343 protein-coding genes, 18 tRNA genes, 1 other RNA gene, 6 pseudogenes and 1 riboswitch are annotated in these 387,405 nt (G+C 72.2%); of the genes and pseudogenes, 186 read left to right on the forward strand and 182 right to left on the reverse strand.

Translation table 11 applies throughout. The annotated features are described in order from the left end of the window. Positions 1-67: 67 nt before the first annotated feature. From ACLJTM_RS11905 to ACLJTM_RS11915, 3 genes are all read right to left on the reverse strand, one after another. Entirely contained in the window at positions 68-718 is a 651-nt protein-coding gene (locus tag ACLJTM_RS11905; RefSeq protein ID WP_411103475.1) for a hypothetical protein, read from the reverse strand. Between the two features lie 199 nt (positions 719-917). Continuing rightward, on the reverse strand, positions 918-1,589 hold the full coding sequence (locus ACLJTM_RS11910; protein WP_411103476.1) for a GntR family transcriptional regulator: 672 nt from the start codon (positions 1,587-1,589) through the stop codon (positions 918-920). Positions 1,590-1,686: 97 nt separating this feature from the next. Next, the gene (locus tag ACLJTM_RS11915; protein ID WP_411103477.1) at positions 1,687-3,102 is read right to left on the reverse strand and encodes an aspartate aminotransferase family protein; all 1,416 of its coding nucleotides are present in this window, start codon (positions 3,100-3,102) and stop codon (positions 1,687-1,689) included. A 229-nt stretch (positions 3,103-3,331) separates the two neighbouring features. Between ACLJTM_RS11915 and ACLJTM_RS11920 the strand changes: the two genes are divergently transcribed. The 5 genes from ACLJTM_RS11920 to ACLJTM_RS11940 all read left to right on the forward strand — a co-directional run bounded on the left by ACLJTM_RS11920 (position 3,332) and on the right by ACLJTM_RS11940 (position 8,976). Next, on the forward strand, positions 3,332-3,979 hold the full coding sequence (locus ACLJTM_RS11920) for a DJ-1/PfpI family protein (RefSeq protein ID WP_411103478.1): 648 nt from the start codon (positions 3,332-3,334) through the stop codon (positions 3,977-3,979). Positions 3,980-4,061: 82 nt separating this feature from the next. Next, positions 4,062-4,517, forward strand: coding sequence for a MarR family winged helix-turn-helix transcriptional regulator (locus ACLJTM_RS11925; protein ID WP_411103788.1), 456 nt, complete (start codon positions 4,062-4,064; stop codon positions 4,515-4,517). Positions 4,518-5,723: 1,206 nt separating this feature from the next. Further along, the gene (locus ACLJTM_RS11930; protein WP_411103479.1) at positions 5,724-7,052 is read left to right on the forward strand and encodes a sensor histidine kinase; all 1,329 of its coding nucleotides are present in this window, start codon (positions 5,724-5,726) and stop codon (positions 7,050-7,052) included. Beyond that, the gene (locus ACLJTM_RS11935) at positions 7,049-7,708 is read left to right on the forward strand and encodes a response regulator (protein WP_411103480.1); all 660 of its coding nucleotides are present in this window, start codon (positions 7,049-7,051) and stop codon (positions 7,706-7,708) included. The genes ACLJTM_RS11930 and ACLJTM_RS11935 overlap by 4 nt, the downstream gene beginning before the upstream one ends. A gap of 50 nt (positions 7,709-7,758) precedes the next feature. Beyond that, positions 7,759-8,976 carry a cytochrome P450 gene (locus tag ACLJTM_RS11940; RefSeq protein ID WP_411103481.1) on the forward strand — a complete coding sequence of 406 codons (1,218 nt, stop codon included), beginning with the start codon at positions 7,759-7,761 and terminating at the stop codon, positions 8,974-8,976. Between the two features lie 67 nt (positions 8,977-9,043). On the opposite strand, the gene ACLJTM_RS11945 is transcribed toward ACLJTM_RS11940, so the two are convergent. Continuing rightward, the gene (locus ACLJTM_RS11945; RefSeq protein ID WP_411103789.1) at positions 9,044-9,880 is read right to left on the reverse strand and encodes a diacylglycerol kinase; all 837 of its coding nucleotides are present in this window, start codon (positions 9,878-9,880) and stop codon (positions 9,044-9,046) included. Positions 9,881-10,064: 184 nt separating this feature from the next. On the opposite strand from ACLJTM_RS11945, the gene ACLJTM_RS11950 reads away from it, so the two are divergent. Further along, entirely contained in the window at positions 10,065-11,348 is a 1,284-nt protein-coding gene (locus ACLJTM_RS11950; RefSeq protein WP_411103482.1) for an adenylosuccinate synthase, read from the forward strand. A gap of 74 nt (positions 11,349-11,422) precedes the next feature. Here ACLJTM_RS11950 and ACLJTM_RS11955 read toward each other — a convergent pair whose 3' ends face one another. The 11 genes from ACLJTM_RS11955 to ACLJTM_RS12005 all read right to left on the reverse strand — a co-directional run bounded on the left by ACLJTM_RS11955 (position 11,423) and on the right by ACLJTM_RS12005 (position 23,339). After that, positions 11,423-13,333: a protein kinase domain-containing protein gene (locus ACLJTM_RS11955; RefSeq protein WP_411103483.1), complete on the reverse strand. Its 1,911-nt coding sequence runs from the start codon at positions 13,331-13,333 to the stop codon at positions 11,423-11,425. A 130-nt stretch (positions 13,334-13,463) separates the two neighbouring features. Next, positions 13,464-14,342: an alpha/beta hydrolase family protein gene (locus ACLJTM_RS11960; protein ID WP_411103484.1), complete on the reverse strand. Its 879-nt coding sequence runs from the start codon at positions 14,340-14,342 to the stop codon at positions 13,464-13,466. A 171-nt stretch (positions 14,343-14,513) separates the two neighbouring features. Further along, positions 14,514-15,719 carry a kynureninase gene (gene kynU, locus ACLJTM_RS11965; protein ID WP_411103485.1) on the reverse strand — a complete coding sequence of 402 codons (1,206 nt, stop codon included), beginning with the start codon at positions 15,717-15,719 and terminating at the stop codon, positions 14,514-14,516. Further along, the gene (locus ACLJTM_RS11970) at positions 15,712-16,557 is read right to left on the reverse strand and encodes a tryptophan 2,3-dioxygenase family protein (protein ID WP_411103486.1); all 846 of its coding nucleotides are present in this window, start codon (positions 16,555-16,557) and stop codon (positions 15,712-15,714) included. Before ACLJTM_RS11970 ends, kynU begins: the two co-directional genes overlap by 8 nt. Before the next feature lie 160 nt (positions 16,558-16,717). Further along, the gene (locus ACLJTM_RS11975; protein WP_411103487.1) at positions 16,718-17,131 is read right to left on the reverse strand and encodes a DUF3151 domain-containing protein; all 414 of its coding nucleotides are present in this window, start codon (positions 17,129-17,131) and stop codon (positions 16,718-16,720) included. A 219-nt stretch (positions 17,132-17,350) separates the two neighbouring features. Continuing rightward, positions 17,351-18,373 carry a class II fructose-bisphosphate aldolase gene (gene fbaA, locus ACLJTM_RS11980; RefSeq protein ID WP_411103488.1) on the reverse strand — a complete coding sequence of 341 codons (1,023 nt, stop codon included), beginning with the start codon at positions 18,371-18,373 and terminating at the stop codon, positions 17,351-17,353. Positions 18,374-18,651: 278 nt separating this feature from the next. Next, on the reverse strand, positions 18,652-19,194 hold the full coding sequence (gene pyrE, locus ACLJTM_RS11985; protein ID WP_411103489.1) for an orotate phosphoribosyltransferase: 543 nt from the start codon (positions 19,192-19,194) through the stop codon (positions 18,652-18,654). 42 nt (positions 19,195-19,236) lie between these two features. Next, positions 19,237-20,025 (reverse strand): aldose 1-epimerase, encoded by a 789-nt coding sequence (locus tag ACLJTM_RS11990; protein ID WP_411103490.1) that lies wholly within the window; start codon positions 20,023-20,025, stop codon positions 19,237-19,239. Between the two features lie 52 nt (positions 20,026-20,077). Continuing rightward, the gene (locus tag ACLJTM_RS11995; protein ID WP_411103491.1) at positions 20,078-20,929 is read right to left on the reverse strand and encodes an SRPBCC domain-containing protein; all 852 of its coding nucleotides are present in this window, start codon (positions 20,927-20,929) and stop codon (positions 20,078-20,080) included. Positions 20,930-20,986: 57 nt separating this feature from the next. Further along, the gene (locus ACLJTM_RS12000; protein ID WP_411103492.1) at positions 20,987-22,630 is read right to left on the reverse strand and encodes a polyamine aminopropyltransferase; all 1,644 of its coding nucleotides are present in this window, start codon (positions 22,628-22,630) and stop codon (positions 20,987-20,989) included. A gap of 136 nt (positions 22,631-22,766) precedes the next feature. After that, positions 22,767-23,339 (reverse strand): DUF2617 family protein, encoded by a 573-nt coding sequence (locus tag ACLJTM_RS12005; protein ID WP_411103493.1) that lies wholly within the window; start codon positions 23,337-23,339, stop codon positions 22,767-22,769. 721 nt (positions 23,340-24,060) lie between these two features. Between ACLJTM_RS12005 and ACLJTM_RS12010 the strand changes: the two genes are divergently transcribed. Next, positions 24,061-25,257 (forward strand): pyridoxal phosphate-dependent aminotransferase, encoded by a 1,197-nt coding sequence (locus ACLJTM_RS12010; protein ID WP_411103494.1) that lies wholly within the window; start codon positions 24,061-24,063, stop codon positions 25,255-25,257. A 74-nt stretch (positions 25,258-25,331) separates the two neighbouring features. Here the strand turns inward: ACLJTM_RS12010 and ACLJTM_RS12015 are convergent, their stop codons facing one another. Both ACLJTM_RS12015 and ACLJTM_RS12020 read right to left on the reverse strand, forming a co-directional pair. Next, complete coding sequence (locus ACLJTM_RS12015; protein ID WP_411103495.1) at positions 25,332-25,682, reverse strand: hypothetical protein; 351 nt, start codon at positions 25,680-25,682, stop codon at positions 25,332-25,334. Continuing rightward, positions 25,679-26,164, reverse strand: a complete 486-nt coding sequence (locus tag ACLJTM_RS12020) for a prevent-host-death family protein (RefSeq protein ID WP_411103496.1) — start codon at positions 26,162-26,164, stop codon at positions 25,679-25,681. Before ACLJTM_RS12020 ends, ACLJTM_RS12015 begins: the two co-directional genes overlap by 4 nt. 421 nt (positions 26,165-26,585) lie before the next feature. Between ACLJTM_RS12020 and ACLJTM_RS12025 the strand changes: the two genes are divergently transcribed. Then, entirely contained in the window at positions 26,586-27,770 is a 1,185-nt protein-coding gene (locus ACLJTM_RS12025) for a hypothetical protein (RefSeq protein WP_411103497.1), read from the forward strand. Positions 27,771-27,780: 10 nt separating this feature from the next. Here the strand turns inward: ACLJTM_RS12025 and ACLJTM_RS12030 are convergent, their stop codons facing one another. Continuing rightward, entirely contained in the window at positions 27,781-28,323 is a 543-nt protein-coding gene (locus ACLJTM_RS12030) for a YbjN domain-containing protein (RefSeq protein WP_411103498.1), read from the reverse strand. Between the two features lie 167 nt (positions 28,324-28,490). After that, positions 28,491-31,076 carry an ATP-dependent chaperone ClpB gene (gene clpB, locus ACLJTM_RS12035; RefSeq protein WP_411103499.1) on the reverse strand — a complete coding sequence of 862 codons (2,586 nt, stop codon included), beginning with the start codon at positions 31,074-31,076 and terminating at the stop codon, positions 28,491-28,493. A gap of 184 nt (positions 31,077-31,260) precedes the next feature. Here clpB and ACLJTM_RS12040 point away from each other — a divergent pair, with 184 nt between their 5' ends. Further along, positions 31,261-31,674, forward strand: coding sequence for a pyridoxamine 5'-phosphate oxidase family protein (locus tag ACLJTM_RS12040; protein ID WP_411103500.1), 414 nt, complete (start codon positions 31,261-31,263; stop codon positions 31,672-31,674). 160 nt (positions 31,675-31,834) lie between these two features. Here the strand turns inward: ACLJTM_RS12040 and ACLJTM_RS12045 are convergent, their stop codons facing one another. Continuing rightward, positions 31,835-32,116, reverse strand: coding sequence for a (2Fe-2S)-binding protein (locus ACLJTM_RS12045; RefSeq protein WP_266938802.1), 282 nt, complete (start codon positions 32,114-32,116; stop codon positions 31,835-31,837). A gap of 29 nt (positions 32,117-32,145) precedes the next feature. Beyond that, on the reverse strand, positions 32,146-32,454 hold the full coding sequence (locus tag ACLJTM_RS12050; RefSeq protein ID WP_411103501.1) for a hypothetical protein: 309 nt from the start codon (positions 32,452-32,454) through the stop codon (positions 32,146-32,148). A 222-nt stretch (positions 32,455-32,676) separates the two neighbouring features. Between ACLJTM_RS12050 and ACLJTM_RS12055 the strand changes: the two genes are divergently transcribed. Next, positions 32,677-33,711, forward strand: a complete 1,035-nt coding sequence (locus ACLJTM_RS12055; protein ID WP_411103502.1) for a helix-turn-helix transcriptional regulator — start codon at positions 32,677-32,679, stop codon at positions 33,709-33,711. 162 nt (positions 33,712-33,873) lie between these two features. On the opposite strand, the gene ACLJTM_RS12060 is transcribed toward ACLJTM_RS12055, so the two are convergent. From ACLJTM_RS12060 to dnaK, 4 genes are read right to left on the reverse strand one after another with little or no spacing between them, the layout of a single operon-like run. After that, on the reverse strand, positions 33,874-34,338 hold the full coding sequence (locus ACLJTM_RS12060; protein WP_411103503.1) for a heat shock protein transcriptional repressor HspR: 465 nt from the start codon (positions 34,336-34,338) through the stop codon (positions 33,874-33,876). 1 nt (position 34,339) lies between these two features. Then, the gene (gene dnaJ / locus ACLJTM_RS12065) at positions 34,340-35,530 is read right to left on the reverse strand and encodes a molecular chaperone DnaJ (protein WP_411103504.1); all 1,191 of its coding nucleotides are present in this window, start codon (positions 35,528-35,530) and stop codon (positions 34,340-34,342) included. Positions 35,531-35,572: 42 nt separating this feature from the next. Beyond that, positions 35,573-36,256: a nucleotide exchange factor GrpE gene (gene grpE, locus ACLJTM_RS12070; RefSeq protein WP_411103505.1), complete on the reverse strand. Its 684-nt coding sequence runs from the start codon at positions 36,254-36,256 to the stop codon at positions 35,573-35,575. Continuing rightward, entirely contained in the window at positions 36,256-38,103 is a 1,848-nt protein-coding gene (gene dnaK / locus ACLJTM_RS12075; RefSeq protein ID WP_411103506.1) for a molecular chaperone DnaK, read from the reverse strand. Before dnaK ends, grpE begins: the two co-directional genes overlap by 1 nt. A 218-nt stretch (positions 38,104-38,321) precedes the next feature. On the opposite strand from dnaK, the gene ACLJTM_RS12080 reads away from it, so the two are divergent. The 3 genes from ACLJTM_RS12080 to ACLJTM_RS12090 all read left to right on the forward strand — a co-directional run bounded on the left by ACLJTM_RS12080 (position 38,322) and on the right by ACLJTM_RS12090 (position 42,469). After that, on the forward strand, positions 38,322-38,855 hold the full coding sequence (locus tag ACLJTM_RS12080; protein WP_411103507.1) for a sugar transferase: 534 nt from the start codon (positions 38,322-38,324) through the stop codon (positions 38,853-38,855). 110 nt (positions 38,856-38,965) lie between these two features. Further along, positions 38,966-41,407 carry a (Fe-S)-binding protein gene (locus ACLJTM_RS12085; protein WP_411103508.1) on the forward strand — a complete coding sequence of 814 codons (2,442 nt, stop codon included), beginning with the start codon at positions 38,966-38,968 and terminating at the stop codon, positions 41,405-41,407. A 171-nt stretch (positions 41,408-41,578) separates the two neighbouring features. After that, on the forward strand, positions 41,579-42,469 hold the full coding sequence (locus tag ACLJTM_RS12090; RefSeq protein WP_411103509.1) for a Yip1 family protein: 891 nt from the start codon (positions 41,579-41,581) through the stop codon (positions 42,467-42,469). A 103-nt stretch (positions 42,470-42,572) separates the two neighbouring features. Here the strand turns inward: ACLJTM_RS12090 and ACLJTM_RS12095 are convergent, their stop codons facing one another. Together ACLJTM_RS12095 and dcd are read right to left on the reverse strand one after the other, a co-directional pair. After that, on the reverse strand, positions 42,573-43,070 hold the full coding sequence (locus ACLJTM_RS12095) for a phosphoribosyltransferase (protein ID WP_411103510.1): 498 nt from the start codon (positions 43,068-43,070) through the stop codon (positions 42,573-42,575). Beyond that, positions 43,067-43,654, reverse strand: a complete 588-nt coding sequence (gene dcd / locus ACLJTM_RS12100) for a dCTP deaminase (protein WP_411103511.1) — start codon at positions 43,652-43,654, stop codon at positions 43,067-43,069. The genes ACLJTM_RS12095 and dcd overlap by 4 nt, the downstream gene beginning before the upstream one ends. A gap of 475 nt (positions 43,655-44,129) precedes the next feature. Here dcd and ACLJTM_RS12105 point away from each other — a divergent pair. After that, positions 44,130-44,203 (forward strand) — tRNA-Gly (locus ACLJTM_RS12105). A gap of 91 nt (positions 44,204-44,294) precedes the next feature. Here the strand turns inward: ACLJTM_RS12105 and ACLJTM_RS12110 are convergent. Next, positions 44,295-44,870 carry a PIN domain-containing protein gene (locus ACLJTM_RS12110; protein WP_411103512.1) on the reverse strand — a complete coding sequence of 192 codons (576 nt, stop codon included), beginning with the start codon at positions 44,868-44,870 and terminating at the stop codon, positions 44,295-44,297. Between the two features lie 41 nt (positions 44,871-44,911). Beyond that, positions 44,912-45,361, reverse strand: a complete 450-nt coding sequence (locus ACLJTM_RS12115; protein ID WP_411103513.1) for a helix-turn-helix domain-containing protein — start codon at positions 45,359-45,361, stop codon at positions 44,912-44,914. 685 nt (positions 45,362-46,046) lie between these two features. Here ACLJTM_RS12115 and ACLJTM_RS12120 point away from each other — a divergent pair. The 7 genes from ACLJTM_RS12120 (at position 46,047) to ACLJTM_RS12150 (ending at position 52,298) form a co-directional block, all read left to right on the forward strand. Further along, the gene (locus ACLJTM_RS12120; RefSeq protein WP_411103514.1) at positions 46,047-46,247 is read left to right on the forward strand and encodes a hypothetical protein; all 201 of its coding nucleotides are present in this window, start codon (positions 46,047-46,049) and stop codon (positions 46,245-46,247) included. Positions 46,248-46,436: 189 nt separating this feature from the next. Further along, on the forward strand, positions 46,437-47,381 hold the full coding sequence (gene sigJ / locus ACLJTM_RS12125; RefSeq protein WP_411103515.1) for an RNA polymerase sigma factor SigJ: 945 nt from the start codon (positions 46,437-46,439) through the stop codon (positions 47,379-47,381). Between the two features lie 114 nt (positions 47,382-47,495). Continuing rightward, entirely contained in the window at positions 47,496-48,710 is a 1,215-nt protein-coding gene (locus ACLJTM_RS12130) for an NAD(P)/FAD-dependent oxidoreductase (protein ID WP_411103516.1), read from the forward strand. 394 nt (positions 48,711-49,104) lie between these two features. Next, on the forward strand, positions 49,105-49,308 hold the full coding sequence (locus ACLJTM_RS12135; protein ID WP_004986771.1) for a cold-shock protein: 204 nt from the start codon (positions 49,105-49,107) through the stop codon (positions 49,306-49,308). Positions 49,309-49,630: 322 nt separating this feature from the next. Then, positions 49,631-51,136 (forward strand): DEAD/DEAH box helicase, encoded by a 1,506-nt coding sequence (locus tag ACLJTM_RS12140; RefSeq protein WP_411103517.1) that lies wholly within the window; start codon positions 49,631-49,633, stop codon positions 51,134-51,136. Positions 51,137-51,167: 31 nt separating this feature from the next. Further along, complete coding sequence (locus ACLJTM_RS12145) at positions 51,168-51,494, forward strand: SCO5918 family protein (protein WP_411103518.1); 327 nt, start codon at positions 51,168-51,170, stop codon at positions 51,492-51,494. 465 nt (positions 51,495-51,959) lie between these two features. Continuing rightward, complete coding sequence (locus ACLJTM_RS12150) at positions 51,960-52,298, forward strand: MerR family transcriptional regulator (protein WP_411103519.1); 339 nt, start codon at positions 51,960-51,962, stop codon at positions 52,296-52,298. A gap of 273 nt (positions 52,299-52,571) precedes the next feature. On the opposite strand, the gene ACLJTM_RS12155 is transcribed toward ACLJTM_RS12150, so the two are convergent. Further along, a complete protein-coding gene (locus ACLJTM_RS12155; RefSeq protein ID WP_411103520.1) occupies positions 52,572-52,964 on the reverse strand; it encodes an SHOCT domain-containing protein in 393 nt (130 codons plus the stop codon). Positions 52,965-53,197: 233 nt separating this feature from the next. Here ACLJTM_RS12155 and ACLJTM_RS12160 point away from each other — a divergent pair, with 233 nt between their 5' ends. Both ACLJTM_RS12160 and ACLJTM_RS12165 read left to right on the forward strand, forming a co-directional pair. Beyond that, positions 53,198-53,833 (forward strand): potassium channel family protein, encoded by a 636-nt coding sequence (locus ACLJTM_RS12160; RefSeq protein WP_411103521.1) that lies wholly within the window; start codon positions 53,198-53,200, stop codon positions 53,831-53,833. Beyond that, entirely contained in the window at positions 53,830-55,236 is a 1,407-nt protein-coding gene (locus tag ACLJTM_RS12165; RefSeq protein WP_411103522.1) for a chloride channel protein, read from the forward strand. The genes ACLJTM_RS12160 and ACLJTM_RS12165 overlap by 4 nt, the downstream gene beginning before the upstream one ends. 109 nt (positions 55,237-55,345) lie before the next feature. Here ACLJTM_RS12165 and ACLJTM_RS12170 read toward each other — a convergent pair whose 3' ends face one another. Beyond that, entirely contained in the window at positions 55,346-55,774 is a 429-nt protein-coding gene (locus ACLJTM_RS12170; RefSeq protein WP_411103523.1) for a hypothetical protein, read from the reverse strand. A gap of 499 nt (positions 55,775-56,273) precedes the next feature. Here ACLJTM_RS12170 and ACLJTM_RS12175 point away from each other — a divergent pair, with 499 nt between their 5' ends. The 5 genes and pseudogenes from ACLJTM_RS12175 to ACLJTM_RS12195 form a co-directional block, all read left to right on the forward strand. Then, the gene (locus tag ACLJTM_RS12175; RefSeq protein WP_030011983.1) at positions 56,274-56,477 is read left to right on the forward strand and encodes a cold-shock protein; all 204 of its coding nucleotides are present in this window, start codon (positions 56,274-56,276) and stop codon (positions 56,475-56,477) included. A 98-nt stretch (positions 56,478-56,575) separates the two neighbouring features. Next, the gene (locus ACLJTM_RS12180) at positions 56,576-56,965 is read left to right on the forward strand and encodes a hypothetical protein (RefSeq protein ID WP_411103524.1); all 390 of its coding nucleotides are present in this window, start codon (positions 56,576-56,578) and stop codon (positions 56,963-56,965) included. Positions 56,966-57,525: 560 nt separating this feature from the next. Continuing rightward, on the forward strand, positions 57,526-58,152 hold the full coding sequence (locus ACLJTM_RS12185; protein WP_411103525.1) for an NADPH-dependent FMN reductase: 627 nt from the start codon (positions 57,526-57,528) through the stop codon (positions 58,150-58,152). Positions 58,153-58,174: 22 nt separating this feature from the next. Then, a complete protein-coding gene (locus ACLJTM_RS12190) occupies positions 58,175-59,638 on the forward strand; it encodes a DHA2 family efflux MFS transporter permease subunit (RefSeq protein ID WP_411103526.1) in 1,464 nt (487 codons plus the stop codon). Positions 59,639-61,169: 1,531 nt separating this feature from the next. After that, positions 61,170-62,036 (forward strand): annotated as a pseudogene (locus tag ACLJTM_RS12195) (RNA polymerase sigma factor SigF); the annotation flags it as partial. Between the two features lie 112 nt (positions 62,037-62,148). Here the strand turns inward: ACLJTM_RS12195 and ACLJTM_RS12200 are convergent. Next, on the reverse strand, positions 62,149-62,658 hold the full coding sequence (locus tag ACLJTM_RS12200; RefSeq protein WP_411103527.1) for an ATP-binding protein: 510 nt from the start codon (positions 62,656-62,658) through the stop codon (positions 62,149-62,151). A gap of 240 nt (positions 62,659-62,898) precedes the next feature. On the opposite strand from ACLJTM_RS12200, the gene ACLJTM_RS12205 reads away from it, so the two are divergent. Together ACLJTM_RS12205 and pucL are read left to right on the forward strand one after the other, a co-directional pair. Next, entirely contained in the window at positions 62,899-64,248 is a 1,350-nt protein-coding gene (locus ACLJTM_RS12205) for an aspartate aminotransferase family protein (protein ID WP_411103528.1), read from the forward strand. 269 nt (positions 64,249-64,517) lie between these two features. Next, entirely contained in the window at positions 64,518-65,435 is a 918-nt protein-coding gene (pucL, locus tag ACLJTM_RS12210; protein WP_411103529.1) for a factor-independent urate hydroxylase, read from the forward strand. Here the strand turns inward: pucL and ACLJTM_RS12215 are convergent. Further along, entirely contained in the window at positions 65,432-65,884 is a 453-nt protein-coding gene (locus tag ACLJTM_RS12215) for a histidine phosphatase family protein (protein WP_411103530.1), read from the reverse strand. The two genes, pucL and ACLJTM_RS12215, sit on opposite strands and share 4 nt — an antisense overlap. A 187-nt stretch (positions 65,885-66,071) precedes the next feature. Between ACLJTM_RS12215 and ACLJTM_RS12220 the strand changes: the two genes are divergently transcribed. From ACLJTM_RS12220 to ACLJTM_RS12245, 6 genes are all read left to right on the forward strand, one after another. Further along, positions 66,072-66,287 (forward strand): CbtB domain-containing protein, encoded by a 216-nt coding sequence (locus ACLJTM_RS12220; RefSeq protein WP_411103531.1) that lies wholly within the window; start codon positions 66,072-66,074, stop codon positions 66,285-66,287. Between the two features lie 68 nt (positions 66,288-66,355). Next, positions 66,356-67,153, forward strand: coding sequence for a CbtA family protein (locus ACLJTM_RS12225; RefSeq protein ID WP_411103532.1), 798 nt, complete (start codon positions 66,356-66,358; stop codon positions 67,151-67,153). 21 nt (positions 67,154-67,174) lie between these two features. Continuing rightward, positions 67,175-67,420: a hypothetical protein gene (locus ACLJTM_RS12230; protein WP_411103533.1), complete on the forward strand. Its 246-nt coding sequence runs from the start codon at positions 67,175-67,177 to the stop codon at positions 67,418-67,420. Between the two features lie 162 nt (positions 67,421-67,582). Continuing rightward, positions 67,583-68,200, forward strand: a complete 618-nt coding sequence (locus ACLJTM_RS12235) for a hypothetical protein (protein WP_411103534.1) — start codon at positions 67,583-67,585, stop codon at positions 68,198-68,200. Positions 68,201-68,287: 87 nt separating this feature from the next. Then, on the forward strand, positions 68,288-68,668 hold the full coding sequence (locus ACLJTM_RS12240; RefSeq protein ID WP_411103535.1) for a hypothetical protein: 381 nt from the start codon (positions 68,288-68,290) through the stop codon (positions 68,666-68,668). 74 nt (positions 68,669-68,742) lie between these two features. Beyond that, complete coding sequence (locus ACLJTM_RS12245; RefSeq protein WP_411103536.1) at positions 68,743-68,901, forward strand: hypothetical protein; 159 nt, start codon at positions 68,743-68,745, stop codon at positions 68,899-68,901. A gap of 271 nt (positions 68,902-69,172) precedes the next feature. Here ACLJTM_RS12245 and ACLJTM_RS12250 read toward each other — a convergent pair whose 3' ends face one another. After that, positions 69,173-69,583, reverse strand: coding sequence for a hypothetical protein (locus ACLJTM_RS12250; RefSeq protein ID WP_411103537.1), 411 nt, complete (start codon positions 69,581-69,583; stop codon positions 69,173-69,175). A gap of 299 nt (positions 69,584-69,882) precedes the next feature. Between ACLJTM_RS12250 and ACLJTM_RS12255 the strand changes: the two genes are divergently transcribed. The 4 genes from ACLJTM_RS12255 (at position 69,883) to ACLJTM_RS12270 (ending at position 74,941) form a co-directional block, all read left to right on the forward strand. Beyond that, on the forward strand, positions 69,883-70,710 hold the full coding sequence (locus ACLJTM_RS12255; RefSeq protein ID WP_411103538.1) for a hypothetical protein: 828 nt from the start codon (positions 69,883-69,885) through the stop codon (positions 70,708-70,710). 83 nt (positions 70,711-70,793) lie between these two features. Beyond that, a complete protein-coding gene (locus ACLJTM_RS12260) occupies positions 70,794-72,788 on the forward strand; it encodes an FUSC family protein (protein WP_411103539.1) in 1,995 nt (664 codons plus the stop codon). Between the two features lie 72 nt (positions 72,789-72,860). After that, the gene (locus tag ACLJTM_RS12265; protein WP_411103540.1) at positions 72,861-73,616 is read left to right on the forward strand and encodes a hypothetical protein; all 756 of its coding nucleotides are present in this window, start codon (positions 72,861-72,863) and stop codon (positions 73,614-73,616) included. Beyond that, positions 73,604-74,941: a sensor histidine kinase gene (locus ACLJTM_RS12270; protein ID WP_411103541.1), complete on the forward strand. Its 1,338-nt coding sequence runs from the start codon at positions 73,604-73,606 to the stop codon at positions 74,939-74,941. Before ACLJTM_RS12265 ends, ACLJTM_RS12270 begins: the two co-directional genes overlap by 13 nt. Positions 74,942-75,034: 93 nt before the next feature. On the opposite strand, the gene ACLJTM_RS12275 is transcribed toward ACLJTM_RS12270, so the two are convergent. Then, positions 75,035-77,116 (reverse strand): PhoX family protein, encoded by a 2,082-nt coding sequence (locus ACLJTM_RS12275; RefSeq protein ID WP_411103542.1) that lies wholly within the window; start codon positions 77,114-77,116, stop codon positions 75,035-75,037. Positions 77,117-77,422: 306 nt separating this feature from the next. Between ACLJTM_RS12275 and ACLJTM_RS12280 the strand changes: the two genes are divergently transcribed. Next, entirely contained in the window at positions 77,423-78,946 is a 1,524-nt protein-coding gene (locus ACLJTM_RS12280) for a VWA domain-containing protein (RefSeq protein ID WP_411103543.1), read from the forward strand. 67 nt (positions 78,947-79,013) lie between these two features. Here ACLJTM_RS12280 and aspS read toward each other — a convergent pair whose 3' ends face one another. Then, complete coding sequence (aspS, locus tag ACLJTM_RS12285) at positions 79,014-80,831, reverse strand: aspartate--tRNA ligase (RefSeq protein ID WP_411103544.1); 1,818 nt, start codon at positions 80,829-80,831, stop codon at positions 79,014-79,016. 159 nt (positions 80,832-80,990) lie between these two features. Between aspS and ACLJTM_RS12290 the strand changes: the two genes are divergently transcribed. Continuing rightward, positions 80,991-83,228: a SpoIIE family protein phosphatase gene (locus ACLJTM_RS12290; RefSeq protein WP_411103545.1), complete on the forward strand. Its 2,238-nt coding sequence runs from the start codon at positions 80,991-80,993 to the stop codon at positions 83,226-83,228. A gap of 221 nt (positions 83,229-83,449) precedes the next feature. Here ACLJTM_RS12290 and ACLJTM_RS12295 read toward each other — a convergent pair whose 3' ends face one another. Further along, a complete protein-coding gene (locus ACLJTM_RS12295; protein WP_411103546.1) occupies positions 83,450-84,409 on the reverse strand; it encodes a pirin family protein in 960 nt (319 codons plus the stop codon). A 161-nt stretch (positions 84,410-84,570) separates the two neighbouring features. On the opposite strand from ACLJTM_RS12295, the gene ACLJTM_RS12300 reads away from it, so the two are divergent. After that, positions 84,571-85,029 carry a hypothetical protein gene (locus ACLJTM_RS12300; protein ID WP_411103790.1) on the forward strand — a complete coding sequence of 153 codons (459 nt, stop codon included), beginning with the start codon at positions 84,571-84,573 and terminating at the stop codon, positions 85,027-85,029. A gap of 128 nt (positions 85,030-85,157) precedes the next feature. Here the strand turns inward: ACLJTM_RS12300 and ACLJTM_RS12305 are convergent, their stop codons facing one another. From ACLJTM_RS12305 to ACLJTM_RS12320, 4 genes are all read right to left on the reverse strand, one after another. Then, positions 85,158-86,144, reverse strand: a complete 987-nt coding sequence (locus tag ACLJTM_RS12305; RefSeq protein ID WP_411103547.1) for an ArsR/SmtB family transcription factor — start codon at positions 86,142-86,144, stop codon at positions 85,158-85,160. Positions 86,145-86,208: 64 nt separating this feature from the next. Beyond that, positions 86,209-86,667: an SseB family protein gene (locus ACLJTM_RS12310; protein ID WP_411103548.1), complete on the reverse strand. Its 459-nt coding sequence runs from the start codon at positions 86,665-86,667 to the stop codon at positions 86,209-86,211. Positions 86,668-86,722: 55 nt separating this feature from the next. After that, positions 86,723-86,938, reverse strand: coding sequence for a DUF397 domain-containing protein (locus tag ACLJTM_RS12315; RefSeq protein ID WP_411103549.1), 216 nt, complete (start codon positions 86,936-86,938; stop codon positions 86,723-86,725). Then, a complete protein-coding gene (locus tag ACLJTM_RS12320; protein WP_411103550.1) occupies positions 86,919-87,776 on the reverse strand; it encodes a helix-turn-helix domain-containing protein in 858 nt (285 codons plus the stop codon). Before ACLJTM_RS12320 ends, ACLJTM_RS12315 begins: the two co-directional genes overlap by 20 nt. Before the next feature lie 116 nt (positions 87,777-87,892). On the opposite strand from ACLJTM_RS12320, the gene ACLJTM_RS12325 reads away from it, so the two are divergent. From ACLJTM_RS12325 to ACLJTM_RS12345, 5 genes are all read left to right on the forward strand, one after another. Next, a complete protein-coding gene (locus tag ACLJTM_RS12325; RefSeq protein WP_411103551.1) occupies positions 87,893-88,108 on the forward strand; it encodes a hypothetical protein in 216 nt (71 codons plus the stop codon). Beyond that, complete coding sequence (locus ACLJTM_RS12330; RefSeq protein ID WP_411103552.1) at positions 88,105-88,476, forward strand: ATP-binding protein; 372 nt, start codon at positions 88,105-88,107, stop codon at positions 88,474-88,476. The genes ACLJTM_RS12325 and ACLJTM_RS12330 overlap by 4 nt, the downstream gene beginning before the upstream one ends. A 175-nt stretch (positions 88,477-88,651) precedes the next feature. Further along, a complete protein-coding gene (locus ACLJTM_RS12335; RefSeq protein WP_411103553.1) occupies positions 88,652-90,481 on the forward strand; it encodes an acyl-CoA dehydrogenase in 1,830 nt (609 codons plus the stop codon). Between the two features lie 139 nt (positions 90,482-90,620). Next, on the forward strand, positions 90,621-91,355 hold the full coding sequence (locus tag ACLJTM_RS12340) for a hypothetical protein (RefSeq protein ID WP_411103554.1): 735 nt from the start codon (positions 90,621-90,623) through the stop codon (positions 91,353-91,355). 99 nt (positions 91,356-91,454) lie between these two features. After that, positions 91,455-92,756, forward strand: coding sequence for a M18 family aminopeptidase (locus tag ACLJTM_RS12345; RefSeq protein ID WP_411103555.1), 1,302 nt, complete (start codon positions 91,455-91,457; stop codon positions 92,754-92,756). Positions 92,757-92,807: 51 nt separating this feature from the next. On the opposite strand, the gene ACLJTM_RS12350 is transcribed toward ACLJTM_RS12345, so the two are convergent. After that, positions 92,808-94,652: an NHL domain-containing thioredoxin family protein gene (locus ACLJTM_RS12350; RefSeq protein ID WP_411103556.1), complete on the reverse strand. Its 1,845-nt coding sequence runs from the start codon at positions 94,650-94,652 to the stop codon at positions 92,808-92,810. Between the two features lie 74 nt (positions 94,653-94,726). On the opposite strand from ACLJTM_RS12350, the gene ACLJTM_RS12355 reads away from it, so the two are divergent. Beyond that, positions 94,727-95,428, forward strand: a complete 702-nt coding sequence (locus ACLJTM_RS12355) for a hypothetical protein (RefSeq protein WP_411103557.1) — start codon at positions 94,727-94,729, stop codon at positions 95,426-95,428. 5 nt (positions 95,429-95,433) lie between these two features. Here the strand turns inward: ACLJTM_RS12355 and ACLJTM_RS12360 are convergent, their stop codons facing one another. From ACLJTM_RS12360 to ACLJTM_RS12385, 6 genes are all read right to left on the reverse strand, one after another. Further along, the gene (locus ACLJTM_RS12360) at positions 95,434-95,652 is read right to left on the reverse strand and encodes a hypothetical protein (protein WP_411103558.1); all 219 of its coding nucleotides are present in this window, start codon (positions 95,650-95,652) and stop codon (positions 95,434-95,436) included. A 286-nt stretch (positions 95,653-95,938) separates the two neighbouring features. After that, positions 95,939-96,787 carry a helix-turn-helix domain-containing protein gene (locus tag ACLJTM_RS12365; protein ID WP_411103559.1) on the reverse strand — a complete coding sequence of 283 codons (849 nt, stop codon included), beginning with the start codon at positions 96,785-96,787 and terminating at the stop codon, positions 95,939-95,941. 12 nt (positions 96,788-96,799) lie between these two features. Next, positions 96,800-97,318 carry a DUF6879 family protein gene (locus tag ACLJTM_RS12370; RefSeq protein ID WP_411103560.1) on the reverse strand — a complete coding sequence of 173 codons (519 nt, stop codon included), beginning with the start codon at positions 97,316-97,318 and terminating at the stop codon, positions 96,800-96,802. Next, positions 97,299-97,571, reverse strand: a complete 273-nt coding sequence (locus tag ACLJTM_RS12375) for a hypothetical protein (protein WP_411103561.1) — start codon at positions 97,569-97,571, stop codon at positions 97,299-97,301. The genes ACLJTM_RS12370 and ACLJTM_RS12375 overlap by 20 nt, the downstream gene beginning before the upstream one ends. Before the next feature lie 480 nt (positions 97,572-98,051). After that, entirely contained in the window at positions 98,052-98,936 is an 885-nt protein-coding gene (locus ACLJTM_RS12380; RefSeq protein WP_411103562.1) for a zinc ribbon domain-containing protein, read from the reverse strand. A gap of 518 nt (positions 98,937-99,454) precedes the next feature. Then, entirely contained in the window at positions 99,455-100,060 is a 606-nt protein-coding gene (locus tag ACLJTM_RS12385) for a hypothetical protein (RefSeq protein ID WP_411103563.1), read from the reverse strand. 166 nt (positions 100,061-100,226) lie between these two features. Between ACLJTM_RS12385 and ACLJTM_RS12390 the strand changes: the two genes are divergently transcribed. Continuing rightward, the gene (locus tag ACLJTM_RS12390; RefSeq protein WP_411103564.1) at positions 100,227-101,789 is read left to right on the forward strand and encodes a helix-turn-helix domain-containing protein; all 1,563 of its coding nucleotides are present in this window, start codon (positions 100,227-100,229) and stop codon (positions 101,787-101,789) included. Positions 101,790-101,914: 125 nt separating this feature from the next. Here the strand turns inward: ACLJTM_RS12390 and ACLJTM_RS12395 are convergent, their stop codons facing one another. Then, on the reverse strand, positions 101,915-102,718 hold the full coding sequence (locus ACLJTM_RS12395) for a hypothetical protein (RefSeq protein WP_411103565.1): 804 nt from the start codon (positions 102,716-102,718) through the stop codon (positions 101,915-101,917). Positions 102,719-102,750: 32 nt separating this feature from the next. On the opposite strand from ACLJTM_RS12395, the gene ACLJTM_RS12400 reads away from it, so the two are divergent. Next, positions 102,751-103,254 (forward strand): LURP-one-related/scramblase family protein, encoded by a 504-nt coding sequence (locus ACLJTM_RS12400; protein ID WP_411103566.1) that lies wholly within the window; start codon positions 102,751-102,753, stop codon positions 103,252-103,254. Positions 103,255-103,399: 145 nt separating this feature from the next. Here the strand turns inward: ACLJTM_RS12400 and ACLJTM_RS12405 are convergent, their stop codons facing one another. Further along, the gene (locus ACLJTM_RS12405; RefSeq protein WP_411103567.1) at positions 103,400-104,182 is read right to left on the reverse strand and encodes a carbon-nitrogen family hydrolase; all 783 of its coding nucleotides are present in this window, start codon (positions 104,180-104,182) and stop codon (positions 103,400-103,402) included. 145 nt (positions 104,183-104,327) lie between these two features. On the opposite strand from ACLJTM_RS12405, the gene ACLJTM_RS12410 reads away from it, so the two are divergent. Beyond that, complete coding sequence (locus ACLJTM_RS12410; RefSeq protein ID WP_411103568.1) at positions 104,328-105,152, forward strand: maleylpyruvate isomerase family mycothiol-dependent enzyme; 825 nt, start codon at positions 104,328-104,330, stop codon at positions 105,150-105,152. Here ACLJTM_RS12410 and ACLJTM_RS12415 read toward each other — a convergent pair. The 3 genes from ACLJTM_RS12415 to ACLJTM_RS12425 all read right to left on the reverse strand — a co-directional run bounded on the left by ACLJTM_RS12415 (position 105,142) and on the right by ACLJTM_RS12425 (position 109,211). Next, on the reverse strand, positions 105,142-106,506 hold the full coding sequence (locus tag ACLJTM_RS12415) for an MFS transporter (RefSeq protein WP_411103569.1): 1,365 nt from the start codon (positions 106,504-106,506) through the stop codon (positions 105,142-105,144). The genes ACLJTM_RS12410 and ACLJTM_RS12415 overlap by 11 nt on opposite strands. Further along, positions 106,503-107,153 (reverse strand): GntR family transcriptional regulator, encoded by a 651-nt coding sequence (locus ACLJTM_RS12420; RefSeq protein WP_411103570.1) that lies wholly within the window; start codon positions 107,151-107,153, stop codon positions 106,503-106,505. Before ACLJTM_RS12420 ends, ACLJTM_RS12415 begins: the two co-directional genes overlap by 4 nt. Positions 107,154-107,303: 150 nt before the next feature. Next, positions 107,304-109,211 carry a C1 family peptidase gene (locus ACLJTM_RS12425; protein ID WP_411103571.1) on the reverse strand — a complete coding sequence of 636 codons (1,908 nt, stop codon included), beginning with the start codon at positions 109,209-109,211 and terminating at the stop codon, positions 107,304-107,306. Between the two features lie 194 nt (positions 109,212-109,405). On the opposite strand from ACLJTM_RS12425, the gene ACLJTM_RS12430 reads away from it, so the two are divergent. Next, entirely contained in the window at positions 109,406-110,611 is a 1,206-nt protein-coding gene (locus ACLJTM_RS12430) for a DUF1266 domain-containing protein (RefSeq protein ID WP_411103572.1), read from the forward strand. A gap of 74 nt (positions 110,612-110,685) precedes the next feature. After that, positions 110,686-111,096, forward strand: a complete 411-nt coding sequence (locus ACLJTM_RS12435; RefSeq protein WP_411103573.1) for a PPOX class F420-dependent oxidoreductase — start codon at positions 110,686-110,688, stop codon at positions 111,094-111,096. A gap of 61 nt (positions 111,097-111,157) precedes the next feature. Here ACLJTM_RS12435 and ACLJTM_RS12440 read toward each other — a convergent pair whose 3' ends face one another. The 4 genes from ACLJTM_RS12440 to pdhA (ACLJTM_RS12455) all read right to left on the reverse strand — a co-directional run bounded on the left by ACLJTM_RS12440 (position 111,158) and on the right by pdhA (ACLJTM_RS12455) (position 115,737). Continuing rightward, a complete protein-coding gene (locus ACLJTM_RS12440; protein WP_411103574.1) occupies positions 111,158-111,922 on the reverse strand; it encodes a hypothetical protein in 765 nt (254 codons plus the stop codon). Positions 111,923-112,109: 187 nt separating this feature from the next. Beyond that, positions 112,110-113,540, reverse strand: a complete 1,431-nt coding sequence (locus ACLJTM_RS12445) for a dihydrolipoamide acetyltransferase family protein (RefSeq protein WP_411103575.1) — start codon at positions 113,538-113,540, stop codon at positions 112,110-112,112. 11 nt (positions 113,541-113,551) lie between these two features. Then, positions 113,552-114,532, reverse strand: a complete 981-nt coding sequence (locus ACLJTM_RS12450) for an alpha-ketoacid dehydrogenase subunit beta (RefSeq protein WP_411103576.1) — start codon at positions 114,530-114,532, stop codon at positions 113,552-113,554. Between the two features lie 5 nt (positions 114,533-114,537). Continuing rightward, the gene (gene pdhA, locus ACLJTM_RS12455; protein ID WP_411103577.1) at positions 114,538-115,737 is read right to left on the reverse strand and encodes a pyruvate dehydrogenase (acetyl-transferring) E1 component subunit alpha; all 1,200 of its coding nucleotides are present in this window, start codon (positions 115,735-115,737) and stop codon (positions 114,538-114,540) included. 325 nt (positions 115,738-116,062) lie between these two features. Here pdhA (ACLJTM_RS12455) and ACLJTM_RS12460 point away from each other — a divergent pair, with 325 nt between their 5' ends. Both ACLJTM_RS12460 and ACLJTM_RS12465 read left to right on the forward strand, forming a co-directional pair. Next, on the forward strand, positions 116,063-116,722 hold the full coding sequence (locus ACLJTM_RS12460; RefSeq protein WP_411103578.1) for a response regulator: 660 nt from the start codon (positions 116,063-116,065) through the stop codon (positions 116,720-116,722). 133 nt (positions 116,723-116,855) lie between these two features. Then, positions 116,856-117,272 (forward strand): pyridoxamine 5'-phosphate oxidase family protein, encoded by a 417-nt coding sequence (locus ACLJTM_RS12465; protein WP_411103579.1) that lies wholly within the window; start codon positions 116,856-116,858, stop codon positions 117,270-117,272. A gap of 97 nt (positions 117,273-117,369) precedes the next feature. Here the strand turns inward: ACLJTM_RS12465 and ACLJTM_RS12470 are convergent, their stop codons facing one another. Further along, positions 117,370-118,980 carry a protein kinase domain-containing protein gene (locus ACLJTM_RS12470; protein ID WP_411103580.1) on the reverse strand — a complete coding sequence of 537 codons (1,611 nt, stop codon included), beginning with the start codon at positions 118,978-118,980 and terminating at the stop codon, positions 117,370-117,372. Between the two features lie 206 nt (positions 118,981-119,186). Here ACLJTM_RS12470 and ACLJTM_RS12475 point away from each other — a divergent pair, with 206 nt between their 5' ends. The 10 genes from ACLJTM_RS12475 to ACLJTM_RS12520 all read left to right on the forward strand — a co-directional run bounded on the left by ACLJTM_RS12475 (position 119,187) and on the right by ACLJTM_RS12520 (position 131,336). Further along, on the forward strand, positions 119,187-120,842 hold the full coding sequence (locus ACLJTM_RS12475) for a protein kinase domain-containing protein (protein ID WP_411103581.1): 1,656 nt from the start codon (positions 119,187-119,189) through the stop codon (positions 120,840-120,842). Positions 120,843-121,122: 280 nt separating this feature from the next. After that, entirely contained in the window at positions 121,123-121,710 is a 588-nt protein-coding gene (locus tag ACLJTM_RS12480) for a hypothetical protein (protein ID WP_411103582.1), read from the forward strand. Positions 121,711-121,818: 108 nt separating this feature from the next. Then, positions 121,819-122,502, forward strand: a complete 684-nt coding sequence (locus ACLJTM_RS12485) for a PadR family transcriptional regulator (RefSeq protein WP_411103583.1) — start codon at positions 121,819-121,821, stop codon at positions 122,500-122,502. 26 nt (positions 122,503-122,528) lie between these two features. After that, complete coding sequence (locus ACLJTM_RS12490) at positions 122,529-123,278, forward strand: ABC transporter ATP-binding protein (RefSeq protein ID WP_411103584.1); 750 nt, start codon at positions 122,529-122,531, stop codon at positions 123,276-123,278. Continuing rightward, entirely contained in the window at positions 123,275-126,115 is a 2,841-nt protein-coding gene (locus tag ACLJTM_RS12495) for an FtsX-like permease family protein (RefSeq protein WP_411103585.1), read from the forward strand. The genes ACLJTM_RS12490 and ACLJTM_RS12495 overlap by 4 nt, the downstream gene beginning before the upstream one ends. Before the next feature lie 117 nt (positions 126,116-126,232). Beyond that, positions 126,233-126,769 (forward strand): bacterial proteasome activator family protein, encoded by a 537-nt coding sequence (locus ACLJTM_RS12500; protein WP_411103586.1) that lies wholly within the window; start codon positions 126,233-126,235, stop codon positions 126,767-126,769. A gap of 278 nt (positions 126,770-127,047) precedes the next feature. Continuing rightward, the gene (locus ACLJTM_RS12505; protein ID WP_411103587.1) at positions 127,048-127,914 is read left to right on the forward strand and encodes an NTP transferase domain-containing protein; all 867 of its coding nucleotides are present in this window, start codon (positions 127,048-127,050) and stop codon (positions 127,912-127,914) included. Further along, the gene (locus ACLJTM_RS12510; protein ID WP_411103791.1) at positions 127,866-129,203 is read left to right on the forward strand and encodes a molybdopterin molybdotransferase MoeA; all 1,338 of its coding nucleotides are present in this window, start codon (positions 127,866-127,868) and stop codon (positions 129,201-129,203) included. Before ACLJTM_RS12505 ends, ACLJTM_RS12510 begins: the two co-directional genes overlap by 49 nt. Further along, complete coding sequence (locus ACLJTM_RS12515) at positions 129,191-130,291, forward strand: potassium channel family protein (protein WP_411103588.1); 1,101 nt, start codon at positions 129,191-129,193, stop codon at positions 130,289-130,291. Before ACLJTM_RS12510 ends, ACLJTM_RS12515 begins: the two co-directional genes overlap by 13 nt. A 67-nt stretch (positions 130,292-130,358) precedes the next feature. Then, complete coding sequence (locus ACLJTM_RS12520; RefSeq protein ID WP_411103589.1) at positions 130,359-131,336, forward strand: NAD(P)H-quinone oxidoreductase; 978 nt, start codon at positions 130,359-130,361, stop codon at positions 131,334-131,336. Positions 131,337-131,462: 126 nt separating this feature from the next. Here ACLJTM_RS12520 and ACLJTM_RS12525 read toward each other — a convergent pair whose 3' ends face one another. From ACLJTM_RS12525 to pdhA (ACLJTM_RS12535), 3 genes are read right to left on the reverse strand one after another with little or no spacing between them, the layout of a single operon-like run. Next, entirely contained in the window at positions 131,463-132,812 is a 1,350-nt protein-coding gene (locus ACLJTM_RS12525) for a dihydrolipoamide acetyltransferase family protein (RefSeq protein WP_411103590.1), read from the reverse strand. Then, positions 132,812-133,819, reverse strand: coding sequence for an alpha-ketoacid dehydrogenase subunit beta (locus ACLJTM_RS12530; RefSeq protein ID WP_411103591.1), 1,008 nt, complete (start codon positions 133,817-133,819; stop codon positions 132,812-132,814). Before ACLJTM_RS12530 ends, ACLJTM_RS12525 begins: the two co-directional genes overlap by 1 nt. Further along, the gene (pdhA, locus tag ACLJTM_RS12535; protein WP_411103792.1) at positions 133,816-134,952 is read right to left on the reverse strand and encodes a pyruvate dehydrogenase (acetyl-transferring) E1 component subunit alpha; all 1,137 of its coding nucleotides are present in this window, start codon (positions 134,950-134,952) and stop codon (positions 133,816-133,818) included. Before pdhA (ACLJTM_RS12535) ends, ACLJTM_RS12530 begins: the two co-directional genes overlap by 4 nt. Positions 134,953-135,129: 177 nt before the next feature. Here pdhA (ACLJTM_RS12535) and ACLJTM_RS12540 point away from each other — a divergent pair, with 177 nt between their 5' ends. Further along, positions 135,130-135,693 carry an Lrp/AsnC family transcriptional regulator gene (locus ACLJTM_RS12540; protein WP_411103592.1) on the forward strand — a complete coding sequence of 188 codons (564 nt, stop codon included), beginning with the start codon at positions 135,130-135,132 and terminating at the stop codon, positions 135,691-135,693. Positions 135,694-135,698: 5 nt separating this feature from the next. On the opposite strand, the gene ACLJTM_RS12545 is transcribed toward ACLJTM_RS12540, so the two are convergent. Together ACLJTM_RS12545 and ACLJTM_RS12550 are read right to left on the reverse strand one after the other, a co-directional pair. After that, the gene (locus tag ACLJTM_RS12545; RefSeq protein WP_411103593.1) at positions 135,699-136,304 is read right to left on the reverse strand and encodes a TetR/AcrR family transcriptional regulator; all 606 of its coding nucleotides are present in this window, start codon (positions 136,302-136,304) and stop codon (positions 135,699-135,701) included. Next, positions 136,301-137,839, reverse strand: a complete 1,539-nt coding sequence (locus ACLJTM_RS12550; protein ID WP_411103594.1) for a 3-hydroxyacyl-CoA dehydrogenase — start codon at positions 137,837-137,839, stop codon at positions 136,301-136,303. Before ACLJTM_RS12550 ends, ACLJTM_RS12545 begins: the two co-directional genes overlap by 4 nt. Positions 137,840-138,004: 165 nt before the next feature. On the opposite strand from ACLJTM_RS12550, the gene paaN reads away from it, so the two are divergent. After that, complete coding sequence (paaN, locus tag ACLJTM_RS12555) at positions 138,005-139,687, forward strand: phenylacetic acid degradation protein PaaN (protein ID WP_411103595.1); 1,683 nt, start codon at positions 138,005-138,007, stop codon at positions 139,685-139,687. A 13-nt stretch (positions 139,688-139,700) separates the two neighbouring features. Here the strand turns inward: paaN and ACLJTM_RS12560 are convergent, their stop codons facing one another. The 3 genes from ACLJTM_RS12560 to ACLJTM_RS12570 all read right to left on the reverse strand — a co-directional run bounded on the left by ACLJTM_RS12560 (position 139,701) and on the right by ACLJTM_RS12570 (position 142,435). Next, complete coding sequence (locus ACLJTM_RS12560; RefSeq protein WP_411103596.1) at positions 139,701-140,456, reverse strand: TrmH family RNA methyltransferase; 756 nt, start codon at positions 140,454-140,456, stop codon at positions 139,701-139,703. Positions 140,457-140,558: 102 nt separating this feature from the next. After that, entirely contained in the window at positions 140,559-141,752 is a 1,194-nt protein-coding gene (locus ACLJTM_RS12565; RefSeq protein WP_411103793.1) for an HTTM domain-containing protein, read from the reverse strand. Beyond that, a complete protein-coding gene (locus ACLJTM_RS12570) occupies positions 141,749-142,435 on the reverse strand; it encodes a DUF5819 family protein (RefSeq protein WP_411103597.1) in 687 nt (228 codons plus the stop codon). The genes ACLJTM_RS12565 and ACLJTM_RS12570 overlap by 4 nt, the downstream gene beginning before the upstream one ends. A gap of 147 nt (positions 142,436-142,582) precedes the next feature. Between ACLJTM_RS12570 and paaA the strand changes: the two genes are divergently transcribed. The 6 genes from paaA to ACLJTM_RS12600 all read left to right on the forward strand — a co-directional run bounded on the left by paaA (position 142,583) and on the right by ACLJTM_RS12600 (position 147,577). Beyond that, complete coding sequence (gene paaA, locus ACLJTM_RS12575; RefSeq protein WP_411103598.1) at positions 142,583-143,620, forward strand: 1,2-phenylacetyl-CoA epoxidase subunit PaaA; 1,038 nt, start codon at positions 142,583-142,585, stop codon at positions 143,618-143,620. Further along, entirely contained in the window at positions 143,617-143,901 is a 285-nt protein-coding gene (gene paaB, locus ACLJTM_RS12580; RefSeq protein WP_411103599.1) for a 1,2-phenylacetyl-CoA epoxidase subunit PaaB, read from the forward strand. The genes paaA and paaB overlap by 4 nt, the downstream gene beginning before the upstream one ends. After that, the gene (gene paaC / locus ACLJTM_RS12585; RefSeq protein ID WP_411103600.1) at positions 143,898-144,677 is read left to right on the forward strand and encodes a 1,2-phenylacetyl-CoA epoxidase subunit PaaC; all 780 of its coding nucleotides are present in this window, start codon (positions 143,898-143,900) and stop codon (positions 144,675-144,677) included. The genes paaB and paaC overlap by 4 nt, the downstream gene beginning before the upstream one ends. Continuing rightward, on the forward strand, positions 144,671-145,168 hold the full coding sequence (gene paaD, locus ACLJTM_RS12590; protein ID WP_411103601.1) for a 1,2-phenylacetyl-CoA epoxidase subunit PaaD: 498 nt from the start codon (positions 144,671-144,673) through the stop codon (positions 145,166-145,168). Before paaC ends, paaD begins: the two co-directional genes overlap by 7 nt. 27 nt (positions 145,169-145,195) lie before the next feature. Then, complete coding sequence (gene paaE / locus ACLJTM_RS12595) at positions 145,196-146,329, forward strand: 1,2-phenylacetyl-CoA epoxidase subunit PaaE (RefSeq protein ID WP_411103794.1); 1,134 nt, start codon at positions 145,196-145,198, stop codon at positions 146,327-146,329. Positions 146,330-146,428: 99 nt separating this feature from the next. Further along, positions 146,429-147,577, forward strand: a complete 1,149-nt coding sequence (locus ACLJTM_RS12600) for an acyl-CoA dehydrogenase family protein (protein ID WP_411103602.1) — start codon at positions 146,429-146,431, stop codon at positions 147,575-147,577. A 137-nt stretch (positions 147,578-147,714) separates the two neighbouring features. On the opposite strand, the gene ACLJTM_RS12605 is transcribed toward ACLJTM_RS12600, so the two are convergent. The 6 genes from ACLJTM_RS12605 to ACLJTM_RS12630 form a co-directional block, all read right to left on the reverse strand. Next, entirely contained in the window at positions 147,715-148,059 is a 345-nt protein-coding gene (locus ACLJTM_RS12605; RefSeq protein WP_384370796.1) for a rhodanese-like domain-containing protein, read from the reverse strand. A gap of 58 nt (positions 148,060-148,117) precedes the next feature. After that, positions 148,118-148,876, reverse strand: a complete 759-nt coding sequence (locus ACLJTM_RS12610; RefSeq protein ID WP_411103795.1) for a hypothetical protein — start codon at positions 148,874-148,876, stop codon at positions 148,118-148,120. 179 nt (positions 148,877-149,055) lie between these two features. Continuing rightward, on the reverse strand, positions 149,056-150,456 hold the full coding sequence (locus ACLJTM_RS12615; protein WP_411103603.1) for a DUF2252 domain-containing protein: 1,401 nt from the start codon (positions 150,454-150,456) through the stop codon (positions 149,056-149,058). 52 nt (positions 150,457-150,508) lie between these two features. After that, positions 150,509-151,156 carry a response regulator gene (locus ACLJTM_RS12620; protein WP_411103796.1) on the reverse strand — a complete coding sequence of 216 codons (648 nt, stop codon included), beginning with the start codon at positions 151,154-151,156 and terminating at the stop codon, positions 150,509-150,511. 20 nt (positions 151,157-151,176) lie between these two features. Further along, positions 151,177-152,868: a sensor histidine kinase gene (locus ACLJTM_RS12625; RefSeq protein ID WP_411103604.1), complete on the reverse strand. Its 1,692-nt coding sequence runs from the start codon at positions 152,866-152,868 to the stop codon at positions 151,177-151,179. Positions 152,869-153,196: 328 nt separating this feature from the next. Further along, positions 153,197-153,279, reverse strand: a tRNA-Leu gene (locus ACLJTM_RS12630). 291 nt (positions 153,280-153,570) lie between these two features. On the opposite strand from ACLJTM_RS12630, the gene ACLJTM_RS12635 reads away from it, so the two are divergent. The 6 genes from ACLJTM_RS12635 (at position 153,571) to pknB (ending at position 161,674) form a co-directional block, all read left to right on the forward strand. Then, positions 153,571-154,404 (forward strand): FhaA domain-containing protein, encoded by an 834-nt coding sequence (locus ACLJTM_RS12635; RefSeq protein ID WP_411103605.1) that lies wholly within the window; start codon positions 153,571-153,573, stop codon positions 154,402-154,404. Between the two features lie 10 nt (positions 154,405-154,414). Beyond that, positions 154,415-154,924 (forward strand): FHA domain-containing protein, encoded by a 510-nt coding sequence (locus tag ACLJTM_RS12640; protein ID WP_411103606.1) that lies wholly within the window; start codon positions 154,415-154,417, stop codon positions 154,922-154,924. Between the two features lie 144 nt (positions 154,925-155,068). Next, complete coding sequence (locus ACLJTM_RS12645) at positions 155,069-156,532, forward strand: PP2C family protein-serine/threonine phosphatase (RefSeq protein WP_411103607.1); 1,464 nt, start codon at positions 155,069-155,071, stop codon at positions 156,530-156,532. 31 nt (positions 156,533-156,563) lie between these two features. Beyond that, positions 156,564-157,988: an FtsW/RodA/SpoVE family cell cycle protein gene (locus ACLJTM_RS12650; protein ID WP_411103608.1), complete on the forward strand. Its 1,425-nt coding sequence runs from the start codon at positions 156,564-156,566 to the stop codon at positions 157,986-157,988. Beyond that, positions 157,985-159,448 (forward strand): peptidoglycan D,D-transpeptidase FtsI family protein, encoded by a 1,464-nt coding sequence (locus tag ACLJTM_RS12655; RefSeq protein ID WP_411103609.1) that lies wholly within the window; start codon positions 157,985-157,987, stop codon positions 159,446-159,448. Before ACLJTM_RS12650 ends, ACLJTM_RS12655 begins: the two co-directional genes overlap by 4 nt. 165 nt (positions 159,449-159,613) lie before the next feature. Continuing rightward, positions 159,614-161,674, forward strand: coding sequence for a Stk1 family PASTA domain-containing Ser/Thr kinase (gene pknB, locus ACLJTM_RS12660; protein ID WP_411103610.1), 2,061 nt, complete (start codon positions 159,614-159,616; stop codon positions 161,672-161,674). A 157-nt stretch (positions 161,675-161,831) separates the two neighbouring features. On the opposite strand, the gene ACLJTM_RS12665 is transcribed toward pknB, so the two are convergent. The 6 genes and pseudogenes from ACLJTM_RS12665 to ACLJTM_RS12690 form a co-directional block, all read right to left on the reverse strand. After that, positions 161,832-162,566, reverse strand: coding sequence for a class E sortase (locus ACLJTM_RS12665; protein ID WP_411103611.1), 735 nt, complete (start codon positions 162,564-162,566; stop codon positions 161,832-161,834). A 22-nt stretch (positions 162,567-162,588) separates the two neighbouring features. Continuing rightward, positions 162,589-163,443: pseudogene (locus ACLJTM_RS12670) on the reverse strand (class E sortase); the annotation flags it as partial. Next, on the reverse strand, positions 163,410-164,048 hold the full coding sequence (locus ACLJTM_RS12675) for an aminodeoxychorismate/anthranilate synthase component II (RefSeq protein ID WP_411103612.1): 639 nt from the start codon (positions 164,046-164,048) through the stop codon (positions 163,410-163,412). The pseudogene ACLJTM_RS12670 and the gene ACLJTM_RS12675, both read right to left, overlap by 34 nt. After that, positions 164,045-164,221 carry a hypothetical protein gene (locus ACLJTM_RS12680; protein ID WP_266935629.1) on the reverse strand — a complete coding sequence of 59 codons (177 nt, stop codon included), beginning with the start codon at positions 164,219-164,221 and terminating at the stop codon, positions 164,045-164,047. Before ACLJTM_RS12680 ends, ACLJTM_RS12675 begins: the two co-directional genes overlap by 4 nt. A gap of 91 nt (positions 164,222-164,312) precedes the next feature. Then, positions 164,313-165,083 carry a class E sortase gene (locus ACLJTM_RS12685; protein WP_411103613.1) on the reverse strand — a complete coding sequence of 257 codons (771 nt, stop codon included), beginning with the start codon at positions 165,081-165,083 and terminating at the stop codon, positions 164,313-164,315. Continuing rightward, the gene (locus ACLJTM_RS12690) at positions 165,055-165,828 is read right to left on the reverse strand and encodes a DUF881 domain-containing protein (protein ID WP_411103614.1); all 774 of its coding nucleotides are present in this window, start codon (positions 165,826-165,828) and stop codon (positions 165,055-165,057) included. The genes ACLJTM_RS12685 and ACLJTM_RS12690 overlap by 29 nt, the downstream gene beginning before the upstream one ends. Positions 165,829-165,919: 91 nt before the next feature. On the opposite strand from ACLJTM_RS12690, the gene crgA reads away from it, so the two are divergent. Beyond that, complete coding sequence (gene crgA / locus ACLJTM_RS12695) at positions 165,920-166,174, forward strand: cell division protein CrgA (RefSeq protein ID WP_411103615.1); 255 nt, start codon at positions 165,920-165,922, stop codon at positions 166,172-166,174. Positions 166,175-166,289: 115 nt separating this feature from the next. Here crgA and ACLJTM_RS12700 read toward each other — a convergent pair whose 3' ends face one another. Beyond that, complete coding sequence (locus tag ACLJTM_RS12700; RefSeq protein WP_411103616.1) at positions 166,290-167,171, reverse strand: rhomboid family intramembrane serine protease; 882 nt, start codon at positions 167,169-167,171, stop codon at positions 166,290-166,292. A gap of 122 nt (positions 167,172-167,293) precedes the next feature. Then, complete coding sequence (locus tag ACLJTM_RS12705) at positions 167,294-167,821, reverse strand: peptidylprolyl isomerase (RefSeq protein ID WP_411103617.1); 528 nt, start codon at positions 167,819-167,821, stop codon at positions 167,294-167,296. 180 nt (positions 167,822-168,001) lie between these two features. Between ACLJTM_RS12705 and ACLJTM_RS12710 the strand changes: the two genes are divergently transcribed. After that, on the forward strand, positions 168,002-168,712 hold the full coding sequence (locus ACLJTM_RS12710) for a DUF5324 family protein (RefSeq protein WP_411103618.1): 711 nt from the start codon (positions 168,002-168,004) through the stop codon (positions 168,710-168,712). A gap of 112 nt (positions 168,713-168,824) precedes the next feature. Here ACLJTM_RS12710 and ACLJTM_RS12715 read toward each other — a convergent pair whose 3' ends face one another. Further along, complete coding sequence (locus ACLJTM_RS12715) at positions 168,825-169,415, reverse strand: LysM peptidoglycan-binding domain-containing protein (RefSeq protein WP_411103619.1); 591 nt, start codon at positions 169,413-169,415, stop codon at positions 168,825-168,827. Between the two features lie 272 nt (positions 169,416-169,687). Beyond that, positions 169,688-169,760, reverse strand: a tRNA-Ala gene (locus tag ACLJTM_RS12720). A 160-nt stretch (positions 169,761-169,920) separates the two neighbouring features. Between ACLJTM_RS12720 and ACLJTM_RS12725 the strand changes: the two genes are divergently transcribed. Both ACLJTM_RS12725 and ACLJTM_RS12730 read left to right on the forward strand, forming a co-directional pair. Then, positions 169,921-170,469, forward strand: coding sequence for a helix-turn-helix domain-containing protein (locus ACLJTM_RS12725; RefSeq protein ID WP_411103620.1), 549 nt, complete (start codon positions 169,921-169,923; stop codon positions 170,467-170,469). Positions 170,470-170,569: 100 nt separating this feature from the next. Further along, positions 170,570-171,838 (forward strand): serine/threonine-protein kinase, encoded by a 1,269-nt coding sequence (locus tag ACLJTM_RS12730; RefSeq protein ID WP_411103621.1) that lies wholly within the window; start codon positions 170,570-170,572, stop codon positions 171,836-171,838. Here the strand turns inward: ACLJTM_RS12730 and ACLJTM_RS12735 are convergent. From ACLJTM_RS12735 to dnaA, 11 genes are all read right to left on the reverse strand, one after another. Beyond that, the gene (locus ACLJTM_RS12735) at positions 171,825-173,150 is read right to left on the reverse strand and encodes a hypothetical protein (RefSeq protein ID WP_411103622.1); all 1,326 of its coding nucleotides are present in this window, start codon (positions 173,148-173,150) and stop codon (positions 171,825-171,827) included. The genes ACLJTM_RS12730 and ACLJTM_RS12735 overlap by 14 nt on opposite strands. Before the next feature lie 122 nt (positions 173,151-173,272). Beyond that, complete coding sequence (locus ACLJTM_RS12740) at positions 173,273-173,407, reverse strand: DLW-39 family protein (protein WP_208809277.1); 135 nt, start codon at positions 173,405-173,407, stop codon at positions 173,273-173,275. A gap of 144 nt (positions 173,408-173,551) precedes the next feature. Continuing rightward, positions 173,552-173,625: transfer RNA gene (locus ACLJTM_RS12745), tRNA-Ile, on the reverse strand. A 95-nt stretch (positions 173,626-173,720) separates the two neighbouring features. Further along, complete coding sequence (locus ACLJTM_RS12750; protein ID WP_411103623.1) at positions 173,721-174,347, reverse strand: DUF3566 domain-containing protein; 627 nt, start codon at positions 174,345-174,347, stop codon at positions 173,721-173,723. Positions 174,348-174,350: 3 nt separating this feature from the next. Then, the gene (gyrA, locus tag ACLJTM_RS12755; RefSeq protein WP_411103624.1) at positions 174,351-176,972 is read right to left on the reverse strand and encodes a DNA gyrase subunit A; all 2,622 of its coding nucleotides are present in this window, start codon (positions 176,970-176,972) and stop codon (positions 174,351-174,353) included. 40 nt (positions 176,973-177,012) lie between these two features. After that, positions 177,013-179,031: a DNA topoisomerase (ATP-hydrolyzing) subunit B gene (gene gyrB, locus ACLJTM_RS12760; protein WP_411103797.1), complete on the reverse strand. Its 2,019-nt coding sequence runs from the start codon at positions 179,029-179,031 to the stop codon at positions 177,013-177,015. Between the two features lie 284 nt (positions 179,032-179,315). Next, a complete protein-coding gene (locus tag ACLJTM_RS12765; RefSeq protein ID WP_411103625.1) occupies positions 179,316-179,840 on the reverse strand; it encodes a DUF721 domain-containing protein in 525 nt (174 codons plus the stop codon). Continuing rightward, positions 179,837-180,973, reverse strand: a complete 1,137-nt coding sequence (gene recF, locus ACLJTM_RS12770; protein WP_411103626.1) for a DNA replication/repair protein RecF — start codon at positions 180,971-180,973, stop codon at positions 179,837-179,839. Before recF ends, ACLJTM_RS12765 begins: the two co-directional genes overlap by 4 nt. A 73-nt stretch (positions 180,974-181,046) precedes the next feature. Next, entirely contained in the window at positions 181,047-181,922 is an 876-nt protein-coding gene (gnd, locus tag ACLJTM_RS12775; RefSeq protein WP_411103627.1) for a phosphogluconate dehydrogenase (NAD(+)-dependent, decarboxylating), read from the reverse strand. Between the two features lie 190 nt (positions 181,923-182,112). Then, the gene (dnaN, locus tag ACLJTM_RS12780; protein ID WP_411103628.1) at positions 182,113-183,243 is read right to left on the reverse strand and encodes a DNA polymerase III subunit beta; all 1,131 of its coding nucleotides are present in this window, start codon (positions 183,241-183,243) and stop codon (positions 182,113-182,115) included. Positions 183,244-184,331: 1,088 nt separating this feature from the next. Continuing rightward, positions 184,332-186,122 (reverse strand): chromosomal replication initiator protein DnaA, encoded by a 1,791-nt coding sequence (gene dnaA / locus ACLJTM_RS12785; RefSeq protein WP_411103629.1) that lies wholly within the window; start codon positions 186,120-186,122, stop codon positions 184,332-184,334. A gap of 357 nt (positions 186,123-186,479) precedes the next feature. Between dnaA and rpmH the strand changes: the two genes are divergently transcribed. The 9 genes from rpmH to ACLJTM_RS12830 all read left to right on the forward strand — a co-directional run bounded on the left by rpmH (position 186,480) and on the right by ACLJTM_RS12830 (position 192,980). Then, positions 186,480-186,617 (forward strand): 50S ribosomal protein L34, encoded by a 138-nt coding sequence (gene rpmH / locus ACLJTM_RS12790; protein ID WP_008741645.1) that lies wholly within the window; start codon positions 186,480-186,482, stop codon positions 186,615-186,617. Positions 186,618-186,638: 21 nt separating this feature from the next. Beyond that, the gene (gene rnpA / locus ACLJTM_RS12795) at positions 186,639-187,013 is read left to right on the forward strand and encodes a ribonuclease P protein component (protein ID WP_411103630.1); all 375 of its coding nucleotides are present in this window, start codon (positions 186,639-186,641) and stop codon (positions 187,011-187,013) included. Further along, positions 187,010-187,291, forward strand: a complete 282-nt coding sequence (yidD, locus tag ACLJTM_RS12800) for a membrane protein insertion efficiency factor YidD (protein WP_383987261.1) — start codon at positions 187,010-187,012, stop codon at positions 187,289-187,291. Before rnpA ends, yidD begins: the two co-directional genes overlap by 4 nt. 3 nt (positions 187,292-187,294) lie before the next feature. Further along, a complete protein-coding gene (yidC, locus tag ACLJTM_RS12805) occupies positions 187,295-188,401 on the forward strand; it encodes a membrane protein insertase YidC (RefSeq protein WP_411103632.1) in 1,107 nt (368 codons plus the stop codon). 15 nt (positions 188,402-188,416) lie between these two features. After that, the gene (locus ACLJTM_RS12810) at positions 188,417-188,926 is read left to right on the forward strand and encodes a protein jag (protein WP_411103633.1); all 510 of its coding nucleotides are present in this window, start codon (positions 188,417-188,419) and stop codon (positions 188,924-188,926) included. 130 nt (positions 188,927-189,056) lie between these two features. Continuing rightward, positions 189,057-189,773: a 16S rRNA (guanine(527)-N(7))-methyltransferase RsmG gene (rsmG, locus tag ACLJTM_RS12815; protein ID WP_411103634.1), complete on the forward strand. Its 717-nt coding sequence runs from the start codon at positions 189,057-189,059 to the stop codon at positions 189,771-189,773. A gap of 263 nt (positions 189,774-190,036) precedes the next feature. After that, on the forward strand, positions 190,037-191,125 hold the full coding sequence (locus ACLJTM_RS12820; protein WP_411103635.1) for a ParA family protein: 1,089 nt from the start codon (positions 190,037-190,039) through the stop codon (positions 191,123-191,125). Next, a complete protein-coding gene (locus tag ACLJTM_RS12825) occupies positions 191,122-192,219 on the forward strand; it encodes a ParB/RepB/Spo0J family partition protein (RefSeq protein ID WP_411103636.1) in 1,098 nt (365 codons plus the stop codon). Before ACLJTM_RS12820 ends, ACLJTM_RS12825 begins: the two co-directional genes overlap by 4 nt. Positions 192,220-192,362: 143 nt before the next feature. Next, positions 192,363-192,980: a GNAT family N-acetyltransferase gene (locus ACLJTM_RS12830; protein ID WP_411103637.1), complete on the forward strand. Its 618-nt coding sequence runs from the start codon at positions 192,363-192,365 to the stop codon at positions 192,978-192,980. 82 nt (positions 192,981-193,062) lie between these two features. Here ACLJTM_RS12830 and trxA read toward each other — a convergent pair whose 3' ends face one another. The 7 genes from trxA to ACLJTM_RS12865 form a co-directional block, all read right to left on the reverse strand. Continuing rightward, positions 193,063-193,404 carry a thioredoxin gene (trxA, locus tag ACLJTM_RS12835; RefSeq protein WP_411103638.1) on the reverse strand — a complete coding sequence of 114 codons (342 nt, stop codon included), beginning with the start codon at positions 193,402-193,404 and terminating at the stop codon, positions 193,063-193,065. 49 nt (positions 193,405-193,453) lie between these two features. Continuing rightward, positions 193,454-194,413 (reverse strand): thioredoxin-disulfide reductase, encoded by a 960-nt coding sequence (trxB, locus tag ACLJTM_RS12840; protein ID WP_411103639.1) that lies wholly within the window; start codon positions 194,411-194,413, stop codon positions 193,454-193,456. Between the two features lie 135 nt (positions 194,414-194,548). Next, positions 194,549-195,511 carry a hypothetical protein gene (locus ACLJTM_RS12845; protein WP_411103640.1) on the reverse strand — a complete coding sequence of 321 codons (963 nt, stop codon included), beginning with the start codon at positions 195,509-195,511 and terminating at the stop codon, positions 194,549-194,551. Next, a complete protein-coding gene (sigM, locus tag ACLJTM_RS12850) occupies positions 195,508-196,203 on the reverse strand; it encodes an RNA polymerase sigma factor SigM (RefSeq protein ID WP_411103641.1) in 696 nt (231 codons plus the stop codon). Before sigM ends, ACLJTM_RS12845 begins: the two co-directional genes overlap by 4 nt. Positions 196,204-196,300: 97 nt before the next feature. Then, positions 196,301-198,028, reverse strand: a complete 1,728-nt coding sequence (locus ACLJTM_RS12855; protein ID WP_411103642.1) for a protein kinase family protein — start codon at positions 198,026-198,028, stop codon at positions 196,301-196,303. 126 nt (positions 198,029-198,154) lie between these two features. Beyond that, positions 198,155-200,329 (reverse strand): murein biosynthesis integral membrane protein MurJ, encoded by a 2,175-nt coding sequence (murJ, locus tag ACLJTM_RS12860; RefSeq protein ID WP_411103643.1) that lies wholly within the window; start codon positions 200,327-200,329, stop codon positions 198,155-198,157. 46 nt (positions 200,330-200,375) lie between these two features. After that, positions 200,376-202,652, reverse strand: a complete 2,277-nt coding sequence (locus ACLJTM_RS12865; protein ID WP_411103644.1) for a DUF6049 family protein — start codon at positions 202,650-202,652, stop codon at positions 200,376-200,378. A gap of 185 nt (positions 202,653-202,837) precedes the next feature. Between ACLJTM_RS12865 and ACLJTM_RS12870 the strand changes: the two genes are divergently transcribed. Continuing rightward, positions 202,838-204,304, forward strand: a complete 1,467-nt coding sequence (locus tag ACLJTM_RS12870; RefSeq protein ID WP_411103645.1) for a CCA tRNA nucleotidyltransferase — start codon at positions 202,838-202,840, stop codon at positions 204,302-204,304. Positions 204,305-204,371: 67 nt separating this feature from the next. Here the strand turns inward: ACLJTM_RS12870 and ACLJTM_RS12875 are convergent, their stop codons facing one another. The 3 genes and pseudogenes from ACLJTM_RS12875 to ACLJTM_RS12885 form a co-directional block, all read right to left on the reverse strand. Continuing rightward, complete coding sequence (locus tag ACLJTM_RS12875) at positions 204,372-205,640, reverse strand: MFS transporter (RefSeq protein WP_411103646.1); 1,269 nt, start codon at positions 205,638-205,640, stop codon at positions 204,372-204,374. A 105-nt stretch (positions 205,641-205,745) separates the two neighbouring features. Continuing rightward, a complete protein-coding gene (locus ACLJTM_RS12880) occupies positions 205,746-206,828 on the reverse strand; it encodes an inositol-3-phosphate synthase (protein WP_411103647.1) in 1,083 nt (360 codons plus the stop codon). A 52-nt stretch (positions 206,829-206,880) separates the two neighbouring features. Beyond that, positions 206,881-207,480, reverse strand: a pseudogene (locus ACLJTM_RS12885) (helix-turn-helix transcriptional regulator); the annotation flags it as partial. Positions 207,481-207,755: 275 nt separating this feature from the next. On the opposite strand from ACLJTM_RS12885, the gene ACLJTM_RS12890 reads away from it, so the two are divergent. Both ACLJTM_RS12890 and ACLJTM_RS12895 read left to right on the forward strand, forming a co-directional pair. Then, positions 207,756-210,413 carry a transglycosylase domain-containing protein gene (locus ACLJTM_RS12890; protein ID WP_411103648.1) on the forward strand — a complete coding sequence of 886 codons (2,658 nt, stop codon included), beginning with the start codon at positions 207,756-207,758 and terminating at the stop codon, positions 210,411-210,413. A gap of 88 nt (positions 210,414-210,501) precedes the next feature. Further along, positions 210,502-211,962, forward strand: coding sequence for a glycosyltransferase family 87 protein (locus tag ACLJTM_RS12895; protein WP_411103649.1), 1,461 nt, complete (start codon positions 210,502-210,504; stop codon positions 211,960-211,962). A gap of 14 nt (positions 211,963-211,976) precedes the next feature. On the opposite strand, the gene ACLJTM_RS12900 is transcribed toward ACLJTM_RS12895, so the two are convergent. The 3 genes from ACLJTM_RS12900 to ACLJTM_RS12910 all read right to left on the reverse strand — a co-directional run bounded on the left by ACLJTM_RS12900 (position 211,977) and on the right by ACLJTM_RS12910 (position 214,638). Beyond that, complete coding sequence (locus tag ACLJTM_RS12900; protein ID WP_411103650.1) at positions 211,977-213,008, reverse strand: alanine racemase; 1,032 nt, start codon at positions 213,006-213,008, stop codon at positions 211,977-211,979. A 65-nt stretch (positions 213,009-213,073) separates the two neighbouring features. After that, positions 213,074-214,192, reverse strand: a complete 1,119-nt coding sequence (locus ACLJTM_RS12905) for a lipid II:glycine glycyltransferase FemX (RefSeq protein WP_411103651.1) — start codon at positions 214,190-214,192, stop codon at positions 213,074-213,076. Between the two features lie 131 nt (positions 214,193-214,323). After that, positions 214,324-214,638 carry a hypothetical protein gene (locus ACLJTM_RS12910; protein ID WP_411103652.1) on the reverse strand — a complete coding sequence of 105 codons (315 nt, stop codon included), beginning with the start codon at positions 214,636-214,638 and terminating at the stop codon, positions 214,324-214,326. Between the two features lie 249 nt (positions 214,639-214,887). On the opposite strand from ACLJTM_RS12910, the gene rpsF reads away from it, so the two are divergent. The 4 genes from rpsF to rplI all read left to right on the forward strand — a co-directional run bounded on the left by rpsF (position 214,888) and on the right by rplI (position 216,595). Continuing rightward, positions 214,888-215,178, forward strand: a complete 291-nt coding sequence (gene rpsF / locus ACLJTM_RS12915) for a 30S ribosomal protein S6 (protein WP_004950685.1) — start codon at positions 214,888-214,890, stop codon at positions 215,176-215,178. 72 nt (positions 215,179-215,250) lie between these two features. Next, positions 215,251-215,850: a single-stranded DNA-binding protein gene (locus ACLJTM_RS12920; RefSeq protein WP_411103653.1), complete on the forward strand. Its 600-nt coding sequence runs from the start codon at positions 215,251-215,253 to the stop codon at positions 215,848-215,850. Between the two features lie 43 nt (positions 215,851-215,893). Beyond that, positions 215,894-216,130 (forward strand): 30S ribosomal protein S18, encoded by a 237-nt coding sequence (gene rpsR, locus ACLJTM_RS12925; protein WP_005315025.1) that lies wholly within the window; start codon positions 215,894-215,896, stop codon positions 216,128-216,130. A gap of 18 nt (positions 216,131-216,148) precedes the next feature. Next, positions 216,149-216,595, forward strand: coding sequence for a 50S ribosomal protein L9 (gene rplI / locus ACLJTM_RS12930; protein ID WP_411103654.1), 447 nt, complete (start codon positions 216,149-216,151; stop codon positions 216,593-216,595). A gap of 163 nt (positions 216,596-216,758) precedes the next feature. On the opposite strand, the gene ACLJTM_RS12935 is transcribed toward rplI, so the two are convergent. Beyond that, positions 216,759-218,096, reverse strand: coding sequence for an MATE family efflux transporter (locus tag ACLJTM_RS12935; RefSeq protein WP_411103655.1), 1,338 nt, complete (start codon positions 218,094-218,096; stop codon positions 216,759-216,761). Positions 218,097-218,547: 451 nt separating this feature from the next. On the opposite strand from ACLJTM_RS12935, the gene dnaB reads away from it, so the two are divergent. The 3 genes from dnaB to ACLJTM_RS12950 all read left to right on the forward strand — a co-directional run bounded on the left by dnaB (position 218,548) and on the right by ACLJTM_RS12950 (position 222,371). After that, positions 218,548-220,011 (forward strand): replicative DNA helicase, encoded by a 1,464-nt coding sequence (gene dnaB / locus ACLJTM_RS12940; RefSeq protein ID WP_411103798.1) that lies wholly within the window; start codon positions 218,548-218,550, stop codon positions 220,009-220,011. A 423-nt stretch (positions 220,012-220,434) separates the two neighbouring features. Further along, positions 220,435-220,731, forward strand: a complete 297-nt coding sequence (locus ACLJTM_RS12945; RefSeq protein WP_411103799.1) for a hypothetical protein — start codon at positions 220,435-220,437, stop codon at positions 220,729-220,731. 254 nt (positions 220,732-220,985) lie between these two features. Then, entirely contained in the window at positions 220,986-222,371 is a 1,386-nt protein-coding gene (locus tag ACLJTM_RS12950; protein WP_411103656.1) for a serine hydrolase domain-containing protein, read from the forward strand. 18 nt (positions 222,372-222,389) lie between these two features. Here the strand turns inward: ACLJTM_RS12950 and ACLJTM_RS12955 are convergent, their stop codons facing one another. Genes ACLJTM_RS12955 through ACLJTM_RS12965 form a run of 3 tightly spaced genes read right to left on the reverse strand, consistent with a single transcriptional unit; the run spans position 222,390 to position 225,015 of the window. Next, positions 222,390-223,565, reverse strand: coding sequence for a winged helix DNA-binding domain-containing protein (locus tag ACLJTM_RS12955; RefSeq protein ID WP_411103657.1), 1,176 nt, complete (start codon positions 223,563-223,565; stop codon positions 222,390-222,392). A 55-nt stretch (positions 223,566-223,620) separates the two neighbouring features. Then, entirely contained in the window at positions 223,621-224,085 is a 465-nt protein-coding gene (locus tag ACLJTM_RS12960) for a GNAT family N-acetyltransferase (protein WP_411103658.1), read from the reverse strand. 15 nt (positions 224,086-224,100) lie between these two features. Next, positions 224,101-225,015, reverse strand: coding sequence for a GNAT family N-acetyltransferase (locus ACLJTM_RS12965; RefSeq protein ID WP_411103659.1), 915 nt, complete (start codon positions 225,013-225,015; stop codon positions 224,101-224,103). Positions 225,016-225,170: 155 nt separating this feature from the next. Between ACLJTM_RS12965 and ACLJTM_RS12970 the strand changes: the two genes are divergently transcribed. After that, positions 225,171-225,821 (forward strand): HAD family hydrolase, encoded by a 651-nt coding sequence (locus ACLJTM_RS12970; RefSeq protein ID WP_411103660.1) that lies wholly within the window; start codon positions 225,171-225,173, stop codon positions 225,819-225,821. Further along, on the forward strand, positions 225,745-227,151 hold the full coding sequence (locus ACLJTM_RS12975; RefSeq protein WP_411103661.1) for a globin domain-containing protein: 1,407 nt from the start codon (positions 225,745-225,747) through the stop codon (positions 227,149-227,151). Before ACLJTM_RS12970 ends, ACLJTM_RS12975 begins: the two co-directional genes overlap by 77 nt. Before the next feature lie 89 nt (positions 227,152-227,240). Here ACLJTM_RS12975 and ACLJTM_RS12980 read toward each other — a convergent pair whose 3' ends face one another. The 4 genes and pseudogenes from ACLJTM_RS12980 to ACLJTM_RS12995 all read right to left on the reverse strand — a co-directional run bounded on the left by ACLJTM_RS12980 (position 227,241) and on the right by ACLJTM_RS12995 (position 230,245). Beyond that, on the reverse strand, positions 227,241-227,720 hold the full coding sequence (locus ACLJTM_RS12980; RefSeq protein ID WP_411103662.1) for an NUDIX domain-containing protein: 480 nt from the start codon (positions 227,718-227,720) through the stop codon (positions 227,241-227,243). A 63-nt stretch (positions 227,721-227,783) separates the two neighbouring features. Further along, a pseudogene (locus ACLJTM_RS12985) lies at positions 227,784-228,453 on the reverse strand (LysR family transcriptional regulator). Between the two features lie 176 nt (positions 228,454-228,629). Further along, the gene (locus tag ACLJTM_RS12990) at positions 228,630-229,805 is read right to left on the reverse strand and encodes a cystathionine gamma-lyase (protein WP_411103663.1); all 1,176 of its coding nucleotides are present in this window, start codon (positions 229,803-229,805) and stop codon (positions 228,630-228,632) included. A 59-nt stretch (positions 229,806-229,864) separates the two neighbouring features. Beyond that, complete coding sequence (locus tag ACLJTM_RS12995) at positions 229,865-230,245, reverse strand: phage holin family protein (protein ID WP_411103664.1); 381 nt, start codon at positions 230,243-230,245, stop codon at positions 229,865-229,867. A gap of 99 nt (positions 230,246-230,344) precedes the next feature. On the opposite strand from ACLJTM_RS12995, the gene ACLJTM_RS13000 reads away from it, so the two are divergent. The 4 genes from ACLJTM_RS13000 to ACLJTM_RS13015 all read left to right on the forward strand — a co-directional run bounded on the left by ACLJTM_RS13000 (position 230,345) and on the right by ACLJTM_RS13015 (position 232,650). Next, complete coding sequence (locus ACLJTM_RS13000) at positions 230,345-230,662, forward strand: cupin domain-containing protein (protein ID WP_411103665.1); 318 nt, start codon at positions 230,345-230,347, stop codon at positions 230,660-230,662. A 142-nt stretch (positions 230,663-230,804) separates the two neighbouring features. Next, a complete protein-coding gene (locus ACLJTM_RS13005) occupies positions 230,805-231,032 on the forward strand; it encodes a DUF5326 family protein (RefSeq protein WP_411103666.1) in 228 nt (75 codons plus the stop codon). A gap of 325 nt (positions 231,033-231,357) precedes the next feature. Further along, a complete protein-coding gene (locus ACLJTM_RS13010; RefSeq protein WP_411103667.1) occupies positions 231,358-232,104 on the forward strand; it encodes an IclR family transcriptional regulator in 747 nt (248 codons plus the stop codon). Between the two features lie 96 nt (positions 232,105-232,200). Next, complete coding sequence (locus ACLJTM_RS13015) at positions 232,201-232,650, forward strand: SsgA family sporulation/cell division regulator (RefSeq protein ID WP_411103668.1); 450 nt, start codon at positions 232,201-232,203, stop codon at positions 232,648-232,650. An 8-nt stretch (positions 232,651-232,658) separates the two neighbouring features. Here ACLJTM_RS13015 and ACLJTM_RS13020 read toward each other — a convergent pair whose 3' ends face one another. After that, complete coding sequence (locus ACLJTM_RS13020; RefSeq protein ID WP_411103669.1) at positions 232,659-234,056, reverse strand: YibE/F family protein; 1,398 nt, start codon at positions 234,054-234,056, stop codon at positions 232,659-232,661. A gap of 72 nt (positions 234,057-234,128) precedes the next feature. Then, a riboswitch (TPP riboswitch) is annotated at positions 234,129-234,273 on the forward strand. On the opposite strand from ACLJTM_RS13020, the gene thiC reads away from it, so the two are divergent. Together thiC and ACLJTM_RS13030 are read left to right on the forward strand one after the other, a co-directional pair. Next, a complete protein-coding gene (gene thiC / locus ACLJTM_RS13025; RefSeq protein ID WP_411103670.1) occupies positions 234,268-236,055 on the forward strand; it encodes a phosphomethylpyrimidine synthase ThiC in 1,788 nt (595 codons plus the stop codon). Its footprint overlaps the riboswitch before it by 6 nt. Before the next feature lie 172 nt (positions 236,056-236,227). Further along, positions 236,228-237,292, forward strand: coding sequence for an aldo/keto reductase (locus ACLJTM_RS13030; protein ID WP_411103800.1), 1,065 nt, complete (start codon positions 236,228-236,230; stop codon positions 237,290-237,292). An 83-nt stretch (positions 237,293-237,375) separates the two neighbouring features. Here ACLJTM_RS13030 and ACLJTM_RS13035 read toward each other — a convergent pair whose 3' ends face one another. The 3 genes from ACLJTM_RS13035 to ACLJTM_RS13045 all read right to left on the reverse strand — a co-directional run bounded on the left by ACLJTM_RS13035 (position 237,376) and on the right by ACLJTM_RS13045 (position 240,913). Then, positions 237,376-238,194: a hypothetical protein gene (locus ACLJTM_RS13035; protein WP_411103671.1), complete on the reverse strand. Its 819-nt coding sequence runs from the start codon at positions 238,192-238,194 to the stop codon at positions 237,376-237,378. A gap of 158 nt (positions 238,195-238,352) precedes the next feature. Then, on the reverse strand, positions 238,353-239,582 hold the full coding sequence (locus ACLJTM_RS13040) for a metallophosphoesterase (protein ID WP_411103801.1): 1,230 nt from the start codon (positions 239,580-239,582) through the stop codon (positions 238,353-238,355). Between the two features lie 215 nt (positions 239,583-239,797). Further along, a complete protein-coding gene (locus tag ACLJTM_RS13045; RefSeq protein WP_411103672.1) occupies positions 239,798-240,913 on the reverse strand; it encodes a LacI family DNA-binding transcriptional regulator in 1,116 nt (371 codons plus the stop codon). A 361-nt stretch (positions 240,914-241,274) separates the two neighbouring features. Here ACLJTM_RS13045 and hisC point away from each other — a divergent pair, with 361 nt between their 5' ends. Further along, on the forward strand, positions 241,275-242,354 hold the full coding sequence (hisC, locus tag ACLJTM_RS13050; protein ID WP_411103673.1) for a histidinol-phosphate transaminase: 1,080 nt from the start codon (positions 241,275-241,277) through the stop codon (positions 242,352-242,354). Positions 242,355-242,482: 128 nt separating this feature from the next. On the opposite strand, the gene ACLJTM_RS13055 is transcribed toward hisC, so the two are convergent. Next, on the reverse strand, positions 242,483-242,851 hold the full coding sequence (locus ACLJTM_RS13055) for a cyclophilin-like fold protein (RefSeq protein WP_411103674.1): 369 nt from the start codon (positions 242,849-242,851) through the stop codon (positions 242,483-242,485). Positions 242,852-243,040: 189 nt separating this feature from the next. Between ACLJTM_RS13055 and ACLJTM_RS13060 the strand changes: the two genes are divergently transcribed. Genes ACLJTM_RS13060 through ACLJTM_RS13075 form a run of 4 tightly spaced genes read left to right on the forward strand, consistent with a single transcriptional unit; the run spans position 243,041 to position 251,027 of the window. Continuing rightward, positions 243,041-244,546 carry a cytochrome ubiquinol oxidase subunit I gene (locus ACLJTM_RS13060; protein ID WP_411103675.1) on the forward strand — a complete coding sequence of 502 codons (1,506 nt, stop codon included), beginning with the start codon at positions 243,041-243,043 and terminating at the stop codon, positions 244,544-244,546. Positions 244,547-244,564: 18 nt separating this feature from the next. Continuing rightward, positions 244,565-245,566 carry a cytochrome d ubiquinol oxidase subunit II gene (gene cydB, locus ACLJTM_RS13065; protein ID WP_411103676.1) on the forward strand — a complete coding sequence of 334 codons (1,002 nt, stop codon included), beginning with the start codon at positions 244,565-244,567 and terminating at the stop codon, positions 245,564-245,566. A gap of 48 nt (positions 245,567-245,614) precedes the next feature. Next, positions 245,615-249,280 carry a thiol reductant ABC exporter subunit CydD gene (cydD, locus tag ACLJTM_RS13070; RefSeq protein WP_411103677.1) on the forward strand — a complete coding sequence of 1,222 codons (3,666 nt, stop codon included), beginning with the start codon at positions 245,615-245,617 and terminating at the stop codon, positions 249,278-249,280. A gap of 10 nt (positions 249,281-249,290) precedes the next feature. Beyond that, positions 249,291-251,027 (forward strand): GAF domain-containing sensor histidine kinase, encoded by a 1,737-nt coding sequence (locus ACLJTM_RS13075; protein ID WP_411103678.1) that lies wholly within the window; start codon positions 249,291-249,293, stop codon positions 251,025-251,027. A gap of 17 nt (positions 251,028-251,044) precedes the next feature. On the opposite strand, the gene ACLJTM_RS13080 is transcribed toward ACLJTM_RS13075, so the two are convergent. Next, positions 251,045-251,923, reverse strand: coding sequence for a Cof-type HAD-IIB family hydrolase (locus ACLJTM_RS13080; RefSeq protein ID WP_411103679.1), 879 nt, complete (start codon positions 251,921-251,923; stop codon positions 251,045-251,047). 209 nt (positions 251,924-252,132) lie between these two features. Between ACLJTM_RS13080 and ACLJTM_RS13085 the strand changes: the two genes are divergently transcribed. Continuing rightward, entirely contained in the window at positions 252,133-253,035 is a 903-nt protein-coding gene (locus ACLJTM_RS13085) for an LLM class flavin-dependent oxidoreductase (RefSeq protein ID WP_411103680.1), read from the forward strand. A gap of 58 nt (positions 253,036-253,093) precedes the next feature. On the opposite strand, the gene ACLJTM_RS13090 is transcribed toward ACLJTM_RS13085, so the two are convergent. Then, positions 253,094-253,660 carry an RNA 2'-phosphotransferase gene (locus tag ACLJTM_RS13090; RefSeq protein ID WP_411103681.1) on the reverse strand — a complete coding sequence of 189 codons (567 nt, stop codon included), beginning with the start codon at positions 253,658-253,660 and terminating at the stop codon, positions 253,094-253,096. Between the two features lie 133 nt (positions 253,661-253,793). Between ACLJTM_RS13090 and ACLJTM_RS13095 the strand changes: the two genes are divergently transcribed. Continuing rightward, a complete protein-coding gene (locus ACLJTM_RS13095; RefSeq protein WP_411103682.1) occupies positions 253,794-254,735 on the forward strand; it encodes an aquaporin in 942 nt (313 codons plus the stop codon). 132 nt (positions 254,736-254,867) lie between these two features. On the opposite strand, the gene ACLJTM_RS13100 is transcribed toward ACLJTM_RS13095, so the two are convergent. From ACLJTM_RS13100 to ACLJTM_RS13115, 4 genes and pseudogenes are all read right to left on the reverse strand, one after another. Next, positions 254,868-255,782, reverse strand: a complete 915-nt coding sequence (locus ACLJTM_RS13100) for a MerR family transcriptional regulator (RefSeq protein ID WP_411103683.1) — start codon at positions 255,780-255,782, stop codon at positions 254,868-254,870. Positions 255,783-255,792: 10 nt separating this feature from the next. Next, a pseudogene (locus ACLJTM_RS13105) lies at positions 255,793-256,005 on the reverse strand (metal-dependent hydrolase); the annotation flags it as partial. Between the two features lie 170 nt (positions 256,006-256,175). Beyond that, entirely contained in the window at positions 256,176-257,993 is a 1,818-nt protein-coding gene (locus tag ACLJTM_RS13110) for an SDR family oxidoreductase (protein WP_411103684.1), read from the reverse strand. 5 nt (positions 257,994-257,998) lie between these two features. Continuing rightward, positions 257,999-258,856: a M24 family metallopeptidase gene (locus tag ACLJTM_RS13115; RefSeq protein WP_411103685.1), complete on the reverse strand. Its 858-nt coding sequence runs from the start codon at positions 258,854-258,856 to the stop codon at positions 257,999-258,001. Positions 258,857-259,070: 214 nt separating this feature from the next. On the opposite strand from ACLJTM_RS13115, the gene ACLJTM_RS13120 reads away from it, so the two are divergent. The 5 genes from ACLJTM_RS13120 (at position 259,071) to ACLJTM_RS13140 (ending at position 263,318) form a co-directional block, all read left to right on the forward strand. After that, the gene (locus tag ACLJTM_RS13120) at positions 259,071-260,051 is read left to right on the forward strand and encodes an ABC transporter ATP-binding protein (protein WP_411103686.1); all 981 of its coding nucleotides are present in this window, start codon (positions 259,071-259,073) and stop codon (positions 260,049-260,051) included. Next, positions 260,041-260,928 (forward strand): ABC transporter permease, encoded by an 888-nt coding sequence (locus ACLJTM_RS13125; protein ID WP_411103687.1) that lies wholly within the window; start codon positions 260,041-260,043, stop codon positions 260,926-260,928. Before ACLJTM_RS13120 ends, ACLJTM_RS13125 begins: the two co-directional genes overlap by 11 nt. Then, positions 260,925-261,836, forward strand: a complete 912-nt coding sequence (locus tag ACLJTM_RS13130; RefSeq protein ID WP_411103688.1) for an ABC transporter ATP-binding protein — start codon at positions 260,925-260,927, stop codon at positions 261,834-261,836. Before ACLJTM_RS13125 ends, ACLJTM_RS13130 begins: the two co-directional genes overlap by 4 nt. Positions 261,837-261,852: 16 nt before the next feature. Further along, complete coding sequence (locus ACLJTM_RS13135) at positions 261,853-262,572, forward strand: ABC transporter permease (RefSeq protein ID WP_411103689.1); 720 nt, start codon at positions 261,853-261,855, stop codon at positions 262,570-262,572. Between the two features lie 95 nt (positions 262,573-262,667). Continuing rightward, on the forward strand, positions 262,668-263,318 hold the full coding sequence (locus ACLJTM_RS13140) for a rhomboid-like protein (protein ID WP_411103690.1): 651 nt from the start codon (positions 262,668-262,670) through the stop codon (positions 263,316-263,318). Positions 263,319-263,487: 169 nt separating this feature from the next. Here ACLJTM_RS13140 and ACLJTM_RS13145 read toward each other — a convergent pair whose 3' ends face one another. The 9 genes from ACLJTM_RS13145 to ACLJTM_RS13185 form a co-directional block, all read right to left on the reverse strand. After that, positions 263,488-264,300: an HAD family hydrolase gene (locus tag ACLJTM_RS13145; RefSeq protein WP_411103691.1), complete on the reverse strand. Its 813-nt coding sequence runs from the start codon at positions 264,298-264,300 to the stop codon at positions 263,488-263,490. Next, positions 264,297-265,574: a serine--tRNA ligase gene (gene serS / locus ACLJTM_RS13150; RefSeq protein ID WP_411103692.1), complete on the reverse strand. Its 1,278-nt coding sequence runs from the start codon at positions 265,572-265,574 to the stop codon at positions 264,297-264,299. Before serS ends, ACLJTM_RS13145 begins: the two co-directional genes overlap by 4 nt. 525 nt (positions 265,575-266,099) lie before the next feature. After that, positions 266,100-267,035 (reverse strand): prephenate dehydratase, encoded by a 936-nt coding sequence (pheA, locus tag ACLJTM_RS13155; protein ID WP_411103693.1) that lies wholly within the window; start codon positions 267,033-267,035, stop codon positions 266,100-266,102. A gap of 42 nt (positions 267,036-267,077) precedes the next feature. Then, complete coding sequence (gene efeB / locus ACLJTM_RS13160) at positions 267,078-268,355, reverse strand: iron uptake transporter deferrochelatase/peroxidase subunit (RefSeq protein WP_411103694.1); 1,278 nt, start codon at positions 268,353-268,355, stop codon at positions 267,078-267,080. A 5-nt stretch (positions 268,356-268,360) separates the two neighbouring features. Continuing rightward, positions 268,361-270,343: a copper resistance CopC/CopD family protein gene (locus ACLJTM_RS13165; protein ID WP_411103695.1), complete on the reverse strand. Its 1,983-nt coding sequence runs from the start codon at positions 270,341-270,343 to the stop codon at positions 268,361-268,363. A gap of 22 nt (positions 270,344-270,365) precedes the next feature. Continuing rightward, a complete protein-coding gene (locus ACLJTM_RS13170) occupies positions 270,366-270,884 on the reverse strand; it encodes a copper chaperone PCu(A)C (RefSeq protein WP_411103696.1) in 519 nt (172 codons plus the stop codon). Then, complete coding sequence (locus tag ACLJTM_RS13175; RefSeq protein WP_411103697.1) at positions 270,881-271,534, reverse strand: SCO family protein; 654 nt, start codon at positions 271,532-271,534, stop codon at positions 270,881-270,883. Before ACLJTM_RS13175 ends, ACLJTM_RS13170 begins: the two co-directional genes overlap by 4 nt. A 66-nt stretch (positions 271,535-271,600) precedes the next feature. Beyond that, complete coding sequence (locus ACLJTM_RS13180; protein ID WP_411103698.1) at positions 271,601-272,341, reverse strand: YcnI family protein; 741 nt, start codon at positions 272,339-272,341, stop codon at positions 271,601-271,603. A 105-nt stretch (positions 272,342-272,446) separates the two neighbouring features. Continuing rightward, entirely contained in the window at positions 272,447-273,262 is an 816-nt protein-coding gene (locus tag ACLJTM_RS13185) for a hypothetical protein (protein WP_411103699.1), read from the reverse strand. A gap of 190 nt (positions 273,263-273,452) precedes the next feature. Here ACLJTM_RS13185 and ACLJTM_RS13190 point away from each other — a divergent pair, with 190 nt between their 5' ends. Continuing rightward, positions 273,453-273,899 carry an ATP-binding protein gene (locus tag ACLJTM_RS13190; RefSeq protein ID WP_411103700.1) on the forward strand — a complete coding sequence of 149 codons (447 nt, stop codon included), beginning with the start codon at positions 273,453-273,455 and terminating at the stop codon, positions 273,897-273,899. A gap of 57 nt (positions 273,900-273,956) precedes the next feature. Here ACLJTM_RS13190 and ACLJTM_RS13195 read toward each other — a convergent pair whose 3' ends face one another. Both ACLJTM_RS13195 and ACLJTM_RS13200 read right to left on the reverse strand, forming a co-directional pair. Then, positions 273,957-275,423, reverse strand: a complete 1,467-nt coding sequence (locus ACLJTM_RS13195) for an aminopeptidase P family protein (RefSeq protein WP_411103701.1) — start codon at positions 275,421-275,423, stop codon at positions 273,957-273,959. 121 nt (positions 275,424-275,544) lie between these two features. Next, entirely contained in the window at positions 275,545-277,074 is a 1,530-nt protein-coding gene (locus tag ACLJTM_RS13200; RefSeq protein WP_411103702.1) for a PP2C family protein-serine/threonine phosphatase, read from the reverse strand. Positions 277,075-277,482: 408 nt separating this feature from the next. Between ACLJTM_RS13200 and ACLJTM_RS13205 the strand changes: the two genes are divergently transcribed. Beyond that, complete coding sequence (locus ACLJTM_RS13205; RefSeq protein WP_411103703.1) at positions 277,483-278,238, forward strand: bifunctional DNA primase/polymerase; 756 nt, start codon at positions 277,483-277,485, stop codon at positions 278,236-278,238. Positions 278,239-278,384: 146 nt separating this feature from the next. Further along, entirely contained in the window at positions 278,385-278,957 is a 573-nt protein-coding gene (locus ACLJTM_RS13210) for a hypothetical protein (protein ID WP_411103704.1), read from the forward strand. Between the two features lie 179 nt (positions 278,958-279,136). On the opposite strand, the gene ACLJTM_RS13215 is transcribed toward ACLJTM_RS13210, so the two are convergent. From ACLJTM_RS13215 to ACLJTM_RS13225, 3 genes and pseudogenes are all read right to left on the reverse strand, one after another. Next, positions 279,137-280,111 (reverse strand): DUF5926 family protein, encoded by a 975-nt coding sequence (locus tag ACLJTM_RS13215; protein WP_411103705.1) that lies wholly within the window; start codon positions 280,109-280,111, stop codon positions 279,137-279,139. 219 nt (positions 280,112-280,330) lie between these two features. After that, positions 280,331-280,929 (reverse strand): annotated as a pseudogene (locus tag ACLJTM_RS13220) (ATP-binding protein). An 85-nt stretch (positions 280,930-281,014) separates the two neighbouring features. Then, positions 281,015-281,815, reverse strand: coding sequence for a glycerophosphodiester phosphodiesterase (locus tag ACLJTM_RS13225; RefSeq protein WP_411103706.1), 801 nt, complete (start codon positions 281,813-281,815; stop codon positions 281,015-281,017). A gap of 225 nt (positions 281,816-282,040) precedes the next feature. Here ACLJTM_RS13225 and ACLJTM_RS13230 point away from each other — a divergent pair, with 225 nt between their 5' ends. The 6 genes from ACLJTM_RS13230 (at position 282,041) to ACLJTM_RS13255 (ending at position 287,671) form a co-directional block, all read left to right on the forward strand. Further along, entirely contained in the window at positions 282,041-283,672 is a 1,632-nt protein-coding gene (locus ACLJTM_RS13230; RefSeq protein WP_411103707.1) for a S1C family serine protease, read from the forward strand. 92 nt (positions 283,673-283,764) lie between these two features. Next, positions 283,765-284,670: a LysR substrate-binding domain-containing protein gene (locus tag ACLJTM_RS13235; RefSeq protein WP_411103708.1), complete on the forward strand. Its 906-nt coding sequence runs from the start codon at positions 283,765-283,767 to the stop codon at positions 284,668-284,670. Between the two features lie 90 nt (positions 284,671-284,760). After that, a complete protein-coding gene (locus ACLJTM_RS13240; protein ID WP_411103709.1) occupies positions 284,761-285,315 on the forward strand; it encodes a cysteine dioxygenase in 555 nt (184 codons plus the stop codon). After that, positions 285,315-286,373: a YeiH family protein gene (locus ACLJTM_RS13245; protein ID WP_411103710.1), complete on the forward strand. Its 1,059-nt coding sequence runs from the start codon at positions 285,315-285,317 to the stop codon at positions 286,371-286,373. Before ACLJTM_RS13240 ends, ACLJTM_RS13245 begins: the two co-directional genes overlap by 1 nt. Positions 286,374-286,586: 213 nt before the next feature. Beyond that, positions 286,587-287,534, forward strand: a complete 948-nt coding sequence (locus ACLJTM_RS13250) for a trypsin-like serine peptidase (RefSeq protein WP_411103711.1) — start codon at positions 286,587-286,589, stop codon at positions 287,532-287,534. 49 nt (positions 287,535-287,583) lie between these two features. Then, a tRNA-Ser gene (locus tag ACLJTM_RS13255) sits at positions 287,584-287,671 on the forward strand. Positions 287,672-287,810: 139 nt separating this feature from the next. On the opposite strand, the gene ACLJTM_RS13260 is transcribed toward ACLJTM_RS13255, so the two are convergent. Next, on the reverse strand, positions 287,811-288,269 hold the full coding sequence (locus tag ACLJTM_RS13260; protein ID WP_411103712.1) for an SCO4225 family membrane protein: 459 nt from the start codon (positions 288,267-288,269) through the stop codon (positions 287,811-287,813). A gap of 583 nt (positions 288,270-288,852) precedes the next feature. Between ACLJTM_RS13260 and ACLJTM_RS13265 the strand changes: the two genes are divergently transcribed. The 9 genes from ACLJTM_RS13265 (at position 288,853) to ACLJTM_RS13305 (ending at position 298,003) form a co-directional block, all read left to right on the forward strand. Further along, positions 288,853-289,257 carry a DUF6344 domain-containing protein gene (locus ACLJTM_RS13265; RefSeq protein ID WP_411103713.1) on the forward strand — a complete coding sequence of 135 codons (405 nt, stop codon included), beginning with the start codon at positions 288,853-288,855 and terminating at the stop codon, positions 289,255-289,257. A gap of 833 nt (positions 289,258-290,090) precedes the next feature. Then, positions 290,091-290,402, forward strand: a complete 312-nt coding sequence (locus ACLJTM_RS13270) for a hypothetical protein (RefSeq protein WP_411103714.1) — start codon at positions 290,091-290,093, stop codon at positions 290,400-290,402. A gap of 170 nt (positions 290,403-290,572) precedes the next feature. Beyond that, on the forward strand, positions 290,573-291,730 hold the full coding sequence (locus tag ACLJTM_RS13275; RefSeq protein WP_411103802.1) for an acyl-CoA dehydrogenase family protein: 1,158 nt from the start codon (positions 290,573-290,575) through the stop codon (positions 291,728-291,730). A gap of 182 nt (positions 291,731-291,912) precedes the next feature. Continuing rightward, positions 291,913-292,860: a bifunctional MaoC family dehydratase N-terminal/OB-fold nucleic acid binding domain-containing protein gene (locus ACLJTM_RS13280; RefSeq protein ID WP_411103715.1), complete on the forward strand. Its 948-nt coding sequence runs from the start codon at positions 291,913-291,915 to the stop codon at positions 292,858-292,860. Further along, entirely contained in the window at positions 292,860-293,903 is a 1,044-nt protein-coding gene (locus ACLJTM_RS13285; RefSeq protein ID WP_411103716.1) for an acyl-CoA dehydrogenase family protein, read from the forward strand. Before ACLJTM_RS13280 ends, ACLJTM_RS13285 begins: the two co-directional genes overlap by 1 nt. Positions 293,904-293,906: 3 nt before the next feature. Then, the gene (locus tag ACLJTM_RS13290; protein WP_411103717.1) at positions 293,907-294,302 is read left to right on the forward strand and encodes a MaoC family dehydratase; all 396 of its coding nucleotides are present in this window, start codon (positions 293,907-293,909) and stop codon (positions 294,300-294,302) included. Continuing rightward, positions 294,299-295,465, forward strand: coding sequence for a lipid-transfer protein (locus ACLJTM_RS13295; RefSeq protein ID WP_411103718.1), 1,167 nt, complete (start codon positions 294,299-294,301; stop codon positions 295,463-295,465). The genes ACLJTM_RS13290 and ACLJTM_RS13295 overlap by 4 nt, the downstream gene beginning before the upstream one ends. A 146-nt stretch (positions 295,466-295,611) precedes the next feature. Beyond that, a complete protein-coding gene (locus tag ACLJTM_RS13300; protein WP_411103719.1) occupies positions 295,612-296,145 on the forward strand; it encodes a SigE family RNA polymerase sigma factor in 534 nt (177 codons plus the stop codon). Positions 296,146-296,353: 208 nt separating this feature from the next. Beyond that, positions 296,354-298,003 (forward strand): long-chain fatty acid--CoA ligase, encoded by a 1,650-nt coding sequence (locus tag ACLJTM_RS13305; protein WP_411103720.1) that lies wholly within the window; start codon positions 296,354-296,356, stop codon positions 298,001-298,003. A gap of 6 nt (positions 298,004-298,009) precedes the next feature. Here the strand turns inward: ACLJTM_RS13305 and ACLJTM_RS13310 are convergent, their stop codons facing one another. From ACLJTM_RS13310 to ACLJTM_RS13320, 3 genes are all read right to left on the reverse strand, one after another. Then, positions 298,010-298,585, reverse strand: a complete 576-nt coding sequence (locus ACLJTM_RS13310) for an antibiotic biosynthesis monooxygenase (protein WP_411103721.1) — start codon at positions 298,583-298,585, stop codon at positions 298,010-298,012. A 13-nt stretch (positions 298,586-298,598) separates the two neighbouring features. After that, a complete protein-coding gene (locus tag ACLJTM_RS13315) occupies positions 298,599-302,030 on the reverse strand; it encodes a PAS domain-containing protein (protein ID WP_411103722.1) in 3,432 nt (1,143 codons plus the stop codon). A 119-nt stretch (positions 302,031-302,149) separates the two neighbouring features. Further along, on the reverse strand, positions 302,150-302,578 hold the full coding sequence (locus ACLJTM_RS13320; protein WP_411103723.1) for an SSI family serine proteinase inhibitor: 429 nt from the start codon (positions 302,576-302,578) through the stop codon (positions 302,150-302,152). A 189-nt stretch (positions 302,579-302,767) separates the two neighbouring features. Between ACLJTM_RS13320 and ACLJTM_RS13325 the strand changes: the two genes are divergently transcribed. From ACLJTM_RS13325 to ACLJTM_RS13380, 12 genes are all read left to right on the forward strand, one after another. After that, positions 302,768-302,858 (forward strand) — tRNA-Ser (locus ACLJTM_RS13325). A gap of 284 nt (positions 302,859-303,142) precedes the next feature. Beyond that, positions 303,143-303,215, forward strand: a tRNA-Arg gene (locus tag ACLJTM_RS13330). 239 nt (positions 303,216-303,454) lie between these two features. After that, entirely contained in the window at positions 303,455-303,820 is a 366-nt protein-coding gene (locus tag ACLJTM_RS13335; RefSeq protein WP_411103724.1) for a PH domain-containing protein, read from the forward strand. A 202-nt stretch (positions 303,821-304,022) separates the two neighbouring features. Further along, positions 304,023-304,457, forward strand: a complete 435-nt coding sequence (locus ACLJTM_RS13340; protein WP_411103725.1) for an Lrp/AsnC family transcriptional regulator — start codon at positions 304,023-304,025, stop codon at positions 304,455-304,457. Then, on the forward strand, positions 304,454-305,335 hold the full coding sequence (locus ACLJTM_RS13345; RefSeq protein ID WP_411103726.1) for a DUF2797 domain-containing protein: 882 nt from the start codon (positions 304,454-304,456) through the stop codon (positions 305,333-305,335). The genes ACLJTM_RS13340 and ACLJTM_RS13345 overlap by 4 nt, the downstream gene beginning before the upstream one ends. 100 nt (positions 305,336-305,435) lie before the next feature. After that, a complete protein-coding gene (locus tag ACLJTM_RS13350; RefSeq protein WP_411103727.1) occupies positions 305,436-305,774 on the forward strand; it encodes an antibiotic biosynthesis monooxygenase family protein in 339 nt (112 codons plus the stop codon). Then, the gene (locus ACLJTM_RS13355; RefSeq protein ID WP_411103728.1) at positions 305,758-306,639 is read left to right on the forward strand and encodes an amidohydrolase family protein; all 882 of its coding nucleotides are present in this window, start codon (positions 305,758-305,760) and stop codon (positions 306,637-306,639) included. The genes ACLJTM_RS13350 and ACLJTM_RS13355 overlap by 17 nt, the downstream gene beginning before the upstream one ends. A 143-nt stretch (positions 306,640-306,782) precedes the next feature. Next, positions 306,783-307,550 (forward strand): response regulator transcription factor, encoded by a 768-nt coding sequence (locus ACLJTM_RS13360; protein ID WP_411103729.1) that lies wholly within the window; start codon positions 306,783-306,785, stop codon positions 307,548-307,550. A gap of 245 nt (positions 307,551-307,795) precedes the next feature. After that, positions 307,796-309,313 carry a sensor histidine kinase gene (locus ACLJTM_RS13365; protein WP_411103803.1) on the forward strand — a complete coding sequence of 506 codons (1,518 nt, stop codon included), beginning with the start codon at positions 307,796-307,798 and terminating at the stop codon, positions 309,311-309,313. 25 nt (positions 309,314-309,338) lie between these two features. Next, positions 309,339-310,619 carry a glycosyltransferase gene (locus tag ACLJTM_RS13370; RefSeq protein WP_411103730.1) on the forward strand — a complete coding sequence of 427 codons (1,281 nt, stop codon included), beginning with the start codon at positions 309,339-309,341 and terminating at the stop codon, positions 310,617-310,619. Beyond that, entirely contained in the window at positions 310,616-312,868 is a 2,253-nt protein-coding gene (locus ACLJTM_RS13375; RefSeq protein WP_411103731.1) for an ArnT family glycosyltransferase, read from the forward strand. Before ACLJTM_RS13370 ends, ACLJTM_RS13375 begins: the two co-directional genes overlap by 4 nt. 145 nt (positions 312,869-313,013) lie before the next feature. Next, the gene (locus ACLJTM_RS13380) at positions 313,014-313,646 is read left to right on the forward strand and encodes a TetR/AcrR family transcriptional regulator (protein ID WP_411103732.1); all 633 of its coding nucleotides are present in this window, start codon (positions 313,014-313,016) and stop codon (positions 313,644-313,646) included. Between the two features lie 73 nt (positions 313,647-313,719). On the opposite strand, the gene ACLJTM_RS13385 is transcribed toward ACLJTM_RS13380, so the two are convergent. Both ACLJTM_RS13385 and ACLJTM_RS13390 read right to left on the reverse strand, forming a co-directional pair. Continuing rightward, positions 313,720-315,372: an MDR family MFS transporter gene (locus ACLJTM_RS13385; RefSeq protein ID WP_411103733.1), complete on the reverse strand. Its 1,653-nt coding sequence runs from the start codon at positions 315,370-315,372 to the stop codon at positions 313,720-313,722. A gap of 16 nt (positions 315,373-315,388) precedes the next feature. After that, positions 315,389-315,781, reverse strand: a complete 393-nt coding sequence (locus tag ACLJTM_RS13390; protein WP_411103804.1) for a MarR family winged helix-turn-helix transcriptional regulator — start codon at positions 315,779-315,781, stop codon at positions 315,389-315,391. A gap of 348 nt (positions 315,782-316,129) precedes the next feature. On the opposite strand from ACLJTM_RS13390, the gene ACLJTM_RS13395 reads away from it, so the two are divergent. Next, positions 316,130-316,363 carry a hypothetical protein gene (locus tag ACLJTM_RS13395; protein WP_411103734.1) on the forward strand — a complete coding sequence of 78 codons (234 nt, stop codon included), beginning with the start codon at positions 316,130-316,132 and terminating at the stop codon, positions 316,361-316,363. Positions 316,364-316,417: 54 nt separating this feature from the next. Here the strand turns inward: ACLJTM_RS13395 and ACLJTM_RS13400 are convergent, their stop codons facing one another. From ACLJTM_RS13400 to ACLJTM_RS13445, 10 genes are all read right to left on the reverse strand, one after another. Further along, complete coding sequence (locus ACLJTM_RS13400; protein ID WP_411103735.1) at positions 316,418-317,338, reverse strand: hypothetical protein; 921 nt, start codon at positions 317,336-317,338, stop codon at positions 316,418-316,420. Positions 317,339-317,397: 59 nt separating this feature from the next. Next, the gene (locus tag ACLJTM_RS13405) at positions 317,398-318,252 is read right to left on the reverse strand and encodes an RNA polymerase sigma factor SigF (protein WP_411103736.1); all 855 of its coding nucleotides are present in this window, start codon (positions 318,250-318,252) and stop codon (positions 317,398-317,400) included. Positions 318,253-318,482: 230 nt separating this feature from the next. Next, positions 318,483-319,418: an RNA polymerase sigma factor SigF gene (locus ACLJTM_RS13410; RefSeq protein ID WP_411103737.1), complete on the reverse strand. Its 936-nt coding sequence runs from the start codon at positions 319,416-319,418 to the stop codon at positions 318,483-318,485. 201 nt (positions 319,419-319,619) lie between these two features. Next, positions 319,620-319,781 carry a hypothetical protein gene (locus tag ACLJTM_RS13415; RefSeq protein WP_383799040.1) on the reverse strand — a complete coding sequence of 54 codons (162 nt, stop codon included), beginning with the start codon at positions 319,779-319,781 and terminating at the stop codon, positions 319,620-319,622. A 361-nt stretch (positions 319,782-320,142) separates the two neighbouring features. Continuing rightward, complete coding sequence (locus ACLJTM_RS13420) at positions 320,143-320,433, reverse strand: hypothetical protein (RefSeq protein WP_411103738.1); 291 nt, start codon at positions 320,431-320,433, stop codon at positions 320,143-320,145. A gap of 104 nt (positions 320,434-320,537) precedes the next feature. Next, positions 320,538-320,622 (reverse strand) — tRNA-Ser (locus ACLJTM_RS13425). A gap of 89 nt (positions 320,623-320,711) precedes the next feature. Next, positions 320,712-321,140 carry a tRNA adenosine(34) deaminase TadA gene (gene tadA / locus ACLJTM_RS13430; RefSeq protein ID WP_411103805.1) on the reverse strand — a complete coding sequence of 143 codons (429 nt, stop codon included), beginning with the start codon at positions 321,138-321,140 and terminating at the stop codon, positions 320,712-320,714. 74 nt (positions 321,141-321,214) lie between these two features. Then, positions 321,215-321,763, reverse strand: coding sequence for a hypothetical protein (locus ACLJTM_RS13435; protein ID WP_411103739.1), 549 nt, complete (start codon positions 321,761-321,763; stop codon positions 321,215-321,217). Between the two features lie 383 nt (positions 321,764-322,146). Then, positions 322,147-322,341: a hypothetical protein gene (locus ACLJTM_RS13440; RefSeq protein WP_411103740.1), complete on the reverse strand. Its 195-nt coding sequence runs from the start codon at positions 322,339-322,341 to the stop codon at positions 322,147-322,149. Between the two features lie 165 nt (positions 322,342-322,506). Next, positions 322,507-323,454 carry a universal stress protein gene (locus tag ACLJTM_RS13445; protein ID WP_411103741.1) on the reverse strand — a complete coding sequence of 316 codons (948 nt, stop codon included), beginning with the start codon at positions 323,452-323,454 and terminating at the stop codon, positions 322,507-322,509. A 210-nt stretch (positions 323,455-323,664) separates the two neighbouring features. Here ACLJTM_RS13445 and upp point away from each other — a divergent pair, with 210 nt between their 5' ends. Further along, positions 323,665-324,300: a uracil phosphoribosyltransferase gene (gene upp, locus ACLJTM_RS13450; RefSeq protein WP_031141526.1), complete on the forward strand. Its 636-nt coding sequence runs from the start codon at positions 323,665-323,667 to the stop codon at positions 324,298-324,300. 81 nt (positions 324,301-324,381) lie between these two features. Here upp and ACLJTM_RS13455 read toward each other — a convergent pair whose 3' ends face one another. Both ACLJTM_RS13455 and ACLJTM_RS13460 read right to left on the reverse strand, forming a co-directional pair. Next, positions 324,382-325,014, reverse strand: a complete 633-nt coding sequence (locus ACLJTM_RS13455; RefSeq protein ID WP_411103806.1) for a LytR C-terminal domain-containing protein — start codon at positions 325,012-325,014, stop codon at positions 324,382-324,384. A 189-nt stretch (positions 325,015-325,203) separates the two neighbouring features. Further along, positions 325,204-325,500 carry a type II toxin-antitoxin system VapB family antitoxin gene (locus ACLJTM_RS13460; protein WP_017240525.1) on the reverse strand — a complete coding sequence of 99 codons (297 nt, stop codon included), beginning with the start codon at positions 325,498-325,500 and terminating at the stop codon, positions 325,204-325,206. 88 nt (positions 325,501-325,588) lie between these two features. Between ACLJTM_RS13460 and ACLJTM_RS13465 the strand changes: the two genes are divergently transcribed. Beyond that, positions 325,589-327,187 carry a helicase HerA-like domain-containing protein gene (locus ACLJTM_RS13465; protein WP_411103742.1) on the forward strand — a complete coding sequence of 533 codons (1,599 nt, stop codon included), beginning with the start codon at positions 325,589-325,591 and terminating at the stop codon, positions 327,185-327,187. A gap of 88 nt (positions 327,188-327,275) precedes the next feature. After that, on the forward strand, positions 327,276-328,208 hold the full coding sequence (gene opcA, locus ACLJTM_RS13470) for a glucose-6-phosphate dehydrogenase assembly protein OpcA (protein ID WP_411103743.1): 933 nt from the start codon (positions 327,276-327,278) through the stop codon (positions 328,206-328,208). 227 nt (positions 328,209-328,435) lie between these two features. Here opcA and ACLJTM_RS13475 read toward each other — a convergent pair whose 3' ends face one another. Next, complete coding sequence (locus ACLJTM_RS13475) at positions 328,436-329,035, reverse strand: HhH-GPD-type base excision DNA repair protein (protein ID WP_411103744.1); 600 nt, start codon at positions 329,033-329,035, stop codon at positions 328,436-328,438. 121 nt (positions 329,036-329,156) lie between these two features. Here ACLJTM_RS13475 and ACLJTM_RS13480 point away from each other — a divergent pair, with 121 nt between their 5' ends. Beyond that, positions 329,157-329,975, forward strand: a complete 819-nt coding sequence (locus tag ACLJTM_RS13480) for a VOC family protein (RefSeq protein WP_411103745.1) — start codon at positions 329,157-329,159, stop codon at positions 329,973-329,975. Between the two features lie 121 nt (positions 329,976-330,096). On the opposite strand, the gene ACLJTM_RS13485 is transcribed toward ACLJTM_RS13480, so the two are convergent. After that, a tRNA-Ser gene (locus ACLJTM_RS13485) sits at positions 330,097-330,184 on the reverse strand. Between the two features lie 108 nt (positions 330,185-330,292). On the opposite strand from ACLJTM_RS13485, the gene ffs reads away from it, so the two are divergent. The 6 genes from ffs (at position 330,293) to ACLJTM_RS13515 (ending at position 338,910) form a co-directional block, all read left to right on the forward strand. Then, an RNA gene (ffs, locus tag ACLJTM_RS13490) (signal recognition particle sRNA small type) lies at positions 330,293-330,391 on the forward strand. Positions 330,392-330,616: 225 nt separating this feature from the next. Continuing rightward, positions 330,617-332,866, forward strand: a complete 2,250-nt coding sequence (locus ACLJTM_RS13495; protein WP_411103746.1) for a DNA polymerase III subunit gamma and tau — start codon at positions 330,617-330,619, stop codon at positions 332,864-332,866. A gap of 61 nt (positions 332,867-332,927) precedes the next feature. Then, positions 332,928-334,181 carry a phosphoribosylamine--glycine ligase gene (gene purD / locus ACLJTM_RS13500; protein ID WP_411103747.1) on the forward strand — a complete coding sequence of 418 codons (1,254 nt, stop codon included), beginning with the start codon at positions 332,928-332,930 and terminating at the stop codon, positions 334,179-334,181. Positions 334,182-334,480: 299 nt separating this feature from the next. Continuing rightward, entirely contained in the window at positions 334,481-336,118 is a 1,638-nt protein-coding gene (locus ACLJTM_RS13505) for a hypothetical protein (RefSeq protein ID WP_411103748.1), read from the forward strand. Positions 336,119-336,376: 258 nt separating this feature from the next. Beyond that, on the forward strand, positions 336,377-337,864 hold the full coding sequence (locus ACLJTM_RS13510; RefSeq protein ID WP_411103749.1) for a N,N-dimethylformamidase beta subunit family domain-containing protein: 1,488 nt from the start codon (positions 336,377-336,379) through the stop codon (positions 337,862-337,864). Between the two features lie 119 nt (positions 337,865-337,983). Next, entirely contained in the window at positions 337,984-338,910 is a 927-nt protein-coding gene (locus tag ACLJTM_RS13515; RefSeq protein WP_411103750.1) for a phosphoribosylaminoimidazolesuccinocarboxamide synthase, read from the forward strand. 47 nt (positions 338,911-338,957) lie between these two features. Here ACLJTM_RS13515 and ACLJTM_RS13520 read toward each other — a convergent pair. The 6 genes from ACLJTM_RS13520 to ACLJTM_RS13545 all read right to left on the reverse strand — a co-directional run bounded on the left by ACLJTM_RS13520 (position 338,958) and on the right by ACLJTM_RS13545 (position 341,749). Then, positions 338,958-339,030: transfer RNA gene (locus tag ACLJTM_RS13520), tRNA-Gly, on the reverse strand. Positions 339,031-339,052: 22 nt separating this feature from the next. Beyond that, the gene (locus tag ACLJTM_RS13525; RefSeq protein ID WP_411103751.1) at positions 339,053-339,664 is read right to left on the reverse strand and encodes a response regulator; all 612 of its coding nucleotides are present in this window, start codon (positions 339,662-339,664) and stop codon (positions 339,053-339,055) included. Further along, positions 339,661-340,899, reverse strand: coding sequence for a sensor histidine kinase (locus ACLJTM_RS13530; protein ID WP_411103752.1), 1,239 nt, complete (start codon positions 340,897-340,899; stop codon positions 339,661-339,663). The genes ACLJTM_RS13525 and ACLJTM_RS13530 overlap by 4 nt, the downstream gene beginning before the upstream one ends. Positions 340,900-341,131: 232 nt before the next feature. Further along, positions 341,132-341,204 (reverse strand) — tRNA-Gly (locus ACLJTM_RS13535). A gap of 69 nt (positions 341,205-341,273) precedes the next feature. After that, positions 341,274-341,345, reverse strand: a tRNA-Gly gene (locus ACLJTM_RS13540). Positions 341,346-341,431: 86 nt separating this feature from the next. Beyond that, the gene (locus ACLJTM_RS13545) at positions 341,432-341,749 is read right to left on the reverse strand and encodes a histone-like nucleoid-structuring protein Lsr2 (protein WP_411103753.1); all 318 of its coding nucleotides are present in this window, start codon (positions 341,747-341,749) and stop codon (positions 341,432-341,434) included. 343 nt (positions 341,750-342,092) lie between these two features. Here ACLJTM_RS13545 and purS point away from each other — a divergent pair, with 343 nt between their 5' ends. The 6 genes from purS (at position 342,093) to ACLJTM_RS13575 (ending at position 348,342) form a co-directional block, all read left to right on the forward strand. After that, positions 342,093-342,344: a phosphoribosylformylglycinamidine synthase subunit PurS gene (purS, locus tag ACLJTM_RS13550; protein ID WP_008740952.1), complete on the forward strand. Its 252-nt coding sequence runs from the start codon at positions 342,093-342,095 to the stop codon at positions 342,342-342,344. A 2-nt stretch (positions 342,345-342,346) separates the two neighbouring features. Then, on the forward strand, positions 342,347-343,027 hold the full coding sequence (gene purQ, locus ACLJTM_RS13555; protein ID WP_411103754.1) for a phosphoribosylformylglycinamidine synthase subunit PurQ: 681 nt from the start codon (positions 342,347-342,349) through the stop codon (positions 343,025-343,027). Beyond that, on the forward strand, positions 343,024-345,273 hold the full coding sequence (gene purL / locus ACLJTM_RS13560; RefSeq protein ID WP_411103755.1) for a phosphoribosylformylglycinamidine synthase subunit PurL: 2,250 nt from the start codon (positions 343,024-343,026) through the stop codon (positions 345,271-345,273). Before purQ ends, purL begins: the two co-directional genes overlap by 4 nt. A gap of 113 nt (positions 345,274-345,386) precedes the next feature. Continuing rightward, positions 345,387-346,667, forward strand: a complete 1,281-nt coding sequence (locus ACLJTM_RS13565; protein WP_411103756.1) for a hypothetical protein — start codon at positions 345,387-345,389, stop codon at positions 346,665-346,667. Positions 346,668-346,684: 17 nt separating this feature from the next. After that, complete coding sequence (locus ACLJTM_RS13570; RefSeq protein ID WP_411103757.1) at positions 346,685-347,464, forward strand: sterol carrier family protein; 780 nt, start codon at positions 346,685-346,687, stop codon at positions 347,462-347,464. 41 nt (positions 347,465-347,505) lie between these two features. After that, entirely contained in the window at positions 347,506-348,342 is an 837-nt protein-coding gene (locus ACLJTM_RS13575) for an META domain-containing protein (protein WP_411103758.1), read from the forward strand. Positions 348,343-348,444: 102 nt separating this feature from the next. On the opposite strand, the gene ACLJTM_RS13580 is transcribed toward ACLJTM_RS13575, so the two are convergent. Then, on the reverse strand, positions 348,445-349,878 hold the full coding sequence (locus tag ACLJTM_RS13580; RefSeq protein WP_411103759.1) for a sulfatase: 1,434 nt from the start codon (positions 349,876-349,878) through the stop codon (positions 348,445-348,447). A gap of 116 nt (positions 349,879-349,994) precedes the next feature. Continuing rightward, positions 349,995-350,090, reverse strand: a complete 96-nt coding sequence (locus ACLJTM_RS13585; protein ID WP_361590194.1) for a putative leader peptide — start codon at positions 350,088-350,090, stop codon at positions 349,995-349,997. A 148-nt stretch (positions 350,091-350,238) separates the two neighbouring features. Here ACLJTM_RS13585 and purF point away from each other — a divergent pair, with 148 nt between their 5' ends. After that, positions 350,239-351,756: an amidophosphoribosyltransferase gene (gene purF / locus ACLJTM_RS13590; RefSeq protein WP_411103760.1), complete on the forward strand. Its 1,518-nt coding sequence runs from the start codon at positions 350,239-350,241 to the stop codon at positions 351,754-351,756. Between the two features lie 100 nt (positions 351,757-351,856). Next, positions 351,857-352,927: a phosphoribosylformylglycinamidine cyclo-ligase gene (gene purM, locus ACLJTM_RS13595; protein WP_411103761.1), complete on the forward strand. Its 1,071-nt coding sequence runs from the start codon at positions 351,857-351,859 to the stop codon at positions 352,925-352,927. A gap of 78 nt (positions 352,928-353,005) precedes the next feature. Here the strand turns inward: purM and ACLJTM_RS13600 are convergent, their stop codons facing one another. Beyond that, positions 353,006-353,269 carry a DUF3073 domain-containing protein gene (locus tag ACLJTM_RS13600; RefSeq protein ID WP_411103762.1) on the reverse strand — a complete coding sequence of 88 codons (264 nt, stop codon included), beginning with the start codon at positions 353,267-353,269 and terminating at the stop codon, positions 353,006-353,008. Between the two features lie 299 nt (positions 353,270-353,568). After that, a complete protein-coding gene (locus ACLJTM_RS13605) occupies positions 353,569-354,678 on the reverse strand; it encodes a Leu/Phe/Val dehydrogenase (protein ID WP_411103763.1) in 1,110 nt (369 codons plus the stop codon). Between the two features lie 191 nt (positions 354,679-354,869). Between ACLJTM_RS13605 and ACLJTM_RS13610 the strand changes: the two genes are divergently transcribed. Together ACLJTM_RS13610 and bldC are read left to right on the forward strand one after the other, a co-directional pair. Next, a complete protein-coding gene (locus tag ACLJTM_RS13610; protein ID WP_411103764.1) occupies positions 354,870-355,724 on the forward strand; it encodes a hypothetical protein in 855 nt (284 codons plus the stop codon). A gap of 566 nt (positions 355,725-356,290) precedes the next feature. Beyond that, complete coding sequence (bldC, locus tag ACLJTM_RS13615; protein ID WP_003949541.1) at positions 356,291-356,497, forward strand: developmental transcriptional regulator BldC; 207 nt, start codon at positions 356,291-356,293, stop codon at positions 356,495-356,497. A 657-nt stretch (positions 356,498-357,154) separates the two neighbouring features. Here bldC and ACLJTM_RS13620 read toward each other — a convergent pair. The 5 genes from ACLJTM_RS13620 to ACLJTM_RS13640 all read right to left on the reverse strand — a co-directional run bounded on the left by ACLJTM_RS13620 (position 357,155) and on the right by ACLJTM_RS13640 (position 361,756). Next, a tRNA-Asp gene (locus ACLJTM_RS13620) sits at positions 357,155-357,228 on the reverse strand. A gap of 70 nt (positions 357,229-357,298) precedes the next feature. Further along, on the reverse strand, positions 357,299-361,222 hold the full coding sequence (hrpA, locus tag ACLJTM_RS13625; RefSeq protein WP_411103765.1) for an ATP-dependent RNA helicase HrpA: 3,924 nt from the start codon (positions 361,220-361,222) through the stop codon (positions 357,299-357,301). A gap of 252 nt (positions 361,223-361,474) precedes the next feature. Further along, positions 361,475-361,548: transfer RNA gene (locus ACLJTM_RS13630), tRNA-Phe, on the reverse strand. A gap of 22 nt (positions 361,549-361,570) precedes the next feature. Beyond that, positions 361,571-361,644: transfer RNA gene (locus ACLJTM_RS13635), tRNA-Asp, on the reverse strand. 39 nt (positions 361,645-361,683) lie between these two features. After that, positions 361,684-361,756, reverse strand: a tRNA-Glu gene (locus ACLJTM_RS13640). Between the two features lie 103 nt (positions 361,757-361,859). Between ACLJTM_RS13640 and ACLJTM_RS13645 the strand changes: the two genes are divergently transcribed. From ACLJTM_RS13645 to ACLJTM_RS13680, 8 genes are all read left to right on the forward strand, one after another. After that, positions 361,860-362,210 (forward strand): metallopeptidase family protein, encoded by a 351-nt coding sequence (locus tag ACLJTM_RS13645; RefSeq protein WP_030012899.1) that lies wholly within the window; start codon positions 361,860-361,862, stop codon positions 362,208-362,210. Next, positions 362,207-362,710, forward strand: a complete 504-nt coding sequence (locus tag ACLJTM_RS13650) for a FluC/FEX family fluoride channel (RefSeq protein ID WP_411103766.1) — start codon at positions 362,207-362,209, stop codon at positions 362,708-362,710. Before ACLJTM_RS13645 ends, ACLJTM_RS13650 begins: the two co-directional genes overlap by 4 nt. A 158-nt stretch (positions 362,711-362,868) precedes the next feature. Continuing rightward, positions 362,869-363,435, forward strand: a complete 567-nt coding sequence (locus ACLJTM_RS13655) for a hypothetical protein (RefSeq protein ID WP_411103767.1) — start codon at positions 362,869-362,871, stop codon at positions 363,433-363,435. 308 nt (positions 363,436-363,743) lie between these two features. Beyond that, the gene (locus tag ACLJTM_RS13660) at positions 363,744-366,014 is read left to right on the forward strand and encodes a DEAD/DEAH box helicase (RefSeq protein WP_411103768.1); all 2,271 of its coding nucleotides are present in this window, start codon (positions 363,744-363,746) and stop codon (positions 366,012-366,014) included. Positions 366,015-366,167: 153 nt separating this feature from the next. Then, positions 366,168-366,240, forward strand: a tRNA-Lys gene (locus ACLJTM_RS13665). Between the two features lie 232 nt (positions 366,241-366,472). Continuing rightward, a tRNA-Met gene (locus tag ACLJTM_RS13670) sits at positions 366,473-366,549 on the forward strand. Positions 366,550-366,763: 214 nt separating this feature from the next. Further along, positions 366,764-367,891 (forward strand): PP2C family protein-serine/threonine phosphatase, encoded by a 1,128-nt coding sequence (locus tag ACLJTM_RS13675; RefSeq protein ID WP_411103769.1) that lies wholly within the window; start codon positions 366,764-366,766, stop codon positions 367,889-367,891. 282 nt (positions 367,892-368,173) lie between these two features. Beyond that, the gene (locus ACLJTM_RS13680; protein ID WP_411103770.1) at positions 368,174-369,211 is read left to right on the forward strand and encodes a M23 family metallopeptidase; all 1,038 of its coding nucleotides are present in this window, start codon (positions 368,174-368,176) and stop codon (positions 369,209-369,211) included. Here ACLJTM_RS13680 and ACLJTM_RS13685 read toward each other — a convergent pair. From ACLJTM_RS13685 to ACLJTM_RS13700, 4 genes are all read right to left on the reverse strand, one after another. After that, positions 369,201-370,457, reverse strand: coding sequence for a PrsW family intramembrane metalloprotease (locus tag ACLJTM_RS13685; RefSeq protein ID WP_411103807.1), 1,257 nt, complete (start codon positions 370,455-370,457; stop codon positions 369,201-369,203). The genes ACLJTM_RS13680 and ACLJTM_RS13685 overlap by 11 nt on opposite strands. A gap of 99 nt (positions 370,458-370,556) precedes the next feature. Then, the gene (trmB, locus tag ACLJTM_RS13690) at positions 370,557-371,369 is read right to left on the reverse strand and encodes a tRNA (guanosine(46)-N7)-methyltransferase TrmB (protein ID WP_411103771.1); all 813 of its coding nucleotides are present in this window, start codon (positions 371,367-371,369) and stop codon (positions 370,557-370,559) included. A gap of 104 nt (positions 371,370-371,473) precedes the next feature. After that, positions 371,474-372,664 carry an L-2-hydroxyglutarate oxidase gene (gene lhgO, locus ACLJTM_RS13695; RefSeq protein ID WP_411103808.1) on the reverse strand — a complete coding sequence of 397 codons (1,191 nt, stop codon included), beginning with the start codon at positions 372,662-372,664 and terminating at the stop codon, positions 371,474-371,476. A gap of 232 nt (positions 372,665-372,896) precedes the next feature. After that, positions 372,897-374,627, reverse strand: coding sequence for a sporulation protein (locus tag ACLJTM_RS13700; protein ID WP_411103772.1), 1,731 nt, complete (start codon positions 374,625-374,627; stop codon positions 372,897-372,899). Between the two features lie 630 nt (positions 374,628-375,257). Between ACLJTM_RS13700 and ACLJTM_RS13705 the strand changes: the two genes are divergently transcribed. Then, a complete protein-coding gene (locus ACLJTM_RS13705) occupies positions 375,258-377,447 on the forward strand; it encodes an asparagine synthase-related protein (RefSeq protein WP_411103773.1) in 2,190 nt (729 codons plus the stop codon). A 12-nt stretch (positions 377,448-377,459) separates the two neighbouring features. On the opposite strand, the gene ACLJTM_RS13710 is transcribed toward ACLJTM_RS13705, so the two are convergent. Further along, a complete protein-coding gene (locus tag ACLJTM_RS13710) occupies positions 377,460-379,478 on the reverse strand; it encodes a sigma-70 family RNA polymerase sigma factor (protein ID WP_411103774.1) in 2,019 nt (672 codons plus the stop codon). A gap of 843 nt (positions 379,479-380,321) precedes the next feature. Then, entirely contained in the window at positions 380,322-381,095 is a 774-nt protein-coding gene (locus tag ACLJTM_RS13715; RefSeq protein WP_411103775.1) for a TetR/AcrR family transcriptional regulator, read from the reverse strand. 340 nt (positions 381,096-381,435) lie between these two features. Here ACLJTM_RS13715 and ACLJTM_RS13720 point away from each other — a divergent pair, with 340 nt between their 5' ends. After that, positions 381,436-382,866, forward strand: a complete 1,431-nt coding sequence (locus ACLJTM_RS13720) for an NAD(P)/FAD-dependent oxidoreductase (protein WP_411103776.1) — start codon at positions 381,436-381,438, stop codon at positions 382,864-382,866. A 131-nt stretch (positions 382,867-382,997) separates the two neighbouring features. Further along, a complete protein-coding gene (locus ACLJTM_RS13725; RefSeq protein ID WP_411103809.1) occupies positions 382,998-384,950 on the forward strand; it encodes a SpoIIE family protein phosphatase in 1,953 nt (650 codons plus the stop codon). 81 nt (positions 384,951-385,031) lie between these two features. Here ACLJTM_RS13725 and ACLJTM_RS13730 read toward each other — a convergent pair whose 3' ends face one another. Beyond that, entirely contained in the window at positions 385,032-386,318 is a 1,287-nt protein-coding gene (locus ACLJTM_RS13730; protein ID WP_411103810.1) for an MFS transporter, read from the reverse strand. A 126-nt stretch (positions 386,319-386,444) separates the two neighbouring features. On the opposite strand from ACLJTM_RS13730, the gene ACLJTM_RS13735 reads away from it, so the two are divergent. Then, positions 386,445-386,981, forward strand: a complete 537-nt coding sequence (locus tag ACLJTM_RS13735; protein ID WP_411103777.1) for a MarR family winged helix-turn-helix transcriptional regulator — start codon at positions 386,445-386,447, stop codon at positions 386,979-386,981. Positions 386,982-387,179: 198 nt separating this feature from the next. On the opposite strand, the gene ACLJTM_RS13740 is transcribed toward ACLJTM_RS13735, so the two are convergent. Further along, the coding region (locus tag ACLJTM_RS13740) for a hypothetical protein (RefSeq protein WP_411103778.1) at positions 387,180-387,405 on the reverse strand (226 nt) is incomplete at its 5' end.

A 387,405-nucleotide genomic window follows, 5' to 3' on the forward strand; every position in this document is an offset into this window, starting at 1 on the left:
CGCGGGGAGCGCCCGTGCGCGGGCCGGCCGGCGTCCTGGCGGCCGGCCCGCGCACCGGCCGGGCCGCTCAGCTGAAGATGATCATCGAGCCCTGGCCGAGGCTCCGCGTCGCCGCCGCGTGCAGCCCCAGCCAGACGTGCCGCTCCCGGGCGAAGGGGCTGTCGTCGTACGGGATCGGCCCGGCGGGTTCCTCCAGCGAGGTCGGACGGCCGGGCGGCGCCGGGGCGGCGGGCGGGTTCCCCGGGTCCATCCCGATCGCCGGGGCCACGAACACCAGCTCCCGCAGCAACCCCTGCGCGGAGCCCAGCGGCCCGCCCCCGGCCAGCAGCTCCTCGTTCGCCAGCGGCGCCGTGAAGTCCACCGGGACATAGGCCCCGGCGTGGTCGTAGTGCCACACCAGGTGGGACTGCTGGGCCGTGGGCTCGAACATCTCCAGCAGCTGCTCGTAGTCCCCGCCCAGCTCGTCCACCGGGGTCACCGGCAGACCGCAGATCTGGAGCAGGTAGGCCCGCCTCAGGAAGTGCAGGGCGTCGTAGTCGAAGCCGGCGACGGGGGCGACGTCCCCGCTCAGGCCCGGCATGTAGGAGAACACAGGCACGGAGGGCAGCCCCGCCTCGCCCAGGGCCTTGTCGTACGAGGCGATCTCTTCTGCGAAGGGGTTGTCGGGGCTGTGGCACAGCACATCGACAAGGGGGACCAGCCACAGGTCACAGGCCACGCGGCCTCCGATCAGTCGTTGCCGCCGATCGGGCCAGCGTAGTGCGCCGGACACGCTCCGCGAAGAGGTGCGCAGAAGCCGGCGCCGGCAGGGGCGGCGCGGAGGCCCGGGACGGCGGGGAAGCGGGGAGCCCGGGTCAGCGGTCAGCAGTCCGCTGCCCGCCGTCGGCGGTGAGCAGTCGGCGGTGAGGAGTCAGCGGTCAGCGGTTGAGTTCCGCGGCCCAGTCCAGCCCGTGCTGGTTGTAGTCCTGCACGAGGCGCCGCACCTCGTCGGCGTCCGTCCGCGTCACGGCGTCCACCAGCTCGCCGTGCCGGTCCCACAGGGCCGCCCGCAGCTGCGGCTCGCGCTGGAGGTGCGGGACCGCGAAGACCCAGCACTGCACCCTGATCCGGTGCAGGAACTCGGAGATGTAGGTGTTGCCGACCAGCCCGCTCAGCTCCCGCCAGAAGCGCAGGTCGTAGCCGATCAGCACCTCCAGCGAACCGCTGTGCGCGGCCCGCCGCGCCTCCTCGGCCCGGCGGCGCACCGACACCAGCATCTCGCCCGCCCCCGGCGCGGCCCCGCGCTCGGCGAGCCGGCGGAAGATGCCGTCCACCACCAGCGAGCGGGCCTCGACCATCCCGCGGAAGTCGTCCACGGAGTAGACGCGCACCCGGAAGCCCCGGTGCTGGACCAGTTCGAGGAGCCCCTGCGCGGAGAGGTCCACGAGCGCCTCGCGCACGGGGGTCGCGGAGACCTCGTACTGCTCGGCGATCTGCTTGACCGTGAACTCGGTACCGGGCGGCAGGCGGCCCGCGAGCACCTCGTCACGCAGCGCGTCCGCGATCTGCTGGCGGAGTGTGTTGCGGGTGACAGCGCCGCTGCCTGGCATAGGGGTCCGTCTCCTGTCGTAGGACTCCGGACACCTTAGGCCAGGCAGCGCGGCCGAAACCGAACGGCTGACGGCCGTTATGCGGATATAGCGCCCGTTATGCGGACGCCTTCGCCCGTCGGCCGTCACCGTTCGCGGCGGTCTTGCCGGCCTGGCCGGCGGTGGTGTGACGGTCGGCGACCGTCAGCGCCTCGTCCAGCAGCGCCAGCCCCTCCTTCGCCTCGGCCTCCGTGATGGTGCACGGGGGGACAACGTGGGTGCGGTTCATGTTGACGAAGGGCCACAGGCCGGACGCCTTGCAGGCCGCCGCGAATTCGGCCATCGGCGCGTTGGCGGACCCGGAGGCGTTGTACGGGACGAGCGGCTCCCGGGTCTCCTTGTCCCGCACCAGTTCCAGGGCCCAGAAGGCGCCCAGGCCGCGGACCTCCCCGACGCTGGGGTGCCGTTCGGCGATCTCGGCGAGCCCCGGGCCGAGGACGTGCTCGCCCAGGTGGGCGGCGTGCTCGACGACGCCCTCCTCCTCCATGGCCGTGATCGTGGCCACGGCCGCGGCGCAGGCCAGCGGGTGCCCGGAGTACGTCAGCCCGCCGGGGTAGGGGCGCGTCGCGAAGGTCTCGGCGACGGCGGCGGACAGGGCGACGCCCCCGAGCGGGACGTATCCGCTGTTGACGCCCTTGGCGAAGGTGATGAGGTCGGGGACGACCCCCCAGTGGTCGGCGGCGAACCAGGCACCGGTGCGGCCGAAGCCCGCCATGACCTCGTCCAGGACGAGGAGGATGCCGTGGCGGTCGCACAGCTCGCGCACGCCCGCCAGGTAGCCGGGCGGCGGGGTCATGATCCCGGCGGTGCCGGGGACGCTCTCCAGGACGACCGCCGCGATGGTCTGCGGGCCCTCGAAGGTGAGGGTGTCGGCGAGGTGGGTGAGGGCGCGCTCGCACTCCTCGGCCTCGGTGGCGGCGTGGAAGGCGGACCGGTAGAGGTAGGGGCCCCAGAAGTGGACGACGCCGGCGGCGGCCGTGTCGGAGGGCCAGCGGCGCGGGTCGCCGGTCAGGTTGATGGCCGCCGCGGTGGCCCCGTGGTAGGAGCGGTAGGTCGAGAGCACCTTCTGGCGGCCGGTGTGCAGCCGGGCCATGCGGACGGCGTTCTCCACGGCCTCGGCGCCGCCGTTGGTGAAGAAGATCTTGTCCAGGTCGCCCGGGGTCCGCTCGGCGATGAGGCGTGCGGCCTCGGAGCGGACGTCCACGGCGAAGCCGGGTGCGAGGGTGCAGAGCCGGGCGGCCTGCTCCTGGATCGCGGCGACGACCTTGGGGTGCTGGTGGCCGATGTTGGTGTTCACCAGCTGGGAGGAGAAGTCGAGGAAGCGGTTGCCTTCGTAGTCCCAGAAGTACGACCCCTCGGCCCCGGCGACGGCGAGGGGGTCGATGAGGGCCTGGGCGGACCACGAGTGGAAGACGTGCTTGCGGTCGGCGTCCTTCACCGCGGCAAGGGTGTGCGGGGTGACATGAGGGGTCATGGCGTCACGCTAGAAGTGCGCAGGTGGAGAGGGATATCGGCGGACTGTCTGCGGCTGGGGGGCCGGTCTCGGCAGTCTGTCTCTCCCGTGGGAGGCGGGATGCGGGACGGGAAGGGACACCGGTGGGCCATTGACAGCATACTGTCGAGATGACAGCCTCTTGTCATGGAGCGCAGCCGCCGGACCCGGTCCCCGGTCCGGCCGCCCCACGACACCGGAGGCGAGCACCATGACCGAGACGCAGCGACCCGCGGAGAACGCCGCCCTGCCCGTCCACCTCGCGGTCTACGACACGTACGCGGACTGGGAGAGCGGCCACACCACCGCGCACCTCGCCCAGCGCGGCCACCGCATCCGCACGGTCGGGCCGGCGGCGGGCCGCCCCGTCACCACGATGGGCGGCGTACGCATCCAGCCCGACCTGGCCCTGGCCGACCTGCGGCCCGAGGACTCCTCCCTGCTGATCCTCACCGGCGCCTCGCTGTGGGACACCGGGGACGACCTCGCACCCTTCGCGGCGAAGGCCCGGGAGTTCCTGGCCGCCGGGGTACCGGTCGCGGCGATCTGCGGAGCCACCGCCGGACTCGCCCGGGCGGGCCTGCTGGACGACCGCGCGCACACCAGCGGCGCCTCCTTCTACCTCGCGGAGCAGCCCGGCTACGCGGGCGCCGAGCACTACGTCGAGGCCGACGCGGTGACGGACGGCGACCTGGTCACCGCCGGACCGACGGAACCGGTCGCCTTCGCCCGCGAGGTCTTCGCCCGGCTCGGCGTGTACCCGCCCAAGGTGCTGGACGCCTGGTACCGGCTGTTCCACGACTCGGACGAGAGCGCCTACCCGGTCCTCATGGCGGCCTCGGCAGCCGGCGATGCCTGAGCCGCTGCCCCAGGACCCGCCGGAAGCGCGGGAGACTGGGGCGCAGGAGACGGGGGCGGCGTCGCAGGCCGGGCCGGACGGGCTGTCCGCCCGTGCCCGGCAGGACCTGCTGAGCCGGACCGCGCTCGGCGTGTTCCGGCTGAACGGCCAGTTCCTCTCCGTCTCCGAGGAACTGGCCCGGCCGGCCGGGCTGACGGCCGCCTCCTGGCAGGTCCTCGGCGCGGTGCTGCGCGAGCCCCTGCCGGTGGCGGGCATCGCCCGGACCATGGGCATCACCCGGCAGAGCGTCCAGCGCGTCGCCGACCTGCTGGCCGCGAAGGGGCTGGCGGAGTACGTCCCGAACCCGGCGCACCGCCGCGCGAAACTGCTGCGCCCGACGGAGGCGGGCCGCGCCGCGGTCGCCCGCATCGACCCCGGCCACGCCTCCCTGGCCGGCCGCCTGGCCGCGGCCCTGGGCGACGAGGGCCTCGCCGACACGGTCCGGGCCCTGGAGCGGCTGGCCCGCGCCCTGGACACGCTGCCCCCGCCTGCGCCCTGACCCCGGCGGACGTGCCGGGGCCGACGGCGGCGAGCGCACCGGAGGCCCGAGCCCGGGCCCGGTCGCGGTCGCGGTCTCCGTTGCGCTCGCCGTCGCGGTCACGGTCGCCGTCCCGGTCGCGGGCCCGGTCGCGGGCCCGGTCGCGGGCCCGGTCGCCGTCGCGGTCCCGGTCGCGGGCCCGGTCGCCGTCGCGGTCGCGGTCGCGGTCGCCGTTGCGCTCGCCGTCGCGGTCCCGGTCGCCGTCGCGGTCACGGTCCCGGTCGCGGTCGCGGTCCCGGTCGCGGTCGCCGTCCCGGTCGCGGTCCCGGTCGCGGTCGCGGTCGCCGTCCCGGTCGCGGGCCCGGTCGCCGTCGCGGTCGCCGTCGCGGTCCCGGTCGCCGTCGCGGTCCCGGTCTCTGTCGCCGTCGCGGTCGCGGGCCGGTTGCGGTCGCGGTCGCGGTCGCCGTCGCGGTCGCGGTCGCCGTCGCGGTCGCGGTCGCCGTCGCGGTCGCGGTCGCCGTCGCGGTCGCGGTCGCCGTCGCGGTCGCGGTCGCCGTCGCGGTCGCGGTCGCGGGCAACCGTGCAGCGGGCTTCGCCGTCTTTCCCCGCGGGGGCTGCCGGCCCCGCAGGGAGGTCCGCCCGGCATGGAAGAACTGCGTCCACGGGATCCGCGCCGCGTACCGGCCGTCCCGCCCTCGTCCTCGGCGCCGCCTTTACCACCGGCTCCGCCCCCGCCCGCGGCGCTGACCTTCTCCGCGCTGCCCCTGCCCGGGGCGCCGCCGGGCGCGCGGGCGGCCGGGGCGGAGCGCACGGACCGCTCCCGCAGCGCCTGCACCGTCTTCCTCCTCAGCGTGGCCGCGGTCGTCGCCGTCGCGGCGGGTACCACGGTGAACGACGTGATGAACGGCGCGGCCGACCCGCCGGCGGCCCGCCCCGGCAGCACCCCCGGCGCGCCGCGGACGGCCGCCCCGCCCGGACCCGCGACCCCCCGACCCGCGGCCTCCGCCCCGCCGGGCTCTCCGGGGCCGGCCTCGGCACCCGGCAGGCCCCCCTCCCGGTGAAGCCGTGACTGCGGGACCGTACGCAGGCCGCGGTGTCCGCGTACGACACCGCGCCGGTCCGTCCGACGGGGTACCGGCCTCACCCGGGTAGTCCTTCAGGAGGACCCCGGAACATCCCCATCGGCGGCGACGCGGACCGGGGCGGCAGCGGCCTACGGTGCTGGGTATGACCGAGAACACCACCGGGGGGACAGCCCGGGCACCCGAACTCCGCATCGCCTCGGGCCTGCTCCAGGGCTTCCGCGAAGACCTGGTCACCGATGCCTTCGCCTACCGGCCGCTGCCGCCGATCCGCCCCGAGGGGCGGTGGGTGCGGTGGCTCCCCCGGGGGCTGCGGCCCCGCGCCGGGTACCTCCCGCACGTCCTGGTGGGGTTCCTGGCCCTGCTGGCCCTGCTCGTCTCCCTGAGCCCCGTCAGCCGCGGGGTACCCGCCGGGCTGGACCTGGTGGTGGGGCTGATGGCCGCCACACCGGTCCTGATGACCCTGGTGCGGCCGGTGGGGGCGTTCTGGGCGGTGGTGGGCGTCACGATGCCGCTGTCCCTGGCGCACGACGCGGGCCTGAACTGGCCGTGGATGCCGGGGACGTTCGTGGCGCACCTGGCGGTCGTGACCGTCGTCGCGATACGCAGCCGGCCCCGGGTCGCCGGGTGGATGTGGCTGATCACCGTACTGGTCGGGTCGGTACTGCCGGTGCTGGTCGGCCGCGCCCCCGAGTTCGGGCCGATGGCCTTCCTGACGGCCCTGTCGCTGCTGGCGGTGACGGTCCGCACCACGCGCCGCCAGGCCCGCGAGGAGGTCACCGCCCAACGGGAGGTCACGGCTGTCGAACGGGACCGGCGCACGCTGCTGGAGGAGCGGACCACCATCGCCCGGGAGCTGCACGACGTGGTGGCGCACCACATGTCGGTGGTGGCGATCCAGGCGGAGGCGGCGCCGTACCGGGTGAAGAACCCGCCGGCGGAGCTGGAGGCCGCGTTCGTCACCATCCGGGAGAACGCGGTGGCGGCCCTGACGGAGCTGCGCCGGGTGCTGGGGGTGGTGCGCTCGGCGGACGATGCGGCGCCCGACGCCCCGCAGCCGACGCTCGCCTCGCTGGACGGGCTGCTGGCCAATGTCCGGGAGGCCGGGCTGCAGGTGGACAAGACGGTGACCGGGGCGGTGCGGGAACTGCCGCAGGGCGTGGAGCTGTCGGCGTACCGGATCGTCCAGGAGGCCCTGAGCAACACGCTGCGGCACGCGCCGGGGGCCGCGGCCGGGGTGGAGCTGTCGTACGTACTCGGCGGGCTGGGGGTCCGTGTCGTGAACGGCCCGGCCACCGGGGAGGTCCCGCCCTCGCCGGGCGCCGGGCACGGGATCACCGGGATGCGGGAGCGGGTCGCGATGCTGGAGGGGGAGATGACGGCCGGGAGCACCGCCTCGGGAGGGTACGAGGTGGCCGTGTTCCTGCCGGTGCCCAGCCGTCCGGAGCGGCCGGCGGAAGGGGAGCCGGCATGACGATCAGGGTGCTGATCGTCGACGACCAGATGATGGTCCGGGAGGGGTTCTCGGTCCTGTTGAACGCCATGGACGGCATCGAGGTGGTGGGGGAGGCCGTCGACGGCCTCTCCGCGATCACGCAGGTGGCGGCGCTGCACCCGGACGTGGTCCTGATGGACATCCGGATGCCGGTGATGAACGGGCTGGAGGCGACGCGCGAGATCGTGGCAGCCGGGACCGGCGCGAAGGTCCTGGTCCTGACCACCTTCGACCTCGACGAGTACGTGTACCAGGCGCTGCGGGCCGGGGCCTCCGGGTTCCTCCTGAAGGACGCGTCGGCCCGTCAGCTGGCGGACGGGGTCCGGGTGGTGGCGGCCGGGGAGGCGCTGCTGGCCCCGTCGGTGACCAAGCGGCTGATCGCGGAGTTCGCCAAGCTCGCCGAGGCGCCGAGGCCCGCCGACCCCTCGGTGGTCGGGGAGTTGACGGAGCGGGAGACGGAGGTGCTGGTCCTGATCGCCCAGGGCCTGTCCAATGCGGAGATGGCCGGCCGGCTGATCGTGGCCGAGTCCACCATCAAGACGCATGTGAGCCGGATCCTCGTGAAGCTGGGCCTGCGCGACCGCACCCAGGCCGCGGTGTTCGCCTACGAGACCCGGCTGGTGACACCCTCCTGATCCGGCCCGATCAGCGGGAGCCCTCCCGGGGGACGTCCTAGAGTGCCGGGATGGGCTTTGATCCGTGGGATGCCGCGTTCGTCGCCGATCCGTACCCGGCGTACCGGGAGTTGCGGGAGCAGGGGCGGGCGCTGTGGTGGGAGGCAACCGGGCAGTGGCTCGTGCCGCACCACGGCGATGTGAGCGGGCTGCTGCGGGACCGGCGGCTGGGGCGGACCTACCTGCACCGGTTCACCCACGAGGAGTTCGGGCGGGCGGCGCCGCCGGCCGAGCACGAGCCCTTCCACCTGCTCAACGGCAACGGCCTGCTGGACCTGGAGGATCCCGCGCACGCGCGGGTGCGGCGGCTGGTGGCGAAGGCGTTCACGCCGCGGACCGTGGAACGGCTCGGGCCCGCCGTGGACCGGATGGCCGGGGAGCTCGCCGGGCGCCTCCTCGCGGACGGCGGCGGGGACCTGCTGACCGTGGTCGCCGAACCGCTGCCGGTCGCGGTCATCGGGGAACTGCTGGGGGTTCCGGAGCCGGACCGGGCACTGCTCAGGCCGTGGTCGGCCGACATCTGCGGGATGTTCGAGCTCCGTCCGGACGAGGAGACGGCGCGCCGCGCGGTGCGGGCGAGCGTCGAGTTCAGCGCCTACCTGCGCGCCCTGATCACCGAGCGGCGCACGCGCCCCGGCGAGGACCTGGTCTCCGCGCTGATCGCCGCCCACGACGAGGAGGGCCGGCTCAGCGAACAGGAGATGATCTCCACCTGCGTCCTGCTGCTGAACGCCGGCCACGAGGCCACCGTCAACACCACGGTCAACGGCTGGTGGGCCCTGTTCCGCCATCCGGAGCAGCTCGCGGCCCTGCGCGCGCAGCCCGGCGGGCCGGATCCCGAAAAGTTGTCCACAGCTGTGGATGAACTCATGCGGTACGACACCCCGCTGCAGATGTTCGAACGCTGGGTACTCGAAGACGTCCGGATCGGTGACACCCTCGTCCCGCGCGGAGCGGAGGTCGCCCTGCTGTTCGGCTCCGCGAACCGGGACCCCGCCCGCTTTGCGGACCCCGACGTCCTGGACCTGACGCGGACCGACAATCCGCACCTGAGCTTCGGGGCGGGCATCCACTACTGCCTGGGCGCGCCGCTGGCCCGCCGGGAGCTGACCGCCTCCTTCGGGGCGCTGCTGGCGGACGGCGTCCCGCCCCTACGGCTCGTCAAGGAGCCCTGCTGGAACGACGGTTACGTCATCCGCGGACTGAAGGAGCTGCTGGTGGAGTGCTAGCCCGCGGCTTCCCGGCTCCCGGGGGCGAGGCCGGCGCGCCGGCACCCGGCGCCCCCGCCCGGCCGGCTCAGCGCGGCAGCGTGAGGGTCCACGCTCCCGGGCGCAGGGTCCACGTACGCCGCCGGACCGGACCGGTGACCACCGCGTCGGCCCGGTAGCGGAAGTCCGCGCCCGACACCGTCACCGTCTGCGCCCCGGCCCGTACGGCCGCACCCGGTCCGGCGCCCGCCGGGCGCACCACGACCTCGGCCAGGCCGCCGCCGTCGCGCGTGCTCACCGAGACGTCCTGGACGGGCTGGTCCACGTCCGCGAGCAGCACCCCGTCCGCCTCCACCCGCAGCCGGTGGCCCGCACCGCCGCCCGGGCCGGCCGGGCCGGCCAGCGTGCGCACCAGGGAGCGGTACGCGCTCCACACCGAGGGACCCGGCCGGCCCGGCCGCCCGGACGGCCCCGCCGCCCCCGCCGGGGGGATGCGCAGTGCCCCCAGCACCACCCCGTCGCTGTCGTCGACCAGCAGGTCGCACCTGCGCACCGCTCCGTCGAGCACCGCCCGCGCCGCCGCGACCGCCGACAGCGGCACGCCCAGGGACCGCGCCAGCCCGAGTGAGCCCACCGGCCCGACCGGGACCAGCGACAGTGCCCCCTCACCGAGCCCCCGCTCCCGGTGCAGCAGCCCCACGGCGCGCACCAGGGCCCGGTCGTCCCCCACGACCACCGGCCGCCGATGACCCCGGCGGGCGAGCGCCCGGGCAAATTCCTCCTGCGAATCCGGGAGGCAGATTTTCGCCGTCGCTCCCGCTGACAACACATCCTTCGCGATCCGCACGGACTCGCCGTCAAGACGGCGGGCGACCGGGTCGACGAGCACGAGAAGGCCGCCTACCGGCGCGCCCGCATGGCTCATGGTGGGCTCTGGAGCCGACACCTCGGTCCTTCCTCGGGTAGCATCTTTGTGCAAGAGGCCCTTGCGCTATTGCGCCAGGGCCTTCGTCTATTCCGGGGTACCGGTCCGACGGCTCAGCCTGCGGTGTACATCGTCGTACGCCCCCTGACCTTGGACATGCCCCATCCGGAAGAGGTGTACGCCTGTGCCCGCTCTTGTGCTGCTCGGAGCTCAGTGGGGTGACGAGGGCAAGGGAAAGGCCACCGACCTGCTCGGTGGATCCGTTGACTATGTGGTGCGCTACCAGGGCGGCAACAACGCCGGCCACACGGTCGTCGTAGGCGACCAGAAGTACGCGCTGCACCTTCTCCCCTCCGGCATCCTCTCCCCCGGATGCACCCCGGTCATCGGTAACGGTGTCGTCGTCGACCCGGCCGTCCTGCTCTCCGAGCTGCGCGGTCTGAACGAGCGCGGCATCGACACCTCCAAGCTGCTCATCAGCGGCAACGCGCACCTGATCACGCCGTACAACGTGACCCTCGACAAGGTGGGCGAGCGCTTCCTCGGCAAGCGCAAGATCGGCACCACCGGCCGCGGCATCGGTCCGACGTACGCCGACAAGATCAACCGCATCGGCATCCGCGTCCAGGACCTCTACGACGAGTCGATCCTCACCCAGAAGGTCGAAGCGGCGCTGGAGGGCAAGAACCAGCTCCTCGCGAAGCTGTACAACCGCCGGGCGATCGAGGCGGGCGCGATCGTGGAGGAGATGCTCCAGTACGCGGACCAGATCAAGGGCTACGTCGCCGACACCACCCTGATCCTCAACAACGCGCTGGACGAGGACAAGGTCGTGCTCTTCGAGGGCGGCCAGGGCACCCTGCTCGACGTCGACCACGGCACGTACCCCTTCGTCACCTCCTCGAACCCGACCGCGGGCGGCGCCTGCACCGGTACCGGGGTCGGCCCGACGAAGATCAGCCGTGTCATCGGCATCCTGAAGGCCTACACGACCCGCGTCGGGGCCGGTCCGTTCCCCACCGAGCTGTTCGACCAGGACGGCGAGGACCTGCGCCGCATCGGCGGCGAGCGCGGTGTGACCACCGGCCGCGACCGCCGCTGCGGCTGGTTCGACGCGCCGATCGCCCGCTACGCGACCCGGGTGAACGGCCTCACGGACTTCTTCCTCACCAAGCTGGACGTGCTGACCGGCTGGGAGCAGATCCCGGTGTGCGTCGCGTACGAGATCGACGGCAAGCGCGTCGAGGAGCTGCCCTACTCGCAGACCGACTTCCACCACGCGAAGCCGATCTACGAGAACTTCCCCGGCTGGTCCGAGGACATCACCAAGGCCCAGACCTTCGCGGACCTCCCGAAGAACGCCCAGGCGTACGTCAAGGCCCTGGAGGAGATGTCGGGCGCCCCGATCTCCGCGATCGGCGTCGGCCCCGGCCGCACCGAGACGATCGAGATCAACTCGTTCCTCTAGGCGCTCCCCGAGCCGGTGGCCCACCCCGGAGGGGGCGGCGGTCCGACCGCCGCCCCCTCCGTGCGCCGCGGGCGCTACGCCTGCCGGGTCCAGCGCTGCGAGGCCTTCCCCGCGCAGGTCAGCGTGTGCAGCCCGGTGCCCATGTACGGGTCCAGGCAGCCGCCTCCGTAGTCGCTGCGCAGGCTGCCGTCCGCGCCCGTCCGCCACACCCGTCCGATGTCCTGGGCGCAGTCGCCGACGAATACGGCCTGGCCCAGGCCGTTGGAGTACAGGCACCGGCCGGACTGCTGGTTGACCAGCTTGAAGCTGCCGTCGGACCGGCCCTGGACGGTCCACCGGGTGCTCGCGTCCCCGCAGGCCCCGTAGCTCGCCGAACCGTAGACCTGGCTGATGCACTGGCCGTTGTCACCGTTGCGGTAGCGGTACGTGCCCGAGGCGGGCGGCGGGCTGGCCGGGGGCTTGCCCGGGGCCGTGGTGGCAGGGCGGCCGGGCGCGCTGGAGGTCCCGGTCCCCGGGCCCGCCGAGCCGCCGCCCCCTGCGCCTGCGCCCGTACCCGGTCCCGTGCCCGGCTGCGTACCGGTGCCGGGCCCGGTGCCCGCCCCGCCGGCGCCTGCGGCGCCTGCCGCCGCGGCCGCTCCAGCCGCTCCGGCCGCCACCGCGCCGGACCCTTCCGGTACGCCGTTCCCGGCGGTCGCGCCGCCCTGCCCGGGCGACTCCCCGGCGGCCGGCGGCGAGGAGGCCGCCGACGCCGCGGGGCCGGAGGGGGCCCCGCCCGCCGCCGGGGACGCCTGGCCGCCCGGCGCCGCGGCCGGGGCGGACGGGTCGGCCCGCCCCTCGGTGCGGGTCTCCTGCACGAACGGCAGGTGCTGCAGGGCAAGGGTCGTCCCGCCGCCGACCACGACGACGGGGACCACCGCGAGCAGGATCCGGGTACGGCGGCGGCGCTCCGGCCGCCGCGCATCCGCCGGGCGGGCCGCGACCACCGCATCCGCCCCCGGCACCGGGTCCGGCACGCTCGCCGCTGCCGGGGCCGCCCCGGCGAGCGGCAGGGTCGGTACGTCGACCTGCTGCACCTCGGCGGCGAAGGCGGCCCGCTCCGCGAGCCGGGCGGCGACGGCCGCGGGCCACAGGGGCGCCGGGAACGGGCCCTCGGCCGTGGCCCGGGCCAGGAGCTCGGCGGCGGTGGGGCGGCCCTCCGGGTCCTTGTCGAGGCAGGTCTCCACCAGCGCGGCGAGCGCGGGGTCCAGCTCCCGCAGGGGCCCGAGATCGGGCTCCTCGTGGACGATGCGGTACAGCACGCCGTGCCCCGACTCGTCGCCGAAGGGGGGCCGCCCGCAGGCGGCGTAGGCGAGGACGGAGCCCAGGGCGAACACATCGGTGGCGCCGCTCAGCCGGCGCGTGCCCGAAGCCTGTTCCGGTGCCATGTAGGCGGGGGTGCCGACCACCATGCCGGTCCGGGTCAGCCGGCTCTGCTCCGCGGCGCGGGCGACGCCGAAGTCGATGAGGGTCAGGCCGTCGGAGGTCAGCATGGCGTTCGACGGCTTGAGGTCCCGGTGCACCATGCCCAGCGCGTGCACCGCGGCCAGCCCGGCCGAGGCCTCCCGCAGCAGCAGCCACAGCGCGGCCCGGGGCAGCGGGCCCCCGTGCAGGTCGACGGCCTCCTTCAGGGTGATGCCGGGGACGTACGCGGTCGCGAACCACGGGGGCCGCGCGGTGCGGTCGCTGTCCAGCAGCGGTGCGGTGGCGCCCTCGGGCAGCCGGGCGAGGTTGTCGAGCTCGTGCCCGAAGCGGCGCAGGAAGTCCTGGTCCTCGCCGACGACCGAGGCCAGCAGCTGTTTGACGGCGACGTAGCGGCCGTCCCGCACCCCGAGGTACACCCGGCCCATGCCGCCGGCGCCGAGCCGTCCGGCCAGCGGTATCGGTCCGATCTGCCGCGGATCGTCCGCTTCCAGCGGCTCCGCCCCGCTCCCCCGCAGCTCTAACACGTCAGCCCCGTCAGCGTCGGAATCGTTTCCGGGAAATCTACCCGATGGCCCGCCGTCCCAACGCGGGCCGTCCGCTCCCCAGTTGGCCTCGCGGTGCGGCCTCGCGGGCGTGGGGCGGGCGACGGCGGGGCTACCAGGCCAGCTGGGCGATCTCCTCCGCGACCACCGCGCAGGCGTCCGCCGCCGGGTCGATCAGCGGGAAGTGGCCGACTCCGTCCAGCAGGGTGAGTCCCACCGTCTCGCCCGCCTTCGCGGCGGCGGCCACGTACGACTCCGCCACCCGCGCCGGGACGACGATGTCCTCGCGTCCGTGCACCACCGCCGTGGCGATGCCGGTCGGCAGCAGCGCCGCCGGGTCGGCGTGCGGGAGCCGGTCCGCCCAGTGCTCCGGTCCGCCCAGCAGCTGCGCACTCGCGCCTCCGCAGACGCCCAGTTCCTCGGCGGCCGTGAAGTCCGCGATGGGGGCCAGGGCCACCACCCCGCGCAGCGGCGGCGGGCCCGCCAGCCGCCACGGGGAGCCCTCGGGAAGGACGTGCCGGGCGGCCGCCCAGAGGGCGAGGTGGCCGCCGGCCGAATGCCCGGTGACCACGACGCGGCGCACGTCTGCTGCGGGCAGTGCGGCGGCGGCCAGCGCGGGCAGCGCGTCGAGGGCGGCGGCCACGTCGTCGAAGGTCTCCGGCCAGCGGCCGGCGACGGGTCCCGCGGCGTCCTGGTGTGGCAGGGAACTGCCGCGCCGGTACTCGACGTTGGCGACGGCGAAGCCCTGTCGGGCCAGGAAGGCGGCCAGCGGGGTGACGTGCCGCCGGTCGTAGGGGGCCCGCCAGGCGCCGCCGTGCAGCAGCACCACCAGCGGGGCGGGGCCGGCGGGCCGGCGGTGCGGGGCGTAGAAGTCGACGAGCTGGTCGGGGTGTTCCCCGTACGCGGCGGTGGCGTCCGGGGCAACGGCCGGATGGGAGAAGGCCGATGCCGCCTCGGCGGCGTCCCGTTCCACGGCGGCGGGGTCCGTCATCGGCTCAACCTCTCGGTAACGCGTGGGACAGCGGGGACAGATGTTCCGGTGCTCCGGCAGAGCGGGACCGTATCAGTCTGGAACGCGCCGTTCCGTGCGGGGCCCGGAATATGCCGGGGCGGGCGGGGCCACAGCCCGGCCCGCCCCGTGGTGTGACGTTTCGTCACACTGTCACCCGAAAATGCGACCCAGCGTGCGCGCGGCCCGCTCCGCATCGGCGAATCCGACGTACAGCGGGGTGAACCCGAAGCGCAGGACGTCCGGAGCCCGGAAGTCCCCGACGACTCCCCGCGCGATGAGCTCGCGCATGACCTCGCGGGCGTTCTCCGTGCGCAGCGAGACCTGGGAGCCCCGGTGGGCGTGCTCGGCCGGGGTGACCGCCTCGACCCGGCCCGGCGGGACGTACGCCGCCACGCACTCCAGGAAGAAGTCGGTCAGCGCGAGCGACTTGGCACGCACGGCCTCCACCGGCACCCCGTCCCAGGCGTCCAGCGCCGCCTCCAGCGCCAGCATCGACAGGATGTCCGGCGTGCCGACCCGGCCCCGCGCCACGCCTTCGGCCGGAAGGTAGGCCGGCGTCATGGCGAAGGGGTCGGTGTGGCCGTTCCAGCCGGGCAGGGGGGAGTCGAAGGCGGCCTGGTGGCGCTGCGCGATGTACAGGTACGCCGGCGAACCGGGGCCGCCGTTCAGGTACTTGTAGGTGCAGCCGACCGCGAGGTCCACGGCGTGGGCGTCGAGGCCCACGGGCAGGGCGCCCGCCGAGTGGCACAGGTCCCAGACGGCCACGGCCCCCGCGGCACGGACCGCGGCGGTCAGGCCGGGCAGGTCGTGGAGGCGGCCCGTGCGGTAGTCGACGTGGTTCAGCAGCACCACGGCGGTGTCCGCGCCGAGGGCGCCGGGCACGTCCGCCGGGTCGGTGGGGACCACCGTCAGGCCGGTCATGCGCGCGGCCGACTGCGCGATGTAGCCGTCGGTCGGGAAGGTGGCCGCGTCGACCAGCATCCGGGTCCGGCCGGGCCCCGCCAGCCGGGCGGCGCCCACCAGCGCCTTGAACAGGTTGACGCTGGTGGAGTCGCCGACGACCACCTGGCCCGGGGCCGCGCCCACGAGCGGGGCGATCTTGTCGCCGATCCGCTCCGGGGCGCTCCACCAGTCGCTCTCGTCCCAGGAGCGGATCAGCAGCTCGCCCCACTGGCGCGTGACCACGTCGGAGGCGGCCGCCGCCACGCCGGCGGGCAGGGCGCCGAGGGAGTTGCCGTCCAGGTAGACGACGCCCTCGGGCAGCACGAACCGCTCGCGGAGGTGGCCGAGGGCGTCTGCCCCGTCCAGCGCGGCGGCGCGGGCCGCCGGATCGGTCGTCGCGGTCGGCTCAGACATGGCTGCGTGCCGTCCACAGCTCCGGGAAGACGTTCTTCGTGGCCCGCTTCTCCAGCCAGGCCACGCCGGCCGAGCCGCCCGTGCCCGTCTTGGAGCCCATCGCGCGGCGGGTGGCCACCAGGTGGTCGTTGCGCCAGCGCCAGACGAGTTCGGCCACGTCGGTGAGGACCTCGCCGAGGCGGTGCAGGTCCGCCTCGCCCTCCGGGTCGGCGTACAGGGCCGTCCAGACGGCCTCGACCTCGGCGGAGGGCTCGTAGCGCTGCGCGAGGTCGCGGTCCAGGACGGCGGCGGGCACGGCGAGACCGCGGCGCGCGAGCAGGCGCAGGACCTCGTCGTAGAGGCTGGGCTCGTGCAGGGCCTTCTCCAGCTCCGCGTGGACGCGCGGGGCGCCGCGGTGCGGGACCAGCATGGAGGCCGACTTGTCGCCGAGCAGGAACTCCATCCGGCGGTACATCGCGGACTGGAAACCGGAGCCCTCGCCGAGCGCGGAGCGGTAGGAGTTGAACTGCCCCGGGGTGAGCTGTGCGAGCGGGCGCCAGGAGGCGTTGAGGGCCTCCAGCTCGCGGAGGGATCGTTTCAGCGCATCCATCGCCACGGGGATCCGGTCCTCGCGCAGGGCGCGGGCGGCGGTCTCCCACTCGTGGACGATCACGGTGAACCACAGCTCCATGACCTGGGTCGTCACCAGGAAGACCATCTCGCCCGGATCGTCCGAGCGGAGCTGCTGGAGGTGGGTCAGGACGTCCGCCTGGACGTAGTCCTCGTACGGGGTGGTGCCGGCGAAGTCGAGGTTCGGGGTGGCCGAACCGTCTCCGGAGGCATCAAGGGTGTGCGACATCGCTGTCTCCTCGACACGTGCTTCCGGGTAGCGGTCCGCTCCTTCCGGTGAGGTGAGTGGAGCCCCGGTCCCCTGTCCGCATCATAGGACGCCGCAACGCCGGGGCTCCAGCGGGGAGTGGGGCAGGTCACACGGACTGCCGCGCTCCCCGCCGGGGGGCTCAGGCGTTCAGGGCGTCCGCGGCGGTGGCGGAGGAGTCCCTCAGGAAGGTCGAGCAGCGGGCGAACTCCTCCTTCTCGCCGATCGCCTCGGCGGCCCGGGCCAGGGCGTGCAGGGCGCGCAGGAAACCGCGGTTGGGCTCGTGCTCCCACGGCACCGGGCCGTGTCCCTTCCACCCGGCTCGGCGCAGCGCGTCCAGGCCGCGGTGGTAGCCGGTGCGGGCATAGGCGTACGACTCGACGGTCCGGCCGGCCGCGAAGGCCTCGTCGGCGAGCGTCGCCCAGGCGAGGGAGGAGGTGGGGTGTGCCGCGGCCACCTCGACGGCGGGGGTCCCCGCGGCGAGGGCCTCGCGGCCCGGCTCGTCGGGCAGGTGGGTGGGGGCGGGGCCCCCGAGCAGGTTCTGGTGAATGGACATGCACCCAGTCTGGGGTATCCCGGGGCGCTCCGGAGGGCGCCCGCCGGGCGGCCGCGGCAGGCACCGCGGCAACTGCGCAGACGGCGAAGGCCGCGAGGCCCGGCCCGCGCGCAAGCCGCGAAGGCCGCAGGGCCCGGCCCGGGCGCAGACGGAAGGCCTCAGGGCCCGGCCCGCCGTCGTGGGACGGGGACCGGGCCCTGCGGGAAGCCCTGCGCGCGGCTACTTCAGCCGGGTACCGGTGGAGCGCAGGTTCGCGCACGCCTCGGTGACACGCGCGGCCATGCCGGCCTCGGCCGCCTTGCCCCAGGTGCGGGGGTCGTACTTCGACTTCGTGCCGACCTCGCCGTCGACCTTCAGCACCGCGTCGTAGTTGCGGAACATGTGGTCCACGACCGGACGGGTGAAGGCGTACTGGGTGTCGGTGTCGAGGTTCATCTTCACGACGCCGTTCTCCAGCGCGGTGGCGATCTCCTCGGCGGTGGAGCCCGAGCCGCCGTGGAAGACGAAGTCGAACGGCGAGGACGTGCCGTACTTCTCGCCGACGCCGGCCTGGAGGTCCTTCAGGAGCTCGGGACGCAGCACGACGTTGCCCGGCTTGTAGACGCCGTGCACGTTGCCGAAGGAGGCGGCCAGGAGGTAGCGGCCCTTCTCGCCCAGGCCCAGGGCCTCGGCGGTGCGGATCGCATCGTCGACGGTGGTGTACAGCTCGTCGTTGATCTCGTGGCTGACGCCGTCCTCCTCGCCACCGGTCGGGGTGATCTCGACCTCAAGGATGATCTTGGCGGCGGCGGCCTTGGCCAGCAGTTCCTGGCCGATGGCCAGGTTGTCGGCCAGGGTCTCGGCGGAGCCGTCCCACATGTGCGACTGGAAGAGCGGGTTCAGACCGCGGGCCACGCGCTCGGCGGAGACCTCCAGGAGCGGGCGGACGTAGCCGTCCAGCTTGTCCTTGGGGCAGTGGTCCGTGTGCAGCGCGACCGTGATGTCGTACTTGGCGGCGACGACGTGCGCGAACTCGGCCAGGGCGACCGCGCCGGTGACCATGTCCTTGTTGTGCTGGCCACCCAGGAACTCCGCACCACCGGTGGAGATCTGGATGATGCCGTCGCTCTCGGCCTCCGCGAAGCCGCGCAGGGCGGCGTGCAGGGTCTGGGAGGAGGTCACATTGATGGCCGGGTAGGCGAACTTGCCTGCCTTCGCCCGGTCGAGCATCTCGTTGTAGACCTCGGGGGTTGCGATGGGCATCTGTCCGCTCCTTGGATATGCGGGGAGTGTGCTATTGCGGGCCCTGACCTGGGGGCGACGTCATCGTCGCGCCTATCTTTCCAGACTCCGTGCAACACTCCACCCCGCCGGTCACCCCTTGGCGCGGAACACGCCGGGATGTTTCACGTGAAACATCCCGGCGCTCCACAAACCGGCAGGTCAGAACTGGATGGCTGCGTTCCGAGGACTTGGGTCACCACTTCGCCGGGCCGTCGGGACGGCCGGACACGGCCCCGGAACAGCCCCCGGTCACAGCACTAGGACAGGCCGAGGTCGTCGAGGCGGTAGCCCGTGAGGTAGGTCAGGCCCGCCGCGGCGATGGCGTCGGCGGCGCCGCGGTCCACGATCGTGGCCACGGCGACGACCTCGCCGCCCGCCTCGCGGACCGCCTCGACGGCGGTCAGCGGGGAGCCGCCGGTGGTCGAGGTGTCCTCCACGACCAGGCAGCGCTTGCCCTGCACGTCGGTGCCCTCGATGCGGCGCTGCATGCCGTGGGCCTTCTGCGCCTTGCGGACGACGAAGGCGTCGAGGCGCTCACCCCGGGCGGCGGAGGCGTGCAGCATCGAGGTCGCCACCGGGTCGGCGCCCAGGGTCAGGCCGCCGACGCAGTCGAAGTCGAGGTCGGCCGTCAGGTCGAGCATGACCTGGCCGACCAGCGGGGCGGCCTCGCCGTCCAGGGTGATCCGGCGGAGGTCGATGTAGTAGTCGGCCTCCCGGCCGGAGGAGAGGGTCACCTTGCCGTGCACGACGGCCTTGTCCTTGATCTGCTGCAGAAGCGCATCGCGTGTACCAGACGGCATTACTTCGTTGACGTCACTCATGCCCCCGAGCTTAAAGGGGGGTCACCGCAGGCGCCGCCAGGTCCAGGTGCTGGAGACCTCCAGCGGGTCGACCGGCGTGACCAGGCGGGGCAGGGAGTTCAGCCCGTTCGGCGGACCCGACTGCGGCTCGACGCAGACGGCTTCGGGCTCCTCGTCGTAGACGACGACCCACTCGGTGCGGCTGGTGACGCGCAGCTCCAGGGAGCCGGGCCAGGTCAGGGTGACGTCCACCCCGTCGGGCATGCCGAAGCAGTCGTCCCAGGGGCCCGGCAGGGGCTCGATGCGCCGGCCGGTGGGGATGTGGTCGGCGCCCCGCTCCTCCTGCCAGGCGGCGTCGAAGGCGAGCTTGACGTCCTCCCCGCCGGGCTCCAGGCTCCGGCGGAACCAGGGGTGCCAGCCCGCCTGGGCCGGGAAGGAGTCCTCGTACGTCTCGATGCCCATGGTCAGGGTGAGGGCGTTCGCACCGAGCTCGAAGATCTGGGTGACCCGGCCGGGGTAAGGCCAGGGCGCGACGAGGTCGTAGGTGAAGACCGCCTCGGTGGCGGTGGTGCGGGCCGGGGTCCAGGCCGCTTCGCGGCCGAAGCCGTGCAGGGCGTGGGGCGGGTGGTTGAGCGGCATCTGGTGGACCGTCGCACCGTCGTGGAAGCGCCCCTCGGCCGTCCGGCCGCACCACGGGACCATCGGGAAGGCCCCGTACTTCGGGCCCTGGCGCAGCAGCTCCGTACCGTCGATGCGCAGGCTGCTGATCCGGCAGCCGTTGTCCTGGTCGACGGTCACCTCGGCGCCCCCGGCGCTCAGTTGCGTACTCATACGGGCGAGCCTAGGGGGTGACGCACCGATCGGCCCGGACCGGGCCGGGGTGTCAGCGGCGGCGGCGCAGGGCCCGGCCGAGCACGACCGCGGAGGCGAGGGCGAGGGCGGCGGCCGGGGCGATCCAGCGCAGGCTCTCCCCGGCCGCGGTGGCGGCGGGTGCGGGCACCGGGGCGTAGCGGCCCCGCGGAGGCGCGTGGTCCACCTCCTCGGCGCTGCGGCCGATCATGGTCCGGCGGGCGTGGGCGGCCTCGGCGGGGGGCCGTACCGCCCCGAGCCCGTCCAGGTCGGTCAGTTCGGACTCCAGAAAGGGGTCCAGGGACGGCGGGGGGACATCGCTGTCGAACACGGACGCGGTGACCTCGGTGACCTCCTCCCCGGCGCCGTCCCGATCGTCGTCCCCGCCCTCGCCGGCCTCCTCGGCCTCGGCGACGGGGTCGCTCACCTCGGGCCCGGCGGCCGTGTCCGCTCCGGCCGCCGCCACCGCGGCCAGCTGCTCGGCGGCCCGGTCCAGCAGCCGCGCCGCCGCCGTGGCGGTGGCCTGCGGGGTGAAGGCCGCGGCGCGTCCGTCGGCGGAGCCGCCGGCGCTGAAGTCCAGCCGGGTGCCGCCGTCCACGGGCGTCAGCCGCAGCACGAGCGTGAGCTTCACGGTCCCGTTGCCCCGCACCTCCGTGCCCTCGCCCGCCACGTCGAAGCGGTCGGGGTCCCGCTCGGTCAGCGACAGGGAGCCACGGTAGGTGACGGTGTGCCCGCCGACCCTGACCTTCAGCCGGCCCGCGAGCGGCCCTGATCCGGCGTCGGCGTCCTGCTGGAGACCCGGCACGCACCGCGCCGCCCGGGCGGGATCGCGCAACACGGTGCGCAGGTCGCTGACCGGTACCGGAACGAACACCTGATGCTCCATGCGGCCGAGCCTACCGAGGAGACCCGCCCGCGTCCCGGGTGCGGCGCCGACTCCCGGTCATGAATACCTCGGGTGCGGCAGGGTGGACGGCGGGAGGCCGGGCATCCGGGTCCGTTCGGTGTCCCGGGCGGCGTCCGCCAGGGAGCGGGTCGACAGCGAGGTCGGCCCGGGCGTGTCCAGGTCCACGCGCAGTTGGGGCACCTGGTCGCGGGCGGCCAGCACCAGGCCCCAGTCCTGGGGCGGTGCGGCGCCCGCGCCGAGCGGGGTGCGCTCCGGTCCGGCGGCGAAGCCGGCGAGGCGGCCCCCGGCGCTGTAGGGGGCGGTCAGCAGGCCGGCGGCGCGCAGGGTGGACTCCACCGTCCAGTACGTCCGCAGCTGCGTGGCCAGCGGCCCGGCGTGCACCGCCATCCGCCCGCCGGGGCGCAGGGCCCGGGCGGCGAGCGCGTAGAACTCCTGGGAGTACAGCTTGGTGCTCGGGGTGATGCCCGGGTCGGGCAGATCGGAGACGATCACGTCGAAGCCGTCCCGGGCGGCCGGACCCCGCAGCCAGCGGAAGGCATCCTGGGTGACGACCGCGAGGCGCGGGTCCTCGTACGCCCGGGCGTTGAGCGCGGAGAGCATCGGGTCGGTGCGCGCGAGCCGGACCACGCCGGGGTCGAGTTCGACGACGGTGACGGAGGCGACGTCCCGGTAGCGCAGCACCTCGCGGGCGGCGAGCCCGTCACCGCCGCCGAGTACCAGGACCCGGCGGTGCGGGCCGGTCATCGCGGGCTGCACGAGGGCCTCGTGGTAGCGGTACTCGTCGTACCCGCTGACCCGCAGCCGCCCGTCGAGGTACAGGTCGAGGGAGCGCGGGGAGCCCGTACGGGGCCCGGTGAGCACCAGCTCCTGCACCCCGGTCCGGACGGCGACCCGCACCTCGCCCCCGTACACGGCGCGCCGGGCCATCCGCTCGAAGTCGTCGGCGAGCAGGGTCGCGGAGGCCAGTACGGCGAGCACGGTCACATTGGCGGCGATCAGCGTCCAGCGGCAGCGGGGACTGAGGTCGCGCCGGAACAGCCAGAGCACCAGTCCGCCGCCGACGGCCGCGTTGACGGTGCCGGTGAACATGGCCCCGGTGAGCTGCCCGAACAGCGGGAGCAGCAGGAACGGGAAGGCGAGGCCGCCGACCAGGGCGCCCACGTAGTCGGCGGCGAACAGGTCGGCGACGGCCCCGCCCGCGTCCTGTCTGCGGATCCGCTGGATGAGGACCATCAGCAGCGGGATCTCCGCACCGATGAGCACCCCGATGGCGAAGGAGAAGGCGACGAGGGCGGGCTGGGAGTCGCCCAGCCAGGCGAAGCACGCGTAGAGCGCCGTGGCGGAGAGCCCTCCGAGCAGGGCGAGTCCGGCCTCGATCAGCCCGAAGCCGAAGGCGGGCCGTCTGCGCAGGCGTTTGGCCAGCAGGGAGCCGACCCCCATGGCGAAGACCATGACGGACAGCACCACCGACGCCTGGGTGACGGAATCGCCGATGAGGTAGGAGCCCAGGGCGAGCAGCTCCAGTTCGTACACGAGCCCGCAGGCGGCGCAGACGAACACGGTGGCCAGGACGAGGAGTCGGCCGGTCCGGGGCCGTACGGGGAGGGCGGCCGGGACGGTCGCCGCGCCCCGCGGCTCCGGAGCCGGAAGCACCTGGCGCGGGACGGAACGGTCGATCATGAAGCGAACCGTACGTCACCACCCACCTGCACCCGGTCACCCACATGGGTGCAAGTGGCGCACTGTTCCCGCCAGTTGGCGTAACCGGGGCATCCGGCTCCGCGCCCCCGGCCGCCCCGGCGCCCGGCCGGCGGGTTCACAGCAGGACGGGGGCCTCCGCGGCGGCGGTGGCGGGGGCGGGAGCGGGGGCGGGAGCGGGGGCGCCCATCCGCACCCCGACCCGCGTCCTGGTGGCCACGAGCTGGCCCTCCTGCGGGTACGCGTGCCAGGTCCGCCAGCGCACCTGGCCCTCGTGGCGCTGCGCCAGCATGGCGGTGAAGGCGTGCGGGCTGCCCGGGAAGGTGCCCGCCAGGCCGTTCGGGTGGTCCGCGACCAGGGCGAGCAGTTCCTGCGCCCGGCCGGCGAAGGACCCCCGGGAGAGGGTCTCGACCCGTGCGGCGAATTCGTACTCCCAGTCGCCCACGCGTTCGGCCACGCCGAGCGGCAGCGGGGTACTGCTGCCGGGCATGCAGGCGACCGTCTCCGAGCAGCGCACCTCACCCTCCTCCAGGAACACCTGGTGGGAGGCCCCGAGCAGGCGCAATTCGACCTTCGCGCCGGACAGTTCGAGGTGCAGTACGGCCAGGGCGGGCAGTCGGTCCCGCCCCAGAGCCCAGGCGAGGTCGGCGGCCCGCGTGTCGGTGTAGGTGGTCTGGAGGGTCGTGAGCATGAGTCGGCTCCGCAAACGCGCGAGGGAGAGGGGCCGGGGCCCGCCAGCGGTGGTCAACGGGTGGGGGGTCACCGGCACGGGTCCACAGGAAGTCCCGGGAGGTCCGGGGACTGGTCTACTCAACCGAGGGAATCATGAAAGGCACGGCACTCACAGCGCTTTTACCCAACTTGAAGGGGTTTACATCCCCCCGGGGGCTACCCAGTTCACGTGTTCAACGCCGTGCGTCCCGCGCGTCGCGGTGCAGGGGCGGCCGAAGGCGCCCGGCGCCATCCGCCCCGCCGGGCGCCCCGGTCCGTACGGTCCCCCGCTGCCCCGTGTCAGCTGGAACCGCACCCCCCTCCGCCGCAGGACGAGGACGACCCGCAGGAGGACGAGGAGCTGCAGGAGGACGAAGAGCCACACGAGGACGATCCGCCCGAACAGGAGCTCGACGAGCCCGAGGATCCGTTGCCCGCCCACCAGCTGGACGAACTGCCGGACCCGTGGGACCCGGAGGCGGCCGTGCTGCCGGCCGCCCGGACCGCCAGGATCGTGAGGGTCACGACGAAGGCGATGACGAAGAGCCCGATCACCATGAAGACGAACGTCATGTCCGCCCCCTCTCTCACACCCCGGTCTTCCCGGGGGAGCGGGATCCCCGCGTCCCGCGTGCCAGGGGGATGCCCGCGGGCCACGCGGACCAAAGCACACTTGAGCAAGTCCAGAGGTTGACCGCAGGATGGCGCTCATGACCGCACCCGTGAGCAGCAACCGCCCCCTCCTGAACCGCCGGCTGGCGGGCTTCGGCACCACGATCTTCGCGGAGATGTCCGCGCTGGCCGCCCGCACCGGGGCGATCAACCTCGGCCAGGGCTTCCCCGACACGGACGGTCCGGCGGAGATCGCCGAAGCGGCCTCCCGGGCCGTCCTCACGGGCCTCGGCAACCAGTACCCGCCCGGCCCCGGCGTCCCCGAGCTGCGCACCGCCGTCTGCGCGCACCAGCAGCGCTTCTACGGCCTGGCCTACGACCCCGACACGGAGGTCCTGGTCACGGCGGGCGCCACCGAAGGCATCGCCGCCGCCCTGCTGGCCCTGCTGGAACCGGGGGACGAGGTCATCGCCCTCGAACCCTTCTACGACTCGTACGCGGCCTGCATCGCCATGGCCGGCGCCGTCCGGGTCCCCGTGACCCTGCGCCCGCACGCCGGGGCGTTCACCCTCGACCTGGACGAGCTGCGCGCCGCGGTCACCCCGCGCACCCGGCTGCTGCTGCTGAACACCCCGCACAATCCGACCGGCACCGTCCTCACCCCGGCCGAACTGGCGGCGGTCGCCGAACTGGCGGTCGAGCGGGACCTCCTGGTCGTCACGGACGAGGTGTACGAGCACCTGGTTTTCGAGGGCGCGCACACCCCGCTCGCGGGCTTCCCGGGCATGCGCGAGCGCACGCTCTCCATCTCCTCGGCGGGCAAGACGTTCTCCTTCACCGGCTGGAAGGTCGGCTGGGTGACCGGCACCCGGGAACTCGTGACCGCCGTCCGGACGGCCAAGCAGTACCTGACCTACGTGAGCGCGGGCCCGTTCCAGTACGCGATGGCCGAGGCCCTGCGCCTGCCGGACTCGTACTTCGACGGCTTCCGCGCCGACCTGCGGCGCAAGCGCGACCTCCTCGGCGACGGCCTGCGGGCCGCCGGATTCGAGGTCTTCCAGCCGCGGGGCACGTACTTCATCACCACCGACATCACCCCCTTCGGCGAGAAGGACGGCCAGGCCTTCTGCCGCGCCCTCCCCGAACGCTGCGGCGTCGCCGCCATCCCCAACTCCGTCTTCTACGACGACCCCGCCACCGGCCGCAGCCAGGTCCGCTTCACCTTCTGCAAGGGGACGGGTGTGTTGGAAGAGGCGGTCGAGCGCCTCGGCCGGCTGGCTCGCTGAGCGCGGGCCGGATGAACGTGCAGGCACAGGGCCAGGCCCTTCGGCCGGAGCCCGTGCTGTACGGGAACCACGAGCTACTCCGTGTCCTTGGGGTGCCGCGTGGATGCATGGACCAGGATGACGGTCAACGTCTCGGGGCTGACCAGGTAGCGCACGCGGCCGCCACTCGTCACCTCGAACTCCCATTGCTCCAGCGCCGAGCCCTTCCACTCCTTGGTGGCGAGCCTCCCGCGCAGCTGGTGCTGACGGTTCCAGTTGTCACGCGACAGCGGGTCGGCGCGCAACGCCTCCAGGCATCGGTGGGCGCTGGGCAGTGCAGCGCGGCACAGCTCCTCCCACCCCGTCACCGCCTCCGTGGTCCCGAAGACCACGTTCCAGCCGCTCAGGGGCGGGACACTGACACGATCGCCCTTCTTCGGGCTCACCCGCCCACCTCGACCGGCCCCAGGTCATCCCCGTCGAGCGGACGCAGAGCTTCCTTGCGCTGCTCCGGATCAGCATGGATACGAGCCGTCGCCCTCCAGGACACCAGCGCACGGTGCACGGCCTCCCGAGCACCCAGCTCCGCCGCGTCGGACAGAGCTTCCAGGAGCTCCACGGTGAAGGCGCGCATCTCTTCGTCGTCCAGGTGCCGCACCCATGGGAAGACTTCGGGCAGAGCCAGCAGAAGCGACCGGGCCCCGTCATCGTGCTTCATGAGCGCGAGGAAGAGTCGGGACGCCGTCGTGAGGTTCTCCTCGGTGCGCTCCGCGTGCACGGCCGTCGTCAGCACCATGTCGGGTGCGTCCCGATGCGTGACGCGCAGAGCTCCGAGGGCGGCGGCCCGGGCGGCTACGGCCTTCGGGTTTCTCGACAGATCTGTGAACGAAACCGACTCGGGCTCGGCTCCCAGGTAAGCAAGGCTCATACTCAGACTGTACTCAGATTGTGTTCTGAGTGCCACTGCGCCTGGGCACTTCGCGCTCATGCCTTGCCCTTCTGCAAGCGGGACGACGTCCTCGCCGAGGCCGTCAGCCGCCTTGGACGCCTCGCCTCCTGAACCGTCCGACGCGCCCTCGCGCTGCCCGGTGCCCGCTGCGCGCCGACCCGGCCGCCGGCTGCGGCGGCTGCGGCGCGGGGCGGTCCGCCGCCACCCGCCGTGCCCGAAAGGCCCCCTTGCGCCCCCTGTGACCGCGCCGGGGCGCCCGCGCGCGGCCCGATTGGCGCACAGGATGCCGAGGAGTGCTTGCGGGGCGTGTGGAGGCGGTGTGAAGCTGGCGGCCTCGAACGGGCCCCAAGCCCCCGCCACCGGCGGGTGTGCGACTGCTGAGCGGGAAGAGTCGGTCTCCATGGCAACGGGCAGCAGGACCCCCGCCACCGCTCTGCCCCCGCCCCTGCGGGCGGTCCGTGCGGCCGCCCCGGCGGCGGTCGTCGCCCTCGGGGTGTTCGCCGCGGTGCGCGGGGCCGGGGTGCTCGTGCTCGCCTGCGGGTCCTGGTGGGCCGGCCGGGACCCGCTGCGGGTGCTCGGGCACTCCTGGGACTCCGACTGGTACCTGGGGATCGCCGCCCGCGGGTACGGGCGCACCGTGATGACGCCCGAGGCGCTCACCGGCACCGGGCCCGTGCAGAGCGACTCCGCGTTCTTCCCGCTGTACCCCCTGCTGATGCGGGTCGTCTCCGCGGTCCTGCCCGGCGGCCCGGCGCCCGCCGGCGTGCTCATCGCCTGGGTCTCGGCGGGGGTGGCCGCCGTCGGCGTCTACCGGGTCGGGGAGCGGGTGCTCGGCCCGCGCGCGGGGCTGCTGCTGGTCGGGCTGTGGGCGGCCCTCCCGCACGCCGTGGTGCTGACCCTCGCCTACACCGAGGCGCTGCTGGCCGCCCTGGCCGCCTGGGCGCTGTACGCCCTGCTGCGGGGCCGCCTGCTGTGGGCCGCAGGCCTCGCGGTCCTCGCCGGGCTGACCCGGCCGACCGGGATCGCCGTCGCGGCGGCCGTCTGCGCCGTGGCCGTGCACGCGCTGGTCGCCCGCGGGGCCCGGGCGCCCGGGGTGTGGGCGGCCGCCCTGCTCGCCCCGGCGGGCTGGACGGCGTACGTCCTCGCCGTGGGGATACGGGCCCGGGACCCGCTGGGCGGCTACTTCGCCGTACAGGAGCGCTGGGGCTCGCGCTTCGACTTCGGCGTCGGCGCGCTGCGCACCGCGGAGGGGGTCCTGACCGGGGGCCACGTACCGCTCGCCACCACCGTGACGGTCGTCCTGCTGGCCGCGGCGGGGCTGCTGGCGGCCCTGCTGGCGCTGGACCGCACGCCCCTGCCGCTGCTGGCGTACACCGGGATACTGCTGCTGATGACCTTCGGCGGGGCCGGGTTCTTCGAGTCGAAGCCGCGGTTCCTGCTGCCGGCCTTCCCGCTGCTGCTGCCGCTGGCCGCCGTCATGGCGAGAGCCCGGCCGCGGACCGCGGTCGTGGTGACCGCGGCCCTGGCCGGGCTCTCCTACGGCTACGGGCTGTACCTGCTGCTCGTGGCACGCGTACCGCTGTGAGCGGCGCCGCTCAGTTGGCGTCGCCGTCGGTGTCCTCGCCGCCCTCGGTGGAGTCGATGTCCTTCTCCAGGCCGAGCTGCTCGACGAGCCACTTGTCGAACTCGATGGAGGCGCGGACCCAGCTCACCGTGGAGGACACGAAGTGCTCCAGGCTGACGCCGGTGCCGATCAGCATCTGCGCCTCGCCGATCAGGCGGACCGAGCCGTCGTCGTGGGTGTGGCTGTAGACCTTCGGCCACAGGGTGCGGCGGTTCCAGTCGTCGATCGACTCAAGGAGCTGGGGCTTCTCTTCGATCTTGTGCGGACGGTCGTAGAAGGTCCGCACCGAGAAGACCTGCTGCTCGTCCTCGCCGCGGAACATGAAGTACGTGCGGAACTCCTCCCACGGCGCCGCGAGGTCTCCCTCGTCGTCGACGACGTACTTGAGCTCCATCTGCTCCAGCAGCTGCTTGACCAGGTCCTGGTCGGGGACGACGGGGCCCGCCGGTCCAGTGGCCTGCGGATCGGGCTGCTGCCCTCCGAAGTTCGGAATCGAGGCCGGGTCGATGCTCACCGTGTACTTCCCTTCGTGCGGATACCTGCATCCTCCCCCATCGCGCCCACCCCGTGTCCACCCCCCGAGGCCCGATCCGCTCCGGGCGGACACGTCGGGCGCCCGGGGGTGTCCGGGGCGGGCGCCGGCGGGGCCCTATACGGGCCCCGCGGCGGCGGGGGCGGACCTCAGAGTGCCTTGCCGACCAGCAGGTCCTCGCCCGCCACGTCGACCCGTACGGTGTCGCCGTCCCTGACCTCGCCGGAGAGGATCTCCTTGGCCAGGCGGTCGCCGATCGCCGTCTGGATCAGGCGGCGCAGCGGCCGGGCCCCGTACGCCGGGTCGTTGCCCTGGTCCGCCAGCCAGGCCAGGGCCTGCGGGGTGACGTCCAGGGCCAGGCGGCGGTCGGCGAGGCGCTTGGCCAGCCGGCCGATCTGGAGCTCCGCGATGCGGGCCAGCTCGTCGCGGTTCAGCGCGGAGAAGACCACCAGGTCGTCCAGGCGGTTGAGGAACTCGGGTTTGAAGGAGGCGCGGACCACCTCCAGGACGCGGGCTTTCTTGTCCTCGTCCGAGGCGGCCGGGTCCGTCAGGAACTGACTGCCCAGGTTCGAGGTCAGCACCAGGATGGTGTTGCGGAAGTCCACGGTACGCCCCTGGCCGTCCGTGAGGCGGCCGTCGTCCAGCACCTGGAGCAGCACGTCGAAGACCTCGGGGTGGGCCTTCTCCACCTCGTCGAGCAGCACCACGCTGTACGGGCGCCGGCGCACGGCCTCGGTGAGCTGGCCGCCTTCCTCGTAGCCCACGTAGCCGGGCGGGGCTCCGACCAGCCGGGCCACGCTGTGCTTCTCGCCGTACTCCGACATGTCGATGCGGACCATGGCCCGCTCGTCGTCGAAGAGGAAGTCCGCGAGGGCCTTGGCCAGCTCCGTCTTGCCCACGCCCGTCGGGCCGAGGAAGAGGAACGAGCCGGTCGGGCGGTCGGGGTCGGCGATCCCGGCCCGGGTGCGCCGCACCGCGTCGGAGACGGCCTGGACGGCCTCGCCCTGGCCGATCAGGCGGCGGCCCAGCTCCTCCTCCATGCGCAGCAGCTTGCGGGTCTCGCCCTCCAGCAGCCGGCCGGCCGGGATGCCCGTCCAGGCGCCGACCACGTCCGCGATGTCGTCCGGGCCGACCTCGTCCTTGACCATGGTGTCCCCGGCCGCGACCTGCTCGGCCTCGGTGGCCTCCGCGAGTTCGCGCTCCAGCGTCGGGATCTCCCCGTAGAGCAGTTTGGAGGCCGAGTCGAAATCGCCGTCGCGCTGGGCGCGCTCGGCCTGCCCGCGCAGGTCGTCCAGGCGCTCCTTGAGCTCGCCGACCCGGTTGAGGGACTGCTTCTCCTTCTCCCAGCGGGCGGTGAGGCCCCGCAGGTCCTCCTCCTTGTCGGCGAGGTCCTTGCGGATCTTCTCCAGGCGCTCCAGCGAGGCCGGGTCGGACTCGTTCTTCAGCGCCAGCTCCTCCATCCGCAGCCGGTCCACGGACCGCTGGAGCTCGTCGATCTCCAGCGGGGAGGAGTCGATCTCCATGCGCAGCCGCGAGGCGGCCTCGTCGACCAGGTCGATGGCCTTGTCCGGCAGGAAGCGGGAGGTGATGTAGCGGTCGGAGAGGGTGGCCGCGGCCACCAGCGCGCTGTCGTTGATGACGACCTTGTGGTGGGCCTCGTAGCGGCCCTTGAGGCCGCGCAGGATCGCGATGGTGTCCTCGACGGAGGGCTCGGCGACCAGCACCTGCTGGAAGCGCCGCTCCAGTGCCGGGTCCTTCTCGATCCGCTCGCGGTACTCGTCGAGGGTGGTCGCCCCGACCATGCGCAGTTCGCCGCGGGCCAGCATGGGCTTGAGCATGTTGCCCGCGTCCATGGCCGAGTCCCCGCCGGCCCCCGCGCCGACGACCGTGTGCAGCTCGTCGATGAAGGTGATGATCTGGCCGTCGCTCGACTTGATCTCGGCGAGGACGGTCTTGAGCCGCTCCTCGAACTCGCCGCGGTACTTCGCGCCGGCGACCATGGCGCCGAGGTCCAGGGAGACGAGCCGCTTGTTCTTCAGCGACTCGGGGACGTCGCCCTTGACGATGCGCTGGGCCAGGCCTTCGACGACGGCCGTCTTGCCGACGCCGGGCTCGCCGATGAGCACCGGGTTGTTCTTCGTCCGGCGCGAGAGCACCTGGACGACCCGGCGGATCTCCTGGTCCCGGCCGATGACCGGGTCGAGCTTGCCCTCGCGGGCGGCCGCCGTGAAATCGGTGCCGAACTTCTCCAGGGCCTTGTACTGGCCCTCCGGGTCGGGGGTGGTCACCCGCCGTCCTCCTCGTGCGTTCTCGAAGGCCTCCAGCAGCTTGCCCGCCGTCGCGCCCTGTGCGGAAAGGAGCTCGCCGGCCGCGCCGCCCTTGGCGGCGAGGGCGATGAGCAGGTGTTCGGTGGAGAGGTACTCGTCGCCGAGCTTCCCGGCCTCGGCGTCCGCCTCGGCGAGGACGGCGAACAGGTCCCGGGTGGGCTGCGGGGGCGCCACGGTGGAGCCGGTGACGCTGGGCAGGGCGGCGAGCAGCCGCTCCGCTCCGGCGCGGACGGCCGCCTGGTCGGCGCCGGTGGCCGCGAGCAGGTCGATGACGTTCTCGTTCTCCTGGCCGGCGAGCAGGGCCATCAGCAGGTGCGCGGGGGTCAGGTCCGCATGGCCGTCCTTGACGGCCCGGCTGGTGGCCGCGTTCAGCGCGTCCCGGCTCTTGTTGGTCAGCTCGGCATCCACGGGTGACTTCTCCTCTCCGGAGGGGCGACAACACTCTGACAGGGTCAGCGTACGTAAAGTTGAGTCTATTCCACTCAAGGCGGGATGCGGGCCGCTGGGACGCACCCTGGTGGGGCCGGCCTTCCGAGGGCGGGCGGCCGAGGCGGGCGGGCGCGGCGGCCGGTCCGGGCCGTACCCTCGGCGCATGCCCCCCGACGTACTCAACCCGACGCCCGAATATCTCGCCTTCTGGCGGGAGCGGCACGTGTGCACGCTGACCACCCCCCGCCCGGACGGCACCCCCCACGTGGTGCCGGTCGGCGTGACGTACGACCCGGAGGCCGGACTGGCCCGGGTGATCAGCAACAAGCACAGCAAGAAGGTCCGCAACGTCCTGGCGGCGCAGGCCGCGCAGCCCGAGGGGGCCCGGGTGGCGGTCTGCCAGATGCAGGGCCGCCGCTGGGCCACGCTGGAGGGGCGCGCGGTGGTCCGTACGGACGAGGCCTCGGTCGCCGACGCGGTGGCGCGCTACGCGGAGCGGTACGGGCGCACGCCCTCGCCCAACCCGGACCGGGTGGTCCTGGAGATCACCCTGGACCGGGCGATGGGCCGCGCCTGAAGGCCGCCGCCGTCACCCCGGGCCGAAAAGTTCAGCATTCATCTTGTCCGGTTCGACTACTGGACGCGGACATCACAACGGCGCCATCGTGGTCAGGTCCACGATGGCGCCGTTGTGTGGGGGAAGTACCTGAGCGATCTGCAACGACGGGGGAATCGCTTCAGGCACTGCGGGGGGTGGCGGTGGTGATATCGGGTTCGAAGAGCTGGTGGTCGCGCTGATCCAGATTGACGAAGACCATTCCGTAGCGCACCTCGCAGCGGACGGGCTGCGGCGCGCCCCGCGGGCGGCGCAGGCACCGGTAGGCACGGACGTCTTCGTCCTCCTCGCGCACGACGACGATCGGCTGGCCGAACAGGGTGACCATGAGCGAGTCGCCCGAGTGGGGGATGGCCGTGGCGAGATCGATGAACTGCCAACCGGAGCGGTAGGCGGAGGCCATTTCGCGGCGGAAGCCGCGGTCGTCGGGGGTCACGCGGACACCGTCGCGGGCGCCTCGGTCCAGCCGGTGTCGTCGGAATCGGCGCCGAGTGGGGCGCTGGTCCAGCCCGTGTCGTCGGACAGGCCGCCCAGGGGCGCGCTGGTCCAACCGGTGTCTGAGGAATCGGTGCCGAGTGGGGCGCTGGTCCAACCGGTGTCTGAGGAATCGGCGCCGAGTGGGGCGCTGGTCCAGCCCGTGTCGTCGGACAGGCCGCCCAGGGGCGCGCTGGTCCAACCGGTGTCTGCGTACTTGGTGGGTCCGATGGTCCAGCCGGTGTCGTCGGCGGCACTTCCCGTCACTCCGGTGCCCTGATCGCCCCTAGCGCTCCCCGCGTCACTTTCGACGGCGCTGACTGCCCAAAAAACCGCAACGGCGGAGAAAACTATGGCAAGCACCGAGCGAAGCATTCTCTTGTACATGGTCGGCTTCGTCCTCACTTGATGGAATCCTCTCCCCCGCGTGTCAGACGATGGCTCATTCAGGCACGTCAATGCCACAGGGACGATGCATCATGTTCTTGCATGTTCAGGACCCTGGGGGGTGGAGATTTGACGCGAAACGACACAAAACCGACACATCCCCACCCCGTCACGTCCATGTGCGACGAGGGAACGCGGCTGTACGCGGCAGCGCTGAGCACCGGCCGGATCGCCCGGGGCGAGATCCAGAACGCCCCCTGCCTGCTTGAATTCGCCCTTCTACAGCCCGACCCGGATGACGCGAACCAACTGCGCCCGGTTCCCCCATCCGTCGCATTGGCCCAACGGCTCCATCCGATTGAACGCGAGATCCAGGACCGCAGACGCAGCGCTGTAGATCTCACCGATACTTTCGAGCCGTTCCTGGCCATCAGTGCGCAGAACCCGGCCAACACCCACGCCATCACCGTGCTCGAAGGCTTCGAGCGGATCAACGCCGCCCTCAACCTCGCCACGGCCGAATGCCACACCGAAGTCCTCACCGTCCAGCCCGGCGGCGCCCGGCCCTCGGTCGCCCTCACCCAGGCCCTGGAGCGGGACGAGCCGTTGATCGACCGCGGGGTCAGCATACGGACCCTCTACCAGCACACCGCCCGGCACAGCCAGGGCACGCTCGCCTACGTGGACCGGATCTCCACGGGCAAGGTGGAGATCCGCACCCTTGAGGAACTGATCGAACGCCTCATCATCTTCGACCGCACCGTGGCCTTCATCCCGGCCAGCGACGACCGCCGGGTGGCCCTGGAGCTGCGCCACCCCGGGCTCGTCGACTACCTGATCAAAGTATTCGAGCAGCTGTGGCACCGCGCCGTCCCCCTCCAGGAGGAGGTGACGTACCGCAGCACCCCCGGCGGGATCTCCGGCGTACAGCGGAGCATCGCGCAGCTGCTGATCGAGGGGCACGTGGACGAGGCCATCGCCCGCCGCCTCGGCATGAACGTACGCACCTGCCGGGCCCACATCGCCAAGCTCGCCACCACCCTCGGCAGCGGGAGCCGCGCCCAGCTCGGCTACCTCATCGCCCAGTCCGGCATCCTCGGCCGGCCCGCGGACCCCGCCCCGGAACGCCACCTCTGAGCGCCCCGCGCCCTGCCCCCGCTCCGGGAGCCCGCCCCGCCCCGCCCCGGCGCCCGGCGGGCCGCCCGGACACCGCGAAGGCCCCGCCCGTGCCGGGCGGGGCCTTCGCGGGACACGCGGAGCGCGGGCGGACGCCCGCAGAGGTCGGCCGGGCCGTCCCGGTCAGTCCAGCGGCCGCTTGGGACGCCACACGACCAGGGCACTTCCCGACTGCGGCGCCTGGTACGGGACCAGGTCCCGCCGGTACGAGGCGTGCACCTGGGCCTCGCGGGCCCGGAGCGTGGCCGCCGCACCGTCCACCGCCGCCGAGAGCTCGGCCACGCGCTGCTGGAGCGCGGCGACCTGGTTCTCCAGTTCGATGATCCGCTTGATTCCCGCCAGGTTGATGCCCTCGTCCTGGGACAGCGCCTGCACCGTGCGGAGCAGCTCGATGTCCCGGGCCGAGTAGCGCCGGCCGCGGCCGGCCGTGCGGTCCGGGGAGACCAGGCCGAGGCGGTCGTACTGGCGGAGGGTCTGCGGATGCAGGCCCGAGAGCTGGGCGGCCACCGAGATCACGTAGACCGGGGTCTCGTCGGTGAGCTGGTAGGCCCCGTTGCCGAAACGGGGCTGGTTGCGGCGGCCGTCCATCTCATGCTCCCTTCGCGGACTCGAACAGCGCGGAGCGTGGGTCGTGGGACTCCGTCGCCTCGCGGTACATCTCCAGTGCCTCACGGGCCTTGTCCGACAGCTCCGCGGGGACGGCCACCTCCACCGTCACCAGCAGGTCGCCGCGGGTTCCGTCCTTGCGGACCGCGCCCTTGCCCCGGGCCCGCATCGTCCGCCCGCCGGGCGTGCCCGGGGGCAGCTTCAGCGTGACCGACGGCCCGTTGAGGGTGGGCACCTTGATCTCGGCGCCGAGCGCCGCCTCGGTGAAGGTCACCGGGACGGTCACCGTGAGGTTGTCGTCCTTGCGGCCGAACACGGGGTGCGGGTCCACGTGCACGACCACGTAGAGGTCGCCGGCCGGGCCGCCGCGCTCGCCCGGAGCGCCCTTGCCGCGCAGCCGGATCCGCTGGCCGTTGGAGACGCCCGCCGGGATCCGGACCTGCATCGTGCGCGAACTGCGCGCCCGGCCACTGCCCTTGCAGACCTCGCAGGGGGTCTCGGCGATCAGGCCGCGGCCCTTGCAGTCGGCGCAGGGGTCGGTCAGCGAGAAGCCGCCGCCGCTGCCCCGCGAGACCTGGCCGGTGCCGACGCAGGTCGGGCACACCCGGGGGGTGCCGTTCTTGTCGCCGGTGCCCGAGCAGGCCTTGCAGGGGGCCTGCGAGGACATCCGCAGCGGGACCGTGGCCCCGTCCACCGCCTCCGTGAAGGAGAGGGTGACCTCCGACTCGATGTCCTGGCCGCGGCGCGGCTGGGTCCGGGTGCCCGGACCGGCGCCGGCGCCGCCGCGGTTGAACAGGCCGCCGAACACGTCGCCCAGGCCGCCGCCGAAGCCGCCGGCCGCACCGCCGGCGCCCGGCTGGGTGCCGCCGAACAGGTCGCCGAGGTCGAAGTTGAAGGACCCGCCGCCCCCGCCCGGACCGGGGCGGAAACCCCCGTTGCCGAACAGGGCGCGGGCCTCGTCGTACTCCTTGCGCCGCTTCGGGTCGCCGACGACGTCGTTCGCCTCGGAGATCTCCTTGAAGCGCTCCTCGGCGGAGGCGTCGCCCTTGTTGGCGTCCGGGTGGAACTCGCGGGCGAGTTTGCGGTACGCCTTCTTGATCTCGGCCTCGGTGGCGTCCTTCGGGACACCGAGGACCTTGTAGTAGTCCTTCTCGACGAAGTCCTTCGTGCTCATCCCCGGTGTCCCTCCTCCCGTGCCGCTGCTACATGTGGTGCGTCAGCCCTCGTCGGGGGCATCCGCGTCCTTGTCCGACGGCGCATCGCCTTCCGCGACCGCTGAGTCGGAGGACTTGGGGGCCGCGCCCGGCTGGGGCTCGGCCACCGCGACCCGCGCGGGGCGGATCGTACGCTCGCCGATCCGGTACCCCGGCTGCAGGATCGCCACGCAGGTCGTCTCGGTGACGTCCGGCGCGTACGAGTGCATCAGGGCCTCGTGGATCGTCGGGTCGAAGGGCTCGCCCTCCTTGCCGAACTGCTGCAGGCCCATCTTGGCGGCGACCGTCTCCAGGGATTCGGCCACCGACTTGAATCCGCCCACCAGCTCGCCATGCTCCCGCGCCCGGCCGATGTCGTCCAGGGTCGGCAGCAGTTCGCTCAGCAGGGACGCGACGGCGATCTCCTTGACGGTGACCCGGTCGCGCTCCACCCGGCGGCGGTAGTTCTGGTACTCCGCCTGCAGCCGCTGGAGGTCCGCAGTGCGCTCGTTAAGCGCGGTGCGCACCTGGTCCAGCTGCGCCAGCAGCACGGTCTCGCGGCCGGCGGTCCGGCCTTCCTCGGAGTCCCCGGCCGGGGCCGCCTCCCCCTCCTCGGAGGGTTCGGCGGCCTTCGGCTCGGCGTCGTCAGGCGTGGCGCCGGTGGGGACTTCAGGCTTCTCGTCGAAACCCGGGGTCTCCTCCGACATCAGGCAGCGCCACCCTTCGGCTTCTCGTCGTCGACGATCTCGGCGTCGACCACGTCGTCCGCGGCGTCGGCCGCGCCGGCCTGGCCCGCGTCACCGGCACCGGCCTGGGCGGCCTGCGCGTCGGCGTAGATCGCCTGGCCCAGCTTCTGGCTGACCGCGGCGAGCTTCTCGGTCGCGGTGCGGATCTCGGCGGTGTCCTCGCCCTTGAGCTTCTCCTGAAGCTCGGCGATGGCCGCCTCGACCTCGGTGCGGACCTCGGCCGGGACCTTGTCCTCGTTGTCCTTGACGAACTTCTCCGTCTGGTAGACGAGCTGCTCGCCCTGGTTGCGGGACTCGGCGGCCTCGCGGCGGCGGTGGTCCTCGTCCGCGTACTGCTCCGCCTCCTGGCGCATGCGGTCGACCTCGTCCTTGCCGAGCGAAGAGCCGCCGGTGACGGTCATCTTCTGCTCCTTGCCCGTGCCGAGGTCCTTCGCGGTCACGTGCATGATGCCGTTGGCGTCGATGTCGAAGGAGACCTCGATCTGCGGGACGCCGCGCGGGGCCGGGGGCAGGCCGGTCAGCTCGAACATCCCGAGCTTCTTGTTGTACGCCGCGATCTCGCGCTCGCCCTGGTAGACCTGGATCTGCACGGACGGCTGATTGTCCTCGGCCGTCGTGAAGATCTCCGACCGCTTGGTCGGGATGGTCGTGTTGCGCTCGATGAGCTTGGTCATGATGCCGCCCTTGGTCTCGATGCCGAGGGACAGCGGGGTCACGTCGAGGAGCAGGACGTCCTTGACCTCGCCCTTGAGGACGCCGGCCTGGAGGGTCGCGCCGATGGCGACGACCTCGTCCGGGTTGACGCCCTTGTTGGCGTCCTGGCCGCCGGTCAGCTCCTTGACGAGCTCGGCGACGGCGGGCATGCGGGTCGAGCCGCCGACCAGGACCACGTGGTCGATCTCGGACAGCTGGATGCGCGCGTCCTTGATGACGTTGTGGAACGGGGCCTTGCAGCGCTCCAGCAGGTCCGCGGTCAGCTGCTGGAACTGGGCGCGGGTGAGCTTCTCGTCCAGGTGCAGCGGGCCCTCGGCGGAAGCCGTGATGTAGGGCAGGTTGATCGTGGTCTCCGTGGAGGAGGACAGCTCGATCTTCGCCTTCTCGGCGGCCTCGCGCAGACGCTGGAGCGCCATCTTGTCCTTGGACAGGTCGACGCCGTGGCCGTTCTGGAACTGCTTCACCAGGTAGTCGACGACGCGCTGGTCCCAGTCGTCGCCGCCGAGGTGGTTGTCACCGTTGGTGGCCTTGACCTCGACGACGCCCTCGCCGATCTCCAGCAGCGACACGTCGAAGGTGCCGCCGCCGAGGTCGAAGACGAGAATGGTCTGGTCGTCCTTGTCGAGACCGTAGGCCAGGGCGGCGGCCGTCGGCTCGTTCACGATGCGCAGGACGTTGAGGCCCGCGATCTCGCCGGCCTCCTTCGTCGCCTGGCGCTCGGAGTCGTTGAAGTAGGCCGGGACGGTGATGACCGCGTCCGTGACCTTCTCACCCAGGTAGGCCTCGGCGTCACGCTTCAGCTTCTGCAGGATGAAGGCGCTCATCTGCTGCGGGTTGAAGTCCTTGCCGTCCAGGTTGATCTTCCAGTCGGTGCCCATGTGGCGCTTCACCGAGCGGATGGTCCGGTCCACGTTCGTGACCGCCTGGCGCTTGGCCACCTCGCCGACGAGGACCTCGCCGTTCTTGGCGAAGGCGACGACGGACGGCGTGGTCCTGGCGCCTTCGGCGTTGGTGATGACGGTGGGCTCTCCGCCTTCCAGAACGCTGACGACGGAGTTCGTGGTGCCCAGGTCGATGCCGACCGCACGTGCCATTTCGATTCCTCCAGCTGACTTGAGTGGAACAGACTCAAGGATGCAACACCTCTGCCCGGACGTCAACAGAGGTGAGCCGAGGGGACTCAACCTTTAGGCGGCCCTTACGCGCAACCCGGCGCGCCGACCAGGCGCGCGCCGCACCCGAACGGGTGCGTGCCGCCCCCCTCGGCGCGCGCCACCCCGGGGCCGCCCGGCTCATGCGGCACCGTGCGGGGATGCCCCTGCTCCCCACCCTGCCGCTGCCCGCCCGGTGGCCGGCCCCACCCCCGGCCAAGCGGGTGGTCGACCTCGCCGCCGGCCTCGTCCTGCTGGCGGCCTGCGCGGCTCCGCTGCTGCTCGCCGCCGGCCTGCTGTACGCCGCCGGGGGCGGCCGGGCCCTGGTCCGGACACCCGTCGCGGGGCTGGGCGGGCGCCCGTTCCGGACCTGGCGGCTGCGCACGGACGGGGCGGGGTCCGTCGGCGCGGCCGTGGAGCGCTGCGCGCTGGACGCCCTGCCCCAGCTGCTCAACGTGGTGCGGGGGGAGATGTCGCTGGTGGGGCCCAGCCCGAGCCCCCGGACGGACCGGCCCGACCGGCTCCTCGTACGCCCCGGGATGACCGGGCTCTGGCAGGTGAGCGCGCGCTCGGACCTGCCCTGGGAGGAAATGGCCCTGCTGGACCGGCATTATGTGGAGAACCACTGGCTCGGGATGGACCTCGCGATCCTGGCGCGGACTCCTCGGGCGGCCTGTCGGCAAAGGCATGCCTGAGCGACACAGATCACCGCAGGCTCAGCTACATTGCGGCGTCGGGAATGGGTAACCTCAAGCCTTGACTTCATAAGTTACCGCTTAGTAAGTGCCGCCCGAGGAGCCCGCCCATGCAACTCGCCGCGATCATCGTGTCGCTGGTCATCACGGTGGTGGCCGTCGCGCTGTTCTGCCGTGCCACCGTGCAGATCTACCGCTTCGTGCGACTCGGCCAGCCAGTGCCCGCGGGCACGCGCACCGGCGACCCCACGCAGCGCACTGTCACCCTGGTCAAGGAGTTCCTCGGCCACACCCGCATGAACCGCTGGGGCGTCATCGGTCTCGCGCACTGGTTCGTGGCAGTGGGCTTCTACTCGCTGCTGCTGACGATCGTCAACGCCTTCGGCCAGCTCTTCCAGGCCGACTGGCTGATCCCGATCATCGGCGACTGGCTGCCGTACGAGATCTTCACCGAGTTCCTCGGACTGATGACCGTCCTCGGCATCCTGACCCTGATCGTGATCCGGCAGCTCAGCCGGCCGAGCGGGGCGGGCCGCAAGTCCCGCTTCACGGGCTCCAAGACGGGCCAGGCGTACTTCGTCGAGGGCGTCATCCTGATCGTCGGCGTCTGCATCATGACGCTGCGCGCGCTCGAGGGCGCCCAGCACGGCGTCGACGGCTGGGAGCCGGGCTTCTTCGCTTCGTACCCGCTGATCGCGGCCTTCGACGGGCTGAGCCTGAGCACGCTCCAGTCCCTCACCTACTTCTTCGCGGCGCTCAAGATCGTCACGTCCTTCACCTGGATGATCACGGTCTCGCTCAACACCAACATGGGTGTCGCCTGGCACCGCTTCCTCGGCTTCCCGAACATCTGGTTCAAGCGGAACGCGGACGGCGCCTCCGCCCTCGGCGCGCTCCAGCCGATGACCAGCGGCGGCAAGGAGATCGACTTCGAGGAGCCCGGGGAGGACGACGTCTTCGGCGTCTCCCAGGTCGAGCAGTTCTCCTGGAAGGGCATCCTCGACTTCTCCACGTGCACCGAGTGCGGCCGCTGCCAGTCGCAGTGCCCCGCCTGGAACACCGGCAAGCCGCTGTCCCCGAAGCTCCTGATCATGTCCCTGCGCGACCACGCGCACGCCAAGGCCCCGTACCTGCTGGCCGGCGGCGGCAAGGACATGGAGGGCAACGAGAAGGCCACGGCGGAGCAGCTGAAGGACGTCCCCGCCGCCGCCATCGCCGAGGCCGAGCGCCCGCTGATCGGCACGGCCGAGGAGAACGGCGTCATCGACCCGGACGTGCTGTGGTCCTGCACGACCTGCGGTGCGTGCGTGGAGCAGTGCCCGGTGGACATCGAGCACATCGACCACATCGTCGACATGCGCCGCTACCAGGTGATGATCGAGAGCGCCTTCCCCTCCGAGGCGGGCACGATGCTCAAGAACCTGGAGAAGAAGGGCAACCCCTGGGGCCTGGCCAAGAAGCAGCGCGTCGAGTGGACCAAGGAGGTCGACTTCGAGGTCCCGATCATCGGGAAGGACGCGGAGGACCTCTCGGAGTTCGACTACCTGTACTGGGTCGGCTGCGCGGGCGCCCTGGAGGACCGGGCCAAGAAGACCACGAAGGCCTTCGCGGAGCTGCTGAACATCGCGGGCGTCAAGTTCGCGATCATGGGCGGCGACGAGAAGTGCACCGGTGACTCCCCGCGCCGCCTGGGCAACGAGCCGCTCTTCCAGCAGCTCGGCCAGGAGAACGTGGCCATGCTGAACATGGCCTTCGGCGAAGACGACGAGGACCCGTCGACGAAGAAGCCGAAGTCGGCCAAGCGGATCGTCTCGACCTGCCCGCACTGCTTCAACACCATCGCGAACGAGTACCCGCAGCTGGGCGGCGAGTACGAGGTCATCCACCACACCCAGCTGCTCCAGCACCTGATCGACGAGGGCCGGCTGACGCCGGTGACCCCGGTCGACGGCCTGATCACCTACCACGACCCCTGCTACCTGGGCCGGCACAACAAGATCTACACGCCGCCGCGCGAGATCATGTCCGCCGTGCCGGGGCTGCGCCAGCAGGAGATGCACCGCCACAAGGAGCGCGGCTTCTGCTGCGGCGCCGGCGGCGCGCGGATGTGGATGGAGGAGCGGATCGGCAAGCGCATCAACAACGAGCGCGTCGACGAGGCCCTGTCCCTGAACCCGGACATCGTCTCGACGGCCTGCCCGTTCTGCCTCGTGATGCTGACCGACTCGGTGAACGGCAAGAAGAACGACGGCCAGGCGAAGGAGTCCGTCCAGGTCGTGGACGTGGCCCAGCTGCTGCTGGACTCGGTGAAGGTCCCGGGCCCCTCGCAGGAGGAGCTCGCGGCCCTCGCCGTGGCGGAGGCGGAGGCTGCGGCTGCGGCTGCGGCTGCCGCCAAGGCTGAGGCGGAGGCTGCTGCCAAGGCTGAGGCGGCGGAGACCGAGCCGGAGCCGGTGGAGGCCGAGGTGAAGCCGGCGCCTGAGCCGAAGCCCGAGCCCGAGCCGAAGCCCGAGCCGGAAGCGGAGCCCGAGCCGAAGCCGGAAGAGGCCAAGTAGGCTGCTCGCTCAGGCCTGTGAGTACCGCGGCGGCCGGTCCCCCTGGGGGCCGGCCGCCGCGGCGCGTCGGGGCTCGGGGTACCCCTAGGGGATGTCACAGGTCAGCCGCAAAGGCCCCCGGTTCCGGCCGCCCGGCCACCCCGGCCCGCCGGACCAGGTACTTTCGATCACGTGGCTGGATTCAGGATCGGACGCGGCCGGGACAACAACCGCTCTCCGCAACAACCCCCGCGGCAGCAGCCGTACGGTCAGCAGCAACCGCCGCCGTACGGCTCGCAGCCCTACCCACCCGCCGGCCCGCCCCAGCAGCAGTGGCCTCAGCAGCCCGCTGCCGGAGGCCACGGCGAGCCCGAGTACTTCGACCCGTACGGACAGCAGCCCCAGGCGCAGCCCCCGTACGGTCAGGGGCCGGGCTACACGAACGACAACCCGGGGCACACCCAGGTCTTCGCGTTCGGGGAGGACCCGTACAGCCAGGGCGCGACGTACCAGGCCGGGGCCGCCGCGGCCGCTCCGGCCGGGCCGCGGCTGCCGTGGAAGGAGCTCCTGCGCGGCATCGTGCTCCGCCCGGGGCAGACCTTCCACCAGATGCGCGACTACGCCGTCTGGGGCCCCGCGCTGATCGTGACCTTCCTGTACGGGCTGCTCGCGGTCTTCGGCCTCGACGACGCCCGCGAGGACGCGATCAACGCGACGCTGTCGAAGGCCGTCCCGATCGTCCTGTCGGCGGGCGTGGCCTTCGTCATCTGCGGCCTGCTCCTGGGCGCCGTCACGCACACCCTCGCCCGCCAGATGGGCGGCGACGGCGCCTGGCAGCCGACGGTGGGGCTGTCGATGCTGGTGATGTCCATCACGGACGCCCCGCGTCTGCTCTTCGCCGTGTTCCTCGGCGGCGACAACATGGTCGTGCAGGTCCTGGGCTGGGTCACCTGGCTGGCCGCCGGCGCCCTGTTCACCTCGCTCATCAGCAGGTCGCACGACCTGCCGTGGCCCAAGGCCCTGGGCGCGTCCGCGATCCAGCTGATCGCCCTGCTGTCGATCATCAAGCTCGGCACGCTGTAACCCGGGACGCCGCAGCCCCGTACGCTGCGCCCCCGTACGCGGGAGGGCCCGCCGCGCAGTCACTGCGCGGCGGGCCCTCTGCCATACGGGGGGGGGGGGAGGATCAGGCGTCGAGGACCTGACCCTCGCGCCGCACGACGGGCGGCTCGACCGACCAGGGGAAGTTGATCCACTCGTCGGTCTTCTTCCACACGTACTCGCACTTCACGAGCGAGTGCGACTTCTCGTAGATGACCGCGGACCGCACCTCGGCGACGTGGCCCAGGCAGAAGTCGTGCACCAGCTTCAGCGTCTTGCCCGTGTCGGCGACGTCGTCGGCGATCAGCACCTTCTTGTCGGTGAAATCGATCGCCTCGGGCACCGGCGCCAGCATGACGGGCATCTCCAGCGTGGTGCCGACCCCGGTGTAGAACTCCACGTTCACCAGGTGGATGTTCTTGCAGTCGAGCGCGTAGGCCAGGCCGCCGGCGACGAAGACGCCGCCCCGGGCGATGCTCAGGATGATGTCGGGCTCGTAGCCGTCGTCGGCGATGGTCTGCGCCAGCTCCCGCACGGCGCGCCCGAAACCCTCGTAGTTCAGGTTCTCGCGTACTTCGCTCATGCCTCGTGCCTCACCTGGGTGCGGTGGAAGTTCTGGAAGGAGCGCGAGGCGGTCGGCCCGCGCTGGCCCTGGTACCGGGATCCGTAGCGCTCGCTGCCGTACGGGAACTCCGCCGGCGAGCTGAGCCGGAACATGCACAGCTGCCCGATCTTCATGCCCGGCCAGAGCTTGATCGGCAGCGTGGCGAGGTTCGACAGCTCCAGCGTGACGTGGCCCGAGAAACCGGGGTCGATGAAACCGGCGGTCGAATGCGTGACCAGTCCCAGGCGGCCCAGGCTGGACTTCCCCTCCAGCCGGGAGGCGATGTCGTCGGGCAGCGAGACGACCTCGTAGGTCGAGGCGAGGACGAACTCCCCCGGGTGCAGGATGAAGGCCTCGTCCCCCTCCGGCTCGACCAGCCGCGTCAGGTCGGACTGCTCGACCGCGGGATCGATGTGCGCGTAGCGGTGGTTCTCGAAGACCCGGAAGAACCGGTCGAGCCGCACGTCGATGCTGGAGGGCTGCACCATCGACTCGTCGAACGGGTCGATGCGAACCCGTCCGCTGTCGATCTCGGCCCGGAGGTCTTTGTCAGAGAGAAGCACCTCCCGAGGATACGCAGAGCGCGCGGGCCACCCCCAATCGAGAGCGACTGCCCGCGCGCCCCGCCCAGCCTGCCGCTGCCCGGTGCTAGCGCTTCGCTCCGCCCACGGGCACGGCGTGCCTCAGCCGCGCGCACCGCGGACACCGCAGCAGCCGCCCGGGCCCGATCCGGCCGGCACCGAGGTGCTGCAGCGGGAAGGAGGCGGTACTGAACACGTGCCCTTCGGCACAACGGACGACGGTGTGCTCCATCGAGTCCCTTTCCCCAACAAGCCGTACTGCGACGAATCGCCACATTAGGGGATGTTCCCGGCTCCACTCCAGCCGCCGCTCCGCCACCCCAACGGTACGCCCCAACTCCCCCTCGAACACGCCCCAATGACCCCCGGACACGACGGCGACCCCGCGGAATTCACCACGGGGTCGATCATGGGGTAGAGTGAGGCACGATACGGCTCCAGGCAACTGGCCCGCTGTGCGGATGTAGTTTAATGGTAGAACATGAGCTTCCCAAGCTTATAGCGCGGGTTCGATTCCCGTCATCCGCTCCATGACAAAGCCCCAGGTCATCGACCTGGGGCTTTTGTGTTGTCCAGACCCTTCTCGGCGTCGCGCACCACATGAGCACCATCTGCGCCCACATCACCTCGTGAAATGTCCGAGGTGATGTGTCAGGAGGTCCGCGAAGCGCGGCAGGCCTGCTTTCGCGAGTCGGGCGACGGCATCAGCGATCGTGACGGGCGGGTTGCGCTTCTCTCCAGCGAGCCGGACCACCGTCTCCGCCACCTCGTGCGGCAACTCGCCGTACAGCCCACACAGATACGAATCCGGGTCGATCACCCGCACTCCGCGCTCAGCCAAGTCACCGGCAGGGAAGTCGGCGAGGTTCCACGTGATCAGCGCGTCCGCCCGTGCGGCCACGGCTGCCGCCGCATGGTGCCGATCGTCGGGGTCATCGCCCGGCATTTCATCCACAAGGTGCTCATAGGCCGCCGCCGGGATCTCACAGTCGGCGAAGAAGCGTCGAACCGCTTGGGTAACTGCGGCAGCCGACTCCGCCGAACGCCTTCCCTCCCGGCCGATGACCCGCTCCCACTCCGCGAGCAGTCGTTCGGACCACACGATTTCGTGGACGGAGTCCTCCGTGAGAGCCAGCATCACGTCCATCACCGAGAACGGAAACAAGACGTTGGTGTCCACAAAGACCCGCGCTGCCACGCTCCCCCTCTTCTCATTCACGGCTGCCGGTAACACCCACATCAATAGGGCAGGTCGGAGCCCTCCAAGGCGTCGGCGATCTGACGCCGCCCCTCCCTGCGGCGCTCACGCCGATGCTGGAACGCCAGCACGTCCGCAAGGCGGACCACCCGGTGGCTGCTGTCGGGAAGGTTCGTCGAGGGGATGTCGCCGGCGTCAAGCAAGCGGGCGACGAACGGACGGGACAGACCCAGAAGTTCAGCGGTCTCAGCAGGCGACAACTGCACCTCGGACGCAAGGACCGTCACCGCATGCCCGCGGGCCAGCTCACCGGCCGAGGCCAGAAGAACGCGGACCAGTTCCCTCGGCAGTGCCATTTCGCCGCCGTCGGGGGTGCGCACCAAGACCTCGACAGAGTCCGGCGCCATCCGAGCAGTAGCGGCGAGCGCCCCCTGGTGTGAGGGGTTCGGTTCGACCTTCTCAGCACGGGCAAGAACGCTGGAACGAGCCATGGCCGCCTCCAATCACTGACCCCGGCGAGAATGCATCTGAAATAACTGTAACCGGGTGCTCCGACAGGGGCAAGCGTTGGGAAGACGCGCCGTCGCCATGCCCGCATAGGAGGATCTGCCCCGCCTCCCGGCCTTGCGACCGCTGGTCCGGCGAGGCCTCGGAACGGGTGCGCAAACGGCGCCGCGCCAAGCCGGCACCGCCCGACCGGGCATCCTCCACACCGGCATCGCCCCTGACCCCACACGAGAGCCCGTGCCACAACGTGCCAGTAGAGGCGGTAAACAGCGGTCAGCAAGAGGGTCGACGAACCAATCACGATGAGGCCGTCAGCGCACGTTCTTGCAGCTCAGGCGCCATGCATGGGCCAAAGCGCCGGGTGATTCCCAAGCTTATAGCGCGGGTTCGATTCCCGTCATCCGCTCCATTGCAAAGCCCCAGGTCATCGACCTGGGGCTTTTGTGTTTCCCCGACCTGTCCCGCGACAACTGCCCCGGCCGGACGGGGAAAAGGGGCGGACCGGCAAAAGAACGCCGCCGTATTTCTGCGGGCGGAATTGCCTGGGGCCGCGGCCGGGCGCCGTGATCGACTGGGTCTGCCGCAGGGGCGCTGCCCCCGCGTCGGCGGGGAGGCCTGCCGCCGCCGCACCGCGGGACATGTCGAGCAGAACGAAGGGCGAGAGCCAGCATGAAGCAGAGGATCATTGTGCTTGCCGGTGCCGTGGCGGTGGCCGGGGGGCTCGTCATCGCGGCCGCGGCCACCGGCCAGGCGGCCGAGGCGGACCTCGGGCGGCCCGTTTCCACGCCCGCCCCGCAGGCCACCGTGGCCTCCGACCAGGTTGCGCCGCTCGGCGAGTGGGGCGTGGGCCGGCGGACGCCGCGCGCCTGACACCGGCCGCGTCGACGGCATCCCGCGGGCCGGCGTCCGCCACGCGTGGGGCGCGGCCGCCACCCGTACGGCTGCCTTCGGAGGTGGCCGCACCGGCTCCCCCGGGGTGCCGTCGGGGCCAACTCGCGCGCCGCCGAAGGACGGTGGCGGGGGGCGTCCCCGCGGGACGCGGCGCCTAGGATCGGTGGCATGGGTCTGATCGCGAGTGACGTGGACCGGTTCGAGAGTGCCCGGCCGCGGCTGGAGGCCATCGCCTACCGGCTGCTCGGCTCTGCGGCCGAGGCCGAGGACGCCGTGCAGGAGACGTACCTGCGGTGGCAGGCGGCCGACGTCGGGCAGATCCGGGTGCCCGAGGCCTGGCTGACCAAGGTCCTCACCAACTGGTGCCTCAACCTGCTCACTTCGGCCCGCGCCCGGCGAGAGACGTACGTGGGGCGCTGGCTGCCCGAGCCGTTGCTCTCCGGCGACCCGATGCTGGGGCCGGCCGACACCGCCGAGCAGCGCGAGTCGGTCTCGTACGCCGTCCTCGTCCTGCTGGAGCGCTTGTCGCCCAACGAGCGGGCGGTGTACGTGCTGCGCGAGGCCTTCGACTACCCGCACCGGGAGATCGCCCGGATCCTGGACATCACCGAGGCCGCCAGCCAGCAGATCCACCACCGGGCCAGGAAGCACGTCGCGGCCGGCACGGCCCGCACCGAGATCGACGAGGCGGCGGCCCGCAGGATCGTCGAGGAGTTCCTGGCCGCGGCGACCAGCGGCCGTACCGAACCCCTCGTACAGCTGCTCACCCAGGACGCCGTCTCCGTCGCCGACGGCGGCGGGAAGGTCGTGGCGCGGGCCAAGGCGTTCGAGGGCGCGGTCGCGGTCGCCACGTTCCTGCGCGGCCTGTTCAAGCCCGGCGCGGCCAAGCGGGCCCAGGTCGGGGGCGTGCCCGAGATCTACGCCACGACCGCGAACGGCGGGCCCGCCGTCCTGGCGGTCGTCGACGGCCGGGTCGTCGGGATCATCTGCCTGGAGGTCACCGCGGAGGGCATCGTCGCGGTCCGCAACCAGGTCAACCCCGACAAGCTCGTCCGCGCGACCCGGCAGTGGGCCGCCGGGCACCGCGGTGAGGCCCCCCTCCACAGCCTCTGAAAGACGGTGTGGCGCAGGTCACAACGGGTTCCTGTCAGGGATTGCCGGGCTGTCCGGTTCAAGGGGCGCAAGCACGCCGGACCACGGCGGCCCCGCCCAGACAGGAGCACGGACATGGAGCACCGCATCGTCGTCCTCGGAGCCGGCTACACCGGAGCCGTCACCGCCGGCCGCCTCGCCAAGCGGCTGCACCGCGAGGACGTCGCCCTCACCCTCGTCAACCCCGAGCCCGACTTCGTCGAGCGCGTCCGGCTGCACCAGCTCGCGGCCGGTCAGGACCTCACGCCGCGGCCGTACGCCGAGATGTTCGCGGGGACGGGCGTGCAGCTGAAGCTCGCGAAGGTCACCGCCGTGGACGTGGACCGCAAGACGGTGACGGTGACGTCGGCCGCCGCGGAGGACGGCGCCCCCGGGCAGGAGGAGCTCGCCTACGACACCCTGGTCTACGCCCTCGGCAGTGGCTGGGACGACGGGGGCGTCCCGGGCGCCGCCGAGCACGCCCACGAGGTGTCGGGGCGCGCCGGCGCCCTGCGGCTGCGCGACCGGCTGACCGCCCTGGGCGCCGGCCGGCCCGTGGTCGTGGTCGGCGGCGGCCTGACCGGCCTGGAGACCGCGACCGAGATCGCCGAGGCCCGCCCGGACCTCGACGTGGCCCTGGTCGCCCACGGGGCGCTCGGCGACTGGCTCTCGCCGAAGGGCCGCGCCCACCTGCGGAAGGTGGTGGACGGGCTCGGCATCACCGTCCACGAGCGCACCACCGTCCAGGCCGTGCGGGCGGACGCCGTGACCACCGCCGACGGGCGGACCCTCGCCTCCGACGCCACCGTCTGGACCGCCGGCTTCGCCGTCCACGACCTGGCCCGCGCCACCGCCCTGGAGGTCACCGACCGCGGCCGGATCGTGGTCGACCCCACGATGCGCTCGGTCTCCCACCCGGACGTGTACGCGGTCGGCGACGCGGCGTCGGCGGCCGGCCCGGGCGGCCGGCCGCTGCGCATGTCGTGCGCCTCGGGCATCCCCACCGCCTGGCAGGCCGCCGACGCCCTCGCCGCCCGGCTCACCGGCGCCGAGGTCCCCCGGATCGACATCCACTACTCCAGGCAGTGCATCTCCCTCGGGCGCCGGGAAGGGCTGATCCAGTCCGTCACCGCGGACGACCGGGCCGTCGACAAGGCCCTTACGGGCCGCGCCGCCGCCCTCGTCAAGGAGCTGATCTGCAAGGGCGCGGCCTGGAGCGTCGCGCACCCGACGGTGGGCATGCCGTCCCGGCGCCGGCGTGTCGTACGACACGAGACCGCGGCCGGCGCCCGGGCGCGGACGGCGGCCTGAACCCCTCCGCCGCCGGACGCGCAGGGCGCCGTCGTGGTGCGGACCCCGGGCAGCCGGGGTCCGCACGGCGCGCCCGATCCGAGGGGGAGAAACTGTCGCACCGGGCCCACCCTGCATATCTGTGTCCGCCCGATGAGAATTAGGCGGGCCGTCCGGTGAGGGTTTTTCCCGCACCGGGTGACGTGAAATGCGGCACCACGCAAAGGGCATCGAGGCGTGCTACTGTCGATCTCAGTTGCAGTTGTGGTTCCCAAAACTTCAAGTGCCCCCGGCAGGCGTCTGCGCCCCGGGAGCGCTTTTACTTTTCCGGTCATTTCCGGACGGGGTAATCATCGCGGCGACACGGAATCCACACAGTGTGGATACCGTTGTACTGCCCCAAAGGAGATATGACATGGCTACTGGAACCGTGAAGTGGTTCAACGCGGAAAAGGGCTTCGGCTTCATCGAGCAGGACGGTGGCGGCGCTGACGTGTTCGCCCACTACTCGAACATCGCCGCCCAGGGCTTCCGCGAGCTGCTTGAGGGCCAGAAGGTCAGCTTCGACATCGCGCAGGGCCAGAAGGGCCCGACGGCCGAGAACATCGTTCCCGCCTGACGCTGACGCGCACGACGTAGCTGGGGCCCGCATCCTTCGGGGTGCGGGCCTCAGCTGCACGCTTTTCCCGCCACCCCGCCGCGTACGCTCCGCGGGGGCGGCGCCGAGGAATCCGCAGTCCCACGGACGCGGATGCTCCCCCGGTCGACACACCGGATAGCACGCCCATCCGGCGTCACTTCTTTTCAGCACCTGCGCCCGCACGGTCCACTGGCCAGCCAGGTTCGCTATCGCATTTCCATTCGGCCCGTTCTTGCAATTCTCCGCGCAGTTCACCGCGGCGGGAATTCCTTGATATGCGCCGTATCGAGGAAGGTTCCGCATGAACCGCACACGTACGAACGAACGATTCTCCCGCACCCGCAGCGGCGGCAGCAGCACCGGATCCGGCAAGAGCGGCGGCACCCGCTACGGCGGTTCCGCCCCCAGCCGCTCCGGTGGCCCGAGCCGCTCGGGCGGGTACGGCCGCCGGCCCGCCGCCATCCAGGGCGAGTTCGCCCTGCCCAAGACGATCACCCCCGCGCTGCCCGCGGTCGAGGCCTTCGCCGACCTCGACATGCCGGGGGAGCTGCTCGCCGCGCTCACCGCGCAGGGTGTGTCCGTGCCGTTCCCGATCCAGGGCGCGACCCTGCCGAACTCGCTGGCCGGCCGTGACGTGCTCGGCCGCGGGCGGACCGGCTCCGGCAAGACCCTGGCCTTCGGACTGGCCCTGCTGGCCCGTACGGCCGGACAGCGCGCCGAGCCCCGCCAGCCGCTGGCCCTGGTCCTCGTACCGACCCGCGAACTGGCCCAGCAGGTCACCGACGCCCTCACCCCCTACGCCCGCTCGGTGAAGCTGCGGCTGGCCACGGTCGTCGGCGGCATGCCCATCGGCCGCCAGGCCGGTGCGCTGCGCGGCGGCGCCGAGGTCGTCGTCGCCACGCCCGGCCGGCTGAAGGACCTCATCGACCGCGGGGACTGCCGGCTGAACCAGGTCGCGATCACCGTCCTGGACGAGGCCGACCAGATGGCCGACATGGGCTTCATGCCGCAGGTCACCGCCCTCCTCGACCAGGTGCGCCCCGAGGGCCAGCGGATGCTGTTCTCCGCCACCCTCGACCGCAACGTCGACCTGCTGGTGCGCCGCTACCTGACCGACCCGGTCGTCCACTCCGTGGACCCGTCCGCCGGCGCGGTGACGACGATGGAGCACCACGTGCTCCACGTGCACGGCGGCGACAAGCACGCGGCCACCACGGAGATCGCCGCGCGCGACGGCCGCGTCATCATGTTCCTGGACACCAAGCACGCCGTGGACCAGCTCACCACCCACCTGCTGAACAGCGGGGTGCGGGCCGCCGCCCTGCACGGCGGCAAGTCCCAGCCGCAGCGCACGCGCACCCTGGCCCAGTTCAAGACCGGGCACGTCAGCGTGCTCGTCGCCACGAACGTCGCCGCCCGCGGCATCCACGTCGACAACCTGGACCTGGTCGTCAACGTGGACCCGCCGACCGACCACAAGGACTACCTGCACCGCGGCGGCCGTACCGCCCGCGCGGGCGAGTCCGGCAGCGTCGTGACCCTCGTCACCCCGAACCAGCGCCGCGACATGGTGCGGCTGATGGCCGCGGCCGGGATCACCCCGCAGACCACCCAGGTCCGCTCGGGTGAAGAGGCGCTGAGCCGGATCACCGGCGCCCAGGCGCCCTCGGGCATCCCGGTCGTCATCACCGCCCCGGTCACCGAGCGACGCGAACGCGGCGGCGCCCCCTCGCGAGGCCGCCGCCGTCCCGCCGGGGCCGCCCGGCGCAGGCCCGTACGGCAGTCCTCCACCGACGCCGCGGCGTGAACACCCTTCCTCTTCCCCCTTGTGAGGCATCATGCGCTGCGTCATCGCCCGCTTCCCGTTCGATCTGACCAAGCAGGGCGTCCTGGAGTCGATGAAGGGCATCAAGCCCGAGCCCGTCGACGGTGAGTCCGTGATCATCGGGCGCCGGACCTACCCGGTCAAGCAGGTCGGCCAGGTCGTCACCCGCCAGGACCGGCGTGACTTCAGCGCCGCCGAGGTCGTACGGGCCATGACCATGCTCGGTTTCACCTGTCGGGGCCTGCCGCAGGCTCCGGCGGCGCCCGCGCCCGCGCTCACCCCGCTCCAGCGGGCTTCCGCGATGCTCGGCGCGCCCGAGGCCGTGACGGTCTCCGCCTGACCCGATCCACCGCATCGCCCCGAGAGGGCCCCACCGGCACACGCCGGTGGGGCCCTCTCTGCCGTGCCGGCCCGGCTTGGACGGCGCGCCGTGCCCGCCCGGCATGTTCGGAAGGGGCCGCCGCCCGTCGAACACCAGAAAACCTCACCCCGTCACGGTAGACATCCGCCATTGTCGTGCCTATGGTTTCTGGCACAGCCACGATCGGAGGAAGGGAGGAAGCAGACGCCATCAGGATCGCCCGGGCAGGCAGCACACGGCCCGGGTACCGCACGGCCCCCGAACGGATGGTGGTCCCCGGTCAAGCATTCGCGATCCCCGCTCTCCCGTCCCTGCCGGGGCGCAACGGCGGAAACAGAAGGTCGGCGCAGCACTGAGGCCGACAGATGGTGTTGAATTTCCTTCGGGGCCTTGGTGCCGTACGGCGCCAGGGCCCCTTGACGCGTTCCCCAGGAAGAGGTGCAGATGACAGCGGATGACTCGCTCGGCGGGCGACTGGACGACGACGACTACCCCGCCTACACGATGGGCCGGGCCGCCGAACTCCTGGGTACGACCCCCGGTTTCCTGCGTGCCATCGGCGAGGCCCGCTTGATCACCCCGCTGCGCTCCGCGGGCGGGCACCGCCGCTATTCCCGCTATCAGCTGCGCATCGCCGCCCGCGCCCGCGAGCTCGTCGACCAGGGCACCCCGGTCGAGGCCGCCTGCCGCATCGTCATCCTCGAGGACCAGCTCGAAGAGGCCCAGCGCATCAACGCCGAGTTCCGCCGCACCCACGCCGCTCCCCCGGACGTCTCCCGCTGAAGCGGCTCCCGGCGGCGGCCTCCGTCGCCGGAGGCCGCCGCCGGGAGCCCTCGTTCCACGGCCGTGGTCAGGGGCCGTGGTCAGGGGGCGGGGTCAGCGGGCCGTGGTCAGGGGGCGTGGTCAGCGGGCCGTGGTCAGGGGGCGTGGCCGGTGAGGAGCCAGGGCCGGATGTCCGCAGGAGCGCCGGACCGGGTGGTCTCCCGGCCGCTGCGCCCGCCGGCCCGGAATCCCCGGCCCGGAATCCCCGGCCCGGAATCCCCACGGCCGGGGAGGTCAGGCCAGGAGTTTCGTCTTGGCCCGGTCGAATTCCTCCTGGGTGATATCACCCTTGTCCTTGAGCGTGGAGAGTTTGTGCAGCTCGTCCACGGAACTTCCGCCGCTCGTCCCGGCCGCCTTCTGCACGTAGGCCTTGAAGGCCTCTTCGTGCTCCCTCGCCGATTTCGCCTCGCGCTGGCCCATGCTCCGGCCGCGCACGATGAGGTAGATCAGGACGCCGATGTACGGCAGCAGCAGGACCAGGACGAGCCAGCCCGCCTTCGCCCAGCCGCTGAGGCCGTGGTCGCGGAAGATGTCGGTCACCACCTTGAAGAGGAGGAAGAACCACATCACCCACAGGAAGAGCCACAACATCGTCCAGAAGAGGTTGAGAAGCGGATACTCGTCCATGCTCGGCTCCGATCATGCCGTCGGTACTCCATTGATACAGCCGGTGCACGGGGTGCGCATGCCGAGCCGATCCGCCCTCGGCGGCCCGCCGCCGGAGCGCCGGGGCGGCGGCTCCGGTCGCGGGATGCACCGCGCCGCCGTCTCCTGAACCCATGGACCGCACCGCATCCGGACGGGGTGGCCGGCCGCGCCCCGCGGCCCGGCGTCGGCTCCCTCCGCTCCTCGGGTGCCTGTTGCGCTCGACCGCCTCGGTCGTCCTGCTGACCGCGCTCTTCTACCTGGCCCCGCTGGACGGGGGGCTTGAGGCCGTCACCCTGCTCATGCTGCTGCTCGGCCTCGTGGTCTTCGGCGGGGTGGTCGTCCTCCAGGTCTCGGCCATCACCCGGGCGGAGTACCCGAGGCTGCGCGCCGTGGAGGCACTGGCCACCGCGGTGCCGCTGTTCCTGGTGCTGTTCTCCGCGACGTACTTCGTCCTCGCCGAACAGGTCCCGCACACGTTCACGGAGCCCCTGACCCGCACCGACGCGCTCTACTTCACGGTCACGGTGTTCGCCACGGTCGGCTTCGGCGACATCGCCCCGATCAACGGGACGGGCCGCGCGCTGGTCACGGTGCAGATGGTGGCCGACCTCATCCTCGTCGGGCTCATCTTCAAGGCCCTCTTCGGCGCGGTCCGGATCGGGATGCGCCGTCAGAAGGCCCCGTACCTGCCGCTGTACGAGGACGGTGAGGGCGAGGAGGACGAGGCAGACGGGGGCGGGGACGGGGACGGGCCTGCGGAGGTGACGGGCCGCCGCCGGCCGCCGGGCCCCGGCGGCGGAGGCCGCCGTCCGGGTGGACCATCGAGAGGAAAGGGAGGTGCCCCATGACGGAGCCTCGCCCTCCGGCCGACCCCCCGCCACCGCGCCCGTCCCCGCTGGGACCCGGGTCCCAGGAGGAGACGGCCGTCCTGCGGAAGCTGCTGCGCAGCCCGGGCTACCTCAAGACCCTGGGCTTCAGCGCGCTCATCGGCATCCCGGTGTCCCTGGCCGCCTTCTGGTTCCTCGTGCTGCTGCACGAGCTGGAGGACGCCCTGTGGGCCGGGCTGCCCGAGTCGCTCGGCTGGAGCGAACCGCCCTGGTGGTGGCCGCTGCCCCTGCTGCTGATCGGCGGCGTCCTCGTCGGCCTGATCGTGACCCACCTGCCCGGCGCCGGCGGCCACATCCCCGCCGGCGGGCTGCACGCGGCGGGCGGAGTGCAGCCCGTGACCCTGCCCGGGGTGATCCTGGCCGCGCTGGCCAGCCTGCCCTTCGGCGCCGTACTGGGCCCCGAGGCCCCGCTGATCGCGCTGGGCGGCGGCCTCGCCCTGCTCTTGCGCAACCTCGCGCAGACACCGGCCACCCCGCAGAGCAATGCGCTGCTGGGCGCGGCCGGTTCGGCCGCGGCGATCGCCGCCATCTTCGGGAATCCGCTGATCGCCGCGGTACTGCTGATCGAGGTGGCCGGGGTCGGCGGCCCCCAGCTGTTCGCGGTCATGCTGCCGGCCCTGCTGTCGAGCGGCATCGGGGCCATCGTCTTCACCGGCCTCGGCCGCTGGACCGGGCTGCAGACCGGGGACCTGTCCCTGCACTCGGACCTGCCCGTGCCGCACCTGGACGTCGGTGACGTGCTGTGGACGCTGGTCGTCGCCGCGGCCATCGCCGCCGCCCTGCACCCCGTCCTGACCGGGGCACGGGCGGTCGCCTCGTGGGTGGCCGGGCGGACGTTCGTACGGACCGTCCTGTGCGCCCTCGGCGCCGGGGTGTGCGCCGCGGCCTACGCACTGGCCACCGGCCGCTCCCCCGCCGAGGTGGCCTCCTCCGGCCAGGCCGCCGTCGGATCGCTGGCCGCCGATCCGCACGCCTGGGGCATCACAGCGCTGATCGCCGTCCTGGTCTTCAAGGGCGTGGCCTACGCGCTCTGCCTCGGCAGTCTGCGCGGCGGCCCGATCTTCCCCGCGCTGTTCCTGGGGGCGGCGGCGGGCGTGCTGGCCGCGCCCCTGCCGGGTCTGGGCCTGGTCCCGGGGTTCGCGGCCGGCATGGCCGCGGCGGTCGCCGCCATGATGCGCCTGCCGGTGAGCAGCGTGGTGCTGGTGACGCTGATCCTCGGGAGCTCCGCGATGATGCCGGTCGTGATCCTGGCAGCCGTGGTGTCCTTCGTGGTGACCGAGGTGCTGCCGCCTCCGGGGCACAAGGCGAAGGCGGCGGACGGGGCCGCGGCCGCCGGTTCCGGGACCGCGGCCGGGGCTCCTTAGCCCCGGCCGAGCGCACCGTGGCCGCGGCCGGGGGCATCACCCTGGCCCCGGCCGGGGGCGTCTTGGCCCCGGCCAGGGGCGTCTTGGCCCCGGCCGGGCGGAGGGGGTGTCAGCACTTGAGTCCGGTGGAGGCGGCGGCGGTGGCCTGGTCCAACTGCTGGATCTGCGGCTGGAGCTGGGTGAGGGCGTCCTTGCCGGTCGTGTCGCCGGGCAGGCCCTCGTACCCCTTCTTGAGGTTCTCGGCGGCCGCCTTGACCGCGTCCTGCTCCGCCTGCTTCAGCTTGGACAGGTTCTCCTTGACCCCGTCCCAGTCGTTCTGGACGGCGTTGTAGGCGTCCTTGACCTGGTCCTTGGTGGCCACGGCGGGGTCCAGGGCCTTCAACTTGGCGTTGTCGGCCTTGAGCGCGTTGAGGTCGGTGCACGCGTTGGCCGATGCCTTCGTGGCTTCCTCGGCGGGGGAGGAGCTGTCGTCGGAGCAGGCCGAGAGACCGAACACCGCGCTGACGCAGAGCACACCGATCACCGGGAATCGCTTCATGGGAGGCCTTCCTCAACGGGAACTGACGAGCTGGATGTTTCGGGCTTACACCACAAAATATGCATAAGCGATCACATCCCGCGCGCGCTTCGGGGCGTCACCCGTCCGCCGACCGGAGCAGTCCCTCACCCGTACGGCCGACGGAACGGGTCGCCGCTGCCGTCGGCGCCCCGCGGAAAAACGGCCCCGCGGGGCGCGTTCATATGAGCTGAGAAAAGCACTGTCTGCCGCCTCACCTGCACAAAAACGGACCGCGGCGCGTCAAGGATTGCGCGACGCGCCGAGGTGAAGGAGGCGAGGATTTCCGCGCCGTCCGGCACCCCCCGTGCTACTGTGATCTCAGTTGCAGTTGTGGTTCCCAAAAACTTACAAGTGCTCTCACCGGATTTTCGGTGGGCGCACTTTTTATTTGCCGGTGCATTTCCGGCCGGGGCGACCAGCACGGCGACTCCGGAGTCGCACGGTGCGATTCCGGGCATTGCCCCAAAGGAGAATTCACATGGCATCTGGCACCGTGAAGTGGTTCAACGCGGAAAAGGGCTTCGGCTTCATCGAGCAGGAGGGTGGCGGCGCTGACGTGTTCGCCCACTACTCGAACATCGCCTCTTCCGGCTTCCGTGAGCTCCAGGAAGGCCAGAAGGTCACCTTCGACGTCACGCAGGGCCAGAAGGGCCCGCAGGCCGAGAACATCGTTCCCGCCTGACGTTCCGCGCACCCGGCCGGGGCCCGCACCATGAGGTGCGGGCCCCGGCTTGCTGCTGTGTGGGCCGGGTCCGACGGCGCTTGCTACAGTCACTGCCCATGTCGATCCCTGACGACCTGCTCGTCGATGTTGCCGCCATGGTGGAGTCCGAGCAGACCAATCAGATGTCCCTGACCGTCGTGGTGCACGGCGCCGTCGTCACCGGCCGCCTCGCACCCGAGAGCGTGTGGCGCCAACGCGTGGCCGAGGTCCTCCAGGACTCCGACCAGCTCGGCCCGTTCGCCAACATCTTCAACGCCTCCGCACCGGGCGCCCCGGCCGCAGGCCGCTCCCGGAACAGCGCCGAGCCACCCTCCCACCTGCACTTCCACGTGGCCCGGATCCTCCAGGGCACCCTGGGCATCCCGGAGACCGGCGGGATGTACCGGATCGCCCTCAAGGACGTCAGCGCCTGGACAGTGGGCGACTTCAGCTACTCCGACAAGTAACCCGAACCGCACCGCAGCCGGCGCGGCGCCGCGCCCTGCCGCCCGGCACCGACGCCGGCGTGCCGCCCGCGCCCGGGACCCCTGTGGGGCCTCGGGCGCTGCGGCACGTGGCCGGAGGAACCGCCCTGCCCGGTTCCGGCCCGCCGGCGACCGCTGCTGCGCGGACGGCGCCCCGCGGGGCCCCCGAGGCCGCCGGGGCACGGAGGGCGCCGGGGCACGGAGGGTGCCGCGGCACAGAGGGCGTCGGGGCACAGAGGGCGTCGGGGCACAGAGGGCGTCGGGGCACGGAATCGAGAACGGGTCGTGTCCCGGTCGTGTCCCGGTCGACGGACGGTCGCACTCCACCAGGGGCCCGGCACACGGGCCGCCGGGCGCGGCCGGGGCCTGCAAGCGCCCGTCGGACGGCTTCCCACCCGATGTTTCACGTGAAACACCCGGTCGGGGGCGGCGGTTGCCCCCTCGGCTAAAGTCCCCGCCGTCAACCGGAAGGCCCTGACGGGCGGTTCAACCTGGTCGATCACCCGGGGACGGGGTGCCCGGTTGCTCCTACTGTCGTGGCCATGGACAACAACACCGTGCCCACCGCCGAGAACCCCACCGGCACCGCCGCCCCGCAGAAGCTGCGGCTCGCCGTCGTCGTCGCCTCCACCCGCGAGGGCCGCTTCGGACCCACCGTCGGGGACTGGTTCGTCCCGTACGCCCGGCAGCACGGCGACTTCGAGGTGGATGTCATCGACATCGCCGGGCTGGACCTGCCCGCCGTCCAGCCGGGCTGGAGCACCGCGCCGACCCCCGCGCTGACCGAGCTCGCCGGGCGGCTGAACGCCGCCGACGGCTTCGTCGTCATCACCCCCGAGTACAACCACAGCTTCCCCGGCCACCTGAAGCTCTTCATCGACCTGCACCGCAGCGAATGGAAGGCCAAGGCCGTCGGTTTCGTGTCCTACGGCGGCGTCAGCGGCGGCCTGCGGTCCGTGGAGCACCTGCGCCAGGTCTTCGGCGAGCTGCACTGTGTGGCCATCCGGGACGGCGTCAGCTTCCACGGCGCCTGGGACCACTTCGGTGAGAACGGCCGGGCGCACGAAGCCGCGGGCGCGGCCGGCGCCGCGAAGACCATGCTCGACCAGCTCGCCTGGTGGTCCCAGACCCTGCGCGAGGGCCGTACCGCCCGTCCGTACAGCGCCTAGTGCTGCGACCGGAAAGGTTCACATGACCACGACGCAGGACCCCGCCCCGCCCCAGGCTCCGGAGCGGCCCGGTGCCTCGGCCGTCGCGATCACCATGGTGGTGATCGTGGGCTCGTTCATGACCATCCTCGACACCACGATCCTCGGTGTCGCACTGGACGGCCTCTCCCGTCACTTCCACGCTCCGCTGGCCACCATCCAGTGGACGGCCACGGGCTACATGCTGGCCCTGGCCGCCGTCATCCCGCTGACCGCATGGGCGGCGGGCAGGTTCGGCAGCAAGCAGCTCTACATCGTCTCCGTCGCCCTGTTCACGGCCGGTTCGGCCCTGGCAGGCTGTGCCTGGAGCACCGAGACCCTGATCCTCTTCCGGGTGCTGCAGGGACTCGGCGGGGGCATGGTCGTCCCGCTCGGGATGGCCATCGTGATCAATGCCGCCGCTCCGGAGCACAAGGGCCGGATGATGGGGCTGCTGGGCATCCCCGTCCTGGTGGGACCGCTCGTCGGCCCGGTGCTCGGCGGCTGGCTCGTCGACGCGGCGTCCTGGCGTTGGATCTTCCTGATCAACGTGCCGATCGGCGTGCTGACCGTGGTGCTGGCCCTGGTGGTCTTCCCCCGGGACACCGTCCGGGCCGCCCGTCCGCTCGACGTGGTCGGCCTGCTGACGCTCTCACCGGGCCTGGCCGCCCTGATCTACGGCCTTGCCACGGGCGGCGAGAGCGGCGAATTCGGCTCGGCCGAGGTGCTGGTGCCCACGCTCGCGGGCGCGGCGCTGGTGGTGGCCTTCGTCGTACGGGCCCTCACCGCCCCGGCGCCGCTGCTCGACCTGCGGTTGCTGCGGGTACGGGCCTTCGCGGCGGGCATCGGCACCATGGCGCTGTTCGCCGGGGCCTACTTCGGGGCCCTGATGCTGGTGCCGATGTACTACCAGCTCGTACGCGGTGAGAGCGCGACCATGTCCGGCCTGCTCGGGGTGCCCCAGGTGATCGCGACCGGGACCACCCTGCAGATCGCGAGCCGGCTGACCGACCGGATTCCGGCCGGGCGGATCGTGCCGGTGGGCGTGACCCTGGCGGTGCTCGGCTACGGCACGTTCACCGCCCAGCTCGGGCCGGACACCCCGTACTGGCGACTGATCGTCTCGCTGACCGTGGCCGGGGCGGGGGTCGGGATGACGATGATGCCGACCGTCACCGGCGCGACCCGCGGTTTCGCACCCCCGCAGGTACCGGCCGCCAGCACTCTGATCAACATCAACTCCCAGGTTGCGGGCTCCGTCGGGACGGCGCTGCTGTCGGTGCTCCTGACCACGGCGGCCGCCGCACACGGCGGGCTCGCCGCGGCGCAGGGGCTGAGCGACGCCGCCCGGGCCGAGCTGGCCCCGTCGCTGGCCGACGCCTTCCAGCACACCTACGTGTGGGTGGTGGCCCTGATGGCGGCCTCCATGATCCCGGCCCTCTGCCAGCCCCGGAAGAAGTACGCGTAACCGCGCACCCCCTCGGCCCGCCTGCCGTGCCGGCTGGCCGGGCCCGGCCCCGGTCCGGGCGGACCGGACGGCGGACGGCGGTACGAGGTCGCGAGCCCGCACGGCACGACGGGGCGGCGCCCACGCGGACGGCGGGTCCGACCATAGCCCGCCAGGGCGGGGACCCGCCGCGGGCGGGCACGCCGGAGCCTGGGCCGGCCCGCCAGGCCCTGGGGCCGCCTGGGCGGGCGTGCCGGGGCCGGGGCAAGGCTCGGCCAGCCTGGGCCGCCAGGCGGGCCCGCCGGGGCCGGGGTCCGGCTCGGTCGTCGGGCTTGCTGGGGCCTGGGCGGGGCCCGTCGAGGCCTGGGCCAGAGGTGGGCTTGCCATGGCCGCGGCCACCACCGGCGGGCTCGCCGCGTCGGGTTCGCCGACCCGGTGCCTGGCACGCCGGGGCCTGGGCCAAGGGCGGGCTCGCCGCGGCCGGGGCCGCTGGGTCGGCACACCGGAGCCTGGGCCGCCCGGGCCGGGCCCACCGGGGCCTCGGCCAGGCCCGCCGAGGCCTGGGCCAGAGGCGGGCTTGCCGGGACGGGGCCGTGCTCGCCGCGGCCGAGGCCGAACCCCCCGGGACCTGGGCCAAGGGCGGGCTCGCCGGGGCTTGGGGCCAGCTCGCCGCACGACTCGCCGCGGGATGGGCCGCTCGGGCGGGCGCCCAGGCCAAGCCCGCCCAGACCTGCCCCACCCGGGCCGGGCCCTTCGGGCCTCGGCCGCTCGCCGAGGCCAGGGCCTGGTCCGCTGGGCCCAGGCCCTCCTGAGCCGGGGTCCGCCGCTGCCGGGCTCGCCGGGGCCCGGGCCGCCAGGTCGGGTCCGCCCCTGCCGGGCGCGCCGCGGGGATCTGGGCCGGGTCCGCCGAGGCCTGGCCAGGGGCGGACTCGCCGCGCCCGGGGCCCGGCTCGGCGGGCCGCTGGGGTCGGCTCACCGGAGCTTAGGCCGCCCAGGCGGGCGTCCCGGTCTAGCCCGCCCAGACCTTGCCTGCCCGGCCACCGGGGCCTCGGCCATGCTCGCCGAGGCCGGCGCCTGGGCCGCTGGGCCCGAGCTTCCCCGGGTCGGGCCCCGCTGCCGCCGGGCTCGGCGGGCGCGCCGGAGCCCGGGCCGGGCCCGCCAGGACCTGGGGCCGCCTGGGCGGGCGCGCCGGGGCTGGGCCTGGCGCGCCGGGGCCTGGGCCGCCTGGGCCGGGCCCGCGGGGGCCTGGGCCCGGCTCGGCGGGCGCGCCGGAGCCCGGGCCTGGCCCGCGGGGACCTGGGCGCCAGGGCGGGCTCGTCGTGGCCGGGGCCTGCTCGGCGGCGCCGAGGCCGCTGGGGTCGGCTCACCGGAGCTTGACCGGGCCCCCGGGCCCCCGGGCCGCCGTCGCGCTGGGCAGCCGGGGAAGAGGCCCCAGGGGCCGCCGTCGAGGCCTTTGCGCACGTCGCCCCGGCCCTGCCGGAACCGGCTCGAATCGCGCGGAGCGCTGTGGACCTGCACATTTGTAGGGGTACCGGGTGGTTCACCCGGGTATATCCCCTGCGACAGCGCGACGACGCACCCCTCGGGGCCACCCGGGACCCGCCGTCGGAGGAGCGCAACCATGCACCGTACAGAGCTCACAGACGTCGCCACCCACGAGGCCAAGACCCTGTCGGTGTCCCTGTTCCGCAGGCTGGCCGACTTGGACGAGGGCGGCACGGAGTACTCGTACGTCCGCAACACCCTCGTCGAGCTGAACCTGAGCCTCGTGAAGTACGCCGCGCGCCGGTTCCGGGGCCGCAGCGAGCCGATGGAGGACATCATCCAGGTCGGCACGATCGGCCTGATCAAAGCGATCAACCGGTTCGACCCGGATCGCGGGGTGGAGTTCACCTCCTTCGCCATGCCGACGATCAGCGGCGAGATCAAGCGCTTCTTCCGGGACACCAGCTGGGCGGTGAAGGTCCCGCGGCGGCTCCAGGAGCTGCGGATCGACACGGCCAAGGCCCACGACGCGCTGGAACAGGACCTCGGACGCGAGCCCACCGACGCCGAGCTGGCGGACCACCTCCAGGTGTCCCCCGCCGAGCTGGCGGAGGGCCGCAAGGCCGCGCATGCGTACTCCGCGTGCTCCCTGGACGCGCCGGTGCAGGATGACGGCGGCGACCGGGACGTCCCCGCCGGGCGGCCCTCGCTCGGGGAGGAGGAGGCGGCCTACGACCGGATCGAGTGCCTGGAGTCGCTGAAGCCGATCCTGGCCGGGCTCCCCGAGCGCGAGCGCACCCTGCTCGCCCTGCGCTTCGGGCAGGAACTCACCCAATCGGAGATCGGCGACCGGCTGGGCCTGTCCCAGATGCACGTGTCCCGGCTGCTGGCCCGGACCCTGACGCGCCTGCGTACCGGTCTACTGACCGAGGAAGAGGACCCGGCCGAGGGGGCACCGACGGCGCAGGGATCGACTGAGACGCCCGGCGCGGCCGAGCTGCCCGGGACGCCGACGGCGTCCGCGCCGGGAGAGCCGCCCGCGCCGGCTACGGCAGCGGGCCGTCCGTCATCCGGTCGCGCGCCGCAATCTCCAGCCAGACCGTCTTGCCGGGCCGCCCGTCCCCAGAAGGCACCGAGCCCCAGTCCTTTGCGAGCCGTTCCAGCACGATCAGCCCGTGCCCTCCCGGCAGCGCCCGGTTGCCGGGCGGCCGACGCTGGGGATGCTCGGAACTGTCGTCACTGACCTCCACGCGCAGCTGCCCCGGGCTGTGCCGAAGCACCAGCTCACGCGGGCCGCCCGCGTGCAGGCATGCGTTCGTCACCACTTCCGACACGAGGAGGAGTACGTCCTCCACCGCCTCGGGCTGTCCTTGCCACTGCCAGTCGTCCAAGGCCAGCCGGGTGAAATCCCGGCAGCGGCTCACGACCCCGGCGGTCGCCCCGCCCAGTACCAGCCTCCGCGTCTGCTCGGTCACAGGGCCTCCTGTCTCCGCGCCGCGCCTACCCCCGTCAAAGGATGCCAATCCTAGGGGGTGCTGCACCCATCTGACCTCCACTCATGCCGACGATCTTTCGCAGGAAGTCCACATGGTGGAAATTTGATTCCGACACGCGGAAATGTAGGGTCGGATTCGTCCGGCGGGGCCGAAAACCGCCACTGACCGGCCCCCGCGTCGTGGTCGACCCGGTCGGAACGAGGCCGCCGGGAAGGCGCCGGGAAGGCGCCGGCAGCAGAGCTCCCCGGCGCCGTCCGCCGCTGGCCCGGCGTCCACATCCTGGACAACTACGCTCGTTTCATGAACGCAGAAGCCGACGCCCTCGCCGCCGTGAAAGACGCCGACCGGAAGCACGTCTTCCACTCCTGGTCGGCGCAGGAGCTGATCGACCCGCTCGCCGTCGCCGGGGCCGAGGGTTCGTACTTCTGGGACTACCAGGGCCACCGCTACCTCGACTTCTCCAGCGCCCTCGTCTACACGAACATCGGCTACCAGCACCCGAAGGTCACCGCGGCCATCCAGGAGCAGGCGGCCCGGCTGTGCACCGTGGCGCCCGGATTCGCCGTGGACGTGCGCTCCGAGGCGGCCCGGCTGATCGCCGAGCGCACCCCGGGCGACCTCGACAAGATCTTCTTCACCAACGCCGGGGCCGAGGCCGTCGAGAACGCCGTGCGGATGGCCCGCCTGCACACCGGCCGGCCCAAGGTGCTGTCCGCGTACCGCTCCTACCACGGCGCCACCTCCACCGCGATCAACCTGACCGGCGACGCCCGCCGCTTCGGCAACGATTCCGCGACCGCCGGCGTCGTGCACTTCTGGGGCCCCTTCGCCTACCGTTCGCCGTTCTACGCGGCCGACCCGGCCGAGGAGTGCGAGCGGGCCCTGCGCCACCTTGAGGACACCATCGTCTTCGAGGGCCCGCAGTCCATCGCCGCGATCATCCTGGAGACCGTCGGCGGCGCCCCCGGCGTCCTCGTGCACCCCGACGGGTACCTGGCCGGCGTGCGCGCCCTCTGCGACCGCCACGGCATCGTGTTCGTCCTCGACGAGATCATGGTCGGCTTCGGCCGCACCGGCCGGTGGTTCGCCTCCGAGCACTGGGACGTCGTCCCCGACCTGATCTGCTTCGCCAAGGGCGTGACCAGCGGCTACGTACCGCTGGGCGGGGTGGCCATCTCGCCGGCGATCGCGCAGACCTTCGCCCGCACGCCCTACCCGGGCGGGCTGACGTACTCCGGGCACGTGCTGGCCTGTGCGGCGGCCGTGGCCACCATCAACGTCATGGAGGAGGAGGGCGTCGTCGAGCAGTCCGCCCGCACCGGCGCCGAACTGCTCGGACCGGGCCTGCGCGCGCTCGCCGAGCGGCACCCCTCGATCGGGGAGGTGCGGGGCCTGGGCACCTTCTGGGCGCTGGAGCTCGTACGGGACCGGGCGACGCGCGAGCCGCTCGTCCCGTACAACGCCTCCGGGGCGGACAACGGGCCGATGGCGGAATTCGGGGCCGCCTGCAAGAAGGGCGGACTGTGGCCGCTCACCGCCGGGAACCGCCTCCATGTCGCGCCGCCCTGCAACATCTCGCCCGAGGACGTCGCCAAGGGGCTGGAGATCCTGGACGCGGCCCTCTCGGTCGCCGATGCGCACACCCTGTGACCTGCTGATCTGTGGGGAAGCCCAAGCCGTGGGTGCAGGTGTTCGGATGATCCGTGGCGTGGTCAACACCCCGCGCACGTGCTGCAATCCGTTCAGGCCCGGATGCACAGGACGGGCCGCGCACCAAGCACCTACGGACCGGGATGCACGTCAGTCCCGGGGCGGTCCTGCGGGGCCGAACGGCGGGGAGCGGTCTGACCGCTGGACGCCGGGCGTACGGGATCCAGACCACCGGACTCCGTGTTCCCGAGTACCCGAAGGAAGACAGCATGAGCAAGCACGTCCTGGCGCAGAACCAGTACGGCAAGGCCGAGAACCGCATCGTGAAGGTCACCCGCAAGGGCAACGACGGCTCCTGGCACGAGATCCGCGACCTCAACGTCTCGGTCGCGCTCCGCGGTGAGTTCCGCGACGTCCACCTGACCGGTGACAACGCCAACTGCCTGCCGACCGACACCACGAAGAACACGGTGTACGCCTTCGCCAAGGAACACGGCATCGCCTCCCCCGAGGCCTTCGGCATCCTCCTCGCCAAGCACTTCGTCTCCTCGCAGCGGCCGATCCGTGAGGCGCAGATCCGCATCGAGGAGTTCGTCTGGGAGCGGATCCCGGTCCCGACGCGCAAGGAGCAGCACTCCTTCGTCCTCAAGGGCCAGGAAGTGCGCACCGCGCAGGTCACCTACAGCGAGACCACCGGTCTGCAGGTCATCTCGGGTCTGAAGGACCTGACGGTGATGAACTCGACCAACTCCGAGTTCCACGGCTACATCAAGGACAAGTACACGACGCTCCAGGAGGCGTACGACCGCATCCTGGCGACCAAGGTCACCTCGCGGTGGGCGCATTCGGCGCTGGCCGGCGACGACCCGGAGTACGACTGGGACCAGTCGTACAAGAAGGTCCGCAAGCACCTGCTGGAAGCCTTCGCGGAGACCTACTCCTACTCGCTGCAGCAGACCCTGAACCAGATGGCCGAGCGGGTGCTCGACAACTGCCCCAAGGTCAACGAGGTCCGCCTGAACCTCCCCAACAAGCACCACTTCCTCGTCGACCTGGAGCCCTTCGGCCTCAAGAACGACAACGAGGTCTACTTCGCCGCGGACCGGATGTACGGCCTGATCGAGGGCACCATCCACCGCGACGGCGTGCAGCCGGTGATCGCCACCTCCGACTGGATCACCGCCTAAGCCGTCTCTTGCCGTGACCCGTCGGGGACCCCGGTCCCCAGACGCAGGTTCCACCGCCCCGCGCGCCCGCTGAGTTCCGTGAGCGTGCGGGGTCGTGCGTCCAGCCGCCAGAACGCCTGCGGCGGCAGGTCCAGGGCGTGCACCACGGCCGCCCGGACGAAGGCCTGCTCGGCGGTGACCCGGTGGGTACCGGGCTCCAGGGCGTCCAGCCAGCGCCCGGCGCGGGCGACGAGGTCCAGGACGGACTCGCCGCCGGGCGGGGCGTACCCGGGATCGCTCAGCCAGCGGCGCACCGCGGCCGGGTCCTCGGCGGCGACCTCCTCCAGGGTCCGCCCGGCCCACTGCCCGCTGTCCGCCCCGTACGGCCCGCCCCTCCCGAACCGGTGCCCCTGCCCCGGGGGGCCGAGGCCGGGGGTGACGAGGCGGACTCGTACCGACGAGGGGGTCATCAAGGCAGCCTAAGCGCGGTACGGTCGCGGACGACACAACTGAATGACGACGGTACGGCGGAAGAACCGGTGAGAGTCCGGCACGGTCGCGCCACTGTGAACCCTCCGCAAGGGGGCAAGTCAGACCCGCCACCGTCGTCGCGAGCACCACTGACCGGGACGCGTGTTCCCTCTGGAGGTTTCTGCCATGGCCCACTCCGCCGTGCCCACGACGACGGCCCCTGCCGTCGCTCCGATCTCTCTCTCCGCGCTCGCCCCCTGGGCGGTCTTCGTCGCCGTCCTCACCCTTGTCCTGCTCTACTTCGTCGGCATCGAGCAGGGCGCCACCGCGGTCTTCGAGGGCGAGACCGTCCACGAGTGGCTGCACGACGGCCGCCACCTGCTCGGCTTCCCCTGCCACTGACCACCTGCCACCGGTCATCCGCCGCTGGTCACCTGCCGTTGGTCGACGCCTCGCAAGGGAACCGAACCATGACGTCCTCCGCCCCACCCGCCGTACCCCTGCCCGCCGCACCCCCGCCCGCCCCCTCCCCCCGGACACTGCTCGTCCGGGGCATGCTGGCCGGCCTGCTGGCCGGACTGGTCGCCTTCCTCGTCGCCTACCTCCTCGGTGAGTCCACCGTGGACGCGGCCATCGCCATCGAGGAGGCCGCCGCGCACGGCCACGACCACGGCGAGGAGGCCCCGGTCAGCCGGGCCCTCCAAGCCACCGCCGGCCTCGGCACCGGCGTCCTGCTGTACGGGGTCGCACTCGGCGGGATCGCCGCGCTCGTCCACTGCTACGCGCTGGGCCGGCTCGGCCGCTTCGGCCCTCGGGCCACGGCCGCGCTGGTCACCGCGGGCCTGTTCGCCACCGTGACCCTGGTGCCGTTCCTCAAGTACCCGGCCAACCCCCCTGCCGTCGGCGATCCCGACACGGCCGGCCGCCGGACCGCCCTGTACCTCCTGATGATCGCCCTGAGCGCGTTGCTGGCCTCGGGCGCGCTGATCCTGGGCCGGCGCCTCGCGCCGTCCCTCGGCAACTGGAACGCGAGCACCGTGGCCGGGGTCGCGCTGGTGGCCGCGATCGGGACCGCGTACGCCCTGCTCCCCGCGGTCGACGAAGTGCCGGCGGATTTCCCGGCGGCACTGATCTGGCAGTTCCGCCTGGCGTCCCTGGCCATCCAGACTGCGCTGTGGGCGACTTTCGGCCTCGTCTTCGGTTATCTAGCCGAACGGGCCCTTGTATCGGGCCCCTTGCCCAAGGAGGCTGTGCAGCCCACGAGTTGACGATGAAGGGGCCGGTAGCACATGCCGACGGCAATCTGGCGGTGGCGAGGCTGGACGGGTGCGGCGCCGTTCTGGCTGAACTCCCTCCTCCTGCTCCTGGCCCCTTTCACCGCCGTCACCCTCTTCGCACAGATGGGGGTCATCGCCGGGCTGGCCGCCCTCGGCGGCCTGGCCCGGCACCTGTGGTTCGGTGACTACGGCCATCCCGCCATCCACCTCGCCGCCGCACTGATGGGCGGGGCGGCGGCGACCCTCGTCGTGGTCTGACCGCCCGGTCGCCGCCCGGCTCCGGCCGCGGCACGACGACGGCCTCCCTTCATCCGTTCGGGCGGGCTTCCCGCCGTCCCGCGTTCCACGCGGCCCGGACGGGCAGAGCAGAGTGCACTGCTCACAGGACCCGGCCGCCCGAGCCGGACAGGAGGGATGGCCATGGCCCGCGCCCAGACGGTCGTCGGTGTGCTGACGGCGGCACTGCTCTGCACCGGCCTCGGGGTGCTGCGGGTCTCGGAGGGCGCCGCGCCCGCGACCCGGGTCACCGACGACGCCCTGCCCTCGCAGGCCCTGGGGCTGTCCGGCCACCGCCGTCTCGTCCGGCAACTGGAGCAGTCGGACCCCGGCGCCCCCGGGATGCCCGGGCCCCCGCCGGCCTCCGGTCCGGTGCGCTCCGTCGCGGAGCCGCTGGGGGCCGCCCGGCCGCTGCGCCTGCGCATCCCGGCCCTGGCCATCGACGTCCCCCTTTCCGACGGCCGCCGCGGCACGTCCCGGCACACCGGCCGGAGCGCCCGCTGGGACGCCGCCGGCCCCGCCCCCGGAGCGGCCGGTACCGCGGTGGTCACCGGGTCCCGGCTGCGCCTGTCGGCGCTGCGGCGCGGGTTCACGATCGAGGTCCCCCGCGCGGACCACCGCACGGCCGTGTTCACCGTCGTACGGGTCTCCCCGGGCCGTTCCGGCGGCCGCGGCGAGCGGCTTGGGCGGGCGCAACTGCGGCTGGTCGGCGGCGAAACGGCCGTGCTGGCCCGGCTGACCGGAGAGCGCGGCCTGCACTGATCCGTGCGGGGGTGTCCGCATCCCCCGGTCGGAGGGTTCTGCGGGCGCACCGGGGACCGTCCCGGCGTGTCGGGGCACACCCCCCGCATGAGCGGGACGCGAGGCGGGCGCCGGACCCGGGCGCCGTGGGCAGTGCTGACCCAGGCCCTGACGGTGGCCTGCGTCGTCCTGCTGTGCGTGTTCGGCGCGGGCCCGGCGGGCGCGGCTGCCGCCGAGTCCCGTCCGGGTGCCTCGGCCCCCGTGGAACCCACCGAGGGCCCGTCCGATCCGGCCGGGGACCCCGAGGCGCGGGCTGCCGTGCGGCCCCTCGCGCGGGCGGTTCCCGTCGTCCGCCGGCTCCCGCTGCCGGTGTTTCACGTGAAACAGCCGTCGGCCGGAGCGCCGTGCGGCGCAGCGGGTCCGTCGGCGGGGACGGCCGAACCGGCGCTGTCGGTGCGGGCGGTGCGCAGCGTGGTCCTGCGCTGCTGAGGGGTCGGTCCGGCCGCTGCGGCCGGCTCGCGCAGTGTCTGCCCCCACCCCCTCGAACACCGTGAGGTTCCGCCATGCCCATCGACCCGTACGCAGCCCTGAACGCCATGCTCCGCGCCGAGGCCGCCCGCTTCACTCCGCCGGCCCGCAAGGCCGAGTCCGCCGCGCCCCGGAGTGCAGCCACCGCATCCGACAGCGAGGCGCAGCAGCCCGCTCCGGAACCTGCCGCCTAGCCGCCCCGGGACCAGGAGCGGGACCGGCAGCGGGACCAGGACCAGCACCGGGACCGGAGCCGCCTCCGCGCGGCACCGCCCGTACGCACGGAACCGGCCCGGCCGTACTTTCGGCCGGGCCGGTTCCGTACCTCTGCCCGAGGCGTCCGGGCAGGGGCACGGCGGAGACTGGGCGGAGCGCCGGTTCCCGTGCCCGGTGGTCGAACCTCACGCGACCACGATGTCTGTTGCCGACGGGCCCGGGGACCGGTCGCTTCGGGCGCGGCCGCGCTCAGTCCTCACGGGTGTAGTACCGGTAGAAGGCTCCGATGCCGATGCCGATGCCCACGAACAGGCCGACGGTGGTGGCCCGCAGGACGGACTCGTTGGTGAGGCTGTGCAGGTAGCCCGCGGCCACGCCGGCGAAGACTCCGTAGGCGGCGGCGTGCACCTCGCGCTGCAGCCGCGGTCCGACACGGCCGAGGGTGAAGAGGATCGCGGCGAAGAGCGCGCCGCACAGGATGCCGTAGAAGACGTTGCCCGCGTCGACCGGGCCCGTCTGGCGCTTGATGAAGGCGGCCCAGACTCCGTAGACGAGTCCGGCGAGCAGGGCGCGGACGAGGGCGTCCCTGGCGGTGCGGCCGGTGGCCGACCGGGGGCGGTAGGGGTGCCGCCGCGAGGCGGTGGGTGCCGCATGTGCCATGACGGGCTCCTCTCTCCCAGATCCAGGGCACACCCGCCGCCCCCGCGCGGCAAGTGGATCACCCGTTCGGCGGGTCGGGCCCCGGCGGGCGAGCGCGGCCGCGGGGACCGGGGGCTGCGCGGGCGGTTCGGTGTCCAGGGTGCGCGCCGTGCCCCGGGGAGGACCGCGGACCGTTGTCGGCCGTGGCCGGCCACGTGCGTGCCGATGCGGGTCGTCGTGGGGAGCCGGCAAGGGAGGTTCGCCACCCGCCCGCAGCAACACCGCTCGCGAGCCGCCCCGCGCCCGCATTCCCTGGTGACGTGCGCACCATCATCTCGGCGGTACTCATCGTGCTCGTGGCCCTCCTGGTGCCCGCGAGCGCCGTCGCGTACTGGGCCGACCGCGAACTGGGCGACGCGGACCGCTACACCGCCGCCATGTCCCCGCTCGCCGGGGACCCGGCCGTCCAGGGCGTGGTGGCTTCCCAGGTCACCCGGGCGCTGGCGGGGCAGATCGACGCGGGCCCGTTCCAGGGCGGAGTGGAGTCCCTCCTCGGCGAGGCCATCCGCTCCTTCACCGGCACCCCCGCCTACCGCACCGCCTGGGACGCGGCCAACCGCGCCGCCCACGCCGCCTTCCTCGAAGCGCTCGCCACCGGTCACGGCGACGCCGTCACCATCGACCTCGCGCCCGTCGTCGCCCAGGTCAAGGGCGACCTCGTCGCCGACGGCGTACCGCTGGCCGACCGCATCCCGGAGACCCGCCTGTCCGTGGAGGTCATGGAGTACGACGGTCTCGGCGCCCTCCGGAAGGGATTTCGCATGCTCCAGGTCGCCGGCGTCTGGCTGCCCCTGCTGACCCTCGTCCTGGCCGCCGCGGCCATCGCCGTCGCCGTGCGCCGCCGACGGGCCGTGGCGGCCACCGGACTGGGACTGGCCGTCGGCGCCGTCCTGCTGTGGATCGCGGTGGCCGTGTGCCGGCGCCTCACCCTGGACGACCTGCCGGCCGACATCGACCGCGCGGCCGCAGGGGCGGTGTACGACGCCCTGACCGCCTTCCTGCGCACCACCGCCTGGCTGGTGCTGGCGGTCGGCCTCGCCGCGGCCCTGGCCGCCTGGCTGACCGGGCGGCTCCGCCGTACCCCATAAGCTCAGAAGGGACCCACACGCAGGCAGAACCACGCAGAATGGGCCAGAAGAACCGAATCGCGAACGGCGGCACGGAAGCGGGAATGAGCACCGAACGCACCGAACAGATAGCCGGCGGGCGCACCCGGCCGCATCCCCTGACCCCGCCCCCCTGGCTGCGCGCGGGGCTCCGGCCCGCCTCCGCCCCCATCCCCTGGGCGGCCGCCCTGCGCGCCGCCGTCGCCCTGGCCGTGCCCCTCGCCGTCGGACTCGCCCTGGACGAGCCCGAGTACGGTGCCCTCGTCTCCATGGGCGCCCTTTCCGGAGTCATCGGCGACACCGCCGACGCCTACCGGATGCGGATCCTGAACATTGCCGTCCCGCAGTTCTTCGGCGCCGTGGGGGTGGCCCTGGGCACCCTGGTCTTCGGCCACGGCTGGCTGGCCGTCGGCGCCCTCACCCTGATCGCCCTGGTCTCCGGGATGATCTCCTCCATCGGCACGGTCGCCTCCGTCTCGGGACTGCTGCTCCTGCTCAACGCGGTGATCGGCGCCGGACTGCCGCTGCCGCAGCCCTGGTGGACGGCCCCCCTGCTGATGAGCGCCGGCGGGCTGTTCGTCCTCGCGCTGACCCTGCTGGGCTGGCCGCTGCGCGGCCGCCTGCCCGAGCGCACCGCCGTCGCCGCCACCTACCTGGCCGTGGCCGACGCCCTGGAGGCCGCGGGCGGCCCCGGCGCCGCCTACGTGGAACGCCGACAGCAGGTCACCCAGGCCCTGAACCAGGCCTATGACCTGGTGCTGGGCCGGCGGGCCCGGGTGCACGGCCGCAGCCCCTCGCTGGTGCGGATGCTGGCCCAGCTCAACGTGGTGATCCCGCTCGTGGAGGCCGCCCCGGCCGCGCACCTGCGGGGACGCCCGCTGCCGCCCGCGATCCCGGCGGCCGTCCGGGACCTCGCCGCGGCCGTCGAGGAGGGCCGCACCGGGACCCCCGCCCTCGACCTGCCCGCGCCGCACACCCCCGCCGAACGGGCCATCGACTCGGCCCTGCGCCATGCGGCGACCGTCGTCCACCTCGCCGAACCGGACGTGAACAACGTCGACGACCGGCTGGGCAGGCCGGCCGCCCTGCGGGTCCGGGCCCGCCGCGCGGTGCGCGACATGATGCTCTCCAAAGCCTCCTGGCGGTACGGGCTGCGGCTCGCCCTGTGCATCGGGCTGGCACAGTGCCTGGTCTCCCTGATCGAGGTCGAACGCTCCTACTGGGTCGCCCTGACCGTCACCTTCGTCCTCAAGCCCGACTTCGGCTCGGTGTTCTCCCGGGCGGTCCTGCGCGCCCTGGGCACCGCGGCCGGGCTGGTCCTCGCCGCGGCCGTGCTCGCCGAGGTACCGCGCGGCTGGTGGGACGTACCCGTGCTGGCGGTCCTCGGCGCGCTGATCCCCGCCTTCTCCGCCAAGGGGTACGCCTTCCAGACCGCGGCGATCACCCCGGTGATCCTCATGCTCTCGGACCAGCTCAACCACCAGGGCTTCGACCTGATCCGGCCCCGGCTGCTGGACAGCCTGATCGGCTGCGCCATCACCCTGGTCGCCGGCTACCTGCTGTGGCCCGAGAGCTGGCGCACCCGGGTCGGGGACCGGCTCGCCGAGACCGTGGACGACGCCGCCCGCTACCTGGAACGCGCCTTCGCCCCGGTGGCCGACGACGCCGCCCTCGCCGCTGCCCGCACCGCCCGCCTCCAGGCCAGGCGGCGGATCTACCGGGAGCTGTCGGGTGTACGCAGCGAGTTCCAGCGGGCCCTGACGGAGCCGCCGCCGACCGGGGCGCGGGCCGCCGCGTGGTGGCCGCTGGTGGTCGCCGTCGAGCGGATCGTGGACGCGACCACCGCGGCCCGGGTCCGCGTCGACCACGGGGCGGCGCCGCCCGCCACGGAGGAGGTCGCCGTGATCGCGCGGCAGCTGCACTCCCTGGCTGACGGGGTGCGCGGCCAGGGCCTCGTGGCCCCGGTGGCTGAGCGGCCCTGCGAGGACGAGACCGGCGTGCTGGCCCCGGTCCGCCAGGAGGTCGCGGCGGCCCGGGCCATCGCCCGGCCCGGGGACTGACCGCACCGGCCCGGGTCCCCCGGACGGTCCCGTGCCCGGGCCGCGGGGCGCCCGCCGGGGCAGCATGGACGCGTGAGCCGAGAGGGCGCAACGCACGAGGGGGCCGGACCGGTCCGGGGCCGCCGCCTGCCCGCCCGCCTCCTGGTGCCGGCCCTGGCCGGCGTACTGGCGGCCGGCTGCGCCGACGTCGAAGGGCTCGGCAACGGCGGCGACCAGGGCACCGTGCGCGCCCCGCAGACCCTGTGGAAGGACATCCGCCCCGCCCCGCCCGAACCGGGCCAGCTGCCCGGCACCGCCGCCGTGGTGCCCGGGGTCACCTCTCCGGACGGCACGCTGCGGGGCGTGGACCCGCTGGACGTCGTACGCGCCGACATCACCGCGGCCGGCGCCCAGGACGGCGGGACGGGCCAACTCGTCGACCCCCGGGCGAAGGAGCGGATCGCCCGGTGCACCCAGGCCGTGGACGGCGGCCCCGACTGCCCGGTGCGCCCCCGCGTGCTGCACGATCTGACGGGCGACGGCAAGGAGGAGCTGATCACCGCCCTGGACCTCGACGGCCGGCTCAGCGAACTGCGCGTCTACACCGCCCGCGACGACGGCAGCATCGTCCGGGTGCTGTCCCGCCGCGCCGTACTGGAAGGCGTGGAGGTCGCCGCCGAGCACCTGGCGGTCCGCGAACCCTCCTCCAACCCCGAGTACGTGGCCGTCGCCGACTACGTGTGGAATCCGGACACCGGGACCATGAACCTCGAACAGCTGACCCTCGACGACTGCCGGTCCCTGCCCGGCGCCCCCCTCACCGCGGACCGGCAGCAGTGCGCGCACTGAGCAGCCTCCGCTGGAAGATCGCGCTGACCACCACCCTGGTCTGCTGCGCGGTCGCCGCCGTGCTGGGGATCCTCGTGCACAACGTGGTCGCCCGGCAGGTCGTCGGCGAGGTCCGCAAGGACGCCGACGCGGACCTGGACCACGCGCTGGCCCACTACGAGTACGGCACCGCGCACGGCGACGTGAACGTCGCCCTGGACCCGCCCGACCTGCCGGGGCAGTTGCGTGCGCTGGTCGGTCGCGGGCTGACCGGCAGCATGGTCGGCGAGCACGCCGGCAAGCCCGTCATGTGGGCGGCCGGGCCCGCGGACGACAAGGCCCTCGCGGTCTGGATCCCGTACGAGGGCACCCGCGAGCGGCTGCGGGACATCGACACCGCGATCCTCGCCTCTGCCGCCCTCGCCGCGGGACTGGTGGCCCTCGCCGGGCTCTTCCTCGCCAACCGGATCAGCCGCCGCCTGACCGCCACCGCCGCGGTGGCCCGCCGGATCAGCGCCGGGGACCTGGACGCGCGGGCCGGTTTCCCGGCCGACGCGGACGGTCCGGACGGGGGCTCGCCGTCCCGCGACGAGGTACGGGACGTGGCGCGGGCCCTCGACACGATGGCGGGCTCGCTCCAAGGCCGCCTGGAGGCGGAGAAGCGCTTCACCGCGGACGTCGCGCACGAGCTGCGCACCCCGCTCACCGGTTCCCTGGCCGCGGCGGCCCTGCTGCCGGAGGGCCGCCCCAAGGAGATGATCAACGACCGGCTCAAGGCCCTGCGCCGGCTCACGGAGGACCTGCTGGAGATCTCCCGGCTGGACTCGGGCGTGGAGCGGGCCGACCTGGCCCGGGTCGAACTGGGCCGGGCGGTGCAGCGGGCCGTCGCGGGCACCCGGGTGGCCGCGACCGTACGCGTGGTGCGCGATGCGGTGGTCCTCACCGACCGGCGTCGCCTGGACCGGATCATGGCCAACCTGCTGGTCAACGCCGACAAGCACGGCGGTCCCCCGGTCGAGGTGACGGTCGAGGGGCCCGTGGTCAAGGTCCGCGACCACGGGCCGGGCTACCCGCCCGAGCTGATCGAGCAGGGGCCGCAGCGATTCCGCACCGGCGATCCCGGACGGGGGCGGGGCCACGGGCTGGGCCTGACGATCGTGGCCGGACAGGCCGCGGTGCTGGAGATCGTCCTGGGCTTCGCCAACGCGCCCGCCGGGGGCGCGGTCACCACGCTGCGGCTGCCCGTCGGCCGCCTGCTGCCGCAGACCCCGCCGGCCGCCGCAGCACCCGACCGGGGCGGGGACGGCGGGGACGGCGGGGACGGCGGCGGGCCGCCCTCCGCATGACACGGGGTGCACACGGAACGCGGCCCGCCCCCTGCGAAGGCCGGGCCTCAAGGGGCCGGGCCTCGCAGGGGGGCGGGCCTCGCAGGGGCCGGGTCAGACACCGATGTTGCGGCCGTCCTTGCGCCAGACGGACACCACGGCCGGGCGGACGAGCTTGCCGGGGCCGTCGGGCCACACGGACTGCGGCTTCTCCACGGACGCCCCGTCGATCTCGCCCGGGTGCTGCACCGACACCAGGACGCGCTTGTCCTGGATGAGCGGGCCGCAGGTCTCCGCGCCGCGCGGGACGGTCAGGAACTGCTTCAGCTCGCCGCGGCGCTCACCGGCGGTCGCGACGCCGAACAGGCCGTCGTGGGAGCCCAGCTGGTTGCCGTCGGTGGAGATCCACAGGTTGCCGTGCGGGTCGAAGGCCACGTTGTCCGGGCAGGATATCGGGCTGACCTTGTCCTTCGGGAAGCCCGCGAAGTAGGTCGCCGGGTCGTTGGGGTCGCCGGCGACCAGGAACAGCCGCCAGGCGAACCCGTCGCCGGCCGGGTCGTCGAAGTTCTCGGCGAACTCCAGGATCTGGCCGTGCTTGTTCAGGTTGCGCGGGTTGGCCTCGGTGGCGCCTTCCTTGCCGGCCTTGCCGCGGTCGGTGTTGTTGGTCAGCGCGACGTAGACGCGGCCGGTGCGCGGGGAGGGCTCGACGTCCTCGGGGCGGTCCATCTTCGTGGCGCCCACCTTGTCGGCGGCCAGCCGCGTGAAGACGTAGACCTCCTCGGCGGTCATGCCCTCGACGTGCGAGACGTTGCCGGTGGCCAGCTTGATCCACACGCCGCTGCCGTCGAACTCCCCGTCGTCGGGGAGCTTCCCGCTGCCGTCGAGGCCGGCGGCCGGGGAGTCGCCGGTCAGCTTGGCGACGTACAGCGTGCCCTCGTCGAGGAGCGTGAGGTTGTGCTCCTTCGCCGCGCGCGAGGTGCCCTTCTTCATCTGCTTCGACGAGACGAACTTGTAGAAGTAGTCGAAGCGCTCGTCGTCGCCCATGTAGACGACCGGACGGCCGTCCTCGGTCAGGCGCGGCTGCGCGGCCTCGTGCTTGAAGCGGCCGAGCGCGGTGCGCTTGCGCGGCACGGAGTGCGGGTCGTACGGGTCCAGCTCGACGACCCAGCCGAAGCGGTGCGACTCGTTGGGCTCCTGCGCCGTGTCGAAGCGCTTGTCGAACCGCTCCCACTTGCGCTCGGTGGCGCCGGTGGTCATGCCGTAGCGCTTCAGGCGCGCGGCCGCGGTCGGGTCGGTGACCTGGCCGGCGTTGGCGAAGTACTGGTTGAAGTTCTCCTCGCCGTGGAGGGTGGTGCCCCACGGGGTGGTGCCGCCGGCGCAGTTGTTGAGGGTGCCGAGCACCTTGGTACCGGTGGGGTCCGCGGAGGTCTTCAGGAGGGGGCTGCCCGCGGCCGGGCCGGTCAGGCGGAATTCACTGCCGGTGTGCAGGCGCCGGTTGAGCTGGTGGCGGGTGACCGCGGTCAGTTTGCCGCTGCGGTGGTCCTCCTGGACGACGACCACGGACAGGCCGTGCGCGGCCCAGGCGATCTCGACCTGTTCGCGGGTCGGGTTCGCCGGGTCGTACCCCTTGAACATGAGGTTCTCGTCCGTGTACTCGTGGTTGGCCACGAGCAGCTGCCGGCGCTCGTAGTCGCCGCCGAGCGGGAGCAGGCTCAGGAAGTCGTTGTTGTAGCCGAACTGGCCGGCCTGGGCGGCTGCCGTCTGCCGGTCGGGGTTGAAGCCCGGGGCGCCCTTGACGATGGGCTCTCCCCACCGGATGACGACGTTCTGCTCGTGGCCCTCGGGCACGGTGACCTTGTCGTCGGTGTTCGGCGCGACCGGCGTGAAGCGCAGACCGCGGGCCGCCTGGCCGGCGTCCTTGGCGCCCGAGGCGGTCTCGGCGGCTTCGGCGCTCCCGCCGCCGGAGCCCGCACCGAGGGTGACGGCGGTGCCCGCGGCGGTGGCGACCGTGACGACGGCCGCCGAGCGCAGCATCGAACGGCGGGAGTAGGCGCGGGCGATGACGTCACCCGCGTACTCGTTGTCACTCGTGTTGGGCACCTCGTGGAAGCAGGCGTCGCCGCAACGGTAGCGACAGGTGAGAGCGGAACGGCCGCTCCCATGCGGGTTGCCGATGAGCGGCAGGAGCTTGCGCACGAGTGTCCTCCGGGTAGCTGCGTGGGCGCCGACAACCTGTCGGAACGATCCAGCCGTGACGGTAGGCGCGGGTTGCGCCGAAGCGGCGGCGCGGGGATGAACGGTCGGTGAACCCGGCACGTCGGTGGGACAGTTCGGGCCGGCGTGTGGCGTTGGTACGGGGGCGGAAGGGAGCCGGACGCCACGAAAGGTGCCCCTGCCGAAGATCCAGCCAGGCGGCCGATAACCTTACGTGTCCACTCTGGGCAGGGATCATCCGCGCAGCACGGACAAATGACGCACGCACTCATGCGAAAGGCCTGGCCCATGGGTATTCGGAGCTTGTTGCGCAAGGTGTTCGGACGGTCTGCGGAAGCCGTTCCGGAGACTTCGGACGCCCCTACCGCGGGCCTGCCGAGCCAGGCGGACCGCACCCCGCTGGACGCGGCGGCCGAGTTGGTGGCGGCGTCCTTCGACAACCCGACGGTTCCACCGCAGTCCGCCCCGCGCGACCGGGAGCCCGGTACGGTCCTCACGGCTCCGGCTCCGGCCGCCGCCCAGGACCCGACGGTCCCCGAGGCCCGCCGGGCGACGTCGCCCGGGGGCAAGCCCGGCGCCCCCGTCCCCGCCCCGGAGCCGGTACCCGTGCCGGCGGCCGCCGAGGCGGCCGGGGAGGCCGCGGCAAAGCCCGCACCGGCCGAAGCCGAGCCGGTCGCCGTCGTGGCCGAGCCCGAGCAGGTGACCGAAGCCGAGCCCGTCGTGGCCGAGCCCGAGCCCGTCGCCGTCGTGGCCGAGTCCGAGCCGGTGACCGAAGCCCAGCCCGAGCCCGTCGCCGAAGCCGAGGTCGAGCCCGTCGCCGTCGTGGCCGAGCCCGAGCCCGTCGCCGTCGTGGCCGAGCCCGAGCCCGTCGCTGCCGAAGCCGAGGCCGAGCCCGTCGCCGTCGTGGCCGAGCCCGAGCCCGTCGCCGAGCCCGAGCCCGTCGCCGTCGTCGCCGAGCCCGAGCCGGTCGCCGTCGTGGCCGAGCCCGAGCCCGTCGCCGAGCCCGAGCCCGTCGCCGTCGTCGCCGAGCCCGAGCCCGAGCCCGTCGTGGCCGAGGCCGAGCCCGTCGTCGCCGAGGCCGGGCCGGTGACCGCCGCCGTGGCCGAGCCCGTCGCCGTCGTCGCCGCTCCCGAGGCCGGGGCCCTGGTCGTCGGGCCCGCTGTGGGGGCGGCTGCCGTACGGCGGGCCGCGCCCGCGCTGGCCGGGGCGTACAAGGCCGCCGGGCAGGTGCTGCGCGGCAAGGGCAGGGCCGGGGTGCGGGCCAAGGTGTACCTGGTCCTGGACCGTTCGGGTTCGATGCGCGGGTTCTACAAGGACGGCAGCGCCCAGCACCTCGCCGACCACGCCCTCGCACTGGCCGCGCACCTCGACGAGGAGGCCACCGTCCACACGGTGTTCTTCTCCACGGAGCTGGACGGCGCCGCCGACCTGACCCTCGACGCCCACGACGGCGCCTGGGTGGAGGCCCGCCACGCCGAGCTCGGCCGCATGGGCCGCACCAGCTACCACGTGGCCGTGCAGGCCGTCCTGGAGCGCTACCGGAAGGACGGCGGTGAGGGCCCGGCCCTGGTCGTCTTCCAGATCGACGGCGCCCCCGACAACCGCCAGCCCGCCAAGGCCGCCCTGGCCGAAGCGGTGGCCACCGCCCCCGATCTGCACTGGCAGTTCATCGGCTTCGGCGAGGGCGACTCGAAGGCCTTCGACTTCGTGCGCAAGCTGGACTCGTCGAACACCGGCTTCTTCGCCGCGGGCCCCGCACCCGCCGAACTGACCTCCACCGCCCTGCTCAAGGGGATTCTGGAGCGGTTCTAGCCGGAAGCGGCACCCTGCACGAACGGCCCGGGATCCAGTGGATCCCGGGCCGTTCGTCACGCACGGGTCAGCGCGCGGCGTCCGGGTGGACGGCCTCGGCGACCGGCTTGGCCTCCGCGGCCTTCGTCTCCACCGGCTTGCGCAGCGCGATGTTCAGCTCGCGCAGACGGGACTCCTCCAGCACCGTCGGCGCGCCCATCATCAGGTCCTGCGCGTTGCCGTTGAGCGGGAAGGCGATCGTCTCGCGGATGTTCGGCTCGTCGGCCAGGAGCATCACGATGCGGTCGACGCCGGGGGCGATGCCGCCGTGCGGCGGGGCGCCCAGGCGGAACGCCCGGAGCATGCCCGCGAACTCGCGCTCGACGGTCTCGGCCTCGTAGCCCGCGATCTCGAAGGCCTTGAGCATGACCTCGGGCTCGTGGTTGCGGATGGCGCCGGAGGACAGCTCGATGCCGTTGCAGACGATGTCGTACTGCCACGCCAGGATGTCGAGCGGGTCCTTCTCCTCCAGGTCCTTCATGCCGCCCTGCGGCATGGAGAACGGGTTGTGGGAGAAGTCGATCCTGCCGGTCTCCTCGTCCTTCTCGTACATCGGGAAGTCGACGATCCAGCAGAAGCGGAAGACGTTCTCCTCGAACTGGCCGGCGCGCTTGGCGGCCTCGACGCGGACGCCGGACATGATCTTGGAGACCTCGTCGAACTCGCCCGCGCCGAAGAACACTGCGTGGCCGGGGACCAGGCCGAGACGCTCGGTGAGGACCTTGACGTTCTCCTCGGTGAGGAACTTGGCGATCGGGCCGGTCAGCGCGCCGTCCTCGCCGACGCGGACCCAGGCCAGGCCCTTGGCGCCCAGCGAGATCGCGTACTCGCCGAGGCCGTCGAAGAACTTGCGCGGCTGCGCGGCGGTGTCCGGGACGGCCAGCGCGCGCACGTGCTTGCCGGCGAACGCCTTGAACTCCGAGCCCTCGAACACGTCGGTGATGTCGACGAGTTCCAGCTTGGCCCGCAGGTCGGGCTTGTCGTTGCCGTACTTGAGCATCGACTCGCGGAACGGGATCCGCGGGAAGGGCGAGGTGACCTCGCGGCCGTTGCCGAACTCCGTGAAGATCTCGGTCATCAGGCGCTCGATCGGCTGGAAGACGTCCTCCTGCTCGACGAAGGACATCTCCACGTCGAGCTGGTAGAACTCGCCCGGCGAGCGGTCGGCGCGGGCGTCCTCGTCGCGGAAGCACGGCGCGATCTGGAAGTAGCGGTCGAAGCCGGAGATCATCAGCAGCTGCTTGAACTGCTGGGGCGCCTGCGGCAGCGCATAGAACTTGCCCGGGTTCAGGCGGGAGGGGACGACGAAGTCACGGGCGCCCTCGGGGGAGGTCGCGGTGAGGATCGGGGTCGCCATCTCGTTGAAGCCGAGGGCCACCATCTTGGAGCGGATGGAGGCGATGACGGCGGACCGCAGCATGATGTTGCGGTGCATGCGCTCGCGGCGCAGGTCGAGGAAGCGGTACTCCAGGCGCCGCTCCTCGTTCACCCCGTCGTCGGTGTTGATGGTGAAGGGGAGCGGGGCGGCCGCGCCGAGCACCTCGACCGAGGAGACCTCGACCTCGACCTCACCGGTGGGCAGCTCGGGGTTGACGTTGTCCGCGCCGCGCGAGACGACCTTGCCGTCGATGCGGACGACGGTCTCCTTGGTGACGCTGCTCAGCGCCTCGTTCGCGGCGGTGCCGGGGCGGGCCACGAGCTGCGTGATGCCGTAGTGGTCACGCAGATCGATGAAGAGGATGCCGCCCAGGTCTCGACGGTTGTGCAGCCAGCCGCTCAGCCGGACGTCGGAGGCGACGTCGGAGGCACGGAGCTCGCCGCACGTGTGGGACCTGTACCGATGCATCAGTCATCCAGTTCTACGGGATACCAGGGTGGATTCAACCGTCCCAAGGTTACCGTCCGGGCGGCGGACCGGTCGGGCACCTCCGGACCGCCCGGGGGGAAGGGGCCCTGCGCGGCCTCGGACAGGCACACCGGGGGCATCACCTGTAAAGATGACCAGGTGCGCACCGAGGACGTCCTGGCCGCCATCGCCACCGGTCTGTGGCGGTGGGACAACGCCTCCGGGACGGTCACCCTCGACGGCGAGGCCGCCCGGCTGCTCGGGCTGCCCGCGCAGCCGGTGGTGCTGCCGGAGGTCGCCGTGCGCTCCCGCTTCCACCCGGTGGACTGGAACGAGATCAACGGCATCGTCAACCTCGCCGTGGCCGAGGACACCCTCGCCGAGGCCCGGCTGCGGATCATGGACGAGGACGGGCGGGTGCTGCGGACCGTGCGCAGCCGCTCCAAGCCGGTGGAGAACCGGTCCCCCGACGGCCGCGTCGACTACGAGCTGATCGGCACCATCCAGGAGATCGCCGAGCCCCAGCCGGGGACCACGGCCGTGCACACCCCGATCACCGGCGACTGGCGCCGCTCCCGCGAGGCGTTCCTGCTGGACGCGGGACGGGCCCTGGCGGAGGCCCGCTCCACGGCCGAGGTGCTGCGGGTCGCGGCCTCGCTGTCGATGCCCGGCTTCAACCCCGACGGGCTGGCCGTCTTCGGCGTGGACGGCGAGCGGCTGTCGGTGATCGGGCACCACGGGCACGGCCCGGGCGACGAGGGCCCCTTCGCGGAGATGCGCACGGACACGGACTACCCGGCCGCGGAGGTCGTCCGGACTGGCCGGGCGATCTACCTGCCGTCCCCCGAGGACTACAAGCGGCGCTTCCCGGCGACCTGGCCGCTCGCCCAGCGCTTCGGCCGGGTGTCCTGGGCCTTCCTGCCGCTGATCGTGGCCGGGCGGACCATGGGCGCCTGGATGGCCGCCTTCAAGCACCCGGTGTCCTTCTCGCCCGATGAGCGGTCCGTCCTGACGACGGTGGCCCGGATGCTGGCGCAGGCGCTGCAGCGGGCCGGGGTGGCCGAGTCGGAGCGGGAGCTCACCACCGGCCTGCAGCGCTCGATGATGCCGCAGCTCGGCCCGGAGATCCCGGGCATGGTCCTCGCGGCCCGGTACGTCCCGACCGGCGGCGGCCTCCAGGTCGGCGGCGACTGGTACGACGTGATCCCGTTGCCCTCCGGCCGCTTCGCCCTGGTCATCGGGGACGTGCAGGGGCACGACGTACGGGCGGCCGGACTGATGGGGCAGCTGCGGATCGCGGTGCGCGCCTACGCCTCGGAGGGCCACCGGCCCGATGCGGTGCTCTCCCGCGCCTCCCGGTTCCTCGTCGGGCTGTGCTCCTCCCAGGAGGGCGACGCGCCCGGCGGGGCGGGGGCGGGCGCCGGCGCGGACGCGGACTTCCACAGCCCGCGCTTCGCCACCTGCCTGTACGTGGAGTGCGACCCGCAGACCGGGGTCCTGGAGCTGGCCCGCGCCGGCCACCCCGACCCCGCCGTCCGGATGGCCGACGGCACGGTCCTGATGCGGCCCACCTCGGGCGGCCTACCGCTGGGCATCGTCCCGGACACCGACTACCCCACGACCCGGTTCACCCTGGAGCCCGGCGAGACGATGATGCTGTGCACCGACGGGCTCATCGAGACCGGCGGCCACGACCTCGACACGGGCTGGGCCCGGCTGCGCGCCATCCTGGAGGCGCAGACGCCCGGCTCCGGGGCGGCGGACCCCGCGCACGGCCTGCCGGGGCACGCGGAGGCCGCGCGCCCGGCGGCCGGACACCTGGAGCAGCTGGCCGACCTGCTGGTCCAGGCGGTGCACGGGCCGTCCTCGCACCACACCACGGGGCCGCTCGCCGACCGGCGCGAGGACGACATAGCCGTGGTCCTGCTGTGGCGGGAGAGCGAGGACTGCGGCTGCGGCACGGCCCGGCCGGACGCGCGTCCCGCGCGCCGCACGATGCTGACCGTGGCGCAGGCGGAGCCGGAGCGGATCGCGGGCGCCCGCCGGCAGATCCGCGAGCTGCTGCACGACTGGGCGGACGCCGAACAGGTGGACTCGGCGGTGCTCATGGTGTCCGAGATGGTCACGAACGTGCTGATGCACACGGACGGCGACGCGCTGCTGGTGGCGGAGGCCGTGGGCGAGCTGGGCGAGCGGCGGCTGCGCGTCGAGGTCGCCGACGGGAGCGACGAGCTGCCGCACAAGCGCCGGCCCGGGGAGATGGCCTCCAGCGGCCGCGGGGTCCTGCTGATGGAGATGCTGGCCGACACCTGGGGCGTGGACCCGCGCGGCGAGGGAAAGTCCATCTGGTTCGAGCTGGAGGAGCAGTCCAAACCGGATCCCGACCCGCTGGGCTGAGGTCCCGGGCACGGGGCGGCCGCCCGCACCACAGCGGCGGGCGCACCACGGCCGCGGGCCCGGTACAGCCGCGGGCGCACCACGGCCGCGGGCCCGGTACGGCCGCGGGCGCATCACAGCCGCGGGCGCACCACAGCCGCGGGCGCACCACGGCCGCGGGCCCGGTACGCCAGTGCGGCGACCGGGCCCTTCGGCCGGCGTGGGCCGGCGGCGTCTGCGTGCTAGCGCGTGCGCTCGGTGGTGGGGATGGTGCCCAGCCGGCCCGCCTGGAAGTCGTCGAAGGCCTGCTGGAGCTCGTGCTTGCTGTTCATCACGAACGGCCCGTAGTGCGCCATCGGTTCGCGGATCGGGCGCCCCCCGAGGAGGACGACCTCCAGGTCCGGGGTGTGCGCGTCCTGTGCGGCGTCCGCCCGCACGGTGAGCGAGCCGCCCTCGCCGAAGACGACGGTCTGCCCGGTGTGGACGGGCCTGCGCTCCTCGCCGACCGTCCCGCGCCCGGCCATCACGTAGAGCAGGGCGTTGAAGTCCTGCCGCCACGGCAGGGTGATCTGCGCCCCCGGCGTGACGGTCGCGTGGACCATGGTGATCGGGGTGTGGGTGATGCCGGGGCCCTCGTGGCCGTCCAGCTCGCCGGCGATCACGCGGAGCAGGCCGCCGCCGTCCGGAGTGGACAGGAGCTGGACCTGGCCGCCGCCGATGTCCTGGTAGCGCGGGGGCATCATCTTGTCGGAGGCCGGGAGGTTCACCCACAGCTGGAGTCCGTGGAAGAGGCCGCCGGAGAGGACGAGGGACTCCGGCGGGGCCTCGATGTGCAGCAGGCCCGCGCCGGCGGTCATCCACTGGGTGTCGCCGCCGTTGATGACCCCGCCGCCGCCGTTGCTGTCCTGGTGGACGAAGGTTCCGTCGATCAGGTAGGTGACGGTCTCGAAGCCGCGGTGCGGGTGCCAGGGGGTGCCCTTGGGCTCGCCCGGCGCGTACTCCACCTCGCCCATCTGGTCCATCATGATGAACGGGTCGAGGTACTGGTAGTTGATCCCCGCGAACGCGCGGCGCACCGGGAATCCCTCGCCCTCGAACCCACCGGGCGCGGTGGTGACGGCCAGCACCTTGCGCGGGACGGCCGACTGCGGCTCGGCCACGCGGGGGAGCGTCAACGGGTTCTCAACAGTCACTGCGGGCATGGTCAGGACCTCCTTCTGGCATCGACTTTAGTTGAAAGTCGAACTTTCTGCCACACCTGCGCTCAACCGGCCGATCCCCGCGGACATTCCCGAGGACATTCCCGCGGACATTCCCGCGGCGGACCAACCCCCGGGCCCCGCCCCGCGTCCTCCCCTGCGTGATGGATCTCTTCGGCTTCGACGACCCCGGTGGGCACGAGGAAACCCGCAGGCCGGGCCCCCTGTGGAAGCACGCGCTCCGGGTGGTGGCCGTCACCGCCTGCGGGCTCGGACTCGGCTGGGCCGCCGCGGCCTTCCGCCTGGGACCGCCCGAGTACGGCATCCCCCGCGCCGCCCCCGGCTCCCCCTGGGCCCTGCTGGGCGTCTGCGGCGGGGCGGGACTGGCCGCCGCGGCCCTGCTGCGCGGCGCCGCGGCGCGGATCCCGGTCTACGCCCCCGGCCGGGTCGGCTTCGTCCTCGTGTTCCTGGCGACCAGGCTCGCCCTCGGCTTCCGGCCCGGCCCGGCCGCACTGGCCGCGGGCGCGGCCGGCGTCCTGCTGGCCGCCCTCGGCTGGTGCGCCTTCGCCGCGACGACCCGCCGCCCCGCCGACCGGACCCCGGCGGGCCGCGACCCCGCCTGACCGCCGGGACCCCCGTACCCGGCGTGGGCGGGGCCGCCCCCGTCCCCTCGATGCTCCGCCGCGCACCGCAGGCGCCGCCATCCTTTCGGCCCTGCCCGAAGGGAGCCGCCGTGCGGGCGCCGGCGGGATCAGCCGCCGCTGCGCAGCAGGTCCACGCCCAGACCGGTCGCCGCGTGCAGCACCGCCTTGCCGTCCCGTTCGGTGGTGATCAGGCCCGCCGCCCTCAGGGTGCGGGTGTGCTCGGATACCGAGGGCAGCGAGATGCCCAGGTCACGGGCGAGTTCACTGGTGGTGCGCCGGTCCGTCAGCCGGTGCAGCACGGCCGCCCGGGTCCGGCCCAGCAGGGCGTCCAGCGAACCCTCCGCCCCGTCCGGGGCGACCAGCGGCAGCGGGGTCAGCGCCGGGTACAGCAGCACGTGCGAACCGCCCGGCAGGCCGGCCAGCAGCGGGCGCCCGGTCCAGAACGCCGAGGGCATCAGCACCAGCCCACGGCCGCCCAGCCCGCGCCCGTCCGGGCCCCCGGCCTCGAAGTGCGGGGGGCCGGGCACCTCGAAGGCCGTACCGCGCCAGCGGGCGCGCGGATGGGTGCTGGCCAGCGCCGCCTTGATGCCGTGCCCGGCCAGCAGCCGGGCCCGCCAGGCCACGTCCGCCCGGAAGGAGCGGCGTATCCCGCCCCAGCGCGGGGCGATCACCGTCTCGTGCGCCGCCCGCAGCGCCCCGTCCAGCAGGGCCCAGGCCTCCCGCTCCTGCCCCCACAGGGCACGCAGCCAGCCGCCGGGGTCGCCGCCGCCGCGGCTGCGGGACACCGCCCGCGCCAGCTCCTCGTCCGCCAGGCCCCGCCCGGCCTCCCGTACGGCGTCCAGCGCGGCCTCGAAGTCCGGCACCAGCGGCTCCAGGAACCCCGGATTGTCCCCGTCGGGGCGCAGCAGCTCCAGCAGGGGCCGGGCCGGCGCCGGGAACTCACGGGCGAGCCGGTAACGCCAGCGGCCGAAGACGGCGGGCTCGTCGGTCCGCTGCCCGGCCACCAGGGCGAGGCACAGCTCCACCAGCGGCAGCGGCTCGGCGGCGAAGGTCACGTCGAGCAGGTCCTCCGCACTGAAGTGCACCCTGAGCACGACCCGCCCCCTCCGTCCGCCGCGTCCCCCGCCGCACGCCCGGCCGCCCGCGCGGCACCGGCGTCTAGCCGTACATGCGGCGCATGGCGTAGTCGACCATCTGCTCGACCGCCTTCGCGTCGAAGACCATGCGGTGGTCGCCCTCCATGTCGAGGACGAAGCCGTAACCGGTGGGCAGCAGGTCGATCACCTCGGCGCCGGTGATCACGAAATACTTGGACTCCTTGCCGGCGTACCGGCGCAGCTCCTTGAGCGTGGTGAACATCGGGATGACCGGCTGCTGCGTGTTGTGCAGGGCCAGGAACCCGGGGGTGTCACCGCGCGGGCAGTAGACCTTCGAGGTGGCGAAGATCTGCTGGAAGTCCTCGGCGGACAGCGAACCGGTGGTGAAGGCCCGCACGGCGTCGGCGAGCGACGGCGGCGAGGGCTCGGGGTACAGCGGCGGCTGCTGCGCGTAGCCCTGCTGGGGCGGGGGCTGCGCGTAGCCCTGCTGGGCGCCCGGGTTCTGGTCGTAGCCGTACATGCGGCCCACCCTACCGAGCCCCCGCCGCCGTACCGGCCGGTACCGGCCAGCCGTCTCAGCCGCCGAGCGCCCCGGCCTTCAGCGCCTGCACGAAGGGGGCCCACGCGCCGGCCGCCACGATCACGGCGGGCCGTCCGCGGTCCTTGGTGTCCCGGACGGGGACGACTCCGGGGACTCCGTCGGCGACCTCGACGCACACGCCGCCGTCGGTGTTGCTGTAACTACTCTTGCGCCAGCACGCAGCGCTCAAATCAATGTGCCTGCTTGCCATTTCGGTAGTCCTCCGCAGCCGTCTCGATCAGGGCGAGGGACGCCTCGGGCGGTAACGCGGCAGCCCTGAGCAGATCGTACGACCTTCGGTAGCGCTTCACGATGGCCGGATCATCGACTGTGACGCCGCTGTGCAAGGACTCCGTATAGACGAGCGGTGGCGCGTCAGCGAAGGTCAGGATCAGGAGGGTTCCGGCGGCCGTGAAAGGGTGCGCTCCGGCGTTCCACGGGAGGATTTGTGGAACGATCCTCCGGCGCCTGCCCAAGGCGGCGACACGGTCCAGCTGTAGCGCCATCCCCGCAGGCGGGAGGACCGGCAGCCGAAGCATCGATTCGTGCAGGATGACCCAGTATTCCGTCGCCCTCTGCTCATCCTCGAAGAGACGGGCTCGCGCGAGGCGGGCGTTGACCTTCACATCGGTCTCCGCCTGAGGTTCCAGGGGGCGTTCCGCTCGGAAGAGGGCCCGCGTGTACAGCTCGGTTTGCAGCACGCCCGGGAAGACGGTCGGACACCACTCGTCGATGGTCTCCGCGAACTTCTCGGCCTCCAGAACCCTCTCGGCGTACTTGGCCTGGCCGATGGTCCGCGCCTTGCGCACTTCTTCGCACCGCCGTCCGAAGAAGCCGTCGGTACCCAGCACCCGGTCGACGTGCCGCGCCAGCTCCTCCGGCATGCGCCGCTGCCCGCGCTCGATCTCGCTCAGGTAGCTGGCGCCGTAGAAGCTGCCTTCCACCACCTGCTGAAGCGTGAGGCCCGCCGCCTCCCGGCGCCACCGCAACTCCTTGCCGTAGAAGGCCGGAACGCTCTCCGAACCGTCAATGTCCTTGCGTGCGGCCATCGCCAGGGCCTGCCTTCCACACTTCGCGCCGTGGAACCGGAAACCCTTCCCACCGTACGGGCCGCACCCCCAGCCTGTGAGGTGTTCGTCACACTCCGCACACGAAGGGTCCGTCCATGACCGCCCCCACCCCCGACGCCGTCTCCCGGACGGCTTTGCTCGCGCTCCGCGAGGCGCTCGCCGCGCACGGGATCACGCTGCCCTCCCTCGGGCTGCACCTCATGTCGTACGCCGGGAGCTACGCGACCCCGCCCCTGATCGCCCTCGGCAACTGCAACCCCGGCACGGCCCGCGCCCTCGCCGACGCCCTGAACCGGGCCCCCGGCCGGTGAGGCCGTTCCGCGCCGGGGTGCTCGCCCTGCCGCAGGAGCTGGCGGCGCTGCGGCGGGTCGTACGGGCCCACGTGGGCGGGCCCTGCGACGACCTCCAGCTGTGCGTGAGCGAGCTGGTCGGCAATGTGATCCTGCACCTCGGCGAGGGCACTCCCGTGACCCTCGCCATCAGCCGTACGACCGAGGGCCGCACCCGCGTGGAGCTCGCCGACCCCGACCACCGGGTGTGGCCCGTGCTGCGCCGGGCGGCGGACGGGGACGAGGGCGGCCGGGGCCTGGTCCTGCTCGATGCCGTCGCCGCCCGCTGGGGCGTGCACCCCGGGCCGGGCGGCGGCAAGACGGTCTGGGCCGAGCTGGCCCACCCCTAGTGCTGTGACCGGTACGGCCCGGTCCGGGCCCCGGGCCGGGCGCAGCTCACGGCTTGACTCCCGTCACAGTCGTGCGCCAGGGGTTGCGGCTTATTACCCGCGGGTAGCATCATGTCGTTACCGATTGGTATGTAACGAGGAATCTGTCTCCCCGAGCCTTAACGGAGCCGTCGCCATGGGGCACTACAAGTCGAATCTCCGCGACATCGAGTTCAACCTCTTCGAGGTGCTCGGCCGCGACAAGCTGTACGGCACCGGTCCCTTCGAGGAGATGGACACCGAGACCGCCAAGAGCGTCCTGTCCGAGCTCGCCCGCCTCGCCGAGAACGAGCTGGCCGCCTCCTTCGAGGACGCCGACCGCAACCCGCCGGTCTTCGACCCGGCCACCAACACCGCGCCGGTGCCGGCCGCCTTCAAGAAGAGCTACGAAGCCTTCATGGACTCGGAGTACTGGCGGCTGGGCCTGCCCGAGGAGATCGGCGGCACCACCTCGCCCCGCTCCCTCATCTGGGGCTACGCGGAGCTGCTGCTCGGCTCGAACCCGGCCATCTGGATGTACTCCTCCGGCCCGGCGTTCGCCGGCATCCTCTTCGAAGAGGGCAACGAGGCGCAGAAGAAGGTCGCGCAGATAGCCGTCGACAAGCGCTGGGGCTCCACCATGGTGCTCACCGAGCCGGACGCCGGCTCGGACGTCGGCGCCGGCCGCACCAAGGCCGTCCAGCAGGCCGACGGCTCCTGGCACATCGAGGGCGTCAAGCGCTTCATCACCTCCGGTGAGCACGACATGGAGGAGAACATCCTCCACTACGTCCTCGCCCGCCCCGAGGGCCACGGCCCCGGCACCAAGGGCCTGTCCCTCTTCCTGGTCCCGAAGTTCCACTTCGACTGGGAGACCGGCGAGCTGGGCGAGCGCAACGGCGTCTACGCCACCAACGTCGAGCACAAGATGGGCCTCAAGGCCTCCAACACCTGCGAGATGACCTTCGGCGACCAGCACCCCGCCAAGGGCTGGCTGATCGGCGACAAGCACGACGGCATCCGCCAGATGTTCATGATCATCGAGTTCGCCCGGATGATGGTCGGCACGAAGGCCATCGCCACCCTCTCCACCGGCTACCTCAACGCGCTGGAGTACGCCAAGGAGCGCGTGCAGGGCCCGGACCTGGCGAACTTCATGGACAAGACCGCGCCCAAGGTCACCATCACGCACCACCCCGACGTGCGCCGCTCCCTCATGACGCAGAAGGCGTACGCCGAGGGCATGCGCGCCCTCGTCCTGTACACCGCCTCCGTCCAGGACGAGATCCAGGTCAAGCAGGCCGCGGGCGAGGACGCCTCCTCCCTCGTCGGCCTCAACGACCTGCTCCTGCCGATCGTCAAGGGCTACGGCTCGGAGAAGTCCTACGAGCAGCTCGCCCAGTCGCTGCAGACCTTCGGTGGCTCCGGGTACCTCCAGGAGTACCCGATCGAGCAGTACATCCGCGACGCCAAGATCGACACCCTCTACGAGGGCACCACCGCCATCCAGGGCCAGGACTTCTTCTTCCGGAAGATCGTCCGCGACCAGGGCGCCTCCCTGAACGTCCTCTCCGAGACGATCAAGAAGTTCCTGGCCGAGTCGGCCGGCGACGACGAGCTCGCCCCGGCGCGCGACGCCCTCGCCAAGGCCGCCGTCGACCTGGAGGCCATCGTCGGCCAGATGATCGTCGACCTCACCGCCACCGGCGAGGACGTCAAGAACATCTACAAGGTCGGCCAGAACACCACCCGCCTGCTGATGGCCTCCGGTGACGTGGTCGTCGGATACCTGCTGCTCAAGGGCGCCGCCGTGGCCGCCGAGAAGCTCGCCGCCGGCGCCTCCGCCAAGGACGTGCCCTTCTACACCGGCAAGATCGCCGCCGCGAAGTTCTTCGCAGCCCAGGTCCTGCCGGGCGTCTCGGTCCAGCGCCAGCTCGCCGAGACCGTCGACAACTCCCTCATGGAGCTCGACGAAGCCGCCTTCTAGGCTGCGCCGTCGCGCCGACGCACCTGGATGCGGCGCACCACAGCGGCCGGGCCTCCCACGGAGGCCCGGCCGCTGCCGTTACACCGCCCCTGTCCTGCGCCTTTCCTCGATGTCAGCCGTTCATGGGACGCTCGTACGCATGAGTCCACAGGATCAGCACGGCAGCAGGGGGTACTCCGTCCCGACCGGACGGCCGTACGCCCTCAAAGAGCTGCAGGCGAGCCTGGGCAGCCTCGGCGACCACCTCCGGGAGCTCTACGACGGCGCCCACCCCGCCGAGTACGACGGCATCGCCGACGCCCTCTACGTGGCCTTCCAGACCGCCGCCGGCCTCGCCCCCGCCAGGAGCTACACCGGCTGCCCCCAGCACCCCAACGGCGCCCTCGACCCCGAGGCCCCCGACGGCTGGGGCCGCTGCCTCCTGTGCAACGACCGCCGCCGCCTCGGACTGCGCGGCCCCGGCGCCCGCCCGGGCGCCGCACCCCCCGCCGGGGAGCAGCGGCGGCTGGGCTACCCCGTCCCGGAGCCCCCGTACTCCCTCGACGTCCTGCGGACCTGGCTGCGCACCGTCGAAGACCAGCGCTTCCACCTGGGACTCTCCTCCGCGGCCGAGGACTTCGTGCGCATCGCCGACGACCTGCACTGCGCCTTCATCGTCGCCCGCGAACTGTCCCGGCCGCGCAACGCCTCCGGATGCTCCGAGCACCCCGGCGCGCCCATCGACCCGGACGCGCCCCCCGGCGAGGCCTGTATCTTCTGCGCCGGACGCAAGAGGCGCGCGCAGCGCTCCGCGCAGACCCCCGAGATGCTCCCGCGCATCCGCCGGGGCGAGCGCAGGCAACTGCAGCGAAGATTCGAGCGTCCGCCGGGCTGAGAGCCGACGGGACCGCAGATCACCACCCCCGCGGTCCCGGCTCCTGCCATCCGCCGCAGTCCGGCCATGACGAACACGACCGTCGTTAAGGTGAACCACATGAGCTCTCCCGCCCGCTTCGACCGCGGCCACACCGACGATCTGATGACCTTTTTGACGGCCAGTCCGTCGCCGTACCACGCCGTGGCCAACGCCGCCGAGCGGCTGGAGAAGGCAGGCTTCAGGCAGTTGTCGGAAACGGACGCCTGGGACGCGGGCACCGGGGGCAGGTTCGTGCTCCGCGGCGGCGCGCTCATCGCCTGGTACGTCCCGGAGGGCGCGGCCGCCCACACCCCCTTCCGGATCATCGGCGCGCACACCGACTCCCCCAACCTGCGCGTCAAGCCCCTCCCGGACACAGGCTCGCAGGGCTGGCGGCAGATCGCCGTCGAAATCTACGGCGGCACCCTGCTGAACACCTGGCTCGACCGGGACCTGGGCCTCGCAGGCCGGCTCACCCTGCGCGACGGCACCGAACACCTGGTCAACGTGGACCGCGCCCTGCTGCGCGTCCCCCAGCTCGCCGTCCACCTGGACCGGTCGGTGAACACCGAGGGCCTCAAGCTCGACAAGCAGCGCCACATGCAGCCCATCTGGGGCCTCGGCGAAGTCCAGGAAGGCGACCTCATCGCCTTCCTTGAAGAGGAAGAGGGCCTGCCCCAGGGCTCCGTGGCCGGCTGGGACCTGATGGTGCACTCCATCGAGCCGCCGTCCTACCTGGGCCGCGACCGCGAACTCCTCGCCGGCCCCCGCATGGACAACCTGCTGTCGGTGCACGCCGGGATCGCGGCCCTGGCCGCCACCGCCTCCGGACCCGGCGCCGGCCGACTCGACCACATCCCGGTGCTCGCCGCCTTCGACCACGAGGAGAACGGCTCGCAGTCCGACACCGGCGCGGACGGCCCCCTGCTGGGCAACGTGCTGGAACGTTCGGTCTTCTCCCGCGGCGGCTCCTACGAGGACCGCGCCCGGGCCTTCGCCGGCACCGTCTGCCTCTCCTCCGACACCGGCCACGCCGTACACCCCAACTACGCCGAACGGCACGACCCTTCGCACCACCCCCGCGCCAACGGCGGCCCGATCCTGAAGGTCAACGTCAACCAGCGCTACGCCACCGACGGCAGCGGCCGGGCCGTCTTCGCCGACGCCTGCGAGCGGGCCGGAGTGCCGTGGCAGACCTTCGTCTCCAACAACGCGATGCCCTGCGGCACGACGATCGGACCCATCACCGCGGCCCGCCACGGCATCCAGACCGTGGACATCGGCGTGGCCATCCTCTCCATGCACAGTGCACGCGAACTGTGCGGAGCCGACGACCCGTTCCTCCTGGCCAACGCCCTGACGGCGTTCCTCGAAGGCTGACGCACACGGGCCCGCCCCGGACGGCGTCCGGGGCGGGCTCCCGCACACCGCTCAGGCCCCGTCGTCCATACCGGCGAGGACCAGCGGCAGGCGGGCGGCGCCGCCCGCCGCCACCGTCACCGGAACCCCCCAGTCCTGCTGGTGCACATGGCACGCCGGGTACTCGTTCGCCGGATCGTCGTCGCAGGACGCCGCCATCGCCGACACGTGCAGCACACCCTCCGAAACCTCCGGGTTGAGCTCCAGCTCCCGGAACAGGTCCGTCCCGGCGCCCTCCCCGGCCACCAGCAGCTCCGGCGGGGTCGAGGACACCAGCAGCCGCGTCGACGGCCCGTACCGGGTGTCGAGCTTCTGCCCGGCCGGCGCCTGGAACACCACGTCCAGCCGCAGCGCACCGGGCGCCACCTCCGTCGCGGCCCGCTGCGTACGGTGCGCCACGGAGTCCACGCGGACCGCCTCCTCCGGCAGCCGCAGCCGGGTCAGCCGGTGCCGGGCGGACTCCACCACCACGATGTCCCCGCCGTCCAGCACGGCGTCGCTGGGCTCGCGCAGATCGGTCGCCAGGGTGGAGACCTCGCCGGTGGCGGGGTCGTAGCGGCGCAGCGCGTGGTTGTACGTGTCGCACACCGCGACCGAGCCGTCGGGCAGGGCGGTCACCCCGAGCGGGTGCTGGAGCAGGGCCTGGCCCGCCTGACCGTCGCGGTGGCCGAAGTCGAACAGCCCGGTGCCGACGGCGGAGGTGACGGCGTAGCCCGAGTCGACGGCGTGGACGTAGCGCAGGGCGCTGGTCTCGGAGTCCGCGACCCACAGCCGGTCCCCGGCCGCGGCGAGCCCCGAGGGCTGGGCGAACCAGGCCTCGGCGGCCGGCCCGTCGAGCAGGCCCTCGTTGGTGGTGCCGGCCGCGACCTCGACCGTCCCGCCCTCCGGGTCCCAGGTCCACAGCTGGTGGACGCCGGCCATGGCGATCCACACCCGGCCCTGCCACCAGGCGACGTCCCACGGCGAGGACAGGTCCACCTCCCGCGCCGGGCCGGAGGTCGGCGAGCCCTGCCACCACTGGCGCCCCGTCCCGGCGACGGTCTCGACGGACCCGGTCGCGGGGTCGAAGCGGCGCAGCGCGTGGTTGACGGTGTCGGCGACGACGACGCTGCCGTCGGGCAGCAGCGCCAGCCCCTGCGGCTCGCTGAAGCTGTCGGCGGTGAACCCGCGCTTGCCGCTGCCGATGCGCCGTACGACGCTCTCCCCGTCGGCGGCCAGCTCCACCAGCTGGTGCCGCGTCGAATCCGACACCAGGAAGGTCCCGCCGGGCAGCGCGAGCGCCTTCCCGGGGAACCGCAGGTCGGTGGCGACCGGCTCGGGCGCCACGTACGGCCCGTCCCCGCGCCGCAGGGTGCCCTTGGCCTCGTGCTCCGCCTCCAGCTCCGCCACGAGCCGCTCGATGGCGTGCGCATGCCCCTCGCCGGCGTGCTGGGCGACGATGTACCCCTCGGGGTCGATCACGACGAGCGTGGGCCAGGCCCGCACGGCGTACTGCTTCCAGGTGGCGAGCTCGGGGTCGTCGAGCACCGGGTGGTGCACCTCGTACCGCTCGACGGCGTCCACGACGGCAGCGTGCTCGGCCTCGTGCACGAACTTCGGCGAGTGCACCCCGATGATCACGACGGTGTCCCGGTGCTTCTCCTCAAGCTCCCGGAGCTCGTCGAGGACGTGCAGGCAGTTGATGCAGCAGAAGGTCCAAAAATCCACAACAACGCACTTACCTCGCAGGTCAGCGAGGGTGAGATCTTTCCCGCCGGTGTTCAGCCAGCCACCCTTGCCGATCAGCTCGGGGGCACGGACACGGGCACGCTTGCGGGGTGCGGGCGCGGGGGTGGGCGCCGGGGCAGCATCGTTCATCCTTCAAGCTTGCCATCCTGGTATGAACGTCGGATCACACGCGTACGGCAGGGCCTACGACAGGGGAGCGAAGGTTGGCTACGGACGAGGGCGAGACGGCGCGGACGGTGCAGGGGTTCATGGCGCTGCCGGGGCCGGTGGAGGGCCGTAGGGAGGTGTTCGCCGGATGCGTGGCGGAGGTCGTCCGGGTCCTCGGGCTCGATGTCGTTCACAAGCCGCAGCCCGGCAATCCACGAACTTGGGTGAACCAAGCTCGGACGGCGCTGTACAAGGCCTGCCGCCGGGACCTGATCCTTTCCGAGGAGTCCTTCGAGACGCTGATCAAGGCAGCCGTCTACGACCCCGACCCGAGCTTCAACCGCCATTTCCTCGAACCGGCGCTGAACGCGTTCGGGCGCGGGCGGGTCCAAGCCTCGTTGCTCGGATACCTGCGGGCGGGCACGGACGTCGAGCGGGCGGGCGCGGCGAATGCCTGGTACTGGTCGGCTCTACCCCTGCGTATGCCCACCGTACGGGCGGAGCACCCCGCAGGCACCGGTCCGGCGGAGCCCGACGACGCCCCGACCGTGGTGGCCGAGTGGTACGAAACCGCGCTACGCGAGTTCGTGATCAACGAGCACCTGGACGTCCGGCGCTGCATCCTGCCGGGCCTGCCGCTCCGGAGGTCGGCCTATCCGCCGGAGCTGCACGACCTGGTGGACGCGGCAGTGGCGATAGCCCGGTCGCATCCGGACGAGTACATCCGCCACCGCGTGGAACACCAGGTCGGTGACTGACCCCCTCACTGGGCACGCTCGACCACGGCGACTTCCGAGAACTCGCGCAGGAAGGTCATGTGCCCGGTCCGGCCCGTGTGCCCGATGCACATGTCCGCGTCCCCGGTCGGTGCGGCAGTCCACTGGCAGTCCGGGTTCAGGCACCGCGCCGTGGCCGTCGTCTCCGCCGAGGGGTGGCGGTGCATGACGTAGCTGACGTACCGGAGTACGGCCCTCACGGTCATGCCGATTCCCCAGAGTGCGGGTGGTTCCGAAGCTCCACGTTGCAATCGCTGACCGTGGAGTGGTCGCCCCGGTGACGGGCTTCCCGACGCTGGACGGCCAGAGCGGTGCAGACTCCGCAGCCGGCCGCCGGTGCAGGGTCTGGCTCTGTGCGCAACGGCAGCTCTACCGGGGGTTGCTCATACGCGATCGTCTTCACGGCCCCGCTCCTCGTGTCGTCCGTGTAGCGACCACGCTAGGAACGGTGGAGCTGCAACTCCCAGGAGATTGCATGAGGTTGCACGGTCATCACCCGAGGGTCTGAATGGCGCTGGTGATGAGTGCGCGGGCCTTCGCCCCATGGACGGCCATCTCGGCCAGTTCCGTGAATGTGTCCGCGTACGCGGCAACCTCGCTCGGCTGGGTCAGCGTGAGGTAGCCGGAGACCAGCTCGACGTTGACCTGTGCCGTGTCGAAGATCCAGAAGCCTTCCACCGGCATCCGGGACCGATCGGTCCGCGTGGGCACCACGCCCAGGCTGACGCTGGGCAGGGAGCCGACCGTAAGCAGGTGGCTGAGCTGTTCCTCCTGCACGTCCGGCCCGCCGAGACCGTTACGCAAGACCGACTCCTCAACCAGGAACGCGAACCTGCGGTCACCCTCGTAGAGGACGCGCTGACGCTCCATGCGCACGGCGACGGCATCGGCCACGTCATCGACCTCGGCCCGTCTCCGCTGCACGGCACGCAAGACGGCTTCCGTGTAGCCGTAGGTCTGGATCAGGCCCGGAACGAACCACGAGGAGTAGGAGCGGAACCTGCGGGTTCGCTCGAAGAGCGGCAGCCGGGCTTCCTGTGCTTGCCTGAGCCCGGCGCGCTCCATGCGTCGCCAGCCGATCCACATGTCTTCGACGGTCCGCAGCGAGGCGATCAGATCGTCCGTCTGCCCTTCGGCCCCGCACGCACGGCACCAAGCCCGGATGTCGTCGGCGGAAGGAGGCGTACGGGCGTTCATGATCCGGGATGACTTGGACGGGTGCCATCCGCAGAGCCGGGCGAGATCGCGCCCGTTCAGGCCGGAGTCCCGGCATAGCTCAGCGAGTCGGTTCGCCAGCGCCTGCCGGGCCTGCTGGGCATTCGAGGAGGGAGAGACAGCCATGGTGGTGACCGGTCAGCGCGGCTTGTACTCCTCGTGCGGGATGGCGCGTTGCCAGACGGCCTCGAACGCCGTGGTGCACAGTTGGACCCGCGCAGGATCGTCGGTGTACTCCCGCCCGTCTTCGTCCAACTGGCCCTCTCCGGTGAAGTGGTGGAAGAGGGCTTGGCTGCCGTCGAAGACCCAGAAGTCCGTACCTGGCAACGCCAAGTCCGTCGTCTGCCGGCGGGGCAGCCACCGGACCATCTCACCCGCAGCGAGATTGGTGAAGGTGCAGTCGTATTCATAGCGCACGTAGTCACTGATCGGCTCGGACACGATGCGGACCCGGCGGACCACCACTCCGCGCGCCGTGGCAGCACTCACCGCGTCGTGCCAGCCGCCCCACCACGACGACCGATCAGCCGGGTCCAGCCGTTCTCCCTGCTGCCAGGCAAGGAACTCCGGGTCATCGAGCATGTAGCTGTCACGCAACTCAAGATGCCCGGCCGACTGCTGCGCGCGGGCCAGTGCGTTACGCGCGGGTGGCTGCACTTCCGGCTTCTCCGTTCTCGTCCGGGCGCGGGATGTACTTCAGCATCACCGCAGGGAGCCTGATGATCGTCTCGTGGTCCGGCACGTCCGTGGAGTGCCCGGGGATCGAGCCGATCTCCTGGCAGGCCTTCACCTCTTTCGACGTCGCTTTGTACGACTGGATCAGCAGGTCACCGGTCTCCTCATCAAGCCAGATGGTCGGGGACTCGTCGGTCGGCGTGTTCGGGATGATGCCGAGGAACCTTAGGTTCACGATCACTCCAGGTGTCGAGTCGGTTGCACGAACGTGCACGAGCCTCACTCCTGTGGCTGACCGGCGCAAGAGGGCGTCAGGACAAGCTTGTTGGTTCACGGCGCGGGTACGACGAAGCCCCCGGCAGCCACCCGGCACGGGCAGCCACCGGAGGCTCCAGCAACCCTTCGCACAACCTATGACCCCTTAACGGGGGCGTTCCCAGGGTCTCAAAGAGGCCCTTTCCCAGTGGCCGCAAGCGTCGGCAGTCCAAAAACGGAGCCGCACCCAGGGCGCGTTTTCCGAGCTGGGGCCGGGGGCGCAGTGAGGGCTGCGCCTGAACTTTGGACATCCCGGGTGACGAAGTGACGGAATGACGATTAGTTCTGATCCACTCATAGAAACAACAACACTTCTATAAGAGGTAACGGAGGGAGAGCGTCACTTCGTCACGTCGTCACGCGTGTCCGCTGCCGACAGCTGGAGGGTTTACGCCGGTGCTCAGGTGACGCTGTCGGTACCCAGCTTCGCCCAATGGATCTGGATGCGTTGCTCAGGGATGATCCGCTGTCCGCGCACTCCCTTGGTCACTTCAACCCGGTCTATCGCGAGTGACAACCGGCCGCGCCGGTCTTCGTTCGTGGCCTCAGCCCACGCCTCACGCAGGATGAGGCCGTCAAGCATCGGCGACACGTCCACGGACGGCATGGGGAGCTTGCGAAGATCGGTGCCAAGCCCTTCGATGCGCCCCCTCAGGCGCTCTGCAAGCCGGTTGTAGCGCTCCACGGCTGCGGGGCCACTGAACTCACCGCGCACGTATCGCGCGTCCTCCAGATCGGCGAGGCGGGCTTCCTCATTCTGGATCTCAGCAGTAAGCGCATCACGTTTCGCGAAGGTCTCCGGGTCCACGCGGTGGACCCAGCGGTCTGCGATCGCGACAAGCAACGGGTCGTCCGGTTCGAGCGCTGGGAGCTTCGTGAGGAACTGTTCCGTCACGTACTGGTCAACCGCTTCAGCCAGCGCTGACGCTCCGATGCACTGGTTGCCCGCGCGGCGAGCCATGCACTGGTAGCTGCCTCCCACGCCGTGCATTCGGCGACCGCAGCCGGGTACCGCGCAGTAGACGAGGCCCGTGAGCAGCGCCGTCCCCTCGGGCTTCGGCCGCCGCTTTCCTGCGTGTACGAACGTCCTGGATTCCAGGGTGCGGATGATCCGTTCACGCTCTCCGACCGTGATGATCCCCTCGCCGATCTCGACGGTGTCCAGAGTCTCGGGATCGCGGTACGGGAAGACCCTGCCCGTGTACTTCCGCTCGCCGTCGTCCGTCTCGACGGTCTCGGTCTCCGGCATCAGGCCGGCGAACGCTGGCGAGCGCAGGAGCTGCATGATGCTCGCCGCGTTCCACTGCCCGCCTCTGGGCGAAAGAAAGCTCGTACTCGTTGAGAAGTCGGGGGGACGGGAACGGGACGACGCCGACGGGGCGGCGGGGGTGGCAGCGGGATACATGACGTCGCCGGGACGTACGGAGCAGCGGCGGGAGGCGTTCGCTGAGTGCTTGGCGGACGCCGTGCGCGTGCTCTCACCCGACCTTGCTCCCGAGTCGGAGTCCGACGATCGGGGGGCCTGGGTGTCACGGGTCCGTACGGCAGTGCGCAGGGCCTGCCGGCAGGGCCTGACGGTTTCCGGGGAGTCGTTCGACGCGTTGGTCAGGGCGGCCGTCCACGATCCCGACCCGAGCTTCAATCGACGAGCGCGGGGCTCAGGGACGGTGAAGTGCCCGCCGGGCTGGTGCAGGTCAGGACGTGGTCGCCGCCGGCGGAGCAGGTGGGCACACGACAGCGGCGCGTCCGGGTTCCGGCCGCGCCGCTGTCGGGCTGTGGTCAGCCCTCGGGGGAGCCCCCGGGTCAGTGGAGCTTGTTGACGGCGGTCTTCGTCGTCGTGCGGAAGGCGGTCAGCGGGGCGTCCTTGAGGTCGCCCATCTGGCCCCAGCGGACGAGGGTGACGGTGCGGCCGTCGCGGCCGACGGAGAACAGGTGGATGTCGGAGATGCCGATCTGCGGGTCGGCGGTGTCCAGGCTGTAGACCCAGGCGCCCTCCTCGACGGCGAGCTTGCCGTGGGAGGCGCTGACGGCCTGCAGGCCCGGGTTCTGCTGCTCCAGCAGGGGGCCGCAGCCGGCGAGGGCCCCGCGGAGGGTGTCGACCAGCTTCACGGCGTCGGCCTCGGTACGGGCGACGGTGGTGACCTGGACGCCGTTGGTGTCGAGCTCGGTGCTGAACTCGCGGTAGCGGGTGTTCTGCGCCGGGATCTTGTACGGGGCGCAGAGGACGCCGCCGTTCTCCGGGACACCGGTGAAGACCTGGGTGGCGGTCCACGGCGTCGACGACGGCGGCATCTGGGAGGCGGCGAGGAAGGCGGGCTGGGCAGCGGCCTGCGCCGGGGCTGTGGCGAGGGCCGCGAGGCCCAGTGCGGCAGCGGCTGCGGTGGCAAATGCGGTGCGGAGCTTGTGCATGGAGATGGTCCCCCGTCGGGTCGTTCGTTCGGTCAGTGCTCAACCAGCGTGGGGCCGGCGCCCGCCGACTGCAACGATCACACGCCCACCGGCCGTCCCGGAACCATTCCACCCCCGCTGACGTGCAAGGACGTGAAGGATGGGACGCAGGGTCGAGGGGGATGGAATGCCGAAGGACGCCGCCGTCGAGGAGTTCGCGGGGCTCGCGCGCGCGCTGAAGGCGCGGGACGGGAGGAGTTACGAGGCGCTGGGCCGGCGGCTGAGCGTCAGCGCGTCCACCCTCCACCGCTACTGCTCGGGCGCGACCGTCCCGGAGGAGTTCGCCGTGGTCGACCGCCTCGCCCTGCTGTGCGGGGCGGAAGAGGAGGAACGGCGGGCCCTGGAGGCGGCCTGGACGGAGGCGGACCGCGCCCGCCGCCAAGCGGCCTCGCCCGCGCCCACGCCCGTGCCGCCCGCGCCCACGCCCGTGCCGGCCGTGTCGGCCGCGCCGGCCGTGTCGGCCGCGCCGGCCGTGTCGGCCGCGCCGGCCGTGTCGGCCGCGCCGGCCGTGTCGGCCGCGCCGGCCGTGTCGGCCGCGCCGGCCGTGTCGGCCGCGCCGGAATCGAACCCGGAACCGTCCGCACCGGAACCGGGCCCCGGCCCAGAACCGGGCCCGACCGCCGCGGACCCGACCGCGCCCGACCCGACCACCGCGGACCCGACCGCCCCCGACCCGACCGCGCCCGACCCGGCCGCCGCGGACCCGACCGCGCCCGACCCGTCTGCCCCGGACCCGACCGCCCCGGACCCGACCGCCCCGGACCCGACCGCCCCCGACCCGACCGCCGCGGACCCGACCGCGCCCGACCCGACCGCCCCCGACCCGACCGCGCCCGACCCGGCCGCCGCGGACCCGTCCGCACCGGAGGCGCCCCGTGCCCGCGCCCGTCGTGGCGCCCCCGCTCCCCTTCTCGTTGCCGCCGCCGTCACCCTCGTCGTGGTCGCCCTCGCCGCCGCCGCCCTGCTCGGCCGCCCCACCCGTACGGCTTCCGCCCCCGCCCCCGCTCCCGCTTCCACCGCTCCGGAGCGGACCGCGGCCCCCCTCCCCCTCACCTGGAGCACCGGTTCCCAGCTCTGGGAGGGCGGCTGCGGCCACACCTACCTCGTGGACCGGGCCCCCCGCGCGGTCGCCCCGCCGCCGGTCGCGGCCGACTCCGGGGCGTGGGCCGGGACGCACGGTGCCGTGCACGGCGGGGAGGCGATGGTGCGGATCACGGTCCAGGGCCGGTCGCCGTCCGACGCCGTCGTCCTCCATGCCCTGCACGTGCGCGTGGTCGACCGCGCCGCGCCCCTGCCGTGGAACGCGTACCGGATGGACGACGGCTGTGGCGGCGCCATCACCCCGCGCCACTTCGCCGTGGACCTCGACCAGCCGCGCCCGCTCGCGAGGCCCGTCGACGGCCTTGACGCCTCCGGCGACGAGGTCCGGAAGATCCCGGCCGTCTCCTTCCCGTACAAGGTCACCTCCTCCGATCCCGAGGAGCTGCTGGTCTCCGCGCGGACGGCGGGCTGCGACTGCCGCTGGTACCTGGAGCTGGAGTGGAGCGCCGGGGGCCGTACGGGGACGGTGCGGATCACGGACGGCGAGAAGCCGTTCCGCACGAGCGGGGCCAGCGGGAGGCCGGCGTACGTGCACGACTCCGCCGAAGGGCGCTGGATCACGGACTCGGACTCCGAACAGACCGGGTGACCGATGAGCAACGTCGACTTCGACCCTTCGGGACGCCCGTGCGCCCTCCGGAGCCCTTCGGCATCGAACTCGACACCGGCGGCCTCTGAGCCCTCAAGCGGCTGGCCGCCCAGGCGGGTCCGACATCAGGTGAGGAAGGAGTGCAGGGATCCCGTGAGGGCGGTGACGAAGGCGTCCTGGACCGCGGCCGGCAGGACGTCCAGCGACAGGTACGGGTTCAGGTCCTCCAGCTCCACCAGCAGCAGCTCGCCGGACGGCGCCCGGCAGGCGTCCACCCGCTGGATGCCGTGGCCCAGGGTGTTCCAGTCGATGAAGGTGCGGGCGAAGGCCAGGTCCGCGGCGGTCGCCTCGTACGGCCGCAGGTCCCAGCGGCGGGCCGGGTCGGGGGCGTGGAGGGCGTACTGGAAGGAGTCGTCGACGAAGTAGAAGGAGACCTCGTACGCGAAGTCGATGCGCGGCTGGATGAGGACCTCGCCGGCCGGGACGGCGGACGGGTCCGCGGTGAAGACGAGGCCGATGGAGTCGGCGCCCTGCTTGGGCTTGACCGCGTACTGGGGCACCTGCGGCAGCAGGGACAGCCGGGCCGGGTCGTCGATCGTGGGGATGACCGGGTAGCCGGCGGCGGTGAGGTCGAGGAGGTACTGCTTGCCCGCCATGTCGCCGCGGCCGGTGAGCGGGTTGTAGACGCGGGTCCCGGTGGCGAGCGCCGCCTCCCGGAAGGCCTCGTAGGACTCCTGGTAGTGCAGGACCGGTCCGCTGTTGCGGACGACCACGGCGTCGAAGCCGGGCATCAGCGCCCGGGCGTCGCCGGGGTGGCACAGGGCCAGCTCGAAGTGGGCGCGCAGCCGCGAGGTGAGGAAGATGTCCTCGTCGCAGTAGCGGCGGCCGCGGGCCGGGTACGCCAGGTCGGTCACGTAGAGCAGGGGCATGACGGCAACCTATCGCGGGCAACGATCAGCGCATGAAATACCTCGTTCGGGACAAAGTGCTGGCCATCGGGGACGACTACTGGATCGAGGACGAGGCGGGCCGCCACGCCTTCCTCGTCGACGGGAAGGCGCTGCGGCTGCGGGACAGGCTGGAGCTGAAGGATCCGCAGGGCCGGGTCCTGATCACGCTGCGGGAGAAGGCGTTCAGCTTCCGCGACGCGATGACCCTGGAGCGGGAGCGGGACGGGCAGCAGCTCGCGGTGATCCGCAGGAAGCGGTTCTCGCTGCTGCGCAACCACTACCGCGTGACCCTGGTGGAGGGCACCGAACTGGACGTCAGCGGGCGGATCCTGGACCGGGAGTTCCGGGTGGACTACGAGGGGGAGCTGCTCGCGCTGGTGTCACGGCAGTGGTACCGCATCCGGGAGACGTACGCGGTGGACGTGGTCCGCGAGGACGCGGACGCGGCGCTGCTGATCGCGGTGGCGGTGTGCGTGATCCGGATGGCGGAGAAGGAGCGGGAGGACGACCTGTGAGGACGACTTGTGAGGACGACTTGTGAGGGGCTCCGCGGGGCCGCGGCTGCGGCGGTGACCGGAACAGCCGCGGCCGGGGCCGGTCCGGCGGGCGGCCGGGCGGGCCACCGGGCAGCCGTCCGCCGGGCGGGCCGTCCCGCGGGTGTCACGGGCGGCCGAGGCGGCGGTCCTTGAGGGCCGGGAACGCGGCGCGGGTGTCGGCCACCTTCGCGGGGTCCAGGTCCACGGTCAGCACGTCCTCGCCGGGGCCCGCCTCCGCCAGGACCTCGCCCCAGGGGTCCACCACCAGGCTGTGCCCGGCCTGTTCCACGCCGGCGTGGGTGCCGGCCAGGCCGCAGGCGAGGACGTAGGACTGGTCCTCGACCGCGCGCGCCCGGTTCAGGAGGGTCCAGTGCGAGCGGCGGCGGGCGGGCCAGCCGGCCGCGACCACCAGGGTGGTGGCCCCGGCGTCGACCAGGCCGCGGAACAGTTCGGGGAAGCGCAGGTCGTAGCAGGTGGCGAGGCCGAGGGTCTGCTCGGGCAGGTCCACCGTGGTCAGGGAGTCGCCCGCCGACATGAGCACGGCCTCGCCCTGGTCGAAGCCGAAGCGGTGGATCTTGCGGTAGGTGGCGGCCAGGCCGCCGTCCGGGGAGAGAACGAGGGCCGTGTTGTAGAGCGCGCCGTCGCCGGCGCGCTCGACGACGGACCCGGCGTGCAGCCACACCCCGGCGTCGCGGGCGGCCCGGGACAGGGCTGCGAAGGTGGGACCGTCGAGGGGTTCGGCCTCGGTCTCGAACTGCTCGTAGGCGAAGGCGCCGACGGTCCACAGTTCGGGGAGGACCACGAGGTCGGAGCCGGCCTGCTCCCGTACGAGAGCGGCCACGCGGGCCCGCCGGGAAACCACCGACTCGGCCTCATTCACAGCGATTTGGATCAGCGAGGCGCGCACAGTACCACCGTCCTGGCATTCAAGCCGTCGACTCGGGCCTACGATCGTCACACGAAAGCACTGCCGGGGTGCTCACCGGCAGCGTAGTTTTGGAAGAGCCACTGCTTCCGGAACGCGCCACTGAACAGCACCGCGAGGGGTCCCGTTGACCGTCCATCCCAGCCTTCAGCCCTATGCCGACGCGTGGACGCACTCCATCGAGGCGATATCCGAGCTGGTCCTCCCGCTGACCGAGGGCGAGTGGAACCGGGCGACGCCGTGCCCCGGATGGTCCGTCCGTGACGTCGTGTCACACGTCATCGGCATCGAATGCGAGCAGCTCGGCGACCCGCGGCCGATCCACACCGTGGCCCGGGACCTGCGGCACGTGGTGGACGAGTTCAGCCGTTACATGGAGGTCCAGGTCGACGTACGGCGCCACCACACGGCGCCCGAGATGACCTCGGAGCTGGAGTACACCGTCATCCGCCGCGCGCGGCAGCTGCGCAACGAGAAGCGGGATCCGGCCACCCTGGTGCGGGGGCCGCTGGGCGACCAGGTGACCCTGGAGCAGGCGTTGCGGCTGCGGGCGTTCGACGTCTGGATGCACGAGCAGGACCTGCGCGCCGCACTGGGCGCGCCGGGGAACTGGGACGCGCCGGGGGCGTACGTGGCGCGGGACGTGCTGCTGGCGGGGCTGCCGAAGGCGGTGGCGAAGGGCGCGGGCGCCCCCGCGAACTCGGCGGTGGTCGTGGACGTGCACGGGCCGCTGGAGTTCATGCGGACGGTACGGGTGGACGCGGCCGGCCGGGGGACCCTGGACAAGGCCCCGTCGCTGGGCCCGGCGGTGACGCTGACGCTGGACTGGGAGACGTACGTCCGCCTCGCGGGAGGCCGGGTCCGCCCGCACGCGGTGGCGGACCGGGTGAAGGCCGAGGGCGACCCGGAGCTGGCGGACGCCATCCTCGCGAACTTCGCGGTCACCCCGTAGCGACGCGGGCGGCCGCGGCCGCCGCGGCGGGCGGGCGTTCCGCCGCCCGGTCGCGTTCCCGGGCCAGGGCGCGGGCCCGCAGCCGCAGGATCTGACGTGTCCCGAGGGCCTCCAGGACGAACACCGTGGAGAAGGCGATCCGGTAGTTGTCGCCGGTGGCGTCGAGGAGGACGCCCACGGCCAGCAGGGTGGTCATGGAGGCGAGGAAGCCGCCCATGTTGGTGATCCCGGAGGCGGTGCCCTGGCGTTCGGCCGGGTTCGCGGGGCGGGCGAAGTCGAAGCCGATCATCGACGCCGGACCGCACGACCCGAGGACCAGGCAGAGGGCGACCAGCAGCCACATCGGGGCCCGGTCGCCCGGGTACACGAGGACGGCGGCCCACAGCGAGGCGGTCAGGGCCACCGTGCCCAGCGCGAGCGGGATCCGGGCGGACTGGCGGCGGCCGACGAGCTGGCCGTAGACCAGGCCCAGGGCCATGTTCGAGGCGACGACGAGGGTCAGCAGCCCGCCGGCGGTGGCCCGCGACAGGCCCTGCGCCTCGACCAGGAAGGGCATCCCCCACAGCAGCAGGAACACCATCGCGGGGAACTGCGTGGTGAAGTGCACCCACAGCCCGAGGCGCGTGCCGGGCTCCCGCCAGGACTCGGCGATCTGCCGGCGGACGAAGCCCCCGCCGGAGCCGCCCGCACCCCGCGGCGCGCGGGCCGGGGCGTGGCCCTGCGGGTGGTCGCGCAGGAAGAGCACCAGCGGGACGAGGACGACAAGTCCGGCGGCGGCGCTGCCCGCGAAGGCAGCCGTCCAGCCGGCCCCGTGCAGGACCGGTGCCAGGACCAGGGTGGAGACCAGGTTCCCGGCCATCCCGACGAGTCCCGCGAGCTGAGCCATCAGCGGGGCGCGCCGGGCGGGGAACCAGCGGGTGCCCAGGCGCAGTACGGAGATGAAGGTCATCGCGTCGCCGCAGCCGAGCAGGGCGCGGGCGGCCAGCGCCATCCCGTACGTGGGGGAGAGCGCGAAGCCGAGCTGGCCCGCGGTGAACAGGACCGCTCCCAGGGTCAGCACCTTCTTGGTGCCGAGGCGGTCCACCATCAGCCCGACGGGTATCTGCATGCCGGCGTAGACCAGCAGCTGGAGCAGCGAGAAGGCGGCCAGCGCCGAGGCGTTGACGTGGAAGCGGTCGGCGGCGTCGAGCCCGGCCACGCCCAGGCTGGTCCGGAAGATCACGGCGACGAAGTAGACGGCGACGCCGATCGACCAGACGGCCACGGCCGTGCGCCCGCCGAGCGGTTCGGCCGCCGGGGCCGGCGGCGGCTGCGGCGGGGCGGTGGTCCGCGCTGCGGGCTCGGGCGCGCTCATCGGTCCTGCCCCCGCACCAGTGCCTCGACCCGTCCGATGTGGCCGCGTACCGCGGCGGCCGCCGCCGCCTCGTCCCCGGCGCGCAGTGCGTCCAGGATCCCGGCGTGCTCGGCCAGGGTCCGCTCCACCCGGTCGGGACGGCTGTGCAGCAGGGCGACGCCCATCCTCAGCTGCCGGTCGCGGAGCTGGTCGTACAGGCGGCACAGGATCTGGTTGCCGGCGCTGCGCACGATCTCGGCGTGGAAGGCGCGGTCGGCGGTCATCATCGCGGCGAGGTCGCCGGCCGCGGCGTGCCGGCGCTGCTCCGCAAGGAGGGCGGCGAGCCGGTCCAGCAGGCCGGGGGGCGCGGGCACGGCCCGGCGCACGGTGAACTCCTCGACCAGCAGCCGGGTCTCGATCACGTCGGCGACCTCCTGGACGGAGACCGGCTGCACCAGTGCGCCCTTCTTCGGGTACAGCTTCAGCAGCCCTTCGGTCTCCAGCCGCAGCAGGGCCTCGCGGACCGGGGTGCGGGAGACGCCCACGGCGTCGGCCAGCTCCCCTTCGGTGAGGAGGGTGCCGCCTTCGTAGCGACGGTCGAGCACACCCTGTTTGACGTGCTGGTAGACCCGGTCGGCGGCGGTCCCGGTACGCGTGGCGGCTGGCATGGGCACAGCATAGATACAACAGGGGTGCACGAGCGGCCCTGTCCGGGATGCGGACCCGTGCCCCTCCCGGGCGGGCGGCCGCGGCGGGGCAGGGCGCGGGCAGGCGGCCGCGGCGGGCCGCCGGCCCCGGACGGGGGCGGGCGCCCGCGCTCAGACCGGGCCGATGACCGCCCCCTCGTGCCAGCCCGCGGCGTCGCGCCAGTAGTGCTGGAGCCGGCGGTCGGCGCGCAGGACGACGACCTCCAGGTTGAACCCGAAACTGCCCTGGAGCATCCCCGTGACCGCGCGCACGCCGTGCCCGAAGACGGTGCTGCGCCTCCAGCCGGACCCGGCCGCATTCCCCCGCCACCAGTGCTCCACCCGCCCGCCGGCGACCGCCACGCACAGTTCGTAGTTCCCGGCGGTGTCCTCGTCGGCGGCACCGTGCTGGGCCTCGATCAGGCAGGGGGCGGAGGTGGCGGGCGCCGGGCCGCCGAAGACCTCGCCGGGCCGCCAGGGGGAGCCGTGTCCGTCCTCGCGCGCCCACAGCTGCATACGGCCGTCCGCGCGGGCGGCGACGAGGTCGAGGCGGCGGCTGCGGGTCTGGACGAGGGCCGGCCCGTAGTGGGCGATGCCCGAGGCGAAGCGGCCGCCGTCGTTCCAGGTCCAGGGGGCGCCGTTGAGCCGCCACCAGTGGTTCAGGCGGCCGTCGGCGGTCCGGACGACCGCCTCGAAGTTCCCGGGCTTGCCGTGGTCGCTCTGGATGAAGGCGGGGGTCGAGCCGACGGCCGCGTCCCCGGGGCCGAAGGCGCCGCCGTCGCGCCAGGCGCCGCCGGACTGCTCGTAGTACCAGTGGCGCAGCCGGCCCCCGGTGGTGACGTGCAGGGACTCCATGTTCCGGTTGTAGGTGGTGCCGGTGAAGGCGGGCTGGCCGGAGGCGTCGCCCGCGAAGGCCTCCGTACGGGCCCGGGACCACGGGAAGGGGGCGTCGCCGTCGCGCCACCAGTGCCGGAGGCGGCCGCCGCCGGAGGTGGCGAGGAGCTCGAAGTTGCGGTGGGCGCGGCCGTTGCCGCTCTCGTAGACGTTGCCGGCGTGCAGGCGGCGCTTGCTCCACGGGTCGATGTTGGTGCCGTGCAGTCCGCACTTGGCCCAGTAGTCGATGTTGACCTCGCCGTAGCCGATCCGCCCGTAGCCGCCCACGTGGTGGCCCGTGCCCCAGGAGTTCTTGAACAGCCAGCAGCCCGCGGCGTCGTCGTACCCCACGACCAGCACGCACTGGCCGCCCTCCAGCCGGCCGCCGGTGCGGTGGTAGACCCCGGAGCCGAGGCCGTAGAAGTCCTCGTAGACGTCGAAGCAGGCGGTGAGCGGGCCGACCGCGTCCAGCCAGACCTTCTGCTGTTCCACGTCGCCGAGCCGCACCGGGCCGGGGATCCGCACCGTCCGGCCGGACCGGTCCCAGCTGGGCGTGTACTCGCAGCGCCAGGCGTCGCGGCGGACGGCCGGCAGCCCGGCGGGCGGGGTGCCGTACGGCCAGCAGTCCGGGTCGGCGAGCCCGCCGTTCGTGCTGATCCAGTCCAGGGCGGTCTCCGGGTCGCCGCCCTGTCCGCAGCAGGCCTTGAGCCCGTCGCGCACGTCGCCCTCGGACCGTACGGCCCAGACCCCGTGCTCGATGCGGGCCATCGACTCCACCAGCGCGGCGGCGCCGAACGCCCAGCAGGACCGGCCCGGGTTCTGGTCCTTGACCCGGGTGATCCAGGGCCGGCCCCACCGCACCCGCCAGTCCACCGCCGCGGGCCGCGCCCCGGCGGAGCCGGCCCGGTGGGCGGTGCCCGGCAGCAGGCCGTGCGCGGCCCGGCGCCGGGTGAGGTCCGGGTTGCCGCTCGGGTGCCCCAGGAGCGCCCGCAGGTCGACCCGGCCGGCCGCCGCGGCGGGCGTCAGCGCGGACCCCGGCTCCAGGCCGAGCGAGGGGCGCGGCAGCGGATCCCCGTCGGCCAGGTGCTCCAGGACCGACCACCGCGCGCCGAGCGCCGCGAGCCGCGCCCGCAGCTCCCCCGCGGTCAGGACAGACTCCTCCGGCATCGCGGCCCCCCAGCTGCAACCGTTGGTTCCGTGCCCGGGGAGCGTCTCCCCGCGCTCGGGGCACGTCAAGGGCGTCCGGGAGGTCGCGCGGTGGCACGGGGGCGTACGGCTCCCGCCGGGGGCCGCCCGGAGGCCGCCCGACGGATCCCGCGGTCGGCGGACGGCCCGCCGCACTGCCCGTATAGGGTCCCCACATGGGGACCTGGATCGCACCGAGCGCCATCGAGAGAGAGCTGTCCGGGGCCAGGCTCGCCGGCGACTGGTCCGCGTACCTCGCCGTCCTCGCCCGGGCCCAGCTCTTCCTCGCGCAGCCCCGCGTCCAGGCCGACGCGGACCCCGACACGGTCCGCTTCCACCCCGCCCCGGGCAACGCGCTGGTCGTCCACACCGCCGGCATGCTGCCCGCCCCCGTACCGGAGACGGTCTTCGAGTCCCAGGGCCTCGGCTGGTTCGCGACGGTGTGGACCGCCGCCGACCCGGCGTTCCTCGCCGTGAACCCGGGCACCCCCGCCGAGGCCTACCTCACCACCGCACCCGCCGACCTGGCACGCTGGCGGACCCTGAGCGAGGCGGCCGGCTCCCCCGGTCTGCCCGAGGGCAGGGTGCACGCCCTGTTCACCGGCGGCCCGCTGCACGGGCCGATCGCCCACGGCCTCGCCATAGGCGCCCATCTCGCGGTGACGAACGGGGAGTTCTGGAACTCCCTGGCCTACCACGGCTCCGGCTACCACCACGAGCGCCGCCGCCTCGACAAGGGCTGGGGCATCACCGACCGGCCCGGCTGGCTCGCCGTGCTGGAGCAGCTGCTGGACGCCCGCATGGTCAGCCCGGTCTGGGAGTTCGCCCTGCGCGTCCGGCGCGTCCTCGCCTCCGACTTCGCGGGCCCCGTGGACATCGAGCACTGGCGGCACGCCGCCGAGGCCAGCCTGCGCCGCAGCGCCGAACGCTCCGCCGAGCCCCAGCTCACCCCCGACGGGGTCACCCTCGCCCAGCCGCGCCCCACCGCCGAGGTCGAGGGCGAGATCACCGGGGTCAAGCGGCTCATCGGCCGCATCACCCGCTACGAGCAGCGCTTCCGGGCCGACGGACTCCTCCCCGAGGACGGCTGGGTCCGCTCGGTGGAGGCATGGGACCACGGCCGGGCCTCGCAGATGGCCCGCTGGGGCCTCGGAACCCGCTTCGGCACCCTCCACGAGGCGGAGCGGGCCGTGCTGCGCGCGGGGGAGTCCGCCCGCCGGACGTACCGGTCCTGGGCCGAGTTCTCCGCCGGATACGTCCTCGGCCGGTGTCTGCACTTCGACGAGGAGGAGTTCGGCGAATGGTACGCGGGCGCCCTCGCCGCCCACCTGACGCTGACCACCGACCCTGCCAGCCCGTGGCTCAACATCGCTTGGAAGTGACGGACTTCGGTTAGTCACCGGCTCGTCCGCAAACCCCGGGACGGCCCGCGGGCGCCCCGACTAGCGTCGCCGCCATGACTGTTGAGTTGAACGAGACCGTACGCGCCCTGCTCGACGCCCCGCATCCGGCGGTCCTTGCGACCCTCAACCCCGACGGCAGCCCCCAGAGTTCGGTGGTCTGGGTCAGCCGCGACGGGGACGAGGTGCTGATCTCCACGGAGCGGGGCCGGCGCAAGGAACGCAACATCAGCCGGGACGGGCGGGTCGGCCTGACCGTCTTCGACCTCGCCGATCCCTTCCTCTACGTGGAGATCCGCGGCACGGCCACGGTCACCGAGGACACCGGCCGCGCGGTCGCCGTCCGCATCGCCGAGGAGTACGCGGGGCCCGGCGCGGGCAAGGAGTACGCCGACGCCCCGCCCCAGGACGTCCGCGTCGTCGTCCGCATCACCCCGGCCAAGGTCCTGGGCAACGCCGCGCGCTAGCCCCTGGGGGCGGGCCCCACCCCGGCCCGGCCCGGTCCCGGCCCCCGGCCCCGGCTCCGCCTCAGGGCAGCCGGGGTCCGACCGCCGCCCAGGCGTCGACCGCCTCCGCCAGGGGGTCGGCGTCCGGGAGGTGGGGGCGGGCCACGGCCGTCCAGGGGAGCAGGCCCTTGATGCGGCGCAGGTGCAGGATGCGCGCGGGCGGGAGCCCGCGCCAGTGGGCCGCCTCCTGTGCGGCCTGCCCCGGCGTCAGGTCGATCAGCCCCAGCAGGTCCCGGCACAGGGCCGCCGGATCGCCGCCGGCCCCCGGCCCGAAGGTGCCCAGCAGGTAGCCGCGTACGGAGCCCAGTTCGGCCCCGCGGACCAGGCCGGGCAAGTCCTCGGCCCGGGCGCAGCGCTCGGTCGCGGCCAGCGCCACCCGGCCCCAGCGCAGCCGGATCCCGTCGGGCAGCGCCTCGTCCTGCATGCGTGAGACGGCCAGGACGCGCAGGGTGCGCGGCCGCGGCTCGTCCGACAGCGGAGGCCCGGCGGCCAGCCAGGCCTCCAGGTCGTCCAGGGTGTGCCCGGTGGGCGGCACGGCCGTCAGCACCTGGCCCCGCGTGAGCAGCGCGACCATCGGCCCGGTGAGGTGGACGCGGGCCGCGTGGGGCGGGTCCACGGACTCCGCGGTGTGCCCCCGGGCCTCTATCCGGGTCAGACCGAGCCGCATGCCGCCGGCGGCGTACACCTGTCCGGCGCGGGCGGTCCCGCCGATGACGCGGACCACGCACACCCCGCCCGTGACGTCGGCCTCCTCGACGGAGCACACCTGCAACTCGGCGATGGGCACCCGGCCTCCCCTCTCTCCGGGCAGGAGGCTACCGCGCGGCCCCCGCGCCGGACCCGGCCGCGGCGCCGCCGCGCGAAACCCCCGGCGGCCCGGCGGGCGGAAGCCCCGGCGGCCCGGCGGGCGGCGCCACGGCCGACGGCCGGCCCCGTGGTGCGGGACCGGCCGTCGGAGGGTGCGGGATGCGCCGTCAGGCCCAGCTGACGAGGCGGCGCGGGTGTTCCAGGACCGCGGCGATGTCCGCCAGGAACCGGGAACCGAGCTCGCCGTCGATGAGGCGGTGGTCGAACGACAGCGCCAGGGTGGTGACCTGGCGGGCCTTCACCTTGCCCTTGTGGACCCACGGCTGGAGCTTGATCGCGCCGATCGCGAGGATCGCGGACTCGCCGGGGTTCAGGATGGGCGTACCGGTGTCGACGCCGAAGACGCCGACATTGGTGAGGGTGAGGGTGCCGTTCTGCATGTCGGCCGGGGAGGTCTTGCCCTCGCGGGCCGTCGCCACCAGCGAGGACAGCGCCTCGGACAGCTCGGGCAGCGTCTTGGCGTGCGCGTCCTTGATGTTCGGGACGATCAGCCCCCGGGGGGTGGCCGCGGCGATCCCCAGGTTGACGTAGTGCTTGAGCACGATCTCCTGGGCCGCCTCGTCCCAGGACGCGTTGACGTCCGGGTTGCGGCGGATCGCCACGAGGACGGCCTTGGCGATCAGGAGCAGCGGGTTGATCCGCAGCCCCGCCAGGTCCGGGTCGGCCTTGAGCTCCTGCACCAGCTTCATCGTGCGCGTGATGTCGAAGGTGATGAACTCGGTGACGTGCGGGGCGGTGAAGGCGGAGCCGACCATGGCCTGGGCGGTCACCTTGCGGACGCCCTTGACCGGGATGCGGGTCTCGCGCGCCGCCGCGTCGGCCGCCGCCGGGACCTGCCCGGCCGGGGCCGCCGGGGCCTGCACCGCTGCCGGGGCCGGGGCCGCGACGGGTGCGGGGGCCGCGGCCTGCGGGGCGAGCGCCGCGGTGGCCGCCGCGTGCACGTCCTCCCGGGTCACGATCCCGCCCTGGCCGGTGGCGACGACCGCGGCCAGGTCGATGCCGAGGTCCTTGGCGAGCTTGCGCACCGGCGGCTTCGCCAGCGGGCGCTCCCCGCCGGCGGGCGCGGTGCCGTTCGGCTGGGCCGGGACGGCCGGGGCCGGGGTCGCCGCGGGCGCGGCCGCCGGGGCGGCCGTGCCGTTCTGCGCGGCCGTGCCCGCCGCGGCCTTGCGCGGGCGGCGCTTCGTGGAGGCCGTGGAGACCCCGTACCCGACCAGCACGGGCTGGCGGGCGGCGGGCTGCTCCTCGGCGGCGGCCGGGACCGCTTCCTGCACCGGCGCTGCCTCGGCGGGGGCGTCCGCCCCGGTCTGCACCGAGATGATGACCTGGCCGACGTCGACCGTGGTGCCCTCCTCGAAGAGGAGGGCGTGCACGACCCCGTCGAAGGGGATCGGGAGTTCCACCGCGGCCTTGGCCGTCTCGACCTCGCAGACGACCTGGCCGTCGGTGACGGTGTCACCCGGCTGGACGTACCACTTGAGGATCTCGGCCTCGGTGAGGCCCTCGCCCACATCGGGCATCTTGAATTCGCGGATCGTCATGAACGTGCTCCTCAGTACGCCAGCGAGCGGTCGACGGCGTCGAGCACCCTGTCCAGGCCGGGCAGGTACTCGTCCTCCAGGCGGGCCGGCGGGTACGGGGCGTGGAACCCGCCCACGCGCAGCACCGGCGCCTCCAGGTGGTAGAAGCACCGCTCCGTGATCCGGGCGGCGATCTCCGCGCCCGTGCCGAGGAAGACCGGCGCCTCGTGGACGACCACGAGCCGGCGGGTCCGCTCCACGGAGGCCTGCAGCCCGTCGAAGTCGATCGGGGACATCGAGCGCAGGTCGACGACCTCCACCGACTTGCCTTCCTCGGCCGCGGCGGCGGCGGCCTCCAGGCAGACCTTCACCATCGGGCCGTAGGCGGCCAGGGTGACGTCGGAGCCCTCCCGGGCCACACGGGAGGCGTGCAGGCCGTCGGGGATGGACTCGACGTCGACCTCGCCCTTGTCCCAGTAGCGCCGCTTCGGCTCGAAGAAGATCACCGGGTCGTCGCTGAGGATCGCCTGCTGGAGCATCCAGTAGGCGTCGGCGGCGTTCGAGGGGGAGACCACCTTCAGGCCCGGGACGTGCGCGAACAGCGTCTCGGGGGACTCGCTGTGGTGCTCGACGGCGCCGATGCCGCCCGCGTACGGGATGCGGATGACGACGGGCAGCTTGATCGTGCCGAGGGAGCGCGCGTGCATCTTCGCGAGCTGCGTGACGATCTGGTCGTAGGCGGGGAAGACGAACCCGTCGAACTGGATCTCCACGACCGGCCGGTACCCGCGCAGGGCCAGGCCGATGGCGGTGCCGACGATGCCCGACTCCGCGAGCGGGGTGTCGATGACCCGCTCCTCGCCGAAGTCCTTCTGCAGCCCGTCGGTGATGCGGAAGACGCCGCCGAGCTTGCCGACGTCCTCACCCATGATCAGGACCTTGGGGTCCGTCTCCAGGGCCTTGCGCAGCGAATCGTTGAGCGCCTTCGCGATGGTCAGCTTCTGTACGGCCATGACGGTCACTCCCCGCCTTCGAAGGACGCGAGGTAGGCGGCGAACTGGGCGCGCTCCTCGTCGACGAGCGCGTGCCCGTCCGCGTAGACGTTCTCGAAGATCGCCATCGTGTCGGGGTCGGGCATGGCGCGCACGACCTCGCGCACCCGCTTGCCCAGGGCCTCGCTCTCCGCCTCCAGCTCCGCGAAGAACGCCTCGTCGGCGCCCCCGGTGGCCAGCAGGTGGGTCTTCAGGCGCAGGATCGGGTCCTTCGCCTCCCAGGCCGCCGTCTCCTCGTCCCGCCGGTACTTCGTCGGGTCGTCGGAGGTGGTGTGCGCGCCCATGCGGTACGTGAACGCCTCGACCAGGGTCGGGCCCTCGCCGCGGCGCGCCCGGTCCAGGGCCCAGCGGGTCACGGCCAGGCAGGCCAGCACGTCGTTGCCGTCGACGCGGACGCCGGGGAAGCCGAAGCCCTGGGCACGCTGGTAGAGCGGTACGCGCATCTGGCGCTCGGTGGGCTCGGAGATCGCCCACTGGTTGTTCTGGCAGAAGAACACCACGGGGGAGTTGTAGACCGCCGAGAAGGTGAACGCCTCGGCGACGTCTCCCTGGCTGGACGCGCCGTCACCGAAGTAGGCGATGACCGCGCTGTCGGCGCCGTCCTTCGCCACTCCCATGGCGTAACCGGTCGCGTGCAGCGTCTGCGAGCCGATGACGATCGTGTACAGGTGGAAGTTGTTGGTGTTGGGGTCCCAGCCGCCGTGGTTCACGCCGCGGAACATGCCGAGCAGGTTGGTCGGGTCGACTCCGCGGCACCAGGCCACACCGTGTTCACGGTAGGTCGGGAAGACGTAGTCGTCGTCGTTGAGGGCGCGGCCGGAGCCGATCTGGGCGGCTTCCTGGCCGAGCAGCGAGGCCCACAGGCCCAGCTCTCCCTGGCGCTGCAGGGCGGTCGCCTCACCGTCGAAACGGCGGGTCAGGACCATGTCGCGGTACAGACCGCGCAGGTCGTCGGTGGTGATGTCGGCGACGAAGGGGGCGAATTCCGCGTTCTCCGCGCTCTCGACCCGGTCCCCCTCGGGCGTCAGCAGCTGTACGAGCTGAGGTTCGGCGGCATCCTTCTGCGCGGTGGCGGCGGCGGTCGTGCGGGCGCTCGCGGCGCCTGCCGCCCGCTTGGTGCCGCTGCTGCGTCGCGGCTTGCGCGCGGCAGTGCTCTCCACGGTCACGTGTGCTCCTCCGTCGGTCCGGCACCCGGGTTCTCCGGGGTCCAGTGCGGCTCACCCGGATCCGTACCCGCGCACGGGGTGGGTGCGCGTCGCGTACGGGATCCAGGCGTGACAGGTGCCCCGGCGAGTGCCCTGCGCAATGCACGTTACCCAGTGCGTCGCATAACTGCGAAACCCCAGTTGACCTGCGCGTTTGCTTGGATTTCCAAGTAAATTCGAGCAGGCGGGAACAACCACTGGTCACAGCCTTGCAGGGGGCCGGAACAACGGCACGTTATCCCGGTCAACTGCGGCAGGGAAGGGGTGAGTGTGTGAAACTGAATCCGTGCGCGAAGACGGAAAAATCAAGGTATTCCTCCTGGACGACCACGAAGTGGTACGTCGGGGCGTCCACGAGCTTTTGTCGGTCGAAGAGGACATCGAGATCGTCGGCGAGGCCGGTACCGCCGCGGACGCCCTGGTCCGCATCCCGGCCACCCGCCCCGACGTGGCCGTGCTCGACGTCCGCCTCCCGGACGGCAGCGGCGTGGAGGTGTGCCGCGAGGTGCGCTCCCGGAACGAGGACGTCAAATGCCTGATGCTGACCTCGTTCGCCGACGACGAGGCGCTGTTCGACGCGATCATGGCGGGGGCGTCCGGCTACGTCCTCAAGGCGATCCGCGGGAACGAGCTGCTCAGCGCCGTCCGTGACGTCGCGGCCGGCAAGTCCCTGCTCGACCCGGTGGCCACCGCCCGGGTGCTGGAGCGGCTGCGGGACGGCAAGAACGGCAAGGGCGACGACCGCCTGTCGAACCTCACCGAACAGGAGCGCAAGATCCTCGACCTGATCGGCGAGGGCCTGACGAACCGCGTCATCGGCGAGCGGCTGCACCTGGCGGAGAAGACGATCAAGAACTACGTCTCCAGCCTGCTGTCCAAGCTGGGCATGGAGCGCCGCTCCCAGGCGGCGGCGTACGTGGCCCGCCTCCAGGCGGAGAAGCGCTAGCGGGGACACCACGGCGCCCCGGGGGCCCCGCGGGCCGTCGCCCGCCCCCTCGGCTCCCTTCGGGACCAACGTCCCCGATCGTCGGGGCGGGCTCCTCTTCCCGGCACGCTGTCGGTACCGGACAGTGGAGGGCATGTCCCCAGAGGAACTCCACGCCGTCGAACTGCTGCGCCGGGTGCCGTACGGCCGGGTGGCCACGAGCATGCGCGCGCTGCCCTTCCTCGCCCTCGCCCGCCACATCGTGGTGGACGGCAGGGTCGTGCTGAGAATGCACGCGGGATTCGGCTACCACCAGGCGTGCAACGGCAGTGTGGTCGCCTACGGAGCCGACAATTTCCATTCCGGTGAGGCCCGCATGTGGTCGGTGCAGTTCACCGGAACGGCGCAGACCGTCGAGCCGACCACGGCCGAACTGGAACTCTTCGGGCCGGGTCCGCACTACGTGGACGGCGCGCTCTTCGACCCGGTCTACATGCGCATCGAACCCCAGTTCGTCACGGTGCACTCCCTCGCCGGGCAGGCGGAGCGGCAGTTCCAGCACGCCCTCTGAACGGCACGTCCGGGAAAAGACCGGCCGAACGCAAAAGGCCCGGCGGAATCCACATTCCGCCGGGCCCGTACTCGCACTCGCTGCCGTCACTTGCCGTCTAGGACTCGTCCGAGAGCGCGCCGGGGACCTCGGGGCTCTTGGTCACCGGCGGTGGCGGGGACTTCGTCGGCGGCGGCGAGGGCGTCGGGGACTTCGTCGGCGGCGTCGTGGACGCCGACGGCGACGCGGAGGCGGACGGCGAGGCCGACGGGCTCGTCGACGGGGTGTAGCTCGGCGTCCTGGTGCGCGGGCCCTGCGTGTTGGGGGTGTCCTCGGTCGCCGGCGTGTTGTTGTCCTGGGTCCGCGGCGGCGTCGACTCCTGCGGGCTCTCCGGTGCGCTCGGAGCCCCGCTGGAGGCGCTCTGGCTGGCCGTGGGCGTATCGGCGGGCCCCTTGTCCTTGCTGCTGCCCACGCTGCTGATGGCATAGGCCGCACCACCCGCGACCGCGATCACCGCGAGGACCGCGAACAGCCACATCTTCCAGCGGCTGCTCCCGCCGCGGTCGTCGTGGCCGTCGTAGCCGCCGCCGTGGCCGCCGCGCTGGGCGCCGTTGCCGCCGCCGGGGAAGGCCGAGCCGTCGTCGGGGTTCAGCGGGGGCACCATCGGCTGCTGGAACTGCGAGGTCGTCGTGTGCGAGGGGTACTGCTGCTGTCCGCCGGAGCCGCCGCCGGGCATGGCGGTGGTCGCGGCGCCGCCGCGGCCGTGCGGCAGGGCCATGGTGACCGGGCCGGTGTTCCAGGTGCCCGTGTTCGGACCCTGGTCGTGCAGCATCTGGAGCGCGTACTGGACCAGGCCGCGCATCTCCTCGGCGCTCTGGAACCGGTCGTCCGGGTCCTTGGCGAGGGAGCGCATGACCATGCCGTCGAGTTCCTGCGGGATGTGCGCGCCCTCGGGCAGCTGCGAGGGCGGCACCGGCGCGTCCTGGACGTGCTGGTAGACCACGGACAGCGGGGTCTCACCGGTGAACGGGGGCCGCAGCGCGAGGAGTTCGTACAGGAGGCAGCCGGTCGCGTACAGGTCGGAGCGGTGGTCCACGGCCTTGCCGAGGGCCTGTTCGGGCGACAGGTACTGGGGGGTGCCCATGACCATGCCGGTCTGCGTCATCGTCGACTGCACGCCGTGCAGGGCGCGGGCGATGCCGAAGTCCATCACCTTGACGGCGCCGGTGTCGGTGATGATGACGTTCGCCGGCTTGATGTCGCGGTGCACGATGCCGTGCTGGTGCGAGTACGCGAGGGCCTCCAGCACACCGGACACGATGATCAGCGCCTGCTCGGGACCCGGGGCCTCGGCGCTGATCAGCAGTTCGCGGATGGTGCGGCCCTCGACCAGCTCCATCACGATGTACGGAACGGTGTTGGGGCCGACCCGGTCCTCGCCCGAGTCGTACACGGCGACCACCGCGTGGTGGTTCAGCCCGGCGACGGACTGTGCCTCACGGGTGAAACGCGCCTTGGACACCGGGTCCTCGGCGAGGTCGGCGCGCAGCAGCTTCACGGCGACGGTGCGGCCCAGCCGCACGTCCTCGGCGGCGAACACCTCGGCCATGCCGCCTCGGCCCAGCCGGTGGGTGAGCCGGTAACGGCCGTCTCCCACCAGGCCGCCCGCGCCCCAGTGCGAAGGGTCCTCGGCCATCCCGGCGCCGCCTGCCTCGGGTTCGGGTGCCATCAGTCCTCGCCGTCGTCTCTCTCGGCCGCCGCTCAGCGGTAGTCCTCTTGGTGGTGCTCCGACGAACGCTACAGCCTCGGAACCGGTCGCCGTTCGGAGCTGACACCTGGTGGACGCCCGGTCACGGAACGGGCACCCGGCTTGACGTCTGCTTGCCCTCCGGCAGACTGGCCCCGACACAAGCGTGGCGAGGGGAAGCAACAGTCATGAGCCAGGACGGCACTCAGGGCCGGTACGCAGGCGGTTCCCTGGCCCGCGGCCGTTACCAGCTAAGGGATTTGCTCGGCGAGGGCGGCATGGCCGCCGTGTACCTCGCCCACGACACGGCGCTGGACCGCCCGGTGGCGATCAAAACCCTGCACACCGAGCTGGGCCGCGAACAGTCGTTCCGCGAGCGGTTCCGGCGGGAGGCCCAGGCTGTAGCCAAACTGTCGCACACCAATATCGTCTCGGTCTTCGACACCGGCGAGGACGAGTTCGACGGCGCGGTCATGCCGTACATCGTGATGGAGTTCGTGGAGGGGGAGCCGCTCGGCTCCGTGCTCCAGGCGGACATCGCCCGGTACGGCGCCATGCCCGCGGAGAAGGCGCTGAAGGTGACGGCCGACGTGCTGGCCGCCCTGGACACCAGCCACGAGATGGGCCTGGTCCACCGCGACATCAAGCCGGGCAACGTCATGATGACCAAGCGCGGCGTGGTCAAGGTGATGGACTTCGGCATCGCCCGCGCCATGCAGTCCGGGGTCACCTCGATGACCCAGACCGGGATGGTCGTCGGCACCCCCCAGTACCTGTCGCCCGAGCAGGCCCTGGGGCGCGGCGTCGACGCCCGCTCCGACCTCTACTCCGTCGGCATCATGCTCTTCCAGCTGCTGACCGGCCGGATCCCGTTCGACGCCGACTCCCCGCTGGCCATCGCCTACGCGCACGTGCAGGAGGAGCCGGTCGCGCCGTCCTCCATCAACCGGTCGGTGACCCCGGCGATGGACGCGCTGGTGGCGCGGGCCCTGCGGAAGAACCCGAACGAGCGCTTCCCCACCGCCGCGGCCATGCGCGACGAGGTCGCGCGGGTGATGTCGGCCGGGCAGACCGGGGCCCCGGCCATCGTCCCGGGCACCGGACCGGTGAGCAGCGGGGCGGGCGTGGGCTCGGCGGTGTTCCCGCCGGTGGACTCGGGCTTCCAGGCGCCGCCGCCGCACGCGCTGCACCAGCCGTACCAGGCGCCGCACACCCCGGCGCCGTCGCCGTACGCGCCCGCACCGACGCCCGCGCCGCAGCAGGGCCACGTACAGGGCGGCTACGCCTACCCGCAGCAGCAGTACGCGCCGCAGACCCCGGCGCCGTACACGATGTCCCCGGCGGCGCACGGCCCGTCGGGCGGCCCGGGGTCACCGGGCGGGGGCGGTAAGCGGAACACGCCGGTGGTCGTGGGCGCGATCGTGGTGGCCCTGCTGGCCATCGGCGGGCTGGTCGCCGCGATCTCGCTGAACGGCGACGACAAGGACAAGGGCAAGGACGACACCGCGAGCTCGGCCGGCCCCGGGGGCTCGGCCTCCGCCTCGGCCCCGGCGGGCCACAAGGGTCCGGACACCTCGCGGACCATCGACCCCGCCAAGTGCAAGGAGCCCAGCAAGCACTACAGCGAAGCGGGCAAGTACACGGCGCCGGACCTGCGGTACAAGAACGTGCTGTCCGTGAAGGCCTGCATCCAGGCCTCCGGCGGCAAGTACAAGATCGTCGACAAGGACGAGGCCATCTACGGGCAGGACACCGTCCTGGAGCAGCAGCCGGCTCCCGGGGACAAGATCGAGAAGGAGGGCACGGAGTACACGCTGACCGTGTCCACCGGCAACCCCGGCTAGGTCGCCCCTTTCGGATCCCGTCGGCTCTATGGGGCCGTCCGCTTCGGCCCGGGCACCGTCCCCGCGGGTCGGCCCCGGGCCCCCACGGGTCGGCTCCAGGTTCTCGCGGGTCCGCCCCGGGGCCTCCACGGGTCCGCCCCGGGCCTCCACTGGTCCACTCCGGCATCCCGGGCACTCCGATGGAGTGCCCGGGATGCCGCTTTTGAGCCCTTATGTAAATCTGAGCACGTACCGCTGCCCCCGGCGGGTACCCGGCCGCTCGGAACGGGAAGGGCTCCCCGTGGTCCAAGGCTTCCGCCCGACGCACTGGCTGGCCTGCGCCGTCCTGGCCGCCGCCGCACTCACCCCCGCCGCCTCCGCCGTGGCCGCCGCGGCCTGCCCGTACGTCGCCCAGGTCCGCGAGCCCGGAGAGGACGACGGACACCCGGACCTGGCCGGGAGCCCGGCCGGAGTCGGCCGGGAGCGGCCCGGCCGGCCGGCGGCCGCGCCCGCGAACCCCGAGGCGGTCGCGGCCGGCCGGCCGCTGCACCCGCGCCCCCGCACCGAGCCGGCCGCGCCCCCGCGCGCCCCCCGACCCGCCGACCCGGGTACCGGTACCCGCACGGACACCGGTACGGGTACGGAGCGGGGCGCCGGCACCGACCGGGGGACGGGTACGCACCGCGAGCAGGGCACGGACCGGGGGACCGGCACCGGCACGGAGCGCGGCACCGACCCCGGGACGCGCCGCCCGGCGCACGCGATCGGGACCGGACCGAACGAGCGGGCCGCCGACCTGGCCGCCCACATGCTCCCCCTCGGCACCGGCCTCGCCATGATGGGCGTGGGGCTCGGCTACCTCGGCATGCGGCTGCGCAAGGGCCTCTGAACCCCCGCCTCTCCCCGCCTCCAGACGGACCCCGGACCGCTCCTCCCCCACGGGATGTACGCCCCGGGACGGTTGCCCCCGAGGGCATACTCGGTATACATACTGAGTATGTCCATTCGCCACGGCCTTCTCGCCCTGCTGGAACGGGGCCCTCGGTACGGCTCCCAGCTGCGCACCGAGTTCGAATCCCGCACCGGCTCCACCTGGCCGCTCAACGTCGGGCAGGTGTACACCACCCTCGCCCGCCTGGAGCGCGACGGCCTCGTCGCACCCGGCGGCGAGGACCCGGCCGGCCACACCCTGTACGCCATCACCGAGCAGGGACGCAGCGAACTGCGCCAGTGGTACGAGCGCCCCGTGGACCGGACCAACCCGCCCCGTGACGAGCTGTCCATCAAGCTCGCCATGGCCGTGGGCGCCCCCGGCGTGGACATCCGCGCCGTCATCCAGTCCCAGCGGCACGCCACGATCAAGGCGATGCAGGACTACACCCGGCTCAAGGCCCAGGCCCTCACGGCGATCGAGAGCGGGCAGACCCGCGAACGCGACGACGTGGCCTGGCTCCTGGTCCTGGAACAGTTGATCTTCCAGACCGAGGCCGAGGCCCGCTGGCTCGACCACTGCGAGACCAGGCTGGTCCGGCTCTCCCTGACGGCCGACCGGAGAGCCGACCGGCCCGCAGCGCCCCAGGCCGCCGACCCCGGTGCCCGCGGCGAGGACGAGACCCCCGTCCCGGCCGCGGCTCCCACCACCACCGACCGGCCCCGTACCGCCCGCACGCGGCGGGGCTGAACCACCGTCCCCAGGGGGAACCCTTCATGCCCGACCACCAGCACCCGTCCCAGCGGCCGGTACTCCAGCTCGACCGGCTGGTCCGCACGCACGGCAGCGGTGCCACCGAAGTGCACGCCCTGCGCGGCATCAACCTCTCCGTCTTCCCCGGCGAACTCGTCGCCGTCATGGGCCCCTCCGGCTCCGGCAAGTCCACGCTGCTCACCCTGGCCGGCGGGCTCGACACCCCGACCGGCGGCCGGGTGATCGTCGAGGGCACCGACATCACCACGGCGAACCGCAAGCAGCTCGCCGCGCTGCGCCGCCGCAGCATCGGGTACGTCTTCCAGGACTACAACCTGATCCCCGCCCTCACGGCCGCCGAGAACGTGGCCCTCCCCCGCGAACTCGACGGCATGTCCGCCCGCAAGGCACGGGCCTCCGCCCTGGCCGCACTGGAGGAGATGGGCCTGGCCTCCCTCGCCGACCGCTTCCCGGACGAGATGTCCGGCGGCCAGCAGCAGCGGGTGGCCATCGCCCGCGCCCTGGTCGGCGACCGCCGCCTGGTCCTCGCCGACGAGCCCACCGGCGCCCTGGACTCCGAGACGGGCGAGTCCGTCCTCGGGCTGCTGCGCTCCCGCTGTGACGCGGGCGCTGCCGGCGTCCTGGTGACGCACGAACCGCGGTTCGCCGCCTGGGCCGACCGCGTGGTCTTCCTGCGCGACGGCAGCGTGGTCGACGAGACCCTGCGCAGCCACGCCGACTCCCTGCTCTCGGGGCAGGCGGCCGGACAGTGATCTCCTGGTACCACTCCTGGATAGCGGCCATCCGGATCGCCCGCCGCGACGCCTGGCGCGCGAAGGGCCGCAGCATCCTGGTCCTCGCCATGATCGCCCTGCCGATCGTCGGGGTCAGCGCCGCCGACCTCACCATGCGCAGCGCGGAACTCTCCACCGCGCAGCACCTCGAACGCCGCCTCGGCGCCGCCGACGCGGAGATCAGCACCCCCTCGCTGGACGGGCCGATCCTCCAGAACCCCGCAGGCGACCGCTACGCCCCCGTCGGCGGCTACGACACGTACGTCCCCGGCGCGAAGGGGAGCCGGGTCGACCCGGCCGGCGCCCTCCCGCCCGGCGCCCGGGCGGTCAAGGACACCACCGGCAGCGCCAAGATCCGCACCACCCACGGGCTCCTCGACACCAGGCTGCGGGAGATCGACACGCAGAGCCCGCTGGTGAAGGGCCGGTTCACCCTCGACCGGGGCCGGCTGCCCCGGGAGGCCGGGGAGATCATCGCCACCAACGGCTTCCTGGAGGAGTCCGGCTTCTTCGTCGGCTCGCAGATCACCCCGCGCGGCACGGACCTCTCGTACCGGATCGTGGGCGCGTACGAGCTGCCGAACTCGCTGGGCGCGGCCGAGGTCATCGCCCCGCCCGGCACCCTGCTCACGCCCGTCGACAAGGCCCTGCAGGCCGCCGACGTGCCCGGGGTGCGGGCCGAAAGCGCCTACCTCGTCGAGGTCGGCGGCGATGGTTTCACGTGGAACATGGTCAAGGAGGCCAACGCCAAGGGCCTGCTCGTCATCTCCCGGGCCGTCAGCCTGCACCCGCCCGCCGACTCCGAGGTCCTGCTGTACACGCAGGAGCCCAAGGACCAGAGCGGCACGGGCGGCAGCCGCACCGCCGAGATGGCCGTCCTGGCCACGGTCGTCGGCCTCGCCATGCTGGAGATCTGCCTGCTCGCCGGCCCCGCCTTCGCGGTGGGCGCCCGGCGCTCGCGCCGCCAGCTGGGGCTGGTCGGCGCCAACGGCGGCGACCGCCGGCACATCCGGGCCATCGTGCTCTCCGGCGGCCTGGTCATCGGCGCCGCGGCCGCCGTCGTCGGCACCGTCATCGGCACCGCCCTCACCCTCGGCCTGCGGCCCGTCCTGGAGAGGCACCTGGGCCTGCGCTGGGGCGGGTTCGACGTCCGGCCTCTGGAACTGGCGGCCATCGCCCTGCTCGCGGTGGTGACCGGCCTGCTGGCCGCCATCGCTCCGGCGGTCACGGCCTCCCGGCAGACCGTGCTGGCCTCGCTCACCGGCCGTCGCGGCGTGCGCCGGGCCAACCGGGTGCTGCCCGTCATCGGGCTGGTCGCCGTCCTGGCCGGCGCCGCCATCGCCCTGTACGGCGCCGTGTCCGACATGGGCAGCCTGGTCGTCGCGGGCGGCAGCGCCCTCGCCGAGCTCGGTGTCGTCGCCCTCACGCCCGTCCTGGTGGGGCTCTTCGGGCGGATCGGCCGCTGGCTGCCGCTGTCGCCGCGGCTCGCCCTGCGCGACGCCGTGCGCAACCGGGGGCGTACCGCGCCCGCCGTCGCCGCCGTCCTGGCCGCGGTGGCCGGCACGGTCGCGGTGGCCACGTACCAGAACAGCCGTGACATCCAGGCGCGACACGAGTACGTCGCCTCCCTGCCCAGCCACCACGGGCTGCTCGCCGTCTCCGACAACAGCGCCCACAAGGAAGTGGCCTCGGTCCGCGAGGCCCTCTCCAAGGAGTTCGCCCTGTCCGTACGGGCCGACGTCGAGCGGGTGGTGGTCGGCCGGGCGGGCTGCGACACGTACTCCACCGAGGCCGGCTGCGGGCGCGCCGAGATCGTCACGCCCAAGGAGCAGCGCTGCCCGCTCTTCGAGTCCCCGAACGGGCCGAGCGACTTCTCCCCCGAAAAGGCCAGGGAGCTCCGCAAGGACTGGCGCTGCACGTACAAGGAGCACTACGCGGAGAACTCCGTGGTGGTCGCCGACGAGAAGCTGCTGGCCGCGCTGGCCGTCACCGACCCCGGCAGCGTCGCCGCCCTGAAGTCGGGCACGGCCGTCTCCTTCTCGAAGGCGAACGTGAAGGACGGCAAGGTCACCCTGCGGCTCGTCACCGACCACGACGCGGCCGCAGCCGCCCGCGACAAGAACCAGGAGGAGCCCGGCGAGGACAAGGTGCTGGCGGTCCACCAGGTGCCCGAGGGGGTCGAGGGCTGGGGCGTCGAACTGCTGCTGCCGCCGTCCGCGGCCCGGTCCGCCGGACTGACGACCGCTCCGTTCGGCTCGTACTTCGTCCTGGACGGCCTGCCCGGCAGTACGGAGCGCCAGGCGCTGGACGGCGCCTTCGACCGGATGGGCGTGGACGCCTCGGTCAGCATCGAGCAGGGCTACCGGGGCGACGACTCCCTCGCGATGCTCACGCTGACCCTCTTCGCGGGCCTGGTCACCATCGGCGCGGCCGGAATCGCCACCGGACTGGCCCAGGCGGACGCCGAAGCCGACCTGAAGACCCTGGCCGCGGTCGGCGCCGCCCCCCGCGTGCGGCGCACGCTGAGCGGCTTCCAGTGCGGTGTGGTCGCCCTGATGGGGGTGGTGCTGGGGTCGGCGGCGGGCATCCTGCCCGCGGTCGGGCTCCGGTTCACCGAGGCCCACGAGCGGCGGAAGATGATCGCGGAAGCCCTGTCGATGGGCCACGGCTCCGCGGACGCCTCGGTGTACGTGCCGATCGCCGTGCCCTGGGCGACCCTCGGCCTGCTGCTGGTCGCGGTGCCACTGGGTGCCGCCCTGCTGGCGGCGCTGGTCACCCGCTCCGGCGGGGCGCTGGCGCGGCGCGCCGCACAGTAGCCGCCGTCCGGCCCCACAGGGGCCGCACGGGGCCGTCCTCGTGCCCCCGTACAGGGTGGATCACGCCCGTACGGGGGCAGACCGAGTGAGTACGAAGGTGTGCGAGACAATGGCGGCATGGAGATGCCGAGGAGTGAACGGTCGCAGGACACCCCCCCGAACGTCCTGATCGTGGGGCAGGACGGGATGGCGGTCGGCGGCGCCGATGACGAGTCGCGCGAGGTCCCGGTGACGGAGATGGTCGAACAGCCTGCCAAGGTCATGCGGATCGGCAGCATGATCAAGCAACTCCTGGAAGAAGTGCGCGCCGCGCCTCTCGACGAGGCGAGCCGGGTCCGGCTCAAGGACATCCACGCCGCCTCCGTGAAGGAGCTGGAGGACGGCCTGGCGCCCGAGCTGGTCGAGGAACTGGAGCGGCTCTCCCTGCCGTTCACCGAGGAAGCCATCCCCTCCGAGGCGGAGCTGCGCATCGCGCAGGCCCAGCTGGTCGGTTGGCTCGAAGGACTCTTCCACGGCATCCAGACGGCCCTGTTCGCGCAGCAGATGGCGGCGCGGGCCCAACTGGAGCAGATGCGCCGCGCCCTGCCGCCCGGCGCCTCCCACGAGGACGAGGAAGGCGGCCACGGAGCAATCCGCTCCGGTCCGTACCTCTAGCACCCAGCCGTCTCCGGCCGTGCCCCGCGGCCGTGCCGCGGCGACGACTCCGGGCCCGCAGCGCACCCCCGTGCGCTGCGGGCCCGCGGCCGTTCCGGGGGCGGGTGCCGTGCCCGGGGGCGGGTGCCGTGCCCGGGGGCGGGTGCCGTGCCCGGGGGCGGGCGGCGGCGGGCGGTCCTTTCGCGGGCGGGCGGCCCTTCCGGGGCGGGCGGCCCTTCCGGGGTGCAGGCCGGGGGCGCTCCGCCGGCCGTGCCGGGGCGCGCCGCATACTCGGGGGCATGAGCTACGACGCGATCGTGCTGGCGGGCGGCGCCGGACGCCGCCTCGGCGGCGTGGACAAGCCCGCCCTGCAGGTGGGCGGCCGGGCCCTGCTGGACCGGGTCCTCGACGCCTGTGCGGACGCCCGCTCGACCGTCGTGGTCGGCGGCCGGCGGGCCACGGCGCGCCGCGTGGAGTGGGCCCGGGAGGATCCGCCCGGCGGCGGACCCCTCGCCGCGCTGGACGCGGGGCTGCGCCGGTCCACCGCCCCGCTGGTCCTCGTCCTCTCCGCGGACCTGCCCTTCCTGGACCGGGGAACCGTGGGGACCCTGCTGGAGGCGGCCGGCCACGGCGACGGCGCACTGCTGCGGGACGCCGACGGACGGGACCAGCCGCTGGTCGCCGCCTACCGGACCGAGCCGCTGCGCCGGGAGATCGCCCTGCTCGCCACCGAGCACGGCAGCCTCGGCGGGCTGTCCCTGCGCGCCCTGACCGGCGAACTCGACCTGGCCAGGGTGGCGGCCACTGCGCCACTCGCCTCGTTCGACTGCGACACCTGGGACGACCTTGCCGCCGCCCGCGCCCGGATCAGGGAGCATGGAACCGTGCTGGACCAATGGATCACCGCCGTCAAGGCCGAGCTCGGCATCGACCTCCCCGTCGACACCAAGACCCTCCTCGACCTCGCCCGAGACGCCGCCCACGGCGTCGCCCGGCCTGCCGCCCCGCTGACCACCTTCCTGGTCGGCTACGCGGCCGCCCACGCCGAAGCCACCGGCGCCGACCCCGCCCAGGCCGTCGCCGAGGCCTCCCGCAAGGCCGCCGACCTGGCGCTGCGCTGGGCTGCCGAGGCGGAGGCCGACGCCGAACAGAACGGCTCCGGATGACCCCCACCGACGCCGAACACGCCCTCGACCAGGCCCTGGCCCTGGTCAGCCGCGCCCCCGCAGGAGAGGACGCGGACAGCCACCGCGCCGCCCCCTGGCCCCGGGCCCGGGAGACCGCCGCCCACGCCGGAGCCGCGGTGCGGGCCCGGAGCCACCGGGTGCCCCTCGCCGACGCCCTGGGGGAGGTCCTGGACCTGCCGTTGGAGGCCCTCACCGATCTGCCGTCCTTCGACACCTCCGCCATGGACGGCTGGGCCGTCGCCGGCCCCGGGCCCTGGAACGTCCGCGCCGGCGAGAAGGTCCTGGCCGGCGCCGACCGGCCGGAGCCCCTCGCGGACGGCGAGGCCGTACCGATCGCCACCGGCGCCCGGATCCCCTCCGACACCACCGCGGTCATCCGCAGCGAGCACTGCCGCGAGGCCGGGCACCAGCTCTTCGCCGACCGGCCCGTCCTCACCGGCCAGGACATCCGCCCGCGCGGCCAGGAGTGCCGCTCCGGCGATCTGCTGCTGCCCGAGGGCTCCCTGGTCACCCCGGCCGTACTCGGCCTCGCCGCGGCCGCCGGGTACGACGAGCTGACCACCCGCCCCCGGCCCCGCGTGGAGATCGTGGTGCTCGGCGACGAGCTGCTCACCGAGGGCCGCCCGCACGACGGGCTGATCCGCGACGCCCTCAGCCCCATGCTCGGCCCCTGGCTCGGCCGTCTCGGCGCCGAGGTCGTCGGCACCCGCCGGCTCGGCGACGACCCGGCCGGGGCGCAGGCACTGCTGGAACTCGTCACCACCTCCGCCGCGGACCTCGTCATCACCACCGGCGGCACCGCCTCCGGCCCCGTGGACCACGTCCACCCCGTACTGGCGCGGGCGGGCGCCCGGCTGCTGGTCGACGGAGTGGCGGTGCGGCCCGGCCACCCCATGCTGCTGGCCCGCATCGGCGACCGCGCGGACGGCCGGTACGTGGTGGGCCTGCCCGGGAACCCCCTCGCGGCCGTCTCCGGTCTGCTGACCCTCGCCGAGCCGCTGCTGCGCTCCCTCGCCGGGCGCCGGCCCCGCCCCCGGTACACCGCGCCGGTCCAGGGCGACGTACCGGGCCACCCGCACGACACCCGCCTGGTCCCGGTCCTGCTGACCGACGAGCATGCGGTGCCGCTGCGCTACCACGGCCCCGCTATGCTGCGCGGCGTCGCGGCCGCCGACGCACTCGCGGTCGTACCGCCGCGCGGAGCACGGTCCGGCCAGGAACTGGAGATCCTCGATCTCCCGTGGGCTTCGGGGGGATGTTTCACGTGAAACTTCACGGCCAGGACGTCATGGCCCGCGCCGCCGACGAGAAACTCGTCTCGCGGCGCATCAAACTGCCCACACGCATCGTCGAACGACCCCTGCGGCAGGTCAGCAAACGCCTGCTGATGGCCCTGTTCGTGCTGTGGCTCACGGTGATGATCGTGTGGCTGGACCGTGGCGGCTACCACGACAACGCCAACGACCAGGTCGATTTCCTCGACTGCGTCTACTACGCCACCGTGACGCTCTCGACGACGGGCTACGGCGACATCGTCCCGTACAGCGACAGCGCCCGGCTGGTCAACGTCCTGCTGATCACCCCGCTGCGCGTGCTGTTCCTGATCATCCTGGTCGGTACCACCCTGGAAGTCCTGACGGAACGGACGAGGGAAGAATGGCGGCTGAACCGCTGGAGGAAGAACTTGCGTGAGCACACGGTCGTGGTCGGTTTCGGCACCAAGGGCCGCTCCGCCCTGCAGACGCTGCTGGCCACCGGTCTCTCCAGGGACCAGGTCGTCATCGTCGACCCCAGCTCCAAGGTGATCGACATCGTCAACTCGGAAGGGTTCACGGGGGTGGTCGGCGACGCCACCCGCTCGGACGTCCTGCTCCGCGCCGAGGTCCAGAAGGCCCGTCAGATCGTCATCGCCACCCAGCGGGACGACACGGCGGTCCTGGTCACCCTGACCGCCCGCCAGCTCAACCGCGGGGCCAAGATCGTCGCTGCGGTCCGTGAGGAGGAGAACGCCCCGCTGCTGCGCCAGTCGGGCGCGGACGCGGTCATCACGAGCGCGAGCGCCGCCGGACGGCTGCTGGGCCTGTCGGTCCTCAGCCCCAGTGCTGGCACCGTCATGGAGGACCTGATCCAGCAGGGCAGCGGTCTCGACCTGATCGAACGGCCCGTCAAGAAGGCCGAGGCGGGCAAGTCGGTACGCGAGACCGAGGACCTCGTGGTGAGCGTGCTGCGCGGCCACCGGCTGCTGCCGTACGACGACCCGCACGCGAGCCCGCTGCAGCTGACCGACCGTCTCATCACCATCGTGCGGGCCGTTGCGCCGGTCTCGCCGCCGGTGACACTGGGTCAGGCCGAATAGCAGGGGCGCCGCCGCGGCCGGGCCGGTGGCCGTGATCCGCGCAGCGGCTTCGCGTAGCCTCCGGGCCATGCATGCGATCACGATCGAACAGCCCGGCGGCCCCGAAGCCCTCGTCTGGTCCGACGTACCCGATCCGGTGGCCGGCGAGGGCGAGGTCCTCGTCGAGGTCGCGGCGGGCGCCGTGAACCGCGCCGACGTACTCCAGCGGCAGGGGTTCTACGACCCGCCGCCCGGCGCCTCCCGCCACCCCGGCCTGGAGTGCTCCGGTCGGATCGCCGCGATCGGCCCCGGTGTGGCCGGCTGGTCGGTGGGGGACGAGGTCTGCGCCCTGCTGGCGGGAGGCGGCTACGCCGAGCGGGTGGCCGTGCCCTCCGGCCAGCTGCTGCCCGTCCCGGCCGGGCTGGACCTGGTGGCGGCCGCCGCCCTGCCCGAGGTCGTCGCGACGGTGTGGTCCAACGTGTTCATGGTGGCCGGACTGCGCCCCGCCGAGACCCTGCTGGTGCACGGGGGTTCCAGCGGCATCGGGACGATGGCGATCCAGCTGGCCAAGGCGGTGGGTGCACGGGTCGCGGTGACGGCGGGCGGCCCTGAGAAGCTGGCCCGGTGCAGGGAGCTGGGCGCCGACATCCTGATCGACTACCGCGAGCAGGATTTCGTGACGGAGCTGCGCAACGCGACGGGCGGCGCCGGGGCGGACGTGATCCTGGACATCATGGGCGCGAAGTACCTGGCCCGGAACGTGGACGCCCTGGCCGTGAACGGCCGTCTCGCGGTGATCGGGCTGCAGGGCGGGGTGAAGGCCGAACTGAACCTCGGCGCACTGCTCGCCAAGCGGGCGGCGATCACCGCGACCTCGCTGCGGAGCCGGCCGCTGGAGGAGAAGGCGGCCATCGTCGCGGCGGTCCGCGAACACGTGTGGCCGCTGGTGGAGACGGGGCTGGTGCGCCCGGTGGTGCATGCCACCTTCCCGATGCGGGACGCCGCCGAGGCCCACCGGGTCATGGAGTCCAGCAGCCACGTCGGCAAGCTGCTCCTGACGGTCTGAGGAGCCGTGCGGGGGCCGGCCCGGACGGTACCGAGCGCCCCCCTCCGGCGCTCGGACCCGGGTCTCGGGCCGGCCCCGCCCCCCCGCCCCCGGTTCCGACGGGGCCCGGGGGGCGGGGAAGCCCGGCTACAGGCTGCGGAGCAGCACCGCGGGGGACTCGACGCAGTCCGCGACGTACCGCAGGAAGCCGCCCGCCGTGCCCCCGTCGCACACCCGGTGGTCGAAGGTCAGCGACAACTGGACCACCTGGCGGACCGCCAGCTCCCCGCCGTGCACCCACGGCTTGGGAACGATGCGCCCCACCCCGAGCATGGCCGCCTCCGGATGGTTGATGATCGGGGTGGAGCCGTCGACCCCGAACACCCCGTAGTTGTTCAGCGTGAAGGTGCCGCCCGTCAGGTCGGCCGGCGTCAGCTTCCCCGCCCGCGCCAGCTCGGTGAGCCGGGCGAACTCCGCCGACAGCGACTCGGGGCTGCGGCCCTGCGCGTCCCGGACGACCGGGACCATGAGGCCCCGCTCGGTCTGGGCGGCGAAGCCGAGGTGCACCGCCGGGAGCCGGACGATCTCGCCCGCAGCCAGGTCCACGGTGGAGTTGAGCTCCGGGAAGCGGGCGAGCGCCGCGGTGCAGATCCGGGCCAGCAGGGCCAGTACGGAGATCTTGGGCCCGCCCACGGCGTTCATGGCGGCGCGGGCGGCCATCAGCTCCGTGGCGTCCGCGTCCACCCAGCAGGTGGCGTCCGGGATCTCCCGGCGGCTGCGCGACAGCTTCTCCGCGACCAGTCCGCGCACCCCCTTGAGCGGGATCCGCTCGCCGGCGGCCGCCACCGGGGACGCGGCCACCGGGGCCGTCGCCGGGGCCGCAGCCGCCGGCTGCGGCGCGCGCAGGGCCGACTCCACGTCCGCACGCAGGATCAGGCCCTCGGGGCCCGACCCGCGCAGCGCACGCAGGTCGACCCCGTTGTCCCGCGCCAGCTTGCGCACCAGCGGCGAGATCACCGGCACCGGACCCGTGCCGGCGGCGGCCGGGACGGGCGCGGCGGGCGCGGCGGCGGGCGGCGCGGCGGCCTGGACCGCGGGCACGGCAGCGGCCGAGACCTCGGCGGTGACGGGTCGCACCCGTCGCCGACGGGCCTGGCGCGAATGGTCCGTGCCGTATCCCACCAGGACGTTTCCGGAACCTCCGGACTCCTCCTGCGCCGGCTGCGCCGGCTGCGCCGCAGGCGCGCCGCCCGCCCCCACGGCCACGGTGATCAGCGGGGCACCGACCGGGAGTTCCTGCCCCTCCTCACCGAACCGTGCGGTGACCACGCCCCCGTAGGGGCAGGGCACCTCCACCATCGCCTTGGCCGTCTCGACCTCGACGACCGGCTGGTCGATGGCGACGACGTCGCCGACGGCCACCAGCCAGCGCACGATCTCGGCCTCCGTCAGGCCCTCGCCGAGATCCGGCAGCTTGAACTCCATGACCTGCGGCATCAGTTCTCCCACTGCAGGCGCGCGACGGTGTCCAGGATGCGGTCCACACCCGGCAGGTGGTGCTTCTCCAGCATCGGCGGCGGGTACGGGATGTCGAAGCCCGTCACCCGCAGCACCGGCGCCTCCAGGTGGTGGAAGCAGCGCTCCGTGACCCGGGCGGCGATCTCCGCGCCCGGCCCGCCGAAGCCTCCGGCCTCGTGCACGACCACGGCGCGCCCGGTCCGGCGCACGGACTCCACGACCGTGTCCTCGTCGAAGGGGACGAGCGAACGCAGGTCCACGACCTCCAGGTCCCAGCCCTCCTCGCGCGCCGCCTCGGCGGCCTCCAGGCACACCGGCAGCGAGGGCCCGTAGGTGATCAGCGTCGCGCTCGTGCCGGCCCGCCGGACCAGGGCCCGCCCGATGCCCGGCACCGCGGCCGGGGCCTGCGCGGACCAGTCGGCCTTGGACCAGTAGAGGCGCTTCGGCTCCAGGAAGACCACCGGGTCGTCGCTGGCGATCGAGGCGCGCAGCAGACCGTACGCGTCCTCGACCGTCGCCGGGGTGACGACCGTCAGCCCCGGCGTGGCCACGTAGTACGCCTCGGAGGAGTCGCAGTGGTGCTCGACGCCGCCGATGCCGCCGCCGTACGGCACGCGGATGGTGATCGGCAGCGGCATGGCGCCCCGCGTGCGGTTGCGCATCTTGGCGACATGCGAGATCAGCTGCTCGAAGGCGGGGTAGGCGAACGCGTCGAACTGCATCTCCACCACCGGCCGCAGCCCGTACATGGCCATGCCGACGGCCGTGCCGAGTATCCCTGCCTCCGCGAGCGGGGTGTCCGTCACCCGGTCCTCGCCGAACTCCTTCGCGAGGCCGTCGGTGATCCGGAAGACCCCGCCCAGGGCGCCGACGTCCTCGCCCATCACGTGGACCGTCGGGTCCTCGGCCATCGCGTCGCGCATGGCGCGGGTGAGTGCCTGCGCCATCGTCGCGGGCTTCACCGCCCCCCGTACCGCAGTGGTCATGCGTCGTCCTCCGCTTCCAGCTCGGCCCGCAGCATCTGCGCCTGCTCGCGCAGCCGGCCGGTCTGCTCCGCGTAGACGTGCGAGAAGAGGTCCATCGGGTCGAGCACCGGCTCGGCGTTCATCGCCTCGCGCAGGTTCGCCGCCATCAGCTCGGCCGCGTCCTTGGCCTCCTGGATGCCGGCCGCGTCGAGGATGCCCCGGGCGGTCAGCTCGCGCTCCAGCAGCTCCACCGGGTCGTGGGCCTTCCAGGCCTCCACCTCGGCGTCGGAGCGGTAGCGGGTGGCGTCGTCCGCGTTCGTGTGGGCCTCCATCCGGTAGGTGACGGCCTCGATCAGCGTCGGGCCGCCGCCGGCCCGGGCGCGCCGCACGGCCTCGGTGAGGACCTCGTGCATCGCGGCGACGTCGTTGCCGTCGACCAGCCGGCCGGGCATTCCGTAGCCCACGGCCTTGTGGGCCAGCGTGGGGGCCGCGGTCTGCTTGGCCAGCGGGACGGAGATCGCGAAGCCGTTGTTCTGGACCAGGAAGACCACCGGGGCCTGCCAGACGGCCGCGAAGTTCAGTGCCTCGTGGAAGTCGCCCTCGCTGGTGCCGCCGTCGCCGACCATGGCGAGGGCCACGACCTCGTCGCCGCGCAGCCGGGCCGCGTGGGCCAGGCCCACCGCGTGCGGCAGCTGGGTGGCGAGCGGGGTGCACAGCGGGGCGATCCGGTGCTCGCGCGGGTCGTAGCCGGTGTGCCAGTCGCCGCGCAGCAGGGTCAGGGCCTGGACGGGGTCCAGGCCGCGTGCCACGGCCGCCAGGGTGTCGCGGTAGCTGGGGAAGAGCCAGTCCTGGTCCTCCAGGACCATGGCGGCCGCGATCTCGCAGGCCTCCTGGCCCACGGTGGACGGGTAGACGGCGAGCCGCCCCTGCCGGGTCAGCGCGGTGGCCTGCGCGTTGTAGCGGCGGCCGCGGACCAGCTCCGCGTAGCAGCGGCGCATCAGCGCGGGGTCGAGACGGTCGGCCGCCTCCGCGCCCAGGACCCGGTAGGGCTCGGGGTCCGGGAGCAGCGGGGCGGCGTCCGTGCGGGGCCTCCAGGCGGGCGGCGGGGTCGGACGGTGGGACGCACCGGCACCGGGCAGCTCTTGGACCGTCATGGCGGCGTACACCTCCTCGTGGGAAGCGGGCAGGGGCGACCCGGATGTGAGGCGCCTCACCAACCGATTGTTCGGTTGTCTGCGCAATTTGGCTACAGGCGGCTCCAGGCTGTGGACAAACGGGCGCCGGGGCCCTGGGATGGATGCAGGACGTCCAGGAGAGGGAGGCATCGGGCCATGCCGGATGAACAAATGGCCGCGGCGGGTTCGGCCCCCGCGGCGCCGGGGTGCCCGCCCGCGGCCCCGCCGACCGCGCCGGTCCCGCCCCGCGCCCTGGACCCGATCGACCGCTCGATCGTGCGGCTGCTGCAAGCGGACGGCCGTGCGTCCATACGCTCGGTGGCGGAGCAGGTGCACGTGTCGCGGGCGAACGCCTACGCCCGCATCAACCGGCTGATCGACGACGGGGTGATCCGCGGGTTCACCGCCCGCGTCGACCACGAGCGGGCGGGCCAGGGGGCTTCCGCCTACATCACGCTGAAAATTGTCCAGAACTCCTGGCGGACGGTGCGCGAGCAGCTTCGCGAGCTGCCGGGGGCGGCGCACATCGCGCTGGTCAGCGGGGACTTCGACGTCCTCCTGCTGGTGCACACCCCGGACAACCGGACGCTGCGCGAGCTGGTCCTGACCCGCCTGCAGTCGATCCCGGAGGTCCTCTCCACCCGCACCCTGCTGGTGTTCGAGGAGACGGACCTCCTGGACCCGGGACCGGCCGGCGGACCGGCGCTGCGGGAGGAGTAGCGGCGCTACGGGGTGCCGGGGGCCGTCCGGGTGGTGCGCAGGCCGTCGAGGGCCATGCTGACCACCGCGTCCGCCAGCTGGTCGGGGGTGGTCCCCGGGTGCGGGCGGTACCACTCGACCAGCGAGTTCACCATGCCGAACAGCAGGCGGGTGGCCAGCCGGATGTCCACGTCGGCCCGGAGGTCCCCGTCGGCCGCCGCGGCCTTCAGCAGGTCGGCGACCTGGTGGTCGAACTCCCGGCGGCGCTCCAGGGCCCAGCGCTCGGTGCGGGTGTTGCCCCGCACCCGCAGCAGCAGGGTCACGTACGGCAGCTCGCCGACCAGGACCTCCACCGTGCGCCGGGTGACGTACTCCACGCGCTCGACGGCCCGGCCGCGGACCGCTCCGGGTTCCTCCAGCACCGCGAAGAGGCCGTCGAGGGCGCGGCTGACGGCGCGGCGCAGCAGCTCCTCCTTGCCCGTGACGTGGTGGTAGATCGAGGACTTGGAGATGCCGGCCGCCTTGGACAGGTGCTCCATGGAGGTGCCGTCGTAGCCGCGCTCGTTGAAGACCTGGACCGCGACGGACAGCAGCGTCTCGGGGGTGTAGGTGTCGCGCCTGACCGTGGTCATCCCGTCTCCTCCGCCCCGTCCCCGCCGTCCGCCCCGTCCTCGCCGTCGGCCGCGTAGCCGAGCCGGAACAGCGCCAGCGAGGGCGCGTACCGGCCGCCGGGACAGCGCTCGTCGAGGTGGTGCAGCAGGTCGTAGGCCCAGTCCCGGCCGAGCCGCGCGTGCCACTCCCACGGGCCGAGGGGGTAGTTGACGCCCAGCCGCATCGCCGTGTCGATGTCCTCGGGGCGGGCCGCGCCGCGGGCGACGGCGTCGGCGGTGAGGTCGATCAGCATCGCCACGGTCCGCGCCACGATCATGCCGGGGACGTCGCCGATGACGGAGACCTTCTTGCCGAGCTTCTGGAACAGCCCGACGGCCTCCGCGAGGGTGCGCTCGCTGGTGTCCTCGCTGGCGGAGAGCGCGATCCGGGTGGCGCCGCGGTAGTCGAGCGCGAGGTCGAAGTAGACGACGTCGGAGAATTCGACGGAGGTCTTGCCGTCCGCGAGGACCAGCTGGCCCTCCCCGGGCAGCTGGATGTACGGGCCCCCGTGACCGGTGGTCGTGACGGCGATCCCGGCCTCCTCCAGCATCGGGGCCAGGTCGGCGGCGGGGCCCAGGTCGCCCACGACGGTGACCTTGGACGGCGCTTCCTGCGGGGCCGCGGTGTGCGGCTCGGGCAGGACGGCGTCCGGGCCGTACGGGAACCAGCCGTGCCCGGACTTGCGGCCCAGCCGGCCGGACTGCACGAGCCGGCGCTGCGCGAGGGAGGGCGTGAACTTGGGGCTCCGGTGGAAGGACTCCCACACGGAGCGGGTCACCGCCTCGTTGACGTCCTGGCCGATCAGGTCGGTGAGGGAGAAGGGGCCCATCTTGAAGCCGCCGCACTCGCGGAGCACGGCGTCGATGGTGGCCGGGTCGGCGCCCTGCTCCTCGTAGACCGCGAAGGCCTCGGCGTAGAAGGGGCGGGCGATCCGGTTGACGATGAAGCCCGGGGTGTCGGCGCAGCGGACCGGCGTCTTCCCCCAGCCGAGGACGGTGCGGTACGCGCGCTCGGCGGCGGCCGGGTCGGTGGCGAAACCGCTGACCACCTCGACGAGCGGGAGCAGCGGCGCCGGGTTGAAGAAGTGCAGGCCGAGGAAGCGGCCGGGGTGGGCGAGGCCCGCGGCGAGCTCGGTGACGGAGAGGGAGGAGGTGTTGGTGGCCAGCAGCGCGTCCGGCGAGACCACCTCTTCGAGGGCGCCGAAGAGGGCCTGCTTGACGGTGGCGTTCTCGACGACCGCCTCGATGACCAGGGAGGCCTCCGCGAGGTCCGCCAGGGTGCCCGCGGCCGCGATCCGGCCGAGCGCCTCCTCGGCCTCGGCCCGGTCCAGGCGGCCCCTGGCGGCCATCCGGTCGAGGCGGTCCTGGACGAACGCCACGCCGTCGGCGGCGAGGGAGGCGTCGATGTCGTAGACCAGCACCCGGTGGCCTGCGAGGAGGGCGACCTGGGCGATGCCCTGTCCCATGGTGCCCGCGCCGATGACCGCCACAGTGCGGGACCGCTCGATTGCTGTCATGCCCAGATCCTCCCGCACCCGCTTGTCCACAGGTCCGCCGGGCCCTCTTGTCCCGACCGATCGTTCGGTTACTCTAACTCCAGTCTGCTCTTTCGCGCCCTGCCTGGCCCGAACCGCCTGCCGGCCCGCGCGATCCCGCCCGGCTCAACGAGGAGTTGGTCCCTGATGCCCGCCGAGCTCACCGTCACCCAGCTGTCCGCCCAGCACCGGCCCACCCTGGACCAGGCCCTGTCGGCGATCCGCAGCCGCGCCTACTGGTCCCCGCACCCCGAGCACCCCAAGGCCTACGGCGAGAACGCCCCGGCGGAGGGGCTCGCGGCCTTCGAGGCGGTCCGCGGGACCCGGCTGGACCTCGGGCAGCCCGGCACGGACGGCTGGACCGGCGGCGAGGTGTCCCCGTACGGACCGGAGCTCGGCGTCGAGTACCCGCACGCCGACCCGGACGTGCTGCTGCCCGCCATGAAGGCCGGCCTCGCCGCCTGGCGCGACGCGGGACCCGAGACGCGGGCCCTGGTGTCGATCGAGATCCTCTCCCGGATCTCCGCCCGGACCCACGAGTTCGCGCACGCCGTCATGCACACCAGCGGCCAGGCCTTCATGATGGCGTTCCAGGCCGGCGGCCCGCACGCACAGGACCGCGGCCTGGAGGCGGTGGCCTACGCCTACGAGGAGCAGACCCGCGTCCCGGGCCGGGCCGACTGGTCCAAGCCGCAGGGCAAGAAGGACCCGCTGGCGCTCGGCAAGACCTTCACGGCGGTCCCCCGCGGCATCGCGCTGGTCATCGGCTGCAACACCTTCCCCACCTGGAACGGCTACCCGGGGCTCTTCGCCTCCCTCGCCACGGGCAACGCGGTGCTGGTCAAGCCGCACCCGCGGGCGGTGCTGCCGCTCGCGCTGACCGTGCAGGTCGCGCGCGAGGTCCTGGCGGAGGCCGGCTTCGACCCGAACCTGGTGGCGCTCGCGGTGGAGCGTCCGGGCGAGGGCATCGCCAAGTCCCTCGCCGTCCGCCCCGAGATCAAGCTGATCGACTACACCGGGTCCACGGAGTTCGGCGACTGGCTGGAGGCCAACGCCCGCCAGGCGCAGGTCTACACGGAGAAGGCCGGCGTCAACACCGTCGTCCTGGACTCCACCGACGACTACAAGGGCATGCTGTCCAACCTGGCGTTCTCGCTGTCCCTGTACAGCGGCCAGATGTGCACCACCCCGCAGAACCTGCTGATCCCGCGCGACGGCATCGCCACCGACGCGGGCCACAAGGGCTACGACGAGGTCGTCGCCGACCTCGCCGCCTCAGTGGGCGGCCTGCTGGGCGACGACGCCCGGGCCAACGCGCTGCTCGGCGCGCTGGTCAACCCGGACGTCAAGACCCGGCTGGAGGCCGCGGCCGGCCTCGGCGAGGTCGCGCTGGCCTCCCGCGAGGTGGCCAACCCGGAGTTCCCGGACGCGGTGGTCCGCACCCCGGTCATGGTGAAGCTGGACGCCGCCAAGTCCGACCCGGACGCCGCCTACCTCTCGGAGTGCTTCGGGCCGGTCTCCTTCGCGGTGGCCGTGGACTCCACGGCCGACGCACTGGAGCTGCTGCGGCGCACGGTGCGGGAGAAGGGCGCGATGACGGTGGGCGCCTACACGACCTCCGCCGACACCGAGCGGGCCATCGAGGAAGTCTGCCTGGAGGAGTCCGCGCAGCTCTCCCTGAACCTGACGGGCGGGGTCTTCGTCAACCAGACCGCCGCGTTCTCCGACTTCCACGGCTCGGGCGGCAACCCGGCGGCGAACGCCGCGCTGTGCGACGGCGCGTTCGTCGCGAACCGCTTCCGCGTGGTGGAGGTCCGCCGCCAGGCCTAGTGCGGTGACCGGATCAGCCCCGGGGTCCGCCCCAGTGGAAGAGGGCCATGGCCACGCTGGTGGCCAGGTTGTAGCTGGACACCTGCGGCCGCATCGGCAGGGACACCAGGTGGTCGGCCCGGGCACGCAGCTCGGGTGAGATGCCGTGGCGTTCGGAGCCGAAGGCCAGCAGGGCGTCGTCCGGGAGGGCGAGGGCGCGGATGTCCTCGCCCTCCGGGTCCAGCGCGTACAGCGGGCCGGGCGGCAGCTCGTCCAGCTCCAGCCGCTCGACGGCGGTGGCGAAGTGCAGCCCCGCCCCGGCCCGGACCACGTTCGGGTGCCAGGGGTCGAGGTCGCCTCGGGTCACCACGCCGGTCGCGCCGAAGCCCGCCGCAAGCCGGACCACGGCGCCGACGTTGCCGAGGTTGCGGGGGTTGTCGAGCACCACGACGGGTGCCGACCGCGGCTGCCGGGCCAGGCTCGCCCGGCGGCTCTCCGCTCCGGGCCGCACGGCCAGGGCCGCCACCCCGGTGGGGTGCACGCGGGGCAGCAGGGCGGCCAGCGGGGCCGCCTGCACCAGCCGGGCGACCTCGGCCCCGACGTCCGGGGCCAGCTCGGCCGCGAGGGCCCGTACCGCCGCCGGGTCCTCGGCGACGGCGAGCCGTACGTCCGCGCCGAAGCGCAGGGCGTGCTTCAGCGCATGGAACCCGTCCAGCAGCACCAGGTCCGGCCGCCCCGCGGCCTCCCGCCACCGCTGAACCGCCTGATCCGCACTTTCCCGCTCACTCATGTCCCGACCCTAATGCCGTGCCGAAGAGGACCACGCCGGCGCCGGGCGGCCGAGACCCGGGGGCCCGGGGGCGCCTCCCGGCAACGGCGCCGCAGGTGGGCGTCAGCGTGCGGCCGGGCTCGGCTCCGCGGGCCGGTGCTCGGCATCCGCAGGCGCCGACGGGGGCCCGGCCCCGGTGGTCCCGGCCGCCACCCGCCCGGGCCGGAGCCCGGCGACCCGCCCGCCCAGCCACACCAGGAACACCGTCGGCAGGAACACCGCGTCGGCGGCGATCATCGCCAGCGAGAAGAACGGCAGGCCCAGCACGACCGCGATCCCGGCGTGCTCCAGCATCATCACGGCCAGCAGCACGTTCTTGATCCGCCGGTTGAACAGCGTGAACGGGAACGCCACCTGCACTGCGACCGTCCCGTACGACAGCAGCATCACCAGGGTCCCGCTGCCCGCCAGCAGCGCCGACAGCCCCGGCCAGGGCGTGAAGTAGTCCAGCCCGAGCGGGTAGTAGAGGGCCGTGCCGTCCTGCCACCGCGAGCCCTGGATCTTGTACCAGCCCGCCGTGGCGTAGATCAGGCAGACCTCCGCCATGATCACCAGCATCCCCGCGTTGTGCAGCAGGTTCGCCAGGACGTCCAGCGCCGCCCGCCCCTCGCCCTCGGGCTCGTACCGGTCGGCCGTCCACCACAGCCCGGCGAACACCCACAGCGCGGTGAAGGCTCCCAGCCACAGCAGCCCGAACCGCCCGGTCGCCGCGCCGTAGGCGAAGACCGCGCCGAGCACCGCCCACAGCACCGGCCCGGCGGGCCCGGCCGTGGCCGAACCCCGGGTGCGGGCCCGGCGGGCGTCCAGCGACCACACCTGCGCGCACCGGGTCAGCACCAGGTAGATCGCCATCAGGTGGATGACGTTGTCCCCGCCGTCGCCCATGAACACGCTGCGGTTCTGCAGCGACAGCACCCCGGCCATGAACACGACGGACAGCGCCCGGGTGCGCCAGCCCAGCAGCAGCCCGATGCCCGACAGCACCGACAGCGCGTAGACGATCTCGAACCAGGGCGTCGCGTCGGACCACATCAGCACGGTGAAGGCGCCGTTCGAGGCGATCAGCCGCTCTGCCAGCTCCCAGCTCCACGGGCCGTCGGGCCCGTACAGCTCGCGCCGGTGCGGGAACTCCCGCAGCAGGAAGAACACCCAGGTCCCGGCGAAACCGATGCGGATCACGGCGCTCTGGTACGGGCCCAGTGCCCGCCCGGTGACCTGCGCGAGCGCCCGCGCGGCAGCCCCGCGCGCGCGGGTCAGACCGTCCACCACGGCAGCTCCCGGTAGGAGGTCCGGGTATCGGTGGACTCGTTGCTCCAGGAGGGCGCGGCCACCGCGGTCGTCGCCGAGCGCAGCTGGACGCGCAGCAGGCGGGCGCCGGGGTGGTGGGGGGCGAGCCGGGCCACTGCGATCCGCTGCAGGTACGCCTCGGACAGGGCGCCGCGCTCGCCGTTCGGCTTGTCGTCCTCGTCGTGGGAGCCGGTGAAGAAGTCCCAGGCGCGGCGCAGCTCGTTCTGCTCCGTGTGGCTGGGCAGCAGGCTGTGCCGGATGGCGGCGCCGTCCTCGGCCGACAGGTCGCGCCAGCCGCTGGTGGCCAGCTCGCCGTCGGCGGTGCGCAGCTGTGCCCGCGCCTCCACGGCGATGTTCTGCTGGAGCGGGTTGGGGGCGAAGAGCTTCCAGTTCTGTTCGAATTCGGGGTAGATCCAGCGGTCCACGGTCCGTGCGTGCTGCCTGCTGAGGGTGTTGGACGGGGCCACGTGCAGGAAGACCAGCGCCAGGTGCCCGAGGGCGGCCCCGGCCACGGCGGCGAGGGCCAGCCCGGCCAGGACCCGGTACGGCGCGGAGAGACCGGCTATGCCGGGCGCCCGCGGCGGGGGTGGAACGGCCCGTTCCGCGGCTTTCTCCGCGCCCCCTTCCACCGGCTCGTGCTCGTTCGAATCCATCCCGCCCCGATCATCCGGCGTCCACAGGGTTGACCACAGAGGTTGACACCCTACGGGCCGCCGTCTCACCATTGAAGAGAACGAACCGAACGATCGGTCGGTCGGGCGCCCGGAAGGCCGGCCGAGACACTCTGACAGGGGACCGCGATGGTGGCAGTGACACCGGAGACGGGGCCGCAGACGGCCCCGGCGACGGGCGGGACGGCCGGCGCCGGCACGGCGGCCGACCTCGGCGCGCAGCTCGCGGCGGCCTTCGACGCCGCGGTGGCGGCCGAGGAGCGGGTGGAACCGCGCGACTGGATGCCCGACGAGTACCGCGCCTCGCTGGTCCGCCAGATGGCCCAGCACGCCCACTCCGAGATCATCGGCATGCAGCCCGAGGCCAACTGGATCACCCGCGCCCCCTCGCTGCGCCGCAAGGCGATCCTGATGGCCAAGGTCCAGGACGAGGCCGGCCACGGGCTGTACCTCTACAGCGCCGCCGAGACCCTGGGCACCAGCCGCGACGAGCTGCTCGACAAGCTCCACACCGGCCGGCAGAAGTATTCCTCGATCTTCAACTACCCCACCCTGACCTGGGCGGACGTCGGCGCGGTCGGCTGGCTGGTGGACGGCGCCGCGATCACCAACCAGGTGCCGCTGTGCCGGTGCTCCTACGGCCCCTATGCCCGGGCGATGGTCCGCATCTGCAAGGAGGAGTCCTTCCACCAGCGCCAGGGGTACGAGCTGCTCCTCGCCCTCTCGCACGGCACCGAGGCCCAGCACGCCATGGCGCAGGACGCCGTCGACCGCTGGTGGTGGCCCTCGCTGATGATGTTCGGCCCCCCGGACGACGAATCCGCGCATTCGGCGAAGTCCATGGCCTGGCGGATCAAGCGCCACTCGAACGACGAACTGCGCCAGCGGTTCGTGGACATCGCCGTACCGCAGGCGCAGTCCCTCGGCCTGACCCTGCCCGACCCCGACCTGAAGTGGAACGAGGAGCGCGGGCACCACGACTTCGGCGCCATCGACTGGACCGAGTTCTGGGACGTGCTCAAGGGCAACGGCCCCTGCAACGAGCAGCGGATCACCCAGCGGCGCACGGCCCACGAGGAAGGCGCCTGGGTGCGCGACGCCGCCGCGGCGTACGCGCAGAAGCAGGCGGCGCAGCACGCCGCACCGAACGAGGAGGCACGGGTATGACGCAGAACTGGCCCCTGTGGGAGGTGTTCGTGCGCTCACGCCGCGGCCTCTCGCACACGCACGCGGGAAGTCTGCACGCGCCCGATGCGGAGATGGCCCTGCGCAATGCCCGCGACCTCTACACCCGGCGCGGCGAGGGCATCTCCCTCTGGGTGGTGCCCTCCACCGAGATCACCGCCTCCTCCCCGGACGAGCGGGACCCGTTCTTCGCCCCGTCCGCGGACAAGCCCTACCGCCACCCGACCTTCTACGACATCCCGGAGGGGGTGAGCCACCTGTGACCGGGGCCGACACCACCGCGGCCGGCAGCACCGCGGCCGCAGCCGGGACGGGGCAGGCCGCCTCCGCCGTGAGCGCGGCCGCGCTCGCCCTCGGCGACGACGCGCTGATCCTCTCCCACCGCCTCGGCGAATGGGCGGGGCACGCCCCCGTGCTGGAGGAGGAGGTCGCCCTCGCCAACATCGCCCTCGACCTGCTCGGCCAGGCCCGGCTCCTGCTGTCCATGGCCGGCGACGAGGACGAGCTGGCCTTCCTGCGCGAGGAGCGGGCCTTCCGCAACCTCCAGCTGGTCGAACAGCCCAACGGGGACTTCGCCCACACTATCGCCCGGCAGCTCTTCTTCTCCTTCCACCAGCACGAGCTGTACGGAGAGCTCGCCCGCGGCGAAGGCCCCTTCGCGCCCCTGGCGGCCAAGGCCGTCAAGGAGACCGCGTACCACCGCGACCACGCCGAGCAGTGGACCCTGCGCCTCGGCGACGGCACACCGGAGAGCCACGCGCGCATGCGGGCCGCCCTGGACGCCCTGTGGAAGTACACCGGGGAGATGTTCCAGCCGGTGGAAGGCCTGGGCGAGCTGGACTGGGCCGCCCTGGAGGGGCGCTGGCTGGCCGCGGTCACCGGGGTGCTGGAGCGCGCCGGGCTCGCCGTGCCCGCCGGGCCGCGCACCGGCGCCTGGGCGGCCGGGGCGGGACGCCAGGGACTGCACACCGAGCCGTTCGGGCGGCTGCTCGCCGAGATGCAGCACCTGCACCGCAGCCACCCGGGGGCGACGTGGTGACCGGGACCAGCCGCCTGGAGGCGGAGCTGGCGGAGATCGCCGGCGCCGTCCCGGACCCCGAGCTGCCCGTGCTCACCCTTTCCGAGCTCGGCGTGATGCGCGGGGTGCGGATGCACGAGGACGGCCACGTGGAGGTCACCCTCACCCCGACCTACACGGGCTGCCCGGCCATCGAGGCCATGTCCGCGGACATCGAGCGGGCCCTGACCGACCACGGCATCCGCACGGTGCAGGTGACCACCGTGCTGGCCCCGGCCTGGTCCACCGACGACATCAGCGCCGAGGGCCGGCGCAAGCTCGCCGAGTTCGGCATCGCCCCGCCGCGCCCGCACTCCGCCGGCGGGCCGGTCCCGCTCACCCTCTCGGTCCGCTGCCCGCACTGCGGGTCCACGGACACCGAGCTGCTCAGCCGGTTCTCCTCGACGGCGTGCAAGGCACTGCGCCGCTGCACGGCCTGCCGCGAACCGTTCGACCACTTCAAGGAGCTGTAGATGGCCGTGTCCCCGCCGTCTGTGCCGATCGCGCCGCCCGTCTCCGAGGGCCCCGCGCCCACCCGGGCCGCCCGCCACGGCGCCTTCCACCCGCTGACGGTGGCGGCGGTCGACCGGCTCACCGACGACGCGGTGGCGCTGACCCTGCGGGTGCCCGCGGAGCTGCGGGCCGCGTACCGGCACGCCCCCGGGCAGCACCTGACCCTGCGCCGGTCCGTCCCCGGCGGGACCGAGGTCCGGCGCACGTACTCGATCTGCTCACCCGCCCCCGCGGCCGGCGGCCCGGGCCCCGAGCTGCTGCGGGTCGGGGTGCGGCTGGTGGAAGGCGGCGCGTTCTCCACCTTCGCGCACAAGGAGGTCGCCGCCGGCGACGTGCTGGACGTGATGGTCCCGGCCGGCCGGTTCGTCCTGGACCCGGTGGCCGCCCCGGCCGGCGGGCACTACGCGGCGGTCGTCGGCGGCAGCGGCATCACCCCGGTGCTGTCGATCGCCGCGACCCTGCTCGCGGCCCGCCCCGACGCCCGGTTCTGCCTGGTGCGCAGCGACCGCACGGCGGCTTCGACGATGTTCCTGGAAGAGGTCGCCGACCTCAAGGACCGCTACCCGGCACGGTTCCAGCTGGTCACCGTCCTCTCCCGGGAGGAGCAGGAGGCGGGACTGCCCTCCGGACGGCTCGACGAGGACCGGCTCGCCGCGCTGCTGCCCGCCCTGCTGCCCGTCGCCGAGGTGACCGGCTGGTTCCTGTGCGGGCCGTACGGTCTGGTGCAGGGCGCGGAGCGGGCCCTGCAGGGTCTCGGTGTCGCGCGGACCCGGGTCCACGAGGAGGTTTTCCACGTCGAGGACACGACCGCCCCCCGGCCCCCGCGGACTGCCGAGTCCTCCGTGCACGGGCGGGTCACCGCCCGGCTCGACGGCCGCTCGGGCACCTGGCCGGTCCAGGACGGGGAGTCCCTGCTGGACGCCGTGCTGCGCAACCGGGCGGATGCCCCGTACGCCTGCAAGGGCGGGGTCTGCGGGACCTGCCGGGCGTTCCTGGTGCAGGGCGAGGTGCGGATGGACCGGAACTTCGCGCTGGAGGCGGAGGAGACGGAGGCCGGGTTCGTGCTGGCCTGCCAGTCGCACCCGGTGACCGAGGAAGTGGAGATCGACTTCGACCGCTGACGGACCTCCCGCCCCGCCCCTGTCCAATTTCAGGAACGTGTTCTATCTTGACGCACCGTCAGGACAGGACCGTCCGGGGTGCGCGCGGGAGGACAGACAGTGGACTTCACCTTCACCGAGGAGCAGCAGGCGGCCGTCGAAGCGGCGAAGGCCGTCTTCGCGGACGTCGCCCCCGACAGCGTGCCCAGCCCGGCACTCACCCCGGGAGCCGTGGCGGACGAGTTCGACCGCCCGCTGTGGGCCAGGCTCGCCGCGTCCGACCTGCTGAGCCTGGTCCTGGCCGAGGAGCACGGCGGCGCCGGCCTGGACACCATCGCCCTGTGCCTGGTGCTGCGCGAGGCCGCGCGGGTACTGGCACGGGTGCCGCTGCTGGAGCACTGCGCCACCGCCATGGCCGTCCAGGCCCACGGCAGCCCCGAACTGGCCTCCGCCCTGCTGCCCGGCGCCGGCCGGGGCACGCTCGTGCTCACCGCCGCCGCGCACGGCCGCAGCGGCCACGATGGGGCAGAACTCGCCGTCACCGCCCGCCGCGAGGAGGCGGACGGGGACTGGGTCCTGGACGGCACCCAGACCGCGGTCGCCTGGGCCCAGAACGCCGACTGGATCGCCGTACCGGCCCACACCGCGCAGGACGGGGCCGTCCTCGCCCTGGTGCCCCGCGGCGCCGAAGGGCTCGTCATCGCCGAGCAGTTCTCCACGTCAGGGGAGCGGCTCGGCGAGCTCACCCTGGACGGCGTCCGCGTGCCCGCCGCGTACCTCATCGGGGCTCCCGGCGCCTGGGACGGACTCCGCCGGCTCCTGGCCACCGGGACCTGCGCGCTCGCGCTCGGACTCGGCGAGGCGGTACTGGCGATGACCAGTCAGTACACGGGCAAGCGGGAGCAGTTCGGGCACCCCGTGGCCACCTTCCAGGCCGTGGCCGTCCAGGCCGCCGACCGCTACATCGACCTGCGCGCCATGGAGGCCACCTTGTGGCAGGCCGCCTGGCGGCTCGACGCCGCGACGGGTGGCGCCGGCGGACCGCTGCCCAGTGCCGGCGATGTCTGCGTCGCCAAGATCTGGGCCTCGGAAGGGGTGCGCCGGGTCGTGCAGACCGCCCAGCACCTGCACGGCGGCTTCGGCGCCGACACCGACTACCCGCTGCACCGGTACCACGCCTGGGCCAAGCAGCTGGAGCTCCAGCTCGGCCCGGCCGCGGCGCACGAGGAGGCCCTGGGCGACCTGCTGGCCGCCCACCCCCTGTCCTAGTGCGGTGACCGGGCCCGTGTCCTAGTGCGGTGACCGGGCCCGCACGGACCCGCGAGAGCCCGCCCGGACCTGCCGGGCCCCGCCGAGGGGCCCGGGGCCCGAAAGGGCCGGGGCGCGGGCACCTGCCCCAGGAGGCGTCAGAGAACGAAGGCCTGGGTGCCGTTGTCCGTAACCATCGGGCGGCCGGCCCGCTCCCAGGCCTGCATGCCGCCGTCGATGTTCACGGCGTCGATCTCCTGGCGCACCAGGTACTGGGTCACCTGGGCGGAGCGCCCGCCCACCCGGCACATCACGTGCACCCGGCGGCCGTCCTCGACGGCCTCGGTCAGCTCGCCGAAGCGGGCCACGAAATCGCTCATCGGGATGTGCAGGGCGCCCTCGACGTGCCCGGCCGCCCATTCGTCGTCCTCGCGGACGTCGAGGACGAAGCCTTCGGAGGGCACCGCGGCGGCGTCCACCGAGGGAAGCAGTCCGAAGTTCATAGCTGTCGCCTTCTCTCTTCGCAGACCTGCGGCCAACCTATCGGAATCCGCCGCGTCCTCACGGGGCGGCGAGGGCCGCCAGTTCCGCCTCGCGCGCGGACACCTGCGCCAACAGCTGGTCGGCGATCTCCTCCAGCAGCCGGTCCGGGTCCTCGGGAGCCATCCGCAGCATGGACCCGATCGCGCTGTCCTCCAGCTCCTTGGCCACGACCGACAGCAGCTCCTTGCGCCGGGCCAGCCACTCCAGCCGCGCGTACAGCTCGTCGCTCTCGCCCCGCGCCGGCTCCTCGGGCGCCGGACCGGCCTCCCACTCCTCGGCCAGCTCGCGCAGCAGCTGCTCCTCGCCCCGCGCGTAGGCCGCGTTGACCCGCGCGATGAAGGCGTCCCGCCGCTCGCGCTCGGCCTCTTCCTGGGCCAGGTCGGGGTGGGCCTTGCGGACCAACTCGCGGTACAGGCGGCGCACCTCCTCCGAGGGCCGGACCCGCTCCGGCGGCCGCACCGGCCGGTCGGTCAGCATCGCGGCCGCGTCGTCGGAGAGCCCGTCCGAGCCCAGCCAGTCGTGGAACAGCTCGTCCACCCCGGGCATCGGCATGACCAGCGACCGGGCCTCCCGTGCCCGCCTCAGATCCTCGGCGTCCCCGGTCCGCGCGGCCTTCGCCTCGGCGATCAGCGCGTCCAGCTCATCGAGCCGCGAGTACATCGGCCCGAGCTTCTGGTGGTGCAGGCGGGAGAAGTTCTCCACCTCCACCCGGAAGGTCTCCACCGCGATCTCGAACTCGATCAGCGCCTGCTCCGCGGCCCGTACGGCCCGCTCCAGGCGCGCCTCGGGACGCTCCCCACCCGGCGCGTCGGGGGCGCCGGTGTCACCGGTGACGGTCTGCTCGGGCTGCTCGGTGTGCTCGCTCACCCGGCCAGCCTACGGCCCGCCGGCCCGGCCCGGACCGGGCGCACCGGCCCGGTGCCCCGGGGTCCGCCCCGTGGCCGCAGCAGCGCCCCTCAGACCCCGGTCTCCGCCGCGATCCGGCCCGCCCGTACCGCCGCCACCAGATCGGCGTGGTCCGCCTCGCTGCGGTCCGCGTAGGCCACCGCGAAGTCGGCCATCGCCTCGTCCAGCTCCTCGTTCTTCCCGCAGTACCCGGCGAGCACCCGCGGATCGGCGCTGTGCGCGTGCGCCCGGGCCAGCAGGGCCCCGGTCATCCGGCCGTAGTCGTCGAGCTGGTCGGCCGTCAGCGCCGCCGGGTCCACACTGCCCTTGCGGTTGCGGAACTGCCGTACCTGGAAGGGCCGCCCCTCCACCGTGGTCCAGCCGAGCATGATGTCCGAGACCACCTGCATCTGCTTCTGCCCGGCCACCACCCGCATCCCCTCGTGTTCCGGCGGCGCGGAGACGAAGCCCAGCGCGGGCAGGTGCGGCAGCAGCGCCGAAGGCCGCGCCTCCTTCACCTGGAGCACCAGCGGCTCGCCCCGGTGGTCCAGGAGCAGCACCACGTACGAGCGGGTGCCGACGCTCCCGGTCCCCACCACGCGGAAGGCCACGTCGTGGATCGCGTACCGGGCCAGCAGCGGCAGCCGGTCGCCCTGGAGGGTGGCGAGGTACGGACCCAGGGAGGCGGCCACGGCCGCGGCCTCCTCGTCCCCGACCCGGCGCAGCACGGGCAGCGCATCCACGAACCGCCGCCCGCCGTCCGCAGCGGCCTCGGTCGACCTGGCCGCGAACCGCGCGGAGGTGTTGTTGCGGGCCTTCTCCGAGACCCGCTCCAGGATGCCGACCAGGTCCCGCACGTCGGTGTGCGAGACCAGCTCCTCGTCGGCGATGGCGTTCCACGAGTCCATGGCCGGCAGCCGGGCCAGCAGCCGCATCGTCCGCCGGTAGGAGCCCACGGCGTCCAGGGCGGCGGCCCGGCAGGCGTCCTCGCCGGCGCCCGACACCCGGCCGGCCAGCACCAGGGAGGTCGCCAGCCGCTTCACGTCCCACTCCCACGGGCCGAAGACGGTCTCGTCGAAGTCGTTCAGGTCGATGACGAGGCGGCCGCGCGCATCGCCGTACAGACCGAAGTTCGCCGCGTGGGCGTCCCCGCAGATCTGTGCGCCGACTCCGGTCACGGGCCCCGCGGACAGGTCGTGGGCCATCAGTCCGGCGGCTCCGCGCAGGAAGGCGAAGGGGTTGGCCGCCATCCGGCCCACCCTTATCGGGGTCAGCGCGGCGACCCGCCCCGCGTTGGACTCCTCGACGGCGCGCACCGCGTCCGGGCGTCCCGCGGGCGCCTCGAAGCGGGCGTGCGCCGACCGCGGCACCCTCTCCCGCAGCGCCTTGCCCTCCTGCTTGGGCGACTCCGACACCGCCCGCGGCTTGAACCCCGCCACGTCCGGAATCCGCTGCCCCGCTACCGTCGCCATCGACGCCGCCCCCACCTGTGGTTCTCTCACCTGCTGACGCGGCAGACGGTATCTACAGCCCGGCATCCCTGGCCAGCAGCGCCGCCTGCACCCGGTTCTCGCACCCCAGCTTCGCCAGGATCCGGCTGACGTACGTCTTCACGGTGGCCTCGCTCATGTGCAGCCGCCGGCCCGCGTCCGCGTTGGACAGGCCCTCACCCAGCAGGGCCAGCACCCCGCGCTCGCGCTCGCTGAGCTCCGCCACCTGCCGTCGGGCCTGCTCGCCGCGCGCCGCGGCCTGCCCGGACGCCAGCAGGTCGACCACGTGCCGGGTCGCCGCGGGGGAGAGGTACGCATCCCCGGCCACCGCCGCGCGCACCGCCCCGATCAGCTCCCCGGGCGCCGAGTCCTTCAGCAGGAAACCCGCCCCGCCCTGGCCCAGCGCCCGCAGGACGTTCTCCCGCTCCCCGAAGGTGGTCAGGATCAACGCCCGCGTGTCCGGCACCGCGCGCCGCAGTTCGCCCAGCGCGGTCAGCCCGTCCATGACCGGCATCTGGATGTCCAGCAGCACCACGTCCGGGGCGTGTGCCAGCGCCTCGTCCACCGCCTCCCGGCCGTTCGCCGCCTCCGCCACGACTGCGATGTCCGGGGCCGAGGTCAGGATCATCCTGATCCCGGCCCGGATCAGCGGCTCGTCGTCGGCGATCACCACTCTGATCATTCTGGCCGTCACCCGTGCTCCTACTGCTTGACCTCGTACGCCTGCTTGTCGACGAGCTTGCCGTCCTTGAAGCAGAACCGGAAAACGCTGTCGGTGGTCAACTCCCCCGATTCCTCCGTGGAGAGCAGGGCCAGGCACTGCGTGCCCTCCGGGCGCTTCGGCCCCTTGCGGTCCAGTCCCGAGGTCAGGATGGAGCTGCCGTCGGGCAGCCGGCCGCGCACCGCCTGCTCGGACTCCCCCACGTGCACCGCGTCGTAGTCGGAGGGGTCGATCATCGAGTCGTTCACCGAGCCGAGCATCAGGACGACCCCCGCCCCGATCACGATCACCAGGAGCACCATCGCGGCCACCGCGATCCCGCACCCCATGACCACGCCCCCGGTCCGGCTGCGGCCGGGGACGGCCAGTTCCCGGTCGACCGCGGCCCAGTCCATGGGAGGCGCGCCCTCCAGCGCCAGGGCCTGCGCCCGGTCCTGCTGGCCGAAGTCGTCCGCCACCTCCTGGGACCCGGCCCGCTCCGCCCCGTACGGGAGCACCCCCGCCACCCGGAACCCGCCGTCCCCGGTGGCTCCCGCGTGCACCATCCCGCCGACCAGCCGGGCGCGTTCGCGCAGCCCCGTCAGTCCCTGCCCGCCCGACACCACCTCGCCGGGGCCCGTCGCGACGGCCGGCCCGTTGGCGATCTCCACCACCAGCGAGTCGTCCTCGTACCGCAGCTCCACCGAGATCGCCGAGCCCGGAGCGTGCTTGTACGCGTTCGTCAGCGCCTCCTGCACGATCCGGTACGCCGCGTGGTCGCAGGCCGCGACCAGCGGCCTCGGCTGCCCCGACGAGGTCAGGCGCACCTCGGTGCCCGCGCTCCGCGCCGCCTCCACGACCGCCGCGATCCCGGCGACCCCGCGCGCCGCCGGGTGCGCGGCCTCCTCCGCCGGCGCCGGTGCCTCGACCCCGTCCCGCAGGATGCCGACGACCTCGCGCAGCTCGTGCATCGCGGCCACCGAGGCCTGCCGGAGCACCCCCACCCCCTCGCGCTGCCGGTCGGTGAGCTGCGGGTCCACCTCCAGGGCGCCGGTGTGCACCGCGATCAGCGCCAGCTGGTGGCCGAGGCTGTCGTGCATGTCCTGGGCGATCCGCTGCCGCTCGCGCAGCCGGGCCTGCCCCGCGACCATGGCGCGTTCGCGCATCAGCTGCCCGTTGCGCTCCTGGAGGGCGCGCAGCAGCGTGCGGCGCTGGTGCCAGTAGCGGCTGGCCAGGCCGGGCATGACGGTCGTCGCCAGGAACATGAGGGTGGAGAAGACGATGACGAGGAGCAGCCGCATCTGGCCCCACTCGTGCACCAGGCTGAAGCCCACCATGGCGAGGAACGCGATGACGAAGGCCGCCAGGGCCCGCCCCACCCCCACGATCCGGCGCCCCGCCGACCAGCCCAGCAGGGTGGTGACCAGGAACGATCCGGGCAGGAACACGCCCAGTACGGAACCGGCGACCAGCATGGTGGCGGGGAGCCTGCGCCGCAGCAGGGTCAGCACCAGCACGGCCGCGGCGCCGGCCGCCATCCGCATCCCCGAGCCGTGGTCGAGTTCCTCGACGCCGAGGCCCAGCAGGGCCAGGACCGCGGCGAGCACGAGGTCCCCGGCCAGCATCCGCCGGGTCCAGGGCTCGGGGCCCCTCAGCCGGTCCCAGCCCGCACGTGCTTTCGCCTTCGCATCCACGCGCCCGACCCTAGACACCCGCCCCCACCCCCGGCCGCCCTCTTTCGTCGCGGCCCGCGCAACGAAAGTCGGACGGCGCGGCCCCCGCCGTGGGGCACGAGCGAGGTCGCCGCGATCGGCGGCCGGCGGAATTGCAGCCCAGCCGCGAATTCATATCGGGCGAATTCGGACTCCGCCGGACTCTTCGGAAAGAGAACCCGCGGATCGACCACGGCCCGTCACCCGGTGCGGGACACATGTCACGCCCGAAAACGGACAAATCCAATCGTAGAAACGGCAAAGCGAAACGGCCGCCACTGCTTTCGCAGTGACGACCGTCTCGTCGATGTGGGCGAGGGGGGATTTGAACCCCCACGTCCCGAAGGACACTGGCACCTGAAGCCAGCGCGTCTGCCGTTCCGCCACTCGCCCGAGCAGCGCCCCAGTGGTTCTTCCCTTTCGGGCCGTTCCCCTGGCGACGTCGAAACATTAGCACGTCGGAGGGGGTGGATTCACATCGCTTTCCCCGCACCCCCCACCCGGGCCCCGACGGCCCCTCCCGCACTCCGGCCCCGGTGCGGGACACTGTTCCTGCGGCACCCCTACGATCGCTTGTGAGGACCAACACTCCTGCACACCGGACCGATGGGGAACCAGCCGAATCCGCCACGCGTGGATACGATCAGTAAGCAGTACAGGGCGAAACGACGGAGGAGGTGCCCCATGGGAGTCCTGAAGCGGTTCGAGCAGCGACTCGAAGGTCTGGTGAACGGCACCTTCGCCAAGGTGTTCAAGTCCGAGGTCCAGCCGGTCGAGATCGCAGGCGCCCTGCAGCGGGAGTGCGACAACAACGCCACGATCTGGAACCGCGAGCGGACCGTCGTCCCCAACGACTTCATCGTCGAGCTCAGCGCGGGCGACTACGACCGCCTGAGCCCGTACTCCGGCCAGCTCGGCGACGAGCTCGCGGGCCTCGTCCGCGACTACGCCAAGCAGCAGCGCTACAGCTTCATGGGACCGATCAAGGTCCACCTGGAGAAGGCCGAGGACCTCGACACCGGCCTCTACCGGGTCCGCAGCCGTACGCTCGCCTCCAGCACCTCCCAGCCGCAGGCCCCGCAGCCGGACCGCGGCCAGGCACCGCCCCCGAACCAGCAGCAGGGCGGCTACGGGTACCCCCCGGTCGCCGCCCCGCCCATGCCGGCCGGACCGCCCCCGGGCGGCGCCGCCGGACGCAGGCCTGCTCCCGGCGGCCCCCCGGCCGCCGCAGGCGCCGGCCGGCGCCACTGGATCGAGATCAACGGCACGCGCCACCAGATCTCGCGCCCGACGCTCGTACTCGGCCGAAGCACCGAAGCCGACGTGCGGATCGACGACCCCGGCGTATCGCGCCGGCACTGTGAGATCCGGACCGGAACGCCCTCGACGATCCAGGATCTCGGGTCCACCAACGGCATCGTGGTGGACGGGCAGCACACCACCCGCGCTACGCTCCGCGACGGCTCGCGGATCGTCGTGGGCAGCACGACCATCATTTACCGGCAAGCCGAAGGGTGAAGCGGGGGCAATGTCAGAGCTGACCCTGACGGTCATGCGGCTGGGTTTCCTAGCCGTTCTGTGGCTGTTCGTCATCGTGGCCGTCCAGGTCATCCGCAGCGACCTCTTCGGAACGCGGGTGACCCAGCGCGGCTCGCGCCGCGGTGGTTCCGCCGCGGCTCCGCAGCAGGCGGGCGGCCGCCAGGCTGCTGCCGCGGCCCCGCCGCAGCAGCGCCAGCGGCGCGGTGCGCCGACCAAGCTGGTCGTCTCCGAGGGCACCCTCACGGGCACCACGGTGGCCCTCGCAGGCCAGACGATCACGCTCGGCCGGGCGCACGACTCGACGATCGTGCTGGACGACGACTACGCGTCGAGCCGCCATGCCAGGATCTATCCCGACCGTGACGGCCAGTGGATCGTCGAGGATCTCGGGTCCACCAACGGCACGTATCTCGACCGGACCCGGCTGACCACCCCGACGCCCATTCCGCCGGGCGCCCCGATCCGCATCGGCAAGACCGTCATCGAGCTGCGGAAGTAGTACGAGAATGAGCGAGCGGAGCGAGCGAGCCGCGGCGATCCGTCCCACCGAGGACACGGACCCGAGCGCGCTCCCGACCGGAGGGTGGGCAGTGTGGCTCGAGACCGGTTGTACCCGGAGGCAGCGTCGACAGGGCAGGTACACATGAGTCTGTCCCTGCGGTTCGCCGCCGGATCGCACAAGGGCATGATCCGCGAGGGCAACGAGGACTCCGGCTACGCCGGGCCCCGGCTCCTCGCGATCGCCGACGGCATGGGAGGCCAGGCCGCCGGCGAGGTCGCGAGCTCCGAGGTGATCTCCACCCTCGTGCAGCTCGACGACGACGTCCCGGGCTCCGACATCCTCACCTCCCTGGCCACGGCCGTGCAGCGCGCCAACGACCAGCTGCGGGTCATGGTCGAGGAGGACCCCCAGCTCGAAGGCATGGGCACCACCCTGACCGCCCTGCTGTGGACCGGTCAGCGCCTCGGCCTCGTCCACGTCGGCGACTCCCGGGCCTACCTGCTGCGCGACGGTGTCCTCACCCAGATCACCCAGGACCACACCTGGGTGCAGCGGCTCGTCGACGAGGGCCGCATCACCGAAGAGGAAGCCACCACCCACCCGCAGCGCTCCCTGCTGATGCGCGCGCTGGGCAGCGGCGACATCGTCGAACCCGACCTCTCCATCCGCGAGGTCCGGGCCGGCGACCGCTACCTGATCTGCTCCGACGGGCTCTCCGGCGTCGTCTCCCACCAGACCCTGGAGGAGACCCTCGCCGACTACCACGGCCCCCACGAGACCGTGCAGGCGCTCATCCAGCTCGCCCTGCGCGGCGGCGGCCCGGACAACATCACCTGCATCGTCGCGGACGTCCTGAACACCGACAGCGGCGACACCCTGGCCGCGCAGCTGAGCGACACCCCGGTCGTCGTCGGCGCCGTCGCCGAGAACCAGCACCAGCTCTTCGACGGCGGCAACGCCATGCAGACCCCGGCCGGCCGCGCCTCGGGCCTGGGCCGCCAGGCCCCGCCGCCCGCGGGCTCCTTCGGGCCGCCCGGCAGCAGCGAGGCCCCCGGCTACGGGTACGGGGAGCAGGGCCAGGGCGGCGGCTACGGCAACTTCGGCGACGCCGACGCCCAGGCCTACGACTCCGACGGCGGCTACGAGGACACGTACGACAAGCCCCGCCGGCGCCGCAGCAAAGGGCGCAAGTGGACCACCCGCACCCTGACCCTGCTGCTCGTCGCGGGCGTGGTCGGCGGCGGCCTCTACGCGGGTTGGCGCTGGACCCAGACGCAGTTCTACGTCGGGGTGAAGGGCGAGCACGTGGCGCTCTTCCGCGGCATCAGCCAGAAGCTCGGGCCGCTGGAGCTCTCCAAGGTGGAGACCGACCACCCCGAGATCGAACTGAAGTACCTCCCGCCCTTCAAGCGCAAGCTCGTCCAGGACACCATCAGCGAGAGCAGCCTCGGCGCCGCCCGGGAGAAGCTGGACGACCTGGGCCTGCAGGTCTCCGCGTGCAAGAAGGACGAGGAACGCCGAAGCGCGGAGGCGCAGAACCAGACACCCGGCACCACGCTGACTCCGCAGGAGCAGCAAGTGGTCAGTTTCTGCGGAAAGCAGTAGACACCCGCGGGCGCAGGGGGCCTGCCACACCATGAGCGTTGTCACCAACACGACCACCATCGGCGCCATCGAGCTGCCGAGCCGGCGGAACACCGAGCTGATGCTGCTCGGCTTCGCCGTGGTCATCCCGATGTTCGCCTACGCCAACGTGGGCCTCGCGATCGACGGCAGCCTGCCCCCGGGCATGGTGCTGTACGGCCTGGCGCTCGCCGCCCTGGCCGGGATCGCGCACCTCGTCGTGCGCCGCTACGCCAAGTACGCCGACCCGCTGCTGCTGCCGCTGGCCACCCTGCTCAACGGGCTCGGGCTGGTCCTGATCTGGCGGCTCGACCAGTCGGAGCGGCTGCAGAACCTGGCCAAGCGGTCCTTCGGCGCGTTCTCCCCCTCCGCGCCGAACCAGATGCTGTACACGGCGCTGGCCATCGGGCTGTTCGCCGGCGTCCTGCTGGTGCTCAAGGACCACCGCGTCCTGCAGCGGTTCACGTACATCTCCATGGCCGGCGCCCTGGTCCTGCTGATCCTGCCCGTCATCCCGGGCCTGGGCGCCGACGTCTTCGGCGCCAAGATCTGGATCAGCGTCGGCGGCTTCTCCATCCAGCCCGGTGAGTTCGCGAAGATCGTCATCGCGATCTTCTTCGCCGGCTACCTGATGGTGAAGCGCGACGCCCTGGCCCTGGCCAGCCGCCGCTTCATGGGGCTCTACCTGCCGCGCGGCCGCGACCTCGGCCCGATCCTGATGATCTGGGCGATGAGCCTGCTCGTCCTGGTCTTCGAGAACGACCTCGGCACCTCGCTGCTCTTCTTCGGCATGTTCGTGATCATGCTGTACGTCGCCACCGAGCGGACCAGCTGGATCGTCATCGGCCTGCTGATGTCGGTCGGCGGCGCGGTCGTCGTCGGCACCTTCGCCAGCCACGTCCAGGCCCGCGTGAACGCGTGGCTCGACCCCTTCGCCTGCTACGCCAAGTCCGGGGCCTGCGAGCAGGTCGGCCAGTCGATCATGAGCTTCGGTTCCGGCGGGGTCCTCGGTGCGGGCTGGGGCCAGGGCAACTCCGACCTGATCGGGTTCGCCGCCAACTCCGACTTCATCTTCTCCACCGTGGGCGAGGAACTCGGCCTCACGGGCGTGATGGCCTTCCTCCTGCTCTACGGGCTCATCATCGAGCGGGGCGTGCGCACCGCCCTCGCCGCCCGCGACCCGTTCGGCAAGCTCTTCGCCATCGGCCTGTCCGGCGCCTTCGCACTCCAGATCTTCGTCGTCGCCGGCGGGGTCATGGGCCTCATCCCCCTCACCGGCATGACGATGCCCTTCCTCGCCTCCGGCGGCTCCTCCGTCCTCGCGAACTGGATCCTCATCGCCGTCCTCATTCGGATCAGCGACACCGCACGGCGGCCCGCGCCGGCCCCCGCCCCGTCCCCCGACTCCGAGATGACCCAGGTGGTCCGCCCGTCATGAACAAGCCCCTGCGCCGCATCTCGCTGTTCTGCGGGCTGCTCGTCCTCGCGCTGCTGATCCGGACCAACTGGCTGCAGTACGTCCAGGCCGAAGAGCTCAGCACCCGCAAGGAGAACCGCCGGGTCCAGATCGCCCAGTACGCCACCGAGCGCGGCAACATCATCGTCAAGGGCGAACCGATCACGGGCTCGGCGGTCACCGACGGCAGCGACTACAAGTTCAAGCGGACCTACCTCGACGGACCCCTGTGGGCGCCCGTCACCGGCTACGCCTCGCAGGCCTTCGGCTCCACCCAGCTCGAATCGCTGGAGGACCAGATCCTCACCGGCAACGACGACCGGCTGTTCTTCGACCGCACGATCGGCATGTTCACCGGCGAGAAGAAGCAGGGCGGCAACGTCGTCACCACCCTGAACCCGCAGGCGCAGAAGGCCGCGTTCGAGAAGCTCGGCAACAACAAGGGGGCGGTCGCCGCGATCGACCCGCGCACCGGGGCCATCCTCGCCCTGGTCTCCACCCCCTCGTACGACCCCTCCAGCTTCGCCGGCAACTCCAAGGACGACGAGAAGGCCTGGGTCTCGCTGAAGGACAGCGAGAACAAGAACCTGGTCAACCGCGCCCTGCGCGAGACCTACCCGCCCGGTTCCACCTTCAAGGTGGTCACCGCCGCCGCGGCCCTGGAGCACGGTGTCGTCAGCGACATCAACGCGCCCACGGACACCCCGGAGCCGTACATCCTGCCCGGCACGCAGACGCCGATGGTCAACCACGCCTCCGGCTGCGAGAAGGCCAGCCTGAACAAGGCCCTCGAAGTCTCCTGCAACTCGGTCTTCGCGAACCTGGGCGACAAGGTCACCCGCGACAACATGGTGAAGACCGCCGAGAAGTTCGGCTTCAACAACGACAAGATCGACACCCCGGTCCGCGCCTTCCCCAGCATCTACGACAAGACGATGGGCCGGGACGGCAACGCCCAGAGCTCCATCGGGCAGTTCAACACCGCCGCCACCCCGCTGCAGATGGCCATGGTCACCGCCGCCATCGCCAACGACGGCAAGCTGATGAAGCCGTACATGGTCGACCAGCTGACCGCCCCGAACCTGGACGTGATCGAGAAGCACGATCCGTCCGAGATGAGCCGGCCCCTCTCCGCCGCCAACGCGCAGAAGGTCCAGCAGATGATGGTCAACGTCGTCGAGAACGGCACCGGCGGCAACGCCAAGATCAAGAACGTCACCGTCGGCGGCAAGACCGGTACCGCCCAGCACGGCGAGGGCAACAAGAAGCGCCCCTACGCCTGGTTCATCTCCTACGCGGAGAACCCGGACGGCACCTCGCCCGTCGCCGTCGCCGTCGTCATCGAGGACAGCGCCGCGGACCGCGAGGACATCAGCGGCGGCGGCCTCGCCGCCCCTGTCGCGCAGGCCGTCATGCAGGCCGTTCTCAAGGGGCAGGGGTGATCCGCATCACGCCTCCCGGCCGAATCCGAGCGTACGGTACCGGTCCGGTATCAGCCTGTGGTCGCGAACCGATCACTGACGATCGGCCGGTAGCCTTTGCGCGAACAGCACACCGCCGGACCACACACAGGTGCGGTCGGGACTGACGGAGAGGGCTGCAACGTTATGGAAGAGCCGCGTCGCCTCGGCGGCCGGTACGAGCTGAGCCACGTGCTCGGCCGTGGTGGCATGGCCGAGGTCTACCTCGCCCACGACACCCGGCTCGGCCGTACCGTCGCCGTCAAGACCCTGCGTGCCGACCTCGCCCGTGACCCGTCCTTCCAGGCCCGGTTCCGCCGCGAGGCCCAGTCGGCCGCATCCCTGAACCACCCGGCGATCGTCGCCGTCTACGACACCGGCGAAGACTACGTCGACAACATCTCCATCCCGTACATCGTGATGGAGTACGTCGACGGCTCCACCCTGCGCGAGCTCCTGCACTCCGGCCGCAAGCTGCTGCCCGAGCGCACCCTGGAGATGTGCATCGGCATCCTCCAGGCGCTGGAGTACTCCCACCGCGCCGGCATCGTCCACCGCGACATCAAGCCGGCCAACGTCATGCTCACCCGCACCGGCCAGGTCAAGGTCATGGACTTCGGCATCGCCCGGGCCATGGGCGACTCCGGCATGACCATGACGCAGACCGCCGCCGTCATCGGCACCGCCCAGTACCTCTCCCCCGAGCAGGCCAAGGGCGAGCAGGTCGACGCGCGCTCCGACCTGTACTCCGCGGGCTGCCTGCTCTACGAACTCCTCAGCGTCCGGCCCCCGTTCGTCGGCGACTCCCCCGTGGCGGTCGCCTACCAGCACGTACGGGAAGAGCCGCAGCCGCCGTCGAACTTCGACCCCGAGATCACGCCCGAGATGGACGCCATCGTCCTCAAGGCCCTGGTCAAGGACCCCGACTACCGCTACCAGTCGGCCGACGAGATGCGCGCCGACATCGAGGCCTGCCTCGACGGCCAGCCCGTCGCCGCCACCGCCGCCATGGGCGCGGCCGGCTACGGCTACCCCGACCAGGGCCACGGATACGGGCACCAGGGCTACGACCAGCCCACCACCGCCCTGCGCACCGCGGAGCCCGGCCAGACCGCGATGATGGCGCCGATGCCCCCGGGCGACGGCGGGTACGGGTACGGCGACCAGGGCCACGGCGGCCACGACCAGGGCCCGCACCGCCGCCAGAAGAAGAGCCGGACCTCCACGATCCTGCTCGTGGCGGCCGGGCTCCTCGTCCTGGTGGGCGCGATCCTGATCGGCCGGTCCCTGCTCGGCGACACCGCCGACAACCGCCCGGCCGTGCCCAAGTTCGTCGGCCTCACCCTCGAAGAGGCGCAGCGCAACGGCGGCAACGTCGGCATCAAGGTGGAGAAGGAGGCCGACGAGCCCTGCAAGGAGCAGCCCAAGGGCAAGATCTGCTCGCAGGGCACGGAGGCCGGCGCCCGGGTGGACGACGGTGCCACCGTCAAGGTCAAGGTCTCCTCGGGGGCGCCCAAGGTGGCCGTCATCGACGTGCAGCGGATGAAGTTCGAGGACGCGGAGAAGGCCCTGAAGGACAAGGGCTTCCAGGTCGAGCGCAAGGTCCAGGAGTCCGACCAGACCCCGGGCATCGTCATCGGCCAGGACCCCAAGAGCGGCGAGGTGGAGCAGGGCTCCACGATCACCCTGACGGTCGCCAAGGAGCAGTCGAAGGCGGTCGTCCCGGACCTGACGGGCAAGACGAAGGAGCAGGCCGCCAAGGCCCTTTCCGACGTCAAGCTCAAGCTGGGCAGCACCACGGAGGTGGAGGTGCCCGGGGCCACCCCGAAGACCGTCGTCCAGCAGCAGTTCGCGCCGAACGAGCAGATCGAGGTCGGCAAGACGGTCAACATCACGATCGCCAAGGCCGCGCAGCAGACCCAGGTGCCGAACCTGGTGGGCAAGACCGTCGCCCAGGCCAAGGCGGAACTGACCGCCAAGGGGCTGGTCTTCGGCCGGGTCATCAGCGGCTCCACGGACGACAACGCGTTCGTCCTGCAGTCCGACCCGCCCGCGAACTCCCCGATCGCCACCGGCGGGACGGTGAACGTGGCCACGATGCCCGGCGGCGGCCAGCAGGACGGCGGCGGCGGCAACGGAGGCAATGGCGGGAACGGCGGCAACGGCGGCAACGGCGGCTTCTTCGGAGGCCTGACCGGCGGCCGCTAGCGCCCGCAGCGCACGCGAGAAGAGGCCCGGCCCCAGGGGGACCGGGCCTCTTGCGTACGCGGCCACAGCGGCCGCCAGGGCCCTTTCCGGGGCCGTTCTCCGGAGCCGTTCTCCGGAGCCGTTCTCCGCAGCGGTTCTCCGGGGGCGGGGCCCGAGGTCAGCGCAGCTCCGGCGGCGGGGTGCGCTGCGCGTCCACCGCCTCTGTGCGCACCAGTTCGCCCCACACGACGTAGCGGTACTTCGAGGTGTACACGGGGGTGCAGGTGGTCAGCGTGATGAAGCGGCCCGGAGCCGTCCGTCCCGACTCCTTGGGCACCGGGTTGATCACGTCCACGTTGTACTTGGACGTCTGGCGCAGCTCGGCGAAGACCTTGTAGACGTACCAGGTGTCGCGGGTCTCGAAGACGATCGCGTCGCCGCTGCCCACCCGGTCGATGTTGTGGAACTTCGCGCCGTGGCCGTCCCGGTGCGCGGCGAGGGCGAAGTTGCCCTTCTCGTCCCACGGCAGCGCCGACTTCACCGGCTCCGTGTAGTAGCCCGCGACCCCGTCGTCGAGGACGTCGGGCGCCGTACCCGGCTTGACCAGCACCTCGCCGTTGTCCATGGCGGGCACGTGCAGGAAGCCGACGCCGTCCCGGGTGTCCAGCGCTCCCGGCCCGGCGGGCTTCGCGGACTCCTCCGGGGCCGGGGCCAGCCACTGCCGGCGGACCTGGTCGCCGCGGGCCGAGGCCTCCCGGTCCGCAAGCACGTTCGTCCACCACAGGGAGTAGGCCACGAACAGGCCGAGGACCAGGCCGACCGTGATCAGGACCTCGCCCAGCAGGCTCAGGAACCCGGCGAGCACACTGCGGCGGGGAGGGGGCGCGGCGGCGCGGCGGCGGGCACGAGACACTGCTGATTCGTCCTTCGGGCGGCTACGGGCTGTCCAGCGCGGGCGGAGGGCCCTGGCTGCGGGGGCGTTCGTCGGTCATCCTGCCCCATACGATCATCCGGTAGGTGCTGGTGAACTCCGGGGTGCAGGTCGTCAGCGTGATGTACCGGCCGGGGGCGGTGAAGCCCGAGCCCTCCGGCACCGGCCGCAGCACGGCCACGTTCGTCGGCGGCGTCTGCGCCAGCGAGGAGGTCATCTCGTACGTGTAGTAGGCGTCCCGCGTCTCGACCACGACGGCGTCCCCCGGGACGAGCCGGTTGATGTAGCGGAAGGGCTCGCCGTGCGTGTTGCGGTGCCCGGCCACCGCGAAGTTGCCCTGCGGGTCCGCCGGCATCGCCGTCTTGAGCGCGCCTTCGGCGTAGTGCCCGACCATGCCGCGGTCCAGCACCTTCGGCTTGCTGATGCCCTCCGCCACGGGCACCTTCACGTCCAGTTCGGGGATGTGGAGGATCGCGAAGCCCTGGCCGGGCTCGAAGGCCTCCACCTGCGGGGCGGCCGCCGCGCCGCCCGGGTCCCGTTCCCAGGTCTGCTGGAGCGATCCGGCCGCCCCGTCCGCCGTCCGCTGGGCCAGGAGGTTCGTGTACCAGAGCTGGTAGGCGACGAACAGCAGCATCACCAACCCCAGCGTGATGAACAGCTCTCCGCCCAGCCTGCTCGCGACGACCAGGGGGCCGCCCGAAGCAGGCCGCCTGCGGCGCCGCCCGCCCCGTCTGCGCGTCCGCCGGGCGGCCCGTTTCGCGGCCTCCTGGGCCGCCCTGCGCCGCGCGGCCCGGCCCTCGGCGGGCGCGGACGGCGCGACCGCCGTCACGCGACGGCCTTGCCCACCACCGGGGCGAGCCCCACCGAGCGCTCTACCGCACCCGCGTCACCGCAGCGCACGAGCCAGTTCGCGAGCATCCGGTGGCCCCACTCGGTGAGCACCGACTCCGGATGGAACTGCACGCCCTCCACGTCGTGCTCGCGGTGGCGCAGGCCCATGATGATCCCGTCCTGGGTCCGCGCCGTGACCTCCAGCACCCCGGGCAGGGCCGCGGGCTCGGCCGCGAGGGAGTGGTAGCGGGTGGCGGTGAACGGCGACGGCAGCCCGGTGAAGACCCCCAGCCCCTCGTGCACCACGGGCGAGGTCTTGCCGTGCAGCAGCTCGGGGGCCCGGTCGACGACGCCGCCGTACGCGACGGCCATCGACTGCATGCCGAGGCACACGCCGAAGACCGGCACCGCCGTGCGCGCGCAGTGGCGGACCATGTCGACGCAGACGCCCGCCTCCTCCGGCGTCCCCGGGCCCGGGGAGAGGAGGACCCCGTCGAAGCCGTCCTGCGCGTGCGCGAGCTCGACCTCGTCGTTGCGCAGCACCTCGCATTCGGCGCCGAGCTGGTAGAGGTACTGGACCAGGTTGAAGACGAAGCTGTCGTAGTTGTCGACAACCAGAATGCGCGCGCTCACGGAGTGACTCCCGATCCCTCGTCCACCGTCACGTCGTTGAACGGGAGGAGCGGCTCGGCCCACGGGAAGACGTACTGGAACAGTACGAAGACCACCGCGAGGACCAGTACGAGCGAGATCAGCGCGCGGACCCACGCATTGCCCGGCAGGTGCCGCCAGATCCAGCCGTACATCGACGTCTGCTTCCCTTTTCGTCCACGATCGTTCCCGCACCGCGGGGGGCGGTACGCGAACAGACTAAAGGCAGCGGCCCGGCCAGGGGGCTCAGCCCGGCAAACCCTCCGGCGGCCCCTGGTCCGCCGGCCGGGTCCCGGTCAGCTCCGCCCAGACCACCAGCCGGTGGCTGTGGCCCCACTCCGGATCGCAGGTCGTCAGCGTCAGGTACCGGCCGGGGACCGTGAAGGGGGACTTCCGCGGCACCGGGTCCACCACCGCGACCTCGGTCGGCAGGGTCCGCAGCGGCCTGCCCCGGACGGTGTACGTGTACCAGGCGCCCGCGTCCTTGAGGATCACCGCATCGCCCGCACGCAGCTCCGGGACGTCCTTGAAGGGGTCTCCGTGGGTCCGCCGGTGCCCCGCGACGGAGAAGTTCCCGATCGCGCCCAGCCGGGCGGTGCCCTCGTAGTGCCCGAGGCCCTTTTTCAGCAGGTCGGTCCCGGTGCCCTCCAGGACGGGCTTGTTCCAGTCCGGGCCGAAGCGCGGGACGTACATCTCGGCGAAGGGCCGGCCCGCGGGGTAGCCGGCGGGTTCCGGCGCCGGCTGCGGCGGGGCCTGGGACGGCGCCGGGCCGGGCGTCCCGGAGGGCTGCGGCCGGGCGCCGGCCGCGGGAGCCGCCGACCAGCCCTCGCGCAGGCGCGCCATCTCCCCGTCCATGGCCCGGTCCGCCGTGACCCCGGTCCACAGCAGGACGTAGACCACGAACAGCACGATCACGGTGCCCGCCGTCAGGCACACCTCGCTGAACGTCCGGACCGCCAGGCGCAGTACGGCCTCGGCGCGCAGGCGTTCAGGGGGTGGTCGCCACCGGCTTCGCATAGTGGAGGTCCACTGTGCCGGAGTAGCCGGGAAGTGTCAGCGCCTTGTGCTCGTCGACTTTCCAGCCGAGACCGTAGGCGTTCACGTACAGCTGGTAGTTCTGCAGGGCCGGGGAGGCGGCGAGGGCCTTGCGCAGCGCGCCGGGGTCGCCGACCGCCGAGATCTTGTATGGGGGCGAGTACACCCGGCCCTGGAGGATCAGGGTGTTGCCCACGCAGCGCACGGCGCTGGTGGAGATCAACCGCTGGTCCATGACCTGGATGCCCGCGGCGCCGCCCCGCCACAGGGCGTTCACCACGGCCTGGAGGTCCTGCTGGTGGATCACCAGGTCGTTGGGCTGCGGCTCGGGGACGTTCGGGATGCGGGCGGTGGCGTTCGGCGGGGCGTCGTTGAGGGTGACCGTCAGCCCCTTGCCGGACAGCTCCTCGGTACCGGCGGCGGCCTGCAGGGCGGCCATCTTCGCGTCCTCCGCCTTGGTACGGCCGTCGTCGCGCTCGGCCAGGGCGTCCACCCGGCTGCGGACCAGGCCGGTGGACTGCTCCAGTTCCGCGTTGCTCTCGCTGCGCTCCCGGATCAGGTCGGAGAGTTTCAGCAGCGAGGCGTCCGTGCGGATGTTCGTACCCTTGGAGGTGTTGAAACTGGTGACGAAGATGAGGCCCGCGAGGGCGAAGACGGCGGCCGTCAGCAGCCGGACCGGCCTGGCCCGGCGGCGGGGACCCGCGGAGGAGTCGTCGGAATTGCTCAACGTACCCTTCTCCTTCAACGCCACAGGTCCACTACGCTAACGGACGCCCGGGGCAGGCAAGGTCCCCAGCGCATCGACAGGAGAGCCCCTCGTGCCGAAGTCACGTATCCGCAAGAAGGACGACTACACGCCGCCGCCGGCCAGGCAGGCGCAGGCGATCAGGCTGACGAACCGCAGCTGGGTCGCCCCGGTCATGCTGGCGTTCTTCCTCATCGGCCTCGCGTGGATCGTCGTCTTCTACGTCACCGACACCCAGATGCCCGTCGAGGCCCTGGGCAATTGGAACATCGTGGTCGGTTTCGGCTTCATCGCGGCGGGATTCGGCGTCTCCACGCAGTGGAAGTAGCAGGAACCGCGCTCTGACGGAAGCTCTCCCCATGAGTTATCCACAGCGTCATCCACACCTGAGGAAAAGACAGAAGATCTGTGGATAACTCTGTGGAGAGTTGACGCCGGTGTGATCAGTACAGCGTGGAGAGTTCCGCCGTTCGGACCGCTACCACCGCGGCCACCAGCAGGAACACCGCCGCACAGGTGGCCCACTGGACGAGCGTGCGGTACCGCCCGGCCGTGGGCCCGAGCATCCCCAGGCCCACCAGGGCGCCGGTCACCAGGCCCCCCACGTGGGCCTGCCAGGACACGGTCAGCGACCCGCCGAGCGGTACGAAGGTCAGCACCAGCATCAGGACGACCATGACGATCACCGGCCGCATCTCGTACCGCAGCCGGCGGGCCAGCACGACGGTCGCGCCGAGCAGGCCGAAGACCGCCCCGGACGCGCCGAGGGTCGGCGTGTTGGGCGCGGTCAGCAGGTAGACGAGGGCACTGGCGCCCAGGCCCGACAGCAGGTAGACGGCGAGGTACCGGGAGCGGCCCAGCGCGGCTTCCAGCGGACCGCCGATCACCCACAGGCCGATCATGTTGCCGATGATGTGCCACCACTCGACGTGCAGGAACACCGAGGTCAGCAGGCGCTGGTACTCGCCGGTGGAGACCCCTTCCACCGGGCCGCCGAATTCGCGGTAGCGGCCGAGCAGCTCCAGGTGGATCGCGAGGCCCGGGGCCAGCAGGACGAGGAAGAACACCGCGGCATTGATCCCGATGAGGATCTTGGTGACGAGCTGGGGGTCGTCGGCCACCACCCCGCCCGCGAGGGTGCGCGGCGCGTTGGCGGCCGGCCGGTGCCCGGTCCCCGAGCCCTCCCGGACGCACTCGGGACACTGGAAGCCCACCGACGCGCTGATCATGCACGCGGAGCAGATGGGCCGCTCGCAGCGGGTGCAGCTGATGCCCGTGTCGCGGTCCGGGTGGCGGTAGCAGCCCGGCAGCCGGTCGGTGTCCATCGGTCCCCTCGGTCGGCGGCGGGTCGTCCGGTGCGCCCGCCGGTCCGGACGCCCCCGGTCCGGCGCGCATCCCGGTCGGTACGTATCGAGGACGGACGGGCGGGTCGGAAGGTTCCCGGGGGTCAGCGCTTCTCGATGGTCACGGACTGGATGACCACGTCGTCCAGCGGACGCTCGGTGCGCGGATTGGTGGCGGCGCCCGCGATCGCGTCCACGACCGCCCGGCTGGCCTTGTCGGTGACCTCGCCGAAGATGCTGTGCTTGCGCGTCAGCCAGGCGGTCGGGGCCACGGTGATGAAGAACTGCGAGCCGTTGGTGCCCGGCCCCGCGTTGGCCATCGCCACCAGGTAGGGCTTGGTGAAGGCCAGGTCGGGGTGGAACTCGTCGGCGAACTGGTAGCCGGGGCCGCCGGTGCCGTTGCCGAGCGGGTCGCCGCCCTGGATCATGAAGCCGCTGATGACGCGGTGGAAGACGGTGCCGTCGTAGAGCGGGTCCGTGGTCTTCTGGCCGTCGGTGGGCCGGGTCCACTCGCGGGCGCCCGTGGCGAGCTCCACGAAGTTGCGCACGGTCTTGGGAGCGAAGTTCGCCAGCAACTCGAACTCGATGTCCCCGTGGCTGGTCTTCAGGGTGGCGTAGAGCTTCTCGGCCACGGATCTTCTGCCTTCCCTCGTCATCACTGTCGGTCCAGATAGTCGCACGGTGCGCTGCCGCAGAGAGAAAAATCCTCCACCCGTATGCCCTGTCACGCATGCCCGGTGGCGGCAGGGCAGGCATGATCCGACCAAGGGTGGAAAGGTGAACTGTGTCCGCCACCGAGGAGGAGGAATCCTGTGACCCGCAAGGACAGCGTGCGCCTGGCCGCCGAGAGCGCCAGGGAGACTGTGCGGCACGCGTCGGAAGTGGTGGCGCCGTACGCAGAGTCCGCCAAGGATGCCGCGGTGCACTACGCGCATGAGGCGAACGAGCGGCTGGCGCCCAAGGTCTCGTATGCGGCCACCGAGGCCGCACGGCAGGCCCGCACGACCTATGACAGCCACGTGCACCCCCGGCTGAAGGCGGCGCGCTCGCACGTGCCGCCGAACGTGGACCGCGCCGCGACGAAGGCGGTGCGCCAGACGCGCCAGGCGGCGCGACAGGCAGCCGACTACACCCAGCCGAAGCTGGAGAGCGCCTACGCGGCGGCCCAGCCGGTGGCCGAGGAGGCGGCGTCCCGTTCGACGGCGGCCCTCGCGGCGCTGCGCGGCCAGGTGTCGCCGCAGGAGATCCAGCGGCTGGTGCGCCGTCACGAGCGGCGGGCCCGCAACGGCCGGCTGTTCAAGGGCGTCGTGATCATCGGCCTGGTGGCGGGCGGCGCCTACGCGGCCTGGAAGTGGTGGGACCAGCAGTCCAACCCCGACTGGCTCGTCGAGCCCCCGGCGGCCACCGAGCTGTCGTCGCGCGACGCCGAGCAGGCGTCGGCGAGCTTCGACGACGAGCTGGCCGCCAAGGAGCGCGAGGCGAGCACGGGGCCGGGTTCGGCCGCGGACGACAAGCAGCTCTGAGGCCCGCCCCGAGGAACGGCGCACGGCGAAGGGGCCCGGATCCACTGGATCCGGGCCCCTTCGCCGTGTCCTGCGCCGTGCGTCCCGGGCACCGGCCCGGCCGAGGGAGGTGTCAGGGGAGGGTGAGGACCTGACCGGGGCGGAGCCGGGCGGGGTCGGGTCCCACAAGGTCCTGGTTCAGGGCGTAGAGCTCGCGCCAGCGGGCCTCGGCGCCCAGCTCGCTGCGGGCGATCTCCGCGAGCGAGTCACCGGGCCGGACCGTGTACGTGCGCGGCTTCGCCGCGGGCGCCGGCCGGACCGGGGCGGCGGGCACCGCCTTGTGCGCGGCCGACCCGGGCGTCGGGGTGTGCGCGGCCCCGGGCGGGGAGCCGGCGGCGGCCGGCCGGGGCGCCGACCCGGCGGGCCGGTGGGTGGCGGGCACCGCCTTGTGCGCGGCCGACCCGGGCGTCGGCATCGCGGGCGCGGCCTTGGGCGCGGGCTTCGGTGCGGGCTTGGGTGGGGCGGGCCGGGGCGGGGGAGCGGGCTTCGGCGGGGCGGTCGCAGCCATCCGCTCTGCTGCCGCCCGGGTGGCCGCGGCGGCGTCGGCGGCGGACTGCGCGGCGGGCCGGGCCGCTCCGGGCTCCCGCTGCGGGAGCTGCTCCCGGACCTTCCCGGCGGGCTCCTGCTGGTGCTTGTCGTGCTTGAGGAAGTCGAAGATTCCCATGTCTGTCCGCCTCCGGCGTGGTGTCCCCCTGGCGCGGTGCCTCCTCTCCACTGTCCGCCAACGGGCGGCGGGCGGCCCAGCGGCGGGTCCGTCCGGGGGATCCGGGCCCGCCCGGCGGGGGCCGGTACTCGTCCTGCGGTGGGCACGGCGGCCCCCCGCCCCCGCCCGGCGGGGCGCCACCTCCGGCCCCGCACCTGCCGGACGGCACGCCCTGCGCCCATGAAAATAACCCCCCTGATCCGCGTTTCCGCAGGTCAGGGGGGCATTGAGAGTGGAGCCTAGGAGATTCGAACTCCTGACATCTGCCTTGCAAAAGCAGCGCTCTACCAACTGAGCTAAGGCCCCGTACGAGGGCACGACACTACCTCGGACGAGGTGGGGTCGTTCCGCAGAACAGAGTACCGGGTGTACCCCCTCATCCCGCAAAATGATAGGGACTCCCGCCGTGCGACCACGCTCCGTAAGATGCTCGCGAGGTTCGCACCAGCGAAGGGGAGTTGTCAGCGTGGACGCAGTACAGCAAGAGGCCACGGCCAGAGCCAGAGAGCTGCAGCGCAGTTGGTACGGGGAGCCCCTCGGAGCGCTCTTCCGCCGGCTCATAGATGACCTCGGCCTGAACCAGGCCCGCCTCGCTGCCGTCCTCGGACTGTCGGCGCCCATGCTGTCCCAGCTGATGAGCGGCCAGCGCGCCAAGATCGGCAATCCTGCCGTGGTCCAGCGCGTCCAGGCCCTCCAGGACCTCGCCGGCCAGGTGGCCGCCGGGAGCGTCAGCGCCGGGGAGGCCGCGGACCGGATGGACGAGATCAAGAAGACCCAGGGGGGCTCCGTCCTCAGCACCAGCGGGCAGAGCGCCGCCGGCTCCGGCGCCCCCACCGTCAAGCGCGTCGTGCGTGAGATCCAGTCGCTGCTGCGCTCGGTCTCCGCCGCCGGCGACATCATCGACGCGGCGGACACCCTCGCCCCCAGCCACCCGGAACTGGCAGAGTTCCTCCGGGTGTACGGCGCGGGCCGCACCGCCGACGCGGTCGCCCACTACGAGGCCCACCAGAACTGACGCGCACGGGCGGCCGACAACGGGCAGCGGGCAGCGGGCGGCCGACAGCGGTCAGCGCACAACGGGCACGGGCAATGGGCAACGGGGGACGGGCACAGCCATGGGTGAGATCTTCGCCGGCCGGTACGAGCTGATCGATCCGATCGGCCGCGGGGGCGCGGGCGCCGTGTGGCGTGCCTGGGACCACCGGCGCCGCCGGTACGTGGCCGCCAAGGTCCTGCTGCAGAGCGACGCCCACACGCTGCTGCGCTTCGTGCGCGAGCAGGCCCTGCGCATCGACCACCCGCACGTGCTGGCCCCGGCCAGCTGGGCGGCGGACGACGACAAGGTCCTCTTCACGATGGAGCTGGTCGGCGGCGGTTCCCTCGGCCACGTGATCGGGGACTACGGGCCGCTGCCGCCCCTGTTCGTGTGCGGGCTGCTCGACCAGCTGCTGTCGGGGCTGGCGGCCGTGCACGCGGAGGGCGTGGTCCACCGCGACATCAAACCGGCCAACATCCTGATGGAGGCCACCGGAACCGGGCGGCCGCACCTGCGGCTGTCCGACTTCGGCATCTCGATGCGCAAGGGCGAGCCCCGGCTGACCGAGACCGACTACGTGGTCGGCACGCCGGGTTACTTCGCCCCCGAACAACTCATGGGCGCCGAGCCCGATTTCCCCGCAGACCTCTTCGCCGTCGGCCTGGTCGCCCTGTACCTGCTGCAGGGCCGCAGGCCCGACTCCCAGGCCCTGGTCGAGCAGTTCCTCGCCCACGGCACCCCCGGGGCCCCCGAAGGCGTGCCCGCGCCCCTGTGGGAGGTCCTGGCCGGCCTCCTGCAGCCGGACCCCGAGAGCCGGTTCCGTACCGCCACGGGCGCCCGCAAGGCCCTCGCCGGAGCCGTGGAGCTGCTGCCCCCGGCTGCTCCGGGCGAGGACCCCGTGGAGGTGTTCGACCAACTGGGCCCGCTCCCGGCCGGTTTCGACGCCCAGGGCCCCCGGAGCACGGCCGCGGTGACCCCCGAGGCCCCGACGGCCGCGGGGGTGCCCGCCGCGCCCCCGGGCGTCCCGCCGGGCCCCCGCACCGACCCGCGCGGCCCGGCCACCACCCCGGCTCCGGCCGCCGCGGGGCACCCGGCACCGGGCGGCCCGCCGACTGCGCCCCACCCGGCCGCCGCGGCGCCGGCGGGCGCCTTCGGGCCCCCGGAGACCGGCAGTTTCCACCTGCCGCCGCCGTCCCCGCCCGGCCCGCTGCCCGAACCGGCCGCCGCCGTGCGCCCGGCGGCCCGCAGGGGCGCGGTCCCCGCGCCCCCGGTGAAGGCCAGGGCAGGGATCCTCGTCCTGGCCCTGCTGTGCTACGCCGTCGGCGCCTGGGCCCTCATCCGGCCGTAGGGCGGCCCGCCCGCCGCGCGAGCAGGATCCAGCCGCCCAGGAGGAGCAGCAGCAGGGTGCCGGCGGAGAACCCGGCCACGGCCACGGCCCGCATCAGGGACTGCTCCTCGGCCGCCTCGGCGGCCTCCGGCACGGTCAGCCCCTGCTTCGCGGCCTCCCGGTCCACGGCGCCGACCCCGAACCCGCCGGCGGCCGGACTCTCCTGGTAGGCAGGGGCCTTGCCGGGGGCGCCGGCCAGCTCCAGCCGCAGGGTCAGCGGCACCGGCGCCGCGTCCTCGGTGAAGTCGGCGACCTTCGCGCCCATGGTCACCGCGAGGTAGTACCAGCCCGCGACGGACGCCGACTGCACCGCGCGGTCGGTGGAGAAGCGGTTCTCGTAGGCGACCGGAGCGGTCCTCTCCAGGGTGACCCCGGCCTGTTTGCCGTCGTAGGAGGTGTCCTTGTCGGAGACCAGCCCCCGGTAGGGGGTGTACAGCGCGACGGTGAGCCCGCCGGAGGCGGAGCCGAAGTCCTTGGTCATCCTGGCGGCGGCCAGTTCGGCGCCGACCCCGAGCTGCTGCCCCCAGTCCACCGGGACCCGGTAGAAGCGGGTCTGGCCGGGCCGCATCTCGTCGCGCCACACCCCGGCGTCCAGGGCCCGGGCGTCGTTGAAACCGGTGCCGCCGGTCCGGGGCGCCGCCTCGGTGCCGGGCAGGGACGGGGCGCCCGGGGGCCGTCGGCCGGGGGCGGCGGTCGGGCCGCCCGCGCTGCGGCCCGGCTCCCGCTGCACCCGCAGCTCCAGGGGCCAGGGGTGCTGGTCGGAGTCCTTGGCCGCGGTGCGGGTGACCTTGGCGTAGTAGACGCCCGCCGGCGCGCAGTCGTCGTCCTCCTTCCACCGGCGGACCGCGGCCGCGCTGACGGGGTAGGGCTCGTATCCGAAGCTCGCGCGGCCGGAACTGCCCGTGCAGGAGCGCCCGGCGGTGGTCATGAGCTCCACCTCGACGGAGTCGCTGCCGGAGACCTTCGCCCCCGGCTCGGGCCGGAGCACGGCGGAGACGTAGACGGTCGACTCGTCCTTGCCGAGGACGAGCCGGTAGAGGCGCTCGCCGGGGGCCAGCATGTCCTCGTAGGTCTTCCCGGCGTCGATCTGCGGGGCGTCCGCGGTGGAGGGCGTGCCCCGGACCGCCGTCGCGCCCTCCGCGGTCCGGTAGGCAGGCAGCGGCTGCGGCGCCGTCTCCCCGGCGCGCGCCGTCCCCGCTGCGCCGGCCGCCCCCACCAGGGCCGCCGCCCCCACCAGGGCTGCCGCCCGTACCGCCGTTCCCGCCCGACCCATCACACCCACCCCGACTTTGCTAGCGCACGCCAAATCTTTGCATAATGCAACTTTTTGTCACAGAACAGCACAAAGCCCCGACCGCAGCGGCAGCCGGGGCTTCATGGGATCAGCCGTGGGTCTCACACACCGGAACCAGAGGGCACGGAGTCAGTTGCCTCCGTCCACAGGTCCTGCTCGGCGCGGTCCGCCTGGATCTGGCGGTACACGAGGAGCCCGCCGATGGCGGCCAGTGCGACCAGGAGCAGCTTCTTCACCGCGCGACCTCGTCTTTCGTTGACGTAGGGGACTTCTGGCGCCCAACAATACACACCGGCCGATACCGATCGGTGACCTGGGATGCCGTCAAGTGGCCCTACGACGAAGACCCCCAGGCCTGGGCCGGGGGGTCTTCGACACTGTGGGGCTAACAGGATTTGAACCTGTGGCCTCATCCTTATCAGGGATGCGCTCTAACCAACTGAGCTATAGCCCCATCCGCGCTGCGCGCTGACTCCTGAAGATTAGCGCACGGAGCGGGTACAGCCAAAATCCGTTCCCTGCGGGCGTCCCCGCAGGTCAGTCAGCCGGTCACTCGTCCTCGGCGAGCGTGAGCTCCACGCCGCCGACGAACCCTGCCGACAGGTTGTAGATGAAGGCGCCCAGCGTCGCCAGCGCCGTCGCCAGCACCACGTCGATCACCGCGATCACCGAGGTGAAGATGAGGACGCGCGGCAGCGACAGGAACGACTGGAGGTCGAACCCGTTGCTCTCGTTCGACCCGGTCGCCTCGCTGATCGTGCCGCCGACGGTCGAGAAGACGCTCATCGCGTCCATGACCATCCACAGCACCGCGGCCGCCACGACGGTGCAGACGCCCAGCGCGATCGACAGCAGGAAGCTGACCTTCATCACCGACCACGGGTCGGCCTTGGCCACCCGCAGCCGCGCCTTGCGCGTCCGGGGAGCCGTACGGGCCCCCGTACGGGCCTTGCGCTGGGCTGAGGCCGCCGCGCCGCCCCGCGGCGCCCCGGACCCCGCGGGCGCCGCATAGGCCTGCGGCGGCTGGTACGGCTGTGCGGGCCGGTCCTGTTCGGTACCGGCCTGGGACTGCGGTCCTCGGGTATCCGTCACGGTTCCCCCCTGGGAGTCCGCGGCGGGGCCACGGGCACCGTTCGCTCCAGTCTTGGACGGTCCGGCGCCCGTGGCTCCACTCACGACTTACTCCTCGTGCTCCCCGGCCGGGGGCTGCGTGCCCCCGGCGGCCTCGGCGGCCTGTCCGTCGGCTGCCGCGGCCTCGATATCTGTCTCGATCTCGTCGACCTCGTCAGCTTCCTGACCGGCCTCGGCGTTACGAGCGATGCCCACCACGGCATCGCGCTTGCCCAGGTTGATCAGCTGGACGCCCATGGTGTCACGGCCCGTCTCCCTGACTTCGTTGACGCGCGTACGGATCACACCACCGCTGAGCGTGATGGCAAGGATTTCGTCCGTTTCGTCCACCACGAGCGCCCCGACGAGGGACCCGCGGTCTTCCACGATCTTGGCAGCCTTGATGCCCAGACCGCCACGGCCCTGGACGCGGTACTCGTCGACCGGCGTCCGCTTGGCATAGCCGCCGTCGGTCGCGGTGAAGACGAAGGTACCGGGCCGGACCACGCTCATGGACAGCAGCTCGTCGCCTTCGCGGAAGCTCATGCCCTTCACACCCGAGGTCGCCCGTCCCATCGGGCGCAGCGCGTCGTCGGTCGCCGTGAAGCGGATCGACTGCGCCTTCCTGCTGATCAGCAGCAGGTCGTCCTCGGCGGACACCAGCTCCGCGCCGATCAGCTCGTCGTCGCTGCCCCCCTCCGTCTCCCGGAGGTTGATGGCGATGACGCCGCCCGAGCGGGGCGAGTCGTAGTCCTTGAGCGCCGTCTTCTTCACCAGGCCGCCCTTGGTGGCCAGGATCAGGTAGGGCGCGGCCTCGTAGTCGCGGATCGCGAGGATCTGGGCGATCTTCTCGTCCGGCTGGAAGGCCAGCAGGTTGGCCACGTGCTGCCCGCGGGCGTCCCGGCCGGCGTCCGGGAGCTCGTACGCCTTGGAGCGGTAGACCCGGCCCTTGTTCGTGAAGAACAGCAGCCAGTGGTGCGTGGTCGAGACGAAGAAGTGGTCGACCAGGTCGTCCTGCTTCAGCTTCGTGCCGCGCACGCCCTTGCCGCCGCGCTTCTGGGAGCGGTAGTCCTCGGTCTTGGTCCGCTTGACGTACCCGCCGTGGGTGATCGTGACGACGATGTCCTCTTCGGCGATCAGGTCCTCGATGGACATGTCCCCGTCGAAGGGCACCAGCTTGGAGCGCCGGTCGTCGCCGAACTTCTCGACGATCGCCGCCAGTTCCTCACTGACGATGGACCGCTGGCGGGACTCCGAGGCGAGGATCGCGTTGTACTCGTTGATCTTCGCCTGGAGCTCGTCGTGCTCGGCGACGATCTTCTGCCGCTCCAGGGCCGCGAGGCGCCGCAGCTGCATCTCCAGGATGGCGTTCGCCTGGATCTCGTCGATCTCCAGGAGGCCCATCAGGCCCTCGCGGGCGATCTCGACCGTATTGCTGCGCCGGATCAGCGCGATGACCTCGTCGATCGCGTCCAGCGCCTTGAGCAGGCCGCGCAGGATGTGCGCGCGCTCCTCCGCCTTGCGCAGCCGGAACTTCGTGCGCCGGACGATGACCTCGATCTGGTGCGTCACCCAGTGGCGGATGAACGCGTCGATCGACAGCGTGCGGGGCACGCCGTCCACCAGCGCCAGCATGTTGGCGCCGAAGTTCGTCTGCAGGTCGGTGTGCTTGTACAGGTTGTTCAGCACGACCTTGGCGACGGCGTCCCGCTTCAGGACGATCACCAGGCGCTGGCCGGTCCGCGAGGAGGTCTCGTCGCGGACGTCGGCGATGCCGCCGACCTTTCCGTCCTTGACCAGGTCCGCGATCTTCTGCGCCAGGTTGTCGGGGTTGGTCTGGTACGGGAGTTCCGTGACCACCAGGCACTGGCGGTTCTGGATCTCCTCGACCTCCACCACCGCGCGCATCGTGATGGAGCCGCGACCGGTGCGGTACGCCTCCTCGATGCCCTTGCGGCCCACGACCAGTGCGCCGGAGGGGAAGTCCGGCCCCTTGATCCGCTCCAGGAGCGCGTCGAGCAGCTCCTCGTGGCTGGCCTCGGGGTGCTCCAGCGCCCACTGCGCACCCGCCGCGACCTCGCGCAGGTTGTGCGGCGGGATGTTGGTGGCCATGCCGACCGCGATGCCGGCGCTGCCGTTGACCAGCAGGTTGGGGAAGCGGGCCGGCAGGACCGTGGGCTCCTGGTTGCGGCCGTCGTAGTTGTCCGTGAAGTCGACGGTCTCCTCGTCGATGTCCCGGAGCATCTCCATGGCCAGCGGCATCAGCTTGCACTCGGTGTAGCGCATCGCGGCCGCCGGGTCGTTGCCCGGGGAGCCGAAGTTGCCGTTGCTGTCCACCAGCGGCATCCGCATCGACCACGGCTGGGCCAGGCGGACCAGGGCGTCGTAGATGGAGGAGTCGCCGTGCGGGTGGTAGGTGCCCATGACGTCGCCGACGACGCGGGCGCACTTGTAGAAGCCCTTCTCGGGCCGGTAGCCGCCGTCGTACATCGCGTAGAGCACGCGCCGGTGCACCGGCTTGAGCCCGTCCCGTACGTCCGGCAGGGCGCGCGAGACGATGACGGACATCGCGTAGTCGAGGTAGGAGCGCTGCATCTCCGTCTCGAGCCCGACGGGCTCGATGCGCAGGACGGGCTGCTCCTCCGCGAGGTTCTCTGCGTTCTCGGCGGTGGGGGTGGTTTCGTCGGCCATTGCTGGTCAGAGGTCCTTTCAGGCGGTCAGCTGAGCCGACTCAGATGTCGAGGAAGCGGACGTCCTTGGCGTTGCGCTGGATGAAGGAGCGCCGGGCTTCGACGTCCTCACCCATCAGCACCGAGAACAGGTCGTCGGCCTGCGCGGCGTCGTCCAGGGTGACCTGGCCGAGCACGCGGTGGTCGACGTCCATCGTGGTGACGCGCAGTTCCTCGGCGTTCATCTCGCCCAGACCCTTGAAGCGCTGGATCGAGTCCTCCCTGATCCGCTTGCCGTTCTGCTTGCCGAGCTCCACCAGGGCGTCGCGCTCGCGGTCGGAGTACGCGTACTCGAAGTCGTCCCGGCCCCACTTGATCTTGTACAGCGGCGGGCGCGACAGGTACACGTGCCCGGCCTCGACCAGCGGCCGCATGAAGCGGAACAGGAAGGTCAGCAGCAGGGTGTTGATGTGCTGGCCGTCGACGTCGGCGTCCGCCATCAGGATGATCTTGTGATAGCGGAGCTTCTCGATGTCGAAGTCCTCGTGCACGCCCGTGCCGAAGGCGCTGATCAGCGCCTGGACCTCGGTGTTCTGGAGGATCTTGTCGATACGGGCCTTCTCGACGTTCAGGATCTTGCCGCGGATCGGCAGGATGGCCTGGTACATCGGGTTGCGGCCGGACTTCGCGGAGCCGCCGGCCGAGTCGCCCTCGACGATGAAGATCTCGCACTTCGTCGGGTCGTTCGACTGGCAGTCGCTGAGCTTGCCCGGCAGCGAGGCCGACTCCAGCAGGCCCTTGCGGCGGGTCAGGTCGCGCGCCTTGCGGGCCGCGACGCGCGCCGTGGCGGCCTGGATCGACTTGCGGATGATGTCCGCCGCCTCGACCGGGTTGCGGTCGAACCAGTCGTTGAGGTGCTCGTGGACGACCTTCTGCACGAAGGTCTTGGCCTCCGTGTTGCCCAGCTTGGTCTTCGTCTGGCCCTCGAACTGGGGCTCGCCCAGCTTCACCGAGATGATGGCCGTCAGACCCTCGCGGATGTCCTCGCCGGCGAGGTTGTCGTCCTTCTCGCGCAGCAGCTTCTTGTCCCGCGCGTAACGGTTCACCAGGCCCGTCAGCGCCGCACGGAAGCCCTCCTCGTGCGTACCGCCCTCATGGGTGTGGATCGTGTTCGCGAAGGAGTAGACGCCCTCCGTGTACTGCGAGTTCCACTGCATCGCGATCTCGACCGAGAGCATGCGCTCCTTGTCCTCGGCCTCGACGTCGATGACGGTCGGGTGGATCAGCTCGCCCTTGCGCGAGTTGAGGTACTTCACGAAGTCGACGATGCCGCCCTCGTAGTGGTACTTCACCGTGCGGGCCTGCTCGTCGTCCGCGCCCTCGGCGGTGTCGGCGCCCATCGTGGCCTTGGCCGACTCGCGCTCGTCGGTCAGCGTCAGGGTCAGGCCCTTGTTGAGGAAGGCCATCTCCTGGAAGCGCCGCGAAAGCGTCTCGAAGGAGTACTCGGTGGTCTCGAAGATGTCCCCGTCGGCCCAGAACGTCACGGACGTGCCGTGCTCGTCCGTCGCCTCGTGCTGCTCCAGGGCCGCGGTCGGGACGCCGAGCTTGTAGTCCTGGGTCCAGCGGTAGCCGTCGGTCTTGACCTCGACCGAGACCCGCGTGGACAGGGCGTTCACCACGGACACGCCCACGCCGTGCAGACCGCCGGAGACGGCGTAGCCGCCGCCGCCGAACTTGCCGCCCGCGTGCAGGACCGTCAGGACGACCTCCAGGGCCGGCTTCCCCTCGGACGGCACGATGCCGACCGGGATGCCGCGGCCGTTGTCGATCACGCGCACCCCGCCGTCGGGGAGGATCGTGACGTCGATGGTGTCGGCGTGACCTGCGAGCGCCTCGTCGACCGAGTTGTCGACCACCTCGTAGACGAGGTGGTGCAGGCCGCGTTCGCCCGTCGAGCCGATGTACATGCCCGGCCGCTTGCGAACAGCGTCCAGGCCCTCGAGGACCTGGATCGCACTGGCGTCGTAATTCTTCTCGTTGGAGTCGCCGGAATCGGCCACGAAGCGCCCTTTCTGGCACAGCGCAACCCGTGTCCCGGACCAGCGAGTGCGCCGGCGGGAGCGGCCGCGTCGATCTGCGTTGTCTGCGTCATCCCGCGAACCGGCGGGATTCTCTTCCAGTCTACCGGTACCACTGACATGAATGGGGGTTTGCCGGTACCTGAGTACGCATGTGCCGCCCTGAACCTCCTCTCTCCGACTCCCCATATCCGGGGCGGGGCTCAAAGAGGCTCACACGGGCACCCAGCGCTTCGGGCTGTCAACCTCCCGCTACCGTGAGGGACGCCACCCGCGCGAGCGCCCGCTCACCCGTACGTGTCACCCGGTCCGGTACTGCCCGGAGCCCGCCACGGGCCGTACCGCTTGGGCTTCCCGCCCGGTCCCTGCACCTTGATCAGCCGCACCGTCCCCTGGCCGAGATCCGCGTTCAGCCGGGCGACCAGCTGCGGGGCCAGCAGCTTCAGCTGCGCGGCCCACGCCGAGGAATCGCACCGGACGACCAGTTCACGGTCCTCGTAGCGGTCCGGTTCACAGTGGGCCGCGATCTCCGGGCCGACGATCTCCGGCCAGCGCTCCATCACGCCCGCCACCGCCATCGGCATCTCCCAGCCCCGCTCGGTGCGCAGCCGGTCCAGGGCCGCCATCAGCGGCATCGGGTCACGGCCGTCCGCCCGGGCCCCGGAGCGCAGCCCCGGCTGGTGGCGCTTGCGGCCGGCCGCGGCGTTGCCCCGGGCCCGCGCCTGCTCCCGCGCCGCCGCCAGGGCCTGCCGGGCGAGGTCCACCCCGGACGCCTCCGGGGCCTTGCGGGGCTCCTTGTCCTGTTCGCTCACAGCCGGGTCACCTCACCGCCGGACACCCCGAACCGTGCTCCTGCCAGCACCCCCGGGACGTCGTCGTCCACCGCCGCCGTCACCAGCACCTGCTCGCCCGGCGCCACCAGCTCGGCCAGCCGCTCCCGGCGCCGCGCGTCCAGCTCGGCGAACACGTCGTCCAGGACCAGCACCGGCTCGCTGCCCTCCGAGCGCAGCAGCTCGTACGAGGCGAGCCGCAGCGCCAGCGCGTACGACCAGGACTCCCCGTGGCTCGCGTAGCCCTTCGCCGGCAGTTCCCCCAGCCGCAGCGCCAGGTCGTCGCGGTGCGGCCCGACCAGGGTCACGCCCCGCTCGATCTCCTGCTTGCGCACCTGCGACAGGGCTGCCAGCAGCGCCTCGTACAGCGCCTCGCGGGTGCGTGCCCCGCCGCTGTCCACCGGCTCGCCCGCCGAGGACCGGTAGGCCAGGCCCAGCGGCCCGCCGCCGGGTGCCAGCTGTTCGTACGCCTTGTCCGCCAGCGGCAGCAGGGTCGCGATCAGGTCCAGCCGCTGCGCCAGCAGCTCCGCGCCCGCGCGCGCGAGGTGCTGGTCCCATACGTCGAGGGTGGACATGTCCATCGAGCGGCCGCCGTGCCGGCGGGCCATCGCGGCGGACTTCAGCAGGGTGTTGCGCTGCTTGAGCACCCGCTCGTAGTCGGAGCGGACCCCCGCCATCCGCGGGGAGCGCGCGGTGACCAGCTCGTCCAGGAACCGGCGGCGCTCGCCGGGGTCGCCCTTCACCAGGGCCAGGTCCTCCGGTGCGAACAGCACCGTCCGCACGATGCCCAGGACGTCCCGCGGACGGACCTGGGAGGAGCGGTTGATCCGGGCCCGGTTGGCCCGCCCCGGGTTCAGTTCCAGCTCGACGAGCTGGCGGCGCTCGCCCTGGGTGACGGCCGCGCGGACGACCGCCCGCTCGGCGCCCATCCGGACGAGGGGGGCGTCCGAGGAGACCCGGTGGCTGCCCAGCGTCGCCAGGTAGCCGACCGCCTCGACGAGGTTGGTCTTGCCCTGGCCGTTGGGGCCCACGAAAGCGGTGACGCCCGGGTCGAGGGGAACCTCGGCCCGGGCGTACGAGCGGAAGTCGGCCAGCGAGAGATGCGTGACGTGCATGCGGCGCCGACCTCCCCCGGCTTGCTGCTGCTCTTCGTGGTGCCGGCCGCCCTCGGGCCGCCGGCTCCGGCTGCTAGTTCTTTTCGACCGCGTGGCCGCCGAACTGGTTGCGCAGCGCGGCGATCATCTTCATCTGCGGGGAGTCGTCCTGGCGCGAGGCGAACCGCGCGAACAGCGATGCGGTGATCGCCGGCAGCGGCACGGCGTTGTCGATCGCCGCCTCCACGGTCCAGCGGCCCTCGCCCGAGTCCTGCGCGAAGCCCTTCAGCTGCTCCAGGTGCTCGTCGTCGTCGAGGGCGTTCACGGCGAGGTCCAGCAGCCAGGAGCGGATGACCGTGCCCTCCTGCCAGGAGCGGAAGACCTCGCGGACGTCGGTGACCGAGTCCACCTTCTCCAGCAGCTCCCAGCCCTCGGCGTAGGCCTGCATCATGGCGTACTCGATGCCGTTGTGGACCATCTTCGCGAAGTGGCCGGCGCCGACCTTGCCCGCGTGCACGGAGCCGAACTCGCCCTCCGGCTTGAGGGCGTCGAAGACCGGCTGGACGCGGGCCACGTCGTCCTTGGTTCCGCCGTACATCAGCGCGTAGCCGTTCTCCAGGCCCCACACCCCGCCGGATACGCCGCAGTCGACGAAGCCGATGCCCTTGGCGGCGAGTTCCGCGGCGTGCTTCTCGTCGTCGGTCCAGCGGGAGTTGCCGCCGTCGACGACCACGTCGCCGGGCGAGAGCAGCTCCGCGAGCTCGTCGACGGTGGACTGCGTCGCCGCACCTGCCGGGACCATCACCCACACCACGCGGGGGGCCTGCAGGCTGTCCACAAGTTCCCGGAGGCTGTGGACATCGGCAAGGTCCGGGTTGCGGTCGTATCCGATGACGGTGTGGCCTGCGCGGCGGATGCGCTCGCGCATGTTGCCGCCCATCTTGCCGAGACCGACGAGACCAAGCTCCATCAGGTGGTTCCTTAAGCGTTGTGGCCGTCTTTGCCGGGGGTCCCTTGGTGCCCGGGGACCGCCCCCGGCCCCGAGCCTACGCCCGGAGGTCCGGCTCGGCGTTACGGGGCGCGGAATGGCCCGGCCTCTTTGCCCGAACGTGGTGAGGCCCGGTCCGCATCCTGCGAAACCGGGCCTGACCTGCGGCGGATCAACCGGAGAGGCGCACCGGCATGATCAGGTACTTGTAGGCCTCGTCGGCTTCCGCGTCGACTGCCGGACGGCCGCTGAGCAGCGCCGGCTTGGTGGACGTGGTGAAGCTCAGCTGGGCCGCGGGCGAGTCGATCGCGCTCAGGCCGTCCAGCAGGAAGGTCGGGTTGAAGGCGATCGAGATGTCGTCACCCTCCAGCTGCGCGTCGACGCGCTCCACAGCCTGTGCATCGTCGCTGGAACCGGCTTCCAGGATGAGCACGCCCTGTTCGAAGCTCAGCCGTACCGGCGTGTTCCGCTCGGCGACGAGGGCCACGCGCTTGACGGCCTCGACGAACGGGGCGGTCTCGATCACGGCGACGGAGTTGAACTCGGTCGGGAAGAGCGTGCGGTACTTCGGCAGGTCGCCTTCGAGGAGGCGGGTGGTGGTGCGGCGGCCCGCGCCCTCGAAACCGATCAGGCCCTCGCCCTGGCCGGAGCCGGAGAGCGCCAGGGTGACGGTGTCGCCGCTGGTCAGGGACTTGGCGGTGTCCAGGAGGGTCTTCGCGGGGACCAGGGCCACCGCGGAGGCCTCGGGGTCCTCCGGCTTCCACAGGAACTCGCGGACCGCGAAGCGGTAGCGGTCGGTGGAGGCCAGCGTGACGCGGTCGCCCTCGATCTCGATGCGGACACCGGTCAGCACGGGCAGCGTGTCGTCGCGGCCGGCGGCGATGGCGACCTGGGCGGCGGCGGAGGCGAAGACCTCACCGGGCACGGTGCCGGTCGCGGTCGGCATCTGCGGCAGGGCCGGGTACTCCTCCACCGGCAGGGTGTGGAGGGTGAACCGGGAGGAGCCGCAGACCACGGTCGCCCGTACACCGTCTGTGGAAATCTCCACCGGGCGGTTGGGCAGGGCGCGGCAGATGTCGGCGAGCAGCCGGCCGGAGACGAGGACGGTGCCGTCCTCCTCGACGTCGGCCTCGACGGAGACGCGGGCCGAGACCTCGTAGTCGAAGCCGGACAGGCTCAGCGTGCCCTCTTCCGCCTTCAGCAGCAGGCCCGCGAGAACGGGCACCGGCGGCCGGGCCGGGAGGCTGCGGGCCGCCCAAGCCACCGCCTCCGCGAGTACGTCGCGCTCCACCCGGATCTTCACCGGAACCGCCTCCTGCTGTTGCTCGCTCGTCCTGCCGGCCTTCGTCGTCGGCTCGTCGGTGCCTCGACCGATGCCGGGGACCAGTCTGACGTACTGCGCCGACACTCGGTGCGGCCGGCGGTCAAGTCGGGGACGGAGCGTCGCCGGGGCTGCCCGCCGAGTTGTGCACAGGACCCGCTTGAAAACCGAATCCGGTCTCACTCTTCATGGGAGTAGTAGTAGGGCCTGTGGATACGGTGGATAACCCCGTTTTCCCAGGTCAACCCCAGTTTTTTATCCACCGGCCCTGTGGGCGGCACCGGTGGACAACCCCGTGTCCCTGTGGAGAACAAAAAGTTCTGCACAGGCCGTCCCCAGGTGACCCCCGGTACTCCACAGGTGCGTCCCCAGCTTTTCCCCGGTACTCCACAGGCCAAACGTCTACATCCGTGTGACCGCTTTCACTCCGGACGGTGAGAGGGCCCCCCGGGTTGCCGAACAGTGGACAACGGTGTGGAGAAGTGCCCGCGCCCTGTGCACAGGATGCGGCAACCTGTGGGTGGACGGTGGGACAGAGGGGTGGAAGGTGCTGGGGACACAGATTTTGTCCACAGCCTGTGGATAAGGGTTGCGCACAATTCCACAGGGTGTTGACCTGGTCTGATGATCCCTCACCCGGGAGCCCTGTGGACAGATTGTGGGTGACGGTGGCCGTCCCCAGGGTGTGGACGGAAGAAAGTCCCCGAATCTGTGGATGAGTTGCTCCTGAGAGGGCGTATTCGAACAGGTCAGGAGCGCGCGGCTGGGGAAGGGCGCCCCCGGAACGCTCCCGGGGCGCCCTCTGCACGGGGTGTTCGGGTGCTTGCGACGCGGCTCGGGAGCCTTCGGAGACAGGTCTGAAGGCGGGTCCGGAGGGCCGTCCGGAGGACCGTCGGAGCTGTCTCGGAGGCGGGTCCGGCGGCCGGTCCGGAGGAGGTCCTGAGGCGGTCCCGGAGGCAGTCCCGGAGGCGGGTCCGGCGACCGGGCGGCCGGGCATGGAGAAGCCCGGCCGCTGCCCCGGGGAGGGGCAGGCAGACCGGGCCGGGTCGGGCGGTCGGGCGGTCGGGCGGTCAGGCGTTCTTGATGCGGTTCGTGAGCTCGGTGACCTGGTTGTAGATGGAGCGGCGCTCCGCCATCAGCGCGCGGATCTTGCGGTCCGCGTGCATCACGGTGGTGTGGTCGCGGCCGCCGAACTGGGCCCCGATCTTGGGCAGGGAGAGGTCCGTGAGCTCCCGGCACAGGTACATGGCGATCTGGCGCGCGGTGACCAGCACGCGGCTGCGGGAGGAGCCGCACAGGTCCTCCACGGTGAGCCCGAAGTAGTCCGCGGTGGCCGCCATGATGTCCGAGGCGGTGATCTCCGGTGCGCTGTCCTCGCCGCCCGGGATCAGGTTCTTCAGGACGTCCTCGGTGAGGCCCAGGTCCACCGGCTGGCGGTTGAGGCTCGCGAAGGCCGTGACGCGGATCAGCGCCCCTTCCAGCTCGCGGATGTTGCGCGAGATGCGGGAGGCGATGAACTCCAGTACCTCCGGCGGGGCGTTGAGCTGTTCCTGGACGGCCTTCTTGCGCAGGATCGCGATGCGGGTCTCCAGCTCGGGCGGCTGGACGTCGGTGATCAGGCCCCACTCGAAGCGGTTGCGGAGCCGGTCCTCCAGGGTGACCAGCTGCTTGGGCGGCCGGTCGGAGGAGAGCACGATCTGCTTGTTCGCGTTGTGGAGCGTGTTGAAGGTGTGGAAGAACTCCTCCTGCGTCGACTCCTTGCTCGCCAGGAACTGGATGTCGTCGACGAGCAGGATGTCCATCTCGCGGTACCGCTTGCGGAACGCGTCGCCCTTGCCGTCGCGGATCGAGTTGATGAACTCGTTGGTGAACTCCTCGGAGCTCACGTACCGCACGCGGGTGCCGGGGTACAGGCTCCGCGCGTAGTGCCCGATGGCGTGCAGCAGGTGCGTCTTGCCGAGGCCGGACTCCCCGTAGATGAAGAGGGGGTTGTAGGCCTTGGCCGGCGCCTCGGCCACGGCCACCGCTGCGGCGTGCGCGAAGCGGTTCGAGGCGCCGATGACGAAGGTGTCGAAGAGGTACTTGGGGTTCAGCCGGGCGGTCGGCTCCAGCGGCCCCGAGGTGGAGCCGCTGGACGGTGCGGGGGCCGAGGAGGGCCGGCCGGGCGAGGGCCGGGACGAGGGCTGCTCGTACGGGCGCGACTGGTGGGACTGGTGCGACTGCTGGGAGTCGTAAGGGGACTGCTCGTACTTCTGCTGCTCGTACTTCTGCTGTTCGTAGGAGCCCTGGTCGTAGCCGGAGGGCTCGGACTGCTGGAGGTAGCCGGGCTGCGGGGAGGCATAGGGGTCGCGCTCGGGGAAGCCGCCGAGACGTGGCTGCTGCCAGCCGTAGTCGTCCTGCTGGCCGCCGCGGGGCCAGGCGCCGGGCTCGGGCCGCTGCTGCTGGTAGTCGGGGTAGGCGGGCCGGGCCGTGGGGAGCTGGTCGTCGGAGGGGCCGCCGCCGGGACCGCTGTGGCCGCCGCCGCGCTGGCCGCCGTACGGCTCGTAGCCGCCCTGCTGGGCGGGGGGCGTGGGGGGAGCGGGCTCGCCGGCCGAGTCGTCCACGGTGATGGCGATCCGGATGGGGCGGCCGCACTCGCGGCTGAGGGCGTCGCTGATCAAGGGGGCGAGGCGGCCCTCCAGGACGCGCTTGCCCCATTCGTTGGGGACGGCGAGCAGTGCGGTGTCGGCGACGAGCGCCAGCGGCTGGCACCGCTCGACCCACTGCTTGTCCTTGGGCTCGATGCCCGGCTGTCCCTCCCCGAGGAGCTTTTCGAGCACCCTTGGCCACACTGCGGCAAGATCGGCAGGTACGTCAGCCACAGAGCACGCTCTCTCACAGGGGGTCCCACGAATGTGTGGTTCTTTGGGACGGTCGGGACAAAAAATCCAGGGTCAGGCAACGGTAGTCAGCGCGACGGGTACGGTTCAAGTCGTTGTCCACAGCCTGTGCACAGTGTGGGGCACCGTCTCCTCGGTTTGACCGGATGGCGTAGCCGCGCGTACCGTAACGAGGTCGAGTTGTCGATGGCTGCTGCCGCCTGCCTACCGATGGGCGAAGGTCACGGATCGTGATCAATTAGCGGTGCCACACGGGCGAACACGCGAGATTTCCTCGTGGGCGCACGGTGACAGCCAGGCGATGTCCCGCCACAACGATTCATTCTCTGGAGCCCCCGAGTGAGCAAGCGCACCTTCCAGCCGAACAACCGCCGTCGTGCCAAGACCCACGGCTTCCGTCTCCGGATGCGTACCCGTGCTGGTCGCGCCATCCTCGCGAACCGTCGTGGCAAGGGCCGCGCCGCCCTTTCCGCGTAACCACACGCAGGTCGTGACGTCGTGCTGTCTCCCGAGAATCGGCTGAGGCGGCGCGAGGACTTCGCGAGCGCGGTACGCCGAGGTCGCCGGGCCGGTCGCCCGCTCCTCGTCGTCCACCTACGTACCAGCGGTGCAACGGACCCGCACGAGCCGGGGGAGACAGTTCCCTCGACGCGTGCGGGTTTCGTCGTCAGCAAGGCTGTCGGCGTCGCCGTCGTCCGCAACCGGGTCAAGCGCCGTCTGCGCCACCTGGTCCGCGATCGGCTGGCCCAGCTGCCCGCCGGTAGCCTGGTGGTGGTACGTGCGTTGCCCGGAGCGGGTGACGCCGGCCCCGACGAACTGGCCCGGGACCTGGATGCCGCGCTGGTGCGGCTCCTGGGAGGCGTGGCTCGATGAAGTACCCGCTGCTCGCTTTGATCAAGCTGTACCAGTGGACGATCAGTCCGCTGCTCGGACCGGTGTGCCGCTACTACCCCTCGTGCTCGCACTACGGGTTTGCGGCCATCGACCGACATGGTGCGGTGAAGGGGACGGTTCTGACCGCCTGGCGGATCCTGCGGTGCAATCCGTGGTCTCCGGGTGGTGTGGACCACGTCCCACCCCGTAAACGCCCGCGTTGGCACGAGCAGCTGCGCAGTGCGTTGCGTAGATCTCGCAATGCTCAAGGAGCCTGATTAGTGGACACGATTGCCGGTCTGTTCAGCTTTATCACCACACCCGTTTCGTGGATCATCGTCCAGTTCCACTCCCTGTACGGGGCGATCTTCGGAGCGGACAGTGGCTGGGCCTGGGGCCTGTCCATCGTGTCCCTGGTGGTTTTGATCCGTATCTGCCTGATCCCGCTCTTCGTGAAGCAGATCAAGGCGACGCGTGGCATGCAGGCGCTCCAGCCGAAGATGAAGGCGATCCAGGAGCGCTACAAGAACGACAAGCAGCGTCAGTCCGAAGAGATGATGAAGCTGTACAAGGAGACGGGTACCAACCCGCTCTCCTCGTGCCTTCCCATCCTGGCGCAGTCCCCGTTCTTCTTCGCGCTCTACCACGTGCTTGCAAGCATCGCCAACGGCAAGACCATCGGCGTCATCAACGAGTCGCTGCTGCAGAGCGCCCGCCAGGCGCACATTTTCGGCGCCCCGCTGGCCTCGAAGTTCACGGACAGCGCCGCGAAGGTCGCTGAGCTGGACGCCTCGGTCACCAACGTGCGCATCGTCACCGCCGTCATGATCGTGATGATGTCGCTGTCGCAGTTCTACACGCAGCGCCAGCTGATGGCGAAGAACGTCGACCTCTCGGTCAAGACGCCCTTCATGCAGCAGCAGAAGATGCTGATGTACATCTTCCCCGTGATCTTCGCGGTCATGGGCATCAACTTCCCCGTCGGTGTCCTCGTCTACTGGCTGACCACCAACGTGTGGACCATGGGCCAGCAGATGTACGTGATCAACCAGAACCCGACGCCGGGCAGCAAGGCCCAGGACCAGTACCTGACCCGCCTCCTGAAGCACATCAGCTCGCACGGCGACGTCAAGGGACGCGGCAAGAAGAAGATCGTGGCGGCCATCGTGGCCAAGGGCCCGGACCGCAACGACAACGAGCGCAAGTTCATCACCGCGCTCACCAAGCAGGGCCTGGCCGCCCAGGCGGACGGTTCGGTCGCCAAGAGTTCCGAGGCCACGGCCGATGCGGATGCGGCGAGCGGCGGTGCCGGTGCCAAGCGGCAGCAGCCCAAGCGGCAGACCAAATCCAAGCGTCAGACGCCCACCAAGCCCTCTCCCAAGAAGTAAGAAGGAGTCCCTCCCGTGACGGAAGGCACCACCACCGCCGCCGCTGAGGGTGGCGACACCCTGACTCGCCTGGAGCAGGAAGGCGAGATCGCCGCCGACTACCTTGAGGGCCTGCTGGACATCGCCGATCTGGACGGTGACATCGACATGGACGTCGAGGCCGACCGGGCCGCGGTGTCCATCGTCAGCGACTCGGACCGTGACCTGCAGAAGCTCGTGGGCCGCGACGGTGAGGTCCTGGAGGCCCTGCAGGAGCTGACCCGCCTCGCGGTGCACCGCGAGACCGGGGACCGCAGCCGTCTGATGCTGGACATCGCCGGGTTCCGGGCGCAGAAGCGCGAGGAGCTGGCGGCGCTCGGCGCCCAGGCGGCGGCGGACGTGAAGGCCTCCGGTGAGCCGCTGAAGCTGGCGCCGATGACCCCGTTCGAGCGGAAGGTCGTCCACGACGCCGTGGCGGCCGCCGGCCTGCGGAGCGAGTCCGAGGGCGAGGAGCCGCAGCGCTTCGTCGTTGTGCTCCCGGCCTGACCGGTAGCGACAGTGCTCGGCCCCGTCTGTATCGCAGGCGGGGCCGATGTTTGTCAGCCTGGCCGTGTGGACGACGCGGCAATCCACGACGTGGTTTTACGAGACCTTGCGGTACGGAAGGACGGTCCCCGTGACGGAGGCAGCTGAGCTTCCCCCGGCGCCTGAAGAGGCGCGCGCGGTGTTCGGTGAGTTTTTCCCGGAAGCTGTGCGGTACGCGGAGCTGCTGGCGGACGCGGGTGTCAAGCGGGGCCTCATCGGCCCGCGCGAGGTGCCGCGCCTGTGGGAGCGGCACCTGCTGAACTGCGCGGTCCTGTCGGAGGTGGTGCCGCAGGGCGTCACCGTGTGCGATGTGGGTTCGGGTGCGGGTCTGCCCGGTATTCCGCTGGCCCTGGTCCGGCGTGACCTGAAGATCACGCTGCTGGAGCCGTTGCTGAGGCGGACGACCTTCCTGCAAGAGGCCGTGGAGCTCCTGGGCCTGGACCACGTGACCGTGGTGCGCGGCCGGGCCGAAGAGGTGCTCGGCAAGGTGCAGCCCGTCCATGTGGTCACGGCGCGCGCGGTGGCTCCGCTGGACCGGCTGGCCGGCTGGGGCGTGCCGCTGCTGCGTCCCTACGGCGAGATGCTGGCGCTGAAGGGCGACACCGCCGAGGAGGAGCTGGTGGCGGCCAAGACTGCGCTGGCCAAACTCGGCGTGGTGAAGACCTCGGTGCTGCATGTCGGCGAGGGCGTGGTGGACCCGCTGTCGACGGTGGTGCGGGTCGAGGTCGGCGAGAGCCCCGGCGGGGTGAGGTTCGCGGCCAAACGGGCCAAGGCAGCCCGGGTGGGCCGTACGCGTCGGCGACGCTGAGCCCTCTGTTCTGTCCGGCCCGGCGGATATGCGTATCCGTTGGGCCCTATAGGTATGGATTTCGGAGTGTCGTAGGGGTCGGCAGACCGCGTCCAGGCATCGTGTTTCACGTGAAACGTCGCTCTCTGCTGCACGGAATCATCAGCCGCGGCCGTGCGGCCGCGTCCCCCCGGAACCGCAAGGACGCTGGGGGGACGGAGTTGTCCACATCGGTGGATTCATCCACAGGAGTACGGGCCCCGCTGGTTCGCGACCCCGGTGACATGGGAGGCTCTGTTCATCGCGAGCCTGATGCCGAGGAGAGTGACACCGTGCGGTCCGACGCCAACCTCGCGGGGCCGATGGCCGACCCGGTCCCCGGTCCCCGCTCTGAAGCGGTGGGTGAGGATGTTTCACGTGAAACATCGCCTCCCCCACTGGTAGACAACGACACCCCCATCGGCCGAGCCGCCCAAATCGCCGTGGAGACGCTCGGGCGGTCCGGGGAAGCCCTGCCGAGGCCCGAGCAGACCAGGGTCATGGTCGTGGCCAACCAGAAGGGCGGCGTCGGGAAGACCACGACGACCGTGAACCTGGCGGCCTCCCTGGCCTTGCACGGGGCGCGGGTCCTGGTGATCGACCTTGATCCGCAGGGCAACGCCTCCACGGCGCTGGGCATCGACCACCACGCAGACGTCCCCTCGATCTACGACGTCCTGGTGGACAGCCGGCCGTTGTTGGAGGTCGTCCAGCCCGTGGTGGACGTGGAGGGCCTGTTCTGCGCCCCTGCCACCATCGATCTGGCGGGTGCGGAGATCGAGCTGGTGTCCCTGGTGGCCCGCGAGAGCCGACTCCAGCGGGCCATCCAGGCGTACGAGCAGCCGTTGGACTACATCCTGATCGACTGCCCGCCCTCCCTGGGGCTGCTGACGGTGAACGCCCTGGTGGCCGGCGCAGAGGTCCTGATCCCGATTCAGTGCGAGTACTACGCGCTGGAGGGACTGGGTCAGCTGCTGCGCAATGTCGACCTGGTGCGGGCCCACCTGAACCCGAACCTGCACGTCTCGACGATCCTGCTGACGATGTACGACGGCAGGACCCGGCTGGCCTCCCAAGTGGCGGACGAGGTGCGCAGCCACTTCGGCAAGGAGGTGCTGCGGACGAGCATTCCGCGGTCGGTGCGCATCTCGGAGGCGCCGAGCTACGGACAGACGGTGCTCACCTACGACCCGGGTTCCAGCGGCTCCCTCTCCTATCTGGAGGCGGCGCGCGAGATCGCGTACCGCGGGGTCGGCATTCAGTACGACGCCCGGCACGCCCATCTGGGCGCGGGCATGAACAGCACGCAGAGTATGGCGGAGGGGATCCAGTGAGTGAGCGACGCAGAGGTCTGGGGCGGGGGCTCGGTGCGCTGATTCCGGCGGCTCCGCAGGAGAAGACGCCGCCGGTGATCGGTGGCGGTTCGACGTCTCCGTCGGCGGTGCCGACGCTGACGTCGGAGCGGGGGGTCGCCGCGGCGAAGCTCGCCGCACTGGCGCAAGCCGATGTTTCACGTGAAACATCGGCGGAGGCGGCTTCGGTGAGCGTGCCCGAGCCGACGCGAGAGCCGGAGAACACCCCGGGTGTGGCGGGGGCGACGTTCGCGGAACTTCCGATGGACGTCATCACCCCGAACCCGCGGCAGCCGCGCGAGGTGTTCGACGAGGACGCCCTGGCGGAGCTGGTGACCTCCATCCAGGAAGTCGGTCTGCTCCAGCCGGTGGTCGTGCGTCAGGCGGCGCCGGGCCGCTATGAGCTGATCATGGGTGAGCGGCGCTGGCGGGCGTGCCGGGAGGCCGGTCTGCAGCGCATCCCGGCGATCATCAGGGCGACGGACGACGAGAAGCTGCTGCTGGACGCCCTGCTGGAGAACCTGCACCGGGCGCAGCTGAACCCGTTGGAGGAGGCTGCCGCGTACGATCAGCTGCTTCAGGACTTCAACTGCACCCATGACCAGCTGGCCGACCGGATCGGGCGCTCGCGCCCCCAGGTCTCGAACACGCTGCGCCTGCTGAAACTGTCGCCCTCCGTCCAGCGGCGTGTTGCTGCGGGGGTCCTGTCGGCGGGGCATGCGCGTGCCCTGCTCTCCGTGGAGGACTCCCAGGAGCAGGACCGGCTGGCCCACCGCATCGTGGCGGAAGGTCTGTCGGTGCGCGCGGTCGAGGAGATCGTGACGCTGATGGCCTCGGAGCCCTCCAGCACGGTCAAGCCGAAGGGACCGCGGGCGGGGGCCCGGCTGGCTCCGGCGCTCAACAATCTGGCGAGCCGGCTGTCCGACCGCTTTGAGACGCGGGTGAAGGTCGACCTGGGCCAGAAGAAGGGCAAGATCACCGTCGAGTTCGCCTCGGTGGAGGACCTGGAGCGGATTCTGGGCACGCTGGCGCCGGGCGAGGGCCGGGTACTGGAGCAGGGTCCGTCCGGGGAGTGACCTGAGCCCGCCGAGGACACAGGGGCGGATCGTGCCGGAGTGAACCGGGGCGGTCCGCCCTGTTCTGTGTGCGGGCCCCGACGGCTCGGGCCGACGGGGCTTGTTCCGTCCAAGAAGGACGGACCAGTGGATACGATGCGTTCATGGGTCGACGGTTGGTACCGCTCACGCTGGACAACCTCCAGGACCTGCCCCGGCGTTGCCGGTCCTGTGTGTTCTGGGAGCTGGATCCCGTCAGTGGTGAGGCCGCGGTGAAGGCGGGGCACGCTGACCGGGAGAAGGAGGCGTGGATCTCCGCCGTCCTGTTGGAGTGGGGCTCGTGCGGTCGCGTCGTCTATGTGGACGAGGTCCCGGTCGGCTTCGTGCTGTGCGCCCCGCCCGCCTATGTGCCCCGGGCCACCGCCTTCCCGACCAGCCCCGTCTCACCGGACGCGGTCCAGCTGATCACCGCGTGGATCATGCCGGGCTACCAGGGGCAGGGCCTGGGCCGGGTCATGGTGCAGACGGTGGCCAAGGATCTGTTGAGGCGGGGGTTCCGGGCCATCGAGGCGTTCGGGGATGCACGGTGGGAGGGCCCGGCATGCCTGCTGCCGGCGGACCACCTGCTGGCGGTGGGGTTCAAAACGGTCCGCCCGCACCCCCTGCACCCGCGGCTGCGCCTGGAACTGCGGTCGACCCTCTCGTGGAAGGAAGACGTGGAGCTGGCGCTGGACCGGTTGCTCGGCGGGGCCCGGAAGGAACCGGCCCTGCGCCCGCTGTGAGCCGGAGCAAACGCAACGGGGCCGTCCCCTGCAGGGAACGGCCCCGTTCGCTTCGGCTGCGCTCTTCGCGCGGCTCTTTGCGTCAGGCGGTCTTGACCTCGACGAAGTCCGAGAGGTCGCGCAGGATGGCGGCCTTGGGCTTGGCTCCGACGATGGTCTTGGCGACCTCGCCGCCCTGGTAGACGTTCAGCGTCGGGATGGACATGACGCCGTACTTGGCGGCGGTGGCCGGGTTCTCGTCGATGTTGAGCTTGACGACCTCGATCTGGTCGCCGTACTCGGCGGCGATGGCCTCGAGGGACGGCGCGATCTGGCGGCACGGACCGCACCAAGCGGCCCAGAAGTCCACCAGTACGGGCTTGTCGCTCGCGAGGACCTCGGCGTCGAAGTCAGCGTCGGTCACGTTCTTGAGGGTGCCGGCCACAGCGGCCTCCTTCTTTTCCTGCGGGGGTGTGGGTGGGGATGGAGCGGGATCAGACGGTTGCGTGCGCGTGCTCGGAGTCCGCGAGGGCGGCGAGGAAGCGCTCGGCGTCGAGGGCGGCGGAGCAACCCGTGCCGGCGGCGGTGATCGCCTGACGGTACGTGTGGTCCACGACGTCGCCGGCGCCGAACACGCCGGTGAGGTTGGTTCGCGTGGAGGGAGCGGCGACCTTGAGGTAGCCCTCGTCGTCGAGCTCCAGCTGCTCCTTGAAGAGCTCGGTGCGCGGGTCGTGGCCGACGGCGATGAACAGGCCGGTCACGGGCAGCGCGGAGGTCTCACCGGTCTTGGTGTTGCGCAGGGTCAGACCGGACAGCTTCTGCTCGCCATGGATCTCGGCGACCTCGCTGTCCCAGGCGAACTTGATCTTGGGATCGGCGAAGGCGCGGTCCTGCATGGCCTTGGAAGCCCGCAGGCTGTCACGGCGGTGGACGATCGTGACCGACTTGGCGAAGCGGGAGAGGAAGGTCGCCTCCTCGATCGCGGTGTCGCCGCCGCCGACCACGGCGATGTCCTGGTCCTTGAAGAAGAATCCGTCACAGGTGGCGCACCAGGAGACACCGCGGCCGGAGAGCGCGTCCTCATTCGGCAGCCCGAGCTTGCGGTGCTGCGAGCCGGTGGTCACGATGACGGCCTTGGCACGGTGGACGGTACCGGCGGTGTCGGTGACGGTCTTGATCTCACCGGTGAGGTCCACGGACACGATGTCGTCGGGCACCAGCTCGGCGCCGAACCGCTCGGCCTGCGCACGCATGTTGTCCATCAGGTCCGGGCCCATGATGCCGTCCCGGAAGCCGGGGAAGTTCTCGACCTCGGTGGTGTTCATCAGAGCGCCGCCGGCGGTGACGGCACCCTCGAAGACCAGGGGCTTGAGCGAAGCGCGTGCGGTGTACAGGGCGGCGGTGTAACCGGCCGGCCCGGAGCCGATGATGATCACGTTTCGGACGTCGCTCACGGGTTTCTTCCTCGTCTCTGCGGACTGCGTGCTGCCTACCGGGGGCCGGTGCGGACTCTCACCCCACCCAACGGATCCTACGGCGCCCGCATTCCCGTTCTGTCCGAGTGCGGACGCCGGGGGTCCGGACGGGGGTCAACTGCGGGAGAACGTCTCCTTCAGCACCAGCCGTCCGGGGGCGTCCGAAGCGCCGTTCTCGCAGCTGCTGTCGACCACGTAGGCATCCACCCGGGCGGTGTCCCCGGAGTGCGGCAGAACGAGGAGGTAGGCGTCCCCGCCCTGGTAGCTCCCGCGTTCCGAGGCCAGCGGGGCCTCGGTGCGGCCGGTGGCCTGCTGGACACAGGACGGGACGGAGGATGCGGCGCGGTCGCCGGGGGCGATCCCGGCTCCCGGGGAGGTGTTCTCCAACCCGTAGGTGTTGTTCTGCCCCTCGGGAGCGGTCTTGAGGCCCGGCCCGGTGCCCAGCAGATGCCGGACGCTGTCCTGGAGTCCCTGTGCGGTGTAGGACCCGGCATCGGCGCGCGGTGCGGCGGCGGAGTTCGTGGTCCGGCCGGCGGCGGTGCCGTCGCGGCCTGCCGGGACGTTGAGGTCGCCGAACAGGAAGAGGCCCAGGGCGCAGGCGCCGGCGCCCACCAGTCCCGCGAGCACCGCCATTGTGCGGCGGGCCCGGCGGCGGCCCGGTCCGGTGGGGCCGACCGGGTGGCCGGCGGGGCGGTGCGCCCGGGTTCCCGGCGCGGCGGCTCGGGATGTTTCACGTGAAACACCGCTGTCCGTGGTGTCGGGCGCGGCCGTGGCGTCAGGCTGGTCGTGCTCTCGGGGGGAGGTGGAATCGAGGAGCGCCTCGGCGGCGAGGGCCGCATCGATGCGGCCCGCCACGTCGGCGGGCATCCGGGACGGCCCGGGGAGGGTGCCCAGCAGACCGCGGATCTCCTCCAGGGAGCCGTGCACGTCGGCGCACAGCTCGCAGGCGCCGAGGTGGCGGCGGACCTCAGCGGCCCGGGCGGGCGAGAGGAGCCCCTCGGTCAGATCGGAGATCTCCGAGACGTCCGGGTGCCGGACCGCACCGGTCGTACCGGGCACGCCTGTCGGGGGAGTCACGGTCGTCCACCTCCGCCCTTCACAGCGTCTGGGTCTGGATGCCTGGGTTCTGCCGCTGATGTGACGGCTGTGCCCGGCGTCCGGTTCCTTCCCCGCTCCACCTCGGTGTTACCCCCGGCATTCGAGCGCAGATGAGTGAGGAGGGGGACGAGTTTGGCCCGGCCGCGGGCGCACCGGCTCTTCACGGTCCCGGTGGGCACGTCGAGCACGCGGGCGGCTTCGGCCACCGGGTAGCCCTGCATGTCCACCAGGACGAGAGCGGCCCGCTGATCCGGCGGGAGGGTGGCGAGCGCGGCCAGCAGCTCACGGTGGAGGTCTTCCCGCTCCGCCGGTGCCTCGGCGGACTCGTGGGGCTCCAGGAGGAGCTCCAGGCGCTCCGTGTCGTTCAGGGGCGCGGTCCTGCGGGATGCGGCCTTGCGGGCCCGGTCGAGGCAGGCGTTGACGGTGATGCGGTGCAGCCAGGTGGTGACGGCCGACTCCCCGCGGAAGGTGTGTGCGGCCCGGTAGGCGGACACCAGGGCGTCTTGGACGGCGTCGGCGGCCTCCTCCCGGTCACCGAGGGTGCGCAGGGCCACGGCCCAGAGGCGGTCGCGGTGGCGGCGTACCAGCTCCCCGAAGGCCTCGGGATCCCCGTCGGCATGCCTGGCCAGCAGGTCTGCGTCGCTGGCATCGCCGTTCGCTGCGTCGTGCATCACACCTTCCCTCCCGCAGGGAGGTTACGGCCTGTGCGGGGGAAACACGAGGGCCCGCCGGCCGGGTGGCGCAGCGGGCCCGTGGCGGCCGGACGGTTCAGGAACCGTGGCCGAGGATCTTGATGTCGCTGATGCCGCCCCGGTAGCTGTCGCCGCCTTCGGGGCCCAGCTCGGTGATGTGGACCAGCACGTAGCGGGTGCGGACCGGATTCTCCAGGGTGGCCTGCAGCTTCTTCTGCGCGACCGCCTTTTTGGCGATCACCTGCGAGAACTCCGCCAGCGAGTCCGGGGCCGAGGCTTCGGGAGGCGCCGCGAGGACCTGGAGCTTCTGGCCGGCCAGGTGCAGGTCGAGGTCGAGCCCCGTCACGTTCTGCACGCTGCCGAGGTCGACGACGACCCCGGTGCCGTCCTTGCGGGCGGGGAGGTTTCCGAAGTTGGCGTAGTCGCGGTAGTGCGGAGTGATCCAGGCCGTACCGGTGTCACCGTCGATGGCCTTGTCCACGTCCTCGGGCTTGATCTTGTCTCCGCCCAGGGTGAGGACCGACGCGCGGGCCAGCGGCAGGGGCTTGTCCGGGTCCTTCTTCGCGGGGGCGTCGTCCGCCGGCGGCTCGGCCGGACCGGTATCGCTGTTGCTCCCCTGGTTCACGCGTTCCAGGAGGGTGTCGGCGAGCTGCCAGCTGCCGAGGCCCAGGGCGGCGATCAGCAGGGCGGCGACCCCCCATTTGAGGACCCGGCCGGTACGGCTCTGCAGCGGGGCGGGGGCGGCGACCGTGATGTTCTGGACCGACATCGAGCCGGCGGCGGCGGGGCGGCCGTAGCTGCCCTGCTGGTAGGTGGTGTTCTGGTACTCCGGCGGCGCGGCGAAGGCCGGCTCGGGCGGGCGGATGCGGGGCATCGCGGCGACGGCCTTGGCCAGTTCCTCCGGGGAGGTGCAGGCGGGCTCCTGCCGGGAGGCGGTGGCGCCGTCGTTGGCGAGGGCGCGCATGGCCAGTTCGCCCAGCCCCCGGTGGACGCCGGCGCGGACCTGGTCGGGAGCGATCAGCCCCACGCCCTTGGGCAGGCCGGTGAGGCCGTAGGCATCGTCCTCGTAAGGCCACCGCTGGGTGAGGGCCGCGTAGAGGAGCGCACCGATCGCCTCGGTGTCGGCACGCTGCGGGGTGTCGCTGGTGATGCCGCGCAGGGCCGCGTTCACGGCGAGGCCGCGGATCCGGTACTGCCCGGTGGAGGTGCGCAGTATCGCGCTGGGCGTCAGGCGCAGGTGCGCGAGCCCCTCGCGGTGCGCGGCCGCCATGGCCTGGGAGACCTGGCTGACGAGCTGGTACGCCTCGTGGGCCTCCAGCGGGCCGGCGGCGAGGAGAGCGGTGAGCTCGGTGGCGTCGGGCAGCCATTCGTGGACGACGTAGACGAGGTCGTTCTCCTCCACGGCGTCGAGGACCTGGACGAACCGGGGGTCGCCGAGCAGTGCGGAGGACCGGGCGGCCGCCAGGACGGAGCGCGCCCGCGGATGGTCGGCGGGGAGCAGGTGGACGCCGACGGCCCGGCGCAGCTTCTCGTCCATCGCACGCCAGCTGCTGAATCCGTCCACACGGGTGACGCACTCTTCGAGCCGGTAGCGTCTGGCGAGCTTGTGGCCACTGTGCAGTTCGGGTGCGGCCACGGGGGCCGCGGGGGTGCGTTCGGCGTCCTTTTCCGGCATGCGTCCGTCCGCGGCTCGTCCGTTCTGCGTGTCCACCCCGTCGGCCGTGGCCTTGACCGCCTGCGCGGCAAGCGGCTCGTCGCCGCTGTTGTCGGCCACGTCGACGGCAGCCGTGCTACGTTCCGCCACCGTCGTCCCTGCCTCCCCATCCGTTACGCGCTGTCGGCCAGTCTGCGAAGCCAAGCCAATTGTGCCCACAGTCCGGGCCTGTGCACGACACGCGAGGACGGCCGAGATGATCGGCGGGCGTGCCCATCAGCGCCCCAGACGTCCGCGGACCATGCCGACCATGGCGTTGAGCTCTTCGATCCGCATCCGCTTGGCGGCGAGGAGGAAGACGGCCGCCAGTGCGATGCCGCCGGCCACCAGGGCAGCGGCTGAACCGAGGACCCCGCTTCCCAGCCCCCGGGTGACCGCGTAGGCGACGGCCCCGGCCACGGCGGCGGCCGGGACGCAGGCGCCGGTCAGACGGGCGTAGGTGCGCATCACGTGGGCGCCGTCGAGGTCGCCGCCGAGGCGGGTCTTCAGGCGGCGCCAGGCGATGCCCACACCCACGGCGTAGCCGAGGCCGTAGGCGGCGGCCATGCCGACCACGGCCCAGCGCGCGGGGAGGAGGAAGAAGGAGGCCGCGGAGCCCGCCGCGTTGACGGCGGCCACGATGACCGTGTTGTAGAAGGGCGTCCGGGTGTCCTCGTAGGCGTAGAAGCCACGCAGGACGACGTACTGGACGGAGTACGGGATCAGTCCGAGGCCGAAGGCCATCAGGACGTAGCCGATGTTCTGGGCGCCCGAGCCGGAGCCCGCGTAGAGCAGGGTCGCCATGGGGACGCCGAGGGCGAGGAACGCGAAGGCACAGGGGACGATCGCGACGGCCGAGGTGCGCAGTCCGTAGGAGATGTCGTCGCGCACGGCGGCGGCGTCCCCGTCATGGGCGGAGCGGGAGATCCGGGGCAGCACCGCGGTCATGACGGACACGGTGATGATGGCCTGCGGCATCTGCCACAGCAGGAGTGCGTAGTTGTAGGCCGTGATGCCGGTGCCGGGGTGGCCCTGCTTCTCGGCGACGGAACCGGCCCAGGTGGCGAGCTGGGTGACGACGACCAGCCCGATCTGGTTGGCCAGGACGAAGAAGAAGGTCCACTTGGCCAGGCGGGCCGCCTTGCCGAGACCGTGGCCCTTCCAGTCGAACCGCAGCCGCGGGCGGAAGCCGGCGTCGCGCAGGTAGGGCAGCATCGCGAGGGCCTGGACGGTGAGGCCCAGCAGCGTGCCCAGGCCCAGCAGCCGGACGCCGTCGGAGGTGACGGTGGTGGCGTTGACCCCGGAGGTGGTGAAGCCGCCGAAGGCCCAGATGAAGGCGCCGAAGGTGGCGATGACGACGATGTTGTTGAGGACGGGGGTCCACATCATCGCGCCGAACCGGCCGCGGGCGTTGAGGATCTGACCCAGCACCACGTGGACGCCCATGAAGAACATGGTCGGCAGGCAGTAGCGGGCGAAGGCGACCGCGACGTCCATCTGCTGCGGATCGGAAGCGATCTTCGGCGACATCATCGTGATGAACACCGGGGCTGCGAGGACGCAGATCGTGGTGATCGCGGCCAGCAGGACCACGACCAGGGTCAGCAGCCGGTTGGCGTAGGCCTCTCCCCCGTCGTCGTCGTTCTTCATGGCTCTGACCAGCTGGGGGATGAAGACGGCGTTGAGCGCACCGCCGCCCACGAGCACGTAGATCATCGTGGGCAGGGTGTTGGCGATCTGGTACGTGTCGTTGAAGGTGCCGACGCCGATGGCACCGGCGATCACCAGGGTCCGGAGGAAGCCGGTGATCCGGGACACGATGGTGCCGGCGGCCATGAGTGCGCTGGACTTCAGGAGGCTGGAGGCCCGGCCGGCGGGCTTGGCCGGTACGGCTGCGGCGACGGGGGCGTCCTCGGCGGGGATGCGGGGCGCCGCCTGCTGGTCGCGGTAGAGGTGGGCGAAGGCGTCGGGCTGGGGCTGGTCCTCCGCCGCCTTCGTGACCAGGGAGTCCACGCCGACGAACTCGGTGGTGGTCGCGTGGTCGCCGTACGGGAGGTGGCGGGAGGGGCCGTCCGGTTCGGGCGGCGGGGTCTGGGCCCACACCCGGGGGTCGGGCGCGTACGAGGGCGCCGTCGGCGCCGCGTAGAGCGGTCCGGGCTCCTGGTAGGTGCCCGGGGGCGGCGGCGGGTGCGCGGCGCGGTCGTACATGACCTCGGCGACGGGGTCCTGGGCGGACAGGTCCTGCGACCGGTAGGGGTCGTAGTCGTAGGCTTCCTGGACATACGGGTCACGCTCCGGCGCCGGCGCAGGCGCGGGAACCTGCCCGGGCACCGGGGCGCCCGGGGCAGTGCCCTGGGAGGGCGCGGGCCCACCAGTGCCCTGCGCGCGGTCACCGTCGTACGGCGCGTTCATCGCAACCCCACCTCATCGTCCCCAGGCCGACCGGCCACGGCATCGCTCAACGGTCCACTGTCTCACCCGTGCCGGACCCGTCCGCGCTTTGCGGTCCGGTGTCCGGGGACTCGTCACTCTGCTGCGTGCTCTCCCCGGCGGCGGCGCGGGCTGCGACGCGCTTGCGACTCGCGTACATCTTGACGCCTGCCAGGACCAGCAGCAGCACGCCTCCGGCGATCACCAGCATCACGGTCGGGGTGACCTCGGTGGCCTCCACGGTGAACTTGCGTTCCTTGCCGTAGGGGACCCCGTCCTTGGTGAAGAGCTGTGCGGTGACCTCGACGGGGCCGCTCGCGGTGGCGTTGGCGGTGAACTTGACGGTCTGGCTGTGCCCGCCCTGGACGACGACCTCCTGCTCGTCCTGGCCGCTCTTGCCGAACATCAGGCGGGTGGGGTTGGCGGACTTCACCCGCAGCACGAGGTTGTGCACGTCCTGGACCAGGCTGTTCTGGACGCTCACCGGGATGGTCGCGCTGTGTCCGGAGAGGGTGGCGTCGGACTTCGGGATGACCTTGACCTTGTCGGTGAGGCCGATGAGGTAGTCCTGCACCTGGTCCCGGTAGGCGCGGGCCTCGTCGGGCCGCCCGCGCCAGGAGGTGGACATCTCCCGGTTGGTGGCGTTGCCGAAGGGGATCTCGACGCGGTCGGGGGCGGCGAGGATCACTTTGAACCGGTCGAGCGTGTCCTGCGTGGTGCGGATCTTCTCGAAAGCCGATACCGGGAGTTCCTGCTTGCGCAGCTCCTCGGGGTACTGCCCGGCACCCGGCACCTGGGTGGCGGCCCCGGGGTCCGGCTTGGCCGCCGCGGCAGCCTCCAGGTCGCCGGGCTGGGTCCAGCGGCCGGCCTGGAGGGCCCGTATGGCGGCGGCCATGGAGTGGGCCTGGCTGACCGACGGCATCCGCTGGGGGGCGACGACGAAGCTGCGCTGCTCGTCGGTCTTCTGCTGGTTGAGGGCGAGGCTGTGGGCGAGGAACCGCTGGACGGCGAGGACCGAGCTCCCGGCATTGAGCATGTCGCCCTCGAAGGCGGTGGAGAGCTCGGCGTCCGCCACGACGGCGGTGGTGCCGGCGCCGATGGGCCGGGCCGCCGACGGGGTGTAGCCGAGCGATCCGGTCTCGGTGAGGCTGTCATTGCGGGTGAGCACGTTGTGGGCGCCGGCCGAGGTGGCGACGTTCACGATCGAGGGGTCGATCGCCCCGTCGACCGGCCAGGAGAAGTCCGTGGACGCGGGGACGTGCAGCACCGTCTCGACGGCCTGCTTCGCCTTGTCGGTGGCGGGCCGCAACTGCCCCAGGGTGCCTGAGACGTCCTTGCCGTGGTGGGCGAGAGAGGCCAGGTCGGGGTCGGCGAACGGCAGGGCGACCACCTTCTTGCCCTGTACGGCCGATTCCAGCGCGCTCAGCCACTGCTCCGCGACGGCCTTGTTCTTGCCCTGGACGGACTTGCCGTCCGGGGTGCGGACCCGGTACCCCTTCGCCATCGCGTCGACGGTGTGGAGCAGGTCGGGGTCGACGACCCAGGCGATCGGCAGGTCCTTGCCGAGGGCGACCATCTGGCCCAGGCGGCCCTCGGGCCGCAGCTCGTTGGCCAGGGAGTCGTCGAGGAAGACCGGGGTCTGCAGCTCGTCGGAGCCGGTCTCCGCCGTGACCCGCGTCTGGGCGATCAGCGGCCACACGTAGGTGAGCTGGGACTTCGTGGCCGCGGCGTCGGGCTGCCAGGGCAGGAAGGTCCGCTTGATGCCGAGCACCTGCTCGGACGGGCGGCTCTCGGTCGCACCGGACAGGGAGACGCCGAGCTGGTAGACGCCGTCCTTGTCCAGTTCCAGCTTGTTCACCGGGATGGTGAGGGTGAAGTCGCGGCTGACCTTCGAGGGGAGGGAGTCGAGCTTCACCGCATAGGCGGAGTCGATCTCACGGGGCTCCGTGCCGGGGCGGAAGCCGGTCCGCTCCGCGGTCTCGTCGATGGAGGCGCGGTCTTCGAGCACGGGTCCGACCCGCAGACCCACGTGGGCGTCGTTGATCGTCTCGCGCCCGTTGTTGACCACCCTGCCGGTGATCGTGAGGGTGTCGCCCTTCACGGGAGCGGTCGGGGCGAGGGATTCCAGCTGGACGTCGACGGTGGTCGCGTCAGCTGCCGTTTCGGCCGCCTCGGCCCTGGGGGCCGGCGAATAGACCAGGGCCGCGAGCACGGGCGTCCCGGCGAGCAGGACCACCGCCCGCCTTAGCCATCGGCGTCGGACAGGGGCTGGCGCCGCCCCCTGGTTCTCTGCCGCCTCGGCCACGCGCTAGCCCGTCCCTCGAAGTGTCGGTCGTCTCCGTTTGTGCGTCCACGCATGGTAACGAGAGCCGCTGTGCGTGAGTGCCGCGCCTTGCTCCACATGATCGGCTGCGGCCCGGGGCCGGTGTGCGGCGGGGCGCCCGGAAACGGGGGAGCCCGCGCCGGGCGGGGCACGTACCCTTTTCTGTTGTGCCGAATGCCAACGAAGACAACCCCAGTGCCCTGAGTCAGGTACAGCGCCGCGCGGTGAGTGAACTGCTGCGGGTCGCGCCTGTCGCCGACGAGCTCGGCCGCCGATTCCAGGCGGCCGGCTTCCGCCTCGCCCTGGTCGGCGGGTCCGTCCGCGACGCGCTGCTGGGGCGTCTCGGCAACGATCTCGACTTCACCACCGATGCCCGCCCCGAGGACGTACTGAAGATCGTCCGGCCGTGGGCCGACTCGGTGTGGGACGTCGGTATCGCCTTCGGCACCGTCGGTGCACAGAAGGCCGCCCGTGTCGGGGAGGTCGAGCGAAGCTTCCAGATCGAGGTGACCACGTACCGCTCGGAGGCGTACGACCGGACCTCGCGCAAGCCCGAGGTCTCCTACGGCGACTCGATCGAGGACGACCTGGTCCGCCGTGACTTCACGGTCAACGCCATGGCCCTGGCCCTGCCGGAGCAGGAGTTCATCGATCCGCACGGGGGCCGGGAGGACCTTGCCGCGGGCGTGCTGCGTACGCCGGGCACCCCCGAGGACTCGTTCTCCGACGATCCGCTGCGCATGCTCCGCGCGGCGCGGTTCGCGGCCCAGCTGGACTTCGAGGTGGCCCCGGAGGTCGTGGCCGCCATGAAGGCGATGTCCGAGCGGATCGAGATCGTCTCGGCGGAGCGGGTACAGGGCGAACTGAACAAGCTGCTCCTCTCCGCACACCCGCGCAAGGGCCTCGGCCTGCTCGTGGACACCGGGCTGGCCGACCGGGTGCTGCCCGAGCTGCCCGCCCTGCGGCTGGAGAGTGACGAGCACCACCGGCACAAGGACGTCTACGACCACTCGCTGATCGTTCTTGAGCAGGCGATGGCGCTGGAGGAGGAGGGCCCCGATCTGGTGCTGCGGCTCGCCGCCCTGCTGCACGACATCGGCAAGCCCCGCACCCGGCGGTTCGAGAGCGACGGCCGGGTCTCCTTCCACCACCACGAGGTGGTAGGCGCGAAGATGACCAAGAAGCGCATGACCGCGCTGAAGTACTCCAACGAGCTGGTCAAGGACGTGTCCCGGCTCGTGGAGCTGCACCTGCGCTTCCACGGCTACGGTGACGGCGAGTGGACCGACTCCGCCGTCCGGCGCTATGTCCGTGACGCCGGCCCGCTGCTGGGGCGGCTGCACAAGCTGACCCGCTCCGACTGCACCACGCGCAACAAGCGCAAGGCCAATGCCCTCTCCCGGACCTACGACGGTCTGGAGGAGCGCATCGCTCAGCTCCAGGAGAAGGAGGAGCTGGACGCGATCCGGCCGGACCTGGACGGCAACGAGATCATGCAGGTACTGGGGGTCGGTCCCGGCCCGGTGATCGGCAAGGCGTACGCCTTCCTGCTGGAGCTGCGCCTGGAGAACGGACCGGTGGGCCACGATGCGGCGGTCGCCGCCCTCAAGGAGTGGGGAGCCGGCCAGGCCTGAGGCATGGCCGGGGCGCCGATGTTTCACGTGAAACATCGGCGCGCCCCCGACGGGCGGGGGAGATGTTTCACGTGAAACGTCGCCCGTGGCGGCGGAGGAGGACTGCGGTGGCGGCGTAGAGGGCGGTCACGCACAGCAGGAGCGGTGCGGACCGTCCGTCGGCGGGGAGCATGAGGGAGGCCACCGCGGCAGCGCCGACGAAGGCGACGTTGAACAGCACGTCGTAGACGGAGAACACCCGCCCCCGGAACGCGTCGTCGACCCGGGACTGTACGACCGTGTCGGTGCAGATCTTGGCCCCCTGCGTGGCCAGACCGAGGACGAAGGCCGCTGCCAGCATCGGACCGGGAGCAAAGAACAGCCCGAGCGCCGGAACCAGCACGGCGGCCCCGGCGGCGCACAAGGTGATCGTCCCGAGGGTGCCCAGGCGGTCCACCAGCCAGGGGGTGACGACGGCGGCGGCGAAGAATCCGGCCCCGGAGACCCCGACGGCCAGCCCGAGCAACGCCAGCCCGTGGGCCTCGTCCTCCGACCAGGAGTAGCGGCAGAGCATGAGCAGCATGACGAACAGCGCCCCGTAGCAGAACCGCATCAGGGTCATGGCGGTGAGCGCCCGGGCCGCCTCAGGCCGCTCGGCCAGGTGCCGCAAGCCCTCGGTCATCCCGCGTGCGGCGAGCATGAGCCCCTGAGCCGGCGAGGGATGGTCCCGGCCGGGCGGGTGGTCCGGCCCGAGGACGCCGATGGCCAGGCGCAGGGAGACCAGTGCGGCGCACAGGTAGAGCGCGGCACCCAGCAGGACGACGACGGCGTTGGAGTCGGAGACCAGCAGGCGCACCAGGAAGGCCAGTCCCCCGCCGGTGACCGCGGCGAGCGTCCCGGCCGTCGGGGACAGTGCGTTCGCGGTGGCCAGCCGGGCGGATCCGACGACACGGGGCAGGGACGCGGCGAGTCCGGCGAGGACGAAGCGGTTGACAGCGGTCACCGACAGCGCCGAGGCGTAGAACAGCCAGTCGGGGACGTCCGCGACGATCAGCATGCCGGTGACGCAGGCGAGGAAGGCACGCAGCAGGTTGCCGTAGAGGAAGACCTGGCGGCGGCGCCAGCGGTCGAGCAGCACGCCGGCGAAGGGACCGACCACCGAATAGGGCAGCAGCAGGACCGCCATGGCCGAGGCGACGGCCGCAGGCGAGGTCTGCTTCTCGGGGGAGAACACCACGTACGTGGCGAGCGCGACCTGGTAGACACCGTCCGCCGCCTGGGAGAGCAGCCGTACGGCGAGCAGGTTGCGGAAGTCCCTGAGGCGCAGGAGTACGCGCAGATCACGTACGACGGGCATGAGGGACAGGGTCACACACGCGGAGGGTCCCCGGGCATATCGTCCGGGGACCCTCCGCGGAAGAACTGTCGAAGTCCAGGGGTCGGCAGGACCCTTGGGGTTCGACTAGCGCTCGACCTCGCCCTTGATGAACTTCTCGACGTTCGCGTACGCCTCGTCGTCGAAGTACTGCACCGGCGGGGACTTCATGAAGTAGCTGGACGCCGACAGGATCGGGCCGCCGATACCGCGGTCCTTGGCGATCTTCGCGGCGCGCAGGGCGTCGATGATGACACCGGCGGAGTTCGGGGAGTCCCACACCTCGAGCTTGTACTCGAGGTTCAGCGGAACGTCGCCGAACGCGCGGCCCTCAAGGCGGACGTACGCCCACTTGCGGTCGTCGAGCCATGCGACGTAGTCGGACGGGCCGATGTGGACGTTCTTCTCGCCGAGCTCGCGGTCGGGGATCTGCGAGGTGACGGCCTGCGTCTTGGAGATCTTCTTCGACTCGAGGCGGTCCCGCTCGAGCATGTTCTTGAAGTCCATGTTGCCGCCGACGTTGAGCTGCATGGTGCGCTCAAGACGGACACCGCGGTCCTCGAACAGCTTCGCCATCACGCGGTGCGTGATGGTGGCGCCGACCTGCGACTTGATGTCGTCGCCGACGATCGGGACACCGGCCTCGGTGAACTTGTCCGCCCACTCCTTGGTGCCGGCGATGAAGACCGGGAGAGCGTTGACGAAGGCGACCTTGGCGTCGATGGCGCACTGGGCGTAGAACTTCGCCGCGGCCTCGGAACCGACGGGGAGGTAGCAGATCAGGACGTCGACCTGGCGGTCCTTGAGGATCTGGACCACGTCGACCGGAGCCTCGGCGGACTCCTCGATCGTCTGGCGGTAGTACTTGCCCAGACCGTCGAGGGTGTGGCCGCGCTGGACGGTCACCCCGGCGCTCGGGACGTCGCAGATCTTGATGGTGTTGTTCTCGCTGGCGCCGATGGCGTCCGAAAGATCGAGGCCGACCTTCTTCGCGTCGACGTCGAACGCGGCGACGAACTCGATGTCACGCACGTGGTAGTCGCCGAACTGGACGTGCATCAGACCGGGGACCTTGGCCGCCGGGTCGGCGTCCTTGTAGTACTCGACGCCCTGCACCAGCGAGGCGGCGCAGTTGCCTACGCCGACGATGGCTACGCGAACCGAACCCATTCCGGTTGCTCCCTGTTTGTTCTCGGACGAGGCATACGAGATGCAGGCCTCATTTTGCAGTTTCGTCGGACGGACCGGGTCGTCTCTGATCCCGTCCCGCCCGCTCGCTCTCGATGAGCTCGTTCAGCCAGCGCACTTCGCGCTCCACGGACTCCATGCCGTGCCGCTGCAGCTCGAGCGTGTAGTCGTCCAGGCGCTCCCGCGTGCGGGCGAGGGAGGCGCGCATCTTCTCGAGGCGCTCCTCAAGCCGGCTGCGGCGGCCCTCCAGTACCCGCATGCGCACGTCTCGTTCGGTCTGGCCGAAGAAGGCGAAGCGGGCGGCGAAGGACTCGTCCTCCCAGGTATCCGGTCCCGTGTGGGAGAGGAGCTCTTCGAAGTGCTCCTTGCCCGCGGGCGTCAACCGGTAGACGATCTTGGCGCGGCGCCCTGCGAGTGAAGCGGCGAGGGCGTCCTCCGGTGCGCTCCCCGGTTCCTCGATCAACCAGCCGTTTGCGACCAGCGTCTTGAGGCAGGGGTAGAGCGTCCCGTAGCTGAAGGCTCGGAACACCCCCAGTGAGGTGTTGAGCCGCTTGCGCAGCTCGTAGCCGTGCATGGGGGATTCGCGGAGCAGGCCGAGGACGGCGAATTCGAGGATGCCCGAGCGTCTGCTCATCTGCCCGCCTCTCCTCCGCCCCCGAGTCTTTATACCGAGCTGATGTATCGGCTCGATACATCCAGACGATAGAACGGGCCGCCCCTGACGACAAGGGGCGCACTGGTGACCGGCGTCACATCACCAATTCGTACGAGGCAAGTTGCCTGTTTTGGGGTGAACTTCGGCACTGTTCGGGTTTTGAGCGTGCGTAGTCTGTGGGCCAGGACACCGGGCAAGACCGGAACTCACCTGCCGCTTCCAGGCCACTCGCCTGCCCGAGGAGTAGTCGTTCGATGAGCGAGCACCGCCGCAAACCGCCGCAGGCCCCAGGTGGCGGACGGGCCTCGGCCCGCCGGGCCGCCCCACAGCGCCCCGCCCGGGGCGCCGGGACCGGGCATGACGTCCCCACGGCGTCACACAGCGGTCCGTACGCAGACCCGCCGCCGCAGAGCAGCCGGGCAGAGGCCCGCCGGGCCGCGCAGCGGGGCTCCGCCGGCCGGGGCCGGGGTGCGGCCAGGACCGGCCGGGGCGCCGGGCAGGGAGGCCGCCCGGACACGCGGTTCATCAACTATCCGCGGTCCGACAAGGACGGCTGGAAGCGTTTCGTGCCGTCCTGGAAGCTCGTCTCCGGTACGGCATTCGGCTTCTTCGCGGTCATCATCGCCGGTGCGGGCATCGGGATCGCCATGGTCAACAAGCCCGACCCGAACCTGGCGGCCCAGGCCCAGAACAACGTCTTCTACTGGGAGGACGGCTCCCAGATGGTGGCGACCGGCGGCTCGATGAACCGCCAGATCGTGCCCATCGACAAGATCCCCCGGTCCATGCGCGACGCGGTGATCGCCGCGGAGAACGAGAGCTTCGAGACGGACAAGGGCGTCGACCCGATGGGCATCGCCCGCGCCGTGTGGAACATGGCCAAGGGCGGATCCACCCAGGGCGGCTCGACCATCACCCAGCAGTACGTGAAGAACACCTACCTGGGCTCCGAGCAGACGCTCAAGCGCAAGGTCACCGAGCTCTTCATCTCGATCAACCTGGGTGTCTCCGAGGAGAAGGACGTCGTCCTCGCGGGCTACCTCAACACCGCGTACTACGGCCGCGACGCCTACGGCATCCAGGCGGCCGCCCGCGCCTACTTCGGCAAGGACTGCCAGGACCTCAGCCCCTCCGAGAGCGCCTTCCTCGCCTCCGTGCTCAAGGGCCCCAACCTCTACAACCCGGACGGCGGCATCGGCGCCGCGGCCACCCCGGCCGCCAACGAGGAGCGCGCCAGGAAGCGCTGGGCCTGGGTCCTGGACCGCGAGGTCGAGGTTGGCCGGATGGACAAGGCCGAGCGGGCCACCTACACGGAGTTCCCGGCCCGCGTCGAGTCCGAGCAGGCCCGCGCCATGTCCGGCCAGATCGGCTACCTGGTCGAGACCGCCAAGCAGTACGTGATGAAGACCAAGGGCATCACCGTCGAGCAGATGGCCCTCGGCGGCTACCGGATCAAGACCACTTTCCAGAAGCCGAAGGTGGACGCCCTGGTCAAGGCCGTGGAGGAGACCCGCAACGACTTCCTCGACGAGAAGAAGCGCCCCGACCTCGACACGTTCGTGCAGTTCGGCGCTGCCTCGGTCGACGTGAAGACCGGTGCCATCGTCGCCCTGTACGGCGGCCCCGGCATGGACAAGAAGTACTTCAGCAACAACGCCAACACCAGCGGCGTCCCGGTCGGCTCGACCTGGAAGCCGTACGTGCTGGCGGCGGCCATGCAGTACGGCACCCAGAACACCGGGGGCGACGGGCTGGCGGTCGACAGCAAGTACCTGGCCGACGACCTCACCGTCATCAAGAACCGCCAGGGCAAGCCCCTGCTGGACAGCAAGGGCAAGCCGTTCAAGCAGAAGAACGAGAGCTCCACCGCCTTCGGCTACGTGACCCTCAACGAGGCGATGGAGAAGTCCATCAACGTGCCGTTCGCCCAGCTCGTCTTCGACGTCGGCCACAGCAAGGTCCGCGAACTGGCCAGGGCCACCGGCATCCTCAAGGAGACGATGTCCGCCGGTGACGACGCCTCGTTCGCCCTGGGCACCTCGACCCCCAGCGCCATCCGGATGGCCGACTCCTACGCGACCTTCGCGGCCTCCGGCACGCACCGCGAGCCGTACTCCGTGATCAGTGTCGAGAAGGACGGCGAGCCGCTGTCCGGCTTCGAGAAGCCCAAGGACGAGCGGGCCATGGACAACGCCGTCGCGGACAACGTCACCAAGGTCCTGGAGAACGTGGTCCAGAACGGCACCGGCAAGAAGGCCAAGGCCCTGGGCCGGCCCGCCGCCGGCAAGACCGGTACCACGGACGAGAACAAGTCGGCGTGGTTCGTCGGCTACACCCCCGAGCTGTCCACCTCCGTCGCCCTGTTCCGCACGGACCCCAACTCGGCGGACAAGAAGCTGCTGTCCATGAACGGCGTGGGCGGAACGGACTCCATCCACGGTGGTGACATCCCCACCGTGATCTGGACGGAGTACATGCGCGAGGCGCTCAAGGGCGCCCCGGTCAAGAAGTTCCCCGAGGCCGAGCCCATCGGCGTCACCGCCGACTCCGTGGGAGCCCCCTCGCCCAGCCCCTCGCCCAGCCCTGCGCCGGCGAGCAGCTCCCCGTCGCCGTCGCCGTCGAGCTCCCCGCCGCCGCCCTCCCCGACCCCGTCCAAGGGCGGCAAGCCCTCCTGCAAGCCGTGGGAGCTGTACTGCGACCCGGAGACCAGCACGGGGACCACGAGCGGCAACACCGGCGGTACGAACACCGGCGGCACGAACACCGGCGGCGCCGCGAACGGCGGGACCGTCTCCGGCGCCGACGGGGGACCGGGTGGTTCGCCGTCCCCGTCGGGCTCCGGCCGCCCGGGCCGGCCGGGCGGCGTCACCGGGGGCTGGCCGCCACCCCCGGCCGACAGCCCCGAAGGCTGACCGCGGCACTGCCGCAGGCAGAGGAAGCCCGTCGCACCCCGTGCGGCGGGCTTCCCCCGTGCCGGGGCCGGTACGGCAGGATGAGCCCATGACGAAGGTGCACGAGGACCGCCCCGTACTGCCCACGCAGCAGGACGAGGTCGCCGCAGCCGGCAGTGAGCTCATCGGCGGCCCCTTCGGCCGCCACGCCCGGCTCGGCGGCCACTGGCTGGCGCCGGTACGCGTGGTGGCCCTCCTCGCCATCGGTATGTTCGCGCTCGGCATGGTGCAGAAACTGCCCTGCTACGACTGGGCGTGGTTCCGTGGTGCGGGCTCGCAGTACACGCACGCCTGCTACTCCGACATCCCGCACCTGTATGCCGTACGCGGCTTCGCCGACAACCTGACGCCCTACTTCGACCGGCTGCCCGGCGACATGGAGTACCTGGAGTACCCGGTCCTCACCGGGCTGTTCATGGAGATCGCCTCCTGGCTGACGCCGAGCAGCGGCTCCATGCAGCACCGCGAGCAGATCTACTGGATGGTCAACGCGGGGATGCTGCTGGCCTGCGCCGTGGTCATCGCCGTGTGCGTCGCCCGCACCCACCGCCGCCGCCCCTGGGACGCCCTGCTCTTCGCCCTGGCCCCGGCCTTCGCCCTGACCGCGACGATCAACTGGGACCTGCTGGCCATCGCCCTCACCGCGGCCGGGATGCTGATGTGGTCCCGCGGCCGCACGGTGCTGTTCGGCGTCTTCATCGGCCTGGCCACCGCCGCCAAGCTGTATCCCGTCCTGCTGCTCGGGGCCCTGTTCGTGCTGTGCTGGCGGGCGGGGAAGTGGCGGGCCTTCGGCGGGGCCGTCCTCGGAGCGGCGGCCGCCTGGCTGGTGGCGAACCTGCCCGTCATGGTCGGAGCCTGGGAGGGCTGGACGAAGTTCTACACCTTCAGCCAGGAGCGGCCCATCGACTTCGGTTCGGTCTGGCTGCTGATCTCCCAGCGTTCGGGCAACCCCCTCGACGGCGCCAACACCTATGCCACGGGGCTGACGCTCGTGCTGTGCGGAGCCGTCGGGCTGCTCACCCTCACCGCCCCCCGCCGGCCTCGCTTCGCCCAGCTGGCCTTCCTCGTCGTGGCCGTCTTCATCCTGGCCAACAAGGTCTACTCACCGCAGTACGTGCTGTGGCTCATTCCGCTCGCGGCGCTGGCCCGGCCGCGCTGGCGGGACTTCCTCATCTGGCAGGCCGGCGAGGTCGTGTACTTCCTCGGGATCTGGTTCTACCTCGCCTACACGAGCAGCGGGGACAAGCACCAGGGGCTGCCCGTCGAGGGCTACCAGCTGGCGATCGCCGCCCACCTGCTGTGCACGCTGTACCTGTGCGCGGTCGTCGTCCGGGACATCCTGCTGCCCGAGCGGGACGTCGTGCGGCGCGACGGCGCGGACGACCCGTCCGGCGGCGTCCTGGACGGGGCCGAGGACGTGTTCGTGCTCTCGGACGCCGCGAGGGCGCCGCGGTACGCGGCGCCCTCGGAGGAGCAGCGGGTCGACTGGGGCAGCGGCCCCGGGGCCTGACCGGGCGGACCGGCTCAGGCGTCGAGCACCCGGTCGAACTGCGTGGTCGTGTGGCGCAGGTGCGCCACCAGCTCGTCGCCGACCTTCGGCTCGGTCGCGTCCGAGGGGACGAACAGGATCGACACCTGCATGTGCGGGGGCTCCGCGAACCAGCGCTGTTTGCCCGCCCAGACGAACGGCGACAGGTTCCGGTTCACGGTGGCCAGCCCGGCGCGGGCGACGCCCTTGGCCCGCGGCATCACGCCGTGCAGGGCCTTGGGTGCCTCCAGGCCCACCCCGTGCGAGGTGCCGCCGGCCACCACGACCAGCCAGCCGTCGGAGGCGGCCTTCTGCTGCCGGTAGCCGAAGCGGTCGCCCTTCGTCACGCGCGTGACGTCCAGGACTGCGCCCCGGTACTGGGTCGCCTCGTGGTCGCCGAGCCACAGCCGGGTGCCGATACGGGCCCGGAAGCGGGTCTGCGGGAACTGCTGCTGGAGCCGCGCCAGTTCCTCGGCCCGCAGGTGGCTGACGAACATGGTGTGCAGCGGCAGGCGGGCCGCGCGCAGCCGGTCCATCCAGCCGATGACCTCCTCGACGGCGTCCGAGCCGTCGGGGCGGTCCAGCGGCAGGTGCAGGGCGAAGCCCTCCAGCCGGACGTCCTCGATCGCCGCGTGCAGCTGGCCCAGGTCCTGCTCGGAGATGCCGTGGCGGCGCATCGAGCTCATGCACTCGATGACCACCCGGGCGCCCACGAGTCCGCGCACCCCGTCCAGCGAAGCCACCGAGCGGATGACCCGGTCGGGCAGCGGCACCGGCTCCTCGCCGCGCCGGAACGGGGTGAGGACCAGCAGGTCCCCGCCGAACCAGTCCTTGATGCTGGCGGCCTCGTAGGTGGTGCCCACGGCGAGGATGTCGGCGCCCATGCGGGTCGCCTCCTCGCAGAGCCGCTCGTGGCCGAAGCCGTAGCCGTTGCCCTTGCAGACCGGGATCAGCCCGGGGAACTGGTCCTGGATCTGCTTCTGGTGCGCACGCCAGCGCGCGGTGTCGACGTAGAGCGTGAGCGCCATGCCCGTCCGGAACCTCTCTGGGGAAGCTGCGTGGTGCAGCGGTACGTGGTGGTGGTGAGGGTGGATCAGCGGCGCGACATGTAGATGTCGAGGGCCTTGTGCAGGACCTTGTTCAGCGGGAAGTCCCACTCGCCGACGTACTCCACGGCCTCGCCGCCCGTGCCGACCTTGAACTGGATCAGGCCGAACAGGTGATCGTTCTCGTCCAGCGTGTCAGAGATGCCGCGCAGGTCGTAGACGCTGGCCCCGAGGGCGTAGGAGTCGCGCAGCATGCGCCACTGCATCGCGTTCGACGGCCGGACCTCGCGCTTGTGGTTGGCGGAGGCGCCGTACGAGTACCAGACGTGCTGGCCGACGGTGAGCATGGTGGCGGCGGCCAGCGGCTCCCCCTCGTGCGTGGCGATGTACAGCCGCATCCGGTTGGGGTCCTCGGAGTTGAGGGCCGTCCACTGGCGCTGGAAGTAGCTGAGCGGGCGCGGGCGGAACTTGTCGCGCTCGGCTGTGATCTCGTACAGGTGCTGCCAGGTCGGCAGGTCGTCGTAGCCGCCCTGGACGACCTCGACGCCGGCCTTCTCGGCCTTCTTGATGTTGCGGCGCCACAGCTGGTTGAAGCCCTTGAGGACGTCGTCCAGGGAACGGTTGGCCAGCGGGACCTGGAAGACGTAGCGGGGCTGCACGTCGCCGAAGCCGGCGCCGCCGTCCTCGGCCTGCTGCCAGCCCATGCGGCGCAGCTTGTCGGAGACCTCGAAGGCGCGCGGTTCGATCACCGAGGCCTCCACGTCGCGCAGCCGCTTGACGTCGGGGTCCTGGATGCCGGCCTTGATCGCCGCGGCGTTCCAGCGGCGGATGACGACGGGCGGACCCATCTTCACGGTGAAGGCGCCCTGCTGCTTGAGGTGCGCCAGCATCGGCTGGAGCCACTCCTCCAGGTTCGGGGCGTACCAGTTGATGACCGGGCCCTCGGGGAGGTACGCGAGGTAGCGCTTCACCTTGGGCAGCTGGCGGTACAGCACCAGCGCGGCGCCGACGAGTTCGCCCGACCCGTCGAACCAGCCGAGGTTCTCGGAGCGCCACTCGTTCTTCACGTCGGCCCACGCCGGGACCTGGCAGTGGCTAGCGGAGGGCAGGCTCTGGAGGAAACCCAGGTGCTGCTCTCGGCTGATGGTCCTCAGGGACAGGCTCATGCGGGGTGTCTCCTCCGGCGGCTTCGCTGGCTATGGCGCGAAGCCTACTGCGACGGGGGCGCCACCCTTATGGGGGACGGGCCGGGCCCGGGCCTGTGGCGGCCGGAGCCCCCCTCGCGGAGGAGCCCCGGTCAGCCGGCCCAGCCGCCGAAGAGGCCGCCGTGCGCCATGCCGAGGTAGAAGCCCACGGCTGAGGCGCCCAGCCCGATGATCAGCGCGAAGCGCTCGCGCGTCGTCACCGAGATGAACTGTCCGTAGGCGCCGGTGAGGATGCCGATCAGCCCGGTCCACGAGCTGAGCAGGTGCAGGTGGTCGAAGAAGCCCGTGATGAACGCCACGGCGCCCAGCACCACGGTGACCGCCATCAGGGTGTCCTGGAGCGGATGGGGCTTGCCGTCGGTTGCGAGTAGCGAGATGGAGGACTGAGGCCGTATTGCCTGTGCCATCGGAAGGCACCTCCTGGCTGCAGCAGAGCGGTGCCGGTGGCCGCCTCCGACGGAGCCGGGGGCATAGCACCGAGCACACCCGATCCCTACAGAGTGTGGCCCTCTCCGGCCGGATTTCAACCGGAAGGAGTCCACGGGGTAGTCTGTACGGTCTGCGCGGTGTCTGTTCTCGGACGCCGTGCGTACGCATCACGACCCTCCTGCCACGGAACGACCGTGGCCGCTGAGTCCAAAGGAGGTGGGTTCCACATGCGTCACTACGAAGTGATGGTCATCCTCGACCCCGATCTCGAGGAGCGCGCTGTCTCCCCGCTGATCGAGAACTTCCTCTCCGTCGTCCGTGAGGGCAACGGAAAGGTCGAGAAGGTCGACACCTGGGGCCGTCGTCGTCTCGCTTACGAGATCAAGAAGAAGCCCGAGGGCATCTACTCGGTCATCGACCTTCAGGCCGAGCCTGCGGTCGTCAAGGAGCTTGACCGACAGATGAACCTGAACGAGTCGGTTCTCCGGACCAAGGTCCTTCGCCCCGAGACCCACTGAACTTCGGTTCAGCGGTAATCGGGACCGAGTAGCACAGCAGCCCAGCAGCAATCCCCGCCGAGAGGTTCATCCATGGCAGGCGAGACCGTCATCACGGTCGTCGGCAATCTCGTCGACGACCCCGAGCTGCGCTTCACCCCCTCGGGTGCGGCGGTCGCGAAGTTCCGTGTCGCGTCCACTCCCCGCATCTTCGACAAGCAGACCAATGAGTGGAAGGACGGCGAAGGCCTGTTCCTGACCTGCTCGGTCTGGCGTCAGGCGGCGGAGAACGTCGCCGAGTCCCTTCAGCGGGGCATGCGCGTCATCGTGCAGGGCCGCCTGAAGCAGCGGTCGTACGAAGACCGTGAGGGTGTCAAGCGCACGGTCTACGAGCTGGACGTCGAGGAAGTCGGCCCCAGCCTGAAGAGCGCCACGGCCAAGGTCGCCAAGACCAGCGGTCGCGGCGGCCAGGGTGGGTACGGCGGCGGCGGTCAGCAGCAGCAGGGTGGCGGCGGCGGTAACTGGGGCGGAGCCCCCAGCGCCGGTGCCCCGCAGGGCGGCGGAGCTCCCTCCGACGACCCGTGGGCGTCCAGCGCGCCGGCCGGTGGCCAGCAGCAGGGCGGCGGCGGGGGCGGTTGGGGCGGAAGCTCCGGCGGCTCCGGCGGTGGCTACTCGGACGAGCCGCCCTTCTAGGGCAGCTCGAACCCCCACTTCTTGATCACACAGGAGAGACACCATGGCGAAGCCGCCTGTGCGCAAGCCTAAGAAGAAGGTCTGCGCGTTCTGCAAGGACAAGACCGCTTACGTGGACTACAAGGACACGAACATGCTGCGGAAGTTCATTTCCGACCGCGGCAAGATCCGTGCCCGCCGCGTGACCGGCAACTGCACGCAGCACCAGCGTGACGTCGCCACGGCTGTGAAGAACAGCCGTGAGATGGCGCTGCTGCCCTACACGTCCACCGCGCGATAAGGAAAGGGTGACCGACTAATGAAGATCATCCTGACCCACGAGGTTTCTGGCCTCGGTGCCGCCGGCGATGTCGTCGACGTCAAGGACGGTTACGCTCGCAACTACCTGGTCCCGCGTGGTTTCGCGATCCGCTGGACCAAGGGTGGCGAGAAGGACGTGGCGCAGATCCGCCGCGCCCGCAAGATCCACGAGATCGCGACCATCGAGCAGGCCAACGAGTTCAAGGCCAAGCTCGAAGGCGTGAAGGTCCGTCTGGCCACCCGCGCGGGTGACGCCGGTCGTCTCTTCGGTTCCGTGACCCCGGCCGACATCGCCACGGCGATCGAGTCCTCGGGCGGCCCGAAGGTCGACAAGCGCCGCGTCGAGCTGGGCACCCCGATCAAGACCCTCGGTTCGTACCAGGTCTCCGTGCGTCTGCACGCTGACGTGGCCGCGAACGTGGGCGTCGAGGTCGTCGCTGCCTAAGGGCTGCTTTCGAAGGGCCGCACCTCTCGGGGTGCGGCCCTTCGTCGTTCCCGAGTCGGGGCCGCTGCCGTGTTTCACGTGAAACACGGCAGCGGCCCCCGCATGTTTCACGTGAAACATGCGGGGGCCGCTGGAAAGAAGGGCGGGCGGCGACGCCCGGATATCAGCGCGTGGCTCCCGCGACCAGCCAGCGGCCCGAGCGGGCCCGCAACTGGAGGGTCACCATGCGCACCAGCATCATCAGTGTCATGGCCCACCACAGGGTCGTCAGGCCGCCGCCCACAGCCGGGACGAGCAACGCGGCCGGAGTGAAGACGGCAAGGGTCAGGAGCATGGCCCAGGCCAGGTAGCGACCGTCACCCGCCCCCATGAGGACCCCGTCGAGGACGAACACGATGCCGGACACGGGCTGGGAGAGGGCCACCACGAGCAGAGCCGGCAGCAGGGCGTCCTCCACGGCCGGGTCGCTGGTGAACAGCGGGATGAACACCGGACGGGCCAGGACGACCAACAGGCCGAGCACGATGCCGGCGGCGATGCCCCACTGCACCATCCGGCGGCAGACCGCCTTTGCCCCGTCGGTGTCGCCGGCTCCCAGATAGCGGCCGATGATCGCCTGGCCTGCGATCGCGATCGCGTCCAGGGCGAAGGCGAGCAGACTCCACAGGGAGAGCAGGATCTGGTGTGCTGCGATGTCCGCGTCACCGAGCCTGGCGGCCACGGCGGTCGCGATCATCAGCACCGCCCGCAGGGAGAGGGTGCGGACCAGCAGGGGTGCGCCCGCCTGGGCGCAGGCCCGAATGCCCGCCGCGTCCGGGCGCAGGGAGGCGCCGTGCCGCCTGGCGCCCCGTACGACGACCACGAGGTAGGCGGCCGCCATGGCGCACTGGGCGACGACCGTGCCCCAGGCCGATCCCGCGATCCCGAGCCCCGCCCCGTAGACCAGTGCCACGTTGAGGACGCCGTTGAGGGCGAAGCCGCCGATGGCGACGTACAGGGGTGTACGGGTGTCCTGGAGGCCCCGGATGACGCCCGTGGCGGCCAGGACCATGAGCATGGCGGGGATGCCGAGGGCGGAGATCCGCAGATAGGTGACTGCGTGCGGGGCGACGGCGTCGGAGGCCCCGAAGAGCGAGACCAGCCAGGGAGCCGCCGGCAGCACGACGGCGATGACCGCCGCACCCAGCAGCAGGGCGAGCCAGATGCCGTCCATGCCCTGCCGGATGGCAGCCTGCAGGTCTCCGGCTCCGACCCGGCGCGCCACCGCCGCGGTGGTGGCGTAAGCGAGGAAGACGAAGATGCTCACGGCGGTGGTGAGCAGAGCGGCTGCGATGCCCAGGCCGGCCAGCTGGGGGGTGCCGAGGTGGCCCACGATGGCACTGTCCGCCATCACGAAAAGGGGTTCGGCGACGAGCGCGCCGAAGGCGGGAACCGCGAGTGCGATGATCTCCCGGTCGTGCCGTTTCGGCGCAGCCTTCGGTGCTGCGGGGGCCTGTGTCATGCGTTCAATCTAATCTTCCACAGGTAATAGACACAAGGGTGGTTGGAGCCTTACTGACGCGTTGACTTGGGCGTTCTTCCCCACCCGTTGGAGGCGATCTTGAGACAGTGGCCAAGATTTTTCCCACTGGACCGCCCAACCGAAGGAAAGTGCAGGTCAGGCGGGTGCAGAGGTGGTGCAGGTGATTTTGTCCACAGCCTCGTCCCCCGGTCCGTGCACAGCTTCAGGGGAGTTACCCACAGCATTGGGCCCGTCATCCACATCTCATCCACACAGCCTGTGGATAACAAGATTGGCTGACGCCGCTCGCGGCCCTACCGTGGTGCGTTGCCCGACTCGCCGAGAGCCGATCCGGGTGCCCCATATGTCAGAGCCGTGTCGTAGAAAGAGTCGCACGGCAAGGTCCGCGTTGCGGACGGGAGGAGGCGGCCCGGTGAGCATGCCCGAGCCCATGGACGACCCCTGGGCCGACAGCGGTCCTGGTGACCGTCTGCCCGCCCGTACGCGCCGCAACGGAGAGGGCCGCGGCCGCGGGGACGAGCAGCACGACCGGGGCCGCGAGGGCGGATCCTGGGACGGCGGCGGCAGCGGCTTCGAACGGGTTCCTCCGCAGGACCTCGACGCCGAGCAGTCCGTGCTCGGCGGCATGCTCCTCTCGAAGGACGCAATCGCCGACGTGGTCGAGGTACTCAAGGGCCACGACTTCTACCGTCCCTCGCACGAGACGATCTACCAGGCCATCCTCGACCTGTACGCCAAGGGCGAGCCGGCCGACCCGATCACGGTCGGCGCCGAGCTGACCCGGCGCGGTGAGATCAGCAAGGTCGGCGGTGCCTCGTACCTGCACACGCTGGTCCAGTCCGTCCCGACCGCGGCGAACGCCGAGTACTACGCGGAGATCGTCCACGAGCGGGCCGTCCTGCGCCGCCTCGTCGCCGCCGGTACGAAGATCACGCAGATGGGGTACGCCGCCGACGGGGACGTCGACGAGATCGTCAACAGTGCCCAGGCCGAGATCTACGCGGTCACCGAGCAGCGCACCTCCGAGGACTACCTGCCGCTCGGCGACATCATGGAGGGCGCTCTCGACGAGATCGAGGCGATCGGCTCCCGCAGCGGCCAGATGTCCGGTGTCCCGACGGGCTTCACCGACCTCGACTCCCTGACCAACGGCCTGCACCCGGGCCAGATGATCGTCATCGCCGCCCGTCCCGCGATGGGAAAGTCCACGCTCGCGCTGGACTTCGCCCGGGCCTGTTCCATCAAGAGCAACCTGCCGAGCGTCATCTTCTCCCTCGAAATGGGGCGCAACGAGATCGCGATGCGCCTGCTCTCGGCGGAGGCCCGGGTGGCACTGCACCACATGCGCTCCGGCACGATGACCGACGACGACTGGACCCGGCTGGCCCGCCGGATGCCGGACGTCTCCGCGGCCCCGCTCTACATCGACGACTCCCCGAACCTGTCGATGATGGAGATCCGCGCCAAGTGCCGTCGCCTCAAGCAGCGGAACGATCTTTCACTCGTCGTCATCGACTATCTCCAGCTCATGCAGTCGGGCGGCTCGCGCCGTCCCGAAAGCCGTCAGCAGGAGGTCTCGGACATGTCCCGAAACCTGAAGCTGCTGGCCAAGGAGCTCGAAGTCCCCGTGATTGCGCTCTCCCAGCTGAACCGTGGCCCCGAGCAGCGCACCGACAAGAAGCCGATGGTCTCCGACCTGCGTGAGTCGGGCTCGATCGAGCAGGACGCCGACATGGTGATCCTGCTCCACCGCGAGGACGCGTACGAGAAGGAGTCGCCGAGGGCGGGTGAGGCCGACCTGATCGTGGCCAAGCACCGCAACGGCCCGACCGCCACGATCACGGTCGCTTTCCAAGGCCACTATTCGCGGTTCGTGGACATGGCCAACACGTAGCACCCCGCCCGATCCGGGGTCTCAAAGCTCGTGGCACAGTCTCGGCCTGGACGGCGCTGGTGCAGGGGCCGTGAGACACCGCAGATCACTGACCTGACCGGTGCGGGGGGCGTGCCCACGTCGGGGTCGGCGCGTGTAATTCCCTCTACACCTCGTTGAAACCGCGCGACGGGTCGTGGATGTCAAGCTCGATGACGATCACGAAGAAGGCCGTGACGACGTGGTGGACCGTCACGTGGTCTTCCCACACTGCACGCGTCCCTTCATCGAGGCCGGAGTCCAGAGACCCAGCGAAGCTCCCTGCGGGCAATTGCCACGTGACGCCCTGCGGGCACGCGCCCCCCGGACAGCTCGCTCCGCTCACGGCGCAGTCCCCGGCAGGCACACAGAGGAGGCCGTCATCATGGGCTGGTGACGACATGGATGCGCTGCTACTGGGACGAGGGAGACATCTGGTTCTACTTCGAGGTCGAAGCCGGAGGTTGGGTGACCCGGCAGATCGAGCTTGAGGGACCTGAGCTGACCCCGATCGCCGCCGCCTCGCTGACTGAGTGGCAGCAGGCCTACGACACAGGTCGCCTCGACGAGTACGACAACAGGTTCGGGATCACGGCGGAACTGCGCGTCTCGGAGTGGGAAGGCCACGATCCGGAGCAGCTGACCTCCGATGAGTTCGAGGAGATCTGGACCGCCGCTCGTCGGCAGATCGCAGCCCGATAGTCACTTGCCGCCCTGCCCTGCCAGTTCGATCATGAAGTCTTGGTCAAGGAGGCTTCATGGGTTGCCCGACACTGGGGCAGCTCGGCAGGGACCGGCAACGGACCGAGGTCCCTCTCCCGATACACCGAGGACGCCCGACAGCTCCCGATCGTCTTGAGGACGGATCCACTGGGGCCGGCCCGCGTGAGACACCGGCAAGGTCGCAGGTCACAGCGTCGGGGGATAGGACACAGAAAGTGAGAACCTGCACGATCATGGATGAGCTCTCGGAAGACCTGGAACTGCTCCCTGCCACCCGACGCGCGCTCAGGCGCCGGATCGCCCTCGCACAGAGCGAAGGGCGCGCGCCGTCCGTGGTGGCGGCCGTCGCCCGTGGCGGCCGGATCGTCTGGGAGGGCTCCCGGACCTCGGTCCCCAGTCACGGACCGGACGGGGACGTCCAGTACCGGATCGGGTCGATCACCAAGACCTTCACGGCCGTTCTGGTGATGCGTCTGCGTGACGAGGGCCTGCTGGACCTCACCGACCCCCTGGAGAAGTACCTGGGCGGGACCGGGGCCGGGCAGGCGACCGTGGCCCAGCTCCTCTCCCACACCGGCGGGCTGGCAGCCGAGACACCCGGGGAATGGTGGGAGCGGACCCCAGGCTCCCTGCGCCCCGAACTCGCCGACGTCCTGGGCGAACAGCCCTTCCGCCACCGGCCCGGCACCCGCCACCACTACTCCAACCCCGGGTACACCCTGCTGGGTGCGCTGGTCGAGCAACTGCGCGGCAAGCCGTGGGCGGAGGTGCTGCGCTGCGAGGTCCTGGAGCCGCTCGGCCTGGACCGGACGAGCACGGAGCCCCAGGCGCCGCACGCGGGCGGCTGGGCCGTACACCCGTGGGCGGACGTCATGCAGCCCGAACCCTTGGAGGACCTGGGCCTGATGGCCCCGGCCGGCCAACTGTGGTCCACGGCCCGGGACCTGGCACGGTTCGCCGGGTTCCTTCTGCGCGGTGACGAGCGGGTGCTGAGCACATCGTCCGTACGGGAGATGCGCACGGCGGCGGCACCCCCCGAGAGGGGCCTGGCCGAGCTGGGCTACGGGCTCGGGGTGCAGCTCCTTGCGCACGGCGACCGACGCCTCGCGGGGCACAGCGGCTCGCTGCCCGGTTTCGTCGCCGGTCTGTGGACGAGTGAGGCGGACGACGTGGCGGTCGTGGTGCTGGCGAACTGCACCTCGGGACTCGCGTCCACAGCCGTGGCCGCGGACCTGGTGGCGATCGTGGCCGACGCCGAGCCGCCCTTCCCCGAGCCGTGGCAGCCCTTCCGGGAGGTCGACCCGGTGGCCCTGGACCTGTGCGGCCCCTGGTACTGGGGCACCTCGGCCCAGGCCGTACGGCTGAACGCGGACGGGTCCCTGGAACTGGGCCCCCTGGCAGCCGGCGGACGCTCCGCCCGCTTCCGGGCCGAGCCGGACGGCAGTTGGACGGGCCTGTCCGGCTACTACGCCGGGGAGACGCTGAGGGCGGTCCGCCGAGCGGACGGCACGGTCAGCCACCTCGACCTCGCGTCTTTCGTCTTCACGCGGGAACCGTACGACGACCGGGCCCCGGTGCCCGGCGGCGTCGACCCGCAGGGCTGGCGGGGCATCGGCTGATAGCGCCGACCACCGCGCTCAGGAGGTGAGTTCGCGCTCCAGCGGGGTGCGGAACCGCGGTGTGACGCGCGCCGGACCCACCCACTCGGCGAGCCGGCGGGCCTCGGCCGCCACCGCCTCCTCGGCGGCGCGGCCGGGGCTCCCCAGCAGCCGCCACACGACCTCGCCGTCGGCTCGCTGGGCCCAGCCCCCGATGACAGCACCGTTCCACCACACGGTGGGGCCGACATTGCCCGCGTAGTCGAAGAGGGCCGCGCGATGGGCCGGGTCGAGGTGGAATCCGCGATCGGACCAGCCCATGGCGCTGGGGTCGAGTCCGGGAAGCAGCGCGGCCCACGGCTCCGGGACGGGCTCCGGCCCGGTGTCGCCGGGGCTGACGAGAGCGGTGCTGCCGTCCTCCAGGCGAACCTGGTCCGGTCCCACGGCGGCCAACGCCCTGCGGGCGTCGGTGAGGGTCCACCCTGTCCACCACTTGAGGTCTGCCTCGGTGGCCGGACCGTAGGCCCGGAGCCAGCGCCGGGCGATCTCGGCGCGGGCCTCGTCTGCGGGTACCGCGGGCCAGGACTGCGTGTGGACCCAGCGGAACTGGCTGGAGGTCCACGAGCCGCGCGGCCGGTCGCGGCGGATGCGGCCGTCGGCCGCGAGCAGGCGGATCACGCGGGTGGCGACCCCCGTCTGCGCCTCGTTCCTCTTGCCCCGGCCGAGGGTGATCTTCTGGCGCAGGGCGGGGACAGCGGCGGACAGCTGGCTGCCCGTACAGGGGCCGTGTACGTCCAAGGCTTCCAGGGCTGCGGCTTCGGCGGCTGCCAGCCAGTCGGCATCCAGGCCTTGGCCGTCCTCTGCGAGGTGCTTGAGGAGAGTGCGGCGCTCCTTGGCGGCGATGGCCCGGGCGGTGGAGGAGTCCACGTACGGAGCGAGCTCGGTGGAGACGGCGAAGAGCGTGTTGCGCATGCTGAGCAGGCGGACGAGGCCGACCTCCTCGTACAGCGCCCGCTCGATCACGGCCGGCCCGCCCTCGGCGAGCCGGGCGCGGGCGGAGAGGAAAACGGTTGCCGCGTCGGTGGCGTGCAGGGCGACCACGGCCTCGGCGGCTTCGGTGACCGTGACCGCGCGAACGGAGGGAGCCAGCCGGTGTCGCCTGCCGAGCCGGTTGCGGCGTTCGGCGGTGGTGATCAGAGGAAGGCTGCGGCTCATGGGCTGATCGTAGGCCGGGCCCCGGCAAGGCGGCCCGGCCCACGGGAGTTTCCGGTCAGAGTGCGAGTTTGAACCCGACGTGGGAGGCCGTGAATCCGAGCCGCTCGTAGAACCGATGGGCGTCGGTGCGGCTCGCATCCGATGTGAGCTGTACCAGAGTGCAGTTCTCGCGCCGGGACTCCTCGATCGCCCACTCGATGAACCGGGTGCCCAGGCCGCTGCCCCGCTCATCGGCGTGTACGCGCACACCTTCGACCAGGGAACGGGTGGCTCCCTTGCGGGAAAGTCCCGGGATGATCGTGAGCTGGAGGGTGCCGACGACCCTGCCACCGCGGACGGCGACGACCAGGCGCTGGTTCGGGTCCTCGTCCAGGCGCTTGAAGGCGGCGACATAGGGCGCCAGGTCCTCAGGAGACTCCCGAGAGGCGCCCAGCGGGTCGTCGGCAAGCATGGCCACGACAGCGGGAAGGTCGTCGGCGGTGGCGGATCGGATGGCCAGGTCGGGGGCGTCGTCGTTCATGGGGAGGTTCCCTTCTCAGCCCGCTGCCACGGTGAGCGGGGCCCAGCGCCGGGTCCAGTCACCGGGCAGGCCGGGGATGTTGCGGATCATGACGGCGTTGAAAGCCACGGATTCCAGACCGCGGTCCTTGAGCCAGCCCAGGAGTTCTTCGTGCCGTACGTCGACATCCGTGCGCAGCGGCCGGTCGGTACCGGCGGCGAGCGCGGTGACCAAGGCCTTGGCGTCCGTCGTGTCACGGGCAATCAGGGGGCCCACGACATGGGTGTCCATATTGGGCCAGAGCGCGGCGTAGCCGGTGAGTTCGCCGGCGGCGTCCTCCATGACGACCAGCCGGTCCGCGAAGGCGGGCAGCCTGGTGATCATGTGGGTTCGCTCGCTCCCGAAGACCTCGGTGTCGAGGTGGACGATCCGGGGGAGGTCCTCGGCGGTCGCGGGCCGGACACGGCCGCTGCCACCGGTGTGGACGGCCGGGTCGGGGCGGAACGGGCCCCTGAGCATCTCGGCGCGCCCACAGGTGACGAAGCCGAGCTCCTCGTACAGGGGGCGGCCGTAGGGCGTGGCGTGCAGGGTGAGCGGGACGCCTTTGAGCACGTCGTCGCAGAGGTGGGTCATCAGGCGGCGGCCCAGCCCCCGGCGGGCGTAGCGGGCGGCGACGAGGACCATCCCGATGGCGGCGAGCTCCGTCCCGGCATGCGTATGGCCGTAGCGGGTGACGATGCATACCGCGGCCAGCCCGCGGCCGTCGGGGGCGTCCACCCCGTAGCCACTCCCGGCGGCGAGAAGCAGTCCCCACTTGTGGTCCTCACGAGGCCACCCGCGGTCTTCAGAGAGGTCGGCGCAGTACCGGAGGTCTTCCGGAGTCAGGGCGCGGATCGGCAGTGCGGTGAGTGCGGTGAGATGTGGTGGTGTCACCGGTTCAGACTGGATCATCAGCCGGGGGCAGTCCAGAGGATTTGGCCCACGATGTTTCACGTGAAACCGGCCGTCGTTTCACGTGAAACCGCGCAGCCTGGCGGTGAATCCGGCCAATGTTTCACGTGAAACACGATGCTCGGCGGGAAACGGACGGACTAATGTCGGCCGTTATGACCACGCTGCACCTCTTCGATCTCGACGGGACCCTGATGTACGGCTCGGCCGCGCCGGTCGAGATCTCCCGGCAGTTGGGACTGAGCGCGGAAATCGCCGAACTGGAGCGCGCCTTCAGCGCTCGGGAACTCGGGCCGCACCAGTTCTCGGTGGCTGCGCATGCCCTGTGGGCCGAGCTGACACCCGAGCACGTCCGCTCTGCCTTCGACGGCTCGCCGTGGCTCACCGGCATCCGCGAGGTATGGCAGGAGATCCGGGAGCGCGGCGACTACTGCGCAGTGATCTCGCTGTCCCCGTCCTTCTTCGTGGAACTGCTGCTGGAGTGGGGTGCGCACGCCGCGCACGGCTCGGTGTTCCCGGCGGTGCCCTTCACCCTGCCCGTGGAGGAGGCCGGGATCCTGACGCCGGCTGCCAAGGTGACGGTGGCCGACCGGCTCTGCGCGCAGTTCGGGGTGGGCCGCGGAGACTGCGTCGCGTACGGGGACTCGGCGACGGACGCCATGCTCTTCGAGGTCGTCCCGCGGTCCGTGGCGGTCAATGCCCGGCCCGCTCTGGTGGCGCAGGCGACCCATGTGTACGAAGGGCGGGACCTTCGTGAGGCCTACCAGCTCGTCGGGCCGGCACGCCCGGGAATTGCGGCATCTTAAGAGGAAAGTGGGCTCGAAAACCCGATTTCCCGCGTTTCCCCTCGGGGCTGCTGGGCAGCTGGCACGCTGGGGAACCCGAAACCACGGAAGCGAAGGCCGTGGCGTGTGCAGACCGACCGAGATGCTCGAAGCGAGGCACCGCATGGACGCTGCGCCCAATAGATCGGCGAGACGGGGGACGGAGCGGATACCCGCCGGAGGCGGGGTGCCCGAGCCCTCCCCGGACGCCGTGCTCATCCGCCGTACGCTTGCGGAGATCGCCCCGGTGGCCGACAAGGTGACTTCCTACTTCTACGCCCTGCTCTTCACCGGGTACCCCGATCTGCGGGGCATGTTCCCCGCCGCCATGGACACGCAGCGGGACCGGCTGCTGAAGGCCCTGCTGACCGCTGCCGAGCACATCGACGATCCCGAGGTGCTGGCTTCGTACCTGCGCCGGCTGGGCACCGGGCACCGCAAGTACGGCACCCGGCCCGGGCACTACCCGATGGTCGGCGAGGCCCTGATGGGCGCACTGGCCCGGTACGCGGAGGCTTCCTGGGGACCGGAGGCGCAGTCCGCCTGGGTACGGGCCTATACCGCGATCTCCCAGATCATGATCGACGCCGCCGCGGAGGACGAGACGAAGGCCCCGGCCTGGTGGCATGCGGAGGTGGTGTCCCACGATCTGCGCACTCCGGACATCGCCGTGGTGACGGTCCGCCCGGATCAGCCGTACCCCTTCCTGGCCGGCCAGTACACGAGCCTGGAGACACCCTGGTGGCCGCGGGTGTGGCGGCACTACTCCTTCGCCTCGGCGCCGCGCGCCGACGGGCTGCTCTCCTTCCACGTCAAGGCCGTCCCTGCGGGATGGGTCTCCAATGCGCTGGTGCGCCATGCCCGGCCGGGGGACGTCCTGCGCCTGGGGCCGCCGACCGGCTCGATGGTGGTCGACCACACCACGGACAACGGGATGCTCTGTCTGGGCGGGGGCACCGGGATCGCCCCGATCAAGGCCCTCATCGAGGACGTGGCCGAGCACGGCGAACGGCGTCCGGTGGAAGTGTTCTTCGGCGCACGAAGCGACAGCGACCTGTACGACAAGGACACGCTTCTCGGACTCCAGCGCTCCCACCCCTGGTTGTCGGTGCGCCCGGTGGTCGGTGACTGGATGGCCGGGCAGCTGCCGCAGGCGGTCGGTGAGCACGGGCCGTGGAGCTCGTACGACGCGTTCATCTCCGGCCCGCCCGCAATGATCCGCAGCGGAGTGCACGAGCTGAAGCGGATCGGGATCCCCGGCGAGCGCATCCGGTACGACGCCGTGGAGGAACTGGCGGGCGTCGCGAGCTGAGAGCCGGCGGGCCCCAGGGCCCTCCCCCGCTCCGACCGCGCCGTGGTCGGCGCAGCCGGGCGGTTGCGGTGGGTGGTGTCGGTGGAGCGTCAGCCCAGATCGGCGGCGTGCATGGCGCGTACGCCCTCGATGTTGCCGTCGAGGTAGTGCCGCAGGGACAGCGGTACGAGGTGGACGGCGGCGATGCCGACCCGGTTGAAGGGCACCCGGACGATCTCGTACTCGCCCGCGGGCTCGTCGATCTCGGGGCCGTGGCGTTGGCTGAGGTCCATCGATTCGAGGTGGCAGACGAAGAAGTGCTGCACCTTCACGCCGGTCACCCCGCCTTCGGCGATGTGCTCGACGGTGTCGACGAAACAGGGCACCACATCGGTGATCTTGGCGCCGAGTTCCTCGTGGACCTCGCGGTGGAGGGCGTCGACGACGGTGGCGTCCGAGGGTTCCACCCCGCCGCCGGGGGTGACCCAGTACGGGTCGACGCCGGGCTTGGTGCGCTTGATGAGGATCAGGTCGTCACCGTCGAGCAGGATCGCGCGGGCGGTGCGTTTGACCACGGGACGTTCGGTCATGGGAGAAGAGTGGCCCACGGCTCCGCTTCTGAAACGCGCCGGAGCCGTGAAACAGCCGGGGACTCACCACTGCGTGGCGGCCTTCACCAGCCGGTCGTGGGCGCGGGCGACGTGCGCGAGGGCGAGGCTGCCGGTTCTGACCACCAGGAACCAGGTGCGCAGCGGAGGCACCGGAGGCTCCAGCAGGGCGACGATCTGCCCGCTGTCGAGGGCGGGAGCGCACAGGTACCGGGGCAGGACGGCGAGGCCGGCGCCGGCCCGGACGCATTCCAGTACGGCCCGCAGATCGGGGGCGACCACGGTCGCGGCTGCGGGCTGCGTGTCGGGCCGCCAGCCCGTCCAGAGCCTCCTCGGCACCGGGGCGCAGGGTGCTGCGGAGGGTGTGGCCCTGGCCGACCAGCGGCGCGAGCGCGGGGAGCACCCGGAGGCAGAGGAACTCGGGCGGACCGGCGACGTGGAGCGTACGTAACGCGCCCGCCGTCTCCCGTCCGGCCTCGGTGATCTCCAGCAGGGCGTCCAGGTGCGGGGCGGCCTTGTGGGCGAGCTCGTCCCCGACGGCGGTGGGCGTGACGCCGCGGGCCCGCCGGTGGAAGAGGGGACGCCCCAACTGCCGCTCCAGGGTGCGTATCTGCGAGGTCACGGCGGGCTGGGACAGACCCAGGAGCGCGGCAGCCCGGGTGAAGGAGCCGGCGCGGTGCACGGCGACGAAGGTGCGCAGCAGGGCAAGGTCCATGGCGGCACCTCTCGATGGGGGTCTACCACTATAAATATGCCGATAGGCCCCTGTCTTTACCGTGATTGGGCTCTGACGCACGGTCAACTAGCCTTGTGACGGCGGGTCTCCGCGCGCGGAGCCCGGGGCGGTCCGAGCCATGAGGGGGGAGGTTCGGACCGCCCGCTCCGGGCCGTTCAGCCGGCTCCGCCTGCACTGTCGAGGGCGCGCAGGATGTCCGGGACGAGGTCCTCGGCGTCTTCGGCGCCCGCGGAGAACCGGATGAACCCCTCCGCCACGGCGTCGCCGCCCCAGCGTCCGCGCCGCTCCGCGGTGGACCGTACGCCGCCAAAACTCGTGGCGTCCTCGACGAGGTGCAGGGCGGCCATGAACCGCTCTGCGTATGCGCGGTCGGGCAGGGTGAAGGAGACCACCGAGCCGAAGCCCTGCATCTGCCGGACTGCCGTCTTGTGGGACGGGTCCGCGGGCAGCCCCGGGTAGCGCAACCCGGTCACCTCCGCCCGGTCGGCCAAGGCCTCGGCGACGGCCAGCGCATTCGCCCACTGGCGTTCGGTCCGCAGGTGGATGGTGGCCAGCGAGCGGTGGGCGAGCCAGGCCTCCATCGGGCCGGGGATCGCGCCGATGACCTTGCGCCACGTCCGGACCCGGGCGGCGAGGGCGGGGTCGCGGCAGACGACGTACCCGAGCAGCAGATCACCGTGGCCCGTCAGCCCCTTGGTGCCGCTGGCCACCGAGAAGTCCGCCCCGAGCTCCAGGGGGCGCTGTCCGAGCGGGGTGGCGAGGGTGTTGTCCACGGCGACGAGGGTCCCGCCCGCGTGGGCGGCGTCCACGAGGCGGCGTACGTCGCACACGTCGAGCCCCGGGTTGGAGGGGGTCTCGATCCACAGCAGGGTCGCTCCGTCGAGGACTGCGAGCTGGGCCTCGTCCCCGGTCGGGGCGGTGCGCACGCGGATCCCGTACGCCTCCAACTGCTCGCGTACCAGCGGCAGCGCCTGGTAGCCGTCGTCGGGCAGGACGACGGTGTCGCCGGTGCGGGCCTGGGAGAGGAGCACCGCGGAGACCGCGGCCATGCCGGAGGCGAAGACGACGGTCTCCACCGCCTCGCCCGGGGATTCCAGTTCACCGATGGCCCGCTCCAGCAGGGTCCAGGTGGGGTTGGTCTCTCGGCCGTAGGTGTACGGGCCCTCGACGTCGCCGGGAAGGTGGAAATGGGCGGCGAACACCGGTCCCGGAAGGGTCGGTTCGTTCTTGACGGGCTCGGGCAGCCCGGCCCGTACCGCCCGGGTGCCGTCGCCGCAGGGGGCGGCCGGGTGCGCTCCGCCGCCCGGGGCGGTCGGGTGGGATGCGTTCATGTCGTGTGCTCCTTCGGGGCTTCGCGTACGGAGACCGGCAGGCCGGCCGGGCGGCCCGGTCAGTCCTTGTCGGGCAGGGCCAGGTTCACGGCCCAGGAGACGACGGAGATGATCAGGCCGCCGACGAGCGCGGTCCAGAAGCCGTCGACGTGGAAGCTGAGGTCGAACTGCTCGGCGAGCCAGGAGGTCAGCAGCAGCATCAGGGCGTTCACGACGAGGGTGAACAGGCCGAGCGTGAGGATGAACAGCGGCAGCGAGAGCAGCTTCACCACGGGCTTGACGATGAAGTTGACCAGCCCGAAGACCAGGGCGACCAGGATCAGGGTGAGCGTCCGCTTGCCGAGGCTGTTGCCGTCGTCGAGGGTGATGCCGGAGACCAGCCACACGGCCACGGCCAGGGCCGCGGCGTTCGCGAGCGTCTTGACTACGAAATTCGTCATGTGTCTGATCGTGGCAGACAAGATCCCGGTCGGACATCGGCAGATCAGCGGATGCCGAGCCACGAGGGGCACAGGACGAGCGCAAGGGGCACAACGACGATGAAAGCCTTCCGGTTGGACGAGCTCGAAGCGGAACGGATCGCCAACGACGGCGCGTACCTGCAGTTCGTGCGGGAGCGGAACATGTCGGTAGGGCTGTACGCCCTCGATGCGGGACAGAGCGATCCGCAGCAGCCGCACCGGCAGGACGAGGTCTACTTCGTCGTCAGCGGCAGGGCTTCGATCACGGTCGGGGAGGAGACGACGACGGTGGCGCGCGGCAGCGTGGTCTACGTACCGGCCGGCGTCCCGCACAAGTTCCACCACATCACCGAGGACCTGCGGGTGATGGTGGTGTTCTCCCCGCCGGAGGCCTGACGGCCCCCCGGGGTGAGGGTCGGTCCCCGGCTGCCCCTAAGGGGAGGATCAGGGGACTCCGGGGGCTTGGCGCAGCCCGTGGGGAGCTGCCGGCTCCTAGCATCGGAGGAAGGAAGACACCGGCGAGGAAGAGGTTGAGGACATGGACGGCATCCGACAGGTTTTCGCGGGCATGCCCTGGTGGGTCAAGTGGGTCGCGGTTCCACTGCTGGCGCTGTTCGTCTTCGGCGGCGTGATCACCAGCATCCTCAGTGCCCTGATCGGACTGGTCTTCAAGCTGCTCCTGTTCGTCGGCCTGGTCGCCGGACTGGTGTTCGTCGTGAAGAAGTTCAGCGGCAGCTCGGCCAAGTCCTCTTCAACGGACTGGTAGGAGTCCTGGGAAGGCCCCGCGCGAAAGCGCCGTCGAAGGCCCCCGTGGTGCCACCGGAGCGCCGCGCGCGGTTGCGCCAGGTGAGGGAACGTGGGGGCCGAAACCGCTCATACCCCGGGAACCGGCCGATAGAGTGGCAATCTGTGCCGGTCCCCTGGGCACCGGATGTCGGTACGACCGCACTGCCGTGAGGTCATGTAAGCGCAACTGCCGAGCACGACCCCAGGAGCCGCGGCACGTGCGGGGGGCGGCCCCCGCCGAGCGGGCCACCCCGGCCCGCCGCCACGCCTGGGGGTGAGCTTTGTCTTCGGTTCACAACGCCGGTGTGCCGACGCTGATCGGCTCGGTGCAGCGGGCGCTGAGGCTGCTCGAAGCGGTGGGATCCCATACCGGGGGAGCCCCGGCGAAACAGCTGGCCCGCGAGGCCGGGCTCCCGCTTCCGACCGCCTATCACCTGCTGCGCACCCTGACCCACGAGGGCTATCTGCGCCGGGAGGACGGTGTCTTCGTCCTCGGCGAGGCTGCGGCCCGTCTCGCCCGTGGGGGACTGCAGCAGAAACGTCGCAGCATGATCCTCGACTCCCTGGCGCACTTCCGCGACGCCGTCGGCGCCCCCGTCTACTTCGCGGTCTACCGCGAGGGTGAGATCGAGGTCGTGGGCGTCTCGGACACTCCGGCCAACCCGGCGTGCGAGGAGTGGGCGGACTTCCGGGAGACCGGGCACGCGCACGCGATCGGCCAGTGCCTGCTCGGCCAGCTCGACGACCGGGCCCGCAAGGACCACTACGACCGGCATCCGGTTCAGGCCGTCACGCCCTACACGGTCGCCGACCTGAGGTCGTTGGAAGAGCGGATCGGCTCCCTTGGCCGGATGCAGCCGGTTACGGAGCGTCAGGAATACGTTCTCGGCACGGTGTGTGCGGCCATCCCCATTACGGCCGGCGATGCGGCCGCAACCATGGCGATTTCGCTCCCTTTGCACCAAGAAGCGCGATTGCCCTATGTAGTCGATCGGCTACGGAGTGAAGTAGGCGCGCTGTTGAGCACCCTTTCGTTCTCTATCAGTATCTGAAAACTCACTCCTTGTGATCTGGAAGCGGTTACACCACCCTTGTCAAGAGGGCGCTGGGGGACATTCCTGGCCACTTCCACTACAGCGGGGTAGGCAATGCGCGAGTCGGTACAGGCAGAGGTCATGATGAGCTTCCTCGTCTCCGAGGAGCTCTCGTTCCGGATCCCGGTGGAACTGCGGTACGACGCGCACGATCCCTACGCGGTCCGGCTGACGTTCCACCTCCCCGGAGACGCCCCCGTGACCTGGGCGTTCGGCCGCGAACTCCTTCTCGACGGCATCAACAAGCCGTGCGGCGACGGCGATGTGCACATCGCGCCCACGCACCCCGACGGGCTGTCCGACGTCCACATCCGGCTTCAGGTCGGCGGCGATCGGGCCCTGTTCCGGGCCAGCGCGGCGCCGCTCGTCGCGTTCCTCGACCGCACTGACCGGCTCGTGCCGCTCGGTCAGGAGCGCAACCTCGGGGACTTCGAGGAGAACCTCGACGTGGCCCTCGACAAGATCCTCGCCGAGTCCCGCCAGAACGAGCAGAACGCGGGCTGACGAAACCGTCAGCGCTTGCGCCGCCGCCCCCGGCCGCGGACGGGCCCGGCAGCCGGGCCGGTACCCGGGGCGGCGGCCCCCGGGGCCGCGGTGCCCGGCCGGTCGGCCGAGACCACCAGCGAGGCCAGCGCCGTGGTCACCGGCACCGAGGCCACGAGACCGATCGAGCCGACGAGCGTCCGGACGATCTCCTCCGCCACCAGCTCGCTGTTGGCCACCGCGCCCATGCTGCTGTTCGCGATCGAGAACAGCAGGAGGAGCGGCAGGGCAGCGCCGGCGTAGGCCAGCACCAGGGTGTTGACCACGGAGGCGATGTGGTCCCGGCCGATTCGGATGGCCGCCCGGTACAGGGCCCGGGGGCCCATTGAGGGGTCGGCCTGGCGGAGTTCCCAGACAGCCGAAGTCTGCGTGACCGTCACGTCGTCGAGCACACCCAGCGATCCGATGATCACTCCTGCAAGCAGCAGGCCGCTCATGTCGATGTTCGGGTAGAGCCCGTGGATCAGCCCCGTGTTGTCGTCCGTGTTGCCGCTGAGGAACGCCCAGTCGATGAACAGGGAGCCGAGCAGGCCGATCAGCAGCAGCGAGACGAGCGTGCCGAGGACGGCCACCGAGGTCCGGGCCGTCAGGCCGTGGCACATGTACAACGCGATGAGCATGATCGCGCTGGCTCCGACGACCGCCACGAGCAGCGGGTTGGACCCCTGCAGGATGGCCGGGAGGATGAACAGGGTCAGCACGGCGAAGCTGACGGCCAGCGCGATCAGGGCGAACAGCCCGCGCATCCGGCCGACGAGGACCACCGCCACCGCGAAGATGCCGGCCAGCAGGGCCATCGGCATCTTGCGGTTCACGTCGACCACGGAGTACTGCAGGTCGCGGGGAGCGTCGGGGGCGTAGGCGACCACCACCTCCTGGCCGTTCTCCAACTGCCGTGGTGCGCCCGGCTGAACGATCTCGACGAAGGTGCGGCCCTTGTCGGGGCCGGAACCGACCTCGACGGTGGCCTTCTTGCACTCGCCCGTCTCGGCGGCCTGCGCCTCGCGGCCCTGCGGGGTGGAGGTGTCCCCGGTGGCCGGCACCTGCGAGGCGTTCACGGACTTGCAGTCGACCTGCTGGAGCGAGACCACCTTGCCCTGCTGCGTCTGGCGGTCGAAACCGACACCGCTGCGCTCGTGGGCGGGGGCGCCGCCGGGCCACAGCACCGCCATGCCGACGAACACGGCCGTCGCGAAGGGGATCAGCACCGCCGCGATGACCTTGCGCAGGTGCTTGGAGACGGGCGCCGCCGGGCCATGGCTGTGGCTGTGGCCATGGCCGGAGGCGTGTCCATGACCGGCGTGCGCGTGGCCCGTGGGGTCAGGGCGGTCAGAGGGCAGGGTGGGGGGCTGCGGCGATGACGTCACCAACCGATCATCGCAAGAGATGAGGGAGCCCACTGTTCAGCACGCCACAGATGACGCTAGCGTGGGGGCACCTTTGCACAACGCGGGAGCTCGGAGCACCGGGCTGAGAGGGCGCTGATCACCGTACGCGGTCAAGAACGCGTACGGGAAGAGGCTGCGTCGACCGCCGAACCTGTTACCGGGTAATGCCGGCGTAGGGAGATCAGGTCTCATGACCATTCAGGACGCACGCACGCCTGCCGTCAGCCAGGACGCCGACGGCGGTACCGAGCGCCAGCCGGGCTGGCACAAGGGGTACCTCGCGGGCTCCCGGCCCGACCTCCGGGTGCCGGTCCGCCAGGTCCACCTCACCAACGGCAAGGACGTGACGCTCTACGACACGTCCGGGCCGTACACCGACCCCCGGATCGAGACGGACGTGCGCCGGGGCCTCGCCCCGCTGCGCGAGAACTGGATCATCAGCCGCGGCGACACCGAGGAGTACGCGGGCCGCCCCGCCCGCCCCGAGGACGACGGCATCAAGCACACCTCGCCGCGCGGTGGCCTCAAGAACCTCGACGCCGTCTTCCCGGGCCGGCCCCGGCAGCCCCGGCGGGGCCGCGGTGGCGCCGCCGTCACGCAGCTCGCGTACGCCCGCCGCGGTGAGATCACCCCGGAGATGGAGTACGTCGCGATCCGCGAGAACGTCTCCCCCGAGGTCGTCCGTGAGGAGATCGCCGCGGGCCGCGCGGTGCTTCCGGCGAACGTGAACCACCCGGAGATCGAGCCGATGATCATCGGCAAGCGTTTCCTGGTGAAGGTCAACGCCAACATCGGCAACTCCGCGGTCACCTCCTCCATCGAGGAGGAGGTCGACAAGATGACCTGGGCGACCAAGTGGGGCGCCGACACGGTCATGGACCTCTCGACGGGCCGCAACATCCACACCACCCGCGAGTGGGTCCTGCGCAACTCCCCGGTCCCGATCGGCACCGTGCCGCTCTACCAGGCCCTGGAAAAGGTCGACGGCCGCGCCGAGGACCTGACCTGGGAGATCTACAAGGACACGGTCATCGAGCAGGCCGAGCAGGGCGTCGACTACATGACGGTCCACGCCGGCGTGCTGCTGCCGTACGTGCCGCTGACCGCCCGCCGCAAGACGGGCATCGTCTCCCGCGGCGGCTCGATCATGGCTGCCTGGTGCCTGGCGCACCACCAGGAGAACTTCCTCTACACGAACTTCGAGGAGCTCTGCGACATCCTGGCGACGTACGACGTCACCTACTCGCTGGGCGACGGCCTGCGCCCCGGTTCCATCGCGGACGCCAACGACGAGGCGCAGTTCGCCGAGCTGAAGACGCTGGGCGAGCTGAACACCATCGCCAAGCGCCACAACGTCCAGACGATGATCGAGGGCCCGGGCCACGTCCCGATGCACAAGATCAAGGAGAACATCGACCTACAGCAGGAGATCTGCGAAGAGGCGCCGTTCTACACGCTCGGCCCGCTGACCACGGACGTCGCGCCGGCGTACGACCACATCACCTCGGGCATCGGCGCAGCGATGATCGCCTGGTGGGGTACCGCGGTGCTCTGCTACGTGACGCCCAAGGAGCACCTGGGCCTGCCCAACCGCGACGACGTGAAGACCGGCGTCATCACGTACAAGATCGCAGCGCACGCCGCCGACCTGGCCAAGGGCCACCCCGGCGCCCAGGAATGGGACGACGCCCTCTCCGACGCGCGGTTCGAGTTCCGCTGGGAGGACCAGTTCAACCTGGCCCTCGACCCCGACACGGCCCGCGAGTTCCACGACGAGACCCTTCCTGCCGAGCCTGCCAAGACCGCGCACTTCTGCTCCATGTGCGGTCCGAAGTTCTGCTCGATGAAGATCTCGCAGGACATCCGCCGCCAGCACGGCGGCGACCTCAAGGCCGACGAGATCCAGGCGGGCATGGCGGAGAAGTCCGCCGAGTTCGCGGCCTCGGGCAACCGGGTGTACCTGCCGCTGGCCGACTGACCCCGGCAACGGGCGCTGTCCTGGGGGCGGGAGGGGGCTCCCAGGGCAGCGTTTCGGCATGCGCCGACGTGCGCGCCGGCCGCGGCCGGGCGACCGCCCATGTGGCCAGGAGTGGCCACCCCCGGGTCATGTACGGGAGTGAACTCCGAGATCTACAGTCGGCCTCATGACCATGCGATACCGAATACTCGGCGGGACCGGCATCGAGGTGAGCACCCACTGCCTCGGCACGATGATGTTCGGAGCGGTGGGGAACCCGGACCACGAGGACTGCGCGCGGATCATCCACGCGGCCCTCGACCAGGGCATCAACTTCGTCGATACGGCCGACATGTACTCCGGTGGGGAAGCCGAGGAGATCGTCGGGAAGGCGCTCCGGGGCCGCCGCGACGAGGTCGTGCTCGCCACCAAGGTGCACTTCCACATGGGCGAGGGAGAACCCGGTCAGGGCCGCAACCGCAGCGGAAACTCGCGTCGCTGGATCGTCCGGGCCGTCGAGGAGAGCCTGCGCAGGCTGGGGACCGACTGGATCGACCTCTACCAGGTGCACCGGCCGGACCCTTCCACGGACATCGAGGAGACCCTGTCCGTCCTCGGTGATCTGGTGCGGGCGGGCAAGATCCGGGCCTTCGGCTGCTCGGCCTTCCCCGCCGAGGAGATCGTCGAGTCGCACCAGGTGGCCGAGCGCCGGGCGTTGCCGCGCTTCCGGACGGAGCAGCCCCCGTACTCGATCCTGGCCCGCGGCATCGAGGCCGGCGTGCTGCCGGTGGCCCAGCGGTACGGCATGGGTGTGCTGACCTGGAGCCCGCTGGCCTCGGGCTTCCTCAGCGGGAAGTACCGCCTGGGCCAGCCCGTCGACCTGACCCGGGGCCGGGCGGCGCTGATGCCGGCCCGCTTCGACCCCTCGATCCCGGTCAATGTCGCCAAGCTGGAAGCCGTCGAGCAGCTCGTCGAACTCGCCGACTCCCTCGGCTGCACCCTGCCGGAGCTGGCCGTGGCCTTCCCGGTGGCGCATCCCGCGGTCACCTCGGTGATCATCGGTCCGCGGACCATGGAGCAGCTGGATTCCCTGCTCAAGGGCGCCGCGCTGATCCTCGACGATGCCGCGCTGGACCGGATCGACGAGATCGTCCCGCCCGGCCACAACCTCTACCGCGCGGACGGGGCATGGCTGCCGCCCGCCCTGGCCGATGCCTCCCTGCGACGCCGGCCCCTCGGGGACCGGGCCGCCGCCTAGTGCGGTGACAGGCCGCTGTGCTGGAACGCCTCACCGGATGTTTCACGTGAAACACCGTGCGCCCTGCCCAGCGGCCGTGCCGGTCAGCCCGGCTCGTGCTCCGGCCCGCCGAAGTCCGGGCTGGTGAAGTCCGGCGCGGAGTAACCGGGCCGGGGTCCCTGGGACGCGGTCCCGGGGCTGGTGAAGTCGGGCCGCGAGTACCCCAGGTTGGGGATGCGCCCGGCCCCGGGCGTACGCGGGGTCGGATAGCCCGTTCCGGCGGTCGGATCGGCCAGGGCGTCCCGTAGGAAGGGCATGATGCCCCGTTCCAGCAGGGCGTGCCGCCAGGCCTCACGGGCGCGGGCCACCTCGTCGGGGACCGCTTCCGTCTCGTCGGCGGCCACCTCGGTCGAACTGTTGCGGACCGCCGTCACCAGCAGCCCGATCACCGCGAACACGAGCGCGGCCACGGTGAGGGCCCCGAAGAGCCAGCCGGCCGTCAGCATGGTCTGCGCGAAGGCGGGTTCGGGCTCCACCATCTTCAGGAGATAGCCCACCAGCAGGAATATCAGCATGGCGGTGCCCGCCAGGACCGGCGCGAGCACCGCGACCACGGCGCTGACTCCCACGCCGTCGCCGCTGTCCTGCCCGTCGTCCTGCTCCCCTGTCCCCCCGGGGGTGGACAGGAGCTCGTCACGGCGTTCCGCGCGGATCTTCACGTAGTGCTCGTACTCGGCCGCGGCGGCGGCCGTCAGCAGCGCACTGGCCCCCATGGCCATCGTGCGCAGCTGCTCGGCGTTCAGCCGCTCGCCGAGCCCCACGAGCTCGGGCCGGTCGGGTGCCGAACGCAGCGCCCCCTCGAGGAGCCGGTCGAACTCGGGACGGTCTTCGGTCAGCAGGTGCGGAGCGCTGGTCATGTGCATCCCCCGATGCTCCGTGGAAGCCGGTATGCCCGCGTAGACCCGGGCGCCGGCACAAACGGAGGAGAGCCTGCTACGGATAGAGCGATGGTAGAGCGCACACACCACGGGGTGACAGGGGCTTTCAGGAAATAGCCCCGGGTGAGAACGGTGAGTAATCCTCAGCCGTTCAGCGGAAGTTGCACCACGAGCAGTTTGCCGGCCATCGTCACGCCGCCGTCCATGGCGATGGCGAGCCCTTCCGCGTACACGTGGGGGCCGTCCACCGCCTCCGGACCGCGTGAGGCGTCGCCGTCCTCGGTGCCCACCTCACCCAGCAGGTAGGGGATGGGGCTGTGGCCGTGCACGACCCGGCTGCCGCCGTAGGTGTCGAGCAGCTCGCGTACGGCCTGCGGTCCGGTGCCCTCGTCGCGGAAGGCGAAGCGCTTGGTGAACTTGCGGAAGAGGTCCCAGGTGATGTCCGCGTCATTGCGGTTGAGGAGCTCGTGGATGGTGTCGTTGACGTCCTCGACGGAGTCCCCGTAGTCGAGGTACGCCGTGGTGTCGGAGTGCAGCAGCAGGTGGTCCTCCGCCAGGACGGCCGCGTCCAGCCGGGACATCCACTGGAGGTGGACGTCCTGGAGGCGCTCCATGTCGCTGCGCTGGCCGCCGTTGAGGAGCCAGGCGGCCTGGAAGGTGGCGGTTCCGGCGCCGGAGGACACGGGGGTGTCGCCGAACCGCTTGGCGCCGATGAGCAGCAACTCGTGGTTGCCCATGAGGGCTTTGCAGTAGCCGCCTGCTGCGGCGGCTTCGGCGGACAGGCGCATGACGAGGTCGATGACACCGATTCCGTCGGGACCGCGGTCGGTGAAGTCGCCGAGGAACCAGAGCCGGGCGTTGCCGGCGGACCAGCGCCGGTCGGCGTCGATCAGGCCCTGGGCCTGGAGTTCGGTGACGAGCTCGTCGAGGTAGCCGTGGACGTCGCCCACCACGTAGAGCGGGCCGGGACCGGCCGCCTCCGCCGCGTCCGGGGGGACGTAATGGACCTGGACGGTGTCGCCGGGGCCGCCGAGTGCGCCGCGGCCGATGACGGGCAGGTCGCGCTGGGTGGGCGTGTACCCGTCGGGGTCGCCCTCCTCGGGGTCCTCGCCCGTCGCGTGCTCGGGTTCACTGCCCTGCGGCGGGGCCGGGACCATGTCGGCTGCCGGCGCGTAGTGCGGCTGCGCGGGCACCGAGGGCACGCCCTCGTCGTAGTACGCCGGGTACGCGCCGTACACGGGCGGCTCGCCGGGCATCCCGGTGGATACGGCATACGGGGCGGGTTCGTTGACCGGAACCCGGAAGTCCCGCAGCGTCTCCGTCCGCATCGCGGGTCCCTGACCGGCCCCCTGAGTCATCGACCCCTCCACCACCGTCGCGCTGCCGTACACCTGCGGACCCTCCTGACCTCCGAAGCGGAGGGTCCGTGATGTCGTGCGCCCATCATAGGAATGCGGTTCGCGCTCTGTGACGCACCAGGGGTGGTGAATCCTTTGCGGAGCCGTTCCTTCCTACCGTTTTCACCCGATATCGGTGGTGCAGAAATCTTCAGCGGGCTTTCTCTCGGGCTGGTGGGGCGGTGTGGAACTCAATCCTTGGCCGGTGACCGGGGTGGACTGACCGTCGTCCGCGGCTGCCTGCGCTGCGAGGAGGTGCGGATGATCAGCTCGGTCGGGACCACCTGTTCGACGGGGCGGCCGGTGTCCACCCCTTCGATCGCGTCGATCAGGAGCTGGACGACGGCGGTGCCGATGCGGCGCGGCTTGAGGGAGAGCGTGGTGATGGGCGGTTCGGTGTTGGCGTACACCGTGGACTCGCTGCAGCACACCAGCAGCAGGTCCTCGGGCACGCGCAGTCCGTAGCGCCGCGCGGCGGCCAGCAGGTCGGTGCCGTTGGGGTCGAAGAGGCCGTAGACGGCGTCCGGACGGTCGGGCCGGGCCAGCAGACGGTCGGCGGCCACGGCGCCCGCGCAGGGGTCGTGGGCGGGGTAGGACTCGTAGACCGGGTCCTGCCCGACGCGCTCGCACCAGTCGAGGTAGGCGGTGGTGGAGAGCCGGGTGTACGTGTCGGTGGTGGTGCCGGTCAGCAGCCCGATCCTGCGGGCGCCGGCGGCGGCGAGGTGGTCGAGGAGGCCCAGGACGGCGGCCTCGTGGTCGTTGTCCACCCAGGCGGTGACGGGGAGCGAGCCGGCGGGGCGGCCGTCGGAGACCACGGGCAGGCCCTGGCGGACGAGTTCGCTGACGACGGGATCGTGGTCGGAGGGGTCGATCACGACGGTGCCGTCGAGGGCGACGTTGGACCACACGTCGTGGCGGGAGGTGGCGGGGAGGATGACGAGGGCGTAGCCGCGGGCCAGCGCGGCCGAGGTGGCGGCCCTGGCCATCTCGGCGAAGTAGGCGAATTCGGTGAAGGTGAAAGGTTCATCCCCGTACGTCGTCACGGTCAGGCCGATGAGGCCCGACTTTCCGGTACGGAGGGTGCGGGCCGCGGCGGAGGGGCGGTAGCCCAGCCGGTCGGCGACCTCGCGGACGTGGCGGCGGGTGGCGTCGGGCAGCCGTCCCTTGCCATTGAGCGCGTCGGAGACGGTCGTGATGGAGACGCCTGCCGCGGCGGCGACATCCCTGATGCCGGCCCGGCCCTGTCGGCCCGTGCCCCGCCGCGTGGTCTCGGTCCGGCTCACCTGATGCTTCCCTGCTGCTGTCATGGCGAGCCGATAGTAGGGCTCGGTGGGGCGGGTGGTCCGGGTGCATATGCACGCGTTGACAGGCAGGTTTCTGCATGGTTCGCCACCCCCAATGACCTTGGAAACGAAGCCATTTGGGTGTTCGCTCCCCCAGTGGCCCTTGTCGGCGGGTAGGAGCATGCCAAAACGGGGCCGCCCCGCGACGTTCGCAACTCACCTTCACGAGGGACGCGCGCCACGGCGCAGGCCACCGGCGCGCGCATATATGCGCGCGCTCCCCCGCATTCCAGGCGCCCCCATTCTCGGGAGGACGGAATCCTCATAAGGTGAGCAGTATTGAGTCGACGGCGACGTCGGACGGGACGGTCGAGGAGGACCTGCGGTGAGCGAGAACAGCCCGAAGCTGCGCGCCGAGCTGGACGGCATTCCCACATACAAGCCGGGCAAGCCGGCGGCCGGGGGCGGGCCCGTTGCCTACAAGCTGTCCTCGAACGAGAACCCCTACCCGCCGCTGGCCGGAGTGCTGGAGACCGCGGTCGCGGCCGCGGGGAGCTTCAACCGCTACCCGGACATGGCCTGCACGGGCCTGGTGAACGAACTCGCCGAGCGGTTCGGGGTGCCGGCCGCGCACATCGCCACCGGCACCGGCTCGGTGGGCGTGGCCCAGTCGCTGATCCAGTCGACGGCCGGCCCGGGCGACGAGGTCATCTACGCATGGCGTTCCTTCGAGGCCTACCCGATCATCACGCAGATCTCGGGGGCGACCTCCGTACGGGTCCCGCTGACGGACGGGGACGTGCACGACCTGGACGCGATGGCCGAGGCGATCACCGAGCGGACCCGGCTGATTTTCGTCTGCAACCCGAACAACCCCACCGGCACCGCCGTACGCCGTGCCGAGCTGGAACGTTTCCTGGACCGGGTGCCGTCCGACGTCCTTGTGGTGCTGGACGAGGCCTACCGGGAGTTCGTGCGCGACACGGACGTGCCCGACGGCATCGAGCTGTACCGCGACCGCCCGAACGTGGCGGTGCTGCGCACCTTCTCCAAGGCGTACGGACTGGCCGGCCTGCGGGTGGGCTTCGCGGTGGCGCACGAGCCGGTGGCGGCGGCGCTGCGCAAGACGGCGGTGCCCTTCGGGGTCAGCCAGCTCGCCCAGGACGCGGCGGTCGCCTCGCTGCGTGCCGAGGACGAGCTGCTCGGCCGTGTCGGGGCGCTGGTCTGCGAGCGCAACCGGGTCCACGAGACGCTGCTCGCGCAGGGCTGGACGGTCCCGGACACCCAGGCCAATTTCGTGTGGATGCGGCTCGGGGAGCGGACCGCCGAGTTCGCGGAGGCCTGCGAGAAGGCCGGTGTGGTGGTCCGGCCCTTCGCGGGCGAGGGCCTGCGGGTCACGATCGGTGAGACCGAGGCGAACGACCTCTTCCTGCACACGGCGGAGGCGTTCCTCAAGCAGATGTAGTGCTGCGGGGCCGTTCCCGGGAACCGTCGGGAACTCCGCGCGGGTCGTCCGGTCCGGTCAGGTCTCCCGGTCCGGACGTTCGGGGTGGGGCTTCCCTCGGGGGTGGGCTTCCCTCGGGGGCGGGGCTCCTATGCGAGCTCGACGCGGATGGGGTCTCCGTCGCGGACGGTGGCCAGCAGGCGGGGGTCGCCCTCGAACGAGCCGAGCACGTTGCACGGGCTCGCCAGGCGGCTCTCGCCTCCGCGCGAGATGGGGGTCGGTCCGTAGGGGAGCGCGAGCGCGTCGCCCTCGGTCCAGAAGGCGACCGTGCCGGGGGCGACCACCTGCTGTGCGTCGTGCTCCAGCGCCACCGAGATGCCGGTGTCGAAGTAGACCTCCTCGCCCCAGGTGTTCGCGGAAGCGGAGATCGGCAGGGCCTCGGCCAGCGCTTTGCTGGTCGGGGTCGCGTCGAGGGTTGCGGTGAGCTGGCCGGCGGGCCAGGAGATTCGTATCTGCATGAGCCGCATTCAACAATCTGTTGAATGCGTTGGCTAGAGGGGGCCCCGCTGGAAGATCTCGGACACCTGTGCGCCATAATGCTTGTGAATGTGAACGCGTTCACAAGCGTGCACCGTTCCTCCCGTTTTGGGTGGGACGCAACAGGCAGACTGCCGCTGTGACCACGGCGACCCGAAGGAGATGACGACGTGGAGCTAGCTTTGGCGCCGGAGACCCTGGCGCGATGGCAGTTCGGTATCACCACGGTCTATCACTTCTTGTTCGTCCCGCTGACGATCTCCCTCGCCGCGCTCACGGCCGGCCTGCAGACCGCGTGGGTCCGTACCGAGAACGAGAAGTACCTCAGGGCCACAAAGTTCTGGGGAAAGCTTTTCTTGATCAATATCGCGATGGGTGTCGTCACCGGCATCGTCCAGGAGTTCCAGTTCGGAATGAACTGGTCCGACTACTCGCGCTTCGTCGGTGACATCTTCGGGGCGCCGCTGGCCTTCGAAGCGCTGATCGCCTTCTTCTTCGAGTCCACCTTCATCGGCCTGTGGATCTTCGGATGGGACAAGCTCCCCCGGAAGATCCACCTGGCCTGCATCTGGATGGTGTCCATGGGCACCATCCTCTCCGCCTACTTCATCCTCGCGGCCAACTCCTGGATGCAGCACCCGGTCGGCTACCGCATCAACGAGGAGCGCGGCCGGGCCGAGCTCACCGACTTCTGGCTCGTGCTGACCCAGAACACCGCCCTCACCCAGTTCTTCCACACCATCACGGCCGCCTTCCTGGTCGGCGGGGCGTTCATGGTCGGCATCGCCGCCTTCCACCTGGCCCGCAAGCGGCACATCCCGGTGATGCGGACCTCGCTGCGCCTCGGCCTGATCGTCATGATCATCGCCGGTATGGGGACGGCCATCAGCGGAGACCTGCTCGGCAAGGTCATGTACAAGCAGCAGCCGATGAAGATGGCCGCCGCCGAGGCACTCTGGGACGGCGAGGCGCCGGCGCCCTTCTCCGTCTTCGCCTACGGAGACGTCGACGAAGGACACAACAAGGTCGCGATAGAGATCCCGGGCCTGCTGTCCTTCCTGGCCAACGACGACTTCACCTCCTTCGTCCCGGGCATCAACGACGTCAATGCGGCGGAGCAGGAGAAGTACGGCCCCGGCGATTACCGGCCCAACATCCCGGTCGCCTACTGGGGCTTCCGCTGGATGATCGGCTTCGGCATGGCCTCGGTCGGCGTGGGCGCCCTGGGCCTGTGGCTGACCCGTAAGAAGTTCCTGCTCCCGCCGGGGCTGCGTACCGGGGAGGCCGAGGTCCCGCACCTGGTCCTGTTCAAGAGTGCGCTGAGCCCCAAGTTCACGCAGTGGTACTGGGTCCTCGCCCTGTGGACCATGGGCTTCCCGCTCATCGCCAACTCCTGGGGTTGGATCTTCACCGAGATGGGCCGCCAACCATGGGTGGTCTACGGAGTCCTGCGGACCCGTGACGCGGTCTCGCCGCACGTCTCCCAGGGAGAGGTGCTCACCTCGATGATCGGCTTCACGCTGCTCTACGCCGTGCTGGCCGTGATCGAGGTCAAGCTGCTCGTGAAGTACATCAAGGCCGGACCGCCGGAGCTCACCGAGGCCGACCTCCAACCGCCCACCAAGATCGGCGGGGACGACAAGAACCCCGACCGGCCGATGGCCTTCTCCTACTGAGGCTGAGGGGACCACACCATGCAGCTCCATGACGTCTGGTTCGTGCTCATCGCCGTCCTGTGGATCGGCTACTTCTTCCTGGAGGGCTTCGACTTCGGGGTCGGCGTCCTGACCAAGCTGCTCGCCCGCGACCGCACCGAGAAGCGGGTCCTGATCAATACGATCGGGCCCGTCTGGGACGGCAACGAGGTCTGGCTGCTGACCGCCGGCGGTGCCACCTTCGCTGCGTTCCCGGAGTGGTACGCCACCCTGTTCTCCGGCTTCTACCTCCCGCTGCTGGTCATCCTGGTCTGCCTGATCATCCGCGGCGTCGCCTTCGAGTACCGGCACAAGCGCCCGGAGGACCGGTGGCAGACCAACTGGGAACACGCCATCTTCTGGACCTCGCTGATCCCCGCGTTCCTATGGGGCGTGGCCTTCGCCAACATCGTGCGCGGAGTGAAGATCGACCGGGACATGGAGTACGTCGGCACCCTCTTCGACCTGCTCAACGTCTACTCGCTCCTCGGCGGCCTCGTCACCCTCACCCTGTTCACCTTCCACGGGGCGGTGTTCACCTCGCTCAAGACCGTGGGGGACATCAGGGACCGCTCGCGCACGCTGGCCAACCGACTGGGCGCGGCGACCGCCGTGCTGGCCCTGGTCTTCCTGACCTGGACCCAGCTCTCGCGCGGTGACGGCAAGAGCCTGATCGCGATGGTCGTGGCCGTGGCGGCGCTGGTCGCGGCCCTCGGCTTCAACCTGGCGGGCCGTGAGGGCTGGTCCTTCGCCCTGTCCGGGGTCACCATCGCGGCGGCCGTCGCCATGCTCTTCCTGACGCTCTTCCCGAACGTCATGCCGTCCTCGCTGAACGACGCCTGGAACCTCACGGTCACCAATGCCTCGTCCAGTCCGTACACCCTGAAGATCATGACCTGGTGTGCGGCCGTGGCCACCCCGCTCGTCCTGCTCTACCAGGGATGGACGTACTGGGTGTTCCGCAAGCGCATCGGCACGCAGCACATCGTCGACGCGCACTGAGCTGCTCGTGACCCGCCTGCCGGTCCGGTCCGGCCCGCTCCCTCGGAGATGTTTCACGTGAAACCGATCGACCCGCGTCTGCTCCGGTACGCCCGCTCCACGCGCCTGTTCCTGGGCGCGGTGGTCGCGCTGGGCCTGGCAGGGGCGGGTCTGGTCGTCGGCCAGGCGATGCTGATCGCCGAGATCGTGGTCGGCGCCTTCGAGAAGGGCCTGGGCGGCGAAGCGCTCGGGACACCGCTGCTCCTGCTCGCAGCGGTGGCGCTGGGTCGCGGTCTGGTGGCCTGGCTGACGGAGCTGGCCGCACACCGGGCGGGTGCGGCGGTCAAGTCGGAGCTGAGGGGGCGGCTGCTGGAGCGCGCCGCGGACCTCGGCCCGGGCTGGCTCACCGGGCAGCGGACCGGATCCCTGGTGGCGCTGGCCACCCGGGGGGTCGACGCTCTGGACGACTACTTCTCCCGCTACCTGCCCCAGCTCGGGCTGGCGGTCGTCGTGCCGGTGGCGGTACTGGCCCGCATCGTCACCGAGGACTGGGTGTCGGCGGCCATCATCGTGGTCACACTACCCCTGATCCCCCTGTTCATGATCCTCATCGGGATGGCCACCCAGTCCCGGATGGACCGTCAGTGGCGCCTGCTGTCCCGGCTCTCAGGGCACTTCCTGGACGTGGTGGCGGGCCTCCCGACGCTGAAGGTGTTCGGGCGGGCCAAGGCGCAGGCCGAGTCGATCCGCAGGATCACCGACGACTACCGGCGTGCCACGATGCGGACCCTGCGCATCGCCTTCCTCTCTTCCTTTGCCCTGGAACTGCTGGCGACCCTCTCGGTGGCGCTGGTGGCCGTCACCATCGGCATGCGACTGGTCCACGGGGAACTGGACCTCTACACGGGCCTGGTCATCCTGGTCCTGGCGCCCGAGGCCTACCTGCCGCTGCGGCAGGTCGGGGCGCAGTACCACGCTGCCGCAGAGGGCCTCTCGGCCGCGGAGGAGATCTTCGCCGTACTGGAGACCCCGGTGGCGCCGACCGGTACGGCCGTGCTTCCCGCGGGCGCCCCGCTCCGGATCGAGGTCGACGGGGTCGCCGTCCGCTACGACGGGCGCGGCGAGGACTCGCCCGGGCCGGTCTCCCTGACGGTCCGGCCCGGGGAGTGCGTGGCCCTCACCGGCCCCAGCGGGGTGGGCAAGTCCACCCTGCTCCAGGTGCTCCTCGGGTTCGTGGCCCCCACCGCCGGACAGGTCCGGATCGCCGGAGTGGACCTGGCCGCCCTGGCGCCGGAACAGTGGCACGAGCGGATCGCCTGGGTTCCGCAGCGGCCGCACCTGTTCGCCGGGACCATCGCGGAGAATGTACGGCTGGCGCGCGCCACGGCCTCCGATGCCGAGGTGGAGACGGCCCTGCGGGACGCCGGGGCCCGGGAGTTCGTCTCCGCGCTGCCCCGCGGGGCGCAGACCCTGCTGGGTGAGGGCGGCGTGGGCCTGTCCGCCGGGCAGCGCCAGCGCCTGGCCCTTGCTCGGGCGTTCCTCGCCGACCGGCCGGTCCTCCTCCTGGACGAGCCCACGGCTGCGCTGGACGGGGAGACCGAGGCCGGGATCGTGGATGCGGTCCGGCGACTCGCCGTGGGACGGACCGTGCTGCTGGTCGTGCACCGGCCGGCGCTGCTCGCCGTGGCCGACCGGGTGGTCGCCCTGCCGCAGGCAGGCGCCAACGGGACGGAGCCCGTAGCCGGCCGTACCCGCCCGACCCGCTCCGCCGCGGGTGCCGCGGCGGCTGCCGGGACCGCGACGGCTGCCGGGACCGCGGCGGCCGGCGGAATCGCGGCGGCCGCCGGGACCGTGGTAGGTCGCGACCCCGGGGAGTGGATCCTCGGCTCTGCGCCCGAGAAGGCGCGCTCCGCGGGCGGGACGGATGCGGGCGGCGCGGACCCGCTGCGCCGGGTCCGCGCCGTGGCCAAGGCCTGGCAAGGCCGGTTCCGGCTCGGCCTGCTCCTCGGCGCGCTGGCCGTGGGGTGCAGCGTCGGACTGATGGCCGTGTCCGGCTGGCTCATCTCCCGGGCCTCCGAACAGCCCCCGGTGCTGTACCTGATGGTGGCCGTGACAGCCACCCGCGCCTTCGGAATGGGCCGGGCGGTGTTCCGGTACGCGGAGCGGCTCGTGTCGCACGACGCCGTCCTGCGGATGCTCGCCGACCTGCGGGTGTCGGTGTACCGGAGGCTGGAGCGCATCGCGCCCGCCGGGCTGCGCGAGCACCGGCGCGGAGATCTGCTGGCCCGACTGGTCGCCGACGCGGACGCGCTGCAGGACTACTGGCTGCGCTGGCTCCTGCCGCTGGGCACCGCCGTGCTCGTCGGCACCGGATCGGTCGCCTTCACCGCCTGGCTGCTGCCCGAGGCCGGCGTCGTCCTGGCCGGCGGACTGCTGGCCGCCGGGATCGGGGTACCGCTGGTCAGCGGAGCCTGTGCCCGCCGGGCCGAACGCCGGCTCGCGCCCGCCCGGGGCGAACTCGCCACCCGCGTGGCCGACCTGCTCACCGGTACTCCGGAGCTGACCGTCGCCGGAGCGCTCGCGGACCGCAAGGACCGCACCCGGCAGAGCGACGCCGCCCTGACCGGCATTGCCGCCCGCGGGGCAGTCGCCACCGGGCTCGGAAGCGGACTGTCCGCGCTGGTGTGCGGGCTCACGGTGGTGGCTTCTGCAGCCCTCGCCGCGAGCGCCGTGCACGAAGGGAGGCTGTCGGGAGTGGCGATGGCCGTCGCGGTGCTGACCCCGCTGGCCGCCTTCGAAGCCGTCAGCGGACTGCCGCTCGCCGTCCAGTACCGGCAGCGGGTGCGGCGCAGCGCCGAGCGGGTCTACGAGGTCATCGACGCCCCGGTCCCGGTCGCCGAGCCGGAGCGGCCGCAGGCCGTGCCCGCCGAGCCCTTCCCGCTGCGCCTGACGGGGCTCGCCGTCCGGTACCCGGGCCAGGAACGGGACGCCCTGCACGGAGTGGACCTGACCCTGGAAGCAGGGCGCCGCGTCGCCGTCGTCGGCCCCTCCGGCTCGGGCAAGACCACGCTGGCGCAGGTCCTGCTGCGCTTCCTGGATCCGGACGCGGGCACGTACACGTTGGGCGGTACGGATGTCCGCGGCCTCGACGGCGACGCGGTGCGGACCGTCGTCGGCCTCTGCGCCCAGGACGCCCACCTCTTCGACAGCTCGGTACGGGAGAACCTGCGCCTCGCCCGGCCCGGGGCGGACGAGGCACAGCTGCGGGACGCCCTGGCCGGTGCGCGGCTGCTGGACTGGGCCGACGGACTGCCGGACGGGCTCGACACCCTGGTCGGCGAGCACGGTGAGCGGATCTCCGGAGGCCAGCGCCAGCGGCTGGCCCTGGCCCGGGCGCTGCTCGCCGACTTCCCCGTACTCGTCCTGGACGAGCCCGCCGAGCACCTGGACCTGGCCACGGCCGACGCGCTGACAGCGGATCTGCTGGCCGCGACCGAGGGACGCACCACCGTGCTGATCACACACCGGCTGGCCGGTCTTGAGGCGGTCGACGAGGTCCTCGTCCTGGAGGACGGAACGGTCGTGCAGCGCGGCGCGTACGCGGAGCTGGCCGCGGCGCAGGGTCCGCTGAGGCGGTTGCTGGAGCGGGAGAGGGAAGCGGACGCAACCACGACGGGCTTCGATTCCGAGGGAATCCCCGTGCTGCAACTTTCGCCACTAAATGGGACTAACTAGGCTCAAGGGCATGTCAGTGCAGGAGTCGCCCCAACCGTCGGATCCATCGCACGGAACGCCGGACCCCCTGGAGGCCGCCACCCAGGCCACCAGGAGTCTCCAGGGCCTGTCCACCGAGCTCACCGCCCGGGTGCCACAGCTGCTGGAAGCCATGAGGTCGGTCGGTACCGGCCTAGAGCTGCATTCGACGCTGGACCGCATCTGTGAGACCGCGGCCGAGCTGGCAGACGCCCGGTACGCGGCGATCGGGGTGGTGGACACCGAGGGCCGCGGGCTCTCGGACTTCGTCACCTACGGCCTCGGCTCCGAGGTGGCCCGTCAGATCGGCCGCCGACCCGACGGCAAGCGGGGGCTGCTCGGCGCGCTGATCTCGCACCCGGACACGGTGCGCCTGGCCGATCTGACCAAGGACCCGCGCTCGGCCGGCTTCCCGGCGCACCATCCGCCCATGCGGACGTTCCTCGGTGTCCCGATCAAGGTCCAGGGGGAGATCTTCGGCAACCTGTACCTCGCCGAGAAGAACGGCGGCGGCCAGTTCAACGACTACGACGTGCACATGGTGCGCGTCCTGGCCACCGAGGCCGGCATCGCCATCGGCAACGCCCGGTTGTACGAGGCCGCCACCCAGCGCGAACGCTGGATCGACGGTTCCGTGGCCGTCACGACCGCCCTGCTGTCCGGGGGTGACGCCGACGACGCCCTGGTGGTGGTCGCCGAGCAGGCCCGCCGGCTTGCGGACTCCGCCGCCGGGATCGTGCTGCTGCCGGCGCAGGAGGGCGGGATGGAGATCGTCGCCGTCTCCGCGGAGAACGTGGCCACCTCCCTGGGCGTGGTGATCCCGGCCGAGAGCCCGGTGGTGGACAAGCTGCTGCACGGCGAGCCGGTCTTCGTGGACGATGCTGCCTCCGATCCGCGGATGATCAGCAAGATGACCAGCCAGTACGGGCCCTGCATGATGCTGCCGCTGCACAGCGGCGGCCGTGTGCTGGGGGCCTTGGTCACTCCCCGGAGCCGCGGCCAGCGGCCTTTCACCGAAGCCGAGAGGACCCTGGCCACGCAGTTCGCCTCCCAGGCCGCTCTCGCCCTGATGATGGCCGAGGCCCAGCGCGACCGGGAGCGGTTGGCGGTGTTCGAGGACCGCGACCGCATTGCCCGGGACCTGCACGACCTGGTCATCCAGCGCCTCTTCGCCACCGGGATGATGCTGGAGGGTGCTCAACGCCGGTCGGTCGTCCCCGAGGTCCAGGACGGGGTGGGCAAGGCCGTGGACGAGCTGGACGTGACGATCCAGGAGATCCGGACGGCGATCTTCGCCCTGCAGCAGGGCCCCGCGGAAGCTCCGTCGGGCTTGCGCACCCGGGTGCTGCGGGAGATCAACATGGCTGCCGTCCCGCTGGGTTTCAAGCCCGCCCACCGCTTCCTCGGCCCGATCGACACGGTCGTGGGCGAACTGGTGGGCAAGAACCTGATCGCGGCGCTGCGCGAGGCCCTGTCGAACGCCTTCCGGCACGCCGAGGCCTCACGGATCGAGGTGGTGGTGGACTGCACCGTCACCCTGGCCGACGGCCGGCCCGGGGTACGGCTGGAGGTGGCCGACGACGGCGTGGGAATCCCCGAGGGCGGACGGCGCAGCGGACTGCGGAACCTGCGGCGGCGGGCGGAGTCCCTGGGGGGCGCGAGTTCGTACGGCCCGGGCCTCGGCGAGGACGGCGGCGGGACCACCCTGGTCTGGGAGGCCCCGCTCTAGTGCTGTGACCCCGTCGATCAGGCCGGGTGCTGTTCCCGCCCGGCGAGCCGGTCCGCGAGGATGCGCTCGATGACCGCGGCGACCCCGTCCTCGTTGTTGGGGGTGGTCAGGCCGGAGGCGGCGGCGATCACGTCGGGGTGCGCATTGCCCATGGCGTAGGAAGTGCCGGCCCAGCCGAGCATCTCGATGTCGTTCGGCATGTCACCGAAGGCGACCACCTCGGCGGGGGAGATCCCGCGCTCCGCGCAGCACAGGGCCAGGGTGCTCGCCTTGGAGACCCCCTGCCCGCTGATCTCCAGCAGGGCGGTGGGACTGGAGCGGGTGATCGAGGCGTACGCGCCGGCGGCCGAGCGGGCCAGTGTCAGGAACGCGTCGGGGGCTAGTTCGGCATGGTGGGCGAGCAGCTTGAGCACGGGAGCGGAGTCCTCGTCCGCGTCCTCGTCCAGCAGCTTCTCAGCGGTGGCGATGTTCGCCCCGGCGTCCTTGTAGAACGGCGGGTACTCGGGCTCGTAATTGATGCCGGTGGTCAGCTCGACGGCGAAGGACGTACCGGGGGCGGCGGCCCGCAGCGCGTCCACGACGGCGAGGGCCGCCGCCCGGGGAAGCGCCCTGACCTGCACGAACTCCCGTCCTGCATGCAGGTCGACCACCGCCGCGCCATTGGCGCAGATCGCCAGTCCGTGCCCGTGGACGTGGTCACTCACCACGTCCATCCAGCGCGCGGGGCGACCGGTGACGAAGAAGACCTCGGTCCCGGCCTCTTCGGCGGCGGCGAGCGCGGCGACGGTGCGGACCGAGACGGACTTGTCGTCGCGCAGCAGGGTGCCGTCGAGATCGGTGGCGATGAGCCGGGGTGCGGGGGTGGGCCCGTCCGGGCGCTGGGAAGCCGAGGTCACGCTCCATCTTCGCCCATGTGTCCGGAAGGCCGGACCATGATCGGAGAGACATGGCCGAGGGGCTGGTGTTTCACGTGAAACATCGGCTGGAGGACGCCGGGCGGGGCACAGGGGCGGCCCCTCCGGACCGTGACCGGCTCGCGGAATGCACCGGGCCGCGGTGGGGACGCGCGTACCGGGGGTCCACGGGTCGTCGTAGGCTCATGGGCATGAATTTGCGCCTGAGCACGGTGATTCTTCCGGTACGCCCTTGGCATGGGGGAGGGAGCGACCAGTGGGTGCGCGCCGAAGCGCTCGGCTTCCACTCCGCCTACACCTACGACCACCTGTCCTGGCGAACCTTCCGTGACGGCCCCTGGTTCGGCGCGGTGCCCACACTGACCGCGGCCGCCGGCGTGACCGAGCGGCTGCGTCTGGGCACGCTGGTGACCTCGCCCAACTTCCGCCACCCGGTGACCCTCGCCAAGGAGCTCATCAGCCTGGACGACATCTCCGCCGGTCGGATCACCCTCGGTATCGGCGCGGGCGGCAACGGCTTCGACGCGACCGTTCTGGCCCAGGAGGCGTGGACCCCGCGCGAGCGCGCGGATCGCTTCGCCGAGTTCGTGGCCCTGCTGGACCGGCTGCTCACCGAGGGCGCGGTCAGTCAGGCCGGTGACTTCTACGCAGCCGAGGAGGCACGCAACATCCCCGGGTGCGTGCAGCAGCCGCGCCTGCCGTTCGCGGTCGCCGCGACCGGGCCGCGCGGTCTGAAGCTGGCCGCCCGGTACGGTCAGGCCTGGGTCACCACCGGAGATCCGAAGCTGTTCGAGACCGGCACCCCCGAGCAGTCGCGCGACGCGCTGCGCGGTCAGCTGGCCCGGTTCGAGCACGCCTGCGCCGAGATCGGCCGGGAGGCGGAAACGGTGGAGAAGATCCTGCTGACCGGCTTCACGCCCGAACGCAACACGCTGCTGGAGTCCGTGGACGCCTTCGTCGACTTCGCCGGGCGCCACCGCGAGCTCGGCTTCACCGAGCTGGTCGTCCACGCCCCCATCCCCGACTCCGACTTCGCCGCTGACGAAGCCGTCTTCGAGGCGATCGCCACGGAGGCGCTCGCGCAGCTCGGCTGAGCCCTGACCGTCCACACCCTCGCCCCGGCCGACACGGCACGGGGGTGCGGCCGGGCGGCTACGGGGCGGGGGTGAGGCCGGGCGGTTGCGGGAAGCGCAGGAACTGCGGCGGCACGCCCGCCACCAGCCACACCCCGTTGGCGCTGACCCGGAAGACGTGTCCCGCGGCGCGCATGGCCCCTGCGTCCACACTGAGCACGACCGGGCGGCCGCGCCGTGCCCCGACCCGGGTGGCGGTCTCCCGGTCGGGGGACAGGTGCACATCGTGGCGGGCCATCGGGCGCAGCCCCTCGGCGCGGATCGAGTCCAGGGCTGCGGCGACGGTGCCGTGGTAGAGGTACGCGGGCGGTTCGGCCTCCGGGAGGGCGAGGTCCACCGAGACCGTGTGCCCCTGGTTGGCCCGGATCCGGGTGCCCTCGACGGCGAACCGCTGCTTGTCGTTGGTGGCGACCACGTGGTCGAGCTCGGCACGGCTGAACGCGAAACCGTGCTCGGCCGCTGCGCGGAGCAGGTCGTCGATCTCAACCCAGCCGTGCGGGTCGAGCAACAGTCCGATGCGTTCCGGCTGGTGGCGCAGGTGTTTCGAGACGTATGTGGACACCTTCACGGTGCGTCTGTCGTCCATGACCCCAGGGTGCCGTCTCCGACAGGGCTCCGGCAGGGATTTTTTCGGGGCGGTGCGAGGTGAACACCCTCTACCGCGATTCCGAGATACGGAATACATTTTCCGCTGCCACATCTGTCCTTGGGGAGAAATCATGACAGCCCTCGCTTCCCTGCCCCGCCGAGCCGCCGCCGAACTCATCGGCACCGCAGCCCTGCTCGTGGTCGTGATCGGCTCCGGAATCCAGGCAGCCGAACTCAGCCACGACACCGGCGTCGCCCTGATCGCCAACTCCCTCGCCTCGGCCATCGGCCTCGGGCTGATCATCACCCTCTTCGCACCGCTGTCCGGCGCTCACCTCAATCCGGTGGTCACCCTGACCTCATGGTGGTCCGGGCGTACCGGCGGTGCGGGCCTCGGAGTCCGGGAAGCCCTCGTCTACACCGCGGCGCAGCTCTCCGGGGCCGTCGGCGGGGCCGTCCTCGCGGAGGTCATGTTCGGCCGGATCCCGGGGACCTTCGCCACCCGGGTCCGCGACGGCGGCCACCTGCTCGTCGGCGAGGTGGTCGCCACCGCGGGGCTCGTCCTTGTCATCCAGGGCTTCGAGCGCATCGGTCGGCCCCGGCTCATCCCGGCGGCGGTCGCCACGTACATCGCCGCGGCGATCTGGTTCACCTCCTCCGGCTCCTTCGCCAACCCGGCCGGGACCGTCGGGCGCAGCTTCAGCGACTCCTTCACGGGCATAGCCCCCCAGTCGCTGCCGGGCTTCGTCGCGGCCCAGCTGGTCGGCGCGGTCCTGGGCCTCGCCCTCGCCTCCCTGCTCTACGGGAGCTCCCGTACCGCGCGGACGGTGCCGGTGCCGGTGCCCGTGCCGGTGCCCGTGCCGGCGCCCGCACCCGTGCCCGTGCCCCTGGCAGTGACAGGGGATGAGCGGTCGGCGGACGGACCGGTGGAGGCGGGGAGCGTGGTGGAGGCCGCCCCGGGTGTCCCGGGTGTCCCGGGACACCTGGGGGCCCCGGGGGCCGCACCGGCCTCCGGTGTCGGGCCGACGGACGGTCCCGAGCCGACCAAAGAGGCTTACGAGACCATCGGTTGAGGGTGTCGATCCGGAGGCCGGCCCCCTGTTGTCCACAGTGGCAGGGAGTTGTCCACAGCTCTTTGGGCTGATTTCGGCAGCAAAAGCGTGATCCGCCCTGTGGACTACTGACCGAAGTTGCCCGGCCGGGCGCTACCGCTCGCCCCGCCGGGCCAGATCGTTCATCGTCCGGGCCTGGAGCTCCCGTTCCGTCGCGGCCCGGACGAACTCCGCCACGTGCTCGGCGCCCACCAGCTCCTGCACCGCCCGGACCGTCCCGGCGGGCAGGGCCACCGGCGCCGGTCCCGCCGGCTGCGGCGACCCCGCGGCGCCCAGATGCCGCTGCAGATGGCGGGTGGCGAACGTCTGCATGGCCCGAGCCAGCTCCGCATCCACCGTCTGCTGGGCCAGCGGACGCAGCCGCCGCACCATCGTGGCCGCCTCGGCGGCGTCCGCGTCGGTGGGCGGCACCTCCCCCAGGTAGCGGGCGAAGACGTGCTCCGTGGTGAACTCCAGGAACCGCGAGGCAATGTGCTCCACCTGCCCGCGCAGCTCCCGCAGATGCCCGGTGATGGCTGTCAGCGGCACCCCGGCGGCGTACAGCTCGGCCGCCACCGCCAACTCCTGCGGGGAGGGCACCAGGAACTCCTCGGGGCGTCCCGGAATGCGTTCCAGCACACCCAGTTCGCAGGCCTCGCCGACGGCGTCGTCGTCGGGCATGCCGCCGAACCGCGCGTTCAGCTCCTCCCGGCTGATCCGGGCCGCCTCCTCGTCGGTCCACGGCCCGTGTACTTCGGCGACCAGGCCCAGGACACCACCGAGCCCGCGCCCCGCGTCCCACGCCTCCAGGAGCTCCTTGATGGAGGCCAGGGTGTAACCGCGGTCCAGCAGGTCCGCGATCTGGCGCAGCCGCGCCAGATGCGTGTCGCGGTACACGTTGGAGCGGCCGCGGCGCTCCGGCTTCGGCAGCAGGCCACGGTCCTGGTACGCGCGGATCGTGCGCACTGTGGCGCCGCTGTGGTGTGCCAGATCCTCGATCCGGTACTCGGCTACTGCCTGATCGGACAATCCCGGCTCCCTACGACATCGCGGCTCTGCCGACCGCGCCGGCCGCGGCCCGGGCGGCAGGTGAGGCCGCGAGGTACTCGACCGCCCTGCGCAGCGAGCCCTCCTGCGAGGGATGGTACGACCGCCGGAAGGAGCGGGGTATGGCCGTGCCGGGCCCTCTCCACGTCGGCAGCGGCCCCGGGGCCACCACCCGGTGGTGCCGGCGCAGCGAATGGCGGCGCCGGTCGAAGGACACCCGGCGCCCGGCGATCGGGTGCGTACCGGCCGGGCCCGACCCCCGGCCCGGCCTCCGGTTCGGCTTCAGGCCGAGCCCCCGGTCCGGCCCCCGGTCCGGCTTCCGGGCAGGGTCCCGTTCAGGGTCCCGGTCCGGCCGTCGAGCCGAGGCGACCGGGCTCACAGCGGGGGGTCCAGCTTCGCGATCGCCCGCAGGGTGCGCGGGGCGAAGCGCGACATCCACAGGGCTGACTTGGACTCGGGGGTCACCGGTACCACGGCCTCGTTGCGCACCACGGCCCGCAGCACCGCCTCGGCCACCTTCTCCGGGGGGAAGTTGCGCAGCCCGTACAGCCGTGAGGAGCGTTCCTGGCGGCGCTTCTCCTCGGCGGCGTCCACCCCGGCGAAACGCGAGGTCGCCGTGATGTTGGTGTTGACGATGCCGGGGCAGATCGCGGAGACGCCGATGGATTGGGAGGCCAGCTCCGCGCGCAGGCACTGCGACAGCATCAGCACCGCGGCCTTCGAGGTGCTGTAGGCGGGCAGGGTCTTCGAGGGCAGGTACGCGGCCGCGGAGGCGGTGTTGACGATGTGGCCGCCCTGCCCGCGCTCGGCCATCTGCCGCCCGAAGATCCGGCAACCGTGGATGACGCCCCACAGGTTGACGTCCAGGACCTTCTTCCAGTCCTCGGAAGTGGTCTCCAAAAAGGGGCCCGACAGCCCGATGCCGGCATTGTTGACCAGCACGTCCACGATGCCGTACTCGGCCGCGACCTTCGCCGCGAGCTTCTCCATCGCCGCTTCGTCGCTGACGTCGGCGCATTCGCCCCAGGCCTCAGGGGCTCCGACGAGGCGTGCCATCTCCGCCGTGCGCGCCGCGCCCTCGGCGTCCCGGTCCACGGCCACCACCCGGGCCCCGGCTTCGGCGAAGGCGAAGGCAGTGGCCCGGCCGATGCCGCTGGCCGCGCCGGTCACCAGCACCAGCTGGCCGCCGAACCGGTCGGCGTACCGCCCCCGGGCCTTCCGCTCCGGGGCCCTCGCGGCGGGCTCCTCCCGGGCGGTGATGAAATCGGTGATCCAGGCGGCCAGCTGGTCCGGCCGGGTCCGCGGCACCCAGTGCTTTGCGGGCAGCGTCCGCCGCACCAGGTCGGGCGCCCACCGCTCCAGGTCGTCGTAGAGCCGCTCCGACAGGAAGGCGTCCCCGATCGGGGTGATCAGTTGGACCGGTACGTGGGCGTAGGCGTCGGAGCGGGGCCTGCGCAGCCGCGGCCGTACGTTGTCGCGGTAGAGCCAGGCCCCGTGCGCCGCGTCCGAGGGCAGCGAGGAGGTCGGGTAGGAGTCGGCCGGGACCTTCTCCAGGCGCTGGAGTATCCCCGGCCACCGCTTTCCGAGCGGTCCGCGCCAGGCCAGCTCCGGCAGGACGGGAGTGTGCAGCAGATACACGTACCAGGATTTGGCGCCCTGGCCGAGGAGCTGCGCGGCCCGGCGGGGGGTCGGCCGCGCCATCCGCCGCTTGATCCAGTGGCCGAAGTGGTCGAGGGAAGGACCCGAGATCGAGGTGAAGGAGGCGATCCGCCCCTCGGTGCGGGCGACCGTCGCGAACTCCCAGCCCTGTACCGAGCCCCAGTCGTGGCCGACCAGGTGCACCGGCCGGTCCGGGCTGACCGCGTCCGCCACCGCCAGGAAGTCGTCGGTCAGCTTCTCCAGGGTGAAGCCGCCGCGCAGCGGCTCCGGCGCCGTGGAGCGGCCGTGCCCACGCACGTCGTAGAGCACCACGTGGAAGCGTGCCGCCAGGCGCTCGGCCACCTCGGACCAGACCTCCTTGCTGTCCGGGTAGCCGTGCACCAGCACCACGGTCGGCCGGCCGGCCTCCCCCAGCTCGACGACGCACAGCTCCACCCCGCCGGTGCTCACCCGGCGCTCGCGCGCCCCTGCCGGCCGCGCCACCGCCCCCGCCTCCTGCGCCCCGCCGGTTCCGCTGACGTCCCTGCTGCTCATCCCGCTCATGCTGCCTTCTCCTCGGCCCAGCGCCGCACGTGCGGCAGATCGTCGTCCAGCCAGTACGCGCTCTCCTCAGGGTCCCGCGAATCGGTGACCACGAGGATCTCCTCGAACTTCGCGCCGGTGCCCCGGAAGCCCAGATGCGGCTCCACCGCCCACAGCCCCGGCTGCGGGGGATGGTCGGAGAAGCGGTACGGGCTCCACAGCGGGGACCAGCCCTCGCGGTGGCCGTGCAGCACATCGGCGGCCAGGCCCTTCAGGGACTGGGTGCCGAACCCGAACGCGGTCGGCGCCCAGCGGCGCTCCCGCACCCGGTCCACCTTGTGCGCGATCACGCCGAAGGGATAGGCGCGGTGCCGGTTTGCGTATCCCTGCCGGGTCATCAGCCGCTCGACGTCCTCGTATATCTCGCGCAGGGAGCGCCGCTCCCTGACCTGTTCCAGGATCAGCTCACGGTGCGCCTGCAGGTCCGACATCAGCCGGTCCTGCACCGGATTGAGGCCGAGGCTGCCCGAGTACCCGATGTCGGCCGTGTACCCCTTGTGGACCGGCGCCATGTCGAGGATGAACGGCATCCCCGGCTCCAGCTTCCGGTTCGTCGGGAAGAACTGCAGAGGGATCCTGAAGCCGGCGAAGGCTGTCCGGTCCCCGAACCAGGCGAACGGCAGGTGGAACCAGTCCCGCACGCCGCGCTCGCGCAGCCACTCCCGCTGCATCCGCGCCGCCTCCCGCTCGGTCACACCGGGCCGCAGCTGCGCGGCGACGGCCTCCGCGCAGGCGTAGGAGAGGCGCTGCACTTCCCTGAACCCGCTCAGGTCGGCGGTGAGTTGTGCGGTGCGCTGCTTGGTGTCCCCAGTCATGCCGCCGTCCGTCCTGTAGCCGTACGCGCCCGTAAGTTGACACTGATGAATGTGACAATGACCAGAGATCACGTCAAGGCCCGTGCACGGACCTGTGGACAAACCTGTCCGGGACACATCAGCCTCGAGTACGGGTCCGTACGCCGGAAGGCGGAGAAGGTATCCAGCTCCAGGTCTGACGTTTCCGGCCGCCCGCGCCACTAACGTCGGTGCCGTGACTGTCATTGCGACCGAAAGCCTGAGCAAGCGGTACCCCCGAGTGACCGCTCTCGACCGGCTCTCCCTGGACATCGGGCCCGGTGTGACCGGCCTCGTGGGTGCCAATGGAGCCGGCAAGTCCACGCTGATCAAGATCCTGCTGGGACTGTCCCCTGCCACCGAGGGCAGCGCCGCGGTGCTCGGCCTCGACGTCGCCACGCACGGCAACGCGATCCGTGAACGCGTCGGCTACATGCCCGAGCACGACTGCCTGCCACCTGACGTCTCGGCCACCGAGTTCGTCGTCCACATGGCACGCATGTCGGGCCTGCCGCCGACCGCCGCCCGTGAACGGACCGCCGACACCCTGCGCCACGTGGGGCTCTACGAGGAGCGCTACCGGCCCATCGGCGGCTACTCCACCGGCATGAAGCAGCGGGTCAAACTCGCCCAGGCGCTGGTGCACGACCCGCAGCTGGTCCTCCTCGACGAGCCCACCAACGGGCTCGACCCGGTCGGCCGCGACGAGATGCTCGGCCTGATCCGGCGCATCCACACGGACTTCGGCATTTCGGTCCTGGTCACCTCGCACCTCCTCGGTGAGCTGGAGCGCACCTGCGACCACGTCGTGGTCGTCGACGGCGGCAAACTGCTGCGGTCGAGCTCCACCAGCGACTTCACCCAGATCACCACGACCCTCGCGGTCGAGGTCACCGACTCGGAAGTGCACCCGGACGGCACCGCAGCCCTGCGCACCGCGCTCACCGCGGCCGGCATCACCCTCCTCAAGGCCGTGGAGCAGGGTCTGCCCGGAGCGGGCCACGTGGTCCTCGTCGAGGCCACCGGCGACCAGACCTACGACACGGTCCGGGACACCGTCGCCGATCTGGGCATCGGTCTGGTCCGCATGGAGCAGCGCCGGCACCACATCGCGGAGGTCTTCCGCGACAACGACCAGACCGCCCAGCAGAAGGGAGCCGGTTCCGATGGCGCCTGACACCTCGACCCAGATCCACAACATCGGCTACCGGTCCTACGACGGGGCCCGGCTCGGCCGCGCGTACGCCCGCACGTCGCTGTTCTCGCAGTCCCTGCGCGGGGCCTACGGACTCGGCCGCTCCGCCAAGTCCAAGGTCCTGCCGATGCTCCTCTTCGCGGTGATGTGCGTTCCCGCACTGATCATCGTCGCCGTGGCCATCGCCGTTCCGGGCTCCACCGAACTGCCGATCAAGTACACGACGTACGCGCTGACCACCCAGGTGATCATCGGGCTGTACCTGGCCTCCCAGGCACCCCAGTCGGTCTCCCGCGACCTGCGGTTCAAGACGGTGCCGCTCTACTTCTCCCGGCCCATGGAACGCGTCGACTACGTCCTGGCCAAGTACGCCGCCATGGCGTCGGCCCTGTTCATCCTCACCGCCACCCCGCTGCTGATCATGTGGATCGGCTCGCTGCTGGCGAAATTCGACTTCGCTGACCAGACCAAGGGATTCGGACAGGGACTGGTGTCGGTACTCCTGCTGTCGCTGCTCTTCGCCGGCCTCGGGCTGGTCATGGCCGCGCTCACCCCCCGCCGCGGGTTCGGCGTCGCCGCCATCATCGCCGTGCTCCTGATCCCCTACGGCGCGGTGACCGCCGTCCAGGGCATCGCCTGGAACACCGGCAACGCCGGCGCCATCGACTGGATGGGCCTCTTCTCCCCGATCACCCTGATCGACGGGTTCCAGACGGCCTTCCTCGGCGCGACCTCGGCCTTCCCCGGCGGCGAGGGCCCCCCGGCCGGCACCGGCTTCCTCTACCTGCTCGTCATCCTCGGCCTCATCGCCGGCTCCTACGCCGCCCTGATGGCCCGCTACCGGAAGGCCGGGCTGTGACCACCATCGACATCGACCACGCCTCGCGCTGGTTCGGGAACGTCGTCGCCGTGAACGACGTCACCATGCGGATCGGCCCCGGAGTCACCGGGCTGCTGGGCCCCAACGGAGCCGGCAAGTCCACGCTCATCAACATGATGGGGGGCTTCCTCGCTCCCTCCACCGGCACCGTCACCCTCGACGGGCAGCCGATCTGGCGCAACGAGCAGATCTACCGGCAGGTCGGGGTCGTTCCCGAGCGCGAGGCCATGTACGACTTCCTCACCGGCCGGGAGTTCGTCGTAGCCAACGCCGAACTGCACGGCCTGGACGACGCCGCCGCCCAGCGGGCCCTGGCCACCGTCGAGATGGAGTACGCGCAGGACCGCAAGATCTCCACCTACTCCAAGGGCATGCGGCAGCGGGTGAAGATGGCCTCCGCGCTCGTCCACGACCCGTCCGTGCTGCTGCTGGACGAACCGTTCAACGGCATGGACCCGCGCCAGCGCATGCAGCTCATGGACCTGCTGCGGCGCATGGGAGACGCCGGGCGCACCGTCCTGTTCTCCTCCCACATCCTGGAAGAGGTCGAGCAGCTGGCCTCGCACATCGAGGTCGTGGTCGCCGGTCGGCACGCCGCATCCGGCGACTTCCGCAAGATCCGCCGCCTGATGACGGACCGCCCGCACCGCTACCTCGTCCGCTCCTCCGACGACCGGGCCCTCGCCGCCGCCCTGATCGCCGACCCCTCCACCGCCGGCATCGAGGTCGACCTGAAGGAAGGCGCGCTGCGCATCCAGGCCGTCGACTTCGGCCGTTTCACCGAGCTGCTGCCACGGGTGGCCCGGGAGCACGGCATCCGGCTGATGACGGTCTCGCCTTCGGACGAGTCACTCGAATCGGTCTTCTCCTACCTCGTCGCGGCCTGAAAGGAGCTGGCACCCGATGTACAACCCCACCGTTGCCCGGCTCACCTACCGGGCCCTGCTCGGCCGCCGCCGCGCGCTGATCCTCTTCGCGCTGCCGGCCCTGCTGATCGTCATCGCCTTCGCCGTCCGCGCCTTCACCGGCGTGGACGACAAGGTCGCGGCCGACCTCCTCGGGGGCTTCGCCCTCGCCACGATGGTCCCGCTGATCGGTGTCATCGCCGGTACCGGAGCCATCGGCCCGGAGATCGACGACGGCTCGATCGTCTACCTGCTCTCCAAGCCGGTGAAGCGGCCGACGATCATCATGACCAAGCTGATCGTGGCGATCGCCGTCACCATGGCCTTCTCCGCGATCCCCACGTTGATCGCCGGCTTCATCCTCAACGGCAACGGCCAGCAGATCGCCGTCGCCTACACCGTCGCCGCGCTGGTCGCCTCGATCGCCTACAGCGCGCTCTTCCTGCTCCTGGGCACCGTCAGCCGCCACGCCGTCGTCTTCGGCCTGGTCTACGCCCTGATCTGGGAGTCGCTCTTCGGCAGCCTGGTCTCCGGTGCCAAGACCCTCAGCGTCCAGCAGTGGGCCCTCTCCCTCGCCGAGAAGATCGCGGGTGAGGGGTACGTGGACGCCACCGTGGCCCTGCCCACCGCCGCGGCCCTGCTCTGCGCGGTCACCGTGGGCGCCACCCTCTACGCGGGCCAGCGCCTGCGACGCCTCACCCTGGCGGGTGAGGAGTAGGACCGCCGCCGCATCCCGGCGCATCCCTGCGAGGCCCGTGCCCCGCCCGGCCCACCGGCCGGGCGGGGCACAGCTCTGCGCGGCATCATCGGGGCATGACCGAGCACCCCGAGCCGGAGCCGTCCAGGCCGTTGCGGTCCTGGATACGCTCCTCGCCCGGTACGCACGTCTGGCTGCTGATCATCGCCATCACCAGCGTCATCGTCGTGATCGCCCCGGACCGGGTCGAGCACGTCCTGCTCCACCGCAACAGCAGCAATATCCACGAGCTCGTCCAGCATCCGGTCCGCGCGCTCCTCAGCAGCGCCTTCTGGATCGAGAACCCCGCCTCGCTGGCCTTCTATGCGGTCATGTTCGAGGTCTTCCACGCCCCCGTCGAGCGGTGGCTCGGCACCCTGCGCTGGATCGTGATCATCGTGACCGCCCACGTCGTCGCCACCCTCGTCAGTCAGAAGGTCCTTCTGACGGCCATCCAGGACCACCGCGCTCCGCGCAGCATGACCCACGTGGTGGACATCGGGGTCAGCTACGGACTCGCGGCAGCCGCCGGGGTCCTGACCTACCGGATACCCGGCCCCTGGCGGTGGTTCTACCTCGCCGGGGTGATCGTCTTCTTCGGGGTCCCACTCACCGCCGGCGGCACGTTCACCGACCTGGGCCACGCCATCGCCCTCTCGGTCGGCCTGCTCTCCTGGCCGCTCACCCGCCATCGGGTTTCACGTGAAACAACGTCTCGTTTCACGTGAAACCTTCCACCGGATGCCCCGACGATCCGCGGAAATTCGCTGGTACGAGACGTGCAGCGCGGGCAGAGTGAAGGGTGCGGGGAGCAACAAAAAAGGTCCGGAGCAGCCAATTCGAGCGCGCCTTGCGGCGCGGGCTGATCCGGACCTTCCCCGTTCCCGGACGGAGCCGTCAGGCGGCGCCCAGCAAGCGTTCCAGCACCACGGCGATGCCATCCTCCTCATGGGAGGTGGTCACCTCGTCGGACACCGCCTTGAGCTCGGCATGGGCATTGGCCATCGCCACCCCGTGCGCCGCCCATCCGAACATCGGGATGTCGTTGGGCATGTCCCCGAAGGCGATCGTCTCCGCTGCCTTCACCCCCAGCCGGCGCGCCGCGAGCGACAGGCCGGTGGCCTTGGTCAGCCCCAGCGGCAGGATCTCGACGATGCCGGCCCCGGCCATCACGATGTCGACCAGGCCGCCCGCGGTCTGCCGGGCCGCCGTGACCAGCGCGTCGTCGTCCAGTCCGGGGTGCTGGATGTACAGCTTGTTGAGCGGAGCCGTCCACACCGCCGCAAGGTCATCCAGGTACACGGCCGGCAGCCCCTCCTGCGTCCGGTAGCCGGGCCCTATCAGCACCTCGCCGTCCAGCCCGTCCCGGCTGGCGGCCACGGCCAGCGGACCGATCTCGGCCTCGATCTTGGACAGCGCCAGACCGGCGAGCTGCCGGTCCAGGGTCACCGAGGTCAGCAGCCGGTGCGCACCCGCGTCGTACACCTGCGCACCCTGCCCGCATACGGCGATGCCCTGGTAGCCGAGGTCGTCCAGCACATGCCGCGTCCAGGGCACGGACCGGCCGGTGACGATGATGTGCGCGGCGCCCGCCACGGTGGCGGCGGTCAGCGCCTCGCGGGTGCGTTCCGACACGGTGCCGTCGCCACGCAGCAGCGTGCCGTCGAGATCGGTCGCGACGAGCTTGTACGGGAAGGGAGCCGGACTCACTTGGCGATCGGCTCCAGGAATTCGCGACCGCCAAGGTAGGGGCGGAGCGCCTGGGGCACCCGGACCGTGCCGTCGGCCTGCTGGTGGTTCTCCAGAATGGCCACGATCGTGCGCGGGACCGCGCAGAGGGTGCCGTTCAGGGTGGACAGCGGCTGCGTCTTCTTGCCGTCGCGGTAGCGGATCGACAGACGGCGTGCCTGGTAGCCGTTGCAGTTCGACGCCGAGGTCAGCTCGCGGTACTTGCCCTGGGTCGGGATCCACGCCTCGCAGTCGAACTTGCGCGAGGCGGAGGCCCCGAGGTCACCGGTGGCGACGTCGATCACCTGGAACGGCAGCTCCAGGCTGGTCAGCCACTGCTTCTCCCACTCCAGGAGGCGCTGGTGCTCGGCCTCGGCGTCCTCCGGCGCGACGTACGAGAACATCTCGACCTTGTCGAACTGGTGGACGCGGAAGATGCCCCGGGTGTCCTTGCCGTAGGTACCGGCCTCGCGGCGGAAGCACGGGGAGAAGCCGGCGTACCGCAGCGGCAGCTTGTCGGCGTCGATGATCTCGTCCATGTGGTACGCCGCGAGCGGGACCTCGGAGGTGCCGACCAGGTAGAAGTCGTCCTTCTCCAGGTGGTACACGTTCTCCGCGGCCTGGCCGAGGAAGCCGGTGCCCTCCATGGCCCGCGGGCGGACCAGGGCGGGGGTGAGCATCGGGATGAACCCGGCCTCGGTGGCCTGGGCGATGGCCGCGTTCACCAGGGCCAGCTCCAGCAGGGCGCCCACGCCGGTGAGGTAGTAGAAGCGCGAGCCCGAGACCTTCGCGCCGCGCTCGACGTCGATGGCGCCGAGCGACTCGCCCAGCTCCAGGTGGTCCTTGGGCTCGAAGCCCTCGGCGGCGAAGTCGCGGATGGTGCCGTGCGTCTCCAGGACGGTGAAGTCCTCCTCGCCGCCGACCGGGACGTCCTCGTGGACGATGTTCCCGAGCTTGAGCAGGAGCTGCTTGGCGGCCTCGTCGGCCTCGTTCTGCTCGGCCTCGGCCGCCTTGACGTCCTGCTTGAGCTGGTCGGCCTTCTTCAGCAGCTCGGCCCGCTCCTCCGGAGAGGCCTTGGGGATGAGCTTGCCGAGCGACTTCTGCTCGTTGCGCAGTTCGTCGAAGCGCATGCCGGAGGACCTGCGGCGCTCGTCGGCGGAGAGCAGTGCGTCGACGAGTTCGACGTCCTCTCCACGGGCGCGCTGCGAGGCGCGGACACGGTCGGGGTCTTCACGGAGCAGCCGGAGGTCAATCACGCCCTCCAGGCTACCGGGCTGGGCTTCGGGGGATCACATCGATATCACGCTGCGTGTCAGTATGTCCCGATTGCGGCTAATGGATAAGTCTTGCTGTCTGACGGGAACTGGCCGTTCTCCCACGGTCAATAAAAGCGGCGCCATTCGCCGAAATGGGGCACAGTGGGAGTTGCCGGGCGGTCCCTGAACAGGGGCGGAAGCGGTTCTTGTCCACAGGAATTCCGTTCGCCGGCAGCTTATCCACAGGCTGTGCGCCGCCTCTGTGGACACGGAAAGAGATCATTCCTGATCCGCTCGTGCGCTGAGGGAATGCGGGTTCAAACCACCCCCACACACTCATTCGGGTGGGAATGACTCGCTCCAAAGGGTTGATCGGCGATGTACGGGTGACGGCGTTCACCTACCGCTCCCCAGCGCGAAACCTGGGCTCCCGACCGATTTGTCGACCTTGTCGCGCCACAGTGTCGACTTGTCCCCAGGACTTGGCTCTACCTGTGGATAACTCTGTGGACAGTGGACGAAGCCCTAGGCCCGGCCGTCGAGGCAGCGTGTCAGCCAGTCCGATGCCGCCGTGAACGCGCCGTCGGAGGTCCCCGCAGGGAGGTTTGGCAGATCACCCTGAGCGACACCGGCCCGCGGATAGGACCCGAGGAAGCGGACCTCCGGGCAGGTCCGCTTGAGGCCCATCAGGGCTTCACCGACCCGGCGGTCGGAGACGTGCCCCTCGGCATCGACGGCGAAGCAGTAGTTGCCGATCCCCTCACCGGTCGGCCGGGACTGGATCAGCATCAGGTTGACCCCCCGCACGGCGAACTCCTGAAGCAGCTCCAGCAGCGCACCCGGGCGGTCGGCGCGCAGCCACAGCACCACGGAGGTCTTGTCCGCACCGGTCGGGGCGGAGGGCCGGGCGGGACGTCCCACCAGGACGAACCGGGTCTCCGCGTTCTCCGCGTCGTGGATCTCGGTGATCAGCGGGACGAGCCCGTAGGTGGCGGCGGCGAACTCACCAGCGAAGGCGGCGTCGAATCGGCCTTCCTGGACCTGCCGGGCGCCGTCGGCGTTCGAGGCGGCCGATTCCCACACCGCGTCGGGCAGATTCGCCCGCAGCCAGTTGCGCACCTGGGGCTGGGCCACCGGGTGCCCGGTGACCGTCTTGACGTCGGACAGGGCCGTGCCCGGGCGCACCAGCAGGGCGAAGGCGATCGGAAGGAGCACCTCGCGGTAGATCATCAGCGGTTCGCCGGAGGCGAGTTCGTCGAGGGTGGCGGTGACCCCGCCCTCCACCGAGTTCTCGATCGGGACCAGGGCGGCAGCAGCCTCCCCGTTGCGCACGGCGTCCAGTGCGGCCGGGACCGACACCATCGGGACGAGTTCCCGGGTCGCGGCTTCCGGCAGCGTGCGCAGGGCGGCTTCGGTGAAAGTGCCCTGGGGTCCGAGATACGTGTAACGGGTGGCCGACATGTGATCAGCCTAATGCCGGGGCACCCGCCGACGGGGTGCTGTTCACCCTTCGAGCAGCCGCTGCCCCACGTACTCGCCGGAGCGCGGGCCCGGCGGGACGGCGTACAGGCCGCTCGACTCGTGACGGATGAACGCCGACAGGGCGTCCCCGCGGTCGAGCTTGCGCTGGACGGGGACGAAGCCGCGCAGCGGATCGGCCTGCCAGCAGATGAAGAGGAGCCCGGCGTCGGGAGCTCCGTCCGGCCCGATGCCGTCGTGGAAGGAGAAGGGGCGGCGCAGCATGGCGGCTCCGCCGTTCTGCTCGGGCGCCGAGATCCGGGCGTGCGCATTGGACGGGATGACGGGCTTGCCGTCGGGGCCGAGTTTGTCCAGGGCGAGCTCCGTGGTCTCGCTGCCGCCGGTCAGCGGGGCGCCGGTGGCCTTGCTGCGTCCGATCACCTGTTCCTGCTGGGTGAGGGACTGCCGGTCCCAGTCGTCGAGGAGCATCCGGATGCGCCGGACGACCGCGTACGATCCCCCGCCCATCCAGGAGTGCTCCGCAGGGCCGGGACCCGCGGCGGGAACGAAGATCCGCCGGTCGAAGTCGGGCTCCGAGGGCTTCGGGTTGCCGGTGCCGTCGACCTGGCCCATGAGGTTGCGTGCGGTCATCGGGGAGGCCGTGGCGCCGGGGGACCGGTTGAAGCCGTTCATCTGCCAGCGCACCCGCGCCGCTTCACCGGCGTCCTTCTGCAGTGCCCGTAGCGCGTGGAAGGCCACCAGCCCGTCGTCCGCGCCGATCTGCACCCACAGGTCGCCGTTGCTGCGGCGGTCGTCGATCCGGTCGGCGGAGAAGACCGGGAGGGGGTCGAGGGCCGGGGGACGGCGGGCGGCAAGTCCCGTGCGGTCGAAGAAGGAGTGCCCGAAGCCGAACGTGACGGTGAGGGAGGACGGCCCGGCGTCGAGTGCGATCCCGGTGTCCCCGTGGGGGGCGGCCTCACCCGCCATGAGTCGGCGCGCCGTCTCGGACCAGCGCCGCAGCAGGGCGGCCGCCTCCGTACGGCCCGCTCCGGCGGCGAGGTCGAAGGCGACGAGGTGACCCTTGGCCTGCAGGGGCGTGGTGATGCCGGCCTGGTGGTCGCCCTGGAAGGCGACCTGGGTGGCTCCGAGGGCCGAGGCACTCCCGCCGGAGCCGCCCGGGGAGTCGGCCTCGGAGCTTCCGAGTGCGGAGTGGGCGAGGGCCCCGCCGGCGCCGCCGAGCACGAGCCCGGTGGCGCCCGCGGCGCCGACCGTACCCAGCAGGCGGCGGCGGGAGATCTCGATGTCGGTCTTGCTGTCGGTCACGCTGATCAGCCGATCTTCACGGTCTTCTGCACGGTCGTCTGGTCGATGTCCGAGCTGCGGACGGTCACGTCGATCCGCCACTCGCCGGCGAGCGGCAGCTGGACCCCCGAGGAGCTCCAGTGCCCTGGGCCGGCCCGGTCGGGAATGAGCGGCAGCGGGCCGATGTCCTTGGCGGGGAGGGTGAAGGCCACCTTGATCTCGGGCAGGTCGAGGGGCTTGCCGTCCGGAGCCTCGGCCCAGAGGTGGAGGGTGTTGGCGCCGACCCGGCCGGGATCGAGTTCGAGCCGCACCTCGCCCTTTCCGTTCCGGCCGCCGGTGTCGAAGGGCAGGGTGACCTTGATGGCCCGGTCGGGCACGGCTGCGGCCGTGGATCCCCGGCTCGCCTCCTGCTCCACGGCCCGGCCGGGCTCGGTGCTGGTGAGGACCGTGGTGACGGCGAGCAGGACCACGGCGATACCCGCCTCGGCCAGCACTGAGCGGCGCAGGCCGGTGCGGTCCGGGTCGGAGTCGCGCACCCGCTTCTCCTGCGCCCGTTCACGGGCGGCGCGCTGACGGGCCAGCTGGGCTGCGCGCCGGGGGTCCGCCGGGACGGTGACGGGCTCTGTTTCACGTGAAACATCGCGCGGCGCGACCACCTTGACCGGCTTCGCCGTATCGGCGGAGACGGCGAGCCGACCGGTCCACTTCCGCGACAACCAGGCGACACCGAGCAGGACGGCGACGAGTCCGACCTTGAGGACCAGCAGCCGCCCGTAGTCGGTACCGGTGAGGGCGGACCAGCTGCCGAGCTGGCGCCAGGCCTGGTAGACGCCGGTGACGGCGAGCACCACGACGCTGACGAAGGCGACGGTCGAGAACCGCCGTACGGCCTCGCGCTCCATACCGGGCGCCGAGTGCAGGGCGACCAGCAGCGTGGCGAGACCGCCCAGCCAGGCGGCCACCGCCAGCAGGTGCAGGATGTCGACGGGCATGGCGACGGCCGACTGGATGCCGGTGGACGCATGCTCGGACAGGGCCCAGGTGGCGGCGATGCCCGCCGAGACGACCGTGCCGCCGATGGCCAGACCGAAGGTCAGGTCGCTGGTGTCCGTGTCCCCCGCGTCGGCTCCGGCGCCCTCGCCCTTCCCGCTCCCCTTGTCCTGCGGGGCTGCGGCGGAAGCCTGCAGGCGCCGCGCGTAGACGCCGAACAGCACGGCGATGAAGAGGGCGGCGGCGCCCAGCAGCAACAGCCGGGAGACGAGGGAGGCGCCGGTCTTGGTCTCCAGGACAGCCCTCAGCCCGTTCAGGTCGAAGGCGTCGGCGAACTTCCCGGAGCCCGTGTACGGCGTGCGCAGCACCAGCATGGTGAGGGTGGCGGCGGTCAGGGTGACCCAGGCGCGCACGACGAGCTTCTGGAGCGGGCGCTGCGCAGCACCCCGGCGCCAGCAGAGCAGGATGAACGCGCAGCCGCCGACGAGCACGCTGAATCCCGCGTAGGCGGCGTAGCGGGCGACCCCGTACGCGATGCCGACCGGGCCGCCGCCCGCCTGACGGGTGGGCAGGGTGACGCTGGTGGCGGAGGGGGCGCCGATGGAGAAGGTGAAGGCCCCGGAGATCGGATGGCTGTCGGCCGAAACGGCCTGCCAGGCGACGGTGTAGGTGCCGCCCGGGAGGCCGGAGTGCAGGGCGGTGCCGTACCGGATGACGTTCCCGCTGCACATGTCGCGCAGTTCGCCGGTGTCGACCCGCCGGCCCTGCGGGTCCAGGACGCGGATGGAGTCGCCGTCCATGGCGACCTGCTCGGAGAAGGAGAGGGTGACCTGGGAGGGGGCCGTGGCGACCACCGCCCCGTCCTGGGGGTCGCTCGCGGTGAGTGCGGCGTGCGCCGTGGCCGGGGAGGCCGCGGTGAACAGGGTTGCCAGCAAGGTTGCGAGGACCAGCGCGAGCCGCGGCAGCAGTGCCGTGGCGCGGACGCGGGCCGCGGAGGGGGCGGAGGCGGTGGCCGTCATGGCGTGTCAGTCCCTCGGTCCGTCAGTGGGCGTTGGAGTGCTGCGCGGTGTACGTCCGTTCCTTCACGTCGAGCTCGACCTTGACGGGGCCGGCCTTCTCGAAACGCAGCTCGACGGTGACCTTGTCGCCGACCTTCGGGGTGCTCTTGAGCCCCATGAACATGACGTGGTTGCCGCCGCGCTCCAGCTTCAGCTCGCCGTTCGCCGGCACGTCCATGGAGGGGACCTGCTGCATCTTCTGGTCCTTGGTCTCGTGGATCTGGAGATCGTCGGAGAGCGGGGACGTCACGCCGGTGAGCTTGTCGGCGGTCTCGGAGTCGTTCTTGATGACCATGAAGGCGCCGGCCATCTTGTCGTTGACGGGCTCGGGCATGAAGGCACCGCTCACCGCCAGCTTCGGCGCGGCCGCTGCATCCCCGGCGGAACCGGAGCCCGCGTCCGAGTCGGAGGAGGAGCAGCCGGATATGACGAGCGCTGCTGCCAGGGAGAGACCGGCGGCGAGCGTACGGGTGGTGCGGGTACGGGTGGTGCGGGCGGTCACGGGTTCTCTCCCTTGATGAGCTTCGGCAGGTCCTTGGTGTAGTCGTCGACGGTCGCGGCCTCGCCGTAGAGGACGTAGCCCTCGTCGGTCTTGGGCGAGAACGCGATGACCTGGGCGCCGTGCATGGAGACGACGCTGCCGTCGGCCTCCTTCTTGGCGGCCTCGATGCCGATGCCGAGGGTGTGTGCGGCGGCCTGGATGGTGGCGAAGTCCCCGGTCAGGCCGGTGAAGGCCGGGTCCTGGGCGTTCAGCCACGCGCCGAGGGACTCCGGGGTGTCCCGTTCGGGGTCGGTGGTGACGAAGACGACCCGGAGGTTGTCCTGGTCGGCCTTCGGGAGTGCCTTCTTGGCGATGGCGATGTTGCTCATCGTCAGCGGGCACACGTCGGGGCAGTTGGTGTAGCCGAAGTAGATGAGCGTCGGCTTGCCCTTGGTCTGCTCGCGCAGGTTCCACGGCTTGCCGGCGGTGTCCGTGAGGACCAGGTCCGGCTTGCTGAAGGGGCGGTCCAGGACGGTCGCGGCCTTGGTGCCGTTCTGGCCGCCGGAGATCTGCTGGACCGCATCGGTCTTGGCGGGCTCGCCGCCGCAGGCGGAGAGGGCGAGTGCGGCCGCCGCCACGAGGGCGGCGACCGTCACACGTGTGGTGCGCATGAAGAGGTCCCTGGGATCGGGGATGGGAGGAGCGGTGGACCGACGGTGCCCGCGAGGGCACGCGGGTCAGGAGGTGCGGCGGCGCGAGGCGACCCCGAAGGCCACCCCGCCCAGTCCGACGACGATGCCCGCGACGCCCAGGACGCGGGCGGTGGTGTCGGAGGAGTGGGCGGCGGAGGCCTCGTCGTGGCCGTCCTTCGCCTCGTCGCCGCTCTTGTCGCCGGTGTTCTTGTCGTCGGCCTTGGCACCGGTGGCGTGGTGGTCGTCGCCCTTGGCGGCCGTCAGCTTCAGCACCGGCGCCGGGTTCTGCGGCTCCGCCGCGCCCTCCTTGCCCTCTTCGATCCAGCGGACGACCTCGCCGTTGTCGTAGGTCTGGACGGCCTTGATGACCATCCGGTCGGCGTTCTCGGGCAGCTTGCCGACGGAGAGCGGGAACTGCTGGAACTTGCCGGACTCGATCTTGCCGCCGGACCAGGTCACCTTGGTGACGGCCTCGTTGATCTGCTTGCCGTGCACGGTGAGCGGCTTGTCGAGCTTGGTCTTCTCCACGTTCACGGTCCAGCCCGGGATGTCCTGCGGCATGACCGAGGTGAGCGGCTGGTCGATCGGGAAGTTGACCTCGAGCTGGGTCGTCGAGGCGTTGTCGCGCTCGTTGGGGACCTTGAAGTTGATGGTCGCGTACCCGCCCTGGGTGGCCTCCCCGACGGGCTGCACGCTGACGTGGGCGAAGGCGGTGCCGGAGAGGAGGAGGACGGAGCCGGCGGCGAGGGCGGCGGCGGCGAAGGAGACGCGAGAGGTCGTCGTCATGGCAGGAACACTCCACGGAAGCAGGGGTGACGGTGCTCCGCGCACGGGCGCGCGCGGAGTTCGCGGCACCGGGCTCCCGGTGGATGTCCGGGCAGGGGCGCCGCGTCAGGCTGCGAGAACGAAGGCCGTGGGCGGCCCGCGCCTGATCACCGCGTGCTGGAGCGTCTCCCGGCCGGTGGCGGCAGGGGGGTCGGCCGCGGTCCGCGGGGCCCGCGGGTCCCGGCCGGGCGCGGCGGGCAGCCCGCCGCCGAAGGCGCGTACGAGGGCCAGTGCGGTCCGCAGCGCACGGACCGGGGCGGCTTCACCGGTCAGCCGGGAGAGTTCGACCAGCCGGGACAGCGCGGTGTCGCCGCGTCCGAGCAGCCAGCCCGCGGCCAGCGCTGCCAGCAGGTGCCCGATCAGCATGGCCGGGCTGAGCAAGCCGGACCCGGGCGCCGGGACGGCCGCGTGTGCCAGGTGGGCGTGCGCGGCCTGGCCCTGGTGCAGGGACTGCGCGGCCAGGGCGGCCGGGTCCAGGCCGGCGGCCTCCACGATCCGCCGGGCGTCGGCCGGATCCAGGGGTACGGAGTTCCCCCCGCACACCAGTTGCGCGGCGAGCGCCGCGAGCGAGGTGTCGGAGGAGCCGGCCGGGGCCTGGGCGGCCGCGGCGCCGTGCTGGCCGAGGCCGAAGAGCGTGTGCAGGCCCACCTGCCCGGCGGCGAGAGCGCCGGCGATGCCGGGGAGCGTGCGGGCACGCCCGGCGAACGGCGCCGCGACTGCGAAAACGGCCAGGAACCCGAGGCCGAGGGACCACCAGGGCACGGTGGCGCAGGAAGCCAGCGCGTGCCCCACCGCGGCCAGCACGACGCAGACCGCGGTGAAAACCGCGGTCCGGGCGAGCCGGAGGCCGGCTCCGGCGTGCTGGGTGTGGGGGGCAGTCATGGCCGGGCCATCATCGCACTGCGCCTGCTCCCTGCCTACGGCAGGTCGTGCAAGGTGCCTGGAGTTCCGCTGCACGACGGCCCGCATACACCGCCGCCCGGGAGAGCCGCATCGGCTGAACGAGGGTTGAGGGGACGTCGGGGGCCGCTCAGGCGCTTACGGTCACCCTCGGGCGGCAATAGGTAACCGTATGAGCATCTGGTGGTCTCTCCACTTGAGGCGCGACGCTGCGAGCGTGCCGCTCGCCAGGCGACTGCTGCTGGGGACGATGGAGACCGCGGGGGTGGACCCGGACATCTCCTTCGACCTCTCGGTGGCCCTGACCGAGGCGTGTGCCAACGCGGTGGAGCACGGCGGGGGCGGCGGCGCCGTGGAGGGGACCGGGGCGTACGACGTCACGGCCTACCTCGACGGGGACCGCTGCCGCATCGAGGTGACCGACTCGGGCCCGGGATTCCCGCCCGCGACGGTGGCCCGCCGCAGACCCTGCCTTGCCGAGAACGGCCGGGGGCTGCACCTGATCGCCGAGCTGGCCGACCACGTCCGCCTGCGCAACCGGCCCGGCCGCGGGGGCGCGGTGCTGAGCTTCGACAAGACGCTGAAGTGGCGTGACGGCGCACTGCTCAAGGTGTCGTAGACGGCGCGAAGGGCGGGACCCGTCGGGGTCCCGCCCTTCGTCGTGACAGGCGGGGCGTCAGCCCTTGAGGCGCGCCATCCAGGCCTCGACCTCGTCCGAGGTGCGGGGCAGGCCGGCCGACAGGTTCCGGTTGCCGTCCTCCGTGACGAGGATGTCGTCCTCGATCCGCACGCCGATGCCGCGGTACTCCTCCGGCACGGTCAGGTCGTCGGCCTGGAAGTACAGACCGGGCTCCACCGTGAGGCACATGCCCGGCTCCAGCGTGCCGTCCACGTATGCCTCGGTGCGCGCGGCGGCGCAGTCGTGGACGTCCATGCCGAGCATGTGGCCGGTGCCGTGCAGGGTCCAGCGGCGCTGCAGGCCGAGTTCCAGGACGCGCTCCACCGGGCCCTCCAGCAGGCCCCACTCGACGAGCTTCTCGGCCAGCACGTGCTGGGAGGCGTCGTGGAAGTCCCGGAACTTGGCGCCCGGCTTGACGGCCGCGATGCCCGCCTCCTGCGAGGCGTAGACCGCGTCGTAGATCTTCCGCTGGATGTCGGTGTACCTGCCGTTGATCGGCAGCGTGCGCGTGACGTCGGCGGTGTAGAGGGAGTGGGTCTCCACGCCCGCGTCGAGCAGCAGCAGGTCGCCGGAGCGGACGTCGCCGTCGTTGCGGACCCAGTGCAGGGTGCAGGCGTGCGGGCCGGCGGCGCAGATGGAGCCGTAGCCGATGTCGTTGCCCTCGACCCGCGCACGCAGGAAGAAGGTGCCCTCGATGTAGCGCTCGGACGTGGCCTCGGCCTTGTCGAGCACCTTCACGACGTCCTCGAAGCCGCGGACGGTGGAGTCGACGGCCTTCTGCAGCTCGCCGATCTCGAAGGTGTCCTTCACGGCGCGGGCCTCGGAGAGGTAGACGCGCAGCTCCTCGTCGCGCTCCTTGGTCACCTTGTCGGTGAGGGCGGACTCGATCAGCGCGTCGTGGCCGCGCACGACCCGGATCGGGCCCTCGGCTTCGGTGAGGGCCTCGGCGAGCTCGCGCACGTCCTTGGCGGGCAGGCCCAGGAGCTGCTCGGCCTCGGCGAGGGAGTGCCGGCGGCCGACCCACAGCTCGCCCTGGCCGGACAGCCAGAACTCGCCGTTCTCCCGGTTGGAGCGGGGCAGCAGGTAGACCGTGGCCGTGTGGCCGCTGTCGCCGGAGGGCTCCAGGACCAGCACGCCGTTCTCGGTCTGGTCGCCGGTGAGGTACGCGTACTCGGTCGAGGCGCGGAAGGGGTACTCGGTGTCGTTCGAGCGGGTCTTCAGCCGGCCCGCGGGGACGACGAGGCGCTCACCGGGGAAACGCGCGGACAGTGCGCTGCGGCGGGCGGCGGTGTGCGCCGCCTGGGCGATGGGCTCCAGCCCGCGCAGTTCGGTGTCGGCCCAGCCCGTGCGCATGCTCTCCGCGAGTTCGTCGCTGACGCCCGGGTACAGACCGTTCTTGCGCTGCTTGTGCGTCTTCTTGGGCTGCTCTTCTTCCGGGGTCTCCGGGGTGAGCTCGTCAGCCACGTCTTCTCCTCAGCTACGACAGACACGGACCTGGGTGTGGACCTCGTCCATCGTATGTGCGACCGGAAGGAGCCCGGAGGGTCCTGTGCGCCATTGCACAAACAGCGGCAAATCTCTCAGCTCACTCAAACCGGGCGGCGAGCAGGACGACGTCCTCCATGGCGCCGGCCGGTTCCCCCTCGGGCAGCACCGTCCGCAGGATGTGCTCGCAGATGGCGGCCGGATCGTCCCGGGCGGTACGGGGTACCCCGGCGGCCGCGGCGTGCAGCCTGGCGTAGGCCCGGTCCATGGGGTCACCGGTGCGGTGCAGCAGTCCGTCCGTGTACAGCAGCACCGTTTCTCCGGGAGCGGGCTCGATCTCCACGCTCGGCGCCTCCCAGCAGGAGAGCATCCCGAGCGGCGCGGACAGCGAGGTCTCCACGTACTCGGTGCGGCGCTCGCCGATGAGCAGCGGCGGGGCGTGCCCGGCGCCCGCCAGGACGATCTTGCGCTGGGCCGGCTCGCAGAACGCGAAGAGGGCCGTGGCCGCGCGGGCGGGTTCGGTGAGCCGCAGCAGCAGCTCCAGGTCCGACAGGACGGCGACGGGGTCCTCGCCCTCCATCACGGCGTAGGCGCGCAGCGAGGCCCGCAGCCGGCCCATCGCGGCGACCGCGCTCGGCCCCGACCCGGTCACCGAGCCCACGGCCAGCCCGAGGGCGCCTTCGGGCAGCGGCAGGGCGTCGTACCAGTCGCCCCCGCCGTGCGGCCCGGTGTGATGGCGGGCGGCGAGCTGGACCCCCGGGATCCGGGGCAGCCTGCTGGGCAGCAGCTCCTCGGAGAGGATCGCCAGGCGGGAGCGGGAGCGCTCCACCTCCAGCATCCGGGCCAGGTGCTCGGCGGCGTGCCGGACGTAGAGCCCGACGAGGTCGCGCTGGCGGTCGCCGGGCTCGGCCTGCTCGTCGTAGAGCCAGACGGCCGCACCGAGCCGGCCGGTCGCCGCGGCGGTCAACGGCAGGGCGTAGCTGGCGGCGTAGCCGAGGCGGGCGGCGACCTCGCGGTGGCGCGGGTCGACGGGGGCGGCGAAACCGCCGGTGCCGGCGGGCGCCCCGGGTTCGGGAAGCACCTCCGAGCCGCCGTGGGCGTCGGGCAGTCCGTCGAGGATGCGGCCGTAGGAGGTGGCGCTGCGCGGCACGGTCTCGATGTGGCCGAGGTCGGCGCGGCCGAGGCCGAAGCCGATCGTGCTGGTGGGCCCCAGTCCGTCGGAGGGCTCCAGGACGAGCAGGCCGCGCCGGGCGCCGACGAGGGCGGCCCCGGCGCGCAGGAACTCGTGGAGGGAGGAGTCGAGGTCGTCGGCGCGGGCCAGCCGCTCGGTGAGCTCGTGGAGGGTGGTGAGGTCCGAGACCATGCCCGCGAGGCGGTCCTGGATCAGGCTGCCGGCGGCCGGCGGAGGCGCCGGCTGGGGGGTGGTGCGTACGGGTGCGGGCGCCGCAGTGTGCGGTGACGCGGTAACCACTGGATCGATTCCAGCCACTTTCGGCAGATGGGGGGCGCTCATGGCGTCCGCCTTTCCACCTGGTGCGATTCGCCGAATAGCATCGCAAACCCCCAGACCGTGCTGCGCCGCCATCAAGGAATCCACATCTACACGCACACGTGGATGCATGTCCAGCATTGCCCAGGTGGGAATCCTGGTGTCCGTGAGACGGCAACTCACTGTCCAGCCAAGGCTAGAACTTGGCCGGAAAAAGCGGGAGGCGGACGGTTTTTGCGGTCGACTGGGCGGGCGCTCAGGGCAGTCCGGGTACGTAGTCGGCAGTGTCCGGGGTCAGTTGGTGCCGCCGGGCCCCTGCCGGGAACCGCCTGGCGCGGGCCTTCGTCCTCATCGGCGGCAGCCCGTCCCGGTACCCGTGCGGGTTGCGCTCCGCCCCCGCCGGACGTTTGACGGACCCGACGAGAGAACTGCACGAACCGTGTGAACCTGCTTCAGGAGCACAGCGGCGCGAACGTGTACGTGTAGTGAGTCACCCGTTACATGGTGTGATCTGGCCCTTCGGCGTTCAACGGAAAGGAACGAGCGCACATGCGCGAGATCCTCGGAAGGCGTCTCCAGCGGCTCCGTGATCGCTTGTTGTCCCGATCGGGGTCCCGGCCCCGAACCCTGACCCGGCGACCCGGCTCCGGAACGAACCGCCCCCCTGCCCCCCTCGATGCGGCGCTGACCTGCGCCACCGTGTGGAACTGGCCCGTACTGCCCGGCGTCGGCCGGTCCGGCACGGACGGTGCGCGCTGTGCCTGCCCCGATCCCGACTGCGTCGTCCCCGGGGCGCACCCCTTCGACCCGGGGCTGCTCGCCGCGACCACCGACCCGCGGATGGTGGCCTGGTGGTGGACCCACCGGCCCACCGCACCCCTCCTGCTCGCCACCGGAGGAACCGCCCCGTGCGCGGTGAGCCTGCCGGCCGCGGCTGCGGCCCGGGCCCTCGTACGGCTCGATGCGCAGGGCCTGCGCCTGGGCCCGGTCCTGGCCACGCCCACCCGCTGGTCGCTGCTGGTGGCGCCGTACTCGCTGGAACGCCTCGGCGAACTCCTCTACGCCAAGGACCACGTGCCCGCCTCGCTGCGCTTCCACGGCGAGGGCGGCTACGTCCTGCTGCCGCCCTCCGCCGCGTCCAGCGGCGGGCAGGTGGGCTGGGAGCGCGAGCCGCGGGTGCCCCGGCAGTGCCCGGGCAGCGGGGCCCCGGGGGGTGTCTGGCTGCCGGAGGTCGAGGCGGTCGTGGACGCCCTGGTCGAGGCGAGCAGCGGAGCACCGGGCGGCGGGAGCCGGCTCGCCTACTGAGCCGGGGGCCCTGCCGCCGGCTCGCCAACCGAGCCGGGGCGCCCTGCGCGGACGGATCACTCGTACGGGTGCCAGCCGGACCGGTTTCCCGGGGAATTGGGCGCGGGGATCTCCGCGCCCGATTCCCGCGTCGCTATCTTCGGCGAATGAATCTCCGCCTGATCGGTATCGGTGCCGGTGTGCTGATCATCTTGTCGCTTCCGCTGGCCGGAGCGATCGCGGGGCCGGATCCCGCCGGTCAGGACGACGCGAAGGGCGGGGGCCTGCTGTCGACGCTGGGCCTGACCGACCCGTCGCGCCGCGCGCCCGCATCGCCCCCGCCTGCCGGCCCGGACCCCGCGTACCGCCAGCCCGGGCCGCCGGAGCAGCCCCGTACCGATGCCACCTGCGGGCCCGAACTCTCCTCGCCGCACGGGGTGGAGGCGCAGACGTGCGTCCTGGTGGGCGAGGGGCGGACGTGGGGCCGCAGCTACTACCGCAACACCAGCGGCCGTCCGCTGGAAGCGGTGCTGACGCTGATGGGGCCGGCCGGCCGGACGGTGCAGATCCGCTGCGCGGTCGGGGCGGGCGACGAACCCGGGTTGTGCGAGACGCCGCGGGAGGTTTCCGCGGGGGCGCCGGACAACTACTCGGCGGTTGCGGAATTTGCAGTTCCGGATGATGAAGGGGCGCTGCTCCTGCGGTCCGGGAGCAACTCACCGGCACCGGGTGGACGTTGACCGCCCCGGAAAATCAAGGGCCCGGTCGCTGGCGACGGGGGATGCACCAGCGACCGGGCTACAAGAACCGTAACAAGAGATCGCCTGTTCGCAAATTCGATCTCTGATATTCGGACACCGATTTGCAGACGATTAGCGGGAGTTGTGACTCCGGTCACCGGTTCCCGCGCGTGCGCAGGTCAGCTGAGGGTGACCTGGCGGTTGGTGAGGCCGCCGCGGGCCCGGCGCTCCTCCGGCGTCAGCGGCGCGTCCGAGGCCAGGGCCCCGGCCAGCCGCTCGGCGAACTCCGCCGCGGGCTTCTCCACGTCGTCGGCGCCCACCCCGGTGGGCAGGTCCCAGACGGGGACGACCAGGCCGTGCGCACGGAACGAACCGACCAGGCGGGTCCCTTCGCCGAGCGAGGACGTGCCCGCCGCGTGCAGCCGGGCGAGGGCGTCGAGCAGCTTCTCCTCGGCGTGCGGCATGACCCAGCGCAGGTGGTTCTTGTCCGGGGTCTCGCACCAGTAGGCGGCGTCGACGCCGGACAGCTTGACCGTGGGAATGGCCGCGGCGTTGGCGCGCTCCAGGGAGGCGGCGATCTCCGGGGAGGCGGTCTGCGCGCTCTCCGATTCCGGAATCCAGAATTCGAAGCCCGTGTGCACAACCGGCTCGAAACCGCCGTCGGGATCCAGGAGATCCTGAAGTCGCGGACCCTCGGCCGGAACACGGCGGGCCGGAACGGGAGTTCCGGGCTCCGCCACGAGGGCGCGCTCCAGGGTGTCGGCCATGTCCCGGCCGAGGTCCCCGGTGGAGGAGTCGTTCTGCAGGCCGAGCAGGACGGAGCCGTCCTCGCGGCGCAGCGCAGGCCAGGCCATGGGCAGGACGGTCACCAGCGTGACGGAGGGAACGCCCTCGGGCAGACCGCCCTTGAGCGTCAGCGGGACGGTGGCGGCGGGCACGAGCTCGCGCAGCGCGACCCAGTCGCACTCGCCCGGCAGGCCCTCGAAGGGACGCTGCACGTGTGCGGTGACGGCGTGCGCGGCGGCTGCGCCGTGGCAGGCCTTGTAGCGGCGCCCGGATCCGCAGGGACAGGGCTCGCGGGCGCCCACCACCGGGATCTCACCGTTGTGGAGCTGCGGCTTTGCGGTCTTCGCTGCGGGGCGCTTCTTGGCCATCGTGGGTGTCTCCCGGTTGCGGCGGTACGGCGTCGTTACTGGGCGCGAGCCTAGCCGTTCGTACCGCCGGAACCGGGTGGGGTGCGGCCGGGAGCACGGTCGGCGTGCGCTCCCGGACGGCCGCCTGTCGGATGGCCGCTGCTGCGTTCGGGGATCCGGTCCGGTCTCCCGGTCTCCCGGCCGGCGGTCCGCGGCGGTCGGGCATCCGGATCCGGACGGTCAGTCCAGATCGTCGAAGGCGCTGCTGAAGTCGATCGCCGGGGGCGCGACGCGCGTAGCGAAATCCTCGTGCCGGGCCCCGCAGGCAACGACCACCCACACGGTGACCTCACCCGCCGCTCCGTCCCGGACACCCCAGTCCTGGGCGAGCGCGCTGATGATGTTCAGCCCGCGACCGCCCCGTGCGGTGACCGAGGGCGTGGCCGGAACCGGGCGGGTGGGTCCGCCGCCGTCCGTGACCTCGACCGTCAGCCGCCCCGCCTTGTCGACGCGCCACGCGGCGCGTATCTCCCCGTCCCCCATGTCGCCCGCGCCCAGTGGCCTGCCGTGCCGGCAGGCATTGCTGAGCAGTTCGGAAAGGATCAGAACGGCATCGTCCACGACCGTTTCGGACACCCCGCTGATGCGCAACTGCTCGCGCATCCGGTGTCTCGCCTCGCCTACGCCCGCAGGACCATGGCGTACGCCCATGCACGACGACGTGGGCACTTCCTGTGCCACCACCAACGCCACCCCCGGAACCTCCTTAGCCCCACGCATGGTCTGAATGCCCCAATGGCCTGGACCGGAAACCGACGTGGCGGAGGCCTCTGACGCATTCATGACGAACAAACGCGGAGTGGATGCGCCGGGGCACACCCCGTGACGGACGGGCCCTGCGGGACGGGTGGGCAAACAGGGACGTCAGCGCCCTAGTTGTGACAGAACCTGGCGGGGTCTGTTCGTGATGATCGCTTCCACACCCAGATCAGCGCACAGCTGAACGTCTTCCGGTTCGTTCACGGTCCATACGTGGACGGAGTGACCGGCGTCCTGGAGCTTGCGGATGAACCCCGGATGGTTGCGGACGATGCGCATCCCGGGGCCGGCGATCTTTACCCCGGCGGGGAGCCGGCCGCTCCGCATGCGGGGCGGGATGAACTGCATCAGGTACACGGCGGGGATCGTCGGCGCGGACACCCGCACCCGCTGGAGCGATCGCGCCGAGAAGCTCATGACCCGGACCGGGTGGGGGCCCTCGGCCGGCGGGGCGTCCAGGCCGAAGCGCTTGAGCAGGAAGAGGAGCCGATCCTCCACCTGTCCGGCCCAGCGGGTCGGGTGCTTCGTCTCGATCGCCAGCTGCACCGGGCGGCCCGCGTCCGAGATCAGCTCCAGCAGCCGTTCCAGGGTGAGCACCGAGGTGCGGTCCGGGTCCGCGTCCCAGTCGGGGGACTCCTCGCGGTCCTTCCAGGAACCGAAGTCCAGGGCGGCGAGATCCGCCAGCTCCAGGGCGGAGACGGCGCCGCGGCCGTTCGAGGTGCGGTTCACCCGGCGGTCGTGCACCAGGACCAGGTGGCCGTCGGCGGTGAGCCGGACATCGCACTCCAGCGCGTCCGCGCCGTCCTCGATGGCTTTGCGGTAGGCGGCCAGGGTGTGCTCGGGGGCATCCTCCGAGGCGCCGCGGTGGGCGACGACCTGGATGGGGCGAAGGGTTGCGTGGGTCACCGGGTCATGGTGCCACCGCCGGGGTCCTGGACGGCGGGGTGAGCAGGGTGGGTGCGTCCTAAATGTCGGATATAAAGGATGACGGGAGATACACAGGTGCGGCTTACAGTGCTCTGACGGGTCATGGGAAAGGCTTTGCTCAGGAACTTGTGCGGCACGTCGAACGTCCAGTCGGACCGATATCGTCAGAGTTTTCTGAAGCGTGTGTGATGAGGAGAGAGCGCTGTGAGCACCGAGAACGAGGGCACCGCGGCCCCCACGCCCCCCGCGGCCCCGTCAGCACCCCCTGCTCCGGCCTCCGAGATGCAGGCCCCGGCGGGCGCCGCGCGCCAGGCCGACGCGCCCCCGGCGGCTGCTCCCGGGACGGCCGCTCCGGCGCCCGCCGCTGCGGCCCCCGTCGACCGGGCGGGCGTGCCCGGGGCGGAGCAGACCCAGCAGCTCCCGCCGGCCCCGTCCGTACCGCCGGCGCCCGCCATGGGCCCTGCGCAGGCCGGGCGGGAGCCGTATGCGCAGACCCCGCAGGAGCCGTACGGACATCTCCCGCAGGAGCCCTACGCGCAGGCCGGGCAGGAGTCCCATGGGCAGGCCCAGGCTCCGCACACCCCCGCCCCGGGTGCGCACGGCGCCGAGGGCTGGCCGCCCCCGCCGCCCGCGGTCCCGGCGTACAGCGCGGGCGGCGGCCATGGCGGCGCCGCCTGGGGCGCCCCGCTGACCGCGGACGGCACCCCTCCCCCGAAGCGGAAGGGCCGGGGCGGCCTCATCGCCGGCGTACTGGTGGCGGCCCTGCTCGCGGGCGGCATCGGCGGCGGCGTGGGCTACTGGGCAGCCGACCGCAACGACGGCGGCAGCGGCTCGACCACGATCAGCGCAGCCACCCCCAAGGAGCTCAAGCGCGACGCCGGCTCCATCGCAGGCCTGGCCGCAGGCGCCCTGCCCAGCGTGGTCACCATCGAGGCCTCGGCGGGCGACGGCGAGGGCGGCACCGGCACCGGCTTCGTCTACGACCAGCAGGGCCACATCCTCACCAACAACCACGTGGTGGCCTCCGCAGCCAACGGCGGCAAGCTCACCGCGACCTTCTCCGACGGCAAGAAGTACGACGCCGAGGTGGTCGGCCGGGCCCAGGGCTACGACGTCGCCGTCCTCAAGCTGAAGAACCCGCCGGCCGGGCTGAAGCCGCTGCCGCTGGGCGACTCCGAGAAGGTGGCCGTCGGCGACTCCACGATTGCGATCGGCGCCCCCTTCGGACTGTCCAACACGGTCACCACCGGCATCGTCAGCGCCAAGAACCGCCCGGTCGCCTCCGGCGACGGCTCCGGCGGCGGCAAGAACTCCTACATGAGCGCGCTGCAGACCGACGCCTCGATCAACCCGGGCAACTCCGGCGGTCCGCTGCTCGACGGGCGCGGAGCGGTCATCGGGATCAACTCCGCGATCCAGTCGGCGGGCAACGGCGGCTTCGGCGGCGGCCAGGCCGGTTCGATCGGCCTAGGCTTCGCCATCCCGATCAACCAGGCGAAGAACGTCGCCGAATCGCTGATCAAGACCGGGAAGCCGGTCTACCCGGTGATCTCGGTCTCCGTGGACCTCCAGGCGAAGTCCGAGGGCGCAAAGATCTCCGAGCAGGGCGCGGCCGCCAACGAGCTGGTCGACCCCAGCGGCCCGGCGGGCAAGGCGGGCCTCAAGCCCGGCGACATCATCACGGAGTTCGGCGGCAAGCCGGTCGACAGCGGCCCGAGCCTCATCAGCATGATCTGGACGTACAAGCCCGGCGACACCGTGAAGCTGACCTACCTGCGCGACGGGAAGCCCAACACCGTCGACATCACGCTCGGCTCGCGGGTCGGCGACAAGTAGCCGTACGGCAGCCGGCGCGGCCGGCTCGTCGGGAGGGGCCGTAGGCGGGATTGCGCCTACGGCCCCTCCCCACGTCCGCTTATGCTTCGGTGGTGTTCGATTCCCGGCACATACGGACGTTCCACGCCGTGGTCGCCTCCGGGTCCTATTCGGCGGCAGCCCGCCTCCTGGGGTACACCCAGCCCGCGATCACCCAGCAGATGAAGGCGCTCGAACGCGCCGCCGGCACCCCGCTGTTCACCCGCCTCGGCCGCAGAATGCAGCTCACCGAAGCCGGCGAGTCCCTCGCCCGGCACGCCGAGACCATCCTCGGCACCCTCTCCGCCGCCGAGTCCCAGCTGAAGGCGTACGCCCGGCTGCGCACCGGCCGGGTCCGGCTGTGCGGTTTCCCCAGCGCCAACGCCACCCTCGTCCCGGAGGCGCTGAGCGCCCTGGCCGCGGAGCATCCGGGCGTGCAGGTCGAGCTGCTGGAGGGAGAGCCGCCCGCCTCCCTGCGCAGGCTGGAACGCGGGGAGTGCGACATCACGCTCGCCTTCACCTACCCCGGGCTGCACGAGGAGGTCCCCGACGAGGTGGTCGAGGTCAGGCTGCTGGAGGACCAGCTCACGGTGCTGCTGCCGACCGGCCATGCGCTGGCGCGGCGACGTGCCGTGCACCTGGCCGACCTGGCCGAGGAGCGGTGGATCGCGGGCTGCCCGCGCTGCCGGGCCAACCTGCTGCACGAGTGCGCCGGGCTGGGCTTCGTCCCCGACATCCGTTTCGCCACCGACGACAACTTGGTGGTGCAGAGCCTGGTCGCGCAGGGCCTGGGCGTGGCGATGATGCCCGCCCTGGTCCTGCCCTCCCTCTCGCTGACCCGGGTCTGCGGGCGGACGCTGGAGCCCGCCGCCCGCCGCCACATCTCCGCCTACGTCCGACGTGACCACCTGAGGATTCCGGCGACGGCCGTGGTCCTCGACATGCTCCGACAGGTGGCGGCAAACCGCGTCGGATGCTGACCGGAGCCGGACCCATCCATAAGCGGAGCTTGGGAAATCCGGTCAGAACTGTCGTTGGACGCCATGGCGGGACGGCAGGACCCTGCCGGTATGACCACCACGACACCGGCCCGCACCACCACGAGGACGGCCGGCCTCGTCCGGGAGATACGCGCGGTGGTCGACCGGGGGCTGCCCCCCGATCTGACGGCCTACCTCGTCGGTGAGCGGATGGCCCCCCATCTGGGGGCGCCGGACCTGCTCACCGCCGGGCAGCGGGAGGGGTGTGCGGACCGCTACCGGCAGCACGTCCTGCACAGCGAGCCTGACGGCAGCTTCTCGGTGGTGGCGCTGGTGTGGCTGCCCGGACAGGAGACCGCCATCCACGACCACGTCGCATGGTGTGTGGCCGGGGTGCACGAGGGCGAGGAGAGCGAGCTCCGTTACCGGCTGGTCCCGGCCACAGCGGCGGAGGGCGCCCACCTCGTGGCGATCGAGGAGGTCGTCAACCGCCCCGGCGACGTCTGCGGGTTCGCGCCTCCCGGCGACATCCACAGGGTCCGCAACTCCTGTCGTACGAAGGCGATATCCCTGCACGTCTATGGCGCCGACGTGGTCCGGCTGGGCAGCAGTGTCCGGCGGATCTACCCCCACCCGGCCGGCTGATGGCCCTGCTGAACCGCTCCGTCCCGAGGGCGGCGCGGGCAGGAACAGGACGTGTTTCACGTGAAACAACCTCTCCCTGGCCCGGGTTGGGCCTTGCCGGAGCGGGCGCCTTGGCGGCGTGGTGTGCCCACCGCTTCGTGCCCGCCGTGCCCCAACTGACGGTCGCGGTGGTACTCGGCATCGTCGCGGCGCACCTGCCGGGCCTGCGGAACTTCGTCCGCGGCGCGGCCCGCCCGGGCCTGTCCCTGGCGGGACGGCGGCTGATGCGGATCGGCATCGTCCTGCTGGGCCTCGGTCTGGGGCTGGACCAGGTACTCCGGCTGGGCTGGGCCACGGTGGCCATGGTGGCCGGGGTGGTCGCAGCCACCTTCCACGGGACCCTGTGGCTGGGCCGGAAGCTCGGGCTGCCAGGGGACCAGCCCCTGCTGATCGCCACCGGGTACGCGATCTGCGGGGCGTCGGCGATCGGGGCGGTGAGCGAGGTCTCGGGCAGCGACGAGGAGGACATCGCCACCTCCGTGGCCCTGGTGACCCTGTGCGGAACCCTGGCGATAGCGGTACTCCCGCTCCTGCAGGCCCCATTGGGGTTGTCCGACCTCGCCTACGGACGGTGGGTGGGCGCCAGTGTCCATGACGTCGGCCAGGTGGTGGCGACCGCGCAGACCGCAGGTCCCGCGGCACTGGGCGAGGCGGTGCTGGTCAAGCTGATGCGGGTCGCCCTGCTGGCCCCCTTGGTGGCCGCCGTGGCCTTCGCCGTACGGGCGCGGCGGCGCGGGGTGCGGACCGCTGCGGGGCGGCGGCCGGCCCCCGTACCGCTCTTCGTGGCCGGGTTCCTGGGCGCGGCCGCCGTCCGGGCCACCGGAGTGCTGCCCGACGCGGCCCTGGAGGGGGCGCACACGCTCCAGGAGGCCCTGCTGGCGGCCGCCCTGTTCGGCCTGGGCAGCGCGGTGCACCTGCCAACGCTGGCCCGCACCGGCGGGCGGGCCGCGGCCCTGGGACTCGGGGCCTGGGTGGTGGTGGCGGGGGTGGCCTACGCGGGGGTGCTGCTCACCACATGAGGGCGCTCAGAGAAGGGAGTTGGCCAAATCCTGGCCGGAACCGACCGAACGTTCCGACTGTCCGCTGACATCGCGGCGCGGCCGTGCCACTCTGCCCCCGCAGGCCAGAACGGTACTGCCGCACGACAGCACAGCCGATCCGCACCGACAGCTCTTCACCCCCACCCTGCCCGGCACCGACCGCGGGACCGGGCACGGCAGAAGGAGTCATGCGTGAATCGTCATCGCAGGGCCACAGCCGTCCTCCTGAGCGCAGGCGCCCTGATCGCGGGTGCGCTGACGGCCGCCGCCCCCTCGGTCGCCGCCGACGCCCCCGCCTCGTTCGGGCAGCGCCACACCGAGGGCTTCTGGACCGCCGAGCGGATGCTCGCCGCGACACCGCTCGACGTCACGGCGGTGCCGGGCGCCACCCGCGCACCGGCCGCCGCCACCGCGGCCCCCACCCGGATCGCCCCGACGGCCGCCGCCTCCCCGACCGCGTTCCCGCAGGCGGGCGGCGCATGGACGGGCGGCGGCGCGGTCGTGAAGACCTCGGGCCGGGTCTTCTTCACCATGGGCGACCGGACGGCCTCGTGCTCCGGTGACTCGGTCACCAGTGCCAACGGCAGCACCGTCATCACGGCCGGCCACTGCGTGAAGTACCAGGGCGCCTGGCACACCAACTGGGTCTTCGTCCCCGCGTACAACAACGGCAACGCCCCCTTCGGCCAGTGGCCGGCCACCAAGACCTTCGCCACCGACCAGTGGGCCGCGAGCGAGGACATGAACATGGACGTCGGCCTCGCCGTCGTCGCCCCGCTGAACGGCCAGACGCTCAGCCAGGCCGTCGGAGCCCAGGGCATCCTCTTCAACGGCGGCTACAACAAGAGGATGTACTCCTTCGGTTTCCCGGCGGCCGCGCCGTACGACGGCACCAAGCTGGTCTACTGCAGCGGCAACAGCGGCAAGGACTTCCTGCTGACCAAGGACCACAGCCTGTCCTGCAACATGACCGGCGGTTCCAGCGGCGGCCCCTGGTTCCAGGACTTCAACGAGGCCACGGGCCTGGGCACCCAGGTCTCGGTGAACAGCTTCGGCTACACCTTCCTCCCGAACCGCATGTACGGCCCGTACTTCGGAAACGAGGCGAAGGCGGCCTACGACAAGGCCCAGACCTCCTGACCCCAGCCCCACCCACGGCCTCCCACCGCCCGGTACTCTGTACCGGCCAGGTGGGTTGCCCGAGCGGCCTAAGGGAACGGTCTTGAAAACCGTCGTGGCGCGAGTCACCGTGGGTTCAAATCCCACACCCACCGCCAGGTCAGAGAAGTAGCAGGTCAGAGGGCGGGCACCCGAACCGGGTGCCCGCCCTCTTTGCTCATCCGGTCCCACCTTGGTGCACCCGCATCCCGCTGTTGACCAGTGCGTATGGGCCATCCGCAGGCCAGGACCACGGCGCTAGACCTGCGCACTCCTGGCGTCGCGCCGCCGCGCCACGTAGCGGAGCAGAGCCCAGATCGCCGCGGCGTTGACCAGGGCGCTGACCAGGACCGCGCCGTAGAAGCCGAATTCGGACCACATGTCGAGCTTGCCGTCGATGGAGGTGTCCGGTGCCACCCAGTCCGCGGGGAGTGGGTCCGACTCCGAGGGGTAGTCCGTGGGCAGCTTCGTGGGCGGCTGAGAGCCGTACTGGGGGTGGGGATCCATGGGTGGGGCCGAGTCCAGGGCGTCCGCCGCGGGTCCGAAGGACGTCAGCAGCAAGACGCTGACCGGCGCCGTGGCCAGGATCGGCCAGACTCCGAAGAACCCGACGTCGCCCGTCCGGCTGGCGACCGCGACGTAGACCAGCATCGCGACCACCAAAGCCAGGTATCCACCGGGCGCCCACACCTCTGGCTTCGACCAGCGCCGCACCATGATGTTCCCCGCCCCCGTTCCGCTTCCTTCGACCTGCGCTCAGTCTCGAAGCTGCCGAGGATCGCCACCTGAGTACCCCTACTCATCGTGCTCGGCCCCAAGTACCTGTTCAGAGCCGTGCACGACCGGCACGCCGGCGACATCGCGCCTCATATCCCCCCTGTCCGACCGATGCTCGCACGTGCTGGGCGGAGGCCTTCGGCCCCTCCGTAATGATCTTGTTGTGGCAGGGGCCGTTTGTGCTGTGGTGCCGGCTCGGCGGCGCCGTCCAGCAGGCCCCTGAGTGGGTGGCCCTGCTGCGCGGGGACCGCCGTGTGCTCCGTCGGGGCAAGGCGTGCGGGGCACTTTCCGGGTTGCCGTCCGGCGCCGGGTGTGGGCGCGCCGGTGGGGAGCGGAGCCCGGTCGCCGCACGGCCGGCAGGCCGGATTCGGCCGGTGTTCTGCAAGTCCTGCAAGGGATGCAACGGGGCCTATGGGCCTTTTGAGTGGTGTTTGTCGGAAGATCGGCGCGCGTGGTGGGGGTCGTGCGGTTGCGGCCACATCATGACGAATGTATTCAGATCCGTCCGTCGGAACATCGCGAAATGAGGCATCCCGTCATGGCGCACCGCACCACCTTCACCTCCCTCTGGACCGCCGTCCTCACCGCCCTCGTGGCACTCCTCGCGTCCCTCGGATTCGGTGGCAAGGCCACCCCGGCCGCCGCCTCCGTCCCGGCCGCTGCGACCACCCCGGCCGCCGGTACGCGCCGATCGGCGGTGGCGGCCCGGCGGACCTGGCGGGCGATGATGCGGGGCGGTTCGCTCCCGCCGACCATCAAGCAGCGGATCCGCGCCGAGGCCCACGGCAAGACCCCGTCCGTCCGCCGCTCCACCACCGCCGCAGCCATGGGTGCCGGAACCGACACGCAGCAGGACCTCGCCCGCACCGCGGCCGTCGCCGCGGCCCCCTCCGGCGCCGCCCGGGACGTACTGGCCCTCGCCGCCTAGCTCCGCCGATCCGGGCGCCGAAGAGCGTACGGCCCGCAACCGCAGCCGCACTTGCCGTGGTTGCCATACCAGTACCGCACGTACCAAATACGCAGTCCCTCCGGACTGTTCGTACGAACGGCGACACCCGCGCGTTACACAGCCGAGCCGGTCCACACCGGCACGCGCAGGACGCGCAGCGCGGGCACGCGAGCAACAGAGCACCTGAGCAGAGCAGCAGACACGGCACGCGCCGCAGGAATGGGACGTACGTACCGCAGGACGAGCGGGAAACAGCACCTACAGCGCAGACAGCACCTACAGCAGGAACAGCTTCACGCGCAGGTTCAGGATCAGCACAGGAACAGACGCAGGCGCAGATACAGATACAGATACAGATAAAGGCGCAAGCGCTGGAGCCCGGCCGGTCATGGCCGTGGATCGCGCTGCATGGTGCCCCGGAGCGGGGCACGGATGGTGTACCCCGGCGGGCGCCGGGGGCGCGCAGGGGGCGCGGAGCTTGGGATCGCAGGGCCGCAGGGCCGGGAGACGGTGGGGTTCCCGGACGAAGCGGCCCTCTTCGGCATGTCCGGGCACCCCGGTCTGGCGAAACGCTTCATCGCAGGCGGGGCAAGGGTTTCGACCCGTTCCGGACCGCTGAGCTGGGGCTGCGGGGGCGCGCATCAGGTTTATCCGCTGTTGGTCATACTTGCGGGGGATTCAGGGACTGCGGGGTGGTTCGCCGGGGATTCGGTGGGCAACTCTGGTCTGGCGACGTCGTCACCCCGCAAGACCGAGGCGGTCGGCCAACTGCCTTGAGGTCAGTTCCACTTCGCTCTCTGGAGGATTCAGACATGGCAAACATCCGCACCGCTCGCGTCATCGCTGCTGTCGCCGCTCTCCCCCTCGCCGCCACCCTCTTCGGGGGAGTGGCGACGGCCGACAACGGCTCCTTCGCGAACGACGGATCGAATGCGAGCGTCGCCGGCATCATCGGCAGCGGCGTGGGCGGGAACAACCACGGGAACTCCTCCACCTCCCAGCAGGTGGCCACGGGTTCCGGCGCCTCCAACCAGAACAACACCGCCCAGGTCAACGGCTCGGCCTTCACCGCCATCGACCAGTCCAACTCCAGTGTGTCGGTGAACTTCCATCCTTGGTGGTAGACGCGGCTCGCAGCCGTTCTGACTGCTGAGGGCACCCGTGCGACCGGACCGGCTGGGGTCCGGTAGCGCGGGCGCCCTCGCGCGTGTCCGCCGTCCCGACCTTGACACCACGGGTAAATCTGACGGACAGTCAGGTCTCCTCGTTGATGCGATGCCGGGAGGCCGACGCCGTGCACCTCGCCCCGACCGAAGACCAGGTGCGGCTGCGTGCCGAACTGCGCGCGTACTTCCGGGAGCTGTTGCCGGACGGTGTGCCCGAGGACGCGCCTGCTCAGCGCGCACTCCTGCGCCGTATCGGCTCCGACGGCCTGCTCGGCCTCGGGTGGCCCGTCGAGTACGGAGGCCGGGGGCGGGGGGCCGACGAGCAGTTCGTGTTCTTCGATGAGGCCTACCGGGCCGGCGCCCCCGTCTCCATGGTCACGCTCAACACGGTCGGCCCCACCCTGATGAAGTACGGGACCCGTGAGCAGAAGGAGTTCTTCCTGCCCCGGATCCTCACGGGCGACCTCGTCTTCGCCATCGGCTACTCGGAGCCCGCAGCCGGGACCGACCTCGCCTCGCTGCGGACCCGCGCCGTGCGCGACGGCGACGACTGGGTGATCGACGGGCAGAAGGTCTTCACCTCCAACGCCCAGAACGCGGACTGGATCTGGCTCGCCTGCCGCACCGACCCCGAGGCGCCCAAGCACAAGGGCATCTCGATCATCCTCGTGCCCACGGACGCGCCCGGCTTCTCCTGGACCCCGATCGACACCGTCGGCGGGCTCACGACCACGGCGACGTACTACGACTCCCTCCGCGTGCCGGCCGGCAACCTCGTCGGCCCCGAGCACGGCGGCTGGGGCCTGATCACCAACCAGCTCAACCACGAGCGGGTGGCCCTCGCCGCCATCGGCATGCAGGCCGAGGACTTCTACGAGGCCGCGCTCGCCCATGCCCGGACCCCCGACCCGGACACCGGCGACCGTCCCGCCGACCGGCCCTGGGTGCAGTCCCGGCTGGCCGAGGCGTACGCCCGCCTGGCCGCCGTACGCCTCCTCAACTGGCGCCTCGTCCAGGACGTGGGGGCCGGAACCCTCGCGCCGGGCGATGCCAGCGGTGTGAAGTTCCTCGGCACCGAATCCGCCGTCGAGGTCTACCGGATGTGCCAGGAGGTGGTCGGCGAGCAGGGCCTGATCCGCGGCCCGGGGGGCGAGGCCTTCCGGGGCGGTGAACTGGAGCGGATGAACCGGGCCGCGCAGATCAACACCTTCGGCGGCGGGGTCAGCGAGGTGCAGCGGGAGATCGTCGCCATGATGCGGCTCGGCATGAAGGGGAGGAAGCGATGACGGGAGACCCTGCGGCCGCGGCGCCCGCGGCGGCCCGCACACCGGAGCCGGCCCGTACACCGGACGCCGTCCGCACACCGGCCGCGGCGCCCGCGGCGCCCCGCACACCGGAGCCGGCCCGTACACCGGAGCCGGCCCGCGCACCGGACACAGCCCGTACACCGGACGCGGCCCGTGGGCCCGTGGGTGCTGCGGAGCCCGATGGGCCCGAGGAAGCCGCCCGGTTCCACACGCTGCTGCAAGCCTTCGAAGGTCTGCCGGCCGCTGTCGGGGGCCAGGGCAAGGACCCGGTCAACGCACCGATGATCCGCCACTGGTGCGAGGCCATGGGCGACACCGATCCGGCCTACACCGGGCCCGACGCGATCGCACCGCCGACGATGCTCCAGGCCTGGACGATGGGCGGACTCTCCGGACACACCGACCGCTCCTCGGCCTACGACGAGCTCACCGCCCTCCTCGACGGCGCAGGCTTCACCTCCGTCGTGGCCACCGACTGCGAGCAGGAGTACCTGCGCCCGCTGCGCCCCGGGGACGCGATCACCTTCGACGCCGTCATCGAGTCCGTGTCCGCGCGCAAGACGACCAAACTGGGCACCGGCCACTTCGTGACCACCCGCATGGACGTCCACGCGAACGGCACGCCCGCCGGAACCCACCGCTTCAGAATCCTCAAGTACCGCCCCGCCGGCCCCGCCCGCCCGCCGTCCGGCAGGCAGGCCCAGCCCGGGGCCCTGCGCCCCCGCCCGGTGGTCAACCGCGACAACCGGGGGTTCTGGGACGGGGTCGCCGAGCACAAGCTGCTCATCCAGCGCTGCACCGCCTGCGCCACCCTGCGCTTCCCGTGGCTCCCGGGCTGCCATGCCTGCTCCTCGCCCGACTGGGAGACCGTCGAGGCCTCCGGCGAGGCCACCGTGTTCAGCTACGTCGTCATGCACCATCCGCCCTTCCCGGCCTTCGACCCGCCCTACGCGGTCGCGCTCGTCGAGCTCGCCGAGGGGGTCCGGATGGTCAGCAACATCACCGGCGTCCCCTATGACAAGGTGCGCATCGGCATGCCCGTCCGGCTGGAGTTCCTGCGCGTCGACGACGGCCTCGAACTCCCCGTCTTCCGCGGGAGCGAGGGCTGATGGACTTCCATCCCACCGAGGAGCAGGCCGCCGCAGCCGGACTCGCCGCGCGGATCTTCCACGACCTCGCCACCCATGAACGTCTTGCGGCCGCCGGGACGGGCAGTGACGCCGAGCTGTGGAAGGCCCTCACGGCGTCCGGTCTCATCGGCGCCGTCGAGGACATCGGCCTGCTCGGGCTCGTCCTGCTGCTGGAGGAACAGGGACGCACCACCGCCCAGGTCCCCTACGCCGCGACCTGCACCTACGGGGTCCTCCCGGTGGCCGCCCACGGCACGGACGAGCAGCGCGCACGACTGCTGCCCGCGCTGGGCAGCGGCGAGGCGGTGGCCACCGGGGCCTTCCCCGGCCGCCGGCGGTTCCGGGCCGAGGGCGCCCGGCTCACCGGGACGGCCCCGGCCGTGCCATGGCTGCGCGACGCCACGCACGTGCTGGTCCCCGATGCGGACCGTGCCCTGTGGCTGGTACCGGTGGACGCGCCCGGAGTGCAGACCGCCCCGGTGGAGACCACTGCTCCCTGGTCGGCGGGCCGGCTGACCCTGGCGGGGGCCGAGGGCGAGCGGATCGGCGCCGACCCCCGGGACGGCGCCGGGCGTGCATATGCGCAGGTGCTGGCCGTCGCCCGCACCGCCTTCGCCGGGCTACAGGCGGGGGTGTGTGCCGGCTCGCTCGCCCGCGCGGTCGCGTACACGTCCACACGTGAGCAGTTCGGCCGGCCGCTCTCCACCAACCAGGGGGTCATGCTGCGGGCCGCGGACGCGTACATGGACACCGAGGCCATCCGGGTCACCGCGTACGAGGCCGCCTGGCGCCTCGACCAGGGCCTGCCGGCGGGAGGGCAGGTGCTGACCGCCGCCTGGTGGGCCTCCGAGGCGGGCAAGCGCGTGGTGCACACCGGCCAGCACCTGCACGGCGGGATGGGCGCCGACCTGGACCACCCCGTCCACCGGCACCTCCTGTGGGGGCGCCAACTGGACGCGTACCTGGGCTGCGGCAGTGAGCTGCTGGCCGAACTGGGCGCCGCGCTGGCGCAGGAGGGCTGAGCCATGGCACTGAGCATCGGCGAGGAACTGCCCGCGCTGGAGATCCCGGTCACCCGCACCCTGATCGTCGCGGGCGCCATCGCCTCCCGCGACTACCAGGACGTGCACCACGACGCGTCGCTGGCCAGGGAGAAGGGCTCCCCGGACATCTTCATGAACATCCTGACCACGAACGGCCTGGTCGGCCGGTACATCACCGACCGGCTCGGCCCGGGATGCACGCTGCGCAAGGTGGCCATCCGCCTCGGCGCCCCCAACTACCCGGGCGACACCATGACCCTCACCGCGACCGTCACGGGCCTCGACGGCGACACCGCCGAGATACGCGTCGTCGGCGCCAACGGCCTCGGCCACCACGTGACCGGCACCGTCACCGTCACCTTGGGGAGGCAGGCATGAGCGTCCGCCACCGCGATGCCATCGGCGGCCGGGCCGCCATCGTTGGCATCGGGGCAACCGAGTTCTCCAAGGACTCGGGCCGCAGCGAGCTGAAGCTCGCGGTCGAGGCCGTGCACGCCGCCCTCGACGACGCCGGGCTCAGCCCGTCCGACGTCGACGGCATGGTCACCTTCACGATGGACACCAGCCCCGAGATCACCGTCGCGCAGGCGGCGGGCATCGGGGAGCTCTCCTTCTTCTCCCGCATCCACTACGGCGGCGGCGCCGCCTGCGCCACCGTCCAGCAGGCCGCGCTGGCCGTCGCCGGCGGAGTGGCGGAGGTCGTGGTCTGCTACCGGGCCTTCAACGAGCGTTCGGGGCGCCGCTTCGGCTCCGGTGTGCAGCAGCGCGAACCCTCGGCGGAGGGCGCCGCGCTCGGCTGGTCGCTCCCGTGGGGGCTGCTGACCCCCGCCTCCTGGGTGGCCATGACGGCTCAGCGCTATCTGCACGCGTACTCCCTCACCCCTGAGGCCTTCGGGCACGTCGCGGTCACCGACCGCCGGTACGCCGCTACCAACCCCGCCGCGTACTTCCACGGCCAGCCCATCACGCTCGCCGACCACGCCGCCTCGCGGTGGATCGTCGAGCCCCTCAGGCTGCTGGACTGCTGCCAGGAGACGGACGGCGGCCAGGCCCTGGTCGTCACCACGACCGAGCGGGCCCGGGACCTGCGGCAGGCACCCGCAGTGATCACTGCGGCCGCGCAGGGCGCGGGCCGCCGCCAGGAGGGCATGACCTCCTTCTACCGCGACGACCTGACCGGGCTGCCGGAGATGGGCGTGGTGGCGCGCCAGCTGTGGCGCACCAGCGGACTGCGGCCCTCGGACATCGACGTCGGCATCCTCTACGACCACTTCACCCCCTTCGTGCTCATGCAGTTGGAGGAGTTCGGCTTCTGCGGCCCCGGCGAAGCCGCCGATTTCGTGGCTGCGGGCGAGCTGCCCTTCAACACGCACGGCGGACAGCTCGGCGAGGCCTACCTGCACGGGATGAACGGCATTGCCGAAGCCGTCCGGCAACTGCGCGGCACCTCCGTCAACCAGGTGGCGGGCGCCGCGCACACCCTGGTCACGGCCGGCACCGGGGTGCCCACCTCCGGCCTGGTCCTGGGTGTCGACCGCTGAAGCCGGCGCTGTCCAAGGGCCCGTGCCGAGCCCGCTCCCTCCACCTACAGGAGGTCGGACACCTACCCGTCCTACAACCTGAGACGGATCCGCCTTCGGCACTTGCGGGCGATTCCCGGCCCGGCGTCCACTCCTAGCGTGGAGACATGACCACGCCTGTGTGCACGCTCGCCTCGAATCCGACGACGTATCCGTCGTTCTCGGCGTACGTCCGGACGCGCGGCACGGTCCTGCTGCGTACGGCACGGTCGCTCACCGCCAATCCGTGCGATGCCGAGGACCTGCTGCAGACCGCCCTCACCAAGACCTATGTCGCCTGGGACCGGATCGAGGACCACCGGGCCCTGGACGGATACGTACGGCGGACCCTGGTCAACACGCGCACCTCGCAGTGGCGCAAGCGCAAGGTCGACGAGTTCTCCTGCGATGAGATCCCGGAGACCGAGACGGCGCCGGCCGCGGACCCGGCGGAAGCACAGGCGCTGCGCGACGCGATGTGGCGTGCCGTGACGCGGCTGCCGGACCGGCAGCGCGCCATGGTGGTGCTGCGCTACTACGAGGACCTCAGCGAGGTACAGACCGCCGAACTCCTCGGAGTGTCGGTCGGCACGGTGAAGAGCGCCGTCTCCCGGGCGCTCGTCAAGCTCCGCGAAGACCCCGAGCTGGTGCCGATCCGCTGACCTGCGTCGCCGCCATCCGGTGTTTCACGTGAAACAACCCCCTCCGCGGGAAAGACCTCTTCTACCGGTCCGGCGGGTCGAAGGCGGATGTTTCACGTGAAACACAGCCCGTTTCTACTCTTGGGTAGTGACATGCCGACCGGTACGTGCGCAGAATCGGCAGCATCCGTAGCCGCCGCAGCGCCGCAGCGCTCACCGGGAGGACGCTTTGCTGAGCACCATGCAGGACGTACCACTCCTCGTCACCCGCATACTCCAGCACGGGATGACGATCCACGGGAAGTCCCAGGTCACGACCTGGACCGGGGAGGCCGAGCCGCATCGCCGCAGCTTCGCCGAGATCGGTACCCGCGCCACCCGGCTCGCGAACGCCCTGCGCGACGAGCTCGGGGTCCAGCAGGGCGACCGGGTCGCCACGCTCATGTGGAACAACGCGGAACACGTCGAGGCGTACTTCGCGATCCCCTCGATGGGCGCGGTCCTGCACACGCTGAACCTGCGGCTGCCCCCTGAGCAGCTCGTCTTCATCGTCAACCATGCGGCGGACCGGGTCGTCCTGGTCAACGGCACGCTGCTGCCCCTGCTCGTACCGCTTCTCCCGCACCTGCCCACCGTGGAGCACGTGGTCGTCGCCGGTATCGGTGACCGCTCGGCACTCGACGGCCTGGGCGTGCGCGTGCACGAGTACGAGAACCTCCTCGAAGGCCGCTCCGACCACTTCGACTGGCCCGAGCTGGACGAGCGCCAGGCCGCGGCGATGTGCTACACCTCCGGCACCACCGGGGAGCCCAAGGGCGTCGTCTACTCCCACCGGTCGATCTACCTGCACTCCATGCAGGTCAACATGGCCGAGTCGATGGGGCTGACCACCGCGGACACCACCCTCGTCGTGGTCCCGCAGTTCCACGTGAACGCATGGGGCCTGCCGCACGCCACCTTCATGACCGGCATCAACATGCTGATGCCCGACCGCTTCCTGCAGCCCGCCCCGCTGGCCCAGATGATCGAGAGGGAGAAGCCCTCGCACGCCGCGGCCGTCCCCACGATCTGGCAGGGACTGCTGGCCGAGGTCACCGCGAACCCGCGCGATCTGAGCTCGATGAAGCAGGTCACCATCGGCGGCGCGGCCTGTCCGCCCTCCCTGATGGAGGCCTACGACAAGCTCGGGGTCCGGCTCTGCCACGCCTGGGGCATGACCGAGACCTCCCCGCTGGGGACCATGGCGCACCCGCCGGCCGGCCTGAGCGTCGAGGAGGAGTGGCCGTACCGGATCACCCAGGGCCGCTTCCCGGCGGGCGTCGAAGCCCGTCTGGTCGGCCCCGACGGCAGCCACCTGCCCTGGGACGGTGAAGCGGCGGGCGAGCTGGAGGTGCGCGGCAACTGGATCGCCGGCGCCTACTACGGCGGCGCGTCCGGCGAACCCCTCCTTCCCGAGGACAAGTTCAGCGCGGACGGCTGGCTCAAGACTGGTGACGTCGGCATCATCAGCCCCGACGGGTACCTGACGCTGACCGACCGGGCCAAGGACGTGATCAAGTCCGGCGGCGAGTGGATCTCCAGCGTGGAGCTGGAGAATGCGCTGATGGCGCACCCCGAGGTCGCCGAGGCCGCCGTCGTCGCCGTCCCGGACGACAAGTGGGGCGAGCGTCCGCTGGCCACCGTCGTCCTCAAGGAGGGTGCGACCGTGGACTACGAGGGGCTGCGTGCCTTCCTCGCCCAGTCCATCGCCAGGTGGCAGCTGCCGGAGCGCTGGACGGTCATCGATGCGGTTCCGAAGACGAGCGTCGGCAAATTCGACAAAAAGGTGATCCGCAAGCAGTACGCGGACGGCGCCCTGGACGTCACGAAGCTGGCCTGACGGGTCTCAGCCCCGGGTGAGCCATGGCCGCAGCAGCTTGCTGACTGCGGGCATGGCCACGTAGGTCATCAGAGTGCTGAAGACGACGGCGAAGGCGGCCGTCCGCAGCACGAAGTGCAGATCCACCAGGTACGGCCCGAGCACCGCGTTGCCGACGAGCGAGATCGGGAAGATGGCCAGCCCCGAGCTGACCACCATCTTCCAGCGCGGCGGCGCGGGCCGGGTCGTACCCGGCTTGGCGAACCACGTCTCCATGCCGTGCAGTTCCCGGCGGGCTATCTCGGTGTGGTGGTGACCGAGGCAGTTGGAGAACCACTGCGCCCGCTCGGGGGAGTCCTGCCAGCGCTGGAAGGCCGCGTGGTTGCGGAAGCGGTGGACCAGGAACCAGGGACCGCCCTCCACCGCGGGGCGGAACAGCCCGTACCCGAGGTGGTCGGGGAAGCCCGCGGCCGTCTCCAGGATCCCGTGGGCCCAGGCCTCGAAGGTCTCCTCGTGCCCCGGCTCCACCTGCCGGGCGATCAGCAGGTTCACCTCCCCGTTGTCGGCGGGGACGGTCTGCTCGCTCGCGCTGGTGATGGCCATCCGGCCAGGATGACTAGTTGGTGCCGATCTTGGCCAGCAGGTCCACGATGCGGCCCTGGACGTCCGCCGTGGTGGCCCGCTCGGCGAGGAAGAGCACGCTCTCCCCGGAGGCCAGTCGCGGCAGTTCGGCCGGGTCGATGCCGGTGGTCGTGTAGACGACCAGCGGGGTGCGGTTCAGCTGCCCGTTGGCGCGCAGCCAGTCCACGATCCCGGCCCGCCGGCGTCGGACCTGCATGAGGTCCATGACCACCAGATTGGGCCGCATCCGCGTCGCCAGCTCCACGGCGTCGGTATCGGCTCCGGCCCGGGCGACCTGCAGACCGCGCCGCTCCAGGGCGGCGGTGAGCGCGGCGGCGATCTCCTCGTGCTCCTCGATCAGCAGGACCCGCGACGGGTGCTGCTCGCTGTCGCGCGGCGCGAGCGCCTTGAGCAGGACCGCCGGGTCGGCGCCGTACGCGGCCTCACGCGTGGCGTGCCCCAGTCCGGCCGTGACCAGCACGGGGACCTCCGCGGCCACCGCCGCCTGGCGCAGGGACTGCAGGGCGGTCCGGGTGATCGGGCCGGTCAGCGGATCCACGAACAGCGCGGCGGGGAACGCGGCGATCTGCGCGTCCACCTCCTCGCGGGAGTGCACGACCACCGGGCGGTAGCCGCGGTCACTGAGGGCCTGCTGCGTCTGCACGTCGGGCGCGGGCCACACGAGCAGCCGGCGCGGGTTGTCCAGCGGTTCGGGCGGGAGTTCGTCGTCGACGGGCCGCGGCACGGGCCGGTTGACCACCTCGACGGCGCCGCCGGGCCCGTCCAGCGGCTCGGGCCCCTCGTCGGAGCCCGCCTCCGGCGCTCCTATGGCGAAGGCGCGGCCCTGGGGCGCGGGCTCGGAGAGCCTGCGGCGGCGGCCGGAGCCCGCACCGTTCGGGTCCACCGAGATGCCCTGGCCCAGGGTGCCGAGGGCGCGCACGCTGATCGGCTGTCCCGGCTGCCCCGGCTGTCCCTCGGGCGGGGCGTCCTGGGGCTGTCGGGCCCCGGGTACCGCGGCCTGGTCGCCGGCCTCCTCGTCCTCCGGAGCCGTCCGTGCCGCCGGGACCGGCCAGGCCGGAGTGGCGGGCAGGGCTCGGCGCCGTCCCGTCGGGTGCGCGGCGTCGGCTGCCCCGGGGGCGCCTGCAACGGCCTGCGCCGCGGGAGCTGAGGGGGCTGCGGCGGTGGTCTCCGGTTCGGCTCCGGGCGCGCTCAGCACCCGGCGGGCGCGGCGGCCGGCCGGGCCCTCGGAGTCGCCCTCGGCCTCCGCCGGAGCGGGGGCCGGTCCGGCCATGGCGTGGGCCTGCGGTGCGGCCGGAGCCGGGGTCGGCCCCGCGGGCAGCGCGAACCCGCCCTGGGGCGCGATGGGCCGTACGGGACCCGGGGCGGGCGCAGGCGCAGGCCGGAGTCCGGTCGCCGGTACCGGCCCCCCGGGCTGCGGCGGTACGGGTCCGCCCGCCGGCTGGGCCGGGGTGACCGGCCCCAGGGCACGCCGACGCCCGGCGGGGTGCTCGGTCACGGGTACCGGCGGCACGTCGGGTACGGGAGGCATGTCGGGTACCGGAGGTACGGCAGGTACCGGAGGCAGCGCGGGAACGGCGGTGCCCTGCGCGGGTGCGGGCCGTGCTGCCCCGCCGTCACCGCTGCCGTCTCCGTCGCGGCCGCGGCGCCGTCCCGTTCCGAGACCCGCCGGGTTCACCGGGGACTGGGCCAGGCCGGAGCCCGGACTTGCATCGTCGGCACCGGGGCCGGCTTCACCGGCCCGGCGCCGACCGGACGGCAGTGCCAGAGCTCCTGCGCCACCCTCGGCGGACTTCGCGGCTTCCGGCGCGCCCGGTGACCGGACCTCGTCGTCCAGGAAGGCGTCCACCCCGCGGCGCGCCCGCCGCCCGCCGGAGACCTTCCCGGCGGGGGCCGCGTCGTCTTGGCCGGCCCGGCTTGCGGGCTCCTCCGGCGGGTCCGGCAGGGTCACCGTGCCGGCTCCCGCACCGAGCGGCAGCTCCAGCACGTACGCTCCGCCGGGCGCCCCGGGCACCTCGACGGTCTGCAGCACGCCGCCGTGCGCCGACACGATGCCGCGCACGATGGGCTCGTGGACCGGGTTCCCGCCCTCGTACGGTCCACGCACCTCGATGCGTACGACGTCGCCGCGCTGCGCGGCCGCCACCACGATCGTCGAGTCGCCGTAGCCGCTGCCCTGACGGGTCTTGCCGGTGGCGTCCACCCCTGCCACGTCCGCGATCAGGTGGGCGAGGGCGCTCGCGATGCGGTCGGCGTCGACCTCGGCCTCGATCGTCGGGGCGTGGACGGCGAACTGCGCCCGCCCCGGCCCGATCAGTTCGACGGCGCCGTCGACACCGGCAGCGACGACCTCGTTGATCAGGACGTTCTTCTTCTTGAGCCGGTCGCTGCCGGCGTCCAGGCGCTGGAAGCCCAGCACGTTGTCCACGAGCGTGGTCATCCGGGTGTACCCGGCCGCCAGGTGGTGCAGCAGCTGGTTGGCCTCGGGCCACAGCTGTCCCGCGTCGTCGGCGGCGAGCGTCGCCAGCTCACCGCGCAGCTCCTCCAACGGCCCGCGCAGCGACTCGTCGAGGACGGCCAGCAGCTGCGCGTGGCGCGCGGCGAGGGCGTCGTAGGGCCGGCGGTCGGTGAAGGTCATGACGGCGCCGACGAGCTGCTCCCCGTCCCGTACGGGAGAGGTGGTCAGGTCGACGGCCACCGGCTGGCCGGACTTGTTCCACAGCACCTGCCCGCGCACGCGGTGCTTGCGTCCGCTGCGCAGGGTGTCGGCGAGCGGGGACTCCTCGAAGGGGAACGGCGAGCCGTCGGCGCGCGAGTGCTGGACCAGGCCGTGCAGTTCGCGGTTGCCGAGGTCGGTGGCGCGGTAGCCGAGGATCTGGGCGGCGGCCGGATTGACCAGCACCACCCTGCCGTCGGTGTCGGTGCCCACGACGCCTTCCGCGGCGGCGCGCAGGATCATCTCGGTCTGCCGCTGCGAGCGGGCCAGCTCGGCCTCGGTGTCCACCGTCTGTGAGAGGTCCCGTACGACGAGCATCAGCAGCTCGTCCCCGGTGTAGGAGGGCTGCGGCTCGCGGTAGGCGTCGCGGCCGTCGAGGTGGGCGCTGGTGACCTCGACGGGGAACTCGCTGCCGTCGGTCCGGCGCGCGATCATCCGCTGGGGCTTGGCCCGGCCGCCGTCGTCTTCGCCGGGCCGGCGCATCGAGCCGGGGATCAGCTTGGAGTCGAACTCGGGGAGGAGGTCGAGCACGCCCCGGCCGACGAGCCCGGTGCCGGGGCTCTCCATCACCTCAAGGGCGATCGAATTCGCGTTGACGACAGTGCCGTTGGCGTTGACGAGCAACAGCGCGTCCGGAAGAGCGTCGAGTATTGCTGCGAGGCGAGCAGCGCCTCGGGATGGCCTGCTGCTCACGACGAGCTTCCTCCCTGACCACAACTACCGGCAAGTCACGGGAGGAGTCTAAGGCCACAGCCCCGCGGCGGGAGGGCGGATGAGGGGTGGATACCGCCCAAGCCGTGCATCCTCCCAGGTCAGGAACGCCCAGGTGGAAGCAGAGGTTCCAACTCGTCCCAGCGGCTGATCTCGCATCCGTTGGTCCGCCGGAAGGTGGCGTCCACCTTCTGTCCGTGCCAGGTTCCGGTGATCCGGGCGGTGGCCGGCCCGCCGTGCTGCATGGTGCAGATCTGGCGGTGGGAGACGGGGGCGAACGGGTCCTTGCCCTCCTGGGCGAGCTGGTCCAGGCGGGCGCAGGACTGTTCCTTCCAGGGGTGGTCACCGCCCACGGGACCGCATTCGAGCCGGTAGTCCCGGTCCAGCCGGGGGTTGCCGGTGTCGGCCATGGCGATGGTGAGACGGTCCGGCGGGGCGGATAGCAGCCGGCCCAGCGGCAGCGGGGGCAGGGGGCCGGCTGCCGCGGCGGCCAGGGCCGAGGTGACCGCGAAGGCGGCGATGCGCAGCATGAGGTGCTCCAGGTCGTCCGACGGCGGCGTACGCCTGACCAACGACGGGAGCCCGGCTACGTTGCGTCCGGGAAGGGCCCTTAAGGCTTTGCTCTGGGCCCTCTCGTCCTAGTACCGTGGGAGCGGATTGGTGACCGGCCCTGCGCCTGTGTCATCATCTGCACGCACCTTCGTCCGCGAGGGTGTGCTGGAGGCGTCGCCTAGTCCGGTCTATGGCGCCGCACTGCTAATGCGGTTTGGGGCTTACCCCCCATCGAGGGTTCAAATCCCTCCGCCTCCGCACCTCACGAAGCCCCGGTCCGCAAGGACCGGGGCTTCCGTGCGTTCCGGGTCCGCGCCGTGCGCCCGCCCCGGTCCGGCCTCCGGTCCGCGGCCCGGTCCGACCGGCCCGGGCTCTGACGTCTGTACGAGTCCAGCCACCCGGGTGCACCCAACTGGACGATCTTCTTCCAGGGTGTTTCCGCAGGTCAGTGCCGGTATGGCTAATGGATTTCGCGTCCCGGCGAGGTCCATGTATTGTTGTTCTCGCAAGGCCAACGGGGCGGAAAAAGCCCAGGACGCCAAGCACTCGTAGCTTAACGGATAGAGCATCTGACTACGGATCAGAAGGTTGCAGGTTCGAATCCTGCCGAGTGCACAGCAGGACGAAGGCCCCCAGGAGACATCCTGGGGGCCTTCGTCGTATGCCGTCGCGCTCTGCTGCGTCCTTGTCCGGGAAGCGGGCGGGCCGGGGGTCGGGGCTTTTTCTCCTCCTTGAAGGGGAGGGTGGCCCCCAGGTCGTCAGGGGGTGATCCGGTTCTTCGGGGGGACGCGGCCCGGGGGTGGGGCTGGCTAGTGTTTTCGGGAGATCCACTGAACTCGTAAGAGGGGGCTCCCATGGGACTGTTCGGAAACGCGCACACCGTCGACCACACGTCGGCGCAGCGGGACTATGCGCGGCTGCTGGGGCAGGGCGAGCAGGTGCACGCCGCGTACGTGCTGATCCGGGACACGATCCTGTTCACCGACCGGCGGCTGGTGTTCATCGACAAGCAGGGGCTCACGGGCAAGAAGGTGGAGTACCACTCGGTCCCGTACCGGAGCATCACCCACTTCTCCGTGGAGACCGCCGGGCACTTCGATCTCGATGCCGAGCTCAAGATCTGGATATCCGGGAGCGCGGCGCCCATCGGGAAGACCTTCACGAAGGGTGTCGACATCTACGAGGTCCAGGCGATCCTCACGCAGTTCGTCGCACGTTAGGCCCGAGACCCGCTCGAGGGTGCGGGTGTCCCACCTCCGGCGGGACGCGGACAGCGAGATGGCGTATGGGGACTAGGGCGTCACGCCAGACGTGGTTTCGATCAGATGTAATAGCGTCGAATGGTGTTCTGCCTGTCGGGGTGATTGCAAGATCGGGTACCTTCCTCGCAGGAGTCAACGGGGCTCATGAGAGGGAGATCGCGTGGACGACATCGACCGGGCGCTGGTCCTGCGCCTGCAGGAGGACGCGGGCCAGTCGTACGCCGCCCTCGGCGCCGCTGTCGGGCTGTCGGCCGGGGCGACCCACGAGCGGGTGCGCAAGCTGCGCGAGCGCGGGGTCATCCGGCGGACCACCGTCGACGTCGACCCGGCGGCCGTCGGCAGCGGTGTGCTGGCCTACGTGATGGTCGACTCCAACGCCTGGATGGGAGAGGCGGGGGAGTCCTTCGCCGCGATCCCCGAGATCCAGGAGGCGCACATCATCGCGGGCAGTGCCTCCGTGCTGGTCAAGGTGCGCACGCCGTCCACAGAGCAGTTGCAGGACGTCCTGCGCCGCCTCTACGCGATCGACGGCGTCAGCGGGACGCATGCGACCGTCGTCCTGGACACCTTCTTCGAGCGCCCGCTCCCGCTGTGAGCTGGTGGTGCACCGGCCTGCGGTGGGACCGGGACGGCCGGCCTGCCATCGGGTGGCTCGGGGAGGGCCGCGGGGAGCGGACGAGTGTGCTCGCGTACGGGCAGCAGCTCGCGTTCGTCGCGCGCGGCGAGCGGCACTGCCTCGGGGTACGGCGGGCCGGGAAGCGGACGGCCTGTCCCACGGCGGTCGTCGTGCCCGCCCGGAGCGGCAGCGCGCAGTGCCCCGCATGCGCGCGCCTGGACCGGTCGTTCTCCGTGGCCGCCGACACCCGTGCGGATGATCCGCGGACCTACCGGGTCTACCTGGCCTGGTTCGGGCCCGGCCTGGTCAAGGTCGGCATCACCGCCGAGGAACGCGGCGCTGCCCGGTTGCTGGAACAGGGGGCGGTGGCCTGGAGCTGGCTGGGCCGCGGGCCGCTGATGGCGGCCCGGCGTACCGAGGAGCTGCTGCGGGCGGCCCTCGGGGTGCCCGACCGCATCGCCTACTCGCGCAAGCGGGCCGTACGGGCGCAGCTGCCGCCCGCGGCGGAGCGGGGCCGGGAGGTCGCCGAGCTGCACCTGCGCGCGGGAGCACTGCCGGGGTGGCCGGACTCGCTGGAACGGCTGCCATGCGAAGTCGCCGACCATGCCGGAGCGTTCGGGCTGGACGGGCTGCCGGTCCCGGTGCGGGTGGTCACGCGCATGGAGCCGGGTGCAGTGGTGGCGGGGCGGCTGGCCGGGGCGGCCGGGCCCGACCTGCACCTCGCGGACGGGCTCGTGGTGGACACCCGGCTGCTGGCCGGCTGGGAACTGCTCGGGCCGGCAGGGGAGCCGGTGACCTCCGTGCCGGTGGCGCAGATCCCGGCTGCTGCCGAATCCGGGCAGGACGGGCTGTTCTGAGCGGTCCCCGGCGCGGGCACGGTCAAGCTTTGGATCCCTTCCGGCGTGCGGACCGGATTGCTGTGGACAGGCCGGGGGTGCGCCGCCGAGGGTGGTGGGCATGAGCATCCAGCCGGTCCAGGCCTTCGAACCGCCGTACCTGATGGCGGTCTTCACCAGTGTGCGCACGACCGCCGACGAGGGGTACCCCGAGACCCTCGCGCGGATGGGGGAGATCGTCAGCGGGAACCCGGGCTTCCTCGGCTACGAGTCCGCACGCACCCCCGGTGGACTCGGCATCACCGTCGCCTACTTCCGCGACCACGCGTCCCTCACCGCGTGGCGCGAGGACCTCGAACACCAGGCGGCCATGCGGCAGGGGCGCTCCGACTGGTACGAGAGCTACACCCTGCACGTCGCGACCGTCGAGCGGAGCCACGGCTTTGTCCGCAACGGCTGAGGCGTGCCGCGCCTTCCGGGAGCGGCTCGGGCTGCCGGGGCTGGTCGACGTCCACACCCACTTCATGCCCCGGCCGGTCATGACCAAGGTCTGGGACTACTTCGACGCGGTCGGCCCGCTGACGGGCGTCGAGTGGCCCATCACCTACCGCCACGAGGAGGAGCAGCGCGTGGCGCTGCTGCGGGAGTTCGGGGTCCGGGCCTTCACCGCCATGCTCTACCCGCACAAGCCGGAGATGGCCGCCTGGCTCAACGCCTGGTCCGCGGACTTCGCCGCCCGGACCCCCGACTGCCTGCACACCGCGACCTTCTTCCCGGAGGAGGGGGTGGATGCGTACGCCGCGCATGCCGTCGAGGCCGGGGCGCGGATCTTCAAGGCGCACCTCCAGGTGGGCGGGTACGACCCGAACGATGATCGGCTCGACCCGGTGTGGGGGCTGCTTGCCGAGGCGGGCGTCCCGGCGGTGGTCCACTGCGGTTCGGGTCCCGTCCCGGGCAAGCACACCGGTCCGGAGCCCATCGCCCGGCTGCTGGCCCGGCACCCGCGGCTGCCGCTCATCGTCGCCCACATGGGCATGCCCGAGTACGCGGACTTCCTCGACCTCGCCGACCGGTACGAGCGGGTGCGCCTGGACACCACCATGGCCTTCACCGACTTCTCCGAGCAGTTCCGGGGCTTCCCGCCGCAGGACCTCGGGCGGCTCGCCGACCTCGGCGACCGGATCCTGCTCGGCACCGACTTCCCGAACATCCCCTACCCGTACGAGCACCAGCTCGCCGCTCTCGAACGGCTGGGCCTCGGCGACGACTGGCTGCGCGCGGTCTGCCACGACAACGGCGCCCGCCTGTTCGGGCTGGACGGCTGACCGGCTGACCTGCTGAGGCTGACCGTCGGCTGGTCGGCCGGTCGGCAGGTCGGCCGGCTGGAGGACGGCCGCGGGCGGGTTTCTCAGGAGATTCACAGGAACGGACAAGAACGCTCTCAGAGGTACCGGTCAACGTGGTCGGTATGACTGCGACGACCACCTCCCCCGCGTCCACGTCCACCACCAACCCCGCGGCCCTGGTGCGGCCGGACGGCGGCCCCTGCCGGGTGCTCGTCGTCGACGACGAGGCCTCGCTCTCCGAGCTGCTGTCGATGGCCCTGCGCTACGAGGGCTGCGAAGTGCGCAGTGCGGGGGACGGGGCGGCCGCGGTACGGGCGGCGCGGCAGTTCCGGCCCGACGTGGTGGTCCTGGACATCATGCTGCCGGACATGGACGGACTGGCCGTCCTCGGCCGTCTGCGCCGGGAGATCCCGCAGGTGCCCGTGCTGTTCCTGACGGCGCGGGACTCCGTGGAGGACCGCATCGCGGGTCTGACGGCGGGCGGAGACGACTACGTCACCAAGCCCTTCAGCCTGGAAGAGGTCGTGGCCCGGCTGCGGGGTCTGGTGCGGCGTTCGGGTGCGGCGCAGGCCGCGCGCGCCGGCTCGGTGCTGGCCGTGGGCGACCTGCGGCTCGACGAGGACAGCCACGAGGTCACCCGGGCCGGTCAGGAGATCCACCTGACCGCCACCGAGTTCGAGTTGCTGCGCTACCTGATGCGCAACCCGCGCCGCGTGCTGAGCAAGGCGCAGATCCTGGACCGGGTCTGGTCCTACGACTTCGGCGGCCAGGCCAACGTGGTCGAGCTGTACATCTCCTACCTGCGACGGAAGCTGGAGAGCGGCCCCGGCCTGCCGCCGGTGATCCACACCCGGCGCGGCGCGGGCTACCTGATCAAGCCGGCCGACTAGTGCCGCCCCGCCGCCCCGGTACGCCGAACCCCCGGCCGTCCCGCCCGCAGTCGCCCCGCCCCCGGTCCACCCGGTCCACCCGGTCCCGCGCCACCCTTTCCCCCGCCGCCGGTCCGCGCACCAGCGGCCCTCGGGCCGGCCTTCGGCGGCTGCTGCGGCTGCCCGGCCTGCTGCGGCCGCCCCGGCTCGGGCGCCCCGGGCGGCTCGGGTGGCGCAACCGGTTCCGAAAGCCCGGGCGGCTCGGGCTGCGCAGGCGGCCCTGGTCGCTGCGGGCCCGGCTGGTCGTGGCCGCGGTCGCGCTGATCGCCGTGGTGGGCGCCGCGATCGGGGCGGTCACCACGCTCGCCCTGCGCTCCTACCTGGTGGGCCAGCTGGACGACCAGCTGTACACGGCGGTGAGCATGGCCGACCGGGGGCCCGGGGCGGCCAAGGCCGGCCGTGACGGCGGCAGTCTCGCCTTCGTCCTGGCCCCCGGCACCCCCCTGGGCACGGCCGGGGTCCGCCTCGACGCGGAGGGCAAGGCCACCGGGGCGCGCAGCGTTCCCGCGGAGGGCCCGGACCGCGACCACCGGGTGGCGCTGACCCCGGCGCAGACCGAGGCGCTGGCGAAGGCCGCCGGGACGCCGCGTAAGGGACCGGTCGACCTCGACCTGCCCGGGCTGGGCTCCTACCGGGTGCTCACCGGCCCCGACGGGACCCTGGTGCTGGGCTTCCCGCTGGCGGGGGTCGACCGGACCGTGGGCACCCTGATCGGGGTGGAGGTGTGCGTCACCCTCGCCGGACTGATCGCGGCCTCCCTTGCCGGGCAGGCCCTGGTCGGCGTGGCCCTGCGCCCGCTGCACCGGGTGGCCGCCACCGCCACCCGGGTCTCCGAACTGCCCCTGCACAGTGGTGAGCCCGCGCTGCACGAAAGGGTGCCGGAGGCCGAGGCGGACCCCCGCACCGAGGTCGGCCAGGTCGGGGCCGCGCTGAACCGGATGCTGGGCCACGTCTCCTCCGCGCTCACCGCCCGTCAGCAGAGCGAGACCCGGGTCCGGCAGTTCGCGGCCGATGCCAGCCACGAGCTGCGCACCCCGCTCGCTTCCATCCGCGGCTACGCCGAGCTCACCCGCCGGGGGCGGGAGGAGACCGGCCCCGATACCCGGCACGCCCTCGGCCGCATCGAGTCGGAGGCGACCCGGATGACCGGCCTGGTCGAGGACCTGCTGCTGCTGGCCCGGCTGGACGCGGGCCGCCCGCTGTCGCGGACCGACACCGACCTGGCGCCGCTCGTCGTCGACGCCCTCAGCGATGCCCGGGCCGCCGGGCCCGGGCACCACTGGCGCCTGCGACTGCCCGAGGAGCCGGTGTCCGTGAGCGCCGACCCGGCCCGGATCCAGCAGGTGCTGGTGAACCTCCTGGCCAACGCCCGTACGCACACCCCGCCCGGCACCACGGTCACCGCCCATGTTTCACGTGAAACAGCCGCCATCCGGCTGCTGATCGAGGACGACGGGCCCGGCATCCCGGCCGACCTGCTCCCCCACGTCTTCGAGCGCTTCGCCCGCGGTGACGCCTCCCGGTCCCGAGCGGCGGGCTCCGGCTCCACCGGACTCGGACTGGCCATCGTGCAGGCGGTGGTCGGCGCGCACGGCGGCCGGGTCGAGGTACGGAGCGTGCCGGGACGGACCTGTTTCGATGTGCTGCTGCCGCAGGCCACCCGGCCCGGCGTCTGCGCGCAGCCGGACTCACAGACGGGGCACAGGCTCACCACACGGCGGTGACAGGCCGCCCCGCGAGGGTCGAGGCATGTCAACCGACGCCTCCCCCGGTGCCCTTCCGGCACGGGCGCCCCTCGCGCCCGTGGCCGGCGAGCCCGTGCTCGACGTGGTCATCCCGGTCTTCAACGAAGAGAAGGACCTCGGCCCGTGTGTGCGCCGTCTGCACGGCCACCTCAGCCGCACCTTCCCGTACGCCTTCCGGATCACCGTCGCCGACAACGCCAGCACCGACCGCACCCCCGAGATCGCGGCCGGCCTGGCCGCCGCTCTCGACGGCGTACGCAGCACCCGGCTGGAGGAGAAGGGCCGGGGCAGGGCGCTGCGCACGGTCTGGTCCCACTCCGAGGCGCCCGTCCTCGCGTACATGGACGTGGACCTCTCCACCGACCTCAATGCCGTGTTGCCGCTCGTCGCGCCGCTGATCTCCGGCCACTCGGACCTCGCGATCGGCACCCGGCTCGCCCGCTCCTCGCGGGTGGTGCGCGGAGCCAAGCGGGAGTTCGTCTCGCGGGCCTACAACCTCCTGCTGCGCTCCTCCCTCGCGGCCCGGTTCAGTGACGCCCAGTGCGGGTTCAAGGCCATCCGGCGGGAGGTCGCCGAGCGGCTGCTGCCCTTGGTGGAGGGCACCGGCTGGTTCTTCGACACGGAGCTGCTGGTGCTCGCCGAACGGGCGGGGCTGCGGATCCACGAGGTCCCGGTGGACTGGGTGGACGACCCCGACTCCACCGTCCACATCGTCCGGACGGCGACCGAGGACCTGAAGGGCGTCTGGCGGGTCGGGCGGGCCCTGGCCGTCGGCGCGCTCCCGCTCGACCGGCTGTCCCGCCCCTTCGGCGACGACCCGCGCGACCGCACCGCCGTCCCCGACGTGGACCGCGGGCTGCCCCGCCAGCTCCTGGGCTTCTGTGCGGTCGGAGCCCTGTCCACCCTGCTCTACCTGCTGCTCTACTCCGGCTTCCGCGCCGGGACGGGCCCGCAGCTCGCCAATGCGGGCGCCCTGCTCCTGTCCGCGGTCGCCAACACCGCCGCCAACCGGCGGTTGACCTTCGGTGTCCGCGGCAGGCACCGGGCCGTGCGCCACCAGGCCCAGGGGCTGGTGGTGTTCGCCATCGGCCTGGCCCTGACCAGCGGCTCCCTCGCCGCCCTCGGCGCGGCCGCGGCCGATCCCGGCCACAGCACGGAACTGGCCGTCCTGATCACCGCGAACCTCGCCGCCACCGTGCTGCGTTTCCTGCTCTTGCGCGCCTGGGTCTTCCCGGAGCGGCGTGCAGTCCACCCGAAGACGCCGATCTCCAAGGAGGGCCGATGACCACGGCCGTACCCACCGCTTTCGACCCGCCCGCACCGCAACCGGTCACCGCTTCGGCGGCCGCTCGCCGGCCCGCCTGGGAGCGGCCCGCCCTCGCCGCGCTGCTGTGCTGCACCGCCCTGCTGCTGCTGTGGGACCTGGGCGCATCCGGCTACGCCAACTCCTTCTACTCCGCGGCCGTACAGGCGGGCAGCGAGAGCTGGAAGGCCTTCTTCTTCGGTTCCTCCGACGCAGGCAACTCCATCACCGTGGACAAGCCCCCGGCCGCCCTGTGGCCGATGATGCTGTCCGTGCGGCTCTTCGGTCTGGGCGCCTGGCAGATCCTGGTGCCCCAGGCGCTGATGGGCGTCGCCACCACCGGGGTGCTCTACGCGGCCGTGCGCCGCCAGTTCGGCCCGGCCGCCGGGCTGCTCAGCGGAGCAGCCTTCGCGCTGACCCCCGTGGCTGCGTTGATGTTCCGCTTCAACAACCCCGACGCGCTGTTGACCCTGCTGATGACCGTCACTGTGTACTGCCTCCTGCGGGCCCTCGACGGGGCGCACACCCGCTGGCTGGTGTGGGCCGGTGTCGCGGTCGGCTTCGCCTTCCTCACGAAGACCCTCCAGGCCTTCGTGATCCTTCCGCCACTCGCCCTGCTGTACGCGGTCTGCGCACCCACGCGGCTGCGCAGGCGCCTGGGCCAGCTGCTCCTCGCGGGGCTCGCGATGGTGGCGGCCGGCGGCTGGTGGGTGGCGGTCGTGGAACTCTGGCCTGCGGACTCCCGCCCGTACATCGGCGGCTCGCAGAACAACTCCTTTCTGGAACTGACCCTCGGCTACAACGGGCTGGGACGCATCAACGGCAATGAGACCGGCAGTGTCGGCGGGGGCGGGCGGCCCGGCGGCGGCGGGGGCGGCGGCTGGGGGGAGACCGGGATCGACCGGTTGTTCTCGGCCAACATCGGCGGTCAGATCGCCTGGCTGCTGCCGGCGGCGCTGGTCCTGCTCGCGGCCGGACTGGTGGTCACCTGGCGGGCCCGCCGGGCGACCGACTCGCTGGAGGGCATGGCCCGGGCGGCCTTCCTGGCGTGGGGCGGCGCGCTGCTGATCACCGGTCTGGTCTTCAGCTATATGCAGGGCATCTTCCACGAGTACTACACCGTGGCGCTGGCGCCCTTCGTGGCCGCGCTGATCGGGATGGGCACCGCCGTGCTGTGGGAGGAGCGGGGCAGCCTGGCCGCCTCGCTCACCCTGGCGGGCACCGTGGTCCTGACCGCGGTCTGGTCGTACGTCCTCCTCGGCCGGGCCCCCGGCTACCTGCCCTGGCTGCGCTGGGCCGTCCTCCCGGCCGGGGTGCTCGCCGCGGCCGGACTGCTGCTGGGCTCCCGGCTCGGCTCGCGGCTCGGCTCGCGCTCCGGCGCAGGCCGGGCGGTCCTGCCGGCCGTGGCGGCACTGGGCCTGGCCGCGGCCCTGGCCGGGCCGTTCGCGTACTGCCTCACCACGGTGGGCACCGGTCACACCGGTTCGATCGTGACCGCCGGCCCGGCGGTGGCGGGCGGCCGGGGCGGCCCCGGCGGGGCCATGCGCTTCGGCGCCGGCGGCGAGTTGCCGCAGAGCGGCGCAGGCGGCCCGGGCGCGGCGCCGCAGGGTCGGACCGGCCAGGCCCTGCCGAACGGACAGGGCGGCGGCCCCGGGCTGCCGGGCGCCCCCGGCGGCGGCCCGGCCGACGGCGGAGCCCGGTCCGGCGGCCCGGGCCAACAGGGCCAGGCGGGCCAGCAGGGCCAGGCGGGTCAGCAGGGCCAGGCCGGGCAGGGCTTCGAGCGCTTCGGCGGGGGCCAGGGCGGTCCCGGCGGGCTGCTGGGCGGTACCCGGGTCGGAGCGGAGGCCACGGCTGCCCTGCGCGCCGATGCGGGCCGGTACACCTGGGTGGCGGCCGGTACCGGATCGCAGAACGCGGCGAGCTACCAGCTGGCCTCCGGCGAGCCCGTGATGGCGATCGGCGGTTTCAACGGCAGCGACCCGTCTCCGACGCTGGAAAAGTTCCAGGCGTACGTGAAGGCCGGGAAGATCCATTACTTCATCGGCCAGAGTGGCGGCGCGGACGCCGGGCAGGCCGGCCGGGCCGGTGAGGACGGCGGCGGCATGCGCCAGGGCGCAGGCGGCCCCGGTGGCGGTACCAGCAGCGCCATCGAGACCTGGGTGAAGGAGAACTTCACCGCCCGCACGGTCGGCGCCGCCACCTTCTACGACCTCACGGCGCCGAAGGCCTGAGACGGAACGGACGGCCTGGTCGGGTGGGCGCGCCCCCACCCGACCAGGCCGGATCCCCCTCCCCGCACCCGCCCGCGCCCTAGGATCAAGGGGGCGCACCGGGCATTCCGGGCTCAACCCCGGGCGCTGAGGAGGGTTTCCCGTGGTGAGCGCCGATCCCGACGAGACCCGTACCGGTCCCGACGAGACCCGTACCAGCGTGTGGCTGGCCATCCGCCCCGCCGCCCCCGCCAGACGCCGCACCGAGGCCCCCTCGGGCCTCGACCGCGAGCGGATCACCACGGCGACGGTGCGGCTGCTCGACACCGAAGGCCTGACGCGGTTCTCGATGCGCCGGCTCGCCGCCGGGCTGGGCGTCACCGCGATGTCCCTCTACTGGTACGTGGACACCCGGCACGACCTCCTCGAACTGGCCCTGGACCGGGCCCTTGGCGAGCTGGTCCTGCCCGGCCCGGGCGAACCCGGGCAGCAGGGCTGGCCCACCGCACTGCGGGGGCTCGCCCGGGAGTACCGGCGGGTGCTGGCCGCGCATCCCTGGGTGGCCCCGCTCACCGCGGCGTACCCCAACATCGGCCCCAGCGCCCGGGCCTTCGACGCGGCCCTCCAGCAGCTGCTCGACGCCACCGGCCTGACGGGCGGCGCCCGGACCGGGGTGCACCTGGCCCTCTCGCAGTTCCTGCACGGCTGCGGGGGCATGGTCCGGCGGGTACCCGAGAGCGACTTCTGCCTCGCCGTCGACGTGCTGGTCGCCGGGATCGAAGCGAAGGCCACCGGCTGACCCCCGGGAGGGGGGGCCGGCCGATGGCCTCGGTTGCTCGGTTGTTCCGGCCTTCAGCTCCCGTACGGTCCCGTCAGCGGGCCCCGGCCGGGACCTCGGCCGCCTCCGCGGGGACCGGGACGGAGCCGGCCGCCGCCGGAGCGTCCGCCGAGGGCTTGGACTTCAGCGCGACCTCCTTGATGAACAGCACCAGCACCAGGCCCAGCAGGGCGAACGGGGCTGCGTACAGGAAGACGTCGCCGACCCCGTGCCCGTACGCGGACTCCACGACCTCCCGGAACGGCGCGGGCAGCTTGTCGAGGTCCGGGATGCCGCCGCCGGCGGTGCCGCCGTGGCCCATGGCCGCGGCCTTCGGGCCGAGTGCGGCCAGCCCGTCCTGGACGTAGTGCGTGACCCGGTGGGCCATCACCGCGCCGAGGGCGGAGACGCCCATGGCGCCGCCGAGCGAGCGGAAGAAGGTGACGACGGAGCTGGCCGCGCCGAGGTCCTCGGGAGCCACCTGGTTCTGCGTGGCGAGGACCAGGTTCTGCATCATCATGCCGAGGCCGAGGCCGGTCAGCGCCATGTAGATCGCGATGTGCCAGTACGGGGTGTCGTACCGCAGGGTGCCCAGCAGGCCGAGGCCGGCCGTCAGCAGTACGCCGCCGGACACGAGCCAGGCCTTCCACTTGCCGGTCTTGGTGATCACCTGACCGGAAACGGTGGAGGAGACGAAGAGCCCGCCGATCATCGGAATCGTGAGGATTCCGGACATCGTGGGGGACTCGCCGCGGGCCAACTGGAAGAACTGGCTGAAAAACACGGTGCCCGAGAACATCGCGATGCCCACGAACAGCGAGGCCGCCGAGGCGAGGGAGATGGTCTTGTTGCGGAACAGCCGCAGCGGGATGATCGGGTCGCTCGCCCGGGACTCGACGAGGACGAAGAGCAGGCCGAGCAGCACGGCGCCGCCGGTCATCGCCCAGGTCTGCCAGGAGATCCACGCGTAGGAGTCACCGGCCTGCGTGACCCAGATGAGCAGCAGCGAGACGGACCCGCTGATGAGGAAGGCACCCAGCCAGTCCACCTTGACGTCCCGGCGGACGACCGGGAGGTGCAGGGTGCGCTGCAGCACGATCAGCGCGATGATCGCGAAGGGCACGCCGACGTAGAAGCACCAGCGCCAGCCGAGCCAGTCGGTGTCGGTGATGACGCCGCCGAGCAGCGGGCCGCCGACGGTGGCGACGGCGAAGACCGCGCCGAGGTAGCCGCTGTAGCGCCCGCGCTCACGCGGGGAGATCATCGCGGCCATGACGATCTGGGCGAGGGCGGAGAGGCCGCCGACGCCGATGCCCTGCACCACGCGGCAGGCGATGAGCATGCTGGTGTTCTGCGACAGGCCCGCGACCACGGAGCCGAGGACGTAGATCACCAGGGATATCTGGACCAGCAGCTTCTTGCTGAACAGGTCGGACAGCTTGCCCCACAGCGGGGTCGCCGCGGTCATGGACAGCAGAGCCGCGGTGACCACCCAGGTGTAGGAGGACTGGGTGCCGCCGAGGTCGCTGATGATCTGCGGCAGGGCGTTGGAGACGATCGTGGAGGACAGGATCGCCACGAACATGCCGAGCATCAGCCCGGACAGGGCCTTCATGATCTGCGGGTGGGTCATGGACATGCTGTCGGACGCCGTCTCCGGCCGGCCGCCGCCTTCCCGCACACCGGTCGTGGGTGTGGTCGTCGCCATGTGTTTCCTCAAGGTTCTAGAAGCTCGACCGGAGTAGGGCCAGCAGGGTGTTCAGTACGTCGATGTCCTGGGTGGGCCAGGCGGCCAGCGCTCGCTCCAGCGCCTGCGAGGAGCGGGCGCCGAGCTCGGCGAGGAGCGCGTGCCCGGCCGGGGTGAGCCGCAGGATCCGGCAGCGGCCGTCGCCCGGGTCGGCGAGCCGCTCGATCCAGCCGCGGTCGGCCACCTGAGCCACGTGCCGGCTGGTCACCGAGATGTCCACGGCCATGAACGCGGCCAGCCGGCTGAGCCGCATCTCGCCGTGCCGGTCCAGCACGGTGAGGACGGCGGCTGCGCCGGGCGGGCAGTCGCGGGGCAGGATGCGGGCGAGGTCCCGCTTGACCGCCCCGATGCCGGTGAGCTGGCGGGCCAGTTCGCGGTACCGGTCGCTGGGAGCTGCCTCGGTCCCCGCCTCGTTCGCGGAATCCGCGGCCCCCGCCTCACTCGCGGAATCCGCGTTCCCCGCCTCGCTCGCGGCTTCCGCGGTCTGCGTCCCGTCCGTGGTGCCCGCGACGGCCGCGGTCCCGGCGGGTCCGGTGCCTGCGGTGCGTCCGCTGGGCCGGATGGTGGTCGGAGCAGTGGGAACGGTCACCGCGCAGCCCCTCCGTCTCGGTCTCATCTTGTTGCTTAGAGCAACCATAGAAGCGGTTGGTTGCTACAGGCAAACGAATCCGGGGGCGGGGCGGTAAAAGAATCGGAAAACCCGCTAGGGTCCTGCTCCATGGCGGAGAACCACAACTCACAGGGCCCCGAGGGCAACTACGACCCCGCGGGCAGCACGCAGATGTTCCGCGCCTTCGTCGAGGAGGCGGCGCCGGCCCGGCAGCCGGGTCCCGGGGCGCGCCGGCAGCGCCGTGCGGAACAGCAGGCCGGTGCGAAGAAGGGCGTCTGGATCGGGGTGGCGATCGCGCTGGTCCTGGTCGTCGTTCCGGCCCTGTGGGTCGTCCTGCACTGACCCGCGGCCCGGGATCAGCCCCCGGCCGGGGGCCCGCCCGGGGCCCCGGCCGGCTCAGTTCCAGGCGGCCGTGACCTTCCGGGTCTCCACGTGCATGCCCAGCGGCACCCGCCAGGCGTCCACGCAGACCGTGTAGGTCTGGGTCCGCGCGCCCGCGCCCGGTACGGGTGCCGGGAGCGGCTGGGTGGTGGTGACCGTGGCCCAGTCCACCCCGAGCGCGCCGATGACGTGCGTGGCGAAGCTGACCGTGCCGGAGCGCGCGGCGGTGCTTCCGGTGTTGGTGAAGGTGACGGTGACCAGCTCGCACCAGCGGTGTGCCGCGGCCGCCCGGACCGGAGTGGACAGCGTCAGCCGGGCCGGGGTGGCCGGAGGCGGAGCGGGCGGGGTGGGCGGGGTGGTGCCGGGCCCGGCCGGGCCGGTCCCCGTGCCCGGCGGGGTGCCCGGAGTCCCGGGTGCCGAAGGCCCGCCGGATCCCGTACCGGAGCCGCCCGTACCGGAACCCGCGCCGCCCGTATCAGAGCCGCCCGTACCGGAACCTGCGCCGCCCGTACCGGAACCCGCACCGCCCGTACCGGAGCCCGCGCCGCTCGTGCCCGGCGGAGGCCGGGTGGCGGCGCCGGGTGCCCGGCCGGAGCTGCCGGGTCCGGGCCCGGTTCCGGTTCCGGCCGTGGCGCCGGAGCCGTTCGCCGGTCCGCCGGGAGCGGTGACCGCGGCCGTCCCCGCAGGCCCGGAGCCGTCGGGCACCCCGCCCTCTGGGGGAGCGGGTGTCGTGCCCGCCGCGGACGGGCCGCCGAGCTGCTGGAACTCCACCGGTCCCTGCGGGGCCACGTTCTCCCCCGGACCCCGTTCGGGTCCCGGGGCCGCGGCGCCCACGGCGACGTAGCCGTCCCGGGCGGGGCCGCCGCAGCCGGCGAGGGCGGCGGCGGCCGTGCAGCACAGGGCGAGGAGGGCGGCCGTACGGGATCCCGTTCGCATCGCGCCAGTTTTACTGACGCTCCGTCAATTGGGAACCCCGTCCGGCCGGACTGCGGGGGTCACTCCCCGATGAGTCCCACCCGCAGCTGGGCGAGGGTCCGGGTGAGCAGCCGGGAGACGTGCATCTGCGAGATGCCGACCTCCTCGCCGATCTGCGACTGCGTCATGTTCGCGAAGAACCGCAGCATGATGATCTGGCGCTCCCGGGGCGGCAGTTTGGCCAGCAGGGGCTTGAGGGACTCGCGGTACTCGACCCCTTCGAGCGCGGTGTCCTCGTAGCCGAGGCGGTCCGCGAGCGAGCCCTCGCCCCCCTCGTCCTCGGGGGAGGGTGAGTCGAGCGAGGAGGCCGTGTAGGCGTTGCCGACGGCGAGTCCGTCGACGACGTCCTCCTCCGAGACCCCGAGCACGGCGGCGAGCTCCGGCACGGTCGGCGAGCGGTCCAGCTTCTGGGCGAGCTCGTCACTGGCCTTGGTCAGCGCCAGGCGCAGCTCCTGGAGCCGGCGCGGGACGCGCACGGACCAGGAGGTGTCCCTAAAGAATCGTTTGATCTCGCCCACGACGGTCGGCATCGCGAACGTGGGGAACTCCACGCCCCGTTCGCAGTCGAACCGGTCGATCGCCTTGATCAGGCCGATGGTGCCGACCTGGACGATGTCCTCCATCGGCTCGTTCCGGCTGCGGAAGCGAGCGGCGGCGTACCGGACCAGGGGCAGGTTCAGCTCGATCAGGGTGTCGCGTACGTACGCCCGGTCAGGGCTGTCCACGTCCAGGGCGGCGAGCCGCAGGAAGAGGGAGCGGGAGAGGGTGCGGGTGTCGATGGCTTCCGAGCGGTCGGGCGCAGGCGCCACAGGCGCTGCCGGCGCCGGGCTCTTGACGAGCGTGAGCACCTTGGAGCTGCCCTGGTCTACGGACATGCCACCCCCTTGAGGTCGCGGACGGGCGCGTACGGCGCGTCCGTCGGAGGAACGCAGCCTCCACCTGAATACCGGAAGGAGGGCTGCGGCAAACGCGGTTCCAGCAGAATGTCACATGTCGGCAACACGCTGTAGCGCCAAGTCGACATATATCTCCAGCGACAGAGGGGGTCAGAGGGGGATCCGACCGATCTGCCGGGAAACAGCTGGATCGTCGCCACTCGTTCCGGTTACGCCTCGATCCTGTTTGCGGATCTCAGTCGGGCGAAACTGCGCGCGAGCAGCCGGGAGACGTGCATCTGGGAGACGCCGAGCTCGGCGCTGATCTGCGACTGCGTCAGATTGTTGTAGTACCGCAGGAGCAGGATCCGCTGTTCGCGCTCGGGCAGTTGTACGAGGAGGTGGCGGACGAGGTCGCGGTGCTCGACCCCGGCCAGCTCGGGGTCCTCGTAGCCGAGGCGGTCCAGCAGGCCGGGCAGCCCGTCGCCCTCCTGCGCGGCCTCCAGCGAGGTCGCGTGGTACGAACGGCCGGCCTCGATGCAGGACAGCACCTCGTCCTCGCCGATCCGCAGGCGCTCCGCGATCTCGGGGGTGGTCGGGGTGCGGCCGTGCAGCGTGGTGAGGTCCTCGGTGGCCGCGTTGACCTGTACCCAGAGCTCGTGCAGGCGGCGCGGTACGTGGACGGTGCGGACGTTGTCCCGGAAGTAGCGCTTGATCTCGCCCACGACGGTCGGCATCGCGAAGGTCGGGAACTGCACGCCGCGGTCCGGGTCGAACCGGTCGATGGCGTTGATCAGGCCGATCGTGCCGACCTGGACCACGTCCTCCATCGGCTCGTTGCGGCTGCGGAAGCGGGCGGCCGCGTACCGGACCAGCGGGAGGTTGGCCTCGATGAGCGCCCCGCGCACCCGGGAGTGCTCGCCGGTGCCCGGCTCCAGCACCTTCAGCTGACCGAAGAGCACCTGGGTGAGGGCCCGGGTGTCCGCACCCCGGCCGGCCGGTCTGGGCGGCGTCGGGGCGGGTTCCCCGGGCGCCTCCTGGCGGGACTCCGGCGGGGAGTCCGGGCGGGCCTCCGGACGGGGCTCCTGGCGGGGCTCCGGCTGGGAGGGCAGCTGGGGGTCCTGCTGAGGGGGCACCTGAGGCGCAGTACTGGCCGGCACGGTCACGCCACCCCTTCAGTCAACTCATCCGTCAAAAGCGGTCATAGCATCACAAGACATGTGCACTGTGTGCAAGCACCGTATAACGCCGTGTTGGCGGCAAGTTGGGCATACTCGGTCAATATGCCCGTAAATAAGGGCGCAAAAAAGCCCCCCACGCGTCGGATTGGAGGGCTGGAACGTCAGGCTTCGTCTCGGCGTACGGGTTCAGCGCACCAGTTCGGTCATGAACTCACCGATCCCTGAGGCCGCATCCGATATGCCTTGGAAACCTATTCCCACCATCTCGGCCGCCCGTTTGGGCTGGGTGATGATCACGAAGAGGGCGAACACGGTGAGGACGCCCGTGATGAGCTTCTTGGTGTCCATGATGCGGCGTCGGCCTCCCCAACCGGTTCTGCACAGTGGGGTGAGTCTAACCGGTCATGTTCGGACACTGACCCGGTCTTTAAGGACCAAGGACCTGGCACCAGAGGCCGTTTGCCGCCGCGTGTGCGCGGGCGGGGAGCGCAGTATTGAGGGGAGCCCACCGGTTCTGGCAGGAAATCGGTGGGTGAGGGACAGGACCTCACTGCGGGGTCCGAGCCGCAAGCTTCCCCCCTGACTGCGGCTCGGACTGGCAGGTTCCGTCCTCTTCGGGGGAAGTGGCTTGTCCCCCCGATGCCACTTCCCCCGTCCCATCCGTCGAAGGTCCCGGTTCCGGCCGGGGCCTTCTTCGTGTCTGCGCCTGCTACTCGATGCCGCCGGCCAGGTCCGTGAGGGGCTGCACGGGGGCGATGACGGGCGCGAGCTGGTTCGGAAGTTCCATCAGCTGGTTGAGCTGGTTGGCCCCCTCGCTGAGCTTCGCCCCGATCTCCTGGACGGAGCCGGGCTGGGAGCCCGCCGGCATGCCCGGGGCGGCCGACGGCAGGTCCGGGAGGGAGAGCGGGGCGAGGGGGGCGGCCGAGGCGGCGGGGGCCGCGAGGCCCGCTGCGGCCCCCGCGAGGGCGATGGCGGCGAGCATGCGCTGGGTCTTGGTCATGCCGTGACAACGGCTGCACGACCGCGCGGTCACGCAGCCGTCCGCCTGACGCCCGGAAGACGCCGAGAGCCCCGACCCTTGCGGGGCGGGGCTCTCGGTCGAAGCGGTAGTGGAGGGATTTGAACCCCCGATGGGTTGCCCCATACTCGCTTTCGAGGCGAGCTCCTTCGGCCACTCGGACACACTACCGAGATGGATCCTAGCCTAAGGATCCCCATCGACAGAAATCGGCGTCCCGGGCCCTCCCGCCGGCAGCCCCCCGGCCGCTCGGAGACCGCTCAGAGGCCGCGGAAGAACTCCGTCAGCTGCTGCGCGCACTCCTCGGCGAGGACCCCTCGCACCACCTCGGGCCGGTGGTTGAGCCTGCGGTCGCGTACGAGGTCCCAGAGCGATCCGGCGGCACCCGCCTTCTCGTCGTCCGCGCCGAACACGACGCGGGCCACGCGCGACTGGACGAGCGCTCCCGCGCACATCACGCACGGCTCCAGGGTGACCACGAGGGTGCACCCCGGGAGCCGCCATTCCCCGAGCGCGGCGGCCGCCCGGCGCAGCGCCAGTACCTCGGCGTGCGCCGTCGGGTCGCCGGACGCCTCGCGCTCGTTGTGCCCGGTGGCGAGGAGGTCCCCGTCCGGGCCGAGCACGACGGCGCCGACCGGCACGTCGCCGGCCGGCACCGCCCGGGCGGCCTCCTGGAGCGCCAGGCGCATGGAGTCCCGCCACGGGTCCCGTACGGGATCGGGGCCGTGCGTATCGCAGGGGTGGGTCGGGTACGGGCCGGTCACTAGCGGACGGCCTCCAGGACCTCGGTGGCACCGAGCGAGTCGGCGATCTCCGAGAGGGCGTCCCCGTCCAGGGTCATCAGCTGCTTGTTGCTGACCCCGAGGTCGTCCAGCAGCCGGGGATCGCCGAGGGGGCCGGCCGGGGCCGGCTCCGCGGCGGACCCGCCCACCCGGTCGTCCTCGTCCTCCTCTTCCGTGAAGGCGGCGACGGCCTCCTCCTCGCCGTCCTCGGTGCCGTCCAGGTCCAGTTCGTCGAGTTCGTCGTCCTCCTCGTCGCTGCCCAGCAGCTCTTTGGTCAGCATCGAGCCGTAGGAGCTGCGGGCGGCGAGGGACGCGTTCGATACGAAGTACCGGGGGTCCTCCTCCCCGTCCACGCGGACGACGCCGAACCAGGCGTCCTCCTGCTCGATGAGGGCGACCACCGTGTCGTCGTCGACAGCGGCGGAACGGGCGAGATCGATCAGATCACTGAGGGACTCGACGTCGTCGAGTTCCATGTCGCTCGCTTCCCACCCGTCTTCGGTGCGCGCGAGCAGTGCGGCGAAGTACACCGTGACTCTCCCACTGGTCTTAGGCGTGCCGGTTGGAGGTCCCCCCGGCCGGAGGATGGGGTGGGACGGCCGTGTGCGCGCCGTCCGTGCCCCGCCCAATCGGCATCGTGGCAGAAACGGCGGCTTTGCGAGAGGTCTTCCGCGCTTGCGTCGTGCCGCGCCGTGACCCGTGCGGGGCGCGGGGAGGTCGAGCGGCGGCGGCGCCGGCGTCCCGGCCAGGCCCGCGCGGACGGCGCTGCGGCGCGGTCCGGTGCGGCTCGGCGGGGGCTTCGCAGGGGTCCCGGGAGGGCGCCGGGGTGGCGCCGGCGCGGGCTCGGGCGGGCCCGGGCGGATTCGCCGCGGGGGCTGGCGTGTCCCGTTCACCTGGTCGGACGCTGCGGGGTTCACCAGCGGAAGGTGCGCATCCGCATCTGTTGGCGCATCCGGGCGGCGCGGGCGCGACGGGGCTGGACCCGGTCGCGTAGCTCACGCGCCTCGTTCAGGTCGCGCAGGAACTGGGCGCGTCGCGCCCTGCGCTGCGCCGCGCTCTCCGGCGTCTCGTCCTCGTCGCTGCCTTGGCTCTGCTGCGTCTGGGCCATGGGCCACCACCCCGGGCTGGTCCGGTCGTTCTCCTCCGCCGGCGCGAAGCAGACCCCTTGCACCCACCTTCCCCCGGACGGCCCGATTGATGCCACCCCCGCGCAGGTCAGAGAGGTCGGGGCCCGGAAAGGGGGCCGGCGCCACCCGATCGGACGCCGCCCGGGTCAGGCGTCGTCGTGGAGCGTCGGCACGACGGCCACCGGTCCGTGGGCGTGCTGTAGCAGGGCGTGGGCCACCGAGCCCATGAGCAGGGACATGCCGCTGCGCCGCGGATGGTGGCGGCCCACGACCACCAGGGCGGCCGACCGGGAGGCGGTGACCAGCCGGCCGGCCGGGTCACCGGGGACGGCGGCCTGCTCGACCGGGACCTGCGGATGGCGGATGCGGAAGGGCGCGAGCCGCTCGGTCTGGGAGCGCAGCATCTCCCGCTCGGCCGGCACGCCGTCCCCGCCGTCGGCCAGCCCCTCCGGCGGGACCACCATGAACGGGCTGTCCATCAATACGGTCGGCGAGGGCGGGATCGCGTACGCCGAGACCACCTGGACGGTGGTCCCCCGTGCGGCCGCCTCCTCGAAGGCGAAGGCCAGGACGTCGTCGGGGGTCTCCGAGGCGTGCAGTCCGAGCACCACCCGCCCGGCGGAGGGCTCCCCCAGCGCCTGTGCGGGGTCGGCGCGCCGTTCCTCGTGCGCGACCACCACGACCGGGCAGGGCGCGGTGCTGGAGACGGCGCGGCTGTTCGACCCGAGGAGCAGGCTGGCGAAGCCGCCGCGGCCCCGGGAGCCCATGACGAGCATCCGCGCCCGTGCGCCGACCACCCGCAGGGCCTCGGGCACGGAGCCCTCCAGGGCCTCGTACTGCACACCTGCCGGCAGGCCGGGGCCGCCGCCGAGGAGGGCGGTGATCCGGTCGCGTACGGGGTCGGCGAACTCGTCCGGCTGGGAGGCGTCGTGCAGGGAGGCCCGGCGTCCCGCGTACAACTGGGCGTGGTCGGGCAGCACATGGGCGATCAGCAGCCCGGTGCCGTGCCGTACGGCTGCGGCCCGCGCCCATTCCAGGGCCCCCAGGCTGTGGTCGGACCCGTCGACTGCCGCGATGACCGGTGCGCTGTTCACCCGTCCAGCGTGCTGGGCGTCCGCGTGGGCCGCATCCGCAGCGGGGCGCGCGGGCGGGGAGGCGTGCGGCGCGCGTACGGGAGGCGTACGGGAGGCGCCCGGGACGGCCCCTTCGGACGCGAGGGGGTCGTTCCAGCGCGTAGCCTTTTGGGTGTGGGTCGCGTCGGGCGGCCGTTTTTGCCGGTCGCAGGCTGAATTCTGGAGGATGTTGTGCGTTTGCAGGTCGTCGATCACCCCTTGGTGGCGCACAAACTCACCACCCTGCGCGACAAGCGCACCGACTCCCCCACCTTCCGCCGGCTCGCCGACGAGCTGGTGACCCTGCTCGCGTACGAGGCCACCCGCGACGTGCGCACCGAGCAGGCCGACATCGAGACCCCGGTCGGCCCGACCACCGGTGTGAAGCTCTCGCACCCGCGCCCGCTGGTCGTACCGATCCTGCGGGCCGGCCTCGGCATGCTCGACGGCATGGTGCGGCTGCTGCCGACCGCCGAGGTGGGCTTCCTGGGCATGGTCCGCAACGAGGAGACCCTGGAGGCCTCCACGTACGCGACGCGCATGCCGGAGGACCTCTCCGGGCGGCAGGTCTACGTGGTCGACCCGATGCTCGCGACCGGCGGCACGCTGGTCGCGGCGATCCGCGAACTGATCAAGCGGGGCGCCGACGACGTGACGGCCGTGGTGCTGCTGGCCGCGCCCGAGGGCGTCGAGATCATGGAGCGCGAACTGGCGGGCACGCCGGTGACGGTGGTGACGGCCGCGGTGGACGAGCGGCTCAACGAGCACGGCTACATCGTGCCGGGGCTGGGCGACGCGGGTGACCGGATGTACGGCTCCGCCGAGTAGCTGCCGGCAGCTGCCGGCAGGCAGCCGGGAACGTCAGGGCGCAGGGGTCCGCAGCACGCTGCTGCGGACCCCTGCGGCGTGTCAGCAGTTCTTGGCGGCGACGGGTGCGGGGTTGGCCAGCAGGGCGAGGGCCTTGTCGGCGTCCTCCTTGGTGCTGAGCTCCGTGAAGGAGTCGCCGAGGATCAGGTCGACGTCCGCCCCTTCACGGGTGTCGGTCTGCTGGGTGGTGCCGGCGAGCTGGGTGCCGAGGACGGCGAAGACCGCCTTGTCGGTGGCGGGGGAGCCGAGCAGTATCCCGGTGCCCGGGACCTTCTTGTCGAAGGTCGCGGGGGCGTTGCCGACGTTGCCGACGGTGAAGCCGCGTTTGCGCAGCTCGTCGCCCACCGCCTTGGCGAGGCCGGCCCGCGGCGTCGCGTTGTAGACGTTGACCTTGATGTCGCCGGGCTTGGGGAGGGTGACCGCTGCCGGTGCAGCCGAGGCGGAGGCCGCTGCGGGCGCGCCCTTGGCGGCCTTGGCCGGACAGTCCCTGGCGCCCGCGGCGGTGTTCCGTTTGGCGGTGTCGCCCTGGAACACGTCGATGAGCTGCAGCGCCCCGTAGCCGAGCAGGGCGAGCGCAAGGACCGAGCCGAGCACGGCAACGACGATGCGGCGGCGGCTCCGCTTACGGCTCATACGGGGGTAGGCGGCTCCCGTGACGCGGTACTTTCCGCCCATGCCGGGGGGAGTGAGCATGCTCATGGGCGCAGCGTAATGCGGCCCGGTGTCGATGCCTACTAAATGATCTGCTGATAGGTCAATGGTGACCCGAAAGGCGCAATCCGTACGAAGCGGAAGCCGCCCGGGGCCGTTGCCGGTGGATCCGGCGGCCGGCCCCGCGGCCGGTGCTGCGGCGCGTCGCGGCCGTCAGTCCATCTCCAGGACGCGGGCGTGCAGCACCTGGCGCTGCTGCAGGGCCGCGCGCACGGCGCGGTGCAGTCCGTCCTCCAGGTACAGGTCGCCGCGCCACTTCACGACGTGGGCGAAGAGGTCGCCGTAGAAGGTGGAGTCCTCGGCCAGCAGCGTTTCGAGGTCGAGCTGCCCCTTGGTGGTCACCAGCTGGTCCAGCCGGACCGGGCGCGGCGCGACGTCCGCCCACTGCCGGGTGCTTTCCCGGCCGTGGTCGGGGTACGGCTTTCCGTTACCGATGCGCTTGAAGATCACACGGAAAGCCTACCGGGCCGGTGCCTGCGGGCGCAGCCTCGCTGCGACGGTGCAAAGGTGGCAAGGGCTACCAATCCGGGAGTGACGCATGAGCGAGAGCACCGACCCCGACACTGCGGAGGGCGCGGCGGACCCCGCCGGCACGATCGCCGCCGGGTACGCCTTCTCCGGGCCCGCGCTCGATCTGGGGGCCCTGCTCTGGGACGGCAGGGTGCGGCCGGAGCACCGCATCCGCATCCCCCTGGCCATGCTCAACCGGCACGGGCTCGTCGCGGGCGCCACCGGCACCGGCAAGACCAAGACCCTCCAGCTCATCGCCGAACAGCTGTCCGCCGGCGGCGTCCCCGTGTTCCTCGCGGACATCAAGGGCGACGTGTCGGGGATCTCGCTCCCCGGCGTCGCGAACGCCGCGGTCGAGGGGCGGGCGAAGGACGTGGGCCAGGTGTGGGAGCCCGCCGGCTGCCCCACCGAGTTCTACGCGCTCGGCGGGCTCGGTACCGGCATCCCGGTGCGCTCCACCGTCACCGCCTTCGGCCCGGTGCTCCTGTCGAAGGTGCTCCGGCTGAACCAGACGCAGGAGCAGTCCCTCGGCCTGATCTTCCACTACGCCGACTCCAAGGGCCTGGAGCTCATCGACCTCAAGGACCTCCGCGCGGTCGTGGCCTTCCTCGTCTCCGACCAGGGCAGGCCCGAACTCAAAGACATCGGCGGCCTCTCGACGGTGACGGCCGGGGTGATCCTGCGGGCCCTCACCGCCTTCGAGCAGCAGGGTGCGGCGGAGTTCTTCGGTGAGCCGGAGTTCGACACCGGCGCGTTCCTGCGCACTGCGGCCGACGGGCGCGGACTGGTCTCCGTCCTGGAACTCCCCGCGGTCCAGGACAAGCCGCAGCTCTTCTCCACCTTCCTGATGTGGCTGCTGGCCGACCTGTACACCGGCCTTCCCGAGGTCGGCGACCTGGAGAAGCCCAAGCTGGTCTTCTTCTTCGACGAGGCGCACCTGCTCTTCAACGGGGCCTCGAAAGCCTTCCTGGACTCCGTCACCCAGACGGTGCGGCTCATCCGCTCCAAGGGCGTCGGCGTCTTCTTCGTCACGCAGACCCCCAAGGACGTGCCGGCGGACGTCCTGGCCCAGCTGGGCAACCGGGTCCAGCACGCCCTGCGCGCCTTCACCCCGGACGACGCGAAGGCCCTGCGAGCCGCCGTGCGGACCTTCCCGCACTCCCCGTACGACCTGGAGGAGCTGCTCACCCAGCTGGGGACCGGCGAGGCGGTGGTCACCGTGCTCAGCGAGAAGGGCGCGCCGACACCCGTTGCGGCGACCCGGCTGTGCGCCCCGCGGTCCCTGATGGGCCCGGTCGAACCGGCGGCCCTGGAGCAGGCGGTCAGGGCCTCGCCGCTGTGGTCCCGGTACGCGGAGCCGGTCGACCGGGAATCGGCCTTCGAGAAGATCAGTGCCGAGCAGGCCGCCGCCGAGGCGCAGGCGGAGGCCGCCGCAGCCGCGGCCGACGCCGAGAAGCAGGCCAGGGCGGCCGGGAAGGCGGCCCGCGGCGCCCCGAAGCCGGACCCCTCGCCGGCCGAGCGGGTGGTGGGCAGCGGGCTGTTCCGCTCACTGGCCCGGTCGCTCGGCACGCAGCTGGGCCGGGAGATCTCGCGGTCGGTCTTCGGGACCTCCCGCCGGCGCAGGTGAGGGGGCCCGCGCCGGACGGGGCGGGGTCCGGCGGGATTCCACCGGACCGGGTGCCCGGAGCGGCCCGGTCGCTGACAGACTCGTGGGCATGCGGACCGAACTCACCGACACCACGTCCGGCAAGGTCAACCGGGCCCTGCTCGCAGCGCGCCGTGCCATCGGCAGCCCGGCGACGGGGATGGTGCTGACCCTCGTCGTCGTCACGGACGAGGAGAACGCCTACGACGCCGTGCGCGCGGCCTCGGATGCCTCACGCGAGCACCCGTGCCGCATCATCGCCGTGATCAAGCGGACCTCCCGGGGGCCGCACCGGCGCCGGTCCACCCGGCTGGACGCCGAGCTGAGGGTCGGTTCGGACGCCGGGACCGGGGAGATCATCCTGCTGCGCCTGCACGGGGAGCTGACCGACCAGGCCGGTTCGGTCGTGCTGCCGCTGCTCGTCCCCGATGCGCCCGTGGTCGCCTGGTGGCCCGCCGGCGCCCCGGCCGACCTCGCGGGGGACCCGCTGGGGGCGCTCGCGCAGCGCCGGATCACGGATGCGGCCGCGGACGTGGACCCGGTGGGCGTGCTCGACGTCCGGGCGCGCGCCTACCAGCCCGGTGACACCGACCTGGCCTGGACCCGGCTGACGCCGTGGCGGGCCCTGCTGGCGGCCGCCCTGGACCGGAATCCGCCGCCGGTGACCGGGGCGGCGGTGGAGAGCGAGCCCGACAACGCGAGCGCGGAGCTGCTGGCGCGCTGGCTGGAGGACCGGCTGGGCGTGCCGGTGGACCGGGTGGCGAGCGACGGGCCGGTGATCACCGCCGTGGTCCTGCGGACCACGGGCGGGGATATACGGGTGGACCGCCCCGCGGGGGCGCTGGCCACCTTCGTCCTGCCCGGGAGCCCCGACCGCAAGGTGGCCCTGAAGATCCGCAGCGGCGCCGAGCTGATCGCGGAGGAGCTGCGCCGGCTGGATGCGGACACGGTCTACGGAGCCGCGCTGCGCCGGCGGCCCGCCCCGGCCGGCCCCGCCACCTGACGGCCGCCGCCCTCCAGGCCCCGCACCGGGCGGCCCCGTGCCGGCGGCCCCGTGCCGGGCGGCCCCGTGCCGCGCGGAGCCGTGCCGGGCGGCCCCGTGCCGCGCGGAGCCGTGCCGGGCGGAGCCGTACCGCGCGGACCCGTACCGGACGGAGCCGTGCCGGGCGGAGCCGTACCGCGCGGAGCCGCAGCGCGCGGACCCGTACCGCGCGGACCCGTACACAGCACCTAGGTCCCGGCGGCCTTCGCGGCCTTGGCCGCCGCCTTCGCCTCCTGTTTGTGCGCCCGGACCTTCGCGAGGGACTCCGGCCCGGTGATGTCGGCCGCAGAGCGGTAGACGTTCGCCGGTCCGTAGCCGCCCGCGGCCTCCCGCCAGCCCTTGGGGCGGACACCGAAGCGCTTGCCCAGCAGGGCGAGGAAGATCTGGGCCTTCTGCTCCCCGAAGCCCGGCAGCTCCTTGAGCCGCCCCAGCAGCTCCGCCCCCGTCGCCGCGTCGGCCCACACGGCCGCCGCGTCCCCGTCGTAGTGCTCCACGAGGTACGCGCACAGCTGCTGGATCCGCTTCGCCATCGACCCGGGGTAGCGGTGGACGGCGGGCTTCTGCGAGAGCAGCGCGGCGAAGGCGTCGGGGTCGTACGCGGCGATCGTGTGCGCGTCGAGGTCCTGCGCGCCCAGCCGCCGGGCGATCGTCCAGGGCCCGGAGAAGGCCCACTCCATCGGCACCTGCTGGTCGAGCAGCATGCCGACCAGTGCGGCGAGCGGGCTGCGGCCCAGGAGCGCGTCGGCCTCCGGCTGCTGGGCCAGCCGGATGGTGATGTCCTTGTCCATGGCTCCAGCGTCCCCCGCCCGCGCCCTCCCCGCCCGGCCGCCGCGCGGGCCGGGCGGGGCACGCCTAGCGTGAAGACGAGCGGTACCGCAGGCACGCCCCCGACACAGGAGTCGAGCGACCATGGCCGAGTACGAGGAAGGCGCACCCTGCTGGGTGGACGCGATGTTCACCGACGTGGAGGGCGCCAAGAGCTTCTACGCCGAGGTGCTCGGCTGGACCTTCGGCGAGTCCGCCGGCGCGTACGGCGCCTACACGCAGGCCTACTCCGACGGCAAGGCCGTCGCCGCCGTCGTCCCGCCGATGCCCGGAGCCGAGGCCCCCTCGCAGTGGTGCCTGTACTTCGCGTCCCGGGACGCGGCGGCCACCGCCGAGCGGATCAAGGCGGCCGGCGGCACGCTGCTCATGGGGCCGATGCAGATCGGCAGCTTCGGCTCCATGGCGATCGCGAAGGAGCCGAGCGGGGCGGTCTTCGGGGTCTGGCAGCCGGGCGACCACCAGGGCTTCGAGAAGACGGGCGAGCCGGGCTCCTACGCCTGGGCGGAGGTCTTCACGCGGGACCCGGCGAAGGCCGACGGCTTCCTCGCGCAGGTCTTCCCGTACGAAACCCGGCGGATGGGGACGGGCGACGACCCCGAGACGGCCGGCATGGACTTCACGGTCTTCACCCTGGGCGCCGCGGGGAATCCGGTGCTGGGCCGGATGAGGATGGGCGAGGAGTTCCCGCCGCAGATCCCGTCCTACGTGCAGGTCTACTTCGCGGTCCCCGACTGCGACGAAGCCGTGGCCACGGCCCGCCGGCTCGGTGGGACGCTGCACTTCGGGCCGATGGACAGCCCGTTCGGCCGGTTCGCCGCGGTCACCGACCAGCAGGGCGCCGCCTTCGCCGTGATCGACATGTCGACGACGGTCGGCGAGATGCCGCAGATGTCGGACACCTAGCCACGGCCTGGCCGACCGGCCGTCCTGACCTATGGACATTGCCCAGCGCTGCCATGACCGCGCAACGCAGAAGGCCCCGGCCGGTTTCCCGGTCGGGGCCTTCAAGTGCCCGGTGAGGCACTGGCGGAGGATACGAGATTCGAACTCGTGAGGGGTTGCCCCCAACACGCTTTCCAAGCGTGCGCCCTAGGCCACTAGGCGAATCCTCCGCGGCAAACAATACAAGACGTTGAGGGGTGCTCGCGAACGTGATCGTCGGGCGGAACCGGGGCGGGGGACCGGGTCGATTCCAGGGGCCGGTATCCGCTAGGGTGGGGCCCAGCCCCTCACGTGGCGCTATCTCACCCAACTCCCCCAGGGCCGGAAGGCAGCAAGGGTAAGTGGGCTCTGGCGGGTGCGTGGGGGGCGCTTTGCGTTCCGGGAGCGGCCCAAGGGCGGCGGACCCGGGTGGCCGGACCCCTGGCGGGCGGCCAGACCCGGCGCGGGCCCCGGCGGGCGACAGATCCCGGCGCGGACCCGGCTGTCGACAGACCCCGGCGCGGACCCGGCTGCCGGCAGACCCCGGCGGCCGGCAGGCCCCGGCGCGGATCCGGGTCGGCGGCGGGCCGTGGTTGTCGGCGGGCCCGGATAACCTCGTATACGTGTCGTCCCTTGCGCTGTACCGCCGCTATCGCCCCGAGTCGTTCGCCGAGGTCATCGGTCAGGAGCATGTCACTGCACCGCTGATGCAGGCCCTGCGGAACAACCGGGTCAACCACGCGTACCTGTTCAGCGGGCCGCGCGGGTGCGGCAAGACCACCAGCGCCCGCATCCTCGCCCGGTGCCTGAACTGTGAGCAGGGCCCCACCCCCACGCCCTGCGGGGAGTGCCAGTCCTGCCGGGACCTCGCGCGCAACGGGCCGGGGTCGATCGACGTCATCGAGATCGACGCCGCCTCGCACGGTGGTGTGGACGACGCCCGTGACCTGCGCGAGAAGGCCTTCTTCGGCCCGGCCTCCAGCCGCTACAAGATCTACATCATCGACGAGGCCCACATGGTCACCTCGGCGGGCTTCAACGCCCTGCTGAAGGTGGTCGAGGAGCCGCCGGAGCACCTCAAGTTCATCTTCGCCACCACCGAGCCGGAGAAGGTCATCGGGACCATCCGGTCCCGGACGCACCACTACCCCTTCCGCCTCGTGCCCCCCGGCACCCTGCGGGACTACCTGGGCGAGGTCTGCGGCCGCGAGGGCGCGCGGGTCGAGGACGGCGTGCTGCCGCTCGTGGTGCGGGCCGGCGCCGGCTCGGTGCGCGACTCGATGTCCGTCATGGACCAGCTGCTCGCCGGCGCCGCCGACGACGGTGTGACCTATGCCATGGCCACGTCCCTGCTCGGCTACACCGAGGGGTCCCTGCTCGACTCCGTCATCGACGCCTTCGCCTCCGGGGACGGCGCGGCGGCCTTCGAGGTCGTCGACCGCGTCGTCGAGGGCGGCAACGACCCGCGGCGGTTCGTGGCGGACCTCCTGGAGCGGCTGCGCGACCTGGTCATCCTGGCCGCCGTCCCCGACGCCGGGGAGAAGGGCCTGATCGACGCCCCCGCCGACGTCGTGGAGCGGATGCAGGCGCAGGCCTCCGTGTTCGGGGCGGCCGAGCTCTCGCGCGCCGCAGACCTGGTCAACACCGGGCTCACCGAGATGCGCGGGGCGACCTCGCCGCGGCTCCAGCTCGAATTGATCTGCGCCCGCGTGCTGCTGCCCGCCGCCTTCGACGACGAGCGCTCCTTCCAGGCCCGGCTCGACCGGCTGGAGCGCGGCGGGGCCGCCGCCCTCGCCGCCGCGGCCGCCGCGGCCGCCGCGGGCGCTCCGGGCCCCCCGCCCGTCATGGGGTACGTGCCCGGGCCGCAGGCCCATGCCATGGCCCCGGCCGGGCCCGGCGGAGGAGTCGCTGCCGCGCGGGCCGCCGTACGGCCCGCCGAAGCCGAGCCCGCGGCGCCTTCGGCGCCGCCCGTGCCGCCCGCCGCGTCCCCCGCTGCGGCGCAGCCCCCCGCGGCGGCTCCCGCCGCACAGGCCCCCTCCGCCCCGGCTGCGCCGCCCGCACCCGCCGCCTCCGCGCCCGCCCCCACACCCGGCGCCTGGCCCGGGGCCGCGCAGCCCGGCGGCGGCGCTCCCGGCGCCTGGCCCGGCGCGAGCACCCCGGCCGCCGCGAGCACCCCCGCCGCCCCGACCGCGCCCGCCGCGCCCGCCGCCGGGGCCTGGCCGAGCGCGGCCGCACCCGGCCAGGGCGCCCCCGCCGAGCGGTCCCCTGCCCCGGCCCCCGCCGCCCAGCCCGCGGCGCAGGCCGCCGCGCCCTCCCCCGGCATGACCGCCGGCGCCGGCCAGGTCCAGGCGATGTGGCCGGGCGTCCTGGAGGCCGTCAAGAACCGCCGCCGCTTCACCTGGATCCTGCTCAGCCAGAACGCGCAGGTCACCGGCTTTGACGGGACCACCCTCCAGCTCGGCTTCCCGAACGCCGGCGCCCGCGACAACTTCGCGAGCAGCGGCAGCGAGGACGTGCTCAAGGCGGTCCTCGCGGAGCAGTTCCAGGTGAACTGGAAGATCGACGCGGTGGTGGGCGGCGGAGCCCCGGCCCCGCTCCCGACCTCCTCCTACGGCGCCCCGGCCCCGGCCTACGAACCGCCGCCCCCGCCCGCGCAGCACTCCTCGGCCCCGCAGCAGCCGTCCGCCTCCCCGCCCCCGCAGCAGGCTTCCGCCCCGCAGCCGCCCGTACGGCAGGCACCGCCGCCGGTGGCCCCCGAGGACGACGTCCCCGAGGAGGACGACCCGGACCTCGTGGAGAGCGCCCTGACCGGGCACGACCTGATCGTGCGGGAGCTCGGGGCGACCGTTGTGGAGGAATACACCAACGAGTAGGGGACCGTCCATGGGGTGGCCGCACGAAACCGGCCGCTCCGTCCGGGCTAGGCTGAGCGGCGTGAAGGTCCTCGTCATCGGCGGCGGCGCCCGCGAACATGCCCTGTGCCGCTCTCTGTCCCTCGACCCCGACGTCAACGCGCTGTACTGCGCTCCCGGCAACGCCGGCATCGCCGAGGTGGCCGAACTGCACCCGGTCGATGCCCTCAACGGCACCGCAGTGGCCCGGCTGGCCGCCGAACTCGGCGTCGACCTGGTCGTCGTCGGACCGGAGGGACCGCTCGTCGCCGGTGTCGCCGACAGCGTCCGCGCCGCCGGCATCCTCTGCTTCGGCCCGTCCGCCGCGGCGGCCCAGCTGGAGGGGTCCAAGGCCTTCGCCAAGGACGTGATGGCCGCGGCCGGGGTCCCGACGGCCCGCAGCCACGTGTGCACCACCCCGGAAGAGGTGGACGCGGCCCTCGACGCCTTCGGCGCCCCGTACGTCGTCAAGGACGACGGCCTGGCGGCCGGCAAGGGCGTCGTGGTCACCGAGGACCTGGCCGCCGCCCGGGCGCACGCCCTGTCCTGCTCGCGCGTGGTCATCGAGGAGTACCTCGACGGCCCCGAGGTCTCCCTCTTCGCCATCACCGACGGCGTCACCGTGCTGCCGCTGCAGCCCGCGCAGGACTTCAAGCGGGCCCTCGACGGCGACGAGGGCCCCAACACCGGCGGCATGGGCGCGTACTCCCCGCTGCCCTGGGCCGACCCGAAGCTGGTCGACGAGGTCATGGAGCTGGTCCTCCAGCCGACGGTCGACGAGCTGCGCCGCCGCGGCACCCCCTTCGCCGGACTGCTCTACGCCGGCCTGGCGATCACCGGCCGCGGCACCCGGGTCATCGAGTTCAACGCGCGCTTCGGCGACCCGGAGACCCAGGTGGTCCTGGCCCGCCTGCAGACCCCGCTGGCGGGCGTGCTGCTCCGTGCCGCCCAGGGAACCCTGGACACCGAGCCGCCGCTGCGCTGGAGCGAGGAGGCGGCCGTCACGGTGGTCGTCGCCTCCCACAACTATCCGGAGACCCCGCGCACCGGGGACCCGATCGAGGGCCTGGCCGAGGTGGCCGCCGAGGACGGGCCCGACGCGTACGTGCTGCACGCCGGGACCCGCCGCGAGGGCGCGGCCGTCGTCAGCGCGGGCGGCCGCGTGCTGTCGGTGACGGCGACCGGATCCGATCTGGCGCAGGCCCGGGAGAAGGCGTATAAGGCGGTGGCGCGGATCCGCCTGGACGGTTCGCAGCACCGCACGGACATCGCCGCCAAGGCGGCCGGGCTCCGCTGAACCGCCGCGTGCCCCGCCCCGCGGGCCCGGTGCGCACGAGGTGCGCCCGGGCCCGCGGGCGTGCTCCCTGCCGGCCGGTGTCCGACTGCATCCAGCCGCGTTCGAACGCACCCACCTTTACCCAAAGCCATTCCATCGGGTGATCGTCACCCCGTCTGCCTGACGGCCGGGCGTGCCCCAACTATGGTGCGGCGCAAGCGTTCCGGCACTTGGCCCACCGGCATTGCGATGTCAGGGGCGGGTGTCACAGTGGGGGAGTGAGCAATGCCGCCGCAGGGCAGAGGGGGTGAGGTCCGGCCGTGTCCGGAACCGGTTCGATCGTCGAAGCGGGCGTGCCGTCCGCACGTTCCCGTGCCTTGGCCGTGCTGCGGGTGCGCAGCAGGGCCCTGGCCGTAGGGCTGCTGCCCGCGGCCCTCGCGGTGGTGCTCGTCGCCGCCCGTGCGACCGGCCGGCTGGCCGGTGACCCCTGGCCCGCGGTGACCCTGGCCGTGTGCGCCGTCGCCGCGCTCGTCCTGCTGGTGGGCGGCGCCTTCGCCGCGGTGGTGCTGCGGGCGAGTCCCGCCGTGACGCCGACGGTGGCGCTGTCGGAAGCGGCGGCGCCCGACCTCTACCGCCTGGTGCGGGACCTGGCGGACCGGATGGACGTGCCGCCGCCCTCCGCGATAGCCCTGACCCCTGACTGCGACAGCTGGCTGGAGGACCGCACGCATGCGGCCCACCGGCGGTCCGGCCTGTCCGGCGGCCCGGAGTCCGAGCCGGGCGCCGCCCCCGTGCTGGTGATCGGCTCGCCCTTCCTGTGGTGGATGCGGGTCGCCGAGCTGCGGGCCGTCCTCGCCCCGGTCGTCGCCGGTACGGGCCCGTCCGCGCACCCGGACATAGCCGACGCCCGGGGTTTTGTCCGGGGTCTGGACGCCGCAGTGGACGTGGGCGGCCGGCGCGGGCTCGGCTGGATCGCCCCGCCCGCGCGGCTGCTGCTGCGCCTGTGCCGGGTGGACGCCACCGAGATGGAGCGCGGGGTGGCCGCGGCCGCCTCGGACCGGGCACAGGGCGTGGACTACGGGCTGCGCATCGTCGCGCAGGAGCAGGTCGGCCTCGCGTACGCGGGCTGGGACCGGCTGCTGACCCGGGTCGCGCTGCCCGCCTGGCGGATGGGCCGCTGGCCGGCGCAGCTGGACGCGGGGGTCGTCTCGGCGCTGACCGAGCTGTCCCGGCGGGACCGGCTCGCGGACGGGTTCACCTCGCGCCTCGGCGAGCGCCCCGCCTGCGATCTGCTGGAGCAGCCCGGTGCCGTGGACCAGGCGGCTTCACTGCTGGCCGCGCGGCTCTTCCACGGCGGTCCGGCCGAGCCGGGCCCGGACTGGTCGCCGGTGGACTGGGCGGCCTATCCGGAGGAGGTCGTGGACCGCAAGTGGCGTACGGAAGCGGCCCGGCTGCACGCGGCGCTGGACGCCGTGGCCGCCGCTCCCGCGGCCCTGGTGCCCTCCGGTGAGGGCATCGCCGGGCCCACCCTGGAGCGGGTGCTCGGCCACCTCGCGGCCCCGGCCGGCGACGGCGCGCCCGCCGAGGTGCTGGCCGGGCGGCTCGTCGGCGACCTGGCGCGGGAGGAGCGGAGCGCCGGGCACGGGTGCGGCGAGGCCGCGGGCACGGCGCGCGGCGCGGACGCCGTACCGCTGTTCCCGCTGCAGCCGCCGCGCAGTGCGCGGGACCTGCTGGCCGACCATGTGACGGCGATGGTGTGCTGCGCGGCCGTGGACTCGGCCGGGGCCGCGCCGGGGCTCGACTGGCTGGACGGCCCGGTGCTGCTGGTCGGCGGGGTACGCCGGTCGGATCTGGCGCCGCGGGTGCTGTGCCTGGTGGAGGACGGGGATCCGGAACCCCTGCGGGAGTGGCTGGCGGAGATCGGCGTCCGCCCGGAGAAGCCGGTCCGGCTGGTCTGACGGACCGCTCGGGCCGCCCTCCGGCGCACGTTCCCGCAGGCCGGCGCGGTCCGGGCCCGTACCCGGCCGGTCGGCGGCCCGCCCCCGGAAGGCTCATGGGGCGCCCGGGGGAACGGACGGGAATGTTCCGGTCACGCCAATTCACGACGAACGGTGACGGAGTGCGTGCGTTATGTGATGTGCTGGGACCGTCGAGGCCGGATGCCCTGACCAGGTGTCCTGAAAACGTCGTCCGGGGGAGCGAGGGAGGGGAGCGGTATGGGTGCGGACCAGATCCGGCGGTGGGAGTCAGGTGCGCTCGCGCACGCGGTGAACGACCCCTTCGGCCAGGGGCCGCTGCCCTGGTTCCGGGACAGCGAGCTCTACTTCGGCGACACCGGGCAGGTCGTGCCCTGGTACGTGGACCCGGTCGCGGCGGCCGCCGGCACCGGCCGCCTCCCCCGCGCCCGCCGCAGCGGCGGCCCGCTCAGCGCCGACGACGTCAACCGCCAGATCAAGGGTTTCGCCTCCACCGGGGCCGTCACCCCCGGCGGGGCCGTCGACTTCCACATCACCGTGGACCCGCCGCAGCAGTTCTCCGTGGACGTGTACCGGATCGGCCACTACGGCGGGGACGGCGCCTCCAAGATCACCACCAGCCCACGGCTCTCCGGCATCGTCCAGCCGGCCCCGCTGGCCGCCGACCGCACCGTCTCCTGCCACCACTGGTGGCTGTCCTGGCGGCTCCAGGTGCCCTCCTACTGGAGCGTCGGCGCGTATGTCGCGGTCCTGACCACCGCCGACGGCTACCGGTCCCACATCCCCTTCACCGTCCGCGACGACCACCCCGCGGACCTGCTGCTCCTGCTGCCCGACATCACCTGGCAGGCATACAACCTCTACCCGGAGGACGGACGCACCGGCGCCAGCCTCTACCACGCATGGGACGAGCAGGGCCGGCTGCTCGGCGAGGAGGACGCGGCCACCACCGTCTCCTTCGACCGCCCCTACGCGGGCGCGGGCCTGCCCCTGCACGTGGGCCACGCCTACGACTTCATCCGCTGGGCCGAGCGCTACGGCTACGACCTCGCCTACGCCGACACCCGCGACCTGCACGCCGGACGCGTGGACCCGGCCCGCTACCGCGGCCTGGTCTTCCCCGGCCACGACGAGTACTGGTCGGGCCCCATGCGCCGCACCGTCGAGCGGGCCCGCGACCACGGCACCTCCCTCGTCTTCCTGTCCGCCAACACCATGTACTGGCAGGTCGAACTCGCGCCCTCGCCCTCCGGGGTCGAGGACCGCCTCCTGACCTGCCGAAAACGCCGCGGCCCCGGCCGCCCCAGCCTGTGGCGCGAGGTCGACCGCCCGGAGCAGCAGCTCCTCGGCATCCAGTACGCGGGCCGGGTGCCCGAACCGGCGCCGATGGTCGTCCGCAACGCCACGCACTGGCTGTGGGACTCCACCGGCGCGGGCGAGAACGACGAACTCCCCGGCCTCGTCGCGGGGGAGGCCGACCGGTACTTCCCGCGCACCCAGCTCCCCGAGCACCAGGACCGGATCCTGCTGGCCCACTCCCCGTACCAGGACACCGAGGGGAACCGCCGCCACCAGGAGACCTCGCTGTACCGCGCGCCCAGCGGCGCCCTGGTCTTCGCCTCCGGCACCTTCGCCTGGTCGCCTGCGCTGGACCGCCCCGGCCACGTGGACGAGCGGGTCCAACGGGCCACCGCCAACCTCCTCGACCGGATCTGCAAGCGGGACTGAGCCGGCCGGCGGGGCGGCCCGGGCCGGCAGGCCGGCCGGGCGCCGACCCCACCGGGCGGGGCAGGGGGCTCCGTACGGGACAATGGGTGTGCGCTTGTACAGACCCACAGGGAGACCCCGTGTCCGGATTCGTCGAAAAGCCCGAGCCGGTCGAGGTTCCCGGCCTCGTCCACGTCCACACCGGCAAGGTCCGCGACCTCTACCGCAACGAGGACGGCAACCTCGTCATGGTCGCCAGCGACCGCATGTCCGCCTTCGACTGGGTGCTCCCCACCGAGATCCCGGACAAGGGCCGGGTCCTCACGCAGCTGTCCCTGTGGTGGTTCGACCAGATCGCGGACCTGGTCCCCCACCACGTGCTCTCCACCGAACTCCCGGCGGGCGCCCCCGCCGACTGGGCCGGCCGCACCCTGGTCTGCCGGAACCTGGAGATGGTCCCGGTCGAGTGCGTGGCCCGCGGCTACCTCACCGGCTCCGGCCTCGCCGAGTACCGCAAGACCCGTACGGTCTGCGGCCTCGCCCTGCCCGAGGGCCTCGTGGACGGCTCCGAGCTGCCCGCCCCGATCTTCACCCCGGCCGCCAAGGCCGAGGTCGGCGAGCACGACGAGAACGTCTCCTACGAGGAGGTCGCGCGCACCGAGGGCGCCGAGACCGCCGCCCTGCTGCGCCGCACCACGCTGGACGTCTACGGCCGGGCCCGGGACATCGCCCGCGCCCGCGGGATCATCCTGGCCGACACCAAGTTCGAGTTCGGCTTCGCCCGCACCGGGGACGGGGAGGACGTGCTGGTCGCCGCCGACGAGGTGCTGACCCCGGACTCCTCCCGCTTCTGGCCGGCCGACGGCTGGGAGCCGGGCCGGGCGCAGCCCTCCTACGACAAGCAGTTCGTCCGGGACTGGCTGAGCTCCCCGGCCTCGGGCTGGGACCGCACGGGCGAACTGCCCCCGCCCGCGCTGCCGCAGGAGATCGTCGAGCAGACCCGGGCCAAGTACATCGAGGCGTACGAGCGCCTGACCGGTCTGAGCTGGCAGACCGACTGGTCCTGAGACACGAGGAAGCCCCCGGTCGTGGACCGGGGGCTTCTTCCCTGCAGAGCGGACAACGCGACTCGAACGCGCGACATCCACCTTGGCAAGGTGGTGCTCTACCAACTGAGCTATGTCCGCAGGCGCCGTAAGGCGAGACCTACTATACCCAACCCCGCTCCCGTGCGAGACGCACAGCCGTGTGCCGGTTCTCCGCCCCGAGCTTCGAAGCCGCCGAGGACAGGTAGTTCCGCACGGTCCCCTGCGACAGCGAGGCCCGCTCCGCGATCTCCGCGACGGGCGCCCCGTCCGCGGCGAGTTCGAGCACCTCGGCCTCGCGCGCGGTCAGCGGCGAGTCCCCCGCACTGATCGCGTCGGCCGCCAACTCCGGGTCCACATAACGCCCTCCGGCGTGCACGGTCCGGATCAGCTCGGCCAGCCGCTGCGCCGAGACCGTCTTGGGCGCGAAGGCCCGCACGCCCGCCGCCAGGGCCCGCTTGAGGTGTCCGGGACGGCCGTGGCTCGTCACGATCATGGTGCGGCACTCGGGGAGTTCGGCCCGCAGCACTGTGGCGACGCTCACACCGTCCGCTCCCGGCATCTGGAGGTCCAGCACGACCACGTCGGGCCGGTGCGCCCGGGCCATCGCCAGGGCCTCGGGGCCCGACGCCGCCTCGGCGACCACCAGCAGGTCGTCCTCCAGCCCCAGCAGTGCGGCCAGCGCCCCGCGGATCAGGTGCTCGTCGTCGGCCAGCAGTACCCGTACGGGATTCACGCCCGCACCTCCGTTCGTTGTATCTGTTGGGCCGGGATCTCGGCGCGCAGCCGGAAGCGGCCGCCGTCCACCGGCCCTGCATGCAGGGTCCCGTCCAGCGCGGCCAGCCGTTCGCGCAGCCCGGCCAGCCCCGAACCCGGCGGCCCCGCGGGGGCCGGGGGCGCCCCGTCGTTCTCCACCACCAGCGTCACCCCGCCGCCGGCCGCCGCCGTGAGGCGGATCACACAGTGCTGCGCGTCCCCGTGCCGCAGCACGTTGGTCGTCGCCTCGCGCACCACCCAGCCGAGCGCGGACTGCACCCCGGACGGCAGGTCCCGCGCGCCCTGCAGGTCGACCCGGCAGTCCATCCCGGCGGCGCTCAGCACCCCGCGGGCCCCCTCCAGCTCGACCGCGAGGTCCGCTTCCCGGTAGCCGCGCACCACGTCGCGGACCTCCCGCTGGGACTCCCGGGCGATCCGCTGCACCTCGATCATCTGGTCCACGGCCTCCGGCCGTTCGCGCCGTGCGAGCTGCACGGCGAGCTCGCTCTTGAGGGCGATCACGGCCAGGTTCCGGCCCATCACGTCGTGCAGGTCCCGGCCGAACCGGAGCCGTTCCTCGGCCACCGCCAGCTGCGCCTGGAGCTCCCGGGAGCGGTCGAGTTCGTAGACCGTGCGCAGCAGCCACGCGGAGAACCCGCAGGTGGCACAGATGAACACGGTGCCCAGCAGCACCCCGACGGTGTAGCCCAGCGCCTCGTCGAGGGGCAGCCTGAGGCCGCCCGCGGCCGCGCCGGTGCCGAGCGCCGCGGCCACCGGTACGTACCGGATGCGCCGGACGCTCTCCAGGCACAGCACCACCGCCCCGCTGGTGAAGCAGGTCAGCGCGGACACCACGGGCGGTGCGACGGTCGGGTCCAGCCGTCCGGTGGCCCGGAGCCCGAGGACGGCCAGGGCGGCCGCCGCGGTGGCGAGGGCGGTGGCGGCGGCCAGCCGGGTGGGGCGCTCGCGGCGCCCGACCACCCAGCTGAAGGCCCGCGAGGAGAGCACCCCGCACAGCACGGCGTGGACGCACACCAGCGTGAAGACGGTGACGGCCACCGGGGTCGAGGACTTCGCACCGGCGCTGCCGAGCAGCGGCCCCAGCGCGAAGACGAGGATCTCGGTGACCGGGAAGATGTGGAAGGACCAGCGGGTGTACAGCTCGACCTTCCCCGCGGTGCTGCGGTTCCTCCACCATCCGGTCAGCTTCGACACGGCCTCGTCCCCCTGGGTCTTCGTGCGTTGCTTCGAGTCTGGCCGAGCCCGCCGGGGAGCGGCAGTGCGCGCCGTCATACCGCGGGGTGACATTTGTCAGGCGGCGGGCGGCATGCGGCATGCGGCGCGTGAACGGCGGGCAGGGTCCGAGCGGCCGGCCGGCGGTCCACGGGGACAATGGCCGGGGACACGAAGAAGGCCCCGGTCATCTGACCGGGGCCTTCTCACGCTGAGCGGACGACGCGACTCGAACGCGCGACATCCACCTTGGCAAGGTGGTGCTCTACCAACTGAGCTACGTCCGCATGCACTGCACTGGGCAGTACGTGCATCACTCTACCTGATCCACATGAGTGGACCGGAGAGCGTTGCAGAGCGGGTGACAGGGATCGCACACTGCGCCTTCCCCCTGGAAGGAGGATGTTCTGCTACTGAACTACACCCGCACGACTTCGGGGTTCGGCTTGCGGCCTCGCCCCTCGGCGTGATCCACACATTAGCCGACGCAGGGGGGTGGATGGCAAATCGGCCCTCAGTGGGCTGCGTTGTACGCCTCGTAGACCTTCTTGGGGATGCGGCCGCGCGGCGGCACGTCGTAGTGGTTGGACCGGGCCCAGGCGCGGACGACCGCCGGGTCGGGGGCGATGGAGGTGTGCTTGAAGGCCTTCCCCGAGCGGGACTGGCGCCGGCCGGCGGCCACGAACGGGGCGAGCCCCTTCCGCAGTTTCTTTGCGTTGGCCGCATTGAGGTCGATCTCGTACGACTTACCGTCCAGAGCGAACACGACCGTTTCCGCTGCTTCTCCGCCATCGATGTCGTCGGAGAGCGTGACTACTACGCGCTGCGCCACGGATATCGGTCCCTTCGTGCGACGCCGTCACCCGTTGACGTGCGGTGATGTCGCCTGTGTGGATGTTTCGGAGCAATGCGTCTTTCTGACCCCGTTGCGAAGCGAAAAATGACCACGTCTCGGGTGATTCCTTTGTACCCCGATTCGCATTGCATTGCGAAGCCCAGTTAATTCTCTCCGCGTGTCCCGCCGCAATGCCGGGTACGCGGTTTTCCGGGGGATTTTGCGAAGCGTTGGTGAAGCCCAAACCGGTCGACGATCAAGGTCAGATCATATCTACCCGCGTAGAAATTTTGGCCGGGTACGCTGAGGGAACCGCCTTCGCACCAACCACCACACGGGAGTGCCAGTGGCACGCGTCGTAGTCGACGTCATGCTCAAGCCGGAGATCCTCGACCCCCAGGGCCAGGCGGTGCAGCGTGCACTGCCGCGGCTGGGCTTCGAGGGAATCGCCGACGTCCGCCAGGGGAAGCGCTTCGAACTGGAGGTGGAGGGACCGGTCGACCAGGCCGCCCTCGACCGCATCCACAAGATGGCCGAAACGTTCCTCGCCAACACCGTCATCGAAGACTTCACCGTGAAGGTCGAGGCCTGACGGTGACCACTCGCATCGGAGTCGTCACGTTCCCCGGAACGCTCGACGACCGTGACTCGCTGCGCGCCGTCCGGATCGCCGGGGCCGAGCCCGTCCCGCTCTGGCACCGCGACAAGGACCTCCACCAGGTCGACGCGGTCGTCCTCGCGGGCGGCTTCTCCTACGGGGACTACCTGCGCGCCGGAGCCATCTCCCGCTTCTCGCCGGTGATGGAGACCGTCATCGAGCAGGCCAGGGCCGGCATGCCCGTCCTCGGCATCTGCAACGGCTTCCAGGTCCTCACCGAGGCCCACCTGCTGCCGGGGGCGATGCTCCGCAACACCGACCTGCACTTCGTCTGCCGCGAGCAGAAGCTGCGGGTGGAGAACGCGCAGACCGCGTGGACCGGCGACTACACCGCCGGCCAGGAGATCTCCGTCCCGCTGAAGAACATGGACGGCCGCTACACCGCCGACGAGCGCACGCTCGACGAACTGGAGGCCGAGGGCCGCGTGGCCTTCCGCTACCTGGACGGCAACCCGAACGGCTCGCTGCGCGACATCGCCGGCATCACCAACGCCGCGGGCAACGTCGTCGGTCTCATGCCGCACCCCGAGCACGCGGTGGAGCCGCTGGTCGGGACCGGCCGCACCGACGGCCTCCCGTTCTTCACCTCGGTCCTGAAGAAGCTGGTCAGCGCATGAGCCTCGACACCGTCAAGAACGCCACCGAGACCCCGGACGCCTCCCAGCCCTGGAAGGAACTCGGCCTCAAGGAGGACGAGTACGCCCGGATCCGGGAGATCCTGGGCCGCCGCCCGACCGGCGCCGAGCTGGCCATGTACTCCGTCATGTGGTCCGAGCACTGCTCCTACAAGAGCAGCAAGGTCCACCTGAAGCAGTTCGGCGAGAAGGCCCCCGAGAACGAGGCCATGCTCGTCGGCATCGGCGAGAACGCCGGCGTCGTCGACGTCGGCCAGGGCTACGCGGTCACCTTCAAGGTCGAGTCGCACAACCACCCCTCGTACATCGAGCCCTACCAGGGCGCGGCCACCGGCGTCGGCGGCATCGTCCGCGACATCCTCGCCATGGGCGCCCGGCCCGTCGCCGTCGTGGACCCGCTGCGCTTCGGCGCGGCCGACCACCCCGACACCAAGCGCGTCCTGCCGGGCGTGGTCGCGGGCATCGGCGGCTACGGCAACTGCCTGGGCCTGCCCAACATCGGCGGCGAGGTCGTCTTCGACGCCTGCTACCAGGGCAACCCGCTGGTCAACGCCGGCTGCATCGGCGTCATGAAGCACGAGGACATCCACCTCGCGAAGGCCTCCGGGCCCGGCAACAAGGTCATCCTCTACGGCGCCCGCACCGGCGGCGACGGCATCGGCGGCGTGTCCGTGCTGGCCTCGGAGACCTTCGACGACTCCAAGCCCACCAAGCGCCCCGCCGTCCAGGTCGGCGACCCCTTCCAGGAGAAGCTCCTCATCGAGTGCACCCTGGAGATCTTCAAGGAGAAGCTGGTCGCGGGCATCCAGGACCTCGGCGGCGCCGGGCTCTCCTGCGCCACCTCCGAGCTGGCCTCGGCCGGATCCGGCGGCATGCGCGTCGAACTGGACACCGTGCCGCTGCGCGACGCGACGCTCTCGCCCGAGGAGATCCTCATGAGCGAGTCGCAGGAGCGCATGTGCGCGATCGTGGAGCCGCAGCACGTCGGCCGCTTCATGGAGATCTGCGAGAAGTGGGACGTCATCGCCACCGTCATCGGTGAGGTGACCGAGGGCGAGCGCCTGGAGATCTTCTGGCACGGCGAGCAGATCGTGGACGTGCCCCCGGGCACCGTCGCCCACGAGGGCCCCGTCTACCACCGCCCGTACGCCCGCCCCGAGTGGCAGGACGCCCTCCAGGCGGACGACGCGAACGCCCTGCCGCGGCCGCAGACCTCCGAGGAGCTGCGCGCGCAGGTCCTGGCGCTGGTCTCCTCCCCGAACCAGGCCTCGAAGTCCTGGGTCACGGACCAGTACGACCGGTTCGTGCAGGGCAACACCGTCCTCGCGCAGCCCGAGGACGCGGGCATGGTCCGCATCGACGAGGACACCAACCTCGGCGTCGCCATGGCCACCGACGGCAACGGCCGCTTCGCCAAGCTCGACCCGTACGCGGGCGCGCAGCTGGCCCTGGCCGAGGCCTACCGCAATGTGGCGGCGACCGGTGCCAAGCCCCTCGCGATCTCCGACTGCCTGAACTTCGGCTCCCCGGAGGACCCGGGCGTCATGTGGCAGTTCGCCGAGGCCTGCCGCGGTCTCGCTGACGGCTGCCTGGAGCTGGGCACCCCGGTGACCGGCGGCAACGTCTCGCTCTACAACCAGACCGGCGACACCGCGATCCACCCGACCCCGGTCGTGGCGGTCCTCGGTGTGATCGACGACGTCAACCGCCGTACGCCGATGGCCTTCTCCGAGGCCGGCCAGCTCCTCTACCTGCTGGGCGACACCGCCGAGGAGTTCGGCGGCTCGGCCTGGTCCCAGGTCGTCCACGACCACCTGGGCGGCCTGCCCCCCAAGGTGGACCTGGCCCGCGAGAAGCTGCTCGGCGAGATCCTGATCTCCGCCTCGCGCGACGGCATGGTCGACGCCGCGCACGACCTGTCCGACGGCGGTGTGATCCAGGCGCTCACCGAGTCCTGCCTGCGCGGCGGCAACGGTGCCCGGATCGTGGTGCCGGAGGGCCTGGACGCCTTCACCTTCCTGTTCTCCGAGTCGGCGGGCCGGGCCGTCGTGGCCGTACCGCGCAGCGAGGAGCTCCGCTTCACCGACATGTGCGGTGCGCGGGGCCTGCCGGCCACCCGCATCGGCGTGGTCGACGGCGAGGAGATCGAGGTCCAGGGCGAGTTCACCCTTCCGCTGGCCGAGCTCCGCACGGCCCACGAGGCGACGATCCCGGCCCTGCTGGCCTGATCACCGCCGCGCGAGCCGCTGCACGTCGCACGGGCCCCCGTCCGGATCGCTCCGGGCGGGGGCCCCTGCCGTGCCCGGTCCGGGCCCCGCGGGCCGCTGCGCATACTGACGCCGTGAGCATCGTCAAGAACCTGCCCGAAGCGGCGATACCCGAGGGCGGAGCCCCCGCCTGGAACCCTGCGGACGCCCGCCGCTGGCGCGACGCCCGCGTCCCCTGGGCCTTCGCCCCGACCTTCTTCGGCTGGGCCCTCGTCCCCCTGGTCCTGCTGGCGATCACCCTGCTCGCCGCCGCGGACCCCGGGGACGCGCACACCGGCACCGCCTGGCTGCTGTACCCCGGTGCGGTCCTGCTGGTCGCGCTGCCCGGCTGGTACCGCCACCTCCCGGCCGCCACCCTGGTCTCCGCCCCGCTGATCGCCCTGGACACCGTCCTGCGCATGACCGTCCTGGGCCGCCTCGGCCCGGCGGACGGGCCCGGAGGCGTCCTGCTCCTGGCCCTGTGCGCCTGGGCGTTCACCGGGGCGCTGCTGCGGCTGCGGTCCCGGCGCAGGCAGCGGGCGCTGGTGCGCGCGGCGGCCGCAGGCACCCGCCGGCCGGTCCCTTCCCGCCTCACCCACGGCCACCGCCGCCGCGGCCTGCTGCCGATCACCGTCGGGGGCGCGCTGTGCTTGGCCGCCGCCGCGCTGCTCGGCTGGGGGCTCGCCGCCGACCTGCGGGCGGACGGTACGGGCGCCCCGTACGACGCCGTCGGCCAGCAGGTGGGCGCCCTGCTGCTGCTGGCCTTCGGCACGCCCGCCCTCGGCCGGGGAATCGGGGCCCGGCGGGCCGCCCGCAGGCTGCACGACGGGCCGCAGCCGGTGCTGCGCGTCGGCGTGCGCAACCCGCTGACGGGTCCCGTCCGGCTCGTCGCGGACGCCCGGAGCACCTCGGCCGAGCCGCTGGCCGCCTTCCGCGACCGGTTCCGGGACAGCCACGGGCCGGGGGAGGGCCGGGTCCTGGTGAGCGGGCCGGAGGGCGTGCTGCGCACCGCGCACCACGACATCGACCCGCGCCAGGAGCCCTTCGAGGCGCTGATGTACGGGGAGGCCTGCGAGGGCGCCGAAGTCGTGCTGGAGTACGCCCTGTACGCGGCCGACACCCGGATCGTCAGCGCCGTCACCACCGCCCCGCTGCTGCCCGCCCGGCGGCTCGCCCTGCCGCCGTGGCGGCCGGCCGGGACCTCGTACACCCTGCGGACCCGGGCGCAGGACGAGAGCCGGCGCGTGCAGCGGGCCGCCCGGCTCGCCCGGGGAGACCACGGCGGCACCGGCCACGGCTGCGGTACCGGGTCCTCCTGCGGCGGCTCCGACGGCGGCAGCAGTTGTGGCGGAGGCTGCGGCGGGGGCGGGGACTGATCGGGCAGACTCGCGGCATGGCACCCAAGACGCGCAGCTACGACCCCGCCCGGATCCGCACGGCCGTCCTGGCCCAGTTCGGCCTGGTCGCCGAGGCGGTCGGCGGCCTGGACGAGGAGCAGGCGGCGCGCCCCACGCACCTCGGCGAGTGGACCGTGGGGGACCTGGCCGCGCACCTCGCCTGGGCGGTCGGCTCGCTGGCCGGGGCGGCGGCCCGGCCGCCCGCCGACCGCGTGGAGGTGACCGTCGCCACCTGGCCGTTCGCCACCGAGGCGCTCGCCCCGACGATCGCCGGGGCGCACCGCGACGCGGCGCAGGAACCGCTGGGGGCCCTGTACGGGCGGACCGGTGCCCGGCTCGCCGAGCTGCTGGACGTGCTGCCCGGGGACCGGGTGCTGCCGCTGTGGATCGGCGGGATGACCGCCGCGGACTTCCTCGTGACCCGGACCGTGGAACTCGTGGTCCACACCGACGACCTGAACCGGGCCGCGGGACTGGACATCCCCTTCGACCGGCAGGCCCTCGCCGCCTGCACCCGGGTCCTCGCGGACGCCCTGGCGGTCAGGGCCCCGGGCGCCTCGGTGGAGGTACGGGTGCCCCCGTTCGCGGTGGTCCAGTGCGTCGAGGGACCCCGGCACACCCGGGGCACCCCGCCCAATGTGGTGGAGACCGACCCGCTGACCTGGATCCGGCTGGCCACGGGCCGCACCGGATGGGCCGAGTCCCTCGCGCAGGCGCAGGTGCGGGCCAGCGGTGAGCGGGCCGACCTGTCGGCCCTGCTGCCGCTGATGGGCTGAACCCGATGGAACCGGCCCGCGGGCCGCTCCGTCCCAGGAGCATGCGTACCTCCCGGCACGTCCACGACCGAACCCGTACCCGCATCCAGGCCCCCCTCGGCGCGGCCCTGGCGCTCGCCGTCGGCCTCGGTCTCGGCGGCTGCGCCGAGACCGGGCAGAGCGGGAGCAGCCCGAAGCAGGGGCCCCTGGGGTCCTGGGGCGTGGAGTCGCTGACCACCGGCGGCCGCACGCTGCACGCGCCCGACGCGGCCCGGGTCGACCTGACGCAGACCGAGGCCAAGGGCAACTACGGCTGCAACGGCTTCACGGCCCGCGTCGCCTTGGAAGGGGACGCCGCGCTGACCGTCACCCCGGGCCTCAGCACCACGATGGCCTGTGCGGACACCGAGTTCGAGACGGCTTTCGCCAAGCTGTTCCGCGGCAGGCTGAGCGTCGACCGCGGCCCGGACCGGCTGACGCTGAAGGCCGCCGACGGGAGCACCATCGCCATGACGACGAAGCCCCCGGCCCCGGACGCCCCGCTCACCGCGACGGAGTGGACGGTCGAGTCGCAGCTCGACGGCGCGGCGGCGGCCTCCCTGCCCGCCGAGGCGGCGGGCCGGGTGCGGTTCACCCTCGCCGCGGACGGCACGGCGAGCGGCACCCTCGGCTGCAACCGCTTCAGCGGCAAGGCCGTCGTCGAGGGCCGGTCGGTCACCTTCGGGTCGCTCACCTCGACCCGGATGGCCTGCGAGGGACCGGCCGGAGAGGTGGAGCGGAAGCTGACCGGACTCTTCGCCGCCGGCCCGCTCACCTGGGAGGTGCAGGGCCGCGCCCTGACCCTGACCGCGTCCGACGGCAGGGGCCTGACGGCCAAGGCGGCCTCCGCGGCGGAGTGATCCGCCGGCCGCCCGGCCGCAGGAGGTCCGAGTCCGGTCGCACGCAGGACTCGCACCCCTGCGGCCGGACGGCGGCGCAGGGCCACGACGGCCGGACGGCGGTCAGTTCGGGTACGGCAGCAGCCCCGCGTCCACGCGCTCCCAGGCCTCTCGCAGCCGGGCCAGCCGGGCGGGCTCCGCGGCCGCCTTGTCGGCCTGCTCCCGTACGTCGCCTGCCAGGTCGAACAGCTGGTCCCGGCCGGCCTTGCCGCGGTAGTACTTCCAGTTCCCGCGGCGCAGCGCCCGCTCCCCGCGCACCCGCCAGAAGAGGTCCCGCTCGGCTGGCTCCTCACCGCGCAGGAGGTATCCGGCCAGGCTCACGCCGTCCAGCGGGTAGGCCCGGTGCGGCCGGGTCCCGGCGAGCTCCAGCAGGGTCGCCGTCCAGTCCGGGCTGAACACCGGCACCCGGCTGACCTGGCCGCCGTCCAGCCGGGCGGGCCAGCGCGCGATGTTCGGCACCCGGATGCCGCCCTCCTGGAGGGAGGCCTTGTTGCCGGACAGGGGCCAGTTGTACGAGAAGCGCTCGCCGCCGTTGTCGCTGGAGAAGACCACCAGGGTGTCCTCCTCATGGCCGGAGCGCTTGAGTGCCTTCAGCACCTCGCCGACCGAGCGGTCCAGGTCCTCGACCATCTCCCGGTACTTCTCGACCGATCCGCCGTCCTGGTGCCACAGCGCGCGCCCGTCGCCCGCCTTGATCCGGCGGACGATCTCGGCGCTCTCCGCGGTGTCGCCCTCGGCGATCCACGGCCAGTGCGGGGTGGTGAAGTTGAGGTTCAGCAGCCACGGCTTCCCGTGGTGGTCGCGGGAGACGTACTCGCTCGCCTGCTCGGTGATGATCCGCGTGTAGTAGCGCAGGTCCTTGTAGGCGGCGTCGCCCTCGTACAGGTCGTACTCGCCGCCCAGGCCCAGCTTGGAGTAGTACTCCAGGGCCCCGCCGAAGTTGCCGAAGAACTCGTCCCAGCCGGACCTGGTCGGGCTGTAGTCGGGCAGGTATCCCGCGTGCCACTTGCCGATCAGCGCGGTGGCGTAGTCGGCGTCGCGCAGCAGGGAGGCCAGCGTGGGGTGGGTCGGCTCCAGCCCCGCCGACCTGTCGGCGATCGGCTCGGCCAGCCCGCCCGCGGTACGGCCCGGGTAGCGCCCGGTGTACAGGCTGAACCGGGTCGGCGAGCAGGTCGCGGAGCCGGAGTAGGCGTCGGTGAACCGGACGCCCTGACGGGCGAGGCGGTCCAGGTTCGGGGTCTTGATGTGCGGCGACCCGTAGGAGGACAGGTCGGCCCAGCCCAGGTCGTCGCCCAGGATGAACAGGATGTTCGGGCGGCGCGAACCTCGGCCCCGGGCGGCCCGGAACTCCTGTTCGCGGGGGCGGGCGGGGGCCGCGTCGCGGGGCTCGGAGGCTGCGGCCGGACCGGCGCCGAGCCCCACGGCCGTGGCGGCCGCGGTCACTCCGACGGCCCCGCCGAAGGCACGCCGGGACAGCTTGTTCTCATACGAAGACACAGGTACTCCAGGGCACGGTCCGGCCGCCGGCCCCGGGCGCGCGCGGGAACGGCGCGCGGCACGGCAGGGCAGGGCGGGGCGGAGCGGAAAGGGGAAAAGGAGAGGAGGAGTTGCGGCTACGCGAAGCAGCGACAGATGGCGCTCGCGACACGGACCAGGTCTACGTGGCGGCGCTCTACGAGGGTGACGGTTCGGTCACCGAGGGGCTGCATGGACCGAGAGCCTGTACGAATGACTTCGTATGTGTCAACAAGGTGATCCGCATACCGAGACGCGGGGGTTCGGTCACCCTCTGTGCTGTGACATTTCCCGGCCGTCCCCAATTCGGACCAGTGGTCGATCTCGCCTACACTCGGTGGCGTGCCTCGTGGTGATGGACGACTCAACCACGACCTGCTCCCCGGAGAGAAAGGCCCCCAGGACGCTTGCGGCGTCTTCGGTGTCTGGGCTCCGGGTGAAGAGGTCGCCAAGCTCACCTACTTCGGACTGTATGCACTGCAGCACCGCGGACAAGAGTCCGCGGGAATCGCTGTGAGCAACGGTTCCCAGATCCTCGTCTTCAAGGACATGGGCCTCGTTTCCCAGGTCTTCGACGAAACCTCTCTCGGCTCGCTCCAGGGTCATATCGCGGTCGGTCACGCCCGCTATTCGACCACCGGGGCCTCCGTCTGGGAGAACGCCCAGCCCACCTTCCGCGCGACCGCCCACGGCTCCATTGCCCTGGGTCACAACGGCAACCTGGTGAACACCGCCGAGCTCGCCGAAATGGTCGCGGACCTGCCCCGTCAGGACGGCCGTGCCACGCAGGTGGCGGCCACCAACGACACCGACCTGGTCACCGCCCTGCTCGCGGGGCAGACCGACGAGGACGGCAAGCCCCTGACCGTCGAGGAGTCGGCCGCCAAGGTCCTCCCGCAGGTCAAGGGAGCCTTCTCGCTCGTCTTCATGGACGAGGGAACCCTCTACACCGCCCGTGACCCGCAGGGCATCCGCCCGCTGGTCCTCGGCCGCCTGGAGCGCGGCTGGGTGGTCGCGAGTGAGACCGCCGCCCTCGACATCTGCGGCGCCAGCTTCGTCCGCGAGGTCGAGCCGGGCGAGCTCATCGCGATCGACGAGAACGGCCTGCGCACGTCGCGCTTCGCAGAAGCAAAGCCCAAGGGCTGTGTCTTCGAGTACGTCTACCTGGCGCGCCCGGACACCGACATCGCCGGCCGCAACGTGTACCTCTCGCGTGTCGAGATGGGCCGGCGCCTCGCCAAGGAGGCCCCGGTCGAGGCCGACCTGGTGATAGCGACGCCCGAGTCCGGCACGCCGGCCGCCGTCGGCTACGCCGAGGCCAGCGGGATCCCGTACGGCTCCGGCCTGGTCAAGAACGCCTACGTCGGCCGGACCTTCATCCAGCCCTCGCAGACGATCCGCCAGCTCGGCATCCGGCTGAAGCTCAACCCCCTCAAGGAAGTCATCCGGGGCAAGCGCCTGGTGGTCGTCGACGACTCGATCGTCCGCGGCAACACCCAGCGCGCCCTGGTCAAGATGCTCCGCGAGGCCGGCGCGGCGGAGGTCCACATCCGGATCTCCTCGCCGCCGGTGAAGTGGCCGTGCTTCTTCGGCATCGACTTCGCCACCCGGGCCGAGCTGATCGCCAACGGCATGACGGTCGACGAGATCGCCACCTCCATGGGCGCGGACTCGCTCTCCTACATCTCGCTCGACGCGATGATCGAGGCGACCACCATCCAGAAGCCGAACCTCTGCCGGGCCTGCTTCGACGGCGAGTACCCGATGGAGCTGCCCGACCCGCAGCTCCTGGGCAAGCAGCTCCTGGAGACCGAACTGGCCGGCGGCAAGGACGCCGCCGACGCGCTCCGCCGCCCGTAGGGCCGCCGAGACCCGCTCCACCTGCGCCGGGCCCTGCCTTTCCAGCTTCTCCCAGGGCCCGGCACCACACGCAGCAACGACACGAAAGCTCTCTCCTGTCATGACAGAGAAGACCACCGGTGCCAGCTACGCAGCCGCGGGCGTCGACATCGAAGCGGGAGACCGCGCCGTCGAGCTGATGAAGGAGTGGGTGAAGAAGACGCAGCGCCCCGAGGTCCTCGGCGGCCTCGGCGGCTTCGCCGGCCTCTTCGACGCCTCCGCCCTCAAGCGCTACGAGCGCCCGCTGCTCGCCTCGGCCACCGACGGGGTGGGCACGAAGGTCGACATCGCCCGCCAGCTCGGCGTGTACGACACCATCGGCCACGACCTCGTCGCGATGGTCATGGACGACATCGTCGTCTGCGGCGCCGAGCCGCTCTTCATGACCGACTACATCTGCGTCGGCAAGGTCCACCCCGAGCGTGTCGCGGCCATCGTCAAGGGCATCGCCGAGGGCTGCGTCCTGGCCGGCTGCGCCCTGGTGGGCGGCGAGACCGCCGAGCACCCGGGCCTGCTGGGCCCCGACGACTTCGATGTGGCGGGCGCCGGAACCGGTGTCGTCGAGTACGACCGGCTGCTCGGCGCGGATCGCATCCGTACGGGTGACGCCGTCATCGCGATGGCGTCGTCCGGCCTTCACTCGAACGGGTACTCGCTGGTCCGCCACGTCCTCTTCGACCGGGCCGGGATGTCCCTGGACCAGGAGGTCGCCGAACTCGGCCGCACCCTGGGCGAGGAACTCCTCGAACCGACGAAGATCTACTCGCTCGACTGCCTCGCCCTCACCCGTACGGCCGAGGTGCACGCCTACTCGCACATCACCGGCGGCGGTCTCGCGGCCAATCTGGCGCGGGTGATCCCGGACCACCTGCACGCCACGGTCGACCGGTCGACCTGGGCGCCCGGTGCGATCTTCGATCTGGTGGGCACGGCGGGCCGGGTGGAGCAGCTGGAACTGGAGAAGACGCTCAACATGGGCGTCGGCATGATGGCCGTCGTCCCGGGCGAGTCGGTGGACGTGGCCCTGACCGCGCTGGCCGACCGCGGCGTCGACGCCTGGGTCGCGGGCGAGATCCTGGACCGCGGCGACCACGCGGAGGGCGCCACCCTCACCGGTTCCTACGCGAGCTGAGCAGCACGGAAACCCGGCCCGGGGCGATGCCCCGGGCCGGGTTTCTCGTTGTGTGACCTGTGCAGACGCCTCAGGGCGTCAAGCGCCTCGTCGCTGCGGCGACGGACCGGACTCATCGTCCTCGTCGTCGTCATCGCCGTTGTACAACTCTGCGTACTTGGCGTACGGGTCGTCGTCGTCATCCAGATCGTCATCGACTTCGACCGGCTCGCTGATAGGCAGCGGCTCCGTCGGCGATGCGCCCAGCTCATTGGCCAGACGTGAGAGGTCAGTCCCGCCGCTGTTGTACTTCAGCTGGCGGGCGACCTTTGTCTGCTTGGCCTTGGCCCGGCCGCGCCCCATGGCTCGACCCCCTCGGTGACGGGGCTCGACGGCCCCAGAGTCTGACACGCGTTCATGGTTCGGAGCGGGCTCTCCGTGAAGAGACCGTCCGTAGGGGTTTAACGGTACCTGCTTCCGAGGCCATACGGTACGCCGCCCGCATGACGTGCCCCGGTGCAGAACCAGTAAGGCGCCCCGTCCTCGCTGGTCAGCTGCGATTTTAACCCGTTCCGGGCGGGCGACCCGCCGAAGTGCAGTGAGTTCCGTCTCCCCGCAACCCCGGCGGGCGCACGCACGGGCCCCCGAGGGCCCCGTGGGGCCTAGACCGCGCGGGCGGCGCGGGCGTCGGCCATGCGCTGCTCGGCGATCCGGTCGGCGGCCGCGGCCGGCGGGATGCCGTCCGCCTTCGCACGAGCGAATATGGCCAGAGTGGTGTCGAAGATCTTCGCGGCCTTGACCTTGCACCGGTCGAAGTCGAAGCCGTGCAGCTCGTCGGCGACCTGGATCACGCCGCCCGCGTTCACCACGTAGTCGGGGGCGTAGAGGATCCCGCGGTCCGCGAGGTCCTTCTCGATGCCCGGGTGGGCGAGCTGGTTGTTCGCCGCGCCGCAGACGACCCTGGCGGTGAGGGCCGGGACCGTCTCGTCGTTCAGGGCGCCGCCGAGTGCGCAGGGGGCGTAGATGTCCAGCCCCTCCACGCGGATCAGGGCGTCCGTGTCGGCGACCGCGGTGACCTTGCCGGGGTGCTTGTCGAGGATCCGCTGGACCGACTCCTGGCGGGGGTCGGTGATCACGACCTCGGCGCCGTCCTCCAGAAGGTGCTCGACCAGGTAGTGGCCGACCTTGCCCACGCCGGCCACGGCGACCTTGCGGCCGCGCAGGGTCGGGTCGCCCCACAGGTGCTGGGCGCTGGCGCGCATGCCCTGGAAGACACCGAAGGCGGTGAGCACCGAGGAGTCGCCGGCGCCGCCGTTCTCGGGGGAGCGGCCGGTCGCCCACCGGGTCGCGCGGGACACGACGTCCATGTCCGCCACGTAGGTGCCGACGTCGCAGGCGGTGACGTAGCGCCCGCCGAGCGATTCCACGAACCGGCCGTAGGCCAGCAGCAGTTCCTCGGTCTTGATGACCTCGGGGTCACCGATGATCACGGCCTTGCCGCCACCGAGGTCGAGACCGGCGAGGGCGTTCTTGTACGACATGCCGCGTGCGAGGTTCAGCGCGTCCAGGACGGCCTCCTCGTCGGAGTCGTAGGCGTGGAAGCGCGTACCGCCGAGGGCGGGGCCCAGAGCGGTGGAGTGGATCGCGATGACGGCCTTGAGTCCGGTGGCCCGGTCCTGGCACAGCACGACTTGCTCGTGGCCGCCCTGCTCCGTGCGGAACAGGGTGTGCAGGACGCCGTCGGTCATTTCGGTCACGGTGGTGACTCCCATGGGAGAGATGCGGCGGGATGACGCCCGCCCTGCGGGTGGGGGAGGGCGCGCTGGGAGCAGCGTAAGACCTGCGGGCCGGAAGCGGTTGACCAGTCCGAGGATCGGAACCCTCCCGGAGTACGGGCGCCCGCGCGCGCAGGCCGGGGCGTCTGCGAGGTGAAGGCGGCCCGCAAAGAGGGGAGGACGAGAGCGTGAGCGAATCCCCCGATCCCCTGCTGCCCGCCGCGCGTTCGGCGCCGGCCGTCCCCTACGCCTCCTACCTGCGCGTCTACGAACCGCTGGCGGCCTTCGCGGAGCCCGAACGCACCCACTGGGCCGCCTACGCCCGGCGCGGGCGGACTCCCACGGCGCAGGACGAGCTGCGCCGGTCGCTGGCGGACCTGGTCCGGGTGCCCGTGGTGGGGGTCCCGGCGCAGGAGAGTGCGGACGCCTTCACCGCGGAGGCGGGCGGGGTCCTGCTCATCTGCCCGTGGCGGACGCGGCTGCGGGGCTGGCTCGCGCTCCAGGAGCTGGTGGAGTCGTTCCCGCGCCCGGTGCTGGACGCCGCACTGCCGCCGGCCGCCCGCCGCCTGGCGACCGAGGAGTACGAACGCTGGCGCGAGCGGAACCCGGACGCGCGCCCCTGGATCCGTACGGGGGTGTGGCAGGTGCCGCTGCGCTGGTTCGTGCTGTTCGCGGACGAGGAACGGGAGTACCTGCCGGGCGAGCGGCTGCGCTACCGGACGCCGATGGTCCAGGCGCGGCGCCGGCTGGCCCGCGCCCTGCGGACGCTGCGTGAGGCGGAGGGGTACGGGATGCTCGCCGAAGGGCTGGTGGAGGTCGGCAGCTGGCTGGAGGAGTTCCACCCGCGCTCGATGGTCGAGCTGGACTACGGCGGGCTGCTGTACGCGCTCCCGGCGGAGCGGCTGGCGGCCGACCGCTCGGCGAAGGACCTGGCGGCGGGGATCGCGGCGCTGCGGGCGGGGGACACGGAGGGCGCGCAGGAGGCGTACGGGGAGCTGGCGGAGCGGTGGCGGGCGGTGCGGGAGCGGCTCTTCGCCAATTAGGGAAAAATCTTGCCGGAGCCCCCGCCGGGCGCCGGGGGCACCGAACGTACCGTGGCGTATCGGTCGATCGGCCATAACTGGCTGATCAGGGGCTTGATCACTACATTTGGGTCCTGGTACCGGGACCTACGTCCCGATACGGGCCATTGGCCCAAGCGTGACGGACCGCACTAACTTCACCCTTGCGCCCTTCCCCTACCCTCGTGCCAAAATAGGACAAGGAGTCCGGGGAGGGTTCCTTCCGTCCAACTAAGGGCGGAATGCTCGGCATTGCGCTCTACGGGGGGTCTGACGACTCCTGATCGCTCTGTGACTGATCGTTACAGTGAGGTGACTGTCCGTTATGGGGCGGTCCATTGGCTTCCGCCGCTGATGAACACCTCGGAGGGCAATTCCGTCGGTTTGGCCCTTGGGGCTGGACGGATGGTGTAGTTGTAGTGCCGAGGACAAGCCGTTCGTCCTATAACCGACTCGGCCCGCGTCTGTCCATTTCGGGCAACGCGGGCCAAGGTGCAGAATTTAGAGGAAAGAACCGAGATGGTTCGGTTCTCCCGAGGAGGCCGCTCATGACCGCTCGCACCCCTGATGCCGAGCCGCTGCTGACCCCGGCTGAGGTTGCCACGATGTTCCGCGTGGACCCGAAGACGGTCACCCGCTGGGCCAAGGCTGGCAAGCTCACGTCCATCCGCACCCTGGGTGGACACCGCCGTTACCGCGAGGCTGAGGTTCGCGCACTGCTCGCGGGAATTCCGCAGCAGCGCAGCGAGGCCTGAGGCCTCGCAACACCCCGTTTTAAACGGGTTTGAATCGGGTCCCCCAATCCGATGAAACCCACTGTGCTTCATACGGCCGGACCTGCCCCAACAGGTTCCTCAGCCGTTGATCGCGCTGGACTCCGCCGGGTCCAGCGCGATTTTTTCATGCCCAGGTCAGGGCCTTGCCGGGCCTGGACGGGGCTTCCTCGGGCGGGCCAGGGGCTCGTTTTGGGGGGAGGTGCCATTGCACATATTAAATCGAGCGTGCGTATGGGTGTGATAAAAGTACCCGTCTCAAAAACTCATGCGGTGACACCCGTCACAGATGATCACTCTTGTATGTCCGGCATGGCACCCGTAAGGGGATCTGCCCGTGCGGGACGCCTCATGCGTAAGGGGGATTCTCCGCCTCCGCGCCGCCTCCGCGCCGCCTCCGCGCCGCCTCCGCTCCCGCCCGCCGCGGTGCTGCCGGCAGGCGCCGGGCGGGAGGTGGGCGCCTGGCCTGCCCGGCCCGTTCAGGCCGTCGGGGCGATGCGGGCCACCCCGGGCCCCTCCAGGGCCCCCAGACGGCCCCTCAGGCCCCTGCGACCCCCCGGGCCCCGCCAGGAGAGCGCGTACGGCCGCCCAACGCGTCAGGGCCCGCATCCCTGGGGGATGCGGGCCCTGACGTTTCTGCGAACCTGACGGGACTTGAACCCGCGACCTCCACCTTGACAGGGTGGCGAGCTAACCAACTGCTCCACAGGTCCTTGACTTGCTGCCGATTGCCCGGCTGCGAATCCGACTGTACAGCAGGTCAGGGGGTGCAGTCGAACCCGATCAAGGGGCCGCCGCCGTCACGGCCTTCACGATCCTCTTGTCGGAGATCGGATAGGCCGTCCCGAGGGCGTGCGCGAAGTAGCTGACCCGCAGTTCCTCGATCATCCAGCGGATGTCGGTCACCGAGGAGGGCACCGGCCGACCCTTCGGGAGCTGTTCCAGCAGCCAGGCGTACTCGTCCTGCATCTCGTGGACCTTCTCCATGCGCGTGGTGTCGCGCTGGACGCCCGTGGGCATCTGCTGGAGCCGGCGGTCCACCGCCACCAGGTAGCGCATCAGGTCCGGCAGCCGGCGCAGTCCGGTCAGGGTCACGAAGCCCGCCGGCACGAGGGCCGCGAGCTGCGCCCGTACGTCCTGGAGGTTCGCGAGCAGGGCGGGGCTGTGGGTGGCCTTCAGCCGGCGCTCGCAGGACTGCCAGGCGGCCAGCACCTGCTGGACCTGGGCGACGGTCCGCACGGTGGTGTCCACCAGGTCGGCGCGGACCGCCTCGTAGAGCGCGCGGAATCCCGCCTCGTCCCATGCGGGTCCGCCGTGGTCGGCGATCAGCCGGTCGGCCGCCGCGGTCGCGCAGTCGTCGAACAGCGCCTGGATGGAACCGTGCGGGTTCCGGGACAGGGCCAGCTTCTGCTGGTTGGTCAGATGGTCGGAGGCGAACTTGGCCGGGTTCACCGGGATGTTCAGCAGGATCAGCTTCCGGGTGCCGAGCCACATGGCCTGCTGCTGCTCGGCCTCGGTGTCGAAGAGTCGTACGGAGACGCTCGTGCCCGCGTCCACCAGCGCCGGGTACGCCTTCACCGGCTGGCCCGCGCGCCGGGTCTCGAAGACCCGGGTCAGCGTGCCGATGGTCCACTGCGTCAGCCCGGTCCGCTCCACCGACTCGCCGCCCGCCCGCTCGGCGGTGGCCGCGGCGGCCTGGGAGAGGGCCTGGCGGGCCTTGGGCCGCAGCCGCAGCCGCAGGGCCTCCAGGTCCTTGTCCTCGGCGAGGTTCCTGCGGCGCTCGTCGACGATCCGGAAGGTGATCTTCAGGTGGTCGGGGATCCGGCTCAGGTCGAAGTCCTCGGCCGTCACCGGGACCCCGACCATCCGCTGGAGCTCGCGCGCCAGCGTCACCGGCAGCGGCTCCTGGAGGGGCACGGCCGTGTCCAGGAAGCGGGACGCGAAGTTCGGCGCGGGCACGTAGTGCCGGCGGATCGGCTTGGGCAGCGAGCGGATCAGCTCGGTGACGACCTCTTCCCGCAGCCCGGGGATCTGCCAGTCGAAGCCCTCGTCGGTGACCTGGTTGAGCACCTGGAGCGGGATGTGGACGGTCACGCCGTCCGCATCCGCACCCGGCTCGAACTGGTAGGTCACCCGGAACTTCAGCTGCCCCTGCCGCCAGGTGTCCGGATAGTCGGCCTTGGTGACCCCGGCCGCCTTCTCGGTCAGCAGCATCTCCCGCTCGAAGTCGAGGAGTTCGGGCTCCTCGCGCTTCTTGTGCTTCCACCAGGAGTCGAAGTGCGCCCCGGAGACCACGTGCTCGGGGATCCGCTGGTCGTAGAAGTCGAAGAGGGTCTCGTCGTCCACCACGATGTCCCGGCGCCGCGCCCGGTTCTCCAGCTCCTCCACCTCGGTGAGGAGCCGGCGGTTGTCCGCGTAGAACTTGTGGTGGGTCCGCCAGTCGCCCTCGACCAGTGCGTTGCGGATGAACAGCTCGCGCGAGACCTCGGGGTCGATCCGCCCGTAGTTGATCTTCCGCTGGGCCACGATCGGCACGCCGTACAGCGTGACCTTCTCGTACGCCATCACGGCCGCCTGGTCCTTCTCCCAGTGCGGCTCGCTGTAGGTGTGCTTGACCAGGTGCTGCGCGAGCGGCTCCACCCACTCCGGTTCGACCTTGGCGTTGACCCGGGCCCACAGCCGCGAGGTCTCCACCAGCTCGGCGGACATGAGGAACCTGGGCTGCTTCTTGAAGAGCGCCGAACCCGGGAAGACCGCGAACTTGGCCGACCGCGCGCCCAGGTACTCGTTCTTCTCGGTGTCCTTCAGGCCGATGTGCGACAGCAGTCCCGCGAGCAGCGAGACGTGGATGCTGTGCTCGGGGGCGTCGGCCTCGTTGACGTGGATGCCCATGGTCTTGGCGACCGTGCGCAACTGCGCGTAGATGTCCTGCCACTCGCGGATCCGCAGGAAGTTCAGGTACTCCTGCTTGCACATCCGGCGGAAGGAGGAGGAGCCGCGCTCCTTCTGCTGCTCCCGGACGTAGCGCCACATGTTGAGGAAGGCCAGGAAGTCGCTGGTCTCGTCCTTGAACCGGGCGTGGTTCTGGTCGGCCTGGGTCTGCTTGTCCGAGGGCCGCTCGCGCGGGTCCTGGATGGACAGGGCCGCCGCGATGACCATGACCTCGCGGACGCAGTTGTTCTTGTCGGCCTCCACGACCATGCGGGCCAGCCGCGGGTCCACCGGCAGCTGGGAGAGCTGGCGGCCCATCGGCGTGAGCCGCTTGCGCGCGTCCTTCTCCGCCGGGTCCAGTGCACCCAGCTCCTGGAGCAGCTGCACGCCGTCGCGGATGTTGCGGTGGTCCGGCGGGTCGATGAAGGGGAACTTCTCGATCTCGCCGAGGCCGGCCGCGGTCATCTGGAGGATGACGGAGGCCAGGTTCGTGCGCAGGATCTCGGCGTCGGTGAACTCCGGGCGGGCGTTGAAGTCGTCCTCGGAGTACAGCCGGATGCAGATGCCGTCGGAGGTACGGCCGCAGCGTCCCTTGCGCTGGTTGGCGCTGGCCTGGGAGATCCGCTCGATGGGCAGCCGCTGCACCTTGGTGCGGTGGCTGTAGCGGGAGATGCGGGCGGTGCCCGGGTCGATGACGTACTTGATGCCCGGGACGGTCAGCGAGGTCTCGGCGACGTTCGTCGCGAGGACGATCCGGCGGCCGGTGTGCTGCTGGAACACCCGGTGCTGCTCGGCGTGCGAGAGGCGTGCGTAGAGGGGCAGGACCTCGGTGAAGCGCAGGTTCCGTTTGTTCAGGGCGTCCGCGGTGTCGCGGATCTCCCGCTCACCGGAGAGGAAGACCAGCACGTCGCCCGGCCCCTCGGCCTGGAGTTCGTCCACGGCCTCGCAGATCGCGGTGATCTGGTCCCGGTCGCTGTCCTCGGAGTCCTCTTCGAGGAGCGGCCGGTAGCGGACCTCGACCGGGTACGTGCGCCCGCTGACCTCGACGACCGGCGCGTCCCCGAAGTGCCGCGAGAACCGCTGCGGGTCGATGGTCGCCGAGGTGATGACGACCTTCAGGTCGGGGCGCTTGGGCAGCAGTGTGGCCAGGTAGCCGAGCAGGAAGTCGATGTTCAGGGACCGCTCGTGGGCCTCGTCGATGATGATCGTGTCGTAGGCGCGCAGCTCGCGGTCCGTCTGGATCTCGGCGAGCAGGATGCCGTCCGTCATCAGCTTCACGAAGGTCGCGTCCTGGTCCACCTGGTCGGTGAACCGGACCTTCCAGCCGACGGTCTGCCCGATCTCGGACTTCAGCTCCTCGGCGATGCGCTCCGCGACCGTGCGGGCCGCGATCCGGCGCGGCTGGGTGTGCCCGATCATGCCCCGGACCCCGCGGCCCAGCTCCATGCAGATCTTGGGGATCTGCGTGGTCTTGCCGGAGCCCGTCTCGCCCGCGACGATCACGACCTGGTGGTCGCGTATCGCCTCGGCGATCTCGTCCTTCTTCTGGCTGACGGGCAGGTTCTCGGGATACGTGACCTCGGGCATGCGCGCGGCACGGCCGGCCAGTCGCGCGGCGGCCTTCGAGGCCTCCGCGGCGATCTCGTCGAGCACGGCCTGCCTGGCCTCGGGCTTGCGGATGCGGCGGGCGCCCTCAAGGCGGCGGCCGAGGCGGTGCGCGTCACGGAGGGAGATCTCACCGAGAAGCGTCTGCAGGGCGGCGAAGGAAGTAGACATACCTGGTCGAGGATCTCACCTGGGCCCTCGCGGTGGCGAACGCATTTGTGGGGCGGACCCCTCCCATTTCGGGACGAGTCCACCGTCGGCCTTCCGTGACGGGCACCACGTGCGCCCCGCAGCCGCGGGCCCGGTGCAGTGGCGCCACCCGGGCGGACGACGCGGGCGGAGCGGACGGCTCGGGGCGGGGGGCCGGGGCGGGAGGCCGGGGGAAGCCGAAAGGCCCCGTCCGAGGACGGGGCCTTTCTCCGGTGGCTGGGGCCGGGGTCGAACCGGCGACCTATCGCTTTTCAGGCGATCGCTCGTACCAACTGAGCTACCCAGCCACGAAGCCGTTTCCGGCTTCAGCGAACCTGACGGGACTTGAACCCGCGACCTCCACCTTGACAGGGTGGCGAGCTAACCAACTGCTCCACAGGTCCTTGCAGTGTGCGAGACCAAGTCTTGCACACGGTAATGCGTACCCCCAACGGGATTCGAACCCGTGCTACCGCCTTGAAAGGGCGGCGTCCTGGGCCACTAGACGATGAGGGCTAAAGGCCCGCCGGGCACTTCTCAGCGCGTCGGGGACGTGAGAAGCATATGGGATCCGGGGAGCTATCGCCAAAACGGTTTCCCCCGGAGGGACAATGGCCGGGTGCTGGAGATGACGCGCGAGGAGTTCGAAGAGCTCGTCGCAGAGGCCCTGGACCGCATCCCGCCGGAGCTGACGCGGCTGATGGACAACGTGGCGGTGTTCGTCGAGGACGAGCCGCCCGCCGACGATCCCGAGCTCCTGGGCCTGTACGAAGGGACTCCCCTGACGGACCGCGGCGAGTGGTACGCCGGGGTCCTGCCGGACCGGATCACCATCTACCGCAATCCGACGCTGCGGATGTGCGAGGACCGGGAGAGCGTGGTCGCGGAGACGGAGGTCACCGTGGTGCACGAGATCGCCCACCACTTCGGCATCGACGACGAACGCCTGCACGCCCTGGGCTACGGATGACCGCTGCGGGTCCGGACCCCGGCGGGGACGGCGCCGGGGCGATCGACCCGGACGTCGACCTGCGCCTGCCCGCGCACCGGGCCGAACCGCAGGGCCGGGTGCTGGCCGCCGTGGCCGCGGGAGGCGCGGTGGGGGCCTCGGCGCGGTACGCGGTCTCCCTGCTGTGGCCGGCCGGCCCCGGGGGCTTCCCGTGGGCGACCTTCGGGATCAACGTGGCGGGCTGCGCGCTGATCGGCGTCCTGATGGTGCTGGTCGGCGAGGGCGGCCGGACGGCGCACCCCCTGGTGCGGCCCTTCGCCGGGACCGGGGTGCTCGGCGGCTTCACCACCTTCTCCACCTACGCGCTGGACTTCTCGCGGCTGCTGGAGGAGGGCCGGGCCGCCTGGGCGGCGGCGTACGCGGTGCTCACCGTGGCCGCCGCGCTCGGGGCGGTCGGGGCGGCCGCCTCGGCGACCCGCCGCGCGGTCCGGGGGCGCGGGCCGCGGGGAGCGCGCAGCTGACCGGCCGGCCGTGACCGGCCCCGGCCGGGCGGCGGTGCGGCCCGGGCAGCCGGTGGCCGCGGGGGCGTGTCCCATACGGGTCACGGGGAGTTGGGCACATTGACCCGCTCATGCGGAGTGCTCGTGCCCAAGGTCCCCAGGTTCCGGAGGTGCCGTCCGTGCGCCAGTTGTCCGCTTCGCTCCGACTCGCCGTCACCGCGCTCGCGGTCGCGGCGACGGCGGGCTGCATGAGTGTCGGCGAGGACGCCGCGAAGCCGGGGCCCGCATCCTCGGCGGACCAGAAGGCCGCGGCCGGTGCCGGTGGGGGTTCCGCTTCCGGGCGCGGCTCGGGAATCCACGGCAACGGGCACGGCGCCAAGGACGGTTCGGGCAGCCAGGACGGCCGGCCGAAGGAGGACGGCAAGGCCTCCGGGGCGACCGGTGCCACGCCCAGCCCGGGTGCCTCCCCCGCCCGGCCCGGCGCGCCGTCCCCGTCGGCGGGGCCGGGTGGCGGCGCGGGCGGCCAGGGGCCCCAGCAGCCGCCCGCCGGAGGGCCCGGGGGGTCCGGAGGTTCGGGCGGCGCCGGCGGTTCCGGAGCCGCGGGCGGTGCGGGCGGCTCCGGCGGCCAGCCGCCGTCCAGCCCCACCCCCGAGCCTCCGGTTCCGACGCCGCCTGTGACGGAACCCACTCCCGTGCAGCCCTCTCCGGAGCCGGAGCCGAGCACCCAGCAGCAGCCCCAGCCGTAGCCCCCCGGGGTGGCGGACGGCGCCGCGACGCCGACCGCAGGCCCTGTACCTTCGCGACGTCTTCGCAGGTCAGAGCCGATGTTCCGGGAGTGACTTGCCAGACCCGGGGGAGGGTGCGTATGGTTATAGATCGTTTGATCCCATTGCCCGGCGCCGAATCCGAAGAGCGCCGTGTGGCGCGTACTCTCCCTAGCCGTGGCTGACCGCATTGAGGCGGTCGATTTGCGATTCACGGAGTTTGGGCGCGTGCCGAGACTCCGGAAGGTTTCGCATTTCGCATGTCCATTTCCAGTTCTGACCGTTCCGTCATGCCCGAGAACGACTCCACCGAGATCGTCGACGCCGAGGCCCTCGTGGTCACCGAGGCCATCGAGGCCGCGGAGGCCGACGAGCTCATCGAGGCCCTCGAGGACTCCATCGACGACGCGGCCGACGACGCCGACGCCGAGCCCACGATCACCTTCGGCGACCTCGGTCTGCCGGACGGCATCGTCCGCAAGCTTGCGCAGAACGGCGTCACCGCCCCCTTCCCGATCCAGGCCGCGACCATCCCGGACGCCCTGGCCGGCAAGGACATCCTCGGCCGTGGCCGCACCGGCTCCGGCAAGACCCTCTCCTTCGGTCTGCCGACCCTGGCCTCGCTGGCCGGCGGCCACACCGAGAAGAAGAAGCCCCGCGCCATCATCCTCACGCCGACGCGTGAGCTCGCGATGCAGGTCGCGGACGCGCTCCAGCCCTACGGCGACGTCCTCGGCCTCAAGATGAAGGTCGTCTGCGGCGGTACCTCCATGAGCAACCAGATCTTCGCTCTGGAGCGCGGTGTCGACGTCCTCGTCGCCACCCCGGGCCGTCTGCGCGACATCATCAACCGCGGTGCCTGCTCCCTGGCCAACGTCCAGGTCGCGGTCCTCGACGAGGCCGACCAGATGGCCGACCTGGGCTTCCTGCCCGAGGTCACCGAGCTGCTCGACCAGATCCCCGGCGGCGGCCAGCGCATGCTCTTCTCCGCCACCATGGAGAACGAGATCGGCACCCTGGTCAAGCGCTACCTGACCAACCCCGTCACGCACGAGGTCGACAGCGCGCAGGGCAACGTCACGACCATGACGCACCACGTGCTGGTCGTGAAGCCGAAGGACAAGGCGCCGGTCACGGCCGCCATCGCCGCCCGCAAGGGCCGCACCATCATCTTCGTCCGCACCCAGCTGGGCGCCGACCGCATCGCCGAGCAGCTCGTCGAGTCCGGCGTGAAGGCCGACGCGCTCCACGGCGGCATGACGCAGGGCGCCCGTACCCGCGTCCTCGCCGACTTCAAGGACGGCTACGTCAACGCGCTCGTCGCCACCGACGTCGCCGCCCGAGGCATCCACGTCGACGGCATCGACCTGGTCCTGAACGTGGACCCGGCCGGCGACCACAAGGACTACCTGCACCGCTCGGGCCGTACCGCCCGCGCCGGCAAGTCCGGTGTCGTCGTGTCGCTGGCGCTCCCGCACCAGCGCCGCCAGATCTTCCGCCTGATGGAGGACGCGGGCGTCGACGCCACGCGCCACATCGTCCAGGGCGTCGGCGCCTTCGAGCCGGAGGTCGCCGAGATCACCGGTGCCCGTTCGCTGACCGAGGTCCAGGCCGACTCCGCGAACAACGCGGCCAAGCAGGCCGAGCGCGAGGTCGCCGAGCTGACCAAGCAGCTGGAGCGCCTGACCCGCCGGGCCGGCGAGCTGCGCGAGGAGGCCGACCGCCTGGTCGCCCGTTCCGCCCGTGAGCGCGGCGAGGACCCCGAGGCCGCCGTCGCCGAGGTGGCGGAGGCCGCCGAGGCCGAGGTCGCGGCTGCTGCCGCCGCCGCTGCCGCCGAGCTGGCCGCGCAGGAGCGCCGCGAGGAGCAGCGCGCCCAGCGCGACGACCGCGGCAACTTCGAGCGTCGCGACAACCGCGGTGGCGACCGCGGCGGTGACCGTGGCGGCTTCCGCCGCGACGACCGCGGCGACCGCGGCGGTGACCGTGGCGGCTTCCGCCGTGACGACCGCGGCGGCGACCGCGGTGGCCGTCCCTCCGGCGGCTTCAACCGTGACGACCGCGGCGGCTTCCGCCGCGACGACCGTCCCTCCGGTGGCTTCCGTTCCGGTGGCGACCGTCCGGCCGGCGGCGGCTTCCGCCGTGACGACCGTCCCTCCGGCGGCTTCAACCGCGACGACCGCGGTGGCGACCGTGGCGGCTTCCGTTCCGGTGGCGACCGTCCGGCCGGTGGCGGCTTCCGTCGCGACGACCGTCCCTCCGGCGGCTTCAACCGTGACGGCCGCGGTGGCGACCGTGGCGGCTTCCGCCGCGACGACCGCCCCTCCTCCGGTGGCGGCTTCAACCGCGACGACCGTCCCTCCGGTGGCTTCCGTTCCGGTGGCGACCGTCCGGCCGGTGGCGGCTTCCGCCGCGACGACCGTCCCTCCGGCGGCTTCCGCTCCGGTGGGGCCGGCGAGCGTCCGTACGGCCGCCGCGACGACCACCGTCCGTCGGGCTCCGGCTCGGCCGGCTCCTTCGGCGGCCGTCGTGACGACAAGCCGCGCTGGAAGCGCAACGGCTGACGGTCCGCAGGACTGACTGACTGAAAGGGCCCGTACGACACCCCGTGTCGTACGGGCCCTTCGGCGTGTCCGTGGCGGCCCGACAGGCCGGTCATCCGATACCCGATCGGCTGACGGGCGCTCTGCGGCTATGCTCTGGGGTGAGCACGTGGAGGGCCATTAGCTCAATTGGCAGAGCAGCGGACTTTTAATCCGTTGGTTGTCGGTTCGAGTCCGACATGGCCTACCGCTCGCCGGTCGGAAGAACCTTCCTCCGGCCCGTGCGACAGCGCTCCGTCCGGTACTTCTCCGGGCGGGGCGCTTCGTCGTTCCCGGCGCGGACGCGGAGTGCGGTGGCCCGTAGGACAGTTGAGGTGGAGTTGCAGGCCTCTGACCTGCGGTGATGATAGCCAGGTGGGGGGTCGGCGGGGTAATTGGCGTAGGCCTGTGCCCTGATGGCGTAGAGTGGTGTTTACCGACGCGGGGTGGAGCAGCTCGGTAGCTCGCTGGGCTCATAACCCAGAGGTCGTAGGTTCAAATCCTGCCCCCGCTACCACGTACGAAGGCCCGGTCCCCTTGAGGGGGACCGGGCCTTCGTCGTGTACCCGGCCCCTCCCGCTGCCCCGACCCTCACCCGGGCGGCTCCCGCCGGCTCGCCGCGCGGGCCCGCGGCCGCCAGGCTGGGACGACGGACCGGGCGGCGGGAGAGCAGCGTGGCGGGGCTGGGCCAGCGGGACCACGGAGAGCGCGCAGACGGCGCGGGGAACGGCGTGACCCGGCAGGTGGCCCGGGTGCTGCCCGGCGCACTGATCGTCCTGGGGCTGGTCTTCGACCTGGCGACCCCGCCGAGTTTCACCGGCTCCCCCTTCTTCTCGGCCGCCCCGCTGATCGCCGCCCCCCTGTTCAGCTACCGGGCCACCGCCCTGACCGGGGTGCTGGCCTGCCTCGCCGTGGTCCTGCTGCACGCCGTGAACGGGACCACCTGGAAGGTCGAGGCGATGACCGAGTTGGTCACCGTCATGACCGTGTCCGGGCTGGCCCTCCTCATCAACCGCGTGGTGCGGCGCAGCGGCGAACGGCTGGCCTCCGCGCGGGGGATCGCCGAGGCCGCGCAGCGCGCGGTGCTCCCGACGCCCGCCGAGCAGATCGCGGGGCTGCACGTCAGCGCCTGGTACGAGGCCGCCCAGGCCGATGCCTTCATCGGCGGGGACCTGTACGCCGTCCAGGACACCCCGTACGGCGTGCGGCTGGCGGTGGGCGACGTACGGGGCAAGGGGCTGGGGGCGGTCGAGGCCGTCGCGGTGGTCCTCGGGGCGTTCCGGGAGGCGGCGGACACCGAGGCGACGCTGGAGGGCCTTGCCCGGCGGCTGGAGCGGGCGCTGGCCCGGGAGGGCCAGCGGCGCGACAGCCTGGACGCGGTGGAGGGGTTCACGACCTGCGTGCTGGCGGAGATCCCGCCGGGGGCCGAGGTGCTGCGGCTGCTGAACCGCGGCCACCCCGAGCCGCTGCTGCTGCACGGGGACGGCGTGGTGGCCGTCCTCGCCCCGGCGCAGCCCGCGCTGCCGCTCGGCATGGCCGAGCTGGGTTCCTGGCCCGACCGGGCGCAGGAGTGGCGCTTCCCGGCCGGCGCCACCCTGCTCCTGTACACGGACGGCCTGACCGAGGCCCGGGACGCGGCGGGCGTCTTCTACGACCCGGCGGACCGGCTGCGCGGGCGGGTCTTCCCCGGGCCGGACGCGCTGCTCGGCGCCCTCAGCAGCGATGTGCGCCGGCACACGGGCGGCGGGGCCACGGACGACATGGCGCTGCTCGCGGTCGGCCGGCCCGCCAGGGGGCAGCCGGACCGCCGCCGGACGGTCCCCGTCGTGCGGCGGGGCATCGAGAGTGACCCTGGGTGACCGAAAGGACGCGCTCCGCATGCCTGCTGACGACACGTCAAGTCGCGTCTGTGGCTGAAGGGGTGGGCGTGTCGTTGGGGATTTGCCCGCCTTGGGTGCTGTTCGCAGTGAAAAAGGCAGGTCAAAGTCAGTCAGGCGAGGGCCGATTGGTGGGAACGATCAAGCCGAACAGCTTGGAATCACTCCCCCACGTCTATTACCTTTCGATAACGCAGCGCGGTCGTCCCAGCCGTCGTACGAGACGGCGCCGTGTGCGTGCGCGTCAATGAGGAGTGTGCCCCGGTGGCCTCCAACTTGCCTGCCCCAGAAGGCACCGAGATCCAGGAGCCGCCCACGGCGGGCGCCTGGGGCGAGTGGAATCCCACCGAGGATTCGGTCCGTCCGGTCCGCGGCAAGCACCGCGTCGCCAAGCAGCGCGGGGGACTGGCCCGCAGCTCCACCGTGCTCGGCGTCGGCGTCATCGCCGCGGTCGGCGCGGGCGGCATCGCCACCGCGCAGGACCGGCCGCAGGTCGCCATCTCCCTGCCGTCGCTGCCGGACATGGCCGACCTCCCGGAGATGCTCGGCGGCGACGGTCCCGAGGCGAAGGCGCAGCAGGCGGACGGCGCCGCGGCGGCCCCCGCCAGGACCGGGGTCATCCCGCAGCAGGCCGACCGGCGGACCGACGCCGGCGAGGTCCTGCGCAACCGCATCCTCCAGCAGGCCGAGTCCCAGCAGGACGCCGCCGAGGCGCAGGCCCGGGCGGACTCCGAGCGGTCGGCCCAGGAGGCCGCCGCCCAGGAGGCCAAGGACAAGCGGGAGGCGGCCCGCAAGCAGGCCGAGGAAGCCGCCGCCAAAGCCGAGGAGAAGGCCGCACAGGAGGCGAAGGCCGCCCAGGAGGCCGCCGAGGCGAAGGCCGAGCAGGAGCGCACCGCCCGGCTCGCCGGCAGCTACTCCCTGCCCACCTCCGCCTACACGCTCACCTCGCACTACGGCGTCGCCGGCTCCATGTGGTCCTCGGGCCACCACACCGGCCTCGACTTCGCCGCCCCCACCGGCACCCCGGCCAAGGCCGTGGCCGCCGGGAAGATCACCTCGGCGGGCTGGTCCGGGGCGTACGGCTACCGGATCGTGCTGGAGCTGGAGGACGGCACCGAGGTCTGGTACTGCCACCTCTCCTCCATGTCGGTGACCTCCGGCTCCGTCGGCGCCGGCGACACCATCGGGCGGGTCGGCGCGACCGGCAACGTCACCGGCCCCCACCTCCACCTGGAAGTGCGCCGGGGCGGTTCGACGATGGACCCGCTGGCCTGGCTCACCTCCAAGGGCCTCACCGTCTGAGCACCCCCTGCAGGACGGCCCGGGCCTCCGCCGCCCGCCGGGCCGTCGGAACGCTTACCGGCGCGGGCGTCCGGCCCGGACCCGGCCCGAACTCCACCGGGTCGGTCCACGCGGGCAGCAGCTCCTCCATCACCGCCGCCCGGGCCAGCGCCGGGGCGGCCGTGGCCCGGTACGGCCGCAGCCGGCGCAGCAACTCCCGCTCCCGGCCCGCGAAGTCGGGCTCCCGCCCGGGACCGCAGCGCCGCGCCCGGTAGCGCAGCAGGGCCAGCGCGGCCGCGTCCGCCGCGTACCGGCTGACGGCGCGCCCCGCCGCCCGGCCCCCCGTGCGCCGCGCCAGGGCGCAGGCCAGTGACCGCGCGGGCACCGACGCCAGGGCCGGCACCTCGGCGCGGGTGAACCAGCCGGCGGCCGCGTACACCGAGAGCTCCGCCGCGACGGCCCGCAGCCGGCCGCGCCGTATCCGTACGGCCGCCACCACCAGCAGGACGAACACGGGGACCATCACGGACCCGTAGACCAGGTAGAAGCCGTACTCCCCGAGCCGCGAGGAGCCGTTCCACAGCGCGTGCATGCCCATGGCCAGCGCCAGGCCCAGCAGCGGCAGGCCGATCCTGCGGGAGCGGCGAGCGCTGACGGCGGCCGCGCCCAGGCCCAGGCCGGTGAGGACGGTGAACAGCGGGTGCGCGAAGGGCGAGACCACGATCCGCACGAAGAAGGTCGCGGCGGTCACGGAGTCCAGCATGCCGGTGCCTTCGGCGAGGTCCTCGCCGAAGGCGTTGCCGAGGTAGAGGACGTTCTCGGTGAAGGCGAAGCCGGTGGCGGTGAACCCGGCCAGCACGAACCCGTCGGCGGGGCCGGTGAACGCGCGTCTGCGGAAGGTGAACACCAGCAGCAGGGCCGCGGCCTTGGCGCTCTCCTCCACCACCGGCGCGACCGCCACCGACCCGAGCTGGTCGGCGTCGGAGGGGTCGGCGGTGGCCGCGGCTATCCACTCGGTGGCGAAGCTGTTCGCCAGTATGGCGATCAGCGCCGCGGTGCAGGCTCCCCAGCCGAAGCAGAACAGCAGCCGCGGCCAGGGCGAGGGCACGGCCCGGCCCAGCCACCGGAAGGCCGCCATGAGCAGCGGCACCGGCAGCAGGGCCAGGCCCAGGCCGACGAAGAAGCCGGGCGTGCCGGTCTGTTCCCGTACGAGTTCGAGGATCCACACACCCGAGACGGCCAGGACGGCAAGCAGGACGACGAGCACGCGCGTGCGGACCGTGTCCGACGGACGCGCGAGGACACGGGGGAGCGCTCGGAACACGTCACGACCCTACCGAGCGGCTCGGCGCGCGCGGTGACCTTGTCAGTTCTGCACGCGGCGGAAGAGCAAGTCGTGTACGGCGTGGCCCTTGTCCAGTCCCTGGCCCTCGAAGCGGGTCAGCGGCCGGTAGTCGGGGCGCGGGGCGTACCCGCCGTCGGCCCGGGTGTTCTCGAAGTCCGGGTGCGCGGTGAGCACGTCCAGCATCTGCTCCGCGTACGGCTCCCAGTCGGTCGCGCAGTGCAGCACGGCCCCGGGGGCCAGCCGGGTCGCGGCCAGGGTGAGGAACTCGGGCTGGATCAGCCGGCGCTTGTGGTGCCGGGCCTTCGGCCACGGGTCGGGGAAGTACACCCGGATCCCGGCCAGCGACTCGGGCGGCAGCATCTCGCGGAGCAGGATGATGGCATCGCCGTTGGCCACGCGGACGTTGGTCATCCCGCCGCGCTCGGCGAGGGCGAGGAGGTTCCCCTGGCCGGGGGTGTGCACGTCCGCGGCGAGGATGCCGGTGCCGGGGTCCGCGGCCGCCATCTGCGCGGTGGCCTCGCCCATGCCGAAGCCGATCTCCAGGACCACGGGCAGGCCGCCGAAGAGGGCCTTGAGGTCGAGGACCTCGTGGCCGTCGATGTCCAGGCCCCAGGTGCCCCACAGGCGTTTGAGGGCCTCGCCCTGGCCGGTGGTGACCCGGCTGCGGCGGGGCTGGAAGCTGCGGATCCGCCGCTCGTGGTGCGAGCCGGCCGGATCCGGCGAGGGCCCGTCGGGGAACCGGGGCTCGGTGCGCCACTTGGGCGGCACGTACGAATGAGCCTCGGGCGCGGCGTCCGGGAGGCTGGGCGGCTGGGGGTTTCGGGACTCAGACACAATGCCCTGATTCTACGACGGGGGGCCCGGCCCGGCCGCCCGTGGACGCGGCTCCGCCCGCCCGCCTCCGCGCCCACCCGTCCGCTTCCGCGTGCACCCGGCGGTCAGGCCGAGCCGAGGGTGCGCAGCACCCGGCCGGCGATCTCGCGGCCGATGGGCAGCGAGGCCGTGGCCGCCGGGGACGGGGCGTTGAGCACGTGGACCGTGCGCGGCGCGTCGCGGATCAGGAAGTCGTCCACGAGGGTGCCGTCGCGCAGGACGGCCTGGGCCCGGACCCCGGCCGCGGCGGGACGCAGGTCCGCCGGGGTGACCGCGGGCAGCAGGCGGCGCACGGCATGGGTGAAGGCCTCGCGGGACAGGGAGCGGTGGATCTCGCCCGCCCCGTACCGCCAGTGCCGCGCGGCCATCCGCCAGGAACCGGGCCAGGCGAGCTCCGAGGCCACGTCGCGGGGGCGCACGGTGCCCCAGCCGTACCCCTCCCGGGCCAGCGCCGGCACCGCGTTCGGCCCGACGTGCACCCCGCCGCCGATGCCCCGGGTCAGGTGCACCCCGAGGAAGGGGAAAGCGGGGTCGGGCACCGGGTAGACCAGCCCCCGGACCAGTTCGGGACGGCCCAGGTCGTAGTACTCGCCCCGGAACGGGATGATCCGCATGCCCGGGTCGTCACCCGCCAGCCGGGCGACCCGGTCGCACTGCAGGCCCGCGCAGTTCACCAGTACCCGGGCCCGGACCACCAGGCCGGACGTGGTGCGGACCGCCACCGCCGAGGGGCGCCGCACGATCAGGTCCACCGCGCCGCCGTAGACGATCTCCGCGCCCGAGGTCTCCGCCAGCTGGGCGCTCACCCGGCCGTAGTCCACGATCCCGGTGGTGCCGACGTGGATCGCGGCCAGGCCGCGCACCTGCGGCTCGTACTCGGTGATCTGCGCCGGGCCCAGCTCGCGCACCGGGATGCCGTTCTCCCGGCCGCGCTGGACCAGGGCGTGCAGGCGCGGCAGCTCCTCCCGCTCCGTGGCGACGATCAGCTTGCCCGTCACCTCGTGCGGGATGCCGTGCTCCGCACAGAACTTGACCATCTCGGCGGCGCCGCGCACCGCGAAGCGGGCCTTGAGGGAGCCGGGGCGGTAGTAGATCCCGCTGTGGATCACCCCGCTGTTGCGGCCCGTCTGGTGCCGGGCGGGCCCGTCCTCCTTCTCCAGGACGACCACCCGGGTCCCCGGGGCGAGGCGTGCCAGGGCGTGCGCCGTCGACAGGCCGACGATCCCGCCGCCGACCACCAGCACGTCGCAGTCCAGCCCGGCGCCACGCCGTCCCGCGCCCGCGCCACGCCGTCCCGCGCCACGCCGTCCTGTGCCCGCGCCTGTGCCCGTGCCCGCGCCTGTGCCCGCGCCCGCGCCGCCCGTCCGTCCCGCACCGCCGAAGCCGCCCACACCGCCCAGCCTGTCCCTGCCGCCGCCCAAGCCGACACCTCCCACCCCTGCATACTGCACCCCGCCACCGACATCGCGGCCGCGCGGGGCCGTCGGCCTACGCGGGCGCCACCAGCAGCGGCCGCGCCCGCTCCCGCAGCTCCACGACGCGGGGCTCGTCCCCGTACGGCTCCAGCCGGTGCAGCAGGTCCCGTACGTACTCGGTCGTCCGCGCCGAGGAGATCCGGCCCGCGACCTCCACCGCCCGGGTGCCCGCCGCGCACGCCGCGTCGAGGTTGCCCGACTCCAGCTCGGCGACCGCACTCACCACCAGGCGCAGCCCGTGCGAACGCACGTACTCCTCGGTGGGCCGGGACAGGGCCTGCTCGGTGAAGCGGCGCATCTGGCGGGGGAGCTTCAGGTCCCGGTAGCACTCCGCCGCGTCCGCCGCGAACCGGTCGTACGAGTAGAAGCCCAGCCAGCTGGGGTCCGGATCGCCCTCCCGGGCCCGCTCCAGCCAGCCCTCCGAGGCCCGCAGCGCCGCTCCGGCCGCCACCGGGTCGCCCGCCTTCGCGTGCGCCCGCGCCTCGACCAGCCGGAAGAAGCTCATGGTGCGGGCGGTGGCCAGGCCGCGGTTGCGCTCCACGGCCGCCTGCGCCAGGTCCACCCCCTCGTCGGGGAAGTCCCGGTAGGTGGCCTGGAGGGACATCGAGGCCAGCACGTACCCCCCGAGGGGGACGTCCGCGGCGGCGCGGGCCAGGCGCAGGGCCTGGATGTAGTAGCGCTGGGCGGCCTCCTGCTGCCCGGTGTCGAAGGCCATCCACCCGGCCAGCCGGGTCAGTTCGGCGGTCGCACCGAACAGGGCGCGGCCCACCTCGTCGGTGTAGCAGCCCAGCAGCAGCGGCGCCGCGTCCACCCGCAGGCACTCGGGCACCATCGACGAACGCCAGTCGCCACCGCCGTACTTGGAGTCCCAGCGGCGGGCGTCCTCGGCGGCCTCGCGCAGTTTCGCCACGTCGTTGTGGCCCACCCGCTGGCCGTGGTCGCGCGGTGCTTCGGAGCCGGACGGGCCGGCCGCGGCGCCCGACGGCGGCGCCTGGAGAGGTCCCGGGCCCGCGGCCGGCCCCGTCGCAGCCCCGACCCCGGCCGCAGCCGTGACCGTGAGACCGCCCGCCGAGCCGGTGGCCGGGCCCGCCGTCAGGCCCCGCGGAGGGGCCGGGGGCCCCTGGCCCGCAGTCTCGTGCGCCGGCCGGTCGACGGTCGGCCGGTCGGTGGCCGGCCGGTCGGTGGCCGTCCGGTCCGTGCGCGGCCGGTCCGTCAGCGGCCGCGGCGCCGGGACGTGCGCCGGGCCCCGGCCGGGGCCCGGCCCCGCCGGTTCGCGGGCCACCGAGCCGTCCGCCGGGGATATCAGCCACCGCGAGGCGGGCGTCGCGTACGCCGCCACCGAGAAGGAACCCGCGAGCGACTGCCAGATCCCGCCACCGCCGCGGCGCCCCGCGAGGTCGAGCCGGTAGAGGTCCGTGGCCGAACGCACCGCCGCCCCCACGTCCCGGGGGAAGGCCAGGCCCACCTCGGGCGCGGGATCGGCGTCGGCCAGCCCGATCTCGTGCAGCGGCACCGGCCGCCCCAGCTTCGCCCCGATCGCCGCCGCGATCAGGTGCGGGGCCGCGCCCTGCGGAACCATCCCCTTCGAGACCCACCGGGCGACCGAGGTCTTGTCGTAGCGCAGCGTCAGACCGCGCTGCGCGCCCAGGTCGTTGACCCGGCGGGCCAGGCCGGCGTTGCTGATGCCCGCCAGGGCGAGGACGGCGCCGAGCTTCTCGTTGGGCTCGCGGAGCTCCCTGGACATGCGCCACCCCTCGTCACACGCGGAACGCAGACGCCGCCGGGGCATAGGCGCCCGGCATTTCGTAAACCCAGCGTAGTTCCCTGCCTCCCAAGCGTTAAGGCCCTTACTTCCGTATGGCGGGATTGTTGTCCGTTTGCACAGTCGGGCCCCGGCCCGCCCCCGGGGCGCACGTGTCAGCGCGTGCTCCGGCCGTGTGGCCGTGCGCCCGCCCGTGCGCTCTGTCCGGCCGCGGGACCCGGCGATTCGATGTGCGGTGCGTGGGTCGGCCCACTGCGCGGACCGGGTGGGCCGGGGGATGCCGCTGCCTCAATCCCCGCGGGTGGCGGAACGGTCCGGGGGGTGCGTTCCGCCTCCCGGACCGCGGCCGCCCGCCGCAGACCGGCAGGACGCACCGACCCGCGCGACGGCCCAAGAATGGCCGAAAGCGGCCTGTGCGGCGGGGGGTTCGAAACACCGCACAGGGCGTGGCCGCAGCATGTTCGTCTGCATGTGCGCCCCCCTTAACGCCTCCCGTACGCCTGTCCCGTGGCAGCATGGTCCCGAGCCACCCGGGGTCCCGCCGGACGCGCCCTCAGCGCCCACCGTGCTGCCCGTGCCCCGGTCATGTGCCCACAGGCTGGGGAGGCGGCGGTGCGCTGGTTGGTGGGTTGGAGCAGTATCGCCGCGAGCTTCGGCACGGCCGGCCGGGTCTCCGGCCAGGGCCCGGGCGCAGGCCCCGGCGGATACGGCGACCCCGGAGGGCCCCTGCACGGCGGCATCGCCGACGCCGCGCACCCCGACGACCCCGGCGCGGACGCCGAACGCACCGTCCACCCCGTGGGCGCCCAGCTCCTCTGGGGCGACCCCGACCCCCTCTGGGCCGTCGGCGACTGGCGCCCCGACGAGATCCGCACCCTCACCGCCGACCCCGCCGACCCCTTCACCCGGCTCGCCGTCCTCGGCTGCTGCGGGGCGACCGACGCCGAACTGCGCCGCGCCCTCTACGCGGCCCGCGGCGGGGCCCTGCGCCACCTCACCCAGTGGTCCGGCAGCTACACCGCCGTCGTGCAGGCCGGCCGCCGGATCACCGTCGTCGGCGACCTCGCCGGTGCCCGGCCCGTCTTCTACACGCCCTGGGCGAGCGGAACCGCCTACGCCACCGCCGCCCTGCCGCTCGCCGACCTCATCGAGGCGCAGCTCGACATCGGCCACCTGGCCGCCCTGCTGGCATGCCCCGACAGCCCCGAGGCACTGGGCGACGGCACACCGTACGCCGGGGTCCGCCGCATCCCGCCCGGCCACGCGCTCATCCTGCGGGAGGGCTCCCGCGAGATCACCGGGTACGAGCCGGTGGCCTCACTGGCGGTGGCCGCACCCCAGGCGGACGCCGCGCGGGCGGTGGAGGGCGTGCGCGAAGCACTCGTCGACGCGGTGCGCGCCCGGCTCACGGCCCCCCGCCATGCCCCCGACGCGGTGCCACCGTACGATCCCGGCCCCGTCCCCGGAATGGGCCCCGCCGACCGGCGCGCGGCCCGGGGGGTCGCCCCGGTGCCGGGGGTCGGCGCCGACCTCTCCGGCGGCAGCGCCTCCGCGACGCTCGCCCTGCTGGCGGCCGGCCTGCCCGGCGCCCCCGGCACGCTGCTGAGCCCCGCCGGCGCCCGGCTGCTGGCGGTCACCTTCAACGACCTCGCCACCCCGCAGGGCCGCGAGGCCGAGATGGAGCGCGCCCACGCCATCGCCGCCGACCCCCGCCTGCACCACGTGGTGGTGGCCGCGGCCGGCGAAGCCCTCCCGTACGCCGAACTCGACGGCCCGCTCACCGACGAACCCGGCCCCTCCCTGGTCTCCGCCGCCCGCGAACGGCGCCGGCTCGCCGCGGGCTCCGCCGACCACTTCACCGGCCACGGCGCCCGCCAGGTCCTCGACGCCCACCCGGCCCGCATGGCCGACCTCCTGATGGACCGCCGCCGCCGGCACCTGCTGCGCCCGGTCGCCGCCCTGGCCCGCACCGCCCAGGCATCCGGGGAGTCCCTGCTGGTCCCGCTCACCGTGTACTCCGCGGCCCGCCGTCTCGCCCGGACGACGTACCGCGCCGGCATGGAGGCCGCCGCCGCCCGGCTGCGCGAAGGGGGCGTATCCAGCGGGTCGTTCGGGCCGGTGGACGCCTCGCTGGCCGCCCTGACCTGGTCCCGGCCGGGACCGGCGGCCGGCTGGCTCACCGGGGAGGCACGGGCGGAAGTATCGATCCGCCTCGCCGCCGCCGCGGGCCGCCCGCCGCTGTCGCTGCGGCCCGGCGAGGCCCGCGCCCGCTCGGTCCTGGCCCGGCACGCCGCCGACCACCGGGTCTTCGAACAGGCCGTGGAGGTCCGCAGCCAGCGCCTGCACGCCCCCTTCCTGGACAACCAGGTGGTACGGGCCGCCCGCGCCCTCCCCGAGGCCCTGCGCGTGCAGCCCGGGGCCCGCGCGGAGATCCTGCGCAGCGTGCTGACCTCGGCCGGGGTACGGGAGCTCCCGCCCGGCTGGGGCGCCGCAGCCGCCGCCCCGAACGAGACCGCGACCCGGCTGGGACTGCGGGCCGCCCTGAACGAGCTGCTGTCCCTCTTCGCCTCCCCGCTGCTCGCGGACGCCGGGCTGATCGAGGCCCGGGTCGTGCGCCAGGCCCTGCTCGACGCCGCGGACGGCCGACCGGTCCCGCTGGACGGCCTCGCGGAACTCGTCTCGATGGAACTGTGGCTGGGCCGCCTCCTCGCCCGCCGCGGCACCTGCTGGACGGGCACCACGAGCTCCCGCCGCCGGGCCGTCCCCGAGGGCGTCCCCGTCCACCGCCCGGCCCTGTCCTGAGCCGCCGCGGGTTCAACGGCAGCTGATCACGGCGTCCGCCCAGCTCGCGAGGGCCGGCAGGCTGCCCTGCCCGGCCCGCTCCACGACCAGCCGCAGGCTCGACCGCCCGGCCAGCGGGACCTGCACCGCCACCGCCGGATCGCGGTGGCCGAGGGCTTCGGAGCGCCACAGCCGGCTGCCGTCGGCGTACACGGAGAACCGCACCGTGCCGTCGGTCAGCAGCGACAGGCCGTCCACCCCGGCCCGTGCCGAGAAGGCGGTGCAGGGCCGGTTCAGGGTGATCTCCACGGACGAACGGGAGTTCACGGTAATGCCCTGCGCGAAGCGCCGGTCCCCGACCTCCAGCCCCCACCGCTGCCACACCCAGCTGCTCCGCCAGGTCTGCACCTCGGGGCCGCTGTGGTCCCCGTACACGGAGTGGCCCAGCCGGGCCAGCGGGAACCCCTGCGCGGGAGCGGGAGGCCTCGGCGCGGGCCGGGCCGGTGAGGGCGCGGGAGGCGCCGGGGGCCGCGCCGGGCCGGACGGGGACGGCGCGGGCCGGGGTGGGGCGGGCGGCCGGGGCGCGGAGGCAGCCGGCCGCGGTGACGGCGCCGATGCCGTCCGCGCCGGCGGTACGGAGGCCCGCGCCGGCGGCCGCTCCTGCACGGGCGGGCCCGGCGCGGGCTCGGCCGGCGCGGTGGAGCCCGGCGCCGGCTCCTCGGGCACGACGGGCGCCGCCGCGCTCGGGGCCGGCCGCACCTGGGCCTGCGGCTCCGGGTCGTCCCCGGCCAGGGCGAAGACCACCCCGGCGGCTGCGGCGACCGCGATCCCGGCGGCGATCGCGGCCTTCGCCGGCAGCCCGAGCCCCTCGGAGGCCGCAGCCCCACCGACCCCCGACCCCCCCGCACCCGCCCCGCCCGCCCCAGCCCCCGCAGCCGCCCCGGCGGCCCCGCCCGCACCCGCACCGGCACCGGCGGCTCCGCCTGCGGCGCCCGCGCCCGATCCACCGACCGCAGCCGCGGCAGCTCCGGCCCCGCCGGCGGCGACGGCGCCCCCGGCCACCACCCCGGCCGTCTTGACCGCGTACCCGGCGGCGAACCACCCGATGACGGCGACCGGCAGCAGCGCGGGAATGCCCGCGTTGACGTCTTTCAGCTCGCCGGCTGCCAGCCGGCACTGCACGCACTCCTCCAGGTGCTTGCGCAGCCCCCGCTCCGCCCGCACCCGCAGCCCGCCCCGCGCATAGGCGCCCAGCCGGTCCGCGTACCGGGCGCAGTCCCCGCCCTCACTCAGGGCGGAGCTCACGTGTGCCTGGAGGTAGGCCTGCTTCAGCCCCTCCCGGGCCCGACTGGCCAGCACGGCGGTCGCATTGGCGCTCAAGCCGAACAGCGGGGCGATCGCGCTGGGCGAGGCCTCCTCGACGGTGGTGTGCCACAGCACGGCCTGCCACCGCTCGGGCAGGCTCCGGAAGGCCTGCATGGCCAGCGACTGCTCGGCCTCCTGCATCGCGCGCACGTCCGCGCCGAGTTCGAGCGTGTCGCCCCCGGACAGGCCGGACAGCGCCGAGCCGTTCTCCGCGCCCGTGGCCGCCTGCTCCGCGAACACGGCGAAGTCCTCGACGAGCTGCTCCCGCCTGGCGGTCTTGGCCCAGGCCGCAGCAACCCTCCGTACGGTGGTGAGCAGATAGGCCCGCACCGACTGGTCCGGCCCGGCCCCGCCCCGTACCGCCTGCAGTGTCCGCGCGAACACCTCGGCGGTCAGGTCGTCGGCGGTGTGCCCGTCCCGGCAGCAGGTGCGGGCATAACGCCGTACGGCATCGGCATGCCGACGGAACAGCTCCTCGTACGCGCCATCGTCACCGCCGCGCATCCGGACGACCAACTCGGCGTCGGAAGGCGGCAGCTCACCCCCGGCTCCCGCAGCGCCCGCCGAGGAGCGGACGTGCCGCCCGCCCGGTTCACGCTGGGCAGGGACCTGCCCGGCCGGCGGACTGCCCGCCTCGGCTTCGCCACCGGCGCCGCCGAAGGACTCGTCCCGCCCGTCAACGCCCATCGCGGCAGCCCCCGCACGACACATTCAACCGGTACACCGATCAAGCGTGGCACACGGCGGACGCACACCGAGGCGCTCTGCGCACCATCCACTCATCCGGGCAGGTTTCGGCGCCCCGACGTCAACACCGTCCCGTCTTAGACCCGTTCGGGGACCGGGGCCCCGCACTGCCACCACGGCCGTACCGCCCCGCCAGGCAGGGCGGAGCCGAGAACGGACCGTCCCACGGAGACGACGCACACGCCCTGCGCGGCAGGCAGACGGCAATGCATGGACCTGTCGCCCTGCCCGGACGGGACAACGCACGGACGGTCAACAGCCATGCCCAGCGGTGCCGTTCGACCGGGGGCAGCCCCGGCCACCGAGACCGCACGGGCGACCCAGCCACCCAGCCCATCCGGCGGGCCCCGCCAACCCAGTCCACCGGGGAGCGCAACCAGCCCGGACCACCCGGACGCCCCGGCTTTCAGCCAGCCCGGATCCGAACCCACCCAGCCGACCCCGCCCATCCAGGCGGCTCCGCCCGTCCGGCCAACCGCCCGCTAGGGCGACCCCGCCCGCTAGGGCGACCCCGCCCGTCCAGCCAGGCCCACCCATCCAGGCGGCCCACCCGTCCAGGCAGCCCGCCCGCTCAGGCGACCCCGCCCATACAGGCGGCCCGCCCGCTCAGGCGGCCCCGCCCGTCCAGCCAGGCCCACCCATCCAGGCGGCCCCATCCGTCCAGCCAGGCCCACCCGTCCAGGCGGCCCCATCCGTCCAGGCGGCCCGCCCGCAGGCAGTTCACCCATCCAGGCGGCCCCGCCCAGCTCCGGCGGCCCCGCCCGCTCTGGCGGCCCCGCCCGCTCAGGCCGTCCTGGAGCGCAGTCCCTCAAGCAGGATGTCGAGCAGCCGGGTGGAGGCGGCCGCCTGCTGTGCCGGGTCCGGCAGGGCGGGCGCCGCGGTGGCTATCACCAGCAGCACATCGGCCACCGTGACGTCGGCACGCAGTTCACCCGCCTCCCGGGCGCGGTCCACCAGCCGGCCGACGACCTCGAGCAGCGCACCCGCACCCGAGTCCTCCGCGAGGTCGTCCGCGGCCGGCCCCCGCGCGCCCACGACGCGCAGCTCCGGACCGGTGCCGACGGCGACGGCCTGGCGCTGGTGCGGGACCCGCGCCTGCGCCGCGTCCTCGGCGCCGTCCTCGACGGCCGAGCCGACCCGCAGCACCTGCGGCGGCAGCAGCCGCCCGGCGCCCGAGGCCACGGAGGTGCGCAGGAAGCGCGAGAGCGCCTGCCAGGGCTCCTCCTCCTGGCCGAGCGCGGTCCTGGCCTGCTCGGTCAGCCGGGCGGTCTCCTCCTCGGCTATCCGCCGGACCAGTACGTCCTTGCTCGGGAAGCGGCGGTACACGGTGCCGACTCCGACGCGTGCACGCCGTGCCACGTCCTCCATGGGAGCCCCGTACCCCAGTTCGCCGAAGACCTCGCGTGCTGCACGCAGAACGTGCTCGAGGTTGCGCTGGGCATCGACGCGCAGCGGCGTGGAACGACCCACGCCGTGCGTCGTGGCGCCGGTGACGACACGGCCGTTCGCCTCGACCGAGAGCGCGGTCGCAGAGCCATGGAAATCCGAAATGTTCATATGTTTCCCCCGGTAATCATTTGTCTCCCCCCGGAGACACTCCCCGCCTTCGTGCCGAGTGGGCCACGGTCATGTGGGCCCGGTCCTGCTCCTCGGCGAGATACGAACATAGTTGAGCCAGAGTCAATTCAGAAGGGGCAGCCCCGGACGGACCACCGCCCGATCGGAGCATTCACCCCCACTTTTCCGTCCAATGCCCTCGGAATCACCCTCTCCGCAGGCCCTGACCTGCACATTTCGACCCCGTCTCAAGTCCCCCGACAACCCCGCCCCAGGGCCAACTCCGGTCACACAATTTGTCGGGCCTGTGGACAAACTCCCAGCCACGTTGCGTCATGGGGTGGTGAAGGCTGCTAACTCCCGGGGCACGGCCCCCGGCACCCCGCCCCGGACGCGCATCCTCATCGTCGGCGGCGGCTACGTCGGCATGTACACGGCCCTACGGCTCCAGAGGAAGCTCAGAGCCGACGAGGCCGAGGTCACGGTGCTCACCCCCGACCCCTACATGACCTACCAGCCGTTCCTCCCCGAGGCGGCCGCCGGCTCGATCTCCCCGCGCCACGTGGTGGTCCCCCTGCGCCGCATCCTCGGGCGCTGCCGCATCGTCATCGGCGAGGCCCACCGGATCGACCACGCCAAGCGCACGGTCACCGTCACCACCCTCGCCACCGAGGACGAGGGGACCGGCCCGGTCGAGATCGCCTACGACGAGCTCGTGCTCGCCCCCGGCTCGATCTCCCGCACCCTCCCCGTCCCCGGACTGGCCGACTACGCCATCGGGTTCAAGACCGTGGAGGAGGCCATCGGCCTGCGCAACCACGTCATCGAACAGATGGACATCGCCTCCTCCACCCGCGACCACGCCATCCGCGACGCCGCCCTCACCTTCGTCTTCGTCGGCGGCGGCTACGCGGGCGTCGAAGCCCTCGCCGAACTGGAGGACATGGCCCGCTATGCGGCGCGGTACTACCACAACATCAAACCCGGGGACATGAAGTGGGTGCTGGTCGAGGCCAGCGACCGGATCCTCCCCGAGGTCGGCCCCGAGATGGGCGTCTACACCGTCCGGGAGCTGCGCCGCCGCAACATCGACGTCCGCCTCGAGACCCGACTCGACTCCTGCGAGAACCGGGTGGCCGTCCTCAGTGACGGGGCCCGCTTCCCCACCCGCACCGTCGTGTGGACGGCCGGCGTCAAACCGCACCCGGTCCTCGCCGCCTCCGACCTGCCCACGAACGACCACGGCCGGCTCGACTGCACCGCCTTCCTCACCGTCGAGGGGACCGAGCACGCCTTCGCCGCCGGCGATGCGGCAGCCGTCCCCGACATCACCGCCCCGGAAGGCGCCGAGGGCCCCGCCCGCACCTGCGCGCCCAACGCCCAGCACGCCGTCCGCCAGGCCAAGGTGCTCGCCGACAACCTGATCGCCTCCCTCCGCGGCGAGGTGCTCACGGAGTACGCCCACAGGTACGCGGGATCGGTTGCCTCGCTCGGCCTGCACAAGGGCGTCGCGCACATCTACGGCCGCAAGATCAAGGGCTACCCCGCCTGGTTCATGCACCGGGCCTACCACCTGAGCCGGGTCCCCACCTTCAACCGCAAGATGCGCGTTCTCGCCGAATGGACCCTCTCCGGTCTGTTCAAGCGTGAGATCGTCTCCCTGGGCTCCCTCGAACACCCCAGGGCGGAGTTCGAACTCGCCGCGGGCGGCCATCCGAAGGCCCCACCACCCCACTCCGCCCCCAACCCCCCGCAGGACAGCCCGGGCTGACGTTGTCCGTGCGGTCGGCCACACTGGACGTGTGACCATAGGTGGGCTCACACCTGCACAGAGTGACATCGTCCAGTGACCGACCACGTGCGACACAGCGACCACTTGCGACACCACGAGGCTTGAACGCAGTGAACTTCACGCGCTGGAGCGCCCGGTTTCCCGGAACGCAGCGCCGCGCAGCCGCCCGGACCCAACACGCCGCAGCCCAGGCCAAGCGGGGCGAGGGCTCCGTCCCGGCGGCCCGCGGCGGTCGTGCCGACCCCGCAGCCGAGCGGACCCCGTCCGCCGCGGACGCCGGACCGGCCGGCCCGGCAGGCAACGGCCGCGGCCCGGCCCCCGGCTCCGGCCCGGCAGGCAGCGGCCCGACCGGGCGGCCGGACGCGCCCACCGCCGGGTCGTCCACCACTGGGTCGTCCACCACTGGGACGTCCCCCACTGGGTCGTCCACGGCCGGGGCGTCGACCGCCGGGGCGTCCACCGCCACGCCCGTCGCCGCGCCCGCCGCCCTCGAGGAGCTCCCCGTCCGGGAGGTCCTCGACCGGCTCCCCGCCCTCGTCGCCCTCGTCCACGGCCCCGAGCACCGCGTCGCCTACGTGAACGACGCCTACACCGCCGGCTTCGGAGCCCGCCGCACCGGCGGCCCTGCCCACGAGGCGCTCCCCGAACTCGGCGAGCTGGGCCTCCTGCCGCTCCTCGACCAGGTCCAGCGCAGCGGCAAGCCCCGTACCGCCAAGAACCGAAGCGCCCCCGGCGGCGCCAGCTCGTACACCGTGACCTGCACGCCCGTCGACTTTCCGGCGCCCGCGGACGGCTGCGAGAGCGGCCCGCACCGCACCGGGGTCCTCGTCCACCTCGCCGACGTCACCGACCACGCCGAAGCCGTCGAACGGCTCCGCGCCAGCGAACGCCGCCAGCGCGAGGCCGCCGTCACCCTCCAGCGCTCCCTCCTCCCACAGGAGCTCGAACAGCCCGACGACCTCCGTGTCGCCGCCACCTACCAGCCCGGCGGCACCGAAGCGGCCGTCGGCGGCGACTGGTACGACGTCATCACCCTCGGCGCCGGACGCACCGCCCTCGTCATCGGGGACGTCATGGGCCGCGGCGTCCGCGCCGCAGCCGTCATGGGCCAGCTGCGCACCGCGGTCCGCGCGTACGCCCGCCTCGACCTGCCCCCGCACGAGGTGCTCCAGCTCCTCGACGGTCTCGCCGCGGAGATCGACGCCAGCCAGATCGCCACCTGCGTGTACGCCGTCCACGACCCCAACGAGGGCCTGCTGGCGTACGCCTCCGCGGGACACCTCCCCCTCCTGGTCCGGGACGAGGACGGCACCGTACGCCGCGCCGCCGACCCGACCGGCCCGCCGCTCGGCACCGGCGGCTGGCTGCACACCTCCGGCACCATCGCCCTCGGCCCCGGCTCCACCGCCGTCCTCTACACCGACGGCCTGGTCGAACGGCGCGGCGAGGACATCGACGAAGGCGTCGCCGCACTGGAACGCGCCCTGTCCGGCGCGCAGGGCACCCCGGCCGTCATCTGCGACCGGCTGATGCGCGCCCTGGGCGTCGACGCGGACCACGACGACGACGTCGCGGTGATGGTCCTGCAGCAGCCGGCCCGCACCGGCCAGGACGCCGAGCTGTTCCACAACGCCGCCCTCGAACTCCTCGGCGGCATCGAGGCGGCCCCCCGCGCCCGCGCCTTCGCGCAGGGCGTCCTCGCCTCCTGGCGCTTCCCGGTCGAGCTGTGCGACCTCGGCGTCCTGGCCGCGAGCGAGCTCGTGGCGAACTCCCTACAGCACGGCACCCCGCCCATGCGGCTGCGGCTGCGCCGGACCGACCGCCGCCTGATCGTCGAGGTCACCGACGGGGACGACCACCTCCCCCGCCGTCGCCGCGCCGAGCCGGCCGACGAGACCGGCCGCGGCATCTCGATCGTCGCCACCATCGCCTCGTCCTGGGGCACCCGCCGGACCCCGGGCGGCGGCAAGGCCGTCTGGTGCGAGTTCGCCCTGCCGGACAAGGACAAGGAGAAGGACAGGGACAGGGACAGGGGCAGGAACAAGGGCAGGCACGGCAGGTAAGAGGGCAGGCAGCAGGACATACGGAAGGCCCCGGTCCACCAGGACCGGGGCCTTCCGCGTACTCATTCCACCGCGCGCGGATCAGGCGTGCGCGTGCTCCGCCTGCGCGGGCGCCACCACCGGACCGCCCTGCGCCACGACACGGGACAGTGACGGGTTGTCCTGCTCCGGACTCAGCTGCCGGCCGAGCCGCAGCGCCAGCCAGGCGATCCCGAGCGAGACCAGGATGAAGACGCCGATGTAGAGCATCGGAACCCCCGCACCCAGCGGCACCCCGAGCGGCCCGAGCGCCAGCGCCATCTGCTTGACCAGCGCGAAGGCCGAGTTGTACTGGCCGACCGAACCCTCCGGCGCCAGATCGGCCACCAGCGGAGCCAGCGTCGGCGACAGCATGGCCTCGCCGATGCCGAACAGGGCGTACGTGGTGACGAACGCGGCGGCGGCCATCGTCGCGCTGCCGTGCCCCAGTCCCGAGAACCCGGCGATGACCCAGGCTGCGGTCCAGATCAGCCCGACCAGGGCGATCACCCGGGACCGGCGGCGCTTCTCGACCAGCCGCAGCACGACGAACTGCGCGACGACGATGGCCCCGGTGTTGGCGGCCAGGGCGAAGCCCAGCGTGGACGGGGAGATCCCGGCGGCCTCGGTGCCGAAGGCGGCCAGACCCGACTCGAACTGCCCGTAGCAGGCGAAGAAGACCACGAAGCCGAGCACCAGCAGCTTGACCATCGCCTGGTGCTGCAGCAGCCGCTTCCAGCCGCTGCCGCCCGCCTGGGCGGGGTCCTTCGGGGTGGCGTCCTTGATGACCGGCGCGTGCGGCATCTTCACGGTGAGGATGACGGCGGCCAGCACCAGGAACATCACGGCCTCGATACCGAACAGCAGGGTGAAGCTGCCCGGCCGGCTCTCGTCGACGATCTGGCCACCGATGAGCCCGCCGATGCCCAAGCCCAGGTTCTGCATGAAGAACTGCAGGGCAAAGGCACGGGTGCGGGTGGACGGCGTGGAGCACCACACGATCATCGTGGCCAGCGCCGGCTGCATCACGGCCTGGCCGGCGCCGAGCGCCAGAGCGGAGAGCAGGATCGGTACGACCCCGTCGGACAGCCCGAGGGAGAGCGCACCCGCCGAGGCGGTCACGGCCGCCCCGACGACCACGGGGACCGGACCCCGCCGGTCGATCACCCGTCCGGTGAGGGGCAGCGCGACCAGAGCGCCCAAGGCAAAAGCCACGAACGCACTCGTCGCCGCCATGGAACCCAGACCGCGCACCTGCGCCACGTAGATGTAGAGGAACGGAACCGTGAAACCGATGCCGAACGCGGTCAGCGCGTTCCCGGCCTGGATCCGCCGCATCGCAGCGCCCATCACCTTGGTCACTTCTCACCTGCCTTTGAGAGCTGAAGACTGAAGACTTCATACCTAAACTTCGATGCTTAACTCTACACACCGAAGGAGTTAGACGCCAATGGGTCTCGTGCCATACTTCGTGGCATGGGTGACACCCCCGACGGCACTACGCCCGTCCACGAGCCGAGCCTCGATGAGCAGATCGCCGTCTACCAGCGCGAGTTCCAGGACCTCGACCCCCAGGTCGAGAAGGTGGTCTCGGCGCTGAGCCGCCTGAACCGGCGCATGAATGTCGCGTACGGACGCCAGACCGCGGCCCTCGGCATCAGCAACGCCGAGTGGGAGGTCCTCAAGGCCCTCGTGCTCTCCGGCGCCCCGTACCGGATGGGCCCGAGCGAGCTGGCGAAGCAGCTCGGCCTGACGCCGGCGGCGATGACCCACCGCATCGACCGCATGACGGCGGAAGCCCTGGTCACGCGGGAGCGCGACGAGAGCAACCGGGTGCGTGTGATCGTGGAGCTCACCGATGAGGGCCGCAGCAAGTGGCTCGACGCGATGCGGGCCGCAACGGTGTTCGAGGAGGACCTGCTTCAGGACCTCTCCACGGCGGAACGCGGGGTACTGGGCGACATGCTGGCCCGCCTCCTGGACCGGGTCGAAGACCTCCAGTCACCGAGCTGACCCGCAGGTTTGACACGGCGGACACGAGTCCGTAAGGTTCTTCGAGTTGTCCCTGAGCCCAAGGGTTTTGGCGACGACACATCCCGCCGCCTCATTGCGGCAACCAACTCTGCACGATCTCCCATCGGGAACGAATTCGGCGTGCCCGAATTCATTTCTGAAGGCCGATTATCGGTCGCCGGAGAAATCAGCTAGAGTTCAGGAGTCGGAAGGGCCCAACAGCCCGGAAGACAAACCCCGCTGACTGGGGGTCAGGCCCGAAAGAGTCTGATAGAGTCGGAAACGAAGAACGAAGCTCGGAGGAAAGCCCGAGAGGGTGAGTACAAAGGAAGCGTCCGTTCCTTGAGAACTCAACAGCGTGCCAAAAATCAACGCCAGAAGTTGATACCCCGTCCATTTCGGTGGATGAGGTTCCTTTGAAAAA

This window comes from Streptomyces sp. cmx-4-9 (assembly GCF_046548835.1).
In the GTDB taxonomy this organism is placed as follows: domain Bacteria; phylum Actinomycetota; class Actinomycetes; order Streptomycetales; family Streptomycetaceae; genus Streptomyces.

Coding starts and splice junctions, on each gene's coding strand:
- ACLJTM_RS11910 (WP_411103476.1), bottom strand. CDS start 1,589: ATGCCAGGCAGCGGCGCTGTCACCCGCAACACACTCCGCCAGCAGATC.
- ACLJTM_RS11915 (WP_411103477.1), bottom strand. CDS start 3,102: ATGACCCCTCATGTCACCCCGCACACCCTTGCCGCGGTGAAGGACGCC.
- ACLJTM_RS11920 (WP_411103478.1), top strand. CDS start 3,332: ATGACCGAGACGCAGCGACCCGCGGAGAACGCCGCCCTGCCCGTCCAC.
- ACLJTM_RS11930 (WP_411103479.1), top strand. CDS start 5,724: ATGACCGAGAACACCACCGGGGGGACAGCCCGGGCACCCGAACTCCGC.
- ACLJTM_RS11935 (WP_411103480.1), top strand. CDS start 7,049: ATGACGATCAGGGTGCTGATCGTCGACGACCAGATGATGGTCCGGGAG.
- ACLJTM_RS11940 (WP_411103481.1), top strand. CDS start 7,759: ATGGGCTTTGATCCGTGGGATGCCGCGTTCGTCGCCGATCCGTACCCG.
- ACLJTM_RS11945 (WP_411103789.1), bottom strand. CDS start 9,880: ATGAGCCATGCGGGCGCGCCGGTAGGCGGCCTTCTCGTGCTCGTCGAC.
- ACLJTM_RS11960 (WP_411103484.1), bottom strand. CDS start 14,342: ATGACGGACCCCGCCGCCGTGGAACGGGACGCCGCCGAGGCGGCATCG.
- kynU (WP_411103485.1), bottom strand. CDS start 15,719: ATGTCTGAGCCGACCGCGACGACCGATCCGGCGGCCCGCGCCGCCGCG.
- ACLJTM_RS11970 (WP_411103486.1), bottom strand. CDS start 16,557: ATGTCGCACACCCTTGATGCCTCCGGAGACGGTTCGGCCACCCCGAAC.
- ACLJTM_RS11975 (WP_411103487.1), bottom strand. CDS start 17,131: ATGTCCATTCACCAGAACCTGCTCGGGGGCCCCGCCCCCACCCACCTG.
- fbaA (WP_411103488.1), bottom strand. CDS start 18,373: ATGCCCATCGCAACCCCCGAGGTCTACAACGAGATGCTCGACCGGGCG.
- pyrE (WP_411103489.1), bottom strand. CDS start 19,194: ATGCCGTCTGGTACACGCGATGCGCTTCTGCAGCAGATCAAGGACAAG.
- ACLJTM_RS11990 (WP_411103490.1), bottom strand. CDS start 20,025: ATGAGTACGCAACTGAGCGCCGGGGGCGCCGAGGTGACCGTCGACCAG.
- ACLJTM_RS11995 (WP_411103491.1), bottom strand. CDS start 20,929: ATGGAGCATCAGGTGTTCGTTCCGGTACCGGTCAGCGACCTGCGCACC.
- ACLJTM_RS12000 (WP_411103492.1), bottom strand. CDS start 22,630: ATGATCGACCGTTCCGTCCCGCGCCAGGTGCTTCCGGCTCCGGAGCCG.
- ACLJTM_RS12005 (WP_411103493.1), bottom strand. CDS start 23,339: ATGCTCACGACCCTCCAGACCACCTACACCGACACGCGGGCCGCCGAC.
- ACLJTM_RS12010 (WP_411103494.1), top strand. CDS start 24,061: ATGGCGCTCATGACCGCACCCGTGAGCAGCAACCGCCCCCTCCTGAAC.
- ACLJTM_RS12020 (WP_411103496.1), bottom strand. CDS start 26,164: ATGAGCCTTGCTTACCTGGGAGCCGAGCCCGAGTCGGTTTCGTTCACA.
- ACLJTM_RS12025 (WP_411103497.1), top strand. CDS start 26,586: ATGGCAACGGGCAGCAGGACCCCCGCCACCGCTCTGCCCCCGCCCCTG.
- ACLJTM_RS12040 (WP_411103500.1), top strand. CDS start 31,261: ATGCCCCCCGACGTACTCAACCCGACGCCCGAATATCTCGCCTTCTGG.
- ACLJTM_RS12045 (WP_266938802.1), bottom strand. CDS start 32,116: ATGGCCTCCGCCTACCGCTCCGGTTGGCAGTTCATCGATCTCGCCACG.
- ACLJTM_RS12055 (WP_411103502.1), top strand. CDS start 32,677: ATGTTCAGGACCCTGGGGGGTGGAGATTTGACGCGAAACGACACAAAA.
- ACLJTM_RS12060 (WP_411103503.1), bottom strand. CDS start 34,338: ATGGACGGCCGCCGCAACCAGCCCCGTTTCGGCAACGGGGCCTACCAG.
- dnaJ (WP_411103504.1), bottom strand. CDS start 35,530: ATGAGCACGAAGGACTTCGTCGAGAAGGACTACTACAAGGTCCTCGGT.
- grpE (WP_411103505.1), bottom strand. CDS start 36,256: ATGTCGGAGGAGACCCCGGGTTTCGACGAGAAGCCTGAAGTCCCCACC.
- dnaK (WP_411103506.1), bottom strand. CDS start 38,103: ATGGCACGTGCGGTCGGCATCGACCTGGGCACCACGAACTCCGTCGTC.
- ACLJTM_RS12080 (WP_411103507.1), top strand. CDS start 38,322: ATGCCCCTGCTCCCCACCCTGCCGCTGCCCGCCCGGTGGCCGGCCCCA.
- ACLJTM_RS12085 (WP_411103508.1), top strand. CDS start 38,966: ATGCAACTCGCCGCGATCATCGTGTCGCTGGTCATCACGGTGGTGGCC.
- ACLJTM_RS12095 (WP_411103510.1), bottom strand. CDS start 43,070: ATGAGCGAAGTACGCGAGAACCTGAACTACGAGGGTTTCGGGCGCGCC.
- ACLJTM_RS12115 (WP_411103513.1), bottom strand. CDS start 45,361: ATGGCTCGTTCCAGCGTTCTTGCCCGTGCTGAGAAGGTCGAACCGAAC.
- ACLJTM_RS12120 (WP_411103514.1), top strand. CDS start 46,047: ATGAAGCAGAGGATCATTGTGCTTGCCGGTGCCGTGGCGGTGGCCGGG.
- sigJ (WP_411103515.1), top strand. CDS start 46,437: ATGGGTCTGATCGCGAGTGACGTGGACCGGTTCGAGAGTGCCCGGCCG.
- ACLJTM_RS12130 (WP_411103516.1), top strand. CDS start 47,496: ATGGAGCACCGCATCGTCGTCCTCGGAGCCGGCTACACCGGAGCCGTC.
- ACLJTM_RS12135 (WP_004986771.1), top strand. CDS start 49,105: ATGGCTACTGGAACCGTGAAGTGGTTCAACGCGGAAAAGGGCTTCGGC.
- ACLJTM_RS12140 (WP_411103517.1), top strand. CDS start 49,631: ATGAACCGCACACGTACGAACGAACGATTCTCCCGCACCCGCAGCGGC.
- ACLJTM_RS12145 (WP_411103518.1), top strand. CDS start 51,168: ATGCGCTGCGTCATCGCCCGCTTCCCGTTCGATCTGACCAAGCAGGGC.
- ACLJTM_RS12150 (WP_411103519.1), top strand. CDS start 51,960: ATGACAGCGGATGACTCGCTCGGCGGGCGACTGGACGACGACGACTAC.
- ACLJTM_RS12155 (WP_411103520.1), bottom strand. CDS start 52,964: ATGGACGAGTATCCGCTTCTCAACCTCTTCTGGACGATGTTGTGGCTC.
- ACLJTM_RS12165 (WP_411103522.1), top strand. CDS start 53,830: ATGACGGAGCCTCGCCCTCCGGCCGACCCCCCGCCACCGCGCCCGTCC.
- ACLJTM_RS12170 (WP_411103523.1), bottom strand. CDS start 55,774: ATGAAGCGATTCCCGGTGATCGGTGTGCTCTGCGTCAGCGCGGTGTTC.
- ACLJTM_RS12175 (WP_030011983.1), top strand. CDS start 56,274: ATGGCATCTGGCACCGTGAAGTGGTTCAACGCGGAAAAGGGCTTCGGC.
- ACLJTM_RS12180 (WP_411103524.1), top strand. CDS start 56,576: ATGTCGATCCCTGACGACCTGCTCGTCGATGTTGCCGCCATGGTGGAG.
- ACLJTM_RS12185 (WP_411103525.1), top strand. CDS start 57,526: ATGGACAACAACACCGTGCCCACCGCCGAGAACCCCACCGGCACCGCC.
- ACLJTM_RS12190 (WP_411103526.1), top strand. CDS start 58,175: ATGACCACGACGCAGGACCCCGCCCCGCCCCAGGCTCCGGAGCGGCCC.
- ACLJTM_RS12205 (WP_411103528.1), top strand. CDS start 62,899: ATGAACGCAGAAGCCGACGCCCTCGCCGCCGTGAAAGACGCCGACCGG.
- pucL (WP_411103529.1), top strand. CDS start 64,518: ATGAGCAAGCACGTCCTGGCGCAGAACCAGTACGGCAAGGCCGAGAAC.
- ACLJTM_RS12215 (WP_411103530.1), bottom strand. CDS start 65,884: ATGACCCCCTCGTCGGTACGAGTCCGCCTCGTCACCCCCGGCCTCGGC.
- ACLJTM_RS12220 (WP_411103531.1), top strand. CDS start 66,072: ATGGCCCACTCCGCCGTGCCCACGACGACGGCCCCTGCCGTCGCTCCG.
- ACLJTM_RS12225 (WP_411103532.1), top strand. CDS start 66,356: ATGACGTCCTCCGCCCCACCCGCCGTACCCCTGCCCGCCGCACCCCCG.
- ACLJTM_RS12230 (WP_411103533.1), top strand. CDS start 67,175: ATGCCGACGGCAATCTGGCGGTGGCGAGGCTGGACGGGTGCGGCGCCG.
- ACLJTM_RS12235 (WP_411103534.1), top strand. CDS start 67,583: ATGGCCCGCGCCCAGACGGTCGTCGGTGTGCTGACGGCGGCACTGCTC.
- ACLJTM_RS12240 (WP_411103535.1), top strand. CDS start 68,288: ATGAGCGGGACGCGAGGCGGGCGCCGGACCCGGGCGCCGTGGGCAGTG.
- ACLJTM_RS12245 (WP_411103536.1), top strand. CDS start 68,743: ATGCCCATCGACCCGTACGCAGCCCTGAACGCCATGCTCCGCGCCGAG.
- ACLJTM_RS12250 (WP_411103537.1), bottom strand. CDS start 69,583: ATGGCACATGCGGCACCCACCGCCTCGCGGCGGCACCCCTACCGCCCC.
- ACLJTM_RS12260 (WP_411103539.1), top strand. CDS start 70,794: ATGAGCACCGAACGCACCGAACAGATAGCCGGCGGGCGCACCCGGCCG.
- ACLJTM_RS12280 (WP_411103543.1), top strand. CDS start 77,423: ATGGGTATTCGGAGCTTGTTGCGCAAGGTGTTCGGACGGTCTGCGGAA.
- aspS (WP_411103544.1), bottom strand. CDS start 80,831: ATGCATCGGTACAGGTCCCACACGTGCGGCGAGCTCCGTGCCTCCGAC.
- ACLJTM_RS12295 (WP_411103546.1), bottom strand. CDS start 84,409: ATGCCCGCAGTGACTGTTGAGAACCCGTTGACGCTCCCCCGCGTGGCC.
- ACLJTM_RS12300 (WP_411103790.1), top strand. CDS start 84,571: ATGGATCTCTTCGGCTTCGACGACCCCGGTGGGCACGAGGAAACCCGC.
- ACLJTM_RS12310 (WP_411103548.1), bottom strand. CDS start 86,667: ATGTACGGCTACGACCAGAACCCGGGCGCCCAGCAGGGCTACGCGCAG.
- ACLJTM_RS12315 (WP_411103549.1), bottom strand. CDS start 86,938: ATGGCAAGCAGGCACATTGATTTGAGCGCTGCGTGCTGGCGCAAGAGT.
- ACLJTM_RS12320 (WP_411103550.1), bottom strand. CDS start 87,776: ATGGCCGCACGCAAGGACATTGACGGTTCGGAGAGCGTTCCGGCCTTC.
- ACLJTM_RS12325 (WP_411103551.1), top strand. CDS start 87,893: ATGACCGCCCCCACCCCCGACGCCGTCTCCCGGACGGCTTTGCTCGCG.
- ACLJTM_RS12335 (WP_411103553.1), top strand. CDS start 88,652: ATGGGGCACTACAAGTCGAATCTCCGCGACATCGAGTTCAACCTCTTC.
- ACLJTM_RS12340 (WP_411103554.1), top strand. CDS start 90,621: ATGAGTCCACAGGATCAGCACGGCAGCAGGGGGTACTCCGTCCCGACC.
- ACLJTM_RS12345 (WP_411103555.1), top strand. CDS start 91,455: ATGAGCTCTCCCGCCCGCTTCGACCGCGGCCACACCGACGATCTGATG.
- ACLJTM_RS12350 (WP_411103556.1), bottom strand. CDS start 94,652: ATGAACGATGCTGCCCCGGCGCCCACCCCCGCGCCCGCACCCCGCAAG.
- ACLJTM_RS12360 (WP_411103558.1), bottom strand. CDS start 95,652: ATGACCGTGAGGGCCGTACTCCGGTACGTCAGCTACGTCATGCACCGC.
- ACLJTM_RS12365 (WP_411103559.1), bottom strand. CDS start 96,787: ATGGCTGTCTCTCCCTCCTCGAATGCCCAGCAGGCCCGGCAGGCGCTG.
- ACLJTM_RS12380 (WP_411103562.1), bottom strand. CDS start 98,936: ATGCAGCTCCTGCGCTCGCCAGCGTTCGCCGGCCTGATGCCGGAGACC.
- ACLJTM_RS12385 (WP_411103563.1), bottom strand. CDS start 100,060: ATGCACAAGCTCCGCACCGCATTTGCCACCGCAGCCGCTGCCGCACTG.
- ACLJTM_RS12390 (WP_411103564.1), top strand. CDS start 100,227: ATGCCGAAGGACGCCGCCGTCGAGGAGTTCGCGGGGCTCGCGCGCGCG.
- ACLJTM_RS12395 (WP_411103565.1), bottom strand. CDS start 102,718: ATGCCCCTGCTCTACGTGACCGACCTGGCGTACCCGGCCCGCGGCCGC.
- ACLJTM_RS12400 (WP_411103566.1), top strand. CDS start 102,751: ATGAAATACCTCGTTCGGGACAAAGTGCTGGCCATCGGGGACGACTAC.
- ACLJTM_RS12415 (WP_411103569.1), bottom strand. CDS start 106,506: ATGAGCGCGCCCGAGCCCGCAGCGCGGACCACCGCCCCGCCGCAGCCG.
- ACLJTM_RS12420 (WP_411103570.1), bottom strand. CDS start 107,153: ATGCCAGCCGCCACGCGTACCGGGACCGCCGCCGACCGGGTCTACCAG.
- ACLJTM_RS12425 (WP_411103571.1), bottom strand. CDS start 109,211: ATGCCGGAGGAGTCTGTCCTGACCGCGGGGGAGCTGCGGGCGCGGCTC.
- ACLJTM_RS12430 (WP_411103572.1), top strand. CDS start 109,406: ATGGGGACCTGGATCGCACCGAGCGCCATCGAGAGAGAGCTGTCCGGG.
- ACLJTM_RS12435 (WP_411103573.1), top strand. CDS start 110,686: ATGACTGTTGAGTTGAACGAGACCGTACGCGCCCTGCTCGACGCCCCG.
- ACLJTM_RS12445 (WP_411103575.1), bottom strand. CDS start 113,540: ATGACGATCCGCGAATTCAAGATGCCCGATGTGGGCGAGGGCCTCACC.
- ACLJTM_RS12450 (WP_411103576.1), bottom strand. CDS start 114,532: ATGGCCGTACAGAAGCTGACCATCGCGAAGGCGCTCAACGATTCGCTG.
- ACLJTM_RS12465 (WP_411103579.1), top strand. CDS start 116,856: ATGTCCCCAGAGGAACTCCACGCCGTCGAACTGCTGCGCCGGGTGCCG.
- ACLJTM_RS12470 (WP_411103580.1), bottom strand. CDS start 118,980: ATGGCACCCGAACCCGAGGCAGGCGGCGCCGGGATGGCCGAGGACCCT.
- ACLJTM_RS12475 (WP_411103581.1), top strand. CDS start 119,187: ATGAGCCAGGACGGCACTCAGGGCCGGTACGCAGGCGGTTCCCTGGCC.
- ACLJTM_RS12485 (WP_411103583.1), top strand. CDS start 121,819: ATGTCCATTCGCCACGGCCTTCTCGCCCTGCTGGAACGGGGCCCTCGG.
- ACLJTM_RS12490 (WP_411103584.1), top strand. CDS start 122,529: ATGCCCGACCACCAGCACCCGTCCCAGCGGCCGGTACTCCAGCTCGAC.
- ACLJTM_RS12500 (WP_411103586.1), top strand. CDS start 126,233: ATGGAGATGCCGAGGAGTGAACGGTCGCAGGACACCCCCCCGAACGTC.
- ACLJTM_RS12505 (WP_411103587.1), top strand. CDS start 127,048: ATGAGCTACGACGCGATCGTGCTGGCGGGCGGCGCCGGACGCCGCCTC.
- ACLJTM_RS12515 (WP_411103588.1), top strand. CDS start 129,191: ATGTTTCACGTGAAACTTCACGGCCAGGACGTCATGGCCCGCGCCGCC.
- ACLJTM_RS12520 (WP_411103589.1), top strand. CDS start 130,359: ATGCATGCGATCACGATCGAACAGCCCGGCGGCCCCGAAGCCCTCGTC.
- ACLJTM_RS12525 (WP_411103590.1), bottom strand. CDS start 132,812: ATGCCGCAGGTCATGGAGTTCAAGCTGCCGGATCTCGGCGAGGGCCTG.
- ACLJTM_RS12530 (WP_411103591.1), bottom strand. CDS start 133,819: ATGACCACTGCGGTACGGGGGGCGGTGAAGCCCGCGACGATGGCGCAG.
- pdhA (WP_411103792.1), bottom strand. CDS start 134,952: ATGACGGTCCAAGAGCTGCCCGGTGCCGGTGCGTCCCACCGTCCGACC.
- ACLJTM_RS12540 (WP_411103592.1), top strand. CDS start 135,130: ATGCCGGATGAACAAATGGCCGCGGCGGGTTCGGCCCCCGCGGCGCCG.
- ACLJTM_RS12545 (WP_411103593.1), bottom strand. CDS start 136,304: ATGACCACGGTCAGGCGCGACACCTACACCCCCGAGACGCTGCTGTCC.
- ACLJTM_RS12550 (WP_411103594.1), bottom strand. CDS start 137,839: ATGACAGCAATCGAGCGGTCCCGCACTGTGGCGGTCATCGGCGCGGGC.
- paaN (WP_411103595.1), top strand. CDS start 138,005: ATGCCCGCCGAGCTCACCGTCACCCAGCTGTCCGCCCAGCACCGGCCC.
- ACLJTM_RS12560 (WP_411103596.1), bottom strand. CDS start 140,456: ATGAGTGAGCGGGAAAGTGCGGATCAGGCGGTTCAGCGGTGGCGGGAG.
- ACLJTM_RS12570 (WP_411103597.1), bottom strand. CDS start 142,435: ATGGATTCGAACGAGCACGAGCCGGTGGAAGGGGGCGCGGAGAAAGCC.
- paaA (WP_411103598.1), top strand. CDS start 142,583: ATGGTGGCAGTGACACCGGAGACGGGGCCGCAGACGGCCCCGGCGACG.
- paaB (WP_411103599.1), top strand. CDS start 143,617: ATGACGCAGAACTGGCCCCTGTGGGAGGTGTTCGTGCGCTCACGCCGC.
- ACLJTM_RS12605 (WP_384370796.1), bottom strand. CDS start 148,059: ATGAACTTCGGACTGCTTCCCTCGGTGGACGCCGCCGCGGTGCCCTCC.
- ACLJTM_RS12615 (WP_411103603.1), bottom strand. CDS start 150,456: ATGGCGACGGTAGCGGGGCAGCGGATTCCGGACGTGGCGGGGTTCAAG.
- ACLJTM_RS12620 (WP_411103796.1), bottom strand. CDS start 151,156: ATGATCAGAGTGGTGATCGCCGACGACGAGCCGCTGATCCGGGCCGGG.
- ACLJTM_RS12635 (WP_411103605.1), top strand. CDS start 153,571: ATGGGAGTCCTGAAGCGGTTCGAGCAGCGACTCGAAGGTCTGGTGAAC.
- ACLJTM_RS12640 (WP_411103606.1), top strand. CDS start 154,415: ATGTCAGAGCTGACCCTGACGGTCATGCGGCTGGGTTTCCTAGCCGTT.
- ACLJTM_RS12645 (WP_411103607.1), top strand. CDS start 155,069: ATGAGTCTGTCCCTGCGGTTCGCCGCCGGATCGCACAAGGGCATGATC.
- ACLJTM_RS12650 (WP_411103608.1), top strand. CDS start 156,564: ATGAGCGTTGTCACCAACACGACCACCATCGGCGCCATCGAGCTGCCG.
- ACLJTM_RS12655 (WP_411103609.1), top strand. CDS start 157,985: ATGAACAAGCCCCTGCGCCGCATCTCGCTGTTCTGCGGGCTGCTCGTC.
- pknB (WP_411103610.1), top strand. CDS start 159,614: ATGGAAGAGCCGCGTCGCCTCGGCGGCCGGTACGAGCTGAGCCACGTG.
- ACLJTM_RS12680 (WP_266935629.1), bottom strand. CDS start 164,221: ATGTACGGCTGGATCTGGCGGCACCTGCCGGGCAATGCGTGGGTCCGC.
- ACLJTM_RS12685 (WP_411103613.1), bottom strand. CDS start 165,083: ATGCGAAGCCGGTGGCGACCACCCCCTGAACGCCTGCGCGCCGAGGCC.
- ACLJTM_RS12700 (WP_411103616.1), bottom strand. CDS start 167,171: ATGGACACCGACCGGCTGCCGGGCTGCTACCGCCACCCGGACCGCGAC.
- ACLJTM_RS12715 (WP_411103619.1), bottom strand. CDS start 169,415: ATGGGAATCTTCGACTTCCTCAAGCACGACAAGCACCAGCAGGAGCCC.
- ACLJTM_RS12730 (WP_411103621.1), top strand. CDS start 170,570: ATGGGTGAGATCTTCGCCGGCCGGTACGAGCTGATCGATCCGATCGGC.
- ACLJTM_RS12735 (WP_411103622.1), bottom strand. CDS start 173,150: ATGGGTCGGGCGGGAACGGCGGTACGGGCGGCAGCCCTGGTGGGGGCG.
- gyrA (WP_411103624.1), bottom strand. CDS start 176,972: ATGGCCGACGAAACCACCCCCACCGCCGAGAACGCAGAGAACCTCGCG.
- recF (WP_411103626.1), bottom strand. CDS start 180,973: ATGCACGTCACGCATCTCTCGCTGGCCGACTTCCGCTCGTACGCCCGG.
- gnd (WP_411103627.1), bottom strand. CDS start 181,922: ATGGAGCTTGGTCTCGTCGGTCTCGGCAAGATGGGCGGCAACATGCGC.
- yidD (WP_383987261.1), top strand. CDS start 187,010: ATGAAGTACCCGCTGCTCGCTTTGATCAAGCTGTACCAGTGGACGATC.
- ACLJTM_RS12820 (WP_411103635.1), top strand. CDS start 190,037: ATGGGAGGCTCTGTTCATCGCGAGCCTGATGCCGAGGAGAGTGACACC.
- ACLJTM_RS12830 (WP_411103637.1), top strand. CDS start 192,363: ATGGGTCGACGGTTGGTACCGCTCACGCTGGACAACCTCCAGGACCTG.
- sigM (WP_411103641.1), bottom strand. CDS start 196,203: ATGCACGACGCAGCGAACGGCGATGCCAGCGACGCAGACCTGCTGGCC.
- murJ (WP_411103643.1), bottom strand. CDS start 200,329: ATGAACGCGCCGTACGACGGTGACCGCGCGCAGGGCACTGGTGGGCCC.
- ACLJTM_RS12875 (WP_411103646.1), bottom strand. CDS start 205,640: ATGCCCGTCGTACGTGATCTGCGCGTACTCCTGCGCCTCAGGGACTTC.
- ACLJTM_RS12880 (WP_411103647.1), bottom strand. CDS start 206,828: ATGGGTTCGGTTCGCGTAGCCATCGTCGGCGTAGGCAACTGCGCCGCC.
- ACLJTM_RS12890 (WP_411103648.1), top strand. CDS start 207,756: ATGAGCGAGCACCGCCGCAAACCGCCGCAGGCCCCAGGTGGCGGACGG.
- ACLJTM_RS12895 (WP_411103649.1), top strand. CDS start 210,502: ATGACGAAGGTGCACGAGGACCGCCCCGTACTGCCCACGCAGCAGGAC.
- ACLJTM_RS12900 (WP_411103650.1), bottom strand. CDS start 213,008: ATGGCGCTCACGCTCTACGTCGACACCGCGCGCTGGCGTGCGCACCAG.
- ACLJTM_RS12905 (WP_411103651.1), bottom strand. CDS start 214,192: ATGAGCCTGTCCCTGAGGACCATCAGCCGAGAGCAGCACCTGGGTTTC.
- ACLJTM_RS12910 (WP_411103652.1), bottom strand. CDS start 214,638: ATGGCACAGGCAATACGGCCTCAGTCCTCCATCTCGCTACTCGCAACC.
- rpsF (WP_004950685.1), top strand. CDS start 214,888: ATGCGTCACTACGAAGTGATGGTCATCCTCGACCCCGATCTCGAGGAG.
- ACLJTM_RS12920 (WP_411103653.1), top strand. CDS start 215,251: ATGGCAGGCGAGACCGTCATCACGGTCGTCGGCAATCTCGTCGACGAC.
- rpsR (WP_005315025.1), top strand. CDS start 215,894: ATGGCGAAGCCGCCTGTGCGCAAGCCTAAGAAGAAGGTCTGCGCGTTC.
- rplI (WP_411103654.1), top strand. CDS start 216,149: ATGAAGATCATCCTGACCCACGAGGTTTCTGGCCTCGGTGCCGCCGGC.
- ACLJTM_RS12935 (WP_411103655.1), bottom strand. CDS start 218,096: ATGACACAGGCCCCCGCAGCACCGAAGGCTGCGCCGAAACGGCACGAC.
- dnaB (WP_411103798.1), top strand. CDS start 218,548: ATGGACGACCCCTGGGCCGACAGCGGTCCTGGTGACCGTCTGCCCGCC.
- ACLJTM_RS12945 (WP_411103799.1), top strand. CDS start 220,435: ATGCGCTGCTACTGGGACGAGGGAGACATCTGGTTCTACTTCGAGGTC.
- ACLJTM_RS12950 (WP_411103656.1), top strand. CDS start 220,986: ATGGATGAGCTCTCGGAAGACCTGGAACTGCTCCCTGCCACCCGACGC.
- ACLJTM_RS12955 (WP_411103657.1), bottom strand. CDS start 223,565: ATGAGCCGCAGCCTTCCTCTGATCACCACCGCCGAACGCCGCAACCGG.
- ACLJTM_RS12960 (WP_411103658.1), bottom strand. CDS start 224,085: ATGAACGACGACGCCCCCGACCTGGCCATCCGATCCGCCACCGCCGAC.
- ACLJTM_RS12965 (WP_411103659.1), bottom strand. CDS start 225,015: ATGATCCAGTCTGAACCGGTGACACCACCACATCTCACCGCACTCACC.
- ACLJTM_RS12970 (WP_411103660.1), top strand. CDS start 225,171: ATGACCACGCTGCACCTCTTCGATCTCGACGGGACCCTGATGTACGGC.
- ACLJTM_RS12975 (WP_411103661.1), top strand. CDS start 225,745: ATGTGTACGAAGGGCGGGACCTTCGTGAGGCCTACCAGCTCGTCGGGC.
- ACLJTM_RS12980 (WP_411103662.1), bottom strand. CDS start 227,720: ATGACCGAACGTCCCGTGGTCAAACGCACCGCCCGCGCGATCCTGCTC.
- ACLJTM_RS12990 (WP_411103663.1), bottom strand. CDS start 229,805: ATGAACGCATCCCACCCGACCGCCCCGGGCGGCGGAGCGCACCCGGCC.
- ACLJTM_RS12995 (WP_411103664.1), bottom strand. CDS start 230,245: ATGACGAATTTCGTAGTCAAGACGCTCGCGAACGCCGCGGCCCTGGCC.
- ACLJTM_RS13000 (WP_411103665.1), top strand. CDS start 230,345: ATGAAAGCCTTCCGGTTGGACGAGCTCGAAGCGGAACGGATCGCCAAC.
- ACLJTM_RS13005 (WP_411103666.1), top strand. CDS start 230,805: ATGGACGGCATCCGACAGGTTTTCGCGGGCATGCCCTGGTGGGTCAAG.
- ACLJTM_RS13015 (WP_411103668.1), top strand. CDS start 232,201: ATGCGCGAGTCGGTACAGGCAGAGGTCATGATGAGCTTCCTCGTCTCC.
- thiC (WP_411103670.1), top strand. CDS start 234,268: ATGACCATTCAGGACGCACGCACGCCTGCCGTCAGCCAGGACGCCGAC.
- ACLJTM_RS13030 (WP_411103800.1), top strand. CDS start 236,228: ATGCGATACCGAATACTCGGCGGGACCGGCATCGAGGTGAGCACCCAC.
- ACLJTM_RS13035 (WP_411103671.1), bottom strand. CDS start 238,194: ATGCACATGACCAGCGCTCCGCACCTGCTGACCGAAGACCGTCCCGAG.
- ACLJTM_RS13045 (WP_411103672.1), bottom strand. CDS start 240,913: ATGACAGCAGCAGGGAAGCATCAGGTGAGCCGGACCGAGACCACGCGG.
- ACLJTM_RS13055 (WP_411103674.1), bottom strand. CDS start 242,851: ATGCAGATACGAATCTCCTGGCCCGCCGGCCAGCTCACCGCAACCCTC.
- cydB (WP_411103676.1), top strand. CDS start 244,565: ATGCAGCTCCATGACGTCTGGTTCGTGCTCATCGCCGTCCTGTGGATC.
- cydD (WP_411103677.1), top strand. CDS start 245,615: ATGTTTCACGTGAAACCGATCGACCCGCGTCTGCTCCGGTACGCCCGC.
- ACLJTM_RS13075 (WP_411103678.1), top strand. CDS start 249,291: ATGTCAGTGCAGGAGTCGCCCCAACCGTCGGATCCATCGCACGGAACG.
- ACLJTM_RS13085 (WP_411103680.1), top strand. CDS start 252,133: ATGAATTTGCGCCTGAGCACGGTGATTCTTCCGGTACGCCCTTGGCAT.
- ACLJTM_RS13090 (WP_411103681.1), bottom strand. CDS start 253,660: ATGGACGACAGACGCACCGTGAAGGTGTCCACATACGTCTCGAAACAC.
- ACLJTM_RS13095 (WP_411103682.1), top strand. CDS start 253,794: ATGACAGCCCTCGCTTCCCTGCCCCGCCGAGCCGCCGCCGAACTCATC.
- ACLJTM_RS13110 (WP_411103684.1), bottom strand. CDS start 257,993: ATGAGCAGCAGGGACGTCAGCGGAACCGGCGGGGCGCAGGAGGCGGGG.
- ACLJTM_RS13115 (WP_411103685.1), bottom strand. CDS start 258,856: ATGACTGGGGACACCAAGCAGCGCACCGCACAACTCACCGCCGACCTG.
- ACLJTM_RS13125 (WP_411103687.1), top strand. CDS start 260,041: ATGGCGCCTGACACCTCGACCCAGATCCACAACATCGGCTACCGGTCC.
- ACLJTM_RS13135 (WP_411103689.1), top strand. CDS start 261,853: ATGTACAACCCCACCGTTGCCCGGCTCACCTACCGGGCCCTGCTCGGC.
- ACLJTM_RS13140 (WP_411103690.1), top strand. CDS start 262,668: ATGACCGAGCACCCCGAGCCGGAGCCGTCCAGGCCGTTGCGGTCCTGG.
- pheA (WP_411103693.1), bottom strand. CDS start 267,035: ATGTCGGCCACCCGTTACACGTATCTCGGACCCCAGGGCACTTTCACC.
- ACLJTM_RS13165 (WP_411103695.1), bottom strand. CDS start 270,343: ATGACGGCCACCGCCTCCGCCCCCTCCGCGGCCCGCGTCCGCGCCACG.
- ACLJTM_RS13175 (WP_411103697.1), bottom strand. CDS start 271,534: ATGCGCACCACACGTGTGACGGTCGCCGCCCTCGTGGCGGCGGCCGCA.
- ACLJTM_RS13180 (WP_411103698.1), bottom strand. CDS start 272,341: ATGACGACGACCTCTCGCGTCTCCTTCGCCGCCGCCGCCCTCGCCGCC.
- ACLJTM_RS13185 (WP_411103699.1), bottom strand. CDS start 273,262: ATGACTGCCCCCCACACCCAGCACGCCGGAGCCGGCCTCCGGCTCGCC.
- ACLJTM_RS13190 (WP_411103700.1), top strand. CDS start 273,453: ATGAGCATCTGGTGGTCTCTCCACTTGAGGCGCGACGCTGCGAGCGTG.
- ACLJTM_RS13200 (WP_411103702.1), bottom strand. CDS start 277,074: ATGCTGGACATGCATCCACGTGTGCGTGTAGATGTGGATTCCTTGATG.
- ACLJTM_RS13205 (WP_411103703.1), top strand. CDS start 277,483: ATGCGCGAGATCCTCGGAAGGCGTCTCCAGCGGCTCCGTGATCGCTTG.
- ACLJTM_RS13210 (WP_411103704.1), top strand. CDS start 278,385: ATGAATCTCCGCCTGATCGGTATCGGTGCCGGTGTGCTGATCATCTTG.
- ACLJTM_RS13215 (WP_411103705.1), bottom strand. CDS start 280,111: ATGGCCAAGAAGCGCCCCGCAGCGAAGACCGCAAAGCCGCAGCTCCAC.
- ACLJTM_RS13240 (WP_411103709.1), top strand. CDS start 284,761: ATGACCACCACGACACCGGCCCGCACCACCACGAGGACGGCCGGCCTC.
- ACLJTM_RS13245 (WP_411103710.1), top strand. CDS start 285,315: ATGGCCCTGCTGAACCGCTCCGTCCCGAGGGCGGCGCGGGCAGGAACA.
- ACLJTM_RS13260 (WP_411103712.1), bottom strand. CDS start 288,269: ATGGTGCGGCGCTGGTCGAAGCCAGAGGTGTGGGCGCCCGGTGGATAC.
- ACLJTM_RS13265 (WP_411103713.1), top strand. CDS start 288,853: ATGAGGCATCCCGTCATGGCGCACCGCACCACCTTCACCTCCCTCTGG.
- ACLJTM_RS13270 (WP_411103714.1), top strand. CDS start 290,091: ATGGCAAACATCCGCACCGCTCGCGTCATCGCTGCTGTCGCCGCTCTC.
- ACLJTM_RS13285 (WP_411103716.1), top strand. CDS start 292,860: ATGGACTTCCATCCCACCGAGGAGCAGGCCGCCGCAGCCGGACTCGCC.
- ACLJTM_RS13290 (WP_411103717.1), top strand. CDS start 293,907: ATGGCACTGAGCATCGGCGAGGAACTGCCCGCGCTGGAGATCCCGGTC.
- ACLJTM_RS13295 (WP_411103718.1), top strand. CDS start 294,299: ATGAGCGTCCGCCACCGCGATGCCATCGGCGGCCGGGCCGCCATCGTT.
- ACLJTM_RS13300 (WP_411103719.1), top strand. CDS start 295,612: ATGACCACGCCTGTGTGCACGCTCGCCTCGAATCCGACGACGTATCCG.
- ACLJTM_RS13310 (WP_411103721.1), bottom strand. CDS start 298,585: ATGGCCATCACCAGCGCGAGCGAGCAGACCGTCCCCGCCGACAACGGG.
- ACLJTM_RS13320 (WP_411103723.1), bottom strand. CDS start 302,578: ATGCTGCGCATCGCCGCCTTCGCGGTCACCTCGGCCCTGGCCGCCGCG.
- ACLJTM_RS13335 (WP_411103724.1), top strand. CDS start 303,455: ATGGGACTGTTCGGAAACGCGCACACCGTCGACCACACGTCGGCGCAG.
- ACLJTM_RS13350 (WP_411103727.1), top strand. CDS start 305,436: ATGAGCATCCAGCCGGTCCAGGCCTTCGAACCGCCGTACCTGATGGCG.
- ACLJTM_RS13360 (WP_411103729.1), top strand. CDS start 306,783: ATGACTGCGACGACCACCTCCCCCGCGTCCACGTCCACCACCAACCCC.
- ACLJTM_RS13370 (WP_411103730.1), top strand. CDS start 309,339: ATGTCAACCGACGCCTCCCCCGGTGCCCTTCCGGCACGGGCGCCCCTC.
- ACLJTM_RS13375 (WP_411103731.1), top strand. CDS start 310,616: ATGACCACGGCCGTACCCACCGCTTTCGACCCGCCCGCACCGCAACCG.
- ACLJTM_RS13385 (WP_411103733.1), bottom strand. CDS start 315,372: ATGGCGACGACCACACCCACGACCGGTGTGCGGGAAGGCGGCGGCCGG.
- ACLJTM_RS13395 (WP_411103734.1), top strand. CDS start 316,130: ATGGCGGAGAACCACAACTCACAGGGCCCCGAGGGCAACTACGACCCC.
- ACLJTM_RS13400 (WP_411103735.1), bottom strand. CDS start 317,338: ATGCGAACGGGATCCCGTACGGCCGCCCTCCTCGCCCTGTGCTGCACG.
- ACLJTM_RS13405 (WP_411103736.1), bottom strand. CDS start 318,252: ATGTCCGTAGACCAGGGCAGCTCCAAGGTGCTCACGCTCGTCAAGAGC.
- ACLJTM_RS13415 (WP_383799040.1), bottom strand. CDS start 319,781: ATGGACACCAAGAAGCTCATCACGGGCGTCCTCACCGTGTTCGCCCTC.
- ACLJTM_RS13420 (WP_411103738.1), bottom strand. CDS start 320,433: ATGACCAAGACCCAGCGCATGCTCGCCGCCATCGCCCTCGCGGGGGCC.
- tadA (WP_411103805.1), bottom strand. CDS start 321,140: ATGCGCCTGGCGCTCCAGGAGGCCGCCCGGGCGGTGCCGGCCGGCGAC.
- ACLJTM_RS13440 (WP_411103740.1), bottom strand. CDS start 322,341: ATGGCCCAGACGCAGCAGAGCCAAGGCAGCGACGAGGACGAGACGCCG.
- ACLJTM_RS13455 (WP_411103806.1), bottom strand. CDS start 325,014: ATGGGCGGAAAGTACCGCGTCACGGGAGCCGCCTACCCCCGTATGAGC.
- ACLJTM_RS13465 (WP_411103742.1), top strand. CDS start 325,589: ATGAGCGAGAGCACCGACCCCGACACTGCGGAGGGCGCGGCGGACCCC.
- opcA (WP_411103743.1), top strand. CDS start 327,276: ATGCGGACCGAACTCACCGACACCACGTCCGGCAAGGTCAACCGGGCC.
- ACLJTM_RS13475 (WP_411103744.1), bottom strand. CDS start 329,035: ATGGACAAGGACATCACCATCCGGCTGGCCCAGCAGCCGGAGGCCGAC.
- ACLJTM_RS13480 (WP_411103745.1), top strand. CDS start 329,157: ATGGCCGAGTACGAGGAAGGCGCACCCTGCTGGGTGGACGCGATGTTC.
- ACLJTM_RS13510 (WP_411103749.1), top strand. CDS start 336,377: ATGGGTGCGGACCAGATCCGGCGGTGGGAGTCAGGTGCGCTCGCGCAC.
- purL (WP_411103755.1), top strand. CDS start 343,024: ATGAGCCTCGACACCGTCAAGAACGCCACCGAGACCCCGGACGCCTCC.
- ACLJTM_RS13570 (WP_411103757.1), top strand. CDS start 346,685: ATGGCACCCAAGACGCGCAGCTACGACCCCGCCCGGATCCGCACGGCC.
- ACLJTM_RS13575 (WP_411103758.1), top strand. CDS start 347,506: ATGCGTACCTCCCGGCACGTCCACGACCGAACCCGTACCCGCATCCAG.
- ACLJTM_RS13585 (WP_361590194.1), bottom strand. CDS start 350,090: ATGCAGCCCCTCGGTGACCGAACCGTCACCCTCGTAGAGCGCCGCCAC.
- purM (WP_411103761.1), top strand. CDS start 351,857: ATGACAGAGAAGACCACCGGTGCCAGCTACGCAGCCGCGGGCGTCGAC.
- ACLJTM_RS13600 (WP_411103762.1), bottom strand. CDS start 353,269: ATGGGGCGCGGCCGGGCCAAGGCCAAGCAGACAAAGGTCGCCCGCCAG.
- ACLJTM_RS13605 (WP_411103763.1), bottom strand. CDS start 354,678: ATGGGAGTCACCACCGTGACCGAAATGACCGACGGCGTCCTGCACACC.
- bldC (WP_003949541.1), top strand. CDS start 356,291: ATGACCGCTCGCACCCCTGATGCCGAGCCGCTGCTGACCCCGGCTGAG.
- hrpA (WP_411103765.1), bottom strand. CDS start 361,222: ATGTCTACTTCCTTCGCCGCCCTGCAGACGCTTCTCGGTGAGATCTCC.
- ACLJTM_RS13650 (WP_411103766.1), top strand. CDS start 362,207: ATGACCGCTGCGGGTCCGGACCCCGGCGGGGACGGCGCCGGGGCGATC.
- ACLJTM_RS13660 (WP_411103768.1), top strand. CDS start 363,744: ATGCCCGAGAACGACTCCACCGAGATCGTCGACGCCGAGGCCCTCGTG.
- ACLJTM_RS13700 (WP_411103772.1), bottom strand. CDS start 374,627: ATGTCCAGGGAGCTCCGCGAGCCCAACGAGAAGCTCGGCGCCGTCCTC.
- ACLJTM_RS13710 (WP_411103774.1), bottom strand. CDS start 379,478: ATGGGCGTTGACGGGCGGGACGAGTCCTTCGGCGGCGCCGGTGGCGAA.
- ACLJTM_RS13715 (WP_411103775.1), bottom strand. CDS start 381,095: ATGAACATTTCGGATTTCCATGGCTCTGCGACCGCGCTCTCGGTCGAG.
- ACLJTM_RS13730 (WP_411103810.1), bottom strand. CDS start 386,318: ATGGGCGCTGCGATGCGGCGGATCCAGGCCGGGAACGCGCTGACCGCG.
- ACLJTM_RS13735 (WP_411103777.1), top strand. CDS start 386,445: ATGGGTGACACCCCCGACGGCACTACGCCCGTCCACGAGCCGAGCCTC.